Annotated in this window: 427 protein-coding genes, 2 tRNA genes, 1 rRNA gene, 1 other RNA gene and 14 pseudogenes (2 of these 445 running past the window's edge); 105 read left to right on the plus strand and 340 right to left on the minus strand. The window is 40.5% G+C overall.

What is annotated here, in order from left to right:
- The 9 genes from IGI88_RS01560 to dnaE all read right to left on the minus strand — a co-directional run.
- A 16S ribosomal RNA gene (locus IGI88_RS01560) occupies positions 1–1285 on the minus strand (it extends 275 nt beyond the left edge of the window).
- 616 nt (positions 1286–1901) lie between these two features.
- Positions 1902–3407 (minus strand): HAMP domain-containing sensor histidine kinase, encoded by a 1506-nt coding sequence (locus IGI88_RS01565; protein WP_034872519.1) that lies wholly within the window; start codon positions 3405–3407, stop codon positions 1902–1904.
- A 14-nt stretch (positions 3408–3421) separates the two neighbouring features.
- The gene (locus IGI88_RS01570; RefSeq protein WP_005229193.1) at positions 3422–4108 is read right to left on the minus strand and encodes a response regulator transcription factor; all 687 of its coding nucleotides are present in this window, start codon (positions 4106–4108) and stop codon (positions 3422–3424) included.
- A gap of 139 nt (positions 4109–4247) precedes the next feature.
- Complete coding sequence (gndA, locus tag IGI88_RS01575) at positions 4248–5669, minus strand: NADP-dependent phosphogluconate dehydrogenase (RefSeq protein ID WP_005229192.1); 1422 nt, start codon at positions 5667–5669, stop codon at positions 4248–4250.
- A 183-nt stretch (positions 5670–5852) separates the two neighbouring features.
- Positions 5853–6032: a 50S ribosomal protein L32 gene (gene rpmF, locus IGI88_RS01580; RefSeq protein ID WP_005229191.1), complete on the minus strand. Its 180-nt coding sequence runs from the start codon at positions 6030–6032 to the stop codon at positions 5853–5855.
- A 56-nt stretch (positions 6033–6088) separates the two neighbouring features.
- Positions 6089–6649: a YceD family protein gene (locus tag IGI88_RS01585; protein ID WP_005237175.1), complete on the minus strand. Its 561-nt coding sequence runs from the start codon at positions 6647–6649 to the stop codon at positions 6089–6091.
- A gap of 195 nt (positions 6650–6844) precedes the next feature.
- Entirely contained in the window at positions 6845–8629 is a 1785-nt protein-coding gene (gene pyk, locus IGI88_RS01590; RefSeq protein ID WP_008377816.1) for a pyruvate kinase, read from the minus strand.
- An 84-nt stretch (positions 8630–8713) separates the two neighbouring features.
- Positions 8714–9676, minus strand: a complete 963-nt coding sequence (gene pfkA / locus IGI88_RS01595) for a 6-phosphofructokinase (protein ID WP_005237177.1) — start codon at positions 9674–9676, stop codon at positions 8714–8716.
- A gap of 161 nt (positions 9677–9837) precedes the next feature.
- Positions 9838–13149, minus strand: coding sequence for a DNA polymerase III subunit alpha (dnaE, locus tag IGI88_RS01600; RefSeq protein ID WP_086332185.1), 3312 nt, complete (start codon positions 13147–13149; stop codon positions 9838–9840).
- A 147-nt stretch (positions 13150–13296) separates the two neighbouring features.
- On the opposite strand from dnaE, the gene IGI88_RS01605 reads away from it, so the two are divergent.
- A complete protein-coding gene (locus IGI88_RS01605; protein WP_008377814.1) occupies positions 13297–13479 on the plus strand; it encodes a YjzD family protein in 183 nt (60 codons plus the stop codon).
- A 47-nt stretch (positions 13480–13526) separates the two neighbouring features.
- On the opposite strand, the gene IGI88_RS01610 is transcribed toward IGI88_RS01605, so the two are convergent.
- Together IGI88_RS01610 and IGI88_RS01615 are read right to left on the minus strand one after the other, a co-directional pair.
- The gene (locus IGI88_RS01610; protein WP_016613926.1) at positions 13527–14732 is read right to left on the minus strand and encodes a multidrug efflux MFS transporter; all 1206 of its coding nucleotides are present in this window, start codon (positions 14730–14732) and stop codon (positions 13527–13529) included.
- A gap of 100 nt (positions 14733–14832) precedes the next feature.
- Complete coding sequence (locus IGI88_RS01615; RefSeq protein WP_005237180.1) at positions 14833–16272, minus strand: NCS2 family permease; 1440 nt, start codon at positions 16270–16272, stop codon at positions 14833–14835.
- Positions 16273–16533: 261 nt separating this feature from the next.
- Here IGI88_RS01615 and IGI88_RS01620 point away from each other — a divergent pair, with 261 nt between their 5' ends.
- Complete coding sequence (locus IGI88_RS01620) at positions 16534–17337, plus strand: Cof-type HAD-IIB family hydrolase (protein ID WP_005229159.1); 804 nt, start codon at positions 16534–16536, stop codon at positions 17335–17337.
- A 54-nt stretch (positions 17338–17391) separates the two neighbouring features.
- Here the strand turns inward: IGI88_RS01620 and asnB are convergent, their stop codons facing one another.
- A complete protein-coding gene (gene asnB, locus IGI88_RS01625; RefSeq protein ID WP_061054487.1) occupies positions 17392–19287 on the minus strand; it encodes an asparagine synthase (glutamine-hydrolyzing) in 1896 nt (631 codons plus the stop codon).
- A gap of 465 nt (positions 19288–19752) precedes the next feature.
- Here asnB and IGI88_RS01630 point away from each other — a divergent pair, with 465 nt between their 5' ends.
- Complete coding sequence (locus tag IGI88_RS01630; RefSeq protein WP_005229155.1) at positions 19753–19902, plus strand: hypothetical protein; 150 nt, start codon at positions 19753–19755, stop codon at positions 19900–19902.
- 59 nt (positions 19903–19961) lie between these two features.
- Here the strand turns inward: IGI88_RS01630 and IGI88_RS01635 are convergent, their stop codons facing one another.
- Positions 19962–20150 (minus strand): hypothetical protein, encoded by a 189-nt coding sequence (locus IGI88_RS01635; protein WP_034872503.1) that lies wholly within the window; start codon positions 20148–20150, stop codon positions 19962–19964.
- 229 nt (positions 20151–20379) lie between these two features.
- Between IGI88_RS01635 and IGI88_RS01640 the strand changes: the two genes are divergently transcribed.
- The 4 genes from IGI88_RS01640 (at position 20380) to IGI88_RS01655 (ending at position 23850) form a co-directional block, all read left to right on the plus strand.
- Entirely contained in the window at positions 20380–21039 is a 660-nt protein-coding gene (locus tag IGI88_RS01640; RefSeq protein WP_008377802.1) for an Ltp family lipoprotein, read from the plus strand.
- 366 nt (positions 21040–21405) lie between these two features.
- Positions 21406–21696: a DUF5960 family protein gene (locus IGI88_RS01645; RefSeq protein WP_429960124.1), complete on the plus strand. Its 291-nt coding sequence runs from the start codon at positions 21406–21408 to the stop codon at positions 21694–21696.
- 188 nt (positions 21697–21884) lie between these two features.
- On the plus strand, positions 21885–22142 hold the full coding sequence (locus IGI88_RS01650) for a hypothetical protein (RefSeq protein WP_429960125.1): 258 nt from the start codon (positions 21885–21887) through the stop codon (positions 22140–22142).
- Between the two features lie 736 nt (positions 22143–22878).
- Positions 22879–23850 (plus strand): hypothetical protein, encoded by a 972-nt coding sequence (locus IGI88_RS01655; protein WP_429960126.1) that lies wholly within the window; start codon positions 22879–22881, stop codon positions 23848–23850.
- Between the two features lie 51 nt (positions 23851–23901).
- On the opposite strand, the gene IGI88_RS01660 is transcribed toward IGI88_RS01655, so the two are convergent.
- From IGI88_RS01660 to IGI88_RS01845, 38 genes and pseudogenes are all read right to left on the minus strand, one after another.
- On the minus strand, positions 23902–24924 hold the full coding sequence (locus IGI88_RS01660; protein WP_429960127.1) for a CHAP domain-containing protein: 1023 nt from the start codon (positions 24922–24924) through the stop codon (positions 23902–23904).
- A gap of 126 nt (positions 24925–25050) precedes the next feature.
- Positions 25051–25305: pseudogene (locus tag IGI88_RS01665) on the minus strand (phage holin); the annotation flags it as partial.
- A gap of 2 nt (positions 25306–25307) precedes the next feature.
- The gene (locus IGI88_RS01670) at positions 25308–25661 is read right to left on the minus strand and encodes a hypothetical protein (protein WP_131731835.1); all 354 of its coding nucleotides are present in this window, start codon (positions 25659–25661) and stop codon (positions 25308–25310) included.
- A gap of 69 nt (positions 25662–25730) precedes the next feature.
- Positions 25731–25874: a CD1375 family protein gene (locus IGI88_RS01675; RefSeq protein WP_429960128.1), complete on the minus strand. Its 144-nt coding sequence runs from the start codon at positions 25872–25874 to the stop codon at positions 25731–25733.
- A 142-nt stretch (positions 25875–26016) separates the two neighbouring features.
- A complete protein-coding gene (locus IGI88_RS01680; protein ID WP_429960129.1) occupies positions 26017–26229 on the minus strand; it encodes a hypothetical protein in 213 nt (70 codons plus the stop codon).
- An 80-nt stretch (positions 26230–26309) separates the two neighbouring features.
- Positions 26310–26564 (minus strand): hypothetical protein, encoded by a 255-nt coding sequence (locus IGI88_RS01685; RefSeq protein WP_311824821.1) that lies wholly within the window; start codon positions 26562–26564, stop codon positions 26310–26312.
- Between the two features lie 18 nt (positions 26565–26582).
- Complete coding sequence (locus IGI88_RS01690; protein WP_429960130.1) at positions 26583–30566, minus strand: phage tail spike protein; 3984 nt, start codon at positions 30564–30566, stop codon at positions 26583–26585.
- Positions 30566–32605 carry a distal tail protein Dit gene (locus IGI88_RS01695; RefSeq protein ID WP_429960131.1) on the minus strand — a complete coding sequence of 680 codons (2040 nt, stop codon included), beginning with the start codon at positions 32603–32605 and terminating at the stop codon, positions 30566–30568. Before IGI88_RS01695 ends, IGI88_RS01690 begins: the two co-directional genes overlap by 1 nt.
- On the minus strand, positions 32602–35004 hold the full coding sequence (locus IGI88_RS01700; protein WP_429960132.1) for a phage tail protein: 2403 nt from the start codon (positions 35002–35004) through the stop codon (positions 32602–32604). The genes IGI88_RS01695 and IGI88_RS01700 overlap by 4 nt, the downstream gene beginning before the upstream one ends.
- Complete coding sequence (locus tag IGI88_RS01705) at positions 35005–35385, minus strand: DUF5361 domain-containing protein (RefSeq protein WP_156237023.1); 381 nt, start codon at positions 35383–35385, stop codon at positions 35005–35007.
- Between the two features lie 11 nt (positions 35386–35396).
- A complete protein-coding gene (locus tag IGI88_RS01710) occupies positions 35397–35660 on the minus strand; it encodes a hypothetical protein (RefSeq protein WP_429960133.1) in 264 nt (87 codons plus the stop codon).
- Positions 35657–36235 (minus strand): phage tail protein, encoded by a 579-nt coding sequence (locus tag IGI88_RS01715; protein ID WP_156237025.1) that lies wholly within the window; start codon positions 36233–36235, stop codon positions 35657–35659. Before IGI88_RS01715 ends, IGI88_RS01710 begins: the two co-directional genes overlap by 4 nt.
- 11 nt (positions 36236–36246) lie before the next feature.
- The gene (locus IGI88_RS01720) at positions 36247–36582 is read right to left on the minus strand and encodes a hypothetical protein (protein WP_311824826.1); all 336 of its coding nucleotides are present in this window, start codon (positions 36580–36582) and stop codon (positions 36247–36249) included.
- Complete coding sequence (locus IGI88_RS01725) at positions 36583–36819, minus strand: hypothetical protein (RefSeq protein WP_156237027.1); 237 nt, start codon at positions 36817–36819, stop codon at positions 36583–36585.
- Entirely contained in the window at positions 36812–37150 is a 339-nt protein-coding gene (locus tag IGI88_RS01730; RefSeq protein ID WP_429960134.1) for a hypothetical protein, read from the minus strand. Before IGI88_RS01730 ends, IGI88_RS01725 begins: the two co-directional genes overlap by 8 nt.
- Positions 37092–37535, minus strand: a complete 444-nt coding sequence (locus IGI88_RS01735; RefSeq protein ID WP_311824828.1) for a phage Gp19/Gp15/Gp42 family protein — start codon at positions 37533–37535, stop codon at positions 37092–37094. The genes IGI88_RS01730 and IGI88_RS01735 overlap by 59 nt, the downstream gene beginning before the upstream one ends.
- 4 nt (positions 37536–37539) lie before the next feature.
- Complete coding sequence (locus tag IGI88_RS01740) at positions 37540–37866, minus strand: hypothetical protein (RefSeq protein WP_429960135.1); 327 nt, start codon at positions 37864–37866, stop codon at positions 37540–37542.
- Positions 37866–38768, minus strand: a complete 903-nt coding sequence (locus IGI88_RS01745; protein WP_429969516.1) for a phage major capsid protein — start codon at positions 38766–38768, stop codon at positions 37866–37868. Before IGI88_RS01745 ends, IGI88_RS01740 begins: the two co-directional genes overlap by 1 nt.
- Positions 38769–38772: 4 nt before the next feature.
- Positions 38773–39234, minus strand: coding sequence for a capsid assembly scaffolding protein Gp46 family protein (locus IGI88_RS01750; protein ID WP_429960137.1), 462 nt, complete (start codon positions 39232–39234; stop codon positions 38773–38775).
- Positions 39235–39314: 80 nt separating this feature from the next.
- Positions 39315–40724 carry a DEAD/DEAH box helicase family protein gene (locus IGI88_RS01755; protein WP_429960138.1) on the minus strand — a complete coding sequence of 470 codons (1410 nt, stop codon included), beginning with the start codon at positions 40722–40724 and terminating at the stop codon, positions 39315–39317.
- Positions 40725–40783: 59 nt separating this feature from the next.
- On the minus strand, positions 40784–41545 hold the full coding sequence (locus IGI88_RS01760) for a hypothetical protein (RefSeq protein WP_429960139.1): 762 nt from the start codon (positions 41543–41545) through the stop codon (positions 40784–40786).
- The gene (locus IGI88_RS01765; RefSeq protein ID WP_429960140.1) at positions 41538–42779 is read right to left on the minus strand and encodes a hypothetical protein; all 1242 of its coding nucleotides are present in this window, start codon (positions 42777–42779) and stop codon (positions 41538–41540) included. Before IGI88_RS01765 ends, IGI88_RS01760 begins: the two co-directional genes overlap by 8 nt.
- Positions 42780–42928: 149 nt before the next feature.
- The gene (locus tag IGI88_RS01770) at positions 42929–43261 is read right to left on the minus strand and encodes an HNH endonuclease (protein ID WP_311824835.1); all 333 of its coding nucleotides are present in this window, start codon (positions 43259–43261) and stop codon (positions 42929–42931) included.
- Positions 43262–43293: 32 nt separating this feature from the next.
- Entirely contained in the window at positions 43294–43641 is a 348-nt protein-coding gene (locus IGI88_RS01775; protein WP_311824836.1) for a hypothetical protein, read from the minus strand.
- 210 nt (positions 43642–43851) lie between these two features.
- On the minus strand, positions 43852–44340 hold the full coding sequence (locus IGI88_RS01780) for a hypothetical protein (protein WP_275855218.1): 489 nt from the start codon (positions 44338–44340) through the stop codon (positions 43852–43854).
- A 165-nt stretch (positions 44341–44505) separates the two neighbouring features.
- On the minus strand, positions 44506–44706 hold the full coding sequence (locus tag IGI88_RS01785) for a hypothetical protein (RefSeq protein ID WP_325843744.1): 201 nt from the start codon (positions 44704–44706) through the stop codon (positions 44506–44508).
- Complete coding sequence (locus IGI88_RS01790) at positions 44696–45073, minus strand: YopX family protein (protein WP_016620218.1); 378 nt, start codon at positions 45071–45073, stop codon at positions 44696–44698. The genes IGI88_RS01785 and IGI88_RS01790 overlap by 11 nt, the downstream gene beginning before the upstream one ends.
- 798 nt (positions 45074–45871) lie before the next feature.
- Positions 45872–46141, minus strand: a complete 270-nt coding sequence (locus IGI88_RS01795) for a hypothetical protein (protein WP_429960141.1) — start codon at positions 46139–46141, stop codon at positions 45872–45874.
- 44 nt (positions 46142–46185) lie between these two features.
- Positions 46186–46488: a MazG-like family protein gene (locus IGI88_RS01800; protein ID WP_429960142.1), complete on the minus strand. Its 303-nt coding sequence runs from the start codon at positions 46486–46488 to the stop codon at positions 46186–46188.
- Positions 46489–46511: 23 nt separating this feature from the next.
- On the minus strand, positions 46512–46892 hold the full coding sequence (locus IGI88_RS01805) for a hypothetical protein (protein WP_429960143.1): 381 nt from the start codon (positions 46890–46892) through the stop codon (positions 46512–46514).
- On the minus strand, positions 46852–47154 hold the full coding sequence (locus tag IGI88_RS01810) for a hypothetical protein (protein WP_413126304.1): 303 nt from the start codon (positions 47152–47154) through the stop codon (positions 46852–46854). The genes IGI88_RS01805 and IGI88_RS01810 overlap by 41 nt, the downstream gene beginning before the upstream one ends.
- Before the next feature lie 4 nt (positions 47155–47158).
- The gene (locus tag IGI88_RS01815) at positions 47159–47659 is read right to left on the minus strand and encodes a Holliday junction resolvase RecU (protein ID WP_376715946.1); all 501 of its coding nucleotides are present in this window, start codon (positions 47657–47659) and stop codon (positions 47159–47161) included.
- Complete coding sequence (locus IGI88_RS01820) at positions 47634–48041, minus strand: hypothetical protein (RefSeq protein WP_429960144.1); 408 nt, start codon at positions 48039–48041, stop codon at positions 47634–47636. Before IGI88_RS01820 ends, IGI88_RS01815 begins: the two co-directional genes overlap by 26 nt.
- Positions 48042–48055: 14 nt before the next feature.
- A complete protein-coding gene (locus IGI88_RS01825) occupies positions 48056–48880 on the minus strand; it encodes a rolling circle replication-associated protein (protein WP_429960145.1) in 825 nt (274 codons plus the stop codon).
- Positions 48881–49048: 168 nt separating this feature from the next.
- On the minus strand, positions 49049–49270 hold the full coding sequence (locus tag IGI88_RS01830) for a hypothetical protein (RefSeq protein WP_087627984.1): 222 nt from the start codon (positions 49268–49270) through the stop codon (positions 49049–49051).
- An 18-nt stretch (positions 49271–49288) separates the two neighbouring features.
- Positions 49289–49582 (minus strand): hypothetical protein, encoded by a 294-nt coding sequence (locus IGI88_RS01835; RefSeq protein WP_041120554.1) that lies wholly within the window; start codon positions 49580–49582, stop codon positions 49289–49291.
- Entirely contained in the window at positions 49575–49829 is a 255-nt protein-coding gene (locus IGI88_RS01840) for a hypothetical protein (protein WP_087627986.1), read from the minus strand. The genes IGI88_RS01835 and IGI88_RS01840 overlap by 8 nt, the downstream gene beginning before the upstream one ends.
- A 4-nt stretch (positions 49830–49833) precedes the next feature.
- A complete protein-coding gene (locus IGI88_RS01845) occupies positions 49834–49971 on the minus strand; it encodes a hypothetical protein (RefSeq protein WP_185933423.1) in 138 nt (45 codons plus the stop codon).
- Between the two features lie 77 nt (positions 49972–50048).
- Between IGI88_RS01845 and IGI88_RS01850 the strand changes: the two genes are divergently transcribed.
- Positions 50049–50279 carry a DUF2188 domain-containing protein gene (locus IGI88_RS01850; protein ID WP_086295637.1) on the plus strand — a complete coding sequence of 77 codons (231 nt, stop codon included), beginning with the start codon at positions 50049–50051 and terminating at the stop codon, positions 50277–50279.
- On the opposite strand, the gene IGI88_RS01855 is transcribed toward IGI88_RS01850, so the two are convergent.
- The 4 genes from IGI88_RS01855 to IGI88_RS01870 are packed head-to-tail and all read right to left on the minus strand — an operon-like array spanning position 50276 to position 51242.
- The gene (locus tag IGI88_RS01855) at positions 50276–50437 is read right to left on the minus strand and encodes a hypothetical protein (RefSeq protein ID WP_185933422.1); all 162 of its coding nucleotides are present in this window, start codon (positions 50435–50437) and stop codon (positions 50276–50278) included. The genes IGI88_RS01850 and IGI88_RS01855 overlap by 4 nt on opposite strands.
- Positions 50438–50444: 7 nt before the next feature.
- Positions 50445–50639 carry a hypothetical protein gene (locus IGI88_RS01860; RefSeq protein ID WP_142972071.1) on the minus strand — a complete coding sequence of 65 codons (195 nt, stop codon included), beginning with the start codon at positions 50637–50639 and terminating at the stop codon, positions 50445–50447.
- Positions 50640–50652: 13 nt separating this feature from the next.
- Positions 50653–50979 carry a DUF771 domain-containing protein gene (locus tag IGI88_RS01865; protein ID WP_041120560.1) on the minus strand — a complete coding sequence of 109 codons (327 nt, stop codon included), beginning with the start codon at positions 50977–50979 and terminating at the stop codon, positions 50653–50655.
- The gene (locus tag IGI88_RS01870; protein ID WP_311824775.1) at positions 50979–51242 is read right to left on the minus strand and encodes a DUF739 family protein; all 264 of its coding nucleotides are present in this window, start codon (positions 51240–51242) and stop codon (positions 50979–50981) included. The genes IGI88_RS01865 and IGI88_RS01870 overlap by 1 nt, the downstream gene beginning before the upstream one ends.
- Before the next feature lie 153 nt (positions 51243–51395).
- On the opposite strand from IGI88_RS01870, the gene IGI88_RS01875 reads away from it, so the two are divergent.
- The 4 genes from IGI88_RS01875 (at position 51396) to IGI88_RS01890 (ending at position 54394) form a co-directional block, all read left to right on the plus strand.
- Positions 51396–51863 carry a helix-turn-helix domain-containing protein gene (locus IGI88_RS01875; protein ID WP_142972072.1) on the plus strand — a complete coding sequence of 156 codons (468 nt, stop codon included), beginning with the start codon at positions 51396–51398 and terminating at the stop codon, positions 51861–51863.
- 8 nt (positions 51864–51871) lie between these two features.
- Complete coding sequence (locus tag IGI88_RS01880; RefSeq protein WP_142972073.1) at positions 51872–52348, plus strand: ImmA/IrrE family metallo-endopeptidase; 477 nt, start codon at positions 51872–51874, stop codon at positions 52346–52348.
- 93 nt (positions 52349–52441) lie between these two features.
- Positions 52442–53152, plus strand: coding sequence for an Ltp family lipoprotein (locus tag IGI88_RS01885; protein WP_142972074.1), 711 nt, complete (start codon positions 52442–52444; stop codon positions 53150–53152).
- 108 nt (positions 53153–53260) lie between these two features.
- The gene (locus IGI88_RS01890; RefSeq protein ID WP_311824776.1) at positions 53261–54394 is read left to right on the plus strand and encodes a tyrosine-type recombinase/integrase; all 1134 of its coding nucleotides are present in this window, start codon (positions 53261–53263) and stop codon (positions 54392–54394) included.
- Between the two features lie 142 nt (positions 54395–54536).
- On the opposite strand, the gene IGI88_RS01895 is transcribed toward IGI88_RS01890, so the two are convergent.
- A tRNA-Ser gene (locus IGI88_RS01895) sits at positions 54537–54624 on the minus strand.
- 84 nt (positions 54625–54708) lie between these two features.
- The gene (locus tag IGI88_RS01900) at positions 54709–55275 is read right to left on the minus strand and encodes a TetR/AcrR family transcriptional regulator (RefSeq protein WP_005237185.1); all 567 of its coding nucleotides are present in this window, start codon (positions 55273–55275) and stop codon (positions 54709–54711) included.
- A gap of 277 nt (positions 55276–55552) precedes the next feature.
- Here IGI88_RS01900 and IGI88_RS01905 point away from each other — a divergent pair, with 277 nt between their 5' ends.
- The 4 genes from IGI88_RS01905 to IGI88_RS01920 all read left to right on the plus strand — a co-directional run bounded on the left by IGI88_RS01905 (position 55553) and on the right by IGI88_RS01920 (position 59539).
- The gene (locus IGI88_RS01905; protein ID WP_008377799.1) at positions 55553–56311 is read left to right on the plus strand and encodes a threonine/serine exporter family protein; all 759 of its coding nucleotides are present in this window, start codon (positions 55553–55555) and stop codon (positions 56309–56311) included.
- Entirely contained in the window at positions 56308–56778 is a 471-nt protein-coding gene (locus tag IGI88_RS01910; protein ID WP_005237187.1) for a threonine/serine exporter family protein, read from the plus strand. Before IGI88_RS01905 ends, IGI88_RS01910 begins: the two co-directional genes overlap by 4 nt.
- A gap of 188 nt (positions 56779–56966) precedes the next feature.
- The gene (locus tag IGI88_RS01915; RefSeq protein ID WP_005229140.1) at positions 56967–57566 is read left to right on the plus strand and encodes a TVP38/TMEM64 family protein; all 600 of its coding nucleotides are present in this window, start codon (positions 56967–56969) and stop codon (positions 57564–57566) included.
- A 170-nt stretch (positions 57567–57736) separates the two neighbouring features.
- Positions 57737–59539, plus strand: coding sequence for a glycerophosphoryl diester phosphodiesterase membrane domain-containing protein (locus IGI88_RS01920; RefSeq protein ID WP_429960146.1), 1803 nt, complete (start codon positions 57737–57739; stop codon positions 59537–59539).
- 61 nt (positions 59540–59600) lie between these two features.
- Here the strand turns inward: IGI88_RS01920 and IGI88_RS01925 are convergent, their stop codons facing one another.
- From IGI88_RS01925 to gdhA, 3 genes are all read right to left on the minus strand, one after another.
- The gene (locus tag IGI88_RS01925) at positions 59601–59810 is read right to left on the minus strand and encodes a hypothetical protein (RefSeq protein WP_016619871.1); all 210 of its coding nucleotides are present in this window, start codon (positions 59808–59810) and stop codon (positions 59601–59603) included.
- 362 nt (positions 59811–60172) lie between these two features.
- On the minus strand, positions 60173–61519 hold the full coding sequence (locus IGI88_RS01930; RefSeq protein ID WP_005229134.1) for a glucose-6-phosphate isomerase: 1347 nt from the start codon (positions 61517–61519) through the stop codon (positions 60173–60175).
- A 102-nt stretch (positions 61520–61621) separates the two neighbouring features.
- Positions 61622–62971, minus strand: a complete 1350-nt coding sequence (gene gdhA, locus IGI88_RS01935) for an NADP-specific glutamate dehydrogenase (protein WP_061053892.1) — start codon at positions 62969–62971, stop codon at positions 61622–61624.
- A gap of 160 nt (positions 62972–63131) precedes the next feature.
- Here gdhA and IGI88_RS01940 point away from each other — a divergent pair, with 160 nt between their 5' ends.
- The gene (locus IGI88_RS01940) at positions 63132–64394 is read left to right on the plus strand and encodes an NAD(P)/FAD-dependent oxidoreductase (RefSeq protein WP_016613916.1); all 1263 of its coding nucleotides are present in this window, start codon (positions 63132–63134) and stop codon (positions 64392–64394) included.
- A 139-nt stretch (positions 64395–64533) separates the two neighbouring features.
- Positions 64534–65571 carry a tagatose 1,6-diphosphate aldolase gene (locus IGI88_RS01945; RefSeq protein ID WP_005237193.1) on the plus strand — a complete coding sequence of 346 codons (1038 nt, stop codon included), beginning with the start codon at positions 64534–64536 and terminating at the stop codon, positions 65569–65571.
- Between the two features lie 53 nt (positions 65572–65624).
- Here the strand turns inward: IGI88_RS01945 and ybaK are convergent, their stop codons facing one another.
- Genes ybaK through IGI88_RS01960 form a run of 3 tightly spaced genes read right to left on the minus strand, consistent with a single transcriptional unit; the run spans position 65625 to position 68094 of the window.
- A complete protein-coding gene (gene ybaK / locus IGI88_RS01950) occupies positions 65625–66116 on the minus strand; it encodes a Cys-tRNA(Pro) deacylase (RefSeq protein WP_061053891.1) in 492 nt (163 codons plus the stop codon).
- A 50-nt stretch (positions 66117–66166) separates the two neighbouring features.
- Positions 66167–66919, minus strand: a complete 753-nt coding sequence (gene aroD, locus IGI88_RS01955; protein ID WP_429969517.1) for a type I 3-dehydroquinate dehydratase — start codon at positions 66917–66919, stop codon at positions 66167–66169.
- Between the two features lie 5 nt (positions 66920–66924).
- Positions 66925–68094 (minus strand): class I SAM-dependent rRNA methyltransferase, encoded by a 1170-nt coding sequence (locus IGI88_RS01960; protein ID WP_010749701.1) that lies wholly within the window; start codon positions 68092–68094, stop codon positions 66925–66927.
- A gap of 237 nt (positions 68095–68331) precedes the next feature.
- Here IGI88_RS01960 and IGI88_RS01965 point away from each other — a divergent pair, with 237 nt between their 5' ends.
- The 3 genes from IGI88_RS01965 to IGI88_RS01975 all read left to right on the plus strand — a co-directional run bounded on the left by IGI88_RS01965 (position 68332) and on the right by IGI88_RS01975 (position 71786).
- Positions 68332–70416, plus strand: coding sequence for an LTA synthase family protein (locus IGI88_RS01965; RefSeq protein ID WP_016613914.1), 2085 nt, complete (start codon positions 68332–68334; stop codon positions 70414–70416).
- A gap of 180 nt (positions 70417–70596) precedes the next feature.
- Entirely contained in the window at positions 70597–71334 is a 738-nt protein-coding gene (locus IGI88_RS01970) for a hypothetical protein (protein WP_005237197.1), read from the plus strand.
- Complete coding sequence (locus tag IGI88_RS01975) at positions 71313–71786, plus strand: hypothetical protein (RefSeq protein WP_005237198.1); 474 nt, start codon at positions 71313–71315, stop codon at positions 71784–71786. The genes IGI88_RS01970 and IGI88_RS01975 overlap by 22 nt, the downstream gene beginning before the upstream one ends.
- A 117-nt stretch (positions 71787–71903) precedes the next feature.
- On the opposite strand, the gene IGI88_RS01980 is transcribed toward IGI88_RS01975, so the two are convergent.
- From IGI88_RS01980 to IGI88_RS01990, 3 genes are read right to left on the minus strand one after another with little or no spacing between them, the layout of a single operon-like run.
- On the minus strand, positions 71904–73364 hold the full coding sequence (locus IGI88_RS01980) for a sensor histidine kinase (RefSeq protein ID WP_087627796.1): 1461 nt from the start codon (positions 73362–73364) through the stop codon (positions 71904–71906).
- Positions 73364–74077, minus strand: a complete 714-nt coding sequence (locus IGI88_RS01985) for a response regulator transcription factor (protein ID WP_005237200.1) — start codon at positions 74075–74077, stop codon at positions 73364–73366. Before IGI88_RS01985 ends, IGI88_RS01980 begins: the two co-directional genes overlap by 1 nt.
- Positions 74058–74408: an SdpI family protein gene (locus IGI88_RS01990; RefSeq protein ID WP_005237201.1), complete on the minus strand. Its 351-nt coding sequence runs from the start codon at positions 74406–74408 to the stop codon at positions 74058–74060. Before IGI88_RS01990 ends, IGI88_RS01985 begins: the two co-directional genes overlap by 20 nt.
- A gap of 145 nt (positions 74409–74553) precedes the next feature.
- Between IGI88_RS01990 and IGI88_RS01995 the strand changes: the two genes are divergently transcribed.
- Both IGI88_RS01995 and ssrA read left to right on the plus strand, forming a co-directional pair.
- Complete coding sequence (locus IGI88_RS01995) at positions 74554–75324, plus strand: Cof-type HAD-IIB family hydrolase (RefSeq protein WP_016619858.1); 771 nt, start codon at positions 74554–74556, stop codon at positions 75322–75324.
- Positions 75325–75386: 62 nt separating this feature from the next.
- Positions 75387–75750, plus strand: a transfer-messenger RNA (tmRNA) gene (ssrA, locus tag IGI88_RS02000).
- A gap of 323 nt (positions 75751–76073) precedes the next feature.
- Here ssrA and IGI88_RS02005 read toward each other — a convergent pair.
- Positions 76074–76289 (minus strand): helix-turn-helix domain-containing protein, encoded by a 216-nt coding sequence (locus IGI88_RS02005; protein ID WP_034872498.1) that lies wholly within the window; start codon positions 76287–76289, stop codon positions 76074–76076.
- A gap of 114 nt (positions 76290–76403) precedes the next feature.
- Between IGI88_RS02005 and IGI88_RS02010 the strand changes: the two genes are divergently transcribed.
- From IGI88_RS02010 to IGI88_RS02020, 3 genes are all read left to right on the plus strand, one after another.
- Positions 76404–76703 carry a hypothetical protein gene (locus IGI88_RS02010; protein WP_016613909.1) on the plus strand — a complete coding sequence of 100 codons (300 nt, stop codon included), beginning with the start codon at positions 76404–76406 and terminating at the stop codon, positions 76701–76703.
- 147 nt (positions 76704–76850) lie between these two features.
- Positions 76851–77219, plus strand: coding sequence for an ACT domain-containing protein (locus IGI88_RS02015; protein WP_005237205.1), 369 nt, complete (start codon positions 76851–76853; stop codon positions 77217–77219).
- A 489-nt stretch (positions 77220–77708) separates the two neighbouring features.
- The gene (locus IGI88_RS02020; RefSeq protein WP_005237206.1) at positions 77709–78809 is read left to right on the plus strand and encodes a mandelate racemase/muconate lactonizing enzyme family protein; all 1101 of its coding nucleotides are present in this window, start codon (positions 77709–77711) and stop codon (positions 78807–78809) included.
- A 53-nt stretch (positions 78810–78862) separates the two neighbouring features.
- On the opposite strand, the gene IGI88_RS02025 is transcribed toward IGI88_RS02020, so the two are convergent.
- Together IGI88_RS02025 and IGI88_RS02030 are read right to left on the minus strand one after the other, a co-directional pair.
- A complete protein-coding gene (locus tag IGI88_RS02025) occupies positions 78863–80278 on the minus strand; it encodes a glycoside hydrolase family 1 protein (RefSeq protein WP_429960147.1) in 1416 nt (471 codons plus the stop codon).
- A 15-nt stretch (positions 80279–80293) separates the two neighbouring features.
- Positions 80294–81598, minus strand: coding sequence for a PTS sugar transporter subunit IIC (locus IGI88_RS02030; RefSeq protein ID WP_086299222.1), 1305 nt, complete (start codon positions 81596–81598; stop codon positions 80294–80296).
- A gap of 170 nt (positions 81599–81768) precedes the next feature.
- Here IGI88_RS02030 and IGI88_RS02035 point away from each other — a divergent pair, with 170 nt between their 5' ends.
- A complete protein-coding gene (locus IGI88_RS02035; RefSeq protein ID WP_034872495.1) occupies positions 81769–82470 on the plus strand; it encodes a GntR family transcriptional regulator in 702 nt (233 codons plus the stop codon).
- A gap of 49 nt (positions 82471–82519) precedes the next feature.
- On the opposite strand, the gene IGI88_RS02040 is transcribed toward IGI88_RS02035, so the two are convergent.
- From IGI88_RS02040 to IGI88_RS02055, 4 genes are all read right to left on the minus strand, one after another.
- On the minus strand, positions 82520–83287 hold the full coding sequence (locus IGI88_RS02040; protein WP_086299221.1) for a serine hydrolase: 768 nt from the start codon (positions 83285–83287) through the stop codon (positions 82520–82522).
- A gap of 36 nt (positions 83288–83323) precedes the next feature.
- Positions 83324–84235 carry a C40 family peptidase gene (locus IGI88_RS02045; RefSeq protein WP_176285399.1) on the minus strand — a complete coding sequence of 304 codons (912 nt, stop codon included), beginning with the start codon at positions 84233–84235 and terminating at the stop codon, positions 83324–83326.
- Between the two features lie 21 nt (positions 84236–84256).
- Positions 84257–85330, minus strand: a complete 1074-nt coding sequence (locus IGI88_RS02050; protein ID WP_086299219.1) for a dipeptide epimerase — start codon at positions 85328–85330, stop codon at positions 84257–84259.
- Between the two features lie 182 nt (positions 85331–85512).
- Positions 85513–87174, minus strand: a complete 1662-nt coding sequence (locus IGI88_RS02055) for a peptide ABC transporter substrate-binding protein (RefSeq protein WP_086299218.1) — start codon at positions 87172–87174, stop codon at positions 85513–85515.
- Between the two features lie 721 nt (positions 87175–87895).
- Between IGI88_RS02055 and IGI88_RS02060 the strand changes: the two genes are divergently transcribed.
- The gene (locus tag IGI88_RS02060) at positions 87896–88231 is read left to right on the plus strand and encodes an antibiotic biosynthesis monooxygenase family protein (protein WP_061053883.1); all 336 of its coding nucleotides are present in this window, start codon (positions 87896–87898) and stop codon (positions 88229–88231) included.
- Between the two features lie 74 nt (positions 88232–88305).
- On the opposite strand, the gene IGI88_RS02065 is transcribed toward IGI88_RS02060, so the two are convergent.
- The 15 genes from IGI88_RS02065 to rpsP form a co-directional block, all read right to left on the minus strand.
- Complete coding sequence (locus IGI88_RS02065) at positions 88306–89079, minus strand: hypothetical protein (RefSeq protein WP_429960148.1); 774 nt, start codon at positions 89077–89079, stop codon at positions 88306–88308.
- A gap of 168 nt (positions 89080–89247) precedes the next feature.
- On the minus strand, positions 89248–89475 hold the full coding sequence (locus IGI88_RS02070) for a hypothetical protein (RefSeq protein ID WP_005237217.1): 228 nt from the start codon (positions 89473–89475) through the stop codon (positions 89248–89250).
- 181 nt (positions 89476–89656) lie between these two features.
- Complete coding sequence (locus tag IGI88_RS02075; RefSeq protein ID WP_008377623.1) at positions 89657–90118, minus strand: GAF domain-containing protein; 462 nt, start codon at positions 90116–90118, stop codon at positions 89657–89659.
- 166 nt (positions 90119–90284) lie between these two features.
- Positions 90285–90935, minus strand: coding sequence for an NAD(P)H-binding protein (locus tag IGI88_RS02080; RefSeq protein ID WP_086299214.1), 651 nt, complete (start codon positions 90933–90935; stop codon positions 90285–90287).
- A gap of 130 nt (positions 90936–91065) precedes the next feature.
- Positions 91066–91497: an Rrf2 family transcriptional regulator gene (locus tag IGI88_RS02085; RefSeq protein ID WP_061053880.1), complete on the minus strand. Its 432-nt coding sequence runs from the start codon at positions 91495–91497 to the stop codon at positions 91066–91068.
- Between the two features lie 191 nt (positions 91498–91688).
- Positions 91689–92093 (minus strand): VOC family protein, encoded by a 405-nt coding sequence (locus tag IGI88_RS02090; protein ID WP_005237221.1) that lies wholly within the window; start codon positions 92091–92093, stop codon positions 91689–91691.
- A gap of 267 nt (positions 92094–92360) precedes the next feature.
- The gene (locus tag IGI88_RS02095) at positions 92361–93080 is read right to left on the minus strand and encodes an AraC family transcriptional regulator (RefSeq protein WP_176285408.1); all 720 of its coding nucleotides are present in this window, start codon (positions 93078–93080) and stop codon (positions 92361–92363) included.
- A gap of 101 nt (positions 93081–93181) precedes the next feature.
- Positions 93182–94195 (minus strand): alcohol dehydrogenase AdhP, encoded by a 1014-nt coding sequence (adhP, locus tag IGI88_RS02100; protein ID WP_086299213.1) that lies wholly within the window; start codon positions 94193–94195, stop codon positions 93182–93184.
- Between the two features lie 772 nt (positions 94196–94967).
- Positions 94968–95315 carry a 50S ribosomal protein L19 gene (rplS, locus tag IGI88_RS02105; RefSeq protein WP_002357176.1) on the minus strand — a complete coding sequence of 116 codons (348 nt, stop codon included), beginning with the start codon at positions 95313–95315 and terminating at the stop codon, positions 94968–94970.
- Between the two features lie 166 nt (positions 95316–95481).
- Positions 95482–96228, minus strand: coding sequence for a tRNA (guanosine(37)-N1)-methyltransferase TrmD (trmD, locus tag IGI88_RS02110; protein ID WP_005237230.1), 747 nt, complete (start codon positions 96226–96228; stop codon positions 95482–95484).
- Positions 96218–96742, minus strand: a complete 525-nt coding sequence (gene rimM / locus IGI88_RS02115; RefSeq protein WP_061053876.1) for a ribosome maturation factor RimM — start codon at positions 96740–96742, stop codon at positions 96218–96220. Before rimM ends, trmD begins: the two co-directional genes overlap by 11 nt.
- 155 nt (positions 96743–96897) lie before the next feature.
- Positions 96898–97722 carry a hypothetical protein gene (locus tag IGI88_RS02120; RefSeq protein WP_034878719.1) on the minus strand — a complete coding sequence of 275 codons (825 nt, stop codon included), beginning with the start codon at positions 97720–97722 and terminating at the stop codon, positions 96898–96900.
- Positions 97723–97808: 86 nt separating this feature from the next.
- Positions 97809–98066: a hypothetical protein gene (locus IGI88_RS02125; RefSeq protein ID WP_005228919.1), complete on the minus strand. Its 258-nt coding sequence runs from the start codon at positions 98064–98066 to the stop codon at positions 97809–97811.
- 112 nt (positions 98067–98178) lie between these two features.
- The gene (locus tag IGI88_RS02130) at positions 98179–98424 is read right to left on the minus strand and encodes a KH domain-containing protein (RefSeq protein WP_005228918.1); all 246 of its coding nucleotides are present in this window, start codon (positions 98422–98424) and stop codon (positions 98179–98181) included.
- Between the two features lie 11 nt (positions 98425–98435).
- Positions 98436–98711, minus strand: coding sequence for a 30S ribosomal protein S16 (gene rpsP, locus IGI88_RS02135; protein WP_005228917.1), 276 nt, complete (start codon positions 98709–98711; stop codon positions 98436–98438).
- A 254-nt stretch (positions 98712–98965) separates the two neighbouring features.
- Between rpsP and IGI88_RS02140 the strand changes: the two genes are divergently transcribed.
- Positions 98966–99517, plus strand: coding sequence for an NADPH-dependent FMN reductase (locus IGI88_RS02140; protein ID WP_016613846.1), 552 nt, complete (start codon positions 98966–98968; stop codon positions 99515–99517).
- Positions 99518–99600: 83 nt separating this feature from the next.
- On the opposite strand, the gene IGI88_RS02145 is transcribed toward IGI88_RS02140, so the two are convergent.
- Together IGI88_RS02145 and IGI88_RS02150 are read right to left on the minus strand one after the other, a co-directional pair.
- Complete coding sequence (locus tag IGI88_RS02145) at positions 99601–100134, minus strand: dihydrofolate reductase family protein (protein WP_429960149.1); 534 nt, start codon at positions 100132–100134, stop codon at positions 99601–99603.
- A 6-nt stretch (positions 100135–100140) separates the two neighbouring features.
- Positions 100141–100719: a DNA-3-methyladenine glycosylase I gene (locus IGI88_RS02150; protein ID WP_086299212.1), complete on the minus strand. Its 579-nt coding sequence runs from the start codon at positions 100717–100719 to the stop codon at positions 100141–100143.
- Between the two features lie 100 nt (positions 100720–100819).
- Between IGI88_RS02150 and IGI88_RS02155 the strand changes: the two genes are divergently transcribed.
- The 3 genes from IGI88_RS02155 to IGI88_RS02165 are packed head-to-tail and all read left to right on the plus strand — an operon-like array spanning position 100820 to position 103257.
- Positions 100820–101206, plus strand: a complete 387-nt coding sequence (locus IGI88_RS02155; protein WP_008377404.1) for a GntR family transcriptional regulator — start codon at positions 100820–100822, stop codon at positions 101204–101206.
- Positions 101203–102084: an ABC transporter ATP-binding protein gene (locus tag IGI88_RS02160; RefSeq protein WP_005237238.1), complete on the plus strand. Its 882-nt coding sequence runs from the start codon at positions 101203–101205 to the stop codon at positions 102082–102084. The genes IGI88_RS02155 and IGI88_RS02160 overlap by 4 nt, the downstream gene beginning before the upstream one ends.
- 12 nt (positions 102085–102096) lie before the next feature.
- A complete protein-coding gene (locus tag IGI88_RS02165; RefSeq protein ID WP_005237239.1) occupies positions 102097–103257 on the plus strand; it encodes an ABC transporter permease in 1161 nt (386 codons plus the stop codon).
- Between the two features lie 46 nt (positions 103258–103303).
- Here the strand turns inward: IGI88_RS02165 and IGI88_RS02170 are convergent, their stop codons facing one another.
- The 4 genes from IGI88_RS02170 to IGI88_RS02185 all read right to left on the minus strand — a co-directional run bounded on the left by IGI88_RS02170 (position 103304) and on the right by IGI88_RS02185 (position 106137).
- Positions 103304–103504, minus strand: a complete 201-nt coding sequence (locus IGI88_RS02170) for a CsbD family protein (protein ID WP_008377398.1) — start codon at positions 103502–103504, stop codon at positions 103304–103306.
- A 398-nt stretch (positions 103505–103902) separates the two neighbouring features.
- On the minus strand, positions 103903–105321 hold the full coding sequence (gene ffh, locus IGI88_RS02175; protein WP_005228902.1) for a signal recognition particle protein: 1419 nt from the start codon (positions 105319–105321) through the stop codon (positions 103903–103905).
- 14 nt (positions 105322–105335) lie between these two features.
- Complete coding sequence (locus tag IGI88_RS02180; RefSeq protein ID WP_005228897.1) at positions 105336–105674, minus strand: putative DNA-binding protein; 339 nt, start codon at positions 105672–105674, stop codon at positions 105336–105338.
- Positions 105664–106137 (minus strand): DUF523 domain-containing protein, encoded by a 474-nt coding sequence (locus IGI88_RS02185; protein WP_086299211.1) that lies wholly within the window; start codon positions 106135–106137, stop codon positions 105664–105666. The genes IGI88_RS02180 and IGI88_RS02185 overlap by 11 nt, the downstream gene beginning before the upstream one ends.
- Positions 106138–106287: 150 nt before the next feature.
- Between IGI88_RS02185 and IGI88_RS02190 the strand changes: the two genes are divergently transcribed.
- Both IGI88_RS02190 and pnpS read left to right on the plus strand, forming a co-directional pair.
- Positions 106288–106992: a response regulator transcription factor gene (locus IGI88_RS02190; protein ID WP_005237242.1), complete on the plus strand. Its 705-nt coding sequence runs from the start codon at positions 106288–106290 to the stop codon at positions 106990–106992.
- The gene (gene pnpS, locus IGI88_RS02195; RefSeq protein ID WP_086299210.1) at positions 106992–108713 is read left to right on the plus strand and encodes a two-component system histidine kinase PnpS; all 1722 of its coding nucleotides are present in this window, start codon (positions 106992–106994) and stop codon (positions 108711–108713) included. Before IGI88_RS02190 ends, pnpS begins: the two co-directional genes overlap by 1 nt.
- Positions 108714–108784: 71 nt before the next feature.
- On the opposite strand, the gene IGI88_RS02200 is transcribed toward pnpS, so the two are convergent.
- From IGI88_RS02200 to IGI88_RS02210, 3 genes are all read right to left on the minus strand, one after another.
- Complete coding sequence (locus tag IGI88_RS02200) at positions 108785–111022, minus strand: GH25 family lysozyme (protein ID WP_429960150.1); 2238 nt, start codon at positions 111020–111022, stop codon at positions 108785–108787.
- A gap of 122 nt (positions 111023–111144) precedes the next feature.
- A complete protein-coding gene (locus tag IGI88_RS02205) occupies positions 111145–112053 on the minus strand; it encodes a phosphate ABC transporter substrate-binding protein PstS family protein (protein WP_086332128.1) in 909 nt (302 codons plus the stop codon).
- Between the two features lie 186 nt (positions 112054–112239).
- Positions 112240–113409, minus strand: a complete 1170-nt coding sequence (locus IGI88_RS02210) for a pyridoxal phosphate-dependent aminotransferase (RefSeq protein WP_008377389.1) — start codon at positions 113407–113409, stop codon at positions 112240–112242.
- Positions 113410–113586: 177 nt separating this feature from the next.
- Between IGI88_RS02210 and IGI88_RS02215 the strand changes: the two genes are divergently transcribed.
- On the plus strand, positions 113587–114306 hold the full coding sequence (locus IGI88_RS02215; protein WP_086299207.1) for a DUF2087 domain-containing protein: 720 nt from the start codon (positions 113587–113589) through the stop codon (positions 114304–114306).
- A 160-nt stretch (positions 114307–114466) separates the two neighbouring features.
- Here the strand turns inward: IGI88_RS02215 and IGI88_RS02220 are convergent, their stop codons facing one another.
- The 8 genes from IGI88_RS02220 to map form a co-directional block, all read right to left on the minus strand.
- Positions 114467–114994, minus strand: a complete 528-nt coding sequence (locus IGI88_RS02220) for a type II toxin-antitoxin system Phd/YefM family antitoxin (protein ID WP_005237249.1) — start codon at positions 114992–114994, stop codon at positions 114467–114469.
- A 101-nt stretch (positions 114995–115095) separates the two neighbouring features.
- The gene (locus tag IGI88_RS02225; protein ID WP_086299206.1) at positions 115096–117420 is read right to left on the minus strand and encodes a heavy metal translocating P-type ATPase; all 2325 of its coding nucleotides are present in this window, start codon (positions 117418–117420) and stop codon (positions 115096–115098) included.
- Between the two features lie 118 nt (positions 117421–117538).
- A complete protein-coding gene (copZ, locus tag IGI88_RS02230) occupies positions 117539–117748 on the minus strand; it encodes a copper chaperone CopZ (protein ID WP_005237251.1) in 210 nt (69 codons plus the stop codon).
- Positions 117749–117785: 37 nt separating this feature from the next.
- Entirely contained in the window at positions 117786–118232 is a 447-nt protein-coding gene (locus tag IGI88_RS02235; RefSeq protein ID WP_086299205.1) for a CopY/TcrY family copper transport repressor, read from the minus strand.
- Between the two features lie 141 nt (positions 118233–118373).
- A complete protein-coding gene (locus IGI88_RS02240; RefSeq protein ID WP_061053870.1) occupies positions 118374–119360 on the minus strand; it encodes an aldose epimerase family protein in 987 nt (328 codons plus the stop codon).
- A 286-nt stretch (positions 119361–119646) separates the two neighbouring features.
- The gene (locus IGI88_RS02245; protein ID WP_086299204.1) at positions 119647–120873 is read right to left on the minus strand and encodes a glycosyltransferase family 4 protein; all 1227 of its coding nucleotides are present in this window, start codon (positions 120871–120873) and stop codon (positions 119647–119649) included.
- Between the two features lie 19 nt (positions 120874–120892).
- Entirely contained in the window at positions 120893–121816 is a 924-nt protein-coding gene (locus IGI88_RS02250; RefSeq protein ID WP_005237256.1) for a YihY/virulence factor BrkB family protein, read from the minus strand.
- Positions 121817–121895: 79 nt separating this feature from the next.
- Positions 121896–122660: a type I methionyl aminopeptidase gene (gene map, locus IGI88_RS02255; protein ID WP_005228863.1), complete on the minus strand. Its 765-nt coding sequence runs from the start codon at positions 122658–122660 to the stop codon at positions 121896–121898.
- 176 nt (positions 122661–122836) lie between these two features.
- On the opposite strand from map, the gene IGI88_RS02260 reads away from it, so the two are divergent.
- Positions 122837–123283: a flavodoxin gene (locus IGI88_RS02260; RefSeq protein WP_005237258.1), complete on the plus strand. Its 447-nt coding sequence runs from the start codon at positions 122837–122839 to the stop codon at positions 123281–123283.
- A gap of 54 nt (positions 123284–123337) precedes the next feature.
- Here the strand turns inward: IGI88_RS02260 and IGI88_RS02265 are convergent, their stop codons facing one another.
- Positions 123338–123913 (minus strand): TetR/AcrR family transcriptional regulator, encoded by a 576-nt coding sequence (locus IGI88_RS02265; protein WP_005228861.1) that lies wholly within the window; start codon positions 123911–123913, stop codon positions 123338–123340.
- A gap of 231 nt (positions 123914–124144) precedes the next feature.
- Between IGI88_RS02265 and IGI88_RS02270 the strand changes: the two genes are divergently transcribed.
- The 11 genes from IGI88_RS02270 to vanS all read left to right on the plus strand — a co-directional run bounded on the left by IGI88_RS02270 (position 124145) and on the right by vanS (position 135605).
- Entirely contained in the window at positions 124145–125380 is a 1236-nt protein-coding gene (locus IGI88_RS02270; RefSeq protein WP_005237260.1) for an aminopeptidase, read from the plus strand.
- A gap of 142 nt (positions 125381–125522) precedes the next feature.
- Positions 125523–126170 (plus strand): metal-dependent transcriptional regulator, encoded by a 648-nt coding sequence (locus IGI88_RS02275; protein ID WP_008377371.1) that lies wholly within the window; start codon positions 125523–125525, stop codon positions 126168–126170.
- 9 nt (positions 126171–126179) lie between these two features.
- On the plus strand, positions 126180–127706 hold the full coding sequence (gene zwf, locus IGI88_RS02280) for a glucose-6-phosphate dehydrogenase (protein ID WP_008377369.1): 1527 nt from the start codon (positions 126180–126182) through the stop codon (positions 127704–127706).
- A 103-nt stretch (positions 127707–127809) separates the two neighbouring features.
- Entirely contained in the window at positions 127810–128598 is a 789-nt protein-coding gene (locus IGI88_RS02285; RefSeq protein ID WP_429960151.1) for a bifunctional hydroxymethylpyrimidine kinase/phosphomethylpyrimidine kinase, read from the plus strand.
- Positions 128595–129074: an ECF transporter S component gene (locus tag IGI88_RS02290; protein ID WP_429960152.1), complete on the plus strand. Its 480-nt coding sequence runs from the start codon at positions 128595–128597 to the stop codon at positions 129072–129074. The genes IGI88_RS02285 and IGI88_RS02290 overlap by 4 nt, the downstream gene beginning before the upstream one ends.
- 5 nt (positions 129075–129079) lie before the next feature.
- On the plus strand, positions 129080–129625 hold the full coding sequence (locus IGI88_RS02295) for a TIGR01440 family protein (protein WP_008377364.1): 546 nt from the start codon (positions 129080–129082) through the stop codon (positions 129623–129625).
- A 345-nt stretch (positions 129626–129970) separates the two neighbouring features.
- Complete coding sequence (vanC, locus tag IGI88_RS02300) at positions 129971–131023, plus strand: D-alanine--D-serine ligase VanC (protein ID WP_086299201.1); 1053 nt, start codon at positions 129971–129973, stop codon at positions 131021–131023.
- Positions 131020–131592, plus strand: a complete 573-nt coding sequence (locus IGI88_RS02305; protein ID WP_010749757.1) for a D-Ala-D-Ala dipeptidase/D-Ala-D-Ala carboxypeptidase VanXY-C — start codon at positions 131020–131022, stop codon at positions 131590–131592. Before vanC ends, IGI88_RS02305 begins: the two co-directional genes overlap by 4 nt.
- On the plus strand, positions 131589–133691 hold the full coding sequence (vanT, locus tag IGI88_RS02310) for a membrane-bound serine racemase VanT (RefSeq protein WP_086299200.1): 2103 nt from the start codon (positions 131589–131591) through the stop codon (positions 133689–133691). Before IGI88_RS02305 ends, vanT begins: the two co-directional genes overlap by 4 nt.
- 98 nt (positions 133692–133789) lie before the next feature.
- The gene (gene vanR-C, locus IGI88_RS02315) at positions 133790–134485 is read left to right on the plus strand and encodes a vancomycin resistance response regulator transcription factor VanR-C (protein WP_005237269.1); all 696 of its coding nucleotides are present in this window, start codon (positions 133790–133792) and stop codon (positions 134483–134485) included.
- Complete coding sequence (gene vanS / locus IGI88_RS02320; RefSeq protein WP_303393847.1) at positions 134475–135605, plus strand: vancomycin resistance histidine kinase VanS; 1131 nt, start codon at positions 134475–134477, stop codon at positions 135603–135605. Before vanR-C ends, vanS begins: the two co-directional genes overlap by 11 nt.
- 83 nt (positions 135606–135688) lie before the next feature.
- Here the strand turns inward: vanS and IGI88_RS02325 are convergent, their stop codons facing one another.
- The 19 genes from IGI88_RS02325 to IGI88_RS02415 form a co-directional block, all read right to left on the minus strand.
- A complete protein-coding gene (locus IGI88_RS02325; protein WP_086299199.1) occupies positions 135689–137128 on the minus strand; it encodes a glutamate synthase subunit beta in 1440 nt (479 codons plus the stop codon).
- A 1-nt stretch (position 137129) separates the two neighbouring features.
- Positions 137130–141635: a glutamate synthase large subunit gene (gene gltB / locus IGI88_RS02330; RefSeq protein ID WP_086299198.1), complete on the minus strand. Its 4506-nt coding sequence runs from the start codon at positions 141633–141635 to the stop codon at positions 137130–137132.
- Between the two features lie 364 nt (positions 141636–141999).
- Complete coding sequence (ileS, locus tag IGI88_RS02335) at positions 142000–144795, minus strand: isoleucine--tRNA ligase (protein ID WP_086299197.1); 2796 nt, start codon at positions 144793–144795, stop codon at positions 142000–142002.
- Between the two features lie 496 nt (positions 144796–145291).
- On the minus strand, positions 145292–146047 hold the full coding sequence (locus IGI88_RS02340; protein WP_005237274.1) for a DivIVA domain-containing protein: 756 nt from the start codon (positions 146045–146047) through the stop codon (positions 145292–145294).
- A gap of 20 nt (positions 146048–146067) precedes the next feature.
- A complete protein-coding gene (locus IGI88_RS02345; RefSeq protein WP_086372687.1) occupies positions 146068–146850 on the minus strand; it encodes an RNA-binding protein in 783 nt (260 codons plus the stop codon).
- Positions 146851–146868: 18 nt separating this feature from the next.
- Positions 146869–147132 (minus strand): YggT family protein, encoded by a 264-nt coding sequence (locus IGI88_RS02350; protein ID WP_005228822.1) that lies wholly within the window; start codon positions 147130–147132, stop codon positions 146869–146871.
- A gap of 26 nt (positions 147133–147158) precedes the next feature.
- A complete protein-coding gene (locus IGI88_RS02355; RefSeq protein ID WP_005237276.1) occupies positions 147159–147812 on the minus strand; it encodes a cell division protein SepF in 654 nt (217 codons plus the stop codon).
- 16 nt (positions 147813–147828) lie between these two features.
- A complete protein-coding gene (locus IGI88_RS02360; protein ID WP_008377340.1) occupies positions 147829–148500 on the minus strand; it encodes a YggS family pyridoxal phosphate-dependent enzyme in 672 nt (223 codons plus the stop codon).
- A gap of 12 nt (positions 148501–148512) precedes the next feature.
- Positions 148513–149757 (minus strand): cell division protein FtsZ, encoded by a 1245-nt coding sequence (ftsZ, locus tag IGI88_RS02365; protein ID WP_086299195.1) that lies wholly within the window; start codon positions 149755–149757, stop codon positions 148513–148515.
- Between the two features lie 31 nt (positions 149758–149788).
- The gene (gene ftsA, locus IGI88_RS02370; protein WP_005237279.1) at positions 149789–151111 is read right to left on the minus strand and encodes a cell division protein FtsA; all 1323 of its coding nucleotides are present in this window, start codon (positions 151109–151111) and stop codon (positions 149789–149791) included.
- Between the two features lie 153 nt (positions 151112–151264).
- The gene (locus IGI88_RS02375) at positions 151265–152257 is read right to left on the minus strand and encodes a cell division protein FtsQ/DivIB (protein WP_005237280.1); all 993 of its coding nucleotides are present in this window, start codon (positions 152255–152257) and stop codon (positions 151265–151267) included.
- A gap of 86 nt (positions 152258–152343) precedes the next feature.
- Complete coding sequence (gene murG / locus IGI88_RS02380; RefSeq protein ID WP_005237281.1) at positions 152344–153438, minus strand: undecaprenyldiphospho-muramoylpentapeptide beta-N-acetylglucosaminyltransferase; 1095 nt, start codon at positions 153436–153438, stop codon at positions 152344–152346.
- 15 nt (positions 153439–153453) lie between these two features.
- The gene (murD, locus tag IGI88_RS02385; RefSeq protein ID WP_005237282.1) at positions 153454–154812 is read right to left on the minus strand and encodes a UDP-N-acetylmuramoyl-L-alanine--D-glutamate ligase; all 1359 of its coding nucleotides are present in this window, start codon (positions 154810–154812) and stop codon (positions 153454–153456) included.
- A gap of 12 nt (positions 154813–154824) precedes the next feature.
- Positions 154825–155787, minus strand: a complete 963-nt coding sequence (gene mraY, locus IGI88_RS02390; protein ID WP_005237283.1) for a phospho-N-acetylmuramoyl-pentapeptide-transferase — start codon at positions 155785–155787, stop codon at positions 154825–154827.
- 15 nt (positions 155788–155802) lie between these two features.
- The gene (locus IGI88_RS02395; RefSeq protein WP_429969518.1) at positions 155803–157998 is read right to left on the minus strand and encodes a penicillin-binding transpeptidase domain-containing protein; all 2196 of its coding nucleotides are present in this window, start codon (positions 157996–157998) and stop codon (positions 155803–155805) included.
- Complete coding sequence (ftsL, locus tag IGI88_RS02400; protein WP_008377334.1) at positions 157999–158418, minus strand: cell division protein FtsL; 420 nt, start codon at positions 158416–158418, stop codon at positions 157999–158001.
- Between the two features lie 5 nt (positions 158419–158423).
- Positions 158424–159383, minus strand: a complete 960-nt coding sequence (gene rsmH, locus IGI88_RS02405) for a 16S rRNA (cytosine(1402)-N(4))-methyltransferase RsmH (RefSeq protein ID WP_034878729.1) — start codon at positions 159381–159383, stop codon at positions 158424–158426.
- Between the two features lie 25 nt (positions 159384–159408).
- A complete protein-coding gene (gene mraZ / locus IGI88_RS02410; protein WP_086299296.1) occupies positions 159409–159840 on the minus strand; it encodes a division/cell wall cluster transcriptional repressor MraZ in 432 nt (143 codons plus the stop codon).
- A 198-nt stretch (positions 159841–160038) separates the two neighbouring features.
- The gene (locus tag IGI88_RS02415) at positions 160039–160407 is read right to left on the minus strand and encodes a DUF3397 domain-containing protein (RefSeq protein WP_005237289.1); all 369 of its coding nucleotides are present in this window, start codon (positions 160405–160407) and stop codon (positions 160039–160041) included.
- Between the two features lie 332 nt (positions 160408–160739).
- On the opposite strand from IGI88_RS02415, the gene IGI88_RS02420 reads away from it, so the two are divergent.
- Positions 160740–160859: a DUF4044 domain-containing protein gene (locus IGI88_RS02420; protein ID WP_005237290.1), complete on the plus strand. Its 120-nt coding sequence runs from the start codon at positions 160740–160742 to the stop codon at positions 160857–160859.
- 62 nt (positions 160860–160921) lie between these two features.
- On the opposite strand, the gene cls is transcribed toward IGI88_RS02420, so the two are convergent.
- The 16 genes and pseudogenes from cls to IGI88_RS02500 all read right to left on the minus strand — a co-directional run bounded on the left by cls (position 160922) and on the right by IGI88_RS02500 (position 177256).
- A complete protein-coding gene (gene cls / locus IGI88_RS02425) occupies positions 160922–162367 on the minus strand; it encodes a cardiolipin synthase (protein ID WP_005237291.1) in 1446 nt (481 codons plus the stop codon).
- Positions 162368–162490: 123 nt separating this feature from the next.
- On the minus strand, positions 162491–163375 hold the full coding sequence (gene ftsX / locus IGI88_RS02430) for a permease-like cell division protein FtsX (RefSeq protein WP_005237292.1): 885 nt from the start codon (positions 163373–163375) through the stop codon (positions 162491–162493).
- On the minus strand, positions 163368–164054 hold the full coding sequence (ftsE, locus tag IGI88_RS02435; RefSeq protein WP_005237293.1) for a cell division ATP-binding protein FtsE: 687 nt from the start codon (positions 164052–164054) through the stop codon (positions 163368–163370). Before ftsE ends, ftsX begins: the two co-directional genes overlap by 8 nt.
- 112 nt (positions 164055–164166) lie before the next feature.
- A protein-coding gene (prfB, locus tag IGI88_RS02440; protein ID WP_101495161.1) for a peptide chain release factor 2 occupies positions 164167–165274 on the minus strand; the annotation gives its coding sequence in 2 pieces (ribosomal slippage) (positions 164167–165201 and positions 165203–165274; 1107 coding nt in all).
- 88 nt (positions 165275–165362) lie between these two features.
- Positions 165363–165437 (minus strand): annotated as a pseudogene (locus tag IGI88_RS02445) (SEC-C metal-binding domain-containing protein); the annotation flags it as partial.
- Positions 165438–165482: 45 nt separating this feature from the next.
- Positions 165483–167867, minus strand: a pseudogene (gene secA / locus IGI88_RS02450) (preprotein translocase subunit SecA); the annotation flags it as partial.
- A 247-nt stretch (positions 167868–168114) separates the two neighbouring features.
- Entirely contained in the window at positions 168115–168930 is an 816-nt protein-coding gene (locus tag IGI88_RS02455) for a DUF1189 domain-containing protein (RefSeq protein WP_086299192.1), read from the minus strand.
- Positions 168931–168940: 10 nt separating this feature from the next.
- Positions 168941–169774: a sugar ABC transporter permease gene (locus IGI88_RS02460; RefSeq protein ID WP_005237297.1), complete on the minus strand. Its 834-nt coding sequence runs from the start codon at positions 169772–169774 to the stop codon at positions 168941–168943.
- 2 nt (positions 169775–169776) lie between these two features.
- On the minus strand, positions 169777–171066 hold the full coding sequence (locus tag IGI88_RS02465; protein WP_005237298.1) for a carbohydrate ABC transporter permease: 1290 nt from the start codon (positions 171064–171066) through the stop codon (positions 169777–169779).
- Between the two features lie 160 nt (positions 171067–171226).
- Positions 171227–172492 carry an extracellular solute-binding protein gene (locus tag IGI88_RS02470; protein WP_005237299.1) on the minus strand — a complete coding sequence of 422 codons (1266 nt, stop codon included), beginning with the start codon at positions 172490–172492 and terminating at the stop codon, positions 171227–171229.
- 156 nt (positions 172493–172648) lie between these two features.
- Complete coding sequence (locus tag IGI88_RS02475) at positions 172649–173596, minus strand: LacI family DNA-binding transcriptional regulator (protein WP_005237300.1); 948 nt, start codon at positions 173594–173596, stop codon at positions 172649–172651.
- 188 nt (positions 173597–173784) lie between these two features.
- The gene (gene hpf / locus IGI88_RS02480) at positions 173785–174342 is read right to left on the minus strand and encodes a ribosome hibernation-promoting factor, HPF/YfiA family (protein WP_005237301.1); all 558 of its coding nucleotides are present in this window, start codon (positions 174340–174342) and stop codon (positions 173785–173787) included.
- A gap of 137 nt (positions 174343–174479) precedes the next feature.
- Positions 174480–175163, minus strand: coding sequence for a ComF family protein (locus IGI88_RS02485; RefSeq protein WP_086299190.1), 684 nt, complete (start codon positions 175161–175163; stop codon positions 174480–174482).
- The gene (locus IGI88_RS02490) at positions 175153–176463 is read right to left on the minus strand and encodes a DEAD/DEAH box helicase (RefSeq protein WP_086299189.1); all 1311 of its coding nucleotides are present in this window, start codon (positions 176461–176463) and stop codon (positions 175153–175155) included. Before IGI88_RS02490 ends, IGI88_RS02485 begins: the two co-directional genes overlap by 11 nt.
- A gap of 106 nt (positions 176464–176569) precedes the next feature.
- Positions 176570–176890: a PTS sugar transporter subunit IIB gene (locus tag IGI88_RS02495; protein WP_005228768.1), complete on the minus strand. Its 321-nt coding sequence runs from the start codon at positions 176888–176890 to the stop codon at positions 176570–176572.
- Between the two features lie 72 nt (positions 176891–176962).
- A complete protein-coding gene (locus IGI88_RS02500; protein ID WP_005237305.1) occupies positions 176963–177256 on the minus strand; it encodes a DUF7662 domain-containing protein in 294 nt (97 codons plus the stop codon).
- A gap of 110 nt (positions 177257–177366) precedes the next feature.
- Here IGI88_RS02500 and IGI88_RS02505 point away from each other — a divergent pair, with 110 nt between their 5' ends.
- Positions 177367–178008 carry a YigZ family protein gene (locus tag IGI88_RS02505; RefSeq protein ID WP_016613813.1) on the plus strand — a complete coding sequence of 214 codons (642 nt, stop codon included), beginning with the start codon at positions 177367–177369 and terminating at the stop codon, positions 178006–178008.
- A 200-nt stretch (positions 178009–178208) separates the two neighbouring features.
- On the opposite strand, the gene IGI88_RS02510 is transcribed toward IGI88_RS02505, so the two are convergent.
- Positions 178209–178916 carry a GntR family transcriptional regulator gene (locus IGI88_RS02510; RefSeq protein ID WP_005228765.1) on the minus strand — a complete coding sequence of 236 codons (708 nt, stop codon included), beginning with the start codon at positions 178914–178916 and terminating at the stop codon, positions 178209–178211.
- Positions 178917–179115: 199 nt separating this feature from the next.
- Positions 179116–183342: a 2-hydroxyacyl-CoA dehydratase gene (locus tag IGI88_RS02515; RefSeq protein WP_061053855.1), complete on the minus strand. Its 4227-nt coding sequence runs from the start codon at positions 183340–183342 to the stop codon at positions 179116–179118.
- 174 nt (positions 183343–183516) lie between these two features.
- Here IGI88_RS02515 and IGI88_RS02520 point away from each other — a divergent pair, with 174 nt between their 5' ends.
- Complete coding sequence (locus tag IGI88_RS02520; protein ID WP_005237309.1) at positions 183517–184122, plus strand: TetR/AcrR family transcriptional regulator; 606 nt, start codon at positions 183517–183519, stop codon at positions 184120–184122.
- 42 nt (positions 184123–184164) lie between these two features.
- On the opposite strand, the gene IGI88_RS02525 is transcribed toward IGI88_RS02520, so the two are convergent.
- From IGI88_RS02525 to IGI88_RS02600, 16 genes and pseudogenes are all read right to left on the minus strand, one after another.
- Positions 184165–184332 (minus strand): hypothetical protein, encoded by a 168-nt coding sequence (locus tag IGI88_RS02525; RefSeq protein ID WP_005237320.1) that lies wholly within the window; start codon positions 184330–184332, stop codon positions 184165–184167.
- Positions 184333–184788: 456 nt separating this feature from the next.
- Positions 184789–185196, minus strand: a complete 408-nt coding sequence (locus tag IGI88_RS02530) for a NusG domain II-containing protein (protein WP_005237322.1) — start codon at positions 185194–185196, stop codon at positions 184789–184791.
- 14 nt (positions 185197–185210) lie between these two features.
- Positions 185211–185606 carry a hypothetical protein gene (locus IGI88_RS02535; protein ID WP_008377307.1) on the minus strand — a complete coding sequence of 132 codons (396 nt, stop codon included), beginning with the start codon at positions 185604–185606 and terminating at the stop codon, positions 185211–185213.
- A 37-nt stretch (positions 185607–185643) separates the two neighbouring features.
- Positions 185644–185814 carry a 50S ribosomal protein L32 gene (gene rpmF, locus IGI88_RS02540; RefSeq protein WP_429969519.1) on the minus strand — a complete coding sequence of 57 codons (171 nt, stop codon included), beginning with the start codon at positions 185812–185814 and terminating at the stop codon, positions 185644–185646.
- 29 nt (positions 185815–185843) lie between these two features.
- Positions 185844–185978 carry a putative metal homeostasis protein gene (locus IGI88_RS02545; protein WP_005237325.1) on the minus strand — a complete coding sequence of 45 codons (135 nt, stop codon included), beginning with the start codon at positions 185976–185978 and terminating at the stop codon, positions 185844–185846.
- Between the two features lie 15 nt (positions 185979–185993).
- The gene (rpsN, locus tag IGI88_RS02550) at positions 185994–186263 is read right to left on the minus strand and encodes a 30S ribosomal protein S14 (protein WP_005237326.1); all 270 of its coding nucleotides are present in this window, start codon (positions 186261–186263) and stop codon (positions 185994–185996) included.
- Between the two features lie 16 nt (positions 186264–186279).
- Entirely contained in the window at positions 186280–186432 is a 153-nt protein-coding gene (gene rpmG / locus IGI88_RS02555; RefSeq protein WP_005225339.1) for a 50S ribosomal protein L33, read from the minus strand.
- Between the two features lie 298 nt (positions 186433–186730).
- A complete protein-coding gene (locus IGI88_RS02560; protein WP_086299188.1) occupies positions 186731–188710 on the minus strand; it encodes a S9 family peptidase in 1980 nt (659 codons plus the stop codon).
- Positions 188711–188788: 78 nt separating this feature from the next.
- On the minus strand, positions 188789–189733 hold the full coding sequence (locus IGI88_RS02565; RefSeq protein WP_086299187.1) for a tocopherol cyclase family protein: 945 nt from the start codon (positions 189731–189733) through the stop codon (positions 188789–188791).
- Between the two features lie 117 nt (positions 189734–189850).
- Positions 189851–190684, minus strand: a complete 834-nt coding sequence (locus tag IGI88_RS02570; RefSeq protein ID WP_086299186.1) for a hypothetical protein — start codon at positions 190682–190684, stop codon at positions 189851–189853.
- 6 nt (positions 190685–190690) lie between these two features.
- Positions 190691–191008 (minus strand): PadR family transcriptional regulator, encoded by a 318-nt coding sequence (locus IGI88_RS02575; RefSeq protein ID WP_086299185.1) that lies wholly within the window; start codon positions 191006–191008, stop codon positions 190691–190693.
- 155 nt (positions 191009–191163) lie between these two features.
- Complete coding sequence (locus tag IGI88_RS02580) at positions 191164–191868, minus strand: DeoR/GlpR family DNA-binding transcription regulator (protein WP_008377293.1); 705 nt, start codon at positions 191866–191868, stop codon at positions 191164–191166.
- A 67-nt stretch (positions 191869–191935) separates the two neighbouring features.
- Positions 191936–192802 carry a ketose-bisphosphate aldolase gene (locus tag IGI88_RS02585; protein ID WP_016613798.1) on the minus strand — a complete coding sequence of 289 codons (867 nt, stop codon included), beginning with the start codon at positions 192800–192802 and terminating at the stop codon, positions 191936–191938.
- A 53-nt stretch (positions 192803–192855) separates the two neighbouring features.
- Positions 192856–194258, minus strand: a pseudogene (locus IGI88_RS02590) (PTS fructose transporter subunit IIC).
- Positions 194255–194737, minus strand: coding sequence for a PTS sugar transporter subunit IIA (locus IGI88_RS02595; RefSeq protein WP_225869358.1), 483 nt, complete (start codon positions 194735–194737; stop codon positions 194255–194257). Before IGI88_RS02595 ends, IGI88_RS02590 begins: the two are co-directional and overlap by 4 nt.
- Before the next feature lie 320 nt (positions 194738–195057).
- Positions 195058–196095 (minus strand): NADH:flavin oxidoreductase/NADH oxidase, encoded by a 1038-nt coding sequence (locus IGI88_RS02600; protein ID WP_086299184.1) that lies wholly within the window; start codon positions 196093–196095, stop codon positions 195058–195060.
- A 263-nt stretch (positions 196096–196358) separates the two neighbouring features.
- Here IGI88_RS02600 and IGI88_RS02605 point away from each other — a divergent pair, with 263 nt between their 5' ends.
- Positions 196359–198497, plus strand: a complete 2139-nt coding sequence (locus IGI88_RS02605) for a HelD family protein (RefSeq protein WP_086299183.1) — start codon at positions 196359–196361, stop codon at positions 198495–198497.
- 163 nt (positions 198498–198660) lie between these two features.
- Here the strand turns inward: IGI88_RS02605 and IGI88_RS02610 are convergent, their stop codons facing one another.
- Positions 198661–200043 carry a CHAP domain-containing protein gene (locus tag IGI88_RS02610; protein ID WP_042890032.1) on the minus strand — a complete coding sequence of 461 codons (1383 nt, stop codon included), beginning with the start codon at positions 200041–200043 and terminating at the stop codon, positions 198661–198663.
- A gap of 392 nt (positions 200044–200435) precedes the next feature.
- Here IGI88_RS02610 and IGI88_RS02615 point away from each other — a divergent pair, with 392 nt between their 5' ends.
- Complete coding sequence (locus IGI88_RS02615; RefSeq protein WP_086299182.1) at positions 200436–201836, plus strand: metallophosphoesterase; 1401 nt, start codon at positions 200436–200438, stop codon at positions 201834–201836.
- A gap of 449 nt (positions 201837–202285) precedes the next feature.
- On the opposite strand, the gene IGI88_RS02620 is transcribed toward IGI88_RS02615, so the two are convergent.
- From IGI88_RS02620 to IGI88_RS02640, 5 genes are all read right to left on the minus strand, one after another.
- Complete coding sequence (locus IGI88_RS02620) at positions 202286–202639, minus strand: nuclear transport factor 2 family protein (protein WP_005237337.1); 354 nt, start codon at positions 202637–202639, stop codon at positions 202286–202288.
- A gap of 588 nt (positions 202640–203227) precedes the next feature.
- Complete coding sequence (locus tag IGI88_RS02625) at positions 203228–203428, minus strand: cold-shock protein (protein WP_005225331.1); 201 nt, start codon at positions 203426–203428, stop codon at positions 203228–203230.
- Between the two features lie 247 nt (positions 203429–203675).
- Positions 203676–205136 carry a glycoside hydrolase family 1 protein gene (locus IGI88_RS02630; RefSeq protein WP_086299181.1) on the minus strand — a complete coding sequence of 487 codons (1461 nt, stop codon included), beginning with the start codon at positions 205134–205136 and terminating at the stop codon, positions 203676–203678.
- 1 nt (position 205137) lies between these two features.
- Positions 205138–206580, minus strand: coding sequence for a glycoside hydrolase family 1 protein (locus IGI88_RS02635; RefSeq protein ID WP_005237340.1), 1443 nt, complete (start codon positions 206578–206580; stop codon positions 205138–205140).
- Entirely contained in the window at positions 206577–208448 is a 1872-nt protein-coding gene (locus tag IGI88_RS02640; protein WP_429960153.1) for a beta-glucoside-specific PTS transporter subunit IIABC, read from the minus strand. The genes IGI88_RS02635 and IGI88_RS02640 overlap by 4 nt, the downstream gene beginning before the upstream one ends.
- A 107-nt stretch (positions 208449–208555) precedes the next feature.
- On the opposite strand from IGI88_RS02640, the gene IGI88_RS02645 reads away from it, so the two are divergent.
- Positions 208556–209365: a MurR/RpiR family transcriptional regulator gene (locus IGI88_RS02645; protein WP_086299179.1), complete on the plus strand. Its 810-nt coding sequence runs from the start codon at positions 208556–208558 to the stop codon at positions 209363–209365.
- 245 nt (positions 209366–209610) lie between these two features.
- Positions 209611–210192: a polymer-forming cytoskeletal protein gene (locus tag IGI88_RS02650; protein WP_005237347.1), complete on the plus strand. Its 582-nt coding sequence runs from the start codon at positions 209611–209613 to the stop codon at positions 210190–210192.
- Positions 210193–210385: 193 nt separating this feature from the next.
- Here IGI88_RS02650 and IGI88_RS02655 read toward each other — a convergent pair whose 3' ends face one another.
- The 4 genes from IGI88_RS02655 to IGI88_RS02670 form a co-directional block, all read right to left on the minus strand.
- Positions 210386–212050, minus strand: coding sequence for a peptide ABC transporter substrate-binding protein (locus IGI88_RS02655; RefSeq protein ID WP_005237349.1), 1665 nt, complete (start codon positions 212048–212050; stop codon positions 210386–210388).
- Between the two features lie 228 nt (positions 212051–212278).
- The gene (locus IGI88_RS02660; RefSeq protein ID WP_101698863.1) at positions 212279–213226 is read right to left on the minus strand and encodes a hypothetical protein; all 948 of its coding nucleotides are present in this window, start codon (positions 213224–213226) and stop codon (positions 212279–212281) included.
- 108 nt (positions 213227–213334) lie between these two features.
- Positions 213335–214174, minus strand: a complete 840-nt coding sequence (locus IGI88_RS02665) for a Cof-type HAD-IIB family hydrolase (RefSeq protein ID WP_158297424.1) — start codon at positions 214172–214174, stop codon at positions 213335–213337.
- A gap of 157 nt (positions 214175–214331) precedes the next feature.
- Positions 214332–214955, minus strand: coding sequence for a GNAT family N-acetyltransferase (locus IGI88_RS02670; RefSeq protein ID WP_086299177.1), 624 nt, complete (start codon positions 214953–214955; stop codon positions 214332–214334).
- A 73-nt stretch (positions 214956–215028) separates the two neighbouring features.
- On the opposite strand from IGI88_RS02670, the gene IGI88_RS02675 reads away from it, so the two are divergent.
- On the plus strand, positions 215029–215817 hold the full coding sequence (locus tag IGI88_RS02675) for a MerR family transcriptional regulator (protein WP_086299176.1): 789 nt from the start codon (positions 215029–215031) through the stop codon (positions 215815–215817).
- Between the two features lie 87 nt (positions 215818–215904).
- Here IGI88_RS02675 and IGI88_RS02680 read toward each other — a convergent pair whose 3' ends face one another.
- Both IGI88_RS02680 and IGI88_RS02685 read right to left on the minus strand, forming a co-directional pair.
- On the minus strand, positions 215905–217677 hold the full coding sequence (locus tag IGI88_RS02680) for an oleate hydratase (protein ID WP_086299175.1): 1773 nt from the start codon (positions 217675–217677) through the stop codon (positions 215905–215907).
- A 244-nt stretch (positions 217678–217921) separates the two neighbouring features.
- On the minus strand, positions 217922–219565 hold the full coding sequence (locus IGI88_RS02685; protein WP_429960154.1) for an SH3 domain-containing protein: 1644 nt from the start codon (positions 219563–219565) through the stop codon (positions 217922–217924).
- A 612-nt stretch (positions 219566–220177) separates the two neighbouring features.
- Between IGI88_RS02685 and IGI88_RS02690 the strand changes: the two genes are divergently transcribed.
- Entirely contained in the window at positions 220178–220318 is a 141-nt protein-coding gene (locus tag IGI88_RS02690; RefSeq protein WP_005237363.1) for a hypothetical protein, read from the plus strand.
- 345 nt (positions 220319–220663) lie between these two features.
- Here the strand turns inward: IGI88_RS02690 and IGI88_RS02695 are convergent, their stop codons facing one another.
- From IGI88_RS02695 to IGI88_RS02710, 4 genes are all read right to left on the minus strand, one after another.
- Positions 220664–221122 (minus strand): GNAT family N-acetyltransferase, encoded by a 459-nt coding sequence (locus tag IGI88_RS02695; protein WP_008377253.1) that lies wholly within the window; start codon positions 221120–221122, stop codon positions 220664–220666.
- A gap of 71 nt (positions 221123–221193) precedes the next feature.
- Positions 221194–221493 carry a MazG-like family protein gene (locus IGI88_RS02700; RefSeq protein ID WP_005237365.1) on the minus strand — a complete coding sequence of 100 codons (300 nt, stop codon included), beginning with the start codon at positions 221491–221493 and terminating at the stop codon, positions 221194–221196.
- Positions 221494–221639: 146 nt separating this feature from the next.
- Positions 221640–222953, minus strand: coding sequence for a PTS sugar transporter subunit IIC (locus IGI88_RS02705; RefSeq protein ID WP_086299174.1), 1314 nt, complete (start codon positions 222951–222953; stop codon positions 221640–221642).
- A gap of 12 nt (positions 222954–222965) precedes the next feature.
- Positions 222966–224345: a glycoside hydrolase family 1 protein gene (locus IGI88_RS02710; RefSeq protein WP_429960155.1), complete on the minus strand. Its 1380-nt coding sequence runs from the start codon at positions 224343–224345 to the stop codon at positions 222966–222968.
- 199 nt (positions 224346–224544) lie between these two features.
- Here IGI88_RS02710 and IGI88_RS02715 point away from each other — a divergent pair, with 199 nt between their 5' ends.
- Positions 224545–225243, plus strand: coding sequence for a GntR family transcriptional regulator (locus IGI88_RS02715; RefSeq protein WP_034868333.1), 699 nt, complete (start codon positions 224545–224547; stop codon positions 225241–225243).
- A 64-nt stretch (positions 225244–225307) separates the two neighbouring features.
- On the opposite strand, the gene IGI88_RS02720 is transcribed toward IGI88_RS02715, so the two are convergent.
- The 3 genes from IGI88_RS02720 to IGI88_RS02730 form a co-directional block, all read right to left on the minus strand.
- A complete protein-coding gene (locus tag IGI88_RS02720; protein ID WP_005237369.1) occupies positions 225308–226627 on the minus strand; it encodes a glycosyltransferase family 2 protein in 1320 nt (439 codons plus the stop codon).
- Positions 226627–227133, minus strand: a complete 507-nt coding sequence (locus IGI88_RS02725) for a hypothetical protein (RefSeq protein ID WP_005237370.1) — start codon at positions 227131–227133, stop codon at positions 226627–226629. The genes IGI88_RS02720 and IGI88_RS02725 overlap by 1 nt, the downstream gene beginning before the upstream one ends.
- Positions 227134–227230: 97 nt before the next feature.
- Positions 227231–227977 carry a YcjF family protein gene (locus IGI88_RS02730; RefSeq protein ID WP_005225303.1) on the minus strand — a complete coding sequence of 249 codons (747 nt, stop codon included), beginning with the start codon at positions 227975–227977 and terminating at the stop codon, positions 227231–227233.
- 391 nt (positions 227978–228368) lie between these two features.
- Between IGI88_RS02730 and IGI88_RS02735 the strand changes: the two genes are divergently transcribed.
- Positions 228369–228575 (plus strand): hypothetical protein, encoded by a 207-nt coding sequence (locus IGI88_RS02735; protein WP_271822015.1) that lies wholly within the window; start codon positions 228369–228371, stop codon positions 228573–228575.
- A 206-nt stretch (positions 228576–228781) separates the two neighbouring features.
- On the opposite strand, the gene groL is transcribed toward IGI88_RS02735, so the two are convergent.
- Both groL and groES read right to left on the minus strand, forming a co-directional pair.
- Positions 228782–230410 (minus strand): chaperonin GroEL, encoded by a 1629-nt coding sequence (gene groL, locus IGI88_RS02740; protein ID WP_005237384.1) that lies wholly within the window; start codon positions 230408–230410, stop codon positions 228782–228784.
- A 32-nt stretch (positions 230411–230442) separates the two neighbouring features.
- Positions 230443–230727: a co-chaperone GroES gene (gene groES, locus IGI88_RS02745; RefSeq protein WP_005225291.1), complete on the minus strand. Its 285-nt coding sequence runs from the start codon at positions 230725–230727 to the stop codon at positions 230443–230445.
- 217 nt (positions 230728–230944) lie between these two features.
- Between groES and IGI88_RS02750 the strand changes: the two genes are divergently transcribed.
- Complete coding sequence (locus IGI88_RS02750; protein WP_008377239.1) at positions 230945–231589, plus strand: CPBP family intramembrane glutamic endopeptidase; 645 nt, start codon at positions 230945–230947, stop codon at positions 231587–231589.
- Between the two features lie 44 nt (positions 231590–231633).
- Here the strand turns inward: IGI88_RS02750 and IGI88_RS02755 are convergent, their stop codons facing one another.
- The 12 genes from IGI88_RS02755 to IGI88_RS02810 all read right to left on the minus strand — a co-directional run bounded on the left by IGI88_RS02755 (position 231634) and on the right by IGI88_RS02810 (position 244424).
- Positions 231634–233064, minus strand: a complete 1431-nt coding sequence (locus IGI88_RS02755) for a 6-phospho-beta-glucosidase (RefSeq protein ID WP_086299172.1) — start codon at positions 233062–233064, stop codon at positions 231634–231636.
- 25 nt (positions 233065–233089) lie between these two features.
- A complete protein-coding gene (locus IGI88_RS02760; RefSeq protein ID WP_005237388.1) occupies positions 233090–234382 on the minus strand; it encodes a PTS sugar transporter subunit IIC in 1293 nt (430 codons plus the stop codon).
- A gap of 156 nt (positions 234383–234538) precedes the next feature.
- Entirely contained in the window at positions 234539–235276 is a 738-nt protein-coding gene (locus IGI88_RS02765; RefSeq protein ID WP_008377233.1) for a MurR/RpiR family transcriptional regulator, read from the minus strand.
- Positions 235277–235318: 42 nt separating this feature from the next.
- A complete protein-coding gene (locus IGI88_RS02770; protein WP_005237390.1) occupies positions 235319–236125 on the minus strand; it encodes an MBL fold metallo-hydrolase in 807 nt (268 codons plus the stop codon).
- Between the two features lie 55 nt (positions 236126–236180).
- The gene (locus IGI88_RS02775; protein WP_005237391.1) at positions 236181–237035 is read right to left on the minus strand and encodes a two-component system regulatory protein YycI; all 855 of its coding nucleotides are present in this window, start codon (positions 237033–237035) and stop codon (positions 236181–236183) included.
- Complete coding sequence (locus tag IGI88_RS02780) at positions 237036–238346, minus strand: YycH family regulatory protein (protein WP_086372670.1); 1311 nt, start codon at positions 238344–238346, stop codon at positions 237036–237038. It abuts the gene before it with no gap.
- Complete coding sequence (gene walK / locus IGI88_RS02785; RefSeq protein ID WP_008377228.1) at positions 238343–240184, minus strand: cell wall metabolism sensor histidine kinase WalK; 1842 nt, start codon at positions 240182–240184, stop codon at positions 238343–238345. Before walK ends, IGI88_RS02780 begins: the two co-directional genes overlap by 4 nt.
- Positions 240185–240187: 3 nt before the next feature.
- Positions 240188–240892, minus strand: coding sequence for a response regulator YycF (gene yycF, locus IGI88_RS02790; RefSeq protein ID WP_010747607.1), 705 nt, complete (start codon positions 240890–240892; stop codon positions 240188–240190).
- Between the two features lie 132 nt (positions 240893–241024).
- A complete protein-coding gene (locus tag IGI88_RS02795; RefSeq protein ID WP_005237394.1) occupies positions 241025–241885 on the minus strand; it encodes a DegV family protein in 861 nt (286 codons plus the stop codon).
- Entirely contained in the window at positions 241878–242444 is a 567-nt protein-coding gene (locus IGI88_RS02800) for a DUF1836 domain-containing protein (RefSeq protein ID WP_086299705.1), read from the minus strand. The genes IGI88_RS02795 and IGI88_RS02800 overlap by 8 nt, the downstream gene beginning before the upstream one ends.
- Before the next feature lie 495 nt (positions 242445–242939).
- Positions 242940–244127 carry a tyrosine-type recombinase/integrase gene (locus tag IGI88_RS02805; protein ID WP_429960156.1) on the minus strand — a complete coding sequence of 396 codons (1188 nt, stop codon included), beginning with the start codon at positions 244125–244127 and terminating at the stop codon, positions 242940–242942.
- 60 nt (positions 244128–244187) lie between these two features.
- Positions 244188–244424, minus strand: a complete 237-nt coding sequence (locus tag IGI88_RS02810) for a helix-turn-helix domain-containing protein (protein WP_429960157.1) — start codon at positions 244422–244424, stop codon at positions 244188–244190.
- 78 nt (positions 244425–244502) lie between these two features.
- On the opposite strand from IGI88_RS02810, the gene IGI88_RS02815 reads away from it, so the two are divergent.
- Positions 244503–244575 (plus strand) — tRNA-Lys (locus IGI88_RS02815).
- Between the two features lie 677 nt (positions 244576–245252).
- On the opposite strand, the gene IGI88_RS02820 is transcribed toward IGI88_RS02815, so the two are convergent.
- Together IGI88_RS02820 and IGI88_RS02825 are read right to left on the minus strand one after the other, a co-directional pair.
- Positions 245253–245495 carry a hypothetical protein gene (locus tag IGI88_RS02820; protein WP_429960158.1) on the minus strand — a complete coding sequence of 81 codons (243 nt, stop codon included), beginning with the start codon at positions 245493–245495 and terminating at the stop codon, positions 245253–245255.
- A 13-nt stretch (positions 245496–245508) separates the two neighbouring features.
- A complete protein-coding gene (locus IGI88_RS02825) occupies positions 245509–246249 on the minus strand; it encodes a helix-turn-helix domain-containing protein (protein WP_429960159.1) in 741 nt (246 codons plus the stop codon).
- Between the two features lie 441 nt (positions 246250–246690).
- On the opposite strand from IGI88_RS02825, the pseudogene IGI88_RS02830 reads away from it, so the two are divergent.
- Positions 246691–246953 (plus strand): annotated as a pseudogene (locus IGI88_RS02830) (transposase); the annotation flags it as partial.
- Between the two features lie 480 nt (positions 246954–247433).
- Positions 247434–248683 (plus strand): annotated as a pseudogene (locus IGI88_RS02835) (IS110 family transposase).
- 173 nt (positions 248684–248856) lie between these two features.
- Here IGI88_RS02835 and IGI88_RS02840 read toward each other — a convergent pair.
- From IGI88_RS02840 to IGI88_RS02865, 6 genes are all read right to left on the minus strand, one after another.
- A complete protein-coding gene (locus IGI88_RS02840) occupies positions 248857–251364 on the minus strand; it encodes a leucine-rich repeat protein (protein WP_429960160.1) in 2508 nt (835 codons plus the stop codon).
- A gap of 32 nt (positions 251365–251396) precedes the next feature.
- On the minus strand, positions 251397–251756 hold the full coding sequence (locus tag IGI88_RS02845; protein WP_429960161.1) for a DUF7006 family protein: 360 nt from the start codon (positions 251754–251756) through the stop codon (positions 251397–251399).
- Positions 251757–251775: 19 nt separating this feature from the next.
- A complete protein-coding gene (locus tag IGI88_RS02850; protein ID WP_429960162.1) occupies positions 251776–252798 on the minus strand; it encodes a DUF916 and DUF3324 domain-containing protein in 1023 nt (340 codons plus the stop codon).
- A complete protein-coding gene (locus IGI88_RS02855) occupies positions 252788–253066 on the minus strand; it encodes an LPXTG cell wall anchor domain-containing protein (RefSeq protein ID WP_429960163.1) in 279 nt (92 codons plus the stop codon). The genes IGI88_RS02850 and IGI88_RS02855 overlap by 11 nt, the downstream gene beginning before the upstream one ends.
- 90 nt (positions 253067–253156) lie before the next feature.
- On the minus strand, positions 253157–253354 hold the full coding sequence (locus IGI88_RS02860) for a hypothetical protein (protein WP_429960164.1): 198 nt from the start codon (positions 253352–253354) through the stop codon (positions 253157–253159).
- 75 nt (positions 253355–253429) lie between these two features.
- Entirely contained in the window at positions 253430–253636 is a 207-nt protein-coding gene (locus IGI88_RS02865) for a hypothetical protein (protein ID WP_429960165.1), read from the minus strand.
- A gap of 1025 nt (positions 253637–254661) precedes the next feature.
- Here IGI88_RS02865 and IGI88_RS02870 point away from each other — a divergent pair.
- Together IGI88_RS02870 and IGI88_RS02875 are read left to right on the plus strand one after the other, a co-directional pair.
- Positions 254662–254787 (plus strand): annotated as a pseudogene (locus IGI88_RS02870) (hypothetical protein); the annotation flags it as partial.
- A 38-nt stretch (positions 254788–254825) separates the two neighbouring features.
- Complete coding sequence (locus IGI88_RS02875) at positions 254826–255038, plus strand: helix-turn-helix domain-containing protein (RefSeq protein WP_429960836.1); 213 nt, start codon at positions 254826–254828, stop codon at positions 255036–255038.
- Positions 255039–255381: 343 nt separating this feature from the next.
- On the opposite strand, the gene IGI88_RS02880 is transcribed toward IGI88_RS02875, so the two are convergent.
- A complete protein-coding gene (locus tag IGI88_RS02880) occupies positions 255382–255786 on the minus strand; it encodes a transposase (protein ID WP_429960166.1) in 405 nt (134 codons plus the stop codon).
- A gap of 1280 nt (positions 255787–257066) precedes the next feature.
- Here IGI88_RS02880 and IGI88_RS02885 point away from each other — a divergent pair.
- Both IGI88_RS02885 and IGI88_RS02890 read left to right on the plus strand, forming a co-directional pair.
- A pseudogene (locus IGI88_RS02885) lies at positions 257067–258221 on the plus strand (IS3 family transposase).
- Positions 258222–258402: 181 nt separating this feature from the next.
- Positions 258403–259699 (plus strand): annotated as a pseudogene (locus tag IGI88_RS02890) (ISL3 family transposase).
- 145 nt (positions 259700–259844) lie between these two features.
- Here the strand turns inward: IGI88_RS02890 and IGI88_RS02895 are convergent.
- A complete protein-coding gene (locus tag IGI88_RS02895) occupies positions 259845–261272 on the minus strand; it encodes a hypothetical protein (RefSeq protein ID WP_429960167.1) in 1428 nt (475 codons plus the stop codon).
- Positions 261273–262395: 1123 nt separating this feature from the next.
- Here IGI88_RS02895 and IGI88_RS02900 point away from each other — a divergent pair.
- Positions 262396–262662, plus strand: a complete 267-nt coding sequence (locus tag IGI88_RS02900) for a hypothetical protein (protein WP_429960837.1) — start codon at positions 262396–262398, stop codon at positions 262660–262662.
- Between the two features lie 169 nt (positions 262663–262831).
- Here IGI88_RS02900 and IGI88_RS02905 read toward each other — a convergent pair whose 3' ends face one another.
- From IGI88_RS02905 to IGI88_RS02930, 6 genes are all read right to left on the minus strand, one after another.
- The gene (locus IGI88_RS02905) at positions 262832–263113 is read right to left on the minus strand and encodes a transposase (protein ID WP_429960168.1); all 282 of its coding nucleotides are present in this window, start codon (positions 263111–263113) and stop codon (positions 262832–262834) included.
- A gap of 32 nt (positions 263114–263145) precedes the next feature.
- Entirely contained in the window at positions 263146–263448 is a 303-nt protein-coding gene (locus IGI88_RS02910) for a hypothetical protein (protein WP_429960169.1), read from the minus strand.
- A gap of 380 nt (positions 263449–263828) precedes the next feature.
- A complete protein-coding gene (locus IGI88_RS02915; protein ID WP_429960170.1) occupies positions 263829–266285 on the minus strand; it encodes a leucine-rich repeat protein in 2457 nt (818 codons plus the stop codon).
- A 40-nt stretch (positions 266286–266325) separates the two neighbouring features.
- Positions 266326–266685 carry a DUF7006 family protein gene (locus IGI88_RS02920; RefSeq protein ID WP_429960171.1) on the minus strand — a complete coding sequence of 120 codons (360 nt, stop codon included), beginning with the start codon at positions 266683–266685 and terminating at the stop codon, positions 266326–266328.
- A 534-nt stretch (positions 266686–267219) separates the two neighbouring features.
- Entirely contained in the window at positions 267220–267504 is a 285-nt protein-coding gene (locus IGI88_RS02925; protein ID WP_429960838.1) for an LPXTG cell wall anchor domain-containing protein, read from the minus strand.
- Positions 267505–267595: 91 nt separating this feature from the next.
- On the minus strand, positions 267596–268267 hold the full coding sequence (locus tag IGI88_RS02930; protein ID WP_429960172.1) for a WxL domain-containing protein: 672 nt from the start codon (positions 268265–268267) through the stop codon (positions 267596–267598).
- 989 nt (positions 268268–269256) lie between these two features.
- Between IGI88_RS02930 and IGI88_RS02935 the strand changes: the two are divergent.
- A pseudogene (locus IGI88_RS02935) lies at positions 269257–269771 on the plus strand (transposase); the annotation flags it as partial.
- Positions 269772–270020: 249 nt separating this feature from the next.
- On the opposite strand, the gene IGI88_RS02940 reads toward IGI88_RS02935, so the two are convergent.
- The 15 genes from IGI88_RS02940 to IGI88_RS03010 form a co-directional block, all read right to left on the minus strand.
- Positions 270021–273875, minus strand: coding sequence for a BspA family leucine-rich repeat surface protein (locus IGI88_RS02940; RefSeq protein WP_429969520.1), 3855 nt, complete (start codon positions 273873–273875; stop codon positions 270021–270023).
- A 1867-nt stretch (positions 273876–275742) separates the two neighbouring features.
- Positions 275743–277353, minus strand: a complete 1611-nt coding sequence (locus tag IGI88_RS02945) for a hypothetical protein (protein WP_429960174.1) — start codon at positions 277351–277353, stop codon at positions 275743–275745.
- 1152 nt (positions 277354–278505) lie between these two features.
- Positions 278506–278874, minus strand: coding sequence for a DUF7006 family protein (locus IGI88_RS02950; RefSeq protein WP_429960175.1), 369 nt, complete (start codon positions 278872–278874; stop codon positions 278506–278508).
- Positions 278875–279141: 267 nt separating this feature from the next.
- Entirely contained in the window at positions 279142–279504 is a 363-nt protein-coding gene (locus IGI88_RS02955) for a hypothetical protein (protein WP_429960176.1), read from the minus strand.
- A 35-nt stretch (positions 279505–279539) separates the two neighbouring features.
- Positions 279540–280418, minus strand: a complete 879-nt coding sequence (locus IGI88_RS02960) for a hypothetical protein (RefSeq protein ID WP_429960177.1) — start codon at positions 280416–280418, stop codon at positions 279540–279542.
- Between the two features lie 32 nt (positions 280419–280450).
- Positions 280451–283111 (minus strand): lysozyme family protein, encoded by a 2661-nt coding sequence (locus IGI88_RS02965; protein WP_429960178.1) that lies wholly within the window; start codon positions 283109–283111, stop codon positions 280451–280453.
- On the minus strand, positions 283101–285443 hold the full coding sequence (locus IGI88_RS02970) for a VirB4-like conjugal transfer ATPase, CD1110 family (protein ID WP_429960179.1): 2343 nt from the start codon (positions 285441–285443) through the stop codon (positions 283101–283103). Before IGI88_RS02970 ends, IGI88_RS02965 begins: the two co-directional genes overlap by 11 nt.
- Positions 285444–285459: 16 nt before the next feature.
- Entirely contained in the window at positions 285460–285759 is a 300-nt protein-coding gene (locus tag IGI88_RS02975) for a PrgI family protein (protein WP_429960180.1), read from the minus strand.
- 20 nt (positions 285760–285779) lie between these two features.
- On the minus strand, positions 285780–286604 hold the full coding sequence (locus IGI88_RS02980; RefSeq protein ID WP_429960181.1) for a hypothetical protein: 825 nt from the start codon (positions 286602–286604) through the stop codon (positions 285780–285782).
- A gap of 50 nt (positions 286605–286654) precedes the next feature.
- A complete protein-coding gene (locus IGI88_RS02985) occupies positions 286655–286882 on the minus strand; it encodes a hypothetical protein (protein WP_429960182.1) in 228 nt (75 codons plus the stop codon).
- Positions 286883–286926: 44 nt separating this feature from the next.
- Complete coding sequence (locus tag IGI88_RS02990; protein WP_429960183.1) at positions 286927–288663, minus strand: VirD4-like conjugal transfer protein, CD1115 family; 1737 nt, start codon at positions 288661–288663, stop codon at positions 286927–286929.
- 1958 nt (positions 288664–290621) lie between these two features.
- Positions 290622–291674 carry a DUF916 and DUF3324 domain-containing protein gene (locus tag IGI88_RS02995; RefSeq protein ID WP_429960184.1) on the minus strand — a complete coding sequence of 351 codons (1053 nt, stop codon included), beginning with the start codon at positions 291672–291674 and terminating at the stop codon, positions 290622–290624.
- Positions 291675–291758: 84 nt separating this feature from the next.
- Positions 291759–292532, minus strand: a complete 774-nt coding sequence (locus tag IGI88_RS03000) for a WxL domain-containing protein (RefSeq protein WP_429960185.1) — start codon at positions 292530–292532, stop codon at positions 291759–291761.
- Complete coding sequence (locus IGI88_RS03005) at positions 292477–292854, minus strand: hypothetical protein (protein WP_429960186.1); 378 nt, start codon at positions 292852–292854, stop codon at positions 292477–292479. Before IGI88_RS03005 ends, IGI88_RS03000 begins: the two co-directional genes overlap by 56 nt.
- Before the next feature lie 1638 nt (positions 292855–294492).
- A complete protein-coding gene (locus IGI88_RS03010; protein ID WP_429969521.1) occupies positions 294493–295266 on the minus strand; it encodes a hypothetical protein in 774 nt (257 codons plus the stop codon).
- 393 nt (positions 295267–295659) lie between these two features.
- On the opposite strand from IGI88_RS03010, the gene IGI88_RS03015 reads away from it, so the two are divergent.
- From IGI88_RS03015 to IGI88_RS03025, 3 genes and pseudogenes are all read left to right on the plus strand, one after another.
- A complete protein-coding gene (locus tag IGI88_RS03015) occupies positions 295660–295956 on the plus strand; it encodes a helix-turn-helix domain-containing protein (RefSeq protein ID WP_429969522.1) in 297 nt (98 codons plus the stop codon).
- A 206-nt stretch (positions 295957–296162) separates the two neighbouring features.
- Entirely contained in the window at positions 296163–297080 is a 918-nt protein-coding gene (locus IGI88_RS03020) for a hypothetical protein (RefSeq protein ID WP_429960189.1), read from the plus strand.
- 799 nt (positions 297081–297879) lie between these two features.
- Positions 297880–298002, plus strand: a pseudogene (locus IGI88_RS03025) (transposase); the annotation flags it as partial.
- A 124-nt stretch (positions 298003–298126) separates the two neighbouring features.
- On the opposite strand, the pseudogene IGI88_RS03030 reads toward IGI88_RS03025, so the two are convergent.
- A pseudogene (locus IGI88_RS03030) lies at positions 298127–299429 on the minus strand (ISL3 family transposase).
- Between the two features lie 939 nt (positions 299430–300368).
- Between IGI88_RS03030 and IGI88_RS03035 the strand changes: the two are divergent.
- On the plus strand, positions 300369–301910 hold the full coding sequence (locus tag IGI88_RS03035) for a leucine-rich repeat domain-containing protein (RefSeq protein WP_429960190.1): 1542 nt from the start codon (positions 300369–300371) through the stop codon (positions 301908–301910).
- Positions 301911–302019: 109 nt separating this feature from the next.
- Here the strand turns inward: IGI88_RS03035 and IGI88_RS03040 are convergent.
- The 4 genes and pseudogenes from IGI88_RS03040 to IGI88_RS03055 form a co-directional block, all read right to left on the minus strand.
- Positions 302020–302340: pseudogene (locus tag IGI88_RS03040) on the minus strand (IS3 family transposase); the annotation flags it as partial.
- A gap of 14 nt (positions 302341–302354) precedes the next feature.
- Positions 302355–302894: a DDE-type integrase/transposase/recombinase gene (locus IGI88_RS03045; protein WP_429960839.1), complete on the minus strand. Its 540-nt coding sequence runs from the start codon at positions 302892–302894 to the stop codon at positions 302355–302357.
- Between the two features lie 208 nt (positions 302895–303102).
- Positions 303103–303336, minus strand: a complete 234-nt coding sequence (locus tag IGI88_RS03050) for a transposase (protein ID WP_429960191.1) — start codon at positions 303334–303336, stop codon at positions 303103–303105.
- A gap of 35 nt (positions 303337–303371) precedes the next feature.
- Positions 303372–303839, minus strand: a pseudogene (locus IGI88_RS03055) (transposase); the annotation flags it as partial.
- Positions 303840–303894: 55 nt separating this feature from the next.
- Here IGI88_RS03055 and IGI88_RS03060 point away from each other — a divergent pair.
- Entirely contained in the window at positions 303895–304041 is a 147-nt protein-coding gene (locus IGI88_RS03060) for a hypothetical protein (protein WP_429960860.1), read from the plus strand.
- 528 nt (positions 304042–304569) lie between these two features.
- The gene (locus tag IGI88_RS03065) at positions 304570–305205 is read left to right on the plus strand and encodes a DDE-type integrase/transposase/recombinase (protein ID WP_429960192.1); all 636 of its coding nucleotides are present in this window, start codon (positions 304570–304572) and stop codon (positions 305203–305205) included.
- Positions 305206–305797: 592 nt separating this feature from the next.
- On the opposite strand, the gene IGI88_RS03070 is transcribed toward IGI88_RS03065, so the two are convergent.
- From IGI88_RS03070 to IGI88_RS03130, 13 genes are all read right to left on the minus strand, one after another.
- Entirely contained in the window at positions 305798–306148 is a 351-nt protein-coding gene (locus IGI88_RS03070; RefSeq protein ID WP_301405523.1) for a DUF7006 family protein, read from the minus strand.
- Positions 306149–306189: 41 nt separating this feature from the next.
- Complete coding sequence (locus tag IGI88_RS03075; RefSeq protein ID WP_429969538.1) at positions 306190–310314, minus strand: SpaA isopeptide-forming pilin-related protein; 4125 nt, start codon at positions 310312–310314, stop codon at positions 306190–306192.
- Positions 310315–310371: 57 nt separating this feature from the next.
- Positions 310372–310722, minus strand: a complete 351-nt coding sequence (locus IGI88_RS03080) for a hypothetical protein (protein WP_301389907.1) — start codon at positions 310720–310722, stop codon at positions 310372–310374.
- Between the two features lie 252 nt (positions 310723–310974).
- The gene (locus IGI88_RS03085; protein WP_301389908.1) at positions 310975–312432 is read right to left on the minus strand and encodes a helix-turn-helix domain-containing protein; all 1458 of its coding nucleotides are present in this window, start codon (positions 312430–312432) and stop codon (positions 310975–310977) included.
- 660 nt (positions 312433–313092) lie between these two features.
- Positions 313093–313437, minus strand: coding sequence for a DUF7006 family protein (locus IGI88_RS03090; protein ID WP_301405518.1), 345 nt, complete (start codon positions 313435–313437; stop codon positions 313093–313095).
- Positions 313438–313508: 71 nt separating this feature from the next.
- A complete protein-coding gene (locus IGI88_RS03095) occupies positions 313509–317549 on the minus strand; it encodes a MucBP domain-containing protein (RefSeq protein WP_429960193.1) in 4041 nt (1346 codons plus the stop codon).
- A 484-nt stretch (positions 317550–318033) separates the two neighbouring features.
- Complete coding sequence (locus tag IGI88_RS03100) at positions 318034–318468, minus strand: DUF6075 family protein (RefSeq protein WP_301388277.1); 435 nt, start codon at positions 318466–318468, stop codon at positions 318034–318036.
- A 593-nt stretch (positions 318469–319061) separates the two neighbouring features.
- Positions 319062–319490 (minus strand): DUF3324 domain-containing protein, encoded by a 429-nt coding sequence (locus IGI88_RS03105; RefSeq protein ID WP_301388275.1) that lies wholly within the window; start codon positions 319488–319490, stop codon positions 319062–319064.
- Positions 319491–319810: 320 nt separating this feature from the next.
- Positions 319811–320884 (minus strand): ABC transporter substrate-binding protein, encoded by a 1074-nt coding sequence (locus IGI88_RS03110; RefSeq protein ID WP_429960194.1) that lies wholly within the window; start codon positions 320882–320884, stop codon positions 319811–319813.
- A complete protein-coding gene (locus IGI88_RS03115; protein WP_005228535.1) occupies positions 320881–321717 on the minus strand; it encodes an ABC transporter permease in 837 nt (278 codons plus the stop codon). Before IGI88_RS03115 ends, IGI88_RS03110 begins: the two co-directional genes overlap by 4 nt.
- The gene (locus IGI88_RS03120) at positions 321714–322523 is read right to left on the minus strand and encodes an ABC transporter permease (protein WP_005234157.1); all 810 of its coding nucleotides are present in this window, start codon (positions 322521–322523) and stop codon (positions 321714–321716) included. Before IGI88_RS03120 ends, IGI88_RS03115 begins: the two co-directional genes overlap by 4 nt.
- 12 nt (positions 322524–322535) lie before the next feature.
- The gene (locus tag IGI88_RS03125) at positions 322536–323624 is read right to left on the minus strand and encodes an ABC transporter ATP-binding protein (RefSeq protein ID WP_005228533.1); all 1089 of its coding nucleotides are present in this window, start codon (positions 323622–323624) and stop codon (positions 322536–322538) included.
- A 16-nt stretch (positions 323625–323640) separates the two neighbouring features.
- Positions 323641–324183 carry a helix-turn-helix domain-containing protein gene (locus tag IGI88_RS03130; protein WP_008380724.1) on the minus strand — a complete coding sequence of 181 codons (543 nt, stop codon included), beginning with the start codon at positions 324181–324183 and terminating at the stop codon, positions 323641–323643.
- 387 nt (positions 324184–324570) lie between these two features.
- On the opposite strand from IGI88_RS03130, the gene IGI88_RS03135 reads away from it, so the two are divergent.
- Genes IGI88_RS03135 through IGI88_RS03150 form a run of 4 tightly spaced genes read left to right on the plus strand, consistent with a single transcriptional unit; the run spans position 324571 to position 327542 of the window.
- Positions 324571–325560, plus strand: coding sequence for an acryloyl-CoA reductase (locus IGI88_RS03135; RefSeq protein WP_429960195.1), 990 nt, complete (start codon positions 324571–324573; stop codon positions 325558–325560).
- Complete coding sequence (coaB, locus tag IGI88_RS03140) at positions 325557–326306, plus strand: phosphopantothenate--cysteine ligase (protein WP_429960196.1); 750 nt, start codon at positions 325557–325559, stop codon at positions 326304–326306. The genes IGI88_RS03135 and coaB overlap by 4 nt, the downstream gene beginning before the upstream one ends.
- A 31-nt stretch (positions 326307–326337) precedes the next feature.
- A complete protein-coding gene (coaC, locus tag IGI88_RS03145; protein WP_034878374.1) occupies positions 326338–326895 on the plus strand; it encodes a phosphopantothenoylcysteine decarboxylase in 558 nt (185 codons plus the stop codon).
- A 2-nt stretch (positions 326896–326897) separates the two neighbouring features.
- The gene (locus IGI88_RS03150; RefSeq protein WP_005228527.1) at positions 326898–327542 is read left to right on the plus strand and encodes an ECF transporter S component; all 645 of its coding nucleotides are present in this window, start codon (positions 326898–326900) and stop codon (positions 327540–327542) included.
- 65 nt (positions 327543–327607) lie between these two features.
- On the opposite strand, the gene IGI88_RS03155 is transcribed toward IGI88_RS03150, so the two are convergent.
- The 4 genes from IGI88_RS03155 to IGI88_RS03170 form a co-directional block, all read right to left on the minus strand.
- Positions 327608–328828, minus strand: coding sequence for a hypothetical protein (locus IGI88_RS03155; protein ID WP_429960197.1), 1221 nt, complete (start codon positions 328826–328828; stop codon positions 327608–327610).
- 116 nt (positions 328829–328944) lie between these two features.
- Complete coding sequence (gene murB, locus IGI88_RS03160; protein ID WP_370447898.1) at positions 328945–329829, minus strand: UDP-N-acetylmuramate dehydrogenase; 885 nt, start codon at positions 329827–329829, stop codon at positions 328945–328947.
- A 138-nt stretch (positions 329830–329967) separates the two neighbouring features.
- Positions 329968–330318, minus strand: a complete 351-nt coding sequence (locus IGI88_RS03165; RefSeq protein WP_016621609.1) for a type II toxin-antitoxin system PemK/MazF family toxin — start codon at positions 330316–330318, stop codon at positions 329968–329970.
- Positions 330312–330587 (minus strand): AbrB/MazE/SpoVT family DNA-binding domain-containing protein, encoded by a 276-nt coding sequence (locus IGI88_RS03170; protein ID WP_005234145.1) that lies wholly within the window; start codon positions 330585–330587, stop codon positions 330312–330314. The genes IGI88_RS03165 and IGI88_RS03170 overlap by 7 nt, the downstream gene beginning before the upstream one ends.
- A 214-nt stretch (positions 330588–330801) precedes the next feature.
- On the opposite strand from IGI88_RS03170, the gene IGI88_RS03175 reads away from it, so the two are divergent.
- Entirely contained in the window at positions 330802–331554 is a 753-nt protein-coding gene (locus tag IGI88_RS03175) for an exodeoxyribonuclease III (RefSeq protein WP_016621610.1), read from the plus strand.
- 84 nt (positions 331555–331638) lie between these two features.
- A complete protein-coding gene (locus IGI88_RS03180) occupies positions 331639–332172 on the plus strand; it encodes a 3'-5' exonuclease (protein ID WP_010749886.1) in 534 nt (177 codons plus the stop codon).
- Positions 332173–332247: 75 nt separating this feature from the next.
- Here IGI88_RS03180 and IGI88_RS03185 read toward each other — a convergent pair whose 3' ends face one another.
- The 5 genes from IGI88_RS03185 to IGI88_RS03205 form a co-directional block, all read right to left on the minus strand.
- Complete coding sequence (locus IGI88_RS03185) at positions 332248–332763, minus strand: GNAT family N-acetyltransferase (protein WP_429960198.1); 516 nt, start codon at positions 332761–332763, stop codon at positions 332248–332250.
- Between the two features lie 16 nt (positions 332764–332779).
- The gene (locus IGI88_RS03190) at positions 332780–333304 is read right to left on the minus strand and encodes a GNAT family N-acetyltransferase (RefSeq protein ID WP_008380704.1); all 525 of its coding nucleotides are present in this window, start codon (positions 333302–333304) and stop codon (positions 332780–332782) included.
- Positions 333297–333770, minus strand: a complete 474-nt coding sequence (gene tsaE, locus IGI88_RS03195) for a tRNA (adenosine(37)-N6)-threonylcarbamoyltransferase complex ATPase subunit type 1 TsaE (RefSeq protein WP_034878371.1) — start codon at positions 333768–333770, stop codon at positions 333297–333299. The genes IGI88_RS03190 and tsaE overlap by 8 nt, the downstream gene beginning before the upstream one ends.
- Before the next feature lie 215 nt (positions 333771–333985).
- A complete protein-coding gene (gene pta / locus IGI88_RS03200) occupies positions 333986–334969 on the minus strand; it encodes a phosphate acetyltransferase (protein WP_008380699.1) in 984 nt (327 codons plus the stop codon).
- A 141-nt stretch (positions 334970–335110) separates the two neighbouring features.
- Complete coding sequence (locus IGI88_RS03205) at positions 335111–335800, minus strand: uracil-DNA glycosylase (protein ID WP_005234138.1); 690 nt, start codon at positions 335798–335800, stop codon at positions 335111–335113.
- 131 nt (positions 335801–335931) lie between these two features.
- Between IGI88_RS03205 and IGI88_RS03210 the strand changes: the two genes are divergently transcribed.
- Positions 335932–336801: a Cof-type HAD-IIB family hydrolase gene (locus tag IGI88_RS03210; protein ID WP_016612723.1), complete on the plus strand. Its 870-nt coding sequence runs from the start codon at positions 335932–335934 to the stop codon at positions 336799–336801.
- Between the two features lie 39 nt (positions 336802–336840).
- Positions 336841–337362 carry an LURP-one-related/scramblase family protein gene (locus IGI88_RS03215; protein ID WP_005228514.1) on the plus strand — a complete coding sequence of 174 codons (522 nt, stop codon included), beginning with the start codon at positions 336841–336843 and terminating at the stop codon, positions 337360–337362.
- A 4-nt stretch (positions 337363–337366) separates the two neighbouring features.
- On the opposite strand, the gene IGI88_RS03220 is transcribed toward IGI88_RS03215, so the two are convergent.
- Complete coding sequence (locus IGI88_RS03220) at positions 337367–337933, minus strand: GNAT family N-acetyltransferase (protein ID WP_005234129.1); 567 nt, start codon at positions 337931–337933, stop codon at positions 337367–337369.
- Between the two features lie 93 nt (positions 337934–338026).
- Entirely contained in the window at positions 338027–338404 is a 378-nt protein-coding gene (gene gloA2 / locus IGI88_RS03225) for an SMU1112c/YaeR family gloxylase I-like metalloprotein (protein WP_429960199.1), read from the minus strand.
- Positions 338405–338539: 135 nt separating this feature from the next.
- Between gloA2 and nrdI the strand changes: the two genes are divergently transcribed.
- Positions 338540–338989: a class Ib ribonucleoside-diphosphate reductase assembly flavoprotein NrdI gene (gene nrdI / locus IGI88_RS03230; RefSeq protein ID WP_005228511.1), complete on the plus strand. Its 450-nt coding sequence runs from the start codon at positions 338540–338542 to the stop codon at positions 338987–338989.
- A 41-nt stretch (positions 338990–339030) separates the two neighbouring features.
- Positions 339031–340680 (plus strand): MutS-related protein, encoded by a 1650-nt coding sequence (locus tag IGI88_RS03235; protein ID WP_086297932.1) that lies wholly within the window; start codon positions 339031–339033, stop codon positions 340678–340680.
- Between the two features lie 67 nt (positions 340681–340747).
- Here the strand turns inward: IGI88_RS03235 and IGI88_RS03240 are convergent, their stop codons facing one another.
- The 5 genes from IGI88_RS03240 to IGI88_RS03260 all read right to left on the minus strand — a co-directional run bounded on the left by IGI88_RS03240 (position 340748) and on the right by IGI88_RS03260 (position 346581).
- On the minus strand, positions 340748–342568 hold the full coding sequence (locus IGI88_RS03240; RefSeq protein WP_086297935.1) for an LTA synthase family protein: 1821 nt from the start codon (positions 342566–342568) through the stop codon (positions 340748–340750).
- Between the two features lie 190 nt (positions 342569–342758).
- Positions 342759–343583, minus strand: a complete 825-nt coding sequence (gene nadE / locus IGI88_RS03245; RefSeq protein ID WP_008380685.1) for an ammonia-dependent NAD(+) synthetase — start codon at positions 343581–343583, stop codon at positions 342759–342761.
- A 62-nt stretch (positions 343584–343645) separates the two neighbouring features.
- Positions 343646–345112: a nicotinate phosphoribosyltransferase gene (locus IGI88_RS03250; protein ID WP_008380683.1), complete on the minus strand. Its 1467-nt coding sequence runs from the start codon at positions 345110–345112 to the stop codon at positions 343646–343648.
- A gap of 247 nt (positions 345113–345359) precedes the next feature.
- On the minus strand, positions 345360–345713 hold the full coding sequence (locus IGI88_RS03255; RefSeq protein ID WP_010749898.1) for a DUF1827 family protein: 354 nt from the start codon (positions 345711–345713) through the stop codon (positions 345360–345362).
- Entirely contained in the window at positions 345700–346581 is an 882-nt protein-coding gene (locus tag IGI88_RS03260) for an HAD-IIB family hydrolase (RefSeq protein WP_196043943.1), read from the minus strand. Before IGI88_RS03260 ends, IGI88_RS03255 begins: the two co-directional genes overlap by 14 nt.
- A gap of 114 nt (positions 346582–346695) precedes the next feature.
- Here IGI88_RS03260 and IGI88_RS03265 point away from each other — a divergent pair, with 114 nt between their 5' ends.
- On the plus strand, positions 346696–347469 hold the full coding sequence (locus IGI88_RS03265) for a MerR family transcriptional regulator (protein ID WP_008380678.1): 774 nt from the start codon (positions 346696–346698) through the stop codon (positions 347467–347469).
- 60 nt (positions 347470–347529) lie between these two features.
- Here IGI88_RS03265 and IGI88_RS03270 read toward each other — a convergent pair whose 3' ends face one another.
- Positions 347530–348447 (minus strand): LacI family DNA-binding transcriptional regulator, encoded by a 918-nt coding sequence (locus tag IGI88_RS03270; protein ID WP_005234116.1) that lies wholly within the window; start codon positions 348445–348447, stop codon positions 347530–347532.
- A gap of 13 nt (positions 348448–348460) precedes the next feature.
- A complete protein-coding gene (locus IGI88_RS03275; protein ID WP_005228502.1) occupies positions 348461–348724 on the minus strand; it encodes a hypothetical protein in 264 nt (87 codons plus the stop codon).
- A 193-nt stretch (positions 348725–348917) separates the two neighbouring features.
- On the opposite strand from IGI88_RS03275, the gene IGI88_RS03280 reads away from it, so the two are divergent.
- The 3 genes from IGI88_RS03280 (at position 348918) to IGI88_RS03290 (ending at position 351041) form a co-directional block, all read left to right on the plus strand.
- Positions 348918–349166: a helix-turn-helix domain-containing protein gene (locus IGI88_RS03280; protein WP_008380673.1), complete on the plus strand. Its 249-nt coding sequence runs from the start codon at positions 348918–348920 to the stop codon at positions 349164–349166.
- A gap of 176 nt (positions 349167–349342) precedes the next feature.
- Positions 349343–350278, plus strand: coding sequence for an ABC transporter ATP-binding protein (locus IGI88_RS03285; RefSeq protein ID WP_016621620.1), 936 nt, complete (start codon positions 349343–349345; stop codon positions 350276–350278).
- Complete coding sequence (locus tag IGI88_RS03290; protein WP_005228499.1) at positions 350271–351041, plus strand: ABC transporter permease; 771 nt, start codon at positions 350271–350273, stop codon at positions 351039–351041. Before IGI88_RS03285 ends, IGI88_RS03290 begins: the two co-directional genes overlap by 8 nt.
- A 53-nt stretch (positions 351042–351094) precedes the next feature.
- Here the strand turns inward: IGI88_RS03290 and IGI88_RS03295 are convergent, their stop codons facing one another.
- Positions 351095–352924, minus strand: a complete 1830-nt coding sequence (locus tag IGI88_RS03295) for a glucose PTS transporter subunit IIA (RefSeq protein ID WP_429960200.1) — start codon at positions 352922–352924, stop codon at positions 351095–351097.
- A 290-nt stretch (positions 352925–353214) separates the two neighbouring features.
- Here IGI88_RS03295 and IGI88_RS03300 point away from each other — a divergent pair, with 290 nt between their 5' ends.
- Positions 353215–354414 (plus strand): enolase C-terminal domain-like protein, encoded by a 1200-nt coding sequence (locus IGI88_RS03300; protein WP_413156819.1) that lies wholly within the window; start codon positions 353215–353217, stop codon positions 354412–354414.
- 95 nt (positions 354415–354509) lie between these two features.
- Here IGI88_RS03300 and IGI88_RS03305 read toward each other — a convergent pair whose 3' ends face one another.
- The 5 genes from IGI88_RS03305 to IGI88_RS03325 form a co-directional block, all read right to left on the minus strand.
- The gene (locus tag IGI88_RS03305; protein ID WP_422705633.1) at positions 354510–355217 is read right to left on the minus strand and encodes a GntR family transcriptional regulator; all 708 of its coding nucleotides are present in this window, start codon (positions 355215–355217) and stop codon (positions 354510–354512) included.
- Positions 355214–355540 carry an MGMT family protein gene (locus IGI88_RS03310; protein WP_074933265.1) on the minus strand — a complete coding sequence of 109 codons (327 nt, stop codon included), beginning with the start codon at positions 355538–355540 and terminating at the stop codon, positions 355214–355216. The genes IGI88_RS03305 and IGI88_RS03310 overlap by 4 nt, the downstream gene beginning before the upstream one ends.
- Before the next feature lie 139 nt (positions 355541–355679).
- Complete coding sequence (uxaC, locus tag IGI88_RS03315) at positions 355680–357068, minus strand: glucuronate isomerase (RefSeq protein WP_429960201.1); 1389 nt, start codon at positions 357066–357068, stop codon at positions 355680–355682.
- A gap of 16 nt (positions 357069–357084) precedes the next feature.
- On the minus strand, positions 357085–358161 hold the full coding sequence (gene uxuA, locus IGI88_RS03320) for a mannonate dehydratase (RefSeq protein WP_008380661.1): 1077 nt from the start codon (positions 358159–358161) through the stop codon (positions 357085–357087).
- A gap of 3 nt (positions 358162–358164) precedes the next feature.
- Positions 358165–359760 carry a mannitol dehydrogenase family protein gene (locus IGI88_RS03325; protein WP_008380658.1) on the minus strand — a complete coding sequence of 532 codons (1596 nt, stop codon included), beginning with the start codon at positions 359758–359760 and terminating at the stop codon, positions 358165–358167.
- A 188-nt stretch (positions 359761–359948) separates the two neighbouring features.
- On the opposite strand from IGI88_RS03325, the gene IGI88_RS03330 reads away from it, so the two are divergent.
- On the plus strand, positions 359949–360617 hold the full coding sequence (locus IGI88_RS03330) for a GntR family transcriptional regulator (RefSeq protein WP_005234106.1): 669 nt from the start codon (positions 359949–359951) through the stop codon (positions 360615–360617).
- A 97-nt stretch (positions 360618–360714) separates the two neighbouring features.
- On the opposite strand, the gene IGI88_RS03335 is transcribed toward IGI88_RS03330, so the two are convergent.
- The gene (locus tag IGI88_RS03335; protein ID WP_005234105.1) at positions 360715–361551 is read right to left on the minus strand and encodes a YitT family protein; all 837 of its coding nucleotides are present in this window, start codon (positions 361549–361551) and stop codon (positions 360715–360717) included.
- 65 nt (positions 361552–361616) lie between these two features.
- Positions 361617–362537: a cation transporter gene (locus IGI88_RS03340; RefSeq protein WP_086297959.1), complete on the minus strand. Its 921-nt coding sequence runs from the start codon at positions 362535–362537 to the stop codon at positions 361617–361619.
- 325 nt (positions 362538–362862) lie between these two features.
- Here IGI88_RS03340 and IGI88_RS03345 point away from each other — a divergent pair, with 325 nt between their 5' ends.
- A complete protein-coding gene (locus IGI88_RS03345; protein WP_429960202.1) occupies positions 362863–363654 on the plus strand; it encodes an L-threonylcarbamoyladenylate synthase in 792 nt (263 codons plus the stop codon).
- A gap of 106 nt (positions 363655–363760) precedes the next feature.
- Here IGI88_RS03345 and IGI88_RS03350 read toward each other — a convergent pair whose 3' ends face one another.
- On the minus strand, positions 363761–364078 hold the full coding sequence (locus IGI88_RS03350) for a hypothetical protein (protein ID WP_429960203.1): 318 nt from the start codon (positions 364076–364078) through the stop codon (positions 363761–363763).
- A 514-nt stretch (positions 364079–364592) separates the two neighbouring features.
- Between IGI88_RS03350 and IGI88_RS03355 the strand changes: the two genes are divergently transcribed.
- Positions 364593–364910 (plus strand): RNHCP domain-containing protein, encoded by a 318-nt coding sequence (locus IGI88_RS03355; RefSeq protein WP_008380645.1) that lies wholly within the window; start codon positions 364593–364595, stop codon positions 364908–364910.
- A 209-nt stretch (positions 364911–365119) separates the two neighbouring features.
- On the opposite strand, the gene IGI88_RS03360 is transcribed toward IGI88_RS03355, so the two are convergent.
- The 22 genes from IGI88_RS03360 to IGI88_RS03465 form a co-directional block, all read right to left on the minus strand.
- Entirely contained in the window at positions 365120–366889 is a 1770-nt protein-coding gene (locus IGI88_RS03360; RefSeq protein ID WP_005234100.1) for an ABC transporter ATP-binding protein, read from the minus strand.
- Between the two features lie 2 nt (positions 366890–366891).
- Positions 366892–368601 carry an ABC transporter ATP-binding protein gene (locus IGI88_RS03365; RefSeq protein ID WP_142437423.1) on the minus strand — a complete coding sequence of 570 codons (1710 nt, stop codon included), beginning with the start codon at positions 368599–368601 and terminating at the stop codon, positions 366892–366894.
- Positions 368602–368830: 229 nt separating this feature from the next.
- On the minus strand, positions 368831–369232 hold the full coding sequence (locus IGI88_RS03370) for an MmcQ/YjbR family DNA-binding protein (RefSeq protein WP_034878364.1): 402 nt from the start codon (positions 369230–369232) through the stop codon (positions 368831–368833).
- Positions 369233–369521: 289 nt separating this feature from the next.
- Positions 369522–370139 carry a LysM peptidoglycan-binding domain-containing protein gene (locus IGI88_RS03375; RefSeq protein WP_034878363.1) on the minus strand — a complete coding sequence of 206 codons (618 nt, stop codon included), beginning with the start codon at positions 370137–370139 and terminating at the stop codon, positions 369522–369524.
- Between the two features lie 328 nt (positions 370140–370467).
- On the minus strand, positions 370468–371751 hold the full coding sequence (locus tag IGI88_RS03380; protein ID WP_016612741.1) for a uracil-xanthine permease family protein: 1284 nt from the start codon (positions 371749–371751) through the stop codon (positions 370468–370470).
- A 40-nt stretch (positions 371752–371791) separates the two neighbouring features.
- Positions 371792–373156, minus strand: a complete 1365-nt coding sequence (guaD, locus tag IGI88_RS03385; protein WP_429960204.1) for a guanine deaminase — start codon at positions 373154–373156, stop codon at positions 371792–371794.
- Positions 373157–373408: 252 nt separating this feature from the next.
- Positions 373409–373684: a helix-turn-helix domain-containing protein gene (locus IGI88_RS03390; RefSeq protein ID WP_005228477.1), complete on the minus strand. Its 276-nt coding sequence runs from the start codon at positions 373682–373684 to the stop codon at positions 373409–373411.
- Entirely contained in the window at positions 373671–374039 is a 369-nt protein-coding gene (locus IGI88_RS03395) for a type II toxin-antitoxin system RelE/ParE family toxin (RefSeq protein WP_060791427.1), read from the minus strand. Before IGI88_RS03395 ends, IGI88_RS03390 begins: the two co-directional genes overlap by 14 nt.
- A gap of 169 nt (positions 374040–374208) precedes the next feature.
- Entirely contained in the window at positions 374209–375543 is a 1335-nt protein-coding gene (locus IGI88_RS03400) for a hypothetical protein (protein ID WP_429960205.1), read from the minus strand.
- Between the two features lie 156 nt (positions 375544–375699).
- Positions 375700–376041 (minus strand): PTS lactose/cellobiose transporter subunit IIA, encoded by a 342-nt coding sequence (locus IGI88_RS03405; protein ID WP_375838592.1) that lies wholly within the window; start codon positions 376039–376041, stop codon positions 375700–375702.
- A gap of 1 nt (position 376042) precedes the next feature.
- Positions 376043–376342 (minus strand): PTS sugar transporter subunit IIB, encoded by a 300-nt coding sequence (locus tag IGI88_RS03410; RefSeq protein WP_429947688.1) that lies wholly within the window; start codon positions 376340–376342, stop codon positions 376043–376045.
- Positions 376343–376370: 28 nt separating this feature from the next.
- Positions 376371–377636 carry a PTS sugar transporter subunit IIC gene (locus tag IGI88_RS03415; protein ID WP_061053196.1) on the minus strand — a complete coding sequence of 422 codons (1266 nt, stop codon included), beginning with the start codon at positions 377634–377636 and terminating at the stop codon, positions 376371–376373.
- Between the two features lie 15 nt (positions 377637–377651).
- Positions 377652–378437, minus strand: coding sequence for a tyrosine-protein phosphatase (locus IGI88_RS03420; protein WP_429960206.1), 786 nt, complete (start codon positions 378435–378437; stop codon positions 377652–377654).
- 3 nt (positions 378438–378440) lie between these two features.
- Positions 378441–380321, minus strand: coding sequence for a BglG family transcription antiterminator (locus IGI88_RS03425; RefSeq protein ID WP_429960207.1), 1881 nt, complete (start codon positions 380319–380321; stop codon positions 378441–378443).
- A gap of 244 nt (positions 380322–380565) precedes the next feature.
- Positions 380566–381591, minus strand: a complete 1026-nt coding sequence (locus IGI88_RS03430) for a LacI family DNA-binding transcriptional regulator (protein WP_005234088.1) — start codon at positions 381589–381591, stop codon at positions 380566–380568.
- A gap of 3 nt (positions 381592–381594) precedes the next feature.
- Positions 381595–383721, minus strand: a complete 2127-nt coding sequence (locus tag IGI88_RS03435) for a glycoside hydrolase family 65 protein (RefSeq protein WP_429960208.1) — start codon at positions 383719–383721, stop codon at positions 381595–381597.
- Positions 383708–384544 (minus strand): carbohydrate ABC transporter permease, encoded by an 837-nt coding sequence (locus IGI88_RS03440; RefSeq protein WP_016612747.1) that lies wholly within the window; start codon positions 384542–384544, stop codon positions 383708–383710. The genes IGI88_RS03435 and IGI88_RS03440 overlap by 14 nt, the downstream gene beginning before the upstream one ends.
- Positions 384545–384549: 5 nt before the next feature.
- Entirely contained in the window at positions 384550–385458 is a 909-nt protein-coding gene (locus IGI88_RS03445) for a carbohydrate ABC transporter permease (RefSeq protein ID WP_008380619.1), read from the minus strand.
- Positions 385459–385520: 62 nt separating this feature from the next.
- Positions 385521–386798, minus strand: a complete 1278-nt coding sequence (locus IGI88_RS03450; protein ID WP_005234084.1) for a sugar ABC transporter substrate-binding protein — start codon at positions 386796–386798, stop codon at positions 385521–385523.
- A gap of 11 nt (positions 386799–386809) precedes the next feature.
- Positions 386810–389137, minus strand: a complete 2328-nt coding sequence (locus IGI88_RS03455; protein WP_429960209.1) for a glycoside hydrolase family 65 protein — start codon at positions 389135–389137, stop codon at positions 386810–386812.
- 50 nt (positions 389138–389187) lie between these two features.
- Positions 389188–389481 carry a hypothetical protein gene (locus IGI88_RS03460; RefSeq protein ID WP_005234082.1) on the minus strand — a complete coding sequence of 98 codons (294 nt, stop codon included), beginning with the start codon at positions 389479–389481 and terminating at the stop codon, positions 389188–389190.
- Entirely contained in the window at positions 389459–389872 is a 414-nt protein-coding gene (locus IGI88_RS03465) for an RDD family protein (RefSeq protein ID WP_005234081.1), read from the minus strand. The genes IGI88_RS03460 and IGI88_RS03465 overlap by 23 nt, the downstream gene beginning before the upstream one ends.
- A gap of 229 nt (positions 389873–390101) precedes the next feature.
- On the opposite strand from IGI88_RS03465, the gene IGI88_RS03470 reads away from it, so the two are divergent.
- Positions 390102–391316, plus strand: coding sequence for an amidohydrolase family protein (locus tag IGI88_RS03470; protein WP_429960210.1), 1215 nt, complete (start codon positions 390102–390104; stop codon positions 391314–391316).
- 91 nt (positions 391317–391407) lie between these two features.
- Here IGI88_RS03470 and rbsK read toward each other — a convergent pair whose 3' ends face one another.
- The 11 genes from rbsK to IGI88_RS03525 all read right to left on the minus strand — a co-directional run bounded on the left by rbsK (position 391408) and on the right by IGI88_RS03525 (position 403187).
- The gene (rbsK, locus tag IGI88_RS03475) at positions 391408–392337 is read right to left on the minus strand and encodes a ribokinase (RefSeq protein ID WP_429960211.1); all 930 of its coding nucleotides are present in this window, start codon (positions 392335–392337) and stop codon (positions 391408–391410) included.
- Between the two features lie 4 nt (positions 392338–392341).
- On the minus strand, positions 392342–392785 hold the full coding sequence (locus IGI88_RS03480) for a GNAT family N-acetyltransferase (protein WP_140965277.1): 444 nt from the start codon (positions 392783–392785) through the stop codon (positions 392342–392344).
- A gap of 55 nt (positions 392786–392840) precedes the next feature.
- On the minus strand, positions 392841–394211 hold the full coding sequence (gene dcuC, locus IGI88_RS03485; protein WP_005234077.1) for a C4-dicarboxylate transporter DcuC: 1371 nt from the start codon (positions 394209–394211) through the stop codon (positions 392841–392843).
- A gap of 12 nt (positions 394212–394223) precedes the next feature.
- Complete coding sequence (rihC, locus tag IGI88_RS03490) at positions 394224–395144, minus strand: ribonucleoside hydrolase RihC (RefSeq protein ID WP_008380607.1); 921 nt, start codon at positions 395142–395144, stop codon at positions 394224–394226.
- A gap of 140 nt (positions 395145–395284) precedes the next feature.
- On the minus strand, positions 395285–396298 hold the full coding sequence (locus tag IGI88_RS03495) for a LacI family DNA-binding transcriptional regulator (protein WP_008380606.1): 1014 nt from the start codon (positions 396296–396298) through the stop codon (positions 395285–395287).
- Positions 396299–396449: 151 nt separating this feature from the next.
- Entirely contained in the window at positions 396450–397259 is an 810-nt protein-coding gene (locus tag IGI88_RS03500) for an alpha/beta hydrolase (protein WP_008380605.1), read from the minus strand.
- Between the two features lie 10 nt (positions 397260–397269).
- Entirely contained in the window at positions 397270–398736 is a 1467-nt protein-coding gene (locus IGI88_RS03505) for an alpha-L-fucosidase (protein WP_016612761.1), read from the minus strand.
- A complete protein-coding gene (locus IGI88_RS03510) occupies positions 398733–399389 on the minus strand; it encodes an SGNH/GDSL hydrolase family protein (RefSeq protein ID WP_061053201.1) in 657 nt (218 codons plus the stop codon). The genes IGI88_RS03505 and IGI88_RS03510 overlap by 4 nt, the downstream gene beginning before the upstream one ends.
- A gap of 138 nt (positions 399390–399527) precedes the next feature.
- Positions 399528–401276: a hypothetical protein gene (locus IGI88_RS03515; RefSeq protein ID WP_061053202.1), complete on the minus strand. Its 1749-nt coding sequence runs from the start codon at positions 401274–401276 to the stop codon at positions 399528–399530.
- A gap of 21 nt (positions 401277–401297) precedes the next feature.
- Positions 401298–402230: a carbohydrate ABC transporter permease gene (locus IGI88_RS03520; RefSeq protein WP_005234069.1), complete on the minus strand. Its 933-nt coding sequence runs from the start codon at positions 402228–402230 to the stop codon at positions 401298–401300.
- 15 nt (positions 402231–402245) lie between these two features.
- Positions 402246–403187 carry an ABC transporter permease gene (locus tag IGI88_RS03525; RefSeq protein ID WP_005228459.1) on the minus strand — a complete coding sequence of 314 codons (942 nt, stop codon included), beginning with the start codon at positions 403185–403187 and terminating at the stop codon, positions 402246–402248.
- 235 nt (positions 403188–403422) lie between these two features.
- Here IGI88_RS03525 and IGI88_RS03530 point away from each other — a divergent pair, with 235 nt between their 5' ends.
- Positions 403423–404028, plus strand: coding sequence for a YesL family protein (locus IGI88_RS03530; protein ID WP_005234068.1), 606 nt, complete (start codon positions 403423–403425; stop codon positions 404026–404028).
- Positions 404025–405821, plus strand: a complete 1797-nt coding sequence (locus IGI88_RS03535) for a sensor histidine kinase (RefSeq protein ID WP_016621641.1) — start codon at positions 404025–404027, stop codon at positions 405819–405821. The genes IGI88_RS03530 and IGI88_RS03535 overlap by 4 nt, the downstream gene beginning before the upstream one ends.
- A gap of 58 nt (positions 405822–405879) precedes the next feature.
- Here IGI88_RS03535 and IGI88_RS03540 read toward each other — a convergent pair whose 3' ends face one another.
- The 7 genes from IGI88_RS03540 to xylB all read right to left on the minus strand — a co-directional run bounded on the left by IGI88_RS03540 (position 405880) and on the right by xylB (position 416623).
- Complete coding sequence (locus IGI88_RS03540) at positions 405880–407343, minus strand: family 43 glycosylhydrolase (RefSeq protein ID WP_429960212.1); 1464 nt, start codon at positions 407341–407343, stop codon at positions 405880–405882.
- On the minus strand, positions 407344–409614 hold the full coding sequence (yicI, locus tag IGI88_RS03545) for an alpha-xylosidase (protein ID WP_429960213.1): 2271 nt from the start codon (positions 409612–409614) through the stop codon (positions 407344–407346).
- Complete coding sequence (locus IGI88_RS03550) at positions 409611–410510, minus strand: ROK family protein (protein WP_016621642.1); 900 nt, start codon at positions 410508–410510, stop codon at positions 409611–409613. The genes yicI and IGI88_RS03550 overlap by 4 nt, the downstream gene beginning before the upstream one ends.
- Positions 410511–410647: 137 nt before the next feature.
- Entirely contained in the window at positions 410648–412057 is a 1410-nt protein-coding gene (locus IGI88_RS03555) for a response regulator (protein ID WP_061053206.1), read from the minus strand.
- A 36-nt stretch (positions 412058–412093) separates the two neighbouring features.
- Positions 412094–413560, minus strand: a complete 1467-nt coding sequence (locus IGI88_RS03560) for a glycoside hydrolase family 1 protein (protein WP_061053207.1) — start codon at positions 413558–413560, stop codon at positions 412094–412096.
- 141 nt (positions 413561–413701) lie between these two features.
- The gene (gene xylA / locus IGI88_RS03565; RefSeq protein ID WP_008380597.1) at positions 413702–415009 is read right to left on the minus strand and encodes a xylose isomerase; all 1308 of its coding nucleotides are present in this window, start codon (positions 415007–415009) and stop codon (positions 413702–413704) included.
- 117 nt (positions 415010–415126) lie between these two features.
- Positions 415127–416623, minus strand: coding sequence for a xylulokinase (gene xylB, locus IGI88_RS03570; protein ID WP_061053208.1), 1497 nt, complete (start codon positions 416621–416623; stop codon positions 415127–415129).
- A 250-nt stretch (positions 416624–416873) separates the two neighbouring features.
- Between xylB and IGI88_RS03575 the strand changes: the two genes are divergently transcribed.
- Positions 416874–418052, plus strand: a complete 1179-nt coding sequence (locus tag IGI88_RS03575) for an ROK family protein (protein ID WP_016612770.1) — start codon at positions 416874–416876, stop codon at positions 418050–418052.
- Between the two features lie 56 nt (positions 418053–418108).
- Here the strand turns inward: IGI88_RS03575 and IGI88_RS03580 are convergent, their stop codons facing one another.
- The 4 genes from IGI88_RS03580 to IGI88_RS03595 all read right to left on the minus strand — a co-directional run bounded on the left by IGI88_RS03580 (position 418109) and on the right by IGI88_RS03595 (position 422919).
- The gene (locus IGI88_RS03580) at positions 418109–418942 is read right to left on the minus strand and encodes a carbohydrate ABC transporter permease (protein WP_005228444.1); all 834 of its coding nucleotides are present in this window, start codon (positions 418940–418942) and stop codon (positions 418109–418111) included.
- Complete coding sequence (locus tag IGI88_RS03585; RefSeq protein ID WP_429960214.1) at positions 418943–419854, minus strand: carbohydrate ABC transporter permease; 912 nt, start codon at positions 419852–419854, stop codon at positions 418943–418945.
- A gap of 126 nt (positions 419855–419980) precedes the next feature.
- On the minus strand, positions 419981–421306 hold the full coding sequence (locus IGI88_RS03590) for an ABC transporter substrate-binding protein (RefSeq protein ID WP_008380593.1): 1326 nt from the start codon (positions 421304–421306) through the stop codon (positions 419981–419983).
- Positions 421303–422919, minus strand: a complete 1617-nt coding sequence (locus IGI88_RS03595; protein ID WP_008380592.1) for a glycoside hydrolase family 43 protein — start codon at positions 422917–422919, stop codon at positions 421303–421305. The genes IGI88_RS03590 and IGI88_RS03595 overlap by 4 nt, the downstream gene beginning before the upstream one ends.
- A gap of 266 nt (positions 422920–423185) precedes the next feature.
- Between IGI88_RS03595 and IGI88_RS03600 the strand changes: the two genes are divergently transcribed.
- On the plus strand, positions 423186–423980 hold the full coding sequence (locus IGI88_RS03600; RefSeq protein WP_008380589.1) for an AraC family transcriptional regulator: 795 nt from the start codon (positions 423186–423188) through the stop codon (positions 423978–423980).
- A 262-nt stretch (positions 423981–424242) separates the two neighbouring features.
- Here IGI88_RS03600 and IGI88_RS03605 read toward each other — a convergent pair whose 3' ends face one another.
- The 11 genes from IGI88_RS03605 to gnd all read right to left on the minus strand — a co-directional run bounded on the left by IGI88_RS03605 (position 424243) and on the right by gnd (position 433530).
- On the minus strand, positions 424243–424965 hold the full coding sequence (locus IGI88_RS03605) for an HAD family hydrolase (RefSeq protein WP_008380587.1): 723 nt from the start codon (positions 424963–424965) through the stop codon (positions 424243–424245).
- 96 nt (positions 424966–425061) lie between these two features.
- Positions 425062–425679 carry a bifunctional 4-hydroxy-2-oxoglutarate aldolase/2-dehydro-3-deoxy-phosphogluconate aldolase gene (locus IGI88_RS03610; protein WP_008380585.1) on the minus strand — a complete coding sequence of 206 codons (618 nt, stop codon included), beginning with the start codon at positions 425677–425679 and terminating at the stop codon, positions 425062–425064.
- Positions 425676–426773 (minus strand): mannonate dehydratase, encoded by a 1098-nt coding sequence (uxuA, locus tag IGI88_RS03615; RefSeq protein ID WP_005234052.1) that lies wholly within the window; start codon positions 426771–426773, stop codon positions 425676–425678. The genes IGI88_RS03610 and uxuA (IGI88_RS03615) overlap by 4 nt, the downstream gene beginning before the upstream one ends.
- A 20-nt stretch (positions 426774–426793) precedes the next feature.
- Positions 426794–427249 carry a PTS sugar transporter subunit IIA gene (locus tag IGI88_RS03620; protein WP_008380583.1) on the minus strand — a complete coding sequence of 152 codons (456 nt, stop codon included), beginning with the start codon at positions 427247–427249 and terminating at the stop codon, positions 426794–426796.
- Between the two features lie 24 nt (positions 427250–427273).
- Positions 427274–428149 (minus strand): hypothetical protein, encoded by an 876-nt coding sequence (locus IGI88_RS03625; protein ID WP_008380581.1) that lies wholly within the window; start codon positions 428147–428149, stop codon positions 427274–427276.
- Positions 428150–428251: 102 nt separating this feature from the next.
- A complete protein-coding gene (locus IGI88_RS03630; RefSeq protein ID WP_005228434.1) occupies positions 428252–428758 on the minus strand; it encodes a PTS system mannose/fructose/N-acetylgalactosamine-transporter subunit IIB in 507 nt (168 codons plus the stop codon).
- A gap of 18 nt (positions 428759–428776) precedes the next feature.
- The gene (locus IGI88_RS03635) at positions 428777–429634 is read right to left on the minus strand and encodes a PTS system mannose/fructose/sorbose family transporter subunit IID (RefSeq protein WP_008380577.1); all 858 of its coding nucleotides are present in this window, start codon (positions 429632–429634) and stop codon (positions 428777–428779) included.
- Positions 429635–429653: 19 nt separating this feature from the next.
- Positions 429654–430487: a PTS mannose/fructose/sorbose/N-acetylgalactosamine transporter subunit IIC gene (locus tag IGI88_RS03640; RefSeq protein ID WP_008380575.1), complete on the minus strand. Its 834-nt coding sequence runs from the start codon at positions 430485–430487 to the stop codon at positions 429654–429656.
- 11 nt (positions 430488–430498) lie between these two features.
- Positions 430499–431602: an iron-containing alcohol dehydrogenase family protein gene (locus tag IGI88_RS03645; RefSeq protein ID WP_034872125.1), complete on the minus strand. Its 1104-nt coding sequence runs from the start codon at positions 431600–431602 to the stop codon at positions 430499–430501.
- A 15-nt stretch (positions 431603–431617) separates the two neighbouring features.
- Entirely contained in the window at positions 431618–432619 is a 1002-nt protein-coding gene (locus tag IGI88_RS03650) for a D-isomer specific 2-hydroxyacid dehydrogenase family protein (protein ID WP_016612775.1), read from the minus strand.
- Positions 432620–432630: 11 nt separating this feature from the next.
- Positions 432631–433530: a phosphogluconate dehydrogenase (NAD(+)-dependent, decarboxylating) gene (gnd, locus tag IGI88_RS03655; RefSeq protein WP_008380568.1), complete on the minus strand. Its 900-nt coding sequence runs from the start codon at positions 433528–433530 to the stop codon at positions 432631–432633.
- A gap of 152 nt (positions 433531–433682) precedes the next feature.
- Between gnd and IGI88_RS03660 the strand changes: the two genes are divergently transcribed.
- Positions 433683–434534 (plus strand): MurR/RpiR family transcriptional regulator, encoded by an 852-nt coding sequence (locus tag IGI88_RS03660; protein ID WP_429960215.1) that lies wholly within the window; start codon positions 433683–433685, stop codon positions 434532–434534.
- A 257-nt stretch (positions 434535–434791) separates the two neighbouring features.
- Here the strand turns inward: IGI88_RS03660 and IGI88_RS03665 are convergent, their stop codons facing one another.
- The 3 genes from IGI88_RS03665 to IGI88_RS03675 form a co-directional block, all read right to left on the minus strand.
- On the minus strand, positions 434792–435163 hold the full coding sequence (locus tag IGI88_RS03665; protein ID WP_008380564.1) for a YccF domain-containing protein: 372 nt from the start codon (positions 435161–435163) through the stop codon (positions 434792–434794).
- 160 nt (positions 435164–435323) lie between these two features.
- The gene (locus tag IGI88_RS03670) at positions 435324–436388 is read right to left on the minus strand and encodes a DUF1002 domain-containing protein (RefSeq protein WP_008380562.1); all 1065 of its coding nucleotides are present in this window, start codon (positions 436386–436388) and stop codon (positions 435324–435326) included.
- 177 nt (positions 436389–436565) lie between these two features.
- Positions 436566–437579 carry an acyltransferase family protein gene (locus tag IGI88_RS03675; RefSeq protein ID WP_144330909.1) on the minus strand — a complete coding sequence of 338 codons (1014 nt, stop codon included), beginning with the start codon at positions 437577–437579 and terminating at the stop codon, positions 436566–436568.
- 235 nt (positions 437580–437814) lie between these two features.
- Here IGI88_RS03675 and IGI88_RS03680 point away from each other — a divergent pair, with 235 nt between their 5' ends.
- A complete protein-coding gene (locus tag IGI88_RS03680) occupies positions 437815–438606 on the plus strand; it encodes a helix-turn-helix domain-containing protein (protein ID WP_429960216.1) in 792 nt (263 codons plus the stop codon).
- 46 nt (positions 438607–438652) lie between these two features.
- Here the strand turns inward: IGI88_RS03680 and IGI88_RS03685 are convergent, their stop codons facing one another.
- A complete protein-coding gene (locus IGI88_RS03685) occupies positions 438653–439321 on the minus strand; it encodes a CPBP family intramembrane glutamic endopeptidase (protein ID WP_144330908.1) in 669 nt (222 codons plus the stop codon).
- Positions 439322–439717: 396 nt separating this feature from the next.
- On the opposite strand from IGI88_RS03685, the gene IGI88_RS03690 reads away from it, so the two are divergent.
- The 4 genes from IGI88_RS03690 (at position 439718) to IGI88_RS03705 (ending at position 442661) form a co-directional block, all read left to right on the plus strand.
- Positions 439718–440692, plus strand: coding sequence for an ABC transporter ATP-binding protein (locus IGI88_RS03690; RefSeq protein ID WP_016612782.1), 975 nt, complete (start codon positions 439718–439720; stop codon positions 440690–440692).
- Positions 440689–441492 (plus strand): ABC transporter permease, encoded by an 804-nt coding sequence (locus tag IGI88_RS03695; RefSeq protein ID WP_061053220.1) that lies wholly within the window; start codon positions 440689–440691, stop codon positions 441490–441492. The genes IGI88_RS03690 and IGI88_RS03695 overlap by 4 nt, the downstream gene beginning before the upstream one ends.
- 5 nt (positions 441493–441497) lie before the next feature.
- Positions 441498–442271, plus strand: a complete 774-nt coding sequence (locus IGI88_RS03700; protein ID WP_061053221.1) for an ABC transporter permease — start codon at positions 441498–441500, stop codon at positions 442269–442271.
- 222 nt (positions 442272–442493) lie between these two features.
- On the plus strand, positions 442494–442661 hold the full coding sequence (locus tag IGI88_RS03705; protein ID WP_005234033.1) for a hypothetical protein: 168 nt from the start codon (positions 442494–442496) through the stop codon (positions 442659–442661).
- Positions 442662–443193: 532 nt separating this feature from the next.
- Here IGI88_RS03705 and IGI88_RS03710 read toward each other — a convergent pair.
- The 8 genes from IGI88_RS03710 to IGI88_RS03745 form a co-directional block, all read right to left on the minus strand.
- Positions 443194–446109 carry an FAD-dependent oxidoreductase gene (locus IGI88_RS03710; RefSeq protein ID WP_429960217.1) on the minus strand — a complete coding sequence of 972 codons (2916 nt, stop codon included), beginning with the start codon at positions 446107–446109 and terminating at the stop codon, positions 443194–443196.
- Between the two features lie 138 nt (positions 446110–446247).
- Positions 446248–447087 (minus strand): SDR family NAD(P)-dependent oxidoreductase, encoded by an 840-nt coding sequence (locus IGI88_RS03715; RefSeq protein ID WP_034878349.1) that lies wholly within the window; start codon positions 447085–447087, stop codon positions 446248–446250.
- Between the two features lie 87 nt (positions 447088–447174).
- Complete coding sequence (locus IGI88_RS03720) at positions 447175–447843, minus strand: hypothetical protein (RefSeq protein ID WP_086332675.1); 669 nt, start codon at positions 447841–447843, stop codon at positions 447175–447177.
- 12 nt (positions 447844–447855) lie between these two features.
- Positions 447856–449976, minus strand: coding sequence for a hydantoinase/oxoprolinase family protein (locus IGI88_RS03725; RefSeq protein WP_429960218.1), 2121 nt, complete (start codon positions 449974–449976; stop codon positions 447856–447858).
- A gap of 17 nt (positions 449977–449993) precedes the next feature.
- A complete protein-coding gene (locus IGI88_RS03730; RefSeq protein ID WP_081117888.1) occupies positions 449994–451322 on the minus strand; it encodes a citrate transporter in 1329 nt (442 codons plus the stop codon).
- Positions 451323–451437: 115 nt separating this feature from the next.
- A complete protein-coding gene (locus IGI88_RS03735; RefSeq protein ID WP_429960219.1) occupies positions 451438–452721 on the minus strand; it encodes an MFS transporter in 1284 nt (427 codons plus the stop codon).
- 87 nt (positions 452722–452808) lie between these two features.
- Entirely contained in the window at positions 452809–453657 is an 849-nt protein-coding gene (gene aroE, locus IGI88_RS03740) for a shikimate dehydrogenase (RefSeq protein WP_429960220.1), read from the minus strand.
- Between the two features lie 30 nt (positions 453658–453687).
- Positions 453688–454539 carry a sugar phosphate isomerase/epimerase family protein gene (locus tag IGI88_RS03745; protein WP_005234024.1) on the minus strand — a complete coding sequence of 284 codons (852 nt, stop codon included), beginning with the start codon at positions 454537–454539 and terminating at the stop codon, positions 453688–453690.
- Between the two features lie 236 nt (positions 454540–454775).
- Between IGI88_RS03745 and IGI88_RS03750 the strand changes: the two genes are divergently transcribed.
- A complete protein-coding gene (locus IGI88_RS03750; RefSeq protein WP_005234023.1) occupies positions 454776–455675 on the plus strand; it encodes a LysR family transcriptional regulator in 900 nt (299 codons plus the stop codon).
- A 144-nt stretch (positions 455676–455819) separates the two neighbouring features.
- Here IGI88_RS03750 and IGI88_RS03755 read toward each other — a convergent pair whose 3' ends face one another.
- From IGI88_RS03755 to IGI88_RS03775, 5 genes are all read right to left on the minus strand, one after another.
- The gene (locus tag IGI88_RS03755; protein ID WP_008380529.1) at positions 455820–456446 is read right to left on the minus strand and encodes a restriction endonuclease; all 627 of its coding nucleotides are present in this window, start codon (positions 456444–456446) and stop codon (positions 455820–455822) included.
- Between the two features lie 492 nt (positions 456447–456938).
- Positions 456939–457202: a type B 50S ribosomal protein L31 gene (locus IGI88_RS03760; protein ID WP_008380527.1), complete on the minus strand. Its 264-nt coding sequence runs from the start codon at positions 457200–457202 to the stop codon at positions 456939–456941.
- 99 nt (positions 457203–457301) lie between these two features.
- A complete protein-coding gene (gene rho, locus IGI88_RS03765) occupies positions 457302–458597 on the minus strand; it encodes a transcription termination factor Rho (protein ID WP_005233978.1) in 1296 nt (431 codons plus the stop codon).
- A gap of 2 nt (positions 458598–458599) precedes the next feature.
- Positions 458600–459859 (minus strand): UDP-N-acetylglucosamine 1-carboxyvinyltransferase, encoded by a 1260-nt coding sequence (locus tag IGI88_RS03770; RefSeq protein ID WP_005233977.1) that lies wholly within the window; start codon positions 459857–459859, stop codon positions 458600–458602.
- A gap of 173 nt (positions 459860–460032) precedes the next feature.
- Positions 460033–460902 carry a class II fructose-bisphosphate aldolase gene (locus IGI88_RS03775; RefSeq protein ID WP_005228297.1) on the minus strand — a complete coding sequence of 290 codons (870 nt, stop codon included), beginning with the start codon at positions 460900–460902 and terminating at the stop codon, positions 460033–460035.
- A gap of 368 nt (positions 460903–461270) precedes the next feature.
- Here IGI88_RS03775 and IGI88_RS03780 point away from each other — a divergent pair, with 368 nt between their 5' ends.
- Positions 461271–461373: the beginning of a YehR family lipoprotein gene (locus tag IGI88_RS03780; RefSeq protein ID WP_005233973.1), read on the plus strand. Its footprint extends 353 nt past the window's final position; 103 of the gene's 456 nt are visible here — the first part of the coding sequence; it begins with the start codon at positions 461271–461273; its stop codon lies off the right edge, out of view.

Consider the following 461373-nt stretch of genomic DNA (forward strand, 5'->3'; position numbering starts at 1 on the left):
CGCGACTTCGCAACTCGTTGTACTTCCCATTGTAGCACGTGTGTAGCCCAGGTCATAAGGGGCATGATGATTTGACGTCATCCCCACCTTCCTCCGGTTTGTCACCGGCAGTCTCGCTAGAGTGCCCAACTAAATGATGGCAACTAACAATAAGGGTTGCGCTCGTTGCGGGACTTAACCCAACATCTCACGACACGAGCTGACGACAACCATGCACCACCTGTCACTTTGCCCCCGAAGGGGAAGCTCTATCTCTAGAGTGGTCAAAGGATGTCAAGACCTGGTAAGGTTCTTCGCGTTGCTTCGAATTAAACCACATGCTCCACCGCTTGTGCGGGCCCCCGTCAATTCCTTTGAGTTTCAACCTTGCGGTCGTACTCCCCAGGCGGAGTGCTTAATGCGTTTGCTGCAGCACTGAAGGGCGGAAACCCTCCAACACTTAGCACTCATCGTTTACGGCGTGGACTACCAGGGTATCTAATCCTGTTCGCTCCCCACGCTTTCGAGCCTCAGCGTCAGTTACAGACCAGAGAGCCGCCTTCGCCACTGGTGTTCCTCCATATATCTACGCATTTCACCGCTACACATGGAATTCCACTCTCCTCTTCTGCACTCAAGTCTCCCAGTTTCCAATGACCCTCCCCGGTTGAGCCGGGGGCTTTCACATCAGACTTAAGAAACCGCCTGCGCTCGCTTTACGCCCAATAAATCCGGACAACGCTTGCCACCTACGTATTACCGCGGCTGCTGGCACGTAGTTAGCCGTGGCTTTCTGGTTAGATACCGTCAAGGGATGAACGTTTTACTCTCATCCTTGTTCTTCTCTAACAACAGAGTTTTACGATCCGAAAACCTTCTTCACTCACGCGGCGTTGCTCGGTCAGACTTTCGTCCATTGCCGAAGATTCCCTACTGCTGCCTCCCGTAGGAGTCTGGGCCGTGTCTCAGTCCCAGTGTGGCCGATCACCCTCTCAGGTCGGCTATGCATCGTTGCCTTGGTGAGCCGTTACCTCACCAACTAGCTAATGCACCGCGGGTCCATCCATCAGTGACGCAAAAGCGCCTTTCAACTTTCTTCCATGCGGAAAATAGTGTTATACGGTATTAGCACCTGTTTCCAAGTGTTATCCCCATCTGATGGGCAGGTTACCCACGTGTTACTCACCCGTTCGCCACTCTTTTTCTTTCGGTGGAGCAAGCTCCGGTGAAAGAAAAAGCGTTCGACTTGCATGTATTAGGCACGCCGCCAGCGTTCGTCCTGAGCCAGGATCAAACTCTCATAATGATTTGTTTGAATGACCATACGGTCATTAAGCTCATAAAAATTAACTTTGCTAGCTATTGCTTGCATGTATTTGTTTCAATAAATTGAAACGTCCTACACATTGGTTCGTTTGCTTGCTTTGTTCAGTTTTCAAAGGTCTACCGTGCTGCGTTAGCAACTTTTATATCATATCAGAGCGACGTTTGATTGTCAACTCTTTTTTAAAAGTTTTTTTCAAGAAGTTGTTATTTAACTTCTCTCTTAACCTCAGCGACTTTTTCATCTTACCATCTCAACCGTTATATGTCAAACACTTTTTTGAAAAGTTTTTTTGATTTATCAGGTTTTTTCAGAGACGATATTTTTTCGACTTTGTTATAATAACACTTGTAAAATGTTTCGTCAACAACTAATTTCAAAAAAGATCAATCAGTGTTTGTTACAAATGTCTTAACAAGGACAAGTAATAATATAGCAATTCTTAAAGGAAAAATCAACTAAAAAAATAGGCTTTTTGACAACTATTTTCATAGGCGAATTATTCATTACCAAACGTTTCGAACGTTCGTTTATAAGCAGTGTTTCGGCACTAAATCTATCATTTAAGAATGAAAAAAGAGAACTTAAGCTTTTTTGCTCAACGTTCTCTTTTCGTCCGATCTTCCGTTTGAAGAATCGGTATATAAATCCGAAAGATTGTTCCTTGGCCAATGACACTCTCCGCCGTGATTTTTCCTTTATAGCTTTCTAATAGTTGTTTTGCTATAGATAACCCCAAACCATTGCCACCTTTGGTTCTAGCACGGGCTTTATCTACTCGATAGAAACGATTAAAGATCTTATCGAGGTCTTCTTTGGAGATGCCTTCCCCGAAATCTTGAATGGCAATTTCAAAAGATTGACGATCCAATGAAATAGATAGATGAACTTCTTTTCGATCAGTGGAATACTTTACTGCGTTATCCAAGACAATAATAATGATCTGTTCAAAATGATTGCGATAGATTTTCAGCTTCAACTCATGATACAAATCATCATCCAACGTAAAGACAAAATCCGGATACAGTATTTTAAAGTTATTGAACACTTGATAGACAACTTCTTTTGCATTAGTTGTTTCATTTGCATAATGAACATCCACTTGTTCCGCTCTTGAGAGATCCAACATTTCCTGTACTAGCGTCTTCATTCGACTGATCTCTTGCATACTGGCTGCGAGGGACTCATCCAAGATCTCTGGATCATCTTTCCCCCAACGTTGCAAAAGATTCATGTGTCCTTCAATGATTGCTACGGGTGTCCGTAACTCATGAGAAACATCTTCAACGAATCGCTCTTGCTGCTCAATGTACAGGCGCATGCGATCCAACATCTCATTAAATATATCTGCTAAATCAGACAGTTCATCGTTCGTATTTAATTCTGGCATATGCACGGTTGACTGCGGGTTTTTCCGAACAGTTTCCATCGTATCCCGTAATACCTTTAATGGCTGAAGGAAATACGCTGATAAAAAGAACCCGAGGACACTGCTGAGAATCAGAGAGACGACTTCTAAGATAATCAAAGTCAGCAGCAGTTTGCTGCGTATTTCATAAAAAGAAGTCAACTCATAAAATGTTTGAGCATAGCCAATCCGCTCTCTGGTGCCTTTTGAATAAATGGGTTGGATCGAGAGAAAGCCTGTGATACCATCCAGCGTTACGATGGTTGGCGCTTTGCGCTGCGTGTCGATCAGTGCTAAATCATTTTCATGGGTTTTAAAAACAAGGTCCTCATTCAAATTATAAACAAACAGGCTCAATGGTGCTTGGCCTAATTCCGAAATAAAGGAGTCGATTTTCATTAAGTTGCCATCGATCGTTGAAGTGCGATCATAAATGCTCGTCGTCCCCGCATCATTTTTGGTTAAATTACGATACGTTCGGACCAATGTTAGTTCTTGATCCGAATTGGCTAAACGAGAAGCAACCTCTGACATCGTCCGCTCCACATTGTTTTCTTCTTTAGCGACGATCAAATTCACCGATGTTTTATAGGTGATCACGGCAAAGATCGTAAATACGACGAATATAAAGAAAGAACTTGCGAAGGCCCACTTTACAGTTAAAGAAGGCCCCTTCAGTTCTTTTAATTTTTTCATTCTTTTTTTAAGGTTCACGACCGCATCACATAACCTGTACCACGAACGGTTTGGATATAGCTTTCCTCCCCTGGTACATCAATTTTATTCCGTAAGTAGCGGATGTAAACATCGACAACGTTGGTTTCAACTTCTGTCTCATAGCCCCAGACTTTGTTTAATAAAACATCTCTGGCCAAAACGACATTAACGTTTTCCATTAAAGTCAACAATAGCTCATATTCGCGTTTTGTTAGTTCAATGACATCTGTTCCGCGACGAACGACACGATTTTCTTTTTCAATCGTTAGGTCTCGGTAAGTGATCGTGGTTTGTTTTGCAACGTTTTTGTCCCCTTCGATATCGATACGGCGAAGCAACGCACGTAAGCGTGCCAGCAATTCTTCAATTGCAAAAGGCTTCACAATATAATCATCGGCACCATGATCTAAACCTGATACTCGATCAATCACGGAATCTCGTGCGGTCATCATGATGATCGGGGTGTTCTTCGATTGACGCACGCGGCGGCAAACTTCTAACCCATTTAACTCAGGAAGCATTAGATCCAATAAGATCGCATCCCATTCATTATTCAGCGCCGCATCCAGTCCCGTCCGTCCGTTATAATGAACTTCAGTATTATACCCTTCATGCTTCAATTCTAATTCTACAAATCGAGCTAAGTTCTTTTCATCTTCAATGATTAGAATATTACTCATTATTGATAGCCCCTTTATTGATTATTCTGCCTTTAAATTAGACATTATCTGTCTTATTTTATCATGTATCTAAAAAATAAAAAAGAGATTGACCGAAAGTTCTCACTTTCGGCCTTTCTCTTTTGGATTCTCTTAAAGCTTACGCTTCATCATACCATGAATAATGGAAAATTCCCTCTTTATCTGTCCGTTCATACGTATGCGCTCCGAAGTAATCCCGTTGTGCTTGGATCAAGTTCGCTGGCAAACGATCAGAACGATAAGAATCGAAGTACGCGATCGCAGATGAGAACGTCGGCACAGGTACTCCTGCTTGGACAGCTAGTGCAACTACTTCACGTACAGAAGATTGATAACGTTTCGTAATATCTTTGAAGTAGTCATCTAATAGTAAGTTTTCAATGTCGGCATTCTTGTCATAAGCATCCGTGATTTTTTGTAAAAATTGAGCCCGGATGATACAGCCTGCACGCCAAATTTTGGCAATTTCACCAAAAGGAAGATCCCAATCATATTCTTTTGATGCAGTACGTAATTGCGCGAATCCTTGTGCATAGCTCATGATCTTACTGAAGTATAATGCTTCGCGGATCTTATTGATAAACTCTTCTTTGTTTCCTTCAAAAGCAACTGCTTCTGGTTTTGGTAAGACTTTGCTGGCATTGACCCGTTCTTCTTTGTAAGCCGAGATATAACGGGCAAAAACAGATTCAGTGATCAATGGTAGTGGTACGCCTAGGTCTAAGGCACTTTGGCTTGTCCATTTCCCAGTTCCTTTATTACCAGCAGCATCTAAAATCACATCAACGATTGGTTTGCCTGTACCTTGATCGTCTTTGCGAGTCAAAATATCCGCTGTGATCTCAATTAGATAGCTGTCTAATTCGCCTTTGTTCCATTCAGCAAAAATATCAGCCATTTCATCAACAGATAGACCTAATATGTTTTGCATCAAGTCATAAGACTCAGCAATCAGCTGCATGTCCCCATATTCGATCCCGTTATGAACCATTTTTACGTAATGGCCTGCACCGTTTGGTCCAATATAAGTCACACAAGGTGTTCCATCTTCGGCTTTTGCAGAAATTTGTTCCAAGATTGGCGCAACCAATTCATACGCTTCTTTTTGTCCTCCTGGCATGATCGAAGGACCTTTCAAGGCGCCCTCTTCCCCACCAGATACACCTGTACCGATAAAGTTGATTCCTGAGTTTGCCAACTCTTCGTTACGACGAACCGTATCTTTAAAGAAGGTATTTCCGCCATCGATCAAAATATCGCCTTTGTCTAGATGAGGCAATAATTCTTGGATCGTTGCATCTGTCGCAAATCCTGCTTTTACCATTAATAAAATACGACGTGGTTTTTCAATAGATTGAACAAATTCTTCTATCGTATAGGTTGCTTTAAAATTTTTATCTGGATGTTCTTTTACTACTTCTTCTGTCTTTGAACCAGTACGGTTAAATAAGGCAACTGAATAACCGCGGCTTTCGATGTTCAACGCTAAGTTTTTGCCCATAACAGCCATACCGACAACGCCGATTTGTTGTTTTGTCATCTTTCATCCTCCTAAGATTCAATTATCTTTTTCATTATAGCGCAAATGTACCTGCTTTTGAACTATTCTCTTTCGCTGGACAAAAATATTTCTGAAAAGTTCCATATTCGTCAAAAAAACAAAAAAACCTCAGGCTCCATGGTTAGCCTAAGGTTTTAGAATCCTCTTTCTGAAAAAAAGGAATTATGCTTCTTTTGTTGCTACGTCTTTGCCATCGTAATGACCACAGTTTGAGCAGACATGGTGGCTTTTTTTCATTTCACCACAGTTTGCACATTCGTTCAAACCGTTGATTGTCAATTTGTAATGTGTACGACGTTTTGCTTTCTTCGCTTTCGAAGTTTTTCTAGCTGGTACTGCCATTTTGCTACACCTCCTTGTTAATGAACGCAACCTTGAGGCTGCAATTTATTCCAATCCTACGCGTTATCGTCATCTGATTCAGTGAATAATTCGGATAATTTTGCAAGACGAGGATCAACTTGTTGAGCTTGCGCTTCTTTTTGATTTGCAAAGTCTTCTTCTGACAAAACAGCCCAATCGTTGCCAGATGGCATTGCTGAACCTTGCTTTTCTTCTTCTGTCAGGACTTGCAAAGGAATCGCAAGTAATAGGTTATCAGCGACTGATTCATCTAAGCTGATGGTTTGACCTTCAACGATCAAAACTTCTTCTTCGACGATCGTTTCATCGCGACGCTGAAATTGCTCTGGTGTCATGAAGTGTTCATCCACTGAAAAATCAAAAGGAATCGCTACAGGTGTCAAAGAACGAGTAGATGGCAATGTCATCGTCGTTTCTACTTGATAGTGCAGCAAGTATCCTTGCTTATCAACACTCATCAGCCCTTTTACTTTTACAGGAGACAAATCAATGATCTGTCCATCGCGTTTTATCAGTTGACTCTTTAAGTCAAGTGTTTCTTCAAACATCAGCGGTGTCTCTTGGTATTTTTTTAATTCCAATAAAGACCATTTCATTTTTATCACCCCTAAGCAACAAAAGCAATTATACAGGGCTTCTGAGGCTTTGTCAATGAAATTTTCTTGACACCTTTTTCATTTTTGATCGTGTCATTTTAATGCCCTTTCTCAAGGGATTTCGACCCTCTCAAAAAAACAACAGGAAGCGCACAACGTGCACTTGCCTGTTGCTTGATCAATCGTTAAAAATCATTAGATTGCTGTTGTTTCTCCACGATAAACGATACCGCGACGAGAATCAAGAGTAACCAATTCGCCATCTTTGATGGTTGTGGTTGCGTCTTTGGCACCAACGATGACTGGTAGATCTTTCGCGATTCCGACAACTGCTGCATGAGAAGTCAAGCCGCCATCTTCAACAACTAAAGCTGCTGCTTTTTCGATTGCTGGCATATATTCTTTATCTGTTGTTGGTACAACTAAAATCATGCCATCTTTTGCTTTCGCAATTGCTTCTTCGGCACTGTGAGCGATCACGGCATTGGCAACAACTGATTTTTCACCAATCCCTTGCGCTTCAAGCAATTTTGAACCGATCAATTGGATCTTCATGACGTTGGTTGTTCCGCGTTCACCAACAGGAACACCGGCTGTGATCAAGATTAGATCGCCTTCTTTAGCAAAACCTAAATCAACTGCTTGTTTTGCTGCTAATTCAAACATTTCATCAGTTGTTGATGGTTTTTCAGCAACGGTTGGGTAGACACCCCAGTTAAGCATCAAGCCACGTTTTGTACGTTCATCAAATGTAACAGCTAAAATGTCAGCATCTGGACGATATTTAGAGATCATTTTTGCAGTGTAGCCAGATTCAGTCGCTGCAACGATTGTTTTAACCCCTAGGTTTTTCGCCGCACGAGCAACAGATAAACCGATTGTTTCTGTTACATCTGTTTTATCGAATTGGTTGATTTGGAATGTGCTGTTTTCTGATAAAGCTTTTTCAGCTTCAATGTCGATCCGTGCCATTGTTGCTACTGCCTCAACAGGGTAGTCACCGTTTGCTGATTCACCAGAAAGCATTGTTGCATCGGTACCATCAAAGACAGCATTGGCAACGTCAGAAGCTTCTGCACGGGTTGGACGTGGGTTTTGTTGCATTGACTCTAACATTTGTGTTGCTGTGATAACTGATTTACCAGCAGCGTTACATTTTTTAATAATGCTCTTTTGAACCATTGGTACTTCTTCAGCAGGGATCTCAACACCCATGTCACCACGGGCAACCATGATACCATCAGAAACTTTGATGATTTCATCGATATTATCGATACCTTCTTGTGATTCGATTTTAGAGAAGATTTGCACATGAGTCATGTCTTTTTCTTCTAAAATTTCACGAATCTCTAAAACGTCTTGCGCTTTACGTACAAATGAAGCGGCAATGAAGTCGATATCGTTATCAAGACCAAAACGGATATCTTCTGCATCTTTTTCAGTAATACCAGGTAAGCTGATTGATACACCAGGAGCGTTGACCCCTTTACGTGATCCTAACATTCCAGCATTTTTAACAACAACCACTAATTCGCGGGTTGCTTCGTCTTTTTCTTTGATTTCCATGTCGATCAAACCATCATCAAACAAGATGTGTCCGCCCACATGAACATCTTCAAATAAACCAGGATAAGTTACAGCAATTTTTTCTTTTGTTCCTTTGTGTTCTGGATCCATTGAAATGCGTGTTTCATCGCCAACGTTAAATTGGATGTATCCAGCACGACCAAAGTCAGCTTCTGTCGTATTTTGTACAGTTGTACGGATTTCAGCACCTTTTGTATCTAAAAGGATACCGACATCTTTACCAGTTTTCTTCACGGCTTCACGAACCATTGTCATACGCGCTAATTGTTCTTCATGATCTCCATGAGAGAAGTTAAAGCGGAAGACATTCGCACCGGCTTCAATCAGTTGAGAAATAATTTCCACACTGTTACTTGCTGGTCCTAATGTACTTACGATCTTTGTTTTTTTCATTACTAAACGCTCCTATTCATTTATTTAAAATAGCTAATAAGCTTTTTTTACAAAATTACTGTTGCGTTGCTCTAAAAAATCTCTTTAGAATGAGATTTCTTTGTTCAAGTTATACAAGCTAAGATCTGGTTTGTGACGATTGTTTTCAAGGGTTTCGATAATATCAGAAGCAATCATTTCATTGTTTTCGATACCGATACATAGACCGCCTTTGCCTTGTTGCAATAATTCAACGGCATATGAACCAAATTTACTTGCTAACACACGGTCACGAGCGCTTGGTGAACCACCACGGACAACGTGTCCTAGAATTGATACACGGGTATGGAAATCGCCGTATTCAGAAAGTTTGTCAGCAAAATCATTTCCGCCCATCACACCTTCGGCTAAAACGATCAAGCAATGTTTTTTCCCGCGGTCGCGTCCTTCACGGATACGATCAGCAACAACTTGCATGTCAAAATCATGTTCTGGGATGATGATTTCATCCGCACCACCGGCCACACCTGACCATAAAGCGATATCGCCAGCACCACGTCCCATTACTTCGATCACAAATGTGCGGACATGTGATGTCGCTGTATCACGGATACGGTCAATCGATTCTAAGACAGTATTGATCGCTGTATCAAAACCAATCGTGAAATCTGTTCCTGGAATGTCGTTATCGATCGTTCCTGGAATCCCGATTGCTGGGAAACCGTGGCGAGTAAGTGCCATCGCACCATGGTAAGATCCATCTCCACCAATCACGACTAGCCCTTCGATGCCAAATTTCTTTAATTGCTCGATTCCTTTTAATTGCCCTTCTTGTGTCGCAAATTCTGGATAACGTGCTGAATATAAGAATGTTCCACCACGTTGAATTTTGTCACCAACATCAGCAACATCTAAGCGACGAATGTCGCCTGCGACTAGTCCGGCATAGCCATAGTTGATTCCGTATACTTCAAGTCCGTCAAAAATACCCTTTCTGACAACTGCGCGAATCGCTGCGTTCATTCCTGGTGCATCGCCGCCACTGGTTAGAATTCCAATGCGTTTCATTATTCTTTCACCTCATCAAAAGATTTTGTTTAGGGAAGCCCCTGTTTGCTAGTTTTCAAGTAATAACCACGAGACATATTCTACCATTATTCCATGAAAATGTCTTGAAATAGTGGGAAAAAGTTGAAAAAAGTGTAAGTTGAATTATCGTTTTCGGAAAATTACTTGAAAATTACATTTCCATTTCCTAATAATGCCTTCAGTTGTGTGACAAAGTTCGGCTCATCCGTTACCCAGTTTTCTTCTGCTAATAACACTTTTTTGCCACTACTTTCATAAAACATCACCACTGGAATATTTCCTTGATGCTGCTTCATTTCCTTCGACAATGCTTGCAGGTGCGACGTTTCGGCTTCAGCAGAAATCTTTAAGTAGCAAGTTTGTGGCGCAATTTTATTTTGAACGTTTTCTGCTAAGTCTATTTTATCAGCAATGAGTTGGATTTCACCATTGTAACGACTTACCTCGACCTTTCCTTCAATATAGAGAACAGCATTTTCTTCGATCAAGGAACGCACTTGTCGATAAACGATGGGAAAAATCGTTACTGAAACTTCTTTGCTAGCATCCGTTCCTTCAACAAATGCCATCTGTTCGCCTTTTTTTGTACGTATCTCCCGAATCTTGCGGACATACAAAAGGATGCGGACCCGTTCATTCGGAACCAGATCGGCAATATCGGTGATTTGTTTTAATTGATGCAATTTTTGAAACTGTTCTACGGGATGGCCAGACAAATAAACACCTAAGTATTCTTCTTCCAAAGCCAGTTTCTCTTCCAGTTTGTAATCGGCAACGGCTTCTTCTTTTAAAGCCATGGTTTCTAAGAGATCCAAACTGCCGCCACTATAAGTAATATTTTGGATTTTCCCTTCTAGTTGGATCAATGCTTGTTTTCGATTAGGCGCAATCACATCGAATACACCGATGCTCAAAAGCGGCAATAAATAGTCCAACTTTAACCACTTGCTGTTCCGCTGATTCAAGCGAAGTAAAAATTGATCCATGGACGTGAAATTGCCATGCTCTTTTCGTTCTGTCAAAATGTCTTGGATCATGTCGCGCCGAATCCCTTTGATACTGCTGAACCCAAAGCGGATTTGTTTCTCATTTTGCAGTTGAAAACTAAACCCACTGGTATTGATCGATGGTGGCAATACTTCTACGCCATAACGTGCGGCTTCATTTAAGTATTCTTTCATTTTGCTTGCAGTATTGCGTACCGAGTGCAAGATCGAAGCAAAAAAAGGTGCCGGATAGTGCACTTTCAAGTACGCCATTTGAAAGCCGATAAAGGAATAGGCAAACGCATGGGAACGGTTAAACCCATAGTTGGCGAAGCGCTCAATATAGTCATAGACCAAATTGGCGGTCTTCTCGTCATAATGATTGGCCAACGCACCTTGCACAAAATGGCGACGTTCTTCATCCAACACGTCTTTTTTCTTTTTACTGATTGCTCGCCGCAAAATATCTGCCTGTCCTAGGCTAAAACCAGCCATTTTGGAAGCTACTTGCATGATCTGTTCTTGATAAACAATGATTCCGTAAGTGTTTTGCAAGATTGGAATCAAGCTGTCATCCGGATAAGAGACCCGCTCTTGTCCTTTTTTCCGCTTGATAAAAGTATCAATATTTTGCATCGGTCCCGGGCGATACAAGGCATTGACTGCAGCAATGTCTTCGATACTTTCTGGCCCTAGCTTGCGCAAGACATTGCGTATTCCCGCTGATTCAAATTGGAAGATCCCTGCCGTCTCCCCTTTTTGAAACAAACGCAATGTTGCTGGATCATCAAGAGGAATCTCTTTTTGGGTTACGATTTGTTGGCTGATTCGTTTGATACCTTTCAAGGTATTATCAATGATCGACAAGTTTCTCAAACCTAAAAAATCCATCTTCAATAGGCCAATGGCTTCCACGTCATTCATGGTAAACTGGGTCAGCCAAATCCCATCGCTGCCTTCTTGCAAAGGCACCAAATCAAGCAGATTCTTGTCACTGATCACCACACCGGCGGCATGGGTCGATACGTGACGGGGCAGTCCTTCTAAGATTTTGGCGACTTGAAACATTACTTGATTCCGCTCATTGAACGAAACCAGCTCTCGCAGCTGATTGGATTGTTCATAAGCAAGATCTAAGGTCATTTTCAAGGCATTGGGGATGGCTTTTGACCAGCGATTAGCTTCACTTTGCGAGAGACCAAAGACCCGAGAAACATCTCGCAAAACCATTTTGGCCGCCATGGTACCAAACGTGGCAATCTGTGCCATATATTCTTGCCCATATTTTTGGCGCACATACTGTAAAATCTCGTCTCTGCGATTGTCAGGAATATCTAAATCAATATCAGGCATCGTGTAACGTTCTGGATTCAAGAATCGTTCAAACAAAAGATCGTATTTGATTGGATCTACGTCGGTGATCGATAAAACATATGCCACCAGTGCTCCAGCAGCCGATCCCCGTCCAGCGCCGGTAACGATCTCTTGTTGGTGGGCAAAGTCCATGACGTCCCAAATAATCAAGAAATAGTCATCAAAGCCCATCTTATGGATAACGGACAACTCATAATCCAAACGCTGTTCGTACGCCGATGTAACGTGGGCAACACGCTGAGGCAGACGCTCAAAACAAATTTTCCGCAAATAGTCCGCAGCACTTTCTTCGGCTGGTAGCGGGTAATGAGGCAACAGCCGCTGATGCAGCGGCAGCTCGACGGCGCATTCAGCTGCAATCCGCTGATTATTCATCAATGCCTGCGACGCTTCGCCAAATGACGCAGTCAATTGGTCTGCCGGTTGTAAAAAAAGCTGCGTAGTCGCTTGCTCTTTTGCCTGACGAAAGTCTTCAATTTGCGAACCATCTTTGATATGGGTCATCACTTTGACTGCAAAGGCTTCTTCTTGTGCTAAAGCCGCGATGGGTTGATACGCACATGGTGCAATGTTTTGCTCGTTAAACCAAGCGATCGTTTCTGGATCTAGCCCTTTGCTAGTAATCCCTAAAAACAAGCTCTCAGAATCAAATTTATGGCTGATTGCTCGCAGTGCTTCTTGATTGGCTTCTAGATCATCGTGCTGAGAAGGCAGAAACCCCTCGCCTTCAGGCAGCAAACCAAAGAGGTCCTGCAAAGAATCACAAGCAGCTAAATTCAACTGCTCGGTGATCATTTTTTCACTTGATAAACGCATCAAGGTTTGATAGCCCTTGAGGTTTTTGGCAAATACGTACAATGGAAAGGACATTGATCCCTCCCCGAAGGTACAGTCGAACAAAGCACCAAAAATCGGCTTGATGCCCTGCGCTAGGCATTGCTGATAAAACTCGACCGCGCCATAGAGAACATTATGATCAGTTAGGCCTAGGGTCTGATAGCCCATCTTTTTGGCTTGCTCTATATAGTGAGGAATTTTGATCGTACTTTGCAGCAACGAATAGGCGCTTAAGGTGGTGAGCTGTGAATACATTGAAATCCCTCCAAAAATGAAAATTCTCTTTCTTTCTGCTAGTAAATAGATTTGAAAAACAAAATGAAAAAGTGAAAATCTTTACAATAAATATTTTTGTGATAAACTAAAGTCGAAATGGAAGATACGCAGAAAAGAGGTGTCGTCATGCGTTACCTAGTCACTTTATTTTGGACTTTTGTATTAGGTCAAGTCGTTGGCTATCTAGGCAGCTCACTTGCTGGAGCAACTTATGATTTTCAATTAACTTCAATCATCTCTTTGGTCACAGGTGTGGTGATCATTCTTGTTGGTATTATCGCACCAGCGCCTGAAAAGACAAGCCATTAAAAAAAAACCAGTTACCTTTATTGTAACTGGTTTTTTTTTCTTTTCAACTATTCACTGATGTCCGTTTTACGCAAGCTTTTACGGAAATTAAATCCTGAGATAAAAATATTGATCAGTACAAACCCGCTAGTTACCCAAAAGACGGCGGGATAACCAAAGCCAGCTGCCACCGTTGAGCCGACCATCGGACCTAACACTTGCCCAAAGTTGGAGAACATTTGGTTGTAGCTATAGATACGGCTGACCCCTTCCATTGGAGTGATCTTGCTGATCAGTGTATTGATGGACGGCATCAAGGCACCGGTAGAAAAACCAAGCAAGAAGCGCAACACGCCTAGTTGAAACGGAGTAGAGACAAAGCCCATCGGAATAAAACAGAAAAATGACAGTACTAAGCCCCCCAACAGCACTTTGTGATTGCCATAACGATCACCGATTTTGCCTAAAAACGGCGAGGAGAGAATCGCTGAAACACCGGCAACAGAGACGATCAATCCGCTGACGAACAAAATATTGCCCGTATCCCCGCTTAAATCACGAATATACAATGTGAGGATCGGACTGATGCTCGTTACACCTAGCTGTAAAATCAGGGAAGTAATAAACAAGCCAACAAGCAACTGCATATTTTTGATTTGACCAAAAATTTCTTTAATGGAAAGCAGATCGCCCTTTTCAACTGGCTCAAAATCTTCTTGAACGAGAAAAATCGTAAGCAACAGCGTGATTAGTAGAACAACGCCTGTGATAATAAAGACATTTTTCATGCCAAACCATTGCGCTAACGCCCCACCCATCGAAGGACCAATCAAATTCCCTGCGATGGCTCCTGTAGCCAATGTCCCAAGCGCCCAACCGCTTTTTTCTCGAGGCGCCTGCGAAGCGATCAACGCAGTCGCATTTGGAATATACCCCGATAAAATTCCGGTAAAGAAACGCATGATCAATAACCAATAGACATTCGGTACAAAAGCCAAAGAACCCATCGTCACTGTCATCCCCGCAGCCGCGCGAATCATCATTAAACGACGACCTTTTTGGTCTGCTAGATTTCCCCAAACTGGAGCAATGATAGCCGCCGCAAACGCCGTTACTGAGATTGCTAATCCAGAAAACAACTCAATTTGACTCTCTGGAGCGCCTAACTCTTCTATATATAAGGGAATGAATGGCATGACAAGACTAAAACTGGCACCCGTAAAAAAACAACCTACCCATGAAATCAGTAGATTTCGTTTCCAATCAATCTTCATTTACAAACCTTCTTTCACAAATACTATACCGTATCGTGAGTAATAATCAAATAAAAAATCTTTCTGCATTTAAAATACAGAAAGATTTTCATCATTAAACTTAACTGATCAAAGCCAAAATGACAAAGTTCAGGATAAACAACGCATTGACGACCCAGATGATCGGAGACACTTCGTTGGCTTTTCCTTTCACTACTTTCACTAATGCATAGAAAATGAAACCAACAGCGATCCCATTTGAAATACTGTAAGACAAGCCCATAAAAATGGACGCGAAGAAGGCTGGAACTGCTTCTTCTAGATCAGTCCACTTGATGTCCGCAAAAGAAGCCATCATCATTACCCCAACCAAGATCAACGCCGGTGCTGTCGCTTGTGCGGGAACGATTGAGATCAGTGGAGAAAAGATACTGCTGATCGCAAAGAGTGCTGCCACCACAACGGAAGTCAAGCCCGTGCGTCCACCAGCACCGATGCCAGCTGCTGATTCCACATAAGTCGTTGTATTTGAGGTCCCTACGATGGCCCCTACAGAAGTGGCTACGGCATCTGCAAAAAGAGCCTTATCCATCTTCGTATTCAACCCGTTACTATTTTCAACCGCTTCTTCATCTTTTTTCGAAAAGATCCCTGTACGACGTCCAGTCCCGATAAAGGTACCGATCGTATCGAAGACATCTGATAAGCTAAATGCTAAAATCGTCATGATTACTTGAGGGATTTTGGCAGAATCACTGAATAGTGAGCCCATTCCTTCAGAGCCAAACGCAGCGCCAAATGTGATTCCTAGTTCGCTGATGGAACTTCCTAATGAATTCCCGTGCCAATCAATGGCACTTAAATCCACCACACCCATCAAAATACCAATGATCGTCGTTCCTAAAATACCAAAAATAATTGCCCCACGTACATTTTTCACCACTAATAAAGTAGTCACTACTAAACCAATCACTGCTAACAAAACAGGTGCATTATTGAAATTCGCCAAAGCTGGGACGATCCCCCCATTAAAATTGGCACTCACAATCGTCTCACCGTCGACAACTGAACCCGTCACTGCGGCAGTGTCTGCACTGAAGTTTAGCAAGTTGGCATTTTTGATCCCTACATAAGCCACAAAGATCCCGATCCCGCCGCCGATTGCATGCTGCATGCTTTCTGGAATCGCATGAATGATCATTTTTCTGATTCGAGTCACCGTGATAAAAATGTTGATCAGGCCGCAGATGAAAACCATCGCTAATGCTTGCTGCCACGTATACCCCAAACCAAAAACAACGGTAAAGGTGAAGAATGCATTAAGTCCCATTCCAGGTGCTTGCGCGTAAGGCACATTTGCAAATAAGCCCATGATCAGGGTACCAATCACTGAAGCGATGATCGTTGCTAAGAAAACAGCTTGAAACGGCATGCCTGCAGCAGATAAAATCGTCGGATTCACAAACAAAATATAACTCATCGCGAAGAAGGTGGTGACCCCAGCCATCACTTCTGTGGAAACCGTCGTTTTATTCTCCTTTAATTTGAAAAACTTTTCCATGTTATGTTTCACTCCTGAACTTTAATCGTTTCTATGAAAAGAAAAAATGAATAATTGCGCTTTTCATCGAACAATTACAAATTATAAGGGAATAATTTTCGCTTTTCAAACCTTTTTCCGAATAAAACGAACCAAAAACGTTTAATGTTCGTGTTTTACTTTGTAACTATTATGAAAACTTATCGAAAACTTACTTGTATTGTGAAATGACAGAAATATGTTACACTTAAGCCACTACCATAAGAGAATGGAGCGAGTCTTTTGAAACCAAAAATCATCGCCATTGATTTAGATGGCACAACCTTAAATACTGAATCCCAACTTTCCCCTCGCACACGTGAGGTACTGGTTCGCGCCACCAAAGCGGGACACTTTGTTACCATCGCTACAGGAAGACCTTTTCGTATGAGTGATCAATTCTATAAAGAATTGGCGCTCACAACACCAATGGTCAATTTTAACGGTGGGTTGGTCCATAAACCTCGACAAGTATGGGCAAACGAAATGGAGCACTCGATCTCTCGAGAAATTGCGTTTGAGCTCATGGCACAAAAAGAGCAGCTGGGGCTGACGTTTGTGGCAGCAGAAAATCGTGAAACCTTTTTCATCGATGACCTAAGCGGATTTGATCAACACTTTTTCTTTTCGGGTAATGCTTCCGAAAAAAATCTATTAGCAAATTTAAAAACGGATCCCACTTCATTACTGGTGAAAACCGAAAATGAATTAGCAGAATCTGTTTCTTTACGTATCAAGGATCAATTTGACGATGCAGTCGATGTTCGCACGTGGGGCGGACCTCAAGCCATCTTAGAGATCGTACCAAAAGGGGTCCATAAAGCACTTGGTCTTTCGGTGATCGCGGATTCTTTGTCTTTGGATCGGCAAGATATCATCGCTTTTGGTGATGAACACAATGATTTGGAGATGCTGGATTATGCGGGTTGGGGCGTTGCTATGGCAAATGGCACGCAACAATTAAAATCGATCGCAAATGATGTTACTGACAAAACCAATGCGGAAGATGGCATGGTCGATTACTTGGAAAAATATTTAGGTCTATAAAAAAAGCCGATGCGGGATTGTCCGCATCAGCTTTTTTTTGCTTCCATATTCAAATCAAAGTGTTTCATAAACGATTTCTTTGGCTTCGGGAATCGATTCATCAATAAAGAATACTTTGTACCAGGTCAAGAATGTAAAGATCGTCCAGATTTTTCGCTGAAGATTCGGTTTTCCTTGGCGATGGTCTTCTAGCATTTGCAAAATCGCTGTTTGATCAAAGAAGGTTGCTGCAAAGTCTGACTCAAAAAGGGCTTTAACTGCTTCATACCCTGTTCCTTCTTTCAGCCATGCCTTGATTGGTACAGGAAAGCCTAGCTTTTCACGGTTTGCCCATTCTTTTGGCAAATGACGGTTTGACGCTTGTCGAAACACATCTTTCGTATTGTTTTGATTGATCAAATATTTCGTCGGGATCGTTTGCGCCAGTTTTTGCATCTCGATATCCAGTAACGGAACCCGTAATTCTAAAGAACTCGCCATGGACATTTTGTCTGCTTTTAACAAAATATCCTTCGGCATCCATTGATGAAGATCCAAATATTGCATCTTGTTGACCTCGTCTTTGAGACCATTGACTTTCTCATAATGAGGCGCAACGATTTCAGCAACAGATGGTCCTTTTTGATACGTTGGTTTTAAAAGCTGTAGTGCTTCCTCTTCTTCAAAGACCAGGGCTTGCCCGATAAAGAAGTCTTGGGCAGGTGCCGTTGCTTCATAAAGATGAATTCGACCATGGAAGTTTTTCATTTTGCCGATTTGACGCCCTAAACGAAAGCGGATGTTTTGCGGCAGTTTTTTCAAGCCTTGGGCAAAAACGCGAACCGCTTTAGAGTTTGTGTGGAAGCCATAGGCAGCATAACCGGCAAATAATTCATCTGCCCCTTCCCCAGATTGAACGACCCGCACTTGCTGTGCTGCTAGGTTGGCTAAAAAGTACAAAGGGACACAGCTTGGGTTAGAATCCGGTTCGTCCAAGTGATACTGAATCAGCGGAAATGCCTCAAAGGACATTTCACCATCGATGACCGCTGCTGTGTTGTTCAAGCCGAGCTTTTCCGTCAATTTGCGGGCTTCGATCGCTTCGTTGTAGGTTTTGTCATCAAACCCAATTGAAAATGAGTGATCTGGGCGCAAGACCGAGGCCACGTAACTTGAATCGACACCACTGGATAAAAATGAGCCGACTTCAACATCACTGATTTGATGAGCGGCAATTGATTCTTGGACTGCTTGATCGATTTTATCGACCCATTCTTCTCTTGAATGATTTTCTTTCACTGAAAAATCTGCATCCCAGTACTGCTTGATCGTCAATCCCTGTTCATTAAACAGATAATAATGCCCTTCTTGCAAACGATGAACGCCTTTAAAGAAGGTTTCTCCGTTCAAAGGCGAGTATTGGAACGTCAAATAAGGTTTCAACGCCTCCTGGTTTAGTTCTTTCTTGAAATCTGGATGAGGCAAAAAGCTTTTGATTTCAGAGCCAAACATGAAACTGCCGTTCATTTGCGCATAGTAATACGGTTTGATCCCAAAGTGATCCCGCGCGCCGAAAAGCTCTTGTTTTTGAGTATCCCAGATGGCAAAAGCAAACATTCCCCGCAGGCGCTGCAACACATCAATGCCCCACTCTTCATAGCCATGTAAGACTACTTCGGTATCCGCATGGGTAGAGAAGACATGACCTGCTTGGATCAATTCCTCACGCAATACTTGAAAGTTGTAAATTTCACCATTAAAAATGATTACTTTTGTTCGATCCTCATTAAAAATTGGTTGTGAGCCACCTTCTAAGTCGATGATCGATAAACGACGAAACCCTAATGCCACTCGGTCGTCGGTAAATTTCCCTGAACTGTTTGGTCCGCGATGAACGATCCGGTCCATCATGCGTTCAATAATGATTTCTTTTTGGTCTTTTGAATTGACAAAGCCGACAATTCCGCACATATTTTCACATCCGTTTTCATAATCCATTTTCATTTTTCTAAAGTAAATCATACCATAGAATTCAAGAGATACGATCTCTTTTTCAAAAAAATACAATCAATATATTTTTGCACAAAACACAATTTGAAGATAAACCTTATGATATCAAGGTTTCCAATCATCTCATACTCTCAATCTTACAAATTTGTTATCTAAGAAAATAGCTATCCTCAAAATTCTTAAGAAATTTTTTATGAATTCTATTTTTCTGAAAATATACAAAGATACTTTTCCCGAATTTACTGACTCCAGCAAACTTCTTTTGCTTCCATTCTCAGCATTGATTTCCTGAAAATAATCAGTCAGATTTGTTCGTTTGATAGTTTTATTGGACTATTGTGAAAAAAAGTGTTATTCTAACTATGGAATTTCGTTATCAACTAACCGTTGCCTTTCAATGACAAGTTTTAAGAAAGGAGAATGACTATGACATTCTATAACACAGATCTACAATATCGTGTAACTCTGGATACCAAATTGAATTTATTTATCGTTTTCGATAAAAAAGATGCGAATCATTTTGCGACTGGAATTACGATCGAGCAAGCTGTACAAGAATTGAAAAAAACTGCATAAGGAGTTTATCCAAATGAAGGATACCGATTCGTACTGAAAGCACCTCGCTAAGGAAATAATTAGCTAGGTGCTTTCTTGTTTTTTGGCTCGCTTTTGTCTGTTGCAGCATCCACTTCTTGCTTCTGTCCACTTTGCTGTTCATCTAGCTGTAAGATTTCATCAACAGATCCTTGCGTAATAAACTTACTCAATCCCTGTGCCGCAACTTTTGTATAACGCATAAAATAATCTTTTTCTTCAAAATCCATCTTCTTGCCTCCTACTGATACAACTGTGCTTTTATTAAGTTTACCATCTATTTCACTAGTCATTCTTGAGCGTCATTCCTTTAATACTTATGAATGATCCATTAATAGCATACACGTTACATTTGTCAAATCATCCTTTTCCTCTATTCATGAAAAGACAAATCTGTTTTCTGGTACAGAACATAGTACTATTGTCTTTTCAGGAGACTTTTATTTAGGAGGAATTTTTATGGCTACGTTTTTCGCCATTTTGTTTTTCATTGGATTGTTCTGTTTCGTTTTTGGCATTGTCTTATTTTATATTGGGCTTGTAAAACAAAATGCAAAACGAGATCGAAACGTTTTGATCATTGTCGCTTCCGCTTTTATTGCCTTGTTTTCTTATGGTGGCTTGTCCTTCTACCAAGATGTGACATCTTTCGATAGCATCACTGCGCAATTAAGCCTTTCTTTACGTAACGAATCAAGGCAAAGCGAATCCTTTGGCGATGCCGCTGCTTCCATGGAACAACCACAAGGAGAACAAAAAGCTGGCAACAACGAAGCAAGTAGCGCACAACAAGAAGAACCCGCGAACAACGAGCAACATACACCTGAACTTTCTCGTGAAGAAAGAAATGCACTGAATCGTGCAGAAAGATACTTATCCAGCAATGCGTTTTCTCAGTCGAGCTTAAAACGCCAACTACTCTATGAAGATTTTTCTGAGAGCGCAGCAGACTTTGCCGTAGCCACCGTGGATGCCGATTGGAACGAGCAAGCATTGAAAAAAGCGATTCGCTACTCGCAAAATTTATCCTTATCGGATGAGCGTGTGGCGAGCCAACTTTCCTTTGAAGGCTTTACTTCTGAACAAATTGAATACGCCTTAGCACGTTTGCCCGATTGATTCTTTTCGTTTGTTGCAGGACCACAAGCAAAAAAGATATCGGCAAGTTGACGGAACAATTATGCTGTTTTCTAGACCGAGTGTAGGTTAATCGCTTTTCAGATGGTTGTCGATCAACCTCGGCAGTCATTTATATTCTTCTGCCCACAACAAACAAAAAAGCCTATCTCGAAAGATAGGCTAAACGCTCCAAAGCGTTGGTATAAGGAGAGTACAAGCCTAAAACCCCCATTAATATCATTGATTTAGAAGCTTATTTTCAAGATTAATGCAAAATTGGTGCAAAATATTTTTTTTCGCTTTATTGGTTTTCTTCCTTTACAAAAAGAACAAACGTTCGTATAATTCTTGCGAGGAGTGATTGATATGCAAATACCACTTGCGCACCAACGGACATATGCTTTTGAACGCTACTACTATGAGTTTATAGAAAGAATGGGTCCAGCGCACCTGCTATATGAACAGTTTGCTATGACTATGCAAAATTTTGGTAAGCCGTACTTTACCGTCCCCGTCAGTTATAGCGGATATTCGGAAGAACTGGCGTTTGTATTCAAGATCAATGGCGAAGATTATTTATTCGATCATGTTAGGACACAAGACAAGATACTTCGAAGATATGATTCTAGTATTAAGTATAAGCCCGGCGGTAACTAAGATGAATTTAATAACCATGTATGAGCAAGGCTACCTATCTCTCTCTGAGTTTATAAATGATTTTCCGGACAGTATTTCTGAGTCACAGGAAGACTTATACGGCGCAAAATGTGTCGATTTTTATGTTGCGGTCACACTAGGTAAAACGGATTGTCGCTATTATGTACAAGCTTATGGAGGCGATTGTTATGAAATCGATGAAAGGTGTAGTTTCGAAGATACGAGTACTGAAGATGAGCAAGACCCCTTTGGTGCGGTTTTCGCTTAATGAAGTTAACTGCTTGATTGCTGCACACAGTTTGAACTTCTTAGCCGATGTGGATGAGGGAATGCAGATTGTCGTTGCTGGTGAGTATAATGATCGTAAGCAGTTTGTTGTGAAGAAGTATTCGGTGATTGGTAAAACGAAGATTATGATTGAATTTGAAAATATCAATATTCGATAAGCGTTATACTTTGTTTTTTGAGTGAATTACTATATGATAATTATTATGATGACGGAACATAGTTCCACTTGCACGGCATATGAGAATATGCTGTGCTTTTTTTGTAAAAAAATAACCACTCCCGGGGAGGAGTGGCACAATTAGATGAAAAAGTTTTTTATAAGGTGATTTGATTGTATTAACTATTTCCGAATCTTTCAAACCATTTGCTCAAAAATAACCCACCCTCAAGGAGAGTGGGCCTGAAAAAAGATATAAAATGAAATAGCCCCGGTTAAGGCTATGATTCCATTCTACAAGAACTTAGTTTTTATTTCAACAAAAAATCCACCCTAGTTATGATAGAGTGGATCTCGAAAGAGTAAACGAAAAATAAACATTTTGGGTATGAGACTACGATACATCTTTTATTAATCAAACTCAACCAATTTATGACGATTTTCTAATCAATAATATCTATTACATTGAAATAATGCTAAAATAAAAAAATCGAAGAGTACTAGGCACACTTCCCCAAGCTTTACCGCCTAATACTCCTCGTAGAGTATTGCACGCACCTAATAATCTAAAGGATAAACTTGGATACTGCAAGTAAATTAACTTTTGAATACAATAAAAAAGCTTCCCTGCTCTTAAATGAGTAAGGAAGCTTTTTACGTTCTCTTTCTGTTCGCATGTGTAAAATATTATACTCTTATTGTCAGTGTTACAGCAAATGAAAGAGAGGAGAGAACTAATGACAGTTACCAAGGATAAATTGAATTTTATGGAAGAGGAGTCAATCTCAGCGATTGTAAATATCTGGAATACAGGTAAAATACCGGAGGATTCCGATCAAATAAAAAATCTACTCCTTACATTTTCGAAAGAAAAATATTATCAATTGACTGATCAAATGAACTTAGATGAAAATGACAAAGAACTTTTTTACTGGTTAGTGGGCTCTATCAAACTTCATGTCGTTCTAGTTTCAGATTTAGATAATCCTGCAATGGTCGAAATCTTTGCTGAGAAAAGTGATAAGGATGATGTTGTTTTTCATGATTGCATTGACGCTACAAAAGATTACTCTGTTTCTAAGTTAAGTGGTACAGAAATGAAACGATATTTGATTTCTAATAATATTATAAAAGACATATCATCACAAAATTTAATTTCTTCCACCATAAACAGTAGCAGTCGAAATTTGAAATCTATTATTTCTAGATGGGTAAAAAGTGAATATGAAAAAGTAGATCATTTTATTAAGCCCACAATTGAAAGTATCAACTTTGACAAAGCTTTAATTAGAGCTAGGAAATACAATTTAGAAAACATGTTCGAAGCAATCAATAATCAACAATTCAAGGCCGAATTACAAGAATGCATTTACTCATATGAACATGAAAAGTGGTTTGTCTGTGCAGCTGGTCTAGGAGGCGTGCTCGAACACTTGCTCTACTTGATTCTTGAAAAAAACAGTATACTCGATAAACAGTTTCCAGATAATGCAACATATAATGATTACATTGGTTATATGAGTAGAAAACCTATTTCAATCAGGAAAAGAGAAAAAACTATGATAAAAAATATTTTTAACATAAGAAACAGTGTTTCCCACTTCAACCAAGGTTTCACATCTAAAGACCAATGTAATTATCTAATGAACGGGATTAAAGATGTTTTCAACAACTATTATGTCAAGGATTTTAATATTAGTGATAAATGATTCATTATTTAATAATCGGTCTATAAAAACCCGCCTTAGCGGGCTTTTTATTTACCATGGTTTTCCTTTTGTTTTTAGGTTCTGCTTGATCTTCTTGGCCAATGCAGACGGATTCGTGATTTCCTTATCCTTGGTAGTACCTGCTTTGCTTTGCATACTACCAATAGTTTCTGGCCCCATGTTTCTATCGACTGTAAGACCCAGATCATTTTGAATAGCTGCCACTAGATCACTACCACCAGTACCAAAGGTGATACCGATGATTCCTGCATTCCAAGCGCCTTTAATTTGACCAGAGATAATACCATCTACTGTTTTCAGACTGTAGTACCTTTGCAGGTATTTGTTTAGATCAGTATCCCATTTATCATTTACAGTGATATTGGCAAATGGATTGGTTGATACTTGACTGCTTGAAGAGCCTTTTAACAACTCAGTGACTTTCGCTTGTACTGCATCATAGGAGTAACCGGCAGCCGCTAGTTTCTTCTTGCGGTCGTCACCATTCCCCCAAGCGCCATTGATCACTTCTTTTGCGATTGTTTCAATCGTTTTTTGCCCTGCTGTTCCACCTGCTGATGCCGAAGTACCATAAGCTGGACGAGCATACCCTCGGATATAGCCCCATCCTACAGGCATCGTACGTCGTTTTACTTGGCGACCATAATTGCCTTCAATAGTGGTGACCACGCCATTCGCAACAGATTCAACGAATCCAATATGATCCGCCCATCCATCGTTGGATTGTGTCGCATCATCCCAGTTAAAGCAGACAATGTCTCCTGCTTTAGGTGTAATTCTTCCATCTTCAATCCAAATCCCTTTTGATTTAAAGATGTCAATATGGCGCTGTACGCCACATTCACGACCGATTAAATCGGTTGCGCCTGTACTAATTCCGATAAAGCTGACAAACGTATCACACCAGTCATCGGTGTATTTCACTTGATAGCCAACTGGAAGTGGTTTTGTTGCATTGTACTTATCAACGATGCTTTTATGGGAAGTAGTTCCCATTACAATACCGAGGTACTTTCTTGCTTCGGTTAAAATCGTATTTGCTGATACAGTCATTTCATATCTTCCTTTCTGCGCAAAAAAAAAGCAGCCTATTGGCTACGCTTTGTCTTCTTCGTCATTTTTCGGATAAACTGTTTTTGTCGTAAACTCTTGGCCATCACCATAATCAACTGTATCGCTTTTGGGTTGCTCATAAGTAAGCGCCTGTTGACTATCGGCAATACCTGTAGTTGTTGGATCATTGACGATACCAATAATCACAAGCACTGCAAATACTGTGTTTACTACAACAATCAGTTTATTGACCAAGTCACCAAAATCGTACTCAAATCCAAACACTGCAGCAATTGCTTGCACCGCTAATGCCAATGCTGGAATCACCGCCAACCAAAATGCTTTGCTTTTCAAACGTAATTTCCAATTAATATTGTTCATGTTTATCTACCTCCAAAAAATTTTATTAATTCTAAGACGAATGCGAATACTGCCCCTGCTGACGCACCAATGCCAAGAATCATTTTCCACATATTCGTTTTGTCGAGCATTTTTAATTCATACTTGCGTTCATCAGACTTTTCATTTCTTTGCAAAACTGCACGAAGTATTTCAGCATTTTGTTCGCTTTGCCGTGTGTTTTGCTCACGTAAGAAACGGTTTGATTCATCAACTCGTGCTAACCCTTCATTCATCGATTTTTGCATTTCCAATGTAACGTCATTAAGTCGCCCCAATTCTTTGTCATGCTGTTTTAACCGCTCCTCATGTGCTTGGACCTGCTTTTCTATTTCCACATATGCCACCTACTTTCCTAATATAAAAGCAACCGACTATTAAGCCGATTGCTCCTGCTGCTACATATCCTATTCTTTGGTTCCTTCTTGCTTTTTTGCGTTTGTAACAATTTCTGCAACATCTTCACGAATTGATGAAGGTACACTTTCAATTGTACGCTTGCCTTCAATGATATGAGTCGCATACAACATTTCTAATGCTGAATATTTCATTTTATCGCCTCCTTCTTAATTTTGATTCGATATACACCAATACAGCTATTAATGGAATCCAGATGTAACAATAATCAAAAAACAAGCGTAGATTAGGAAGAGCTAGGATTTTTTCTATAAAAATCTGCATGTTAACCACTCCTTAACTACTTAACAACATGTCTGACAAAGACAGTATCGCTTCTTCTGCCATTTCTTGTCGTTGTTTCAGCTCTTCGTTTTCTTGCCGTAGTTTATCGATTTCTGTAGGTTCTCTTACTGTGTTTCGATCAACAATTGATTGGATCAAATCATCCATTTTATTATGATCATCGTTGAATTCATCATTCAAGATTCTGTTGAATAATTCGCTCATTTCAGGAGTACTTCTGCCATCACCATTTATTATATGCTCTACATATAGTTCTTCATATCTTTCTTTAATATCCATTAAAATCACCCAAATAATTGTTCTTCAATTCTAGCAACTTTTCCTTCTAAATTAAAAATACGTTCTTCAAGTGTTGGCTGTTGCCCATAATATTCATTGAGAATTTCTTCAATTAGTGCGTCCATTTTTGAAGGATCATCATTGTAATATGTTAAAATTTCTTGAAATAAATCATTAGCTTCTTGGCCTAGTGGTTCTCCACTAGCCAAACTTTCTTTATACAACTCTTTATAACGGTCAATTTTTACTTGAATATCCATTATTTTTTCCTCCTAATATTATACGTCCGCTGCTGCATAACAACATGCAATGTTTAACCATGCTCCTTGCCCAACAGGTTTATCTTTAAATTCTCCCTCTTGCCAACCACGATGACGAGCTAACGTAATTTGTCCATTTGGTTGAACTGTCATCAAATAAATATTTGTACCGGACGCTTGACAAATAAAGTTTACCGAGACAGCTGGTCTAAACCCAACTGGTAGAACTCCCATTACTTGGTTTTCCACACCAGCTGCTAAAGTATTTTTATTTTTAAATGCTCCAGCTAGCTGAACAACTCGACCATTCCTTTGCGCTGAAGGATAGTTAGAAGCTGATGCCGAAGGATTATATTGTTCCCAACCGCTTGCTGCTGGAATTCCTGTCTTTCCTATACTATATAAATCTTGAAAAGTTAGATTCCCACCTAGACCACGGCTATCAGTCATAGTAAATGCATATGGGGTAATTGATAACGTTCTATCTGCATTCGTACTTTGAGATCCTTGAAAAACAACAAACTGAATGTCTTCATGACTAAATTGCGAGAAACCATTATTTTGAACAGATCCATTACTTTTCAGATATGTTTGAAAATCGTTTCTAAAATACCCACCCGCCATTGATAACTTACCTTTTCGCCAAGTCGTTCCACCAGATACAATTTGATAATCATATTCAGAATATAGACCGTCTCCCTGAATTTCTACTCCATTTATTATTCCGGCAGTGATTTCACCTAAGTTAGCGCTTAGTGCATCAAGAGATTCAACTGCTAAAGTTGCACTAGCATATTTCTTTTTTTGCCAACCACTCTTGTATGTGTATACCGCAATAATTTTATCACTCGTGGTTGATTCAGTTTGAAACCATGTTGCTCCTTCTGTGGTATCGGCTGGTTGAGTAGGTTGCATATAGGCAACCCCCATAATACCCCGATCACCTTTTGCTCCCGTTGGTCCTTGGGGTCCAGTTGCACCCGTTTCGCCTTTATCGCCCTTGATTAATGACCAAGAATAATCAGCTGGATTTGTACTTTCAGTTGCAGTTGTTTTATTGTACGCTAAACCTATATAAGTCTTTCCTGTTGGGCTATCCGACATTCCTGCACCAGAAGAAGATGTAGCATATTTAATCCAAGTATAGAGCGTTTGACCATTATCTCCTTTCGGCCCTTGAGCACCATCTGATCCTTTGATCAATGACCAAGTGTAATCAGCATAGTTTGTTGATTCGGTAGCTGTCGTTTTGTTATAAGCCAGTCCGATATAGGTCTTTCCTGTTGGACTATCCGACATTCCACTATTAGGAGTGTCTGCATACTTTAACCAAGTATAATATGTTTGACCATCAGATCCTTTAGGTCCTTGGATACCTTGAGCCCCTTTTTCACCCATTTTTGCTGCAGAATAACCTGATTCATTTGTTCCATCTGTATATGTCCAAGTGGTTTTGGTCCATAAAAAAGATCCAGCTGGTACAGTAGGTATTGAAGTAGTCCACCCGGTAGTTGGTTTTACAGTTCCAGAAGTTGAAGATACATATTCAATTTTCGTGCTTGAAATTCCTACGCCATCTTTCCCCGCAATTCCGTCAGTTCCATTGTTACCATCTTTTGCATTGTATGAAACAGTATAGCCAGTTTCTGTTGAAGAATCTGTGTAAGTCCAAGTAGTTTTAGTCCACAAATACTGACCCTTAATTAATGTCGGAACTTGTATAGTCCATCCAGAAGTTGGGGCTGACGTTCCACTTGTAGATTGAGCATAAGTAATATTTGTATCAGAAACTCCAACACCATCTTTCCCTGCGATACCATCTTTTCCATTTTCTCCATTCATACCTAAAATTCTTTGCCAAATATAGTCGGATGGATTTGTTGATTGAACATCATCAAAGGCTGTGTAAGTACCGACATATGATGGATAGGCATCAATAAAACTTTCAGAAGGTTTTGGTGTCCAAATCGTTGCTGTTTTTTCACTTCTTTCAATTTTGGCATGCCATGTTATAAATTCCTGAATATCAGATGGATTAAGCCTATATATAACGAATTGTTTGGAGGCGTTACCTGTTGCACTTCCAGCAGGATTGAAAACTACCCGAGTACTTTCACCGGGCAAAACATCTATAGCTTGACTCAAGTTATTGTTGATTCTTATTCTAGTTGTTCCTGTATTTTTCACATAAATACTGTGAACGTATTTAACACCAGCACTCACAAGTGTTCCGGTTGATAATGTGCCGGCCACACTATTTCCTGTGCCACCTGAAATTGTGTGCTTAACTGCATCAGATGCTCCCCACTCTGGAACAAGCGTATTTTCAACTATTGTCACATTAGAGTTTTGGTAAGATTTTATTTTGGGACTTCGAGATTCTGCTAACTCATTTTCATTAGGATAATCAAATGTAAGTCTGTCTGTTCCATCTTTACTCCAAGCATAAACTTGATATATATGAGCATCTTGTCCATCTTCACCTTTAACAAGTTGCCATTTGTAATCTGCCGGATCATTTGATTCGATTGAGGTCAATTTGTTGGTTGCCAGTCCAATATAATATTTTCCGGTTGGATCATCAGTCATATTGGTTCCTTGGTAATCATCCGCATATTTTAACCATGTGTAAGTCGGTTGACCATTTTCTCCGGGCGGACCAGGTACACCTTCCCCCACAAATTTTACCCAAAGTCCCCGATAATCTGAGGGATCATCACTTGCTGTTGGGACACCTAGCACTTGCTTAATCGCAATATAGGTTTTTCCGGCTGGCAAAGCACTGATTCCATTCCCTTCCTCATCATCGGCATAACGGATCCAAACATAGGTAGTTGCTTGCTTTAATTGATCAGCTAACTCTTTGAGCGATTGACTGATACCACCTTCTTGTATAAGATAGTCCCCTAAAGTAGCTTTATATTCCTTTGTTGAGTAGATACGTGTTAACTCTAATACTCTGGCACTCAACAAAAGTTCTTCTTCCTCATCAACTAAATAAATCGTATCGCCTATCTTTACGTTGTCAGGTAAATTTGCAATATCAGTTTCATAATTGATCGCTGGTTGACTCGCTTTTTCAAGTTCCCGGATAACATTGTCGCAAAGTGTTTTTTGATCAGTCGTTTCGTAGGTTTTCACACGTTGGATATGTCCGGCATTTGGATTTGGATTATTGTTTGATAGTAATCGACTCCAAATCTTCACTGACTCCATGTCCTGCATGACACCAGTTGTCTTGTTTAGAACAAAACGCCCATTTTGATCTTTGTAGTTATACCCTTTTAGATTAATTGGTTCATTCTTGCCATCTGGCGTACCACCAGTTGCCACGATAGCTGTACATAAATCATAGATATTGGCTTTAGTCACAATATTATTGATGTCTTTATCCATGTACAAGGTAACTCGATTATCCGCTCCACGCTTCTTTCGAACATCTACAAATCGTTTCACAACTTGTGTCCCAATGATTTCAAACGAAAAACTCAGTTCTGCATTATCAAATTGAGTGGCCAAAGAAAGCAAACGAGCTAGAATTGTCTGGCTTTCACTCTCCCATTTCAACGTGCGACTGAGATTACTGATTTCATTGATACCTATTTCAAAGCCAGTATCTCCGGCAAAAAGTTTGAAATACTCTGCAAAGGTCATCGCTTTGGTTGCACTATATGCGTCCACCAATCCATTGATCAGATCCATCCCTGCATCTTCGGCTCGAATGAAATGTTCGCCCTCTTTCGGATCGTGTTCAATTTCCATGATCGTCATAAAATTTGATTGGCCATTTTCATCTTTATACAAAATATAGTTTCCATAGTTCCCCATAGATTTGACTTGATCTCGTTCTTTAGCCGAAAAAATAAGCGTCCCTTCGAATGTTCGAGAGGCAGCGCTTATACTAAGAATATCTTGATCATTATAAATAGCTATTGGAGCTTCAGTACTTGTAGAAGCGATCCCTAGGAGATTGAATTTTCGATCAGTGAAGTAAAAATCCATTAGATATATGCCCCCCTTAGTTCTACTTCAAAATCACACATGTTTGCCCATGATGACACAGCTGGCATGACAGTTGTGGTTCCTGGTTCAATTGCGAACCGTTCCCAAGTGTTTCCTAGTGCATGCAGCTTGCGGTTCTCAACACCATTAAGCATTATTTTACGTTCCTTCACATCAATTTCTAGCAAGTCCCCATCATCAAAAAGATTCGGAATATTCGTGATTGTTGTTTCGTTGTTCCAGTAAAACTTGATATCCGTACATCCCATAAATGCTGGTTCTTGTCCGCCCCATGCTTGATACCACACATTCAACGCAGTTATATCAGTTGTGGCTAATTCCGGAATTGTAATTGGAAAAATATAGTCCTGTGAAGATATAATCCCTTCCCCACTAAACGATTTCCATTTAGAAAATTTAAATGTAATATCCGTACCATTAACCTTTTGAATGGATGCCTCCCAAAAGGACCACGTCCACACCTTTTTGTCCAAAGTTTTCGAATGAATCATCGTTTGATTGTGCCAAAACTCAACAATCAGCTCTGATTTGACACCTGAACTATCTCGAACAACTACACCTAGTTTTGCTTCATCTCCGCTTTGCAAAGTTAGTGATATCCGTCCTCTTTGTTTAGCCGTTGCTTCAAAGTTTAAACGAGCACGTAGCAAGAAATCACCATTTGCTATGTTTGCACTGTTTTTAGCCAATGGTGTAAATAACGTTGGTCCAGCCCAAACTTCTTTTTTGTTTGGTCCAAAAATTGGGCGGGCTCCGTTTGGATCAGTATCCCAATCGATATCACCCTCAATGATGTTCGGGGTTGCTGGATCATATAGAAAATACGGATAGATTGGTACGCCTTTGTTGACCTCAAATTTATCAGAGTTATGCTCCATATTGGCGCTCAAAACTTTATCAGTTCTAGTTCCTTTTACGATGTCAACATCCTCACTGGTCCCAAATTGCAATATTCCATCATTCTGATTGACAACTCCCACAAGACCATTTTCACCGTTCATCGTTGCACGAATAATGGGCCAAGATTTATATGTTCCGTGATTCGTCACAGCAACATAATCTGCCAATTGAGCGGTTGGTTCGGCATAATCTGCGAGCTTTTCCCCTAAGTTAAACTGCATTTTTGAATAAGAAACTGCACTTCCTAAAGCTAGACATGTGATCAGATTTAATGCTTTGGTATTTGGATTTGAAATAGAAAATTGAATATCTAGATTTTGGAAATTGCCCAAATTCAAGGCGGCGGGTTTCGCTTCATGAGAAGCAATAACCTTACCGCCTGCATAATCTAATTCTTGAATCACCGCAACCGCACTTTTTGATCCGTTTGTATCTCCTTGCAATGCCTTATCTATTCTTAGTGTTACACGTCCCCAAACCTTATCTCCTTGTTTCAGCTCAGGTAAATTCCGTGCTGTACTGTTGCTATTTTGCATGATGTAAAAGCCGTTGTATTTTACTTCACCTTTATCAGCAATAGTGTTTGTATCACTTAGATCAGCACCCAAGATATTATGAGCACCGTTCGTTTCATTTAATCGAGCGGTCCATTGCTTGTAATACTTATCTTTCTTTCGAAATTCCGGATCTAAAACTTGATTCTCTGCACTATCAATCGTGATATTAGAAAATATCCGAGGATTAACATCATAAGAAACGCCATCTGGTACAATCCAATTAATCGTACCCTTACCAGCTCTAACGATATCATCAATTCCAACATCGCCAGTTGGGATTGCATACCATAGTTTATCCGGTTCGTCACTAAAAATTAATGGTTGAGGTTCTTTTTGAGCAATGATTTCTGCAAGTATATGTCTTTTTTTGTTTACATTACCTACCAATGCAAATCCCATTGGAATTGTTCGTCTTCCTATGGTTCTATCAACATACTTTTCACCATCAGATCGACCAACTTTTTTGGTATTATATTCTATCTCTGGTAACAAACCTCGATCAAGAGAAGTCACTATCAAATTTTCTGTAATATCATAGCCTGCATACATTACTTTGATCACACAATCCCCTCCTGATTTCTCTTTTGCCTACGTTGCATCTTCTGAATCTCTTCCCAAGTGAATTTAGCTGTAGCTTTCCCCATTTTTCTGCCTTCTATTTCAACTGTCACAGGTATTTCAAACACGCTTCCATCTGTAGAAGAACTTCCTGCTAATTCAGGTGTATATGCTGTACTGGCTAATTGACTTGCCGCTATTGAATTACTTACTCTGCTTGCTTCAAGAACCATCTGACCTGATGGACTAAACTCATTACTGATTTTTTCGGCCATACCTGAAACGTTTTTTTGCACGTTCTTAAAGTTTTCTTTTAAGCTATTATTAAAACCACTCATAATTGCTTTCCCAGCAGGTATCAATAATTTTTTATCGTAACTGATTGGACCTTTATTCTTTTTGATCCAATCCGCAATACCTCCTACAAAGTTTTTAACTGCTCCCCATGCTGACTGTAATCCCCCAAGAAACCCATTCATGATAGCCCTACCTGCTCCACTCAAACTGATATTTTTAAGGCTATTAAATATATTTTTTACATTATTTACTATCCCACTAATGCTTGAAGCTACACCAGATATGGCGCTCCTCATACCATTCCAAGCTCCTGATACTCCAGATTTCATCGCATTACCAGCACTACTCATCCCACTGAAAAATGAACGAATCCTGCTGACCACACTTCCAATGACATTTCCCACAGATGAAACTACTGCTTTAATCCCATTCCATGCAGCACTAAGCATACTTTTCAAAACATTCCCTGATGACCCTGCACTCGTGAAGAACGATCTTATTGAAGTAATTACAGAACCTATGCTTTTTCCAACAGTCGAGATTATCGCTTTTATATTATTCCAAGAACTAGTCAAGATTGACTTGAGAGAGGTTCCTGCACCCCCAAGATTTGCAAAGTAGCCAATAACTGTCCCAACCCATTCTGCAACTTGGGTCAACGCCGGCACACATGCCTTAAAAGCATCTACCAAAAACGAGATTACTGGTGTCAAAAATCCTATAGCAGTAGTTATAGTATCGAATGTGGCAGATACTCCAATCAGAATTCCTTTAAATACACCTCCGAGAAATGCCCCAACCACTTGTAAAACTGGCATTAGTGCATCCGCAAGAACTGCTATCAACGGTTGAGCTGCATTCCACATTTTCACAAAAGAATTTACTACCATATCGATTGCAGGACTGACAATGCTCATCATTGTACTGAAAGCATTTGTAATTGCTGGGATAATTGCAGAAATTAAAGCCTGTAATCCAGTAAAATCAAGTTTAGTAAATGCAGTAGCAATTGTACTGATAATCGGAGTTATTGCTGACACAACAGTTTGAAACAACTGGGGTAGCTGACCAAAAGCTGTTCTAAATGCTTGGATTATAGGGTCTATTGTTTTTTGGATGTTGGGCAATAAGGATGACATGCCGCTCCCGATTCCGATTCCTAATTGGCTCAACAATTCTTTACCACCTGCCAAGAATTTCGGACCTGCTTCTTGAAACAATGTAGAAAACACTACTGGCAATCCCTTTAGAATGTTTCCAACCATCGGAATAAAATTATCAAATAAAAATGTTGATGTAGTCTGTGCTAAAGCTTTCAGCGAGGGTTCAATATCTCTTCCTAGTGATAAATTACCAAGCACATTTGAAAAGGCGGATTTCATAGATGTGAACGATCCACTAAATGTTTCAGCAGCTTCTTTAGCTGTTGTTCCAGTAATACCTAGTTCTTCTTGAACTGCATGAATCGCACTATAGACATCACTCAAATTGTTGATGTCGTATTTAACACCTGTCAACTTAGTAGCATCGGCAAGAAGTCGTTCCATTTCCGTTTTTGTTCCGCCATATCCGAGTTTCAAGTTATCCAACATAGTATAGTTTTGTTTGGCAAAACCTTGGTAGGCGTTCTGAATATCGCCCATATTAGTCCCCATCTTATTGGCATTATCAGACATATCAACCATTGCCATATTTGCTTTGTCAGCTGCCTTTTCAGTATCACCACCCATGGATTGCAATAAACTCGCACTGAAACTTGTGACATTTTCCATATAATCATTTGCTGATAATCCAGCAGTTTTATATGCCTCATCAGCATACTTCTTAACTTTATCTGCACTACCTTTAAAAAGTGTTTCTATACCACCTAATGATTGTTGTAAATTTGCACCTTCTGAAAGTGAAGATGATATTATTTTTCCTAATGCCACACCAGCTGCAGCAACTACCGCAGCTGCTGCTACTTTAATTCCTGTGCCAATCTTCAATCCAGCACTTTCTCCTGCAGCAGCTGCTTCTGGATCAAGTTGTTTTTGAATTGACCCACTAATCCCTTTGGCAGAAGGCATAATTTGCACGTACGCACTTCCCAACTCAATAGCCATTTACTCACCTCCATGGATCGTGTTTCCTAAAAGTTGCTGTCTCATTTTTTCAAAATCCTCACCAGAATCAAATATGATTTCTTCTTTCTCACGTGGATTATTTTCGGATAATTTATGCAATATTGACTCAGGTCGATTTACATTTTTTTGTCCATCTTTAGTTTTCGTCCATAGCAAAAGTCTTAAATTATCACTAATCCCTGCCAAAAGGATGGTGTCTAAAGGGATTTTTTGTCCGCTTAGCTTCATTTTTATTCTGGACGTTTCTCTCAATCCGCAAGAAAAAACAGCCACCATAGAAGCAGGCAGCTGTTTATAATCATAAATTTGATAAGTTTCAGCCAAATCACAAACTAGTGCATCTTCATCTACACTAATCATTCCAGCGAGGATTAAGAGTTTTTTGTTTGTGCTTGGTTTTGAAAAATATTCCCCAATTCTTCTACCATCTTTTCAGCTGGAACAATACCATCTTCATCACGTACATGCTCTTTTAATGCACTAGCTTGCTCTTGTCCAAGCAAAAGCTTTAAGGTCTTGGGAATAAGTGTTGGATTTTCGTCAACTTCAGTAATTACTTCTAAAAGTTCGTAGTTATCCAATCGCTTTTTTTCAATGGAGTATACAAATCCAGAATCTGTTATGCCCTCAATCATTCTGTTTCGCCTCCTGATGTAGTAGGACTTTGGATATACTCGAAGTGAGTATTACCTTCTTCATCTGACGGAACAGCCGTAATAGTCGTTTCATACCCTACTGCATCCGCATCTGTATAATTAATTTCTCCAATTTCAGATACTTTCGCATTAGGAATAACGATTCTTTTCAGGTTGCCGCCTTTTAGAATCATATCAACAACAATCGCATGTTCTTCTAATTCTTTCGAATTAGCTTTGATCGTAATTCCAGTGGCCAAAGTACCGGATACGTTTGTTGATCCATAGACTTCTTTAAGCACCTCAACGTTTGTTGCTTCAATCAACGTATACGTAAAAGTGTCTTCTTTTTCGGTTTGTACCGAAGCAACAGTATCCCCTCCCCAAGCTTTAATATTTTCATTTGATGGAGTATTTGAGTTAGTCATACCGTCTTCTGAAATGTAACCCAAAGGTTTGAAAGCAGCATTCAATTCTTCTTTAGCATTCGTGGGTACTGTTGTTCCCAATGGTGCCGAATAAATAGCTCCACCTACCTTAGGTTTAGCTGTTGATACATTTTTTGCATCTGACATTTTATTACCTCCTAATAATGAGTGATATCAAAAACAGCTTGATATCTGTATTCTTTTGTAGTTGTATCCGTATAGTTATAATCACTGTTCAACTTGATTCTGCTAATTTCATCAAGTGTGATCAATTCCTTTAAAACTGCCTTCAATTCAGCATTCAACACAGCTGATTTATATAATGTTGGTGCATAGCTTTGAAATGCATACGTTGAAGAAGAAATTTGATTATTTTCTCCACTACCAGTCTTTTCAAAAAGAACGTAGCTTTCTGGCATCTCTCCTTGCTTTTCTAAGAAAGACGGCACAGACAAATGGCTATCCAGAAAATTCTTGATCACAATCTCGATCATTTATCTCACCGCCTTCAGCAACGTATTATTTTTCATGTTGTCCTTTTTCGCTTGATATGTATCAGCATAAACCATTGCATTCGCTCTGGTCTTTCCAACAAACGTATCTTGTTTATATCCTTCCCCTGCACGATTACGCACAGAAGTTGCCTTTTTTTCAAGAACAGATTGCATTGCAGCTGATTTCATCAAACTAGCAACACCACTACGATTCAATTTAAATTTTAAATTAGCCATAGCGCTCCACCATCACTTTCTTATTCCAATCAAGTGGGATTAAATCTTCGATACCCTCGATAGGAAAGCCAAAGGTACGCCAGCGTTTGCCAAAGAATTTTACTTCCTTGTCTTCCCAATCATTAGTATCTCCTTTAGGGATTGCCAACGTATATACAGCTTTCTTGCCCGTTAAAGTAAGTTGATTGACAATATCATCATTTGAAGTAGGGCTGACCAAGACATTTTCAACATCAATATCTGTTTCTTCGTAGATTGGATTCCCGAATGGATCAGTTCCCGTCTTGGTCAAACCCACCAATTGAATTGTTATGCCTTTCAAAAGTGCCATAAGGTTCGATCACTCCCATCCGCTGCCGTCTTAAGCCAAGGCGGCTTAATTCGCTATTCTTAATAAATAAACCGCCTCCGGGGACAAGGTAAGATCCAGAAACGGAATAACCCAATGCCCCTTCTGCATACTGGGTCATAGGCTCCTGATCAGTTGATGTCATTAATGTTCTAGCTACAACATCAACAGTTACCGATTTAACAACATTCAAAAAGTAATCTGGTTTCATACTAATCATATTGTCCAAATCTTTACCTACCTTATCAGCTTCCATTCGTAAAGAATCAGAAACGACATCAAGTAATTCAGTAGCACGTGTAGTTTCTTCTGGCTTAAGGGCACGCCATAGGTTTGACAAATCATCAATAGTTGCAAAGGCTGCCATGAACTCACTTCCCTTGCATCATCAAATCGTACAATTCTTGCTTTTTAGAGCTAGGGTTATACTTGATGCTAAATGCATCTAATTCCTGCATGATTTGCTTTTTAGTAATGCCTTCTAATCCAGCCACTAGTTCATCTTTTTCATCGGCTTGTTGTTCTGGAGCAGCAGATGATGTTTCAGCATCATCTGCAGTATTTTCAATTTCTTCTTCATTCAATGTTTTTGGTTCTTCATCAAATTTGGGATCATCTTTCAGTAAGATCCAATCACCGCCAGAAACAACGCAAGGGCTACTAAAAGTAACCCCTGTTTTTGTGTTTTTATATTTCATTATTCTCCGCCTCCTGATGGTTTAATCACACGAGCAAAACTACTAGGATCCATAATTCCCCAACCCAAATATGTTTCAGATCGTAAATATACTTGATTGTACCCTTTCAAATCATTTCCCGAATTATCCGGATCACCATACTCAATAACTTCTAAAGGAATCTCTTTTGCAAATCCCCATTGGAAATAATTCGCAAAATCTCCAATAATTGCCACATCATTTGAGCTGGCTGAAACAGTATTATTGATATCCGCTTTCAATCCATTAATTGATCCTGGATTAGCACCCCAAGCAAGTTCAGGGAATAAGCGGATGTTGGTATCTCCACCTGTTCTCATATTTGCTAAAGCTGCTGAAAATTGAGGGTCTGCAGCAAGCCCTGTAACAATTCCTTCTGAACCTTGAATTAAAGAAACAGCTGCTTCAATATTGGTATCTGGATCAGAAGCATTAAATTCCACCGTTTGAGTTACCTTGCTGTCAAAATGATTTGTACCAATAACTGTTGAAGCTGCTCCTGTTCTTGGGTTGATACCATGGAAAGCCATCAGGTCAACACCACGAGCTAGTTTTTTAGCATAACCTTCATTGAATCCCTTAATATCTTCAATCTTCTTTTCATCAGAAGAATACATGAACTCATCTGAAACACGAGCGCCATATTCGACTTTAATAGGTACCATCTTGATTGGCGCTAAAGAAATACCACCATGTGATTTCTTGCCATTTTCTGCTACAATGTCAATTTCTGAATCCATTGAGAAAACAAATTGCGTTGTACCATCAAACGGGATCGCTTCTTGTTGAGACAAAATAGCCAATGAGCTTTTCCCTTTTACTTTGTTGATTAAATCAGTAACTAGTTCTGGATCAAATAAATTTCCTCTTGATAATGTTGGCATAATATTATTCTCCTTCTTGTGTTAATCCTTGGATTAATTTTTTATATGCACCATCTTTACCTTCTCCTAAATTATTTTCAGTATTTTTCAAAGGTGGCGGTGTTTGTTTCTTACTTACTAAACCAGATAATCGTTCTGCATCAGCCTTGATACTTTCTTCATCTGAACCGATTAAACGATCCGCTAAATCAATAGGTAATCCATTTTGTAATGCAATTCTTGTACGCAAATTCACTGTTTCTTTCTCAGCGATTTGTTTATTAAGATCAGCTATTGTTTGCTCATGAGTCTTAGCGGCATTGTTTGTTTCTTCAATTGTGGATTTCAAAGCATCTACTTCTGTCTCCAATGCAGCATTACGTGTTTTGATCTCATCGTAATCAGCGATCTTTCCTTTTTCACGACTCAATCTCTCCTGAATAAGTCGGTCCAGTTCCTCTTGTGTTTCAATTGCTTTGAATGTCATAATACAAGCTTCCTTTCTCCTGCTTGCCCGGCAGTTCGGTAATTTTTCGTATTAAAAAACGACTACCGATAAATAGTCGTCTAATACCTTTTTTGTTGTTTTTTCTTGGGCTTCTTAATATTACAAGCCCAATGCGCTAATAGCGCACTATCCATTAAACAGATATCTCTATCTTCAAATTGCGATTTATAACCAAATCCACCATTGCTACCGATATTGCGCTTCTCACTGTTCGTTACTACTGAACTTAGAGAAGGTTGATCTTTGTGGCAAATTGTTTGTTGGAATATTCCTTGTTCCCATAATGAATTGGCAGTAATGATTTCTGATACTTTTGGAAGGATCGGCGCTTTGAGTTTGAACTCTTCCATTTCTTTAGTTAGGATATTTTGACCGCCGGCACCGTCAATAACCACTGTATTTACGTTAGCTTTTTTCAAGAAATTAATGATCCATTGATTGCCATTCCTTACAGATACGCAATCAATTGTTTCAACGAATATTTTTCCCGATAAAGTTTTAACCGCAATACTCATTGCAACATTCTGGCCATCATTCCCATACTTGATACCAACATACAGCGGACCTTTCAATACAGGCAGAGCTACTACTTTCAACCTTGACCAATCACTAGCAGAAATAGCCGATTTTTGATTGTACTTAGGCCAGTACCCCAAACGCTGTACGTTGTGATCGAGTTTGTCATCGCCAAGTTCTGCTTCAATCTTTCTTTCAGTCAAATGATAACCTAATGAAGGATTGGAATGGTACCAAGCCTCGACATCATGGATATTTTTCATATCCTCAACTGACCATTCTGCCCAACCGGAATACTTCGATTTACCAAATAGCGTAGTATCACGATAACCTGTAAAAACAGTACCACTCGAAACCGGCGTTGGTGGCGTACCACACATAATCGTCATAGGATTTTTACTGTCTGTAACGGTATACTTCAAAGCTGATTCTTGCTCAGTGGTGTATTCTTGAGCTTCATCTATTACAAGTAAATCAAATCCTTCTCCAAGCCCACCACTAGATGTTCTTGTTCTGAATTGGATCACACCGCCAGTTGAGTATAACTCCAATCGTTCTTGACCTTTAGCTTTTATTGAATTGAAGTCCTCTCCCTCGATATATCCCGAGTCTTCAAGCAGTTTTTTTACTTGTTCATACGAAGCGTGAGACGTACTGATCCTGTGAGCCGTATGCAAGATGCTTAACCCTTCTTCTAAAGCATCCAATTCAACAATGTAAATAACTTCGGTTTTACCATTTCTTCGTGGAATTGAGAAACCAAATTTTTGATGAATCCATAAATTATCTTCATCAATGGCCAAGATAGGTTCAAGCATACTAATTTGCCAATCATAACAATTTCGACCAGTTCTTTGATATCTTTCAATCGCTCTTTGAGATACAGATCTATCATATGGAATAATTACCGATTGAGTAGGATGTTGATTACCAAATTTCACTTTAGTAGTCATAAACTATCCCCTTTCAATCTCGATCATGCATGATTACCCTGTCGCTGGGAGATATTCGATCACTCATCCTTTCTCAAGTTAATATTCTTTCTAGCTTGAATTTTTTGTTGCTTTTGCGGATCAGCCCAAACTTTTGACCATACATTTTGTTTTCGACCATCGCCCGGTTTATATTCAACTATACATTTACATCTTTCGTGCCTTCGATAAATATCATCTGGTAAATCATAATAATCAAATGATCCGGCTAAGCTTTTGCACCAATCACAAGCATGGCCAACCAAGGTTCTGTTGATTCTTGGTCTTAGACCAGATTTCGCATGAAAATCTACATTTGCTTTAATAACATCGTCAACAACGCTTTGACTAAAATTTACGATGGGTTCTCCTAATACCCACTTAACAGTATCGAAATCTTCTGCTGCTGATATCTTGTTTACAAGGCCATTCACCCTGTCTTGATTGAAATCAGGTTTCTGACCTTTAATTTTAATTGCAGCTTCTTTGTTTAATTGCTCTTGAACATCAATAGCAAAATTCGAAATCAAATCGTAATTATTTTTCAGCGTTTCATTAAGTAACCGATCGGCAATATTAAAATACATTTTACCGTCAGGAAGAATGTCAATGCTGATATTGCTGCCTAACACATTTGCTAATATTTCTCCAATTTCAATAGCAAACTCATTTACATTTTTGTATGTGGCCTTACGATTTCTGAGCAAAGAAAAAGCAGACTTCAACTTTTGACTATTGATTGTCTGTTCACTAAATTCATTTTTTATTTTTTCAAGTAATGTGGGAACAATGTCGTTATGCATTCCTATCTCCACCTTTTATTCCAGTTAAATCTCTAATTGTTTCACTATTGATATAACCCGGAATTGCTTGATTCAATTTAATCGCACCATCTCCAATTAATGTTAATGAATTGGCATCAGCTTCAAATAATGGTTCCCATTTAGGAATTGTTTTTGCAAACTGATATCTAAAATACGGGTAGTCATCACGTAAACAAGCAGCAATAAATGCTACATTCAATATTCCAGATCCTAACGATCGTTGCGCTTTACGCCCTGCCAGTCTCAAATTTTCATGACTAGCTCTAATAGCTTCCACCGATGATGGATTATCAGAAACAAATCCTAAGTCATCCAATGTAAGTCCTGTTTCACCTGCAAATCCAGCAGCTGCAGTTTTTAATTGTTCTGTGAAAGGTGTCATACTTGAGGTTGTGAACTGCCCTACAGTGGGAGTGGTACCACCTTCTCCAACTGTGAATTCAAGCATCGCTGATATTGTTGCTTTCCACGTGTCTATCGGTTCTGAATCTTGGTCTGTGCCTAAAACATATTTTTGTGGAAAAGAATAAAATTCCGCTGTTATATCAGCACGTTCCAGCGTCCGTTTGGCATACGATTGATAATACATGCCTGAACGTGTAATACGAGAACGACCAAATGGCCGAACTGCATCTGGCCGATGAATTACCGGCACTAATAATGGATAATCAAAACTATGTTCGATAGGTTCATCCGGTATATTTTCATCAGCATAATAGTAATAAGTTATACCGGGCAGAAAATATGCTTCGATAGATGGATTTCCATCTTTATCTCTTTCGAGAACTGCATACCCTTCGGTTAGAAGTCCTGTAATTGGATCAATAATCCCAGTTGCATTGCTAGCTTCAATTATTTGTAATCTAGGTATTTCTCCTTCACCCCTTGAAATATAAACGAAAGAACAAGAAGCAATCAAAGATGACAAAACCAAGCTATCAAAAAATACATCCGGATTATTTGCTTCAAAAATTTCGTTTACCTCAAAGTCATCATGTTCAAATTCACGAAAAACTAAACGATCAGCCAAAGCATCCACCCCTTTAGCACACCACCCTAAAACTGATCGATATCTTTTTCTTATTTCAGGTGGAATTGTGATTCCGAAGCTTGGTTCATTCTTCTTCATATCATATTGTCTATACCTTAAATCAACACGAATTTTATGAGTAGCTAGCTTATTTCTTAGGTAATCAATGCCATAAAATTCCATTATTTCACTCCTTTCAAAATGTCGCGTGAGAAAAAATGTACAGTGACGGCGTGAAGCTCGGCCACACGACCGGAGGGGTACCCATCCCCCCTCTCTCTTTGCGCGTCTCAGGTTTTAAAAACATTTTCGAATGATTATATACAAATTATTTAACCGCCATAAGAAGCCCAATCAGCGCTTTGTGGAAGGTTTCTATTACCTACAATTTTAGGCGCTTCATCCTTGGTTGTGTAAAGCTTGTCAGACTTCTGTCGGTTGCATGTCCAATGAGCCAACTGCAGGTTGTCAATGCTTGATGGATGACCGCCTTTATTGATTGGTACTATGTGATCAACTACTGGACTTAAAGGGTGTGGTGCCTTCATAGTTTTATCAATAGGCTTACCGCAAATCCCACAAGTGTTCTGTGTCTTAAGTAGTATCTTCTTGTTCTTCTCAAAGGCTACCCGGTGGGGTCCTTGTCTGTCTGCTCTTAACGCCATTGTATAGGGTCCTTTCTTTAGGTGGTGGGGTACTAAAACGATTCAATGTTTAAAGCTTTAAATGCAGCTAACAACTTAGGGAATTGAATTGCAATCCAATCTACTAACTCTTCATCTCTTCCCCATTTACTGTTGTGATCCAAACCCGATTCAAATAAGATTGCATGAATAAGCTCATGTCTTATGGTTCTCTTTTCATAATGCTCCATAGCCTGCATGTTATTAGGATCACCATCATCAAGGGGAGCAATGAATATTTCTTTAGTAGTGAAGTCAGTGATCCCATCAGCTCCACTTATGAAAGGTCTATCGAGTTCTGTTGTATCTTTGTAAATTGTGTACTGTGTTCCTAGTACATTCACTTTGCTAAACTCTTTCATGTGATTTCCTCCTTTAATTTAATTAAATATAAAAAGACAGCACTAGCGAATTTTGATTTGAAGTGATTTACCTCGTTTCAAAATAATGTGCTGTCTTTCTATTTATTCAAAGAAGTTTTGCGATAAGGAGCTTTCCTCCATTCGGTTTATGATTATGTGAGTAGCCATAGACCATCTCTCGTTTCTTCTACGCTATTAATATATTCCATATTAATCAAGTTTAAAACTAGAATTAGTAGTGCAACTTTTGTGCAACTTTTCTCGATGATCTTGCAATGATATCTTCATCTTCAACTTATTTTTGTTTAAAATATACTCATCGACAAAATCAATTGCTTTTCTTAATTCAGTATGTTTCTTTTGAATATACGATGTACTGTAGTTAAGATCTTCTGCAATTTTTTCTAAAGTCATCCCTTCAACATATTTCAAATACATTATTTGATTGTCTAATCCCTTAAACGATTTTATCAATAGAACCATTTCATTTAGTTGTTCTTCTAGTAACTCAATCTCTTCTTCAATTACTTGAATATTCTCTTCTAAAGAAGCTGACCTTGAGTTTTTTTCAAGACGGACGTTTGCTAAATCACCACTGACCCACCGTTCCAATTCCAACTTACTTTTGTTAAGATTCCATTTCATGAAGAGGATCTGCTCTTCTAAATCTTGATAATTTTTAAGCCATTGAAACCTCACAAACGCCACTCCTTTTATGGTAAAATAATCTTGCGTTGGTCACTTTCCAAAAAGGAAGTGGCTTTTTTTATTTACCTTCCCTCTTGTCCATCTTTTTTCCAACAATTACTGCAACGACCATTATCATTACGAATCCTGTGAAACCTAAAACTGCAACTGTCATAATCATCCTCCACTTTCCATCGCATCTCGCACTAGCGGATCATTGATAATAATCTTGTACTTCAGCTGCTCATACTGCAGTTGCTCTTGAAGTTGTTCAATCTGCTTCTGTTGATCCACAATTGTATAGGATAGCCAACTTAACCCTGCGATCGTCAGCAGTATTGATATCATAGCTAGTACTGTATAATGATTAAATTTCATTGGCGGGCTCCAATAGTTCTGGGTTCTCGTAGATATTGCCACATACAACGCAATAATCTTTGATGTTATATAGCCAATCCTCATCCCCTGCTGTGAAAGTTCCATTCTCGAAAACTATTTTTTCATAGTAGTGATATCCATGTTCAGAATACTTAATTACTACTATATCCCCCTCGAAAATCTCCATGCCGTTCTTGTCTTTCAAGCCTGTTGATTGCATGAGATACTCTGGTTTCACTTCTATCCAACCAAAACCATCGGTAGCCTCTATCAAAATCTCGCCAACGCCGAATCGGTTACTCGTCACTCGGACTTGATCGTTCATAAATTTCATATCTGGTTCCCACGCTCTAAATTTTGGTATCATTTTATCCCTCCTGTTTGCTATCGCTGACGATTGCGGAAATTTACTACTATCTTTTATTATTTACTGTCTTGCAATACTGTAAGGGTTGCTGACTCCCCTTAATGATATAATTTGATTATTAATTAAAAAGGAGTCTTTTTATGGACAAAGTAAAAGAAGTAGTTTCAGTAATACTAATATTTGCTTTGATATATTTTTTGTTGTGTCTCGTCGCATCTCTCATAATCAGTTTTTTTAGATTAGTTTTTAAAAGAGAACCTTTCTTTGTAAACTTTAAAGAATTATTTCTTAACTTGTTTTTAGAAATTTTGAATCCTTTTAATTATCTGTTCTGATTAAAGCATTTCGTCGGATAACTGACTTGGTAAAATATGTTACAATACCTAAAAGGAGGTATTGCTTTGGGAACTTTTTTAGCTTTTATTTGGTATATTTTTATAGGATTTATGCTTTATGGAATCATCAGATTGGCAGTTAAACACGGAATTTCCGATTCCAAAAAAAATAATTTATGATTCTGTTGCTACTCTTTTAGGGTAGTTTTTTTATTTCCACAATTTTGGTGGATTACTGAATTAAGGAATAAACTCAACTTCATTCAACCGAAAGTAGTGAACTATTCCCTTGTAATCCTTAACTTGAACATGTGTAGAAACAGTAGTATAAGAGCAAAGCTGAATTTCCTTTTGAACAAACCCGATAAATTCAAACTTTTTTCCACTCTTTATATGTGTTAAATTGTGTACTCTGCTCATTTATACCCTCCCTCTCTAGTTTGTAAAATCTGTCTTTAATTGACTAAATCAGTTCTCGACTTACTGCAAGGACTTCGGATACATCTGAATTGAAAGTACTATCAATCTCTACCTTATCGATTGGATTACCATCTTCATCAGTTGCTTTAGAATAAATATCATAGGCTTCCTCAGCGCTAATTTCTCGCAATTGATACAAATCAGGAAATTCTAAAATATCCCCGTTTACTTCTTTTGCGAATATATTTTTCATATCTTCATCATTTTTAGCTTTGATCAGACAATATGGCTTTTTTTGTTCATAAAATTTCATTTTTCATCTTCCCTTCTAGTTTGCTATTTCTTCCGATTCTGGAATTATTTCAGGTCACTGGATTTAACGAAAACACCATCGACCATCTTTCCAGTCCGTCCTTTGATTTCGTCATAAGCAAAATTCAAACATTCGTACAAGTCCATATCATTTTGCATTGCCAAGATGATCAAGGTTACTACTACATCGCCAATACCATCTCTTAGTGCATCTTGATCGTTTCTTGCTAATGCAGCTGCAACTTCACCAGTTTCTTCGACAACTTTCAACATTTGTTTGCTAGAATCTGCTTTATCCAATCCTTTTTCTTTTGACCATTGTTCTACTAATTCAACTAACTCATTCATGAATTTCCCTCCAATTATTTTGATTAATCGTAATCAACCCCATCGTCAATGGTTCCACTCCAATCCTTATAGCGGTAAGTCCTTCCTTGTTTATCTTCATGACCATAACGTAATAAATCGCTCATCGTTCGATTTGCTTTTTTGCACTTCCGACATACGTCTTTCCGAGTACATGTGAAAATCACTTCGCCTTTGTAAAGAACCTCTACAATTCGCAAATGGGACTGCTCCCCTCTCCAGAGTTCAACACGCAATGCTTCTCGCTCTTCCTCGCTTATTGGATCAATCTCTCGATCATCAAGGTTAGAAAGATAAAGCAATCGTTGTAGTTTTAAAGCACGTTCTCTGTGGCGTTTCTTTTTCTCATGTTCTTTCTGCTTCATCGCCTGTTGATTCTGTTTCATATTGATCACCTCCTGCATCTGCTGGCTTATACACATATTCATAAGGCTCCCACTGCTTATTTCCGAGAAGGCGATAGTACTTCCCTGCAAGTGTAATAATAAAATGATAGGTATCTGCCTTTTCCGGAACGTAACATCTTGCATAGTATTGACGGTAATTCTTGGGATTGTTAGAAAAATACTCAACCGTCCATCCTCGTACCTCGCAAAACATGGTGAATTCGACACGTGCTACTTTGAAACTCGTTATTCTTTCAACCATAGGATCACCAATTCGTTTTATTCAGAAAATCGATGTAGCCTGGTGTAGCAACCTGATATTCTTCCAACTCTTCTTCAAGAATGTACTGACGGCCATATTTTGCTTTCATGTTCTGCCAATCACTCCATGGGATAAACCCAACGGTCTTTTTGATCATGCAGCAAACACCTGCCATCGCTCCTAATTTTTGATGGAGATCCAACAACGCCTCTTGATTTTGTGTGATCACTGATTTTTTTAATCGATCCGTTGTGGTCACCTTTGCTTCAAAAACAATGGCACGTCCATCCCATAGAGTTCCTTTGTAATCTGGTTGAGCTTTCCCGATTGGATAAACGATCATTCTGCCATCGCCGAGTATCTGCTTCACACGAAACGGTTCAGGCGTTTTTTCAATTAAAGCAATTTCTTTTGTTCTGTAGTACCAACATCCTTGATCAATCATTTTTTCAAAGATATCACCTAAATCATTGTTGACTCTATTTTGGTAATTTCTTGAAGACATCATTTCTACCTACTTTCTGCATTAGTTCAGTAATAAATCCTTCTTTGTCGTTTTGTCCAAATGTATCTAATGTTCTGCGGTAAATGCGCTCATAGTGTGCTTTATCTTCAAAGCAAACGAATTGTGAATACCGATCACTCTTAACTATTCCTGTATATGCTGACTGATCATTTAACATGTTTGATGCAGCATCGCAAATTTGCTGATTTTGAAGAAATCGGATTTGCTTTTCTTCTGATTTGATTTCCAATGTTTTAATACATGGAGAAAATTTCTCTTTGTTTTGATCATCAATGTTTAACATCAAAAAGACTTCCTGCATCATGTCGATACAATCTGATTTATCAAAGCAGGCGACCAGATACGTTTGTTTACTTTCCATTTCTACCTCTTTCTCTATCCATCATCATTTCTGAACAGTTCGATTTTGAAATACCATCCACGATCCTCATCGTAAATTTTCAATATATCTCCTAAAATTCGGTATTGAGGAAACCTCTTAAGAATTTCCTCTGCTCCATCATCATTGGACATACCTAATTTATTTAGTTTTCTAAATGACCAATAATCATCGTTCGTTGTTTCGTGTGGCTCTTTAAGGTTTCGACTCTTGGACCATCGCTTTTGACCTTTCTTCCACTGGCGATTTTCCCATTTCTCTTGACCAGTTAAATAATTGACCAAGCCTTGCATCCCATCTGAATCGTATTGAATGTTTTGCACTTGCCTTCTACCAAGAGGCTGCTGCTTCTTTCCTCGACCTTTAGACCAAACATTCTCAATTGCATCCCTTGATGGTCCATTGTTTAAAACGATATGGTGATGGATTCGAGTGATATAGCCTACTTCCTCATCGTATTGATAAGAGGTAAACCACATGTACTTGAGTTCGAACCCTTCTTTCTCATAGAGTCTTTTAAGTTTTTTCAAAGTGTTTTCTTGATCACGCTTTGCATCAGCAGGCTTTTCAGGTAGAAACTGATCGGAATAAGTGAATGTTGCATAGTAATCTTTCTCTCCAAAGTTTGCATATAGGAACAATGCGGCCTTTCGTTTACTTTGGGCTTGATTCCATCTTGCTTGAGATAAGCCAGTTACTTTTTTCCTCCTACCTCTGGGTTCTCTGCATTTTCGTTCCTGCTCGATCGTCCTACTGTAAAGTCGGATTTCTTTATAAGGTCCTGCTTCCACTCTGCGTTCTCTAACAAATGATTTCTTCATGACAAACACCCCAGAATTTTCTACGTCCGTTAAGTTAGTATCTAATACAAGGACGATAAAACGCCGAAATAGCAGCGTTTTTTGCAAAAATAGTCTGAGGATGGTATACTTATCTTGTCGGAGATAAGAAATACCATTCTCAGAAGTCGCCAGTTTTGGCGGCTTTTTTTATTGTTCTGAAAACTGGAAAAGAACCTTTTCTTCGGTTTGTTTTCCAAGATGAAAAACATGGTGATACAACGTCCTTCCACGCAACTGAAATGTTTCTACTCTACCTCGCTCAGTTTTCGCTTCAATACTGTATACATAATTCTCTCCACGTTTCCTCATACGAACCTGCATTACAATTGCAGGCATTTTTTCCAAGTAATCGATCGCCTTTGATAACATCTACATCACCTACAGCTTTCACTCATCTTCGAACAAATTTATCTGTCCAGAATTATTGACATCAATTGGATAAACAACTGGTTCCAATTCTCGTTTCGGTAATCCATGATTTGATTCTGCATCGATGGTAATTCCTCGATGATCACTAGTGACTTTGATTCCAACCTTTATTGAAATCGTGCGTTTTGCTTCAATGTCCTTTTGAGTATCCTGTAAATCGGCAGTAATTGTTCGAACTTCTGCATCTAGCAAACTGTTAACTTTTGCCATTAACTTATCGGCTAATGTCAGTGCTAACTTGTCATTATTCATATTGAATTCCTCCTTTACTTACTAAATCCGGTAGCAACTTAGGGATGGCCATTTGTAACTTTTGAAACTGATCATCTGAAACAACAAAATATAAAGCAATCGTAGGTGTCTCATCGCTATCAAATGAACGATCCTCTACTTCACATGTCGATTCAAACTTATTCCAGATAATCGACTTAATTTTTTGAGTGTATGGCTTAACATACATTCGATTTGTAGTGAAAATAATTTCTCTTTCTTTAAACATCTAGTTACCCTCTAATCATTAATAGGAAACAAATAGCTAACAAAATACCGTTTAACAATAAGCTGGCATAAGCAATCCCTTGTAATTGACGTGCTTTATACAATGGATTGTCATGGAGCGTAGCTAACCATTTTTTATTCATATAATCTTTCCTTTCTGTTGTATAATTTCCTTATCAGTCAGTGGTCGGCTGAAATAATTGATGAGGGGGTGAGATTTGTGGGTAAAAATCAATGGGTATCTCCTAGAGACGGAAAATGGGCTGTACATGGTGAAGGCAATTCCAAAGATACTAAAATTTTTGATAAAAAATCTGATGCTGTTGAGTATGGTAAAAATATTTCTAAGAATCAGCAATCTGAATTCATTGTCCAAAAAAAGAATGGCCAAATTCAGTCAAAAGATAGTTTTGGAAATGATCCTATACCTCCACGTGATACAGAACATTAATCATATTTAGGAGTAATGCGAACTCGAAAACCCTCGCTTGGTTTAATATCATTTGCCGTGATAACCGCGATTGTTTTCGGGTTATTTTCATCTGTTTCAACAACAATTTTCGTGTATTCTTCCAGAGTTGGTACATTTAAATTATTTTCCTCATTCATTGTCCTCTCACCTCAAATCTATTTGCCGATTCAATCGATTCTGATAAATCAACTCTTGATAACTTCGGAGTTCCCGAATCGATAAATCTCGTTGTGTTTCAGTTAGTTGTACTTTCCGATCATTAAGTTGATCGTGTAAGCTTCTGATTTTTTCTTTGATAAGATCATGGATCAATAGTTCTTGGGATAGTGTGTATTTCATTTGAATTATCCTTTCAATCTGACATGATGTTTGCCCAGTTTTCTTGCAAATACTTCGCCATTTCTAAAGCATTGAATTTCCAAGGATTTCCTTTGCCTTTTGAGTAACGAACAAAACCGCCGTTCCTGACATCTAGTATTTCTCTGTTTGGATAAAGGATTTTTTCCTTTATCCAATCTTCATCAGTAGTTTGCAGTCGTTCCTTAAGATCATCCATCGTCCAAGTTTGACCCATCAAATCTTTTTTCTTTAATGATTCATACTCTTCAATTTCAACAACTTTTAAATGTGAAGGTATTAAGATTTGAATCGGGGTATTGATTTCAATAGTTTGAGACATTAAATCACCTCCTCAACATTTTGTACATTTTTCCGTACAAAACCTTTAAAAAAATAATTCCCCAGTTCTTTTGAAGGAATATTTAGCAATTCAGCCATAACTTTAATCTCAGTTTGCGTGAAATTTGACTTACTATTCAATTTTAGATTCAACGATGTTCTGCTCATATTAAGTTTAGTTGCTAACGTTTCTTGAGTAAGTCCTTTTTCCGATATTTTATCCTTCAGCAATTCATAATCGTAGACAATGTCTATTTTTTTCAATCTTTTCCCCTCCAAGCTGTTCGGTTTTCTGTACAAAACCATCATAGTTTATAAAAAAAAGAATGTCAACACATTTTGTTCAGTTTTCTGTATCTTTTGCTTGCTATTCAGAATTCTTAACAGTATAATCATTGTAAAGGGGTGTACAGAATAATGAACAACTTTTCTGATCGGCTAAAAATAGCTTTAAAAAATAAAAATATATCTCAAGCTGAATTAGCTAGACGTACTGGAATTGGTCGCAACTCTATCAGCGACTATATAAATGGAAAATACGAAGCGAAACAAGATAACATCTTCCTTATGGCAAATGTTTTAGAAGTAAATGAAGCATGGCTCATGGGAATGGACTCACCAATGACCAGAGAAAGCCATGAATCTACTTTTTTGAATGATTTAGATCCTAAACAAATTGAATTAATAGATATTTTCCAAAATCTAGATACTAGTAAAAAAGATGATGTACTCGACTTTGCTAAATACAAAATGCACGAACAGAATAAAGAAAACTTCACTATTGCTGCCCACTCCGACGATCCTAACAAAAGGATTAGTCAAAAAGAATTTATTGAACTTAATCGATACCTTGATGAAGCTGATAAAAAATTTGATGGTAAGTAGGGTTGCAAATGGATGATTATGAAAACCTTTTAAAGAAGGTTACGACCGAAATTCCAGTTATAGAATTACCTTTAGAACAGGACACTGGATATACAGGTCTTTATAGAAACAATCGGATCTACTTAGACAAAAATAAATCAAGTAGAAAAAAGAAGGTTGTTTTGGCTGAAGAATTCGGTCACCATAAAAGAACTATTGGAAATATTCTTAATTATAAAGATCCCGAGGCTTGGAAAGAAGAATGGAAAGCTAGAAGATATGGTATTGAAATTCTGATCACACTTGATGATCTCTTAGACTGTGCTTTGAATGGATGTAACAACATTTATGAATGCAGCGAACACTTGAACGTAACTCTCGAATTTTTTGAAGATACCCTCATTCACTACTTCAATAAATACGGTAAATACCATTATCATCGCAACTATAAATTTACATTCGACAATGAGTTTATATTCGTGGAACCTATTAAAATTTTTGGATAAACAAAAAATCTTTTGGAAGTTCCCGCTCCCAAAAGATCTGCTCATTTCTGAGACTGTACAAATATATTATATCAAAGAAATGAGGAAAGAAAAATGGCAAAAAGAGTTAGAGGCGAAGATGGTAAAATGTACAAGGTTAAGAAACCATTTTACAAAAGGGTTTGGTTTTGGGTATTAGCTATTATCTTTATAGCAATAGTGGGTAACGGTTTATCTGGTGGTAATAATGATTCTGCTGCCGAAAAATCTTCAAACAGCTCTTCTGTCGCAGATAAGTCGACGGATTCATCAATTAAAGAAGAAAGTTCATCTACTGTTGTTGAAAAAGAGTCTAAGCCAGAAGATAATGTTTCTAGCGAATTTAAATCTGCACTGAATCAAGCTAAATCATATTCAGATACAATGCACATGTCCAAACAAGGAATTTATGATCAGCTAGTGTCCGAGTATGGTGGTCAATTTCAACCTGATGCTGCCCAATATGCAATTGATAATATCCAAGCTGACTGGAATGCTAACGCATTGAAACAAGCTGAATCTTATTCTGATTCAATGCATATGTCTAAACAAGGAATTTATGATCAACTAATTTCTGAAAATGGCGGTCAGTTTACTGCTGAAGAGGCACAATACGCTATTGATAACATTAAAGCTGACTGGAATGCTAATGCATTGGAACAAGCGAAGAGTTATCAAGAAAGCATGTCAATGTCTCCTGAAGGTATTAGAGATCAATTAGTTTCAGAACACGGAGGTCAGTTTACACAAGAAGAAGCTGATTACGCTGTTAATAATTTAGATTAGTAAAAAAACACGTCCCTCTTCTTGGCGGTCGAGGACGTGCTGGACACAAATAAACGTAAGGCTTATTTAGTCATGCCTATTGTAGCAAAACTAAGGAGTTGAATCAATATGGCTAGTATTCAAAAGAAAGATAACGGATGGCAGTATCGTGTCTCTTATAAAGATACTGATGGTAAATATAAAACAAAAACAAAAGGAAAATTTGCAACAAAAAAAGAAGCGCATCTAGCTGCTGCTGCTATTGAAAAGAAACTAACTGAAGGATTTAGAATTTCTGATGCTGACCAGGAGTTTCCTGTTTATTTTCGAGAATGGTATGAAGTTTATAGAAAAGGAAAGTTTTCTAAAGCAAATGATGCCGATATAGAAAAGTCTATAAAATTTGCGGAAGCAAATTTCAAAGGAATAAAACTTAAAGATTTGAATAGGAAAATATATCAACAGAAGTTAAATGAATTCGCTAAAACGCGACGATCCTCTACTGTTTCAAAAATTCACATCTATATGAAAGCAGCGATACAAGATGCACTGCAAGAAGGAATTCTTTTCAAGGACCCTACTTATAAGGTTTCATCTCGTGGTGGTGTTTCAGATAAATCAGATAGAGATAAATTCCTAAGCTACAATGAAACCAAAAAACTCACAAATTCTTTGATTGATGGTATCAAGCCAACCTACGTATCTAGATATATGATTCTTGTAGGTATTGCTACAGGAATGCGTTATGCGGAGATACTTGGATTGACTTGGAACTGTATAGATTTTGAAGATAAAACTGTTAGGGTTGAGAAAACGTGGGACTATGTATACAAACAAGACTTTTCAAATACAAAGAATTACCAATCAATGCGCCTTATTACTATTGACGACTTCACGCTTGACCTTTTAAAACAATTAAAGAAACATCAACGTGAATATTATTTTGGTAGGATACTAAAGAATAAGAAAAACCTAGTTTTCCTAAATGACGATATGGAGTTGATATCAAACTCTGCAGTAAACAAAACTTTGAAGAAACATCAAAAGAAAATTGGAATAGATCAACCGATAAACTTTCATGGACTTCGACATACACATGCATCAATTCTTATCTATCAAGGTGTTAATCTAAAATACGTATCCAGACGTTTAGGACATAAAAAAATTGAAACTACGTTAGGTATTTATCAGCATATTCTTGATGAGATGGAACAAAAAGAGTCTCAAATCGTTAGCACGACAATGGGTGAGCTATTTGCATGAATCCATAATCTCGTGCAAAATTGGTGCAAAATCATTCTATTTTCTTGAGTTTTCTTCCACTTTCTTATATTTAAAAAAATGCAAGAACTCTTGATATATAAGCATTCCTTATATAGTCAAGGGTTCTTCTGGTTTCTTCATAAGGAGAGTACAGGATTTGAACCTGCGCGCCGGGATGAACCGGGTCGGCGGATTTCGAGTCCGCTGCATTACCACTCTGCCAACTCTCCATAACAGTTATTTTCGCTAGTTTTACAAAAAATGTCAAGAAAAATCTGCATCCAAAATGGAAATGGATACAGATTTTTTGTTCTTTAATCGAAAATATAGTTTTCTTTCTTTTCGATTACGCCTTCGATCGTCTCATTGATGATTTTGATGATCTGATCATCGGTGGGTGTGATGATACCCGCCGACATTAAGGAAGCCAAACCAGTCACAACGATCCATGCGCCATTATGTAGTGCATTTATCGCATCTTCGGATAGATCTGCATATTTTTCTTCTGATTTGATCAAGGATTTGAAATAGGTGGATGAAAAATCATGCATCAATTTCCCACCGCCGTAGTCGTCGATAAAAAGGGCGATGTAGAGATTGTGCTGCTCTTGCGCGAAGCGTATATAATTCAGGCCTAAATCAACAAGTTTGTCTCCTGTTCGAACGACTGGAAAAACATTTTCCGATAAATCTTTGAAAACAGCCTCCACCAAGGTATTTTTTAAGTCCTGCATATTTTCGAACTCAAGATAAATTGGTTGAGTAGAAATTCCCATGTGCTTAGCGATATTCCGGGCCGTAAAGTTGCCAAAACCTTCTCTATTGATCAGTTCATAAGCGGCCTTCAAAATGTGTTCTCTTGTATAGACCTTCCTTCGCATCAATAAATCCCCCTTTTTATATTTATTTAATTGTAACCGAGATATTCATTTTTTAAAAATAAAACACTCCTTCCGTTATCTTATTTCTATTCACTTTGTTCACTAAAAACGAATGTTTAGTAATAGGAAATGTTCTGCTTTTTTCATTTATCACAAAAAATCCAACGGATGGCGTTCTAGTTATTTTTCAAATCTACTTTTCTTTCTTGTTGAAAACTCGCTGAAATTGTACACTAGGAGTGTAGCACGCAAATTCGATTGAAAAAGGGGTTTGGAAATGGCTGAATCAAAAGAGCTATTATTGGAGACCTGCTTATTAGCAGGGAAAATCATGATGGAAAACGGCTCGGAAGTGTATCGCGTGGAAGATACGATGAATCGAATTGCGGCAAACGCTGGAGAGCAAGGGAGTATTAGTTATGTAACAGCAACTGGACTTTTTATGGGCTTACGCAGTAGCCACTATGCACAAGTAGAAAATGTTCATGATCGAGTCATCAATCTCGAAAAAATTGTTGCCGTCAATGGGCTCTCTCGCGCCTATGCGGAAAAGAAACTTTCCTTAGCGGAACTGCATGAGGCATTAAAAAAGGTCAATCAGACAACACCAAGTTTTCCTTACTGGCTACAGGTTCTTAGTGCTGGCGTGGTCAGCAGTACCTTAATGATTATTTTTGGCGGTGCTTGGTTTGACTTTCTAGCGACCTTCGGCATTGGCTGCCTTGGCTTTTTGTGTGCGTATTGGGTCAAGAAACTGATCGACATTCGCTTTTTGGATATGTTTTGTGCCTCCTTACTGATCGGTACTTTGTCTGTCTTAGCGGTCTCTCTTCATATCGCACAAAACGTCGATAATTTGATTATCGGTGCCGTCATGCCCTTAGTTCCTGGTGTAGCAATCACCAATTCCTTTCGAGATATCTTGGCAGGCCATCTCATTAGTGGCACAGCTCGGGGAACAGAGGCCATCTTTACTGCTGCCGCGATCGGTGTCGGCATTGCCACGGTCTTCACCTTATTTGGAGGAATCTCATGACGATTTTTATTCACCTTTCCTTCAGCTTCTTAAGCACTGTAACCTTCGGCATCTTGACCAATATTCCTAAAAGAGCCTTAGTTGCCACAGGCATTGCTGGAACGGTTGGCTGGATGATCTATTGGTCATTGCAAACGATTGGCTACGGTCTAGGCAGTGCCAACTTCTTAGCCGCATTTGCCGTCGGTTGCGTCAGCATCTTTTTTTCCCGCAGAAAAAAAATGCCCATGATCATTTTTAACATTCCCAGCCTCGTTCCCCTCGTACCGGGTGGGCCTGCCTACAAAGCCGTTCGAGAATTCGCTTTGGGCGACAACTTTGTCGGTTTTGAAAATCTGATGATCGTTGTCATCACCGCTGGGGCGATTGCCGGCGGGTTCATGATGACGAGTGTGGTTGAAAAGATCGTCAATCGCTGGCAAGTGAAACGCACAAAAAAACGTCATCCAGATAAAAAAATCTCCTGAAACTATTGGCGCGCAGAAACTATAAATTTTTCTTATTTCAGACTTTAGTACAATGTTTTCTTTTCGGACTTCTTTTATAATAAGGGCATACCTTACAAAACTGTTTGACGTTTGTCATTTGTTTTACTGGATTTTTCTGGTCTCACCCCGTATAGTGAGATTATGAAACATAAAGGAGATGAAGTCCTGTGAGCATAGCAACTTCTCGTCGTATCATTAATACGATTTCTATTATTGGCTTAGGTTTATCGATCGCGTTAACCATCTATTTTATCAATCTAGGTGTTTTCAAAGACATTAATGCACTGCGAGGACTAGTTGGAAATTCCGTTATCTTAGGACCAATCGTCTTTATCCTATTGCAGATCTTGCAAGTAGTAATCCCGATTATTCCCGGTGGTGTCTCCAGCGCTGCAGGTGTCTTGATTTTCGGTCCTTATCTAGGATTCGTTTATAACTATGTAGGAATCAGTATTGGTTCTGTCATTATTTTCCTGCTTGGCCGACGATATGGTAAACCATTCATTTTAAGTATGATCAGTGACAAAACTTACGATAAATATATCGGCTGGTTAGACAACCAAAGCCGATTTGAAAAACTTTTCGCCCTTGCAATCTTTCTACCGGTTGCCCCAGATGATGCCCTTTGTCTAATGGCTGGCTTGACCAACATGACAGTGAAGAAATTTACGTTGATTATTTTGTTGGCAAAACCTGCTTCAATTTTCTTGTACAGTATGGCATTGATTTACGGTGGAACATTCTTAACTGGTTTGTTAGGCGGATAAGAATCATATGTAAGAAAAACGATCAATTCAGCGAGCCGAACGTAAAGAAGCTGCTTTTCAAACAGGGAACTATGCCTGTGGCAAATGTGCTTCTAAAACTGTTCGGCTCTTTTTTACCGCCTTTCTAGAATAAATTGAACCACAATACTTACTTTGTTAGGATGACGACCATGAATTATTTAAAAAACAGCTTAGTCAACACGTGGGATTTTTTGAAAGACAGCAATGCCTACTTCCGTGATGTTTTATTGATGCACGGTGCCTTGTTGTTCTTAGTGATCCCGATATTATCGGCTTCCACCAAGTTCGTCTTAAAGCGCGGCGGCTTGCCCTACCTTTCTTTCGATAATATCGGTAGTATCTTTACAGATCACCCTATTGTGTTGCTCTCATTAACCCTGATTTTGCTTTTGATCTTATTAGCCGTCTTTTTTGAATTTACTTTCTTGCTGCTGAGTGTCTATTTTATCAAAAAGAAGCAGCCCATCAGCTTGCGGCAATTGTTACGAATGACTATTTTGCAATTGCGCAAATTACGGCCGATGACCTTTTTATTTTTCCTTTTTTACTTCTTACTGATTTTACCCATCGGTGGATTGAGTTTTAATTCGGATTTACTCGCAAAAATCAAAATCCCTGCCTTTATCATGGACTTTATTTTTGCCAATCGTGTCTTGATCATTGGGGCAGTGCTTTTGGTTTATGTTTTGTTGATTTACTTGGGGATTCGCGTGATCTTTGCCTTACCGGAAATGATTTTACGTGATCTGCCCTTTCGAAAAGCGATCAAAGAAAGCCTCCAAGTAACAAAACGCCGTTTTTTTGCCATCGTTGGTCAATTTGTCTTTATCGGTGGTAGTATCTTATTGATCACGACTCTGGGCTTCACGCTGCTTATTACCCTTCAAGCAGTGATTGAAGTTGTTACACCGGACTATGCGTTGTATAGTGCTGTTTTTATTATGACTTTCTTGCAGTTTATTTTGTTACTGAATGTCATTTTATCGACCGTGGCTATTTTTTACATCATCGTTGATTTCATGGATGATGAAGGCTTTTTACCAGAGATCCCTTCGTGGTTCCACCAAGAACCATTGAACCAGCGACATTTTCTAGGACTGAAAAGTTCCTTGTTTACCTTGGTCACGGTACTTTTTGGTGTTGGGGTTAGTCTGTATAATATGAACTATCTGACCTCAGCTGCTTCGATCCATCCGGTAACGATCTCCCATCGAGGGGTAAGCGACGGACAAGGGGTCCAAAATTCCCTTGAAGCGTTACGATTTACTAGTGAGAAATATCAGCCGGACTACGTGGAAATGGACGTCCAGCAAACAAGTGATGGTCATTTTATTGTCTACCATGATTTTTCTTACCGGCCTTTGACAGGCGGCAAAGGAAAACCCGAGCAATTGCCCTTGAGTTACGCCGAATCACTGACGGTTTCAGAAAACAACCAGACAGCCCGTATTCCAACTTTTGACGAGTACTTGGCGCTTGCCAATCAGTTGGACCAAAAATTACTGGTGGAGATCAAAACCCAACAAAAAGATACTGCGGCACTCGTAGATGCCTTCTTAGACCGATACCAAGAGGATTTAGTTGCAAATGGGCATATTATGCAAAGTCTCTCCTATACAGTTGTTGAAGAATTAAAAGAGAAGGCGCCTGAATTGACGTCGGGATACATCATGCCTTTCAATGTCGTAGGGCCGCCACTGACCAGTGCCGACTTTCTGACAATGGAATACAGTACGATCAACCGCAACTTCATCGCTTCTGCCCGGACCGATGGCAAGGAAGTGTTCGTTTGGACCCCCAATGATGCGGATACTATCAGCCGAATGCGTTTTTACGGTGTAGACGGGATTATTACTGACCAAATGGGGATTTTAAATGAAGAGTTGAGTTTGTCGGAAGAAGACATGACTTATTCAGACAAACTATTGAATTTCGTGATTGGCGTTGGCTGATTTCACACGAAAAAAAATGCTGCTCACGGTGATCCGTTGAGCAGCATTTTTTGCTAGTTGTTTAGGCAACGTTCGTTTGCGTACAAATTTTATTGAAACTGACGATCATCCGACGATTACAAGCTTCTACTTGTGCTTGATCTTCTTCTTCATAACTTGAAACGACGATCAACGCCGTATGTACGTATAGTTTTTCCACCACACCAATCACAGGCTTGCTCGCCCCGACAGGTCGGCAGACATATTTTTCACCGATCGTAATATTCTCCATATCCTCACCTCAACCGTTTTCTTTCATAAAGATATAATAACAAAAAAGCATCAAATTGAAAACGTTTTATTTCAATTTATCACGCATTTGTCACCAAGAAATGACAGTTTCGTTCGTTCAAACGCACTGGTTTGTTCGTGCCACTTCTTAAAAAGCATTTTATACTAAAGGAAATCAAAAGGAGATGAGTCAAATGCCAATTATTCAAACCTGTATCTTTGGACTATTGTCTGCTGCGTTGCTTTGGGGATTAAAAGAAGACCGCTGATTTTTTGGATCAACTATCGAGTAACACAACAAACGCGAAAATAAAACAACGCCTTGTGCCAATCAGAACTGGCACAAGGCGTTTCTTTGTCGAATTATAGACGTTCGTTCAATTCTTTTGCAAGATCTTCAAAACCTGGTTTGCCAAGTAAGGCGAACATGTTTTTCTTGTACGCTTCAACCCCTGGTTGGTCAAATGGGTTCACCCCGTTTAAGTAACCAGAGATACCTACAGCGATCTCAAAGAAGTACATCGTGTAACCTAACGTGTACGCATCCATTGTAGGAATTTTTACTAACAGATTAGGTACATCCCCATCTGTATGGGCAAGTAACGTTCCTTCAAAGGCTTTCGTATTAACAAAATCAACTTCTTTTCCTTCTAAGTAGCCAAGACCATCAAGATCTGCTTCTTGTGTAGGGATCGCAATTGATTTGCGTGGTTTTTCAACTTTTACGACAGTTTCAAAGATATTGCGACGGCCTTCTTGGATGTATTGACCAAGAGAATGCAAATCTGTTGAGAAGTTTGCGCTTGAAGGATAGATCCCTTTTTGGTCTTTTCCTTCTGACTCGCCGAATAATTGTTTCCACCATTCTGAAAAGTATTGCATGCCTGGTTCGTAGTTGATCAGCAATTCCGTTACTTTGCCTTTGCGATAAAGGATGTTACGCATTGCTGCATATTGATACGCTTCATTTTTTTCAAGGTCGTCACTTGCGTAAGCATCGCTAGCATCCGCTGCCCCTTGCATCAAGGCATCGATATCCGCTCCGCTGGCAGCGATTGGCAATAAACCAACAGCAGTCAATACAGAAAAACGGCCGCCGACGTCATCTGGAATAACGAAGGTTTCCCAGTTTTCGGCATCTGCTTCAACTTTTACTGCACCTTTCGCTTTATCCGTTGTTGCGTAGATCCGTTTGTTGGCTTCTTCTTTGCCGTATTTTTCAATCAAACGTTCTTTGAAAACACGGAAAGCGATCGCTGGCTCAGTAGTTGTTCCTGATTTTGAGATCACATTCACAGAGAAGTCACGGTCACCAATGATTTCGATCAAATCTGCTAAGTAAGTTGAAGAAATCGAATTACCGGCAAAAAAGATTTGTGGTGCTTTGCGTTCTTCATTTGGTAACAAGTTAAAGAAAGAATGATTTAAGAAATCAATCGCTGCTTTCGCTCCTAAATAAGATCCGCCGATCCCGATCACGACTAGTACTTCAGAATCAGATTGAATTTTTTCAGCCGCTTTTTTGATACGCGCAAATTCATCTTTGTCATAATTTTTAGGAAGGTCGATCCAACCTAAAAAGTCGCTACCAGCACCTGTTCCTTCGCGTAATTGTTTGTCTGCTGCTGTAACTTGACTTTGCATGTAGCTCAATTCGTATTCGTTCACGAATGGTGCTACTTTCGAATAGTCAAACTTGATGTGTGACATGATTTGTCCTCCTTGAAAAAATAGTTTTTCATACACTACCTACTTTACGTTTTTTTCAAACTTTTTTCAAGTAATTCCTGATAGATAGCCTGTCAGGTGATTTTAGACAAGTCCTTGAGCAAACATTGCTTTAGCAACTTTTTCAAAGCCTGCGACGTTCGCACCTAACATAAAATTATTTTTTTGATCGAAGGTTTCAGCTGTATCACGGCATGCTTCATAGATCGACTTCATGATATCATCCAATTTGGCATCGACTTCGGCTTTTTCCCATTGCAATCGTTGGGAGTTTTGACTCATTTCTAAAGCAGAAACGGCTACGCCGCCGGCATTGGCTGCTTTTCCTGGGCAGTAGAAAATTCCTTCTTCAATAAAATATTCTGCTGCTTCTAATGAGCTAGGCATATTCGCGCCTTCAGAAACGACCCGGACGCCATTGGCTTTTGCACGTTTGGCTTGCGAGAGATCAATCTCGTTTTGGGTCGCACAAGGAAAGGCTAATTCCGCTGGAGTATCAAAATCCCAGACAGTTGCCCCTTCATGATATTCCGCTGATGGCCGTTCCTTGGCGTAAGCCGTCAACCGTTCGCGTTTCACTTCTTTGATCTCTTTTAATAAGGCCAGATCAATGCCGTCTTTGTCATAAATAAAACCAGAGGAATCAGAACATGTGACAGGGATCGCACCTAATTCTTGCAATTTCTCAATTGCATAGATCGCAACATTGCCGCTTCCAGAAACGATCGCTTTTTTGCCTTCAAATGTTTCACCTAAGTCTGTCAATAAATGCTTAACGAAATAAACAGCGCCATAACCCGTTGCTTCTGTGCGGTTTTTACTGCCCCAGAAGTCTAGTGGCTTACCGGTTAAAATCCCGGCATCGTATTGTTTCAATCGTTTGTAGGCACCAAACAAATAGCCGATTTCCCGACCTCCGACACCAATGTCGCCAGCAGGAACATCTAGGTCAGGTCCGATATGTTTTGACAGCTCCGTCATAAAGCTTTGGCAAAAACGCATCACTTCGGCATCTGATTTGCCTTTTGGATCAAAGTCACTTCCGCCTTTGCCGCCGCCGATCGGCAGACCCGTCAAGCTGTTTTTGAAGATTTGCTCAAACGCCAAAAACTTCAAAATACTCAAGTTTACACTTGGGTGAAAACGCAAGCCGCCTTTGTAAGGCCCCATTGCAGAGTTGAATTGAATCCGATAGCCACGGTTTACTTGCCAGTTGCCTTGATCGTCTTGCCACGGGACTCTGAATTGGATAAAACGTTCTGGTTCAGTTAAGAGTGCAAGGATATTTGATTCAATATATTCTGGATGCTCCTCTAAAAAGGGAACGATCGTAGGCAAAAATTCGTCAATTGCTTGAAGAAATTCCGGTTGGTGTTGGTCTTTCTCGTGAATCTTCGCTTGAATTTCTTTCACGTAAGCTGAAGCTTTGGTCATAGTGCATTACCTCCTTTAAGATATTTTCTATTTTAAAGAAGTTTTCTGAAATTGCACGCTTTTTTTTAGAATTGTCAGAATTTTTTATCATTCGAAAAAAATCGCCCTCTCCTTTCAGCAGTCATAGGCGATGTGTTACAATCCCAAAGAGGTGAGAAGAATGGAAAAAACCTATGATGTCATCGTTGTTGGTGCAGGTACGAGCGGTATGATGGCTGCGATCACCGCTGCCAAACAAGGTGCTAGGGTCTTATTAATCGAAAAAAACAAAAAAATCGGCAAGAAACTATTGATGACTGGCGGCGGACGCTGCAATGTAACCAATAATCGGCCGGTAGATGATTTAGTTGCTCATATTCCAGGAAACGGCAAGTTTTTGTATAGTACGTTTTCCCAATTCAATAACTATGATGTAATGGCGTTTTTCGCAGACTTAGGTGTCGTCTTAAAAGAAGAAGACCACGGACGGATGTTCCCTGTGACGAACAAATCAAAAACCATCGTCGAAGCGCTGCTTCAAGCAATCAACGATCATCACGTCACCCTGTTGACGAATACGGTCGTAACCAAGCTGATCCATGATGGCAGCCAAATACGCGGCGTACGAACCGAAACCGATGAGTTCTCTGCCCCAAGCGTGATTTTGACGACGGGTGGCCGCACCTATCCTTCCACGGGCGCGACGGGGGACGGCTATAAGATGGCGAAAAAAGTCGGGCATACCATTACGCCGCTTTATCCAACCGAATCGCCGCTTGTTTCAGAAGAATCTTTTATTCAAGAACGGACCTTGCAGGGCATTTCCTTACAAGACATCACCTTGAGCGTCTTGGATCAAAAAGGAAAGCCCATCGTCGCCCATACCATGGATCTTTTGTTTACCCACTTTGGGTTATCTGGTCCAGCTGCTTTGCGCTGTTCCTCTTTTGTGAACCAAGAATTGAAAAAGCAGCAACCAGTGACGGTTGTTCTGGATTGTCTGCCGACGAAAGCCCAGGAAGCCTTGACCCAAGAATTAATTCAGTCTGCGGCTTCGAAGAAACAATTGCCGAATGCTTTAGCTGGCTTTTTGCCTGAGCGCTTGATGACCTTCTTTTTGCAGCAGCTAGACTTGCATGAGCTGGTTGCTGAAAAAGCCTCACCGGAACAGTTGACGGCGCTCGCTTCCTTGATCAAAGGCTTTTCAATCACCATTGTCCGCACGTTCCCATTAGAAAAGTCCTTCGTGACGGGCGGCGGGGTCCATCTGAAAGAAATCAACCCTAAGACCATGGAAAGTAAGAAAATCAATGGCTTGTATTTTGCCGGTGAATTGCTGGATATCAATGGTTATACAGGTGGTTTCAACATCACCGCTGCGTTTTGCACGGGTCATGTTTCTGGAAAAAACGCAGCAGAAACAGCTAGTTATTTCAATTATTGATCGACGACCCGGGTGTTCGCAGCAATATCCTGGCCTGTAGCTGCGAACACCTGGTTCTCCCCCTCTTTTTGCTTATTAGTTGGGTTTTTCTCAAAGTAGGCGTAGACTAAAGATAGCAAGATCGAGGGAGGTTTTTTTTATGAAACGAATTTCAAGAGGTAAATTTGAACGAATGCAAAAACTTTCAAATGAGGACGGTGTGATTGCCGCACTAGCGATCGACCAACGTGGTTCCATGAAAAAAATGATGAAGGCGGCAACTGGACCGGATGACTTTACGATGGAACACATTTATGAATTCAAACAGTTGGTTTCCCAAGAACTGACCAAATATGTCAGCAGTATTTTGTTAGATGAGGAATATGGCTTCTTAGGGATCGAAGCAAAGAATCCCAATGCTGGCTTGATCCTTTCCTATGAAAAAACAGGCTATGATGTCAACACGCCGGGTCGTTTGCCAGAGATTTTACCCAATGAATCGTTGCAGCGCTTGGTGAAAAAAGGTGCGGATGCTGCAAAAGTCTTGGTTTATTATAATCCAGATGAACCCCAAGAGATTTTAGATACCAAACATGCGTTTTTGGAGCGTTTAGGTACGGAGGCACAGGCGGCCGATATTCCCTTATTTGTGGAACCGATCGTCTATGATGATGAGATCACAGATGACAAATCACCTGCTTTTGCCAAGATCAAACCGAGCAAGGTCATCCGAACCATTCAGGAATTGACGAAAGATCACTACCATATCGATATTTTGAAAGTCGAAGTACCGGTTCAGTTCGACTTAGTGGAAGGCTTCCAAAAAGAAGGCTTAGAGGCCGTCTATACGCAAGAAGAAGCAGCCAATTACTTCAAAGAAGCCAGTGACGCCGCGACTCGGCCATTTATCTATTTGAGTGCGGGAGTTCCAGCGAATGTCTTTCGCGATGAATTGACCTTTGCTGGTCAACATGGTGCCAAATTCTCAGGAATCTTAGGAGGTCGAGCAACTTGGCGCGATAGTGTGGAAATTTATGGGAAACAAGGTGCCAAAGCGTTGTTGGAATGGCTGGACACCCAAGGAAAAGAAAATGTTGAAGAATTAAACGCCATTCTAAAACAATATGCCACACCGTGGTTTGACTTTTATGGCGGTTTAGAAAATATTGAGGTTTTCGATATTGAGGTCATGGAGTAAAACAGCACAAAAATCCCCGTGAATGTCATCTCTAGATGGTTCACGGGGATTTTTTATTCGTGTTCAGGTGCCAACAAATCGGCAAAGATCGCCCTAGTCAATTGTTGCAACGCTTGTGGAGCAAGCCCCATCTGCAACCCGCGCTTTCCTGCAGAAACCACGATTTCTTCCAGTGTCTGCGCCCCAAGATCAATATAAGTAGGAAAGAGCTTTTTCATCCCGATCGGCGAACAGCCGCCGCGAATATAGCCAGTCGTTTCTTCTAAATCTCTCAGATGCAGCATCTCTACTTTTTTGTTTCCACTGACTTTGGCTAACTTTTTCAGATCCACTTCTCTGTTTCCAGGAATCACAGCCACTAGCGGACCTGTTTTGTTGCCCACTGCCACCAGCGTTTTGTAGATGGCTTGCGGGCGTGCTAGTTGCACAGCGACGGATTGCGCATCGAGATGGTCTTCCGACCACTCATAGGTGTATTCGTTATAAGCGATTTTCTGTTGTTCTACTTGACGGATCGCATTGGTTTTTTGTTTCTTCTTCGCCATTTTATCCCTCTTTTGTTTTGGTTTCTTTTAAGAGAAGGCCTTGGCTGGTCTTACTCATTGAGTGAAAATTCTTGTAAGTAGTTGGTCATTCGTTCGATCGGTATTTGTCCAGGTGCTGAAGCACCTTGCAACGAAGCAAAAGTAAAGACCGAACCAGTCAATGCCCCACTAACCCGGCTGATTTTCCCCAGCTCCCCCATCGACATGATCGCCAACGGCAGTTGGTTGAAGCCACGCGCTTTAGTAATGATCCCCATCAAACGTAAAACATCTTGGACTTGCTTGGGCATCATCGCTAACTTGCCAACATCGGCACCAAATTGATTCATTACGCCGATCTTTAAAATCAACACAGCATCTTCTGGCGTTTTCTCAAAATCATGATTGCTCAATATCAGCTTTACCTGTGCCTTTTTGATTTCTTGAATAAAGGCTCGACCTAAAAATTCAGCTTTCTCTAATTCGACATCGATCCAATCGATCAAGCCTGAATCAGCAGCAGCTAAACACAATTCTTTGTACTGGGTCAATGTGAACGCCCGCTCGCCCCCTTCTTCCAAGGTTCGAAAAGTGAAGAGCAGCTCTTTGTGCTTTAATGTCGTGCGAATATGTGATAACGCATCTAAGACCGCTTGCTGGTCTTCGACATGTTTGTAATGATCAACACGCCATTCGACGATCTGTGCCTCTGATTCCTCAGCAGCAATGGCTTGTTTCAAGATCTCTTCATTGGTTTTCCCAATCAATGGCACACAAATCAACGGTGTTTTCCTGTCAAACGTTACTGGTTTTGATCGGCTCATCTCCTTCACTCCTTTTTCATTTGATAAAAGAATACTTTCAGATAGTTCCCTTCGGAAAAATGCTTATCTACCGCAAAATCAGCTGGTAGACGATAACTTTGAATACATTCATAAGCAACGTGTGCTTTCTCTAAGGATGCTTCGATCATTTCTTGAAACTTCCTCGGTGAAAGATTGGCCGCATTCGTTGAGGCGATCAACAAGCCATCAGGCGCTAAAATCGCCAAACTATCAGTGACTAAGTCGCCATAATTTTTCGCAACCGAGAAGACCTTTTTCTTGTTGCGGGCAAAACTCGGCGGATCTAAAACGATCACATCAAAGCGCAAGTCTTTTTTGCTGGCATAATTGAAGTAATTGAAAACATCCATGACATGGATACGCTGGGTATCTGGATCAATGCCGTTGACTGCAAATTGTTCGCGGGTCTTTTCTAGACTGCGTTTTGCCAAATCGACGCTCGTTGTTTGAGCAGCGCCACCGACAGCAGCAGCGACAGAAAACGCCCCCGTATAACTGAACATATTTAAAACCGTCTTGCCAGCTGCCAAGCCATCAACAAGTTGCCCACGAACTTCTTTTTGATCCAAAAAGATGCCCGTCATTAGTCCTTCGTTCAAATACGTCGCATACGTGACGCCATTTTCCTTCACCAATAAGGGTTCAGGTGCCGTTTTTCCATAGACCCATGCTGATTCAGGCAGCTCAGACGTAAAGCGGATTTTTTCATAAGCCCCTTTGATTTCGGGAAAGATTTGACGAAAAGCCGCCACGATCGCTTTTTTATGTTGATAAAGGGTGGCATTGTACCAAGAAAAAACGACATACTCGCCATACAAATCTACGGTAAGTCCCCCCAATTGATCCCCCTCGCCATTAAACAGACGAAAGGCATCTGTCAGGTCATCTTGATAGTAAGCAATGCGTTTGCCTTTTGCTTTCGCAAAGCGTTGCGCAAAGAATGCTTGGTCGATCACTGTTTCTTCAAAGGATACGACCCATCCGATCCCTTTATTTTGTTCCCCAAGATAGCCGACACCTAAGAAATGATTGGCCTGATCAATAAAGGTGACCCACTCCTTCGTCTCGATTGCTTGTTGAAGATCTTCTCGTTGGATCAACGGATTCTTTTTGCGAAGCTTCGCTGATCCTTGCTTCGTTAGTTTTATTTTCATGTTCATCTGCTCCATTCATTCTCCTTTTTAGTATAGCAAAAAGCGACAGTATTGTCTGTATCCTTGAAAGTAAAGAAATACTTAATTCCGCGTCATGACAAGGAATTCATTTGACACGTCTTTCACAGCCTAGTAAAATGTACTGTGATGTAAAATCGTAATTTACCGGTTATACTGGAAAAAGAGAGGACGATTCCTTTGAAAAAAAATAAAGTATCCACCTTTGTGAATACAAGAATGGGCTTTTTTTTCCTATTAGCCCTATTATTTTGGCTAAAAAATATCTTTGCCTATATGGTGGACTTCCACCTAGGTATTGAAAGCAGCATTCAGTACTTCATCTTATTCATCAATCCGATCGCAACGACTTTGTTGTTGCTGTCGATCGCATTGTACGTAAGAAGAACCAAAGCAGCTTATATCACGATGCTTGTGATCTATTTCTTGATGACTCTGCTGTTGTTCTCTAATGTTTCGTACTATCGAGAATTCACTGACTTTATCACCATCAACACGATGCTCGGTGTAGGAAAAGTAGCAAGTGGTCTAGGAGAAAGCGCAATTCGCTTGTTCCGTCCCTACGATGTGTTGTACTTCATTGACTTTATCGTGCTGATTGCAGCCTTTTCAATGAAAAAAATCAAAATGGACACTCGTCCTGTGCGGGCACGGATGGCTTTTGCGATCTCAACCTTAGCTGTCATGGTCTTTTCTGCCAATCTTTTCTTAGCAGAAGCGGATCGCCCTGAACTGCTTACTCGAACGTTTTCTCGTGACTATTTAGTGAAATACCTTGGGATCAACGCCTTTACGGTTTATGATGGGGTACAAACTTATCAAGCTTCGCAAGTACGTGCCGAAGCGAGTCCCAACGACATGAACGAAGTAGAGAGCTATGTTAAAGAACATTACGCAGAACCAAATGATGATCTGTTCGGTATCGCAAAAGGCAAGAATGTCATTTATATTCACTTAGAAAGTGTTCAGCAATTCTTGATCGATTATAAATTGAAAGATGAAGATGGCGTGGAACATGAAGTCATGCCGTTTATCAATAGTTTATACCATAGCGATAGTACCTTTAGTTTTGATAATTTCTTCCACCAAGTAAAAGCTGGGAAGACCAGTGATGCCGAAACATTATTCGAAAATTCCCTGTTTGGATTGAATCAAGGAGCGTTATTCACTCAACTGGGTGGGAAAAATACCTTTGAGGCAGCTCCAGATATTTTAGGTCAAACGCAAGGCTATACCAGTGCTGTTTTCCACGGAAATACCGGTACCTTCTGGAACCGAAATGAAACCTACAAACGGTTTGGCTATGATTATTTCTTCGACGCATCTTATTATGATGTCAATGATGAAAATTCATTCCAATACGGTCTACATGACAAACCGTTCTTTGAACAATCCGTACAATACTTAGAACGTCTGCAACAACCGTTCTATTCAAAATTCATTGCGGTTTCTAACCACTACCCATATTCTGAATTTACCAATGAAGAAGGCGGCTTCCCGCTAGCGAACACTTCTGATCAAACGATCAATGGCTATTTCGCAACCGCGAATTATTTGGATAAAGCCGTGGAAGAGTTCTTCAATTACTTGAAAGAAAGTGGCTTATACGAAAACTCAGTCATCGTTTTATATGGTGACCATTACGGAATTTCCAATTCTCGTAACCGTAACTTAGCAGAATTGCTTGGAAAAACAAGTTCTACATGGACAAACTTTGACAATGCCTCGTTACAACGTGTGCCTTATATGATTCATATTCCAGGACAATCAAACGGCGGCATCAATCATACGTATGGTGGCCAAGTCGATGCCTTGCCAACCCTATTGCACTTACTGGGTGTGGATACATCAAATTATATCCAATTAGGACAAGATTTATTCTCTGATCAAAACGAACAACTGGTTGCTTTCCGCGATGGCGACTTTGTGACACCAGACTACACCTACTACAGCAGTACATTGTATGACAATCGTACCGGCATGCCGATCAACGATCCATCCGATGAATTGCAAGCCAAAGTCGATGAATGGAAAGCCAAAGTCGACAAGCAACTTTCGGTTTCTGATCAGATCAATAATGGTGACCTTTTACGATTCTACGCGAAAAGCGGTCTAGAAGAAGTTGATCCTTCGACCTATAACTACAAAGACGCCCTTCAGCAAATGATGGACATTGAAAAGAATCTAGGCAGTGATTCAACTAGTGCCTTTTCTCAAAATGGCAATCAATCGACCGTCGATCTGTATCAAACAAAAACCTTCCAAGAATACCAGCAGATGACGGAACAAGATAGCGGCGAGTAAAGTAAGAACAACCAATAATCAATCCAGTAAGGCACCTGCCTTGCTGGATTTTTTTGCACTATTTGATAGGAAAAAGTCGAACTTTCTTGCCACTTTTTTAGCTTCGATATTTTACTACAAGAACTTCATACTTTATTCAAACTCCCCTTTTATACTATGTACTAGGATGAGGTGACTTAGATGAAAACTATACATTTTGCGATTGCCAGCATTTTTTATCATAAAAAAGCCATGGTGCTTTATACGCTTGTATCCTTCTTTGCCGTGATTGGCTTGATCGTGACGTTTGCCTTGATCTATTCGATGGATCAAGTGATCGCTCAAACAAGAGATCTCTTGGCGACAGAAGATCTGCAAACGAAAGTAGCCGAAGAGATCCAACCAGTCACGACAATCTATCATCAACTGTTCTATTTGATTTTTAGTGCCTTTACACTGGTCTTTATTGGCTTTCAAGTTTACTATCAATTATATAAACGCTCGGAATACACAGCTTGGTTAGCAAGTGGCGCCACCACCAGACAATGGGTAGCGATGCAGATCATTGAAATGCTCTTGCCGCTCTTAGCAGCCGCTGTGATCGCCTTTGTCTTATTGCTACTCTTCCAGCCTTATTTCCAGCGGGAATTACTCAGTGGGCATATCATTGCCCTTGATCGAGAGCGTGCTTCTGATAACTTTTGGGAGGCTGTACAAAGTCTTCCTGGACAAGAATTCGCCATTACGATTCCGCAGAATAGTCAAATTCTGGTCCAAAATGTCGATTTGAACAGCACCACTTGGCTTGCTATTTTATTTGAAAGCACACGCCACACACTTGTCGTCTTACTTGCCGCTGTTACCAGTTTTACTGGTTTGATTGCCAGCGGACATAGTCTGTATTGGAGGAAAAAACAATGGAAAAACCAACTCAGCTAACGAAACCAATTGGTTTCTATTATGTTTCGAAAGACAATGAAACAAAAACTTCTGAATTAAGTTTGCTGCTTTCACAAAAAAAAGCCATCTTGATTCGTGCTCAATGGCCTTCCGTTCCCTTTTTATCCGTCATGGACAATGTATCTCTTGCAAATAAAAAAGGGGGCGATTTAGAGGGTGTTCTGCCTTATGTTCAGCTTCCCTTATCGGCTTTGAAAAAAGAGCGGACAGAATTAGGCCCCTTTGAGGAGATCAAAATTCAGCTGCTCTTAGCGTTACTTTCAGAAAGAGAAACCCTTTTAATCGAAAATGTCTTGAGCACGTTAACAACAGAAGAGGTCCAAATCCTGCTACCTTTGTGCCAAGAAATCGCCGAACAATTTGCTGTTGCCATCTATTTGATCCATGAAGACGAATGCTTTGCCCATACGCCCTATACCACTTATCTATAGTTTACATAGCCCTCATACAAAAAGGCTTGCTTGCAAAAGCAAGTCTTTTTGTTTGGGCTGCTGCCAATGAACCGCAAAAAAATCGACCGGCTAAGCGAATTGCTGCCGGTCGATTCCTTATTCTTCATTTAAGTCGATATCTGGAAAAGAGATTTTAAAGGTCGTGCCTTTGCCAAGTTCACTTTCTACACTGATCTTTCCTTTGTGCAGGCGTACGAGCTGTTCAACGATTGATAAGCCTAGACCTGATTCGCCAAATTGACGGTTTTTACGGGACGGATCGACTTTGTAGTAACGATCCCAAATATTTTTGACTTGTTCTTCAGACATACCGATCCCCGTATCACTGATTTCGATAATCGTTTCTAAATAGCCTTTTTCTATTCGGACCCGAATTTCTCCATCTTCCGTAAACTGGATCGCATTTTGTAAAATATTGACCATGATCTGGACGAAACGATCATAATCCGCGTAGACATCGATTGGCTCGGTTGTTTCTAAAATCAGCACATCTTTGGCAATTTCTGCCTTGCTCTCCAGTTGCGTCAACAGATTTTTGATGGTTTGCGTCGCATCAAATTTTTTGATGACCATCGAGATTTGATTGGTCCTGATTTTTTCGTAGTCAAGGTTTTCGTTGACTAATCGAATCAAGCGATTGGTTTCATTTTTCATCAAGCGGATCGCATTGTCTTTTTGATTCTCAGGAATTGCGTTGTACTCTAAGCCCTCCAATAAGCCATTGATGGTCGTCAACGGGGTACGCATCTCATGAGAAGCATCCGCCATAAATTGCCGACGACGTTCTTCTTGCCGTTCAATTTCTTCTTGGGATTCTTTTAAGGATTTCGTCATTAAATTAAAATCTTCGGCTAATTCATCAAATTCATCCCGATTATGCACCGGCAAGAAAATATCAAAATTGCCATTAGTAATTTCTTTGGTTGCCCGTTTCATTCGATTGATCCGCCTTACTTGGAACGTAGCAAATAGGTAACTGATCAATAAGGAAACGACGATCGAAATCAAACAAACTTTAAACAAGTTTTGATTAAAGGCACTGACAAGATTCAAAATACTGCTTGCCGATTGCGAAACCACCATTACACCGTAAAAATCCGTGCGATTGACAGAAAAAGGTATCAACACATAGGAAGTCAGTTCTTTTTCACCATATAGATTCGTGGGTGATGTCAGTTGCAGACGCGCCCCGTTTTCTAAGGATTGCCAGTCTTTTTCAGAAATTGGAAAATCCACCGCACGAGTATTATCTAATGGATAAATAATGTCATCGGGGCTTTTAAAGAAAGCAAAAGAAATGTCTTGGTTGCTCAAAATATTTTCAGCCAAATGCAGAGAATATTGCAGATAGCCATCTCGCGTCATATTTTGCTGCAAATATTCTGAATCACTGATTTGCGAAATCGTCGCGACCGACGAAGCATACCCCATTAACTGCTCATAATTTCGTTCTTGTAACGTTTGGCGTGTCATTTGAGTAAACGCAATACCAATCGTCATCAAGATCACGAAGATCACCACAAAAAATGCAATCAGCTGTTGATACAGGTAGCGCATTAAGCAGCACCCGCATCATCAAATTTGTACCCAACGCCCCAGACAGTTTGAATGATCTGTGGCCCCACTTTTTCAATTTTTTGTCTTAGTTTTTTGATGTGTGCATCAACGGTCCGTTCATCGCCAAAGTATTGGTAATCCCAAACCAGTTCTAACAGCTGTTCTCTCGAAAACACTTGTCGCGGTTTTTTTGCTAACGTATAAAGCAAATCAAATTCTTTCGGCGTCAACCCATCGATGGGTTTACCATTTAAATAGGCTTCCCTTGTTTTTGTGTTCATTTTGAAATGATCGGTGACGATATCAAAGGTGGCATCGGAAGCTTCAGGTGTTGTTTTTTCAACCAATTCACTGCGGCGGTGTAATGCCTTGATCCGTGCAATCAAGGTCAATGGACTAAAGGGTTTCGTCACATAGTCGTCCGCCCCCATCTCTAACCCGATGACTTGGTCGCTTTCTGAATCACGGGCCGTCAACATAATAATAGGAACTGTACTAGAGATTTTACGAATTTCGCGCGCCACCATCATGCCGTCCATGGAAGGAAGATTCAAGTCAAGGGTGATCATATCCCACTTGTCTGGTTCAGCAGCAAAGGCCTCTAGTCCTTCTTTGCCATCGTATTTAAATACTGCTTCCCATCCTTCATTCAAGAAAAACATTTGCATCATTTCAGAAACAGATTCATTGTCTTCAATCATTAATATATTCATTTTCTTCACCTCTATGTTCTTTATCAAATCGTTGCAGATTTTCTTCGATCAGGCCAAAGATCGGCACGATGAACCAAGGGATCACGATCATTTCAACTAGAAAAAAATTGGTCCATTCTTGCCATTTCAAGACAAACCCAATGAGCGCCATGATTCCGCCAAAAAGCAGAAAAAATCGGGCAGATAGTTTTTGGGCCTGTCGCCAATTGCGTTCATTTTGTTTTGCTAGATAGGAACGGTATCCATAAATAAGGTTCATTTTTTTTGATGGAAAAAGAAAAAAAGTGAGACCAATCAAGAAAAAAATGCTACCAATTACTAAAAAAATCATCGTTTCACTCCATTCTTCCTATAGTATACTCGAATTTCTTTCTTCTACCAACAACTTCACCGATTATTCATAAAGGTTTGCCTTTTTTTCAATCTTTGATAAGATTGTGAGTGGACTATGACTATAAACCTTAGGAGTAAGATACATGACCTATAAAGCATTAACTTTTTTTGATCTTGACGGTACACTTTTAGATGAACACTCGCAAATCACTTCGGAAATTGCTGAGGCGATGGCGAGGTTGCGTAAAAACCAAGTACTGCCGATCATTGCAACAGGCAGAACCGAACCTGAAGTTACCGCTATTCGTGAAGCAGCTGGTATTACCTCGAACATCGTCATGAACGGTGCTTTTATCCGCATTGATGGCAAAGAAGTTTTTTCCGATACCCTTGAGCCTGAGCTTTGCGCACGGATGTACCAAGCCGTCAAAGACAATGGCGATGAGCTGTGTTATTACAATGAGAAAGGCTATTGGGCGACTGGTCACACCGAGGAAATGGTTGGTGCATATAACTACGTCCGTAGCCCTCTACCAGAAATCGATCCTCTGCATTATGAAACTGATCGGACCAATATGTTGTTGGTTTTAGGTGTCGGCAACGATGCTTATTATCATGAGCGTTTTCCCGAACTAACTTTTTATCGTAATACGCCCTTTTCAATCGATGTCGTAAAATCCGGGACTTCTAAAGGGACTGGCGTAAAAACCTTGGTAGAATTATTGGGTCTAGAAGATGTACCTACCTTTGGCTTTGGTGACGGCAGCAACGATTTCGCCCTTTTAGAAGCTTGTGACCACAAGATTGCAATGGGAAATGGGATTCAAGAGTTAAAAGAGCTGGCAGACTTCGTGACCTTGAAAAATACCGAAGGCGGGATCGTACACGCCCTGAAACATTTTGACTTAATCTGATTCTTTGCACACGCACGAAAATATGGTATACTAGTGAATGGTAGCGATACCCCTTTTATCAAGGGGATGTTACGGATTCGACAGGCATAGTTGAGCCTGAATTGCGCTTCGTAGGTTACGTCTACGTTAAAACGTTACAGTTAAATATAACTGCTAAAAACGAAAACTCTTACGCTTTAGCTGCCTAAAAACAGTTAGCGTAGATCCTCTCGGCATCGCCCATGTGCTCGAGTAAGGGTCCTATTCTAAGTGGGATACGTTTTATCTTTCCGTCTGTAAGATAAAAAAGAGATCATCAGACTAGCGATACAGACTGCCTGTCACTCGGCAAGCTGTAAAGCGAATCTACAAATGAGTTGACTATGAGCGTAGATTTTTAGGTAGCAATATGTTTGGACGCGGGTTCGACTCCCGCCATCTCCATTTTAAACTGTCAGTAAGTGACACTAAGAGCCAAAACCTTGATTTTACAGGGTTTTGGCTTTTTACTTGTGTCAGTATGTGACACTATTTGACTACCAATCTAAATAGTTTTTTCAAAAGCACGCAAAAAAAATCCCGCCACTCCGAAAAGTGGTGGGCTAGAAGTGATGCCGTCCGCTGGCGTGCTTCCTAAATCCTTCTGTGTCGCCTTCTCTGATTTCTATAGGATATAAAAACAAAGAGAACCTTAGAATAGTCACGTCGCTACAGTGTGATTACGATATTCTAAGTGTTCTCTTTTTTGCCTTAGCCTACTTTTCAAAAAGTTATTTTTTCGTGAGTCTGATAATTTCTGAAATATCGTCAATTTCTAATGCATTAGCGATTCTTTCAATATGTTGAAGGTAAACTTTCTCTCGTTTTCCATTTGCCAGCTTATTAATAATCGAAGGTTCAATATCCGATAAGCGTGCTAACTCTCTTAGAGAAATTCCTCGGCTTTTTACAAGCTCTTTTAAGCCTATTTCTATTCTTCTGTTCATGTGTTCCCCACCTTTTCTGCAAACAGATGTTGTTCCTAGAGACATCATATAGTAAAATAGGATTAAAAGTGGTGTCTATACAAACATCAATAAAATCAGAATGGAGGCGTTACGTTGAAAGAAATAGAAAAGATGGGTATTAAGACGAGTAATAAGCAGCCGGTAAAAGAAATTAGCTACCAGGACATATATGGTTTAGGAGATACTTTGGAGCAATTGAAATCTTGGCAAGAACCACTCGGTGTATTAGAAAAATTTTTCAGTGACAAAAAAAGACCCGTGAATAAGCAGAAAATCATCCGAGATTATCATGCCTGCTCCTTATTATTCCATGTTTTTCTCACAGACTTAGGTAGCTCCCTCGAAAAACTGGAACTCCAGATTGGTGATTTAAAGACTCGAAGAAAAGTTTAATACCAGAACGATAGGTTGAGCTCCTATCAAGGTATAGACTATCGTTCTCTTTGCTAATTGGTTTGATAATTGAAAATGTTTAACAGCTTATTCCCTTAGTTCTTCCCATTTGATATGATGAAAGCATCAAACGAAGGACGTGATTAGATGAAACTAACCTTACTGGCTCCCTCTTTTTCTGTCATCCAAGTAAAGAGTATTGATCCTTCGATACTGAAGATTGTTCCTCTTTTTTTTGCCCATACGTCAGAAGAACTTTCTTTGGTGTTACCAACTGCAAACGTTCCAGCTGAAACGCTAAACAGAGAAGATGGATGGAAAGCGATGAAAATAATTGGTGTGCTGGATTTTAGCTTGATTGGCATTATTGCAAAAATCTCTTCCCTTCTAGCCGAGGAGTCAATCAGTATTTTTGCTGTTTCTACCTTCAATACTGATTATATTTTAATCAAGGAGCATCAGGTAGAACAAGCTCGTACTGTTTTAACCGCCAATGATTATTCTTTTGTCAATTGAGAAAAAACTTTTTCTTCCTTACTACAAGTTACTCTCGATCGCTTTATGAAATACAAAAGAACGACTGAACCAAAGAAGTTCAGTCGTTCTTTTGTATTTCACTTGTCGTTGAAGAAAGATAAGAGTACTGGGTATCCCAAATAAAAGACTTCCCCAAGCTTTCATTTTCCCCAGTACTCTTCATTGCTCGTTGTTAAGATAATCATAATACAAAAATGATTTTTATTCAATAACTATGCTTTAAAAATAAACAAAATGCTATTTTGTGACAATTTATAGGGGTTTCACTTCATTTCTAGCTAATATTCCCTATATCTGTTTATATTCTAAATCGTTACGTGAAGCATCAGTTGATGAGATGCGATCCCTTCGATAGCGATCCTCCTTCTTTTAAAGTTTTGAATTTGAGGAAATTCAGCCTTGTCAATCTCGCGTTCCCATGCTAACATGATTATGCACACGTGAACATTAGTTTGAGGAGGATTTTTAATGGCAAAAATTACAGATGTACAAACAGCGTATTATCGGATACCTCTTCCGGAAATCATGGAAGATGCGAAGCACGGCTTACACACCCACTTTGAAGTGCCTATCGTCAAGATCGTTACTGATGAGGGACGTGAAGGTGTGGGCTATACGTATACTGGTGGCTTCGGTGGCGAATCGATTGCCAAACTGATCGACAAAGAACTAAAAGCAATCCTCTTAGGGAAAGATCCAGCATGTGTGGAGGCCTTGTGGGATCAGATGAACTGGGGCATTCACTATGTTGCCAGAGGCGGTTTAGCGAGTTTCGCCATTGCGGCTTGTGATATTGCCTTATGGGACTTACGCGCGAAAAAAGCACAAGAACCCCTCTACAAACTTTTAGGCGGCGCAAGTAACAAAGTCAAATGCTATGGTGGTGCGATCGATCTAAACTTTTCTCTTGAAAAACTCTTAGCCAATAATCAAAAATATTTAGACATGGGATTAAAAGCGGTCAAAATCAAATTGGGCCAAAAAACACTTGCCGAAGATATTGCTCGAATAAAAGCGGTCAGAGAATTGATTGGTCCCGATGTTGTCTTTATGGTGGATGCCAACATGAGCTGGTCTGTTGAAAAAGCGATCAAAGCCGCCAAACTGATGGCGCCTTATGACATTTTGTTCCTTGAAGAACCAACAATCCCCGAAGATTACGAAGGCTACGCTCGTATCGCTAAAGAAGGGCAAATTGCAGTCGCAGGCGGGGAAAACTTGCGCACCCCTATTGAGTTTGCTCATATGATCAAATATGGCAATGTCGATTTTCCACAACCCGACGCTTCCAATTGCGGTGGGATCACCGGCTGGTTGAAAATTGCTGCCTTAACACAAACAAGTAACTTATCTGTTTCTACACATGGCATGCAGGAATTACACGTCAGTCTACTGGCGGCGATGCCTAATGCTGGGTATCTTGAAATGCACAGTTTTCCAATCGATCAATACACCACGAGACCATTAGTGATCGATCCATCCGATGGCCGTGCGATTGCACCAGAAGAACCAGGGATTGGTGTCATATTTGACTGGGAGAAACTTGCTCCTCATAAACAACCCTTTTAACTGAAAACCCACGATTATTTCCTTTAGGATTAGGAAATAATCGTGGGTTTTTATTACAGAATCAATGGCTTTTCTTCAAATGGAAGCCACCGTTCATCAATAAGGGAACGATACCAAGCGGCTGATTTTTTTAATGACCGGGTCCGTTCTTCATTTAACTCAATTCGGACGAGACCATAGCGGTTCTTAAATGCATTCATAGGTGAAACACAATCGGTAAATGCCCAAAGCATATAGCCTTCGCAGTTGGCACCTTCCTCGACGGCTTTTAGCAGCCAGTAAAGATGTTCGGTAATAAACTGAATCCGATAATCATCTTGGACTTGACCTGTGGCATCCATATACTGTTCTTCATTTTCCCGCCCCATACCATTTTCAGTGATCAGCCATGGAATATTGCCATAATTTTCTTTAAGATAATTAGCCATATCGTACATGACCTTCGGATAGATTTCCCAGCCACGGGAGTTATTCATTTGTTTTCCTGGCAAATCAAATGTCTCATAAAACATTTCTGGATGAAATGGTGTATCCGAATGCCATTGATATCGTGGTGCCCGCACGCGTTTCGGGTAGTACTGATTGACACCTAAGAAATCCACCGTATGGGTGCGGATCGTTTCCAAATCTTCTTCTGTCGGCTCAAAGTAGATGTCATAGGTTTGGCAAAGTGTGATAAGTTCCTCTGGATAATGACCTTTGACCATTGGATCAAAAAAGATCCGGTTGAAAAAGAGATCATACATTTTTTGCGCTTTTTGATCCTCCGGTGAGGAAGAGCGCGCGTAAACCATTTCTGGATTTAGTACACAACCGATGCGCCCCTCGTAGCCCTTTTCATGATAGACAGCCACCGCTTGGGCGGACGCCAATACTTTGTGATAGTTCCAAAGCATCCATTTTTTTGTGTTTTGCTCATGGGGCCAGCGGATCGCATCGAGATAGCAACGAGTCTGAATAACGATCGGCTCATTGAAGGTAAACCACTGTTTGACTCGATCACCGTAACGCTCGAAGGCGATTTCGGCATAACGGGTATATAGATCGACCACTTTCCGCGAGCTCCAGCCATCATAGGCATCCATCAAACTAGCTGGCAGTTCATAATGTTCCAAACAAAGCATCGGTTCGACGCCAGCCGCAAGCAATTGGTCGATAAGCTGATCGATATGAGCAGCATAGTCTTCGTCAACGATCAGCTGTTCATGGTCGGTAAAGAAGCGCGCCCAGTTGATCGATGTTCGGTAATGGGTCAAATGAACCTCCTGCATCAGTTCAACATCTTCCGAAAACTTTTCCATAAAATTCGTCGCAATAGCCGGCCCATAGCCATTATGCCAAACAAAGCGTTCTTCTTTGTACCAGCGGTCGAGATACGAATCTTGCCCTTCTCTCTTTCCCTGCCAGCCTTCTGTCTGCCAAGCAGACGAAGCAGCGCCTAAAATAAATGTCTCAGGTATTTTTACCATTTTTGCAAAACTCCTTTATGCAACTTCATTGGTCGTACGATTCATTACCAAAACAAAAGGCAGATAGATCAAAATCGCTACGATAATACAGATCACTTGCGTGATGACAGCCCCGATATCCCCAGCAGTAGCTAGATAAGCATTGACGATCGGTGGCATCGGCCATGGGACCATTACCACCGCTTTAGCGGCAAAGCCTAGGCTTGTCGCCACGTACCCAATCGTTCCTGTTACTAACGGTGTGAGGATAAAGGGAATCGCCAAAATGGGATTCAGCATGATCGGCATTCCGAAGATCACTGGCTCATTGATATTGAAAATCCCAGGTGCTAATGACAATTTAGTGATTTGGCGCATATCCTCTCGTTTACCGACGATCAAAATCGCAATCAGCAAACCAATCGTCACGCCAGAGCCGCCCATACTCATATACATATCCCAAAACGGCATCGTAATGATATTGGGTACTTCTTTTCCAGCTTCAAAGGCTTCCGTGTTGACGGCAATCGCTGCCAATAACAATGGTTCTCGAATGGGTTTGACCATCTGGTTCCCATGAATCCCGATCACCCAAAAGACTTGTGCGATAAACATCAACAACAAGATGCCTGGTAAGCCTTGAACGATTCCTTCCAGTGGGCGTTGAACCACGTTGTAGATGATATCGTAAGCATACATTCCTGTGAGCGCCTTGATAGCAAAACCAGCGGTGGCGATGATGGTCACGGTGAAAATCGTTGGAAACAATGCCGAAAAACTTGCCGAAACATTCCCTGGAACACTATCAGGCATCGTGATCTGCAGCCGTTTTTGTCTTCCTAGCCATGCATAAAGCTCGATGGAAACGATTGCAACGAACATGCCTAAAAATAGACCTTTCGTGTCCGTGTATTGCTTAGCCAGCACGTTTTCGGCAACCACCGTCGCATCTTCGTGCAAAAATTCAAAGATCATTGGATTAACAGAAAGATAAGACATCACGGCGATGATTCCTGGAAAGACCCCAGAAATCTTATTTAGTTTTGCTAGCTCAATCCCAATCAGAAACACTGCATAGATCGTTAAGAAACTCAATGTCACATAACTGACCGCAGATGAGATTGGTTTTAAACTTTCTAAAAAGCGCAGTACCTCGATTTGTGCCAATCCATTTTCAGCATCAAAAACCATTGCTGAAAATAATGTACCAAATGCCCCTGTAATGATTACTGGAATCAAAGCAGCAAAGGCATTTTTAATGACCATGATGTAGCGTAAATTGTTGATCCTGTTGGCAAATTTTCCCAAAACGTCAGCGAGTCGATCCATAAATCCTTGCATAAAACTCCCTCCTATACCCTATTCTTCAATTGATAGAAAACGATTACATTACAAATGTAATTCATTTCTTGAAGAATGTAAACGCAGGAAAAGCCTTTAAAACAGGGTATGTAAAGCTCCACGTTTACATACTTCGTTTTATCACTTATTATTATTTTGAGGTGAAGCAAATGGCGAACTACCATGACATCGCTGCCGATTTACGGAGCAAAATCAATCACGGGTTTTACGAAGAAGAGAAAAAATTGCCGAAGCAATCCGAACTGGCTGCGGATTATCAAACGAGCCGCGTGACGATTCAAAAAGCATTGAATATTTTACAAATGGAAGGCATTATTTACGGTAAAAAAGGCACGGGTACGTTTATCAGCGATTCCTATTCAACCTTCGATTACAACGCCAAGATCAATCGCGGGCTGACCAAGCGCCTTGGAGAAACAGGAAAGATCACCAGCAAGATCATTTCTTTTGCCATTCTTTTTCCCGATGAGAAAGAACAAGAAAAACTAAACATTCGCAGTGACCAGCAAATTTATGATATCGTTCGTTTGCGTCTATTTGACGATATACCCGTTGTTTTAGAATATACCATCATGCCGCTTCATGTCATTCCTGGCATTACCGAAGAAGTCTTAACCTCTTCCGTCTATAGCTACATCACGAACCAACTCCACTCCTCGATTGGAACATCTGTCCGTCGTATCAAAGCGGATCGTGCAGACACCTACGACCAGCAATACTTAGCTTGTGCTGCCACCGATCCCATTTTAGAAGTGGAACAAACGGTTTACCTCGGCGATGGGACGCCTTTTGAATTTTCCCAATCACGGCACCGCTATGATATGGGGGATTTTATTGTTGTAAATAATTAATACGCTGCGGATCGAGTGCCTCTGATTGAGGGTCGATACGCAGCGTATTTTACTTAAAATACTGCTGATAGACTGTTTGACCAATTTCTCTTAGCCAACTGATCCCTCGGCCACTACCGGCTTTATCATAGGAAAATGCCGCAATGATGATCGTCGTTTCATTGGCTTGTAAATATGCTACATCGTGTTCGATGCGGTCAAGACGACCTGTCTTATTAAAAATGCGGCAAGAAGGCTGCGCAGTTTCAGCAAAATTCCCCGCTAATCCATCTTGAAATTGCTGCTGATTTAAAGGTGAAAATCCTAGTGCAGCTTCTTCTCGTTCCACACACCTTAGTAGCAGTTTGGCAGCCACCGAGGGTGTCAAGCGGTTCTCTTTGTCTTTGATCGGTCGCATCATATACCGTTCAAATTGGATCTCCGGCTCCTGAATCCATGCCTGAAGCGTGGGCAACCCTACTAAGTCCAATAGTACATTGGTCGCAGTATTATCAGATACGGCGATCATTGCCGTGAGAAGTTCACTGATGGTCCAACCTTTCTTCTGAGGAAAAAGACGGATCACCCCAGCACCCCCTGTCAGATCAACAGGGTTCACACAAATTACCTGTTGGGGATCGATCTTTTTTTCGATGATTTGTTCAAGATAATACGCGTACAAAACAAGCTTACTAATACTCGCTGCCGAAAACGACTTTTGACCCTGATAGTCAACAAGACATTCCGTTGGCGTACCGATCCATACCCCCATTTCCAACGTTGCCTGGTAGTTTTTTAGAATAGGATCAATTGCTACACGCAAGTCATCTTTTCCCATCAAATGCCCCTTTCCTTACGATCATGAAAAGAATGTTCATGAGTATTCCTGTGATTCATTCGGCTGGTTTTGCCAATAACGCGCCACAACTGCGAGTTCTGGTTCATAATTAGAGCCAGTGATTTTGGTTTTCATGACCCGTGACCCAGGTGTTCTTGAATGAATCATTTCGTCATCCCCCAAATATAGACCGACATGATGGACTTCGCCTTTTCCTTCTTCATAAGCAAACAACAGCAGATCCCCTGGTTGTGCCTGACTGTAAGGTACGATGTTTGCTTGTTGTGCTTGCTCGATCGTATCTCGGGGGATTAAAATACCATGAAGTCGATGCAGCGAATACATGAATCCAGAACAGTCAAAGCCACTGCCGCTAATGCCTGCCCAGACATAGGGCTGGTTTATAAATTGTTCTGCCAAGGCTATTATTTTTTCTGGGAGCTTTGCCCATGTGTCCGATAGGACGTGAGCAAAAGCTTTAGCGATCGTTGCTGGTCCATTAGGCGTAGCCACTTGATAGGAATCTGCGGTTTCCCCAACAAGTGGTAAAACTGTTCCAAAAGAAACGAGTCGTGTGGTCGAGTCAAAAACAAGCACGGCTTCTTTTACAATCACACCAATCCTTCTTTTAGCTATTGCATAGTCTGGTGGCAATGGCTTCAATACCTCGTTCGGCAGATAACCAAGATACCCGAGTGGGTGTTTATTGCTTATTTGATCCAAGACGATCACATGGGACCAACCATCCGTTTGGGCGATGACTTCTACAATCGTCCCATATAATACTTCGGAGTCCACTAAGCTTTCCTGATAAAGCCGCATCGTATCTTCATCAGTCAAAAAAGTGTGCAGTGCTTCTAAAGGAAATGCTTTGATTTTTGCTAGTACTTTGTTTTCTTTGGGTTCCTTCCATAAGAAGGAAGAGCTAGCCTGAACAATTTGTTTCATCTTTGCTCCTCTCATAACTGTTTATTCGTTGATTCCTAGTCCGATGCGTTCGGTGACGCTCAAGCTTCCTGGACGCTGAAGAATCCCTTGCATTTCAGGGGAAGTCGTTTGGGTCTCCCACATAAAAGGAACATCCAGATCATAAAATTGGACATCCGCCATCCCCAAGGCAAAATGGGCGGCTGCAGCCATTCCCCCATACCCTTCAATCATCGAACCGACCATCACCGGCATTTGATGCTCTTTTGCCAATTGATAAATTTTTTGTCCCTCTTTGATCCCGCCGCTTTTCATCAATTTAATGTTCATATAATCGCAGCAGTTTTCAGCAATCAAACGTTTGGCATCCTCATAGGAAAAAAGACTTTCATCGGCCATGATTGGAATCGTCGTACGAGCAGTCACATAGCTGAGTCCAGCAAAATCATGGGCTTTTACTGGCTGTTCAACAAACTCGATCGGAATGTCTTGCCATTGGTCTAAAATCTGCACCGCTTCTTCTTTGGTCCAGCCTTGATTGGCATCAATTCGAAAGGGGATCTTTCCTGCCAAGCGTTCATTGATGCAGCGAATTTTCGCAACCTCCTCTTCGATCGCGCCTACTCCTAGTTTGATTTTCAAGGAGCGAAATCCCGCCTGGACTTTCGCTTGCGCATCCTGCAGCATCTGCTCCTGTGAACCAACACTGATCGTATAGTCGGTTGTCAGTGTATTGGCAGAACCACCTAAATAGCGGTAAAGCGGTAAGTTAGCTACTTTAGCCAGTGCATCGTGCAACGCGATATCAATCGCCGCTTTAGGGCTCGTATGATGCTGGATCAACGCATGAAGCTCATCCATTACCAGCAATTGGGCATCTACCTTTCTACCTAACAGGAAAGGGGCAAAAACAGTTTCGATATCTTTTAAAATACTTTCTTTTGTATCACCGGTGATCACTTCGGTAGGTGCTGCTTCTCCGATGCCAACGATCCCATTGTCAAAAGAAAGCAGCACTCGAATCACTTCGACGGCGTGCACTTCTCTGAGCGCCGTTTTAAACGGTGCATTCAGCTGGATCGGAATTAGCTTCGTTTCAACTGCTGTGATTTTCATTCGTGTTCCTCCCAAAAGGAAAAGCCGTTCTTATCTAGCTGGAATGAATGATTCCTCTTCACTGCTAGATAAAGAACGGCTTTATTCCTTGCTCTAGTTGCTGAACGCTTGGCGTTCCTCTTTTCTGCAGTACTGTTTGACTACGTCAGTCGGTAGATGTATGAAAGAATTGTTTTTTTTACTTATTCTTCGACAAACACATTTTTATAATCATAGGCAGCACCGACACTATGAACGATGAGGCCTTTGATCTTAGGCGACCGCAGATGTGCTTCTGCACTTTGGAAAAGCGGTATAACGCCCAAATCTTCATTTAAGATTTTTTCTGCTTCCACCATATTTTCCCAACGGGCTTCTGGGTCGTTGGCATTTTCATTGGAGGCTTGTTCGATCAATTGGTCGTATTCATCATTTAGCCATTTCCCACGATTGTAGGAACTGTCTTTTTTGAACAATTCCAAAAAGTTGATTGGATCTGCATAGTCCCCGATCCAATTGTTCATGACCATCTCAAAATCGCCGCTATTGGAACGATCCAAACGAACAGAAAAAGGAACGTTTGTGACTTCGACAGTCAATCCATCCAGTGTTTGCTGCAAGGTTCCTTGAATGTATTCCGCCATTTTTTTCGATTGGTCGGTATCTGAGGTCAGCAGTTCAAAAGACAATGTATCGATACCCAGTTCTGCCTTGGCCTTTTCCCAATACTCTTGGGCTTTTTCTTCGTCAAAGGCTAACGTGGTTGCCGCATCCTCTACAAAGTCAGCTTTTGTCTCTGGATTGAAAGCTAGGTCAGAAGGAACAAAACCGACAGCCGGTAATGAGCCGTTGCCTAAAATATTCTCAACGATTTGTTGCCGATTCATGCTATAAGAAATGGCTTGCCGCAAATTTGCATTTCGAAAAGGCGAATCTTCTGGTGCTTGATTCATTTCTAAATACTGAGTGGTTGCACTAGGCTGAACAATGTAATCAGGATGATTCACATTCTGCATCGCCAATTCACCGCTTAAAATAATGTCATCGGCTTGTCCGCTTTCGTACAAGTTATAAGCAGTCGATGAGTCTTTCACGACATCGAAATTAACTGTTTCAAGTTTGACTGAATCGGCATCCCAATAATCCGGATTTTTTTCCAATGACCACTGGATATCGGTGCCTGGGCCAGCATAATTGGTCAATAGGAATGGTCCATTGTACGCCGCGTTTTCACTTGTTAAGGCGTATTGATCACCAAATTCCTCCACGACACGTTCGTTTTGTGGGAAGAAGGTTGGAAAAGCCAGTAAAGATAAAAAGTAAGGTGTTGGTTTTTCTAACGTGATTTTCAACTCATGATCATTGACTGCTTCGATCCCTAACTCGCTTTTATCTAGCGTCCCATCTGAAATAGCGGCAGCGTTTTTAACGGGTGCCAGCATATAGGCATAATTGGAAGCAGTGGCTGGATCAACTGTTCGCTGCCAACTAAAAACATAATCAGCCGCAGTAACTGAATCGCCATTGGACCATTTTGCCTCTTCCCGCAGTGAAATGGTGTAGGTCAGCCCATCTTCACTGACTTCAGCTTCTTCACTTGCCCCGGCAATCACTGGAACATTGTTCTCATTCAAGCGATAAAGGCCTTCATAAGCATTGTTCAGAGTAATAAAGCTATAAGAGTCGGTTGCTAAAGAAATATCGGCACTGCCCATCTCCGCCGAAAGTTGCACATTGATCACTTGCTCTACAGAAGAAGCTCCCGTTGAATCCGTCTCATTTTCTTGCGTGCCATTTTGACAAGCTGCCAAAAAGAAGCTGCTAAGTACTACAAGCATTAATGCATAGTTGGTACGTTTCCCCATTCTCACTCATCCCCTTCTAACATTCAGATAATTCAAAAAATTCTGTTTGTTGTACCGAGTTTACCGCAAGTTTATACAGCCTGTCAATTTAACGCGACGAAAAAATGTAAGAGGTTACACCGAGATGTCAGTTTTCCTTATTCTTTATTCCTTAATGAAACAAAGCCTATTGTCTAGCAACTATCTTTGAAAAATCTGCCGCTCTAAGAAAGCATACAAAAAAGTTCTGATCTCCTACTGATCAGAACTTCGAATGCAATCTTATACAGAATGAAGCATAAAAACGGATAAAAAAACTTCCACTATTTTCCTAACATTTCTTTCCTAACATTTCAAAAAAAAGACGCAAATTTCGTCTTCATAGCGCTTTCTCAGAACCTTCCCACTTTTTTGCCTTTCAACTCAAGGAACAAAAGAAATCTCCTCAGAAAGCAAAAAAAACGTATCTATTTTAAAATGGGAGTGGTACACTAAACAAACGAAGAGTACTGCACGTGAGAAAAGAAAGACTTCCCCAAGTATCCATTTTCTCCAATACTCTTCGGACTCTTCAGTACGTATATTAATTATACGTACTTTTTTCATTTGTTCAAGGCTTTTGAGGGATTTAATCAAAAAATGACTATCGATAAAAAGCTTAAAAGATTCCATAGCTAATTGACAATCATTCTCAATTAGCGCTATACTAAATGAAATCACTCACAGTTAAAGGAGGAATTTCATGTATATCCGTACCGTTGCGTTTGAAGTCATTCCAGAAGGCAAAGACATCTTTCTTGCTAAAATGAAAAAAGATTCCGCCTCAATGAAAACATTTGCTGGCTGTCACTCTGCTGAAGCTTGGTTTTCAGAATCAAAAGACAGCCTCGTTTTCCAGTTGGTGTCAAAATGGACTGAGAAAAAAGCCTTTCAAGCTTGGTTAAAACGTCCCGAACATTTGCAAAAGCACCGAGAGGCGTATCGAGCAGAAAAAGAAGGAACTGCAAAACCGAAACTTGTTTTGTCCAAGACCGGTCAAGAATTTGTCTTGATCGATGAAGAGGCTACTCCTAGTTAAACTATAAGAGCGATCCACCAAAGCAGATTGATTTAGCTATGGTGGATCGCTTTCTTGTTCAGTGCCTCTCTTTTCTACTCCACCGTTCGCTCGTTCAAGGTTCTTCCTTGCTGATCTTTTAATTGCAGCCAACCATTGGTGCCCCCATAGTAAAGAAACATGCCTACCTCGTTGACACTTTTTAATACAACGTCTTCAATCGTGTGTCCCTCTTTGATCGCTGCTTGGTTTTCTTGCCGAATTTTTTCCGCTAAGCGAGCAGAAAAACCAACCGAGCCGTTTTTATTCAAAGGAATCTCTTGACTCAAAATTGCGCCTTTTTCAATTCGAACCTCGTTGCGTTTTTGCCAATAGACCCTTGCTTTACTTCCTTGATAGTCAACCATGAAGGGTTCATCTTGTAACTCTTTTGACCATTTGTGTCTCGGTTTGCCCCCTTTTTTTGCCTCTTTTGTCGTCTTTTTGCTCGTAGATCCATAGCCAAGAAAATCGATAAAACGATCAAATGGTTTTTCGCTAGCAGCAATGGTTTGCTGCAACTCTTGGGGTATGCCGATGGATGCTTTGGACCCATTGGTTAACTGATATTGTTCTTGATAATAGGCTACTAAGTAAGGAGCCATGATCTCCCAAGGTGGTGTGAGGATCATCAAGCGGTCGTATTCTAACTGGTCGTCAAAGGTTTTATCGTCTGCTACTGAGAAAATTTGGCCGTCTTTGATAAAAAATAGCACAGTATTTTCTTTGACTTGCGCTAAACTTCCCTTAACAATTTGCAGTTGGCCTGCTTCATTCGGCCATTCAAAAAGCAACTGCTGTTCCTCAACGATCGTCTTTTTTAGTTCCATCCTATTCCCTGCTTTCTGTTGTTTTCTCGCCTATTATAGCACTTCTTTTGCTAGGTGCCTGAGTCTAAGAATCAAAAAAGAGACTGCTTCTGAGAAACAGTCTTTTTTTAAGGGAATTGGTTTACATGCATGGTTTCATTTTATTTTGATTGGGTGATTACCAATGGATCAGCTAAAAAAGCATTCAACTAGCGCTGGTTGATAGATCTCATTGTATTTTGCAACTACTCGTCCGCAACGTTCTTCGATATCTTCATGATCGATCCCATCGTAGCGGATCACATTTAATACGACACACCGTTCCATTTTTCTGACCACTTCACCGATCACGCGGCTTTGTAAGCCGACTGGTTTACATTCATATGCTTTACCTAATACAATAGTTTCTGCTTCCATAATTCTCTCCTTAAAAACTCATTTTTCTAATTGTATTATCATATTATCATCTAATTTTAATTAAATAAAGTAATATGCCCGACATTTTTAAATAATAACTAAAAAAAGCGTTCATTATTCAATGAACGCCCCACTTAAAAACATTATGTTGTTTTATAGTTAAAATTAAAAAACAAGTACTTTATTGACGGCTTGCTACCAATAAAGCAGCAAATTCTTCCAGATATTTCTGATCGATCGCATCATAGCTGTTCGTTTTTCCACTATCGATATCCAGCACTCCAAGCAACTGATCATCAACCACCATGGGAACTACGATTTCAGACATCGCTGCTGAGTCACAAGAAATATAATTTTCATGTTCTTTGACATTGGGTACGATCAATGTGGTTTTTTTCTCTGCTGATTCCCCACAAACCCCTTTGCCTAATGTGATTCTGGTGCAAGAGACTCTTCCTTGGAATGGACCTAAAATCAGTTCGCCTTCTTCAAACAAATAATAGCCGGCAAACACTGTATCTTCCAATGTTTCATTCAGTAAAGCAGAAGAGTTGGCTAGGTTGGCGATCCAATTACTCTCCGCTTCTAGCAACCCTTTTAATTGCAGAAGCATCAATTCATACGCTTCGATTTTTTTATTCATTTTATCACCTCTGTCCTTGATTATAAGCAAAGACAGAGGATTTGTCTTGTCTAAATTATTGGGTATTGGAAACAAAAATTGTGAAAAAAGAAGTTGCCTGAAACAGTCTACTTGCCAACCTATGCAGCTATCGATTCTGATCGATTGGGTCAATCATTTGTTGAACCTACTCTGCATCAATCACAGTAAAACGAGTATTTTCATGTTGCACTGTTTCAATTTCATCAAGAATTGCTTTGGCTAACGTACCGCTGGAAGTTACTGATTTCTTTTGGTCGTTGAAAAGCAAGTGATCTTTGCCTAAAATCGCTGGTTTAGCTGGTCCCTCTTGAAATAGATTTCCTGGAGAAATCCCGACCCAATGAACATTTTTGACGGTTTCTAAAAAGAGATATTCATCTAACTGATTTTCTGGGATCGCGATCCAGCTTTCACTTCCTGGGGCTTTTTTCAATTCGGTAAGATTGCGTTCACCCGCTTCATTGAACAAGCTGCCAGCTCCTAAAATGAAGAACAAGCGCGTGGTCTTTTCTCGAAACAAATGTACCAATTTTGCTGCCAGATCCACATGCAAGTACGCTTGGTCAGGACTTGTCGCAAACGCATCGACCAACACATCAAATCCGTCGAGGTCTTCTTCTGTTAACGAAAAAGCATCTTTTGTAAGTGTTTTGACTGTATCACCAAATTGTTCTTTGGCTTTAACTTCATTTCTAACAATAGCAGTCACTTCATGTCCTCGCTGTACTGCTTCTTGATAAATAGCTGAACCTGCATTTCCTGTTGCGCCAATAACACCGATTTTCATGATAATCATCCTTCCTCATCTTTTGTTTGACTAAAATAGTTGTTACTAATCAAGTTACAACTAGAGTATAAAAGAAACTTTCTTTCCTGTCAAGAAATTGCTTAGCAGGTGAAAGTTCTTTTTACTGTGTTGTGTCCGTTCAATCTACTTGATCGGCCTCTCCTTGAATGCCTTCAATGATTGATTGCAGCGAGATGGCGCTCATCTCTTGCTCGATTTTCTTTTGCAGCACATCATAGGTTTCTTCTAATACCCCTTGGATATTCCCCCCAATTAAGCAGTTGGGGTTGGTTTTTTTGTCTGCATGTAAAAGATGGTGATCTTTTTCAACACTCGCATAAATGTCTAACAAAGAAATCTCATTTGGTTCCTTCGTTAGTTTAGGGTTTGGTTTTCCTCTTTGGCTTTCGATCAATCCAGCAACCCGTAAATCACTCATAATCCGGCGAACATAAGCAGGATTCGTTTCAACGCTCTGGGCGATCCGATCACTTGATAAATCAGTTCCTTTAAAGAGGTGGATGTAAGCGAGGATGTGAATGGCGTCGCTGTATTTGGTTGAATATTTCACTTCGTCTCCACTCCTTTTTCTTGTATCATACCTCTTTTTTAGCATTTAGACAAAGGGGACTGATCAATCTTACAAAACTCAAGAATCCCGTCAAAAAAAACAGCCCTCAAAAAGTTAGCACAAAAGCCTAACTTCTTGAAGGAACTGCATACTGAACCACTTTTTTACTTTTTATTTAAACGATCACTTTGCTAATAGCCATTCATCCATGCTGATTCAAGCTGATTGCCGTCGGGATCAACGATTTCATAGCCGACCATCATATCCTCTGGAATCCCCATATCAACTTGGAACGATTGGCCACCATTTGCTTCTGCAATCTTTGCAAAATTCTTCGCTTCTTCTGGCGTATCAAAGCTAAACGCGATCAATGCACTACTCGTGTTCTTCGTATCCCCAATACGTCTGCCATTCAGAAACTGTTGATAAAACTCATGTTCTAACAACATTATCCAAATCGATTCACTCCAAACCATTCCGCTGCTAGTCTCGTTTGAGAACTCTTCATTTTTGACAAATCCCAACGCTTCATAAAAGGAGGTTGCACGTTTGATATCAGTGACAGGCAAATTTATAAACACCATTTTATTCGCCATTTTCTTGCCTCTTTTCTTTGATAAGTTGTATTGATGAATCCGCTCTCATTATAGCATCTATCGTTGGATTCACAAAAACATCAGACCTTATCCTACGCCGTTGGTTTCTATCAGCTCATTCAAAACTCGTTTTTCCAAGCAAAAAAACCTTTGCATGAAAGGCCTTTTGCTTTTATCACCTATGGAAAAGTAACCAGATACGCATCGCATAGAAGCCATTTTTTCGCTAATCAATACAACTGCAAGCTGATCTGTTTTTTTCAATACTTAAAGCTCAAGTCTTGAATCGATCACGGTAGCTTTCCCACGATAAATTTTTCGATACTCTTTTGGCGTATAAGTAGTTGCTTTTTTAAATTTCTTACTAAAATAATTTGGATCATTGAATCCTGCTCTGACAGAGATTTCACTGATTGATCGATCACTCGTTGATAGTTCTTTTTTGGCAACTTCAATACGATAAATCATCAAGTACAATGAAAAGGTCATTCCTAATGTATTCTTGATCAAACGACTGGTGTGATACCGGCTTAAATGCAGGTGATCTGCTAAAGTATCTAACGTAATATGTTCTCTATAATTTTCATGAATATAGCGCAATATCTTATGTCTTAAAGAAAGCGAAGGAGAAGCCTCATTATTTTTCTCGATGTGTAGCAAGGAAATCTGATTGATGGATTGAATTCCCCGATCCAATGCATAAACAAAATCATTTGTGATCGGTTCGACCAAGTAATCAATCAAGCCGTAACGCAACGCTTTTTGAGCGGTAGCAAAACTTTCTACAGCAGAATACAAAATTGCTTTTGCATTAGGGCAAAATGAAAGCAATACTTTATATAATTCAAAAGAGTCCTCTTCGCCATCCGCATTAATCACTGCAATTTCAACCGGCTGCTCAAGACAGGTACGCTGAAGCGCTTTTTTTGAACAAACCGTCGGAAGCAAGATGACATTTGGAAAATGACGATCGATCAAACGAATCATATCGTTAACTGCTCCATGCTCTTTGCTATCAATGATCAATAAGTTACACACGAAATCTTCTCCTTCGTTTAAAATTCACCCGTTGGTTTTTCTATTTCTATTTATTTCTCTTGAAAATCAATGACCATTCGCCCTTTGATTTTTCCTGAAAGCATTTCATCAAAAATATCATTGATCTCTTCTAACTGACGCATGACAACTTTTGGAACGACTTTTCCTTCGGCTGCGAATTGGAAAGCTTCTGCTAAATCAGTCCGTGTTCCAACAAGGGAACCGACGATTTTAATACCGTCCAATACAAGTCGAGGAATGTTCAAGTCCATGCTTTCTGGTGGAAGACCAACCGCTACAATCGTACCACCCGCACGAACGGCATCGACAGCAGAATTGAAGGCTGCTTTTGAAACAGCTGTTACTACAGCTGCATGTGCGCCGCCGGTTGCTTCTTGAATGATTTTTGCCGCATCTTCTTTCGCAGGATTGATCACAAGGTCAGCGCCATGATCTTTTGCAAAGTCCAATTGTTTCTCGTTGATATCAATCCCAATCACTTTTGCATTAAAGACATTTTTTGCATATTGCAAGGCTAGGTTTCCTAATCCTCCTAAACCATAGATCGCGATCCATTGACCTGGTTTAATGTCAGAAACTTTTACCGCTTTATATGTGGTTACACCTGCACAAGTAATGCTGCTGGCTTCAGCAGAACCTAAGCCCTCTGGTACCTTCACTGCATAGTCAGCTACAACGATACACTCTTCAGCCATACCGCCATCTACAGAATATCCGGCGTTTCTAACGGAACGGCATAATGATTCATTCCCGTTCACACAGTATTCGCATGATCCACAGCTTTCATATAACCAAGCGACACTTGCACGGTCACCGATTGCTAGAGAAGTAACATCATCACCGATCGCGACCACTTTACCGATTCCCTCGTGACCGAGTACGATTCCAGATGCATCTCCGAAGTCACCATCTTTTACATGCAAGTCCGTATGGCAGACACCACAACACTCCATTTTCAATAATGCTTCATTCGGACGAAGCGCTCTCAATTCTTTTTCCTCAATTTTTACAACCTTATCGTTTGATACTACAGCTGCTTTCATAAAGACACCTCTTTCAATTCATTTAAATAAAGAACTTCCTTTTATTTGTGAAGTAATTAACTAACACGAAGAGGTCAGCAATAGCTAGATAAAAGAAAGTTCCCTATCGAGAAGGTTACCATAGAAACCATCAAAAAAAGGGGAATATATTGCTTTTTTTCTGTAATCATTTATGAGAAAAAAATAATGAAATAATTCAATTTTTTTTCTTATATTTCAAATTCAATAAACTACAAGGACTAAAAAAGCAAAAAAAACCATCATATAAATAACAAAAGTTTTAATAAAACCTATCAAGAGGAAATTACATAAACATGTAATCTTGGTCTTCCCCATTATTCTCTAATCCTTTTTTATCAATTCGGTGATTTACGATTTATTTTCTTTCAGGCACTGAATATCATATTGGTATTTAACGTGATGTCCCTCATCAGTGTTTTTCTAACAATTTTCACTCCCTTTTTTCCTTCTCTGCACATAAAAGCAAATAATGCTGAAAGGTGATCGATCAAACAATCTTCAACCTGCAATCTGTCACTATCGGATAGCCGATAAATGTCCACAAAAAGTTTCAGTCGATGGCATTGTGTTTCACTCAGACGACTGTTCCCATCAAAATACAAGGGTACCCAGTGGTATGCAGCAATGATCCCCTCCTGTTCTTATAGTCGTTTCATGATTTTATCACAACGAATAGAAAGTTTTTGTCACCTCAGACAAAAGAAAAAAGCCCTTGAAATCAAGGGCTTTTGCTTCATCTGATAATAAATGATTAACGACGAATTTCTTTGATACGAGCTGCTTTTCCGTGTAATGCACGTAAGTAGTACAATTTTGCACGACGTACTTTACCGTAACGAACAACTTCGATTTGTGCAACACGTGGTGTGTGCAATGGGAAGGTACGTTCAACACCTACACCGTTTGATACTTTACGAACTGTATAAGTTTCGCTGATACCAGCACCGCGGCGTTTGATGACAACACCTTCAAATAACTGGATACGTTCGCGAGTTCCTTCGACAACTTTCGCGTGAACGCGAACAGTGTCCCCAGGACGGAAAGCTGGGATGTCAGTACGTAATTGTTCTTGAGTTAGTTCTTGAATCAATGGATTCATGTTTATCATTCTCCTTATTCCCAAACATTCTTAAAGCATGAAAGCTCCAGCGGAACATCGTAATAGTTGAGTTTACACTCACTGAAACATCTTACCACAGTCGACCACAGGCTGTAAAGAGAATTTTCTTGTCATCGCGCAGAATATCAAAAAAACTGGCACTATTTTAGTTGCCAGCTTTCGCTTCTTCTTCAATTTCTTTTAAAAGCTTCTGCATTTCTTCCGTCAACGGATAATTTTCTAGCATATCAGGTCGGCGCTGAAAGGTGCGGCGCAATGATTCTTTTAATTGCCACTGCTCGATCAATTTATGATTGCCATTCATCAAAACTTCTGGTACTTTCATGCCTTTAAACTCTGCTGGGCGTGTATATTGCGGATGTTCTAATAAACCAGTGGAATGAGAATCGGTTTGTGCGGAGGTTTGATTGCCTAAAACTTCTGGTAATAGTCTGACCGTCGCATCGATCATGACCATTGCACCCAATTCGCCGCCAGTCAAGACGTAATCTCCCAGTGACACTTCATCAGTGACCAATGAACGGATTCGTTCATCGTATCCTTCATAATGACCACAAATGAAGACGAGGTGCTCTTCGGTAGAAAATTCTTCTGCCATCTTTTGATCAAAAGGTTTCCCCGCTGGGTCTAAAAGGATCACGCGTTTCTTCGTTTCTGGTGCTGCTTCTTCGATCGCTTTGATATTGTCATAGACAGGTTGGACTTTTAATAACATTCCTGCTCCGCCGCCATAAGGATAGTCGTCCACTGTTTGATGTTTGTTGTCGGAATAGTCACGGAAATTTGAGACGTTGATTTCTAACAGTCCCTTTTCCCTTGCTTTGCCAATGATCGATTCTCCTAGAGGACCTTCGAACATTCGCGGAAATAGTGTCAATACATCAATTCTCATCGTCTAACAACCCCTCTGGGATTTCCACAATGACCTGACCATTTTCAAGATCGATCGTGTGGACAACCGACTCGATATAAGGAATCAAGGCATCCTTCTTCCCTTTTCGTTGAACGACCCAAACGTCATTGGCACCTGGTGAAAGGATCTCTTTGACTTTACCAATGATTGTGCCATCTTCTTCGACGACTTCCAGACCAATAATTTCATGGTAGTAAAACTCATTTTCTGCTAAATCCACCAAATCATCCTTGGTAACTTTTAAAATGCCGTTACGAAACGGTTCAACATCGTTAATATTGGGATAGCCCTCAAACGTCACTAAATCAAAGTTTTTGTGTTTGCGATGACCTGAAACAATCAATGTTATTGGCTCTTTATTTTCACGAAAAAGTGTCAATTCGGCCCCTTTACGGTAGCGTTCTTCTGGAAAATCCGTTTGTGATATCACACGTACTTCTCCACGGATTCCATGTGTATTGACGATTTTTCCTACGTTTAAATATTCTGTCACGTTCGTTCCCCATTTCTTCTAACTTCTGTTCTATTTTAGCATAGCAAAGTAGCGAATTCTAGCCGTTTCCTAGCGCCCCATGTTTTCCTCAAAATCATCGCGCGAAAAATGCCCCTTCGACGCTTGATCAAAGGGGCATTGTCCTAATATGAACCTTATTGATTCATAGAAACGGCCATTTTCAATGCTGAACGTGCATCTTGATGTTGCACCGTTCGAAGGGTCTTTTCTTGTTGCCAAACCACTGTAGTTGCTGTATGGTCATTTTTTCCCATATCGATAGTGATTTGACCGACCTCAGGCGCTGGGAGCATAGCTTCTTCCAGATACGCTACCACTTCTTTGGCAACCGGAACTGGATCTTGTTCCTCTTGATTGACTGCTCGAACAGTCAATGACCAATTTCCTTCTTGCCAGCTCAAATAACTGGAACCAGCAGCTCCTTGCATATGCCCAGTAATGCCATATCCGAGATCAACGGCTTGTCCGCCATCATCAGCTGTTACATTGACCGCTGCAGCAGCTTCATCCGCTGATTGATAGTCTTTTGATTGAAAAGCAGCAATCGGTGTTTCCTCGTTCAAAGCCTTGTCATTGAGAGGCAGCTGCTTATCAAGTCCATAATAAAGAATCGAAGCATCGGACTGACTGCCAGCTGTGGCCGCATTCAACACTTTACCTGAAGCAAGTGGAATGTCCTTGGGCAAGACAAGATCAGGGAATGCCGCTTGTATTTGAGCGTAGATATCTGCAGTACTATTCGTGTTTGAAGAATCCCTAGAAGCCGCCTGACTAGAAGACGTACTTGATTGACTTGTTTCTGATTGACTACTTGCTTGCGTTTGGGTACTTTCCACCATACTCGTCGCTGTTGTTTCGGCACTACTGGCTTGACTGGTTTCTGGTTCCTGTTGATTATTGCAGCCAGCTAAGGCGCCCATCGTCAGCAGCGTAACGAATAATCCTAGTTCTTTTTTCATGATGTTCCCCTCCTTATACAAAGAATACCCCTCAATAAAAAAAATGACAAACAAGTCAGATTGTCTGTCATTTTTTTGTTGATTTTTTAAAGATTTGTCACCCAATTTTGCAGTGATTGAAAGCCATCCTTGATCCATTGCCAAACTTGATTGGCGATCGTCGATAGGTCGCCCCAACGAAAGTTTTGTGTCCATTGGTTCAATTGCGTCATGATCTCCTCACGATAGACCCAAATTAAAAAGAGCAACAACAAGATCCCTAGCGTTCGCCAAAGAAAAGAACCAATTTTATAAATAAAGACGAGGATCAAAAGAACGACGATCCATGCGATTAGTTGAGACATACAAGCACCTCCTCCTTTTGATTATCTCAAAACCACCTTTTTTTGTCCTCCATCTTAAGCATGAATTTTACAAAAAAAGCATTCCTCAAAGAGAAATGCTTTTCATTCTTGCTTATTTACCATCAATGATATTCAAACGAACTTTTTTTGGTCCATTTGTCCGTACACTGTAAACGATTGTTCGAATTGCTTTGGCAACCCGACCTTGTTTACCGATGATACGACCAATATCCTCTGGTGCCACAGTAAGATTATATTCCAAGAAATCATCTGACTCTACCAGCTCAAGCTTGATATCCTCAGGTTTGGTAACAAGTGGTGAAACGATCGTTAAGACTAATTCTTGCAAATCTTTCATCCAAAGTCACCTTATTTCTTAGTGAATTTTGCTTCGTGGTGTTTTTTCATAACGCCTTCTTTAGAAAGGATGTTACGAACTGTATCTGAAGGTTGCGCACCTTTAGATAACCAATCAAGAACTAAATCTTCTTTGATTGTCACTTCAGCTGGGTCTAGTAAAGGATTGTAAGTACCAACTGTTTCGATGAAACGTCCGTCACGAGGAGAACGTGAATCTGCTACGACGATACGGTAAAAAGGTTTCTTTTTAGAACCCATGCGTTTTAAACGAATTTTTACTGCCATTATTTACACCTCCATTGATTTAATCACAAGAGCTAGTTTAACAGGTTTTTCCGATGGTGTAAAGAGTTTTTTCTTTACAGCTAAAAAAAGTTTCTTCTTTCTTATTTTCTAAGCATGGTTATCTTTTGCCAGAATGAATCAGGACGCGTATCATTAGTAATAGAGAAACTTTTTAAAGTCAAATCGTTTTATTTGCACCATCCACTTACTTTTGGTAAGCTTAATGAGTAGAAAACAACAAGGAGGAAATTTACATGACAAAAAAAATTGGTTTTATCGTCGGCAGTTTACGGGAAGGATCATTTAATAAACTCGTAGCGAAAAAATTCGCATCATTATTACCAGAAGGTTTTGAAGCATCTTTCATCGAAATCGGCAACTTGCCTTTTTACAATGAAGATTTGGAAGTTGAAGGAAAAGTTCCTGCTGAATGGACAGCATTTCGGGAAGCATTAAGCGCCGTTGACGGGGTCTTCTTCTTTACACCAGAATACAATCGTTCTGTTCCTGCAGCATTGAAAAATGCATTAGATGTTGGTTCTCGTCCTTACGGTGCTAGCAGTTGGGGTGGCAAACCAGCTTTGGTTGTCAGCGTTTCTCCAGGAGCGATCGCTGGGTTTGGTGCAAACCATCACCTACGTCAATCATTAGTCTTTTTGGATATGCCTACTCTACAACAACCAGAAGCCTATATCGGTGGAATCACCAACTTGATTGATGAAAACAACGAAATCAACCCAGATACAGTAAGCTTCTTTGAAACGATCATTGCAAAATATATTGAACTCTTTCAACGATTCAACTAATTAAGAATCCAAACAAAAAGACCAAGAAACTCGGCACTGAGTTTCTTGGTCTTTTTACTGTGAAGAATAATCGTTTGCGCTTTTTACTCGCTGCCTGACACAGACTTTCGGACAAAATGAAGTTCTGTCAGTTCCCCCATCTGTTTTGTTTCAACAAACGTCAAGCGTCTCGCATAATCCTCCGGTTCAAACAGTCGCTTGCCCTCTCCTAAAAACACCGGCGCGATTTGAATAAACCATTCATCGATCAAATCAGCTTCCAGCAATGGTTTTAATAAGGAACCCCCACCTACTACCCATACGTTTTCCTCTTGTTTTAATGCTGAAACAAATGCAACTGGATCCGTTGACACTAGGGTTGCATCCGGCAGCGGCTCTTTTCGGGTACGAGAAAAAACATAGTTGGTCTTTTCAGGATATAGCAGTCCATCATCCATCAGTTTTTTTGCTTCTTGATAGGTCTTTCTTCCCATCACGGTCGCGTCGATGGTTGCAAAAAATGCTTCATAGGTCGTTGCAACACCGGTATCAGTTTGAAACAGCCAGTCCAGTTGATCCTCCATACCTGCTAAATAGCCATCGAGGCTGATTGCACCATAAAATACCACTTTTCCCAATTAGGCTCACTCCTTTATTTTTACGTTTGCTTCTGACCTTCGACAAACACAAGTGACTAAGTGATCATTAACCATGCCGACCGCTTCCATAAACGCGTAAATAGTTGTCGTTCCGACAAATTTAAAGCCTCGCTTTTTCAAGTCTTTTGCTAGCTGATCGGAGATTTCCGAATGGGTCGGTACATCGGATTGCTGCTGAAATTCATTGATGACTGGCTCATGATTGACATATCGCCACAAGAATGCGGAGAAACTGCCGTATTCTTGCTGGATTTTTAAAACTTCTTGGGCATTGATGATCGCTGCTTCAATCTTTCGTCGATTGCGAATGATTCCTGGATTCATCATCAGTTCTTCCACTTTTTCTTCCGTATAGTTCGCTACTTTTATGATATTAAACTGATCGTATGCTGCATCGAAATTCGCCATCTTGTTTAAAATCGTTTGCCAGCTCAATCCTGCTTGATTCATATCTAACACCAGTTTTCGAAACAACTGCTGATCCTCATACTCAGGTTTTCCCCATACCGTATCATGATACTCCTGCATTGCTGGTGTACTGTTGGCCCATTCACATCGCTCCATTGTCCTCATCAGCTCCTTTTTGTTTATTTTATCATAAATGACTTTACTTCCACCAGTGTACTACGTATACTAGTACACATAAATGAAAGGAGCTGATTTTGTGGTTCGCATTAACAAAGCCAGCAGCAAACCTTACTATGAGCAATTGGTTTTAAGTATCAAAGAAGATATTCTGAACGGTGTTCTAACCGCCGGAGACCAAGTACCTTCGGTTCGTGAAATGGCCAAGCGCCTGTTGATGAATCCAAATACCGTCAGCAAAGCCTACAAAGTATTGGAAAATGAGCAAGTACTTGTCACCATCAAAGGAAAAGGCACCTTTGTGAAAGTTACTGAGGATCTGCCACGCGATGAGATTCGGATCTTACAAGTGAAAGAACGTTTGAAAGAATTGGTGATCGAAGCACGCCATTTACAGATCAGCATGCGTGAGCTGAGCGATTGGATGAATGGCTTTGAACAAGAGTTAGGAGGCGATCCACAGTGAAGATCGAGCATGTGACCAAGAAAATGGAACAAACAATTGTCTTAGAAAACGTGAACTTCTCTTTGGAAAAAGGAGAGCTCGTAGGATTAATCGGCCGCAATGGTTCTGGGAAAACCACGTTGTTTCGGACGATTGCTGGGCATTATTTACTAGATGATGGGGAGATTTCCATCGATAACCAACGCCTGGATCAGCATCCGCAATTAAAAGAACAACTTTTTTATATTGATGAAAAAGAAAACTTTCTTTCGGCCTACTCTTTGAAAAAGCTCAATCAATTTTATCGGCTTGCTTATCCAAATTTCGATCAGAATCTTTACTTAGAATTGATGCAAAGTCACGGTCTTCCTCTGACGCTTTCCTACCGACGGATGTCAAAAGGTATGCAAGGTCTTTATAAAATGATTCTTGCGATCGCCTCAAATGCGACGTTCTTACTGTTAGACGAACCTTTTGATGGGCTTGATGTGATCGTCCGTAAAAAAGTGATTGGATTATTGCTGGAAAGCCTCAGCGAGTCGAATCGTACCGCCTTAATCGCTTCTCATAATCTAAATGAATTAGAACATATTATTGATCGTGCCTTGTTGATCAAAGGGAAAACGATTGAAGGAGACTACCGTTTGGAAACGATTCGCGAACAATCTCGCAAACTCCAACTCGTCTTTCGCAGCAAACAGATTCCTCCCCTTATCAAGCAGCACTCCAAGCTGATTCAAAAACAAGGTCGAGTCTTGACTGCTTTGTTTGACAATTACACAGAGGAGCTGGCGGCTGAGATCCAGCAACTTGATCCTTTGGTTTTCGAAGAATTACCTTTGACTTTGGAAGATCTGTTTGAAGCAAATTTACGACAAGAAGCATTGGTGGAAGGATAGAGGTGGAAAACGATGTTAAGCAATATATTTAAAGAACGCTACGGTAAGCTGTTGATCGGTTTTTGTTTTGTCGTGCTCTTCATGTATCTTAGTGCTGGCTGGCAATCACAAAATTCTTGGCACCAGCAAGAACGTTATTTGGCATCTGAGGAATTTATCAAAGATTTTAACGAAAATCGAGAATACTATGTCAAAAGCTACAACGGTGAAACCCCGGTTTACTTTGATTCGGCAGCAGAGTACCGCGATGCGGTATTGACAATCAACAAAGAGTACTCAGATGATTTTTATTACAATCGCCCGTATATGACCACCATGAATCAATTTGTGATTGTCTTCCTGTTTATTTGGGGCTTTTTGTCCTTTTTTGTCGATGGCCGCACCAATTTCAATCGCTTTTTATTTGCTTTACCCTTTAGCAGAAAGCACGTCTTTCGCAAGAAACTGCTTTTTATCGGCTTACCCTTGACCGCTTGTTTAGTGTTGGGCCTGTTAGGTCATATCCTGATCGAATACACAATGATCCCGGCTCGCTATCTCGCTGTGCCGCTTCAAGACGTGCTGCTTTCCGCCCTTAGTACTTTGGCAACGAATCTACTAGTATTTGCTGTCGGCATCTTGTTGGGCGTTTTACTGGGGAATCTGTTTACTGGCGTGCTGTCGGTGTTCTTCACTCTTTCTCTAGGAACAATGGGGTATAGCTTTTTCCAATGTACCCGCGAGTTTTTTAGTTTTGTATTTCTTGGTCATGGGGATTTTCTGCTTCCTTTTCAAACGTGGATCGATTGGCCGCAAGGATATGTCTATCCTTGGTGGCTACTGCTCCTTTACCTCGGTTTGAGCGGCTTGCTGATTCTTGCTGCCGAAAAAGTGTTCTCGAAAATTTCTTTAGAAAATGACGGTGATTATTTAACGATCCCTAAATTGCGCGCCCCGGTTTATTGGCTGCTTTCTTTAGGAACCTGGTTCTATCTATCCATGATTTCTTATTACCCGCTAGAAATTTTTTACCGTGATCTCTATGAGGGGTATGATGTCAGTCTTTGGAACATCATCCTTCGGCTTGGCTTGTTGCTGGTTGCTTGCTTATTCATCAGTTTATTGCTTGTCTATCCTAAAGCACTGATGAATTGGTGGTACAAACGAAAAAACAAACAGGTCAGCAATATTTAAAAAAGCGTCCCTACAACAAGAAATTGTTGCCGGGACGCTTTTATGTTTAATGTTTAGGTTTGTCGTCGTCTTTTTTGTCAAAGAAGTCATTTACTTTGCGAGAAACATCATCCGCAAAATCTTCAACCTTATCTTTGGCTTTCCCATATTTATTTTGGGTTTTCCCTTTTAACTCCTCGGAGTCATCTCCTGTAAGTTTCCCTTTTGTTTCGGTTACTTTTCCTTCAATGCGATCCTTGTTTGTCATCGTAAAAACTCCTTTCATACTTGCTATAAATTAATAGTAGCATCATTTGCCAGAAAGCACGAATGTTCTGCTTCTATCTTATCCTTTGAGTTGTCCGCAACGATAGTTCTTCGCTATTTTTGACTCTTGGACGATTTAGGATATTCAGTAGAAAGCTGGCTTTCTCTATAAAAAGGGATGTTCTTTAGATGTTCTATTTGATGTTCTTTGAAGGAGTTCATTTAAAGAGGACACTGTGAACATAAAAAAACCATGACCTGAAAGAAGGCAATCTGAGGAGCTGCAGCTGCTAGAATCAGGAGGTACAGCTTCTCGATTTGGTGTCTTTTCAGGTCATGTTTTTTTTAATTGTACCCTAAGAGAAGGTTCGGTTCTTAGTTCCTATCAGTGCTAAACGATTATTTGCGTTTTTTCTTTTTCTTCTTTTGTTTTTTGACCATACGATTCATGGCCATTTTTCCAAGTTTCCCTTTGACACCGCCGCCAAACATTTGATCCATGCCAGGAATGTTCATATTCCCTTTGCTCATTTGCTGCATCATTTTGCGGGATTCTTTAAATTGTTTGATCATGCGATTGACTTCGACGACACTGTTGCCAGAACCGGCGGCAATCCGGCGACGACGGCTTGGATTTAACAGATCAGGATTTTCACGTTCTGCTGGTGTCATGGAATAAACCATGGCTTTTTGACGGGCAATTTGTTTTGGATCAACTTTGACGTTCTCGATGCCAGGCATTTGGCTCATTCCCGGAATCATTTTCAAAAGATCTTCAATTGGGCCCATGCCCATGACTTGATCGATCTGTTCAACAAAGTCATTGAAGTCGAAGGAGTTTTCCTTCATTTTTTGAGCAAGTTCTTCTGCTTTTTTCTCGTCGTAATCTTGCTGTGCTTTTTCGATCAAAGTCAGCATATCACCCATACCGAGAATCCGACTAGACATCCGATCTGGATGGAATACTTCAAGGTCGGTCAATTTTTCACCGGTACCAGTGAACTTGATTGGAGCGCCAGTAACTTGACGAATTGACAATGCCGCACCGCCACGAGTATCGCCATCTAGTTTGGTGATGACTACCCCTGTGATCCCCAGTTGTTGATTGAAGCTTTCCGCCACGTTGACAGCATCTTGTCCTGTCATCGCATCCACTACCAGTAAAATTTCATTTGGCTGTGCCAAGTCCTTGATTTGTTTTAGCTCTTCCATCAAGTTTTCATCGATATGCAAACGACCTGCTGTATCGATCAAGACATAGTCATTTTTCTTTTCCCGAGCCAAAGCCAATCCTTGGCGTACGATTTCAACTGGACTGACATCAGTTCCCATATCGAAAACAGGTACATCCAATTGCTGACCTAATACTTTCAATTGGTCGATCGCGGCTGGACGGTACACGTCACCGGCAATCATTAATGGACGTGCGTTTTCGGTTTTGATCAAGTGATTGGCTAATTTCCCAGCAAAGGTGGTTTTCCCTGCCCCTTGCAGACCAGCCATCATGATAATCGTTGGGATCTTTGGTGATTTTTCAATCCCAACTGTTTCTGATCCTAACGTTTTGGTTAATTCTTCGTCAACGATTTTAACGATCTGTTGCGCTGGAGATAAGCTTTCTAATACTTCTACCCCAACTGCCCGTTCACGTACATTTTTGGTAAACTCTTTCACAACTTGCAGATTGACGTCGGCTTCTAATAAAGCTAGACGAATCTCACGCATCATTTCTTTTACATCTGCTTCAGATACTTTTCCTTTTCTGCGCAGTTTGCTCATTGCCTGCTGGAGGCGTTCAGTTAAACTTTCAAATGCCATTTTTTTTCATTCCTTTATTCTTCAATTTCTTGGAGCTGTTGAATAAACCCCTGTAAGGTTTCGTCTTTTGGATAGTGAGTTTTCGTATACTCGCTTAGCTGATCCAGCAAGTCTTCCCGCATGATATAGTCCGAAAACATATGTAGTTTTTTTTCATAGTCTTCTAAAATACGTTCGGTGCGTTTGATGTTGTCATAGACTGCTTGACGGCTTACTTGATACTCTTCAGCGATTTCTCCTAGAGAAAAATCATCTGCGTAATACAATTCCATGTAATTCATCTGTTTTTCTGTCAATAACGTGGAATAAAACTCAAACAACGCATTCATGCGATTGGTCTTTTCAATTTCCATTTGCTTCCTCCTGTTTTGCAAGCCATTCGACATCGGACAAAACAGTCATGCCTTGTTGCCGAAAATACGCACAAGCGACACCGATCCCTGTTCTTTTGATTCCAGTAAAATTGCCATCATAAATCATCTGACTGCCACAAGAGGGACTGTTCTCTTTTAGGATCAGTTGAGTGATGCCTTGCTCTTGTAATTTTTGATAAGCAATTTTCGCGCCGGTAGTAAACTGTTCGGTCACGTCTTCCCCTGAGATGGTGACGACCTTCGCTCGTTGCGCCCAAACGTCCACCCCATCGCCACCAACGATTTCGGCCGGTTCCCGTGGGATCGGCAAGCCGCCAAGAACTTCTGGACAAACCATCATTGCTTGACCTGCTCTTACCAGTTCGATCAATGGTGGCACTGCTTGGTGTTTTCCATCATAACGGCAAAGTACACCGCCTAGACACGCACTGATTCCGATCATATAGCACCCTCAGCTTTCCTATGAAATCGTCCTTTATTATAGCATTTATTTAGTGGTTGCAATAGTACCAATTGTCTATTCATGCTAAAATAGGACTTGTTCGTTGAAATTTAATCGTTTCTTGAAAAAAAGAAGCTAAAGGAGTTTGCCATGAAAAAAATACTCGTTGTCGATGATGAACCTTCCATCGTCACACTTTTAACCTTTAATCTAGAAAAAGAGGGCTATCAAGTCGTTTCCGCCTCAGATGGTCAAAAAGCCTACGAATTAGCCTTGTCTAAGCCTTTTGACTTTATCATCTTAGATGTCATGCTGCCGAATATGGACGGCATCGAGATCACGAAGAAATTGCGTCAAGAAAAAATCGAGACCCCGATCCTCGTCTTGACCGCAAAAGATGATCCAATCGATCGGATCTTAGGCTTAGAGATCGGCGCCGATGACTATTTGACGAAGCCTTTCAGTCCTAGAGAGGTATTAGCTAGAATGAAAGCCATCTTCCGTCGTTTAGAACCCCGTCAACAAACACGAGAAGAAGATCAACCTGCAGAGATTCTGCAAGTCGGTGGGATCCAAGCAGACCTGACGAATTTCCAAGTCAGTGTGGATGGTGAGAAAATCTTCCTAACGCCAAAAGAATTCGAGCTGCTAGTTTACTTTATGAAACGAAAAGGTCGCGTAATCGATCGCGATACCTTGCTCAATCGCATTTGGAACTTCGACTTTGATGGACAAAGTCGAATCGTGGATGTTCACATCAGTCATTTAAGAGAAAAATTGGAAGCTGATCCAAAACGGCCGGAATACTTAGTAACGGTTCGGGGATTCGGGTATAAATTTCAGGAGCCAGTCTAATGAAAAAACGCTATGGCTATGGTTTATGGTCGATCGGTCTATTGCTGATTTTTTTCCTGTGCTGGCAAGTTCTAAGCAGTTTTTACCGTCAGCAAGTCATTGCCCAGCAAGTGGCTTTTCTCCAAGAGAAAGCCACCGTATTTTTGAATCTATCAGATAATCAAACCGCCGCCTTAGAACAGTTTGCGGATACCTATGTTGAAGATAGCAATAGTCGCATCACTTTGTTAGATGACCAAGGTCAGATCATTTTCGATACCTATGATCATACACTGCATGAAAACCGCTCCAATCGTCCAGAAGTCCAAGCCGTTTTGCGCGGAAGCTCCGTCGGTCAATCGCTGCGGGAAAGCGACACCTTGCATGAAGAATTGCTTTACGTGGCGATTCCTGTCAAAGAGGATGGAAACTTGACTCAAATCTTGCGAATCGCCGAACCGACCGCGGCTTTTTTTGCAAAAAATGAAGGAATCAAGCAGTCGATCTTGATTGTCTATCTTGTTTTTTGCTTTTTGATCAGCCTATTGATTTTCCATACCTTGCGCCAGCGAAATCGGCCGATCCAAACGATTCTGCCCGTCGTAAAAAAAATGATCACCTCGCCCGATCAACAAGCAATCATTATGCAAGAAACCCCTGAACATGATGAGTTGTATCAACTGATCAATCAGCTGAGCGAGCAAATGAGCCAGACCTATCGTGCCTATGCGGCTTCTGAACAGCAACTGTACGGCTTGCTCAGTGAACTGATGATCGGTGTCTTTATCATCAATGAAGAAAATCAACTGCTGCTGTTGAATCCGACGATGCAAGAACAGCTAGGGATGGAAACCGCACCGATCTTACCGCAACCTTTTACTGAAGTGATCCATGACACACAATTGATCCAGTTGATCTATCAATTTAATGACGAGACCCCTATTTTCCATGCGGAAACCACCCTTAGCGGGGAACGTTCAAAAGTCTTAGATGTTACCTTGCGAAGCTTCCAAGAAAACCAGTTGATTGGTATTTCTTATGACTTGACACGCATCCGACAATTAGAAAAGATGCAAAAAGATTTTGTCGGCAATGTTTCCCATGAATTAAAAACGCCGGTAACTTCCTTGATTGGGTTTACTGAAACACTGCTGGATGGCGCCAAAGAAGACCCTGAAACGTTGCAGACCTTCTTAGAGATCATTCAAAAAGATGCTTATCGCTTGAAAAATCTAATACAAGATATCATCCAATTGTCTCAAGACAGTGATTCTTTCCAGTATGTCGACCAACCGATCAACTTTTCTGAGCTGCTGCAACAAGTCGTTCAAACCTATGGTCCCGCAGCTGTTAAGAAGCAATTGACCTTTCAATTTGAAGGACCCGAACAATTCATTTTATCTACCAAAAAAGAGCTGCTGCAGCCCATCGTAAAAAATCTAGTTGAAAATGCGGTCACCTATTCAAAACCTGGAGGTGTCATCACATTATCCTATTCCGAGCAAGATGACCAGCTGCTTTTTCAAGTGCAGGATCAAGGCATCGGCATCGATGAAGAAGATCAAGAACGGATTTTTGAGCGGTTTTATCGGGTGGACAAAGCCCGTGCTCGCAATTCTGGCGGCACTGGACTTGGGCTGGCTATCGTCAAAGACTATACCAAATTATTAGGCGGCAGCATCAAGGTTGACAGTTTCCCTAAAATTGGTTCTACCTTTACGGTGACTTTGCCGCTTCATTGAGAACATTAGAAAGAAAACTAGCCGAGAAAACGTCTAATGGCATTTTCTCGGCTAGTTTTTTGGAACCATACTTACTTAACAACTTTTGTTGCTGATTCATTGACGTAACCTAGCCAAGTTCCTTTATTATCATAAATTGACAGGTAATTACTTCCATTAAAGTGGCGATACACGTAACGCGCTTCGAACGTCTGTCCTTTCATGGCGTTAGTCACAGTACTTTTTTGTTTCCAAGAGAAATTTTGCCATAGTGGGAAATTCTGAGTAAACGTTATTTTTTTATGGTAACTTTGGTTTATTCCGGCAGCATTACTTGCTTCCTTTGTTCCATTGGCATTGATATAGCCAAGCCAAGTTCCTTTATTATCATATAGTGACGAATAGGTGCTACCATTGAAATGGTTGTAGTAAACTTTTACTTGAAGTGTTTGACCATAAAAATTACTGCTTTTATTTTTTTCTTTCCAAGAAAAGTTTTGCCACATCGAATAATTTTTACTTGTAACAGTGACATATTTACCACTTGAAATAGCTGTTCCACCTGCATTATTCGCTGTTTTGGTACCATTAGCGTTCATATAGCCTAACCATGTACCAGATTGATCATATAGTGAATAATAAATACTGCCATTTAAGTGTTCATAGCGATATTTCGCTAAAACTGTTTTATTGAAGTAATCCTTGCTGGATGCCTTTACTTTCCATGAAAAATTTTGCCATATCGAGTAATTTCCACTGGTGATCGTTACATAGCGTCCATCGGCCAATGCGGGGCCTTGATTCGTTTGAACTGCTAATTTCGTTGAAGCGATGTACCCAATCCATTTTCCAGAAAAATCATAAACTGAATCATAATACGTGCCATCAAAGTGATGGTAAGTACCGGTTACTTTATAGGTATTTTTCACCATATCTGAAGTTACCGGTGCAGTCTTAGTAAATGTAAAATCTCGATATATCGTTCCTGGCTCTTTGAATTTGACATAGATTTGCTTTGATTGCCAATTCCCTTGAGGACCATCAGCAACTTTGACGCCACCAGAGTTAATGTACCCAACCCAATTCCCTTGGTTGTCGTATAATGAATAATAGGTGCTACCGTTAATATGCTCATAACGCACTTTTATTTGCAGAGTCTGACCCAGATAAGCTTTAGAGTCTGCTTTTTTGGTCCAAGAGAAATTTTGCCAAATCGTATAATTGTCTTTTACAACGGTGGCATAACGGCCATCATTGATCGCACCGCCTTGTCCTTGACTGATAAAATACTTGTTATAATCTGAATTCATATCAAAGGTGCCATTGATCCCTGGGAATGTAACGTTATATGTCCACTGCCATGCACTATAATCCGTATACTTCTGATTTTGCGGTTCGTATGGATATTGTGCGATCCAAACTTTGTTTTTTCCTAAAGCAACAGGGTCGATCGCGTTATCCGTGACCCACGACACACCTATATAATGATGCGTATTCGTATACCCCAGTTCTTTTAATCTATTTTCAAAAACTTTTGACAATTGTGTATGATCTGCTTTTTTCTTAATATTTGGCTCTTCAATGTCATTGACCATTAGAGCAGAAGTCGGTAAATTTAATTGTCTCGCATAGCTTACAAAATAATCTGCTTCAGCTTTTGCCTGTGCCTCAGTGGTGAACCAACTGTAGTGATAAGCATGTACAATCAGCCCAGCGGCTTTAGCATTTGCAATTTGACTTGCAGCTAGTGGGTTTCGATAAGAAGTTGCCTCTGTCAATTTCACCACCACTGCAGAAACGCCATAACTTTTAATCAACTTGAACTGCTCCACAGTGATCTCTCCGTTGTGGGAGGAAATATCAATAAAGTCTTGCTTTGGGGTTGAGGGATCTCCTGCTGAAATATAAGGAACACTAGAAACAGACCGTGCCGAACGGCTTAAGCTGACTTTCAAATCTGAACGGCTTCGATACGTTGGGTCTAATCCTGAGCTGATATCATAGACAGAATCCGAAGCATTGTCTGGGCTTTTTTCTTCACTTTCGGCTGTACTGCTATCAACAGTCGTACTGCCCGTTTCACTGCGGTTACTTGATGATGTTGTCTCACTCGTTGAATCAATTGAGTCTTCGCTGGTTTCACCTGTATTCGAGCGAATTGTTTGGCTGTCACTGCTTGTCACATCATTCGTCTCAGAGTAAACAATAGCAGCCTCTTTTGACTCACTTGTTGATTCCGTGTCTGCAAAACCAACACGCATGCCAAAAATGACAAAGGCCGTTCCCGCATACAATGCTGCTATTAACATTTTTTTTGGAAATCTTCTCATTTTTTTCCCCTTTCACTGAATATTCATCTATATTCACTATCTATTTTACATAAAAAATAAAAAAAAAGGTACAAAAAAAGAAGGAGTTCTTCCCTTCTTTTTTTGTACCTTATGAAAACTGTTTATTCAACATTCGTTACTTCGCCGTCTACACTGCGTTCTACTTTCATATCAGTGATTGGCAAGTATCCTAATTCGATAACGATTCCTTGTTGGACATCGTCTGTCATGATGTAATCAAGAAAGGCTTTGACGTTAGCATCTGGTTCACCATTCGTGTACATATGCTCGTAAGACCAGATTGGCCATTTGTTATCTGCAATATTTTCAGGGGTCGCTTCTACCCCATCAAGAGATAGCGCTTGGATTGAATCATCTAAATAAGATAAAGCAAGGTAGCTGATTGCTCCTGGTGTTTCAGCAACGATTTTACGGACTGTTCCAGAAGAATCTTGCTCTTGTGTTTGGATCGTCTCTGCACCATCTAAGCCCCATTTTTCAAAGGTCGCTCTCGTACCGCTGCCTGACGCACGGTTGATTACAGAGATTTCTTGATCTGCTCCACCGAGTTCAGACCAATTCTTCACTTTGCCTGTAAAGATATCGATTAAATCTTGTTGGCTAAGATCCGTAACGCCTGCGTCTTTATTCACTACTGGTGCCATACCAACTACGGCTACTTTATGGTCAACTAATTTGCTGGCGTCCACACCATCTTTTTCATCCGCAAAAACATCGGAATTGCCGATCGTCACAGCGCCTGTTTCTACTTGACTTAAGCCAGTTCCGCTACCGCCACCTTGAACAGTAATTGTATAATTGGGATTGTCCGCTGAGAAGCTTTCACCTGCTGCTTCAACCAAGGGTTGCAAAGCAGTTGAGCCTACCGCTAAAATTTCTACATTTTCATTTGATGCGGCACCTGATGAAGATCCGCCTGATGCTTGACTGCTATCAGTGCTTGTACCACCGCTCCCACAGCCAGCTAATAATAATCCAGTTGCAAAAAATAAAAGTCCCAATTTTTTCATTTAGTAAATCTCCTTTCGTTATATGCTTAGTTTAGCAAGGCGGTGTAAACCCTTGATGGATTTCATGTAAAGAATCGATAAAGCGATGTAAATCTTTTGTAAAGTTTGTCGATTGCCCAAAAAGCCCCCGCTGAATCCATCAGAGGGGGCTTGCTTTATCTAAAAACGAAAGAAATGTCTGTAGAATCAATTGCTTTGCATATAGCGTGTCAAGCGATCCATCGCTTCCACCAAGTTTTCCATACTTGCCGCATAGCTTAAACGAACATAGCCTTCTGCTTCGGGACCAAAGGCGATACCCGGGATGATTGCTAATTGATTCTTTTCCGCTAAGTCGACACAAAAAGCCATTGAATCTTGGTTGAAACCTGCTGGTATTTTGGCAAAAATGTAGAATGCACCAGAGGGCTTCGCCATGTCAAAACCAAGGGCAGTCATCTTTTCAAACAAGTAATCTCGACGTTCACGGTAATCGGCTTTCATGACTTCTGCATCATTGATGCCTTCGATCAATGCCCGCACAGCTGCTTTTTGAGAAATCGTTGATGCCGCAGTCACTAAGTATTGGTGGACCTTAATGATCTGAGCAGTCAACGCTTTTGGTGCAAAAATGAAGCCGACGCGCCACCCAGTCATCGCGTGAGATTTCGACAAGCCATTGATCACGATCGTTTGATCCCGCAAGTATTCGGCAATGGACACATGGGTTTCATCATAAGTCAACTCACTATAAATTTCATCGCTAATAACAAAAACGGGGTATTTTTCTAAAACCTCCGCCAATGCTTTGACTTGTTCTCGGGTATAAACGACCCCTGTTGGATTGCTAGGATAATTCAAAATGACTGCCTTGACTTGCTCCCCATGCTCTTTTAAGGCTGCTTCCAAAACTTCTGGCGCTAAAACAAAGTCATTGTCCGTCGTATCAAGATAGATCGGTTGGGCATGGGCTAAATGGATGACTGGTTCATAGCCTGGATAAATTGGTGCCGGTAGGAGAACTTTATCGCCAGGTTCCAACGTGGCTAATAAAGAAGCTGAGATTGCTTCCGTTGCACCGATCGTCACTAATACTTCTGATTGAAAGTCGTAATCAAGCTGATATTTATTTTTCAAAAAGAGGCTGGCTGCTTGCCGAACATCTGCTAAGCCGGCCATTCCAGAATAGTGGCTAAAATTTTGTTCGATTGCTTGGACACCCGATTTTTTCACGTGCTCTGGTGTGTTAAAATCCGGCTCGCCTAACGTTAACTTTAAAATATCAGGAATTGAAGAAACCCGTTCATCAAATTTACGAATCAATGAAACAGCTATATTGTACACTTCGTGATTGAAGCGTTGGCTTACGTCTGCCATAGTATCACTCCTTTGAATTAAGCAAATTCATTCGCTATTGTTGTTAATCCTAACACAAAAAGGCGACAATTTTAAGCAACGGATGAAATTAATCTAATAACCACAATTCCGTTTGCTTATTTACAAACAAAAACATTTTATGTTAGTATATAATCAAACATAAAAGGAGAACCCAAAATGAAACCTTATCAAGAGTTTACCATTTCTGATTATCAGCAAGGATATGTCGAAACAACAACGGATTATTGTTGCGTATTTTGTCAGGAGACCTTCGACAAAGAAGAAATCTATCCCGTTGATGGCGCCTTTTTTACGGCAAAAAAACGAATGATACAGCATATCACTGAGCATCACGGAACCGTTTTATCCGCATTATTGGCTTTACCCAAAGAACAAACAGGCTTATCAGAAAGCCAGCAGGAGATTTTACAACTGTTTGCCCAAGATGTTAGCGATACTGTGATTGCCCAGCGCTTAGGTATCTCTTCTTCGACTGTCAGGAATCATCGCTTTAAGCTAAAAGAAAAGCAGCGACAAGCGACTGTTTTTATAAGTATCATGTCCTTGTTGCAAGAACCCCCGTTGCTGCCGCCTCACAAAGGGGCGACGATGCTTGATGATCGCTATGCCATTACGGCTAGTGAAAGAGAAAAGATCATTGCTACTTATTTTGATGAAGCGGGGTTTATCAAACAGTTTCCGAGCAAAGAAAAGCGCAAGATCGTTGTCTTAAGTGTGCTGGCACAAAAATTTGATCCGAAGAAAAATTATTCAGAAGCTGCCGTAAACGATGTATTAAAACAAGCGATCACCGATTATGTCACTGTCCGACGATATTTGATCGAGTATGGATTTATGCAACGGACGAAAGACGGAAAAACTTACTGGCTGACTTAAAACCCAGTCTGTAGTTGGATGGAATTTTTGTTGGTTGGATGGACAGTATCTTTCACAGTTGTGAAAAGTTAACAAGCTCCAGTTTTTTACAAAAAAAGACAAAGTACGAAAACACCCGTACTTTGTCTACTGTCTGAAACGCTGGGACAAGTTCCAGCGTTTATTTTTCTTTTAGAAAGATTTTTTTGATGATCAATTTATCAAATAATTGCGTTTGATTGTCTTGTTCCCCAATGACTTCAGCAGTCACTGATTTGCCGTCTTGTTTTTTGCGCAACTGATAAACAATCTTACCTGTTTCTTTCAATTCGTTCACCATGTCGACGACACCGCCAAAACCTGTTTTACGAGTGATGAAGCCTAACGCCACCATCCGCTCATCTAAATTTTTTGCCGAGATGCTGGCACCGGTGATCAGTGCTTGCCGCATGATTTGTAAGAATTCTTCTAGCCCTGCCACTGGCGGCTGTTCAGGCTCTTCTTCCATCAGCGGTCGCTGACGCAAATAATCTAATTCCTGCAATAACGTTTCGTACTGCTCTTGTGTCAACATGACCCCCGCCACTTTTTCACGATTGAATACATATACTGCTGTTCCTGCTTCTCGCGCTTGATTAAATACATCCATCGGAGATTTTTTTACTTCAGTAATTGAAGTAGTGGGAACATCCAACTTCTTCAGTTCCATAATCAACGTCCTCCTTGTCTCAACGAACACATTATAGCATAAATCCAGAAGCAGATTATAGAGGTATTTCACTGCTCCTAGGAAAAGAAACAAAAAAGCGGCTAATCGCCGCTTTTTTCGATTGATAAGGTCATTGCATTGATGGCAACGATGATCGTACTCATAGACATCAAGACAGCTCCGACTGCTGGGTTCAAAATGATCCCGATTGGTGCGAGCACGCCAGCTGCCAAAGGAATAGCAAAAATATTGTATCCTGCGCCCCACCAGAGATTTTGAATCATCTTGCGCCTTGTTTTTTTCGCCAAAGTCAAGAAGTGCAAGATGTCTTGAGGTTCGCTATTCGTCAAAACGACATCGGCTGAATCGATCGCTACATCGGTACCAGCTCCGATCGCAATCCCGATCGTCGCTCTTGCAAGACTTGGGGCGTCATTGATCCCATCGCCTACCATTACGACGCGCTTGCCCTCTTTGACATAGTCACTGACTAGACGTTCTTTATCGTCTGGTAACATTGCCGCATGAAAGGCTTCGATTCCTAGGTAATCGGCTACGGCTTGCGCCGCTTCTTGGTTGTCCCCAGTAGCCATAACTGGCGTGATGCCTAAGTCTTTCACTTTTTGAATAAATTGACTCGCTTCTGGTTTCACCTTATCCCCTAATGCGACGATTCCTTCCACTTTGCCGTCATGAACCAAATAGCTAATGGTATTGCCCTGCTCTTGATAATTTTTCAAGGATTTCCCTTGATACTGGATGGTTAATTGCTCCAATCCTTTTTGATTGACGATCAACCACTTTTGTCCATCGATTACGCCTTCCAGGCCAATCCCCGTCCTTGTTTGAACATCAGTCGCCTTTTTGGCTGTGATGTTTTCCTTTTCTGCTTGGGCTAAAATGCCTTCTGCGATCGGATGATTGGCGGTTTTCTCAAGACCTGCTAGGTAAGCTAGTACTTCTGATGCAGAAAGGCTGCCTGTCGCCTCGATGCCAGTTACGGTAAACGTTCCTTCTGTTAACGTACCGGTCTTATCGAGGATCAGATAATCAACATGATGCGCATTCTCCAGTGCGTTGCGATTTTTTAAGAGCAAGCCGTTTTTGGCAGCGATCGATGTTGAACGAGCCACGACGAGGGGAATCGCTAGGCCTAACGCATGGGGACAGGCAATGACGAATACCGTGACCATTCGATCAAGAGCAGTCGGTAGGTCAGCAACAAACAGCCATACAGCAAAGGCCAAAACACCAGCAACTAAGGCGATATAGAACAACCATTTCGCCACTTTGTCCGAAAGTGCTTCTAAGCGGGATTTATCAGCTTGGGCTTTTCGTACCATTTCCATGACTTTTGCCAAATAGCTGTCTTCGCCAGTCCCTGTGACTTCCATCGTAATGGTACCATTGCCGTTGACAGATCCTCCAATGACAGTACTGCCGATGGTTTTAGGTACCCGTCTGGATTCACCGGTAACTGCCGACTCATCGATCGTTGTTTCCCCTTCAAGAATCGTTCCGTCTGTAGGAATCTTATCTCCTGAGCGAACGATCAGCTGTGTTTTGTTGGTCACTTCTTCTAATGGAATCTGTTCTTCTGATCCATCTGCATTTTTCCGAATCACTTCTTTTGGCAACAGTTCTGCTAATTTCTGTAATGCATTGCCGGCATTAGAAACGGCATTCATCTCGATCCAATGCCCCAACAACATGATCACGATCAGAGTCGCTAGTTCCCAGAAGAAATCCATTACATGAGGAACAGCAAGAAAATGATTAGCGATAAACGCGTAAAGACTATAAAAATAAGAAACCGTGATCCCCATAGCAATCAAAGTCATCATGGCTGGGCTTTTTTGTTTCAATTCCATTTTTGCACCACTTAAAAACGGCTGCCCCCCATAGAAAAACAGGATCGTTCCTAAAATCAATACAACCCAATCTGAGCCGGGAAACGTGAACTGAAAGGGCAATTCGATACCCATCATTGGTGATAAAATGACGATTGGAATCGCCAAAACCAAGGATAGCCAAAACTTTTGCTTAAAATTTCCCATATGCATACTATGATCCATACCAGACATCTCATGATCCATATGACTGTGATCCATGCCAGACATCTCATGATCCATGTGGCTGTGATCCATGCCAGACATCTCATGATCCATGTGGCTATGTTCCATACTGGAAACCTCATGATCCATGTGAGCATGGTTACTATCGGCGCTTTCATGCTCCTGCAGTTTTGATGTCGCCCCTTGATGATCCACCCCATTCATCTCATGGCTTCGGGGCTCAGGGACTTCCTCCGCCTGTGGGTGTGTGAGTCCTTCTTGCCCTTTATTATCCTGCTCATTCCTAGGTTCATGCCTATGATGGCTTGACGTCTGACGATTGTCTGCAGGTGACGTTTTTTTCTGATTCATCCTAGTATTCCCCTTCCTATTTCACTGAATATCCGTACAGTCTTGCGCCTTCATACAAAAGCTTCAAGCGGCTGGACTTTCTAGATTTTTCTCCTTATCACTTTAGCGTTTGCATCGCTTATTCAAAAACACCTTGATAACCAGCTTCAGTTATTGCACTGATTAAGGCTGTTTCTGTCACTTGCGACTCGTCAAATTTGACCGTCCCACGAGCTTTTTTCAAGTCCACTTTAGCTTTTTTCACACCCGGTACTTCATTTAAGGCTTTTTCAACTTTTGCGGCACAATGGGCGCAATTCATTCCGCTGATTTGCATATTTTTTTTCATTACTATTCCTCATTTCTTTTAACAGTTTGTTGGCTACTTATTTTGTTGCATGGGTTTTGCATTGGCACTGACCAGGAATACAATTACACGAAATCGCTGCTACTGGCACTTTTTGGTCGACTACTGCTTGGAGCATCGCCAAATCTTCTGCCGTCAATGCTGCTTCTTGGATCATTTCTGCTAATGTTTGTCCGACTTTTTTGGCACAAATATGAGAAAAAAGATTCTCAGCTGCACTGCGAACAGTGGCTTCTTCTGAAACAAGTGGCGAGTAAACAAACTTTTTCCCTTGGCTTTCTGTTTTCAATACGCCTTTTTTAACAAGTCGTCCTAAAAGCGTTTTGACTGTCGCTGCTTTCCAATTTTTATTTTCGCTTAACAAAGCGGTGATCTCTTTCGCATCGGATTGTCCCAATGTCCAAATCACACGCATGACTTCCCATTCAGAATCGCTGATTTTGATTGGTTCGACCACTGATTGCATTTGTCCACTTCCTTTCATAACTGATTCACATTTTTAAGTTTACATCTGTAATCGCATTTTGTCAAAAAAAAGCATCGCCAAACTTTCTGCATTTTGGCAATGCTTTTTTCTATTTCGTTAAAAATGGTTTGTTTCCAACGTTTAAAAGTGGACCTGATACGTCGTCACAGAGTGGAAGGGTTCTTCTGGGCGCAGCACGATCTCACCAAAGTGGGTGAATTTCTCAGAGCCAGGAACACCTTGTGTTTCGATCGCCATCCCGCCATGTTTGGCAAAAGGACCGGTCTTCATTGGGGCCCCAGCTTCTCCCTCACCTGTTGTGTAAATAACAACAGCAGGACGGTCAGTAGTTACAGTCAGCTGCACTTTTTGATCGGGACTGGTTACTTTCAGATCCCACTCTTGCTCATGATCCAATAAGAATGGATCATCCAACATGGTCGTTCCCATTGGGCGTTCTTGTCTAAAATCAAACTTTGTGCCTGCGACAGGCGTTTTTTCACCGGTCGTCGTCACGTCATCGTTCGTTTCAGCCACATGTTCGGCATTGATTTGAACCAAGTGGTCATCGATCGGCTGTTGGGTATCACCTGTCAAATTGAAATAACCGTGGTTCGTTGGGTTAAATAAAGTCGCTTTGTCTGTGTTAGCGTCATATGCAAGCAATAGTTCATTGTCATTAGTCAACGTATAGGTGACTTGATAACGAACATTTCCTGGAAAGCCGCCGTCGCCATCTTGTCGTGAGGTAGTAAAAATCACGCCGGCTCTGTCTGCTTCCTCAAAAGTTTCAGCGATCCAGATATCCGTGTCAAGCCCCTTTGAACCACCATGAAGCGTATTGCCGCCATCATTGTCCTCCGTTTGGTATTCTTGCCCCTCAACCTCAAAGCGGGTACCTGCGATCCTTCCCGCTACTGGACCGATCGTTGCACCATAATAGCGTGCTTGGCGATGTCCTTCGATCGTATCATAACCGACCACAATGTCGCGGCCTTCTTCTACTGGAACGACCCAATCCAATAAGCGTGCGCCTTCGGGACTCAGCCTTACGATGGTACCGCTATCATTGGAAAGCTCATAAATCGTTCCCATTTTTTCTGAGGTCGTTTGTTTCACATTTGGCATTCGTTCATATCCTTCTTTCTTTGTTTAGTCTGCTACTCTTTTTAAGTATAGCCGTTAAGGGCTAGATCCGTCAATTCAAGACGGACGGATTCAGTAGGCATTCATTTTATGCCGGGCCGTCTTCACACAAATAAAAAGCGGCAAGAATGCCCAACTGGTTGATTGAATCATGGTCAGCTGATCGTGAGAGAAAGTACTAGGAGAAGCGCTGGCTGCTCCTGTCTTTTCTTCAATAATCAATCACATTCGCTTCGCCTGTTGGGCTCCTATGCCGCAATTGTATCGTTTATTTTTTGTGTTTTGCTTGGTAATGTTTTCTCTTTCGTCGCTTTTCTTTGATTTGAGAAGCACTGGAAGCCAAATCCAAATCCTCGCTTCCCTCTTCTTGCTTGTCTTGTCTTTTTTCTGCCCGCGCCATGAGGACTTTTTGCCTAAATCGACGGTTTCCCAGGAATTTCAGTGCACACATCAATGGTTGACGATTTTCTCCTACCAAACCAATCAATTCGATAAACAATTCAATACCGAATCCTGTACTGATGATCAGTAAAATGATTGCGGTGTTGCTGGCATAATTCATCAATAACGCAATAAATGAAAAAACCATCGCCAAGGCATAGATCGTCAAGACCGTGCCACGGTGGGTAAACCCTAATGAAAGTAAGCGATGATGCAAGTGCATTTTATCCGCCGATGAGATTTTTTGTTTATTAAATTTTCTGCGAATCATGGCATAGACGGTATCCGTGATCGGTACCCCTAATATCAGCATCGGGGTAACCACTGTAATGAAGGTCGCATTTTTTAAGCCTTGCAACGATAGGACGGAGATCATGAAACCTAGAAAAAGTGCCCCAGTGTCCCCTAAAAAAATCGTGGCTGGATAAAAATTATAAGGAAAAAAGCCAACGATCGCAGCGATCAGCGTAAAGATCACCATCGGTACTTCAACTGAATTTGGTAAAAAGAAATAACTGATGATCCCAATGGTCGTCAGACTGATAATGGAGACCCCACTCGCTAGACCGTCCAAACCATCAATCAAGTTGACCGCATTTGTGATCGCCAAAATCCACAAGATCGTCATAGGCAATCCAAGCCAGCCCAAATCAAAAACCCCGAGATAAGGGATCGAAACCGTACTGATTTTGATGCCGGCAACAAAATAGATCTCCAAAGCCGCTAACGTCAAGCCTAGCGTTTTTTGCATAGGGGTCAACTCGAAGATATCATCCAATAATCCAGTAACTACGACGATAGCTGCCCCTAAAAGCATCGGCCAGACGTAGTCAAAGGGAATCATTGCGCGAAATTCCCAAAGCAATGCAAAAGAGAAGGAGAGGAAGATGCTTAATCCCCCTGCGGTCGGCATTGTTTTGGTATTGATTCGGCGATCTCCTGGTCGATCGACTGCGCCGATCTTAAAAGAGATCAATTTAATGATCGGTGTTAGGATTAAAGACACGATCATTGTTATAAATAAGCGCATTACAAATTTGAATGCAAAATCCATCGTTTATTCTCGCTTTCCGTTATTTCTCTTTATTGGTAAATGTATCTTCGATTTTCGAAGAAATCCGCTGAACAGGATCTGTTCGTTCTTTGATCTCTTGTCCTGATACATACTCTTCTACCACTGCGTTGATGATTCCACCCAAGATAATAATCGTCGCAGCAAGATTCAACCAGATCATTAAAACAATAAAACTTCCAATAATTTGATAGCCAATGATTTTCGCAGCAAAGTAACGGGCGTATAAGCCAAACACTTGTGACAGCAACATCCAGCCAATCGTTGCAAAGATCGCCCCCGGCAAAGTCGAACGCAACTTGACCTTTGCATTAGGCACTAACCAATAGATCAGCATCATGATAAACAGCAAAGCAACGATCGTGACTGGCCATTTGACTGTTTGGAACGTATCGATCAGATTGTCTTGAAACTTAAAAATCGGCTGCAAAAAATCAAGAATGATTTTTCCAAGCCCAAATACCATCGTAACCCCAACGATCGCAATCATAAAGAGCAGGATGATCACAAATGATACTGCGCGCACCACGATAAAATTGGAACGCTGGTCCACACCGAAGGCTTTGTTCATCGCAATTTGCAAGGCATTGATACTTTGACTCGCGGACCACAACGCCGCTAAAGCGGAGATCGACAACAATCCACCAGAGCTTGTGGTGAGGAGATTTTCGATCGCTGGGCCGATAAAATCATAGATTTGATTCGGGATCAATTCCTGTACATAAGATAAAACCGTGTTCGGATCAATTGATAAATAAGGCAAAAGATTCCCCAGCGCAATCATTAACGGGAAAAGTGAAAGCAATAAATAGTAGGCCACGACGACCGAAGTGGTCCCCATTTCTGAATCAGTTATTCTATTTTGCGTCGTTTCGATGAAACGCATCAGCTTTTGATTGCTTTTTACTTTATCAACGATTTTCATGTTTCTTCCTCCGCCAGCGAATCATCTGCCTTTTTTTCTTTGTCATACGTAACAACCAGAAGTCTCCTACTTATAAAATTTAGTAGGTTCCTTCTTCTCCTTGAGAAGTTAAAATTCTCGGACCTTCTTTGGTGATCGCCAAACTATGTTCATATTGGCAGCTTAAGCCGCCATCTAATGTATAGGCGGTCCAGCCATTAGGATCCATTTTCATTTTCCACGTCCCTGTATTGATCATAGGTTCGATGGTAATAACCATTCCTTCTTTTAAACGTAACCCTTTGCCGGCTTCTCCGTAGTGAGGGATCATCGGACTTTCATGGATCGTTGGGCCAATGCCGTGTCCTACGAAATCACGCACAACCCCGTACCCTTCTTTTTCCGCATAGGTTTGAATGGCATGACCGATGTCACCGATTCGGTTACCCACTTGCGCTTGTTCGATTCCTAGATACAATGCTTTTTTGGTTACTTCCATTAATCGATCAATCTCAGGCGTCGAGTTCCCTACGACATAACTCCAACAAGAATCAGAAATGGCGCCTTTTAAATCAATACACATGTCGACTTTGATTAGATCGCCGTCTTTCAATGGTTTTTTTCGAGGAAATCCGTGACAAATCTCATCATTGATACTGCAGCAAGTGGCATATTTGTAATCTTCAAAGCCAATTTGGGCAGCGATGCCGCCGTGGCTTTCAATATAATCTCTGACAAACACTTCGATATCCCAACTCGTGATACCTGGTTTGATGAAACTGCGTAATTGTTTGTGGACATCTGCTAACAGCGCGCCGGATTCGGCCATGCGGTCAATTTCTCTGGCAGATTTTAATGTAATCATGTTCTCGTCTCCCTTAATTAAATTCCTCTTATTTTACCATAGAAATCCCTTATTTTACAAAATTCACAGACATTGTAAAGAGTTTTTCAAGTTTTGTTTTCAAACTTTCGTGCATTTGCTATAATCTGTAAGAGAGTTTTCCTTGAGAATAGGAATGAGATTGGAGGAAAAAGCCCATGGCTTTAGCAAAAATCGTCTATGCAAGCATGACGGGGAATACGGAAGAAATTGCGGATATCGTTTCTGAAGCCCTTGAAAATCTTGACATGGAAGTAGAAATGAATGAGTGTACCCAAGTGGATGCAGATGACTTTGAAGATGCCGATATCTGTATCGTCGCAACGTATACATATGGAGACGGGGAGCTACCGGATGAGATCGTCGATTTTTATGAAGATTTGCAAGAACTTGATTTAAGCGGCAAAATCTTTGGAGTCTGCGGCTCCGGTGATACTTTTTATGATGACTTTTGTAAATCGGTTGACGACTTTGAAGCCGCCTTTAGCAAAACTGGTGCGACAAAAGGAGCTGACAGCGTCAAAGTTGACTTGGCTGCAGAAGAAGACGATATTCAAAACTTAGAAGCCTTTGCCAAAAAACTAGCAGAAGCATTCGCTGAATAAAACAAGAAAACCTCTGACAAAATCAATTGATTCTGTCAGAGGTTTATTGTTTGCTTAATGATAACTGATATCGATGGGTGTTTCTCTTGCTAAAATATTATCGGTGGTTTCCGTCATCAGCTTAGCAATCTGATCTTCTGTCGGATGAATGATTCCCGAAGACATCAATGCCGCTAAGCCGGTAGCGACGATCCAGACACCGGTGTGCAAAGATTGTAATTTTACATCAGATAGATCTTGATATTTTGGTTCTTTTTTCACTGATTTCACAAAAAGGTCAAATGAAAACTGTTGCATGGAATCCCCACCACCATGCTCTTCTAAGTATAGCGCTCGGTATAATCGTTTTTCTTTATTTGCAAAGCCAATATAATTTAGCGTTAAGTCAACGATGACATCTCCCCGTCTTTCAACTGGAAAAACTTCTGTCGCTAAGTAGTCGTAAATCTGATTGATCAATGCATTTTTTAAGTCATCCATATTTTTAAATTCTAAGTAGATCGGTTGCGTTGAACATTTCATCTTCGCTGCGATATTGCGTGCGGTAAAACGTGTAAATCCTTCGGTTGCGACAACTTCATAGGCAGCTTTTAAAATCTGGTCTCTAGTAATAGTTTTCTTTCTTGCCATAATTTTTTAATCTCCTTAATTCTGCTATACATCGCTTTCAGAAATACCTTTTACTTATTGTATCATGTTTTTTTAAGTTTGCAAAAAAACTTTTAAAATTATTGCCCTTAGTGTTTCCAGTTTTTCAATTTGAAGACCACTGTTTTTTTGCTCACTTTTTCGTTTGTTTTCAAAAATACTTAGTGCTATCATGAAGACAGTTATAAATTTAGAATAAATGGAGGAATTTTAATGGTTTTACCAAACTTTAATCAGAACCTTGAAAAATATGCCCAACTGATCACTGAAGTTGGCGTAAATGTCCAAAAAGGGCACACGATCGTCATCCAAATCGCCGTGGACCAAGCACCTTTAGCTCGTCTATTAACGAAAAAAGCGTATGAATTAGGTGCAGACGAAGTAATCGTCCAATGGACCGACGATGAGATCCAAAAAGAATTTCTTACTCATGCGGCCGAAGATCGTTTGTCTACGATTCCTCAGCACAAAATTGACCAAACAGAAGATTGGGTTGAAAAAGGTGCGAGCCGCATCAGTGTCGTTTCTGCCAATCCCGATGCGTTAGCGGGCGTCGACTCAGACCGAGTGGCAACCTTCCAAGCTGCTTCTGGTAAAGCGATGATGAAATTACGTCAAGCAACACAAGCCAACAAAGTCAGCTGGACTGTGGTTGCGGCGGCTGGTCAAGATTGGGCCCAAAAAGTATTCCCTGACGCTTCCCCTGAAGAAGCACAAGACAAGCTTTGGGATCAAATTTTCAAAACGACACGTATCTATGAAGAAGATCCTGTCGCAGCTTGGAAAAAACACGATGAAACCTTGCAAGTTAAAGCTGAAGAATTGAACAAAGAACAATTCAGCGCATTACACTATACAGCACCGGGTACCGATTTGATCATCGGTTTGCCTAAAAATCACTTGTGGGAAGGTGCTGGCAGTTACAATACCCGCAATGAAAAATTCATGGCGAACATGCCAACAGAAGAAGTCTTTACTGCCCCAGATAATCGTCGCATTGATGGCTATATTTCAAGTACGAAACCATTGAGCTACGCAGGCACCATCATCTCTGGGATGAAGTTCACCTTCAAAGACGGCAAAGTCGTGGACTTTTCTGCGGAACAGGGCGAAGAAGTGTTAGGCAAACTGCTAGCAATCGATGAAGGAGCAAAATCTTTAGGTGAAGTCGCATTAGTTCCTGATCCTTCCCCTATCTCACAATCCGGCATCATCTTCTTCAATACGTTGTTCGATGAAAATGCCTCAAACCACTTGGCTTTAGGATCCGCTTATGCCTTCAGCTTGCAAGGCGGCACTGAGATGAGTGAAGAAGAACTGGCAGCTGCTGGTTTGAACCGCAGCCAAACCCACGTAGATTTCATGGTTGGCTCTGACCAAATGTCCATCGATGGCATCAGAGAAGATGGCACCACGATTCCTGTCTTTCGCAATGGTGACTGGGCTTAATAAAAAAAGGCTGAGGTGGAGTTGCTCCCCTCGGCCTTCTTTTACATAGAATATTGGAAACCGGCGGGTTTTTTCGTAGTAATCAGCCGGCTTTTTTGATAAAATCTACTTTGATAGTCTTTGATAAGAGAGGATGGATCCGATGACACCAAATCGTGAAGATTATTTAAAGCTCATCTTGGAGCTTGGTGGTGACCAAAAGAAAATCAATAACAAACAAATCGTGTCAGGTCTGGACGTCTCAGCAGCTTCAGTAAGTGAAATGATTTCAAAATTATTAAAAGAAGGCTTAGTGGAACATTCACCTTATCAAGGGGTACAGTTGACTGAAACTGGTTTAGCTTCTGCAAGTGCTCTGATCCGCAAGCATCGTTTATGGGAAGTCTTTCTTGTGGAGCACCTGCATTACTCATGGAATGAAGTTCATGATGACGCAGAAGTTTTAGAACACGTCACCTCGGAAACACTGGCGAGCCGCTTAGAAGCCTACCTTGATCATCCTCGGTATTGCCCACATGGCGGAATGATCCCCGAACAAGGAGAACTCATTCACGAAGGCGAAAAAAACACCATGAGTTCCTACCCGGTAGGAACCAAGATTCGTATCGCCCGTGTCCTTGATGAACGAGAACTGCTGGATTACCTTGTTTCGATCCAATTGAATATTCATGAAGAATACGAGATCATCGATGCGGCAGCATACGAGGGTCCGATTACGATCAAAAATGACACAAAAGAAATTGCTGTCAGCTACAAAGCCGCCAGCACGATTTTTGTTGATAAACTGTAAGGAGTGAAGATGATGGAAAAAAAGGTCCTTTTTACGATTTTTGGCGGTACGGGCGACCTTGCCCAACGCAAACTATACCCTTCTTTGTTTCGGTTGTACAAAAAAGGCGATTTGAAAGAAGATTTTGCAGTCATCGGTACTGCTCGCCGTCCTTGGTCGGATGAACACTATCGTGAAGTAGTGATAGGTACGATCAAAGAATTGAGCGACTCACAAGAGCAAGCAGAGACATTCGCTTCTCATTTCTACTACCAATCACATGATGTAACAGATACGAGTCATTATGATTCATTAAAGGATTTGGCGGAAACCTTAGATCAGAAATACCATTTAGAAGGCAATCAGATTTTTTACTTAGCAATGTCCCCTAATTTCTTTGGGACGATCGTTTCTCACTTGAAATCCCAAGGAATGCTGGATACTGACGGCTACCATCGGGTGATCATCGAAAAACCATTTGGAAGCGACTACGACTCAGCAAAAGAATTGAATGAAGAGATCAATCAAGTCTTTACAGAGCAAGAAATCTACCGGATCGATCATTATTTAGGAAAAGAAATGATCCAAAACATTTCTGCGATTCGTTTTGCCAATAACATTTTTGAGTCGATGTGGAACAATCGGTACATTGACAATGTTCAGATCAATATCGCAGAAAACTTAGGTGTTGAAGAACGCGGTGGGTATTATGATAAGAGCGGCGCCTTGAAAGATATGGTCCAAAACCATATTCTGCAGATCCTTTCCTTATTAGCCATGGAACCGCCAGTGGCTTTTTCTGAAAAAGAATTACGGACGGAAAAAATCAAAGCCTTAAATGCGATCCGTATTTACTCCGAAGAAGAAGTGAAACAACACTTCGTTCGTGGTCAATACGCCAAAGGACAATTAGAAGATAAGGAATTTGCTGGCTACCGAGAAGAAGCCAATGTCGATGAAGAATCGGCAACGGAAACCTTCGTTGCTGGAAAATTCTTGATCGACAACTTCCGCTGGTCCGGCGTACCTTTCTATGTACGAACCGGGAAACGCTTGACGGAAAAAGGCACTCGAATCAACATTGTCTTTAAACAAGTCCCTGTCAATGTCTTTAAGCAAGACCTGAATGAACAAAAGCAAAACGAGAGTTTGGCACCGAATGTGCTGACAATCTACATTCAACCGACAGAAGGCTTCTCTCTTTCCTTGAATGGAAAAGAAATTGGCCAAGGGTTTGAGACATTGCCAGTGAAGCTAGATTATCGGAATAGTACTGAAATCGTCGAAAACACCCCTGAAGCCTACGAAAAATTGATTTTAGATGCTTTGAACGGGGATGGCACTAACTTTACCCATTGGGATGAAGTTGCCCAATCTTGGCGCATCGTTGATGTGATCCGTCACGCTTGGGACCAAGAAACACCTGATTTTCCAAACTATGCCGCAGGAACGATGGGACCCCAAGCTGCCTATGATCTCTTAGCTGCCGATGGTTTTGAATGGATCTGGCGCCCCGATGAATGGTATCGTGAGCGAGATTTACTAAATGAAAAATAAGCAAATGGTCAATTGGATGAGGAAAAAACATCCAATTGGCCGTTTTTCTTTTTTACCAACTGTTTATAATAGAAAGAAATGAGAAACGAAAGGAGCAGCAGACATGAAACAAGTCTTATCGATCGCCGGTCTCGACAGTTTGGCAGGTGGCGGCATGACGGCTGATTTGAAAACATTTGAGGAATTCGGGGTGTTTGGCCATGCCCTATTAACATGTGTGGTCGCCATCAAGGATGATCTTATGTTCCATGATCTCCCTGAGCCTGTGATCCAAGCACAGCTGGATTCACTGCGCTCGGTCGTATCCCTAGATGCAATCAAAATCGGGCTGCTTCATCAAACGGCCATCATTGAATTGCTGCGGGATTTTTTACAAACATTTACCGGACCGATCGTGCTCGATCCAGTTCTTGCCTTTAAAGAAGGAGATACTGCCTTTAACCACTCCTATCAAGCAGGATTGATCTCATTGTTTCCTTACACAGCATTAGTAACACCTAATCTGCTCGAAGCACAACACTTATCTGGACAAAGCATTACCTCTTTAGCAGAGATGAAAACGGCGGCAAAAAAAATCCATGCGCTTGGTGCCCCAAATGTCCTGATCAAAGGTGGCAGTCGACTAACTGGAGAAAAAGCCTACGACCTTTTATACCACTCTGGGCAATATACTGTTTTCGAAGCAGAAAAAAGTACCCGAACGACTACCAACGGTGCTGGGTGTACCCTTTCATCGGCGATTGCCGCTTTACTTGCCAAAGGCACTTCATTGGAAACAGCTGTTCAAACTGCAAAAGCATTTGTTTGGGCAGGGATCGAAGACGGTCTGCCTTTAGGAACCTCTGGCAACGTCAATCAGCTCGCCTATTTTAAAAAGGAGGAACACCTATGAAAGTAAGAAACCTAACCATGATCGCTATGCTGACGGCACTTACCTGTGCACTTTCTTTGACCTTTATCATTCCTGTTCCACAAACGAAGGGCTTTGTGACCTTATGTGAAGCAGGGATCTATATCTCGGCCCTTTTGTTCGGACCTAGCGCCGGGGCCTTCGTAGGCGGAATGAGCGGTGGCATCATTGATTTTCTATCAGGCTATCCTGAATGGGCCTTCTTTTCCATTGTGATCCATGGTGTACAAGGCTGGATCGTGGGTAGAATGAACCATCGACCACTAGCAGCCGTTATTGTTGGCAGCTTGATCATGATTGTCGGCTATGCAGCAGCAACAGTTTTACTATTCGGTTTAGGGGCAGGGATCGCCTCAGTTCCAAGTAATTTGATCCAAACGGTCTTTGGCAGCATCGTTGCTTTACCGCTGACCCATGCCTTACGCCGCATGAAAAAGTTTTCTTTAAATGAAAGGTGATTCTCATGACAGATATCAATCAATTAAAAACGGATTTAACTACGATCGTTGAAGAAGTCATTACGACAGCGAACGTTGATGAAAATGATCTTTTTGTTCTCGGCTGTTCAACAAGTGAAGTGGTTGGTGGCTTGATTGGCAAAAATTCCAGTCAAGAAGTAGGCATGGTTATCGTTGAAACACTACGAGCGATCTTGCGTCCCAAAAATATTCATTTAGCCGTTCAAGGCTGTGAACATCTCAATCGGGCTTTAGCCGTTGAGCGTGAAACGGCTCGACTATATCAATTAGAAGAAGTCGCAGTAGTGCCCCAGCTGCATGCAGGCGGTGCTTGCTCAGTTGCGGCTTTCCAGTTGTTCGATGAGCCTATCGAAGTGGAGCACATTGTGGCCAAAGCGGGTATCGATATCGGCGACACAGCGATCGGTATGCATGTCAAACATGTTCAAATCCCGATCCGTCCCTCTATCAAGACCCTTGGCGCTGCCCATGTCACAGCTCTGGGATCACGGCCCAAATATATCGGTGGTCCTCGTGCTCATTACGCATAATAAGCGAATCGTATAATGAGCGAAAAACCATCTTCAAAAGGAAAAAGCATGCTTCGGCGTGCTTTTTTTGTGTCAACGTTCCTGCTATTGCCTCTCCTTTCCTTCCTTAAATGTGCTCTCCTTTCACTATTTTCTCCGCTCCATCTTATGGCAGCTTTTTCTACTTCAAATTCTGTTTCCTTTCTTGCGTAAAAAGAGCGGCAGCTGTCGCCTTCCTTTTGTCATAAATTCGTCACAATTTCATCACAAAAAGAAAAGAAAGATGCCAGTAAGCCCGCAAATTTCTTTTTTCTTTCCTTGGTAGACTGAATGCAGCAAGAATCGAAAAGTGGAAGGAAGAAAAATATGAAAAAAATCGCCATTATTTTTGGAGGCAATTCACCGGAGTACGCCGTTTCTTTAGCCTCAGCAACTAGCGCAATCGAAGCACTCCTATCATCTCCCGATGACTATGACCTCTCTTTGATCGGGATCGCCCCAGATGCTATAGATTGGTATTTGTATACAGGAGAACTGGAAAACATCCGACAAGACACGTGGTTGTTGGATACGAAACATAAACAGAAAATCCAGCCGCTTTTTGAAGGAAACGGCTTTTGGCTAAGTGAAGCGCAGCAAACGTTGGTACCTGATGTTTTATTTCCCATTATGCATGGCAAATACGGGGAAGATGGCAGTATCCAAGGATTGTTTGAATTGATGAAACTACCTTATGTAGGCTGCGGTGTGGCGGCCTCCGCATTATGTATGAACAAATGGTTATTGCATCAAGTAGCAGAAGCGATTGGCGTACAAAGCGCTCCTACGATTCTCTTGACAAATCAAGACAACCAGCAAAGACAAATCGAAGCCTTTATCCAGACCCATGGCTTTCCGGTTTTCTTTAAGCCTAATGAAGCTGGCTCCTCAAAAGGGATCACAAAAGTGACTTGTGTCGAAGAAATTGCTCCTGCCTTGAAGGAAGCCTTCGCTTATTGTTCAGCAGTGCTCTTACAAAAAAATATCGCTGGCGTTGAGATTGGTTGCGGTATCTTAGGCAACGACTCTTTGACTGTCGGTGCTTGTGACGCTATTTCATTAGTAGAAGGCTTTTTCGATTTTGAAGAAAAGTACCAGTTGATTAGCGCCAAGATCACCGTTCCTGCACCATTGCCTGAAACGATTGAAACCAAGGTCAAAGAACAAGCTCAGCTGCTCTATCACAGTCTTGGTCTTAAAGGACTTGCTCGCATCGACTTTTTTGTCACGAATCAAGGAGAACTATACTTGAATGAAATCAATACTATGCCGGGCTTTACTAGTCACTCCCGCTATCCGGCCATGATGGCAGCGATCGGCTTATCCTATCAAGAACTACTACAAAAACTGCTTGTCTTAGCAAAGGAGGAAGTCAAATGAATCCCTATCTACAGTTAGTTAGCAAAGAATTTCCGTTAGAAAAAAACCAAGAGCCGCCTCATTTAGTCCTTGCTGCCTTCAGTGAAGACGAGGTTTACTTGCAACCAGAAGCAGCCAAACAATGGAAACGGCTAGTCAAAGCTTTAAAGCTTGAAGACGAGATCTGCTTATTAGATGGCTACCGAACCGAAAAGCAGCAACGGTATTTATGGGAATATTCCTTGAAAGAAAATGGGCTAGCCTATACGAAACAATTTGTGGCATTGCCCGGGTGCAGTGAACATCAGTTAGGCTTAGCGATCGATGTTGGTTTAAAAGGCAGCCAGGATGATTTGATCTGCCCACGATTTCGTGACAGCGCAGCGGCGGATTTATTTACCCAGGAAATGATGAACTATGGGTTTATTTTACGCTATCCCGCGGACAAACAGGAAATTACAGGGATTGGCTATGAACCATGGCATTTTCGTTATGTCGGTCTGCCCCATAGTCAAATCATCGCCAGCCAACAGTGGACCTTGGAAGAATACCATCAATACCTTGAACAAACGGCGAGGCAGTTCGCATGAAGAAGAATCAAGGAATCGAGCAATTTCGGGTAATTTTGGCGATGATGGTGGTCGCGATCCACTGTCTGCCCCTTCATCGATTGTGGCCCAATGGTGATATCCTGATCACATTGACTCTTTTCAGAATCGCCGTCCCCTTCTTTTTTATGATCAGCGGGTATTATGTGTTCAGTGATTTAGCCACCCAAAACAGCTATCCTGCCAGACAACGTATCTGGTTATTTATCAAAAAACAGCTGCAAGTCTATCTCATTGCCACACTGCTCTTTTTGCCGCTTGCTTGGTACAGCGGCATACTAGGATTGAACATGCCACTAGACACTTTTATTCAAACTTTGCTAGTCAACGGCATTCTTTACCATCTTTGGTATTTTCCTGCGATCATTACCGGCGGTCTACTAGTGATGGGCCTCTTGACACGGCTTTCTTTCAAGCAGGTGTTTTTCATTGCTGTCGGTTTGTATGTGGTTGGTTTAGGTGGGGACAGTTGGTCTGGCCTGGCTGCACAAACACCCATCACGCCACTCTATTCACTGATTTTCCAACTATTGGATGGCACTCGCAACGGCATTTTTTTTGCTCCCTTATTTTTGATCTTAGGGGTACTAGCCAGAAGATTTGCCAAAAAACCTGCTTCTCCCCATCGCTATAGTTATCTGATGATTAGTCTGATTTGCTTGCTTTTGGAAAGTTATCTCTTGCATCACTTTACTACACCTAAACATGACAGCATGTATGTCTTTTTGCCCTTCGTTCTCTTGTTTTTATTTCCGATCATTCAGCAATGGCAAGCACCCATGATCTGGAAACAAGCGGGTCGTCTGTCCCTTTGGCTCTATTTGCTCCATCCTTATACCATTGCAGTAACCCATTTTCTTAGTCAGAAACTGCCCTTGCTTCAAAACAATCTAATCAATTACTTCGTGGTCTTAGGATTGACCATCGGGTTGATTTATGGTCTCTTTGCTTTGCAAAAGCTGTTGCCGTTTCCGAAAAAAACGCCGCTCCACTTGCAGCGGGCAGCCAAAGAATTCTCAGCCCCCGCCCTGTTGCACAACTTGCAGGAAATCAAACGAGTGATTCCATCCACAACAAAAGTGATGGCGGTCGTTAAAGCAGATGCCTATGGTTGCGATGCACAATTGGTCGCTCGTACCTTGGAAAGAGTAGGCGTCGATTTTTTTGCTGTTGCCACCATAGAAGAAGCCATCGAATTACGGCGAGCTGGCATTAAAAGTCGCTTACTGATTTTAGGGTACACTTCTGCCCAACGTGCCAAAGAGCTGAACCGATATTCCTTAATTCAAACTATCGTCAGTGAAGCGCATGGACAAGCGTTAGCCCGAACAGGCCTTCCAATCGAATGCCATTTAGCGGTAGATACCGGCATGCATCGTCTAGGCGTTGCCCCTGACCTTGAAACAGTTAGAAGGCTTTATGCCTTGCCATCCCTCAAGATCACAGGCATTTTTTCCCATCTAGGCTCTTCAGATCAGCTAGATACGGCAAGTATCTTACGGACACAAGCCCAAATCATTTGTTTTGATGATCTATTGGCTGGCTTATCCGCTAGAAATATCGCCTATGGTCTGACGCATCTGCAAAGCAGTTACGGAATATTGAATTATCCAGAGAAACAGTATGATTATGTGCGCCCGGGTATTCTTTTAACTGGTTCCCTGAGTGTCCCGAATGAACCAACAAAACAGAAGATAAACGTACAGCCGATTCTGACCCTAAAAGCCTTACTAGTGGACAAAAAAACAGTCGCCGCTGGTGAAGCGATCGGCTATGGACTAGCCACTGTTTTTGATCGACCTACCACGATTGGGATCGTTAGTATCGGCTACTGTGACGGAGTCCCCCGTGCCCTATCAAATCAAGGATTCCAATTGTCTTATCAAGGGGGGTTACTCCCGCAGGTTGGGTTGATTTGTATGGATATGCTCTTGATCGATTTAACGGACTATCCAGAACTGGCGGTCGAAAGTTGGTTAGAAGTAATCAGCGATTGGACGAATACAGCTGATCAAGCACAAACCATTCCCAATGAATTGATCAGTCGACTAGGTTCCCGCGTCCCTTCAATGTCAAAGTAGAAAACGAATGCATTCGCTTACCGATTACGGTATGATGTGGGTAGAGTAAATGGTAGTTTAAATGAAAAAAGATCGTAGATAGTTGGAGTGAATCAAGGATGGCAGAAAAAATAATTGTTGTTGATGATGAAAAAGAAATCGCCGAGTTAGTCACGACGTTTCTAAGGAATGAAGGCTTTCAAGTGGAACCTTTTTATGATGGAACGAGTGCTTTGGCTTATCTCGAAAAAGAAACAGTCGATGTGGCAGTTTTAGATGTGATGCTGCCGGATATCGACGGCTTTCAGCTGTTACAGACCATTCGCAAAACCCACTTTTTTCCAGTACTGATGCTCACTGCCAAAGGAGAAGATCTGGATAAAATTACCGGTCTAAGTCTAGGTGCAGATGATTATGTGACGAAACCCTTCAATCCATTAGAAGTTGTTGCTCGGGTCAAAACGCAACTACGGCGATACCAACGATACAATCAGTCAGCTGTTCCGCAGAAGATTGAAGAATACGAAAAGGAAGGCTTACTGTTGAAAATCAACAGTCACCAATGTTATCTTTATGGCAAAGAGGTTTTCTTGACCCCCATCGAATTTAAAATCCTGCTTTACTTATTTGAACACCAAGGATCGGTCGTTGCCTCAGAAACTCTTTTTGAAGCAGTCTGGAAAGAAAAATATTTAGACAACAATAACACAGTGATGGCACATATTGCCCGTCTGCGGGAAAAGCTAAACGAACAACCCCGCAAACCGAAATTAATCAAAACTGTATGGGGGGTCGGCTATATCATTGAAAAATAGAAGTCCATTGATCCGGAAACTTTTGACTCAATACTTTATCACCACAGGTGTTTTAATGCTCCTTTTGATTCTGATCCCTTTAACTGTTCGCTTTGTAGCAGGATTGAGGGTTTGGTACGGCTATGAGCCCATTTATCAAATATTACGGCTTTTTGCTGATTATTGGCTCGTCTGTCTAGCAATCGGTGCCTTGCTGATTTGGGTGAGCACAACGATTTATTATATGAGTAAAGCCATCAGCTATTTGAATGAAACGATTCAAGCCACGAATCAATTGATTGCTGAACCTACGAAGCGAATCGTTCTTTCCAGCAATCTGATCGACGTGCAAGAAGAAATGAACCAGTTGCGGGAAAAAAATCTACAGGATCAACGAGCTGCCAAAGAAGCAGAGCAGCGGAAAAATGATTTGATCGTCTATCTCGCACATGATTTACGCACACCTTTGACCAGTGTGATCGGCTATTTGACACTTCTAGAAGAAGAACCTCAGCTTTCTTCCGAACTACGCGCACGCTATACCAAGATCGCCTTGCAAAAAGCCCAGCGGCTAGAATTATTGATCAGCGAGTTTTTCGAAATCACCCGTTTTAATCTTACAACGATCGCCTTACAGACCGAAACCACGGATCTGAGCTTGATGCTGGAACAGTTGACGTTTGAATTTTTGCCGCTGTTAGAAGAAAAAAACCTTCATTGGCAACTGCAGCTGCAGAAAAAAGTCTATGCGACTGTCGATACAGAGAAGATGGAACGCGTCTTTGATAACTTGATCCGCAATGCCATCAATTATAGCTATCCTAACTCCCCTTTGCGTTTAGCCATCAGCGAATCTGATGATATCCTGATTCGTTTGACCAATCAAGGAAAAACGATCTCAGCTGAAAAGATTGGCTTGATTTTTGAGCCTTTTTACCGCATGGACGCTTCCCGAGCAACGGCGACGGGTGGGACCGGTCTGGGGCTGCCGATCGCCAAAGAAATCGTTGAAGCATTAGGTGGAAAAATCTGGGCGGAAAGCCGTGACGAAACCATCGTCTTTTCGATTCGCCTACCGAAGGCAGCAATGGAAAAAAATGAACAGCGGTCAAAGCCCCATCCATCTGAACCAACTGCTTAACAGGCAAACAACCTGAGCATTTCGCTGTTCCCCTTCTAATTCAGAGGGAGGAAGAGCTGCTCAGGTTGTTTTTTATTGATTGCTTATTGATACACCAATGATCGTAACGCTTGATCGACTTTTTCTGCCGCTAAGCGTCCTTCGCGAATCCCCCAGATGACTAAACTCGGTCCTCTTTTAGCATCTCCTGCGACTAACACTCGTTCATTGTTCGTCGTGTAATCATCGTACACTTCTCGCACACCAAAGGCATCGAAGAGTTGGGTCTCTGCACCAACAAAGCCCATTGCCAACAAAACCAAATCCGCCTTGATCACTTGCTCTGTGCCAGGGATCGGCTGAAACTGTTGATCTACTGAGACCGTTTCGATGGCGATCAACTGGCCGCGTTCGGCGCCGATAAAGGCTGTTGTGGACACCCCATGATACGTCACTTGTGTTTGCAGGACTTCAGCCGCTTCTTCTTGCCCATATCCTGTGCGGGCTGTCATTGGGTATTCAGGCCAGGGATTGCTGTCGGTACGTGTCAATGGCAGTTGGGGCGTGATCTCCAATTGACGCACAGAAGCGGCTCCTTGCCGAATCGCTGAACCAATACAGTCATTTCCAGTGTCGCCGCCGCCAATCACGACGACGTGCTTGCCAGCAAGTTTTTTACTTGTTGCCGCTTTGCCATGCTTTAAGACATCTTTGGTTGCTTCCGTCAGATAATCGACTGCAAATTGCACCCCAGTCAATTCACGACCTGGAATCTTCAAGTCACGAGGAACACTAGCTCCTGTTGCCAAAATGACCCGATCATACTGAGCGGATAATTCTTCTGCTGACAAGTCACGACCGATCTCCGTATTAGCGACAAAGGTCACGCCTAGCTCTGCCATCAAGTCAATACGTCGCTGCACAACATCTTTATCTAATTTCATATTTGGAATACCATACATCAGTAAACCGCCAAAGCGATCACTGCGTTCATAGACCGTCACTTGATGTCCTAGTTGATTCAAGCGCCATGCAGCGGATAAACCAGCTGGTCCGCTGCCGACGATGGCAACTTTGAACCCAGTCGCTTCTTGAGGCAATCCGGAGGCTTTGACCCAATCGTTTTCAAAAGCAGTATCGATAATAAAGCGTTCATTGTCGTGGATCGTGACACCTGAGCCATTCAGTGCCTCGGTACAGCCTTTTTCACATGGAGCTGGACAAACACGTCCAGTCATTTCCGGTAATGGATTGGTTTTGGCAAGACGCTCAAAGGCGGCTTGGAAACGCCCTTGATAAACCAGATCATTCCATTCAGGAATCAGGTTGTCATTGGGACAACCTGAAACCGCTCGTTGACCGCCGTAAAAAGAACCGGTATGACAAAAAGGAATCCCGCAGTTCATACAGCGTGCTGCTTGCTCTTGACGCTCATTTTCAGGCAATGGCGTCTGTAATTCTTGCCAGTCTTGGATACGTTCTGAAACCGGTCGGGTAGGATTTTCTACTCTTGGGTACTTTAAAAAACCAAATGGATCTGCCATATTAGTCGCGCTCCTTTCCTGGAATAGTCAATTGTGGACCGACGACGGCTTCGAAAGCTTTCGTCACAAGTTCCTCCCCGATAAATCCTTGCTCAGCCAAAGTCTCCGTTGCTTGGATCATCTGATGGTACTCTGTCGGATAGACTTTGATGAAATGTTGCTGCTGATTTTCCCAATCTTCTAAAATCTCAGCCGCCTTCAATGAATCTGTATAGGCAAAATGCTGCTGGATCATCTCCTTCAGCTGATGGTCATCGCCACTTTCGCCAATCCGGTACAAGTCAACCATTTCCCGATTGCATTTTTCTGCAAAAGTTTGATCAGGGTCATAGACGTATGCCACGCCACCGGACATTCCGGCACCGAAGTTGCGGCCGGTTTTTCCTAAAATCACCACGACGCCGCCAGTCATGTACTCACAGCCATGGTCCCCAACACCTTCTACAACGACTTTGGCTCCACTATTACGGACGCAAAAGCGTTCGCCAGCAATGCCGCGGAAATAGCCTTCACCCCGATTCGCCCCAAAACAAGCAACGTTACCGACAATCGGTGAATGCTCTGCGTCATAAGCGGCATCATCAGGCGGCACAATGATCAAACGGGCACCACTCAGTCCTTTGGCTACATAATCGTTGGCCTCGCCAATCAGTTTCAACTGGATGCCCTGGGTGGCAAACGCCCCAAAACTTTGTCCAGCAATGCCGCGGTACGTAAACTGCAACAAACCTGGCGTTACTTCGTAATTGCCAAAGCGTTCTGCGATCCAGCCCCCTAAACGAGCGCCGACTGAACGTTGAACATTATTGATCGTATGATTCATAACGATTTCTTGATTATTGTCGATAGCTGCTTGGGCAAAAGCGTCTAACTCTGGCCACTGTCGTTTCTCAAGGAATGGGTCCGTCACTTTGCGTTCGATCGGGATCGTCGTTCCAATCATTCTGGAAAAGTCTAATGATTTTGCTTTGCCTTTGGCAACGAAGCGTGGTGTCAACAATTCCGCGTGTCCTACCATCTCATCAATCGTGCGAAACCCTAGCTCGGCCATCGTTTCCCGTAAATCTTCTGCTAAAAAGTACATCGTATTGATGATGTGCTCAGGTTTCCCTGCGAAAAATTTGCGCAACGCTGGGTTCTGTGTAGCAATGCCGACAGGACATGTATTGATACTGCAAACCCGCATCATGACACAACCAATCGCAACTAGCGCTAAAGAGGCAAAGCTATATTCTTCTGCTCCTAAAAGAGCAGCAATGGCGATGTCACGCCCCGTCATCAATTTTCCATCTGTCTCTAAGGTCATTCGCTGCCGCAAATGATTCATAGCTAACGTTTGATGGGCTTCTGCAAGCCCCATCTCCCAAGGCAAGCCAGCATCCCGAATCGAATTTCTCGGAGAAGCACCGGTCCCACCGTCATAGCCTGAGATCACGACTACGTCTGCACCGGCTTTAACGACACCGGTAGCGATCGTACCCACACCTGTACTAGAAACCAATTTGACATTAATGCGGGCATACGGGTTGATTGCTTTTAAGTCATAGATCAGCTGGGCTAGATCTTCAATCGAATAAATGTCGTGATGTGGTGGCGGCGAAATCAGTCGGACACCAGGTGTTGAGCCACGAATCTCCGCTACCCATGGGAAGACTTTGTTGCCTGGCAATTGACCACCTTCACCAGGTTTTGCCCCTTGGGCCATTTTGATTTGGAGTTCGTCCGCACTCATTAAATATTCGGCATTGACACCAAAACGGCCAGAAGCAACTTGTTTGATACGACTGTTATAGTTAATGCCCTTCACTGGTTTGAAACGATTCCGATTTTCTCCACCTTCTCCACTGTTGGATTTTGCACCGATCGCATTCATCCCTTCAGCAATACAGCGATGCGCCTCTTCACTTAGAGAGCCGTAAGACATCGCGCCGACTTTAAACCGTTTGACGATCGTTTCAACAGGTTCCACCTCAGCTAAAGGAATACTGCGTCTCGTGTTCCCAAAAGTCCACATAGAACGGAGGGTCGTTGGATTCTCTAACGCGTCTTGGTTCATCTCCGCCGCATATTCTTTATAAAGCGCATAGCTGCCTGTACGAACAGCTTTTTGAAACCCATAGATCGTTTTTGGATTGAACAGATGATGTTCCCCGTCGGCTTTGTATTGGAAACTACCGCCCGAATCAAGATAATCCACGCGTTTCTCGCCATACGCCGCTTCATAACGCATTAAGTATTCTTGCTCGATTTGCGCTAATGAAAGTCCACCGATACGAGTAACCGTGCCGGTAAAGTATTCGGAGATGACTTTCTCAGAGATACCAACAGCTTCAAACAATTGCGCCCCATGGTAACCGGCGATCGTTGAAATCCCCATTCGTGACATGATTTTGACAATGCCCTTTTCACATGCTTTACGGTAACTTTCGATCTTCTCTGAAAGCTCAAAATGCGCCAATGTCTGGTAAGCCCCATAAGGGTGGACCCCACTTACTCCGTAGCCGACTACCATGGCATAATGATGGACCTCACAGACTTCCGCAGTATCCGCAACGATTGATGCCAAGGAACGTTTGCCTTTTCGCACCAAGTAATTGTGCAGACCTGATACCGCCAAGAGAATCGGAATCGCCACTTTTCCTTCTTGCGCTTGGATGACTTCCCGATCACTTAAAATGACGATCGTTGCCCCAGAATCGATTTTTTGCTCCGTCTCTTTAAAAAGCGCTTCTAACGCTTGTTGCAAAGCTGCCCCGTTTTCTGGTACATAATCATAAAGAATCGACTGTAAAGCCGCTTTTTGACCATTTTGATCTAACTGTTTGATTTTTTCATATTCACTCGTTTTTAACACCGGACTAGCAATCTTCAGCTTATTACAATTGATTCGAATGTCCTTTGAAACATCCCCATCTCGACCTAAAAACAGCTCGGTACCGATCACCAATTTTTCGCGAATCGCATCGATTGGCGGATTGGTCACTTGGGCGAATTGTTGCTTGAAGTACGTAAACAAGGATTGGGGACGTTCGCTCAAAATAGCTAAGGGTGAATCAAACCCCATGGAGATCACTGGTTCTTCTCCCGTTTGAGCCATTGGTAAAATCAACGTGCGAATGATCTCATCCGTGTAACCATTTCGTTTCCAAAGGGTCTGGATCGCATCATCTGCTGTTTCCTCCTGCTTCTCAGTCTCAGGAAGCAGCTCTGGTATCAATAAGTGATCCGCTAGCCACTCCTGGTAAGGATGGGCATTCGCATAATGAGCTTTGATTTCTTGATTGCGTAAGATCACTCCTTTTTTGGTATCCACCAAAAACATATTTGCTGGTCCAAGCACCCCTTTTTCAATCACTTCCGATGCTGGCAAATCGACAACACCTGACTCAGAGGCCACGACCACAAAACCAGTTTTCGTGATCGAGTAGCGAGATGGCCGTAACCCATTTCGATCGAGTGCAGCCCCTACCAAATCCCCATCTGTAAAACATAAAGCTGCCGGTCCATCCCAAGGAGCCATAAAGCTTGCGTTGTACTCATTAAAAGCCGTCAGCTCCGGCGACAATCCAGCTTCTTTTGACCACGCTTCTGGCACCATCATCAACAGTGCTTGAGGAATATCTCGCCCTTGACGGTACAAATATTCCATACAATTTTCTAGTTTCGCCGAATCAGAATTTTCATCATCATAGACTTCGATCTGATGTCCATGCATCCAATTTTCTGCCCCGCGTAACGTGTTGATTTCGCCATTATGGGCTAAGAAACGAAAAGGTTGCGCCCGACTCCAGCTTGGAAAGGTATTTGTCGAAAAACGAGAATGGGTCAATGCGATACAAGAGGTCATTTCTGGGCTTTGAAGATCTTTGAAAAATAAGCCAACTTGATAGGCATGCAGCATTCCTTTATAAACAACTGTCTTACTGGACAAGCTGCAGATAGACAACTCATCAGTATGATACGTTTTTTCCAGTTTACGTCGTAGCCGGTAAAGCTGATCTTCAAAGGGACGGCCAGCAGCTACATCGACAGGTTTTTCAATAAAGACTTGCACAAATGAGGGCATGACTTTTTGCGCCCCCGGTCCACACTGATAATAATCATAAGGCACATCCCGTTGCCATAAAACGGTAAAACCCATTTGTTGAATGTCTTTAGTTACTTCTTCTTGGACCTGTGCTGCTCGGAGCTTTTCTTTCGGTAAAAAAAACATCCCAACAGCATAGGCACCTTTTTCAGGCAATGGGATTTCGGCCTCTTTTGCTCGCTGTTGAAAAAATGGGTCAGGCATTGCCATCAAAATTCCAGCTCCGTCACCTGTGTCAGGTTCAGCGCCAGTTCCCCCTCGGTGGTTCATCCGTTCTAACATTGTTAAGGCATTTTGCACAAGTTCTCGGGAATAGCGACCATCTTTTTGTGCAATAAACCCCATCCCACAAGCATCTTTTTCAAAAGCGGCATCGTACATCGTTTGGTTCGTTTTCCTCATCATCTCTAAATCACTCATGGAATCACACTTTCTTTCAATATTCTGAATATTCCGATTTTTAACAGTTTACAACCTGTTTTTCTATCTGGCAAGTTTTTTTTACTTGATCCGAGCTCGTTGGTTTCTTCTGTTGACAGTGAAATACTCCATCTCGAACAAACAATTGCCTACAGACCTTAAGGAAGAAACTTCGTCTAGTAAGGTTTTTTTATTATACAATAAACTGTCGAAAAATTATTGCAAACAAATGAGAATCGTTATCAATTGCCACCTATTTTCTCATATTCATGTCAGAAACGTGCGTTTTTCTCCCATTCTCAAGGAATAAGAATGAGCAAGCGCAAAAAAGATGACCCGCAATGGGTCATCTTTTTTCGTTCTATTATTTTTCAAAGCCTTCTGCAACTGCTTCGGGATAGTTTTCTTTGACGATGGTTGCACAATGCCCACAAAGTGTTGGCAGTTGCTCTTCTACACCAACATCTACCCGGACTTGGCGACAACGTTCACATACTTCCCCTTCGGCTTTTTCAACTAAGATCGCCACATCCTCAAATTGATATGCCGCTTCAGGAGCTGCTTCACCGACTTCTTTGATCGTTAAGAAGTCTGGTGAAATGATCAGCAGTTGTGCAATATCTGAATCGATAGCTTTTAGCAATGCCGCAACTGGCTCAGTTGGATAAACAGTGACTTTCGCTTCAAAGGACTTTCCGATCAATTTTGCATTACGCGCTTCTTCTAATGCTTTTAAGACATTGTCACGGAAATCAAGGAAGGCCCGCCAAAGATCGAGCAGTTCTTCTTGGTTAGCAAATGTATCATAGCCAGGGAACTCCGCTAACTGTACGTATTCCTCTTCTTCTTTCAAGTGTGACCAGATTTCTTCTGCGGTATGCGGAATGATCGGTGTCAATAATTTCGTCAATGCAACCGCTGTTTGATAAAAGACAGTTTGCATAGCACGGCGTTGGAAATCATTTTCAGCTTCGATATAAACGACATCTTTTGCAAAATCCAAATAGAAGGAAGACATATCGACTGTCAAGAAGTTGATGACTGTCCGGTAAATATGCAAGAAGTTATATTTTTCATAGCCATCTTCCCGAATCGTTTTGATCGTTTGATTCAAACGAACCATCATGTATTTATCGACAGAACGCAAGTTTTCAAAAGGTACGCTGTCTTTTGCTGGATCAAAATCACTCGTGTTCGCTAATAAGAAACGCATGGTATTGCGAATCTTCCGATAGACTTCTGACACTTGATTCAAGATATCCATAGACACTCGGACATCCGCTTCGTAGTCAACACTGCTGACCCAAAGACGCAAAATATCCGCACCCATTTGATTGATCACTTTTTCTGGTGCAATGGTATTACCAAGAGATTTACTCATCTTGCGACCTTCGCCATCTAAGGTGAAGCCTTGAGACAAGACGGCTTTATATGGTGCGACTTCATTGATCGCAACACTAGTCGTGATACTTGAGTTGAACCACCCACGATATTGGTCAGAACCTTCCAAGTACATGTCAGCTGGGAACGTCAATTCTGGACGTTGACGTAACACGGCTTCGTGAGAAGAACCTGAATCAAACCAAACATCCATGATGTCAGTCTCTTTCGAGAATTTGCCATTTGGTGAGCCCGGATGCGTGAAGCCAGCTGGCAGTAATTCTTCTGCTTCTTTTTCAAACCAAATCGTTGAACCATGTTCAGCAAACAAGTTTGCCACATGCTCGATCGTTTCAGGCGTAATGATGGCTTCGCCGTTTTCTGCATAAAAGATTGGCAACGGAACGCCCCACGCACGTTGACGAGAGATCACCCAGTCGCCGCGGTCGCGAATCATATTGTATAAACGAGTTTTGCCCCATGGAATGATCCAATCTACTTTTTCGATTTCATCCAAAATATTTTGACGGAACTTATCAATAGACGCAAACCATTGTGGTGTTGCCCGATAGATGACTGGTTTTTTCGTCCGCCAATCATGTGGATAGCTGTGAGTAAAGAAGTTTAGTTTTAGTAGGGCTCCTTTTTCTTCTAAAAGCTCAGTGATCATTGGATTGGCTTTGTCATAAAAGACCCCTTCAAATCCTGGTGCTTCTTCTGTGAAGACCCCACGGCTATCGACTGGTGATAAGACATCTAGACCATATTTTTTGCTGACGATGTAGTCATCTTCCCCGTGTCCTGGTGCAGTGTGGACCAAACCAGTACCGGCATCCAATGTCACATGGTCCCCTAACATCAATAAAGACGTACGATCATAAAAAGGATGTTGTGCCGTCATTTTTTCCAATTGATCGCCAGCCAATTCTTGTAATACTTCGACAGATTCCCAACCGATCTCATTCGTCACGGTTTCTAATAAATCTTTTGCCACGACGAATTTGCGGCCATCGGCCAAGATTTGAACATAGGCAAAGGTTGGATTCACAGAGATTCCTAGATTCGCTGGTAAGGTCCATGGCGTCGTCGTCCAGATAACAAAAGATGTATCTGAATCAAGCAAATCTTTGCCATCTGCTACTGGGAAAGCCACATAGATCGATGGTGATTTCACATCTTTGTATTCGATCTCAGCTTCTGCTAATGATGATTCACTAGATGGTGACCAGTAAATTGGTTTCAATCCTTTGTAGATGTATCCTTTTTCTGCCATTTTTCCGAACACGCGGATTTCTGCTGCTTCATAGTCTGGTGTCAATGTGATATATGGATGATCCCAGTCACCAGAAACGCCTAAACGTTTGAAATCAGCTCTTTGTGTATCCACTTGTGTCAAAGCATATTCTTCACATTTTTTCCGATATTCTGCCAAGCTCATTTCTTTGCGCTTGATTCCTTTATTGGTCAGTACTTGTTCGATCGGCAAACCATGAGTATCCCAACCAGGTACATAAGGTGAACGGAAACCTGACATCGATTTGGAACGTACGATGATGTCTTTACTGATTTTGTTCAATGAGTGTCCAATATGGATGTTTCCATTTGCGTAGGGAGGGCCATCGTGTAAGACAAAGGTTGGCTTGCCTTCATTTAATTCTTGACGACGTTGATACAATTGATTTTCTTCCCATTCTTTTTGCCAATCCACTTCGCGGTTCGGCAAGTTGCCTCGCATTGGAAAAGCGGTTTTTCCAAGATGCAGTGTTTCTTTCATTTTCATTCTTGTTTCGCTCCTTTTCGTCTCTCAACGTTTTGGTATAGTTTCAAAATCCATCGACTCGATCAACCGATTGCTTCTATTGAACCTGTCAAATGGATTGGTTGCCATAAACTCAATGCATTTAGGATTCACTGATTGTTAACAGTTGATCAGCGTGATTCCTAATTTGGTTACTACGCTCCCGGCGGTCGCCTAGTACTGTTCATCATCTGCTCTGTTCCGCTTTGCGGACCAATCGCAGTGATTCACAGCAAAAAACACGTCCGTCCCTGGTAAGGGACGAACGTGTTCGTGGTACCACCCAAATTTTATTGTCGGTTGACAATTCTTTGATGATCGGTAACGGGATCAGGCGTCGTTCTCTACTCGAGTCTTTGAAAAGTCAGCTCTTTCAAGAACGCAACTCACAGATGATCTGATTTCTTACAGGGTTTTATTTGGCTTCCACTCTCCCAAACTCGCTTGAAAAATATAAGAAATTTTTCTGTTCTGTGTCTTAGTTGTTATCTGTCTTGTTCAATTCGTCTAATAAGTTTCTCGCATCATCTAATGTTTTCACTTCAGGGCTTTCACTTACATCAACGATTTTTTCATCTGATTCAACAATGTCCACATCAAATGTTTCCACTGCTTCTGAGTTTACTCCAGAACCATTTTCACTGTCAAGTTCTTTTGACAAAACTTCTCTGATCACTTGGTGGGAATCTTGTACATAGCTTGAAAATGGCGCCAAAATTTCTTCCCACTCAGGACTCTTCACTTGTTCTAATTGCGTTTGCAACATAACTAATAAGTTGTTATGGAAGACTCTGGTTTTCTTCTTCAAGTCATTTGTTTCTGTCGCCAATTGACGGGCATTGTCGGTTGCATCCGTCAAAATCTCTTTGGCTTTTTCTTCCGCTGAGGTCATCAAGGCATGCGCATGTTTTTCTGCAGTAGCAACCATTTCATCCGCACGGTTTTGAGCAGAAGTAACGATTACTTCTGATTCTTTGCTTGCGCTTGTTTTTACTTTATCCGCCGTATCTTGAGCCACGATAATGGATTGATTCAAGGCATCTTTCAATTCATTGAAATATTCAAGTTTTTCTTCTGCGTGTTTCAACGATTTTTCTAACTCACGATTGCGTTGAACGGCTTCTTCATAATCACGAACGATCATGTCCAAGAAGTCATCGACTTCATCTTGGTTGTAGCCTCTCATTTTTACTGAAAAGTTTTTATTTTGAATGTCTAATGGAGTTAATGCCATATTCTATACACCTCTTTGATTTATTTACGTAATACACCTAATAACAATCTAACTTTTTCTTTTTTCGTGGTTCCTTCTAACCCCTGTATTTGAATCCGACCAAATCCTCTTACCGAAATGATATCCAGTAAATCCAGAACAAAATCTGGTCGTAATGCTTCTGTCCAGTTTACTTTTACTTTTCCTGATTCGATCAACTGTTTCGAACGCTGGCGTGAGATGTTGTATACGGCAGAGATCACTGTATCAAGACGCAATGAGCTAACCGTTTCTCTTTCCTCGGTCCAGCCATCTTTAGGCACGATCAAATCGGTATATCTTGTTTCTTCCAATCGAACGGATACGTTGCCGATTTTATCCACTTGGAGTTGAATAAAATGACTGACTTCAGTGGCAACGAATACTTGCCATATTTCACCATCGGAAAGAATGTCTCCAAAGTATTCCCTCTTGACTCCAGTCCCCATTAATGTGCCTAAAACTTTTCCATGACTCAACACCGTAAATTTTTTCGGGTATTGAATCGTAAATAAAGTCATGTCAAACTCATCGGTGGTGGGCTCATAGTAATCGGGATAAATCAAACAACGTCGTCTCTCAGCAGCTTCATATCCACCAAAAAAGCGGAAACTTAAATCCGTTGATTGACGAATCAAACTTTCTAAGATATACGCTTGTCTCGGATCTAAAAAATCAGTCAAGTAAGGCGCATACTGCATTTGCACTTGTTCGATCCATCCTTGAGCGGAATCAATAAAAGGGCGTTCATCGTTTCGAAAATGTTGATAGACATTTGCGTTCACCGATAACCACCCCTTACGTTAAAATAAAATTGATTGTAGGATCAATATCAATGCTTGTGATGCTAGCTGTAAGACAATAATTGCAAATGCAATCGTAAAATCGATACCAGCAAAACTTAATTTCAATCGATCAAATAAACTCAAATACGGTTCACACACTTTTGCTAAGAAACGGCCAAAAGCGGACTGATACCCTCCTGGAAACCAAGACAAAAGTGCATAGATCACTAATAAAATGGTATACAGATAAACAGCATCACTCAGTAATTTAACGAATCTCAAGAATAAAATTGGCGTTCCTCCTCACTTTAGATATCAAAAAAATTGGTATCTGCTAATGTTTGGGCAGTGCCTTCAATTTCCATACCCTTAGGCGTGCAAAGAAAAATTTCATCGCCAACACGCTTGATATCACCATCTTCAGCGTACACTGTTCCTGTTAAAAAATCAACTATTCGACGAGCTTGGTACTCTTCAATTAAATGAAAATTAACAAGTACAGCATCTCCATTGATGACTTGCTTCGCAATCCCCATAGCTTCTGAATAAACGCGTGGTTCTACGATCGTTATTTTTCCAGCCATTTGTGGAGAAGTTTCTTTTGCTTTTGTGTCTTTGACTCTCGTATTAGTTCTTTGTTGCGCCATTGGAACGACTTTTTCTTCCGTCTTAGGCACCGATCTTACTCGTTCAGCCGCCGCTGAGGATTGTTGATAGGCAGCAGTTTGAGGCTGCTGTCTGTATTGATAGGCTTGATTTTGTGGTTGACTTGTTGTATAAGAAGCCGCTTGGCTAGAAGCACGCGTACTCGCTGTTGTTCTAGGGGCGGTAAAAGCTCCTCCTTGGTTCACAGCTGGTTTCGCTGCCGTGCGTGCCGGTTCTTCAGTGGCAAATGTTTCTTCATAATAATCTTCTTCGTCAGTCAATCCAAAAAAATTGGTCAGTTTCTCTTTGAGCGACATCGGTCAACCTCCTTTTTTATTGAAATAATGCTGTTCCTACACGAATAAATGTTGCGCCTTCTTGAATCGCAATGGGAAAGTCATTACTCATTCCCATACTCGTTTCTAAGCAAGGGGCATGTGTAAGATGCAGGTCAGCGATCTGTTGTTGAATCCTTTTTAATTCTTTGAAAATCTGATGCTGCTCGTCTTTGGAAGCAGTGAGCGGGGCCATCGTCATCAATCCAACAACACGAATTTTGTCGAACGAAGCGAGTGCTTCAATAAAAGCCACCACCTCTTCTACGAAAATCCCTTGTTTCGTTGCTTCCTGCGAAACATTCACTTCCACAAAGCAGTTGATCGGATGCTCTGCTCGTTTTTGAATTTCTTGTGCCAGTTTGATTGAATCCAACGCATGGAAAAAATCAATCTCATTTATAACTGATTTTACCTTTCTGCGCTGTAAATTACCAATAAAATGCCAACGGACATCTGGGTAATCAGTTAATGCTGCCTTTTTTTCAAGTAGCTTTTCTACTCGATTTTCTGCACAATCACGCACACCATTTTCTAGAAGTTCTCTTGTCGTTTCTGTATCGACGGATTTTGTCACAGCTGTCAAACAGACCTCACTGGCATTTCTAGAAACAAGAGCACAGGAGTCCTGTATCTCTTGCTGGATCTTGTGCAAGTTCTCAGAAATCATGTGCTCTGCCCCCTAGCGTTTACGACGGAAAAATGGTGGTGTGCTTAATTCGTCGTCATCATTCGAGCGTACTTCATCACGGCTGAAGGTGTCGAATTCTTTCTTTTCTACATTTTCAAATGTGTTTTCTTCTACTTTAGGTCGTACATTTTGTTCTTTACGGATATCCCAATCACCAAAACCATTGCTTTCTTCTGCTTGTGCAGGACGCGCTTGGTCCATATCTAAGGTTGGTTTTTGTGGGATAGAATGAATTTGGCTTTGACTTTGTCTGTTAGAGCGAGACCCACGTTCTTTTTTAGAAGGGTCAATGCCAGTTGCAATGACAGTCACACGGATTTCATCGCCTAAGTCTTCATTGATTGATGTACCTAAAATAATATTTACATCACCTGTTGCCGCATGAGCGACGATATCAGAAGCATCTTGTGCTTCAAATAAAGTCATGTCCAATCCGCCAGTGATGTTCAATAGCACTTGTTCAGCACCATCGATCGATGTTTCTAGCAATGGTGAAGAGATTGCTTTTTTCGTTGCTTCGATCACGCGTTCTTCGCCGCTAGCAACGCCGATTCCCATCAAAGCGGTGCCTTGATTTTCCATCACTGTTTTCACATCAGCGAAGTCTAAGTTGACATAGCCAGGTGCAGTGATCAAGTCTGAGATCCCTTGAACCCCTTGACGCAAGACATTGTCTGCTTCACGGAATGCTTCAAGCATTGGCGTTTTCTTGTCAACAACTTCTAACAAACGGTTGTTTGAGATGATCAATAAGGTATCGACATTCTCTTTTAATTTAGCGATTCCTTCAGCAGCAAAACGGCCGCGTTTTGGTCCTTCAAATGTAAACGGACGAGTAACGACGCCGACTGTCAATGCGCCGATTTCTTTGGCAATTTTAGCTACGATCGGTGCAGCACCGGTCCCGGTTCCGCCACCCATACCAGCGGTAATGAAAATCATATCCGCGCCTTCTAATGATTCACGAATAGAATCTTCACTTTCTTCTGCTGCTTTTTGACCAACTTCTGGTTGTGAACCAGCACCAAGACCACGGGTATATTTAGGGCCTAATTGAATGACTGTTTCTGCTTTTGAATTTTTTAATGCTTGAACGTCAGTGTTGGCTGCAATAAATTCTACGCCTTTGACATTTTCTTCGATCATACGATTTACTGCGTTGCCGCCACCACCGCCGACTCCGATGACTTTGATCACAGCGCCGTCATTGATGTTATTATCAATTGAAAATTCCATAGTTTATCTTCCTCCTGAGAATCGTTTTAGATTATTCAAAGATATTTGAGAAGAAATCTTTTACTCGGTTTGTGATCGACTCACCTTTTTTCTCTTCTTCTGTTTCTTCATAAGTTTCTTCTGGAGCTTCATATTGTTCGTAATGCACTTCTTGTTGTTGAATGGCAACGGGCTGTTGCGCGACTGTTTTTTCACCAGTGATCGCACTTTTGGCAAGCTGATAGACTTCGCTTAAGTTTGCTGAATAGTCAACGATACTGATTACATTGGTGAATACAGGATTTCTAAGTCCCATATGATTAGGAACGTAAAGCTTAACGTTTGTTTCGAATACTTCTTGAGCCAAATCTACGACACCCGGCAGGCTTGCAGCACCACCAGTCAAAATCACGCCACCTGGCAAATCAAGTCCATCAATTTCATCTAAGACTTCTTTTGATTTGGTAAAAATCTGTTCCATACGTGCTTCGATGATTTCTGACAAATAGCGTTCATCGATCTTCACAGGTTCTGATTTCCCAATCACATCCACTGGAAATTCTTCACTAGCGGACGTCCGTTCAGGATACGCATCCCCATAATTGATTTTTAACGCTTCTGCATTGTTGAAGGAGGTATTTAAAACTGTCGAAATGTCTTTTGTGACAAATTCGCCACCCTCTTGGTTCACATGGGTAAATTTCAATTGCTTGTCGTGCATCGCTGATGTCGTCGTTTGGCCGCCGCCGATGTCGATAACGATCGTACCAAAGTCTTTTTCACCATCAGATAAAATCGATTCTGTCAGTGCTAATGGCGTAATGACTACTTCATTAACGATCAGACCAGATTTTTCCACACATTTACGAATGTTGTGAATGATGGTTTTTGGACCTGTATAAACCACACCAAACATCTCTAGGCGAACACCGATCATGCCACGAGGATCTTTGATCCCTTCAAAACCATCCACTGTAAATTCTTGCGGTAAGATAGCAATGATCTGTCTTTCAGGAGGGGTTGAACGTACAAGTGCTGCGGAAGCAACATTGCGGACGTCTTCGTCGGTGATCTCTTTTGATTCACTGTTGACAGCGATCATCCCTTGACAATTTTCCACTTCAAGAAGATTGGCTGGTACACCAACACTTACACTGCGAATTTGAATTCCTGCTTTTTCTTCTGCTTGTCTTACTGCTCTTTGAATGGCTTGTACCGTTTTATCGATATCTACAATGATGCCACGGTTGATTCCTTCTGATTTTGCATTTCCTACACCAATGATATTCATTTGGCTGTCAACGTATTCGGCTACTACAACTTTTACAGATGTCGTGCCGATATCAAGGCCAACATACATTCCCGTTTTTGCCATGGATGGGGTTCCCTCCTACTTAAATTGGATATATAGCGAACCATCACAGTCCGTTTTTAGAGTTCATTCGAATAATTTGTTCACTGTTACCAATTCTACCATATAATGGCGCTTTTTAGAAACAAGTTAATGAAAAAAACTCTTGAATTTTTCCTAAGAATCACTATCAGCTGTTTGATTTTCGTCTGCATCGTCTTCTTGTGTATTTGAAATTGGATAAGTAAAGATCCCAACTTCCATATCCACAATACTGTCCTCGGTCAAATCTTTGGCAATTTGCGGATAATACTGCATTTGACTCACCATATTTGAGATATTGACAATCACTTGATTGCCATCATTCATAAAGAGAGTTAACAGTTCATCATTGCTGTCACGGGGGGTGTATTTGATTTGAGAAATGCCATCTCGAATTTCTGAACTTAATTCTTGATAGGCACTGAGTGTCGCCTTGATTTTGTCTTCAGCCGAAAAATTTTCTAAAACCGGCAATCCTTCCTCTGGCTGCTCACTGATATCATCCAAAACAGCGCCATTTTCCAAAACTGGTGCATAGCCGCCATCTTTGGCTAATAAAGCCACTTCCTGGAATTCAGTGACAGTGATATCAAAACGATTAATACCAGATAAAGAAATAGAAGCATTTTTTATGCGCGGCAATTCTTTTTTGATTGCTGCTACACTCTGATTCCGTTCAAAAAATTGCGGCCACATCTCTTCATTGACGGCTAGGTCAGAATTTTTGAGAATCGCTTCTGCGGATACTTCTTGATTGCCTTTGACCACCACATTAGCCAAACGACTAAGCGGCGAAACAAAATACAAAACAATCAGCAAAGGAATCATCAGTAAACCGATAATCAGCGCTAAACGGCGAATCAATACTTGATTGCGGTACGCCTTTAGATTAGGTAGCCGATCAGCAAAGGAGCGAGCCTTTTTTTCTGGCTCAGGCAGCTCTTCTTTCCCAGCGTCGGTTTCTTCTATCGCTTGTTCTGCTTCAAAAAGTGCTTCTTCTGCCAACTCCTCTTCATCTTCATGCGCTTCTTTCATGTCTTCTGTTTCTTCAGAAGCGGGTGAAGACCAAGCTGGCTGATTGCCTTTTTCTTGCAAATATTTTAGATTTTCTTTTTGCCAAGGGGTCAACTCTTCCGTTGACGAGGGGGTTTGATCATCATGAGGTGTTTTGTCTTTACTAATGATAATCGCTCCTTTCTATCCCACACATTGTACTATTTGATTACCTCTTGCACAAGTCGAAATAATCGTTCTGAGGCATCGCTGATCCCTTGTTCTTTTGAGGCTTTGGCCATCTTACTACGAAGGGCTTCATCTTGCATGATACTATCTACTGCTTCCACGAGGTTTTGGCTGTTTAGTTCATGATCGGCAATCATTTTGACTGCTCCTGCATTAGCTAAACTTTGGGCGTTCTTTGTTTGGTGGTCATTAGTCACATAAGGGCTAGGAATCAGAATTGCTGGAATCCCTAATGCCGTAAATTCGGCAATCGATGTGGCACCTGCTCGTCCAATCAACAAATCACTATTTGCCATCACTTCTGCCATTTGATCGATATAGGGACGAATACTGATATTAGGGAAAGCATCTTTTGACATCCCGATTTTTTCTTCGATCTCTTTGTAATACCTTTCGCCAGATGCATAAAGTAACTGATACTCTTTTTGAGCAAAAAGCGGCAGCGCATCAATGATCGCTTGGTTGATTTTCAGAGCTCCTTGACTCCCACCAAAAACCAAAACCGTTTTTTTCGCCGGATTTAAATCGTAAGAAGACAAAATCGTCGACTTTTGACTATTCCGTACTTCTTGCCCCCTGGGATTGCCCACAAGCACCGTTTTCTTCGCTGGAAAGTATTGAGAAGCATCGTGAAAAGCAATGGCGATTTTATCCACATACTTGGTTAGAAACTTATTGGTGATTCCAGGAACACTATTTTGTTCATGAATAATGGTAGGTATTTTCAACTTCGCTGCAGCAAAGACCACGGCGCCAGAAACATAGCCGCCGGTGCCAATCACCACATCCGGTTGAAACTCCTTGATGATTTTCTTTGCTGCATAATAGCTTTTCATGAAAAGCTGGATCGTTTTTACGTTATCAAAAGACAGCTTACGCTTAAAGCCTTGGATCTCTAACGTTTTAAAAGGAATACCTGTTGGAGGGACGATTTTATTCTCTAAGCCCCTTGTTGCACCAATGTATAAAAATTCGGCTGTCGGGTCAATCTCTTTTACGTAATCGACAAAAGACAACGCTGGATAGATGTGGCCGCCAGTACCGCCGCCAGTCACAAGTATTTTCATGTCCTTCACTCATTTCTATTTAAGTTCTGCTACTGCCGCCATAAATTTGTCGCCGCGAACTTCAAAATTAGGGTATTGATCCCAACTTGCATTCGCCGGTGACAATAGAATCGTATCTCCAGCAGCACTTAAAGAAAAGGCAACTGGGACGGCTGTTTCAACATTGTCTGTCATTTCAATCGTTTTTACGCCAGCTGCTTGAGCGGCTGAGGCTAATTTTTCTTTTGTTTCTCCAAACACTACGATAGCTTTGAGTCCTTTTAGTGCTGGAACCAACTCATCAAAACTGTTGCCACGGTCCAAGCCGCCTGCCAATAAGACCAATTTCTCATTGTCAAAACCGCCTAAGGCCATTTCTGTTGCTAAGATGTTGGTTGCTTTGGAATCATTGAAAAATTTCACCTGATTGATGGTGGTGACATACTGGGTCCGATGAGGTACCCCAGTGAAGGTTTGCAACGCTTGTTTGATTGCTTCGTTTGGCATATTGCAAAGTTTTCCAACAGCGATCGCCGCTAAGGCATTTTCAATATTGTGTGCCCCTGGTACGCCAAGTTCCTCCGCTGCCATAATTGCTTCTTCTTTATAGTAGAGCATCCCATCAAGCATATATGCTCCTGCTACTTTTTCCTTGGTGGAAAAAGGAATGATTTTCGCCTTTGATTTGGCCGACAGTGCTTCTAGTTCCGGTTGGTTCCAGTTGATCACTAAATAATCGTCAGCGGTCATTCGTTGTTGCAAGCGCCATTTTGCTAAGACATATTCCGGGCGACTACCATGGTAATCGATATGGGCTTCATATATATTCGTGATGACAGCGATTTTCGGCCGTAAGGTATCGATTCCCATCAATTGGAAACTTGAAAGCTCCATCACCAAGCGATCTTCAGGCTTAGCTGTTTGAGCAACGGAACTTGCAGGAAACCCGATATTTCCAGAAAGCAATGCCTGTCCTTTTTCCATTCCAGCATTCAAGACATTGGCGATCATAGTCGTTGTGGTGGTTTTTCCATTCGTACCAGTAATACCGATAATCGGCGCTTCAGAGATTTGATACGCTAGTTCCACTTCCGTGATCACAGGAATTTTTTTCTCTAAAGCTTTTTGAACAAGAGGTTGTGAATAGGGGATCCCTGGATTTTTAACGACTAGCGAAAATCCTTCATCCAATAATTCAATCGGGTGGCTGCCAGTGATCACTTTGACCCCTAAAGCCAAAAGATCTTGTGCTTCTGGATTTTCAGCAAATGGCTTTCCGTCATTAACGGTCACAAGTGCGCCCAAATCATGTAACAATTTGGCCGCACTGAATCCACTACGCGCTAATCCTAGCACAAGAACTTTTTTATTTTGATATGTTGTAATTTTTTTCATTTTCTTCATCTCCTACCATACAAGGGCTATTGTGAGCAAAGAGCAACCTAACGCGATACACCAAAACACAGTGTCGATCTTCCACTCAGACCATCCGCTCATTTCAAAATGATGATGGATGGGTGACATCTTGAAGATTCGTTTGCCTGTTAATTTGAATGAGGCAACTTGCAGCATCACGCTTGCTGTTTCACAAACATAGACCAGTCCGACAAGCAATAGGGTCCATTCTTGGTGTAAAAGAATCGAGATAGCTGCCAGCAGACCGCCTAAAGCCAGTGAGCCGACATCCCCCATAAAGATTTTTGCCGGTTTGCGATTGTAGGGAAAGAAGCCGATCAATCCGCCGATGATCGCAAGACAAACGATTAACACATCGATTTGATCTTGTCGCCAAGCAATCAGTGCGTAAGTTGAAAAAGAAATCGTGCCCAGTCCTGCGACTAGCCCATCGATACCGTCCGTCAAGTTGACTGCATTTGAAAAACCAACAAGCCAAAAAATGACGAACAAGCCATAAAAAATCGATAGCGACACGTCTATCCCAAAGAAATTCAGTACATCCGCATTGCCTTCGGATCGGAAAACAAAGTAAAAGACGAGTCCGCCTAAAATCTGTCCAATCAGCTTTTGCAACGAGTTCAGCCCCATATTTCGTTTGCGGAAAATCTTGATGAAGTCATCAAGAAATCCTAATGCACCATAAACCAAGGTAATGAACAAAAGAATGAACAATGAAGCAGTCAATTGATTTTGCCATGCTCCTACCCAGATGGCAGTGATCATTGCAGAAATCAAAAATACAAACCCACCCATCGTTGGTGTACCGGCCTTTACATTGTGCCATTTGGGGCCGTCACCACGTATTTCCTGTCCGTATTTCTTCATTTGAAAATAGCCGATAAACAAAGGCATTGTGGCTGTTACGATCGCAAAGCCACTTGCCAAAGGTAATATCATCTCTGTCCATTCCATATTGTTCTCTCCTATTTATTCGTTTTCACTTAGTGTAAACTTGATCGATTGTCCTGATAATTCGGTGTATGGTTCCACGCTTTGTTTGGTACAATAGCCGTTTCCTTCAAAACTGACGTCTACATTCAGCAGACTACCAAATTTGATTAAGTCTGCTTTTGACCAAGAAGTCGTATCCGGCATATAGTACTTATCGCTGTCGGTAACGAGCAGTACCCGTCCGCCAGGCATGATCGAAGTCCCACTGTCAACCGATTGGGCAATGACTTTTTCACCATCCCCGATGACTACCGGGATCAATCCAGCTTTTTGAACATCCGTTGCAGCCGATTCTGTATCGAGATTGCGATAATCCCCCACAGTTGTTTCGCTACCAGATGTTGTGCTTTCTTCTAATGCAGAGTTTTTCAGATCTATGACCCGTTTCATCAATGGATTGGCAATTTCACCCAACACGGTGCTTTCGTGCTTCTCTGGTAATTTAATCGTCAAATACAAAATGTATTCTGGTTCTTCTGAAGGAAACATCAAAACAACGGAATATAGATAATTGGTGCCACCAGACAAATACTTACCGGTTGTTGGATCGGCTACTTGGGCCGTCCCTGTTTTTGCAGAAATGTTGTAGCCAGGTAATTCATAAACGCCATAGGCACTTCCATAATTTTCACTCTCGACAACATCACGCATATATTCACGGACCTCTGTTGCAGCCTCTTTTGTGATCGGATGGCCGACCTCTTCTGGTTGCGTGACCGTTTCTTCTCCAGTATTGCCATCAACGATTTTACTAATAAATTGTGGTTTCAGCATCGTTCCATTATTTGCGACCGATGTGAAAGCCTGCATCATTTGGAAATTCGTCACACCAATCGCTTGACCAAAGGAAGTCATCGCTTGGCTGACAGGATTATCTTCTGGGGTGATTCCAGTATTTTCGTTAGGCAATCCTGAATAGGTGCTACGGCCAAAGCCAAATTCTTTTAAGTATTGTTGCCAACGATCAGCCATCCGCTGCTCCAAGGTCACCATTCCGATATTACTGGACCATGAAAGAGCTTGGCGCATCGTCAGTGTTCCTTTTTGACCAAAGTCCCAGTCATTGATGGTTGCATCGTAAAGTTTTAATCCATCAGGACTTGGGGTAAAGGTTTCGTTCTCATTGAAGATGCCTTGATCGATGGCAGCTGCTGTCGTCAAAATCTTCATGGTTGATCCTGGCTCATAGTTGTCTTCAACTAACAGATTTTGCCAATCATTGATCGAATCCAAATTTTCTGGATTGTAGGTTGGTCGTTGCGCCATCGCTATGATTTCGCCGGTTTTGGCATCCATTAAGTTCGCTGTTAAGTTTTCTGGTTTGTTTTCTTTAAAGACGCTGTCCATCAGCGTTTCCAAATAGCTTTGGATTCGACTATCGATGGTGGTATAAACGTCTTTTCCGTCAACGGCTGCGACGGTCTCTGCTACTGTTCCGGGCAGCGGGTTTTGATTGTTATCTTTTTGATAAACGATCTCACCATCAGTTCCCGATAATACATCATTGTAAGCAGCTTCCAACCCAGTTTTGCCGACTAGACCAGTATCGTCATCATTGGCAACAGCATACCCGATAAAGTGAGAAGAAAAGACCCCATTCGGATAAAGGCGAGCTGGATGGCTATCAAAATGGAAGCCGGCAATATCTTCTTTTTCCATTGCATCTTCGATCGCATTTTTTTGTTCTAATGTAATATTATTTCCCTTGCTCCCAAAAGAGACCCGCCACAATTGTTGCTCAAGGCCATCCTCTAACGTATTGACTGCTGTTTCTTGATCAATGGACAATACATCTGACAAAATTTTGGCCAACTTATTGAAGTTTGCTTTTTCTGCAAAGAGATTTTTGTTGCCATCTTTGTAATTCTGATTCAAAACAGCATAAATGGAATACGAGGTCACATCTTCGGCGATCGGAATCCCATTACGGTCATAGATTGTTCCACGTTTCGCTTTGATCACTTCGCTGCCTTCATAAAGATTTTTGGTCTTTTCTGCTAATGAAGTTCCCGCGACATCCCCGACAATGACGATATAGCTCAAACGCGTGACAAACAAAAAGAACAATCCAATACTCGTAGCAAAGAGAATAATACCTACTTTTTTGCGATTGTTCGTTGTAGTTTGATTGTTCTTTTTTAAGTATTGCTTGAATTTATCTGTTAACTTCATTTAGTCCACTTTCCTTAAATTGCCATCATCGATCGACAATCCATTATCCTCAGCAATCTTTTGGATGCGCTCGGTTTTAGAAAGTTCATTTTTCTCTTGTTCCAACTGTTCTGCTTGTGTTGTTTTCTCAGTGATATCCGATTGGATCAAGGAAATATCATGCTCAACTTGGCTGATATTGGTCCGAATATTGATGGTCAAGATTGCCAACGTCAATACAGCGATAATCACAAAGGCAGCAATCAGTTTTTCTAGAGTAGAAATACTTTTTAACCGACGAGCCGGAGATGCTGGTACACGGATGACCTCAGGACGCTGGGGATCAGTAGGCAGTTTTTCAGTTGTCGGTTCAGAGTGATCCAAAGGTTGTGATTCAAGAGGTTCTCTGAATTCATAGTCATGAACTTTTAGTTCTGCCATAGTTGTTACCCTTCGCTTTCCTTGATTTTTTCCGCGATTCGTAGTTTCGCACTACGAGAACGATTATTTTCAGCTACTTCTTCCTCAGTAGGAAGCAGTGGTTTTCTTGTTATAAGTTTTAATGTTGGTTGAAATTCTTCTGGTATCATCGGCAGACCTGGTGGCATATCCTTTGGTGTACTGTATTCCTTGAACATCGATTTCACAATGCGATCTTCTAATGAGTGGAACGTGATCACACTGACACGTCCGTTGACTGCTAAAAGATGAATGGCTTGTTCAAGTGAGTCTTCAATTACACCTAGCTCATCATTGACTGCAATTCGAATGGCTTGGAAAACCCGTTTTGCTGGGTGACCGCCCTTTCTTCTTGCTGGAGCTGGAATGGCTGTTTTGATGATATCGACCAATTCCCCCGTTGTTTCGATGGGATGATCTTGTCTCACCCGCTCGATTTCCCGAGCGATTTGTTTTGAGAATTTTTCTTCTCCATAACGGAAGAAGATTTTGACTAATTGATGGTAGTCGAATTGATTGACCACTTCATAGGCAGTCAATGCTGCAGTTTGATCCATCCGCATATCCAGCGGTGCATCTTGGTGGTAGCTAAAGCCACGTTCGGCTTCATCTAATTGGGGTGAGGAAACACCTAAATCATACAAAATACCATCGACTCGGCTTACGCCGTGTTGATTCAATGCTTCCTTTAAATAGCGGAAATTACTTTTAATAAACGTGACCATCCCTTTAGCAACATAAGGTGCTAAACGTTCTTTTGCATGGTCGATGGCGGTTTGGTCTTGATCAAAAGCAAAGAGATGTCCTTCTTCAGACAGTTGTGACAATAAATATTCACTATGACCAGCTCCACCTAATGTACAATCGACATAGACGCCTTCTGGACGAATTGATAATCCATCAACGGTCTCCTGTAGCATAACGGTGTAGTGTTGAAAATCTGCCATGTGTTTTTTCCTCTTCCTATCAAGCCTATAAGCCAAAGTCGATCATTGTTTCAGCAATTTCATCAAAGTTTTCTTCTGCTTCTTCAGAGAATGCTTGCCAACGCGTTTCATCCCAAATCTCGATTCGATTTGAAACCCCGATGATCACGCAGCTTTTAGTAAGGTCTGCATGATTTCTCAATGTAACAGGGATATTGATTCGTCCTTGTTTATCGATCTCGCACTCTGTTGCAGCAGAATAAAAGAAGCGGACAAATGTCCGAGCATCCTTTTTCGCTAAAGGCATTTCGTTTAGTTTTTCTTCAAGTTTTTCCCATTCAGATAAGGGGTAGCCAAATAAACAGCCATCTAATCCACGTGTCACAACAAATTTTTCTCCGAGTTTTCCTCGTAGTTTTGAAGGGACGATTAGTCGGCCTTTTGCATCTATCGAATGTTGAAATTCACCCATAAACATCGATAAATAACCCCCGATCTCCACCTGATATTCACAGTCTACCACAATCCCCCACTTTCTACCACAAATTATATGAAATTTGAAAGGGAAGTTGTTTGACTTTTCTTTACCAAATGAACAAAAAGAGGAAATCAGACTCCTTAAAGTCTTTAAAAAAACTTTAAGTGAAAAAATGGACGTTTATCAAGGGGCAAAACACTATAAGTAACTTACGATATTTAGAATGATCAAAACGACATGAAAAATGATCGTAAATAGAAAAATACTGCGCCAATACATCTTAAAATAGCGACCATATTGGATCTCTTCATAGTAGTACGCCTGAAAGACGGCCAGTAGAATGCCTAATAAAAAAATGGAGATCAAATAATACAATGTGATTGCTTGATCAAAAGTATATTTTGATAATTGATGAATCCCCACCATTAAAAATGGTACCGCTAAATCCGGTGCCTTCACATGGAAACGATCATTCAACGAAAGTGCAGAAACGATAAAACGACAAGCAAAATAAACGAGCACAGGAAAAATATACCAAAACAAAACGATTGGATTAAATCCAGACATACAGCAAAATCCTTTCTAACAACTAGTGTCACTATACTTTATTTTCTTTACATCCATGTTTCAGTTCTTTTAAAAATTTAAGCCGGAATAAGACAGCCATGAAATTTTTTAAGGAGGCTCTTATTTCAACAACTAACTTTTGAAAGTTTTAAAGAATGTATTTCTTTACCTATTAAAACAGAAGGGAGTAGCTTCAACAAGCCTATCTTGCCATTCTAACGAATTTTTTTATAGTGAAATTGAAATTTTCTTAATTTCTCCTTGGATCAACTTGAGTTCTTGAGAAATTGAGGGTAAACTGTCACTAGAATAACTCTAAAAGGTGGATTAGAATGAACGAGAAAAAACCAAAAAGTACCTTTGCAAAAATCACGCAAGTCGTGATCTGGACCATGCTTATTCTCACTGTCGGCTCGATTTTCTTAGCAGCGTACACAAGTATTATGGGTTAATCCTATTAAAAAATGCCCTTTTCCAAAATGATGGCTTCCATCTTTTGGAAAAGGGCATTTTTTTACAGTAACGGTGACACAAGACGTGCCAGGCCTTCCTTGATCTTGATCGTCAATTTTCTTTGTTGATACGCTTCGATCGTTAACGGTTTGGAATCGATCGAATCCGCCAGAAACGCTTCTTTTGTTTGAGTCGCAAGTTGCGCATCATAGATAATCGTATTGACTTCAAAATCTAAGCGAAAGGATCGAACATCGATATTTGCTGAACCAATCGATACAAGTCCACTATCTATAATCATCGTTTTCGCATGCATAAACCCTTTCTCATAGGTTTCAATGATTGCGCCAAAATGAAGCAGCTCAGCCGCAAAGGAATAGGTCGCCCAGTAAACCAAGGGATGATCTGGTTTGTTCGGAATTTGTATATGAACTTTCACCCCAGAGAGCAGTGCTAACTTTAAGGCGTTATGAATGGCTTCATCCGGAATATAATACGGCGTTTGAATTAGGATTTCTTTCTTGGCTAAATTGATCATTTTCAAATACGTCATTTTAATTTCTTCATGTTCCGTATCAGGACCACTAGTGATGACTTGGGCTGCGACTGTCCCCGCTTGTTTGATTTCAGGAAACAAAGAAGGATCATATTTGATCTCCAAGGCATGTTGTGAATTCCAATCCATCAAAAACCGATTTTGCAGCGAATAGACAGCTGAACCGGCAATTCGCAAGTGATTGTCTCGCCAATAACCAAATTTTTCCACTTGTCCTAGATATTCATCTCCCACATTAAAACCGCCTGTATAACCAATCTCACCATCAATCACCACGATTTTACGATGATTCCGATAATTGATTCGCGGATTGACATAAGGAACGAACAAAGGAAAGAAAAAGGCAATTTGCCCGCCATGCAGACGCAATTCATCAAAAAACTTCAATGATACCTGGGTACTGCCCCAAGCATCTAACAAGACTCTTACTTTTACGCCTCGCTTTGCGGCTCGTACCAATGCTTCTTTGACCTCATTTCCCAATGCATCACTGCGATAAATATAATATTCCATATGAATGTGATTTTTTGCCTGTTCGATATCCGCGATCAAGGCATCAAATTTCTGCCGCCCATCGGTATAAAGTGTCATGCTATTGGCTGTCGTATAGAGGGATTGACCAAAGACCGTCAACAGATAGACTAACTGCTGGACTTCTACTTGAGCAGTCGGCGGATGCGGAAACAAATGACGCGCGAGCGCTTGTTTTTGTTCTTCTAATTCAACGTTTAGACCAATCTTTGCTTGTGAGCGCATATCGAAAATCTTTTCCTTGGAAATTCCTCTACCAAAGAAAAAGTAAAGCACAAAACCAACGATTGGGATGAACATCAAGACCAAAAGCCAAGCCCATGTCTGAGCAGTCTGACGTCTCTCTCTGAAAATGATAATGATTGATAACAAAATATTAACTATAAATAAAATGGTTACCAAATTATCCATTACAACCATTTTTCCACCTCTTCCCCGATTTCCCGCTACTAAAGCATATCAAAAAATAGTACCTAAAGTAAAGAAACACTGTGATGAAACAAAAAAAGCCGATCTGACGATCGACTTTAATAAAACATACGTTTAGAATTTTAAAAATCGGCGCATTGATAAGACGGAACCAAGCGAACCAATCACGATACCAATCAGTGCCATCACACCGCACACTTGTATTAGAAACATATTTGGTGCAATTAAGCTGTAATTTGAACGTAGCAAGGATGGATTGACCATTGCATAAACTTGATGATACCCGAAGTACATCAACGCAATTGGGACAATTGATCCTAAGAGTCCGATCCAGCCTCCTTCAAGGAAGAATGGCCAACGAATGTAGCCGTTTTTCGCCCCAACCAGACGCATGATTTGAATTTCTCTTTGACGGGACAAAATCGTGATCCGAATCGTATTAGAGATTAGGAACATTGCCACAAAAATCAGTAAGACAGCAGCAGCTAAGCCCCAAGTCCGCACAGCCGCAGACAATTCAAAGATTCGGTCAGAAGAATCTCCACCGTAATCGGCTTTAAAGACATTCGGCAAATCCCCAGCTTGTTCTGCGATCTCTGTCGTATACTCTGGATCTGTTGCACTTACAACAAATACGTTATACAGTGGATTACTGTCGCCTTCGAACAAGTTCCATGAATCCCCCATGGCATCCTGGATCTTCTGCAATTCTTCGTCTCGACTAGAAAATGTCACTTCTGAAACGTTCGGCAGATCATTTAAGGCCTGTTCTAAAGCATCCATGTCTTCTTGTTCTGTACCAATATCAACGAAAACCGACACGTCCACATTCTCACGAATATCTTCGGCTAGTTTTGTTGCATTTAAGATTACACCTAGAAAAATACCGACTAATGTTAATGTGATCGTCACGGCACTCAATGACGCGATAGTCATCCAGCCGTTACGCTTTAAACTTTTAATACTCTCCAGGAGATGACGGAAAAATGTTCTAATCATCGTAACCATATTCTCCTTCCGCTTGGTCGCGAATAATGCGGCCATTCTCAATCGCGATCACGCGATGACGAATCGTATTTACGATCGTACTATTATGGGTCGCCATAACGACCGTTGTTCCTTGTGCATTGATTCGATCAAGCAATTTCATGATTTCCCATGAGTTTTCAGGATCTAGATTTCCGGTTGGTTCATCCGCAATCAATACCTTTGGTGTATTTACGATGGCACGAGCGATCGACACCCGTTGTTGTTCCCCACCGGAAAGCTCACTTGGAAAGACCCGAACTTTATGTTTCAGTCCGACCAAATCCAAAACTTCCATCACCCGTTTTTTGATATCACGGGGTTTGCGTCCGATAACTTGCATTGCATAAGCAACATTTTCAAAGACCGTTTTCCGCGGTAAAAGTTTGTAGTCTTGGAAGACCACGCCGATTTCCCGGCGCATCAAAGGGATCTCACGGTTTTTCATGCCGACCAAATCATATCCTGCGACATTCAAAACGCCTTTTGTTGCTCTTTCTTCTCGATACATCAATTTGATAAAGGTTGATTTTCCGGCGCCGGATGGTCCAACGACATAGACAAACTCCCCTTGATCAATTGAAATCGAAAGGTTACGGATAGCAGTCGTACCATTAGAGTACTTTTTCATTATATCTTTCATTTCTATCATACAGCTATCTCTCCATCTCAAATTTTCATTCTGGCTTATTATAGCATGAATATATTTCACCTTGCTTGCAACAGATTACAATTGTGTTTCAATCTGTTTAAGTCATACCAGGTTATTTTTGATTCAGTTTCAGCTTCAAATAGGCATCGATAAAGCCGTCCAAATCGCCATCCATGACTGCCTGTACATTCCCAGTTTCGAAATTCGTTCGGTGATCTTTGACCATTGAATAGGGATGGAAGACATAAGAACGAATTTGCGAGCCCCAGCCGATCTCTAATTGCTCGCCTCGCAAGGCTGCTGCTTCTTGTTCTTTCTTTTCGACTTCTAATTGATACAGCTTAGCTTTCAACATCCCCATCGCTTGCTCACGGTTTTTCAGCTGTGAACGCTGGGCTTGGCTAGCGACCACTGTACCTGTTGGAATGTGAGTGATCCGCACAGCAGATTCGGTTTTGTTGATGTGCTGTCCACCAGCGCCGCTTGCGCGGTACGTATCGATCTTCAAATCATCTGAGTTGATCTCCACATCGATCGCCCCATCTAATTCTGGCATCACATCCACCGAGCAAAATGACGTATGCCGTCTCTTAGCAGAATCAAAAGGTGAAATACGGACCAAGCGATGCACGCCTTTTTCCGACTTCAAATAGCCATAGGCGTTGTGGCCTTTCACAAGTAATGTGACACTTTTTATCCCCGCTTCATCACCGGCTTGATAGTCCAAAGTTTCCACCTGATACCCATGTTGTTCGCAAAAACGAGTATACATCCGTAACAGCATGCTGCCCCAGTCTTGCGACTCGGTACCGCCTGCTCCCGGGTGCAGCTCGATGATGGCATTGTTTCGATCATAGGGTTCATCTAACAACATCGACAATTCATAAGAAGCCATTTTCTCATTTAACTTACCGATTCGCGCATCAAGTTCTGCTTCCATTTCCGGATCGGCTTCTTCTTGAATCATTTCCAACATCACTTCGAGTTCTTCCAATTCTTCTGCTAGCTGATTGAATTGATCGTAAGTCTCTTTGTTGGCATTGTTGGCGTTAATGACTTGTTGAGCTTTTTCTGAATCATCCCAAAAGGTAGGATCTGCCATTTGGTGTTCCGCTTCCGCAATGTCCTCTTCTAACTGATCTAAGTCAAAGAGACCCCCTAAAACTGATTATTTTTTCATTCATCTGGGTCAATTGATTCCGAATATCTGCGATTTCCATTAAAATTCCTTCTTTCTTTTTTTCTTACAAACGAAAGTAGACTGGACAAAAACGTCTGCCAGCCTACTCTCACCTTTTTCAAAACGTGTTACATATTTTTCCCGTGGCAATTCTTGAATTTTTTCCCGCTTCCGCAAGGACAAGGATCATTGCGGCCCACGTTTTTGAAACTTGGCGCTTGGGCAGCCGGTGCTTCTTCTACCCCTTGTGCTTCTCCTTGGGCTACTTGTTCCCGTTGAACGTTTTGGCGGATTTCTGCCTTCATAAACAGACGAGTTACTTCATACTCGATGGCTCCAACCATGTTTTCAAACATATTGAATCCTTCTGTTTGGTATTCAACTAACGGATTGTTTTGTCCATAAGCCCGTAACCCAACCGATTGGCGCAATTGATCCATGGCATCGATGTGGTCGGTCCACTTCGTATCAACGACTCGTAAAATCACTACTTTTTCAAATTCCAGTAATTGTTCTGGACTATTAAGTTGTGTTTTCTTTTGTTCAAAGACTTCTTCTGCCCGTTGGTTTAGATAATCTTTAATCTCTTGAGCTGATTTGCCCTTGATGTCTTCAATACTGATGGTATCTTCATGAACAAGTGCATTGGCAGCAAAATCAACGATTCCTTCATAATTCCAATTGCTTTCTTCTAATTGCGTATGACTGTCAACGACACGGCTGATGGAACGTTTCACCATATTCATTAATTGTGGTGAAAGATCCGTTTCTTCCATGATTACTTCTTGACGTTGTCCGTAAATAACTTCCCGCTGTTCTCGCATTACGTCATCGTATTGCAAGACGTTTTTCCGGGTATCGTAGTTATTCCCTTCCACTCGTCTTTGGGCAGATTCTACTTGTTTTGAAAGCATCTTACTTTGGATCACGGCATCGCCTTCATCGATTTTCATCCGATCTAAGAACACTTTGATTCGTTCAGAACCAAAACGTTTCATTAAATCATCTTCTAGCGACAGGTAAAATTGCGACATCCCTGGATCTCCTTGACGTCCCGCACGTCCCCGCAACTGGTTGTCGATCCGTCGTGATTCGTGACGCTCGGTACCAATAACTGCCAATCCGCCTAGTTCTGCAACACCAAGACCCAACTTGATATCCGTTCCCCGACCAGCCATATTGGTCGCGATCGTTACAGCGCCTTTTTGCCCAGCATTCAAAATGATTTCCGCTTCTTTAAAGTGATTCTTGGCATTCAATACTTCATGAGGAACTTTCTCCCGATCAAGCATTGATGATAGTAATTCAGAAGTCTCAACAGCGACGGTCCCTACAAGGACTGGTTGCCCTTTGCGGTGACGTTCTTTGATGTCTTGAACGACTGCTTGGAATTTGCTGGTAAGTGTTGGATAAAGCAAGTCCGCACGATCATCCCGTAAGATCGGTTTATTCGTAGGAATCTGAATGACTTGCATGTTATAGATTTCTCTAAACTCTTCTTCTTCCGTTTTCGCAGTACCGGTCATCCCAGACAATTTTTTGTACATCCGGAAGTAGTTCTGGAATGTGATCGTCGCCATCGTTTTGGTTTCATCTTCGATCTCGACACTTTCTTTTGCTTCGATCGCTTGATGCAGCCCGTCAGAATAGCGGCGGCCATCCATGATCCGACCTGTAAATTGGTCAACGATCATTACTTTGCCATCTTGCACCACGTAATCAATGTCACGAATCATGATGTAATTCGCCCGCAACGCTTGGTCCAAGTGATGGGTCAATGCGGTGTTTTCGATATCATACAAGTTTTCTAAGCCGAAGGTCTCTTCCGCTTTTTCGATCCCGCGTTCTGTCAAGCCGATCGTTTTTGATTGAATATCGATTTTGTAGTCTTCTTCTTCCGTCAAGCGTTTGACGAAATTGTCGACCCGATTGTATAGCGCGGTCGATTTTTCTGCTTGTCCTGAAATGATCAATGGCGTTCTCGCTTCATCGATCAAGATCGAATCGACTTCATCGACAATGGCATAGTTTAATGGACGTTGTACCATTTGATGACGATAAACCACCATGTTGTCCCGCAAATAGTCAAACCCTAATTCATTGTTTGTACTATAAGTGATGTCACAAGCATACGCCGCACGTTTTTCTTCTGCTGATTTTGAGTTGATGTTCAAACCGACTGTCAATCCTAAAAAGTTGTACAGCTCTCCCATCTCAGTCGAGTCACGAGTTGCCAAGTATTCATTGACGGTTACGACATGGACGCCTTGACCACTCAAGGCATTCAAATAAACAGGTAATGTCGCCGTCAAGGTTTTCCCTTCACCGGTACGCATCTCTGGAATATTCCCATCATGCAAGACGATCCCACCCATTAATTGGACGTGGTAAGGATAAAGACCCAAAACGCGTTTTGCAGCTTCACGTACTACTGCAAAAGCTTCAGGTAATAATTTATCCAAAGTCTCTCCCTCTTGGAAACGACGACGAAATTCATCGGTTTTCCCGCGTAATTGTTCATCAGATAAAGCGGCCATTTCATCCGCATGTGATTCAACTTGATTCGCAATATGGTCAAGACGTTTTAATTCTTTTTTGTCGTTTTCGATTAATTTTCTAAAAAAATTGGCCATACCTTAATAATTCTCCTTTTACTTCTACATTATCCTAGCTGGAAACTCTCCTAACTATTTTAGCACTAGTTCACCATAAATGAAATATTTTTCGATAGAACTATCGCATCAATCTTGCGTGATAAACGGATTCTTAACCTTTTTTCACAGATTTTAAAGAAACGAAGGGAAAAAATACGCAACAAGCCATCGATCGGTGCCCAAAGTCCAGCGCACGTCCAAATGACTTGTTGCGAATATTTGCAAATTAGGCCGTTTTAAAACGGGTTTTTAAGAAAGCTAAGAAGAGCATCAGCAGCATGCCTAAAGATTGGATCCCAATCATCAAGATGATGTCCGCGCCAATAAATCCTGCCAACATCGCCACCAGAGAGCCTGCCCCCAGTGCATTCAAAATCACGTTGGTACTTTCTTTGAAACTGCTGATCGTCGACAGTCGCGACTTTTTCGTCAGCCAGAGGAAAAACGCTGCGCCCATGACGAGGATACTATTCATTGCCACCAATAAAAATGCCACCGTGATCGTCTGGCTGAAGAAAATCGCCGTCTCGTTGTTGCGATAAAAGCCGTCTTCGATCACTTTCTGAAACGAAGCCGCATCATGCACTTGATCAGGCATCATTTCCGCCGTGTAACGCATCTCATAATGATAGGTTTGTCCATCGATTTCCTCTTTGATGGTCCAGTCTGTTTCACGAAAATTGATGGCATATTTTGCTCTTGAAAGGTCCGCTTCTGAAAGCGCAACACCTATAATGCCCGCTTCTGTTTGCGAAAAGACTTGTGACTCATCCGTTAAAAGTTTGCCATCTTCCAGCTGCAGTTCACTGTATTCGGCTGCTGTTTCAGCAGTCATGAGTGTTTTTGCATGGGGGAAAAATGCTGCAAAGGCTTGATCCGTTTGCTTGCTGATCATCAAGGTCAGCGGGATCATCAGCAAGGACATCAAGAAAATATAGACAAACACTTGCTGCCAGCGATTTAATTTTTTACGCCATGCATAGACTTTTGTTGGAGAAAATATGGCCCCAAAGTATGTTAAGGGAAATCGTTGTTCAGACATCCTATCATTCCTATCCTTTTGTTCCGCCCGAGGTCAAACCTGAAACAAAGTATTTTTGTAAGAAGAAAAACAGTGCAGCAATCGGTACGGCGATCAAAATCGCCCCAGCCGCAAAAAGTGCTACCCGTTGGTTACGGGCATCGTTGATAAAAGTCTGCAGACCGACTGCGACGGTCAAACGCTCTTGTGAGCGAAGCAAGAACCGCGCCAGCAAGAATTCGCCGAATGGCCCCATAAAGGCCCACAATGCTTGCACGGCGACCATTGGTTTTACGAGGGGCAAAACGATTTGCCAAAAGATGCGGAAATGCCCTGCACCGTCAAGTTTTGCTGATTCATCCAAGTCGATCGGTACCGTATCAAAGTACCCTTTCATCAGCCAAGTATTCATGGGAATCCCACCACCGATATAGATCAGTGTCAAGAACCAGAAACTATCTAGGCCGTTTGCTAATAAGCCCATGACATAAAAAGCGGTCAACGCCGACATTGTTGGCACCATCTGAACGATCAAGAACACCATCAAACTGCTCTTACGACCGGCAAAGCGATAACGACTGTAAGTATACCCTGCCAGTGTTACGATCATTACTTGGATCACCATCGTGGAAACAGCCACGATCAAGGTGTTTTTATACCATGTCAAATAGGGGGTTTCATTGAACAATCGTCGAAAGTTGTTCAATGTCCAATCCGCATCAAAATCCAAGCGAAAGGCGATCATATTCCCTGCCTTGAAGGCTGAGGTGGCGGTAATCAACAAGGGATAGATGATAACGATCGATAAAGCGATCATAAACAAGTAGGTAAATAATTTGCTGAAAGAAAACTTTTTCTTTTTCATCCTCAATCCTCCATATTAAATGCATTCGTCTTTTTAAACACCAGTAATGAAATGGAAATCACCACAAAGGAAATGATCAAGGTCAATGCAGAAGCAATCGAGTATTGTGGCGAGCCGCCCGTCGTCAATTTGTAGATCCATGAAATCAAAATATCCGTCGAACCGGCATTTCCACCTAAACTTCCTGGACCACCTTCGTTAAAGAGATAGATCATGGAGAAGTTATTAAAGTTCCCTGTATATTGCGTAACGAAGGTTGGTGCTGCCACCAAAAAGATCGCCGGTAACGTAATATTGCGAAAACGCTGAATCGCATTTGCTCCATCCATTTTGGCTGCTTCATACAAATCTTCAGAAATGGATTGTAAAATCCCTGAGACCATAACATAAATATATGGAAACCCTAACCAACCCTGAATCAAAATAATCGCCGTTTTCGTCCAAAACGGATCGGTCTTCCAAGCAATGTTCCCAATATCCACAAAGGGCAGATTGTTCAATAGCGGGATCACCTGCGTATTGATCGCTCCTGCGGTATCATTAAACATATTTGAAAAACTCATGATTGTGATAAACGCTGGCACCGCCCAAGGAAGCAAGAAAATCACCCCGAAGACCCGACGGAACTTCACAAATTTTTGATTGGCAACAACAGCTGTCAGTATTCCTAAGGTAATTTGCAAAGTAGTTGCTAAAACGGTCCAAATCACCGTCCAACTAAACACTTTTACAAAGGTGTCGCGGTAAGAACTTAAGGTGAAGATATTCGTAAAATTCGAAAAACCGATCCAGTCGATTAAGTTTGCTGGCGGAATATGTCGAAAATCATAGTTGGTAAACGCCATGAAGAGTGTCACCATTACCGGAAAAATAATTGCTACGATCATCACCAGATAGGCTGGGATCGTCAATAGATAAGCGAAACCATCCTCATACAATTTATTGAAAAACTCTTTTCTCGTAACTGCCACCGGGAACCCTTTTTCAATACTTTGGCGAACTTGATAGGCATCTTTGATATTTAAAACCCAAAAGATAATGAAAATAACGGTAACGATGACCTGTAGCGTTCCTTCGATCAACAAGAACAAAGAATTGTGTTCCATCGGTACTGATCCCAGTGTGACAAAGTTATATAATGCTTGTCCACCGAACAAAAGCATTTCGCCTAGAAAAATTAGAAAGACCGCAAAAAAGAGTCCCGCTTTAAATTTCTGACCATTTTTGAATTGTCCCACCCCAGGGATGATTGAAAGAAGCGCTGTCTGCGTGGCTTTTGAATTCGTCCTCATATGTATCCTCCTTAAAATCGAAAGTCTGCCAAGCGGCCGACGATCCATAGAAATCAATCTCATCAAGCAATTTCTTGCGTGCTACGTTGCAAGGAATCCTTTTGACAAACATCCTCTATAGAATCGTCGACATGAATGACAGACCGTAATCGGCTATTTATTAATATTTCTGCTCAATCGCTTCTTCGATTGTTTTGGCAGCATTATCCGCTGCTTCTTGAGGAGTCATATTGCCTGAACCTGCATCAAACAGCATGTTTTCAGCCCCTACCCAAACCTCAGACATTTCAGGGATATTTGGCATTGGTTGTGAAACACTGTATTGCTCGATCACTGCTTTTGCTACTGGATCATCAGAAGCAGCAACTGTTTCTTGAGCCATAATGTTTGCTGGAATATCATGACGCATTTCATACAATTTCTCTTGATTAGCTTCGTTTGTTAAATATTCGACAAATTGTTGAGAAACGTCTTTGTTTTGTGAGTAGTTGGAAACAACCCATGCTTTTCCACCACCAAACGTTTCATAATCATTGCCATTGCTCAGCGTTGGGATTTTCGCTACGCCATAGTTAATCCCTGCTTCTTCAAAGCCGTTCACGCCCCATGGTCCGTAAATGATGGCTGCTGTTTTGCCTTGGTTAAAGTAATCTAACATCAAGTTTTCGTTGGCTGATACATCCAGCATTCCTTGCGGCCAGACATTTTGGAACCAATCAGTTGCGTACGTGATTGCTTCAACAGAACCTTCATTGTTAATCCCTAAATCAGATGGATCTGTCCCTTCATCCCCAAAGACATAACCACCATAACCAGCTAATAGACCATACGTATAATAAAAGTCTGTCCAACGAGCTAAGAAACCAACATTGTCATCGCCTTCTGCAAAACGATCATCTTTTGCTAGCTCTTCTAAATCAGAAAAAGTTGCTGGCGCTTCATCGATCAAATCTTTGTTATAGAACATGACAACTGCTTCAATCATTGCTGGTGCGCCATAGATTTTATCATCGATCGTTACCTGTTGCTTGTCTGTATCGCTGTACCGTCCATCATCTGGCAAAGTCATTTCTGCCAAATGCCCTTGCGAGCCTACTTGACCTACACGATCGTAAGGAGACATCGTAACATCTGGACCTTTCCCAGCGGGACCGTCTAGTTGAAGCGCATCCATTTGATCGAACATATCCATTTCTACAACGTTGATGGTCACATCATTTTCAGATTCAAAGTCAGATTTCACTTCATTGATATAATCAATATAGTCTGCGCCTACAGAGACCGTGAGCGTTTTTTCATCGCTACCTGAACCTGCATCTGCATTACTACCATCGGTACTACCACCGTTGCCGCCACACGCCGCAAGCGCTAACAACGCACTTCCTGAAACTAATCCTAGAGCTGCCTTTTTCCAATTCACTTTCATCCTGTTTACCTCCTGCAATTTGTAACTCCATTATGCAACCGGTTTCTTAAAATGGCAAACCTTTTCTAAATGTTAGCGATAACAAAAATAGAAAAAGCCTTTAAATTAAGATGTCGAGGAATCGAAAAGAAATTGCGCAACCATTTGCTTAATTTTTCATTTTGTGGATTCACGAACCACGAGTTGAGGTAAAAAGCGCTGTTGTCGCTGGCTCGTATCATTATGTTCGATTTTTTGGATCAATAATTCGCCGCAAACTTCCCCCATTTCCACAATGGCTTGCTTCATCGTTGTCAATTTTGGCGAACTTACCTGATCAAGGAATACGCCATCGTAGCCGATGATCCCAAAATCATCTGGCACCTCCACTCCGATCGACTGTAAGCCTTGATTGATGCCTAACGCTAAACGATCTGTGGCACAGATAAAACAAGTGTTTTTCATTAAATGCTCATTCTGCGATTGGATAAACTTGCGGGCGGCGGAAGATCGGTTGTCAAAACGATAGATTTTTGGTGATATTCCCGCTTTTGTGACTGTATCTATGTACCCTTTTTCTCGGCTTTTCGTAAACGCTTCTTCCAACTCTAAACCAATATAGACCAATTGTTGATAGCCGGTGTCGATAGCATGTTTGCATGCAGAAACGATTCCTTGATAGTTGTCACTGTCAACAAAACTGAACCCAGCTTCATTTTCGCCAAACAACACCACAGGCTTTCTTAAATTTCTTATCCAGTCCATGTCAGCCTGGCGAAAGCCCGTAATGATGCAGCCATCTGCTGGACCACGATCCACCCCGTCAGTCGTAACTAGCTGCAAAGAATAGTGTGCTTTACCAATAGAACGAGCGATCCCAACCAATAAGTTCATATAGTAAGGTTCCGTCGTATCCATCTCCTCTAAAATATACACTTTGATGATATGGGAACGCTTGGAAACTAATGATTTGGCAGCAATATTCGGCTGATAATCCAATTCAAGCATCGCTTGATGAACCAGCTGCTTTAACTCTTCAGTTACTTTGTCCGGATGATTGATCACTCGAGAAACGGTCATTGCGGAAACATTTGCTTTTTTAGCAACATCTGCTAGCGTAGTCATGATTCACTCTCCTTGTATTATTTCATCTATAGTATAACATAATAAACCAAAAGAAGAACCAAGGCACTCTCTATATAAAAAAGATTTCCAGCCAATTTAACGAGTATAAAAAAACAGAGTGGCTTCTCAGCTACTCTGTCAAAAAAGACTATTTTTTTGGGGTGTCGAGAAAAAGGTATCAACACTTGTTAATCGGTTTCGATCAACCCGTATTTGCCATCTTTTCGACGATACACAATGCTCGTTCCATTCGTTTCCGCATCTTCAAAGATAAAGAAGTTGTGTCCAAGCATGTTCATTTGTAAAACAGCTTCTTCACTGTCCATTGGTTTTAAAGACAAACGTTTTGTACGTACGATGTCTAATTCAGAACCATTGTTTTCTTCATCGTTTGCTTCAGTTGTGAACAAATCACCATCTGTTGGCGGAACCAATGCTGTCTCGCGAGATTTGCGGTTGATTTTTGTTTTAAATTTGCGGATTTGGCGTTCCAATTTGTCAACAACCAAATCGATACTAGCATATAGATCAGGTGAGGTTTCTTCCGCACGCAGAACTAAGAATGGTAAAGGAATCGTTACTTCTACTTTTGCTGTTTTTTCAGTATAAACTTTCAAATTAACATGTGCTGTTGCTTCCGGCACATCGTTAAAATAACGTTCTAATTTACCTACTTTTTTCTCGACGTAATCACGGATCGCTTCTGTTACCTCGATATTTTCGCCGCGCACATTATATCTAAACATAAAAATTACCCCTTTCGTCTACCAGTAAAGAAGGAAAAGGACCACTCTTTTCTTCTTCTTAACTCTATTATATCGAACTCTTGCTCATTTGCCTAGTAAATCGAACAAATTTCTTTAAGCGTTTTCAAAATAACGATTCAACGGGCAAAGGAAAAGGATCGAATCGACTGGGGGCCAAAGGTCTGCAATGCTTCAGCTGCGTGATATAACGTTCTACCGGTAGTGTAAACATCATCGATCAACAACAGTTTCTTGTTTTTTATTTCAACCGTTGCCTCTGGCTTCACCGCAAAAGGTTGCACCTCCTCTAATCGTTGCTTGCGAGAACGTTGAGCTTGTGGTGCGGTATCAACCACTTTATCCAGCCATTCTTTCGACTTAACTCCGCCTGCGTCTAGCACAGCGGTCACTTGATTAAACCCTCGCTCCTGGTAACGTTCTGCCGATAGCGGGATGGGTATCAAACAATCGTAATCAAAGTTGTTGATCTTTTGTCTGATGGCAGCAGCAAAGGTCTCTCGCAACTGATAGTTTCCCATTAATTTGTATTCGTGAATCCACTCCTTCATCCCTTGATCGTAAGCGAACAGTGCCCGATGCTGCAAATGGATCATGGGACAGGTTTTCGCCCAAAAGAGACAGTCACTGCAGGAAATGGTATCCTTTTTGCCACATGTTGGGCAGCAACTTTGCCAATCAATCACTGTAAATCGCTGAGCGCATTGTGGACATAATTCTTTTTCGGGGATGCGCCAAGGAGCCAACAGCTCAATGATCGTTACCTCTCTTGAAAAAAATATTTGGCACCAACTACACTCCATCGGTCAACCAGCTCCTTGCTAATTGGTTCATCTCATTGATTTCTTTGATTGCTTGACGGATTGCTTCTGTCATTTGGTCGTAGAAAAAAATGACTTCCCCTTCTGTAAACGCACCTTTGCGATCGACACGGCCAGCGATTTGTACTAACGCCGATTTTGTAAAGACCGGGTGATTGGCTCCCAGTACCACCACTGAGACATTTTCAAACGTTACACCTCGTTCTAAAATCATCGTTGTAAACAACACCTTGTACACTTGGCTGCGTGCCGATTGGACTTTTTCCCTCCGTTTTTCATCTTGTGAAGAAACACTAGTGAGGAGCCATGATGCTTCTTGCCTGCGGACAGCCCCTTCCATTTCCTTCATCAGCTGAATACTTGGACAAAATACCAAGACAAAGTTTTTTTTAACCAACCGCTGCAAGCGCTGTAGCAATGGTCGCAGCCAACGTTTTTTGCGATAAGCCTGCGCCCAGCGGCTATAATGAATAGGTTTCGGAACGATCAGCGGACGCTGATGAAACCGTAGAGGCATTTTTAACACTGCAAATTCCGAATGAATTTCTTGCAACAATCGTTTTGAAGGCGTCGCACTTAAATAGATCAGACACCCGTTTTCTGCCAAGGCATTGTATAATCCGTAACGCAGCTGCGCATCGCCCTCGTAGGGAAATGCATCTATCTCATCCACCACGATCAGTTGAAAGCTGCGATAAAAATGCAGTAGCTGATGAGTGGTGGCAATAAGGATCGTTGTATAACGATAAGGTTCTTCTGATTTCCCATAAAGGAGCAGGCTTTCCTCTTGTGGGAACGCTTGTTGAATCCGGGGGAACAGTTCACGGCAGACATCGATCCGTGGCGAGACGATCGCCACACGACCACCTTCTTGCCGTACGTGGCGGATCGTCTCAAAGATCATCTCGGTCTTCCCTGAACCCGTGACTGACCAAACAAGAGACGATTTCTTTTGTCGACAATTTGCCACTAGTTGTTGAGAAATTTTTTGCTGAAACGAAGTCAACACTCCTGGCCAAACGATCTTGTGATCAAAGGCTGGAAGATCCGTTTGTTGAATTACGAGTTGGCCATCTGATGTGATCCGACCATAGCGAATACAAGTTGGACAGTAATAGCAGCCTATCGGCAATAGAACCGACGTCTTGTGGTGGGAAGAACCGCAACGCTGACAAACGATTCTCTTCCCCTGCTCGAGCATTGCCGGTCGAGAATCAAAAGTTTTTCCTACACTCATTGTTTCATCTAAAACAAAAAATTGTCTTCCTTTTTGATTGGTCATAACATACACCTCAGTTTTAAGTACGCAAAAAAATCGGTTCAAGTACTTTTTGAAAAGTACTTGAACCGATTACAGGTTTCTTGTTTGCTTCAACAGCAGGTCTTGCTTATTCGCCGATCAATGTCAAAGCTTGATCTAAGACTTTTTCGCCGTTCATCATGCCGTAATCTGCCATGTTGATTACTTCTAATGGAATTCCTTTTGGCGCTAGACGTTTCTCGAAATCGCCTTTCATGAAACGAACTTGTGGTCCTAATAGTAAAACGTTTACGTCTTTGCTTTCTAAATGTTGATCTGCTTCTGATGCGGAAACTGCAAAAATATCTGCTTCTAATCCTTTTGCTTCAGCTGCTTTTTGCATTTTTGTTACTAATAAGCTTGTACTCATCCCTGCAGAACAAACTAACATAATTGTTTTTTTCGCCATATCGAACACTCCTTGAATTTTAAGAATAAGATAACATTTCCTATCTCTAGTATAGAACAAGTTTGAAATTTGTCAACGCTTTCTATCCAGCAACCAGTTTGATTTTACTAAACGATTAAAAACGACGTACTCTTTTTTTAAATTGACGAGGACTACCTCGTAGCCGGCATTCAGCCACGCATAAGCCCCATTTTCTGGATGTCGGTAATCATTCGCCCACCAATCGCTACTGGTGCGGGCACTTTTGGGCAAACCGGATGCGGGGAAAAGAAATTCATCAAACTGCGTAAACGTTAAGGTGATTTGCGAACCACCGTTGTTTTTTAAATAGTGAGTGATCGTATCGTACTTTTTGCGTCTACCCAAAGCAACTGCCTCCTCTTTTTAGAGTCTATGTTCGTACCTGTTTCTTTCTTCTATTTGTAACTTTCCTTCCGATTGCCTATACTAGAAATATAAAGGAGGCGATCGTGCGCGTGACTTATCGAACGATTCGACAAGACGGAGAAACAGAAATAGAAATCAAAAAATCGCGTTTCCTCTGTTCATTAAAACGAATTCAATCAGAAGACGAAGCCAAAGCGTTTATTCAAGCCCTCAAGAAAGAGCATTGGAAGGCAAATCATCATTGCAGCGCCTATGTATTAGGTGAAAATCATGAGATCCAGCGCAGCAGTGATGATGGTGAACCGAGCGGCACCGCTGGGGTACCGATTTTAGAAGTGTTAAAGAAAAACGAACTGATCAATGTGATCGCCGTTGTTACCCGCTACTTCGGTGGAACGAAACTGGGTGCTGGTGGATTGATTCGCGCTTATTCAAGTTCGGCCTCTGCTGGAATCAAAGAGGTAGGAATCGTCGAGGGTATTTTGCATCAAGAACTTGCCTTGACCATCGAGTATCCACTTTTAGGCAAGCTCCAAAACTACTTAGAACTGCAGAATATCTATATAAAAGATATTGCTTATACGGAGAAAATCGTTGTCACCTTAATGATTCCTGAAGCAGTACTTGCCGACCAAGAAGCCGCTCTGATCGATTTGCTACAAGGTCAAGTGCAATTGACCAGAGGGACTACCGAATATGTAGAACGCTTGATCGAGCAGTCAACAGAGTAAGCCAGCTTACTAAAGACCTTCCAGTGTGTGCTCTTTTCCTCAAGGAGGACGCTGCCAAGTTTGCTACAACCAATGCAGGAAGCCCAAATATTTGAAAAGCCGAAACGGTCATGCAACCAGCGACGCTACGCAACAGCTGAAACGCTCGTAGGGTCCTTTCGGCTTTTTTGGGCTTTTTGTTGCCAATTGAAATAGACAGGTTATTTTTCCATATAAAATTCAAAACGATTACCAACATATTGGGTGCGCACGTATTCAAATGGTTGACCATCTTCAAATGAAGTGATTTGCCGCATACGTAAAATGGCATCGCCGCGTTTGATTTGTAAGTAATCAGCAATTTGCTCGGAAGCGACCATAGCTGAGATCGTTTGCGAAGCGCCGCCAATTTTCCGCTGTCCTTTTTCTTCCAACACTTTATAGAGGGAAGAGATGATCTCCTCCTTGCTAAAGTCATGAATAAACTTTTCAGGAATACTCGCTACTTCAAAACAGATCGGCACATCATCCGCATACCGAATCCGCTCCATCCGTAAAATCGTTTCGTGACCTTCTAATTGCAGCTTTTCCATCTCACTGGAGCTAGGTGCCGTCAAGAAATAAGCGACCGCTTTGCTGGAAGGCTTACGACCAAGAGAATTCATGATTTCGGTAAAACTCGTCGTGCCCGTCATTTTCTCTTGTACTTTTTGGCGAGCCACATAAGTGCCGGAACCGATTTTACGCTCAAGAATCCCCTCATCTGCTAAGGTTTGGATCGCTTGTCGCAACGTCATGCGACTCACGCCGAATTGTTTCGACAACTCGCGCTCTGAGGGCAGACGATCCCCGATTTTGTATGTATTGTTTTCAATATTGGCTTTAATTTGATCATGAATTTGGATATAAACAGGTAATTTTTCCACCACTACACATTCCTCCGTTCCCCTCCTATTATAACTGGTATATACCTAAATAGCTAATAAAAAAAGCAAAAACTGCTCTGTTTTTCTCAATTTGTGCGAATTCTTTCCCTATTTTATAGGCAGAAGAAAGAAGTTATCACAAAATGTCCAAACAAGAGCAGTCGCTTTTCTTTTAAATTGGTTCGGTCGCTGGCTTGAGAATTTATTCAGCCAACGCTTTATTGGCAGTGGCCATCAACAAGCGGATACGATTCAATTGATTGACGATTGAGACACCTGGATCATAATCAATGGCCGCAATGTTCGCCTGCGGGTATTGACGACGTAATTCTTTCATAACACCTTTTCCTACCACATGATTGGGCAGACAGCCAAATGGTTGCAGACAAATGATATTGTTGACATTATTTTCCAATAGATCAATCATCTCACCGGTCAAGAACCAGCCTTCTCCCGTATGATTACCAATGGAAACAATCTCGCTCGCTTGCTCCGCAAGCTGATGGATCGAATGGATACCATCAAAACGCGTTGACGCCCTAAGTGCTTTATCCATCGGTTTTTGGAGCCTTTCAATCGCCATGATTGCAAAATCAGCGATCATTTTACTTTTCTTCGACATCCCCAAATGCTTGTAGCGCCAAATCTGATTGTAGAGGGAATAATTCATGAAGCCGACAATATCCGGTACGACCGCTTCCGCTCCTTCTGCTTCTAACAGGCGAACGACATCGTTATTAGCTGTCGGTGAATATTTCACTAAAATCTCTCCCACGACTCCGACACGCGGCTTCTTGATATCTGTTAGGGGCACTTGATCAAAGGCTTGAATGATTTTTTTCATATTGCGATTAAACAGACTGAAGGAGCCATTACGAACGTTTTTGGCAATTTTTTCCAGCCATTCTTGATGGAGCCGATCGACAGCCCCTGCTTCTTGCTCATACGGACGGGTGCGATAAACGACCCGTTCAAAGAGATCTCCGTATAAAAATGCCACCGCCAAACGCTTCATCATCGGTAAGGTAAAGCGAAAGCCCGGATTTGATTCAACCCCGGTGTTGCCCATCGAAATAGATACCACCGGCACTTGTGGGAATCCTGCATCGTTCAGTGCTTTACGTAACAAAGGAATATAGTTTGTTGCACGACACCCGCCGCCCGTCTGGGTCATCAAAACACTGGTATTTTCAACATCATATTTTCCGCTTTGCAATGCTTCTACTAGCTGTCCAATGGAAATGATCGCCGGATAACACGCATCATTATTGACAAAGCGTAAACCGACATTAACCGCCTCACGATCTTCACTAGGTAGACAGACCACTTGATACCCAGAAGCTTGCAAAGCAACATCGACTAACCCGCTTTGATGGATGGGACTCAACATCGGCAATAAGAGCGTGTGCTGCTTGCGCATCTCTTTGGTAAAAATGATCTTTGCCGGTTCCTCGTATTGCTTTTTAGGTGCAAAGTGCTGTTTGTCCCGTTCGTTGACTGCTGCTTTCAAGGAACGCAACCGAATCCGAATTGCCCCAAGGTTCGCTCCCTCATCGATTTTCAACACCGTATATAACTTCCCATACTGCGCCATAATCTCTTCGACTTGATCAGTAGTGACTGCGTCGATCCCGCAACCGAATGAGTTTAATTGAACCAGTTCTAATTGTTTGTTTTTCGCGACCACTCGAGCTGCCGCATACAATCGCGAATGATAGACCCATTGATCCACAACCCTCAGATCGCCGACATTTGCTAAATGAGCAATACTGTCCTCAGTCAATACATGGAAGCCTTCTTGGGTAATGACTTCTGCAATCCCATGGTTGATTTCAGGATCCAAATGATATGGTCTTCCAGATAAAACGATCCCTTTTTGATTGGTCGTCATCAGCATACGTAGCGTTTCTTCTCCCCGTTGCGCAATATCTGTCTTGAACTGATCCAGCTCCTCGAAACCGCTGCGTAGGGCTTGGGCAATTTCTTCTTCTACAAAACCAAAATCTTGAAAAGTACTCGTTAAAGTTTTGACCATTGAGGCTTCATCCGCCAAATTCAAAAACGGACAGCGGTAGTCAACCGCCCCTTCACGAATCGCATCGACGTTATTACGAATCACTTCTGGATAGCTTTGCACAATTGGACAGTTAAAATGATTCTCAGCGGCAGTGTTCTCTAGTCGCTCAAAAATAACACCTGGATAAAAAATCAACGGTACGTTTTGATCAATCAGTGCTTGGATGTGTCCATGGGCTAGTTTGGCTGGGTAACAAACCGTATCACTAGGAATCGTTTCAATCCCTTGCTCATATAGTTCTTTGTTGGAACGTGGCGACAAGGTTACTCGAAACCCTAACTTGGTGAAAAAGGTATGCCAAAGCGGATAATTTTCATAAAGATTCAATACTCTTGGCAGGCCGATTTCGCCATGGACGGCCTCTTTTTTACGTAAGGAACGGTACTTAAACAAGCGGCGATATTTTTCATCCACAAGATTGATTTTGCGGTCTTCTTTCTTGATTTTGATTCGCGCACCACGTTCGCAGCGATTCCCGGTAATAAATTTTCGACCGTCAGAAAAGAGGGTCACCGTCAACAAGCAATTGTTTTCGCATAGACCGCAATTCGTAAATTCTTTTTCTGCTTGGAAATCGGCCATTTCTGCTGGAGACAACAACGTACTAACATCGTCAAGGGCTGCTTCTTCTAAAGCGATCAAGGCGGCACCATATGCCCCCATCAAACCGGCGATCGATGGTCGAACGACTTCACGGCCGCTGATCAATTCAAAAGCGCGCAGAACCGCTTCGTTATAGAAAGTCCCTCCTTGGCAGACGATTTTCTCGCCGAGGTCTTCAGGTCGCCGAACCTTGATAACTTTATAGATAGCATTTTTTATGACCGAGTAAGACAAGCCGGCTGAAATGTCGCCAACAGAAGCCCCTTCTTTTTGGACCTGTTTCACTTTTGAGTTCATAAAGACGGTACAACGCGAACCAAGGTCAACCGGTGCTTGGGCTTTTGTAGCTGCCAACGCAAATTCTTTGACATCCTGATTCATAGATTTGGCAAAAGTCTCAATGAAGGAGCCGCATCCTGAGGAACAGGCTTCATTCAATTGAATCGAAGATAACGCGCCATCTTTAACCGTCATCGCCTTCATGTCTTGTCCACCGATATCTAGGATAAAATCAACCCCCGGCTGGAAATGTTCGGCAGCTTTGTAATGGGCCATCGTTTCCACTTCACCGATATCGACTTTCAGTGCATGTTTGATCAAATGCTCGCCGTAACCTGTGATCGTTGACTTTGCGATGTAAACGTCAGAAGGCATCTGACGATAAAGCTCTTGTAAAACCGCCATCGTTGTCGCTAACGGTTCACCTTCATTATTGCCATAGAAAGAAAACAATAATTCCCCTGCATCATTGATCAAAACCACTTTCGTTGTGGTTGATCCTGCATCGATGCCTAGATAAGCAGCGCCTGTATGCTCAGACAACGCTTTTTCTGCAGCAACCGCTTGAGCATGGCGAGCACGAAAAGCAGTCAATTCCACCTCGTCTTTAAACAATGGGGCTAATGTATCAGTTGGCGCGAGTTTGCCATCTTCTCCGTTGGCTAAGCGGGCTAATAGCACGGAAAGCTGTTGCTCTTCTTCTGCATACAGTGCGGCCCCCATCGCTACAAACAGTTCTGGGTTCTCGGGAAAAATGATGTCTGCTTCTTGCAGGCTCAACGTATCGATAAATCGTTGACGCAATTCCGACATAAACGTCAACGGTCCACCTAGAAAGGCTACCTTGCCTTTGATTTTACGACCAGCAGCCAAGCCAGCAATCGTTTGATTGACCACCGCTTGAAAGATACTCGCCGCAATGTCTGCTTTTGCTGCTCCTTCATTGATCAGCGGCTGCACATCGGTTTTGGCAAAGACCCCGCAGCGTGAGGCAATCGGATAAAGGGTTTGATAATCTTTGGCTAGTTCATTGACCCCATTGGCATCCGTTTTCAATAAAACCGCCATCTGATCAATAAACGCACCCGTTCCACCGGCACAACTGCCGTTCATTCGCTGCTCCAATGCCCCTTCAAAAAAGGTGATCTTCGCATCTTCGCCGCCTAACTCGATGGCCACATCGGTTTCGGGAATCACTGTCTCAACTGTTTTGGTACAAGCGATGACCTCTTGGACAAATGGGATCCGCAAAACTTCCGCCAGACCCATCCCACCTGATCCGGTAATCGCCAGCGCAAGCGGCTGATCTTCGATCACTTCTTGCGCTTCTCTAATGATTTTTTCCGCTGCCTTCTGGATGTCTGCATAGTGCCGTTCATATCTTGAAAAACACGTTTGATTGCCTTCATCTAACAGAACCATCTTGACTGTTGTCGACCCGACATCGATACCCGCTTTATATTTTTTCATTTGTTGCCTCCATCTAAACAACACTTTGTTGATTATCTAACAAGCCGTTTGTTATAATACTTATGTTCATTGTAATTCTTTTAATTGATAATTCAACAAACAATTCTAAGGAAGGTGTGGGATAAACAACAATTACCCGTTTTTTGTTGTTTATTTTGAAAGGAAATTCACAATATGAAAAAATTGGATTTACGTGTCAAACGAACCAATAAGTACATTATTGAAGCTTTTATCCGCTTAGTGGAAGAAAAAGGCTTCGAGCAAGTGACTGTCCAAAATATCGCCGACGAAGCCATGATCAACCGTGCAACCTTTTATGCCCATTACAAAGACAAACAAGACTTGTATGAAAAGATATTTGACTTGGCTGTCGAATCATTTACCGCGATTCTTGATTTTGAAGATTTTGTTCAAGGCAATCGCATCAAAATCCGCAAAATCGAAGCGGCCATGACCGAACTTTTTTTACACATTCAAAACAATCGTTCCTTTTATTTGACGATCATGGATGCCTCTGCCATTGAGATCATCCGTAAAAAGTTGGGCCTGATTTTGACTGAACGTTACCAAGAGATCTTTTCAACGTTGAGAATCACCGAAGGAGACATTGAAGTGCCCTTAGACTTCATCATTGACTATATGACCTCGATATTTGTTGGTACCTTGCATTGGTGGCTAACGGCAGAAACAACGATGACACCCGACCATCTAGCAAAACTTGTCATCAAACTGGTGGCAAACGGCCACCTGACTGTCTTGGGGATTGAGATTGAGGAATAAAAAAAGAAGCTGCGAATATGCAGTTTCTTTTTTATTCCTCAATTAGTGATTCTTTGAACGCCATTTGATCGTGTCTTTCGTCTTACGCTGTTTCGTTACTTTGATTCCTTTTGGAGCCACACGAATCGCATAATCTTCCTTTTTCACCACATCATAGACATGCTCTGCAACTTCCGTTACTTTTTCTTTTAGATTCAATTTAAATTTCATGTGTTTTCATCTCCCGAATGCTTTACTAATAGCCTATCGCAAATAAAAAAAATCTTCAACTTATAGCCCTTCATAAAAAGGATTTTTAGGGTTTTCGTTCCTCTTTATTGGACAAGCGATTTAGACGCAACCAATGCTTCGTAATGCTGAACTGTTTTTCTAGGTTTAGAAGAAAATTTGTTGAACAAACGGCACGATCTTTCCTTTTCCCCTTCACAGTTCCCTATTTCTGGCAATGTAGCATTATTGACATCCCTTTGATTTCAGGGATGTTTGCAGAAACTTATCTTTTTCATGTGCTCCTCGTTTCTTATCAAATGAGACTGAGTTTGATCGACAGATTGTCTCTAGACAGACACACTTATTTTCTAGTTTCAATAAAAAAGTGTCAGTAGAAAATCCAACGATTTCCCACCAACACAAAATAGTATAGTTTCCAACTACCACGAAGTTTGATTAATAAATTAAATAGTCAGAGGCACCAGCTTGCTTGATCTCGATCACCAGCTTATGAGGCAGGCAAATGCTCGTCTGCCCATTGCGATAGATCCAGCTGGTTTTGACAGCAATCTGGTCGGGACTATTGTCTTCACGAACTCGGATCGCGCCATCTTTGATCTCGACGATATTGTACTGACCTTCTGCTGGATAGTAGGTTTTTTCCATCGCATCGATTTCTTCTAAGTTAAAACGGTCAACCTCTTCTCCATTTATTCGCACGATTGCATACCGATCGCCGGTATCACTTTGAGCTTGCGCTTCAAATAGAAAAAGCGGTAAAAAAGAGCCAACAACTAATAGAACAAACAATAGATAATCATAGGGCTTTAATAGTTTTAAAAATGGCTGGATCGTCTTTTTCATCACATGTACGCCTTTCACTGTTCATTTTCGGAAGGTAATCGCTCTTCAAAAAAGGCAGTCAGATCAATGATCTCTTCCTCTGTGAAGGTTTCTCGTTCCCATTGGTCAAGAATTTGTTCTTGCAAAGCCAAATCCATTTCCCAAAAATGATCGATCTTCTTGAAATGCTTTGGGTCAAAGGAACGAAACACGGGGTAGATCATCAAAAATTCTTCAAAGGTAAGATCCCAGTCCTCAGTATAATCTTTAACGACCCCTTCTGACAAGGCTTTTTCCGTTGGATCGCCATTTTCTTTGATTAAACCAGCTTCGTAAAAATGGCGATAGATGGCCTCTTTGGTGATCTCTGGATGAAATTTTTTACTGTGACGGTAGGCTTCTTCAATCAATGACGGATAGATGATCTCCATTTTCCCCCTGCTTTCTGGACGGCGTCATAAGACGGCGTTAATTCTTTTCGATTGGGTGCTGTGCTTTGTATTCTGCTAAAGATACATGGTGGCTGCGCTTGAAGTTTCCTGTTGTCCCATCAAACGAAATCGCTGGGGATTTGACGCCATGGTGGGTCCGACGCTTATTCTTTTTTGCTTTTGATGTTTTTCTTGCAGGTACTGCCATGTCATTTCCAACTTTCTTTCACTTTTTCATTATGCACGCAGCTGCAATGCATTTTTTCGTTTGTTTCGTTTAAATTCATGAATGATTTTTAATGCGCGTTTCCTTGTTTTGATGTTCGGGCTCTTTAAACGTCGATACGCACTAGACAAGTCCGTTTTTTCCATGTTGACTCCTTTCTGTTACCAGCTTGCTTTTGTAACGCCGGGAATTTCTCCGAGGTGTGCATGCTTACGGAAATTGATCCGTGACATGCCGAATTTATTCATGTAGCCCCGAGGACGACCATCGATCATATCCCGTTTCTTCAAACGAGTCGGATTCGAATCCTTCGGTAGTTTGGCCAATGCTTGGGTATCTCCTTGCGCTTTTAATTCTTGACGCACTGCTCGGTATTGTTCGATCAGTTGTACTTGCTTGTTGTATTTTGCCATTTTTGATTTTTTTGCCATTCAGTTATTGTCCTTCCTATTTCTTGATTTCACGAAAAATCGCTCTGCGCCGCAACTTTGGTGAATATTTTTTTAATTCTAAACGTTCCGGCGTATTGCGCTGGTTCTTATTAGTCAAATAAAGTCTTTCCCCTGTCTCCACACATGCCAAAATAATATTGTTTCTCATAATAACCAGCTCCTTTCTCTTGCGTCACACCAAAAAAGGTTAAAGTGTAACGATTACGTTTTGTATCATATCACACTCAAACATAGGAAGCAAGCAAAACTATTTCTTCTTTTTGTTATTTAACACGTGAAGAAAACGTCATATGAATTTGTTTTCAATCGTTGCTGTCATTGGCGGCAAGGTAACAGGAACCTGTAGCTTTTGATCGCGCAAAAAAACCACCTGATCTTTAAGGAATCACTGGTCGGGCTTTTCAAGCAGCCCATGTCGTGATCCTTTATCAGGTGATTTCTTTCGGTTAATTTACTGATTTGTTCTCATGTGATGCAAGCCATTCACTGATCGCCTGCAAGCGTTCTATCCGCAAGTTCGGCAAGCCATTGCGTGATAAACCATGCGAGGATTGAGGAAACAATATCAGCTTCGTATCGACGCCTTTACGCTGCAACGCCATGTAAAACTGCTGTCCTTGTTCTTGCGGACATCGCAAATCATTTTCCCCATGGAGGACTAGCGTAGGTGTCTTGACTTGGCTGGCATAGGCCAAAGGCGACATCTTCCAAAGTCCTTCGGTCTCATCAAGTTCCCGCAACAATTGGAATTTGACGAAGGCAGGTCCAATGTCGCTCGTCCCATAAAAGCTGATCCAATTTGAGATCGAGCGTTGCGTAACTGCCGCACAAAAACGATCGGTATGACCAACGATCCAGTTGGTCATAAAGCCACCATAGCTGCCGCCAGCTACATGGATCGTGTTCGTATCGATTTCTGGATGGTTTGCCACCACGGCATCCACCCCCAACAGTAAGTCTTGATAATCTTTATTGCCATAATCACCTAAAATCGATTTGACAAACGCCTGACCGTACCCTTGCCCGCCACGAGGGTTCAACAAGATGACCCCATAACCGTTAGCGGCATGGACTTGCATCTCATGGAAAAATGTTTCCCCGTAGCAGACTTGCGGACCGCCATGGATGTACAAAATTGCTGGATGACTTTCTTGTGTTTCGGTCGGGGGCAAATACCAGCCTTGAATTTGCCAACCATCTGCTCCTTCGTACCAAAACGCTTCGGGTTTACTGATCGCTAACCTTGACATAACTGCTTGGTTGGGATCGTATAGATCAGTTACTTCGCCACTTGTTAAGTCAACCAAGCCTAAGCGACTAGGGATCGTTGGCGTCGCATAAGCAACAGCAAGTTTGGCTTCCGAATAGATCGCCGCATCAAGGATATCCATTTTTTCATCAAGCAGTTTGGTCCATTCTCCTTGGATCGAGGCGCGGTACAATTGTAGCTTGCCATGCTCCGTTACGGGTACAAGGAATGTGTCATCCGTCAACCAGGTGATCGCTACGCCGCGATTTTTTTGTTGAAAATCACTGATGATCGCATTGCCAAAAGCGATGTCAAGATCTTGGGAAAGATTTTTGACCGCTTTTGTTTTTAAGTCGACCAAAAACAAATCATCCAAGGTCACAAAACCATAGGAAAGATCATTGCCTAATAGTAATAGCTGATCATTGCGCGCTGCAACAAAAGTATACGTTCCTTCTGGCAGAATGTTTTCTAAACTTTCTGTCTTTTTCGTCTGGCTATTTAGGAGATAAACCTTCGATCCATAGTCCCACTCGTCTTCTTCCTCTTTGTCAAAAGTGAGAAACAAAGTCTCTTGATCATCCGCTAAGCCAGAGAACACAAAGGGATACTTATGCTCAAAAATCAGTTCCGTTTCTTGTGTCGCGATCGTTTTTTTGATGATCGAATGTTTTTTTTCTTTTAAAAAGCCGACGCCATCCGCCAAATAATTGACTTTCGTAGTAGCTTTTACTTGTGGAAATTCCTTCTGCTTGTCCGTCTTTTCTTTGTCGTCTTGATCCTCTGAAACTGTCTCCTCTTGTGCCAGCTGGTAATAGATAGCCGTTGCGTCTTGCTCCCAAAAATAGTCGCCCAGACCTTTTTCAGTGACAAGTGCTTGGGGCTTGCCGCCGGATATCGGCATCGTCCATAACGTACTTTCACCTTTCTTTGGATCGGTCGTCACAAAACTGAGCCATTGCTCATCTGGCGAGACCTTTAGACTGTTGTGGGTCGTCGCTTCGGTGCCCCACTCACGCCGTTCATTGGTCTTTGCGTCAATACTATAAATCGCTGAATCATACGTGTTGGTCTCTGGGTTGACTACCGTTTCCAAGTAAAAAACCTGATTTTGCCCCACTGCAGGCTGCGCAATCGTTTTCAGTTCAAACAGTGTCTCATTCGTTATTTTTTTCATCCATTTCCCTCCAAATATACGTGTTTTCGTAGTAACTATCTACTAGTATATCAAAAGAAACGAATTTTTCTGCTTTTTTTAATAGTGAAATCCTCGCAAATTCGCAACTTCTTCAAAACCAGCCGACATCCCTGTCTGCCTTAAGATCTCCTGCCCATTTTCTAAAAGGGTCAAGGCAATTTCCGTACTGGCACTTTCGCGAATGATCCGATTCATTTGCCCAATAGAAGGTGCCCTCAAAGAATGTCCTTCTTTCGTCAAAACTTCGATCGTTAAGGACCATTGTTTTTGTTTGAGATGGATCACTAAACGGTCTTCCGTGCGTTTGACATCATGAATCTTTGCACCATGATAAGTAGCAAAACGATATTCTTGGCTCCCGGCTTGCAGAACACAAATCGTTCCCAAAAAAGCAAAACCAGCAAAGGGAATGTCGGCTGCGGAGAAAAAGAACCGAACATCTGGCGCATCAAAGCTGTTGCATTGAACCCAAATATAAGCTGCTGGAAAGGAGGTTCCCCAATCTTTTTCCAAATAACCGATCCCGTTCGTAAAATCGATTGCTTCGTCGTTCCACTGCAGCGTACCTTCTAAGGTATGACTCATGCTCAAGACCCCGTGATAACACTCCATAAATGACAGATACGAAAAAGGACCCATGATACTCGGCGCATAACGTGTCCGCTGAATCGGTTTGTGGTCGTTATACTTTACTGACCCTTGTACTTGAAGTTCGTTATTTTTTAAAGAGACTTGGATGCCTGCTTCACTAAAGATATTGTCACCAATCGTTACTTTACGCTCCTCTTCAGACACTTGAAAGTCAGTTTCTGGAAAGGAAAAGTAATGCGCACCCTCATGATTGATCACTTGAATGAATACTTCTTTGGTCCCGTCTTTTTGAATCGAAAAACCAGGAATAAAAGCATAGACTTCTTCACCGATTTGGTGTTTATGGTACCAGCCTTCAAAAAAAGCGGTCTGCTTGTCGTGGCCGTGAAAGAACTGATCTGTTGTCAACATCTTGATTTCCCTCCGTTTCTTTTTTAGTGTAGCATGAAGCAGAAAGATTCCTCAGGATAATGCTTTTTCTATGTAAAAAAAGCCAGAAACAAGCAAGACACTTGTTTCTGGCTTTGCTTATTGCTCTTTCATCACTCGACGGGTCCACCAGAGAAAAATAAGAAACCCTACAACTAACAGTGTCAAAAGTCCGCCGGTCATCCACGATGGAGCCCCAATGTGATAAAATGCCATGGCTTTTTGCAGGCAACCAAGCAACACAAATACCCCCAGTAGAAAAACGATCGGATAAAAAGCTTTTTCTTTGAGTGATACAACAAAAACGATCGCCGCTACCAGCAAACTGCCAACCAATACTACATCAAATGGAAATGCGATCGTCAGGAGCCACCAGTTTGGGGTCAGCAGATTGATCAGCAGTGAAAGACCAATCCAGCCACTCACAACGAGCCACAGGGAGCCGAAACGAATCACTTTGCTTGTGCCCTTCTTTTGATAGATGGTTTTGCTGATGATCGCAAAAATCCCGATGATCGCTAACACAGTTACCAATCCTGTCAGAAGATAATCCAGAAGGTTAAGAACCAGTGGTCCTTGATTTGTAAAATCAGCTATAAATTTGATTCCCCAACTGATGCCAACCGCTAGATACGCCAATTTGAGGCGCTCTTTGAGATTACTCTTTGGCGTGTTTGCCAATAGTTCATCTGCCACCCCTTTCGGATCATTGCCAAAATAGTGTTGCGCCTCTTCCCCATGAGTTTGTGCTTCTAATAAATCCATTGCAATCGCGTATACCTGCTCTGTGACTTTATGCTCATCGTAAAAAAGGCTGGAAAGTAAGAGGTAGCTTCGCAAATCATCAAAAAATTGGCGATTTTTCTCATTGAATTGTTGCTCGATCAGATTGGTTTGCTTTCGCCAATAGGTCGTCTCTTGTTTATTTGCCATGTTTCCTCACTCCTTAAATAATCCTTCGACTTTCTTCATTAGGTTCGTCCATTGTTCTCTAAATTGTGCCAAATTGTCTATGCCTTTCGGGGTGATCGAGAAATACTTGCGATCAGGTCCTTCAGGTGACTTTTTCATCTCAGAGGTAATAAGTTCTTGTTTTTCCAACTTCTGCAGCAAAGGATAGATCGTGCCGCCAACGATCGTTTCAAAGCCTCTTTGCTTCAGTTCCTGTACCAGTTCATAACCATAAATCTCTTTTTGAGCAATCACTTGCAAAACACACCCTTCCAAAACCCCTTTTAGCAATTGCGTCTCTTTCACGATTTCCCTCCTTTGGTTCCCTTTATCTAGTTTGTTATACAAACTAGTGTTGTACCTAGTATACGTGTTTGCCACTAGTTTGTAAAGCATACTAGCAGTGGAAATAAAAACGGCCTTTTAAATAAGACCGTTTTTGACAAACCCGATGCTTTTTTCTAGATGACAATATCGATATCCTCGGGTAAGAGGCTCTTGTAAAAATATACTTTATTCCGCTTTGATTCTAAAACCATTAGAATAATTTTTTCGGTGCAGTCTTTCAATACCTGTTTAAATACTGCTTCCCCTTCAGTATTCTCAGTGGCTCCTTTTTCTTCATCGTATCCTCTACATGAGAGAAGTGCAAGATCAAAATGATAGGTTCTGAGCTGGTTGACTGCTGTAACTGAATTAACGGTAAACTTTTTGTTCGTTACCGTCCCGCCAACGATGGTCACCTCAGCAGCAGTATGTTCCGATAGTAGTGCGGCAGTTAGCACACTATTGGTTACCACTCGTAACCCATGAATTTTTTTCAGGTAAGGGATCAGGTGCAAAGCTGTGCTCGAACTGTCCACGAAAATGGTCATATCGTCCTCAATATACGTCACTGCACGTTCTGCAATTCTGCGTTTTTCTTCATCATTGACATAATTCCCCACTTTTGTCAGATAAGCCGCATCGACCTTCTCTGAATCGATCAGCACAGCACCACCTCGGGTACGTCTGATTTGTTCTTCGTTTTCCAGTTCAATCAGATCGCGTTTGACCGTAGCATCACTATAATGTAAGAATTCAACTAATTCCCCCAGAGAAGCAAATTTCGTTTCATTTAAATACATCATGATTTTCTGCTTACGCTCATCTTTTGCTTTCCCCATACATTAAACTCCTTTAAAAAAGAGATTCCCACCAATTTAATCCTGTACCAATCAATCATTTCATTTATTATCTCTGATAAAAACGTGCTTTGTCAACCGTATTCAGCAGGGTCAACTTATGGCGTACAACAGCTTTCACATCTTTTATTGGTTGTACATATACTTGATTTGGTTCATACATAGCAGGGTTTTCCGTCAATACTTTTCTGACTGAATCAAAAAATACGGATTTCAAATCAGAACTAAGATTTACTTTACATACGCCATATTTTACAGACTCTCGCACTTCATGATCTGGGTTTCCTGACCCACCATGCAATACAAATGGTAAAGCAATACGATCGTTCAACTTTTTCAACAAATCGATGTTCAACTTAGGGGTGATATTTTTTGGATACAACCCATGAGCCGTTCCAATTGCAATGGCAAGGGTGTCAATGCCGGTAGCACGTACAAAGTCTTCGGCTTGGTCGACATCTGTGTAAATAATTTCTGCAGCTCCCCCTTCTGCGGAACCGTTGTTCCCAATCGTACCAATTTCTGCTTCAACGCTGACACCAACCATATGTGCCAGTTCAACAACTTCTTTCGTGATTTTTTTATTTTCTTCGTAATCGGCTAATGATGCATCGATCATCACCGAGGTATAGCCATTACGGATCGCCCGCATGACATCGTAGATTGATCCCCCGTGATCCAAATGAATAACGACTGGTACCTTACTTTTTAATGCGTACTCCCGCACTGTCGCTATGAAACAATCTCCTAAGTATTCGATCTCATCAGGATGAATTTCTAAAATGACTGGTGCATCCTGTGCCTCAACTTCTTCCATGATTGCTTTTAACATATCAAAACTGCAAATATTAAATGCTGGAACAGCAAATTTATGTTCTTTTGCTACAGCAAGTAATTCTTTCATTGTCATTAACATTGTGACATTCCTCTTTTCTTTTGATTCGTTTCTCTTCAACTTATAAATAGTTTCTAAATCAGTTTTCCTTCATCGGTTGGTTGGCGTTCCATTTCAGTTCTAGATTTTTTCAAAAACCCTAACATCAATGCTGTAACCACCGTTCCAGAAACGATTGCCACGACATACATCAACGGATTGTTCAATACATTGGGAATCGGTAAGATCCAGATACCACCATGTGGAGCTAATGAAGTTACGCCGACACCCATTGATATTGCAGCAGCGGTTGCTGAACCTGCCATCAAACTAGGTATTACTCGTAATGGGTCAGCGACAGCAAATGGAATCGCACCTTCAGTAATATAAGATAATCCCAAAACCCAGCAAGACTGAGCAGAAGTTCGTTCTTCTTGAGTAAATTTTTGCTTAAACAAGATAGAAGCCAAGGCAATGCCTAGAGGAGGTGTCATCCCGGCAGCCATACAAGCCGCAATTGGTGCATTAACTCCTGCCGACATCAAACCAATACTAAAGGTTGAAATCGATTTATTGATGGGACCGCCCATATCAGCTGCCATCATAATGCCTATCAGTAAGCCGAATACCACACCACTCGTAGAACCAAGTCCATTAAGCCAATTCGTCAAAGCATCCAATACATAAGAGATTGGTTTATCAATGAAATAAAACATGGCAAAGCCAGTCACAGCAACTGAGATCAAAGGAACAATAATCAACTGATAGAGTGCCGCAAATGATTTTGCTACTGTTACTTTATTCGCTAAATAATCCGTAGCATACCCAGCGAGTAAACCACCAACCATCCCACCTAAAAAACAGATCCTCCACTTGCCGCCATCGTTCCCGCAACCAAACCAGCGGCAAAGCCCGGTCTACCGGCAACGGAAGTGGCAATTCCTGCTGCAAGTGCAGGAACCATCAATGCAAAAGCCGTATTCCCACCAATCGTGCTTAAAACTTCGGCAATTTGATTGTATGATGGATCGCTAGGATCAGCTGCATTGATCCCAAAAGCAAAACTAAACGCAATTAAAATTCCACCAGCAATAACCAAAGGCAACATGTAATTAACGCCATTCATGAAATGATTATAAATGCCAGCTTTCTTTCCGGATTCGTTTGAAACATGCTCGCCTTGGGCAATCGTGGTCACTTCTAACCCATCAATTGCCTCTTGGATCACTTTTTCTGGTTCTCTGATTGCTCTTGCGGTTGACACTCTTTTAACTTTTTTTCCAGCAAATCGGTCGGTCTGTACTTCTTTGTCAACCGCTAAAATGACAACCTCTGCCTGTTGAATTTCTTCTGTACTCAAAATGTTTTCGACTTTTACTCCTTGTGTCTCGATTTTGATTGTATATCCCAATGATTTTGCCGTTTTTTCCAGTTTTTCAGCAGCCATATACGTATGCGCAATTCCAGTCGGACAAGCAGAAATACCGACAATTTTCATACAGGTTCCCTCTTTTCTGATTGATTTGATTGAATATTATTAATAATATCTGAGGCGTCTTTTGCCTTCTTTACTGCATTTCGAAATCCTTCGTGCATCAACAATCGTGCGAGATTGCTTAAGATGATTAAATGATCGTCAGTACTCTTTTCAGGTACTGCGATGACAAAAGAATAGGTGACAGCCGTTCCGTCAATTGCTTGATAATCAGTAATTGGACTCGACTTTACGAAGGCGATTGCGGGCCTTAGTACTGCCTTACTTTTTGCATGAGGAATACCAAAATGATCTTCAATCCCAGTAGAGGTTTGTTTCTCGCGACGAAATAAATCTTTTTTGTACTTCTTTATATTACTGATAACTCCTGAGGACTCGAATAAAACAGATGCTTGAGTAAACAATTCTTCTTTTGTCCGAATTTGCTCATCAAATAAAATGAATCGTTCATCAATCAGTTGACCGATATCCAATTTCAACACCTCCATTTTTTGTAATCGTTTTCGAAAACTTGCCTAAACTATACCATCGTGAACTAAACAGTTCAATGCTATGAGCTATTTAATGCAAATAGACGAAAAAAAGTGGAATACGTTCATAAAAATGATCTATAAAAGTCAAAAAAAAGAACAAAGAACGACAAATCATCGTCCATTGTTCTCTTATTTCGATTAATTCCTAACCTATACTAAAAAAATTTTTAAAAGAAGAACCGTAAGTAAATCTCTACTTTTCTTCCATTCCCGATCTCTACACTTACAAGTCATTCTTTCGAATCAACTCTCATGTAATAAAACATATATCAACGTTTCACCCCACGTTGATAGGAATCATTGTACGCTTGAAAGGACTTATCGTGAAGTTTAGCCGCTGCATCTGCCAACCAGTTGGCATTTCTGATCAATGCGCGGCCTTGTAAAACCAAATCCACTTGATTGGTTTGCAAAAGATATTCACAAAGATCAGGATTATCCAATAAACCGACTGCTGCTACGGGAATATCGACCACTTGCTTGATGGCTGCAGCAAAGGGCACTTGGTAGCCATCATAGATCGGAATATTAGGCTTTTTATCCACCACACCACCGGTTGAGCAATCAAGACAATCAATGCCATCTGCTTGAAGCCATTGGGCTACTTGCTGCCAATCTTCCAACGAATTTTGGCGTCCTGGTTCTTCATAGTCTGTCAGTGACAAGCGCATCCACAATGCCCCAGAAAAGACCGCCCGAACTGCTTGTACCGTTTCTTTTACAAAGCGATACCGATTCTCTAAGGAACCACCATACTGGTCGGTGCGTTGATTGACGAATGGCGAAAGAAATTGATCCATCAAGTAGCCATGAGCCCCATGAAGTTCGATCATCGCGACACCCGCATTAGCTGCTCGTTGGGCAGCCTGAACAAAACTGTCTTGCACCCGTTTGATCTCCGCCAGGGTCATTTCTGACGGTAACGGGTAGCGTTCGTTAAAGGCAACGGCACTTGGTGCCAAAGGATTGGTGGCATCAACTGCTTTTCGTCCTGCATGGCTTAGTTGGATGCCTACTTGCGCATTGAAACCATGCAGCAGTTCCACCAATTTCGTCAGTTCTGTTTGCTGTTCTTCATTCCATAACCCTAGATCATTGTTTGTGATTCGTCCGTCTGGTTCAACGGCAGTTGCTTCGATAATGATCAATCCGGCTTTGCTTAATGCTCGTGCCCCATAGTGAACAAAATGAAAGGGCTCCGCAACACCGTCTTCTTTTTTTACTTCATACATACACATCGGCGACATAACGACGCGGTTGGCCAATGTTAAATTCGCTAGCTTCACTGGTGACAATAGTTTGGACATGTTGACACTCCCTCAACGATTTTTCGCTTTGTATTTTTCTCTATATTCAGTATAAACAGCCCCTTCAAAAACACAAGCAATGACCCTTTTTCTCATTTTTAAAACAAAAAAATAGACGCATTCTGCTTGCTCCCATGACATTGGAACAATCAGCTGCCTCTTCCCACTATTATTATACCGCATCCAGAGTCAAAAAAATAGACTAGTATTTTTGGTGGATGCCCGTATAATTGAGTTACTTTGGAGAATGGATGTGAGTCTGAATGAACAACCTAAAGGCTGAAAAGAAGCATCTCGCAGACACGTACCAGCAATTGCTGACACGAAAGACAGTGCTGAACAGTTTCTTGACTGAAGGCAGAAAAAAAGATCGCCTTGCGATGCAAAGCATCGGCGAAGAAATTCGCTTAAACTTTGATAATTTTGCTGACCGTTTAGATACTTTTGCTGCCATCGAAAGTAAGAATCGTGAGATAGACCAAATGAACGCCGCTCTTCAATCTGCTGAACGTGAATTAGCTGCCATCGACCGTCTTCTGGATAGTCCCTACTTTGGTAAAATCTCCCTACAATTTGAAGATGAGGAAACGATAGAAGATTTTTACATTGGGATCAATGGTTTTGTTAATGAAAATAAGGAAGGGCTGATCTATGATTGGCGCTCCCCAATTGCCGAATTGTTCTATGCCAAACGCCTGGGTCCGGTCTCTTATCAAGTGAACAATCAGACGATTTCTGCCGTTCTTGAACAACGCCGTCAATTTATTATCGAAAAAGATCAATTGAAGCAAGCCTTTGATACCTCAGTGGCGATTCAAGATGAAGTGTTACTGGCAGCCCTTGAAGCCAATAATAGCCAAAAAATGCAGGATATCACTGCTTCGATCCAACACGAACAAAACGTCATCATCCGTGACTTAGCGCATAAAAACCTACTGGTCAACGGTGTTGCTGGAAGCGGAAAAACTTCTGCTGTCATGCAGCGGATCGCCTTTTTGCTGTACCATTTTCGTGAAGAGATGACCGCAGAGAATGTCTTGATCCTCTCCCCGAATTCGCGGTTTATTGATTATATTTCGCAAGTGCTGCCTTCCCTCGGCGAAAAAAATCCATTGACGTTGACCATGCGGCAGTTTTGCCAAGCATTTCCTAGCGTTGACTTAGAATCGGAAGAGGCTTATTTTGACCGCATCCAGCAAGCACCCAGTGAAGCAATCGAACTTTTACGCAGTGCTGACTTCAGCCGCTTTCTTCAATCCTTGAGCAAACAGCTGCCAGAAGAACTTGTGCTTCAGTTTAAACCAATCAAAAGAAAAAACGTCGTCCTTTTTTCTGAAGAAACGATCGACACTTTCTTCCAAGAAACACCGAAACAGGCACCCTTGCGCGATCGCATCCAAGCTGTCAAAAAGAAATTGGCTTACGCTTGGGAGGAACGATTGCAAAAAAATGCCTTAGCAGCGAATGTTCACGACCAAGTTCGTTCTTTGACTGAAGATGAACAACGATCCCTTTTAGGGACAGTTTTAAAAGATGATTCAGAAAAAACGATTCAGAAAGCAGCCCTTCGCCTCCTAAAGAAAAAATATGCAAAAGTTACGAAACAAATCAATGACCTTACGTGGTTTGATACGAAACAATTGTTAGCAGACAGTGCCGACTATTTTACTCATGGACAGATCACTTTGACGCAAACAACAGATAGTTTGGATTATACTGTTTGTCTATTGCTGATACGTCATTTGGTGGCCGAAAAACAACCTGTCCCTGCTTTGCGCTATCTCTTTATCGACGAAGTCCAAGATTATACGCCAGCACAACTGCAGTTTCTATTATGTCTTTTTCCTATGACCGCTTTCACCCTCGTGGGGGATCAGCAACAGGCGATTTTTACAAGTGCCATCACCGTATCAGAAATCCAAACGATATTTCAACAACAGGCGAAATCCCTCGAAACGTATCAGCTGACTACGAGTTATCGGTCTAGCGGTGTAATCACACGGTTATTTGCTCAAATGCTACCAAAAGAAACCAATTTAAACATCTCTGCCGTTCGACCAGCAGGAAAGTTGCCACAGTTTTATGCCAATCTGACTGACGTTGCCTTGGTAGACATAGTAAAGGAACTTAAGCAGCCAGTAACGATCATCACAAAAGATAGTCGATCCAGTGAAGAGCTTAAACAATTCTTCGATAAACAGGCCGTGTCATTTCATGGAACGGTTTTACCGATTCATCTTGCCAAAGGATTGGAATTTAAGCAGGTTCTTTTATATGATGTTTCAGCAGAAAATTATCATACCGATCAAGATCAGCGGATTCTCTATACGGCGATTTCTCGTGCAATGGAAGAACTGATGGTAACTTCAAAAACGACCTTTTCACCGTTTCTCACTATTTGATAGTAGAACGAGAAACCTCCTATTTTCTATAGAATCTTGATAAGATTTGAGAGAACCCTGTCTTGTCTCTCTGGGTAATTCTCTTGTCTGACCGATTTAGAAAGCGATCGATCAAATAAAAAAGCATCAACGCGATTGCGTTGATGCTTTGCTTTTGATTTGATTAGCGATGGATGTAAGTATATCCAGATGCGCTCAATGTTGCAGTGTTTGGTCCACCAGGACTGTCAAAGCCCATTCCGCCTTGAGAGATCGTGATCGTATTGTTTGATGGGTTGTATGATTCAACATAGGCTACGTGACCATAAGTTGGATCAGCAGTCCAAACGCCACCAACTGATTGACCAGCGGCAAAGACTACAACAGCACCGGCTGCTGGTGTACCATTGACAGTGTACCCATCAGCTGCAGCTGACGCACCCCATTGGGCCCCGTTACCCCAGTAAGTACCTACCCAAGGAGCACGGTTTTTCACGTACCAAGTACATTGACCCCAAGCATACATGTTCCCTGAGCTTGAATGATCTTTTCCGCCGCCTGTAGAAGTACTTCCGGTAGAATCATTGTTTGATGAAGAGTTTGAACCTGAGTTACTTGAACTTGAATTGCTTGAACCAGTGTTCGAAGAGCTTGTGTTCGATGAACTTGAGCTGTTAGAACTGCTAGTATTGCTTGAACTTGAGCTTGTGTTGCTTGAAGAACTACTTGTTGCTGTTTCAGTAGAAGCAACTGTATTTTCTGTCGTGCTCTCTGTTGATTGGGCAGCAGCTTCTTCTTGTGCTTCTTTCAAAGCAGCAGCTTGTCTTTCTTCTTCTGCTTTTTGAGCAGCAGCAGCTTCTTGTTGTTCTTTCAAGATACGGGCTTTTTCAGCTTCCGCTTCTTGTTTTTTCTTGTTCAATGCATCTTTGTCTTTTTCAGCAGTTGCTTGTTCTGCTGCTAAGTTTGCTTTCAAGACATTTAAATCAGCTTGTTTTGCTGCAATGGCATCTTTTTGTTGGCTAAGTTCTGCTTGGTTTGCAGCAACTTCTTGGATCTTGCTTTCGTTTTCTTTGACTTTGTCTTCAACATCTTGTTTGTCTTGTTTTTGTTGTTCAACTAAATCATTGTTTGCATTGACGATCGTTGTCATCGCTTGTACGCGACCGATAACATCCGTTAAAGAATCTGCTTCTAAAACAGCATCAATGAAATTGGTGCTTTGACCGTTAACTTGTACATCACGGGCTTGCTTTTGAATTGCTTCTTCACGTTTGGCAATACGCAATTTCAATGTTGCGATTTTGTCTTGCAATTTCTCAGCTTCTTGACCTAACTCAACTTGTTTTGCTTCTAATGAAGCAACTTTTGCACTCACTGTTTCAATTTCTGCTTCTAGAGAATCGATCTGTGATTGGGCGTCAGCTTGCTGACCTTTAAGAGAATTGATTTTTTGGTCTTGCTGCTCGATTTGATCATCAATGGAATCTGCAAATGCTAATGCAGGTGCTGCAACTGCGGTTAATGTTAGTGAACACACCATTAATGCTGATAACAAACTATTCTTCACTCGTTTTTCCTCCGACTAGCTGGTTGATTTGACAGATGAACTGCCTTTATAAAAACTTAATTTTGTCTAAGAAAGTTTAATGTTCGATTTAACGACAAATGAATTCTACCATAATGATATGACACACAGATAAAGGAAATGTTACAAAAATATTTCAATCTAACATTGCCTTTATCTCAGCGATAAATAACAGAACAATTAAAGACCGTTAAATCAATGTTTCTGAATAAAACACCGCGTTTTCTTTTCATTTTCAAAAAATGATGTTCTTTCTATTTTAGTTATTTTTATCACATAAAAGCACCCAAATAAGAGCACTTATAGTTTTTTCGGAATTATCTTAACAAGAAAAACTATGAAAACAAGAAATCTTTCAAAAAAAGACCCTTTATGTGACAAGATTCCTTTTCCTTCCTATAATAAATAAAACAAGCGAGGAGGGAATCGCGATTCGTACACACAAAAAATGGTTTTGGCCATTGGCACTTCTTACACTTTTTGTCACCTGTTTCCTGTTATTCTTTCAATTTCGTAAGGTGCATGAAGCCGATACACCTTTGCAACAGGCAAGCAACAGTGAGTTTTGGCTCTTAAGTGATATTCATTTTCTTTCCTCCACGCTTCATGATAATGGCGAAGCCTTTCAGACCTTCACGCAAGGAGCTGCTGGCAAAGAGATGATGTATCAAGAACAATCAATCGAGGCCTTCACCGCTCAAGCCTTAAAGGAGAAACCAACGGGAATTATTTTGACCGGTGATATGACGCTCAATGGCGAGAAAGCAAGTGCTCAAGAGTTGGCAAGATTGCTTGAACCATTGCAAGAAGCTGGCATTATGGTTTTAGCATTACCTGGCAACCACGAGATTTACAATGGTTGGGCGCGAGCATTTCAAGGTGAAAAGGAATACTATGCCGATCAAATCAGTCCTGAGGATTTTCAAACGATTTTTGCTGAAGGTTACGAAAAAGCCAACAGTATCGACAAGTCTTCCCTTAGCTACAGCATTCAGTTAAATGACAAGTATCGCCTCTTTTTACTAGATTCATGTATCTACGATTCTGAGGTTAATTGGGATGATCCTACAACGAATGGTGAGTTGAAACCAGCTACTCTAACCTGGTTGGAGGAGCAATTAACCCTGACAAAAGAAGCAGAGCAAGTACCACTGGTCTTTTTACACCATAACTTGTTTGGTCATAATGAACTCTTACAAGACGGTTATGTTCTCAACAACGCCTCTGAGACTGTCGCTTTGTTGGAACGCTTCAACGTGCCAGCCGTTTTCTCTGGTCATATCCACATTCAAGACATTAACGAAGGGAATGATTCGCTTTATGAAGCAGTCACTGGGTCTTATTCAACAGCAGAATTAGGCTACGGCGTCCTTTCTCTTTCTGACAAGGAAATCGACTATGAAGCTCGTCAAATTGATCTACATGCTTGGGCGGCTGAAACGAAGCAAACTGATGAACAGTTACTGGACTATCAAAACTACCAGAAAAGTATTTTTGAAAATGACACCGACCAACTGGTCCGCGACCAATTGTCCGCCGTGTCTGAACTGTCAGAAGCCCAGATCACACAACTTTGCACGTTTGTCACGAAGCTGAACACGGCCCTTTTTACTGGCAATGATACTTACTCAGTCGAGGAAATAGCTGCCATCAAAGACTCCGAGGAGTATCAGTGGTTAGCGACCTATTCTTACTTTTTGAAGCAATATGTCGATTCAATGCTCGACGATCAAACCGATGATCGCAAGCTGACGATCCCCCTCACAGCAGAATAAAGCCAAAAAGTGTCTTCTTCCTTTCTTTTAGGAAAAAGACACTTTTTCTTTTCTAATGAACGATAGCCCTCTCGTTTGGGTAAACGAGAAGGCTATCTGACGAGTCAATATTTATTCTTTGAAAGTGCAGCATACTATTACTACTATTATTTATTTCTCATTTAAACGATACAATCCCTAACCTCTATTGTATCCTTGTAACTCTGAAGTTACGCCAGGTTTGAATAAATTTCTTCAAAACAAGTAACGTGTGGTACAAAAATATTTGTCGCTTATTAATAACTTTACCACGAGACAGAGTGCAAATGGAAGAAAACGTACTTATTCTTAAACATTACTTAAACAAAAAGCTTTGTTTTCATACAGTGTTGCCCTTTAAGAATTTTACGTGAAGCGATTAACCTTCCTGTCATGCATATCTGCTAACCATTCCTATACGGGAATTCCTTTTATTCAATAGGCAAGTCGTGCTGTTTTAAAAAAGATAATTTATCCCAGTAGCCTCTTTGAAATAAAATTTTATCATTTACTATTTGAAAAAAACCGCAGCCTCTCAAACCTAATGGGTCACGCCACTCTAAAATTGCCCATTGTCCATCTTCGAAAATGTTCTCAACGATACAAACCATTTTTGCGTTAGAAAAATCTTGCTCAAACATCTGCTTTATCGCTTCTTTCCCAATAACTGGCTCATTGGCAACCTGATGGTTTATTGCATTGTCATCATATAATTCTGAAATACATTCTACATCTGCTTGATTAAACGCATCAACCCATTGGCAAAGTATTTCTTTTGGCTTCATATAGATTCCCCCTCGAAATGTAATCATCTTTGTTCCAATCGCAATAAAAAAGCAGCTAATTTGTATCAATATATTCTACTTTTACAATTCATTCAAGACAATATCGATGAAACGAATAAGAATTATCGATCTTTCACATCGATTACTCTTGTATAAGTACGGGGGACCATACATTGAATCGTGGCATTTTCCACTGTACCTGTTTCTTTATTCTATTCAAATGAGACATGCCATTTGAATCACTAGCGATCATTGATTTTATTGGTAGCGATGCTACTAAACCTGTTCAATCACTTTTTCATTTACTGTGAAAAGCATTTATTTATTGAATACGGTATATAGCCTCTCTTTCTGTTTTCCTCTTTTTATACGCTTATCATCGAATGAGAAATCATGGATAAGTAAAACGCAACGCTTAGGGTTAGTTGACTATCGAAAGCAAAGATGTACTGTTTACCATGTCAGGCCCTCAAAGCCTGCAACTATTCTCTTGTAACAGATCCTGGAAACCTTATCAATTTCAATATTTACATAAAATAAAACAAAAAAAAAGCGAGAACCCAATGGATTCTCGCTTGTTAACGTCAATTAACCTTTAACGATGTTTGTTGCTTGTAAGCCACGTTGGCCTTCTTCAACGTCGAAAGTCACTGCTTGACCTTCTTCTAAAGTTTTGAAGCCGTCGCCTTGGATAGCTGAGAAGTGAGCAAATACATCATTGCCGTCTTCACCTGTAATAAATCCAAAACCTTTATCTGCATTAAACCATTTTACTGTACCGTTATTCATAAACGTATACCTCCATATTACACATCGACTGTGTTTATTTGTTTGTAATAGAAAATGATGTGTAATTGAAGTGTGTATCAATAGAAAAGATAAACAAGTATTAACATATCAGAACTTTACCTATTCATCATAGCACGGTTAAAATAAAATAGCAAATAAATTTGGGCTTTTTTCTTGATAAAAAGCTAAATTGTTAAGAAACCTTATGATTAAGCCTAGGAATTGCTTTATCTGGAAGAATCAAAAATCAAAGAGTTGCGCCGTTTGAAGCAATTACTTTTTTGTACCAATCAAAAGATGCTTTCTTGATGCGTTTCTTTGTGCCATTGCCTTCATCGTCTTGGTCGACGTAGATAAAACCATAGCGTTTCGACATTTGTGAGGTCGAAGCACTGATGATATCGATGCAGCCCCATGCCGTATAGCCAAAGACCTCGGCGCCATCATGTAACGCTTCATTGATTTGTTCAATATGCTGACGCAGATAGTCGATTCGATAAAAATCATCGATGGTGCCATCTTCGTTTACGACATCCTCTGCTCCCAAACCGTTTTCGGCAATAAACAAAGGTTTTTGGTAGCGGTCATAGAGTTGATTCAATGCTGTTCGCAACCCTTTGGGATCGATCTGCCAGCCCCATTTACTGCTTGGCAAATAGGGGTTTTTTATCCCACCAGTAATCAAATTCCCGACAGCACTTTCCAATCGTTCTGGATGCGCGCTGACTGCACTGGACATATAGTAACTAAAGGAAACAAAATCCACAGGGTTTTCCCGGATGACTTCTAAGTCTCCTGGTTCGATCACCAATTCCACTCCTTTTTCTTCAAACATGCGTTTGGCATATGCTGGATAATAGCCTCTTGCCTGCACATCACTGAAAAAGAGTGAGGTTCGTTGACTTTCGACTGTTTTTTGGACATCATCTGGATCACAGCTGTACGGCGTTAATAATTGATAGCTGATCATACAGCCGACCTTGGCATCGGGAATCAATCGATGGCAATAGTCAGTCACGATTGCGCTGGCGACAAATTGATGGTGCGCCCCTTGGTACTTTTCTTGTTCAATATTAGGATGGCCTTCTTCAATGATCCCGACACTAACATATGGATGGTGTTTGACACAGTTGATTTCATTAAAAGTCACCCAGTATTTGACTTTCTTTTGGTATCGCTCAATCACCGTCTTGGCAAAACGGACATAAAAGTCGATCACTTGCCGATTCGGCCATCCTCCATACTCAGTCACTAAATACAATGGCATTTCATAATGGGATAGTGATACTACTGGTTCGATCCCATACTTCAAACACTCATCAAAGACTGCATCGTAAAATGCCAATCCAGCTTCGTTTGGTTCTACCTCATCCCCCTTTGGAAAGATCCGTGTCCAGGCAATTGACATCCGATAGGCTTTGAAGCCCATCTCACCAAATAAACGAATATCTTCTTTAAAATGATGATAAAAATCGATGCCCTGTCTTTTCGGATAGTATTTCGTGCTGTTAGGATCCTGTGCTTCTGCAACTTGCTGATGAGTCATCATATGCCATTGGTCAGTCCAACGTTCTTTCGGCATTGAGGAATCGAACAGATAGACATCAGAAACCGACAAGCCTTTTCCATCGATCCCAGAGCCTCCTTCAACTTGGTTGGCAGCTGTTGCTCCCCCCCAGAGGAAATCTTTTGGAAAATAACTTTTCATTTTACTTGCCGCCTTTCAAAAATGATTCGTACGCCAACGCTTCCCCATTCGTGGCGATCACTTGCTGATAATACGCAAAACTAGCTTTTTTCTTGCGGGAAAGATCTCCGCTACCATCATTTTGCTTATCGACATAGATAAAGCCGTATCGTTTTTCCATCTCTCCTGTCCCCGCAGAAACGATATCGATCGGTCCCCACCATGTATAGCCTAGAATCGTTGCGCCATCTTTGATCGATTCCGCCATTGCCTTTACATGATCTTTCAAATAAGCCATCCGTTCTTCATCGACGATCGATCCATCTTCATTGACAACATCCTTTAAACCAATTCCGTTTTCAACGATAAATAATGGTTTTTGATAGCGATCAGTCAATTCGCTGCAAACATAGCGTAATGCCAACGGATCGATCGGCCATCCCCAAGCAGTTTCTTTTAGGTAAGGATTCTTTTTCCCCAATAATCCGCCAGTATTACCTAAAATTTTCATGCCCGCTTCATGCAATGAGCTGCGGTAAAAACTAAAGCCTAAATAATCGCAGGTCCCCGCTTTAATGATCGCTAGATCTTCTTCTGTAATGTCCAGCAACAGATGATTATCCTTCACGATGCGGTCGAAGTATTCAGGATACGCCCCTCGCAATTGCACATCACTATAAAACAAAGAACGACGGCGCAGTTGATACGATTCAAAAACATCTTGCGGGTTGCACGTTGCAGGATAAATCGGACTCAGTGACAGCATACAGCCAATCTGATTGTTTTCATCTACTGCCTTCCCATTCAGAACTGCTTTGGCACTTGCAACAAACATATTATGACTCGCTTGATAAAGTGCCTGTAATTTTTCTTCTTCAGTCTCGAAAGAAAACACATCGATACCTGCTGCGAGTAAAGGGATCGTATGGGTATGGTTGATTTCATTGAAAGTCATCCAATATTTCACTTTCCCTTTATAGCGTGCAAAAACCACTTTTGTATACCGATCAAAAAAATCGATCAGTGCACGATTTTGCCAACCACCATATTTCGTTACCAAATGCAGTGGTGTCTCAAAGTGAGCTAACGTAACAACTGGTTGGATCCCTTTTTCATTCAAGGCATCAAATAAATCATCATAAAATTGTAAACCTGCTTCATTCGGTTCCGTCTCATCCCCATTCGGAAAAATGCGACTCCAAGCAATTGAGGTACGCAAACACTTCAAGCCCATTTCCGCAAACAGTTCAATGTCTTCTGGGTACCGATGATAAAAGTCGATGGCTTCATGGCTCGGATAAAAGTTTTCCTCTTCAAGCTGCAGTGAAACTTGCTCAATACGTTTTTCACCAACTGGTAAAATATCTGCTACGCTTAATCCTTTTCCTCCTTCCAAATAAGCTCCTTCGGCTTGATTTGCGGCGATTGCGCCGCCCCATAGGAAATTTTTTGGAAATACACTCATGAAATCGCTCCTTTTAATAAATCATTTGCTACCAATGCGGTAACGTCTTTTTTCGCTTGATCCACAACTGTCAATGCATCTTCTTTGATCACACTGGTAAAGACCAACATGGTTGTCGGATCATATCCTTTTTCAATAATTTTTGCTAAGTCAAAGGTGCCAATTTTTTGCCCCTTCACGACTTGATCCCCTTGTTTCACCGAAATCTCAAACACGCCTTTTGCTAAATCAACCGTGTCTAAGCCGATATGAACCAACACTTCCGTCCCAGCAGCTGATTGGATCCCAAAAGCATGTCCAGTTGGAAACACTGTCACAACCGTACCAGTAAGTGGCGCATAAATATCGCCGGCTGATGGATAAACGGCTAATCCATCTCCCATTGCTCGAGAAGAAAATACTTCATCTTTGACATCATCAAGCGTGATCGCTTCACCAGCAACTGGTGTCATCACTTGCAGCCCTGCACCTTCTTCTAAAACAGGTTCTAGCGTTTCTTCAAATCCTAATACATAGGTCAAAATAGCAGTACCGAAGAACGCAAAGGCAATGCCGATCAAATAGTACACAAAGGTGTCCCCAAAGAAAGCTGGCAATGTCGTCAATGCTGGAAAAACATAGACGATGGCCTTGGTTTGCATCATGCCCATAAACGCACCAGCAATGGCACCAACGATGGTTTGAGCAATCAACGGCTTTTTAAATTTTACCGAAAGTCCATAGACGATGGGTTCTGTAATTCCTCCAAGCAATGCTGGAAGCAAGGAAGATAGCGCCAGGCCTTTGGTTTCTTTTCTGCGAGAGCGTAAAAATACACCTAAAGCAACCCCAGCACTCGCAAATGTTGCTGCTGCGATCATCGGGCGCAGCGTATCATAGCCATATACCGCTAGGTTATTGACCATGATCGGTACAACTCCCCAATGGATCCCGATCATTACTAAGAATGTCCAACCGCCACCGATCAACAAGCCAGCCAACAGCCCACTCTTATCGCTGATAAAGTTCATGGCATTGCCTAAACCTTCCCCAAGCATTACACCGACCGGTCCAATGATCAAAACAGTCAGAGGCACCATGATCAAAAGAGCCACTAGCGATAGAGCAAAAATCTCGATACTCTTAGGAATGATCCGTTTGAGTAGGCGTTCCAAGTGCGAGTAGATATAGATCGAAACGATCGCTGGAATCACGGTACCCGAATACCCCATCAGCACAGCTGGGATGCCAAAGAAATCAACCGTCACACCGTTTTCCGTCACCATTGCTGTAAAATTCGGCTCCAGCAACGCCCCAACGATTGCTAAAGCAATAAACATATTGACTTTGAAAATCCGCGCTGCACTGATCGCTAAAAATAAAGGCAAGAAATAAAAGACACTATTGCCAGCAGCAGCTAATATTTTATAGGTGCTTCCTTCTGCGTCCATCAAATGATAGGTCGTAAAAACAACTAGTAAAGCTTTCAACATCCCTGCCCCTGCAAGCGCAACAATGATTGGATTAAAGATCGCAGACAATACATTGAAGAATCGGATAAATACATTGCCTTGTTTTTCTGTTGATTCTTCGGCATCTCCATCACTTTCCAAAGCGTTTTGGATCGAATACTTGCTCATGATCGTTTGAAAAACATCTGCCACATGATTCCCGATCACGACTTGAAACTGGCCATTTCCTTCAATGACTGACAATACCCCATCAAGCTGCTGAATTTTGTTCTTATTTTTTCGTGCCAACTCGACATCTTTCAACTTAAAACGCAATCTAGTGATGCAATGATACAGGCTAACGATATTTTGTTCCCCACCGACCTGTGCTATAATTTCACTAGCAAGTTTTGAATAATCTTTTGCCAAATGACTCACTCCCGTGTTTGATTTATAAAGCGCTTTATGGCGTTACTATAGCAGATTTTTTTCTCTCACCTGCGAAAGTTCGCAATTTGGAAACTGCTTACAAGAAAGGAAAGAAAATGGGCCTCTTAATCATTCGTTTATTGAATCTTTTAAATAATGCACCCACTGATTCCACCAACTACTATATCGGTTTGACCATGATCAACTATTACGATCAGATCCAAACTCTAAGTATTGGTGAATTCGCCGCTCTTTGCCATGTGTCAAAGTCAACCGTTTCAAAATTCGCCCGTACCTTAGGCTTTGATGACTATGGTGATTTAAAAGACAACGCAGCTTTCATCGAGAACCGCTTCAACAATCCGCTAAATTATCGCTCGAATATTTTGTCTGCTTTGGAGCAAGAAGGCGTAGACTCCTATTTTGACGCAGTGATACAAGACATCGATTATCTGCGGCATCATCTTGATCTGCCAGCCATCGAACGGATCGCACAAGCAATTGTTTCGCATAAAAATGTCTTTGCTTTTGGAATATTATTCTCAGAATCGGCTGCTATTGATTTCCAGATCAAACTAGCTTACAACGGCAAGTTCATTCGGACCTTCCAAGACGATCTCGTACAAGAAGAAATCATCAAATCTGCCGATGAAGAATCGCTTTTTATTATTTTTACCAATTCCGGTGACTACCTGACCAAGCAACAAATTCGAAATGGAACGCCTCGAAAAGATTTCTTTGATCGAACCAAAGCCAAAGTCATTGTGATCACCGCCAACCCACAGATCTCGGAACTTCCCTTTGTCCAAGAAGCCATCATCTTCCCTCATCAAACCCATTTCCAAACCCATGCCTTTATGTATCAGTTCATCATGGATTTGATCGTATCGAAGTTCAAGCAGTTGACTGATCGAAAGCGAATGTAGTAATGACCCTCCATTATAGAAGAAGGGCATTTCTTCCATAATGGAGGGTTCTTTGTGAATGAGATGTCTCATTCATTCGTAAGCGTCACGCATTTATTCCTAGTTTCTTTGAAATTTTTTTAATCCTAGGCTGATATTTATTAAATTTCTCCTCATTTATGTTTTTTGTTTCACAAACTTCACTTCGGTATGGTATAATCATTTTGTTTTTAAGAAAACTATGGGAATACAAAGGAGAAGGAAACATGAAAAAAACTAAAATCACTTTAATCGCTGCATCATTGCTTATGGGAGGCACTCTTTTAGCTGCATGTAGTTCAGATAACGACACAGCTGCAAGCTCATCATCAACAGCAGCTTCAACTGCTGCATCAACTGAATCATCAGATGATGTTGTTTCAACTGCTTCTATCAGTGACCAAACTTCAGTCATTGAAAAAGCATTGGGTGCAGATGGTAACTGGATCGTTGCTGTAACTGCTGACATGACATTTGATAACGATGTAACCGTTGATGGCGAATTCCATGATAAAGGCGATGACTCAGCTGATATCTACCGTAAATTTGCATTGTACTCACAAGATGAAGACCGCAACGTAACAGCTGAGTACACAGTAACTGTTCCTAAATTGATCGTTAACTCAGAAAACTTCAACATCGTTCACGGTGTAATCAAAGGTGACGTTGAAGTGAATGCAAACGGCTTTGTATTGAACGGTGCAAAAGTTGAAGGTAACGTAACATTCACTTCAAAAGAATTCCAAGATTCAGCAACACTTGACGAAGATGGCGCTTCTGTAACAGGCGACGTAACAGTTAGCGAATAATCTTTCACTGGATTTCTGTGAAATAGATGAAGAAAAAACGAGGTTGACAAGTTGATCATTGATCCTTGTCAACTTTTTTTTGTTTTTTTATAAACAATTGCATCCGCTCTCATTACTAACATTGTGTAAGTAAGAACAAAGCACAAGAAAAAAACTGGCTTGCTTACGCAAAACCAGCTTCTTCTTTAGGCGCTTATTCTTCAATAACTGCCCACTTGTAATCGTATTGCGCACCGGCACCGTGAGAAACGACCCCTTTTACTTTTGGTGCACGTAAATGAGCTTCAACGTTTTGGTACACAGGGATAACCCCTTGTTGATCCATAATGATTTTCTCTGCATCCAACAAATCTTGCCAGCGGGCATCTGGATTGCCAGCATTTGTCGTGGCAGATGATTTCACTGCTGCATCGTACTCATCGCTTGTCCAACGACCTCGGTTGTATGAATTATCGGTTACAAATAGATCTGTAAAACTGCTGGCATCCGCATAGTCAGCACCCCAGCCACCCATAACGACATCAAAATCACCTGAGTTTGAACGATCAAGGCGAACGGAGAAAGGTACTGGACTTAGGCTAACTTTCACCCCATCAAGCGTATCTTGAATCGCACTTTGAATATATTCAATGGCTTTTTTGGTTGAGTCTGTGTCAGAGGCCAAAATTTCAAAACTTAAAGAATCGATTCCCAAAGCCTCTTTGGCTTTTTCCCAATGTTCTTTGGCTTTTTCTTGATCGTATTCAATGACACTTTCCGCTTCATCGACAAAATCAGTATTATCAGTTGGGTTAAAGGTCATTCCTTTTGGTATCAATCCTGTGGAAGCCAATGAACCATCACCTAAAATCGATGTCACTAATGCATCACGATCGATGGCATAAGAGATTGCTTTACGCAGATCCTCATTGCGAAATGGCGAATCTTCTTCTCGCTGATTCAACTCGATATAGGAAGTACGGGCTAATGGTTCTGACACAAACGCTTCATCATTGGCCATTTGCTGCGCCAATTCTCCTGTTAAGATGACGTCGTCCGCTTGCCCATCCTGGAATAGATTCAAGGAGGTCGATGATTCTTTTACGACACTGACATTGATCGTATCAAGTTTCACCGTATCTTTATCCCAATATTGGTCGTTCTTTTCATATGACCATTCTGTATCGGTTCCTGGACCATCAAAGCCAGCTAACACAAACGGTCCATTGTAAACGGCATTGTCGCTTGTTGAAGCATATTGATCGCCGTTGTCTTCTACGACTGCTTGGCTTTGTGGGAAGAAGGATGGAAATGCCAATAAGTATTGGAAGTATGGCGTAGGTGTCGTCAGCGTGATTTCTAATTCATAGTCGCTGACTGCTTTGATCCCCAATTCTGAGGCATCTTTTTCACCTGCTGTTATCGCTTCGGCATTGGTTACGGGCGCAAATAAGTACGCATATTCAGAACCTGTTTCCGCACTTACGGTGCGTTGCCAGCCAAAGACATAATCCGCTGCTGTTACTGGTTCTCCATTTGACCATTTGGCATCTTCACGTAATTTCAATTTATAGGTCAGACCATCTTCACTGACTTCCGCTAATTCGGCGGCACCTGCTGGTTCGGGCTTACTATCAGCATCTAAGCGGTACAACCCTTCATACACATTATTTAAAGCACTGAAACTGATCGTATCGGTGGCTAAGGATAGATCGGCACTAGGCATTTCTTGTTGAACCACAACATTAAAAATTTGTTCGGCAGCTGCTGTCCCACTACCACTTGAACTTTCACCTGTACTTGATGTCCCTCCTGTTGAGCAACCTGCTAATACGATTCCACAAACAGCGATGACACCATATCCCCATTTTTTCTTCATCTTACCTACCCCTTATGAAAATCCAAAATTTTCAGAATTATTACAAAACTCTGAATGTAAATAAGATTTTAATAAATATTAATTATAAAAGCAAGCTATTTTTCTCATTTTATTATTATTTATTTTTTATGTTAACACTGCATGTTATTATTTATGACACAAAAACAAAAAACACAAAGCGAAAGAGATCGCGCTTTGCGTTTTTTTATCTTTGGATAGGAAAGTGGATTACTCCATTTTATAGCTTTGACGCGTCACTTTACCCTCTCGTACCGCAGCGATAATAGTTGGAATAGCCCCAATCGCCGTAAAGAGATAGACCAGACCTAAGTTCCCGTAATATTGACTCGCTTCCAAATACCCTTCACGAATCAAATCAGGTAAAATACGGAAAGCGTAGAAGACATCAACGTCCGTGTAATAATTCGCTACACTGATCGACCAGTCGATACGATTCCCGACATAGACCATAACGATCATGACGATGATACTACTAATAATACCTTTTGTACTGAGTTTTCCACCTAATAATTCATACCCTTTGATGGCACAGATCGCCATTGCGATTCCAGACAATGCAGCTACATATCCCAGTTGTCCTAATAAAATAATTGCGCCGGCACCAATCAGTGAACCAAGAAACGCGCCCACTGTTCCAGCTAGCCAATTTTCTTTTTTCTGCCCTTTTTCCCGTTCTTGTGCAAGGACCGCTTCTTGTTGTTTCTTAAAGCAAGCTTCACACGCAATGACGGGAGTGCCGCCAATAGCATACAGCGAAACCGGCTCAGTGATCGTTCCGCAGAAGGTACAAGCATTTTGGTAACCTTTCGTCTTCAAGAAATTCGTCAATTGGTCCAACGCAGTACGGATCTTGTCCACAGTTTTCCCTGCAGTCATCGCTCCGCGTAATGTATAGGCAACTTGATATCCTTGGATCACACAGTCGGTGATCTCTTTTGACTCACTTAAAACTTCTTTGACTTCTTCTTGGTTCGGAAGTTCCCCCTCTTTGCTAAGGGAAAAATGAGCCACAAGAGAATAACTATTGTTATTCTCTTGAACTAAAAAAAGTTTATAACTATGATACGTTCCATAAATCACCCCGGTGGAAGTATCAACTGAGAGCCCCAACGGCTCGGCAAATTTGGTCAATGTCTTCTCGATCTTCTTATTCATTTTTCTCCTTCTTTCCAACAAACACTTACCTTTTTAGGTATAGCTAAAAGTTTAAGGAGAGTAGAAATGAAAGTCAATCAATTTGTTCAAAAAACCTAGTTTTTTTATTTATTCTGTGACAAATCGCCGCAATGCATCAGCAACCCCATGGTCTGTATTGCTAGCCGTCACAAAATCAGCTTTTGCTTTGACCAAATCGGGCGCATTCTCCATCGCAACACCGATACCGGCTGAAGCAATCATTGGCAGGTCATTAAAATTATCGCCGATCGCTAAGGTTTGCGCCAGCGACACTTGGAAATAGGCCGCTAATTCATTTAGCGCCTTATCTTTTCCCACAGCTTGATGAGTGACTTCCAAATAATTCTCTTTGGATAAATAAAAGGCGCTTTCTAAAAAGTCAGCGTTCTGGCAGGCAGCATGAAGCGCTTGGATTTCTGCCGTTGTGCCGATCAAAAGAAACTTATGAACCTCAAAAGCTTCTTGTGCCAACAGTTGTTCTAATGAAGTTTCTACAGGAGTCTCTTTGGTGATCGCCGCTTCTGCTCGTGCCCATTGGTCCACTCTTTCGCAATACCACTGATCACCAGAGTAGACATTGATGGAAACACCAGGAAAATCAGCTTTGATGCGCGCAACCAAAGTTTTTGCTTCTGCTTTTTTGACCTCATGACTAAATATTGGTACAAGCGTACCCGTATGATCGTACCGTCCAATCAGGGCACCGTTGTAGCAAGCCAAGGGCCAGTCTTCTATCTCTAATTCTTCAGCTATCGGTAGCATTCCTTTCGGGGAGCGAGCGGAAGCCAAAACAAAAGGAATCGCTTGCTGCTTCAACCGTTTGATTTCTTCAATCAAAACCGGATCGATTTGATGTTTATGATCCAAGATCGTCCCATCGATATCACTTAAAATAAACCCAATCTGCTTTTTTTCCAAATAAACCATCCTTTCCCATTCCCCATCCTTTTTACGAAAGCGAATTGATCCATCGCTTTCGACCAAAACAAGCGCCGTTTCCATAAAACGAAAACAGCTTTCTTGTCCTTCTTTGCTTCCAGTTTACCATACTAGCCAATGAAAAAAAGAGTGCATCGCTGCACTCTTAGGAAGTATAGATATAAAACTCGATTTCCTTCTTGATCGGCTTTTTGATCCAGCGTTTCACAGCAGCTGCCCGCTTCAAGCCCATATGCTCATAAAAACCGTAATTACAAGTGGTATCGGTATAAAGGAAAAACGGAGCTGTTTTATCATGCTGGACCATCGCTAAGAAGGAAGTAAAGAGTTGCTTGCCTACACCCAATCCTTGTGTTTTGGGACTAACGGCAAACAAACCAACTTCGGTCTGAAAAGGAATTTGTAAGTCTTTCAACATCGCTTGATTTAACTCAGCCACCTCTTTGGCATAATGCAGCAGCGTGTTTCTCCCTTGATTAGAAAGCATTAAGCAGCCAGCATGCCACATCGTTTTCCCCCAATAGCGCATTGGATGAAGCTTCTTCCCTCTTTTACTGTCTGCTAATAAGATACCGACAGCTTCACCATTTAAAAGAGCCACACGTGAATAGGTAGCACGGGCAAGTTCATAACACAAAAAGACATGAGCAAAGTGTTTGGCGGTCTTCGGGTCAAATTGCTTGTCGTAGTTCCAGCTATCAATAATTACTTGCACAAGCGCAGGCAGATCTTCTCGTTTAAATGGTCGATATGTTACTTGTTTATTCATTCTATCTTCCTCCCAGTAGTTGACTATCTTTAGTATAAAGTTTACAGTAACTGTAAAGTCAAGGAGGAGCGCCATGAAAACCAAATTAAAAGTATCGGAAATGGCACGCTTAGCGCGAATCAATCCTCGGACACTCCACTATTATGACGAGATTGGGCTATTTCAACCAAACAGCAAAGACGAGAACGGGTACCGGTATTATTCCCTTGATCAACTTTTGGATCTCGGATTGATCCTGTCTTTGAAAGAATTATCGATGCCCTTAAAAGAGATTCAAACAGCGTTGCAGGGGGATGCCGAGACCATGAGAAACTTATTGGAAGCCAAGCGGCAAACCATCGATGAAAAAATTCAGCAGTTGTCCAACATCCAAAAAATCATCGAACGAAAAGCAGCGGACTTGCGTCTGGCTGCAGAAAAAACTTCCCCCTTCACCTTGAAGGAACAGCCAGAGGAGTATTTCTCCCTTAGTCCTAGATTAAACGGCAGCAGCATCCCAGAGATGATCACCCAAGCCTACGACCTTTTGATGGCACAGCCTTATCTTTTCTCGAATAACGAATACGGTTTTATGATTCGGACGAACAAAGGCAATACGCAGGACATCGACTACGTTTATGTGCGGCAAGAAGAACCACAACGAGCTTCCTTCGTGAAACCGGCAGGTTGCTATTTAACCACCATTTATCAGGGGGATGACGAAGGATTGAAGCAGTTCTATCAAAAACTCAAGCAGCTGATTGCAGCGCACCAATGGCAAATCGATGACTACTTCTATGAACGATCGATCCATGAAACGACCCTTAGCAACGAGCAAGCTTATTTGACAGAGATCCAAGTCCGGATTTTATCTGAGGAATAAGGATTCGTCTAAACAACACTAAAAAGTAAATGAAAAAACGCAACGACCACGAGCAGTTTCTTTCGCCTCGTCGTCGTTGTGTTTTAATTAAATCAAATGGTTTTCTTTCAACAGATCGCCAATGTAGGTATGTTCAGTTTTCTTAACGAAGCCTTCCAATAGTTTCCGTTCGATAAATGGTAGCTCCATTTCCGTGATTTTTTTCTTATCGGTCAGATAATAGACAGCTTTGGCCAAGGTACGCAGATCATAAGCGGAAGCAAACACTTCTGGTACCCCGCGTTCCACATCTAATAGCTGATAAACAGCCTCCATTGCAGTCCGAACGGAATACTCTGTTGTAAAAACAGTGTCTCTTTCAGTCTCTGCGAAATTACCGATAAAAGCTAAGTTTTTGGAGCCATTTGGAATAACCAATGGCCGATCCCCTGGCTCACGCAGCATGAAGTAGGAAGTGATAAACGGCATGTAAACCGGAACTGCCACACTTGATTCTTTTGAAATGCGTTGGATTTCTGCTTCCGGCACGCCTAAATGGTAAAGCAGTTCTTGCACGATTTCTTGTCCAGAACATTGCTCAATTGGTTTTTTGATGTAGTTTCCTGGCGTATTTGACAACAAGCCATACACCCATGTGATCGTTTGTTGGTCTTTTTGTTCTTTAAAGTGCGGTTGGCGATGGGTCGCAAAGCTCATCATCCAATTGGAATCTTTGATGGTGATGATCCCCCCAGTGACGATTCTGCCTGTTCGCAACTTGCGATGGGTCAATTTTTCTAAATAAGGTTCAACATCAAAATTTTGCCAAGTGACAGTTGCCGAAACAAACCAGCTTTCTTCAGGTAAGTTTTCATAAAAGACTTCTGGATGACCAAAATCAGGCGATTGCGCCGCCAAGTTTTTCCATAAACGCCAGCTACCACCAGGTGCTTTTGAGATAGGCGCTGGAGTATAATGGTCCCCTTGCGTGGAACTTTCAGTGATCGATCCGTTGGTAACAAAGACCAAGTCATCTTCTGACAAAGGAATTTCTTCGATTGCCCCCGCTTTTTCTAGCACAAGTTTTTGAGCAACTTTTTCCTCGCCCACGATCCGAACATCGATATTGCTGACTGTGCATTCATATTGGAAGTCGACTCCTTGTTCTTCCAAATAAGCAAGTAGTGGTTTGACCAATGACTCATATTGGTTGTAACGGGTAAATTTTAACGCGGTAAAATCAGGCAAGCCATCGATATGATGCACAAAACGCAACACATAGCGACGCATTTCAATCGCCGAATGCCATTTTTCAAAGGCGAACATCGTACACCAGTATAGCCAAAAATTGGATTCAAAGAATTCTTCGCCAAAAACATCTTCGATTTTTTTCCCGATCAATTGATCTTCTGAAGTCATAAATAATTGAGTCAATTCTTTTTGTGCTGTAGCAGACAAGGTAAATTCTCCATCATCTGCTGCTCGTTGGCCGCGATTGTGGATGATCCGACAGTTAGACGAATTTGGATCATCGTGATCCAACCAGTAAAACTCATCTAACACCGAAGCATCTTCCACCTCCAAAGACGGAATCGAGCGAAATAGATCCCACAGACACTCAAAATGATTTTCCATTTCTCGACCGCCGCGGGTCACAAATCCATCATGGGGAATGAATTTTCCGTCTAATGAACCGCCTGATAAAGAAAGTTCTTCAAGGACGTGGATTTTCTCACCCGCCATATGGCCGTCACGGATCAAGAAGACTGCCGCAGCAAGTCCTGCTAATCCACCACCAACAATATAGGCTTCTTTCTTTTCGACATCTTTCGGTTTTCTGCTTCTTGCAAAAGCTTCGTAATTTCCGTTCGTATATCTCATGTAGATCCCTCCTAATATTGGTACGTTTTTATGGTATCAGTAACTATTTTTTTTGACAAAAATTTGTACTAGTAAAAACAAGTGATTTTGACAAATCGGCCTTTTTGTCAAAAAAACAAGGGCAAAATCCCACCTTTTAGAAGATCTGCGCCCAGCACAAAAAGCGCCCCTAAGAAAACTGATTGCAGCTTTCTTAGGGGCGTTTCTAACAAAGGACAAACCCTTTGCCTTTTCAATAAAATATTTATTTCACGCGTAGAGCGAAGCTAGCAGTCGAAAAGCCTGATTGTGCTTCGGTGACTGTATAACCCGTGCTTGGCGCATGGATATAGCTTGTATTACTTGTAGCGATCGCTACATGGTAGGTATTCCCTTTTTGACCCCAGAACAGCAAGTCGCCAGCTTGTGCTTGCGAGACAGGAATGATCGTCCCTGCGCTTTCTTGTGGGACTGTCCAATCACCGATGTTTTTGCCCGTCACTTTTAAGAAGACGTAGCGTGTAAACCCAGAACAGTCGAAGACATCTGGTCCTTTGCCTCCCCATTGATAAGGAGTGCCGATATGTTTTCTAGCTTCTGCAACGATCGCTGCTCCGTTCACGCTCATCGGAACATTAGTATTGCCTGCGTTGTTATTGTTGCCAGGAGTCGTCGCACTGACTTCTTTGACATATGCTGCAGATACCCAGCCACCAGTTGATAACTTACACCAAGTGGTATTGCCATTGACTGACGTGCCTTGTTTTTGAGCCACTGCTTTGAAGGTCGCATTACTGCCCAAACTGCTGACCACACTTGCAGAAGTCGATGCATTTGAGCGCACATTCATCCCAGTGGTTGTTTGGAACGTCTTATTGATGGCTTGCTCACTCGCATTGCTTGAGCCGTTTGATGAACCAGTATTGTTTGAACCTGTGTTTGAATTATTGTTATTACTTGTATTTCCAGAACTAGACGTGACGTCACGCACATATGCCGCTGTGATCCAGCCACCAGTCGATACTTTGTACCAAACATTGGTGCCGCCAACGGATGTGCCATTTTTCTGGGCAACGACCTTCACCGTCGTGCTGTTGCTTAGGCTGCCAACGACACTGCCGCTTGTTGACGCACTCGAACGAACATTTAATGCCGCTGTTGTTTTCACGTTCTTGCTGATAGCCGTTTCTGCAGAAACACTTGTATTGCCGCCAGAAGAACTATTGCCTGTGGAGCTACTGGAAACATCTTTGACATAGGCTGCCGTGATCCAACCGCCTGTGGACAATTTGTACCAAGTGGTCGTGCCATTCACCGATGTCCCACTCTTTTGTGCAACGACCTGTACTGTCGCATTACTGCTCAAACCGCGTACGACACTAGAACTTGTCGTTGCATTTGAACGGACGTTCAATGCAGTAGTCGTTTTCACTGATTTCGAAATTGCTTTTTCCGATGAAGAAGACGACGAATTGGACGAGCCTGTATTGGCAGAAGAAGAGCCTGAGGTGCTCTTCACATAAGCCCCTGAGATCCAGCCGCCTGTTGATAGCTTATACCATATTGTATTGCCATTCACTGAGGTACCGTTCTTTTGAGCCACCGCAGTGATTGTTGTATTTGCTCCTACACCACTTACGATAGAGGCACTTGTTGAAGCATTTGAACGAACATTCAGTGAAGCTGTTGTTTTAAATTGTCGATTGATCGCCGTTTCAGCTGACGATCTGGCAAGAGTAGCAGTTGTGTTGGTTGATGACGAAGCGTTCGTCGTTTCGGTCGCATGAGCAAGAGACGTAAAGACACCTGATGTTGATGCTAACGCTGCTGTGATACCCAATCCTTTTTGTACGAAAAGGGACCGTTTTTGTTTCACTAAACGCTTCCGTTTGATTTTCCGAGATTCCAATAAAACACCCCCTGTACCCCATTTTAACAAAAATTAATATTTTTTGATATTGTTTTCGTTTTGTATTTTTTTAATTTGCGTTTAATAAAACGTGTCATTTATTTTCCTGCGTTATTCTTTTTAATCACTTTCTCTTTGACGCTGACCGTTGGCACTATATTTACAAAGATTTCTATAAACAACAAAAAAATGCTATTTCATTCAACGTTATTTTAATTCGCGAATAAAAACAGGATTTTTTTTACAAACAAACCCACTTTTTGAAAATCAAGACTGTTATTTGAATAACATTTCTTTCCTGATCCCCTTTTTCAAAAATCGATACTAAAATCACCCATTTATCATTCCTTTTTTACACACGGGATTCTGTGAAAAAAGTTTTTTCAAAAAGAATGCTTCTTTTACCAGTGTGATCGACGCTATGATGAAATCCTGTTACATCGCTTCCAACTGGATACGAATTTTTTGATAGAGAAGTCCCTCACTTCTACCGAAAGAAATATTTTCACAATGTATTTCATACGAAAGTTTATAATACCAAGGAGAAAACCAAGAATTTGCATAAGTTTGTGAAATTATGCTATACTAAAAAAAAGGAAGAGGTGACCGAGTATGAAAACAAAGACGAAAGAAAAAGTTTATGCTGAACGACAACATAACTACAAAACGAAAAAAGAAGAGATTTTCAAAAAAGCCCTAGATTCCGTACCGACCACAGACAAGAAAAAAGAAGAACAGAAAAAGAAAGCGTAGAATCCTGCGTTTTCTTTTTTTGTTGATCTGTAAAAAGACGAGGCTTCGCCGAAGGGTGGCGAGTCTCGTCTTTATTGTAATCGAAAAAAAAGCAGGCTATGATACTTTCTATCTCAACCATTGTCAATTCACCTTGAAAATCACCGAATGACTACCATCAATGCAATAAAGGGAAACTCTTCCTCAAAAGAAGCGACAGTTTCTTATTCCAACGGGTCTTAAACACAATATTTAGTAGGCGAAAACACGTTCCTACAATATATTGTGGATAAACCTGTTGAAACTGTGCATAACTAAAAAGCCTGCGATTTTTTTGCAGACTTTTTAGTTATTGACATGCTTGAATTAATCTAGAGATAAATAATAGCTCACATTATCTGGTAACGGTTTAAAGCCATTCTTTTTGTAAAAATCCGCTGCGGGCATACTTTCTTCGGTATCTAACAGGATCGTTGGAATCTCTTTCTTGAGCAGATCCTCTTTGATCATTTCTAAGAAAGTGGAACCCAAGCCCTTTCCTTGGTGCGTGCCTGTAATTAAAAAGGTGTCGACCACATACTCTTTTCCTTGATACCAGGGCTTGATAAAGCCCAATGAAAGACCAATCAATTCATTCGATGCTCGGTTTGTTAGTCGATAACCAATAAAAGTATTCATTGCCATCATTGATGATACATAGTCGGTGATTTGCGGCACTGTCAATTGGTCATTCCATGGTTCTGCTGAAAATACAGCAATATAGTGGTCCACGACTTCTGCTAAATCTGCCGTTGTTAATTCACGCATGCTTACGTTCTTTTCCATCCTATCTCCTGCTTCCCTTTCTATTTCGGTCGAGCCTATACTCGAAGAATCCACTAATTTTTGTGCGTGTATCAATCATCGATTCGTTTTGCATAGCCATTGCCATAACTGATATAACGGCGCTTTTGGTTGACGGCCATTTTTTTATGAATCTCTGCTTCAAGATCAATGGAAAGGATTTCTGCTAACCCAAGAAGATAAATCGCCACATCCGCCAATTCTTCTCCTACCTCTTGTTGCTTCCGATAGGCATCAAAGGCCTCCCCTATTTCACCATATAAAGCCAAAAACTCTTTTTCAATATTGGTGACATTGAATTGGTGATCGATTTTGTTTTGATAAATCGCTTTTTGCATTTCTGATAGTTTCATAGTCGCTCCTTTTGGGATAGTATACCATTTAATTAAAATTCAAAATAGAAACTTAGTAAAAAAATCACCTCAAAAAATAGTGACCCCAAAACGTTAGAATTTTGATCTAACTTTTGTAGGTCACTATAATATAGGATTCCCTTTTTTTATTCTGCCCGCTCCAATTCAGCAGATTTGATTGCAACCCGTTGAGCGATTTTTAGAAATGGAAAATAGATTGCTACACAGACGACGATGATGATCACCTGAACCAAAACAACTTTGAAATCCCCTTTTGATGCCAATAATGCACTAAGAATTGGCGGTGTCGTCCAAGGAACCATGACTGAAAGTGGCTCAATGAATCCTACTGCGGTCGCAAAGTAGCCAATCAACGTCGCAACAATTGGACTTGCAACGAAGGGAATGATCATTGGTAAATTGAAGACGATCGGTAAACCAAAGATGATTGGCTCGTTGATATTAAAAATACCCGGAGCTAGGGATAGATTGACGACATCCCGAAAAGGTTGGTAATTGCGGACGAATAAGAGCACTGCAATGATCAAACTGATCGTAAATCCAGTCCCGCCTAGTTGTGCGAAAACCGTCACAAATGCTGAATTTAAAATATTGGGTGGCGTAGCACCGTCCTGCACAGCCTGCATGTTCTCATTCATATTGACTAACAGCAACGGATCTAACAAGGTGCCATTGATGACGGTTTGGTGAATGCCTAAAGTAAACAGAAAGTTGCCCGTTGAATAGATGATCAAGAAACCAAAAATCGATGTGTTCAATAAACGCAGTGGTTCTTGGATCACTGTTGAAATGATTTGAATCAGGTCGGTATCAAATGCTGCTAGCACGGTCGCAACTACGGCAAAGAAGGAAATCACTAAAATAGCAGGGATCAACGTACTGAAGGATTTGCTGACAGCAGGAGGAACTTGATCCCCTAAATTGATTTCTAAGTGCTTGTTTTCTGATAGCCGAATAAATAATTCCGTGGCAACTAGCCCACAAATGATTCCAGAAAACATCCCTTTGGTCCCGACATCATCAAACAGCATCACACCACTGATGGTCACTTCTGCTTGGGCGCCTTCCGGCATCACGGCATGAGCCATCGCCAACATGACCACTAAGCAAGTCGTTGCCACAAAGGTTGCATTGATGGCGCTCGGATTATTTTTGTTGCGACAAAGGAAGTAGGCGATCATCGGAGCAATCAGCAAACCGGCGATATTCAATGTTCCATTGGTGATGGAATTGCCAAACACTTGCATTCGCGCCAAGGCAGCCCCTTCTAAGAACCACGGAAAGAAGACATTATTAAACAACACAGCGATCCCTGCGATAATAAAGGCAGGCATTAAGGTCGCAAACGCATCACGAAGACTTTTGAGATGAACCTGATTGCCGAGACGGACCGAAAACTCTGTAAATTTATCTAAAAACGTGCGCTTTTCTGCTGCCATTTTCTGTTCCTCCTATTCTGCATATGGGTTTGTATAGATCGTACTACCATTCGTTTTGATCACTTCTTTGAACCATTCATACGATTTTTTCGGCGCACGTTTCATATCTCGCAACTCATGATTGCCACGATTGACATACACAAGTCCGTATCGTTTCTCCATATCACCTTGAGAGCTCAAAATGTCGATCAGTCCCCAGCCAAGATAACCAAGACAGACCACTCCATCTTCCACCATCGCTGCAAACATCGCTCGAATATGCTCTTGATGGTAGGCAATCCGGTAATCATCTTGAATCGGTTCGTTGCCATTCCAATGCTCTCTGACACCAATTCCGTTTTCAATCGGAAACACTGGCAACCGGTACCGCTGATAGACTTTATTTAAGACATCACGGAAGCCGAGCGGATCAATTTGCCAATTCCATTCCGTCGTTTCAATATACGGATTGTCTTGTTTTCCAAAAGTCATGTACCGATTTGGCGGCGTTCCTTCAGGGATTTTTTCAGCGTTCAAGGTAGAAGAAGCATAATAGCTAAAGGCAATGTAATCATTTTTCTGCGCTGCGATCGCTTCTAATTCCCCAGGTAAAATATTCATATTGAGTTGATGATTTTTCACGTATCGGTCTTGTGCTGCCGAATACTTGCCGTGCGCATAGCAATCTAATAAAGTAAAATTCGCAAATTCATCAAACTCTCTTGCTGCTTTGATGTCTTGTGGACGACAAGTCGCTGGATACGCTTCAGAATACGCCAGCATGCCGCCAATCTTCGCATTTGTTGTTTCATGAAGATAGTTACAGATCTCTGCATGGCAAACCATGACATTGTGGAAAATTTGATACAATTCTTCTGTTGTTTCTTCCCCTTCTAAATAGCCGCTGATCTTAAAACCATGGTCTTGGTGGAAAAGATTTTGTTCGTTAAAGGTTAACCAATAATGGACTTTATCCGCAAAACGATCCACCATTTCTTTTCCAAAGCGAATGAATGCGTCCTTCACTTCTTTACTGATGAACCCGTTATAGGTTTTCGCTAGATGCAGGGGCATATCAAAATGGTACAAACAAATCATAGGTTCGATTCCTCTAGCTAACAGATCATCAATAAAACGATCGTAATAGGCGATCCCTTCTTCATTAAAGGCACCATCTCCATCGTGAACGACCCTTGACCAAGAAATTTGAAAACGATACATGTTCATCCCCAAATCTTGCATATAATCAAAATCTTCTGTATACGCATGATAGTTATCATTTGCTACATGCCAATCGCTAGCCTGTTCCGAAGCTTCCCGTATATCATAAACGGATAAGCTTTTACCACCTTCATTCCATCCACCTTCTGTCTGCATACTGCTGACACTGTTTCCCCAATAAAATGTCGTCATATTGATTCCTCCATCATTTGTATTCGCTTACAAAACCTATTATAATTAGGTGAAATCGGCATGTAAATTTTTCGAGAACACATGTAAAGCTTTTTCTGTACATATGAATTTCAGTTGATTCTTTAATGATATACCTTGTTTTTATCCCCTTCAAACAAAACTCAAGTCCATGAATTACTTTACATAAGGAGTGATGACTATGACAAAATACAAAGAGATCGTTGATCAGTTGCGGACGAATATTTATGAAGGTGTTTTTCCAGCTTTATCAAAGCTACCGGAACAAACGGCGTTAGCCAAACGATTTCAAACCTCGCGAATGACGATCCAAAAAGCGCTAAATCAACTGAAGCAAGAAGGCCTGATTTCCACCAAAAGAGGTCATGGCACCTATGTCAATTCAGCGACCTACCAAGGACAGATCAATGAGTATATCGGTCTAGTCAACCGATATGGCGGGCGGCATAAAGTGCAAAGTAAAATCATTAGTTTCAATGTTCGTTTCCCAGAAGCCAACGAAATGGATTACTTGTCCTTGCGAGAAAACGAACCTGTTTATGATATCGTACGACTGCGCTATGTTGATAACGAACCCTTTGAATTGGAGTACACGATCATGCCCATCAAAACCATTCCCGATATTGATATGGCGATCCTTGAACACTCGATCTATCGATATATCACTGATTCCTTACACCTCAAAATAGGCCCCGCCATACGTAAAATCCGTGCCGACAAAGCGGATTCCTATGATATCAAATATTTAGAAGTTGATCCCAATGATCCGATCTTAGAATTAGAACAAGTTGCTCGTCTCTCCGACGGACGGCCCTTCGAATTTTCACAAACTCGTTATCCTTACCAAAATCGTGAGATTTACTATCTTTCTGAACCTTAATGGCAAAAAAACAAGTCTGAAGAAAACTCAGACTTGTTTTTATTGTCTAGGAAAGGTGAACTCGTTAAGATTCTTCGTTTTTTTTCGCCGTTCGCTCGGGACTGACCCAAACGCCGCTACCGTAGCCAAGGATGGTTTTGACGGCTGGAATAAAGGTAGTGACGATCGTTATGGCATTAATCATCCAGTAAAACAGCATGTAAAAAGGGGCAAAGCGGAAATACTTCAGCTTGCTGCGGTTGTCATCCGCCAAAAGGCTGGTAAATAGCTGCATGACCCCTGCAATCATCTCAAAACAAACAAAGAGAAAGGCCATCGTAAACATATGGTAGATCCGCTCGTAATTCCCAGTTGCCCCATAATAAATCAGATAAAAAACAAACAAAGCCGAAGACAACCAGAAAAAGAATGACCAGATAATACTTAAGGACTGATCCACAAACATGGCGGTTCGTCCGATATTTTCAAAAGGGTGTAAGAAAACTTTTTTAAAATTGGTCAACCACACTTCCGTTCCGCCTTTCGCCCAACGTTTCCGTTGCCGATAGAGCATCTTGAGTGTTTCTGGCACCTCCATGAAAAACATCACTCGTGACGCAAACAATGACAACCAACCATGGAATTGGTGGTCCCAGGCAATACTGATATCTTCCGTGGCACGATTTTGTCGAAAGAGACCAACGTCCATCAATGCGGCTCTACGATACATTGTGTTGGCACCGCTATAGGCATAGATGACGCCGAAAACGGCTTGCTGGGTTCGTTTGATAATTCCTACGATACTTGAAAATTCAACGGTTTGCGATTTCCCGACGATCGTTGTGCGATTTTGAACGTCCATATTCGCCGTAATGGCAGAGATATTGATGGAATCTTGGCGGATGAAATAATTGACATATTTCCACAATGCATCAGGTTCAGGGACCGTATCTGCGTCGTTGCTCAAAATCAATTCCCCTTTAGCAAACCCTACACCAATATTAAAGGCATGGGCTTTCCCTTGGTTTTTTTCGATACGCAAAACCCTTAGATTCGGGTACTGTTCCATCAATCGATCTAGTATCACAGGAGTTTGATCCGTTGAGCCATCATCCGTCACCAACACCTCATAGTTGCTGTAGTTTAGATTGTTCATTAAATAATGAATCGTGTCTTCAATTACGACTTCTTCATTGTGAGCCGGTACCATAATGGTGATCATCGGCTCGATTTCTTCGGGGATCGGTATCCACTCTAACTGACGATAGCGGAACAAAAAACGATTGCAGATCACCCCGATGAACCAAGCAAAGCCGCCTAAAATGGGATACGTGAACAGAATCATTAAAACAACCGTTAAAAATGTATCCAACCACGGGAACCCAGTATCAAAATTGACAACCATCAGCCCACCCCATTTCTACGGAAAAGTTCTTGGATCTCCGTTTCTCCAATGTTTTGCTCAGGAGTAACGGCATAGTACTTGGCAGCGTGACGCTCTTCTTTCGTTCCGAAGCGTTCTTCGTAAAAAGCTTCTAATACTTCTTTGCGTTTTTCTAAGGCAACTTCGTCATGCATCGATTGCTTTTGCAACAATCTTTTGAAACGCCGGTTGTTCCTCAAGGTCAACAAAGTAAATGTCAGAACCAAGACCAAAAAAGAAATTCCTAGGAACAACGCCAAAAAATCAAAAGTCACTGCTTCTTCCAGATATGTCCGAAAGGCGATCCGATCCGCTAGATTCGGTAAAGTCAGCGGGATGGCCAGCCAGACAAACGGAACCAAGACCATCAGCCAAGCAAGAATCGTCAAAATCGTTTGGCGGGTCTTCAAAGCAGAACGACCTTTTTGAAAATACGCATCGGTGACCAACCGTTCTTTGACTTCTTCCCGTGTCACTCGTTGTTTCATTTTACTCACTCCTTAAAAAGTATTTTTTGCTGTGAAGAAAAAGAAGCAACAAAAGCAAGTCGTCTTTTGATGGACCTGCTTCGTTCTTCTTTTTGACCTACTTGGATTTCTTGCCAACTTTCAACGCATTGAACAGCGTGTGAAATTGGCCTTTAAAGGACATCACTTGCTCAAACACATCTTCCCCATCATTCAGCATCTTGACAGTCACCCAGCCTAATGCTTCGGTGATACCACTAGCCACACTGGCATTGATCGCAGCTCCAGCAACGGTGCCTACTGCTGGGACAAATTTCAAGATATTGCCAACGGCACTGCGTCCAAAACTCACCACCACTAACTCTTTCGAGATACTCTTCGCTAACCCTTCACGCCACGTTCGCCCAAAAATGCGATACAAACGTGCCATCATCGTCATTTGAACCGGCACAAGTAACACTGCATCTGAAAAAGGAATCGGTGAACAGCCGATGATCGCCGCCGTCAAAGAAGCCGCATGGATCGTGCGGTGGGCTTTTTTCCGCGTTTCATCATCTACGCCAACCAAAAACTCCTCAAACACCTGATCAAATTGATCCTTGCTTTTCGCTAACACTTTTTCCGCCTGGGCTTTTGATCCGTCATAGCCTTTCATCACAAGGGCAGCCGATTTTTTCGGCATTCGCTTCATGACATCCGCAAAAAAAGAAGTAAACTCCGCTTCTTCTTGCAGCTCTTCTCTCGTTTGACTTTGCTCGACTTGAACGGACTGTTCCGTTAATAATTCATTTTCGTTTTGCTTCTTTTTGCGTTTTATCCATGGTTTTTTCAAAGAAATGTCTCCTTCTTTCGACTCGTTGTTCATTTAAAAAATCAAAGTGAGCCATGATTTTGTTCCTCTTTCTATTTTAGCTCAGGTTTTTCAAGATAGCGAAAATGTAGCTTGAGAGAGCTTACACTTGATGAAAAATGCAAATTTGCATCTTTAGATTATTTATTTATATTATCGTTTTTTTATGCTATGATACACAAAAGGAGTGGATCAAATGAAAAAGAAATTGAATTGGAAAGTCCTTTTTTATTTAGGCTTATTGACTTACTTTCTTTTAAGCGGTATCTTCGCATTCTTTGGGGTCGAAATACCGTTTCTTTATAAACGTTGATCTTCACGTTTTCTCAGAACAATATCATTCAACCCTTTGCTCTATGCTAAGACAATCCATCATTCTAACATCCATATAATCTAATTAGAAAAGGTGATTTTCTTGTCCATTTTATTTGATTTATTGCAGCTACTTGCCGTTATCTGTATCGCGTATTTATTGTTCACAAAAAACCATTTCCTCAAGCAATTAACCGCTGTTCAGAAAATGGTCTTTCTCGTCTTATGTGTTTCTGTGCTCCTACCGGCTCTTTATGAATTTATTACTGGGTTTGCCCAGGGATTTTGGGAACGGTTGTAATTCACGGTTCCTTAGAAAACACGCTGCCTTTACAAGCAAATAGATAGCTCATATCTACCAGTCCTTTCTCCTTTTATTCAAGCAATGAACCAATTCTTTGGTGCTTAGAATACTAAGAAGAGAGGTTTTTTGTCTTTTACTGTGTTAAAGTATTTTTTGATCGTACAAAAAAAGAACCCCTCAAAAGAGGAGTTCTCAAGGCTTGCTTACATCATGCCGCCCATACCCATTGATGGGTCCATTGCAGGAGCTGCTGGCGCTGCTGGTTCTGGTTTGTCGGCAACGACTGCTTCAGTTGTTAACAATAATGCGGCAACAGAAGCTGCGTTTTGTAATGCAGAACGCGTTACTTTTGTTGGGTCAACGATCCCAGCTTCTAGCATGTTTACCCATTCGCCAGTTGCTGCATTGAAACCAACACCTAAGTCAGCGTTTTTCAATTTGTCGATGATGACTGAACCTTCGTAGCCTGCATTTTCAGCAATTTGACGAACGGGTTCTTCTAATGCACGTAAAACGATTTTGACACCTGTTGCTGCATCGCCATCTGTTTCGATTTCTGCAACTTTGTTGATGACATTGACTAAGGCAGTTCCACCACCAGAGACCATGCCTTCTTCAACAGCGGCACGTGTTGCGTTCAATGCATCTTCAATACGTAATTTCAACTCTTTCAATTCAGTTTCAGTTGGTGCCCCAACTTTGATCACTGCAACTCCACCAGCAAGTTTTGCTAAGCGTTCTTGTAGTTTTTCACGGTCAAAGTCAGAAGTTGTATCAGCGATTTGGTTTTTGATCAATTGAACGCGTGCGTCAATTGCTTCTTTTTCACCAGCACCTTCAACGATCGTTGTGTTGTCTTTATCCACAACCACTTTGCTTGCTTGACCTAAGTTATCGATGGTTGCATCTTTCAACTCAAGACCTAAGTCTTCAGTGATCACTGTACCACCAGTTAAGATCGCAATGTCTTCTAGCATTGCTTTACGACGGTCACCAAATCCTGGTGCTTTCACTGCGACAACGTTGAATGTTCCACGGATTTTGTTCAAGACAAGTGTTGGTAATGCTTCGCCATCAACGTCATCAGCGATGATCAATAATGGTTTTGATTGTTGTAAGATTTGTTCTAACAATGGCAAGATATCTTGGATGTTAGAGATTTTTTTGTCAGTGATCAAGATGTATGGATTTTCTAACGCTGCTTCCATTTTATCGTTGTCAGTTACCATGTATTGTGATAAGTACCCACGATCAAATTGCATTCCTTCCACAACATCTAATTCTGTTTCGATCCCTTTTGATTCTTCAATAGTGATAACACCGTCATTGCCGACTTTTTCCATTGCATCAGCGATATATTGACCAACTTTTTCACTACCAGAAGAAACAGCACCAACTTGTGCGATTGCTTCTTTTGAATCAACGATTGATGAAATGTTGTGTAGCTCTTCTACAGCCACTTTTGTTGCCATTTCGATCCCACGACGAATACCTAATGGGTTCGCACCAGCGGTGACATTTTTCAATCCTTCACGAACGATTGCTTGTGTCAATAACGTAGCAGTCGTTGTTCCGTCACCAGCGATATCGTTTGTTTTTGAAGCGACTTCAGAAACAAGTTTTGCGCCCATGTTTTCAAAATGATCTTCTAATTCGATTTCTTTAGCGATCGTTACACCGTCATTTGTAATCAATGGTGAACCGTAAGATTTTTCTAAAACCACGTTACGACCTTTAGGACCTAAGGTTACTTTTACTGTATCTGCTAATTTATCTACCCCACGAAGCATTGCTGCGCGTGCGTCTTCTGCAAATTTGATTTCTTTTGCCATGATTTCATCACCTCAAGTATTTTTTATTTTTCTTATTCTACTACTGCAATGATATCTTTTGCAGCAACGATCAAATATTCTGTTCCTTCATATTTCACTTCTGTGCCAGCGTATTTTTCAAACATTACTTGTTCGCCAACGTTGACAGCAACAGGAGCTTTTTCACCGTTTTCGAGCGTGCGTCCTTCGCCGACTGCAATAACGGTACCCGTTTGTGGTTTTTCTTTTGCTGCTGATGCAAGCACGATTCCGCCTACAGTTTTTTCTTCTTCTTTTGCGACTTCGATAATCACACGATCACCTAATGGTCTTAACACGATAAATCCCTCCAATGAATGTTATAGAATTTAGTATTAGCACTCTCTTGTATCGAGTGCTAACTTACAGTTTCAATATTACTCATTTTCCCAAATTTTTGCAAGCCTTTTGCTAAATTTTTTTTGCATTTCTATTTGATTGATAAAAATAGTAGGATTTTTTGTTTCTAGAAGCAACCTAGTCTATAATGAAGCAAAGGAGTGTGAGGAAACAACTATGTCTTTATCAAAATATTCTTTGTCCACGATTCTTACTTACGGCATCGTCTTTTTTCTACCGATCGCCTTCATCCCTAGCGGACATCAAGTGGCCGCAACAACGATTGGTTATTTAGTTGGTGCTGCGATCATGTTTTTCTTGTATTTCAAACAAACGGAACCGTTATCGTTTGAACACAAAAGATCAAAAATTTCATCGATTCTTATTTATGGACTGACAGGTATTATTGCAGCGATCTTGTTGCAAAATCTAGCCATTTTTATCGAATCGCTTTTCGGTGAAGTCAGTGCTTCGCAAAATACCGAAAATATCATTGCTATTGTGCTGCAAAACCCACTGTTCGCCCTCGCGGCAATGGTTGGTGGACCAATTATGGAAGAATTTGTCTTCCGCAGAGCCTTAGTTGGCATCATTGGGAAATACAGCAATGTTTGGGTCGGTGTAGTGGTCAGCGCTGTAGCCTTTGCCTTTGCCCATAATGACAATCATCTCTTAGTCTATATTTTCTTAGGACTGTTCTTTTCTGGGCTTTATGCCTTGACCGGCAGCATTTGGACTTCCATGATTACCCATGTGGGAATGAACACTTTAGTTATTATTATTCAGTTGTTGCTTCATTACGGCTATATCCAAATGCCCTAAAGAAAAAAACGCTACGCAGAAATTTTGCGTAACGTTTTTTTTCTTTATACCTTCATGCCATTGGACGCAATCACTTGCTGATACCATGCAAATGAATCTTTCTTCCGACGATCAAGGGTCCCATTTCCTTCATTGTCTTTGTCCACATAGATCACACCGTAGCGTTTCTTCATTTCCCCTGTACCAGCAGAAACCAAGTCAATGATGCCCCACGGTGTATAACCCAATAAGTCGACGCCATCATAAGCTACTGCTTCTTTCATCATTTCGATATGGGCTTTCAGGTAATCAATACGGTAGTCATCATGGATCTGCCCATCCTCTTCCACTGTATCTACGGCACCAAAGCCATTTTCTACAATGAAGAGCGGCAATTCGTAGCGTTCGTTGAACCAATTCATGGCATAGCGTAAGCCCTCGGGATCAATCTGCCAGCCCCATTCGGAAGCATCAACATAGGGATTATCCACCAGATCTTGGCTCTCATCATAGTCATAGGTTGGATCATTTTCCTTACCTTTGATCGCAAAAGACATATAGTAACTAAAGCCGATGTAGTCAACACAACCTTTTGCCAAAATTGCTTCATCTTCAGGGGTGATATCTAAATCAAATTGTTTTCTCTCAAAATAGCTGCGCATATATCTCGGATAGTGTCCACGGGCATGCACATCTGAAAACCAATAGCGGCGCTGCATGGCCACCGTGGCTGCCATCATGTCTTTGGGATTGCAAGAATACGGATAGATTGGACACATCGCGATCATCGATCCGATTTGAAACGCAGGATTGATTGCATGCCCTAGCGCCACCACTTTCGCACTAGCAACGAGTTCGTAATGGGCTGCTTGGTACATGATTTTTTCTCGGTCTTCTCCTTCGGTAAAGAACAGACCGGAATTGGTAAACGGCGCAAAATCTTCTTTGTAGTTTGCTTGATTGTTGATTTCATTGAAAGTCATCCAATACTTCACTTTCTTTTGATAGCGCGTAAAACAAACTTCTGCAAAGCGGACAAACAAATCGATCAACTTACGGTTACGCCAACCTCCGTATTCGGTAACTAAATGATAGGGCATTTCAAAGTGAGAAAGGGTAATAACCGGCTCAATGCCATAGCGTAAACACTCATCGAATAATTGATCATAAAAGGCCAAGCCTTCCTCATTTGGCTCGCGTTCATCACCTTTTGGAAAAATACGGGTCCAGGCAATCGATGTTCGGAAGCACTTCAACCCTAATTCGGCAAAAAGCTTGATGTCTTCAGGATACCGATGATAAAAATCGATCGCTTCATGATTGGGATAGCTTTCGCCCGGTTGGATACCTTCCGTGATTCGGCGAGAAATTCCGTTGCCTCCTACAGTCATGACATCAGCGACACTCACGCCTTTTCCACCCGCACGATAGCCGCCTTCCAATTGGTGAGCAGCGACTGCGCCACCCCATAAAAAATCGTTTCTAAGTTTATTCATTTCTGTTCAACCTGCTTCCTTGGTATTAAACGATCTCTGTTTCTTGTTTATAGTTCAAACTATCGACCTTACGAATGAAAGGATAGTAAATAAAGAAGCCGATTGCTAAAACAACAAATTGTAAAATAGCGGTCCGGATGCCCCCTACTAGAAATCCTGAAATGATCGGCGGGGTCGTCCACGGAACTTGCACAGCAGTAAATAACGGTACGATACCGGTATAAAGTGCAAAATACGTGATCACGCCTGAAACCATCGGTGTCAAAATAAATGGTAAGACCATGATTGGGTTCATGACGATCGGTGTCGCAAAAATAATTGGTTCATTGATATTAAAGAATGCTGGGATCAGGGAGAGACGTCCTAATTGTTTGAACTGCGCTGAACGGGCAAAAGCAACCATGTATAGCACGATGCCAATTGTCATTCCTGCACCAGTTACCGTCATAAATTGATCTAAAAACTGTTGGGTCACGATGTGTCCCCCATTTTCCAATGTCAATGCTTTACCAGATTCAAGAATAGCCGTATTTGCTAATGAATTGGCTTGTAAAATCGGCCCCATGATGCCGCCCACGATCGTCGAACCATGAACCCCGAAGAACCACAAGAATGGTACTAAGAAGCCTAGCATCATTGCACCGCCAAGAGAATCCGTCACACCTTGCATTGGACTTTGAATCACGGTGTAGATCCATTCGACCACGGTTGTCTGAAAGACTTTATCAAAGAAAACATAAATGCCTAATGCGATGGTCGTCAAAACAGCTGCCGGAATCAACGCTGTAAATGAGTTTGCAACATTGGTGGGTACTTGTTCTGGCAGTTTGATCCGGATGTCGCGTTTTAAGAACCAAGTATAGCCCCAACCCACAAAAAGCCCTACTAAGATGGCACTGATCATGCCTTGTCCACCAGTCCATGTTTTATCAATGACATTTGCGATGGTCACATTTGCTTCAGCATCCGTTACACTTGACTCCATAGTTAATAAGAAAATAACTAAACCAATCATTCCTGCTGGGAGTCCTTCGTAACCTTCTGCTTTTACATACGAATAGGCGATACCCATTACGGCGAAAAAAGCCATAATTGCAAAAGAGGCGCCATAGGCTTGGTTGAAGTATTCACCTAAGCCACTATTCGTTACCCAATCCGCAATCGACTGGACGGGAAAGTTTGCTAATAGCAGGAAAATCGATCCTACGATTGAAAAGGGCATCGTATAAAGCATACCGTTTCTTAATGCAGTGATTGCTTTCGTATTAACAAATTTTAATATTGGGGGTAATAATTTCTCATTGATCCATTCGTTCATCTCACATCACTCCTAAAATAAAATTCCATCCACCGGCCAGTGAATTCGCTTACAAATAAATCTTAATGGATAATATTCCCCTTGCCTATAGCTTTTCTAAGTTATGAAACATGTTCCAACAAAAAAAAACAGCCGAAGCTGTTTTTTTACGATCGCTTAGATTTGCTTGTAGACTTGATGGGCTAAAAGTTCGATCAGTGTAATCACCGGGACTTGCGTTGTCAGGTTCAAATCGACTTCTTTTCCGCCACTTACGACGGGCATATAATACGATATATTGTAGTCCGCCATTTGGGCGATCGTCGATTTTTCATCATTGGTGATGCTGAGTACTTTTGCTCCATAGCGTTTGAAGTCTTCCGTTTGCTTGATCATTTGAATGGTTTCACCCGACACCGATAAAATGATCGCTAACGTATTTTCCATTCCACGAGACGGTACTGGCAAAAAGGGATCAACGATGCTATAAGCATTAATGCCTAAGTTGGCAAAATAGCGACTGCCATAGGTGCCCAGAATGCCGCTTGTGCCGATACCGGAAAACGCCACATGGCGTGCGGAAAGAATCAATTCTACTGCCGGTTGGATAAACTTACGGTAATCTTCATTATTGACTTTTTTTAAGAATGTATTGACTTGAATCGTTGCATCATAGAAAAGATCAAACGCTCGTGCGTCTTGTTCCTTTTTTTGACAGATTGCATACTTTAACTCTGAATATCCACGATAGCCCAATTTCGTGATACATCGTAAAATCGTCGACGTTGAGACGTGGCATGCAGCTGACAATTCGCGAATCGTCAGCTGATCGATCTCTTCAAAATGCTGGACAATGTATTTATAAACTGCCATTTCAAGCTCGTTCAAAGTCTTGATTTTTTCTTCATCAAACATCCCACTGCCTCCACCCAACAAATTCATCGCTCTGATGATCGATTAGATCGCAAATAATTCCGTCGCTTTGTCAGGATCGGTATCAAAGACTTCAAACGTTTCTCCAACACCTAGATCATGTTCTTTCATGGTGTTGACCATCGTTAAGTGCGCCAACTCTTTCAGGTTGTTTTCTTTACTTAAATGACCAAGATAGACCCGTTTGGTGTTGTCGGTCAAGATATCCGTCATGACAAGTGCGCCATCTTCATTCGATAAGTGACCGCGATCTCCAAGAATCCGCTGCTTGAGACTCCATGGATAAGGACCCATTCGCAACATTTCTAGGTCATGGTTGCTTTCCACAAGGTACGCATCGGCGCCTTTGATAATGCCTCGCACATGATCGCTGCAATAACCGGTATCCGTCAACATCACGAATGATTTGCCGTCTTTATGGAAACGATAAAATTGCGGCGCTGCAGCATCGTGAGAGACGCCAAAGCTTTCAATGTCCAAGTCACCCAAGGTCAGCACTTTTCCCATTTCAAAGATATGTTTTTGTTCGACAGCGACGTTACCGATCATTGGATCCATCGCTTGCCATGTTTTTGTATTCGCATAGACATCAAGTTTGTATTTTCGTGCCAGTACTCCAACACCGTGGATGTGGTCCCGATGTTCGTGGGTCACAAGAATGGCGTCCAAGTCTTCTGGTTTGCGCCCTACTTCATCCAATAATGAAGTGATCTTCTTGCCGCTCAAACCGGCATCCACTAAGATCCGCTTTTTATTGCTTTCGATATAGAGCGAATTCCCTGAGCTTCCGCTGGCTAGAATACTTACTTGAAAGGCATTTTCCTTCATCATGGTTTACGTGACTTCCTCTCTGGTTGTTTCAACGAGTTCCATTATACCCGCTTTTTTATGGATTTTCTACCTTTTGAACGGCATTATTCGTGATGATCCGATTGCTGAAGGCATTGACCGTTTCGATTTGAATGGTGTCATCGCCATCTAATTGGAAAGCAATAAACCATGCAGGAATATACACGTTTTTTTCCCTAACCTTCAAAATCATCGTATAGGCTAATTCCGTCCAGAGAATTTTCGAGTGACTTGGCAGCTTGTTGTTCAGATAAAGCGTATTTACTGCTTCTTTTTCTGAATAGACCGTCATCTTTTCCCTTAGAGGCGTAATATTGGAGATATGTGTTTGCGTATAACGGGCAATCTGCAGTAGATCATCCGTTTGTTCTAAGGTGATATCGATCCGACTTGAGCTGTCATTGAAAGGAATGCCTTCATACGACTGGACCGCCACCACCGTCGGATGATTGGCGTTCAAGACAGAGAGGTTTTCCAAATAGTCATATTCATCCCCAAACAGGACTTGGTCTTTACGTTGCAAGAAACCATTGACGGTTTCTTCCGTTTGAGAATCATCACTGATATAAAAGCCATTGGTTGAGACATGGATCAACTGCTGCCCTTTGACCGTCGACCCTCTTTTGAACTGAGTATTGAGTTGCGGATTTCGTAGTTCTGCCTCAAAATCCGTCTGTTCACCGCTCAAATAATAGCCACTCAAGACCTCGTCTGATAATTCACCAGAATACCGAATGTCCTCAGAATCGAGTCGTTGTTCGATAGGAATCGTTTGGTTTGATTGTGAAACCATCTGATGCTCGCTGCGAGCCTCACTATAAACATTGAATAAAAAGACATTCAGACCAAGAAAAGCGAGGAAAAAAATCCATTCGATTCGTTTAAAATCCAATTAATTCTCCTCCGTTTCTGCTAATTTTGTCATTAATGCATCATAGCTAATCCAAGACGAGTCATAATTGACATACCAAGCAGGTGTCAAATCAACCAGTGGTGCATCTTTGATCTCCCCCCATTGATAGCCGACGATGATCTGTTGCAACAGCTCTGGGTCAGCCCCTGCCGCAATCAAATCATTTTTGACTGACAAACTAGAAGGCAATTCAATCTCCGTTTCAGAAGGAATCGGCACTTGAATTGCGTTCAAGCTGGCAGAAATCGTCATTTCACGACTGCCGGTCTGACCACTTTCTGAAAAAGCGACACTGATCACCCCTTGGCCGCCAGTACTAAAGACTGGATAGCCTTCGACGAAAACCCGATAATCCAAGTGTTTGTCTTGTTGATCAAAATAGCGGATCGTCCCAAAGTTATTGCCTAGACGAATAATGTAATCCGCACTCAACATTGCCAGATCCATTTCATCGGAACCGTCTGTGGTGGTTTCAAACTTGACTTGCTGCTGATCTTGCAAGACCGTCATGTTTTGCCCACCTTCATAATAGTAGGTATCGACACTTTCGTCATTGATCTTGACATTTTTAGGATTGCTGAAAAAGGCTTCTCGGAACAAACTCTGAGACTGTGTCGAAGAATAGTAGCTGTATTTTTTTAGCTTGATCGAATCCTGCGTATAGTATTGATTGCTGGATCGTTCTTGATCAGTCCTCATTGCCGTCCATTCCCGAGGATTGTCTGCTAGTAAGTGTTTTACTTGGCTTTTATCCCAGTCGATCTTGCCTCGAACTACTCGTTGATGGGTAAAGTCAACAAATTGGATCGTATTTTCTTCGAGATCAAACTGGATGCGAGAAAACGGAAAATCCTCTGTTTCACTTTCGTCCTCTAAGGACAGTTCTTTATCAAAGGTTTTCTCGTAATCTTTCAAGTAAAACGTCGTATAGTAGTTTAAGGATATTCCTTGATCGACCTCTTGGGCTTTCGAAAAAGCCTGTTCTTCACCATAGGTTCGCAGGGTCAAATCACTGATCGTTGCCTCGTTGATCACCTCTTGGATCTCTCGAATCACCGCTTCAGAGTTGGTTTCTTTGATATCCTCTTCGTCATTCCATGTCAGATATAGGGGCAAAAACAAATCACTTTTTTGTTTGTAGGTTTGAACCGAAGGATTGACGCCAGTATCTGTTTCGGTGCTGGCATTGTTGAACCCGGTCGGATTTAGCCAAATCATATAGGAGAAATAAAAACTCAAGGCGATCATCACGATCAAACCTGCTCGAATGATTTTTTCTGAGATTCTCATACCCACCAATCCTCCTCATACGGTTCATAAGGCAACATGATGTAAAATGTTGACCCGCGATTTTCTCGACTTTCCGCCCAAATCGCACCGCCATGAGCTTTGATGACTTCACGTGAGATCGCCAACCCTAAGCCGGTGCCTCCTTGTTGGCGGGCTCGAGCTTTATCGACTCGATAAAAACGATCAAAGATCTTCGTGAGATCTTTTTTCGGAATTCCTAGTCCTTGGTCATTGATGCTAAGGACGATGTTATTATGAGTCTCCATCAATTTCACCGTAATAATCCCACCATCTGGCGAATATTTGATGGCATTATTCATGATGTTGTCGATCACTTGGATCATTTTGTCCGTATCGACTTCCACCCACAATTCTCGTTTGGTGAACTCCCGACGAATCAAATATTTTTTGCTTTCATTCGTCACCATCATGTCAAAACGATCCAACACGAAATTAACCATTTCATTGAAATTGATGTATTCCAACTGCAGTTGCGAATTGCCGCTATCCATCCGCGACAGACTCAACAGGTCATTGATCATGCGAATCATTCGATCCGTTTCATCCAAAGTCACTTTCAAAAAGTTCGGCGCAATTTCTGGATCTTTCCAAGCACCCTCACTCAGCGCTTCGATGTAACTACGCATACTCGTTAGAGGTGTTCGCAACTCATGGGAAACGTTGGAGACAAATTCTCGCCGTTCCTGCTCATTTTTTTCTTGTTCCGTGACATCGTGCATTACCGCAACTAGACCGGAAATGAACCCGGACTCTCGACGGATCATGGAGAAATCAATGCGCAAGATCAGATTTGTTCCCGTCAAATCATTGCTAGGACGTTCCAAAAGCATGTCTTCAGGATTTTCCAAAAGCTTTCGTAACGTGTATTCTTCATCGATTTCCAATAACGTCAAAATCGACTGCCCGATCGCTTCTTCGTTTGTGACATTCAACAAGGACATCGCCATCTCATTGATGGTAATGACTTTGCCTCGTCGGTCGGTGGCAACAACGCCGTCTGTCATGTGGGATAAGACACTATCCAAGCGATTTCGCTCGGACTCCATCGCCTCTTGAGTCTCTTCGATTCGTTCTCCTAGTTGATTGAAGGTTTCCGCCAATTGTCCCAATTCATCTTTCCCATGAATCGCGACCTTGCGGCTATAATCTCCTTTAGCGATGCGAATCGCTTGTTCCCGCATCTCTCCAATTGGTTGGGTAATCGAACGAGAGACCAATAGTGCCACAATGATCGAAATCACTGCCGCTATCAGCGAGGCGGTAACAAAAATGACCGCCGTCGTACTGACTTCATTGTACTTTGACTCTAGATTGCTCCGTAAATAAAGGGTTCCTAAAACGGTATCCCCTGTCGGTGATTGGATCGACTGGACGATATTGAACACCCGCTGACCGCTGGATTCATCATAAAGGACTTCACTGCGGTTCGTATCGTAATCACGGTAATCATTTTTTTCTCCCACCGAGCCACGATCATTGATATTGGTGGTTGCACGAATAATCCCTTGCTCATCCACCACCCGCATCTCCAAAATTTCTGAAGAGTTGGTACTCGTTAAGATTCGATTCAGGGAAGCATTCATGGAATCCCAATCCAACCCGTCATCATTATCCATGCGACTCAATTCAGAGCCTAATGTCACCACTAACGTGCTGGCCCGTGCCTCCATGTCGCGTTTGAAGGCATCGACCGTTGTTCTTTCCAATTCGCGAATAAAATACGCCCCGATAATCTGGATCGCAATCAATAAGATCAAGATAAAAGTCAGGGCGATTTTGAAGTTCACCGATTGAAAAAAGCGAACCTTATTTTTCATAGCTTATTCCTGTTCTGGGTTCCGCAAGTAATAGCCCACTCCGCGACGAGTAACCAAATAGTTTGGATGGCTCGGGCTGTCTTCGATTTTTTCACGCAAACGGCGCACCGTCACGTCAACGGTTCGAACATCACCAAAGTAGTCATAGCCCCAGACAGTTTGCAATAAATGTTCTCGGGTCATCACTTGACCAAGATGTTTTGCCAAGTAGTGCATCAATTCAAACTCCCGGTGCGTCAATTCGATGGCTGCACCATTTTTAGTGACCATGTAGGCATCCGGATGAATTGTTAAATCACCAATCGTTAATTCGCTGTTGGCATTGTCGTCTGCTTCCTTCGCAGCTGCCGAGCCGCGACGCAGATTGGCTTTGACGCGGGCCACCAATTCCCGGTTTGAAAATGGTTTGGTTACATAATCGTCCGCACCAAGCTCAAGGCCTAGTACTTTATCGATTTCAGAATCTTTGGCTGTGACCATGATGATCGGCATGTCATGGGTTTTGCGCACTTCCCGTGCAACTTCCAATCCATCCATTTTTGGTAGCATCAAATCAAGCAAAATCAGATCAGGATCGACCTCGGCTACTTTTTCTAATGCCTCTTCTCCATCATAGGCGGTATATACTTCATATCCTTCTTTGGTTAAATTAAATTTGACGATATCAGAAATTGGTTTCTCATCGTCCACTACTAGGATCTTTTTCAAAAATGTCACCTCAATTTTTTTTGGTTTCTTACTTATTATACATTATTTAAACAGGCTTTTCATCTTTCCCAAAAACCGCCGCCTCATTCTTAAGGAAAGCACAAAAAAAGAAAGGCACGGGGCCTTTCTTTTTTACTCTTCTAAGAGTTGAATACCGATCCCTAACAACCCAGGACCCGTATGGACAACTAACGCGGGAGAGATTTGCCCAAACAAGATTTCTTTGACCTTAGGAAATTCGGCTTCTAATCTTGCTTTCATCTCTTTGGCTTCTTGTAGTGCATCACCTTGGGCCACGGCTAAACGCACATGGCGATGGTCACCGATGAATTGCTTGATCAAGTCAACGGTTTTATCCAAGCTTTTCTTCCGTCCACGAGATTTTGCGACCGTATAGTAGATCCCTTCTTCATTACAAGAGATAATTGGATTCAATTTCAAAGCATTACCTAAGATGGATGCAACCAGACCGATCCGGCCGCCTTTTTGTAAATACTCTAAGGTAGCTACGTTGAAAAAGACTTTGTTTTTCGGTACTTCATTCGTTAATTGTGCCCGCAATTCTTCCCAAGTCACGCCTTTTTCTAACAGTTCTGCCGCACGAATCGCTTGCAGCCCTGCACCGATCCCAATATTTTTCGTATCAAGTACAAAAACCTCAAGATCCGTCCGTTGTTCACCTAACAGTCGAACGACATTAAACGTTCCGCTCAATCCGCTGGAGATGGTTACGGCAAGGACTTTTTCATACCCATCGGCTTTGATCCGATCAAAGATTTCCCCGATCGCCGCGCCATCAGGTAATGAAGTACTAGGAATCTCTTGCGGCAAACGTTCGTAAATTTCTTCGGCAGTAATATCAACTTTATCGGTATAGGTCCGATCCTTGTAGATTATTTGCAATGGCAGCATATACATGCCGTATTGCTCCATGATCTGTGCGGGAACATCGGTACCTGAATCAACTAATAGGGCAATTTTCTCTTTATTCATGGGCTTCTCCTTTATGTGTTTCTAAATAAATGACTTCTAATTCGATGGTTTTTTCTGCCAACAATTTATTAGCAAAGGAACGCGTTGCACCTTTCATGGCCACTAATTCAATCGGGATTGGTTCCGATGCCATTTGCTCGGGCTCTCCCATTGCTTCTTTGCCAACAAGATGAATTGCTTTTTCTTGTTCTTCACAAAATACATTATAGGCATTTCTGATTCCGACAGCTTTCCCTTGAAAAAGGATGCCTGTCTTTATTTCTGGAATTGTCAACACTTGCTTCAGCATCGTGATCGCGATCAAAAATGCGAGATGCTTTTGGTTGTAACGTTTTTTTTCTGGTGCGGGGATCATCCCTTTTTTGACATAATTATTGACCATAGAAGAGGTCAATAGCGGATGTTTTTCTGTTTGGATCACAGGTGATAAATATTGGTCAATCAAAGTGATTACCTGATCCATATACAGTTCCAGGGTTGGCAACTCTTCCCACCTAGGCAGATGGAATTCCAGCAGCGATTCACCCCATGTTTTCATGTTCGATTGTAATTTTTCCATGTCATCCTCCATTTTGACTAACAGAAGGTTAGATTATCACAAACTAATCATCTAGTTTCGATAACTAGATACATTTTATCACGGTTTTCTGAGTTTTTAAAGCAATCTGATCAATCTTTTAAGAATTTCCTATCATTTGAAATTGGGGAACGAATGGTGTTTTTTTAAGATAACCCCTGTTTTCCAACTGGAAAAAGCGCACATTTTTTTCAAAAGAATGATTGATTTTTAAACACCGGAGTGCTAAGATAATGAAGTACTTTTGGTACGGGCCGTTAGCTCAGTTGGTAGAGCAGCTGACTCTTAATCACCTGCCCTCTTATGTAGAGGTGTGTTTATAAACGTTGATTTATAGAGGTTTTAATGAGGTTTACTTAGTTGATAATCTTCAAGCCTTTTATTTGCCAACAATTTGCCAACAAAATGACAGACTTTTTTTAATAGTAATCGTTTAAAGACTTGCCAGTTAATTTTGATCAAGTCTTTTTTTGTTATTTATTTTTTGAATCCAAATGTATTTGCTAAATTTTCTGCAGAAGCATATTTAAAGCTTGGATCAAGGTGTGCGTAAATATTAGCAGTTGTCGTATAAGAGGCATGACCAAGCCACTCTTGTACCTTCTTCATGTGCTCACCATTTCCAATCATTATAGAAGCGGTCGTGTGTCTCAAATCGTGGAATCGTATCCTTTTTATATTGTTTCTCTTGATTACCTTCGCAAATCGCTTGGAAACGAAATCGGGTCTTATGATATTGCCATTTTCCATGGTAAAGAGATAATCGTCGTCTTCGTAATTATATTCAGCTCCAAAAAGCTTTTTATTTTTTTCCTTCCACCGCGCTAATTTCACTAACTCCTCTTCAACTGTTTCTATTAAAGGAACAGAACGATAGCTGGAAGCATTTTTAGTTCTGTCTTCTTTAAGAACGGTTGTTAAGTCTTCTTTATTTTCCAAAACTACATGTTTAATGGTAATCGTCTTATTCACAAAATCAATCGCATCCCATTTAAGCCCTAAAACTTCACTTCTTCTAAATCCATAAAATACTGTTAATAGAATTATTGGATAGAGCTTCTCACCTTTGAATATTTGAAGTAGTTTTAGCACATCATCCTTTGTGTAAAAGTTTGGCACGAAGGAGTCCTTTTTTGGTCTACGTACACGGTCAGCAATATTTTTATCTATCTGTTCTGTCATAAAAGCTTCCTGTAAAGCTTTTCTAATAAAGGCGTGATAGTGTAGAGCCGTATTTCCAGTGCACCCATCGTCTAATATTTTTTGATAGAACCTTTGCAAGTGGACCGGTTTTAAGTCAGATAACATAATTCCACTTGGTTCAAAATATTCCTTTATCCTAATATCGATGTAACGTTTATAACTAAAGTAAGACGTTTTAGACAGTTGTGGTTTAGCAGTTTCAAGATAACTATATAGGTAATCGACAAAAGGAGTTTCGGTTCTTTCCTGTTTTAAAACAAGATAATCCTCTTGTTTCATAGCAATTTCTTGCTCAATCTCAGATATAAATTGTTCTTTTATTCTTTCAGCTCTTTTCTTATTTCCTTTCTTTTTTAGTTTGGTATCTCTCCATCGTTGAGAAGTTTTTCCAAAATCATCTTTTATTGTAACAACAACTTGGAGAGTTCCTCTTTTTTCTACAATATTCGCTCGTAATTTCAATTCAAATCCTCCTAAAACTGAAAAAAGCAAGCTATGGAAAACGAAATTCTAACACCTTTATTATACCATAGCCTGCGTATGCTCATCTGCCACATTTTGGGCATCTTGCAAGTATTCGATCACACGCTTTTTAGGAATCTTGTAGTTGCTGCCTATCTTGACATGTTTTATCTTGTTCGCTTTTAGTAACCCATAAGCTTTATTTCTACCTATCCCTCCTAACATTTCTCTCAATTCATTTATTCCAACCAGATCTTTATAGTTCTCAAACATGACGTCATAAATGTTTGTATCCATTTTTACCTCCTGAAAAAACCATAGATTATTGTTGCCAACATTTTAAAATAGTGATATTATATCAAAGTAATAATTTTTGGGCCATTAGCTTAGTTGGTAGAGCACTTGACTCTTAATCAAGGTGTCGAAGGTTCGAGTCCTTCATGGCCCATTGGGTGCCAAACCCACGGAACAGATAAATGTTGGTGCGAAAGCATTTAGAAAACATTTATGCTGTTCCTTTTTTTATTTTAAACATTTTCTAAACCACCTTGGAAAAGGTACACAGGAGTCTCCTCCTCCCCCTGTTCATCAGCGGGACGCTTACGTGAGTATCATTATCTTCAACAATTATCTCTTTGCCTAAAGTTTCCATGCTTTAGTCACAACTTTTGGTCTATCGCTCCTTCAAATCTAAGAGATCTTGGCGCCAAAAGTTGCCTGCTACTTAATCACTGAAAAAAATTTAGAAAATGGGCTATCAAGTTATCAATGATCAATAAAAGAACTAAAGCGTTCCTTCCTAAAATAGTTTTACCAAATTTTTTTCAGAAAATATATACGTACAGGCTAGAATGACAAATATTGAAAAGTAGTTGATTCGAATCACAAAGACTAGTGATTCTAAAAAAGCAATATAACCTACCTTCAATTAATTGTTACTGTTTTAAGACACCACTTGATACATTTAGCCTTCATTTTGATTTTCTTCTATATTTATAATATACCCGATATGTTCGCTCAACATTAACATGATTATTATCGCGCATCCTCTTAAGATAGTTTCTTTGCAAATTACTATAAGATTTAGATACTAGCTTTTCTTTCAACAAGTATTCATAAATAATTTCAGATCTGGTTGAAATACCTTTTTTCTTTTAAAAAAGCAGCTATATATAACGAAATAATGTCATAACTATTCTTATATTTCTGGGAATCATTCTCTCTCATATATTCTTCATAAACTCTCTCTTGCAATACTTTTTTGTTGTATTCAAATCTTTGATTTTTTAATAGAACATATTCTTTTGATACAGTTACAATTTCATCCATGATTTCTATTATAAGAGCGTCTATTTCTTTACTCCCCATATCACTTTCACCTCTAAGTAATTAAACTTTGCTCTTTCCAAGAATTAAAATAATTTTGTCTATATTCTTTTGGAGATAACCCGGTTTCTCTTTTAAAAAAAATAGTAAATGCACTGGCATTAAAGAAACCAGTTTTCTCACCAATCTCAAAAATTTTTTCATCGGTCGATTCCAACAAATTTTTTGCCAATGTAATTTTGATATCATTAATTAAATTCTGAGGTACTTTATTTATTTTGTTCATACAAAAACGATTTAAAGTTGGTTTAGACATATGCATAAATTCTGCCAAGTCACTAACAGTAAAATTTTCAGATAAATTCTCTTGTATGAATGCTATTAATTTAAATATTTCAAAATATTCTTTCAAATTAGAAAGATTTAATCGAAATGTCTTTCTTATTATCATTTCGATAGCGGGATTCACTACATAAGTTCGATCTTTTGTTTCAAATCTTGTAAAAAGTAATTGAATTAAGCTAGATAATTCTTGATTGATTTTCAGTTCAATCTTTTGAATATAGTTTGAAGAAGGCTCGCAAAATAAATTCAACTCGACAATAATGATTTGATTCAGTAAGCTCTGCGAAATATATTGAAAAATCATATGAGATTCTATTAGGATTATTTCTACCTCAGATTTCTCCATATACAGTCCTTTCTTCGTCAACAGGATAGCCCAACCATTTGCGCCATGATCATTTGGAGAATATTTGTTACCATTTGTATAATAGATGTTTTTGATTTCTATCATTCTTTTCACCCTCCTACTTTATGCTACTCACTATATTTGTAAAAGTTGACATATTCTGTACGTGTTCATCAACTTCTTAATTCACTTTTATCATAAAAAACAAATGAATAAAACGCTCTCAAATAATGATGAATAAAAACGTAAAATTATTGATTCAAATTACAAATTATTATTTTCACTTCTAAATATTTCAATCCATTAAGGCTAAATTACCAGTATATAATTTTTCTTTATTCCGCGGTTCAATACACAATCCAAAATCCAGTGAAATATATCACTTATTGAGAAAAAACACAGATAAAAAACAATAAAAACGAATTAAAAATAACTTCTTACTTTAACTAACAAAATTTCCTATCTTCTCGCGAAGTCCCGCAAAAAATACTTTTTAATAATCAAAAATGTAGCCAAATTTTTGAACGTTTAAATCGAACTTTATAAGAATTAAATGATGCCTTTTTAGACTCAGATCCTAATTTATTCATTTTTACTTATTTGTTGAACTTCAAAAAATTTTATATAACGGTTTTCGAGTAAATCTTCAAAATTTTCTAACCTAACAAGAAAAAGTCATCACTAATGCGATGATCTATCCTTACTCCAATGGAAAAATAGAAGCGAAGAATCCCTACATAAAAACAATGAATCGGGTATCCTATGGATTTAAATCATTTGAGAACATAAGAATTCGAATCTTACTTTGATCAATTGATTGATCAAAGTAAGATAACAAAAAATCTGAGCCAGAATGAGGTTCATTCTGACCCAGATTTGATCTTTCACAACTCATCAGTCCTTGTAAAATTTATTTTGCCAAGTAAGTTTCTTTTAAAGTGTTTATGAAACACAATTTTTTTTGAATAATACATTCCTTTCGGAATTTGTTTCGTTATTGTGTGATTTCTCAGAGTACAATGGATATATGGAAAGGATCCAACGGGAATTTGCTAATCAGTCCTGTAGCTTTGTCTACCTTCATAAGTCTGTTACACAAAGCACTGTGTTTACTACCAACTCACTAGCTGTCTCGATAAAGTGCTAACCTTCCAAATAGTAGTTGGAAGGCTAGCACTTTTATCACCGTATTCTATTAGGCGAGGTCGTAGCCACATAGTGAGTTTCTGGAGAATCCCACAGTATCGAAGCATTTCCTAAAATTTATATTGAAAGGAGGTCCTTATTCCATGAAATTATTTGTTGGTATTGACGTTAGTTCTGAAAAATTAGATGTTTGCTTCCTAACAGATGACGATCAGCTATCTATATTGACTGAAAACTCTGTTGCTAATGACATTAAAGGCGCTTCATTAACACGAGAACTGATTCTTGAGTTCAATGAAAATTATCACTTCGATCAAATCGTTATTGGGATGGAATCTACGTCCATGTACAGCTTTCATCCTTCAATTTTTTTCCACGAAGATACAGAGCTAAAAAAGCTCGATACACTTGTGACGATTGAAAATCCTTTTCGGGTGAAACAATTCAGTCGCATGTTTGATGAGGATAAGACTGATCGAAACGACGCGTTTAGAATTGCTGATTTCTTGCGTATTCAACGGTTCACAACTTCTCCTATCAAAGAAGAGAAGTACATGGATTTACAGCGCTTAACACGCACTCGCTATCAACTCATTAAGCAATTGACTCGTACAAAACAACACTTTCTGGAAAATCTAACGTACAAATGCAATACACTTGCTCGAGAAATGCGCGACGAATCGACAAGTCTCTTTAGTGCCACTGTCATTACTCTTATGACAGTGGACTTCACACTAGATTAATTGGCTGCGCTTCCTTTGGAAGCCTTCTGTGACTTACTACAAGAAAAAGGAAAAGGTCGCTTTAAAGATCCAGGAAAAATTGCCAAATCGATTCAACGTGCAATTACCATGAGTTATCGTTTAGGTAGTCTTGCACAAGAATCCATCAATGTCGTTCTAAGTGTTCTTGTACGTGAAATTCGTGCACTTGAAAAGAGCATCAAAGACTTGGATAAAGCAATCGAGTAATTAGTTGTCGCTATTCCAGAATATTAATGTTTGACCAGTGTTCTAGGTATTGGAAAAGTGTACGCTGCTGGATTAATCGCTGAAATCGGTCAAATTGAACGATTTAAAGACCAAACAAAATTGACAAAATACGCAGGCCTATGTTGGAAAATCAAACAATCTGGTAACTATCATTCACAAAATACACCTCTGACAAAACAAGGGAATCGGTATTTTAGATACTACTTAGTTGAGGCTGCCAACTCTGTAAAAAACTATCTTCCTGATATAAAGCTTTTTATCAAAGCAAATGTAAAGAGGTACAAAAACATAAATACAAATGAGCACTCGTCTTAACCGCAAGAAAATTTACGCGTCTGGTGGATACGCTACTACGTAACCATCAACTATACACGCCACCAAGGAGCGTGATAGATAAATAGCATTCTGTTATTGACGCAAACCTTTGAAATACCCCGAAAAAAATTGATTTTGGTCGGGGCTAGTTAAGTGCGCTTCAAAACAGGTTACACAATAAAAATATTCTCAATCTTCAACTTGACTTACTACCATTAGACTTATTGACAAAGAGCCAATCATTCCTGTACGGTATTTACTATGGTGAGTACTGGATTGTGAAGTTTACTTCCGTCTTATAAGTTTGCTGACTCTCCAACTTATAATAATCATTTCCAACTAGAACATGGAAGCCTTCTTCTTCTAACTCTGTCAAAGCATGCGAAGTGTTTGACCATGCATCTGTCTGAAAATCATAGTCTAATTTTCCAGAAAAAGATCCCGTTGCCAATGATATTTCTTCTGATAGGCTATACATATCTCCATTTTCTTTATAAACAAGGCGTATAGCTTCTTCTCCAACCTCTTGGTTTTCAGTGTTCATAAATGGTGTAGCACTAACCATAATTTCCCAAGATTCTTCTTGCGCAGTGAAACTAGTAATCTCTATATCTAAAGGATTTACTTTCTGAATTGTTGATTGTACAGAAGAGAAGTCCAAAAATGTTTCTTCAAAATTTATTTGATCAGGAATAGATACGTTGAATTCTCCAGGTGTAATCATTACCTCCCCTGATAATCCCACAGGATCAAAGTTACCCAAGAAATCAATTTTTATTTCTTCATTCTCTTCACTTACTGCAATCGGCATAATCGGTATATTGATATGATAATTAAAACCAGATATTAACGGAACATTAGTAATAGTTACAACACGGTCTTCTATTGCCACTGTAGCTCCCATTGGTATAGAGGACGAGACATTATCCAAGTATAGTTCTATATTTGCATCATCTACTTTCAGTGACTCTGGAACAACAATTTTAAAACTTGAACTCACACTCGTCACATTGCTCGAAAAGAGTATTTCCAGATTTTGTAGCTCACCAACAACAGAGTTTACTGAAAAATCCGATGTAAAACTGATTTCATTGACAATACCAATCTGTGCTTTTCTTGACTCTCTACTTCCATAATACGACCCTTCTTCTGTGGGTATTATGTTTACGGAGTAATGATACGTCCCAACATTACTTTGGTTCATATTCCTAATTGCATAAGTCTCTGAGTTTCCAATTAGCTCATTTTCAAAAAACCAGTTTTGATTCAGCTCAAACGCGGTCTGTGAAACATCTTCATTTAAAATATAGCTACTAAAATCTGATGTAAGAGTTTCTGCTCCCCCAACTTTAATTTGTTTATCATCAAAAGGAAGCGATTCATTAGACTCTGTAGCTGCGAATAGAACATGAGGATTAGCATCTAATGCGTTTTGAAAATCTATTAATCTAGTACTAGTCGTTCCTACAATGTCTACATTACCTGGTAAGTTCACAAGTCCAGCAGCATTTGCGGCATTTATATTAGGAAGATAGATTTCTTTAAGATGCTCTGCTCCTACAAATGCGTTCGCGTCTACGTTATTTCGCAAACTCGACAATCTTAAAGTTTCAATCTTTGTTCCTGAAAAACTATTTTCCCATAGTAGAACTAATTCTTCATCAAAATCAATATTTTCTAAACTGGTAAAACCTGACAAATTTACTCCTGTAAGGGTATCACTAGAAATAGATTTAACATTTGAAAAGTCACCTGCAACAGTTGATGACGTAATAGTAGTTAGTCCAGAAACTACCAATTCAGTTACATTTTCAAAAATTATATATTGCTGAGGAACGAGCTCCGTAGAAAAAAAACCATGTAAAGTTTGCTTATTTAGATTCGGAAAGATATTTAGAGGGAAACCTACACTAAAATATCCCGTAGATATCTCCTTAAGACTAGCGGTCGGTCCCCAGCCCTCCAAAAATCCACTTCCTATTTCTATATTATGCCAACTAGGCGCAATTAAGACTTCTAAATTAGTCACACCATAGAATGCATTTGTTCCTACTACCTCAACTAACGGCGCATCAAGTTTTAACATAAAACTATTATTCCAAAATGCTAAATGACCTATCGTAGTTACTTTCGGAAGGTAAATCTCAATCAAATTTGAAAGGAATAAAAGAGCCCCATCTCCAACAACTTCCAAATCAACGATCTCTAAGTAAGTGAGTCCTGTATATTTAGACAATCCAAATGTTTGGCTATATTTCTCATTCACTCCAGTATTAATCATACCGTAAATGGTTAATTTTTTAATATCTGTACTTTGAAAATAAATATCCAAATAATCTACCAAAGTTTCGATTGTCGCATCGCTTGGTGTTGTCACTACTACTATTCCCGGGGATGATTCTATATGAGAATATCCCTCAGTATTGTATACATCTAAACTATCAGTTTCCTCATCATCCTCAATTTCAGAAGCATCTGCTGAGTCATCTATCAACTCTTCCGGAAACAAAACTCCTTCGTCTCCATCATTACTCATTTCAGGAGCTAAATCTGATTTGCTTTTTTCTTCTAAATCACTTGATTTATCTAATTCTTCATATTCTGGGTAAGTTTCATTCGCTATTTGCTGTGTCTCTTCTAAAACTTGTTCAGAAATTACTTCTTGCGCTATAGCATCTTGTGCGCTAACTTGAATAGGGCTGACACCATATGTTCCTAGTATCAAAAAGATACTGAAATGAGTGAGATATTTGCTTGTTTTTCTCATAATACTTTCCCTCCTTTCAGTGGGATTTTCATTTATTTAACATTAAATAGGAGCGAGAAATGAGGGGTTTCATTTAACTTAAAGCCAAAGGCTTCTTTGGTATAAGATACATAATCTTTTTCTACGATCTCCAAAATTTGTGTTTCCTTTAATAAAAAAGTCTCATCCACTTTTATTAGTGATTGTAAGATATTTAATTTTGAATCGACCCCAATCATTTTAGGAAGTGTTCGCCAAAGATTTTCTTTCGTAAGATGTTCTTCGTAATATTCTAATTCAATAAACAAATCCTTGATGTACATGCTTAAAACAGGATACTTGTTTATCTTTAATTCATTGAAAATACTATGCCACTCAAGAATATATTGTTTTCGATCATTAATATCAACCACTTTCCATCCTCCCGTTTTTTTATTTCCTTGCCTTCATTTTTTTTCCAACAGTTAGGCATATGATTAGAACCAACACGCCACTTGCTAGACTGATCACTATGATTAAGTTAGAATTATTTGGCGTTTCAACCAACACAGCGGACTCATTTAAGTGATTCGCTTCTTCTGATGTAACCATAAATGCTTTTTCAAACTCATATATTTTATCATCTGCTTCAATCATCAAGTGAATAGTATACTCCCCAGGTTGAATAGGGGTCTGCTGCAAATCAATCCCATAATTAAAATTGGAATTAGGTGCCATTTTTAAACCAGTTCGATTACTAATGTACATCGGCGTTTCTTCGCCAAAACGAGAAATAGTTGCTTCTACAGCTAAAGAAGAGATCATTCTTTCTGCAGTATTTTGTAGCTTTGCTTCAATGTAATTAAATCCCGAACGTTGGTCCGCAAAAACTTCGTTTAACTGGAGCTCATTTTCTGGCATTTCATCACCTATTTCGATCATCACAGCGACATTATAAGAAAATCGATTTACAACCATCGCCGAACTCTCTTCGTTTTGCTCAGAATGCTTTTCTTCAAATGATACCCCGCCAAGAAGTTGCCCTTCAATCGCTGGTTCAGGTATTTCCACAAAAATAGTAACTGTCTTTGTTTCAAAAGAGTCTAAAACAATTTCTGTATCTGACAATCTAGAAATTACCTTAAAATCAATCAAAAGACTCTCATCATTAGCGTCACCAGTTTCTTTATAACTTATGACACCATTTGAGTTGGTCGTAGCAGTTGCTAAAGAGGGAATGACCGTAATGACCTCGTTGGTCGTATTTGTAATATCAACCGTAAGGTGCTGGTCTTGACCGGGGGTAAGAGCTACATGAAAATAACCTGTAATATTCTCTAGTTGATTTTCTGGAAGGTTCGCATTTACAGTAAAATTAGGCGACATATTCTCTTCCGCGTGCACTTCGTGTAGACCACAGACAGAAGAAAAAAACAAAAGTAAAAAAACAATGCCCATAAGTAATCTATTTTTCATATAAATCCCCTTTCTTGAATTTCATAAAAACAATGCCCAGTAAAAGCAAGAGCATTCCTAATAAAACTAAATACATATTATTTATCTCATTCATTGCTGGTAAAGAGCTTGTTAGTTGATCACCTGACTGCTCAACAGGGCCAACTTTTTCCACTTTAAAGGTGGCATGCGATTGTTCAGATCCAGATACTTTGATTGGAAAAAAAAACAAACTGGAAAGAACAAGGCTTTTAAATCGACGGGTAATATTTCCTCTTAAAACTTCCATCTCAATCACACTACTTTCTAACCTTTTTTATGTATAAAATTTTTAAAAATTGATACCAAGATAGGAATCCTCACACCCATTTCGTTGTTATTAGGCCCGTTCTGCAGTTAAATCCCATGTAATAACTGAAGTGTATTTTTCTCCTTCAGCAATATTTTGATGTTTTGGAATTCTCAATTCACCCTCTCCTAAGGAGAGCGTCGTAAACCCAGCCGCTCCAGCATCTTCTCTCTTGTCATCCACACCAATATGATTGAAAGTATTATTTTCTGCTCTCACAGCTACCATAGAAGCGCCTAAACTGGGATCATAGTTTTCTAGCGTACCAAAGTTCCAATCAGTAACTTCGGAAATACTGATTTCTCAAGGATTCGAAGGATCTTCATGGTTAACTACTCCATCACCATCTTCTCCACCATCAACTGGTGGCGCTTCAGGATCTGTAATATCCATAACAGATAAAATCTCTTGTGAAGAAACTTCTTGTGCAGCAACATTCACTGCACTCCCTCCGATAAAACCTAGCATCGTCAAAAAAACCGTACTTGAAATCAATTTTTTATGTATCATATACTGATTCTCCTTTAAATTAATTTGTCGATCCAATAGAAACAAATTAATTATATCTTTAAACAAAACAATCCCAAATTCAATTTTTACAACTAAGTATACTTTTTTGAAAAATGGATATAAAAGGAAAAATTGTAAAAAGTTTCTCTAATATTTTTTAACGTTTTTATATATATCATTCTGATTTTTTAATCAATTTCAGGGTAACCTGTTGATCTATGACAGCTATTTTTGTACCTAATTCTTTGCGCTTTAATAAATAAAAAAGAGCGTCTAGAAGTTTTTACCCTCTGAACGCTCTAATAGTATTTGTATCTGTTTAATCTCAAAGTATTTCTCACTACTATGTAAAAAGTAATCCCTACTATTAAATAATTAATTAAGTCTATATTCCTTTGATAATAAACATCTTATTTCTCTCTCGTTAAATCCAGTGACTATCTTTTTTTATCGATTATAATAGGCAGCTTAATCAATGAAAGATTCATGATAAGTATTCCAATTAAATATTCTGTAGAACACTTATTTTCATTAATTTCTAACGCTTAGAATTTTTTTCCGACGTTGATTATGTCATCAAAGCCATTTTCAGCAAAAGTTATTTTTTTGTATCGTGTACTTCAATCGAATTTATTTTCGTTATCATTCGATCGGCACATAGCAGATTGTGATTCTCCAACCGTTCATTTCCGTACAACCCGAATTAGTATTAAAAAGATAATAACCCTTAATCATAGTATCGTCTCTCCTAAAAATTTTTCCCAAATCTTTTGAAATTGATTATAGCATGAAAAAGCCCGACCATTCATGATCGGGCTCAGAGAGTTAGAACGAAAGGTTCTAAATGTTAGGATAAACTAATTCTACCTTCTTTAAGGAAATTTTTCAAGAATAAAAAAAGACCTCCGATAGATTCTATGATATGCCCCCCCTATATAGGACACTGAAATATAAAAGTCCTGTATAGGAGGTATTTTGTATGCCAAAAAGAAAGATGAAACTCACTCCAGAAAAAACGAGTAGAACTAGTAGAGAGCTATTTGAATGGTGAAGACAGTATGACCAGCCTAGCTCGCACTGCAGGCATTAGTCCGCCTGCTTTAAGGAACTGGATTATGCTTTATGAGAATAGTGTCCTACTGGCTTATTAGCAAGACGGAAGAATACACAATATACGATTGAAACAAAGATTCAGGCTGTAAATGATTACCTAAATGGTTTAGGGAGTTTTTCGGAAATTACTAAGAAATACGGACTAAGACATTTTAACCAACTACGAGATTGGATAGAGGTATATAATACTCATGGAAACTTCAAAACAGAAAGCGGTGGAAGTCAAATGAGTCAATCAATAAAAATAACCTTCAAAGAACGAGAGGAAATTCTCTACTATATGTATTGAGTATGATCATAACTATGGTAAAACGGCTATCAAGTACCTGTTGGTACGTAATCGGGTACTAAAATATGAGGAAATCGTCGAAGCCGACCTAAAAGATCGCCGATGACATTAAGCTGGAACAAATTCCAGTCGGACACCTGAAGAAAAAATGCGTGATTGACAGGTTGAACAAGAACGCAAAATAAAACGGTTAGAAATGGAAAATGGTCTCTTAAAAAATCCGGGGAGTTAGAAAGACAAACTATATTAAGTCAATCACAAAATGAAAAGTTTGAATAACATAGTTTGATGCGATTTGAAGGCATGAAAAAGAAATCCTAAGCAGAGGGAATTTTTGAAAAGATCAGTTAAAGATCATTTTCTGCTCCTCATAAGGTTCATTATCTTTCAGTAATTGGTAAATGATCCGCACCAGTTTCCGAAAAACATGACTGATTGCGACATTATAGTGTTTTCCTTCCGATAGTTTTTTCTGGAAATAGACACGCATAGACGGCGACCAAATAAACATGATCCTGACGGACTCATGCAATGCCCAGCGTAATTGTGAAGATCCTCGTTTGACCATTCGGCCAGTCTCTATTTGATTCATTCCAGAAGTGGAGACGGAAGGTTCTGCACCTGCATAAGCAAGCAACTGATTTGGCGAACGAAAATTCTTAATATCCCGAATTTCGGCAAGAATGACACTACCTAATTTAAAACTAATGCCAGGAATCGTAATAACAGGAGAATCGATTTCACTCATTAATCGAGCGACTTCCTCCTCTGCTTCGTCTCGCATAGTCGTAAAGTACTGAATGGCATCAATGGATTGAAGGAGTTCAAATTCTAGCGCAGGAGAATCTTGACCAATTGTATTCAGTAGATTTTACGGCCGAACAAATTTTTTCTGTATTTGCTTCGAAATGGACGAACATTTCTCCCGTTTTATCGACCAAATACTAGGCACTATCTTCTAGCCGTTCAGTCTTTTAGAAGTTAATACAACTAAATTTCTCGTTTAGAATCTTTACTAATTTTTCATAATCTGTCATAGCTCATACTCCTATCATTCATAATTTAGGATACTAATAGATTATCGTATCCACTTTTTTTGTAATCTTGACTCTTAAATTGATTTTCTTTTCTAGTAAGATCCTTGTGGCATATGGCACTCCCTAACCGTGACGAAAGGGAGTGCCTTTTTTGGTATCTAATTATAGGACTGATGAATCTAAATTGCTTGATTCAAACCCTTTGATTAAAGAGCTATTATACATATATCAGTCAAAATTATTCTCATCAATGTTTTAACTCTATGCTTTCAAATTGATTATTTATATTTTTTTAGTACGCTTATTAACAGCTGTTAAGCCAAAAGTAAGAGAAACTGACTCTTCTTAGTTCATAGTTATAAATATAAAAATATTATCAGTAACTATTAACACAAATTTAAAATAGAAATTCTTTTCTCTTATATGAAGCCACCACAAATGCCAACTATATAAGTTGGATTCGACTATTTTCTATCCAAACATCACCTAAATAATTTATATTGATGTTTTTTATTTGGGTTAAATTTGCATTAAACCAATTAATAAGTTCAGTTTCACTTTTATCAATGTTGATCACACACATTCTACTAAACAGTATATCATTTACTTCAGATGTAAAAGTTACTTCATACAATCTACCATCAGTCCAAGATTGATTAATTATATTGTTCATATTTATCCCTCTATTCTTCAGTTTTATTTAGTGACTAAAATATTGTCTTTAATAATATACTTGAGCTTTTTTTACTTCAAGAAGTCTACTAAATACATTTTAACTTATAGAAATTTTTTTTGAAATTCTATTATTTCTAATTTTTTTAAAAAAAGAAATAATCAAGTAAACAAATTCTACAAATTATTCAATTGACTCTATAATTTATAGGACTGAAGAATGTACCTCCCCCAGAAGTTAGACCAAAATCTAATTTCTGGGGTTGGAGTTGGTATAATAAACTAGACAAAAAATCAAGGAAAAGCTAGGATCTAGCTTATGCCAAGACGTTCATTTGATAAAGCATTTAAAATCTCCGCTGTAAAAATGGTTACAGAAGAAGGATTTTCTGTTAAAGAATTTAGCCTACAGCTAGAAGTTCACGCTAATAGCTGGTATCGATGGGTTCAAGAAGTTGAAAAATATGGAGAAAATACGTTCCCTGAAAAATGGAGCGCACTTTTTGATGACCATTTTGAAATAAAGAAACTCAAACAAGAAAATCGTTACCTAAGAGAGGATTTAGACTTGTTAAAAAAGTTTCAGGCCTTCTTGAAACCAAACAAGAAGTAAGATTTCAGTTCTTAAAAAAACACAAAAATGAGTTGAATATCCGGAGTGCTTAACAGACATTGAACGATTCAAAAGCTGGTTTTTATGAGTTGCTTAAAATAGAACCATCCAAAAGAAAAAAGAAAATGAACTCTTGAAAAAAAATCGCTACTATTTTCCAGAAACATCATAGAAAGTATAGAGCAATTCGAATAACAAAAGTATTAAACAAAAAAGAAATTCTTGTTAATCGAAAACGTGTAGGAAAGCTTCTCCATTAACTTGGTCTTTATTCTAAATGCAGTACCTACAAATACAAGTATTATAATCGGAAATCACCATCATTCTCAAAAACCATTCTTGTTAATCAAACGTTTAAGGCAACAGAAAAAAATAAAATTTGGTTAGGAGACATTACCTACGTCTCTCTGAAAGAAGGAAACACTTTATTTATCTATATTTATTGATGTCTGAGAGAGAAAAATTATTGGGTGGTCTATGTCACCTAGAATGAAAGATCAATTACTTGCGGATTATTTTCTTCAAGCATTTGGAAAACAGCAGCCTGAACAAGGCTTAATTATTCAAACTGATCAAGGCTCACAATACACAAGTACTAAATTCCAATCGATTTTAAGAAAAAAAGCACGCTCTAATATGAGCCGAAAAGGAAACCCTTATGATAATGTCTTAATGAAATCTTTTTACAAAACGATAAAAAGAGAGCTGATCAATGACGCTCAATTTAGAGATATTGATCAGGTTCGAATGGAGATATTTAAATAAATTGAAACTTACTATAACACGAAACGCATACACTCTGCTCTGGACAATAAATCTCCTAAAGACTTTGAAAAAAATTTCACTTATTCTCTTTACTAAGTGTCCAGTTTTTCTTGAAAACGCCATTTTCTCAACTCCGAAAAAGTCTAACTTTTTGGGTTCACTACAGAAGCATAATTGATTATTCAGTCCCATTTTTATTTTAGGTATTAAAAAACATATCGTTCTCTAGTATGATTAAATCATCACAAAATAAACAACTGAGAGGACTATATGCTACATGAATGATTCTATCAAAAAAAACTGAGAATAATAGAGAAAGATTTCATGATTACAGAGGTCTCTTACAGGGCCTTTCATAAAGAAAAAACAATGATCTTCGATGCTGTTCTCTCGCCAGCTCCTTGTGTCTGTAGAAGTTGTGGTTCTACCGTGGTAGATGGTAACGAAAAAGTAATTGTAGTGAAAAACGGGAAGAAGGAAATGATTGTCCGTTTTGAACATTACAATCATATGCCAATGGTTATTCGCCTAAAAAAGCAGCGCTATATCTGTAAAAACTGCCGAACTTATTGGACTGCTCAAAGTTATTTTGTCAAACCCAGACATTCAATCGCAAATCATGTTAGATATAAAATAGCTTCTTTACTGACTGAAAAAGTATCTTTATCTTTTATTGCGAAAAACTGTCAGGTATCTTTGACCACCGTTATTCGTATGTTGAAAGAGTTTAAAAGCTATTTACCAAAGCAATCTAAGAAGATTCTCCCAAGAGTATTGATGGTTGACGAATTTCGTTCGCATGCTTCCATAGAAGATAAGATGAGCTTTATTTGCGCGGATGGCGAAACAGGAAAATTAATTGATGTTTTGCCTACACGTAAATTACCTCGATTAAAAAGCTATTTCTTAGGGTGTACCAATCCAGAAGAAGTAGAATTCTTGGTGACAGACATGAACGCCGCCTACTTCCAGCTCACCAAGCGTGTTCTGCCAAAAGCGAAAATAGTGATTGATCGGTTTCATATTGTCAAACACATGAATCAAGCGTTCAATGAGTTGTGAATCCGTGAAATGAATGAACTTCGTAAAGCAGGACAGAAAAGCCAGGCAGAAAAACTGAAAAAGAACTGGCGCTTTTAAAAAAAAAATCGTGCAAACATCAACCATTATGAATACAAAACATGGAAAAGTTTCCGAGCACCAAAATACCCATTTCTTACTGAAGCAATGATGATTGATCGATTGCTTCAGTTTTCTGCGCCCCTATAGGAGGCGTATCCCTTTTTTCGTGAATTAGTTGAAGCCTTTCGAGACAAAGACCCTGACTTATTTTTCTCCTTATTGGCAGAACTTCCCGAAACGTTAGATGACGGTTTTCGGGAGAAGCTTCAAAACCTTCTGACCTATGAAGAAGGCATCACCAATGTGATAATTTATACTTAATCAATGAAAAATAAAAGTAAATATCTCACATATCAAGATATTATTATCTTTTTATCGGATTTAAATCATTTAGGATATTGAGAATTAGAGTCTTTTTGAATACTCAATCCAATTTAAACAAAAATATCTGAGCAAGAATAGTTTTCATTCTGACCCAGATTTAATTTTGCAAAATTCATTAGTCGTTATTGACATAAAGCACAATGGAAATTGTGTCTTTCTATATCAACACTAAATGTCATAGATCTAAAAAAAAATATTGTCTATATATTTTACTCAGAAATGGAAGATAATATTATCTAAATTATCAATAAACTCATTAGAAAGTATCTCTGGGAAGTAAATATGTTTATCTAAAAAGACCGAAAGCTTAAATTCTGATATGATAAAATCATATGAAGAAATAATTTGTTCATCTAAATTACTCAAAGTATCTTCATATATTACTAAATTTACAAATTCATGATATCTATCATTTATAGCTGTTTCAATACGTTTCTGATAAAAAGTTGGATATCTACTGACTATCAAGATTTTGGTGTTATTAACACTTTGTTCTAAATTATCAAAATTCAACATATTATTCAGAGCAAAGAAAAATTCTATCTTCTTCTCAGTATTTGGAAGTTCAAAAGTCATCCCGTACGACATTATTAATTTATCGAATACATCTTTTTCTTTTTCAGAAGCAACCCATTTCCAATATAACTCGTGTGGACTATAAATAAAATGCGATACTTGAAAATCAGAAAAATTACATATACCTTTTAACAACTGTATTTCATTTTTTTTTAGATAAATATCTTTCTTATAAATACTTTTAGAATATGCTGATACAAATGATACTAGTTTTCTATTATTCTCTAATCCAATTCGTTTTTGATTAAGACCTAACAATTTTATCAAATCAGATAATCTTCCACAAAAAATATCACTTAAAATTTCAAGAGATATTTCTACATTAAAAATATTATTGATATTCTTAACAATCTGAGGTTCTTTAGAAATAAATTTAAAAAGTGATTTAAGAGTGGAATCTGATTTGAAATCTGTCTTATACCCTTGAGAAATTCTTATCAGAGAAATAAAAAGAGCGCCTGATATTAAGTCCTTAGCAACATAATTTATATTCAGTTTCTTTTTATTTGATATTAATTCAACTATTTCTTTAATTTCTCGATACTGCAAGTTATCATAGACGTCTTCTATTAGATATTCATAAAGCATATATCGCATGAGTGACCTTATGGTATTTTCATCACCAATTAGATCTATTTTTTTTGTTTCATTATTAAAAACAAAAGCTATATTGTAATTTTTCTTTACAAAATGATTATTCCATGATTTTCTCAATCTATACTCCATAGACTCACTCAAATATAAATCATTGTAGATTTCAGGCAACGTCAAATGATACATAGAAACTTCAAAAAAATAGGAGACGACTGTTGATGTTTTAATTAGGCTCTTATAAATTTGCTTTAACCCTTCATTTGCATTCAATTTTAAAACAATTTGATTGTTTTTTTGAGAAATAAAACCTTTATGAAATATATAATTAATTTTTTCTATGTCCGAATCCAGTGTTTTAATTGATATTCCTAATGAATCCCTCAGTGTATTTTTATGCATACTATGATTCTTTTCGTAATATACTTGTGTGATCAGATCTAAATACCTTTTTATATTTTTCTCTAAAACCATCTACCTGCTCCTAACAACAATTTAAATAATTTAATTTGATAATGTGATTATGTATATATAATAGACTAAATTTTATTTAAAATGATTTCTCTTAAATAACAGCTATATAATTCTACATGATTCACAATAATACTATTGATAGACGAATTTAACAACAATTAAATACTATCGATAAATTATTAGATTTTTTAACTTCAACTAAATAAAGCATTTGATAGTAACCTTGATAGTTACTACCAGCTGGCGGGAATGTGGTTCCTGTTTCTTAAAGTAGATAAACAAATGATTCAAGTTGCATTCTTTGATGATGTCTGCCAAGAATTAACTTTAGACAAATAAACCAAACAGGAAAATCATTATCGTCAAGACACTGAAAGTAGTTTCCAACGATAAAATTAACTATCAGAAAAGCTATCTAAAGTGCTCTTATCCGCTCACTCAAGTAGTGATCCTTATCCTGATTTAATAGATCATACACAACTGACCTTGTTTGATGTTGTAAGTAAGTTAACGCTTAAGAAAAAGAAAGGTATCCAAAAACCTAAGTAGTGTTAGACAAATATCATCGATAACATTTTTAAATGGAGTATAAAAAATGAATGAATTCAATCATCATTCCCCCTATCTACTCTCTCGAGAACAAGCTTCTGCATTTCTCGAGATCGAGCCAAAATTATAAATTATGTGGATTTATAATAGGCAAGCAAGAACGCTACACAATCCCCGACCTGTCACAATTTATAAAAGAACATCTCGTGTAATCATCTGATGATTGATATATTACTGAACTCTATTTACAATAAAAGAGTATTCAACTAGCATCTATCAACCATCATTATTGAAAGGATTTGATAGCTATGCCTAGTATTGTTAAAAGAGGGAAAAATTTAAAGCACAGATTCCACTTTATAAGCATGGTCAACATAAAAAATTAACTAAAACATTTGATTCGAAACAGGTGGCAAAGCGTTGGGCATTAGAAAATTGGTTAGAAAAAGGAAACGGAAAGTAATTAGCGCAGCAGAAGACAAGCTTTCCGGATTTCTTCGAAAATTAGATTTACGGCATCAAGAGAAACGATGTAAAAGAAACAACCTTTCAAAATTACCAACGGACAGCTCAAATTGTCAAAAAGTTATTTGGCGACATTCAATTAAAAGATTTAAATGATAATGTTGTCCAACTCAAAATTGATAACTATGCAAAAACACATTCTCGTAAAACAACTCATGAAGTGTTATTTAAAATAAAGACGGCATTACGTGATGCCTACGATCGAGGATATCTCGTAACTGATTTTGCTAGTTTAGTAAAGACACGTGGAAAAGAGCTTGAGAAAAGGAATAACTACCTATCAATGATGGATTTAAAAGAACTAAAACCTACGTAATCTAGCATACAGAGGATGAGTTTCATGTGCTTGTTTGGTTAGTATTAAAAACTAGGATGCGCTGTGGCGAACTCTTAGGAATCAAACCAGAGGATCTTTTTCACTATGATATCCATGTTCGATGGCCCATCAGCCTCATAAGGAGTAGTTTCCAGAATTCTTTCACTCGTCAATACTTTGTCGGTTTCATTTTTTGAAAGCTATTCAATATTTTGATTCGCAAATGGTTTAACACACGAGTGATCTGTTGGACAATGTGAAAGCGATAGGTCACGATTACGGCGTTTGGGAAGACCGCCTTTACAAGTTCAAAATATGGGGCATTCATATCCATCACAACGTATTTCACGTTCGCTCGTGCTTTTCGAGTGAATTTAAGGCAATATGGTTTTAAGAAAGCAAGGCGACGATTCTCCAATACACCGATCAATTGCTGGGTCTGCCCATTCATAAAAACAAAACTCATTTTTCCGCTGCAGGACTTCATTGATTTGAACTCATCAAAAAAAGGACCGAAGGTAACGTATCAAAACGAGGATGATACATTTTTAAACAGGTGTGCAGGACACGCAAAACGGCTACGTCAGAGACAACATAGCGATCGGCAATTTCTTTTCTTGTTGTATTCTTCGCCAGTTCCAAGGCAATTTGAACCTTTAATTCCTTTGAAAGATAGCCGTTTTCATCCACCAAATTTGTCTGAGCGTTGAATGTCGACTGACATTCTTTACAGTAAAAGCGCGTACGTACCAAGCGTAATTCTGTTTTGGTTGCTCGATAATGCAAAAGTTGGCTTTTTGTTTTGTGTGAGCTATTCTTGATGATTTGCCCTTTATTCTTTAAACTAAATTTACGGCAATGGCTTGTTTACAGATAAGATTGGCATAAATAAGATTGGTGCGCCCCCCCCTCTTCTTCTACTTTCTCTAATCATTATTCTACGAAGAATAAATTTTCATCTGTTAAACCTAACAATTTCCTAGTGCAATGTTCCATGGAGATATCCTTTCTTGGTGTAGTTTTATTTTAGACGACTAAATTCTACCAGTTAGGCTATCTCTTTTTCTATCCTTTTTTACAAAAAAAGTGTCAGTAGAAAATCCATAAATTTCCCACCAACACAAAACATTGTAGAACCAATTTTTAAAAGCATTTTACACAGTTAATCAAGGTGAATATTGTATAGCAAAATTTACTTCAGCAGTATATAACTGCTTTTCCTCTAACTTATAGTATTCATTTCCCACAAAGATTTTGAATCCTTCATGTTGCATCTGAGATATAATAAAAGAGTTATTTTCCCATAAGTTTGTTTGAAAATCATATGACAGTTTCCCCGTAAAGGATCCCTTAGAAAATAATAGTTCATCGGATAAATTTTTTACATCTTCATCTTGATGATAGACTAGTCTTATGATATTCTCATCAATTTCTTTTCCATCTTGATTTTTAAAAGGTGTCGCACTAACCATAATTTCCCAAGTTTCTTCAATACCCGTAAAGCTAATAACGTCAATATTTAAGGGGTCTATTTTCTCAATATTCGAATTAATGTGCGATGAATCAATTGAAACTTCTCCAAAATTAATTTGATTAGGAATTGATACATTAAATTCCCCTGAGGCAATTGAGACCTCTCCGAATACTTCGACGGGACTACTATTTCCTAAAAATTCAACTTTTATTTCATCTGTTTGCTCGCTTAAAGATATCGGCATGATAGGTATATTAATGTAATAGTTAACACCAGCTATTAGTGAAAAATTAGAAATTGTAATAACCTGATCGACTAATACCACTGTTACGCCTAATGGGACCACGCTTGAAAAGTTAGTCAAATATATTTCAATATTTTCATCATCCACTTTTAAAGATTCCGGAATAGAAATTGTAAAAGTGGAATTACTATTTGTCACATTGCTTTTAAAAGGCACTTCTAATTCCTGTAAATCACCCACGACAGAGTTCACTGAAAAATTCGATGTAAAATAAACTTCTTCTTCTTCTAAACCGACCTGTGCTTTCTCGGACTCTAAAGAAGTTGAAAAGCTTAGCCCAGTGGATCCTTTGATATTCACGCGATAGTTATAAGAACCACTATTACTTTCATTCATATTTGAAATTGTATAACTAGCATCATCACCGACTTCTGTTCCCTCAAAATACCATGTATATTCCGCTGAAAATTCCGTGTTTTCGAAGCTATCATTAAGCATAAAAGAGCTTAGATCTGCTTCCAATGTCACTGTCTCACCTGCCGGTATTTCTCTATCTCTCAAAGGTAAAGTTATTTCATCTGTTACTGCAAACAAAGTACTAGGACTCACAGTGGACAGCCACCCTCTAAATATGTCTATATTTGAACTACTAAGTCCTACAAATTTGAGATTGGATGGTATGTCAAATTTAGAAATTGAAGTATATGTTGTAAGCGAAGGTAAGTAGACTTCTTTAAGTGCAGTTGCGTCAGTCAAAATTTGGTTTGTGCTTACCGATTTTAAGCTCGCCAAGTTAAGCGTAGTTATCTGTGTACCAGCAAAAGATCTAGATGACAAAGCTGTCAGCTGCTCATCAAAATCTATATTTGACAAATTATCAAATCCCACCTGTAGATTTACGCTTGTTATAGAATCACTTGACAATGATACTACGCTAACACTGGATCCATTTAATTGATTACTTCTTAGCTCAGAGAAATCACGAACTATCAATTCTCTGACATTTATAAATACAGTATAACCATCAGAATAAGCAATACTCGAAGCACTATTTCCAGGATCTCTATTTATGGTTTGCTTTCTAAGAGCTTGGAATTCACTTCCCGACATCCCAGGAGAAGAAAAACTGCCTGAAGACAATTCTAGTAAGGTCCCCTTAGCATAATCATCAAAAAGATTTTGGTCAATATTCCCCCATTTTGGTGTGATTAAATAATTCAATCTATTGTATCCCTGATCAAAATTCCCACTTCCAATAGATGTAACTTCTGGTGCCTCTAGTCTATTAAGATTACTCATCCCCCTGAGAGCTCCGGTTCCAATTGACTCAGCTTTTGGCAAATATAAGTGTTCAATACTTGAAGCACCAGACAAAGAATAATTTCCTAAAGATACCACATCCCTCAATTCAAAATACTCCAGGCTAGTATATTTTCCAAGCACACTGTGCAGAATAATACTTCCAGAAAGACTTGTTACCCCCGCTAATGTAATAGATTTTATAGTTGTTACATCATAATTTGCTGCTGTCAACACTTGATCCATTTCTGTTAAAGTCCCCGTGCTTTTGAGCGTAATCAGCAATGTACTATCACTTCTGGTCAAATCCGATGATTTAATAACCGATCCAATATTTTCATGATCATAATCAAAATCCTCAAAATCAATCAACCCTGTTTCTTCTTCTAAACTATTTTCAAAATCTACCATAGATTCATTGGTGATTTCCTTGATGGAGCTAGCCTCTTCTTTAGTCTCAGTTATTTCTGATGTTTTTGTGAAGTTCTCAATCACAAGATTTTCTTCTAGTACTTCTTGAGCAATAATTTGAACTGGAAAAGTGAAATATGACGATAACAAAAAAAACACACTCATAGAACATACCCAGTTAAGCTTTCTTGACATTTTATACTCCTCTTCTTTCATTATTTATTCTAATAGAAAATTACTTAACATTGAATAAAAACGAGAAATTAGGTTCTTCATTTAATTTGAACCCAAAAGATTCTTTGGTATAAAAAAGATAATCTTTTTCTACTATTTCTAAAATTTGATCTTCCTTTAAACAAAATAGATCATCTTTATTTAACAAGGAATAGATAATATTTAATTTTGAATCTATGCCAATTAAAACAGCCATTGTTTGCCATAGGTTCTCTTTATTAACTATTTCTTGAAAACTTTTAAATTCTATAAAAAGATTATTTATATATTTCTTTAAATTAGAATAATTCTTAATCCCAGCGTTGTTGAACAAGCTTTCCCATTTCAAAACATAATAATTTCTATCACTAATTTCAATCAAATGTCGCTCCTCCTTTTTTTAGTTCTCCAAAAAATAGGCAAATTTGGAAAAAATAATCTTAATAAAATATGGTACATTCAATTTCATGTCGATTGTATTTCTACCCGTTCATAGAAATCTATATTTAATTAAAATTACTATTCTAACCTTATAAATAAGATTAGAATGTATAAAACTGGATTTTTTTAATGATTTAATAATGATTAATTGTCAATAGTTAACTGTTTTTTAAAATTAAGCTCAAAAATAAAATCGAAACATACCTGATTATATTAAATATGGAAAAAATTTAACTTAGATCCAACAAATTGGTTAATTAAGCAATTATTATAATGTCCAAACTAATTTATTTATATTTGTTTACTATCATAGATGAAACGAGGATACTAATTTTTTAGATACAAATCAAAAAGTGGAAACTTTAGATTCTTAATAATCAGATCTATTAATAACTATTGAATAGGCGCGGATTGAAAAATTTGTTCAACTAGCATTAAAGAATGTAATCAAAGTAAATTGAGGTTTCTTTATGGATTAATTATTAATAATTGTCTTATTACGCTTAACTAAAATAATAAACAAAAGCAACAGCAATACACCTAGAATAATTAAGAAACTATTTGTTATTTCATTTGTACTTGGTAGACTTTCTGTTATTTTCCCGTTTAGGTAATCATTAGATTCCACATTTTCTACTTTAAAAGTAGCATGTGAATTTTCTGATCCAAACGCATTTATTGGGAAAACAAACATGTTTAGTAACAAAAAAATATATATAACTCTCCTTAGGAAATAAGACAATTTAATGCGAAGCCTCATTAAAGCCACACTACTTTCTACTTAAATTTGTGTATATATATTTTTAAAAAAAGGTGTGTTGGTTACCCAAACACACCCTCATAATTAAAAATCAAGCTGGCTCTGCTGTAAGATTCCAAGTAATAACAGATGTGTATTCTTCGCCTTCTGCGATATTTTGATGCTTTGGAATAGATAATTCTACTTCACCTAATGAGATAGTTGTAAATCCATCAGCACCATCAATCGCCGTTACAACCTCCATACTCTCATTATCTTGTAGAAGCTGTAAGGAGCTTGGTCCACCAAATGAGGCGGTTTGATTATAGTTATTTGCTGATAATGAATTCAGTTTAATTGTTGTTCCTGTCAAAGATTTATCTCCTGATTTAAATGCATCACTACTTACTGATAATGACCATGAACCAGAGTCTTCTCTTTTATCATCAACAATAACATGATTAAAAGTATTATTTTCTACACGTGATGCCACCATTGTTGCCCCTAGACTCGGATCATAATTTTCTAAAGTCCCAAATTGCCAATCTGTTACTTTTGAAATTCCGATCTCGCCTGGACTCGAAGGCTCCCCTGGATCAACTACTCCACCTCCATCATCCCCTTCATCAGGATCGACAGGAGGAGCTACTGGGTCAGTTACTTCAAGGATAGACAAGATTCCTTGTGAAGATGCATCTTGAGCATAAACCTCCAAAGAGCCTAGACCAACGGCACCCAAAGTTGCTAGAATAATAGAACTAGAAATTAATTTTTTGTATAACATTCACTGATTCTCCTTTATATTTTAATTTGTTGTTAACAACAATTACATAATACAGTCTTGTGAATTATTACCAAAATCATTTTTTTCATATCTTTAGGATTTTTTGAATAGCATTTTTACTTATAGTCACGAACAATAAAATAACATCCCGAATCAAAAAAGATGTTCCCGAGCGCTCATATATCTTCGCCCAAAAATTAATCCGATGTACTATGTATAACAACCTTAGTGAATAATTACAAATTATTAAAATTTCAAAACATTTTTCATCAGTATACAGTTTAAAATTCTAGTAAAAAAATTTTAATTATAGATCTCTTCTTTAAAAATAAGATTTATTACTCTTATTCTATTATCTAACCAATGCCTATATGAAATTCTTTCCTTCGATACTTTGAAAAGCGAATAAATTGTTTGTTTTGGATTTAACTCTCATTAATCAAAAGCACTAGTGGTTATATGATGTTAGAGTATTGAAGAATTATAATTGATTCGTCAGTCTCATTTTTTTAGATAGCAAAAAACGTGTCGTTCTCTCGTATGAATATTCAAAAGAGCAATATGATATATAAATGATTGTACAAAAAATGCTTCGACTTATTTGATGGTCATTGGGGACTCTTACGCGACCTTTTAGAAGGAAAGAGGTTGATCATAACTTCTGTTCTCTGATCTGCTACTCTTGTCTGTAGAAGTTGTGGTTTTAATGTGGTCGATATGAATAAGGAGACCTTTGTCCGTTTTTAATAAAACTATCAGATACCAATAGCTATACGCTTAAAAAAGTGCTCTGTCTATATAAAGTTTCGAAGCCGTTGGACAGCTTGTGGGTAGTTTTTAAGTCTAGATCACTTGATTGCGAAATATATTAGATTCTAACTTAATTCTATATTGACTTAAAAAAATTCTCTATCTTTTACTTCGAAAAGCTATCAGATATTTTTGACAATCGTTATTCATGCCTTGAAAGATTATAAAAGCTTAGCAGAGATGGCGAAACTGGGAGATTACCGAAGCTTAAATTACCTCTGTTAACGAGCTATTTCTTAGGGACACCAAACTAGAAGAAGTATAATTTCTAGTCATCGACATAAGCGCTTTCTACATCCAGCTTACAAAAAGTGTTTAGCAAAATTCGAAAGTACTGATTGCTCAGTTTCATATTGTCAAACAGATGAATCAGACATTCGATGAGTTGTGCATTCGTGAAATAATGAGTTTCTTAAAGCAAAAAACAATCTAAAAAAATGAAAAGTATTGGTACTTTCTGTTAAAATATCTTGCAAAGATTAAACATTATGTTATTAAACATGGGAAAGTCTTCTAAAGTCTAGATACTCGTTTCTCACTAAAGCGATGATCCATACTCTTACTCCAATGGAAAAAAATAGAAGAGGAAAATATCCGCCTAAAGACAATGAAGCGAGTATCCTATGGATTTAAATTCTTTGATAACATGAGAATTAGAATCTTTTTGATCAATCAATTAATCAAAGTAAGATAACAAAAAAATCTAGGTCAGAATGAGGTTCATTCTGACCTAGATTTGATTTGGCGAGACTCATAAGTCATAATAATTGGAAAAGCTTGTAATTCACCTCACTAGAAGCTTGTTTTTTACACGTAAAGACCAGTTAAATACTATGCCAAACTGATTAGATTATGATTATTTTTCCAATTGTATCTCTCTAGCATCACTAAATGTCTAAAAAAACAATTTTATCATGACATATTACCATCAAACTTATTAGAGCTAATTATTTGAAGGAACCTCACTTAGTATCCATTCAATTTTAGAAGTATATTCACCCGCACTAGGATTTGAGTTTCCTGGAACTTCCAAACTTATGCTTCTTTCAAATGTCTCAGAATTGCCAAAACGAATAATCCACGTGCCTAAACCTTCATTAATTCCAAATTCTACTAGATTACTTATATTTCCTGGATACAATGTGATATTTTTCACTTCATTTGAAATTTCATTATTATGAACACTAATAATATCAATATTGTCAAAAGATAAAGCGGCTCCTAATAGCTCTTCATTATTGGCACTAGAAAACTGATTACTTTGTCTGACAGATAGAGACCATGAGCTACCGTCAGTTCTAAAATTACTAACTTGTACAAAATTAGGACGTTCTGCTAATTCTTCATCTCCACTTTCATTTACCCTTAGTGGATTGGCAAAGTATTTCTGATCTAAAATGGAAATACTTTTAATACCAAAAGATAAATTAGGTACAAAATCAATCCTTAGGCTTTCAATTTCGCTTGATACGTTAGGAGCTTCTAATGGGAAAATCTCTTTCTCAGGGTCTAACGGGTCCAATATAGAAGTTTCCTTCAATTCGTAAACATAATAAACATCTACTTCCCCATCGGAATAGATACCTTCTGTTTCTCCTATTACATTAACTAGATTCCATCCTAATATTTCTCGACTATTTATTTTAAATGTTTCACCAGTCTTACCTATATTTACTTCTTTATCTAAAAGATTATTATTGAGTTTGTCAATGTAATTAACATTTATTGTACTATATTGCTGCCACTTATATAGACCAGGTCTACTACCATCATAAGTTCTCAAAAGACTAGAAGAAGTCTCGGTAACGTATTCAACTGGCTTCTCTCCATTTTGATCTAAATAATGCATCCATACTCCTGTATATAGATCATTTTGATTTACATTTGGAAATGAAAGAACATTTGATTCCAAATGATTAAAAATACTGTTGCTACCTAGATATATTTTTTCAAGAGATCTAGTACTTGAAAACATCCCATTTGCATTGGTGAGTTTTTGAGTGTCCCAGTTTGAAAGGTCAAGCTCAGTTAGTGCAGTTACATTAATAAACATGCTAGACATACTTGTCACATTGCTTGTGTCAAATCCTGAAACATCTAGTTCTGTTATACTGTTTACTCCACTAAACATGCTAGACATACTTGTCACATTGCTTGTGTCAAATCCTGAAACATCTAGTTCTGTTATACTGTTTACTCCACTAAACATGCTAGACATACTTGTCACATTGCTTGTGTCAAATCCTGAAACATCTAGTGCTGTTATACTGTTTACTCCACTAAACATGCTAGACATACTTGTCACATTGCTTGTGTCAAATCCTGAAACATCTAGTGCTGTTATACTGTTTACTCCACTAAACATGCTAGCCATACTTGTCACATTGCTTGTGTCAAATCCTGAAACATCTAGTTCTGTTATACTGTTTACTCCATTAAACATGCTAGACATACTTGTTGCACTTGACGTATTCCAATTTGAAACATCTAGTTCAAGCAAATTACTTTCTCCTGCAAATAAATATTGCATGTTGGTTACATTTGATGTGTTCCATTTCGATACATCAAGTTTTTCCAAAGAACTTCTATTTGAATACACTACGTAGAACATATTAGACATATTCGTTACATTCGAAGTATCCCAATTCGATACGTCTATAGAAGTAAGACTACGAATATTCGTTGAAGAATTATAGAACATGCTAGACATATTTACTACATTACTTGTATCCCAATTTGAAACATCTAGTGCTGTTATACTGTTTACTCCACTAAACATGCTAGACATACTTGTCACATTGCTTGTGTCAAATCCTGAAACATCTAGTTCTGTTATACTGTTTACTCCACTAAACATGCTAGACATACTTGTCACATTGCTTGTGTCAAATCCTGAAACATCTAGTTCTGTTATACTGTTTACTCCACTAAACATGCTAGACATACTTGTCACATTGCTTGTGTCAAATCCTGAAACATCTAGTGCTGTTATACTGTTTACTCCACTAAACATGCTAGCCATACTTGTCACATTGCTTGTGTCAAATCCTGAAACATCTAGTTCTGTTATACTGTTTACTCCATTAAACATGCTAGACATACTTGTTGCACTTGACGTATTCCAATTTGAAACATCTAGTTCAAGCAAATTACTTTCTCCTGCAAATAAATATTGCATGTTGGTTACATTTGATGTGTTCCATTTCGATACATCAAGTTTTTCCAAAGAACTTCTATTTGAATACACTACGTAGAACATATTAGACATATTCGTTACATTCGAAGTATCCCAATTCGATACGTCTATAGAAGTAAGACTACGAATATTCGTTGAAGAATTATAGAACATGCTAGACATATTTACTACATTACTTGTATCCCAATTTGAAACATCTAGTGCTGTTATACTGTTTACTCCACTAAACATGCTAGACATACTTGTCACATTGCTTGTGTCAAATCCTGAAACATCTAGTTCTGTTATACTGTTTACTCCACTAAACATGCTAGACATACTTGTCACATTGCTTGTGTCAAATCCTGAAACATCTAGTTCTGTTATACTGTTTACTCCACTAAACATGCTAGACATACTTGTCACATTGCTTGTGTCAAATCCTGAAACATCTAGTGCTGTTATACTGTTTACTCCACTAAACATGCTAGCCATACTTGTCACATTGCTTGTGTCAAATCCTGAAACATCTAGTTCTGTTATACTGTTTACTCCATTAAACATGCTAGACATACTTGTCACATTGCTTGTGTCAAATCCTGAAACATCTAGTTCTGTTATACTGTTTACTCCATTAAACATGCTAGACATACTTGTCACATTGCTTGTGTCAAATCCTGAAACATCTAGTTCTGTTATGCTGTTTACTCTGCTAAACATACCTATCATACTTGTTGCACTTGACGTATTCCAATTTGAAACATCTAGTTCAAGCAAATTACTTTCTCCTGCAAATAAATATTGCATGTTGGTTACATTTGATGTGTTCCATTTCGATACATCAAGTTTTTCCAAAGAACTTCTATTTGAATACACTACGTAGAACATATTAGACATATTTGTTACATTCGAAGTATCCCAATTCGATACGTCTATAGAAGTAAGACTACGAATATTCGTTGAAGAATTATAGAACATGCTAGACATATTTACTACATTACTTGTATCCCAGTTTGAAACATCTAGTTCTGTTAATCCAGTTGTATTGAAGAACATATTAGACATGTTTGTCACATTACTTGTGTCGAAATTTCCACCTCCTTCAATTTTTGACAATGTAGGGAGTTGAGAAAATAAACTAGCAGAGTTCGCAGGCAGCTCAATAACATCCTCAACTATTAAATTTTCAACATTCGGATAATTCATTTTCCAAGGAGCGGTACTAACTGTTCCCCCCTCTCCACCTCTCAGAACTAGTGTTCTTGAATCCTCAATCCAATCCCACTCTACACTCCCCCATGTTCCTGTTAAGAGGGATTCTTGAATATTTACATCAATTGAGTTCTTCTCTTCTGTAGATATTTGGTCGGTATCTTTTTCAGAATCTGACATTCCAGTCACCGCGGTTTCTTCACTTATTAAATCACTTTTTTCGGTTTCTTTTTGTTCATCATTTTCTATCGTATCATTTTCTATCGTATCATTTTCCTCTGTACTATCCTCGCTTTCGGAAATTGAACTTGAAATTGTCACAGCCCAACCGATTACTGGTTCAAATATAGGAAAGATTACAATCAAGAAAATACTAAATAAAGTTAAAGTTCTTTTAGGTATCAATCGCATAATTATCATTCCTTATGAGTATAATTTGAAAAAGTTTGCTATTAAAAATAGCAACTTACATTTTCTAAAATTAATAGTATATCTTTATCAAAAATATCCAAAATCATGGTTTTCCACTTAAATGAAATTTTTGAAAAAAAGCTCTCGAACTTTCTTTGTAAGAAACTAAACTCTATGAGTAAAACCAATCAATTAATTTACTAACTAAATATTTATTTTTCTACTTTTTCTTTTTCAACCAACAAAAATTAAACGTACGTTCGATAAATTATCATGAGAGATTCAATTAAATTTACGAGCGACAACATCATAGAATCCACATCAAAATCAGATTGTTTCTCTATTATTTAGGACTGATTTATTACGAGAAAAATTCAGTCTGATTTTTATTCCAGATTGAAAAATATCGATCTTTAATATGTTTAAAGTACTGCATAATAAACACGCTTTGAACCAAAGTATTATTTGAAAAATTATAAAAAAAGTGATTACCATAAAGAAAATTTGGTATTATAAGATTTTCAACAAATTTTTCATCAGAATAGATAATGATCGTTGTAGCTCCACTTTTTTCATCTACTCATGAATGTTAAAAATTGTGATTCTAAATATATATATGCAATTGGCAAAAAGAAAAGATCGTTTATTTCGAAAAAATATTTAAGACCTTGAGTTGATCAAGTTCATTTGTCCGCCCAAGCCATTCGTTTTAAAATAATTTCAGATTTAAGATTATTCAATCACTTATTGAAAAATATTTTTGCAATTGAAACTCAGCAAGCACTTTTAATATATGCCATTTATGCGCCAAAAGTTTTTAGAGTTATTTTAGATAGTCACTTAGTATAACAATCTTAAACTTTAATGGTTGATTGATTTTGTTCTTAATTTCTGTTTGAGAACAAGAAAAAAGCTGAAAACTGTTCAATCGTTCATTTATAAGATATTCCTTCAATTAAACATCCATTTCCTCTTTTTTACTAATACTAAAGAATTAGATTGCTAAGTAATAGTTATAAATTCCTTCTATGTTTTCAACTAATCTAGCGATTTACAAAGAATGCTAAATTACAGATTAATCAAATTCATAACACTAAACAGTCAAATCAGGAATTCATTAATTTTTTATCCGTAAAATGGGACCGTTTAGTAAGATAGATTGAAACAGTTAAACTGAAAATTTGAACAAGAACTGGCATGAGTTATAAAGAATCTTTATAATCAATACAAAACATGGTAAAGTCTTAAAGCACCTAAATACACGTTTCTCACAGATTCGAAAATATTAGTTTTTTTACAACTTTCTAAAGGAACCATATCCTTTTTTCAATTTTTTTGAAGCTTTTCGAAACAATAATTATATCTTTTTTCACTATATTAAAAGAACTTATTATATCATAGACGAAGGCTTTATTGAGAACTTCATAATCCTATGAACTTTTAAGAAAGCAATACTAACACGAAAATCCATCCTCACTCTGATGGAAATATGAGAACTGATATCTTTTGAGTCAATCAATTAATTAAAGGCAAATGACAAAAAATCTGGGATAGAACAAAGTTGATTCTGTCCCAGATTTGATTTTTCCTAACTTATTAATCCTTATTGATATAAAGTCAGTTTTTATTGTATATATTTTATTGGTCTTAATTACCAAACCGAAAAATCACTATGATAACCAAAATCTAATCTCGAATGTTTTAACCATCGAAATAGAAACACTATTTTCAAATTTCTTTTTCTAGACAGCCGACATTCTAACAGCTGACATACAATAGATATAAACTTTTAATCTACAAACAAACATATATTGTTTAGTATTTGCTTTTTCAAATTATTTATTTACGACAACTTTTTTAAAACTCGTCAATTAGCAAGTATTTGTCTTTCTTTGTCTTTTCTAATCTTAGTAGTTTTGTCTTTCTGTTTAACAGTCTCTTTTTTAGCTCTTTCAGTAATGTTTTTAAAACTCAATTTATTGTCCTCAAGATTAGGCAAATTGCTCATATCAGGATATTTTATTTTAGAGCTCTCATCCTTATCTAGGATCTTGGTACTTTCAGTATGTTTGGATGATTCACTAGGCATATTTTCTTTGTTTTTTTCATGCAATCCAACTTCTAGATTTTTGTCATTAATCTTCTCTCCTTTTGTTAGATTTTCTGCACTTGTACTAGCTGACGGTTCATCTTTTTGTAGGCTTTGGCTACTTGTGCCTGCTGTTGGATTTTCTTTTGTTAAACTGTCTGCATTTGTACTAACTGTCGGCTCATCTTTTTGTAGACTTTGGCTATTTGTGCCTGCTATTAGCCCCTCTTTTGTTAAACTATCTGTACTTGTACTAACTGTTGGCTCATCTTTTTGTGGACTTTCGCTATTTGTGCCTGCTGTTAGCCCCTCTTTTGTTAAACTATCTGTACTTGTACTAACTGTTGGCTCATCTTTTTGTAAACTTTGGCTACTTGCGCCTGCTGTTGGACCCTCTTTTGTTAAACTATCTGTACTTGTACTAACTGTCGGCTCATCTTTTTGTAGACTTTGGCTACTTGTGCCTGCTGTTGGATCTTCTTTTGTTGGGCCTACTTTCTGTCTCTGTAAATCCAAACCTGCAATTTGTTCCCTACCGTCTAATATATCTAAATTGCTTAAATTTTGTAAAGTTCGAACATCTTGTTCGTTAACATTTAATACTTGCCTGCTGCTATTGCTTAAATCCGTGATCAAATTTTCATATGGCGTATAAGCCGGAGGAGCAACATATGCCTCTGAAGTCACTCCACTAATAGCAGCTTCGTAACTAGGCGGTGCTCCTCTATCATAAACTGGCGCACTTGCTTCAGCGAATAACCCTAGATCATAAGCCGGCGCATTCGCCGAAACATATATATTGTTTTCGTCAATTGGTGCACTAGGCATTCTGTAGGAATTCTGCTCTGGTAAAGGAGCATTTGGCCTTGCTATTGTGTTTTGTTCTCTTATTAAACTCAATTTTAATTCATCTGGAATAATGAAAACATTGTGTTTTTCAAAGTTTTCAAAGTATTTAAAAACATCGATTTTACTTTGTTTAATATTGTCCATATAGCTACGCTGTAGGTTGTGCAATTTATTAATATCAGTTTCATAATTTGCGATTTTTTGTTTTCTGGAATTGGTCATAATCCAATATTTCTTTTTTTTAATTTCTAGAGTATTGTTTAATGATTCAATACCTGATCTGGCATATTGCATTGCATGTTTATTCCTGACAGAAGATACAAGTAATTTTTGAAAATCCTTGTTTTGTCCAAAAATTTTTGCCCCCCTTATAATTGTTTCTGCTTCTTTTAAATCCATAGCTTGTCTTGATGTCAAACGTTGATTCTTCAATTCACTTTCAATATTTTTATAATGTTCTAAAGCCTTATAAAAATTCATATTCTTCATTGCGTTGAAATGATATCTTTCGGATACTGCAAGTAAGCCTCTATTTGGCATATATTTTCCTTCTCGTAATTTATTATTTTTAAAACGACTTCCATCGTTTCAGTCACCCTGCTGGGCTATTCCTCACTATACATTTTTTAAAGTTGACAATAAAATCCGTTTATTGATAATATTCTTGCACACGATCTCTATCCTAAAACTAATACTTTTTTGAAGGTATAACTACAGAAAAAAGCGTGCATTCATTCTAATTATTTATCACGCATCAAACACATTAGATATCATTCTCTCCTTTTATTCCCCTTCTAGCATAAAATAGAGTGGCTTTTAAGAAGCAAACATTTGAGTTCAATGAGGCAAGATTATGGCTATTAAATAAGATTCAGAGATAATCTTCAGTAGCTAATTACTCGAAAATTATGAAATGAGAACCTCTCTTGAACTTATTTATCGGTTTAGATGTTGGTTAGAAAAAATTAGATAATTGCCGATTTACATTATCAAATGTTCTGTAAAAACAAATATAATAAACAGTGTTCAAAATGTTCGACAAGTTAAAAGATATACAATTTTATACAAAGATTATATCTAAACTTTTACAAATTTCCATTCATTTTCACAAATGAAAGTTTAGAATTATGGTGGACTTAAACAACTGACAATATGTTCTGACTAATTAGTTACTAAAATAGTTTGAGTAAAGCAACCTTTTCAATAAAAATAAACATTAAAATGTAGTACTTTATTAAAAAATTCTGGTGGAGACAATAGAATTTGCGCATTCGAAGATACTATTATAAACTTCCTTATAGAAGACTTGACCTTAATTGAAATCTCGTAAGTTCTTCTGGAAGGGTCTACTGATTTATTTCAAAAATTAGGAAAAAATTGAAAAATCCAGAGAAATTTTCCGAAATTAAAAAGTATTACAGCAAAGAAAACTTAAATAATTAAACACAAACAATAATGAGCGCTCAACTTTCTTGTAATGAAATTTGCAAGTTTCATCCATACGCTATTAAAGAATAGTCAGATCTATTATCTGATAAATATTGCAAAAAATAATATTAAGTTATTTTTAGAAAAAATCTTAATCAAGCCAAAAAAATTATTTCCTTCTGGTTCAAGTAAATGCGATCTAATTTTAAAAAATTAACTCAGTTTTAAAAGAAATTTCATACTTACTTAACATGAATAAGGTTTTTAAATTAATATTAATGATCTGTCGAAATTATCATTTTTTTCACATAAGTCTAAATTGCTTTTCCAATTAAGATAGTTATTCTCAACAAATTTTATCACACCATCTTCAGTATAAAAAAGCAACTTGTCATCTAAAATTAACAAACGTATTATTATAAATTTTGAGTCTATTTTTAATAAGTCACTTAAAATTTCAAAAAAGTTTTCTTTTTTAACTGAATTAACTAATATATTTAATTCAAGCTCCAAGTATTGCCAGTAACTTGTTATTTCAGGGTACTTTTTTTTTAAGCTCAACCAGTTAATTCCCGTTTTCATATAATCCAAGTAATCATTTGTACTACTAATACTAGGCTTTCTTCTTTCCATAGTTTTTCCTCTTCTAATTTTTTTAAAAACCTTACATTATAGATTGATAAGTAATGTTCCAACAATAAGCCAAAATATAGTTGTAAAAAGTAAAACACCTCTCCAAACTATATAGCGGGGCTTATTTACAATAAATTGAAAAATTTTTTCCATTTCTCCACATCTTCCCTTTCTAACAATTAGCCTGGGCAATATCTAATAGTAGTTTAAAAATTCCAAATTCAAAATGAATCAACATAACAGAATATTAACTTTTTTATTAGATTATTAGACTATATAACTTTTTGTTTGGATCTTATTTTTTAGCTTTATTTCTAAATCGTTATTTTTTATTTTTGCCTTAAGAATTACTTCTTGTTTTTTTTCAAGAAATCTCATCTTCTCCACCGCTTTTACTTTAGAAAAAGTAGGTTTATCTATAGAATTCTGATTTCCTTTCTTTCTGTTGAAGGTCATTTTGACTCTTTTAGAGCCTATATTGTTAACCTCGTATTTTTCTTTATCAGATTTCAAAAAATTTTTTTTGTAGATTTTTTTTGAAATCTGAAGAAAAAGTTTTGAGAAAACTCTTGCTCCAGATTTGCCAATTGAACTTAAAGCTTCCAGTTCTGGATCTTCTTGATGATTCAACGGATATGCACCTCCTATAAATTTAATAAGAAACACTAATCGATTTCTAAAGAAATTTTCTCCGAATCGGCTTTAGTAGTACCATCTTGTGTAAGTTCAACTTCGCTGATTAATTTCTCAAAGCTAGTTTGCCACAAAAAAGATCCTGGTGTTGATGTTAACTCATAAATTAAACTTTCTTCGGTAATTCTAAACTGAATATTCTCTCTAGATCCTTCTAGTAAATTAATTATGAATAAGCAACTATTCTCATCTATTTCTTGAGAGATCAACTTAAACTTTACTTCAATGATTTCTTCTTCACCATCTTTAGATTTTTTTACTTGCTGGTAATAATCCTCATAGAACACTAATGAATATTCTATTTCTGATGATGTAGTTCTCCACTCTCCTTGACCTAAGATATCTAACCATTTTTGATATACTATATTTTCAGTAACTATCTCTTGATGACTATAATTTTCTAATACTTCTTCCATAAATTTTTTGTCTGGATAAAGATAAAAAGATTCATCATTCAAACTTACACGCATAATTGTTCTGCCTAATTTAGTTTCTAAATCTAAAGTAAGTTCTCCCAGATTTTCATCATTTAAAATGATTTGTTGATGTTCATTTAACATATAAGAACCAGAGCTTAAAATTTTATCAGCTCTATATGCTCCATCATCTAAAAATTCGATTATCATTTCATCGTCTCTATCTGAATACCAGATACCAGAATAGATTTTTGATCTAGCTATTTTAATTTGTTCTTCAATATCCACATGATTTTCAGTGCTGTCTTCACTAATTTCTGTTTTGATTGGCTTGCTTAATATAATTAAAATACTCACAATCATAGTAACTACTAATAAAAGAGTAGCAGCAAACAAATATTTTCCTTGTTTAGTTTCTAATAGATTCTTAATCATTTTTTCTCCCAAAACTATTCTATATAGAATAGTTAATCTAAGTTGTTACTTCTAGTAATTCCATAACCAGATATTACAGGGCTATCCACCAAGTATGTTTGTCTTCTAACAGCATTGCCAGAATTCCCTTCGATAGTTTGAATTATTCTACCATCTGAATACTCAACAATACCAACATGGTCTTTTCCAGTACGGTTACCATTCCAATCAAAAAATACTAGATCTCCTTCCTTTGGAACGTAATCTTCTGTGGCTAATTTATACTTATCCTTTGCTGTGAACCATCGCACCATTTCTATGCAGCTAGCTGATTTTAGTATGCGATCTTCACTTAAGTACCCAGCTTGATCAGCTACCCACGATACAAATATTGCGCACCATTCAACCCTATTAGCTAAGCCGAACCAACGCCAATATTTATCACCATTAGGATATCCTAACTCTTCTTTTGCAATTTGAATTAGTTCTCCTGAGTTAACCATAATATGCTGTGTAATCAGGTCCACATAAAACATATTTCCATATTCATATTTCCATGAAAACCCCATTTTTTGAGCAACAGGATTTCTATATGATACTGTTCTGCCACCACTTTTCTCCCTAGAGAAGATTCGTGCCATATCAAAGCTATAGTCACTATCACCATCCATTAACCAATTAATAAATCCATGACCGTAGTTGTACGCCTGAATTGCAGTCTGTTTATCCAAGTTGTTTTCTTCAACAATACGTAGTCCTTGAGAAAAATATTTTACTCCTGCATCAATTGATTCTTCAGCACTTTCAATAGAGTTGGGGGGGAGTCCAAGTGATTCGCTTGATTGCATAATGTCCCAAGATATGTTAGGTTCACCAGTCTCATCAATGTTAAGAACAATTGGATTACCTCCAGATTCTTCCCATATTATTGCCAGAATCAAGTTTTCATAGCCGCGTATATCATATTTTTCACAAGCTCTGCTGACTAATTCATGCCATTTTAAAACAGAATCTGGCGGATTAATGAGATTACCTGTAAGACCACCACTTGAATCATGAAATCCGGTGTCTTCTGGATAACTAAATACTAAATTATCTATATATGCTGCTGGATAAAGTATGGCATCGCTATGTGGCCAACTGCGTCTTTCTTGAACTCTTATTTCAAGATTCCCCATAGTTTGTCCTATTTGCTGCCCTTGGGTCAGTTTTTGTCCAACTTTTACTTGGATGTTTTTTAAGTTAACGTATCTTATTTGCTTACTTAAAGGCGTATTTGATATTACCATATTTTCTCTTACATCAACTACTGTTTCATTGCTTGATGCATAGACCATCTCACCTTCATCAGATGATAGAATCATCTCATAGAAAATTTCAGAGTCGTTTCTATCTCTGTAACCATATTTTTCAATAACAGTCGCGTATGAATTTTTTCCTAACGGATTTTCTAAAAACACCATATTCTCAAATCTATCTAAATCTTGTATTGGTTCGAACTTATCTAATTCTTCTTCATTCATTTCATCAGGAAATTCTTTTAAGTACTCATCAATACTAGTCCAATTTACTCTTATCACAGCAATTTGAACAAATTCACTTTGAGTTTGCTCTTCAAACTCGCCAGTATCTGGGTCTTCAATAAGTACAACTTGACTTACTTCTTGCTCCTCACTTTCTACTACCCAATTAAATGTGTAATTATGGATGCCTCTCATTTCATCACTAATACGATTATATTTACTACTTCTCGATCGATTATCAATATTATAATCCTCATACTTGGCATTTAGAAAGTAAAGGTACGTGTCTGCATTAGAATTGAACAAAAAAGTTGACGGATTGGATCTAACACCATTAAGTAAAAAATAAACTTCATAGTTTTCATCACTCAACTTCAGCTGATGATATAGATCATTTACTTCTTTATTTTTTTGTGCATCTAACCGAGTTACCAAGCGGTAAGCTTCTTCTAAAGCCATATCTTCAGTTTTTACAGTAAAAAGTGCAATAATAAAACTCCATATAGCAACGAAAACAGATATTATAGCAATAACTACACTTGTTATAAGTATAATTTTTATCAGTAAAAATAGAACAGGGATTAATAACAGAATCGCTAAAATGATACCAACTAAATTTAGGTCACCATTCTCATTTCGGCCTACTGTGTCTATTAATGACTCTTTTATCATATTTCGGTAAACGTGCTTTGATTTGACATTCTTTTTCAATGATTTATCTAGCTTCGACCTAGTGTATGATGCTATTTTATCTTTTTTGTTCAGTATCGTACTTATTTTTTTTGACCTGGTTGATACTTTATTGATATTACTAATCTTATCATTGGAGAACGCTCTATTTCTCTTATAGCTAGTTTTCCTCATTAATATAGATAATCTATCAGATGTCTTATTATCATTTAATTGGTTATAAAAACGATGCTTCTTAAATCCTTCATAACCAACATATTCGTCTAATCTATCTTTTTTTTCCGGAGTGTTTATATTTTTATTTTTTTGTTTCTTAGATAAATTTACTGATTTAGTGTTACTTTCTCTTTCTATATTAGGGTATACTATTGATGACTTGTAAGCTATTTTCTTATCAGACTTGTAATATGCTCTTTCCTTATTTAGGTGATATCTTTGATAGTTTTTACTTTTATCCGATATTACTTTTTTTATATAATCGTTGTTTTTATTAAAATTCATTGGTATCTGAAATTCTCCGTTGATTTATGTTTTCAGTGATCTCACCAGGCTTTGTAGTCATCATTTTGTATAATGCCGTTTCTTTAGGAAAATGATCATAAAACGGAACAATAGAATCTCCAAAAACTAACAAGCCTCGCCCTTCCTCTGTAAGATTCATGAATTTTTCTTGTTCTTCTGAAATATCAAAAAGTCTTACTAGTTGATTTCTATCAGTTTTCGCTTGGTTAAGCATCATAACAAAATCACTATTAGACAGCATTCTTCTTGCCATGTCAGATAGTAATAGTGTTTCAACATTTTGTGTAATTCCTGTTGGAATTGCTCCCCATTTCCTGGCACGACTCCAAAGTTCAAAAAAGTAATTTGACGAGTAATCATTTGAGAACAGAAGTTGCATCTCATCTATATAAACCCATGTCCTGATACCGCTAGATCTGTTTTTTGTAATTCTATTCCAAACTTGGTCTAGAACTACCAACATCCCAATTGTTTTTAACTGTCTTCCTAAATCCTTTATATCGTATACTACTAGTCTGTTGGTTAGATCTACATTTGTTGGTTTTGAAAAAACTGACAAACTTCCTTCGATATATAATTCTAAGTCAGTAACCAATTGAGCAGCATCTTCTTCTGGCTGTTCTTTTAAAACTTTAAAAAAGTCGAGTAAAGTTGGTGAAGCGTCTTTTCTTTTTTGTGAATGATTAATTTCATATGTTCTTCTACAAACTCTGTCTATTATAGTTTTTTGAGCAGACGATAATCCGACACTTCCCCCAACAATCAAATCACAAAATGAAATAATGAACTCAGATTTTAAAATGGTTGGATCAATGTCATCGCCATAGTTTTCATTAATATCCATAGGATTTATATGCGTTTTTGACTCAGGAGAAATCTTAACAATTTCTCCTGAAAATTTTTCACCTAAAGAAACGTATTCTCTCTCTGGATCAATAATAATAATCTCGTCAAGATCTTCCTGAACTAAGATATTCACAATTTCACGTTTAACTGAAAAGCTTTTTCCTGATCCGGGTGTACCCAAGACAAATCCATTTGGAGCTTTTAATCGCTTTCTATCTAAAGAGAGTATGTTTTCAGTAACACTATTTACTCCATAATATTTACCGTTCTCGTGAATTAATTCTGGTGTTGAAAAAGGCATAAATATCGCTGCACTAGCCGTTGTAAGTGTTCGATGAAGTGGCAAGAAATTTTTGCCAATTGGAAAAGAATTGTACAGACTCTGTTCTTGGAGATATGGTATTACTGAAAGTTTAAATCCGTATCTACGTGCTAATGATTTTATTTCATCTTTAATTCTTTCCAATTGATCCGTACTGGTAGAAGAGTATATTAGATTACCAGTAATTTCAAAAATTTTTTGCCCCTTGTTTTGTAAGTCATCCAACAATTCTTTTGCTTCAACTAATGAATGAGAAAGGTCGTATGGCAACATTTCGAAATCATACCCGCTTTTCAATGCTTTTTTTTGTTCGTCAACTTTTTGTTGTTCCATAAAAGCTAGTTTTGTACGTACTAAATCAAATGCATCTGGAGGATTCATAGACTTCAAAAATAATGAAAAAGTGAATTCTCCTGGTACTTCCATCATATCTGAAAGAAAAGTGTCTGAAAGCTCAGATGGGTATTCCTTAAAATACAGGGATTGGCACATAAGTCCGTCAGCATCAATACAACGAGAGTTTGATTTAAAGTCAATGAATTTTGGAACATAGGATTCATTTGAGGTTTCTGATATGTCTTGTTTATCATTATTATTTAAAACATTACCAATTATTTCCTTCCTATCTTCCGTGTTTAAAATAGTTGCCGTTGTCCCTACTCTTCTACAAAACATTTTAAATCTATCTGCAAGTGAACCTAATTCCTTAAACGCTTGATTAGCATCTCCATTTTTTTGCGAAAAGGTAAAAATTATAGATTTATTAAATCCGTTTCTATCCTCAGACACTTTATCAATCATCAGATTGTTTAACTCTTTCCTATAGAGATTGTATCTATCTTCTTTATATTCATAAAAAATCGTATTTGTATATTCTTCCATTGACCGTTTCTTTTTTTGAATTGTTAATTGAATAGTAGTAGTATGATCTATTGAATTCAAAAAATTACAATAATCCATGTAAACATCCATCTTCTTGTCTTCTGAGCTAAGTTGATAATCAATATCATTTACTGCTAAACTAATCGAATAATGACCTTCATAAGTCTCAACTAAATTATTATTCAAAAACTTTTTAATCGGAAAACTATCAACTATATTTGTTTTATCTCTCTTTATTTCTTTCTTTTTTAACTTTTTCATTTAAATCTCCATTTTTTCATTTCTTATATCTTTTTCCTGGTGAAAGATGGTATAAGAAAAAGTAGTAAATAAATTGTTTAAAATTAAGCCCATCTTTTTTAAACCATCCGAAAGCAACAATTGGTATTGAACATATAATCATTATCCAACTAACTGTATCCATCGAATATCCTAATAGTTTAATAAACAAAATGCTTATAAAGCTATTAACTCCTATAGCTATTCCGACACTAAAAAGTTGTTTCATACTCATACCAGCTATGATTTTTTCTTTATATTCTTTAATATCTTTTGGCACTCTAACTTCCACGGCCATTTAACCACATCCTTTTACTTTTAATTTGCTGAGAGAATCATTTTTGCCCAGCCTTTTGTTTTGTTAATAGAGAATAGTAGTGCTATCATGTAAATTGTAATTCCCAAAATAATTCCCCATAGACCGTTTTGAAAATTATCTAAAATTGTTGTAAAAATTGCTGGATAAATAACCAAAACAAGGGCTATAAAACAAGTTTGTAAACCTGTAGCAGCAAAATTTTTAAAAAAGCCTTTTGACATAGCAGAAAATTCATTGCTTGGTAAAGCTCCCATTGGGATTGGTGCCATAGCACAAAAAATATATAATTCTAAAAACCTTATATAGATGGTAACTTGGACTAATACTCTAATCACTAAAGCCGCTAAAAACATAATACAAAAAACCAGCAGCGCTACTAACTGTTCCCACCATGACAAGCTTGATATTGCTGAATCAACCCTAGAGTATAGATCCCTTAAGGATCCATCTACTTGGCTTTCAATAATACGTCGAGTCAGAGTTCCCGCTATTAGCAATATACCATCCAAAATATCCTGAATTCTCAATATGACTATGTAGCATATAATAAATTTAATAAATGCCTTTATAATCATTTCAAATCCGAGTGTTGGGGCCCCTCCAGCTCCTTCAACCTTCATAGAAATTTTTTGAAACTCTAGAAGAATAAATACGGATAATAATGCAAATGCAACTGGTGCTACAATTGTTTTTTGAATTTCAGTAGATATTCTGTATGCATCATGCATAAACTCGCTTAAGTTCATACCTAATATATTCATTAAATCATCGCCGTTTAGATACCACATAATTTGACTAAACAAATTCATTATTGCTGTTCTCAATTTTTTTCTCCTATAAACTCGTACGGTATTGGTAATGACAAACTAATTTTCTAAACTAATGACGAAAAATCAAATGATGTACCGAACCACGCCGCAGCAACTAAAATCAATCCACCACCTACTATCTGCCAAATTCCTTGTTGAAGCTGTGGACCATTTTTATCTTTTAGAGCGCCAGCAAGGATCACTGTACCCCAAATTAACCATAATCCCCCACCAACCATCGTAAATTTAGAGATTAATTCAAAAACATTCTTTAATAGATCTGTATTATTCATGTATATACACCGTTCTTTCTTTAATTTTTATATTTTAAAAGTGATTATTTTAACTTCCGGTCGTACCAATATTTTTTATTTACATCACCTAATTTTTTATAATTACAGTGTTTTTCTATATCATATTTTTTCGATAAAAACGGATTTACTCCTCTAATTTTAAGGATGCATTCAGTTCCTTTCAAATTCGATACTTCATCGGGATCCATAAGATTTCTTCCAATTTTTTGAAAACTTTCATTGTATGATCCTTGTGTCCCTTTTGTCACACTAATATTCCTATGCTCAATTGTTTCTTTCCCTAATAGCTTCGAAATATATTCATGAGTACTGTATTCCATACCGCCTAGATACAGCAAAACATCACTTGTTCCCAATATTGTTTCCCATGTTTCTTTGTACAAGTTTTTCAACTGACTTATATTTTGTAAAATAACGTTTGTAGAAATCTCACGACTTCTAATAACAGCAATCACTTTTTCAAAGTCTGGTATTTGACCGATATTAGCGAATTCATCAAGAATACATCTAACATGGACCGGTAATCGTCCTTTGTAATGATGATCAGCTTTGTAAACTAAATTATCAAAGAGTTGTTGATACATCATACTAGCCAAAAAGTTGAAACTGGTGTCTGTATCAGGTAACAATATGTATAATATTGTTTTCTGATCACCTAAACAATCAAGTTCCATAGTATCTTTTGATAATAAACTCTGAATACTAGGAATATCGAATGGGGCTAACCTCACACCTAAACTAACTAAAATACTTTTAGCTGTAAGATTTCCTGATAATTTAAATAACTTATACTGCGACACAGCAAAATTTGTAGGATCTTTTTGTTCTAATTCATCAAACATAATGTCTAATGGACTAACAAAATCAGGTTGATCTTCAGGAATATCCCCTAACCTGACCATTTCAATTACATTTTGTAAAATTTGATCTTCTTCACATACTTCTTGCAGTAAGTAACTAAAAATTGCCAAAAGCAAAGAGGTCTCTGCTTTTTCAAAAAAATCATCTCCACCAGTTTTTTCAGAGTTATTGGTGTTTTTCACCAAATTGTTAACTAACTTTAGAATATCGTCTTCATTTCTTATATAACGAAAAGGATTATAAAAATCTGAATTTTTTCTATTAATCAGATCAAATATCTTAATTTGATAACCTTCTTCTTCGAACATTTTAAATGTTTCATGTAATAGTAAGCCCTTAGAATCACTAACAACATATGATGAATGCATTTGCATCAAATTGGGTTTTACATAAAATCTGGTTTTTCCACTTCCGGCTCCCCCAACAACAACAACATTTTTATTTCGATTAAAGTTATCTTTATTAGTTATCTTCATTCGTCCACTTAATGATAGTTTTTCAGAATTTGTCAGTAATATATTGAATTTTTTCTCCTTATCTATAAAGTTTTTTATATCTGCTTGTACTCCCCATTTTGCACTTCCATATTCTATATCTAATCTTTGATTTTTTCGATTAAAAATTCCATATAAAATTACAAGCAAATATACAGTAGAAAAAATGATTCCTAGCACAAATGATCTTTCACTAAATTTCAATATAAAATTAAAAGAAATGAATTCATGAAACAGTTTATCCACAGCACTTAATACAAAGTCAATTTGAAATTTATTATTTCCACTAACTGATTCATAATAAAGGTAAAGATTATTCCCTAGATAAAATAAAAACAATAAACATACAAAGTGAAAAAATAATACTAGTTTTTTTTCCAAAGCCTTCCTCCTAAAAGTTACCATAACTAATAATTGTTATTGTAAAGACTATAGACCTTAATTAATAAAAAACAATAATTCTATCATTCTCCTTCTCTAAATTGAATTCAAATAAGCTATTATAACCTTAATACAATTTGAGTAAATAAAGGTTATTTTCACTTATTAGAAATCTCAGTGTATTTCCACTCAACATTTTAAATTTATCGTTATTTTACAGGTGCATCATTAAACAAATAACAAAAGAGCATTATAATAAATAACTATAATTAATTAATATGAATGACTAGATGAATTATAAGTTATAAAAAAAAAAAATCCATTTCATTTTTTTCTTTTTTTTTGGAAAATCAGAATTTTTTAAGATTTGTTTACTAAGAGAAGCAACTAATTTCCATTACATTTTTTTCCCCCTATACACCTTTAACTTGATTCAGCTAGTCATACTCTCTATCATATTTGTATAAATAATTTAATAATCAGTTGTTTTCTCGAAGTACTTTTAAAAAAAAAGATTTCATGGTTGTGTACAAAAATACACTGAAATCAATAGTAGCCAATAAAATATTTTTGAATTTTATTAAAAGTAAATTAGTATAGAACTTTTTTGAAAAAATCACAGTAAATATCATATGTAAACAGAACAAAAAAAAATTTTTTTATTGATGTTCTTTCTAAGACATTCAAGAAGACAGCTCTTATACTTTTTTATCAATAAAATTTTCGTCAAAATCTATTTGCTAAAAAATTTGCTATCCCTGTATGACTTTCAAGGTCAATAAATTATTCAAAACATTCATGCAAAATTATTGGATTGCGTTCATGTAAGATTGAGATCACTATTGTCAAAAAAAAAGATTTATATTTTATCAGAAAAATTATTAATTTCATAAAACTTTATCCAATATAAAAATTCGAAAATAATTTATAAGCAAGCGTTCTCATGCTTAAAAAGTATATATCTTAAGGAAACAGTTCATAATTATCATAAAAATATTTTAACGCATTATATTATAAATTTTTTTATCCCTCAGAAGTCGGTCAAATAAAGTTTGAATTCCGTCGATGGGTAAACAATAAAATAAATTAATCTCTTAACTACTAGTAAATCCCCTCGATTAACAAGCTTTTTTTTAAATTTAATCCATCCATGAGAAGTTGAATTATTGGCCACAGACATAAGAGTCGGCTACTTCCACCTCAACAAATCTGTTATGCCAAACGCGAAGTTAGTAAATGACCGGTTTCATACTACTAAAAAAAAAAACATACATTCAAGGACTATGTATCCGTGAAATGAACGAACTGCGTAAGCAAGAAAAAAAGTGAAGATGAAAAATAAAAAATAGCAATTTTGGGTAAAAAAGTGTGCAAGTACAAACCATCGTGAATACAAAAACCGAGAAAGTTTTTCTAGCCCATCGATTCTCATTTCTCTAATATTCTAAAATAATTGCTTAATTTTAAAACTTCATAAAGGAAGCGTATCCTTTTTTTCATGAAGTAATTGAAACCTTTCGAAGCAAAAAAAGACGTGTTTTTCTTTTTATTGGGGAACTTCCCGAAAAGTTAGATAACGGCTCTCGAGAGAAACTTCACAACCTTCTTACCTAGGAAGAAGGAATAACCAATGCGATGATCTATACTTAATCCAATGGTAAAATACAAGTGAAGCATACATACACAAAGAAAATGAAACGAGTATCCTAAGAATTTAAATCATTTGAGAATATGAGAATTAGAATCCATTTGACCAATCAAAAATCAAAGTGAGATAACAAAGAAACTGAGCCAGAATGAGGTTTATTCTGACCCAGTTTTGATTTTTATCAACTTATCCGTCTTTCCTGACTTATGCACCGCCATTTATCTCGTTTTTTTAATATATCGGAGACCACCTTAACGAAAATCACTATTATTATATCCATTCATAAACTTTAAAATTCTAATTTAGTAGAACCATAAAAAGTGGTATTGCCGACTTAATATTTCTCTTTATCCATTTTTTTCTTTTGCCAAAATAAATAGATACAACAAGCTAACAAAAGGATAATTAAAACGATCAGTCCGATAATCCACCAATTAATGCTCGTGTCTATTGTCACATCTGAGCGATTCAATGAGCGGGCTTCATCTCCGTCAATAGTAAATTCTTTTGTCCATGTCCATGTCTCATCGCCCGAATGTGCGGTTAGATTTAAAATATAAGTGCCACTATTAAAACGATCACCATTTAAAGAAATAGGAAAATCAAAATGAGAATTCGGGGCCATCTGCATTTGCTCTTGGCTAGCCTCATATAATAAAGTATCGTCACCTTTTTTATGAACAGTTGCTTCAACTGAGAGTCTGTTAACAAATGTTGGCATAAAATTTTGAATTGTTGCACTGATCACATTTCGATAGTTTAATTGATTTGCAAAAACATCGAGTAATTCTAAATTTGGTATCACAGTAGACCGCTCGTTACTTACAACTACTCCAATCACATAGGAAAATTCATTTGTGATGGATAGACCTTCCGATGTTTTCGTATCTGTTTCGGATTCCTTTGGAATTTCACGTATTTTTAGACCGCCAGCTAAAATCCCCTCAAAAGATTCGTTTGGCATGTTTAAAATTGCCTCTATCGTTTGTGTTTCATTTTCTTTTAGTGTGATAACTTCTGGGGTCGTGATTAATTCGTTCATCGAGTATGAAAGCGTGGTATCCGTAACCTCATCATCTTTACCATATTCAACCACACCTTGAACGTTTGTATAGGCGGTATGAGCGGTGATTTCTATTTGAATCTCTTGATTTGTTGCATTCTGCAAAGTAAGAGCTAACACTTCTTGATCACCTTTATTTAAATTCAAATCGAAGTAACCTTTTGTTTCATCAACTTGACTATCAGGATAAATAGGCGTCACATAGAAATTCAAAGAATTTTCTTCAGCATTTGAGATTACAGGGAATATGATAAGTAGCATCGAGAGGAGAAATCCGAATAAATAAAAATTTATGTAGCTGTTCCAATTAAGTTGTTTTGACAAAGAAACACTCCTTTATTATTTGGAAAAGCAGCATCACAATAATAAGTAATACTGCTTTTCTGGTCGTTGGCATAAAATTTTTAATTAAGCATCTGCTCCGGGGGTCGAAGTTAATTCCCAAGAAAGAGTTGATGTGTAGGTCGTTGCATCTTTTGCAGTAGATCCTGGTACAAATAACTGAATTGCACTGTTTTCAATGACTTCAATAGAGGTATCAGCAGCTTGAGTATTAAGGTCTGCTTGGTTTCCCCAAACAACAGATGAGACACCCGCTCCTTGTCCTGCTTCTGCAGTCATTACGGGTACACCACCAGCGTTTGGAATCAACTGTAGGCCAGATGCATGTGATGAAGGAACGTTAGTTGCATTACTTCCTGCATACTGAATGGTTGGATCATTTAAAGAAATCTGCGCCCCTGTTAAAATATTGTTTTGAGTAGTCGAAGTGAAATCGCTGATGCTAACACTTAAAACCCATCCAGCATTTGAGCCACGAGTATCTTGAACCTGCGCAAAACTAACATAGGGGACTTGTCCAGATCCATCAGCTAGATTTGCTGTTTCAGCGACCATATTATAGGTTTGGTCTTGATTAGAAATGACTTGTGAACCAAAGTCCATAGTGACTGCTTTTACAAGAGAGAGAGGACCTGTTATTCCTGGAACCTCAGGATCAATTTCAACATCAGGATCTGTTTCAGGTGGAATAACAACAGATTCCTCATCAGTATTTGGTGTGAACTCAATCTGACCAGTGGTTGTTACATCTCGCACTTCGTCTGCAGAAGCTAATGTTACTCCGCTAATTAAAAGTGTTGCCATTAAAAATGTTGTTGTTACTATTTGAATCTTTTTCATTTATATGTTCCTCTTTTCTTTTTTTTAATAGTAAAATTCCTAAAGCGATTAAAACCACTTTACCAATGAAACTTAATTGACTAACTTCAGTATTCAATTTAGGTAAAGATTTTGCTTGTTTTCTATCAGCGATGGATGACTCCAACACGCTATCATCGGTAAAATTTGGTGGTAATGGCATTGGTGTATTTTCAGAATGATATTCACCAATAAATCCAATACTTCCAGATGTATTTGCTAATTCTATATTTTCAGCATAAACAATGGGAGATAGAATAATCAAAGAAAACAATAACACTGAAATTCTAATTATACCTTTCACATTAGCTCTTCCTCCATTCACATAAAATTGACATTCTTTAAACACTCTGTATTATAGCGATATTACTTTAATAACAAAATTCATTTTTTTCAATATAAATAATATTTTTGAAGTTAATTTTAGGCAAATAATAACCTAAGATTTAATACATTAAAAATTCCTAGTATTTCTATGAAATGTTTTAAAAATATAACAACTTTTAAGATTACAAACTTACTGTTGATATGATGATTTTTTAATCATAAATATCCATCAAAACTATATTAATATATTAACATTTTTTAAAAAAACTACTTTAAAAAAAGTCAACATGCGTCAAACCTTTTACTATCATCTTAAAGATTGCTAGAAAAGAGAACATTATAAACTGTTCATATTTATTATAAGAAAACTAAACTAGATATAAACACTAACTAAATCTTATTAAATCTCAAAAAAGAGAGCTGATAAATTTTGCTTACTTAAGAGATAACGATCATGCTCAAACGTAAATATTAAAATATGTCCATGATTTACTCTTTCTTAAAAACATCAATAAAATACAATATGCGTTAAAATTTTTTTGAAAAAGAAATACATAGAATGCTATTATATATATTAACTATTTGGCACAAACAAATTTTTAAATTTATCAAACTCAATTTTCCAATTCAAAAGAAGTTATCGAAAATTAAAAGCGCAATATATACTTTTGAACAAGCGATATATTTTTTGCATAACTTTAAAGCATTATTATTCATCTTAATATTTGATACAAAATATTTGTATTAAAAAAGTTAGATTCCATTCAAAATTTCAAAACAAATAGAACTGAGATTTTAGACAAATAAATATACATAATTATAAAATTCTACAAAAAAAAAATTAATAACCTACTTAAAATTGAATTTATTAACTATAAAAGTATAGAAAAAGTTACTCACATTGGATTTGGCATAATATAATAGATAAAGATTACGGGATAGCGAGGTTTTAAATTATTCCAAGAAAACCATTTGATAGATGTTCAAATAATTGTTCAAAATCACAGCTCTTAAACATCCAACTGAAGAAGACTTTTCTGCGAAAATATTTAGTCAACGGCTAAAGGTGCACTCTAAAAGCTTGCTTCGATGGATGGATTTTAAGTAGTGAATTACAATGGATAGCTCATCTATCATAATTATTGAAAGACCTATAAACATTCGTGATCTAAAATGATCTGTTTTCCCTATTCTCAAAAGAGTTTACTAAAAAAGACTCAAAGAGATAACTAAATTTCTCTGAGAGACTCGAAGCATAAAATATTTAAAGTACTCAACCAAACCAAAATATATATGATTTGTAGTAGTTAAAGATTTCTTTTAGGGATTATAAAAATTATATCTTGTACATATATTGAATATCTTTTTTTGATGCTACAATTTACTTTCAAAAAAGTAAATTCACATCTTACTTGAATATCAAATATTTTGGATAGTATTGAATTTATTTATTAGCTATCGAATTACTTAATAATTTGAAATTTCATTTATAAAATTTTTCAAGGTATGAATCTTAAAGAATTAGTTACAGTTTAAATAACTATCAAATTATACTACTTAAGTCAAATCCGACAACTATATATCACTAATATTTTAGATACTTTTCTGACTGTATCTAATTAATATCTATATCGTGAATTCTTATCTGAGCAGTAGCTGTAGACCCCCAAAGGTGATCTTTGAAGTTTGCTGTCACTAAATATGAGGATTTTGTATCACCCGTAAATTCAATGTTAAAATTCAATTGTGAACTTCCCGAATTTGAAGTCACTGTTTTCCCAGACGACTCTTCAAGAACATTAAAATTAAAGTCAAATGTTCCCGGAGTTTGTTCGATCGATTGAGCTTTTATAAAGTATTTTTGTGTGTTAAGATCCATAATTGGTTGAACTGTATATAGTTTATTAGATAGAACTGACCAGCCTTTAATTGAGGTAGTACTTAAAACAATTTGCCCAGTTTCTGTACTTTTTTTTTCGTAAATAATTGAGTACATTCCTGGGAACCAATCTTCATTTTGTGATATCTGGATACTATCGGTAGCTTCTGCAAAAGAATCCTGATAGTCCAAAATCCTAATAAGAGTAGATCCATCACTACTTTTACTTACTTCTTTTTCTCCCAATGTTTTCCCATTAATGGTTAATGTAACTTTAGGTTGAGTAATACTTGAACTACTAAGTCTAATCCCTTCAATTTTACTAAAATCCCTATTATATATAACCTCTACAGATTCCTGATTCCAATTAATATTACTTCTAATATTATCATCTTTTACATATTCGATATCTTCAATATTTGTCCCAATCTCATTCGCATAGGATTGAACTGAGTTGCATCCTAACATTAATGTCACAAAACAAGCAATCATAAACGTAATTTTTCTCATCATTTATTACCTCACTATCTAAATTTTTTAAAAGTAAACATTCTCTCGACAATAAACTAACACCAGTTAATTTAACTAACGCGTTAGAATCCAACTTTATACTTCACCTCTTTCCTTCCAGTAGCAGTTCGAGATAATGTTCTTTTAAAATATTATTGCAAAATAATCATTTTTTTTCTTTTCATTATTTATTGTTTTATTACATTTTTGAATGAAAAATCAATATATTTACTAATACCAAAATAATAAAATATCTAAAAACTGACAAAAAAATAATATATAAGATCAATATGTTTTCGCTATTCAAATTTGAATTTTTATATTAAAATAACGTTGTGATCTTTTAATTGGTCACAAAATAAAAAAAAACAGCTATAAAAAGGTGGTTTTATAATGCTAGAGAAAAACATTAATCGTTACCTTACTATTATGACTAACCTATTCAAAAATGAAGACAGATTGTTATCTATTGAGAGTGCTTGTGATCTGCTAAATATCTCAAGCAAGACTTTAAAAACTGATATCGAAAACATAAATTATATTTTGCGTGAAAAAACATTAGAGGTTTCATCAAATAATATTCTCTATTTAATATCAAACAACAACATTGGTTTAAAACAAATATTTAAAAAAATATTAAAATCATCTTTGATGGTAAATTATTTTTACAGCAACACTATAAAAATTTAACTTTAGAACAAGTTTATATTGATTTATCAGTGAGTGAATCATCTGAATATCGAATGAGGCAATCATGGAATAATTTTTTTGTTTACAAAGGATATGATATGCAATTTATTTATAATCGACAATGCAAAAAAGTCCTCCTATGTGGGAACGAAATTCAAATTAGATCGTTAATTAGATATATGTTGTACGAATGCTACTACGAAAAAATGTATGAAGATAAAGAATATTGTTTATTTCTAAATACCTATGAGAAACTACTTAATAATCTAGAACTATCTATCTCTAGTTCATTAAAAGACACATTAGCAGGTGCATTATATGTTTCAGTAAAAAGATTTAATCAAGAATTTAGAACTCCAATAGAAATAACTCATGAGGATACTAAAATCTACAATTATATAGAAAAAATCAAAGATATACACAATCTTTTCTATTTTAATTTTCAAATTCTGTTATCCATTGACATATTAAGCGACATTTGTGATGGTAAAATAACTAACCTAAAGAAAGTCTTATGCACCGAAGATACAAAAAAAAAAAAGGAGTTAAGAAATACAATACGAACACTATTTGAATACTACGCGTTAAAAAAAACAAAAAAACACGTACTAATCCACAACAATGAGTTAAATATATTGATGCGAATAATAAATTTCAATTCTAATATAGTATCCTTTATGTATAATCCATATTTAATTTATTGGGATTTTGAAACGAATCAAGAAGAAAAGAAAATTTACTTAAAATTAATTCATCAATTTTCCCTCAATAAACATTTAAGTAATATACAAAAGAAACAAGAGTTTTTCTATCATATGAATAAGATACTTCAATCCAAAGGAACATTTTCGACTTTTCAAAAAAAAAACGTACTAATAATAAGTGCCTATCCTGAATTTTATAAAGAAAGTATTTTTTATAAATTAAACACAAAATATGCAAACCACTTACATCTCAAGTTATATGACAAAAGTATATACTCAATAACAAAGAATGACTTAAAAAAATACGATATAATCTTGTCTGAATTAAATATAAATATCTTTGAGGAAAAATGCATTTTTCTTCCTGAAACAATTACTTCTACTTTACTTGAAAAATTAGAAAAGGCCCTTTTTATTTAGTAAAAAAGTCTCGAATCTATTAATTTATTTCTGTTCTAAATTTCAAGGAGTCTCACGATAATTGATTTTTCGACCAAACGTATAAAAAATAAAGAAAATAAAAGTTGTCATTCTACTAACACTTGTCTCTTATTTATAAGATCTCTAAATAAAATGTAACTACCCAAATTAATTACTATAATAAAATAAAAAGAGGTGTAACTTAATGAAAGCAATGTTTAGTTCATCAGAATGTCTTGGATCCGAAGATGTCCACTTTACTCCCTTGCAAATTGGAATTAACTGAAGTAATGTGTGGAAATTCTCTCCTTTCTACCGTGTGCGGCTTATGATGCGGAAGTTAGTATAAGCTTATCATCATCGAGCCAAGAAAGTATAACGCTAGAAATAACGCAATGGAATTGTTTTATGTTAATCAAAAATTAATGAAGAGCAAAAACGAAAAACATTCAGATGATATATAAAAAAATGACTGGGCATACAATTGATATTTCGGATAATAACTACCATCGTTTTGAATACTCCATCTGTATTAAACCAATTTTAAAAAAAATTGGGAGATGTATATTTTATCCTTATGATTACATTAGATGTTTTTACTTTGTATATAATAAATCAACTAAATTTTCTGAGAAATATTAACATGCATATTGATTAAATACTCAAATATATGAAAAAAACAACAATCTAAACAAATGAAGCGCCTCCTCAAAAAAATTAGAACAAAAAATATAACTTTTCTGGGGCTTAGTATAATAAACTAAACAATATATTAAGGGGGGAAGCGAGGATCTAGATTATGCCAAGACGTTCATTTGATAAAGCATTTAAAATCGCCGCTGTAAAACTGGTATCGGAAGAAGGATTTTCTGTTAAAGAAGTTAGCCTCCAGCTAGAAGTTCACGACAATAGCTCGTATCGATGAGTTCACAAAGTTGAAAAATATGGAGAAAGTGCGTTTCCTGGAAAAGGGAGCGCACTTTTTGGGCTCTTCAACATTTAGTGTTGTTGAAAAGAGATACAGCTGAAAATTTAGTCATAACCAGTTAGGTAGAGTGCTTAACTGGTTTTTGTTTTACTTGGAAGATCAAACCTTGAATGAGGTAAATTCTTGCTCGAAAGTTGTGGAAATTTCGATAGCCGTAAGCTACTCATTTTATCACTTTTATCTTGTTGTTTGTTCCTTCTAATGCCCCATTACTAGACCTGGTTTTTAAACCATATTGAATCCCTAATTTGTATTTATTTAAAAACGTCAGCTTCTTACAAAACCATTGTGGGAGGTGTTGATCTAAGCTGTTGATCGTATCGAAAAAGCTTTGGCTGTCCTTGTGTTTAAAGTGATAGAGGAGGAGCTGACAGGTCTCATAAGCCCTTATTAATTGCTCGTCATAACTCGAAAGTTCGCCGATAATTGCTTTTTGCATCATTGGTCTACAAAAAGACAGATCATATTGATAATTGGAACTATCTAGATCATAGGCATGCTTAAGGAGTAATTTCCAGAATCGCTTCAATCGTCGATACTTTGTCGGTTTCGTTTTTTTTTTAAGTTGTTCATTGTTTTGATTCTTAATTGATTTAACGCACGAGTGACTTGTTGGAAAATGTGAAAGCAATCAGTCCCTCTTTTTTCGTTTAGGTAGACCGCCTTTACAAGTTCAAAATAAGGGGCATTCATATCCATCACGACGTATTTCACGTTTGCTCGTGCTTTTCGAGTGAATTCAAGGAAATATGGTTTTAAGAAAGCAAGGCGACGATTCTCCAATACACCGATCAATTGCTGGGTCTGCCCATTCATAAAAACGAAACTCATTTTTCCGCTGCAGGACTTCATCGATTTGAACTCATCAAAACAAAGGACCGAAGGTAAAGTATCAAAATGAGATGATACGTTTTTAAACAGGTGTGCAGGACACGCAAAACGGTTACGTCAGAGACAAAATAGCGATCGGCAATTCCTTTTCTTGTTGTATTCTTCGCCAGTTCCAAAGCAATTTGAACCTTTAATTCCTTTGAAAGATAGTCGTTTTCATCCACCAAATTTGTCTGAGCGTTGAATGTCGACTGACATTCTTTACAGTAAAAGCGCGTAAGTACCAAGCGTAATTCTGTTTTGGTTGCTCGATAAGGCAAAAGTTGGACTTTTGTTTTATGTGAGCCAATCTTGATGATTTGTCCTCCATTTTTGATGCCACATTTACGGCAATGGCTTGGTATATAGCTAAGTTTGGCATGGATAAGATTGGTGCGAAACCCCACTTCTTCTATAATCTCTAACCATTCTTCTTCGAAGAATAAATTTTCATCTGTTAAACCTTACAATTTTCTAGTGCAATGTTCCATGGAGATATCCTTTCTTGGTGTAGTTTTACTTTAGAGGACTAATTCAACCAGTTAGGCTATCTCTTTTTCTATCCATTTTTACAAAAAAAGTTTCAGTAGAAAATCCGTAGATTTTCCACCAACACTAGATATTGTAGAATCACTTTTTGATGCCCATTGTGAAATAAAGAAACTCGAACAAGAAAATCGCTATCTAAGAGAGGAATTAGACGTATAAAAAAAGTTCCAGGTCTTCTTGAAGCCAAACAAGAAGTAAGATTTCGTTCTTAAAAGAAAACAAAAATGAGTTGAGGAGCTGGTGAGCTTGCCAGACATTGACCGTTTCAAAAGCTGGTTTTTATGTGTTCCTTAAAAGAAAACAGTCCAATGGGTAATTTCAATTATAGGAGGACGATTTAACATTTTATCAAAGTAAATCATCCTACAAGCAATTTAATATTAGCCCCACTCTACATTTAATGATCTAACATTTTAGTTTTTTATTTTTTATTTAAAAGCATAAAGGATTAGACCATAATATTCTTTTAGAATTTAGCAACATATCCTTAGTTTTTTTCAATCAATCCATATAAATAATATTCTATAATAGCTAATACTAATTAAAATAATATTAAATGATTAAATGGAACCTTTATCTACTATTGCCTTTATATTTTCAATATTTTCCTCAACTAGTAAAATCCGAAAAGTATGTTTCATGTCAATAGTATAAAATAAAGATGTGGCAATCAAAATTTAATAAGTATCTTTTTGAAGACAAATCTATAATTCGGGGAGTGAATAAAAGTTTTCTTATCTGTAATCAATTTAGATAATTATTAATCAAATGATTGTAACCGTAACCAAAGAAATGTTTTTTAGTCTGTTGTTTTGATAATATTTGGGATACTTGCCTTTAAACCTTTTGTCAAATAATTTTAACATTTAGGAGGAATACTTATGAAAAAGACTCTTATTATATCCACTGCGCTTTTAGGGATGATATCTTTAAGTAATAACTTATCTATTAGCTATGCAGATGAAGCTACTCCATATTTAATTTCGAATGAGTATAAAAATGAAATTAAAATTGATTTTGCTGACCAATATTTAGAAGAGGCAGTAAAAGCATCATTAGGTTTACAACATTCAGAGGATGTCACTGAAGAAAATATCTTAGAATTGAGATCTTTGGAGTGGTACAATGGTAATATTTCTGATTTGACTGGATTGGAACATGCAATTAACTTAAGTAAAGTTACCCTAACAGGAAATAACATTAGTTCATTACAACCACTTGTTAATCTAGAAAATTTAACAAGTATAGGATTAAGTAATAACCCTATTGCAATTTCTGAAGTCTTACTTTTGGATAATGTACTAGAATTAGATCTTTCTGGCAACCATTATGGGGAGGAAATAAACGAACTAGCAAAATATACAAAAATGACAAATTTATGGCTAAATGATTGTGGTTTGACAAATATTGATTTTGTCCAAGGAATGGATGAACTAATTTGGTTAAGAGTGATGGATAATCAGATTACGTCATTAAATAGTTTAAACAGCAATTCATTGACTGGATTATGGGCAACCAATAATGTATTAACAACTCTTGAGGATATTTCTAGCTTCGGCTCTTTGCGTGGCGTATATTTAGAAGGGAATCAATTAAAATCGATAGATGTGCTACAAAATGTGTCCACATTAGAAAGAATTTATGCAGATAACAACAATATTTCTAGTGTAAATATGAGCAACAATGATAGCTTACAATATATCTATTTAAACAATAATAGTATTTCAATGCTTAATTTAAATAATATGAGATCACTACTAACCTTTGATGGGCGGTCAAATAATATTCGCCATTTAGATGGTTTGTCTAAAATACCATCATTAAAACAACTATATTTATATAATAATGAAATAACAGATTTATCAGGACTCGAAACTCTTTCTACACTAACTCTACTTCAGTTACAATCAAATCAAAATATAGAAGATTTTACGCCAATAAATTCACTGCAAAATCTAAATAGTCTTTACATGAACGATACAGGCATTGAGAATTCAGATATAGAAAGTATTGGAGAACTACCTTTACTACAAGAACTGGGTGTTGCCAAAGGTAATCTTAAAAATATTGATTTTATTACTCAGTTTCCTAGCCTAAATGCAATTTCTTTAGATGAAAATCATCTTTCAGATATTAGTACACTTCCCGAAGGAATTTTTTATTCGGCTGTAAATCAAACGATTACCCTTCCAGCTTCTGTTTTAGGAACATCCACAGAATTTTCTTTAAAAGATATAGATGGAGGCTTTGATATGGAAACGATTGATTGGCAGACAAAAGGAAATTTAACCTTATTAGAAAATGGCTTAGTTTCTCTGACATGGAATAATATTGGCGAGAACAGTTTCAATTTCTTGGGTAATTATTCCGAGCAACTCGGAAAAGTAGCTTTTTCGGGAAGAATATTACAATTGGTAAATTAAATTATATTTTTTTTACATTACAAGATGTTAAGATAATTAATTACACATGTAAGATGATTTATCCCTAAAAATGAATAGATACTGTAAATAAAATATTTAATTATACGCTTTAGTACGCATGAAATTTAAGCTCTATATTTATGGGACTGATGATGTAGTTACCCCAAAAAGTTATACTTTTTCGGAGCGAAGAAATTTGGAGTTGGTATAATAAACCAGACAAAAAATTAAGGGAAAGCTTGGGATGCAAGACTTTTATAGATAAAAATATAGGTTGATTTTGTGAAAGTAGAAATTCGTCTGGTGTTTTATAGCCCAAACTAGAATGTATTCTTTTTACATTGTAGTAATTTTCTAGATAGTCTAAAAGCTCTAGGACCGATTCCGTCTTGTTTTTGAAACCATGTTTGTTTAATACTTCTCGTTTAAGTGATTTATAAAAGACTAAATCACAGCGTTATCGTAAAGGGTGCCCTTCCTTGAATGACTAAGTAGTAATTTACTTGCTTGAATTACTTCAAAAAAATGATGCCTTGTATATTGAGATTCTGAGTCCACATGAATGGTTAATCCAGCCTTTGGCTTTTCTTTGAAAAGAGCGGTCTCTAGACTTTCAACAACTAATTTATCTCTCATGTGATTGTCGACACGGTAGCTAACCACTCGACGTGAATAAGCATCAATATACGCACTGAGATAAAGCGTTCCTTCGGCAGTAGGTATGTAAGTAATGTCTCCTAACCAAACAGAGTTATGGGATTCAACGGGATAATTTTGATTAATCAAGTTCTTTTGAACGCTGCAACAACCAGTCTTTTGTCTCCGATATTTTCGGCGAACGCCGCGAGTATAGACGCCTTGAGCGTGAAGAAGTCTAGTAATACGCCTACGACTGACTATTAATTGGTATTCTTTTTGTAAGACAAATTTGATTCTTCTGGCGCAATAGCGTCCCTTATATTCAAGAAATATTTCTTTTAACAGTTCAGCTCAGGTTTCGTTTTCAATTTAAGGATTTGGTGGTTCCCGCTGACAGAACAAATGATAGCCTGCGAGTGAGACATTCAGATAGCGACAAGCCTCTAAAATAGATAGCGTTCCTCGATGTTCGTTTATAAAATCAAAAGTTACCGAAGTCTTCCTGTTTCTTTCTGGAAGACTTCGAACTTTTTTAGCAGTTCTACTTCTTTTTTTAACCGTTTATTCTCTTTTTAGAGGCGTGTAATTTCATTTCTACGAATGAATTCATGCTCCCTCTTCCAGGAAAGGCACGTTCTCTATGTTTTTCATACTCTTGAATCCATCGATAAATGGAATTAGAATAGAACTCCAATTTTTTTGAAACAGTTTGGACAGATAGTCCTTCATTCAGTACGAGTATAACAGCTTCTCGTTTGAATTCTTGTATGAATGATTTACGTTTCATTATAATTCCCACCTCAAATTTTCTTATCTTGGTGTCTACTTTAATATAACCCATCCAAGTGAAATTTTTTCAAAGTCTTTAGGAAATTGATAGTCTAAGGCAGAGTGTGTGCGTTTTATGTTATAGAAAGTTTCAAACTATTTAAATATCTTCATTTGAGCCTGATCGATATCTCTAAATTGAGCGTCATTGATCAGCTCTCTTTTTATCGTTTTGTAAAAAAAATTCTATTGAGGCATTATCATAAGAGTTTCCTTTTCGGTTCATACTAGAGCGTGCTTCTTTTTTCTTAACACCGATTGGAATTTAGTACTTGTGTATTGTGAGCCTTGATCAGTGTGAAAAATTATTTCTGGTCTAGGCTGCTCTTTTTCAAATACTTGAAAAAAGAGTCCACAACTATTTGATCCTTCATTCTGGATGACATAGACCATCCAACAATTTTTTATCGTGCAGACATTAATAAGTAAAGATAAATAAAGCGTTCCTTCTTTCAGTGATATCCTCCCCCTATATAGGACACTAAAATATAAAAGTCCTGTATAGGGGGTATTTTGTATGCCAAAAAGAAAGATGAAACTCACTCCAGAAAAACGAATAGAACTAGTAGATAGCTATTTGAATCGTGAAGACAGTATGACCAGCCTAGCTCGCGTTGTAGGCATTAGTTGGGTTGCTTTTAAGGAACTGGATTATGCTTTATGAGAATGGGTGTCTTACTGGCTTATTAGCATGACGTAAGAATACACACTATACGATTGAAACAAAGATTCAGACTGTAAATGATTACCTTAATGGTTTAGGGATTTTGTCGGAAATTACTAAGATATACGGACTAATAAATCTTAACTAACTACGAGACTGAATAAAGATATAGAACACTCATAGAAACTTCAAAACAGAAAACGGTGGAAGTCCAATGAGTCACTCAAGAAAAATAACCTTCAAAGAACGAGAGGAAATTGTCCACTATATGTATTGTACATGATCATAACTACGGTAAAACGGCTGTCAAGTAACAGGTATCCTGCTTACAGCTAAGTAATTGGGTACTAAAATATGAGTAAATGGGCGAAGCCGGCTTAAAAGATCGCCGAGTACATCGAGCTGGAACAGAACCCAGTCGGACATCTGAAGAAGAAATGCATGATCGACTGGCTGAACAAGAACGCAAAATAAAACGGTTAGAAATGGAAAATGATCTCTTAAAAAAATCAAGGAGTTAGAAAGGAAGTGGGACTAGAACTTATCCGTCATATCTTTGAATACCAAGCAATTAAGGAACTCCATGATCTCAAAAGTTATTCGATAAAACGAATGTATGGTTTTTTACACGGATCCAGATCAGCGTATTACCGTTGGTTAAAGCAACCAAAATCAGCTCAAACTATCTTTAACGGAAACTTGGCAGACCTAGTAAGATATATCTATGAAGCAGCTAACGACAATGTGTATCGGAGAATCCGCGACGATTTGGTCCAAAACTTTGGTTTGCACATCAATGACAAAAGAGTATTGCGGATTTGTCGTAGTCTTCAAATTAAATCTACCGTCAAACACCATCCAAACGGAATTACGAAAGCTTCCAATAATCCTTATCATATTTACAAGAACTATCTAAATAGAAATTTACATGCAGATAAACCAAATGAAAAATGGCTAACTGATGTCAGTGAATTCAAATGCACTCTAGAAAACCAAGTAATGAAGATTTACGTTAGTGTTATTCTAGACTTAGCAGATCGGCGTATTGTTTCATTCATCATTAGCGATAGAAATGATGATAAGTTGGTTTTTGATACCTTTGACGAAGCGATGCGACTTGAGCCTGAGGCTCATCCGCTATTCCATAGCGATCAAGGGTTTTAGTACACCATTAAAAATATGAGAACTAAAATCAAAATCAAGGGATAAAACAAAGCATTTCTCGTGTTGCCCATCGTATTGATAGTGGACCAAAAAAAATAAAATAAATGACAAAAACTTTTATGTTTCTGACCCCATCTAATATTTGTCCTAATACTCATAAATCTAAATTTAAATTGAACAATGATTTAGTTACGAGTTTATGAACACAAAAACAGAGCAATACTTATTAGTTATGATATCTAAAAAGAGTGTCCAGAAAATCGTCATTTTCTGAACACTCATTTCAACAATTTAATCGTATACATTTTTTTGAAATTTAATTTGCTCAACATATCTGGCCGCCAAGAACGGTTTATATAGTCCAATCGGAAAGTAGACAAACTGGGTATACTCTGTTGACCTCTTAATGAAATGCTTTCTGAACTAATTAATTAAGCAACTGAAGGAGCTAAGAAATGAGCAATTGAAAATTAGCTATACTTTAAAATCTTATATTCTCTTAAAATAGTTTTCTTCGAAAAAAAATCGACACCCTTGAAAAGGTTACCGATTTTCCTTATGAATAGACTTCATCTGTCATATTCTAGTATTTTCATGTTACGTTAAAAATGATTGTATGGTATGATTGATCACCCCTACTATATCCGCAAAGTTCTTTGTAATAATTCTTATAGTCTTTTTCAGCCAGACTAATAATTTCACCACTAGAAAATTCATCAAATTTAATTAAATCAAAAATGATAGATAGTCTTGAGTCAATACCCAAAATTTGTGGGAATACTTCCCAGAAATTCTCTTGCGAAATTTCCGCAATTAATATACATAGAACTTCCCGTTGACTTTCGATATAAGCTTTTACTTCGTTTTGATCAGTTTGGTTTAACTTAGTTTCTTCATCGAAACCATTTAGGTATGTTTCTAGGTTAGTAAATTTATCGATCACAACAATTTTCCCCCCTTTACTTATGAGGGACTTCCCTCTCTTTATTCATGATCATATTTATCATTTTTCATAAATTTAATAGCAAAGAAAACAAGTATCCCCCCAATTGCAATCATTATGAGCTGCCCAATGACATCTTCCCCAGTTCTTGGCAGATACTTACTTCCACTACCCGATGACTCGTCTTTAGGAACTGATTCATCAAAATTTTTTCTATTCTCTTTTATTAAAAATATTGCTGCTTCCTGTTCACTTTCAATTCTGAAAGTTATTGGTGTTGCATCCAACTCATAACCAGTCGGTGCTTGCGTTTCTACCAGCTGATATGTTCCTGGTGCCAAACCTTCGATCGCTAGTCTTCCGTCAACGCCCGTGGTTAACCCAGACTGCAAAGCTGTTCCATCTTTATCTTGTAACTCAAAGACCGCTCCTTGTAAGACTTCTCCACTTTGATCATCAATTTTGGTTAACACGACACCCCCTGGTGTCAATCGATTTTCTTTTGCCATTTCTACGACCGCTGTCTGACTTCGTTCAATCTCAAATTTAATCGGGGTCGCATCCAACTCATAACCAGTCGGTGCTTGCGTTTCTACCAGCTGATATGTTCCTGGTGCCAAACCTTCGATCGCTAGTCTTCCGTCAACGCCCGTGGTTAACCCAGACTGCAGAGCTGTTCCATCTTTATCTTGTAACTCAAAGACCGCTCCTTGTAAGACTTCTCCACTTTGATCATCAATTTTGGTTAATACGACACCCCCTGGTGTCAATCGATTTTCTTTTGTCAATTCTACGACCGCTGTCTGACTTCGTTCAATCTCAAATTTAATCGGGGTCGCATCCAACTCATAACCAGTCGGTGCTTGCGTTTCTACCAGCTGATATGTTCCTGGTGCCAAACCTTCGATCGCTAGTCTTCCGTCAACGCCCGTGGTTAACCCAGACTGCAAAGCTGTTCCATCTTTATCTTGTAACTCAAAGACCGCTCCTTGTAAGACTTCTCCACTTTGATCATCAATTTTGGTTAACACGACACCCCCTGGTGTCAATCGATTTTCTTTTGTCAATTCTACGACCGCTGTCTGACTTCGTTCAATCTCAAATTTAATCGGGGTCGCATCCAACTCATAACCAGTCGGTGCTTGCGTTTCTACCAGCTGATATGTTCCTGGTGCCAAACCTTCGATCGCTAGTCTTCCGTCAACGCCCGTGGTTAACCCAGACTGCAAAGCTGTTCCATCTTTATCTTGTAACTCAAAGACCGCTCCTTGTAAGACTTCTCCACTTTGATCATCAATTTTGGTTAACACGACACCCCCTGGTGTCAATCGATTTTCTTTTGTCAATTCTACGACCGCTGTCTGACTTCGTTCAATCTCAAATTTAATCGGGGTCGCATCCAACTCATAACCAGTCGGTGCTTGCGTTTCTACCAGCTGATATGTTCCTGGTGCCAAACCTTCGATCGCTAGTCTTCCGTCAACGCCCGTGGTTAACCCAGACTGCAAAGCTGTTCCATCTTTATCTTGTAACTCAAAGACCGCTCCTTGTAAGACTTCTCCACTTTGATCATCAATTTTGGTTAACACGACACCCCCTGGTGTCAATCGATTTTCTTTTGTCAATTCTACGACCGCTGTCTGACTTCGTTCAATCTCAAATTTAATCGGGGTCGCATCCAACTCATAACCAGTCGGTGCTTGCGTTTCTACCAGCTGATATGTTCCTGGTGCCAAACCTTCGATCGCTAGTCTTCCGTCAACGCCTGTGGTTAACCCAGACTGCAAAGCTGTTCCATCTTTATCTTGTAACTCAAAGACCGCTCCTTGTAAGACTTCTCCACTTTGATCATCAATTTTGGTTAACACGACACCCCCTGGTGTCAATCGATTTTCTTTTGTCAATTCTACGACCGCTGTCTGACTTCGTTCAATCTCAAATTTAATCGGGGTCGCATCCAACTCATAACCAGTCGGTGCTTGCGTTTCTACCAGCTGATATGTTCCTGGTGCCAAACCTTCGATCGCTAGTCTTCCGTCAACGCCTGTGGTTAACCCAGACTGCAAAGCTGTTCCATCTTTATCTTGTAACTCAAAGACCGCTCCTTGTAAGACTTCCCGACTCTCTTCAGCGTATTTTATTAGTTTGACGCTGCCGGTATCAAGGATATTTTGAATAGTTAATGTTACTTCTTCTATCGAGTTTTCATTTATGAAAACTTCATGGAGCGTTGAATCTAAAAGATATCCTTCTGGAGCTTGTGTTTCTCGGATTTGATATCTACCTACAGGCAGTGGTTCGCTTATAAACTCACCATTTTCATTTGTTTTACCTTCTGCTATTAATTGTGAATCACTGGATAAGATTTCAAACCCTGCTCCCGGTAGTCGTTGGCCGTTCTCATCTGTTTTAATTACTTTGATACGTCCATCAATTTTTCTCGTACTTACAACACTTGTGTTTAGCCTGCTGTCCCCATTCACTAAAGTTGCAAAATTTGAAATTTGGTCACCAACTGAATAGGCTGCTACATTGACCTTAAAAGAGAGTGTGAAATTTATTGGACCGACAATCTCACGATTCGCACTGAACCGAACTACATTATCATCCACATCTGTATCAATGAAGGAAGGAATATCTGACAGAAATGAGTCAAATACCATCCCCTCTTCCAAAACATCTTCAATAACTAGAGTATTGCTTGTACCAGAAAACATTGAAACATGTAGAGAATACGTTAGTTCATCTTCATCAAGGTTGATAATATTTTTATCCACACTTTTTCTTAAAGATATCGCAGGAAGATTGCTCGCTGGAATTCTCAAACGATAGGATTGCTCAATTACTTGATTATTATAGGTCATGCTCGCATAGTTTCGAGAAAAACCATCCTCTTGCCTTCCTTCATTGAACAAATCAACATCGGTCACTTCAAGAGCATATTCAATAATATACGCTTGCTCCCCTGTTAGATCACCAAAATCCACAATGAGTGTATTCGTTTCCCTATTGAATGATACCCTATCAACAAAATCCTCGGAGACATAATGGAAACTATTTCCTGCTTCACCAGGATTCGTTACTTCCGCAATTCGAACTCCGCCGGAAATGGTCTCTGTATTTCCACTAGCATTCCAAGTGCTCGGATTTGAAGCTAGTGTTGTTCCTTGTGGTAATACATCCGTGACCACTACACCATCTTTTTGTGATCCATCATAATTGACCGTTAATATAAACTTGTTACTATTAGTTACATCTTGCCCGTCAATTTGTAGATTACCAAGCGCACCTTGGCTGTCACTTTCTCTAGAGCCATAGTAAAGTTTCGAAAAAATAGGCTTTGATAAAGCCGCAGGTGTAATAGAAAATTCCGTGTTTACAACTTGTTCAGCATAGCTAATTTGCACATTATATGGGTTATTCGGAGCTGTCCCGCCTGTTTGAAAAGTTGCAACTTCAAACATAATGCTGAATGTATAAAGCTGAGCAGCTTCCCCCAGTCCTTCATAATCAAAAGTAAAAGGAAAAACAACATCTGTTCCTTCTTGATAAAATGCCAATGGCTTTAAAGGTGATCCAGCAGACACATTTACTACAATAGACGCAACTGATCCTATTGATTCTCTAGGAACTCGAACGAACATCTCTCCGTACTCTTCAAGAATATCACCCGCACCACCTTGAATATACCCAGTCAATGTTTGTGTATTTCTACTTATCAAGGTTGGATGCGTGGCAGAAATACCGATATCATAACTCAAAAGATTCTCTTCTTTGTTTATCTGTGGTTCTTGCGATACAGACGGATCAGAAGAATCTACTTCACTAGAAGAGGCACTGCTACTTTCTTCTGGCGCATTGATTGCAATTGAAACTGTATTGGATTTAATATCACCACTTCTTGCAGTTAACTCATATTCCCCTGAATATTCAGAAGAATAGGTAATCACACGCTCATTATCGCTGACTTGATTCACTTCCCCTTCAGTCAAGTCTTGACTCTTTTCAATGATCAATGCATCTAGAACCTCTGGGGTCCCTTGGACTCGCAGTTGAAAATTCTCTCCTTGTGCAGCTTCTGTTCGATCAATTTCAATTAATAATGATCTATCAGACAATTCGGTTAAAGATTCTGCTAATGCGGTTATTCCCCCTACCTGATTCATAATGATAAGTAAGGTTAAAAATAGATTTATTGTTTTTTGAACTATGTTTTTCAATTGTTACTCCTCCTTGTAATTTTGACTAAATAATAAGGTGCCTGATAATTTTCTAAAAAGATTCCCCAACTCAAATCTGCTTTGTTCACCATCATGTATTTGGGGCTCCTCTTCAAGCCTCACAAGATATGCTGTAAATAACGCTAATGGCTGTCGGTCATTTTCAATTTCTTCAGGTGAATGATCTGATATTTTCGTATTACTTTTAGTTATCTTTGTTACTCGACCATAACTAACTTTTCGCGAATTTTGTAAATCATCTATTTTAGATTCCGAATCATCAAAAGGAATCCACCTGAAAAATACACTAATCAGTAATAAAAAGACCGAAGTTATACTTATTTTTTTATTCATTTTGGTCGTTACCTACCATTCTTTAAACACCTCTCACCAAAAAAACTGTATGTGCTATCCTGTAAAAATAGTATACTGAAACATTCACGATCAATTTGGTCATAACGGGACATTTTTTATTCATTATTTTCATTTGGAGAAAATAATCTATAAAAAAAGCCCCCTATTCCTTCTACGAATGGCGGCTCCTCCAAGAAAAAAGTAGGATACGAGCGAGTAACTACCTTAAATCCAGCAGCATCTGACAACTATCTACACAATCTTTTTTCTTTTGATATGAATAATTTTATTTCCAAAATCTTCCCAATCATCAGAAGAAGGCGGATTTTTCCAGATTATTTGTTCAACACCAATTTTATTTATTAAGCAATCAGATAAAAACAAATCTGTTCGACTAGAAAATCGATCCTCTAATATAATGTTAAAGTTCTTAAATCCCTTAATCTGTGAAGAAATATAATGACTATATTGTTCCCCTAATGAAAAATCAACGCATACATACACTGGTTTTTCCAGTGTAGATATGTCACAAGAATCAAATAACAGGAACAGGTAATCATAAAACAATTGAGCTTGATTGATCGACTCATCGAATGGTAGTTGAGAAAATCGTTCTTCAATAATTACTTTGATCGTTCGTGCAATTTCTGGATACGTCTCTGTAAAAAAATTGATTTGTTTTTTTGAACGAAATACAAACGGATGAAAATGAAACAGAAAATATCTACGATTAGTTTGAACAATTTTTTCTAAAAGCACTTGATTTACTTCAGTTGCTTTGGCTTCTCCTAAATTTGGAAGAAGTAAGGAATCAAAAATAGCTTTGACAATTTTCTTTGATTCACCATCTACTTTAAAGAACCTATCTGTATCGATTTTTTCAACTAGTTTATTCTGTCCTCTAAAGCTAGCTGGTACACAGAGATAAAGATATAGAATAAAAGTCCCTATCTCTTTTAGGAACTGGTTTTGGTTAGGAAACGCTGTTGCTGAAAAAATATTGAGTAAACTTTGATCAATATCATAATCCGTTAGGTAATCAGCATTAATTGAATGTTTATTTTGATACCTAACCGTCATAATCCCTAAAAACAATTGTAATTTTACATATTCGGTATGTGACAACTTAAGATTAAACCAATGCAAAGCATACTGCGTAAGCTGGTTCACAGATTTTTCAGTAGCAGCTGAAAAAGGAAAGAACATCCCATTATAAATCTCAAAATAGATACAAAAAAGTTTTGTCCGGATATTTTGTTCATCACCTATAAGCTGATTTTTTTTAATCTTGATACCATTTTTTTTTAGAAAAGCTTTTAATTCTCTTCGTTTTACATAAACATTTGAACTGCTTAAATGGTTATTATCTGAAAATGTATCGACTGATTGTTCATTTACCAGTAGATCAGTCAAAATTTTAAATTTGGGGGCTGATTTAAAATAGTGAAGTCGCATTTGTTTGATTACTTCGAGATTTAATTTCTCACATAGAATTTCACCATCATCCATTAAAATAATTTGATTGATTCCCGTGACTAATTGAAGTTCTTCTGTAAGTTCCTTAAAATATACAGTGAACTTAAATTTTGTTAGCCCAGTGATTTCTCTTACTTTTGAATAGAGAATGAAGTTGTTTTTTTCAATCTCAAGTAACCTAAGAATCGAAATTTTATAATGTTCTTTTTCTTCTAACAGTTCTTCAATATTCAACTAGAACACCTCTCTAAGTCATGATTATGAATATGCCGCTTGTCTATCCGAGAATTATATAAGAAAAATTCCCTTTATGAAAGTCCATTAAATAATTTATACAATCCGAAGTTTGCAATGTAAATACATAGAGCAATAATAATTTTATGTAAGGAAGCGGTATTCTTCTTGACTACATTTATACTCAAGAGTAACTAGTAAATACAAAATGGTGCTAACTGCAGTATTTATTATTTTCAAATTTACCTATGCTACTCCTATCACAATTAGGGCTTATCACCCAATCATTTGTGTATAAACTAGCCTGGCTTTTAGTGATAAATTATCTTGGTGTATCTTTTTAATTATTCTACTTTATTGATTCTCGCTTGTATATTTTTTTAACTCAAAGATAATATTTAGCCATCACAACTGATGATATAGAAGAAAGAATCAGTTGTGATGGCTTTCAATATTAAGGTCTTTTGATAGCCGCAACGAACAGTTTCTTTATTTAGATAAGATAACTTCTCAATAACATTTCCACTGTTAGCATTTAATTATTTCCTATTGCCCTCATGGGTTAAACTAATTTTAAGTGTTAATTAGTTACTAAGGTGATCATAAACAGGGAGCACAAACGCAAAAGATTCTGCCCCTTACATTTTAATCAAAATGAATTCAACAAACATTGAATATTATGGAATGACGAGTTTCCATGCTCAAATCATATCCACACAATTCTTTAAAGTAGTTTTTATAGTCATTCTCAATAATTCGAATTATCTCATCCTTTGAAAAATCCTCAAACGTACTCAATTCTACTAATAGATTTAATTTGGCATCTATGCCCAATATTTCTGGAAAGATTTCCCAGAATGTATCTTTAGAAATATTTTCTGTTAACTTTTCTAGATTACAAAGTTGAGAATTCAAATAATCTTCCAATTCTGCCTCATCATTACATTTGTCATAGAGTTCATATCGAAAATGATCAATATATTCTTTCTTTGATGTGAATAGCATAATAGTTAAATTTCCTTTCTATAATATTGAAAAGCAACAAATCACTAATAGATTTGTTGCTTTTTTTTTAACTAATCTTTATCCTTCTTCCTTTTTCTTACCACGAATACAAAAATTCCCATGACAATAAGCGATCCCGCCAATACCATTGATACCTGTCCGATTAATGATTCACCAGTATTAGGTAATTTTTTATTTGAATCAGAGAAGTTGTTATCTGTCGATAAATCATTATCAGAATTATCTTGTTCACTATCGACTTTATTTATCACATAGATATAAACAACTTCTTGCGGGTTTTCGGTAAAGATTCCTGAAGAATTATCTGGTATTCCTGTCAAGTGCCAACCAGGAATCTCTTTGGCTTCACTTTCATATGGCAAGCCAACTTTTCCGCTCAGGATACTTGGCTCTGATAGTTGATTCCCTTCAGTATCGACATATCTAACAGTGATCGGTGCGGCATCCGAGCGGTCGTAAACATACACCGCTTCTTGTGGCTCTTCAGTAAATGTTCCTGAAGCATTGTCCGGTGTTTCCAACACATACCAGCCAGGGATCTCTTTGGCTTCACTTTCATATGGTAAGCCAACCTTTCCGCTCAGGATACTTGGTTCTGCCAGCTGGTTTCCTTCGGAATCTTGGTACTTCACAGTAACTGGTGCGGCATCTGATCGATCATACACGTACACCACTTCTTGTGGGTCTTCAGTGAAAGTCCCTGAAGCATTGTCCGGTGTTTCAATCACATACCACCCACGAATCTCTTTGGATTCACTTTCATATGGCAAACCAACTTTTCCGCTTAATATACTTGGCTCTGCTAGCTGGTTTCCTTCGGAATCTTGGTACTTCACAGTAACTGGTGCGGCATCTGATCGATCATACACGTACACCACTTCTTGTGGGTCTTCAGTGAAAGTCCCTGAAGCATTGTCTGGCGTTTCAGTTACATACCAACCAGGGATCTCTTTGGCTTCACTTTCATATGGCAAACCAACTTTTCCGCTTAATATACTTGGCTCTGCTAGCTGGTTTCCTTCGGAATCTTGGTACTTCACAGTAACTGGTGCGGCATCTGATCGATCGTACACGTACACCACTTCTTGCGGCTCTTCAGTGAAAGTCCCTGAAGCATTGTCTGGCGTTTCAGTTACGTACCAACCAGGAATCTCTTTGGCTTCACTTTCATAAGGCAAACCGACTTTTCCGCTTAATATACTTGGCTCTGCTAGCTGGTTTCCTTCGTAATCTTGGTACTTCACGGTGACCGGTGCGGCATCTGATCGATCGTACACGTACACTACTTCTTGCGGCTCTTCAGTGAACGTCCCTGAAGCGTTGACTGGCGTTTCAGTTACATACCAACCAGGAATCTCTTTGGCTTCACTTTCATATGATAAACCAACTTTTCCGCTTAATATACTTGGCTCTGATAGTTGATTCCCTTCGGTATCTTGATATTTCACGGTGACCGGTGCGGCATCCGAGCGGTCGTAAACGTACACCACTTCTTGTGGCTCTTCAGTGAACGTCCCTGAAGCGTTGACTGGCGTTTCAGTTACATACCAACCAGGAATCTCTTTGGCTTCACTTTCATATGGTAAGCCAACCTTTCCGCTCAGGATACTTGGTTCTGCCAGCTGGTTTCCTTCGGAATTTTGGTACTTCACAGTAACTGGTGCGGCATCTGATCGATCATACACGTACACCACTTCTTGTGGGTCTTCAGTGAAAGTCCCTGAAGCGTTGACTGGCGTTTCAGTTACGTACCAACCAGGAATCTCTTTGGCTTCACTTTCATAAGGCAAACCGACTTTCCCGCTTAGGATACTTGGTTCTGATAATTGATTACCTTCAGTATCGACATATCTAACGGTGACCGGTGCGGCATCTGATCGATCGTACACGTACACCACTTCTTGCGGATCTTCAGTGAAAGTCCCTGAAGCATTGTCTGGCGTTTCAGTTACGTACCAACCAGGGATCTCTTTGGCTTCACTTTCATATGGCAAACCAACTTTTCCGCTTAATATACTTGGCTCTGCTAGCTGGTTTCCTTCGGAATCTTGGTACTTCACAGTGACCGGTGCGGCATCTGATCGATCGTACGCGTACACCACTTCTTGCGGATCTTCAGTGAAAGTCCCTGAAGCATTGTCTGGCGTTTCAGTTACGTACCAACCAGGAATCTCTTTGGCTTCACTTTCATATGGCAAACCAACTTTTCCGCTTAATATACTTGGCTCTGCTAGCTGGTTTCCTTCGGAATCTTGGTACTTCACAGTAACTGGTGCGGCATCTGATCGATCATACACGTACACCACTTCTTGTGGGTCTTCAGTGAAAGTCCCTGAAGCATTGTCCGGTGTTTCAATCACATACCACCCACGAATCTCTTTGGCTTCACTTTCATAAGGCAAACCGACTTTCCCGCTTAGGATACTTGGTTCTGATAATTGATTACCTTCAGTATCGACATATCTAACGGTGACCGGTGCGGCATCTGATCGATCGTAAACATACACTACTTCTTGTGGCTCTTCAGTGAACGTCCCTGAAGCGTTGACTGGCGTTTCAGTTACGTACCAACCAGGAATCTCTTTGGCTTCACTTTCATATGGCAAACCGACTTTTCCGCTTAGGGTACTTGGTTCTGATAATTGATTACCTTCAGTATCGACATATCTAACGGTGACCGGTGCGGCATCTGATCGATCGTAAACGTACACTACTTCTTGCGGATCTTCAGTGAAAGTCCCTGAAGCATTGTCTGGCGTTTCAGTTACGTACCAACCAGGAATCTCTTTGGCTTCACTTTCATATGGCAAACCGACTTTTCCGCTTAGGATACTTGGTTCTGATAATTGATTACCTTCAGTATCGACATATCTAACGGTGACCGGCGCTGCATCCGAGCGATCGTAAACATACACTACTTCTTGTGGACTATCAGTAAAAGTGCCTGTGGCATTTCTCGGTATTTCGACCACACTCCAGCCGGGAATTTCTTTAGCTTCCGTACTATACTGACTACCAAATTCGCCCTCTATTGTAACTGAAGGCGCCAGCTCATTTCCTTCAGAATCAAGAAATTTAACTGTTACTGGTTGAGAAACTTTTTTTTCCAATATATAAGTTCCTGGTTTTGAGCCATCGTAAAAGGTACTTAACAAGGTTCTTCGAGCTGTTACAACTCTTTCTTCAGGATCATTTCCGTTTTGATCTTTTAGATAAAGCCAATTTCCGGTGTATTCTACTGAAGGAGCACCGGTTTGGAAAACCGGTCTTGAAGAACTACCCATGTGCAAAAATGTTGTATTTACTCCTAAATGAATGGTTCGTAAGTTTCGAGCCTCAAAGATAAACCAAGAGTTCGTTGAGCTACTCCTTACGTTTGTCATATTCCAACTACTAATATCAAGTTCAACTAAGGAAGTCATATTATGAAAGGTTCTATTAATTGAGGTAACATTGCTAGTGTTCCAACCATTCAGATTTAAAACTTCCAGAGAATCGCTGTCTGCAAATAAAAAATCAAAAGTTGTAACCTGGCTTGTATCAAAAGATAGCGTATCAATATAGGTCAAACTTTTTAGATTTTGAAATAGGTTAGCTGCGTTAGCTTGTAAAACGACTGTGCCCTCAACAATAATGCTTTGGACATTGGTATACGTTTTCCACGGAGCAGCAGCAACTGTTCCCGCATTCCCTCCTTGTAATGTTATTGTGGCGGTCTCGCTATTCCATTCCCAGGGGACAGATCCCCAAGTACCTGCTACAACATCTTCTGCTAAAGTCTCTTCCTTTTTTTCTACTTCATCGGAATTATTCGATTCTTCACTACTATCGGTTTCATTATTCGTAGAATAGGAAGGAGTGCTCTCTTCAGAAGTACTATCAACGGTTGAACCCGAATCTATAACATTTTCTTCTATTTTATCTAAGGTACTCTCCGAACTTTCCTCAAGGGCATCAGATATTTCTTCATGCTCTTCACTGACTGAGTTATTGGTTTGCAGTTCGCTATCAACCGTATTAGCAAATACTGTAATAGGTTGACCAAGAACCATCATTCCAACTACCAATATGCTACTAAACTTGTATAACACCTAGTTTCACTCCTTTATATAAAACAGCCCAACTTGAAATGACAGTCGCATTTGTCCCAATATTCTTCATTATTTAGAATGTAAAAATTCCCATAACTCAAATTTTTACATTCCCAGTTTAATAGTATTTCCAAGACCCCAAAAAAAAATTTTAGGGTCTATTTTCCTTTTTCTCATTAACGAAGGTTATTGGTAAAATTAGTATTATATTACTGTCTACATAATACCTTTAATTACCAATAAACTCTTATCATAATTTTCATGAACCTATGAAATTTATGATTTTTATTAACCTTAATAATATATTATTGGTAGTATTCATACTAAATATTTGAACTGATGATATTATAAGTTTAATGAGATGGATAAAAGGAAACTCCATTGATCATGTAGTTCTAGTTCCCTCATTGAATATAATTATTTTCATCATTTAAACTTCAATCTCATATCGATGGCATTTCTAGCTAACTTATGTCCTGTTTCATCAATTCCAGACAAAAATTTCTAACGGAGAAACGTAATACTTCTTTCCGTTGTCAAACTCATGGAAATCCTGATATGTATATAAGTTATATCCCAAAGCAAGCAGTCTTTTATCACCGCCACATAAATGACCATCAAACCAGATTTCACTATTGATCTCTTTTCCTTTAATATTAACAAATGTGTGCAGTTCATTGAACAGTCTATCATCACCAGACAAAATATACACTAAGCTTCTCCAGTAAGGATCATTAAGATCCTTAAATCCTAATTCATTCATCATATTAGTGAATTTTCTAATGTGTTCTTTGTTTAAAAATAATTCTTCCGTAATATCTTCCTCCCAGATTCTGTACCAATCGAGTATAATTTGATTAATTGAATTCGACTTTTGCATTTTTAAATTCAAAATATTTTCCTGACATCCAGTCTTCATTCTCATTCACCAAAATAAACTGATTGGTGCCCATCACTAATTGATACTTCAGTCGACAGGATTTACATTTATAGTAATCAGTCGGGTACATAAACTCACACTACGCTCATACAGTTGCTGTGCGAGACTCCCTCAATCGTTTGGCGGCCAGTACAACCGTTTGTTGTAGGATGTAATCGGTATTTTACATTGACCGCCATAACACTCTCTTTTTTGTGACAAGTCAATCACTCCTTTCATTGAGATCTTATACGCTTAACCGTTCTTTTATATACGGTATAAGCATAACTTCGGAGAAGTTCCGTTTAAATACACAGATAGAAAGAACCATTTTCTATCACTACTCATTTCAAAAGATTATTTAATGAAAGAGTACCCGGATATTTACAGTATTAAAAAAATGATTTTTCTTTTCAAAGTTCACATCACCCTTCCAATGTTTTGGAAGGTTATATCAGAAAATACAATGTATTTAAATGTTTCTTTTTTTAAAGATGCTACGAGAGTCGATCCTTTTAATGACGAATTATTTTCTAATATCTTTATCTCCCAATAGTTTATATTAGTGGGCTGCACACTCGTAGTCCTCTAATCTAAACTGTATTTACAAACACAGCTGATTCATTTAGATTGGCTGCTTCTTCGGTTGTTATAGTAAAATTCCTCTCAAATTCGTAAGTTTTATCATCCGCCTCAACTATTAACTGAATAGTGTATTCTTCAGGTTGGATAGCTGTCTGTTGAAGATCAATTCCATAGTTAAAATTCGAGTTTGGTGCCATTTTTAAGCCTGTTCGATTACTAATATATAGGGGAGATTCTTCCCCAAGGCGATAAATAGTTGCTTCCATAGCTAAAGATGAGATCATTCTTTCAGCAGTATTTTGCAAATTAGCTTCGATAAAATTAAAGCTAGACCGTTGAGCTGCCCGGACATCGTTTAATTGTAGTTCATTTTCAGATACTTCATCCCCTAACTCAATCATCACAGCAATATTATAAGAAAATCGATTCACTACCATAGCTGAACCTTCATCAGAAATTAAAAAACCTTCTAGAAAAAATGGCAGCTAATCTACACATTTTCTAGAAGGATTGGTTAATTATTTATTGAGGTGAAACTAAGAGAATAATCGACTGTTCTATAATATTTATCAACCATTAATCATAAGATATAATGACATTTTTCTGGAAGAAATTTATTGGAAGAAAGCTTTAAATAACGCCGAAAAATATGTTTTTAACGATTTTTTGGAAGAAAATTGGAAAACTAACAAGAAAAATGGTTGAAAGGGTTCGTTATATTTGGTTGGTTTTATGCCATTCTTACTGAGTTTTCACGCTATTTCCGATACATCTTCAATTCCAAGAACAAATCGTTATAGATGCCAAGATACTCAGCACCTAAGTTTTCATAGACCTCGAGATGTTCCATCAATTCATCGGATGGGTAGAATTGTTCGTCTTCGGTGATCTCGTCTGGCAGTAAGGCCATGGCTTCTTGGTTAGGTGTGGAATAGCCGATGTACTCTGCGTTTTGTGCAGCATTCTCGGGTTCCAGCATAAAGTTCAAGAAGGCATAAGCGCCGGCTTCGTTTTGTGAGGTCTTAGGAATGACCATATTATCAAACCACAAGTTGGAGCCTTCCGAAGGGATCACATAATGAATGTGTTCATTTTCGTACATCATGTCGGCTGCTTCCCCAGAAAATGTGACCGCAACCGATGCTTCTTCATTGGCCATGTACATCTTGATTTCATCTGCGACGATGGCTTTGATGTTTGGGGTCATGGTCCGAAGCTTATTGAATGCCTCTTGCAACTGATCATCGTCTTTGCTGTTTAGAGAATAGCCTAAGCTGTCCAAACCTAATCCCATTACTTCACGCGCGCCATCGATCAGCATGATGCTGTTTGCTAATTCGGGTTTCCAAAGATCGTCCCATTGGGTGATCTCACCTTCATCAAAGAATTTATCGTTATAGACGATCCCCAGTGTTCCCCAGAAATAAGGGATCGAATATTGATTGCCCGGATCAAAACTCAGGTCTAAAAAGCGAGGGTCGATATTGTCTAGCCCTTTGATTTTGCTTTGATCCAATGGTTTTAAAAGATTTTGTTCCATCATTTTCTCAATCATGTATTCACTCGGTATGGCGATGTCATAGGACGTACCGCCTTGTTGGATCTTCGTGAACATCGCTTCATTTGAGTCAAAGGTTTCATAATTGACTTTGTAGCCAGTCTCTTCTTCAAACTTACTGATCAAATCAGGGTCGATGTAGTCGCCCCAGTTGTAGATGTTGACGACCTCAGCACCTGCCATACCAGAGGTGCGTTCCAATTCACGGACACCAAAGAGCAAGATCAGGACGATCGCAAAAATACCGATAATCAGAGATTGTAATCGTTTCATCGCAGATTTGCCACCTCCACACGGCGGTTTTTACGTAATTTCTTCGCGCCGTTTTCTTTACTGATAAAGTAATAGCCTACCACCAGAATCATGGAGAATAAGAAGACAAGTGTGCTTAATGCATTGATTTCTAAACTGATTCCTTGACGTGCTCTAGAATAGATCTCTACTGATAAGGTACTAAAGCCATTGCCCGTCACAAAGAATGTCACGGCAAAATCATCAAGTGAATAAGTAAAGGCCATGAAATAGCCGGCGATGATGCCCGGTGTCAAGAAAGGCAAAATGATATTTTTAATGACTTGAAAATTATTCGCGCCTAAATCACGGGCAGCATCGATCATTGAATCGTTCATCTCTTGCAATTTCGGCAAGACCATCAAGACCACGATCGGGATACTAAAGGCGATATGCGAAAGCAACACGCTGAAAAAGCCTAAGCTAAACCCACGGAACAAGTTGCCGATCATCGTAAAGAAAATCAAGAAACTGGCGCCAATGATGACATCTGGTGAAACCAGCAAAATATTATTCAAACTCAACAAGGCCGTTCTCGTTCGGCGCTTGCGGGTATAGTAGATGCCCATCGCACCAAATGTGCCAATGATCGTTGCCAGTAATGCTGATAAAAATGCTAGCATAAAGGTGTTCAACACGATGATCATCAAGCGGGTATCTTGAAAGACGGATTGGTAATGTTCAAAAGTGAAACCCGTAAAAGCATTCATGGTGCCTCCTTCATTGAAGGAATAGAAAATCAAATAAAAGATCGGCACGTACAAAAGAATAAAGACGACGATCAGATAAAGATTCGACCAGCGAAATTTTTTCATTTACGTTGCCCTCCTTTTTTCTTTTCTCCCGTAAACAACATCACGAGGAACATGGCGATGATCAAAATGACGCCGATGGTCGAACCCATGCCCCAATTTTGGGTAACGAGAAAGTGCTGCTCGATCGCCGTACCAAGCGTGATCACGCGATTGCCCCCAATCAAACGGGTCAACATGAAGAGGGAGAGCGATGGAATGAAGACGGCTTGGACGCCGCTTTTTACCCCGTTTAACGAAAGAGGGAAAATCACTCGTCGGAAAGTATCATAGCTGTTTGCCCCTAGATCGCGACTGGCACTGATCAAAGAGGGATTCATTTCTTCTAAGGCATTAAAAATCGGCATGATCATAAAGGGCAGTTCGATATAGACGGCAACCGTCAAAAAGCTGAAGTCAGTAAACAAAATCTGCTTTGGTCCAACCCCCATGATTTCTAGGAAGTTGTTGACACTGCCATGAATGCCGAAAATCCCAATAAACGCATAGGCTTTTAACAATAAGTTGACCCACGTTGGTAAGATGATCAACAGCAGCCACAAATCTTTGTGGCGCAGCTTAGTTAAGAAATACGCTGTCGGGTAGCTGATCACTAAGGTAATCAAGGTGATCAAAAAGGCATACCAAACCGAGTTTAAGGTCATGATCAAATATTTTCCCGAACCTAAGTAGCTTTGATAATTGACCAGCGAAAAGTTGCCGTTCATATCAAAAAAAGATTGGTAGATGATCAATAAGACTGGTGCAATAACAAATAGCAATAACCAAAAGACATAGGGTATCGCATAAAAACGACGCATTTTCGTCATTAGCTTTCCCTCCTAATCTTCGTAGCTCTCTAAACGAGCATCAAAATCTTCTTCGGACTCATTGAAACGCATGACGTGGATGTCTTCTGGTTCAAAGGAAAGCCCGATCTTGCTTCCTTCAGTGGCTTTTCTTGTAGAGTGAACCATCCATTCGTTGCCTTGTTCGTCGTAACAAATGATTTCGTAATGCACGCCTCGGAACAATTGCGTGTCTACTTCAACGACCAGCTTGCCTTTTTCCGCCGTCGTCAAATTCAAATCTTCTGGACGGATCACGATCTCAACGGCTTCATTCGGCCGCATCCCGCCATCGACACATTCAAATTGCTTGCCGACAAACTCCACTAAGTTGTCTTCGATCATCGTACCTGTGACGATGTTGCTTTCACCGACAAAATCCGCCACGAAATGGTTGATTGGTTCATCGTAAATATCCACTGGTGTGCCGCTTTGGACGATCTTCCCTTTGTTCATAACGAAAATCTCATCACTCATGGCCAACGCTTCTTCTTGGTCATGGGTGACAAAAATAAAGGTGATGCCTAGTCGCTGCTGCAATTCCCGCAGCTCGTATTGCATGTCGGTTCGCAATTTCAAATCCAATGCGGACAATGGTTCATCAAGAAGCAATACTTTGGGCTCATTGACGATCGCTCGTGCGATTGCGACCCGTTGGCGTTGTCCTCCAGACATTTCGCTGATTTCACGATTCTCATAACCAGGAAGCTGCACTAGCCGCAACGCTTCTAAGACTTTTTTATTCACTTCATCTTTTGGTAATTTTTTGATTCGCAGACCAAATGCCACATTTTCAAAAACGTTCATATGTGGGAATAAGGCGTAATCTTGAAAGACAGTATTCACTTGCCGTTGATTGGCAGGAACGTCATTGATTCTTTGTCCATCAAAATAAACGTCGCCTTCTGTTGCGTCCGAAAAACCCGCAATGATGCGTAAAATAGTTGTTTTTCCACAACCTGAAGGACCTAACAATGTATAAAAGCGACCTTCTTCAATATCAAAACTCACTTTTTTCAAAACTGTTTCATCATCATCAAATCGTTTCACCACATTGTTGAATGAAATTATTGTTTTTCCCACACTCTTTCCTCCTGTACTATAAATAAGAATCCGTCACGACTACGAGCACACGGCTTTTTTTGCCGGCGATATTTTTTAATTGATGCGGCTCAGTCGCCTGATAATAGATCGATTGGCCTTTACGAGCCTTGTACTGCGTTTCTCCTAACGACAACGCCACACTGCCCTCTAAGACATAGATAAATGTTTCTGCTAACGATGGTTCAAAGGTCTTGTATTCGCCGGCTTTATCAAAAGTCAGCAAGACTGGCTCCATTTCTTTTTCATTGGAATCGGGAATCAGCCACTTCAATTCATAGCCATTTTCTTCATCATAATAAAGCGTGCTATCTTCTTCGCGATAAACCACTTGATGCTGCGCATTTTCTTCTCGGAAAAATTCCTCTGGTGTCACGCCTAAAACTTCTAAGATCGTAAAAAAAGTTTCCATAGAAGGCGAACTCAAATCACGTTCCAACTGTGAGATATAGCCTTTCGTCAAATCGGTCCGCTCACCTAATTCTTCTTGGGTCAAATTCTTTTGAACGCGCAAATTGCGCAGCTTCTCGCCAATCTCCATGTTCATTCCCCCTTTTATTGACACAACTGCAAGTATAAAAAGTTTGCTATAAGTAAACTTCATGTTTAATTTCACTTTTTCTAGTATACAAATTATTGCAGAAAACACAAGCCTTTTTTCTTCATTTCTTTGAATTCTTTTCTTCCTAATCAAAAAAAGGAGTGATGCTAAATGCTTGTGCTATAAAGGAAACGATTGGCGGTCCCGTCATTTTCGCTTTTCACAGGTTTAAAAGAACATCTTCTATTTTAACGAAGAAAAGGTAGATTTAATAATGATCTGTTTTTACTGATTTTTTGATAAGAAGCCCTGCCTTTTCTTGCTTCACTGGTTAAAAAAATAAAACTTATGGTATTATGAGTACAAACCATCAAAGGAGTGTCTGAAATGACGAATTTCTCTACCTTTCGTGTCATGAATGAACCAAATTTTACTGCTTCACTCACAACTGCAACCCTTGACGAGCTGCCAGCAGGCGATGTGCTTGTCCGTGTTGATTACTCAGATGTTAATTACAAAGATGCTTTGGCAGCAAATGAAAATGGCGGTGTGATTCGCACGTATCCGATGACGCCGGGAATCGATTTAGCAGGGGAAGTCGTGGACAGTCAGTCTGCTGATTTTGCCCCAGGCGATCAAGTTTTAGTGACTGGTTATGGCTTAGGGGTTTCTCACCCAGGCGGTTACAGTCAATTTCAACGGGTCCCAGCCGAGTGGCTCGTGAAACGTTCTGCTGGTTTTTCAGCGAAAGACAGTATGACCTATGGCACGGCTGGGTTCACAGCAGCTTTAGCGGTGCAAGAATTAGAGCATCTGCACTTAGCAAAAGACGCTGCGATTTTGGTGACAGGTGCGAGCGGTGGCGTCGGCAGTGTCAGCATTGCCTTATTGAAAAAACTGGGCTATACAAATATAGTGGCGCTATCTCGTAAAACCGATGCGCAATGGTTGTTAGACCTAGGCGCAGCAAAAATCATCCGTCCGGATGAAGTGGTACCCGAAAAGGTCAGACCATTAGCAAAACAATCGTTTGCAGCGGTCATCGATACTGTTGGCGGTCCATTGCTTGCGGCAGTGCTTCCGCAAATCGCTTATGGGGGCGGTGCCTTCTTATGCGGCAATGCTGGTGGGATCAAAATCGAAACGACTGTCTTACCCTTTATTTTGCGTGGGATTCGCGTAATTGGGATCGATTCAGTCAATGTTTCCCATGAGATCCGCACGGCATTATGGGAGAAATTAGCGGGTGAGTGGAATGTGATCGATCAGCTTTACACGAAAGCCATCACTTTGGAAGACTTACCAGAAACGTTGGCAGCTTTATTAGCTGGCACGCACCAAGGACGGACGATCGTTGAGGTGTCACAAGGGAAATGAGAATTTTGATTACGGCTGGCGGTACTTCCGAAAAAATCGATGATGTCCGTGCAATCACGAATCATTCCACGGGTTCACTTGGTCAAGCGATTGCCAATGAATGGCTGCGGTACCCTGAGGTGACCATCGATTACGTTACGACGAAAACTGCCAAGCAACCGCCTACCGATCCACGAGTTACCTGTCATTTCATTGAAGGGACCACGGACTTGTTGGCGCAATTGACCGATTTATTGACGACCCATTCGTATGCTGCCGTGATCCACAGTATGGCAGTTAGTGATTTTACCCCTGCTGCTCATTTTTCAGAAGCAGCCTTTTATGAAGCAATCAACGATGCCCTACCGACTTATGACAACCAGGTCACTCCGGCATTGATGGCACACGTGCTCGCACAATCTGAGGCAACGGCAGGCAAAGTTTCTTCTAATACGGATCATTTGTTTTTAGTGTTGAAGAAAACCCCGAAAGTGATCCAAACCATCAAAGCATTACAGCCGACAACCTTATTAGTCGGATTCAAATTATTAGTAGACGTAGCGGAAGACGAGTTGTTTGCGGTCGCACGAAAAAGTTTACTGGCTAGCCAAGCGGATTATGTGTTGGCCAACGACTTGACGCAAATTTCAGGAAACCAGCATGTTGGACACCTTTTGACACAAGAAGGACAAATTGGGACTGGTCGCACAAAAGCTGAGATTGCAACCTTGATCGTTGACACATTACGCAATGACCTGCGTGCTTAGCTAGATGTTTTTTAGAAAAGGAGAAAGAATCATGAAACAAAAACACGTTCTGCTTGGCGTTAGCGGCAGTATCTCTGCATACAAAGCAGCCGACCTGACCAATGAATTAACTAAAAAGGGCTATGCAGTGGATGTCTTAATGACCCAAAATAGCACACAATTTATTACGCCTTTGACGTTACAGTCATTATCCAAACGCCCGATCCATGTGGATGTTATGCAAGAGCGCCAACCAGATCGGATCAACCATATTGAACTAGCCAAACAAGCCGATCTTTTCTTGCTCGCCCCAGCCAGTGCCAACAGTATTGGCAAGCTGGCGCATGGGTTAGCCGATGATTTGATCTCAACAGTTGCCTTAGCGTTGCCGTTATCCGTGCCCCGCTTGATTGCACCAGCCATGAATACCGTCATGTACGAAAACCCGATTGTTCAAAGAAATTTGGAGATTTTGAAAGAAGTCGGCTTCCAAGAGATTGAACCCCGTGAAGCGTTACTGGCTTGCGGTGATTTCGGCAGAGGCGCATTAGCAGCAACAGAAACGATTCTCGAAAAAGCATTGACTGCTTTGGAAGTACGGAGTGTCTAATAATGAAAAAAATATCAACTTTTGAACTTGTCTTAACAGCTTTCTTTTTAGGAATCTTGATTCTTTTAGCATCGGTACCCTTTCTTGGGTTTATTCCCTTAGGACCAATCAATGCGACAACGATGCACATTCCTGTGATCATCGCTTCCATTGTATTGGGCCCTCGGATCGGCGGCTTTTTAGGCGGCGCCTTTGGGATCATCAGTATGGTGCGTTCGACCTGGATCATCACCCCGCTTTCTTTTGTCTTCTCTCCTTTCGTACCGATTTATGGGAGTGATCAAGGAAGTTGGAAAGCGATCCTCGTAGCGCTGATTCCCCGTATTTTGATTGGTGTCGTTCCTTATTTTGTTTATAAAGGCTGTCAAAAAATCTGGAAAAACAAACAGCAAAGTCTTTCGCTACTGATTGCTGGTGTTGCCGGAGGTTTGACGAATACGATCCTGGTAATGAACTTAATCTACTTCTTGTTCCAGCAAGAATATGCGGAGGTTGTGGGAAAAGCCGGCAATGCTGTTTACGCAGCGATTTTGGGTGTGATCTTCGCCCAAGGCGTGCCTGAAGCCATTGTAGCGGGAATCGCCACGATGGCAGTTGGAACCGTTCTTTTGCGCTTAGTCATGAACCGCAAAAAAAATCGAATCTAAAAAATAGCGACCGCCTAAAGTTAGCTTTTTGGCTAACTTAGGCGGTCGCTTCCCTTTTGAGTGACTCATAAACTTTGTGTCATCTGGAGTGCTTCGACAAGCTCTTGATACTGCTCTTGGGTCAAATACTCTTCATAAAATGTCAGATAATCATCGATATCTGCTTGGGTCAAATAAGGCAGCTCTTGCTTGATTTGCAGTAGCAGTTCCTCGAACTCCTCATCCGTCAGCATATAAGAAGACCAATCATCGGCTTCATCATAGCTATCCCAGTACTCATCATCATAATCATTCTCATACCCATCGTCATAGCTGTCATCCCAGCCATAATCATAGGGAGAAAACAATTCTTCTGGGTCAATCAATTCTTCCGCTGTGGGGATCGCAACGGCAGTATCACTTTTCTTTCCTGTAAAAGTCACCGTGGCTCCGATAGTCGTTTGCAGCTCATCCGCTTGCACGAAGTGAAAAGCCATTTTCTGCTGATTTGTTTTCGTATTGACGGTCATAGCTAAGTCAAACTGCTCGACTTCTTCCAGCATCGTTTCTAATTCGGCGACTTGCTTTTGATCGGCACCGTGTTCTTGGGCATAGGTTGCATAATCTGCCAATTCTTCTTTGGTAAACGTATGGCTGATCGTATCTCCATCTCTTTTGAAAGCATCCGGTTCAAAGGTTTTCAAATAGTCTGCAAATGTCTCATTATGAAAAAGACTGTTCATGGTAAAGAGGTTTTCAGGCGCTTTTTCTGCTTCGGTTGTCCCCTCGCCGTCCTCTGCAAAAGTTTCTTCGCCAAAGTAAGAATCCAAGGTTTCTTGATCGATGCGCAGGTATTTGCCTTCATATTCCGCAGCGTCTGGATTTGTCCCATAACTGTCACTACCAAATGCGCTGATATACCCTTGCAGTGTTTCATAGATTTCAGCTGACACATACGCTTCTTGTTTTTCTGGATCGACGATCAACTTGATCGGCAGCTCCTGACCGCCATAAGCAACTGCCAGATTGAGTAAAATCGCTTTGGTTTCTTTGTCCTGGACGAAATCCCCTTTAAATGACGAGCCGACTAACTGTGACATCAACATAGAGGCATACCTATCGGCTTCTTGACCGTATTCGCTGCTGCTACCCATCTCAAAGGTATCGATCGTCGCTTGGAATTCACCAGCATTCGTTGCTTGCTGATTCGTTAACTGTTCGGCAAACTGTTCTTGCGGTAATTTCGTACAACCACCGAAAAGAAAGGCGAACCCAACAAACAAAATGACGCATCCCCACTTTTTCATCCTGCTCACTCCTTTTCGTTTATTGTACCGAAGACTGCGAAAGCTTACAATCCTAAGCTCTTTTTATTAGCTCTCATGAAAAAAAGATTGCCCCGGGGGACAATCTTTTCGCTAATCTATTCTTCGCCGATGATTCGGACTTCTGTTTCTAAGGTGACATCAAAAGTTTCTTTGATGACTTGTTGGATATGAGCGATCAGTTCAACGTAATCCGTGGCTGTTGCTTGATCGACATTCACGATAAAGCCCGCATGTTTTTCCGAAATTTGGGCACCGCCCCATTTCAATCCTTGTAAGCCTGCATCTTGGATCAGCTTGCCGGTAAAATGACCGACTGGGCGTTTGAAGACACTCCCACAAGAGGGGTATTCTAGCGGTTGCTTCAATTGCCGCAATTCTGTCAGTTCATCCATCCGCTTTTTGATTTGCTCTTGATCGCCTTTTGCTAGATCAAAGCGACTGCTCAAAATGATCATCTTTTGCTCTTGCAATTTGCTATGACGATAAGCAAATTCCATTTCTTCCTTGGTATATGTCACGATTTGACCATTAGCCAGCAAAACGTCGCAGGACGCAAAGACATCTTGGATCTCGCCATCATAAGCGCCTGCATTCATAAAGACGGCACCGCCGACACTGCCGGGAATCCCGCAGGCAAATTCAAAACCAGTCAAGGATTCATGCAAAGCGACATAGGTGGTATCGATCAACTTTGCTCCAGCATCGACGATCAAAGAAGTGCCGTCTACCACGATTTGGTTCATTTCCGACAGCATGATCACCACGCCGCGAATACCACCATCACGGACGATCAAGTTGCTGGCGTTTCCTAAGACGATCCAAGGAATCGCTTGTTCTCGGCAATAATCAAGCAGCTGTTTAGCCTCTTCTGCTGTTTTGGGAAAAGCCAAAATGTCTGCCGGTCCACCAGTTTTTGTATACGTATAGTTCAATAAGGGTTCATCTTTTAATAAGGCAATTTCAGGGAATTGCGCAATCATCAAGTCTTTATTCACGAGAAGGTTTCCTTTCACAATAAACATCTCACTTATTTTAGCATGTTCAAGGAAAAGTTGCTACCTCTGGTGAATCAAAGAAAAGCTTAATAATCGAATGACCTGATTAATAAAGAGTAAGCTTCAAAAAAAGTGTTTTGTTATTTCAGATAATCGTTCTTTCATCTCCGTAGTGACTTTATCGACTACTTCTAAGTTGCTGCGATGCAAGAGGTCCACACTGCGAATATGCTGACAAAGAATCGTCCCTTGAACTTTACTCTTTTGTGTTTCGGTAACTGTTTGAAACGCATTCGATCGAGCGAATTTTTCTTCTACATATTTTTTTGAGCTACTGATTGGCATCACTAAGACGGTATTGAAACTCTTGTTATAATAATCATTACTAACCACCACACACGGTCTTTTTTTTGCCATTTCATTTCCTTTGGTGGGATTTAAGTCAATAAAAAGAATATCTCCTTGTCTTACCATTCAATATTCTCCTCACCTAAATCTTCTCCAAAAAACATCTCACCTGTATCAAATTTCCCCGTTTCTTCCACGATCGCTAATTCTTGTTTCCAAAAATCTTCAAAGGAAGGTGCTGCTTTTTCGCCTGTTACCTTGATCTCGCCTTCTGGAGTAAATTCAAAAATTACCCGCTGATTCTCTTTTAAGCCTAACTTTTGCCGCACACTTTTTGGAATAGTTATTTGATTTTTCGAAGTCATTTTCGCTGAAACTTGCGCTTTGATCGTCATGTGAACTGCCCCCTTTTCAAAACGATTGTAACATAAAACGTAAGGAAAAGTAAGGATTTATTAATCCTTTTTCGTACCACAAACGAATTTTCTCTAGCATCCAAATTTAATCCTCATTCTTCCTCCTTGTTTTCCTTATTCCGCTCACTTGCTTTGCGCTTCTGGCTTTTTTAGGTAAAATGGGAGGCGTAGTGGAAAATAAGGAGGAGTCTTAATGAAATTTATTTCTTGGAATGTGAATGGTTTACGGGCCATCGTTAAAAAAAATTTTTCTGAAGTGTTTGAAGCCCTCGATGCTGATTTCTTTTGTTTACAAGAAACAAAGCTGCAAGAAGGTCAGATCGAATTGGATTTACCAGGCTATCATCAATACTGGAATTATGCGGAGAAGAAAGGCTATTCTGGCACGGCGATTTTCGCAAAAGAACCTGCGCTATCTGTCCGTTATGGATTAGGGATCGAAGAACATGATACGGAAGGTCGAGTCATCACGCTGGAGTATCCTGAATTTTTCTTGATTACTTGCTACACACCAAATTCCCAAAATGAATTGCGCCGCTTGGATTATCGCATGACTTGGGAAGATGCCTTTTTGGCTTACTTGACTGAATTGAAACAACAAAAGTCAGTGATTCTCTGTGGTGATTTGAATGTTGCCCATAAAAATATCGATATCAAAAACTGGAAAACCAATCAAAAAAGTGCTGGGTTTACACCTGAAGAACGGGAAAAGTTTTCAACTCTTTTGGCTGCTGGCTTTACCGATACGTTCCGTTATTTCTATCCAGATGCAGAAGGCATTTATTCTTGGTGGAGCTACCGTTTCAACGCTCGCAAAAACAATGCCGGCTGGCGCATCGATTACTTTGTCGTTTCGGATGACTTAAATGAGCGCTTGCTAGACGCCAAGATCCATACAGATATCATCGGCAGTGACCATTGTCCGGTGGAACTGGATCTCAACTAACCGTAGGAAAACTTCAGTTTTTCTTAACGTTTGTTCGCTTTTCATTCTTTGATTTTGTGCTAGAATGGCAATGAGGTGAGTCTGATGAATTTTATCGCAATGGACTTTGAAACAGCAAATTATCAAAAGCATAGTGCCTGTTCCCTTGCACTTGTCATGGTGCAAGACAGCAAAATCGTGGGCGAATATTACACATTGATCCAACCGGAAACGGAATTTTTTTGGAAAAACATTCAAATTCATGGCATCCGTCCAGAAGATGTGCAAGAAGCGCCTAAGTTTCCTGACGTATGGAAACAAATCCAACAATATTATCAATTAAACAGTCTGATCGTTGCGCATAATGCTGGTTTTGATACCGGCGTTTTGGCGGGGTGTCTTGACTATTATGGGTTGTCACAACCAAATTACCTTTCCTTATGCACGGTGCGAACGAGCCGCAAGCTGTATCCAGAATTTACGAACCACAAATTAAACACGGTTTGTGAGCAATTACAGATTCCTTTACTAAACCACCATGATGCACTAGAAGATAGTCGGGCATGTGCCCAAATCTTATTGCGTCAAGAAGAAGAATTTGGTATCGATCCATTAAAAAAATTGGTTTTAGTCAAATAAATGAAAACGTGCGTCCTAAAGTCAGCATTGCGCTAGCCTTTAGGACGCACGTTTTCATTTAAGGAAGGATTCATTTTAAGTCAGATCGATCCAATAATGACAGATTATAGCGCCATCTTCAGGATCAATGACTTTTTCTGTCAATTTACCTCCGTTGTTTTCAATGACTTTGGCGGAGGCGCGATTGGCTTCTTCACAGGTTACTAACACGTTGTTCAAGCCAAATTGTTTGGCCTTTACCAATGACTGTGCCAACATTGCCGAGCCGATGCCTTGCTTTCGATGGTCTGGGTGCACCGAATACCCGATGTGTCCGCCAATTTGGCGCAAATACGCATTAAGTGTCAGACGCAGATTCAAGAGACCGACCACTTTTTGATCTTGGATAGCCAGATAGGTACGGGCGGGAACGAATCCTTCTGGTACCGTTTCTGCTGTTTTAAAATCCGCCAATCCCTTTAGCCAGTCTTTAGCTGTCGGACTTTCTACAAGTCCTGCCCCACCATGGATGACTTCTTGATTCTTCTCGAAGGCTTGCCGATACGCTTCGATTTGATCGCAGTCTGCGATCGTCGGTTCCCGAAACTCCATTTCCTTCACTCCTTTTTTATGATTCAAAAAGACGTGCCATCATCAAGACGTCAACTTTTTGCCCCTCGCGGGTTTGCACTGCTTCTTTCATGCAGCCTTCTGTTAAAAAACCAAATTTTTGATACAGATGGATCGCTCGTAGATTTCTCGCTTGGACGGTCAACTCGATGCGGGTCAATTCGCCAACTTCTACTACCCAGTCCAGTAATTCTTCAATCAGGAGCGAACCTAAGCCCAAGCCCCAATAGTCTTTTAAAATCGAGATACCGATCTCCCCGACATGGGCTAATTGCCACTCTTCGTTGCCTTTGACTGATGCCATGGCGATCAATTGTTCTTGATCAAATGCCAACAACAGCAAATAGTCCTCCCGTTCATAGATAGCATCCAGCTGTTCTGCCAATAGGGCTTCTGGCAACGCCAAGCCGCTTTCATCCATTAAGAGAAAATCCGTTTCTTCTCCTAGCTGTTGACTGACTGCTAACACGGCTTTCGCATCAGCACCCGTGGCTTCTTTGATCTGTAATTGGATCTCACTCATGGGCTGCCTGCCATTTGGTTGTGATCCGTTGCAAAAAGGCGGTTGCTTTGGTGCCATATGCATGACATTTCACAAGACGTTTTTGTTCATCTGTATCATCTTTTTCCAAAATCAGTTCTAAATAATCCTCTGGCAGGGAGGCTTCTAAGAGATTGCCCCACTCGATCACACACAAGCCATCCCCTTCGAAATAATCATCCAGTCCTAAATCTTCTGCACCGTATTCCACCCGATAGACATCCATATGGTACAGGGGCATCCGCCCATTGGTATATTCACGAATGATCGTATAGGTCGGACTTTTGATCAGTTGCTCGATCCCTAACCCCAAGGCGATGCCTTTCGTCAATGTTGTTTTGCCAGCACCCAAGTCGCCCGTCAATACCAGATTATCCCCTGGCTCGGCTACTTCTCCAATGATTTTTGCAAATGCTGCGGTTGCTTCTAAGTCGTTAATGGTAAACATAGTCCCCATCCTTTGATCAATCTAATTTACTAGTTGCTAGTATAGCTTGTTTTTCAAGGAATTGTAAAGAAGGAGCTTAAGGAAAATTTCCCGACGACCACTGGATCGTTGATTCATATGGACGCCCCCTGCTTTGTTGCCCTCAACTTTCCAAAAGCAAAACAAAAAACTGACCCTCAAGGGATCAGTTTTTCATAAGTGCAGCGATTGGCTGCTTATTTTTCCATTAATGTTTGTGCCGCAGTAATGATTGATAATTTGTAGACATCTTCTTCATTTGAACCACGGGACAAATCAGAGATTGGTTTGTTCAACCCTTGTAAGATTGGTCCAATCGCTTCAAAGTTACCGAAACGTTGGGCGATCTTGTAGCCAATGTTTCCTGATTGTAAATCGGGGAAAACAAAGACGGTTGCTTTACCTGCTACTTCAGATTCAGGAGCTTTCAATTGCGCAACTGCTGAGATATACGCAGCATCGAATTGCAATTCTCCATCGATTTGATATTCTGGTGCCAATTCTTTGGCGATTTTTGTTGCTTCAACGACTTTATCTACTTCCGGTGCTTTCGCAGAACCTTTCGTTGAGAAGCTTAACATAGCAACTTTTGGATCGATTTCAAATAATTCAGCGGTTTTCGCTGAGTCAACAGCGATTTCTGCTAGTTCTTGTGCATTTGGGTTTACATTGATGGCACAGTCTGAGAACAAGTATTTTTCTTGGTCACGACCACGAACCATTAAGAAAGCACCACTTGTACGGCTCACACCTGGTTTTGTTTTGATGATTTGTAAAGCGGGTCTTACTGTATCACCCGTAGAATGGATCGCTCCGGAAACCATTCCTTCAGTAATGCCCATGTAAGTCAACATTGTACCGAAATAGTTGACATCTTTTAAGATTTCTTCTGCTTGTTCTTTCGTTGCTTTGCCGTTGCGGCGTTCCACAAAAGCTTCAACCATTTCATCCCAACGATCATAATTTTCAGGATCTAAAATTTCAAAGTTTGATACGTTGATTCCGCGAGCTTCTGCTGCTTTTTCGATTTCAACCGGGTTACCGATCAAAACGGGTTCAATCAATTCTTCTGAACGTAGACGGCTAGCAGCACCTAAGATACGAGGATCTGTTGCTTCTGGAAAAACGATTTTGATATGACGACGCACGATTTTAAATTTTAAACTTTCGAATAATTCCACGGGTAAAGACCTCCAGTTTTTTTATACCCTTCCATTGTACAATAACTGCGAAAAAAAGAACAGATAAAAATCCTGTATTAGTCGATTATTTTAAATATCGTTACCTTTTTCACAAAATCATCAGTTCTAAATAACACAGTTTTACAACTGTGTTATTTTTTCCGGTAACGCCCAAGAAATCGGTTCTTCCCCTAATGCCAGCAACGCTTGATTGATCTTAGAAAAAGGCTTTGAACCAAAGAATCCTCGATGTGCCGACAACGGACTTGGATGAGGCGCTGTTATAATAATATGTTTGCTGGTATCTAGTAAAGCGGCTTTCTTTTGAGCGGGTTTGCCCCAAAGCACAAAAATGACCGGTTTTTCTCGTTGATTCAATTTTTCGATAATCGTATCTGTCAGCTGCTCCCAGCCATGCCCGTGATGTGAATAGGCTTGTCCCTCACGTACCGTCAATACGGTATTCAACAATAAGACCCCTTGCTGCGCCCATGGCACAAGATAGCCATGGGACACAGGTGCAATCCCTAAGTCATCGGCTAATTCCTTGTAAATATTGCGTAAGGAAGGCGGTATTTTGACCCCCGGCTGCACGGAAAACGACAGTCCGTGGGCTTGGTGAGGGCCATGATAAGGATCTTGACCTAAGATGACAACTTTTACGTCATGGTATGGTGTCAGTTTAAGTGCTTCATAAATATGATCCATCGCTGGATGGATCTTTTGCTGGGCATATTCTTGTTTCAAGAAAGCCCGTAGTTGTTGGTAATAGGGTTGCTCAAATGATTCCTGCAATTGTTCTTGCCAATCATTGTCCAATAGTCGTTTCATGGCGAATCTCCTTTGTTTTCTTCTAGGATAACAAATCCCTCCCCTTAGAAACAAGAATTACTCTTCGAAAGAAAAAAATCCGTGATTTATGGTACACTATTTGTAGAAACGATTAAGAAAGGACGCTGACAATGATCAAATTAATTGCTTCTGATATGGATGGTACGCTTTTAAATGCCAGTATGCAGATTTCAGAAGAAAATATCCAAGCAATCAAATATGCCCAATCCAAAGGAATCGAATTTATGGTCGCAACTGGCCGTAACCGTAAAGAGGCATTGCCGCCGCTGCAAGAAGCCGGGATCGACTGTGCAATGATCACCTTGAATGGGGCCCAAGTCTATGACGAAGCGGGTAATTCATTATTTACTGTGCCGATCAGCCATGAACAAACTCGTTCGTTGATCGACCTACTAAAAGAAAACGACATCTATTTTGAGGTCTCAACGAGCAATGGGATCTATTCGGAAAGTCAGACACGTCGGATCGAAAATTTTGCGATCCATACGGCAGAAGCAATGCCCCATCTCACTCATAAGATGGCGATTGCTATGACAGCTGCCCGTTTAGAATTTTTACCGATCAATTATGTCGATGATTTCAGTGAGTTGTTTTCGATCGAAGAATTAGAATTTTTGAAAGTGATCTGCTTCCATCAAGATGGTGCGCGGGTATTGGGTCCTATCACGAAAATCATCGATGGGTACGGCGATTTAGTGGTGACTTCTTCTGGACAAAACAATATTGAGATCAACCACCGAAACGCGCAAAAAGGAATCGCAGTGGCACATGTCGCCAAAGATCGGATGATCTCACTGGCGGAAGTGATGACGATCGGTGACAACTTAAATGATGTAAGTATGCTGCAACTGGCAGGCGTTAGTTTTGCAATGGGAAATGGCGAGTTAGAGGTAAAAGAAGTCGCGAAGTATTTGACGGACACCAATATTGAGGCTGGTGTCGGCAAAGCAATCGTTCGGGCAATTGATGAAAATCTTTAAACCACGCAGCTTTTTGGGGATACATGAGGAGGCGTAAGTATGTCAGAATTTTTCATCCAAGATAGGCAACTTAGCAGAGTCACACGAACCATTGTCAAAGATGAAACAGGCAAATCACTATTTTTGATGGTGGGACGTTGGGGAACCAAGGGCGATGCCCTCTCCCTTTACCGTTTAAATGGGCAAATGGTCGCTAGTATCAAACAAATCAGCTTTACTTTTGGTACACGCTTTGAGATCTACAAAGACTTTGAGAAAGTCGGTACACTGCAAAAAATCTTTAACTGGCCAGGTGATTTCTACTATATCCAGCAGCTTCACTGGGCGGTCCACGGCGATATCTATAATCATCGCTATGGGATCCATCATTTCAATAAAAAGATTATGGAGATGGACAAAGCGACCTTGTTGACGGGGGATTATTATGTACTGGATGTTGTCGATGACCGGGATGCGCCGGTCTGCATCTGTATTGCGGCCGTCATGGATTACTGGCTGTACAATCGGCACCGCAAAAAAGACCATCCTCTTGAGCTTCGACTAACAAATGGAACCAGCTGAAAAATCAGCTGGTTCTTTTTTGCATATGGTCGTAAAGATGGCCACTGATCTCTCTTTGGGCCACGACTTCAAATCCGTGCTTTTCATAGAGCCGCTTCGCATGGGGATTTGCTCGGTCAACACTCAAGCCGATCACCTCATAACCATCTCTAGAAGCAATTTTCGGCAATGCTTCTAACAAGGCTGAGCCGACGCCTTTGCCCCGAAATTTCTCAGCCACACAGATGGTATCTAAGTACCATTCATTTGGTAAAGTCTCTTCATCGATAAACAGCTTCATGTCTTTACTCAAACCGTACTGTTCCAGCACTTTATCTAGAGGCTGATCGATCGTCGCCTCTTCTTTGTCTGGATATCCAAAGGCGACGCCAGCAACTTCTCCGTCGATCTCATTGACTAGCGCACGGCGAAAGCCGTAACGATAATCGGGTTCTAGCATGGCATCTGCCAATATCTCTAAGGTCTTGGCTTCTCCGATCTCTTTGACAAACGGCAATTCCATGTCCTTTAAAATGACTAAAACGAGTTCAGCCATGACAAAACGATCTTCTTCTTTTGCAAATCTTATCATGTTTTTTCCTCCTTGCTTCTATACATAGAATAACAATTCTCTCAAGAAAAACCAAGTTGAATCGACAAAGGATCAACACAAAGTCTTCCTTGTTTATTCATGTAATTCCAACGGCAAGCCGTCTGGATCTTGGAAAAAGGTCATCTTCTTATTGGTGAAGGTATCAAAACGAATCGGTTCGCACACAATCCCTTTAGTGGCTAACTCCGCTACGACTGCTTCAATATTTTCCACCGCAAAGGCCAAATGTCGCAAGCCGGCTGCTTCGGGAAAACTTGGTCTTGCTGGTGGTTTTTCCACCACAAACAGTTCTATTTCTGATTCCCCAAAGCGCAAGTCGATTTTTACATCTTTCTTTTCTGGGCGCGCATGTTCACGAATCACTTCAAAGCCTAATTTTTCTACATAAAACTCTTTGGTCTGTTGGTAATTACTAGCGATGATCGCCACATGATGCATTTTTGAAAACATTATTGCCACTCCTTTGTATTGGACTCCTCTCTCAGTTTAAAGCCTTTGGCTGCATTTTACTAGAAAAGACTGCCGAAGTTCTCCTCTTTTCATAAATGGTTTCTGTTATACTAGAAAGCGGAAGGTGATAAAAAAATGAAACTACTTTATATTTCAATCTCTGGAAATACCCGTGCATTCGTCAACCGCTTGTTGGCCTATGCAGATCAGCAAGACACACCGAGCACTTGGGAAGCCAAAGAAATTCATGACAATAGTGTCTTTGAACAAGAAGACGAACCTTATGTGGTTTTTGTCCCTACCTATTTAGAAGGTGGAAACGGCGTCGATAACGGCGATCAGGAGATCCTTACAGAAACCATGCGGGAATACATTGACTATGAAAACAACGCCGCTCTTTGCTTAGGCGTGATCGGCAGCGGCAACAAAAACTTTAATTATCAATATTGCTTGACCGCAAAGCAATATGCGGAACAATTTTCGATTCCGTTCTTAGCGGATTTCGAGCTGCGAGGCACGACCCAAGATATTGAACGGATCTATGCTTGTTTAAAAGAAATCGATCCTGCCCACAGCAACACTTAGCTTTAGCCAGCATTCATTAGCCATTAGGAGGACTTTTGCATATGGAACCACAAACGATGGTCATTTTGATCATACTCGCCAGCATTCTCATCTTGACCGCACTAGATATCTGGAATCGATACAAAGTACGCCGTTACGTTCGGCTTGCTTGGGGAAAACTTCCCCGTCAGCCCCGCTTTGATAAAGAAGCGAGTTTGAAAAAAGCTTGGCTGACTGAGAAGAAGTTTCACGATTTTGATAGCGAGGTCGATGACATCACTTGGTATGACTTGGATGGCTTTTCGTTGTTTGAGTCCATTAATCTGACGTTTTCCAGTGTTGGTTCAGAAGCGTTGTACCAGCAATTACGCAATTTCCACTTCAAGCCGGACAAACAGCTGACCAAATTGATCGACTTTTTTGCTGCTGACAGTGCCGCACGCGAACAATCCCAATATACGTTTGCTCGTTTAGGAAAACAAGATGATAATTTTTCGAAAGCCTACTTGGCCAATGAAGCGGCGCAATCGATCGGTTCTCTGCCGTTCTTTGTCTTTTTAGGTGTGCTGCCATTAGTCGGCATCTTGCTGCTCCTGCTGGGGATTGTCCAAGGCCTCCTGTTGACGTTGATTAGTGTCGTTTTCAATACGATCTATTACTCTATCAAAAAAGCCAAGCTGGAAACAGAACTGAACAGCATGCGCTATTTGGTTCAAACGATTGCCTGTGGCAGTCAGATCGCTAAAATCAACACGCCCCTCCAAGATGAGATCAAACAATCCTTGGCACCATTAAAGAAGATCACTCGTTTCGCTTTCTCGTTTCGTGCCAAAAACGGCAGCGAAGGAGACATGTTGTTTGAATACATCAATATCATTTTTATGCTGCCGTTTATTTCCTATCAAACGGTCACCACTACTCTGGCCAAACACCAACAAGCAGCCATCGATCTGTGGAATTTGCTGGGAAAATTGGAAGTCGCAGCCGCCATTTTAAATTTTCGCACGTATATGCCCATCACTTGCCTACCGACCTTCCAAACAAGCGGAGGTGTAGAAGCAACGGGTACGTATCATCCCCTTCTGAGTGAAGCAGTCATGAATGATGTCACTTGGAACCACAATACCCTTGTAACTGGCTCCAATGCCTCAGGCAAATCGACATATGTCAAAAGTGTCGCCATCAACTGTATTTTGGCACAAACGATCCAGACAGCAGTAGCTGAAACCTTTACGATGGTTCCTGGTCACGTCATTACCTCGATGGCTGTCGAAGATGATCTATTTGAAGGCGACAGCTATTTCGTGGCGGAGATCAAATCCATCAAACGCCTGCTAGATACCGTTGCCACGAAACAGCGCTGCTACTGTTTTGTTGATGAGATTTTAAAAGGAACCAATACGGTGGAACGAATCGCTTCTTCTGCCAGCATCATCCATTGGTTGCGAGCCTACCCATCATTGGCCTTTGTCGCTACCCATGATATTGAGCTGACTGAAATTTTGAAAAATGATTGCCGCAACATTCATTTTTCTGAACAAGTCACGGAAGATGACGGCATCTCCTTTGATTACAAGGTCAAATCCGGTCCTGCCTTGAGCCGCAACGCGATCGCCCTCTTAAAAGTCATGGGCTACCCTGAAACGATCGTTCAAGACGCCTATGCCGCCGCCAATAATTTTGATCAAAACCGCAAATGGCAGGAATTATAACTTCACACACACAAAAGCGCCTTATCCCAGTGTCAGTCACAGGATAGGGCGCTATTTTATGTTTTATTTAGTCAAACAAACCAGTCGTTAAACTGTATTGCTCTCCTTGTAGCACATCGTATTGGATCAAACTATAGGCATCATAGATTTCTTGGGCTTCTTGATCCAACGCAAGAGTCGTCTGCCATTGTCCCTCTTGATAATATTGACCCAGTTCAAAAGCCGGCAACTCATCTTGCAAGGCCAACAACAACTGGTAAAATCCGCTGGTTGGTTGATCACTGGCTTCTAATAGGTTCGGTGCAAAATAAAAAGGACTTGTTATTGGTACATCTTCTGGTGCAAAATTCCCTTGCGAATCAACCATCAAAAACTCGGTTTCATGCAGGGCAGCCGTTTCATTTTGATCCTTGATTTCATCGGCATAAATGCCTGGTAAATGATCGCCCCAAAAGACGACCAACGTTCGCCGATCCAGCTGCTCTAATTCAGCCACAAAGTTTTTCAACGCTGTACTGCTATAAGAGATATCCTGTAGGTAGTTTTCCAAGGAAGCCATATTGCCCGGACCGCTCGCTTGGTAATTCAGCGTATCGTATTTGCCAGCATAGGGCATATGGGTCTGCATCGTCACTAAATGGACAAATTGCGGTTGCTGATCGTTTTCCAACAATGCCAGCACTTCTTTGTAGGCCGCCTCATCAGAGATGTAAGGATTATTTTCGATTTTGTCGGTATAGGTCATCGTATCTTGATCGATAAACTGTTCAAACCCCATCACCCCATAGACATCCTTGCGTTTGTACATTGATGTATCGTAAGGATGGATCGCCGTTGCCGTATACCCTGATTGTTCCAAGAAAGAAACCAAGGATGGCAGTTGCGTCAATTTCGGCACTAGCATCGTGTAAGGCGTTGTCATTTGCGGATTCAATAGGCCCATGGCAAAACCAGTCAACGCTTCAAATTCGATGTTTGCCGTACCGCCCCCATAATTTTGCGAAAGCATTTTTCCACTGATGGTTTGATCGGCGACGTGGTAATAGTCTTTCAACGGATCGCCGGTGATCGACAAGCCATTTAAATGGCTCGGGTCGGAAAAGCTCTCACTCATCACATAAACGATATTTGGTGCTTCACTTTCACGGTCTTGGTTTTTCTCCGCCGCCTGTGCATTGTAGGTATCCGCAATCGCTTGGATCGCTTCTTTTGAATACCCCTCAGGCTTCGTCATGGCATCTACCCGCAAGTTGTACAAAAACCCACCGATAAATCCCGTATTGTAATAGTTCATTTTTTGTGAATACGGAATCCAGAGCGCCGTCTGATTGTAGGCTTTGCGTAGAAGGTTGTTGCTGTCGTTGAAGTGTGAAACATAGACTAAGCCCAGCGAGCATACGACCAGCACTGCCCCTCGCATTACTTGTAAACGCCGGTTTAATTTGCGGCTGCGATAGATACTCCAGCCGATCGCCCCGATCGCCGCCAGAGCAAAGAGGATGGCTAAGAAAAACGCGCCATTGCCGATCATGGTTCGTAGAAGGTCGAATTGAGTGACCATCTTTAAATCATCAGGATAGATTGGTTCTTGACGATAGACCATCTTCGTATGGTTGGCGTACCCTAAGATTCCGATGACGACACTATAAAAGATGCCCCCGATCAGTACTGAACCTGCCAAACTGGCAAACACCCCATACACCAGCAGTAGCACCCCACAAGCCAAGAAAAACTTTGCTGTATGCCACGAAAAGGCAAATTTCAAGGCTAATTCAACGGAAAGATTGTTTTGACACCATTGCAAATATAAATTACTGAAAATGATCAACAGGACGATGGCGATGCCTTTTAATGCGATCTTCAGATAAGGATGGCTATTTATTTTCACGAAGGAACATTCCTCCTTTTCTACACATTCTAGGTACCCTCGTATTTTATGCTTTCAAGGCAAGAAAGTAAAGCCGAGGTAAGAAGCTTTTGTTATTTTTAAAGAAAGCAACCCTCATAAAAAAGAGTCTAAGGTTTCTTGCCCCTAGACTCTTCTTTCTATCCGAATGGAACTCAATCACTGGTTTTGTTTATTTCCAAAAATCATCAAAAATCGTGACTGGCAAGTGGCGTTTGTGTTGCGTTTTGTTCCACCAGTTTTCAATGGTTTGTTGGGCTTCAGCCGCAATTTCCTTGCCTTCTAAATAGTCATCGATGTCGTTGTAGGTCACTCCTAAAGCTGCTTCATCTGCAACTAAAGGTTTGCCGTCTTCCAAGTCCGCAGTCGGGACTTTGGTATACAATGCTTCTGGTGCGCCTAAGTATTGCAAGAGTTGGCGGCCTTGGCGTTTGTTTAAACGAAACAGTGGTAAGATATCGGCACCGCCATCGCCGTATTTCGTAAAGAAGCCGGTGATATTTTCAGCAGCGTGATCCGTACCCAGAACAGCTCCTGCTTTTTCACCCGCAATGGCATATTGCGTAATCATCCGTTGACGGGCTTTGATATTGCCTTTATTAAAGTCAGAAACCGCTAAGCCTGCTTCTTCCACCGCTTGCACTTGGGCATCGACGGCGTCTTTGATGTTTACCCGCAGCTCAATATCTGGTTTGATAAATTCAATGGCTTTTTTGGCATCTTCTTCATCTGCTTGTTCCCCATAAGGTAAGCGTACCCCTATGAACTGATAGTTGGGATTCCCGGTTTCACTGCGCATTTCCTCCATCGTCAATTGCGCGATCCGGCCAGCTAATGTCGAATCTTGCCCACCACTGATCCCCAAGACAAACGTATGCAAGAACGAATTCTTTTGCAGATACGCCTTTAAAAAATCAATACTCTTACGAACTTCTTCTTTCGGGTCGATGGTCGGTAAGACTCCTAATTCTTTGATAATTTCTTGTTGCATGGTCATAGAAACGCCTCCTCTTATTTTTTGAAGCAGCTGACTGATCCTAGGACCAGCGCAGTTGCGGATTATAAAATCGCGCCATTGGTTTGTTTGCGTACTTTTTCAATCGTGCGCATTTTATGATCCCAGCATTCTTGCGAGAGATCGACTGGGTATTTCTGTGGATTCAAATCACGTTTGTACTCATCCCAAAGGGAATCCAAGCAATTCGTCGCATAGGCTTTGACGTGTTCTAAGTCAGGTACTTGATACACTTGCTGGCCATCCACAAAGATATCTTGCAACAATGGTCGCGCATCAAAGTTCGTCACTGTTTTGTTGATAAAAGTGTGAACAGGATGGAACATGAACAGTTCGTCTGCTGCTTGCGGATTTTCTTCCCATAGCGTGACATAATCGCCTTCTGATTTGCCGTCCGATTTACGGGTGATCCGCCAGACTTGTTTTTTCCCAGGGGTCGAAACCTTTTCGGCATTGCTGGATAATTTGATGGTGTCGATCATTTCTCCCTGCTCATTTTCGATGGCAACCAGTTTATAAACCGCACCTAATGCCGGTTGATCGTAAGCGGTGATCAGCTTGGTGCCGACACCCCATACATCGATTTTCGCCTTTTGCATTTTCAAGCTTAGAATCGTATTTTCGTCTAGATCATTGGAAGCATAGACTTTGGCTTCCGTGAATCCCGCTTCATCCAACTGTTCACGGACTTTTTTCGAGATATAGGCCATATCGCCGCTATCGATCCGCACACCCAAGAAATTGATCCTATCCCCCATCTCTTTGGCCACACGAATCGCATTTGGCACACCTAAACGCAAGGTATCATAGGTATCGACTAAGAATACGCAATCTTTGTGGGTTTGGGCATACGCCATAAATGCATCATAGTCATTGCCATAGGATTGCACGAGGGAATGGGCGTGGGTTCCGCTGGCTGGGATGCCAAAAATCTTCCCTGCCCGCACATTACTCGTCGCATCCGCTCCGCCAATATAAGCCGCTCGGGTCCCCCAAATGGCTGCATCCAATTCTTGTGCCCGACGTGAACCAAATTCCAACAAGGGATCCGTGCCGATCACAGATTTGATGCGGGCAGCTTTCGTGGCGATCAAGGTTTGGAAATTGACCATATTCAGTAGCGCTGTTTCGATCAGCTGCGCTTGTGCTAACGGCCCTTCTACTTGAATGATCGGTTCATTATTGAAGACTAAATCGCCTTCTAACGCTGAACGAACGGTACAAGCAAACTTGAACTCCTTTAGATACTCTAAAAAAGCTTCTGGGTAGCCGCCGATTTCTCGCAAGTAGGCAATATCCGTTTCTGAAAAGGATAAATCGTTCAAATAATCGATCAAACGTTCCAGACCGGCAAAGATCGCATAGCCATTTTCAAAAGGCATGTCACGGAAATAGCATTCAAACACCGCATTACGATCGGCTCTGCCTAACTCCCAATAGGTTTGCATCATGTTGATTTGGTAGAGATCGGTGTGCAGCGTCAAGCTGTCATCTTTAAATAATTTCTGCATGTTCTTACTCCCTCTAGCTTACTTCTTCTCATTATAGCAAAAAAAACACAAAAGACAGAAAAACTTGTTTTTTCAAAAAAAAGTTAGGCTTTTGCCAGTACAAGGCAATCCATCTGAGAACAAATTGCTCAAAAGCATGGGTCAGCCTCCTACTTATTGCGCATTATTCCTGCGCGCGTATAAGGTCGCCCCTTTGTTCAACGTTTGATTGCTCTTGCAACGTGCATGTCCCAACTTCTTTCAACTACTATTCTTTCACAGGCAATTGAACAAGAATGACATCTTTCCTCGGTTTAGAAAAGGTGATGCCTCTTGCTTCCATTTCTTTACGAATATTAACATTGACGGTCACGTCTTTGCGATCGACCTTCAGCAAACGATGAATCGCTGTGTCGACTTCTTCCCGACTGATTTTCTTTTTATTGTTGATCAATACTAAAGAAATCGTATCAAAACTATCCACATAGAGAATCTGCGTCCGATCAAGCGAATACAATTTGTAGTATTTGATCGCTATTTTGTCGAATAGATACTTGGAGATGTTCGGGTAAAAAGTTTCCATATTTAGATTTTGGTTTACTGGGGTTTCAATCAACTTCATGCACAACATCCTCTCTCGAAACTAATTCTGTTAAAATAAAGCGGCCAACACCGCCGTCTTCCGCGCGCTCAATGGTTCGATCACAAACTGCTTTGATCGCTGGGCTGGCATTTGCTACAGCCAAAGAAACATCCACCGCTTCAAACATCGCAAGGTCATTTTCACCATCACCGATCCCGTAGCTTTTGGCAGCGGGAAAAGCTTCTAAAAAGCTACGGATCGCCGCACCTTTGGTCGCCAATGGATCAACGATTTCCAGTGTTTGGACAAAGGATTGAAAAATCGCTGCCGTTTCTGACTGGATCATCGCCCGCAGCCGTTCTCTTTTTTCGTCTGACGCTTCCATCAGTTCGATTTTGATGACCTTTATCTCTGGATGTTCCTTCATAAACTGCAACACGTCGTCTTTATGAAGGCATTCGTTGTAGAAGAACTCGTATTTGTAGTCAGCGATGATTTGCCCTCGCTCCCCTAACTCCGCGAGTAACTGCTTGCGGCTTTCTTGAAATTGCGCTTCATACAAATGCGCTTGTGGGGAAATGATGCCATGGTCAGTATGTAAGAAATAAAAAACCGCTTCTGTTTCTAAGATACCAATCACTTGCGCCAAGGTCTTATAGGGCAAGGTATGCGTCAAAACAGGCGCTTCTCCTTTTACCATCAGACCGGCGCCGTTTCCGAAAATCACATCGCAGGAAAGGCCTTCTTCCGCCATCATATCTTGAACAAGCTCAAATCCTCGCCCTGTGACAAACACAAAGTGATCCCCTTGGGCTTGCAAACAACGGATGGCTTCTTTATTGATCTCATGAATCGGGTGCCCCATTTCTTGAAACGTCCCATCAATATCAGAAAAAACTATTTGCATCTTATCTTCCTTTCTTTGTTATAATTATAGCACATTTTAAAAAACGCAAAAAAATTTTCTTGACTTTGTCGTTACGTCAACCTTTAGGATACAGGTGTAAGGAGGGAAAAGCCGATGGAATATACGATCAGTGCCTTAGCCAAACTGTCAGGAGTCAGCAGCCGTACCCTGCGGTATTATGATCAGATCAAGTTGTTACAACCGCAACGCACCAACTCAGCTGGTTACCGTATCTACGGGAGACAGGAAGTCGATCGCCTACAGCAGATTTTGTATTTTAAGTCTTTTGGGCTGTCATTAGAAACGATCCGCGGGATCTTGGATGAGCCGCAAGCATCGATCCAAACGGTCTTGTTGCAGCATTACCAACAGCTTTTACAAGAGCGAGCAGCCCTGGACAGTCTTTTGACCACCTTAGCGCAAACAATTGATTATTATGAAGGAGAAAAGACGATGACCGATCAAGAGAAATTCAGTTATTTTAAGGAACAAAAAATTCGTGAAAACGAAGCAAACTACGGTGCCGAGTTACGAGAAACCTACGGTGAGGAGATCATCGAAAAAAGCAACCAAAAGTGGCAGCAGATGACCCAAGTCGATTATCAAGCACTGACCGACAACGAAAACCGCTTATTGCAGCTGTTAAAAGAGCTATTGACTGAAAAGGAAGGGAAACGAATCCCTTCTGACAAAGCCCAAATGGCTTTTGCTGCACATCAAGCATGGCTCAAACAAGCAGCACCCTTTTACTCAGCAAAATATCACCGATCTTTAGGGGAAATGTACGTTCAAGACGAGCGTTTTACCGCCTATTACGATCAAAAAGCGGGCGTCGGCAGCGCCCAGCTGTTGAAACAGATCATTGACCATTACACCGAATCCCATTAAAAAAACGATGCGCAAGCACTGCCCGCTCAGGGGCTTTGTTTGCGCATCGTTTCGTCTATGCTATCGTTTGATGAACTCATAGGGCATGCGATAGTTGCCGCTTTTTTCCATTATCGCCAATTGGACGGCAGTCTCCCCGCAAGCTTGCAAGTGATGATCGATCGTTGAAAGCTGTAGCAGCTCGCTGATGTATAAATTGTCCCGTCCAATCACGAGCCATTCTCCCGGCGCCTGCGACTGGATCCCAGCAGCAACATGATCCCCATTGGTGAAAATCGCTTCGACCCCTTTATCTGCAAAATAAGCAGCTGCTTCTTTGCCATCTTCTTCCGTCAAACAATCCCAAAAGATCAAGTCTTCGGAAAAAGTCGAAAAATAGTCATGAGCCAAACGGACCGTGATTTTTGAATTGCTGCTGAGCTTGCGGCTACGTCCCAATGTCACGCCGATTTTCTGGATACCTTGTTCCTTAAAATACGTAAAGACTTCTTTGATCGATTCCTCTCGATCAATATAGGTGCAACCGTCAGTCAAATACGAGATATTCTCACAAAAGACGATGCGACCGTAAGAACGATAAGGCAATAAGGTTTCGATCGGATTCGCCCGCGAGGCAATGATCAAGGCATCAAAGCTTTTCGCCGCAAATTCTTGCAAATACGCTTCCTCTACTTGCGGATCATAGTTCGTGGCTAAAAGCGTAACCTTATAGCCCCGAGCAAACGCTGCTGTTGTGATGCCGCTCAATAATCGATCAAAATAGGGATGATTGACAAACGGTAGGATCACACCGATATTTTTGGTTTTACCAACACTCAACGCTCGCGCCGTGTAATTCGGAATATAGTTGACCTCTTCCATGACAGCCAGGATCTTACGACGCTTTTCTTCACTGACATACGGATTGTTATTAATGACTCGTGAAACCGTTGAGACCGAATAGCCGGTCAAGCGTGCAATATCCCGAATGTTTGCCATGACTCACTGCTCCTTAAACGAATAATTGTTCTTTCATATAGTCTATCACACTTAGCCCACATGTATAAAATTCATAGTAATCGTTGTGATGAATAAATCCGATCCGCTGAGACCCAAAGTGTTCATCACACGTCAAGTGACTGATCTCATCCACAGGAATTTCTACTAATCGTTCTTGAAAGAACCCTTTTGGCTTCGTCAATACCAGTTGTTGTCCATCAAAAGCCAACGTTACATAACAACATTCCGCACCATTTTTCTTCATGTATGTATTCATGTTTCCATCCCGCCTTCCTTTTTATAAATCAAGCATACTGTATGAAACGCGTCTCAGAGCAAGTCATTTGTTTCACTTTTTAACAAAAACCGATTGACCTTCATGTGAATTACTTCGCATATTTTGCTTTTGTTGGTACAATAAAAAGAGAACAGTGCGAAAGGAAGCGCAATTTTTTAAGGAGGACCGCAAAGTGACATTAGAAGAAGCTTTTTTATTAGACACCTTGCGTTGCCGCTTCAAGTTTTTAAGAGAAGAACGCGGATTGAGCCCAAAAGAAGTATGTCAGCATCTCGATGTGTCTTACCCCGATTACACCTTATACGAAGCAGGCGATTGCTTACCCGATGTATTGACGCTGCTACACGCAGCTTCCCTTTATAATGTTTCTGTCGATTACTTATTAGGACAGACAGAACGACCAGAACGGTATTTATGCTAACAATCGACTTTATCGAAAAAACGATCAAATGGTCGTTTTTTCTTTTGCCTCTTTCCCACTTTTCATCGATTAGCAACAATTGTTATCTAATCAAATGAAAAAAATCAAATCATGCGGTTCTTCTTGAAAAAAAATGATAGAATAAACCATCATACATAGAAGGAGTTCAAACAAACATGACCTATGCACTAGAACTAACCGATTTACGCAAAGTCTATGCCACCGGCGTTGAAGCGTTGCGGGGCATAAATTTGAAGGTGGAAGAAGGCGACTTTTATGCCTTGTTAGGCCCTAACGGCGCTGGAAAGTCCACCACCATCGGCATTATCACCTCTCTTGTCAATAAATCTTCCGGAAGCGTCAAAGTCTTCGGCTACGATTTAGACAAAGAATTGGTCCAAGTCAAACAACAGATTGGTTTGGTTCCCCAAGAATTCAATTTCAATCCCTTTGAAACGGTCCAGCAGATCGTGGTCAATCAAGCCGGGTATTATGGTGTTCCCCGCAACGAAGCCATCAAACGCAGCGAAAAATACTTGAAGCAGTCGAATTTGTGGGAAAAACGCAATGTTCGTGCGCGGATGCTGTCTGGCGGGATGAAACGCCGTTTGATGATTGCTCGTGCCCTGATGCATGAACCACGGCTATTGATTTTGGATGAACCGACGGCAGGTGTCGATATCGAATTGCGTCGGGAAATGTGGAGCTTTTTGCGGGAGCTGAACCAAAATGGCACAACGATCATTTTGACGACCCATTATTTAGAAGAGGCCGAAATGCTTTGTCGCAACATCGGGATCATTCAATCTGGTGAACTGATCGAAAACACCAGCATGAAATCCTTGTTGGCAAAACTGCAATTTGAAACCTTTCTTTTTGATATCGCACCGATCAAACAAGCACCAACGATCACTGGATATCCGATCCAAATGGAAGATGAACAGACAATCGCCGTTGAAGTCGCTCGAGACCAAGGCGTCAACGATCTTTTTGCTCAATTCAGCCAGCAAGGGATCAATGTCCTCTCCATGCGCAACAAATCCAATCGCTTGGAAGAACTATTTTTGAAAATCACCGAAGAAGCACACGAAGCGGAGGAAAACCATGTTTAGTCTTTATTTTACAGCCTTAAAAAGTTTAGCGGTCAAAGAGACCAACCGCTATTTAAGGATTTGGGTGCAGACCCTCGTCCCACCCGTCATCACTACTTCCTTATACTTCATTATCTTTGGGAAAATGATCGGCAGCCGCATCGGCGAAATGGGCGGCTTTTCTTATATGGAATTTATCGTTCCCGGGCTGATCATGATGTCGACGATCACCAGCTCTTACTCCAATGTGTCTTCTTCCTTCTTTTCACAGAAGTTTCAAAAAAACATTGAGGAACTCTTAGTGGCGCCGGTTCCTACTCACGTCATTATTTGGGGCTTTGTCTTTGGCGGACTTGGCCGTAGTATCTTGGTGGGCACATTGGTGACCATCATTTCCCTTTTCTTCGTGCCATTACATGTGTATTCTTGGGTCATCGTTGTCTTAACCCTTGTCATGACCGCCATCTTATTTTCATTAGCAGGGTTGCTAAATGGGATCTTCGCCCAATCCTTTGACGATGTTTCCATCGTGCCAACCTTTGTTTTACAACCATTGACCTATCTTGGAGGCGTCTTTTACTCCATCAGCATGCTGCCGCCGATTTGGCAAACAATCTCCAAAGTCAACCCGATCGTGTATATGATCTCTGGTTTCCGCTACGGCTTTTTAGGCACCATCGATGTCCCAATTTTCCTATCCATCGGTATTTTGGTCTTGTTCATTGTTGTCTTATACAGCGTATGCTGGTACTTGATCCAAAAAGGCCGCGGGCTGCGTAGTTAATTGCAATAAAAAAAAGATGAACTTCATTAATGAAGCTCATCTTTTTTCTTTTATTAGGCATTCAAAACGACTTTTTCCAGCAATGCACCGGCTTGGTGTCTGCCTTCTAAATCAGTACTTCCAGAAAATTGCTGCACGCGATCCATGTTGGTGATCAAAACGATCACCATGGTTTCTTTGCCTTGCTGCTTGATATAAGGTAGATCCATTTGTGCCAGTTTGGTTTGCGGAGTGACTTGCTCCCCAGCTTTGACAAAGACATCAAAGCCTTGTCCGCCAAGTGAGACTGTATCGATCCCCATATGCACAAGAACTTCAACGCCGTTTTGGGTTTTGATCCCGACGGCATGTTTTGAAGGGAACACAGTGGTGACTTCGCCACTGACCGGTGCAAAGATTTGCCCATCTTGTGACTCGATGGCATAGCCTTCTCCCATCATTTTCGTTGAAAAAACTTCATCTGGTACATCTTCTAATGGGACATATTCTCCATGGGTCACGGCATGCAGATCCACTTCGTTGGTGTAACGATCGCCTTCGGCTGCTTGATTTGGTACCAAGAACCAGCTCATTGCAAAGGATAAGCCGATTGCCAAGATGATCCCTAAAACGGCATAGACAAAGTATTCCCCAATATAGGCTGGCAAACTAAAGATACTTGAAAGAATATATCCATAAATCCGAACACCGAAGAAACTGATGAAAGCAGAAGCCACAGAACTACCAACTGTTGCTGCGATAAAGGCTTTTTTATACTTCGACAAAATCCCGAATAACGCAGGTTCTGTGATCCCTAATAAGCCAGAAACCGCCGAAGATAGAATGATCGATTTTTCTTCTTTGGTTTTGACTTTGAAATAAATAGCTGCTGTTGCGCCGGTGATTGCCATATTTGCCATAAACATCATTGGCATCAGCATATCATATCCTTGATTGGCGAAGTTTTGCAAAGCGATCGGGGTCATGGCATGATGCAGTCCCGTGAAGATTGCGATTGGACGAATCGCCCCTACCACAATTCCTGCTAAGACAGGCGAGATAGTGAATAACCCAGCCACGCCAGCAGCCAGTAAGTTTCCTAGATGGATACTGATTGGGCCAATGACCGTTAATGTCAAGATACCAGCGACAAACAACGAAATCGTCGGTGTAAAAACGGTACGCAGCACTTGTGGTAAGAGTTTATCGACCCAACGGTAAATATAGCTAAGCACTAGCACGGCAAAGATAATGGGAATCACTGTTCCTGCATAGTTAAAGACGGGTACTGGCAGTATGCCGAACAAGCGAAAGGCGGAAATACTTCCTTCGGCTACCGCATTGGTCATCGTTGGAAATTGCAGCGTTGCCGCGATTGCGATCGCTAAATATTGATTGGTTTTAAAAATCCGAGCGGCTGAGGCAGCAACAAAAAATGGCAAGAATGTGAATACGCCGCTCGCGATCATGTCGATCACTAAATAGGTATCTGTTTGATTAGAGATGACATTCAATGCCACCAATCCAGCCATCAATCCTTTGATCATTCCTGCGCCAGCGATAGCTGGAACGATCGGACCAAAAACGCCAGAAACGGTATCCATAAATAAGGAAACGGCTCCTTTTTTCTCTGATGTTTCCCCTTGATTCGCTTCATCAAGACCTAATTCTTTGGCTAAAGGTGCATAATAATCAGCAACATCCGTTCCTATCACTACTTGCAGCTGATTGCTTTGATATTTTGTTCCTACGACTTTGGGTGTTTTTTCTAACGCCGCATAGTCGACTTTTTTCTCATCCTTTAAATCAAAACGCAAGCGAGTCATACAGTGCCATGCATTGTTGATATTGTCTGATCCGCCAACATCTTTAATGATCTGTTTTACGATGTCTTCTTTGGTCATCTTTTTTTCCCCCTGTTGTTTGCTAACGGTCCTGATCCTTTTGACGGGCGCCCTTTCAGGTGTTTCCGTTTTCACACACATAGTAGCATGCTCACACAGACTTGTAAAACCAGTCCTTTTTTGATAAAACCAGAATAAAAACGCTATATATCAACGTTTTATTATAAAATAGGCAAAAATTGGACTGGTTTTATGGTGTATATCCAGTTTTTATTAGACCAAATTGACAGCGGTTGCCAAGCATGTTTCAATGGCTATAGCAACTAGAGACAAAAATTGGAGTGAATGAAATGACACCAACGATCATCACCGACGTCAAAGCCTTTGCGATCAAACCTGATCGCCATAACCTTGTTGTCGTTAAAGTAGAAACGAACAAAGGCGTATCTGGGTTAGGCTGCGCAACCTTCCAGTTTCGCCCACTAGCCGTAAAAACCGTCGTTGACGAGTATTTACGCCCCCTCTTACTTGGCCGCGATGCCAATCAAATCGAAGATCTTTGGCAAGTGATGAATGTCAATTCTTACTGGCGGAATGGTCCGATCACCAACAATGCCATCTCAGGAGTCGACATGGCTTTATGGGACATCAAGGGACAATTAGCCGATATGCCATTGTATCAACTGTTAGGTGGAAAAGCGCGTACGGCGATTCCCGCCTATACCCATGCCGTGGCAGATAATCTCGAAGACCTTTATCAAGAAATCGATCGCTTCTTGGCTGAGGGGTATCGCTATATCCGTTGCCAATTAGGCTTTTATGGTGGAAATCCTAGCCAACTGCAAACACCCGATCAGCCCATCGCTGGTTCCTATTTTGATCAAACAGACTACATGGACACAACACTGAAAATGTTTGCTGCGATCCAAGAACGATACGGCAATCAATTTCAAATGCTGCATGACGTGCATGAACGGCTGCATCCAAACCAAGCGATTCAATTTGCAAAAGCCGCTGAACCTTTTAATCTCTTTTTCCTAGAAGATATTTTGCCGCCGGATCAAAACAAGTGGTTGCAGCAACTCCGCAGCCAGTCGGCGACCCCGATCGCGACCGGCGAATTGTTCAATAATCCGATGGAATGGCAAGAGCTAGTCAAAAATCAACAGATCGACTTTATGCGTGCCCATGTCTCACAAATCGGTGGGATCACGCCAGCATTGAAATTGGCTCACTTCTGCGATGCGATGGGCATTCGGATCGCTTGGCACACGCCGTCTGATATCAGCCCTGTCGGCTTAGCCGTCAACACCCATCTAAATATCCATCTGCACAATGCCGCGATCCAAGAAACGATTGCGATCCCAGCAAATACCCAGTCGGTCTTTGGTGGTAGTCCACAACCTGAAAACGGCTATTTTTATCCCATCGAGAAAAGTGGGATTGGGATCACGTTCGATGAAGTAGCAGCTGCGGAATTTCCCGTGGTTTACCGTCCTCACGAATGGACCCAGAGCCGTACACCAGACGGCACTTTGATCACTCCTTAAACACAACAAAAGACATCCCCTGTCCAATCGACAGGGGATGTCTTTGTTCTCTCTGGGTAAAGACGACGCAACTGGCACATTTGCTTTCCTAAAAATCAATCGATGCGTGAGCGATGGATCTCACGGTCAAAGGGACGGATGTAGGTCACGGCATAATCAATGGCAACGATATTGCTGAACTCATACACGCGGCCGTCTTCTAAAATCGCCCGATTGCTGATCTGCATTGCCGGCGTCCCCCGCTTGCACAATAAAATACCCGATTGCGCGGTCGATGTGGTGATGGGGGTATAGCTTGTGATGTAGTGGGAAATGCGGTACCCGCAGCTTTCGACATAGCGTTGGATCGAGTGCTCCACGATTTCTTGTGTCAATTCGGGAAATAGGCTGACGGGCAATTTAGACGTTTCCAGCTGTTCGATTTTGTAATTGACGATCCGCACTCGTTCAAAGGTCCAGACTTCCTCGTCTGGGCCTATTTGGAAAATCTGCTGTTCATCCAACGTTGCTGCCGCCTTATTCAAGGAAATCATTGTGGAATGGATGCGGTCATAAGGGGTGCGGGTCAAGGAATTAAAGATCATTGGGTTTTTGACCCATTTTTCATGGATAAAAATCCCTGAACCTTGTACCACTTTGACGATCCCGATCTCTTCAAGGTTTTTAATTGCTTGCTGGATCGTAAACCGAGAAACGCCATAGGTTTGCGCAAGGGTTCTTTGGTTGGGTAATTTGCCAGCAGAAAATTCTTCCTGATAGATTTTACTCAACAGATCTTGCACGATAAATTCACGTTTTTTCATAATGGCTCCTTCATTTGAGCGGGAGCGATCTCGCTCATGGACCAACTGCAAGCCTTCATATCGATACGTCCACTGGCTTTGAAGACCACCCCTTCATCGACGAGTGCTGCTTTTCGCCCATTGGCGGAGGGACCAACTAAGACGCCATCTGCCCGCACGACTCGATGGGCAGGGACATCCTGAGGGCTCAAGCGCATCGCTCGACCGACTGCTCGCGCGCCGTTGATTTGTCCCAATTTCCACGCAATCTGACTATAGGAGACGACTTTACCAAAAGGGATCTGCCGCGCCAGCGCATAGACTTCTTCATAGAATGGATTCATACTGTTCGCTCCTTCTTTGATTCTTTCTATCATAGTACTGGATTCCCTGCCAATAGTAAATGAACAGACGCAACTTTAGCAATAGCCATCCAAACACTCGATTCCTTCTCTAGCAAGCCAAGAACGAATCGAGTAGTCATTAGTTTGGAAAATCAAAGTAGGTTTTCGCATTGTGATAAGAGATATCTGCGACGATCTGCCCTAAATATATTTCATCTGCTGGCAGTTGTCCGTCTTCTACCCATTCACTGATCACCTGACACAAAATCCGCCGGAAATACTCGTGGCGTGGATAAGACAAAAAGCTGCGAGAATCCGTCAGCATGCCGACGAAGTTTCCAAGAATCCCGCCTTCTGCTAGGGTCGTCAACTGATGTCGCATACCAGAATACGTATCATTGAACCACCAAGCAGAGCCTAATTGCAGCTTGCCTTTGCTCTCTTCTTGGAACGCCCCCATCAGCGCAGTCAACACTGGATAATCTTTGGGGTTCAGTGAATACAAAATCGTCTTCGGCAATAAACTTTCCGCCTGAAGCTGCGCCAATGTCCGACTTAAGCCGCTCGCTAGACGATCGTCCCCCATCGCATCACCGCCGCTATCAGGTCCTAGTTGTTGGAAAAGTTTTTGACTGTTGTTGCGAGTCGCCATCAGATGCAATTGCGCGGTCCAGCCTTGCTTTGCGTATTGGCGCATCAAGTCAATCAGCAAGCCGGTTTGAAACTGTCTGATTTCTTCATTAGTCAATGTCTCAGTGGTCAAACGCTTTTGAAAAATCGCTTCAAGTGCAGCGCCATCATAAGCTTCCTCTCCAAGACGTGACAGACTGTGATCTGCTAAACGACAGCCCTGTTGCTGGAAGTAAGAAATACGTACGGTCAATGCTTCAACTAGCGTTTGATAGCTAGTGATCTCTTTGCTCGCAGCTATAGCCAATTGCTTAAGGTATGCTGGAAATTCTGGATTCTGCAGATTGATTGCTTTGTCAGGACGAAAGGTAGGATACACGGCAAAGGATTCTTCTGCCAACTTTTGATGATATGTCAACGAATCAATGGGATCATCCGTCGTACAGATTACCTCAACGGCCATCTTTTTGATCAGTTCTCGTGGTGAAAATTCCTTCGTCTGCAGCTGTTGATTGACTTTTTCCCAAATGCTTGCTGCATTGGCTAGTGTCAACCGCTCATCAATACCAAAGATTCGCTTCAATTCCAAATTGGTCCAGACATATAATGGATTGCCAATGCAAGCCTCCAAGGTCTGCGCCCAAGCACAGAATTTTTCGTAGTCGTCAGCATCGCCAGTGATCAAAGATTCTGCAACACCATTGGCACGCATCAAGCGCCATTTGTAATGGTCCCCCGCCAGCCACGCTTGGGTGAGATTGGTGAAGTTTTGGTTTTCGAAAATCTCTTTCGGCTCTAAATGGCAATGGTAATCAATGATCGGCTGCTTTTTTGCATACTCATGGTACAACTGTTTGGCAAAGCTGTTTTTCAAAATAAAATCGTCAGTTAAAAACATTTCTTCGCTCCTTTTCTTAACGCCCCACGCTCTTGTCGATGGCTTCCCACAACCCTAATAAGTAGGAAGCGCCGATCGCCCGATCATACAAGCCATAGCCTGGACGTCCCGTTTCTCCCCAGATCATTCGCCCATGATCTGGTCGAATGTAGCCGTCAAAGCCATTTTTGTACATCGCTTCTAGGATCTGATACATGTCTAATGAGCCTTCAGATGAGAGATGCGGTGCTTCATAAAAGTCTTTGTCATTGCCCAAGTATTGAATGTTACGAACATGGGCAAAAGGAATCCGATCCCGGCGACAAAACTCAGCCAAAATCTCATAGACATTATTGGCTGGGTCTTCGGCGATACTGCCAGTACAAAGTGTGATACCATTTGACGGACTGTCTACCACGTTGCAGACCCAATCCAAATCATCGCGGTTTTTAACGATACGAGGCAGACCAAAAATCGAATAGGGAGGATCATCTGGATGAACAGCCATCTTGATGCCGACCTCTTCACAGGTGGGAATGATGGCTTTTAGGAAATAAGCAAAGTTTTCTCTTAATTTGTCATCATCGACATCCTTATACGCAGCAAACAATTCTTTGACATGTGCCAAACGTTCTGGTTCCCAGCCTGGCAAGGTATAGCCAGAGCTTGACTCCTCAACTTCTTTGACGATCTCTTCTGGGTCTTTGTCGATCCCTGCTTTTTCAAATGCCATCGTAGAAGAACCGTCGGCTAAGCGATAATCGAGATCCGTTTTGATCCAATCGAAAATCGGCATAAAATTATAGCAGATCACTTCGACCCCATATGCTGCCAAATTACGAATCGTTTTTTTGTAGTTTTCGATATACAGGTCTCTCGAAGGCAAGCCAATCTTGATGTCATCATGAATATTGACGCTTTCGATCACCTTCAGGGAAAGGCCAACTGCTTCGACTTCTTCCACGAGCGCCTTGATCCGTTCTTTCGGCCAAACTGCCCCAGCAGGCAAATCAAAGAGTGTGCCGACGATGCCTTTCATTCCAGGAATTTGACGGATATCTGCTAACTTGATTTTATCGTAGTCTTTTCCATACCAACGAAATGTCATTTCCATTTTTTATTCGATCCCTTCTACTGTTTCATGTAATGTTTTACGGACTGCGCCGGTTCCTGCCAGCATCTTAGCGAACAAGTGACCCACCTTTTCAGCGATTCCTGCTTGATAAAGATCCAAACCAAAAATCTGCGGATTTGCTAAGATTGGTCGAATGATCCCTTGAACATCGGCGGCTGTCCCTAACTGACACTCACGTAAAATCTCTTGTAATTCTGCTAAGAGGGGATCAGGACTTGGGCCAAATGGATGGCCTTCATCATCGATCGCTAATAGATAACGCAACCAGCCTGCAATCGCTAAGGGAATGAAAGTCAGCTCAGAAGCCGAGCCTTCTTTCTCCACATACTTTTTGATGGTTTCGCCAAAACGGATGGCGATTTTCTGTGAGGTATCTGCGGCGATCCGCTGTGGAGTGTCAGGAATCAGGGGATTCGGTAAACGAAGGCCCACCACCTCATCGATAAATTTCTTTGGCTGAATGATCTCAGGATCTTCCACTACCGGCAAGCCTTCACGATAGCCGATTCCTTTGATCAAAGCAACAATATCTGGATCGGTCATTTCCGCAGCAATAGATGTATAACCGAGTAAACAGCCGAACAAACTCATTGCGGTATGCAGTGGATTCAAACAAGTTGTGACTTTCATACTATCGGTTTTGTCGACGATCTCTCGACTCGTCAAGATCACCCCCGCTTTATCCAAATTCGGGCGACCATTTGGAAAATCATCTTCAATCACCAGGTAATGAGTCGTCTCTGTGTTAGCAAACGGAGCGATATTCGTTCCTTTATCGGTACGGATGACTGGCAGCTGCTCGATCCCAGCTGCTGCTAATTCTTCTGCAACTGCTGTTGAAGGATTTGGCGTGATCCGATCGATCATTGACCACGGAAACGTCACCTGCGCGTTGTTTTCTAAGTATCGGACAAACGCTTCTGAAACATGCCCCAGCTTTTGCCATTCTTTTGCAATGGTGACAATCGCCGTTTGGAAACGGAGCCCATTTTGCGAAAAATTATCGGTGGAAACCATAGCGATCGGAAGTGCCCCTGATTGAAAACGATCCCATAAAAAGCTAGCCAAAATGCTCATTGTATGGTTGACCTGATGGGGACCCGCAGCGAGATCCGCTTGTACGACAGGTAAAAATTTCCCCTGACTGTCTTTTAAGCCATAGCCTTTTTCTGTGATCGTTACGGTAACCAACTGTAGTGACGGCTCCTGAAATACTTTGCGTATTTGCTCATAACTCGCAATGCGGGAAGGATGGCAATAATAACTAGCCGCCGTTGACTGGAGCAATTTTTTCTCCAACCGTCCCCCTTCATGCATGACCACTTCTAAAATATCATTCTCGTAAGGGGCATATACTTGATCAATCACCTGTTCATCAAAGGTTTCACAAACTACGATTCCTTTTGTCAGCGCTTGTTGATCGATCAACGTTTGGGCTACTTCTGCGTGAAATGCCCGATACAAATTTCCCCCACCAAAGTGTAACCATTGAAACTGAGTATCTGATTGATCCGTCACTTCTTTGGGAACGATCGGCATCGTAACTCCTGCCTGCTTCAAGGCAGCAAAATCAAACATCCTACTTCCTCCTTTTTCTTAAAACTGATATATTAGTATTCTAGTTCATTCTATACTGAATTGCAAGCCTTTACAAAAGGTTATTCAACTTATATACTAGTTTTATTACTCAAAACTATCCCTAGGCACCTTCCTTCAGAGTTTTTCTTTAGAAGGTAATTGAATGCCTGATACAGAAAGAAGCGTTTATGTTGAACCCTACAAATTTTCAATCACAAGCTTATGAATCAATCAAAGAGTTGATTTTAACCGCCAAACTGATTCCCGGTCAAAAAATATCTGAAAAGGAATTGGAGCAACGGCTAACCATTGGCAGGACGCCGATCCGTGAAGCAATTATTCGTCTGCGCCGTGAAGCACTGATCCATGTCGTTCCCCAAAGCGGCACCTATATTTCTAAAATCAGTATCAAACAAATTGAAGAAGCTCGTTTTGTCAGAGAGACGCTTGAAAAAGAAGTATTCGTAGCGGCCTGCCAAGCCATTACAGAAGAGCAGCTGAAAGAACTAGAAAAACTCGTTATTTTGCAGCGGACCTATGCCCAATTGAAGGATGAAATCGAGTTTTTCCAACTCGACGAGGCCTTCCATCAGTTGATCTATAAGATTGCCGACAAAGAAAATGTCTGGAATTGGCTACAAACGATCAATCTGCCTTTAAATCGCTTCCGCTTCTTACGTTTAGAGGTGGAGGAATTGTCTTGGGAAATTATTTTGCGGGATCACGAAGAAATCTTAGCCACTTTAAAAGAAAAAGACCAAGCCAAAATTGCTCCCTTGGTCGGACAACACATTGATGTCATTGATAACGATTTGATTTTTGTGGAAAAGGCCTTTCCCGATTACTTTACGGAGTAAAGCTATTTGAAAATCATGGACCTTAAAAACCACCCTCGTCGAGTAGATTGCCTACTTGACGAGGGTGGTTTCATACGCTGAACAAGCGAGAATACGCTCATTCGATTGGGTGATAACTAAAGCCTTGGCCCAGTACTTCTGAGACATTATTGACGATCACAAACGCTTTTGGGTCAATGGTCTCAATGATTTGTCTGATCTGCATAAATTCTTGGTCGCTGGCCACGATCAACAGTACTTGTTTGTCTGCTTGCTGGTAGCCGCCTTGGGCAGCCAATAGTGTGGCACCACGAGCTGTTTTATCAAAGACTGCTTCTCGAATCTCGTTCACGTGGTTCTCACTTAAGATCATGATGGATTTCTTCCGGTTAAAGCCCGTTTCAATGTAGGTCATCACACCAGAGGTGATCACGATCGATAATATCGCAAACAAGAACTCTTCAAACCCGAAAACGAACAAGTTCATGGAGACCACGATCGCATCGGTCGCCAGCAAGCCAATCGCTGGATTCAAATTAAAGTATTTCTTGAAAATCAGCGGTGGAATCGTTGTACCACCGCTAGAAGATTGATTTTTGTACAAAATCGCTACTCCTAAAGCAAAAATCGCACTGCCAAATATCACGGAAAGCAGCCGATCTTCAGCCACCATATATTCTGGGACTAAAGCAATTGCTACTGGAAAAGCAAAACTACCATAGAGGACTTTCAAAAAAGGCCCCTTCCCTAAAAAGGCATAGGCAAGAATAAGCATGAGAATATTCAAGACCATGATCACAGCCGCTCGATCCCAACCGAGTGCTGACTCTAATAAAATACCGATTCCGCTGACACCGCCAGCTGCCACATGATGCGGGCCTAAAAATAAATTGATGCTTGCCGCTAACAAGAAAAGTGCTGCGGTGATTTTTCCATAGGTTTTCAGAATTGTCATTTGTTTCCTCTTTTCTCTGTCATTTTCACAAGTTGATTCCGTCAGTGACCGATTAGCAGCCATTCTTACTCCTCACTATACGCCCATTTGATGTCACCGACAAAATTTATGTTTAGCCAGAGGGAATAACCGGAAATCTGTTGGCTGATTGCTTGATTCAATCGTTCTCGCAAGGGATCTTGCCGCCCTACTGTATCAAGAGGAGTTGCAGGTAAAATCACTACATCTAATTCCACAATAACTTGATTACCGACTTTAGCGGTACGTAACACAAAGTCCACCACTTCTTCTGCGCGCAATTCTTTTTCAACGATCGTCATGATCGTTTCTCGCAGTTCTTCTTTTGGGGTAGAAGAAGTCAATTCTAAAATCGCTGCTTTCAACTCTTTTATCGAAAGCTGGATAAAGAATAGGGTGATCCCGATGGAGATGATTGGGTCGACATACATCGCAAAATTCCCATAGGGACTGGCTTGAATCAGCCATGACACAAGAAATGAACCGACGACACCCAGACTAAAGAAAAAGCCGAAACGCCATTGTTCTAGTTCTACCCAGTAAAAGGGATGAGTCAGTGGTTTCTTTTTTAAGTACAAGTAAAAAGAGAAACAGTAGATCGTACCAATCAGCGAGAAATACAAACCGATTGGATCAATCATGCCATCACTGACGTGTAATAAACTAAAAGCAGATTCAATGATTCCATAAATTGAAATCAGCAAGATGATACTATATTGAATAAAAACAACCAACGGCATCAACGCTTCTTTGCCGAATGGGAAACGTTCAAAGTCTTGGGCTTGGATATATTTTGCCACATACAAAGCAATCAGTGACATCACTGCACCAATCAATGTATAAACACCATCTAACAAGAGGACGTTATAACTGACCAGTAACCCAAAAAGCAAGGCACCGCCACCATAAATACTCCCAGCGACAATCGATGCCAGCAAAAGCTTGCGTATTTTTTTCTTTTCACTCATGATACTCCTCTTTCTTTTTTTCAAAAAAACTATCAATTTGATTGCATTCTTCTATCTATAAGCCTATCTTCCCATATAAATAACATAAAAAACAGTCAATTTTTTCATGCAAAGCGGAAAAAAATAGTATTGCTGTCAATCATTCACTCTATTCTCTAGTGATGCATATTCGATCTTTCTATTCCACTCTTTTTACATTCTGGTGTAAATCCCCTTGACTACGCGGATTGATTCCCTTATCATCAAGGGTAACCATATTCAATCAGAATTTTCAGAATATTCCGTTATATTTTTCATAACGGCTATTCATTGGAAGACAGGGAGGATGAAGAGAGTGAATGAAGCAAAACAAGTCCCATGGGCAGGAGAACCAAACCAACGAGCGATCAACTATTTGAATGAAGAAGGCAAAGTGATCGTCTGCCCAACCAAAGTCGGCTATATCATTGCCGTCTCTGATAAAAAAGGGCTGGAACGCAAGTTTTCAGCAAAGAATCGCAAGCGTAACAAACCAGGTGTCGTTCTTTGCAGCTCATTGGAGCAGCTACATGAATTAGCCGAGTTAAATGCGGAAACCGCCGCTGTTTATGAAACGTGTTGGAACAATGACGTGTTATTCGGTGCGATTTTGCCTTGGAAAGAATCAGGAAAAGCCTATATCCCAAAAGATGGTTCAGAAGAATTGATGACGGACATTCGGGGAACCAGCTGTTTCGTGATCAAATTCGGTGTCCCTGGTGAGCAGATCTCAAAAGAACTTTGGGATCAAAAAAAGAAATTGCTTTTCGCAAGCTCAGCGAACCCTTCAGGCAAAGGAAACCGCGGACTTGTTGAAGGGATCGGCGAACAAATCGCGCAAGAAGCCGATCTAATCATTGAAGGCAACGACTATGTTGCATCGATCCAACCAGACAAAACGCTGGAAACCCGCTACGAACAAGGAGTCATGGTTTCTTTCGTTGATAAAGACGGTAACTTGATTCCAGAGCAAGGAGACCAACGCTCCATCACTCCCGCACCTGTCTTGATCCGTAAAGGACTCGATGTTGAAAAAATCCAAATGTACCTTTCTGATCACTTCAACTCATGGGACTATCGCCACGGGGAGTATTATTAATCTTTCATCGTCAACAAAGAACCGAAGAACCAGCTAACGGCCCTCCTTTTCAAGGAAAAACGCTCAGCTCGTTCTTCGGTTTTTCAATAGAAAAAATACTTTTCTTCTATCGTGTTTCTTTCAAAAGCTGAATGATCTGTGCCTGTTGTTTGATGATCGTATCTTGTTGCTTGATTTTAATCCAGTTTTGGTCGATTTGGATAGCTGCTCCGAGATTTTTGTAACTAAGGTTGGGGATCTCCATGAAATGTATTCGGTGTGCAGATAAGTCATTAAAGATCTGAACAGACAGTCCCTCACTCAATTCATGAACCTTTTTTTCTACAATATACTGGTTGATCAGGTCTTCTACAGTCAAACGCTTTTTTCGTTTCTTGCCTTGTGTGCCATTCGAATTTTCAGATTTCTTGTTCGTACCAAACATTTTTGTTCTCCTTTCGTTAGGTCATCCTTCCTCCATTTTGTGATTCCGTGTCTCTTCTTCAGTGACCAAAATAAAATTGAGCGAAACCTACATACGAACATTTTGTCATAAAATAGCATTATAATCTACATTTTGTTGTTTTTAAAGATAAAAAAGGAGATAAATTACGATCAGGTTTTCTCTGTCATAGAATTCCAACTCTATTTCTGCTATAATCCCCTCATAAACACATAGGAGGGACTCTATGAAAAAGCATTCCTCAATTGCTTTCTAGGGGACGACGCCAATGACAGTGACTTTGGACTACACTTACTGCTGGGTTGTGGGCTGCCGCAACACAGTGCTTAGCACAAAACGAAAAAACTAAGCGTGGTACGGATTGCGAAATCGCATGAAGCTGGAAGCAGAAGTAATCGTTACGGACGGTGAATGTGTCCCTAGCCAAAGAAGCCTGATGAAGAACGAACGGAACCCTTTTCTCTCAAAAGAAATCATTCTTTTGGAGGAAAGCAAAATGAGAAAAGGTGAAAATACGACCTTTGTTTGTAAAAACTGCAGTACGCCTGTGGCACCCTTGACCAATGGTTCTTACCGCAACCATTGTCCCCAGTGTCTCTACTCGTTACACGTGGATATTCGCCCAGGTGATCGTCAAAATACTTGCCATGGCCTGATGCGACCCATCGATTATCGCCAACATTCCAAAAAAGGCTATCAGCTGCTGCATCAATGCACTCGCTGCAAAAACCAGCAGTGGAATATCGTGGCACAGGATACGCAACAGCCTGACCATTTTATTGAGTGGTTAGCTCAAACCGCTGCGTATCACTAAACAGCCAAAGAAGACCATGCTTCAGGCTGGTCTTTTTTGGTAATAAGAACAACGGCCCCCTTATACCACTAACTGCTCATAGACATTGTCGTCATAAGAAGTGCTTACTTTAACCTAAAAAAAAACAGCTCGCTGTCTCGTCGATTGGTTGACGAAATCAGCGGGCTGTCCTGCTAGTGTCTTCTTGATGATTTTACGTTGGTTTGCGCTTATTCAAAAACGAATTGATTGTGATACAGTTCCGCATAAAAGCCGTCAGCCGCCACCAATTGATGGTGATTGCCTTCTTCAATGACTTCGCCGTCCTTTAAGACAACGATGCGATCGGCATTCAAAATCGTCTTCAAGCGATGGGCGATCACAAAACTGGTTCGTCCTTTGATTGCTTCATCCATTGCTCGTTGAATTTTCGCTTCGGTCACGGTATCAACATTACTGGTGGCTTCATCCAAAATCAACAATTCTGGATTGGTCAAAATCGTTCGGGCAATACTCATCAATTGTTTTTGACCAGTACTGAAAAGATTGTTCTCTTCGGTGATCTCCGTGTCATAGCCTTTTTCCAACGTCATAACAAACTCATGGATATTGGCTTGTTTCGCTGCTGCAATGACTTCTGCTTCGGTCGCTTCTGGTTTCCCAAAAGCAATGTTTTCACGAATCGTCCCTGAGAACAGCACGGATTCTTGCAAAACGATTCCCACTTGAGAACGCAGCAGATCCAAGTCTAGCTCCCGGATGTCGATGCCGTCAAAGGTCACAGAACCACCATTCACATCATAGAAGCGATTCAACAAGTTCATGATGGTCGTTTTTCCTGAACCAGTCGGTCCGACCAATGCGACCATTTCGCCTTTGTTGACCGTGATCGACACATCTTTTAGGACCAATTTTTGACTGTCATACCCAAAGTCCACATGATTCAAAGCAACCGCCTCTTTGATGCCCTTCACTTTGATCCCGTCTTTTGGTTTGACCTCATCAGGTTCATCAAACATTTCATTGATTCTGCGCGCACCGGTGATCGCCAACTGAATCATGCTGTAACCAGAAGAGATCTGCATCAATGGTTGGTAATACTGCTGCGAATACTGGACAAAGGTCACAACTAATCCTAAAGCAACGGAACGTTCTAAGTCACCGTTCAATGCTAACCAGCCACCAAAGAAAATCACGATTGCCGTGTTCAACAAGGACATCCCTTGCATCAAGGGGAAAAGCAGCCCAGAGTAGACTTGCCCTTTGTAGGTAGCTTCCCGGACTTGTTGGTTGTGGACCAGAAAACCATCGATGGTTTCTTCTTGCAGTCCATTGGTGATGATGATTCGTTGACCACTGATTTTTTCATCGATATAGCCGTTTAATTTTCCGACTTCATCTTGCTGCAGATCGACATATTTGCGGGCTTTTTGGATCACGATCACCGCGATCAACACCGCAATCGGGGTAGAAGCAATCGTTGCCCATGCCAATTCAACGTTTTGACGGAACATCATGATCAAGATCCCCACCATTAAGACTACATTGGTCAGCACTTGCAACAATGCTTGGTTCAGACTGTTTTGGATGTTATCCAAGTCACTGGTGAAACGGCTCAAAATATCACCGTCTTGATGAGAATCAAAGAATTTGATCGTCAATTTTTCCAGTTTATTAAATAAACCGATCCGCATTCTGTTGGTTGATTTCCCCACCACTTGCGTGAACAAGATACTATAGACAAAATTAGCTGCACTGGCTAAGACATAAAAAATCAACAGTTTCCAAATGATCGATAGAAAAGCCGATTTATCATCGACCCCTTGCATCAAACCGCCAACATAATTCGCCAATTCCTGGAACGCTTCTCCGATAAAGACTGGCGCTTGTACTTGCAGATACGTTGCCAGAATCACCGTCACAAAAATGAATAGAAACGACCACTTGTATTGTTTTAAGTAATGGTAGAAAAATTTACTCGCTTTGAACAAATCTGTCATGGTTACTCCTCTCCTTTCTGTGTTGCGAAGATTTCTTGATAGATGGCATTGTTATTGGCTAAAAATTCATGGCTTCCTTCACCAACCAAACGTCCATTATCTAAAACGAAGATGCGGTCGGCTTTCACAACAGAGGCAATCTTTTGCGCGATAATGATTGTTGTCGTGTCTTTTAATTGTTTTTCAAACGCTTCGCGAACCAATTTTTCCGAACGAGCATCTAATGCACTCGTACTATCATCCAAAATCAAAATTTTCGGTTCACCGATCACGCCTCGAGAAATCGATAAGCGTTGCTTTTGTCCTCCAGAAAAATTGCTGCTGCGCTCGGAGACCGGCGCTTCAAAACCCGCTGTCAATTTTTGAATAAATTCGCTGGCTTGGGCGATTTCTGTTGCGCGAGACATCTCAGACTCTGAGGCATCTTTTTTCCCTTGCCGTAAGTTTTGGGCAATCGTTCCTGAAAAGAGGATCGCTTTTTGCAAGACAAAAGCGACCGTTTTACGCAAGCTTTGTTCATTGACTTCTTTCAAGTCAATGCCGCCAACCCGCACGACACCTTCTGTTGGGTCAAACAAACGGGGAATCAGTTGCGCCAGTGTTGATTTGCCGGCACCAGTCGCTCCTACGATCCCAATCATTTCGCCAGGTTTAATGGTAAAACTGATAGCCGTTAGGGCATTTTTTTCATCCCCAGGGTAACGGAAGCTGACGTTTTCAAAAGCGACACTTCCAGACAATTCTTGTTCTGGGACATCTTGGTATTGCAGATCCGGTTCGGTATCTAGAATCTCTTTGATCCGTTTTAGCGAAACTGCAGCCCGTGAAGTCATCATCATCATCATGCCGCCGATAATGATCGCCATCATAATTTGCATCAAATAATTCATGAATGAGGCAATTCCCCCAATCAAGGTTGGGTCATCTTTCGCTAGATCACTGACAAAGAAAATCGCGCCGACCACTGCTAAGTTGGCCGCCAGCATAAAGGAGGGGATCATTACAGAGAACAGGGTTCCTACAATAATATTATGCTTCGTTAACGTTTCACTGACTTTAGAAAAGCCTTGCAGTTGGTTATCTTCTTGAACAAAAGATTTCACCACACGAATCCCCATCAAATTTTCTTTGGCAATCCCATTGATTTTGTCGATCAAGTTCTGGATGATCATAAAGTGTTTGCCCATCCGTGTAAAGGATAGTGCCGTAATCACTAGGACAGCGATAATCAGTAAGACGATGATCCACCACAGTTGCGGCATGGTTGTCATCGCCAAAATGAAGGCACCGATAAATAAGAACGGGATCCGAAACAACGATTGTAGCGAGATCATCACTAAGTTTTGAATTTGCGTGATGTCATTGGTCAAGCGCACCACAAGATTTCCCGCTGAGAAGGTTTCGATATTTCCAAATGAGAATGTCTGGATTTTCCGAAACATCTCTTCCCGAATATCGGCACTAACGCCTTGCGCCACTTTCGCAGAAAAAACCGTGTTGATGATCCCTGCAACAAGGCCTAGCAATGCTAGCCCAATCAACTGCACACCAATTTTTTTCATTTCATCATTGTTTTCGGTAATAATTGATTCTAGCACTTGCTGCAAGAGCTTTGGCTGCCATAATGCAGCAACGACCATTAAAATGACCGATAATAAGGCAATGCTGGTTGCCGCTTTGTACTTTTTGACATGGCGTAAGACCAGATCCATATACGTACCACTCCTTTGTGTTTAGCAGAAAAGACTGCCAAAAAATTTCGGTTGCAAAACAATTTACCATGGATTACGGCTAGAAACAAGCGAACAAATAAAACAAAAAGAGCTTTCATGAAAGCTCTTTGAAAATATTGCATAAATGTTGGCGAAAATAATGAATGATAAAGGGATTATGATGATCCTCAATAGGGTCTTCCTTATTTTCTGTCGCTAAATCTTTGACTTACGATTCGCTGTTTTCCAGCTCACTTTTTTGTTTTTTTGTCAGTTTTTGTTTGACTAGATCGTAGGAAACCAAAATCATTTGTTCGATGTTTTCATCCATCAAGGCATCAGATACCAACTTGATGGTATTCCAATGGGTCTTATTGGCATAATACCCTGGAATGATGACGTCAGGAAATTGCTCTCGCAGCGTTTCGTTGACCTCGGGCAGATTTTTCAAAGTCAAAAACGCTGTTTCTTCTGCTTGCGGACTCATGATCCCAAACTGTTTCCCTACTAAATCAAAGTAGATTGCATCCCAATCTTCGCGGTAATAGACTTTGGCTCCCGGCAAGCCTTCCCCAAATGCTTGAAATCGCTGCATTTTTTTTGCAATTTTTTCTTCAATCGATGTACTCATTGTGTTTCCCCCACTTTCTGCTATCAAAATCGCCATTTTCTGTCTCAATTTTGACAGATTGAATCGCTTTCTGCTCTATTTCCTACTATTATACATGGTTGTCGTGGAAAAAGGGATTTTTTATCAGTGGCATGTCGACTGATAATGACGTTACATGCAGCTGTAAGCGGCGTTACATTCATTCACCTTTCTCAGAAGACACAAAAAAGCCCTCATCAGCGAGTAAGTTGTACTCGCCAATAAGGGCAATTGATTACTAGATATCATGGCCAAGATTCATTTTAGAATCTTAGTACCAACCATTTGCTTCCCAGAATGCTTTGGCAGCAGACCAAGAACCATAACGTGATGCTACATATTCATCAGCAACCTTTTCTTGGTTAGCAGCTGAATAGTCACCATTTAAGTAAGAGTTGGTTAATTGGTAACGACCATAGTATTGTCCGTTTGTCGCTGTATAAGAACCACCAGATTCTTTGTTTGCGATCCATTCTTTTGCTGAAGCTTCTGAGCCGCTAGCTGAAGAGCTGTAGCTTGAGCTGCTTTGTGTGCTTGCAGCAGCAGATTGTGTGTTGCTTGATTGTGAAGCTGCTGGTTCACTTGGTTGTTGTACACTTGCTGCAGCAGTCGTGTTTGCAGATTCTGTATAAGTGGCAGTGCCATCTGTAGGGATGATCAATGCTTCCCCAACAAAAATCAAGTTTTTATCAGCAATCTCGTTTGCTTCAACGATCGCACTGATCGTATCATCAGAGCTATAACCGTAAAAGTTAGTAGCGATTGTTGATAATGTATCACCAGATTGAACAGTGTATTGTTCGTCTGCAAAGGCGTCTTTCCCACCTAAGAAAAGGCCGAAACCGGCAAGGACAGCTGTACTAAGTAAAACAGTTTTTAAAGACTTCATATAATTAAATCTCCTTCTTTGAAACTCATTTTGCGTCATTTGAGATGACTCAAGCGCATAAACAAGTCTAACACCGAAGAATATTTCATAGGTAAAGAAATCATTACAGATGATTACGAAAACGACAGTTACCTTACGTTTCGTAAGAATTGAAAAAGACTATCATATCAAGCTTTTCTCTGCTGTAATTTTTAACATTACAGTTATTTTGTTTTCAGGTAAACCAGTTAACCTTAGAAAACCTTTCCTATATTACAAAAAACCCTCTTTTTACACAGACTTGTAACAAAAGAAGGAACGAGACAAGGTCTCATTCCCCATTTACTTCCTATTTTTTCTTCACTGGGATCAATTTATTCATGACGATCGCCGCAATAGCGCTTAAAGCAATCGGTGAATCTAATAAATATTGTAAGAATTGAGGCGCAGATTCTTTGATTTCTGCTGGCATAAACAACAAGCCGATGGCAATAATCAACGGTACCCCGATAATATACAACTCACGCTCGGAAAACTCTTCATTCTTAATGACCCGAAAGCCGCTCAACAAAATAATGACACAGACGACCGCGAACACGCCGCCGATGACAGCAGAAGGTACTGCGTGAATCAAGGCTGAAAGTTTTCCCATAAAGGACAATAGGATAAACCAGACGGATGCCATCACAAAGACTTTTTTACTAGCAACCCCAGTGATCGAAATGATCCCTGCATTGGTAGAATAACCAGTCACAGGGGTCGTTCCTACTAAGGCGGCAACCAAGCAGCCTAATCCTTCGCCGATCACGCCTTTATTGATCTGTTCATCCGTAACAGGTTCTTCTGTCACGGAACTGACCGCATACCAAGTACCTGTTGTTTCTGCTAGGAGCACCATATAGATCACTAGCATCGTTAAGATCGCTGAAACATCAAAGTGCAGGCCATAGTTTAGAAATACCAGTTTTGGCAGACTAAAGAAAGAAGCATCCGCCACCGACTGAAAATCAACGCCCCCCATAAAGGAAGCAATCACGGTACCGATAACCAAAGCAATAATGACCGAACTGATTCGGAAGTATTTTCCCATTCCCGGAAAATAATCACCTAACATGGAAAACAAAATCAAAATCGCCGCAGTAATCGCAGCCAACAACATGTTTTGATTGGCACTTAGTGTTTCAGTGGCAGGATAGATATTGCTGGTAAAGGCCGTTGGCAGCAATGTCAACCCAACGATCATAATGATCGTTCCACTGACGATCGTAGGAATAAAATGACGAACGATATACTTATAAATGCCCGTAAAACCTAGTAAAATGACTGCTGCGGCACCAACGATGCTGGCTCCTAACACCGTGTCCATGCCGTTGGCACCAAAATAAATACCGATGATCGCTCCAACGGGGACAAAGGATGGCCCTTGACATACGGGTAATTTCAAGAAAAAGAGGACTTGGATCAAAGAAGCGATCCCTGCTCCTAAAAAGGTCGATTGGATCAAACCTGATGCATCTGAAGAGGACATCGCCACCGCCGTTGCGATAATAAATGGCGGCACATACACGTCCATTGCCAACACATGCTGCAACCCTAAAAGTACTGCTTGACCAAAGGGAATGTCTTCATTCATTCCGATCGTTAAATGTTTATTTTTCGTTGATTCCACTGTCTCATTCTCCTCGTTTTTCGTGTACTTTTTTTCCTTGGACCCAGACTTGGCGAATATTTTGCATCGTTGCTAAGTACAGGATTTTTTGTAATCTTGCTTCGGGTGAGGTGAACACACCGAAGTCAGGCAAAGGATTTTCTTTTTGTCGCGTATCGATCACTTGCACATCAAACGCATAACCTTCTTTGATGACACCTACTGGTAATTTCAGTGCCTCACCGCCGCCTTTTGTCGCCAATGAGAACGCATCGATCACGGATATACGAGAATCGGCTACTCCTCGTGTGTTTTGAGGAAGCGTGACATCCACGCCATCTTCTAACATTCTCGAAGACATCACAGCTTGTTTGATGTTGTCATACAAACTCGGTGAAAAACCGCCGGAGATATCCGTTCCTAAACCAATCGTGACCCCTTGCTCTTTCAAGCGCTTGATTGGGATCACACCATTGGCAAAGTAGGCATTTGAGATGGGACAGTGCGCAACTGCGGCGCCGCTTTCGACAAAACGGGCGCCGTCAGCTGGGCTGATGAAATTGCCATGAGCCATCACTGCTTTTTCTCGCAACAAGCCGAAATCTTGCAGCACTTCGGTATCCGTTTTGCCAAATCGCTCTTGAACAAAGTCATGTTCCCATTGCCCTTCACTGCAGTGGGTCTGAACATGGACATCATATTTTTGAGCCAATGCGCCTAACCCTGCCAAGCCTTCATCGGTACAGCTCGGGACAAATCGCGGAGTAACCACAGGATAAACGCCTTGAGGTGCGGTCTTTGCGATTGCTTGTACTTCTTGAATAAAACGTTCTGTATCCGCTAATGCCTCTTCTGTTGATGCGTCCCGATAAAAAGCAGGATTGGCTTGAGGATCGTCCATAACGACTTTTCCGACTAATCCCCGTTGACCAAGAGCGGCACAAATCTTCGCCAATTGAAGGCTCGCTTCTAGATGGATCGTTGCAAAATAAAGAACCGTTGTCGTTCCTCTTGCCAACAACTGTGCCACCAAATCCTGATAGACAGCTTTGGCAAATGCTGGATCGGCATATTTTGCCTCCAGCGGAAACGTGCATTCATCTAACCAGACATTTAACGGTTCATCTAACGCGATCCCTGCTTGCGGCCATTGCGGTGCATGGACATGCAGATCAACAAACCCAGGTAAAAAACACTGGCCTGCAGATAATGCCTGCAGATTCTCTGATGCTTTCGCCAGCTCTGACTCATACCCTTGATCTGTTTTAGCAGTCACTTTTACGATGATCCCTGCGTCATCGACTTGAATCAAAGCTTCTTCTATATATTCTAGTTTTCCATCAGTTGGCGTATGGAAAACATCTCCTTTAAAATAGTGAATGGTTGCCATTTGTTTGATTTCCCCCGTTCTCTAAGACATTGTCAGGAAAAAGCCGTTCATTTAATGTTCCTTTTTCACTAACACGATGTTCTTATTTTAACGCTATTCGAAAATAGTGCAATAAAATTCACTATCATAAAGGAAGATAAAACGCTGAACGTTCGGTTTTTATGCGATTTCAAAAAAAGACACCGTCTAGAAATAAGACAGTGTCTGCTTTTTGAGAATATTCGCTTGGTTTATCTATAACTAAGGCGTTACCTAAACTAGACTAACGGTCAGGGTTTTTCCGAGGGCGGAAGCAAGTTTGGATAATGTTTCGAAACTTGTATTATCCCCTCTCTCAATACGTGCAATGGTTGACTGAGGAACAGCGGCGAGCTCTGCAAGTTCTCTTTGTGTGAGTCCTGCACTTTCTCGCGCTTTCATCAATGCTACAGCACTAGCAAGTTTCGCTTTTTCAGCTTCATATTCAGCTTTGAATTCAGTATCTTTCATTTTTTCTTTTAAAAAATCATTGAATTTAACTGTTGGCATCTTTGATCTCCTCCTCAAATTCTTTTCGGATCTCTATCGCTTTTGCTATTTCTTGAATTGGCGTCTTCTGCGTTTTTTTGGTGAAACCATGGGTAATAATGAATTTAGAACCTAGCCAATGAAAATATAAAGCTCTTTGAATGTTTCCTCCAATTCCTGATCTCAGCTCAAATAGGTTATCTCCCAGTTTTTTCACCCATTTCATTTTTTGAGCGATCAGTATTCCATGTTCTTCCACATTCGCAATGACTGCTAACATTTTTTTCTGGTCTTTCTCAGGTAACTGTTCAAAAAACTCAATAAATTCATTGTGTCCATTTGGTCGCTCATAAAACTCAAACTTAGGTTTGTCCATACACAAATGATAGCATATATGCTATCATTTGTCGATTCAAGTTACCGTTCATTATTCTTTCTTAGACTTTATTCCCTATAATTGGTTTCATCTTTTTTTCTAGTTGATACAAAACTACTTAACATTCTCTTTGTCGATTACACCGAATCAACTCCAAATCATTTCTCCATCATTTTTCTTTACGATTCCTACGAAATACCACCAGTCCGCCTACTAGCAAACAGAGTACTCCTGCAATCGAGCCCCATTTTGCTGGCTCTAAAAAGCTTTGGATCCTTGAGGTCTGATTCGTTGCCGTCGTTCCTGATAGCTGAAACAAGAAAGCCAGCGGCTGATGTTCAAAACGAAGAATGACGAACAGGAGTGTCATCAAAAGAAATTGATGTACCAGACTCCCTTTGTTTTGTGTGGCATACTTGGCTAAACTCTGCTGCTCAATTGCTTCCGGTTTTGCCGCCAAATACTGTTTCGTAAGCCATTGATTCAATCCCGCATTAAAGAAGCTAATGACGAATAAACTTATTGGGATCAGTGTGTCGCTGCTGAACAGAAGAACACCTGCCATCAGCCCAAGTAAATATGTTGGTACCAGCTGTTTTTCTAAACGATGAGCGAGTTTTCCTCCGAGAAACATCGCGCCAAAAAGGCCCAGTGCATATGGTAAGTAAACGTGCGTGCTTAGCGCTTGTGCTCCAAGTCGACCGGTAACATACACCGAGCCGAAAAGAAAAAGAAAGTTTCCGATCACCCCACGAATGAAGGTGAGCACATTTAGATGAAGTGGCTGTTTCCACGACTTACTGCGTTTCGTTAAAGTGATCAGCAGCAAAGCAAAGAGAAACAAGAAACCAGTGATCGCCCACTCAAAGAGGGCATTCGACTTGATCAGCCTGGCTGCTCGCAAGCCAAACAGTAAGAGAAAGAAAAAGAAATACAACAAAAATTGCTTGTTGAATAACTGGTTGCGCTGCATCAGCGGTCTTTTCGGTAGGTTTTTGAAGGTTTGACTACTCTTAGCCGCCAGCACAAAGAGTGCAAGATAACTGCCAAATAGACCAATGCCTCGAAGGTCATCAGGCAACCGTAAGGCAAACAATAAAACGAAAAGAAAGAACAGCGCCTCCTTCCAATCATTTTTCAGCGGCTGTTCAGTGAGCTTGGCTTTTTGGCGTACCATCAGGTCAGCTGGCGGCAACCAAGAAGCACTGATCCCCAACAAACCAGCAGCTGGCAAGAGTGCAGCGCTCCACCAAGTGCTCAAGATACCTACCAATGCGCCGGCGCCGCCGATCAAGACACTGGCTGCTAACAATGATGGTGCAAAAAGCGCCGTAAGCGTCTGTAAGAAAAAGACCCCTGTCATGCGAAAGGTATAAAAGAGCGCAAAGGCTAATGCTGCACTTAGCGACTGCTCTTTGCTCAAAGATAAGAAATAAAGATACGGGATGATCGTGATCGTATTGCTGATGATCAAAAGTGCGGTATGGGATTTTAAAACTTTCATCGTCCGACTCCTTGCCTTGATTTAAAGTTCCATCTTTCTTCTATCCTACACTTTCAAGCAATCCTGTCAACTTGCGTGCCAAATTTAAGCAAAAAGAAACCAAGTGTATTGTCAAAAGACTGACACTTCGTTTCTTTTTCTTATTGCGATTTTCGGCTAGGAGCCAGTAGACTGAATCATTTGCTTAATTGCCTGAATTTCTTCATACAACCCTTGAAACTCTTTTGCAAGCTCACTCATGATGTCTGCGCTCATCAAAAGATCTTCCGCATGACTTAATAGTAAGGACATCCAAACTTTGTCCCCTTGAGCTTCTTGTTGAACTAACTTCCGATGTGCCAAATGGGCTTCATGATAGTGTTCTTTTCCTTTTTCGATTGCTTGCAGTGCAGCCAGATTCTGGGCTTCTCTTCCTTTTTGAATACTTTCAAAAAAGCAACTTCTTGCCATACCCGCTTGCGAGATAATCTGAAAACAAATTTGTTCTTTTTCTTCCATTCTACTCTCCTATTAGTTCAAGTGCTTGTTCCAATGCTTTTTTTCCATCCATCATGCCATAGGTGCGCATGTCGATACTGGCTGCTGGACAAGCAACTAAGCCTTGGACTTCATTTAATCGGTAAGAAACTTGCGGTCCTAACAGTACGCAATCAGCATCTTTTGCTGCAGTCGTGACCGATTCAATGGAGAACGCATCGATCGCCACCGCTTCTCCTTTTTCTTGCGCTGCTTTCTTCATATTATTTACTAAGATGCCAGTAGACATGCCGCCAGCGCAAACTAACACTATTTTTTTCATCATTTTTCCTCCATTTTCTCGTTATTTGTTACTCAACGACTGCCGCTTGGGTTTGCAGATTCTTTTCTTCAGCTAGTGCTGCTTTGTCTTGCAGACGCATAAAAGGGATGTAGATGATGACACATAAGACAAATTGAATCAATTGTGCAATGATCCCTTGCCAGCCATTCACTAAGAAGCCACCGAAAATAATCGGAAAGCCAGTCGGGATATTGACTCCATTGTGATAAGGCAAAAAGCCGACAATTGTTAAGAGATATGCTGACAACACGGAAACAGCCGGTGTTAACATCAAGGGAAGCAGCATTCTGATATTCATCACCTGAGGAATCCCAAATTTGATTGGCTCAGAAATACCAAACATGGAAGGGATCAATCCAATTTTACCAACAGCTTTTAGTTGCTCTGATTTGCAGCCAAAAATAGCCAGTAAAGCGACTGCAAATGAACGAGCCCCGCGATTGTTCAAAATAAACCCAATCGTAAACAGATGTGGTAATGCTTGGCCGGCACTGTACGCCGCCAGATTATCAAGCCCTGGTTGGTAAAAGACCAACATCAAGATCGGATAAACAGCCAACACTCCGTGAATGCCAAAGAACCAAAGAAATTCGATAAACGCCACAATGATCATACAAGCAAAAATATTCGCTCCTAATAAGGTCAATGGAGCTTGTACCCAAGTATAGATCATATCTGTCAGTGTGCCGTAAGGAGTTGCCGCCATACCCACGTAAATGATGCCCATAATGGCTGAAACAATAATTGCTGGCACGATCGCTGCAAAGGATTTGTTGACGATCGGCGGTACCGAATCCGGCATTTTGATCATCAAATTCTTCTGTACACATAAAATGTAAATTCTGGCACCCAACAATCCGCCAAACATGGCGACAAACATCCCACCGGAGCCAAGGGTCGACAACTCCATCGTACGGGTTTCTTCTAAAGTCGAAATCGGACTCAAGATCAAAAATGATACCAAACTCATGATACCGGCATTTAGTTGATCCGCATTTAAATGCTCGGCTAATTTATAGCCAACTAGAAAGGCGACATAAACGGAAACGACATCGATCGTCATCGCGTTGACTTGGGTTAATAATGCTTTCACACCAATTTGTTCCATTATCTGTTGCGTTGCCCCAATGTCGATCGCATTGATCAAGGAAGCAATGGAACTGATCATCATGACGGGCATTAAGCCCATCATTGCATTGGCAATGGCTTTCATATAAATATTGTTTTGTACTTGAACGGCTGCAGCTAGTATTTTATCTTTCAGTGTATTCATAAGGTCCTCCTTCACTTAATCCCGCAAGTATTTATCTTTAAGCAGCTGGATTTTCTGCTGTGAAAAACCCAGTTCTTCTTTTACATACGTTTCAATCCCCCCATGAGCCTCAATCAAATCCAAAGCGGTTTGTAAAAAACACCGATCAGCTTCTTTGAAGTATCGCATTGCTGCCACAAAATCGGGGTTGTTCGTTTCTTCTTGTATCTGCTTGAGACTCTTGGTATTTTTCTCCCTTTTGTACTCGTTGGTCAGCAGGTAATCTTCCATGACCTCTTCATAACTGACACCCAACAGTAACTGAATCAGGGCAACCCCATACCCGGTGCGGTCTTTGCCACCACGACAGTGCTGAACCACTGCACCTTCAGCTTCCAAATGAATGGCCAATACTTCTTTAAAAACGGTCTTGCATTGACTGTTTTCAACAAATTCATAATTTTGCCGAATCATCAATTCTTTTGCAACTTCGGCGGTGATTTTTTCTGCAGAAAGCGCCATTGGCTCCCCTTCTTCTGAAGAAGCTAAAGTAGCAATATCAGCAATCGGTGTCAAATAAAGCACCTGAGCATTCCCAATGGGTTTGTCTTCATTGTCTGCTCTTTCTTGGGCATTGCGGTAGTCAATAATTTTCTCAATTCCCAGAGCTGCTAATTTTTTCTGATCAGCTTCTGTCAATTTGCTCAATTCGTCTGAGCGGTATAGTTTTCCAGTCACTACGTATTTGCCCTCTTTGGTCCGATAGCCGCCAAAATCGCGAAAATTATACGCACCTTCTAAGGTTACTTTTTCATTTGTCATACACTACTCCTTTAAATAATTAATGAACGTCATAAAGTCCGTTGTCGCAGCTAGTTTGTTTACTTTATCCAACGAAGAACATTGTTTGATCAAATGATCATTCAGCGGTTTCACTTTTAAGTGATCTTGTTCAGCAATCACTAATAAGAAAACGAGACGAACCGTCTGTTTGCACCAGAACACTGGCTTTTTCAAGTTTGCAACGGCAATCACCGTTTCTGCACCAATCAGCGCATTGGGATGAGGGAAAGCGACTGACGGTAAGAAATCGGTTCCAAAAAAGGCTTCTCGTTCAAAAACCAACGTTTCAAAATTCTCAGGCATTGAATACTGTTCTTTGATTTGTTGGCATAAAAAATGCAACACCGCTTCTTTTGTTTCAAATTCTTGTTCACAGATGAATAACGATTCCTTAAAGTAGTTCAAAAGCACTTCTTCTGTGAAGACAGCGGCCAATGCGGCTTCGATCTTTTTGATCATATCCGGTTGCATAAAATAATCAACACTCATAACAGGAATCGTTCCTTCGAAAGGAAGTGGAATCGAAGAAAAGATAAAATCGAACTCCTGCTCTTCGATCATTTGCAAAAATTCATATTGATTGCATACCGTGACTTTCTTGATATAATTGCGAAAATAAAACTCAAATTTCTCTTTAAGGAAGGTATTGGCCGCTCGGCCGAGGTCATTGACCACTAAAATATACTTGCGCTGTGTTTGCGAATTTTTCTTATTTAAAGCCACATCAAAGTGCATCGCCAAATAGCTGAGTTCATGATCACTGATGGTCTTTTCAAATTGCTTTGCAATGACTTGACCGGCAATGATGGCTAAATCATAAGCGACATTACAGTGTACCTTCACCTCATTCAACAAAGGATTTTTCAGCTCGATCCCCAATTCGATCCGATCGATCAGCGGAGCAAAGTGCAACATCAACATCGTTTGCAGATCCAAGTCTTTGCTGAAATCGATTTGGCGGCTTTCCTTGATCGCTTTTAAAATTTTGCTGACCAATTCTGCTGCTTCATCTGAAACAGTCATCTTTTCATTTCTAGGGACTACTCGTTTGCCAACGATTTGCCCTAAAACATAATTTCGCTCGTATTCGGTAAAATGTACAGCACACTCTTTTTCAATTCTGGCGATGATTCGCTCTCCTAGTAATGTCTGCTCATCATTGGTCCTGCCGCTGATCGGTAGGTTTCGATCTAAGTAGCGGCCGCTTTGCATGCGTAAGACAGCGATCGCTAAATGATTCACCAGATTGTTCAAAATAGCCTCCGACATGGGGTAGGCTTTTTGCGAAAACTCCGTCGAAACGATCGCTTTTATCTGCTGGTGAAGAAGCGACGGTGTATCTTCGCTGATTGTGCCCTCTTCTAACTGCTTGATATGGGTTCTTTGCAAATAATTACTAGCCATAAACCGTCTCAAGTCAAATTCGCTACCGCTAAGTTTCATTCCGTAATACGGCTTCGTTTGAATGGAGAGCTGGTAATGGCTTAGTATCCGTCGCAGCTTTTTCAATTCTTGAGATAGCTTACTCTGAGAAATGAATAAGCGTTCGCAAAGCATTTCGGATTTAATATACGTTTCTTCTTGAATAAAGAATTCAATAATTCTAGAAACAAAGTCGTCATTGTGGGACGCTTGTTCTTTCCTTCGCTGAAAAGCTTCTTCGTTCGTTATTTGTAAATACAACCCACTCCCTTTTTTCGCTTGAATCATACAACCGTATCGTTCTTGATGCTGGTTGATTTCTTCTGCATAACGGCGAACGGTTTTTCTGCTAACACCCAACTCGGCAGCAGCCGCTTTACTCGTCATAAAACCGTCATGCTCCGAAAGTGTTCTTAACAACAATAGGCTTAATTTTTCCATCTCTCTCTCCCTCGCTTACTAGTTTAGAGTCAAACCCAAGCAACCTCCATAGGTATATCTTCCCTTTCATTAAGGGAAATTTCTACAAGAAGTTGCTTGCCTTGTGCTTTGCTTCTTATCAAAAAAACGAATGGTCGTGACTTTCACTTTGTTGTTGCCACATATGACCGACCAATTTGTTTGAGTTTTCTTCTCCACAAAAAAAGACATGATCTTCACTCAATGAAGGTCATGTCTTTTTTATTTAGCGAACCTCGCTGATTTTCTCTACCGACTGTCGCACTTTTAATTGATGGGGACTAATTTTTCGATGGCTCGTTTCTGCTTGATTGGTGATGATGTCTGCTAGTAATTCAGCTGCTTCATAACCGATTCGTTCCATATCTTGGGCAACGGTTGTTAATTCAGGCGTTACGTAGCTAGCCAAAATAATATCATCGAACCCGATGACCGAAATATCTTCAGGAACCCGCAAGCCCATGTCTTTGATTCCTCGTATCGCTCCGATTGCCATAATATCACTAGCACAGAACAGTGCAGTGATTTCTTGATTGTTTTCTAACAGATTTTTACAAATCAAATAGGCAATTTCTTCTTCATAGTTGGCGTACTGGATATACGACTCATTCACTAACAAGCCATGCGCTGCCAAAGAAGCGCGGTAGCCTTTTTCTCTAAGTTCACTGACATTGGCATCACGACTCCCGTTGATCATGCCAATTTGTCGATGATTATTGGCAATCAAAAAATCCACAGCTTCTTGCGCCGCTTTTTCATTGTCAATCGAAACCAAGCCGATCTTAGGATTGTCGATTTCCATATCAATCAGAACTGTCGGCAAAGAGGTTTGCTGTACTTCCTGGTAGTAAGGATCGGTGGTTTTTAACCCTTGGATCACTACACCAGTGATATTGTGCTCATTGCAGAACTGACTAAACGTCTTTTGCTTTTGTTTCTCAGTACTTGTCCCATAAAAGACAAACTCAAAATCTGACTGATCCGTATAACGATAGACCCCATTCAACACTTCCAAAGGCATCGTTGATTTTCGGTTGAAATTCAACTCATTTAAAATCAAGGCGATGGTTTGTTGTTTCTTCGAAGACAGTGTCCTTGCTGCCATGTTTGGGGAATAGTCTAATTCTTTCGCTATTTTTAAAATTTCTTGCTTGGTTTGTTGGTTGATATCACTATACCCGTTAAAAACTTTGGATACAGTCGCTATTGATACACCGGCTGCCTTTGCCACATCGCGAATCGTTGTTCGCATTTGCTATCTCTCCTTTATCCAAATACCACCATCAGTCTTCGTAGCGAGCAATTGGGTTGTCTCCGCTAACTGACAGTCAATATCGCGATCCTTTAAACTGATTTTAACAGGTTCTCCTTGATAAAAGAGCGTAAATTTTAGTTCTTTTATTTTCTGTGGCAAATGATTCGCTAATCGCAGGCCTTGATCGTAATACAACCCTGCAAAACCGTAAATCAAGCTCAGCCAACTTCCCCCCATATTTGCTGCGTGAATGCCATCGACAACATTTTTTTGGAGATCCGTTAAATCCATTAAAGCCGTATCCATAAAATAACGATAGGCTTTTTCAGAATCCCCGATTCGACTCGCCATCACGCTAAAAATAGAACGAGACAAGGAGGAATCATGCGTCGTCACTTGTTCGTAATAGTCATAATCTTTTTTTAATTGCTCAAGACTGAAGTCTCCTGTATAGAGCATTTGGGCTAAAACCGTATCGGCTTGCTTACAGACTTGATGTTTGTAGATGACCATTGGATGATAATGCAGCAGGAGAGGATACTTTTCAGCAGGTGTAGTCTCAAATGGCCAGACTGCTTGTTCTAAGAATCCATCGTCTTGCTTCGTAATCCCTCGCTGTTCATCGTAACCAAAGTACATTAAGTCGGCTGCTTGCTGCCAAGCACTAATTATTTCTTGGTATTTACCATACCGCTGTGCTAACTCAATGGCATAATATAGATTATTTTGAACCATTTTATTCGTATAAAAATTATTATTAACAAGGGCACTGTACTCATCAGGTCCAGTCACTCCATTGATGCAAAAGGCAAGTTTGCCCTCTTTTTCTACTAGATCGCCATAGCTCAACCAGAATTTCGCCGTTTCAAAAACAACTTCACTGCCAACCGTTTCGATGAATGCCTGGTCGCCAGTCACTCGTTCATACAATTGGAATGCATAAACGATATCCGCATTGATATGGACTTGGGCAGTTCCCGCTGGATAATAAGCACTCGTCTCATTTCCATCAATTGTTCGCCAAGCAAACAAAGCACCCTCTTGGCTTAGCTCCTGCGCCCGTTGTTTGGCTTGCGGCAAGATCTTCCCGCGATAGGAAAGCAATGCCTTGGCTATTTCAGGGTTCGTGAAAATAAAAAATGGCAACAGATACATTTCCGTATCCCAGAAGTAATGCCCTTCATATCCCTCGCCAGTCAATCCTTTGGCTGCGAAATTTGTTCTGCCGTCTCGCCCCGCACCTTGATTCAAATGAAACAAATTGAACCGAATGCCTTTTTGAAGAACTGGATCTCCTTCGATTTGGATATCACTTGCCGCCCAAAATTGCTGATAACTTTGTTGCTGCTCTTGCAAGAGAACTTCAAAATCGGCTAACTCTTGGTTAAAAGGTGTTTCGTGATTTTGATTATCTTCAAGTAGTTTCATTTGGAAAACCGTCGTAAGCGTTTCCTCTGCTTGTAATTGCTTTTCGCCATTGATCACTCGAATTGCTATACTTCGTTGACTATTTTCAGCAGTCCAAATCGCATAATCCTGATAATCAGCTTTTCGTAAGTGATGTGCTTTACTAGCAACCCGAGGATCATCTGTTTGAACAATTGCTGCTTTTTGTTCTAACGGATGTGTTATGGAAATTGGCTCTGAGAAATTGGTGTTCTTAATTTGATACTGACAGACGTAAAGTTCACTTCGTGTCACAGAGGCAAACGACTGCATCACCAATTCAAAAGTTTTACCTAGTGGCGTTACTACTTTATAGGATTCATCCAACACGCCTTTTTCCAAATCCAAAGTCATTTGTATAGGCTTTACTTGCCATTCTGAAGCACTAGAGTCCTCGTCACCAATCTGTAAACGTACGCCTCTTAGATTCGGCAGCTTGATGATCGTCTGATGCTCTTTGGCATAGCCGTATGCCCACTCACCATATTGGATCGTCTCACTATCAAAAAAACCATTAACAAAGGAGCCTGGGTTTCCCTCGTAAAGCTCATTGACTTTTAAGGGGTGACCTGCACGCACGCCAATTTGACCATTGCCAACTGCAAACAATGTTTCTAAGTATTCAGGGGTTTGATGAGAAAGTTCCTGTGCTCTTACTTTAAATGAATCATTTTTCGCCATCCATTCGCACTCCTTGTAAGAAATATTTGTTGAACAGCAAGTAAATGATCACAATGGGAATGATCGTGATCACACTTGCCGCCATCGTCTGATCCCATCGTACACCACCATTTCGACTTTGGAAAGTCTGCAACCCTAGAGTCAAAGTATATTTACTTGGCGTGGTCAAATAGAGCATTGGTTTCATGAATTCATTCCAAAAGCCCATAAAAATAAAGACAGCTTGTGTTGCGATGGATGGTTTTGCTAATGGCATCACGATACGAAAGAATGTTTGAAATCTGCCGAGACCATCGATTGCCGCAGCTTCTTCCACATCTTTTGGAAAAGATAAAAAGAATTGACGCATCATAAAGATATTCCCGATGTTGATCGCAGCTGGTAAAATCAACGCTGAAAAACTATCTAACATTCCTAGATTCATCAAGATTAAGTAATTTGGAATCAACAAAACCTGAGCTGGCACCATCATCAATGCCAAAAATCCATAGTAAATTCGTTCACGCCCCGGAAAATTTAATCTTGCTAAGGCATAACCTGCCATCGTATTTAATAAAATATTGATGGTCGTTCCAATAACGGATATAATCACGGAGTTTAGAAACCAGCGCATAAACAAAGAAGAGCGCCCCAAGACATATCGAAAATTGTCTAAAGTAAACTCATTGGGGATCAAACTCATATCCCCAGAAACAATTTCTCTATAGGGTTTGAAAGATGCAGCAATTGCCCAGACAAAAGGATAAAAGGTCAGTACTGCATAAAGAATCAAGATCGTATAGAGCAAGATCTTTAAAATTTTTGTTTTCTCTTTTCCTCTCACGGACGTTACCCTCTTTCTTTGTTCAATTTTTCTGCTAAAAGTGACGTGATAAAGATAATAATTGCTAAAACGATCGCTAATGCTGCCGCATACCCCATCGTGTTCATTTGTCCAAAGGCGTATTGGTAAATCATTAGTGACAAGGTCAGAGTCGAATTGTTGGGTCCCCCTGATCCGTTCGAGAAGATATACGCCTGGTCAAACATCTGAAAGGTACCAATGATCCCCGTCAGCAGTACATAGGTAGTGATTGGGCGTAGATAGGGAATCGTGATATACCGTAATTTATCCACGGTTGTCGCACCATCGATCTCTGCTGCTTCGTACAAAGAATGTGGCAGATCAACTAAAGAAGCCAAATAGATTGTCATATAATAAGGCACGGTCGACCAGATATTCATTACCATAATCACTTTCAACGCATAGGCCGGTTCTTGTAAAAAATTGATTGGTTCTGAGTAAAATCCTAAATTCATAAATAAGTCATTGACTGGACCGTAAATATTAAAAATAAACATAAAGATGATCGTCAATGCTGAACTAGAGGTTAAAGTTGGCAAAAAATAAACCATCCGAAACAGTTTCTTCCCCTTGATTCCTTTGCTGCTTAAAATATACGCGATAATCAAAGCAAAAATCGTTTGTAACGGAACGACGACCAAGGCAAACGTGGCCGTATTTCTAAGAGCGATTCGCGCTTTTTGATCGGTGAAGATACGTAAATAGTTTTCTATCCCTTTAAAAGAAAATGTATTGGTAAACAAATTGACGTCGTTGAAAGATAGATAAAAAGCAAAGAGAACAGCTAAGACGAAAAAGATTCCTACGACAATGATTGCTGGAGCCAGAAAGAGCCACGCTTGTCGGATTTCTTGCCATTGGCTTTTTGTATAGTTAGTTTTTTTTCGTTCCATCATGTTGTCACCTTTCCCAAAAGAAAAGAGAGAGGAGTTCCTCTCCCTCGTTCAAATTCAGACTAGTTTGCTGTAATATCTGCGTTCGCTTGTTCATCAGCAGCTTCCATTGCTTCTTCAAAGGTCATGTTTCCATTTAAAGCATTCGGTAAAAAGTTTTGATAGGCTTTGTTGATCGTATCTAAAGTGGTGCCCTTTTGCCAAATCGTTGCATAATCCCAAGCCTCTAGGTGAACATTCAAGTCACTGTTTTCTGTGATTTTAGCCGCATCTGCTACATCTTGACGACTAGGTAATGTCCCGGTTCCTTCAACCCATGCTTGCATACCGCTTTGACCAGTAGCGTGTTGAATCCATTTATCTGCCAAGGCACTTTTTTCAGTCCCAACATATTTTCCCCAACCGACAGAAAACATCATTGACCCTTCCGTTCCTTTATACGTTGGCATTTCTTTTACAACAAAAGGAATATCAGGAAATTCTGTCTTAAGTGTCTCATACACCCAGTTTCCTTCATCCATGATCGCAATTTTTCCAGAACCAAAAGCTTCGCCGTTCCAACCTGTTCCGATATCTTGCGGTGTAACAGCTGCTTTCGTATCGACCAACTCTTTTAAAATCGAAAGATTATCAACTACTGCTGGATCAGCCAAATTAGCCGTCCCATCTTCATTGATTGGTTGAGCATTTTCCCGCGTTGCAAGATGATAGTTGCGAGCCATATCTTGGTTATAGCTCATGGCAAAAACATTTCCGTCACCATACGCCTCATTGATTTTTTCTTGGAACGACGGCAGCCACTCAACATACGCTTCAAGTGTGTCTGGCACTTCATCGATCGACACACCCGCTTCTTCAAAAATCGCTGTATTGAAATAGAGTGCTAAAGTTGACATATCTTTGGGAACAGCCTGCAGTTGTCCATCCGAAGTCGTAAAAGCATCGATCAAGCTATCATAAAACTGCTCACTTTCAAAATTAGCCGGATCCAGCTCTGCAAGTGTGCCATTCTCTGAGAACCATGGGAACATATAGGCATCCACGTAAAAGACATCTGGTGCCGTTCTACCAGCCATGTCAGCTTGAATTTGGGTATTATAATCGGTATATACTTTCTTTTCAACTGTAGCACCCGTTGCTTCTTCAAAAGATTGGATCATTTCATCCAACGATTTTTCTTCTGCCTCGTTGCCACCCCAAACACCGATCGTTAACGAATCCCCCGTGAAATCCGTCTGATCTGTCGAACTACTGGTGTCTTCGTTTCCACCACAAGCTGCCAGCACCACTGCTCCAGACAATAGAAGCCCTGTTCCTACTACTTTTTTCCATCCAGTCATTTTATTTCCCCCTAAAAAGTGATTTTGATTTGTTCTTCAAGCAGATAAACCTTATCAAAAGCGATAAACTCAATCGCTTGCTCCCCATGGTTGGTGACCGTAAAACCTTCCTGTGTGACCTCAATCTTTAATGGCTGTTGGTGCCACATAATACCAAATTCAAGTGCTTCCCAAGCCTTTGGTAAATGTGGTTCGATTCTTAACTGGCCGTCTAAACAACGGACACCACCATAGCCGAAGACCGTCATTTGCCAAATACCGCCGAGTGATGCTGCATGAATCCCTTCATTGGAAGACAGCATATTTTCTCCCATATCAATGTTGATTGCTTGTTGAAACAAATCATAAGAAAGTGCTATTTCCCCTAAATCAGCAGCGAGGATGGCATGTGTCGATAAGGATAAGGAAGAATCATGCAACGTTTTCGGCTCATAGTAATCCCAATTCAACCGTTTCTCTTCTTTTGGAAAAAGGTTCTCAAATAAGAACAAGAGCAAAAGAACATCCGCTTGTTTCGAAACTTGCATCTCGTTGACCTGTTCTAAGTTATACTCATGGAACAGTGTGCCTACTTGCGAATCATTTTTATATTTCGTGAGATCGATCTCTTTTTTCGTCAAATAGGTATCATCTTGCGGGATGATTCCCGCTTCATTCGGTTGCGGTAAATAAATAGCAGCTACTTTTGCTTGCCATTCTTGATAAGCTTCATTTAATGGTAATTTTTCAGCTAGTTTCGTAAATTGTTCTGGCTGGTTCTTTTTCAACTCTTCATACAATGAAATAGCTAATTGAATGTTCCAGTGCGCAGTATGATTCGTGAAAGCATTATTATCGACATGCTCCTTATATTCATCTGGTCCGACTACGTCTAAAATTTCAAAGCGCTGGTTTTCTTCGGACCACTCTAAACGACTCGCCCAGAAGATCGCCGTATCAAAAATCACTTCATAGCCTTTTTCCCATGCAAATTGTTGATCATTCGTTACATCAATAAATTGTTTGATGCCGTAGGTGACATCGCTGGTAATATGCTGTTCAATAAATCCTGACCAAATTTTCGTTGGTAAGCCCGTAAGGATATCCGCAGCGCCCCAAACTGGCGTAGTCTCACCATCTTCAGGCCAAGCAGCTTCCCACGGAAATTGGGCGCCTTGATAGCCGTTATCAGTAGCTTTTTTATGGGCACCAGCCAAACCTAAATAGCGATAAGTCACTAATTTTTTGGCGATTTCTGGGTGTGTGAAGGTAAAATATGGCAGCATAAAAATCTCTGTATCCCAAAAGGTATGTCCTTTGTACCCTTCCCCAGATAGGCCTTTGGCACCTATGTTCATGCGTTCGTCATGGGCTGGTGTCATCACATGTAGATGATATTTTGCAAAATGAATCGCTAATTGATCTAGTGTGTTCTCTGTCTTGATTTTGATTGGAAAGACGGACCAGACTTCTTTGTCCCATGCCGCTGCTGAAGCTTTTGCTAATTCCTGATAGCCGTTTTTGCGAATCTCTTTCAGCTCTTCAAGGGCAATCTTCTTCAAATCTTGTGGTGTCTTTCCTAAATGCTCTTTATCGATCGTGGTATAAACAGAAGAAAACTTCTCAAGCTTCAACGTCTCATTAGGTGCCAAGGTTTGCCAGTAACGATTGTAGATTTTCCGTCTTCCCATCTCGATCCGCTTCTTGGTTCCATCATAGCAATCTTCTGTTTTTTCTAGATTATGTGCTGTCGAAAGAACAAAGGCGATCTTAGATTGAGTGGTCTTTGGCATCATTTGTAAGAAACGATTTTCTGTTAATGATTTGTCACCTTCAGTAAAATGCTGTGAGCCGCTATTTGTCTTTTGTCCGTCAATACCAGAAATAATTTCCAACGTGACTTCTTTTCCTAAATTTTCGACCAGCACTTGTTGCGCAAACACATGCTTTTGGGCAAAGGAAACACATCGCTTAAAGGTCAGTTCGACATTAATCTGACCATGTTTCCATTGAAAGGAGCGCGTGAGTTCCCCAGTTCTCAAATTTAAGACACGTGAATAGTTTGAATATTTGCCTTTTGATAAATCTAATCGTTCGCCATCAAAAAGGAGCTCCATTCCAATCATATCCGGCACATTAGGAAGCTCAGTCACTTCATTTTCGTCGAATTTATTAAAGGTTCCTGCAACAAAAAGATTACGCGTTTCGCCAACATATTTCTCTTCTGTCACAGAGCGCATCCCCAGATACCCGTTGCCCAAACACATGATGGCTTCTGCTTTGCCTAACCATTTTGTATCAAAGGTCTTTTCCGTAATTTTCCAAGGGTCTTCTTTTAAATACTGCATCGCTGTCTCCATTTTTTCCTCCTACTTCTTCAGAAAACGTTTTAGTTTCTTTCAAAAATTTTTTATTTATAAAAATAGTTATTGGACCGAAACAAAAGTACAATCAAGCCCATGAAATAACTACCAATTACTAGGACAATTGCTGCGTTAAGAAACACCCATCCTACGATCAAGTGGAGTGGCGCATAGTAAGCATAATCTCTAATTATTTTTGCGGCTTGGTATTCGTTTCGCCACTTCCAAGCAATAAGACTAGCACTAGCCCAAGCAAAAATAACTAACAAAAGTAGCGCTTGTGTATTGATCTCCAATAAAGGATTCCCTGTTAACAACTCATCGAAGGAGGTTTCGTTCATACTGATCATTCCCCTGTTTCTTATTGAACCCCACTACACTTTGTCCTAAAATGTCGTGTAACGTTTTTTTCGTACCTAGATAGAGGAAGAAAGAACCAGTGAAAAACAACCAACCGATCATTGGTAAAAAGTAGAGCAATTTTGCTACTTCCCTCATTCCTACAGTTAATAAATTACGTTGATTCGTAAAAACAACGAGTTTCGCAAAATGTTTGCCAATCGTTTTCCCCTCAAAACTACTCAAACAAATCATGTTGTAGACCACAAAGAGAAGTTGTGGCAAGACAATCGTTACTCCAGCAGGTACCATTAGGAGATAGCTAAGCATGGTACTTGGTAAAAAAATGATCATGCAATCAATCAAAAATGCTAGCAATCTTAGTAACAGCATATTTGTCCCCCTTTTTTCGAAAACCTTTTCGTTACATCCACATATTACCAGACATCTTTTCTCTATTCAAGCGTTCTCATAAAAAATAATTTTTATTTTTTTCGATTTCCTAATGGAAAATCGCGTAAATACTAAAACGTTTTAGATTGTCTGTTTTTTTGCAAGCGATTTGGTTGGGAACCAGCTTTACTTGTGATACCATGAAGCAAATACGAAAGAAGGCGATTTCTTGGATTTATGGCTTACAAATGTACAACTTGAGACGAGTTATTTAAAAGAAGACGATTGGTCTTATGGAACCAAAACAGAAAATACAGCAATCGGGATCAATGATGGAAAAATAGCGGAGATCGTGCCGATGACCGAATGGCAGGCATCAAGCGAAGCGACGATCATTGATGGGGGAAATCAGTTATTGTTGCCAGGATTGATCGAAAAACATTGTCATTTGGACAAAAGTAAATTAGGTACTCCTTGGCGTCCAGTAACGCCGGCAGCTAGCTTGGTGGAACGATTTGAAACTGAGATTCCCCAATTAGATGCCTTGCCGTTATCGATCAAAGAACGCGGACAAGCGCTGATCGATTTAGAACTGCCTCATGGTGCGGTGATGTTCCGCTCACATATTGATATTGAACCAATGACTCAGCTGCGTTATTTTGATGCGATTACCGAATTAGTTGCCGAACAACCTTTTGGCTCGGAGTTGGTCTTATTCCCACAACATGGCTTATTGCGCTCAAATGCTGCTTCTTTGATTGAAGAAGCCTTAGCAACGGGCAAAGCATCTTTTATTGGCGGTGTTGATCCTTATACACTCGATCAAGATTACCAGGCTTCCTTACGGACAACTTTTGAACTTGCTCAAAAAGGACATGTCGGGATTGACCTCCATCTTCACGATCGGCAAGAAGCTGGCAGAGCGACCGTCAAAGAAATGATTCGTTTGACGAAGGAATTCAATATGCAAGGAAATGTGGCGATCAGTCACGCCTTTGGTCTAAATGACTTTGAAGGCACAGAACGCAAAGAAGTCTTTCAAGCCTTAGCAGATTTAGAGATCCACATCATTTCAAGTATTCCCATCAGCCCTGGCACGATTCCACCGCTTAAGGAATTGCAAAGCTATGGCGTTGCTGTTCATATTGGTTGCGACAACGTCTATGATTCTTGGTCTTCTCTAGGAGATGGTTCTTTACAAGAAAAACTGGCCCGCTATTTAGAGATTTTTGCCGTCAAAAGTCAGGAAGACTTGACGCAAGCATTAGGTTTAGTCACGGATGGCAAAGTCCCGTTGGATAAAAACGGTGCGCAGCAATGGCCTAAGGTTGGTGATTCGGCTGATTTCTTACTGACACCAGCTACTTGTACGGCAGAATTCGTTGCCCGTAAAGGCTTCGTCAGCAAAAGCTTTTATCAAGGAACAGTTGTTTTCACCGCATAAATCTTACCTATATAAAAGGCATCTGCGCTTCTTTTTAGAGGCGCAGATGCCTTTTTTCAGGAATAGTCGTTTGCTAATTGTACATAGTCTTTCAGGTAAATGAATCAACCTGCTGCTTCATAAACTCTTCTATTTCACTTTTTAGTGGCATTCCTGTTTGAGCCCCCAGCTTTTGAACGGACAGACTAGCTCCATTATTCGCCATACAAACGGCTTCATAAAAATCGGCTCCTTCCCCTAAAGCTGCTGCCAAGATGCCATTAAAGGTATCCCCCGCACCGGTAGTGTCTACAACTGAAACTTTGTTCGATGGAATCGTCACAACTTGTGACTTTTCTACAAATGTTACCCCTTTGCTTCCTCGTGTGACAACGATTCGCGTGGCATATTTTTTTTGCCAATCAGCAATGACCTGCTCAATTTCGTCTTCCAAAATGGCCTCTTTACCGATCAAAGCGGCAAATTCCGTTTCATTTGGTGTCAAAATATCAATATACGGCAGGAGTTCCGGTACGATTTCATTGTAAGGAGCAGGATTCAAAATCGTTAGAACTCCTTTTTTCTTGGCAAGAATCAATGCTTGTTTGATTGTTTCCACAGGAATTTCCAGTTGAGTAAGTAAGATATCCCCTTGTGAAAGTTCACTGATTGTTTGCTGAACGTAGGCTTCATCGATCAGTCCATTCGCACCGGGGACGACAGTGATACAATTATCCTCTGCTAATTTAAAAATACTCGCAATTCCTGTGAACATATTTTTTTCACGGGAAACAGCCGATAAATCGAGAGCTTCTCTGCTGAGGTGCTGAAGAACCTTTTCCCCAAAAGTATCTTCCCCGATTTTCCCTAAAAATTTTGTTGATGCACCGTAACGAGAAGCTGCTACTGCTTGATTTGCTCCTTTGCCCCCGACAAAATAATCAATTTGCTCCCCAATGATCGTTTCGCCGATCCTCGGCATTCGTGTTGTCGTGATCACGATATCCATGTTCACACTACCTAAAATCGTTATATTACTCAAAAAATCACCTATTTCTCTTGAATATATAAAAAGGACCAAAGGCTTCCCGACCCTCAATGGTCGTTTCACCAACCTTTAAAAACCCTGTTTTTACAAATAATCGCTGCATGGGCAGATTGGTATGATTTGTGATTGAAAGAAGTGTTTCCCCTTCATCACACTGTTGTTCCAAACAGCTTCTGATCCACTGGCGGCCAAAGCCTTGCCCCGCTTGAGATGGTCTCGCAACGAGTCGCTGAATCGTTCTTATCCCATGATATTCTTTGCTACAATTTGACAATGAGTCAACTGACAAAACACCGGCACTTACAATGTTTTTATTTTCATCCTTCAACACAAACAGTTCCTTTTTCTCGATATCCTTCGCTAAGATTTCTAGGGAGGGATAAGTATCAGTCCACTGGTAGATTTTCCTTCTATTCATCTGCTGCTTTGCTTCGATGAACATTTGAAAAATCTCTGCTAATTCTTGTCGTGACGCCCTTTGAGGTTCATTCATGACTCTAGTAAGGGAGCAATACCAACGACAAAATGACCACTGCTATAATCCCAACGATCGTTGGAACGCTGGTTCGTTTCAGTAACCGAACAGGGCTGACGTCGATTGAAGAAGACACAATCATAATTACAGCGGCAACTGGTGAGATCGTTCTGCCAAGATTGGCGATCATCTGCATTGGCAAGGCGATCAAAATCCCGTCAATTCCCGCTTTAGCGGCAATATCGGGAATCAGTTCAATCACAGCGTAAAACATCGCCAATCCTCCGCCACTCAAAATACCGAACAATGCGGTTGCGCCGCTGAATATCAATGCCGTTAACACGCCAGCAGATTGAGAATTTTCTACCGCACTCATTAGTGAATCAATCACTCCTAAGCTTTGGATAGCTGTGGTAAATAATGATCCACCCACAACCAACATGACTACTTGACTAAACCCTTGTCCCATTCCTTTGAATAGTTCCACTGCACTTTCTTGCGCGATTTTGAAAGATTTCTTTCTCAAACATTCAATCAGTAATGCGACAAAAAAGGAAATCATCGTTAGGACGAAAATATCCATTGTTACACCTTCTTTGAATATACCGATTATACCAACGATAATGATTAACACCAAAGGAAGGAGTGGTAAAATTGCATAAAATCCAGGAACAGCCGTTTCTTCTGACTTACTTTCAATTTCTTTTAGTTCTACAAAGGCATCTTTGCCTTCTTTTTTATCACAATACGTTTGCCAAAAGTAATGAACAATGGCCATGATCAGCAATGTTGGGATGGAAATTTTCGCATGGTACAGAACATAAGTTAAGATGTTGTAATTCAATGTCTGAGCCGCAATCACATTATCCGCACCTAATGGCGTCGGCATGATCGTGGCAGTCATTGCGATAACTCCGGCTGCTGTTAAGGAAGAGATACCAATCCCTTGAAGCAGTGGATAAAGGATTGCCATCAAAATTATTGCCAAACTAGATGCACTTGGGACGACTAACGACATCAAATTCCCTAATAAGAAAACGATCGGAATAAATAATGCCTTAGACTTGATTTTGGTCATTGGCTGAACCAGGATATTGACAGCTTTTTGATTGGCACCAATGAGATTCATATAACCTGAATATCCGAATAAGATCATGATCACTAGACCAGCAGAACTTACTTGAGAGATGATCGTATCTTTAAGCTTTAAAAAAATATCGAATAAGGCCAAGCCAGTCCCTTCGCCTTCTGGGTAAAGCGGATTTCCTAAAGCAACGGATGCACAAAGCAAGACAAGTGCCCCAATAATCAAAATCAATGCTGGATTATAACTCTTAATAATAAAATATCCGACGATCCCCAAAACAACGAGTACTAAAATCGCTTCTATCATTTCTTTCCCCTCCTATTTACACTTGCTGATTGCCTGTAAAAACCATTCTTTAAAGAGCGCTTCATCGATATCGACACAAACACGGCAATTGTTTTTCTGCTTCAGACGATTGTTGAGATCGACAATTGTCGCACCTGCTGTGTAGGCTCCTTGTGTTTCGATCGCAACAAAAGTCTCTTGAACAGTGAACATCTCTGGACACAAAAGATAAGCGATCGCGCAACTGTCATACATTTTCAGCCCCGTGCCAAAACTGCCACCACGGTATTTTTTGAATAATTGAACCATCATATCTCCGGTTTGATTCATTTCTTTGATTTTTGCACTGTCTTCTGGGTAAACAAGCGCTTTGGCGCCCACATCTAATGGTGCTACAGAAAGTGGTAAGCCGCTCTCAAAAACAATCGTTGCAGCCTCGGGGTCAATCGCAATATTGAACTCTGACAATACACCAAAGTTTCCTCTGCCTAAGGCTCCGCCCATTAAAACGATCTCATCGATTTTTTCTTTGACTTCTGGATAAATCTTAAGTAAAAGAGCAATATTCGTTAGAGGACCTAATGCGACAATTGTGATTTTTTCTTTATTCTTTTTGATCGTTTGATACATCGCTTCCACAGCTGAAGTTTCCAGCAGCAATGAACGATCTGGTTCTGGAAATGAATAGCCGGCCATTCCTGTGACCCCATGAACATCGCTGGCATCTTTGACTGCTCGCGTTAGTGGCTGAGATGCACCTTGTGCTGCTGGAATCGACAAATCCCAAAAGGAAAGCAGTTTCAGTAAATTATTGGTGACATGTTCAATACCGACATTTCCGGCCACTGTCGTGATCAACTTGACCTCCAAGACTTCACTAAACAGAGCAATTCCCAACGCAACTGCATCATCGATCCCCGGATCCGTATCAATAATGACTTCTTTTTTTGACATACGTATTCTCCTCTCACCTTTGATAAAACGTTTTATCATTTTTCTAAAAAAAAGCGAACATCTGATAAAGCGTTTTATCTAATGTTCACACAAAGAATAGCATCGTTTTAAAGCGCTGTCAATAGTAAAAAAGAGTTTCGCTAGGAAACTCTTTCAGTCACACTGTTCTTTTTTATCAATCTAGGTGTCAATTGGACGTAACGTGGCTTCTGTCCGCTGATTGCATTCATCAAGGCAAGAACCGTTTTTTCACCTAAATCATTTACATCTTGTTCCACAGACGTTAGAGATACTTCTAAAAGATCATTCAAAACAAGATTGTCGTATCCTACGATCGAAACATCCTCTGGAACCTTGATTCCTAGTTCTTTGGCACGCTTCATAATTCCCAATGCAATCAAGTCGTTGCCAGCAACAATGCCGGTTACATCTCGGTTTTTTAAGAGAATGTCTGCTTTTTCATAGGCGTCTTCAAATTGGAACTTTGTTACCACATGCCAACTGTCTTTTCGTTGGAGATTGAATTCCTTCAGCGCATCTAAATAGCCTTGGTATCGATACACACAATTGATATTTTTATCAGGGTTCATCATCGTGCCGATCTTTTTGTGTCCTTTTTTTATTAGCTCACTGGTAGCAATATATCCCCCATGCCGATTATTATAAAAGACTTGATCGACCTCAAAGTTATCTATTCCTCTATCAACCAAAACGATTGGAACCGAAAGATTCTTCAATCGTTCTTTGGTTTGTACCTCATCCGCGTAGGATTCGGTTGAAAGGGCGATGATCAACGCATCAACGTTGCGGTCAATCAGGAGCTGAATCAATTCCTTCTCAACGTCAACTTTATCATCTGAGTTGACCAAAATCAGCAGATACCCCTGTTTTCGCAGCAAATCTTCTAAGACCTTGGCCAAGTTGGCAAAAAAAGGATTGTTGATATCTGGGATGATCAGTCCGATCGTATTGGTTTTTTTCAAAACCAGGCTTTTAGCCGCAGCATTCGGCGTATAATTGTTTTCTGCCGCCAAGCGCTTGATTTGCTGTTTTTTTTCTTCTGTGATCCGAATCGGTTTGTCATTTAACACTTGAGAAACGGCTGCGATCGATACACCTACTTCTTTTGCAATGTCTTTTAATCTGACTTTCACTGAATACCCCTTTCGCTTTCCTAATTTTGTAAATGAACCAAGCACTCAATCTTATGTTTTCAGTAAATCCTTTTTATACTGCTGAAAAAACGGATTTGAGAATTAGACAAAGATGATTGATTAAAGATTATACTGTTTTTTTGAATTCCTCTTAGATGTTCCACCTCACCCAATCAGCAAACAATTCTGGCCAACGGACAACCGATGCTTCGATCCCGTGTTGATTGCCGTTGGCGGTTTCCGGTGTTCCTAAACTTAGTCCATGACCACCGCGAGGGAAAATGTGCAGCTCATAAGGTATATTAAATTTGCGCAGCTGTTCGGCAAAAAGGAGGCTGTTTTCCGCCAAGACTAATCCATCTTCTAACGTATGCCAAAGAAACGTCGGCGGTGTCTGTTCATTGACTAAAGTCTCTAAAGACAAAGCCGCTTTTTCAGTTTCATAGCGATCTGCTAATAATGAACGGAAGGAATCTTGGTGCCCAAGTTCACCACTAGATAAGACCGGATAACTCAACAGTAACCCGTTAGGTCGCCATTCTTCATTGGCTCCTTGTAAAGCCTCTGCTAGAAAAGGTTGCTGCCAAGACACACCCAGATTAGCAGCTAAGTGACCGCCAGCTGAAAAACCGGCAACAATGATTTTTTCAGGATCGACGTGCCAGACCTCATGATTGGTGCGCACAAGACGAACGGCAGCCGCCAATTCCTTTAAGGCTAACGGATAGACAGCCGGTTTGATACTATAATGCAACACAAAGGCTTGGAAACCAAAGCTCATCATTTTGATGGCGATGGGTTCCGCTTCGCGATCAGACAACATTTCATAGCCGCCGCCAGGACAGATGATGACCGCTGGTCGAACACGATCTGGTTCCATTTCAGGAGAATTTTCCATGACATACGTGGTTAAACTGGCTTGGCTTTCTGGTAAAAGTGCGGTTCTTTTTTCATGTATCACGGATTGCGCCTCATTTCATTGTAATTTTATAGACGATTGGTTGGTCGGTTTCAATTGGTTCAAAAGTTAGTTGCAAGCCTTCATCGGTCACTTGCCAATCAATAGGCTGTTCTTCGTGTCCTAGAATCGTCACGGTTTGGATGATGCCGTGAAATTCTGGCAAATTTTGATCTTTAGACTGGGCCAGTGCTTGGATCCTTGCGTGTCCATTCTCAGGACTTGCCATGCCAATAGCATACAACGAATCCCCCTGAACCGTAAAGCGGAAATCCTGGCTCGTGTATGTCGTCGCCTGTGCCTCTTGAAATTGGCCTGAGACAACGGTCGTGGGTCCTTCCCCGGCTTTGCGCCATGGTTTCGCTTCATAAATGGCTTCACCGTTTACATCCAGCCACGCACCGATTTCTTTTAAGATCGTTTGATCTTTTTCTGGGATCGAACCATTCCCTTTCGGCCCGATATTCAAAAGAAGATTGCCATTTTTACTGACGACTTCGATCAAATCCTGTAAAATCTCACGCGTTGTTTTGTAATCCAACGTTGTGGTATAACACCATGAATTGCGAGCGATCGCTGTATCTGTTTGCCAGTAAAAAGGTTGTGGTTCGGCAAATTTTCCCCGTTCGATCTCCACAATACCACTACCAAACATCATGGCATCGTGTTTGTAGCAGATACCAACTTTTTTGCCCCATTCAGCCCCACGATTGTAATAGTAAGCAGCGAAAACTTGCAGGTGCTCCTTGAAGGCTTCGTGTTGGATCCACCAATCAAAATACAGCAGCTCTGGTTGATAGTTGTCGACGAGTTCACAGGTTCGCAGTAGCCAATCATCTAAAAACTCTTTTGAGGGATATGGCTCGCTATACAAATCTTGATTATCAGGTTCTGGCATAGCAGGCCAATAAAAGTCGCCTTTTTCTAACGGTTCCTTGATGTCGCTGTCAAATTCCTTACCATGTCCCATGAAAAACCAATGTTCGGCACGATGAGATGAGGTGCAAAAATGCAGGCCTTGTTCCTCAGCTGCTTCTTTTAATTCCGCAAGAATATCTTTTTTCGGTCCCATAACTGCCGCATTCCATTCAGAAAGCTCGCTTTTGTACATCTGAAACCCATCGTGATGTTCTGCAACGGGAAAAAGATAATTGGCACCGGCTTGTTTGATCAGTCGAATCCACTCATTTGCATCGAATTTTTCTGCAGTAAATATGGGAATAAAGTCTTTGTAGCCGAAGTTTTTTTGCGGACCGTAGGTGTTGATATGGTGATCGTATTCCGGATGGTCTTTGATGTACATATTTCTGGAGTACCACTCGTTATTAAATGCAGGAACACTATACAATCCCCAATGAATGAAGACCCCAAATTTTGCTTTGGGGAACCATTCCGGTAGAACAAAAGCGCCCAAAGATTGCCAATTTGGGAAAAAGGGGCCTTGATGCGCGACTTGGTGGATCGTTTCTACTGTGATCATGGTCTTTCCTCCAAAATACCGACTGTTTCCAGCCATGTTTTTGCAATCAACACATGTCCTGCAGTCGACGGATGCACACGATCACTGCTTAAGACATAGGATGACTGATAAAGCAAAAAATCATCAAACTTTTCCTGCGTATCTCCTAAAAGGATACCATACTCTTGCGCTACTTTAGCAAGCACGTGTTGGTAGTTGGCAAGCATTTCTCTTAGTGGATCTTCTTTGTTGGCTTCAACCATAAACGGGGTCAAGAGAATCATTCCTTTGACACTCGGTAATGTCTGAGCGATCAAATCACGCAACTCTGATTCAAATCTTTCAATCCCCACCAGTTCCGTTTGAGCAAATGTGCCATCAAAATGCCGCCACACATCATTTACACCGATCATGATCGTTACCCAATCTGGTTGAAATGCCAATACATCATCCTTCCAACGCTTCTTCAAATCGACGACTGTATCTCCACTGATGCCTCGGTTAACGATCATTAATTCCATTTGTGGGAGTAATGCTGTGGTATAGGCGTTGATCAGATGAACATAGCCGTCCCCCCATGACGACCATCCCGCAGGTATCGCTTGATAATTTCGATTACTATCTGTGATCGAATCTCCCATAAAAAGCAGACGATCTTTTTTATCCACTATCATTGTTTTCCTCCTTAAAGAAAGAAGACTGATCCGCTGGTGCTGGATCAATCTTCTTAAGTGATTGCTTAACCAAACGCTGTTTACTCACTTTTGTCAAGGAACCGTTGACCAACCATTTTTATGATTCTTTGTTTTTGATTAGTCCCCAAATTCTTTCGCTACTTCTACCCGTTTTTCGTTTTGATCTTTCGCATTATTCATGTCAAATTCTAGCACTGTTTGATAGCCTAAGCCGTCTGCTGTTTCTTGCATTTCTTTTAGCAATTGGTCAAATTCTGCTTCATCTTTGGCAAAAACCATTCGCCAAGAGTACTCGATGATTGTCGCTTTGGCTTGGTTCCGCAACGTAGAGATCTCTGAACTATCTTCTGGCGCTACATAGCTGGCACCAGGGGCAACTAACAATTGGTCGTTCTCCTCTAAATAGCCAATGGTCGATTCTGCACCACCCATATTTTTTGACCAATCTTCTTTTACAGGATCGGTTGTTTCATTTTGATAGCTCTCCCACATCGTATAAGCATATGGGAAGCCGGTATCAGGATTGATATCGATCGGTAATACCGTATTGACGTTTAGCGCGGATACACCATCTTTGTAACTTCCGCCACCATATTCTTCTGGCACATCCCCATCGCCATCTAGCAACGCTTGTTTCCCAAACTCAGTTAAGACAGGCTCGCCATCTTTCATTTCCCAAGTTAAGCCTTCAGGGCCACTACTACCGCTTGTTTGAGAAGAATTTGCTAACACGCCTTCTGAAGAGTAGAGCCAGTCAATGAAGGATGCGATTCGCTCTGGGTCTTCGGCATTTGAACCGATCCCGATAAATTGTTTGCCACCGTAAACTTCCGCACCATAAGAGAAGATTTTTTGGTCTTGAATCGGTGCCAACATAAAGCCTTTTCCTTCATTCAAGTTCGTAGTCGTATTAAAAGCCGCTTGACCTAACCAAGGCCACCATGAGAATAAGACTTGTCCTTCTTGGAATTTGGCAAAAAGTGTATCGTAATTTTGCGTCGTTGATTCTGGATCCACTAAGCCCATTTGATTGGCTTGGAAATAAAACTTAAGTGCGCGAATATATTCAGAATCACTATCGAGAATGCTTTGATAATCAGAACCATCCGCTTTTGCCAAGACAAAACCTGATTCATCGTACCCATAGTAGGTGACCAGCTGTTTGCCTGCATTCATCATGTTGCCGTCCCAATCGCTGAATAGAGAAAACCCATAAACTTTTTTCCCAGAATCTGTTGTTGGATTGTCTTCTTGCATTTTTTGAATCACAGGAAGCAGGTCTTCCAATGTACCGATTTCTGGATATCCTTGCTCCCCATAAAGATCCCAACGCACATAAGCACCAAATGTAGGATCTAATCCTTCTGAAGGATCGGTGGCTTTTAATGTAGAAACGGAAGTTGGAAAGCCATATAGACCATCGGCATCTTTGTTTAGATTTTGAACAGCCGCATCGAAGCGCTGAACATTTTCCATAGTTTCATAATACTCGCTCGCATCGGTCAACAAACCAGCTTCAACCAATTCGTTGTATTGTTGGCCATTATCAACAATGATCAAATCGCCCAAATCACCTGCTGCCGTCCTCGTTTGATAAAGAGTGTCTCCGTTTCCAGCAACGTTTGGTGCGATGATGTTCAATTCCATATTGAATTTATCCCGCACGATTTTGGCAAACCAACCTTCTTGCATCCCCATATAGTTGGCTAGCCCATTATAGACATCGATCGTGATCGTTTCATCGTAGCCACTTTCGCTGGAAGCAGCGTCTGTGTCAGAGTCAGCCGCTCCTCCACAGCCGGCTAAACTACCTAGCAATGTCATGCCTAACAAACCTGTTGTTACATATTTCGACATTTTTTTCATTTTCTTCCCTCTTTCTTTTTATTAACCTTTCACCGCACCCAACATAATTCCTTTGACAAAATATTTCTGGAAAAGCGGATAAATAAACATGATTGGTAAAACAACAATGACTGAAACGGTCATGCGAATCGAAGTCGGTGTCTGCGTTGTTGCAGCTGAAGCGATACTGGAAAGTGATCCCGATGTATTTTTGACCATTTGTGCCAACGAATTGGCTTGATTGATATACGTATAAAGAAGGTATTGCAAGGAGTAGAGACTTTGATCCGTAATGTAAATCAGTGTATCTTGGAAAGAATTCCATTGACCAACTGCCGAGAAGATCGCGACTGTTGCTAAAATCGGCGTACAGTTGGGTAAAATTACCCGAAAGAATACTTGAATGATGCCAGCTCCATCCATTTCAGCTGCTTCTTGCAACGATTTGGGGATTGACTCAATATAGGTTTTCACTAAGATGATGTTAAAAGGCTGAACGACAGCCGGCAAAATATAGACCCAAAAATTATTCGTTAAACCTAATGTCTTCATCGTGATGAATAATGGAATCAGCCCTGCATTGAAATACATTGTAATCACGACAAAGCGATACCAAAATTTTCGTTTCCACATTTTTTCTTGGGTAAACATAAAGCCTAAGAAGGCTGAAGCTAAGACGGTTGCTGCTGTTCCGATCACCGTTCTAGCCACCGAAACGGTTGCGGCTAATGGCAACCCTTTTAGTTGTAACACTTGACTGTAGTTTTCAAAATGGATCTCTTGTGGAAAAAAGCGAATTTGTCCTAACGCACTCAACTCATTATTACTGATTGAATTAATAATCAAGTAATAAAAAGGATACGCGCAAATCAACGTAATCAGAAAGAAAAAGGTATAATTGAGAATACTAAACGTCAGGTTTTCGCGTTTGGGTACTTTTTTCGCCTTTTTCTTTTCACTAATCGATAGTTCCATAGATATCCTCCTCTTCTAAATAATGGATGTCCCCCGAATTTTTTTCGAAGCAATATTGACGATGGCTAACAAAGCAACAGAAATGACACTTTTTAGCATACTGATCGCGGTAGCCAGAGATAGACTATTTCCACCCATCCCTAAATTGTAGACATACAAATCGAGGACTTGGATCGTATTTCGATTGAATGCATTTTGGAAAACAAAGTACTGATCCATCCCGTTGTTCAACAAGTTGGCGATAGACAGCATCAGCATCACAAGAAACGTCGGCATCAAGGCAGGTAGTGTGATATGACGCATCAGGTGGAAACGATTCGCCCCATCGATTCGTGCCGATTCATACAATTCGGGGTCAATTCCTGAAATGCCTGCAAGATACATGATGGCACCCCAGCCCAAGCCTTTCCAAATATTCCAAAGACACATCATAAGCCACGTATGATTGCCGCTATCCAAAAATTTGACTGGATCTGTAACGAAGCCCCATTCTTGTAGCAACGTGTTTACCAGCCCTGTTGAAGAAAACAAGCTAAAGGCGATCGTATACACCAAAACCCAACTGATAAAATTCGGCAGCGTGGTCAGCGTTTGGACCAAGTTTTTAAACCATTTGCACTTGATTTCGTTCAATAAAATGGCGAAGCCTACTGGTAGGATCGAAGTGGCGATCCCTAAAAAACTCATGGCAAAGGTGTTTTTCATTACTTGTACGATCTGATCCACTTGTGTTGGACTAGAGACAAGAAGTCGAAACCATTTGAAGCCTACAAACTCGCTGCGCGCTAAACCTAATGCTGGTTTGTAATCATAAAGTGAATAAATCCATCCGTGCAAAGGAAAATAAGAGAACAAAAACACGAGAATCAGAAAGGGAACGATACATAAAAACAAAATCTTCCCTTCTCGTGTCACCCGCTTATTTTTTCTTGGGACACTGCTTAGTTTACTTTCCATTTTCCTCCCCCTTTTTTTGTAACCGCTTTTACATTTTTAATACTAGCACCTGAAATCTCATTTGCCACCTGTTAAAAATAGAGGTCAATCCGTACATTTTAGACTTTATTTTTCTTTTATTTATAAAGAATGCTGATACATCAAGGTTTCAGATAAAAGACACCTAAATGGTAAGGCTTTCAAAATTTGTTTTTTGCGAGTACTATAGGAATATATCAATTTTGGAGGGATAAAAATGAAGTACAATCCTGATGGTCAACTGTACAAAATAACCACCGTTTTTTCACAATTCACATTGTTAAATTTACTATATATCATTAGCTGTTTGCCAATTATTACGATTGGAGCTGCGACAGCTGCCCTTTATGAAGTGACGATTCGTTATGCGGATGAAGAGCGTGGTGAATTGATCGTGGGCTATGTCCGAGCGCTACGAGCAAACTTTATGAAAGCCACCGGTAGTTTTCTCCTTCTTGGATTGCCCATGGTAGCACTACTGTATAGTAGCTTGTTTTGGTTTTCCTCAAAAACCATTCTTGCCAGTATTTTTGCCTTCGTTCTAATTGTTACAGCTATTTATCTGTTTATTGTGTTAGTCTATTGCCTCGCGTTAATTGGACGTTATGAAAACAGCTTTAGGCAAACATTAAAAAACGCGTTTCTGTTACCGATTGCGGACCCTATCCGTTCGTTAGCCCTCGCGCTTATTCCTATCGCTGCGTTTTGTTTTGTTGTTTTATTTCCATTGTTTAAATTCCTCTTGTTGATTTTTGGTTTTTCTTTCGTTATTTATTGTAGTTCGTTCCTGTTGCTTTCTATCTTTCGTAATCAACAAGCATGAAAAAAATCAGTCATCTCTCACTTTTTCGTCGTCTGAGTCAGTTTTCCATTCGGCGACAATTATTCATTCTTTATCTGCCTGTTGTTTTTTTATCCACAGTGACTATAGGTCTCTTATTGGTCTACGATTCAACCAAACAGCTGACAGGCAATTACCAACACTTGGCAGAGTTGAATGCTCAGCGTGTCAAATCTGTTCTTTTTGATACAACAAACACGCTGACCAACACGGCGAGTTCCTTATCAAACGATACTCATCTACGTCAGCTTTTAACTGCCAATTACCTTGACGACCAAGAAGCGATCGTGGACATCAATAGCTATGATCAGCTAGATGAGATCAGAAATCTTCAAACCTCGATTGCGAAATTAACTATCTATACGACGAATCAAACCATTCCGAACTATAAATATTTTCAACAGGCAGATGACACAATTCAAGCGACCGCCTGGTACCAACGAGCCCTCAAGCAACCCGATGCTTTTTTGATGACGATGCCAGAGGATTACAAAGCAAATCGTTTGAGTCTTTATAAAACGTTGCCTTTGCCTTTATCAAAAGAAACTGCCGTTTTGGAGATCCAAGTCGATTATAATTATCTCAGCAACCGACTTCGTAATTCATCCTATGAATTGGAATTACAGTTAAATGATGATGTCATCTTTTATAGCGACAAAATCAATCAAGTCGGTGAACCGGGACAGCTTACAACTCTTTCTGAGCCGCAAACGAGTGCTGCCTTTTTAAAAGATGATGGTACCAAGGTGATGCTCACCAAAAGCACCTTACCCATGAGTAACAAAGAAGACATCATCACAATTTATAGTGCGGATACAAATGCCTATCGCAATCTACGCGCCAATCTGATCCGTTGGAGCACGATCGTTTTGGTGATTTTGATCACTACTTTCATCATCGTCTTTCTGTTTGCTCGATTCTTTACCAAACGAATTTCTCAACTGCAGCAGGCGGTCTACTTTGCCTCGATCGAGGATTATGATTTCTTTCAAAATATTAGCGGCGAAGACGAAATTTCTCAGATCTCTCTTGATTTCCATAAGATCATTCAACGAATCAAGAAAAAAGAAGAAGAGATCTACCGTTCGCGTCTGGCGCAGCAAGAGCTGTTGACTCAACAACAGCAAATGGAATTTAATATCTTAGCGGGGCAGATCAATCCCCACTTTTTGTTCAACACGTTAGAAACGATTCGCATGATGGCGCTGACTTCCGGCAATTCTGACGTCGTTTACGCCATCAAATTACTGGCAAAATCGATGCGCTATACGCTAGAAGCCCACGGAACCAAGCGAACGAGTTTAGAAGAGTCCTTAGATGCCGTTCACGTATATGTCAAGATCCAGCGGATGCGCTTTGGCGATCGAGTCAACTTTTCCTATTCAGTCTCCAATGAGATCGACCAAAAAGAAGTCCAAATATTGCCCCTCCTGATTCAACCATTGGTGGAAAACGCCATCTCCCATGGCTTGGAAGGCATCACCTATCCAGGGTTTGTCCGTTTGACGATCACCAAAGACGGCCATGATCTGGTGATCGTGGTACAAGACAACGGCAGCGGGATACCGCCAGAAAAACTCGAAGGCTTGCAGCAAAAAATCAAGACGCCCTCCACCCATGCCAAAAAGAACATTGGGCTAGCCAACGTCAATCATCGGGTCAAAATGTTTTATGGACCTGAATACGGCTTGACGATCGAGAGTGTGCTGGGTAGCGGCACACAAGTCATCTTGCGCATCCATGATCTAAGCCAAGATTCATTTTCTCTTCACTAAAACAGTAAAGCCCCCCTTCGATTCCTGTTTCAGAAATCGAAAGGGGGCTTTTGCTTGGTTAGAAATCCCACACACGAACGGTTTGATGTGGTGAAGAAGCACTGGCGTAACAGCCCACCATGATCCCAGTAAAGACACCACCGACTTCAGTGGTCAGATATTTTGTTTCTCCACTGCCTAAAAGCTGTGCTTGTCCTTGTTCATCAAGAACAGAAAAACGATAGGTTTCTTTATCGGCGCTCAGCTGCAAGGTGACCATATCTGCTGCATAAGGCAGTTTCTTTTCAACTTTCCATAAGGAACCGATTTGTCGGCGGAAAACCAACTGTCGACTGATGGCTGTTTTTTCCAGGTAACCCTCATAGTGATGGGTGGCATTTAAGAAAACCGTCAATCCTGCTTGCCCATCCGTTAGTTGCCGACAATCAAAGGTTGCCTGAAATTGTTGCTCAAAGGCGGTTTGCCGTTGGAACACTGCGGCAAGTTTGCCTTGATCGGACAGACCCGTCTGATTAGGATGCAGCAAGAAGCCATGTGGCTCTTCTTCAATCAACGTCGGGGCCCATTCGAATAAAGTCACGTAATCAGGCTTGCTGCTCTCCTTCCGTGTTTCCTTTGGTACCACCGCTGTGTCTATCTGAACGGTTTCTGGCAAGTGACCTTCCTCGCCAAACACCGGCCATTGGTTTGACCAGTCCACCGGTAGCAGGCATGTTTCCCGACCTAACAAATGCCTCAAAGGATAGCTGATGGGGCGTACTGCCAGACAAACTGCCCACCAGTTGCCTTGGATATCTTGCACGAGGTCCGCATGCCCTGCAGCTTGCAGCGGCAGATTCGTACTGCGATTGGTCATCACTGGATTATTGGAACATGCTTCATAGGGTCCCGTCAAGGAACGGCTGCGGGCCATGGTCAGCATATGACCATAGGACGTTCCACCTTCGGAGATCAACAGGTAGTAATAGCCGTCTTTTTTATACAAGTGGGGGCCTTCTGGATCAGCCGATCCGCTGCCTGTCCAAATGTTTTGGCGCGGACCTAATTCTCCAGAAGCCAAATTGATCGTCCGCAGATAGATCTCCTTATGGGTGCCTAAGTAATAGGTCTGCCCATCGTCATCTGCGAAAATCGTCGGGTCGATCCCAGGGGTGTCCAGCCAAATCGGGTCAGACCATTCACCGGCGATGTCATCTGTCCAGATCAGAAAGTTGCCTTCTCTTCCTTCGTTTGCCCCAACGTTGGTACAAACGAGGTAAAAGCGGTCCTTGATAAAACGCAAGGTTGGGGCATACAGACCAAAAGCGTTGGGGTTTTTCGTCGATAACTGCAGCTGCTCAGGTCGCGAAAGTCCATGACAAATCAGCTGCCAGTCTGCCAAGTTTTTACTGTGATAAATTGGTAATCCAGGAAAATATTCAAAAGTACTCGTCACCAGATAAAAGTCTTCACCGACACGGCAAATACTGGGATCTGGATGAAATCCAGGTAAAATTGGATTCGTGATGGTTCGCATCGGCATCTAGAACTCCTTTATCGTGGTTTGGTCAGCCGTCAGCTTATGGCTCGTTTTTCCAGCAGTCGTGTGAATCTGCAAGGATGCTTGCTGGATCCCTGTCAGCTTGACGATCAGTTCTTGATCGACTCTTTCAACAGCCACCTCGCCAATCCACTCACCGTGGTGATCATAGATAGCCGCAGCGGTCTTGTCTTGCGGATCAAAGAGATGGATCGTTGGATGTTCGGCATAGTCATAGACTGCTTTGGTTTGTTCATGGCCTTCGATAATCAGTTGATTTGGTCGGACTAACAGTGGCAAGTGGAAATAATCATAGGTTTCTTGGTACCAACGTCCGCCCTCGTAAGCTTTGCCAGATAAATAGTCGATCCAATGCCCCTTCGTCTTCGGTACGTAAAAGGAGACCGTTCCTTGATCATTAAAAATAGGCGCAACTAAAAGGTGTTCCCCCAGCATGTATTGGCGATCCAAATGATGGGTCATCTCGTCTTCAGGAAACTCTAAGACCATCGCCCGCATCATCGGAATCCCCGTTTGGGCGGTTAGCACCGATTGAGCTTGCAAGTAAGGCATCAAGGACAATTTTAACTTGGTAAAGGCTTTGGCTACCGCCACGGCTTCGTCGTCATAAACCCAAGGCACTTTGTATTCCCAGCTGCCATGGTAACGGCTATGGGAAGACAGCAGACCAAATTGTGTCCAGCGCTTGTAAAGGTCTGGGGTTGAGCCAGCTTCAAACCCTGAGATATCGTGGCTCCAATACCCAAAGCCGCCTAACCCAAAGGACAGACCTGCCCGCAGTGACTCTGCCATTGATGGATAATCTGAGGTACTGTCGCCACCCCAGTGTACAGGCAAGCGTTGCGAACCAACCGAAGCTGCCCGCGCAAAAACGATGGCTTCTTCTGCTCCCTTGACTTCTTTCAGCAAGTCAAAGACGACTTTATTGTATAGGTAGGCGTAATAATTGTGCATTTTTTCTGGATCAGAGCCGTCATAGTACACCGCATCGGTGGGAATCCGTTCACCAAAATCCGTTTTGAAGCAATCCACACCCATGTCTAATAAGGCACGCAGCTTGCTATTGTACCAAGCGACCGCTTCAGGGTTGGTGAAGTCGACGATCGCCAAACCTGCTTGCCATTTGTCCCATTGCCAGACATCTCCATTGGCGCGTTTCAAAAAGTAGCCATTGGCCATCCCTTCGTCAAACAAGGGTGATTTTTGCCCAATGTACGGATTGATCCAGACACAGATTTTCAATCCTTTGGCTTTCAAGCGCTGCAGCATTTTTTCCGGTTCTGGGAAAGTTCGTTCGTCCCACGTGAAGTTGCACCACTCGTATTCCTTCATCCATAAGCAGTCAAAATGAAAGACCTCAAGGGGAATCTCACGTTCTGCCATACCGTCTACAAAAGATGTTACGGTTTGTTCATCATAATCCGTCAAGAACGAGGTACTTAGCCACAACCCAAAGGACCACGCAGGTGGCAGCGACGGTTTCCCCGTCAAATCAGTGTAGCGCTGGATCACTTGTTTTAACTCATCACCGGCGATCACAAAGTACTGCAGCGTTTGTCCTGGATTGCTGAATTGAACACGAGAAACTTTTTCACTCCCCACTTCAAATTGCACCCGGTCGGGTGAATTGACAAAGACGCCATACCCTTTATTACTTACATAAAACGGAATATTTTTGTAAGCTTGCTCCGTACCAGTGCCCCCGTCGGCATTCCAGATATCAACACTTTGGCTGTTCTTCACGAAATTTGTAAAGCGTTCCCCTAAACCATAAATCGTTTCTCCCACATCCAGGGTCAACTGTTCGCTGATATGGGTATTTGCTTGCGGATCAATCACTAAGGCTTTGCTGCGAGGTTTGCTTTGGGTAATCAGCTGTTCTTTGTAATAAAACGAAGCTGTCACATTTTCCTCTTTGCTGATCACGACTTGCAAGTCTCCCGAGCGAAAAACATACGATTGCTCATCTTCTGAAATATCAGGAGTGATCTCTTCTGTCATCAATTCAAAGTTGGGGGCTTTGGCTTGGACCCCTTTATAATTGTAGAGGGTGATCCCAATGATATTGGTTCTAGGGGTAGTAACTTCCATCGTTAACAATCCGCCATCCAGTGTCGCCCCTTTATGCCCGACATAGCTATAAGGCAGATATAAGACCAATTTGTTTTCTTCTTTACGGGCATCGTAGACATGCACCGCAAATTTCACATCAAATCCTTCACGAAATAACCAACCGCCATCTGAAAATTTCATTTTTTTCCTCCTTGTTGGATCAATGTCAACGCCCCTAACAGACCAGAATCATTATAGTAACGACAAGTCTCTATCGGCACTTGGAAATCCGGCCAATGGGGGTTCTCATTGATTGCTTGTTTGATTATAGCTAATAGATCAGGGTTTTGGCTGATGCCGCCGCCGATCAGTATTTTTTCGGGATTCATCGTGACAGCTAGGTTGTAAATCGCAAGTGCGACATAACGTGCCCACTGTTTCAGAATCTCTTGCGTTTCAGGATCACTCGACCGCTGCTGCATGATGGTTTCGCCTAAAATCTCCTCTGATTCAGGAATCGCTTTTGCCCGTCGATAGGCATCAATCAGTCCTCTCGTTGAAGCTAGGTCATGGAGGGTCGCAAAAGAAGATGCTTGAAAATCAGTGATCATCATTCCGAATTCTCCTGCCCGAAACCCATTTCCGTGAATCAACTGGCGCTGATGAACGAGCGCGCCACCAATACCGGTGCCTAATGTGATCATGACAAAATCTTGTACGTCAGTAGCATTGCCGGTCGAGAGTTCTGCTAAAGCAGCACATTTCGCATCATTTTCGATCCAGATCGGATAAGACTTGGTTAAACGCTGCTGTAGCTCTTGTACGACAGCACAGCCGTGTAAAGGAGCCAACGCCCCCGCCATGATCGCTCGGCCATTGACTGAATCAATGAAACCAGGAAAACTCAGCCCGATCCCTTCGATAACATGCGCTTGCTCGACTTCTTGTATTTTGGCAGCTAAGGCAGCAAAAAATTCATCCCGCGTATTACTCGGGGTTTTGATTTTGCCTCGGTCCAGCCATTGATTCTTCTCGGTAAAAACCCCGAATTTGATATAGGTCCCGCCTACATCAAAGCACAGGCGTACATCTGTCATTTCTCCTCCTCCGTTCAAAAAGCGCTTACAGTTTCATTTAAATTATATAAAAGAAAAAAAAGAAAGCCTACCAAGCAATTTAGTCATCGTTACCCTAAAAAATAGATGTCCGTAGAAAATCACGGACATCTTTGTGGTTATTCATTTTTCCGAAACTCATTCGGTGAAACCCGATGGTATTGTTTGAACTTTTTATAGAAATAATCAACATTGCTGTAGCCCACCAATTCAGCAACTTCGTAGACCATTAGATTGGAATGACGTAAGATTTCCACCGCTTTTTCCATTCGTACTTCATCCAAGAACGCCAAATAATTTTTACCGGTTTCTTTGCGAAACTTCTTGCCTAGATAGGCACTATTGTAATTGAAACGTTCCCCGATTTTTTTCAAGGTCAAATCTTCTTGATAATGCTTTTTTGTGTATTGGATCAATTCTGCAATGATATCGATTTGGTTCAAACTGCTGGCGACTGTTGCTTGCAAGTCTGCTAGTTTTTCGGTGATCACCTCTTGTAGCATCGGAAACGTTTGGGCGAGAAAAATCTGCTGATGCACTTCGTCTGTCGACCATTCGATCGCTAATGCTACTTTTTCACTGATTTGATGCTGCAGCCATTCGATGTCGCCATTGACTTGCCATTTGATCTCTTCTTCCAATGCCAATAAATGATAAAAGGTTTGATAATAGCGGAATAACGGCTGTTCCAACGGATCGTTTGCCAAAATCGCTTTTACTAATTCTTCACGCAAATCGCTTCGTTCTTCTGCTTCTTGGGTCGTATCCAAAACATGGTGAGAAATGACTTGATTGGGAAATAAGAAAATCAATTTACTTAATGTCTGGATATCGATCATCAATGGCTTCAAGTTCTCTTGCGCCGCAAACCAGCGGGAGATCAAGATCTCTTGATGAGCCATTTTTTTGCGGCACCACGCATCGATCGCCTCGTCGGGAAAGCGTTCCTCGTTTAACAAAACCAAATACCGATGATGCCGATGGATCAAGGTGATGACTTGCGCCACTTGCTCCTGCAATTTCTCAACCAGCTTTTGGGCATCTGCCTCCTCGGAAAGTCGCAATAGCTTGATGGCTTGTGCGTCTTTGATCCCCGTTTGATCCCCGCCAAACAATTTCTCCATCAACTGACTCTTCTGATTTTTCTGCTGATCGGTCTTGGCTTTTTGATCGATTTTCGTCAAAATACCGATCAGCTCTTCTTCATCAACTGGTTTCAGCAAATAGGTCACAGCGCCCAGTTGCAACGCTTGCTTGGCATAGTCAAAATCTGAGTAGCCGGACAAAATAATGGCAAAAAACAAAAGCCCTTCCTCCGATGCTGCTTGCACCATCTCAAGACCATTTTTTCCCGGCATACGGATATCAGCGATCACAACGTCTGGCTTCAATTCGCGGATCATTGCCAAGCCATCTTCGCCGTTTTCCGCCGACCCGACAATTTGATACCCCAGACATTCCCAATCGATGATCAGAGGCAGTCCATTTCGGATCGATGCTTCATCATCAACGATCAACACTTTACGCATTTTCCAACCTCCATTTTCAGCTACTCCTTCGTTACATCATGTTTCACTTGTCAAACTTGCCCCATTGGTGCGAATCACCTCTTGATACCAATAAAAACTATCCTTCGGGATGCGCGCCAACTGACGTTCGTTTTGATTGTCGCGATCGACATAAACAAACCCATAGCGTTTTTGGTATCCATTCAACCAACTTAGTAGATCTGTAAAGGACCAAGCACAATAGCCGATCAGCTCAACCCCATCCGTGATAGCCTTTTGCAGTTCCGCCAGATGTTCCTGCAAATAGGTAATGCGGTATGGATCATGGATCTGTTTGTCTTCTGTCAATTGATCGATGGCGCCTAACCCATTTTCAGTAATAAAAATCGGCAAGTCATAATTGGCTTGGATACGTCGCAAGGCTACACGGAAACCAACGGGATCGATCTCCCAGCCCCAATCTGTTTTTTTCAAGTGGGGATTTTCCGCCGTCGCAAACATGGTTTCTTCTGGTGAGAACTCGCCAGCTGCCGCTTGCATCAAATACGGATCGACTTTAGAAAATTCTTTCTTTTCAGCTGACTGCTTTTGCAAATTGTTTTGTTGGGCCGTTCCACCGTGATAGTAATTGATCCCTAAGAAGTCAGGTTTTGCCTGTTTTAATAGTGCTTGATCTTCTGGAGTGACTTCAGGAGCCAGACCGACTTTGGCTAATTGCTTGTAGACAAATTTCGGGTATTCGCCTTTGCAATAGACATCTAAAAACCACGCGTTGTTGAAGGCTTCGCCATTTTCTGCAGCCAGCACATCTTCTGGGTCACAGCTAAACGGATACATCGGACCATAGCCAAAACTTGGACCAATCTTGCCCTGTGGAACCAGCTCATGGAACAAATTAATTGCCTTTGCATTGGCAAGGTTGATGATATGATTGGCTGCATACATCCGTTTTAAGTCCTTCAAGCCCGGTGGATGTGCCGCCCAACGGTACCCAAGAGAAGTGAAGACATTTTGTTCATTCATGGTGACCCAATAGGTGACTTTCTTTCCTAAGCGTTCAAAAAGGATTCGGCAATACCGTTCAAATGCCGCTGCTGTTTCTCGTCCCTCCCATCCTTGGTATTTGTCTTGCAAAGCCTGAGGAAGATCCCAATGATACAGCGTCAAAATCGGTTCTACTCCTTGCCGAAGCAATTCGTCCACCAGCTTTTCGTAAAACGCCACACCAGCTTCATTGACCGCACCTTCGCCATCAGGCACGATTCGCGACCACGCCACGCTGAAGCGATAGGCTTTCAAGCCCATTTGCTTCATCAAGGCAACATCTTCTTTGTATCGATGGTAGTGATCGATCGCCACTTTGCCGTTGGTTTCCTCAAAGGTATTGCCGGGAATTTGGGCATAGGTATCCCAAATCGACGGACCTTTGCCGTCTTCTGCCCATGCACCTTCAATTTGATAGGCCGCCGAAGCCGCCCCCCATAAGAAGTTTTCTGGGAAAGGATCTAAGTTTGTGTGAAACATCAAGTTGCCTCCTTCAATTCCTAAACCGAGTTAAATCGGTTACATTTTATCGTATCATAATTTGGTTGATTCGTAACAATTGCCAAAAGATATTTTTTAGGTGAAAAAACTGTCGCTCCTCAGAACGACAGTCGTTTCTTATTAAAACAGGTAATCATTCAAACGAGATTTCACATATTCAATGTGGCTGGATTCTAATTCGATTTGATCATGCGCCAATGCGTAATCTGTCAGTGTTTCTAAGTTTTCCTCATCAGCAACGATCTTCGCTCCGATGCCTTCTTGGAACGAGGCGTACCGTTTTTCCTTCAACTCGTCTAAGAAGCGGTCTTCTTTCAGTTTCGCTGCTGCTTTTAACGCTCGGGCATACGTATCCATACCAGCGATGTGGGCTAACAACAGATCTTCCATTTCAAATGACGAACGACGGACTTTAGAATCGAAGTTGATTCCTCCCGGTGCGATGCCGCCGTTTTCTAAGACTTCGTATAAAGCGAGTGTCGAGTCAAAAACGTTGGTTGGAAATTCATCCGTATCCCATCCTAACAGCATATCTCCTTGGTTGGCATCCAGTGAGCCTAATGCGTTATAGCTACGGGCAACGGCGATTTCATGTTCAAAGGTATGGCCAGCTAATGTTGCATGATTGGCTTCTAGGTTTAATTTGAAATCTCCTTCTAAGCCGTAGTGCTGAATGAAGGCCATCGTTGTCGCTGCATCAAAATCATATTGGTGCTTTGATGGTTCTTTTGGTTTCGGCTCTAATAAGAACTGCGGTTTATGACCGATTTTTTCGCCATAAGCGATCGCCATTTTGAATAGACGGGCGATGTTGTCTTGTTCAAATTTCATGTCTGTATTCAACAAGGTTTCATAGCCTTCACGGCCGCCCCAGAAGACATAGTTTTCACCGCCTAATTTTTTCGAGATATCTAAGCCTTTTTTAACTTGGGCTGCTGCATACGCGTAAACTTCCGCATTATTGGTGGAAGCAGCGCCGTTGTTGAAACGAGGGTGTGAGAACATATTTGCTGTATTCCATAAGAGTTTGATCCCCGTTTGTTCCATTTTTTCTTTGATCAAATCGGTGATTTCGTCTAAGTTTTGGAAAAATTCTTCTAACGTTTCTCCCGCAGGTGCCACGTCAACATCATGGAAACAGAAGAACTCTGCCCCTAATTTTTCGCAAATCTCAAAAAAAGCTTCTACTCGATTTTTCGCCGTTTCCATTTCGGTGTCACCGATCCACGTCCGTTTGTTGACGGGTGCGCCGAAAGGATCGGAACCATCTTGCGTCATGGTGTGCCAATAGGCAATTGCAAAACGTAGATGATCTTTCATTTTCTTGCCTAAAACAACTTCTTCGGCATCGTAATGGCGAAATGCAAACATATTGTCTGTTTTAGGACCTTCGTAGCGGATTTTTTCGATTTCTGGGAAATAAGTCATTGTTGTTGCCTCCATTTTATGTTTTTTAGTGTAATAAACTAACTTACTTAGTTCCAATCATTTAGAACCAATAACGATTCCTCGCTTTGATCAAACAAATTGTCTGCTGCCATTACGCTATTCGAGCTGCGCCAACGCATGGCAGATAGGCGCGGTCTGCTGGTAGACGGTCCGGTAGATCGCATAAATTTCTTGGTATTTGGCGACATTTTCAGGAATCGGTGCAATTGCCTTGCTGTATTTGACAAAGGTGTTAACACAAGCGGCCGCATCTGGATAAATGCCACTGCCGATTGCTGCCAGCATTGCTGCGCCCATACCTGGACCTTGTTCAGTAGATAAAGTCAGCATTTCTGCATTAAAAATATCGGCTTGCATTTGCAGCCATTCGGCATTTTTCGCACCGCCCCCCACAGAAACGATCTGGGTGAATTTCCGCTGTGCTCGTTCTTCCATGATCATTTGGGAATCTTTCAGAGAGAAGGTGATCCCTTCTAAGACGGCACGACTGAAATGCTTTTCGCGATGCCGTGTGTCAATACCAATAAAACTTCCCCTGATTTGGCTGTCGGTATGTGGTGTGCGTTCGCCCACGATATAAGGCGTAAACAGCAGGCCTTCTGCCCCCGGTTTTACCTCACTGATCGCTGAAAGCAATTCCTGAAACGATTGGTTTGGGGCAAACGTATCACGATACCAGCTTAAGGAATTTCCAGCGGCTAAAGTGACCCCCATTGAATACAACTTGTCTTTGATCGCATGACGGAAAAGGTGTAGATCGCCTTGATAATCAACCTCTTGCGCTTCTTCAAAGGATAAGAACACACCGCTAGTGCCAATCGACACCATGCCGACACCTTCGGCGATGATCCCGGACCCTAATGCAGCACAGGCATTGTCTGCGCCACCTGCATAGATCGTCACCTCTTGTTCAAAGCCAAAGGCTTCTTGCAGTTCTTTTCGCATTTGCCCTACAGGCGCTGCTGATTCAAAAAGCGGCGGCAGTAAATCCGATGCGATTGCGAATTTTCCTAGAATGGCTTCAGACCAGCACTTCTTTTCGATATCCAGCAGTAACGTACCCGCCGCATCAGAATAATCCATCGAATAGTTACCTGTCAGCCAAAAAGCCAAGTAGTCTTTTGGCAGCATCATGTGACGAACTTGTTGCCAATGTTCAGGCTCGTGTTCTTGGACCCATAAAATTTTGGGTAAGGTGAACCCTTCCAAAGCAACATTCTTGGTGATTTCTTTTATTTCCTCTCCAAAGGATGCCATGATCGCTTGACATTGTTTGGTGGTTCGAACGTCATTCCATAATATTGCCGGGCGAATGACTCGGTTTTCTTCATCCAATAAAACAAGACTATGCATTTGCCCGGAAAAGCTGATGCCGATCAATTCTTTCTGCAACGTTGGAAGCTGCTGGATCAAGGTTTTGATTACCTTATCTGCCGCCTCTTGCCAATGCACAGGCTCTTGCTCACTGAACCCCGGTCTAGGGGATGACAATGGATAGTCAACACTTGCTGTTCCTTGGAGTTCCCCGGTTTGATCAAAAACTAAGCCTTTTAACGCACTTGTTCCTAGATCCAACCCTAAAAAATAAGCCATCTCTTCTCTCCTTCCTCTGTTTGAAGCAGTTAACCATTGCCTCTCAATCGGTTAATTAGCATTCAAAACTAACTAATTGGATAGTAAACGATTCTCGCATTCCTGTCAAGCGCTTTCAACAAATCTTTCTATGATTTTCGTTCTCAAACTGCTGCTTCTACATTCTTCGTCTTTTCTTTATTCTTCAGCTTGCACAATATTAATTTGCACGGTAAACTAACACTAATCACATCTATGAAGAGGAGAACACATGATTATCAATAAAATGGGCATACGCGAACAAAATGAAGCGGCTGTATTGAAGACGATCATTGACAATGAAAATGTGTCACGAGCGGAAGTGTCAAATTTGACCCATCTCAATAAAGCGTCTGTTTCTCAAATAACAAAAAAACTGATCGACACGGACTTCGTTCGCGAAGTCGGCATTGGGGATTCCACTTCGATCGGTGGTCGCAAACCGATTCAATTGCAATTCAATCACCGCAGCAGCTTAGCTGTTACCTTTGACATCGGCTATAATTATGTTCGTGGAATGCTTTCTTATATCAATGGCGAGATGATCGCCTCCGCCGATCATTCCCATGAATTGATCACCAAAGAAAATGTACTGGCGACGATCGATTCTATGATGAAAGAATTTTGGCCGCAAATGCCGCAAACCACTCATGGATTAGTAGGAATCTGTTTGGCGATCCACGGCATCGTTCACAATCAGACGGTCACCTTTGCCCCCTACTACGACTTGGAACACTTTGATTTGATCGCCCCTTTGAGCCAAAAATACAATACGGCGGTCTATATAGAAAACGAAGCCAATCTGACGGCTTTAGGCGAGTACTGTTTTTCTTCTGATTCCACGAATTTACTGAGCGTCAGCGTCCATAGTGGGATCGGTGTCGGAATCATCGTTGATGGGCAGCTACAAACCGGTACTCACGGCATGGCGGGGGAAGTTGGCCATTCTACGCTCTTTCCTCACGGCAACTTGTGCCCTTGCGGCAATCGAGGCTGCTTAGAGCAATATGCGTCGAACAAAGTCTTGTTTGACACCTACAGTCACTATACAAAAACAGCGTTCGTTAATTCGGATACCTTTGCACAAGCCTATCATGCCGGAGAAAAATCAGCAGTCGAATTGGCGCAACAAAATGTTGAGTTTCTTAGTATTGGGCTAAACAATGTCATCACTTTTTCTGATCCCGAAGAAGTCTATATCAACAGCTCGGTCTATCGCAAAATTCCTGATTTATTACTGGCGCTGCAACAAAAATTGACCAGCCAGTTCACCAAAAACACGAAGATCAAAAACAGCCGATTAGGCGATCAAGCCCCGCTGTTTGGCGGTAACGTTTTAGTGGCGAAACATTTCTTGAATATCAACGATTTGCGCTTTGCAGCACTTGATCTCTCCCGTGTGATCCATTAAATGAATGCTGGACTGAAGACTCAGTCCAGCGTTTTCTTTTGGGAAAAAAGGTCTCGCTATCCTTTGATTCCGCCAGCCGTCACACCGCCCACGATGTATTTCGATAGAAACAGATAAATCAGCAATAAAGGAATAATACTTAATGAGATCCCTAGATACATACTGCCAAATTCAGTACGGTAAACATCAGTTTTCAGCAATTGGACCAGCATCGGCAACGTATACTTTTCCGTATCGTTGATCAAGATCAAGGGCATCAAGAAATTATTCCACGAGGTCACGAACGAGAAAATCGCCATGGTGGCTAAGCCCGGTTTCATCAAGGGCAACATGATGCGATGGAAAATTTTGATTTCGCCGGCTCCGTCCAAACGAGCAGAATCTGCCAAATCAGGATGATAGATCGTTTCTAAGTATTGCTTTAAGAAAAAAACGGTAGCAGGTGATGCGATCGCTGGTAAAATCAATGGCAGAAAATTATTTAAGAGCCCTAAGCGATTCATAAATTGATAAAAACCGATCATGCTAATTTGCTGAGGGATCATGATCAGCCCAAGAATGACAGCAAACAGGACTTTCTTGCCACGAAACTCATAGGCGATCACGCCATAAGCTGTCAATGCCGAAAAATATACATTGAGAACGGTAGCGCCAGCCGCAATCAAGAAACTATTTTTAAATCCATTGAAAACATTGAAGCCTCTGCCCATTAAGACGGACCAGTTGTATTGGAGATTACCGCCAGGCCACAAGGACAGCCCTTGCTGGATCTGTTCTGCTGAACGGGTCGCATTGACTAAGACGACCCAAAACGGCAGAATACTTAAGATGGTCAGCAACACCAAAAAGACATAGATCAACAATCGTTTTGCTCGATAGCTATTTTCCATTTATTTTCGCCCCACTTTGCTGTTTTCTTTGAAAAATTGAAACAATAACGTGCTTAATACGATCGAAAGTACCAATAATAGCACCGACGCGGTTGCGGCAACGTTGAAATTCCGACTCCCGGTAAAGGCTTGGTTGTAGATAAACATCGTGATCGTTAAGACACTATTGTTGGGATTGCCGTTTGTCAGCAAAAAAGGAATGTCGAACATTTGCAAGCCGCCAATCAAAGACGTCACCAATGTATAAAGCAAGATTGGTTTTAACAAAGGCAGCGTGATCTTGCGGAAAATTTGACCATCATTGGCTCCATCGACCATTGCTGATTCAAAAAGAGCATCATCAATGCTCAAAATGCCCGAAACCAAAACGATCGTTGTCTGACCATACCACATCCAAAATTGGATAAAGGAAACGATCAGCCGAGTGCCCGTTTCACTACGGAAAAAGTCATAGGGCTGGTCCAAAACACCGAAATGCTGCAAGACTAGGTTGATCGGACCTAACGGAAAACTGAACAAAACGAAAAATAAGATTGCTACTGAAGCGGCAGTAATGATGTTGGGTAAGTAAAAAGCGACTTTGAAGAAGCCTTTCCCCAGCAAACGCAACTTGATATTGGTAAACCATGCCGCCAGCAACAGAGCCAAGCCAATTTGAGGGACAAAGTTTACGCCCCACAAAATAAAGGTATTGCTGATCGATTTTAAAAATAACGGGTTGCGAAAAATCGCAAAATAGTTATCCAGTCCGACAAGATTGGCAGCTGGATTCCACCCTTTTAGATCCGTAAAGCTTAGGTAAATCGTATAGAGAATTGGATAAAGCTGAAAAACCAAGAATGCTAGAAAAAATGGTGTGATAAATAATAGCCCATAGCGATGATACTGTTCAAATCTTCTCTTATTCTGCATCGTAATCCCCCTGATTTTTTTCTTCTACTGCCAACTTCTGCCTGTAAAGACAAGCCATTTAAGCAGCGCATAGTACCTAGAAAAGGTTGAAACCGACCCCGTCTTCGGTGCCGGTTTCAACAACACCTAATCTACTTGAACATCTGGATAAGCATTGACGACCGCATCTTTAAAGTTTTGGATCGCCGTTTCCTGATCCACTTCACCTTTTGAATATGGTGTCAAACAACTATCCGTAAAGAGGGTTTCAATCGTCTGGTCATACTCGGTCAGAATTTTCGCGTTGATGTCTTGAACCATATCGGCAAATTCTGCATAGTGGTTTTGACCGCCTAAAAATTCCTCTTCATATTCGCCTTTAATTTCTTCAACGACTCGCTCATTTGATACAAAATCACCGGTATCTTCGGCCCATTGTTTTAAAAATGCTTGATCTGTGGTCAAGTAAGCCACCAATTGCGCAGCTTCTTCTTGCATCTCAGAATTTGCCGTAGCACCGATCCATGTGCCGCCCCAGAACCACGACGAAGGTCCTTGGATCATGCGCCAGTCGCCTTCTGTTGAGCTGGAGTTATCGGCAGCTGTCGCATTTGGTTTTAACCAATAGTGCAGCCCCCATGTCGGCAAACTATAACCGAATACATTGTCGCCATTCATTCCAGCAAACCAAGCTTCTGACTGTCCTTCTGTATCTTGTGTCAGGCCTTCTTCTACAAATTTTCGTGATACATCCAACAAGTCATACAAACTGTCGTCGATCACTAATTTGCCGTCTTCAACCCAGCCATGTTCGCGTTGACCATAAAAAGGCTTCGCCAAATCTTGGACACTAGAGATCATATAGGTGGTTCCACCACTTTTTTCTTTGACTGCTTTGGCTTGCTCATAGAACTTGTCATAGTCTGACAAGGCCGCTTGCGCAGCCGCTGGATCATCGATTCCTAGCAGCTCTTCTGCCATCGATGCCCGGTAATAAAACCCGCCAGGAGCAGCTTGCCAAGCCAAGGCATGAAGAACCCCGTCTTTTGAAGTCCCTACGTCTTTGACATATTGATACGTATCTGCTGAGGCTTCATCAAGCCCCAGTGAACCAAGGTCTGCCATCATGCCTGATTCCACATATTTTTTGACAAAGGCAGATTCTAAAGCAATCACATCTGGTGCATCTTTGGAACCGAGAATCGGATCGAGCTTGGTCTCGAATTGGTCAGAAGGAATCTCCACGATCCGAATGTCATAGGCCAAGTCGTCATGCGCCGGCAAATAGTAATCATTGATCATCGTTGATAATTCTGAAGTAAAGGTCCAAACCACGAGTTCATCCTTGCCACTACTTCCCGTTGCGCTATTATCTGAGCTGCTGTTTCCAGAACCATTCCCGCAGCCACTAAGCATAAAAGCTGCTAAGCCCGCCAATGACACTGTTTGTAAGACCCGTTTCCAATTTTTCATCTTTCTTCCTCCTCGATTTTTTGATAGTCAAATGAATCAAAATCAGCCGCCAAACGATTGCCGGTCGTATCAATCGCAAACATCCCTACAAAAGCCCCTGTAAAGAACCCACCGTAATGTTCTGCTACATAGTCGTCAGACAATTGCAAGCTGTCAAATAGCTGATCGATGACCTGCCACTCTTTTTGATCAAACGAGTACGCGTATTGATAGTGGGCATAATTAACGATCGTTTTGAAGTAGACTGTTTGTACATCGGCTGGTATCACAACTTCTGGTGCTTTTTGACTCTTCAGTTGGCCCTTTTCGCTTGTCAATACAGTGATGATTCTGCCTTTCGTCTCATCATGAGTGATGTAGATCGCCGACCAGTTTTGTGTATTGTAGTAATTCGTCATGCCTGCTAACTGTAGAAACGAGTTCGGTGAAAATTCGACGGCAGTCGTTGCTTCGAAACGAAAATCGCTCCATCTTCTTGCCACCAGTGCTTGATGGAACAAGGAATTGAACGACTCTCGCCCATACAAGCGCAAGTACCCTGGTCGTGCGGTCAAACTACCGATTTCCTCAGAAAAAGGAATCCGCAAGGTTTGAAACACTGGTGCCAACGACGCCTCTTCAAAATCATCAAAGCCTGATTCTGTTTCCCACGGATGTTCGGGCAGCTGTGGCTGTGGGACTTCCTCTTTTGGAAAGTTTCCGCCTGTGATATACGGCCAATCATTTTCCCAATAAACAGACTGGATCGCTGTTTCTCGTCCGAGCGGGCAATAGCCGCGATTTTCTAAGAGGGGCGTTTCTGGATACTTCAGCGCTCGCCCTGTTAAGTGAACAAAATACCATTCATCGGTCTGCGTTTTCACAAATGAACCATGGCCAGCTTTTTGTAGCAGGATCTCTGGCTGTCCCCAGGAACTGATCAGAGGGTTTTGAGGATGAACTTCATAAGGCCCTTCGATGTGCGTCCCACGAGCGATGGTACTTGCATGTTCAAACTTGGTGCCGCCTTCTGCCGTCAATAAATAATAATAGCCGTTCACTTTATACATAACCGGTGCTTCCGTCAATTTGCGCTCTGTTCCTTTGAAGATGATTTTGGGCTGCCCCACCAATTTCTTGGCTTGCCAATCAAACTCTTGGAGAGCGATCCCATAAAAGGAATGGTTTGTCGGACGATAATCCCAAACCATGTTCAAAAAATATTTTTTGCCGTCGTCGTCATGAAATAACGAGGGATCGAAACCAGAAGAATTCATATAGATTGGTTCTGACCAATCCCCATCAATGGTCTCACAGGTGATCAAATAATTGTTCACATCTTTCCAACTATTAGATTGTGTTTTGACATCTGAATAAATCAACCAAAAACGACCATCACTGTAACTTAAGTTTGGCGCCCAAACACCCCCAGAATCTGGGTTTCCCAGCATATTCAACTGACTGACACGATTGACTGGTGTACTGATCAAGCGCCAGTTCTTCAAATCCTTCGAATGGAAGATGCGCACACCTGGAAACCATTCAAAGGTCGACGTAGCAATGTAATAATCTTCTCCTGCACGACAAATACTCGGGTCTGGATGAAAGCCTGTTAGTATCGGATTGGTAATCAAAAAAATTTCCTCCTCTTTCCCTTTTTGGCATTTTGTGATTCAACTGAGTGTCAGTAGGAATGAGCTTCATCCAGTTAGTAAGTTTTCTTCACTAATATACCTAACAAAAAAAAGAAACTTGCTGCTGCAGCTCATTTTAAAAATATTCACTAATCATTGTTCTATTTACTTTCTTCAGCTGAACTGTCATAATTATAAAATGAAATCGCTATCATTCACAGGACGATTTCCACACATCGATAGACAAAAAATGGAGGATAGATCGCGTGACTATTTTAGAAGAATACCATTTCGGCGAATACCTAGGCGTTTCCAGTTACCATCCCTACTCGCTTAATTACATGGAACATTTTCATCGTTCCTTTGAATTGCTTTTTTGTAGTGACGGCGAAGCGGTTGTCAAAATCGAAGAAAGTCCCTATGTCCTTACAACTGGCCAAGTGTTATTAGTCATGCCTTACCAGACCCATGCCATCGAAACCCCTAAGGAATCACAACTGCATATTCTGGTTTTTTCGCCGGAGTTTATTCCAGATTTTTATGCCAAAACCAAAGATTTCGCTTTGTCAGATCCCGTTATCACCATTGATTCGTCTGTCGCAAATCAGCTGTATTATCCTTTATTTGAAACGGATTCCCTCTATTTACGAAAATCGGCACTGTATCAAGTCCTTTACCTTTTTGAGCACCAAACGACTTTACTACCAGCCAAAAACCAAGAGGATATCCTGATCCAGCTGCTTGCCTATATCGAGTCACACTTCAAAGAAGAGCTGACGCTCGAAAAACTAAGCAGCAGTATCGGTTATAGTAGCGTCTACGTTTCCAGAATGATCACTGAGAAATTGAAAAGCACCTTTCCTCGGCTTTTGAATCAAGCAAGAATTCGCCATGCCTCTTTTTTGCTGACTCATAGTCTCTTGCCGATTACGGAAGTAGCAGAACAGGCTGGCTTTCAAAATGTGCGAACCTTCAATCGAAATTTCAAAGCTTTGACCTCACTGACTCCGAAAGAATACCGCTTAACACACAATGCTCATTTTTCGTTGCTGAAGGAATAGCGCAAAAAAGCAGCTTCACTTACCTATAAAGTGAGCTGCTACAATCTTACTCGTTTTTCTAGTCAGCCTTTTGCCACGTTCCCAGAAAGTAGTGAAAAACATTCTAACTCTCCCCTTCTTCATAGAGAAATGAGCAGGAAAAGACCAATTGCCAAAATGAACCTTTGTTGTTTTACCGATTCCGCAACGCTATGCCTGATTTATAGCACCGTATGTTCTTGCTTAATGCCGTTTGCTTTATCGAAGCTTCTTGGAACATCGATCAAGGCCAAGAAAAATGATTCACGACTAGCCAGTCTCTGACTTCCGTCAGATCAGAAAAAGTTTTCACCTGTGCAGCTACTTCTTGCTCAAGTTTTGGCTGTTTAAGCAAAGGATACTTCCCATTTTTCTTGACTGGCAAAATACTCAAATCATCCGCAATCAGAAAAGCTGGGATCTTGGCTTGTTTTGCGGCTCTTATGCCGGCTAGAGAATCTTCTAATACCAAGGCTGCTTCAGGCTTTACGCCTAATTGTTGGCATGCTGTCAGAAAGATTTCTGGATCAGGTTTGCCCTTTCGCACTTGATCCCCAGAAACCACCGTATCAAACCAATCTGGCATCTGTTCCATTTCAAAATACGCCTTGATTTTTTCTTTCGACGAAGAGGACGCCACGGCTATCAAGCAATCTTGTTTTTTTAATGCTTCCAATAGTTCAAGAAGGCCGGGCTTTTTGAACACCCGCTTTTCTTCAGCTAAAATCACTTCTTTCTGACGATTCATCGCTTCTCGCCACCGATCCGTTGGTACCGTACTGCCATAAAGTTCCTGCATCCCTTTACGAATATCTGCTTCCGTTCTGCCAGTCAGGTAATAATAAACATCTTGGCAAACTTCAAAATCATACTCCTCCGCGGCTCTTAAATAGGCGCGGTAAACTAACCGACCTGTTTCAAACATCAAACCGTCCATATCAAAAATCACCAGTTTTATCTTCTCCATCCTATGGCCTCCTTTGCTTTTCTGCGAATAAAAAAGCAATGGTACCAAAATCCTTTGGCACCCATTGCTTCATCTTGTTTATTTACAGCTGACTGCTCAACTTAGCAATGATTTTACATGCGCCAAATGGCTGTCAGCCTTTTCCCGCCCTTCTTTTACTAGCGCTTCTGACAGAATGAAGGAGCCGCCAACCGCTAATACTTGCGGATCAGATAAATAGTCTTGAACATTTTCGAGAGTGATCCCACCAGTTGGGACAAATCGAATATCGTAAAACGGACCGCTGAGGGCTTTGATTGCCGGTAAGCCCCCGTAGATATCCGCAGGGAAAAATTTCACAACTGATAAGCCATAATCCGTTGCCCGTTGAATGTCATTTGGGGTAGCTGTCCCTGGAAACACTGGAATGTTTTCGGCAAGACAAAATTCCACCACATCAGGTACAAGAGCAGGGGAAACAATAAAGCGCGCCCCTTTCTCAACTGCTGCTTTTGCTTGTTCTAAGGTGCGGACCGTGCCTGCGCCTACGATCAATTTGCCCGATTGAGAGAGTTTTTCAATCGCTTCTAAAGCAAGGGCACTGCGGAAGGTCACTTCAATAAAATACAGTTCATGCTCAATCAGCAGTGATTCTACTACTGGCAAATAGGTAAGGTCTGTTGCCGTGTAAAGGGGCAACACCCTTGTTTTTGCCAATTGTTCATAGAGTGTCATACACTCTCTCCTCCCTTCGTTCCCCTCGATTGCATTTGCTCTTTCAAGACGGCTTCATGAAGCCCTTGAAGATAACTGATACCAATCGCGCGATCATACAGACCATAGCCTGGCATCGCCACTTCCCCCCAGATCGTCCGCCCGTGATCAGGACGGATGACACCATCAAAACCGACCTCAACCAAGGCTTTCATAATGGCATACATATCTAACGATCCTTCAGTGGAAAGATGGGCAGATTCTTTAAATTTGCGTTCCCCCATAAACAACACATTGCGAAAATGAACAAAGTTGATGCGGCCTTTTAAGCCATGAACGATCTCCACCATGTCGTTTTCTGGATCGGCACCTAACGAACCGGTGCACAACGTCACCCCATTATAAGGCGAATCCACGATGGCCATGATTTTTTTCAAGTCCTCTAAATTTTTGGTGATCCGTGGCAAACCAAAAATTTCCCAAGGTGGATCGTCCGGATGGATCGCCATTTTCACATCTACTTCTTCACACACAGGAATGATCCGCTTTAAGAAATAGCTTAAGTTATCAAAGAGGATCTCTTGAGTGACCCCTTCATAAGTTGCCATCAAACGCTGGAACTTTTTCAGTCGTTCTTCTTCCCAGCCTGGCAATTTAAAGCCTTTTGATTGGCTATGGATTAGCGTATACATCTCACTAGGTTCCATATCATCCACAACGGCTTGATCATAGAGCAAGGAGAAGCTGCCATCCTCGTTTTGATAAAATAGGTTTGTTTTTGCCCAGCCGAAGATCGGTTTGAAGCTATAGCAGATCATATGTACATCACAAGCTGCTAAATTCCGAATCGTTTGAATATATTGATCGATGTAGTGATCCCGTTCCTCTGTTCCAGCTTTGATCGCATCGTGGATCGCGACACTCTCAATCCCTAATAGCGAAAGATGCTCTTTTTCAATTGATGCTTTTAGTGCGTTGATTTCGGAAATCTCCCAGACATCTCCGGGCATTTTATTCAGAAGTGTTCCTACAATGCCGTGCATTCCTGGAATTTGTCGAATATTCGTTAACGGGATCGTATCCCCTTCCCCGTACCATCGAAACCCCCATTGCATTTGCTGTCACCCTTTCGTTTTTAAAAATCATCGTCCTCATCAGTTTCTTCGCTACTATCACCTGCTGAAGAATTGTGCCAAATCGCTACACTGTTTTCTCCTTGCTGGATCACTGCTGCCACCGCCTGTTCAATCGGTGTCGCCAAAAATTGATGATTGATTGCTTCTAATACCATCGGTAGATTCACTCCGCCGATCACATACGTCTTTTCCTGAAGTGGTTCATCTAATTGATTGATCGTTACAACCGACTGATTGTAGGGACTGGCACTCAATAGATCAGCAAACACCACGACACCGTCCCCTTGATCTGTTTCATGGATTGCTTCATGGATTTTGTTTCCCAGAAGTTGAATATCCTCTCCGTGGTTCAAATTAACGACCGCAATATTTTCGACACTGCCCATGATCACCTCTGCGGCATCTTTAAAACCAGTACTCAGCTGTCCGTGAGTTGCCAATACGATTCCTAACAAATGTTGTTCCTCCTTTTTCGCTTCCTAACCAAATAACGCAAGGACTTTTTGCATATTCCTACTATTCAGCTCTTTTTGCTTTAATTGTTTTTTAGGCAACACATACGTCTGATCCTGTTGCTTTTCTGCACAAAACAGATAGTTGATGCTGCCCATTGCTTCACTACTGTGTTCGATTGACAACTGCTGGAGTTGCCCTTCATTGAATTGCTTGCCGATCGCTCGAATCGGAGCATCGGCACCAATAGAATCTAAATAATAAATCTTCGCATTCGGCCTTACTGAATCACGTAACACTTCCAACCCGCGTTCTCCGTAACTTCCTTCATCAAGAAATGCGAAGGCCGTCGTTGTTTGACTGTTTTGACTGATTAGGGACAGCAGCGCTAAGATAGAGGAGGTATTGCGGGTTAGATTTTGCTGAAATCCTGCCCCGCGGCTTACGCGATTTAATAGCAGAAAATAAATACCGACCCCTGAAGCAAAAAGCGCTGTTTGCCAAGACAATAAGGGAAATCTCCCTGAGGCAAAGTGGATATAAAGCCAGGTACCTAACAACCCTAAAAGAATCATCACTGCTGAAGCAGTCAGAATAAATTGATTTGTTTTACGGCCTTGCTCCTGCCGATCAAAAAAATGGTAATCGCCGAAATGCTCTGGCGGTGTATCATAATATGTGCAGATGATCCGTTTTGCTTTGGTCAGATCACCAACATACAAATTGCGTGAGGCGTTTTTTTTCGTGTGATCATACTCGATCACCTGAAGGTCTTTGCGAAATGGAATGATATCCGCGATGAGTGCCTTCAAAAATCTTTGTTTGCTTTTATCCGTTGATCGCGACCGATAGACATATCGATAACGAAAAAGCCAATCACGAAATGCTTCTGTTTGATTCATGGCGGATTCTCCTATTCACAAATTACTGACAAGGAAGGAGGAACTCTATTTTTATAAGACCCTCCGCCTTCCTCTTCAACAGATGACGAACGCGCTCAATGATTACAAATTGAACTGCTTCAACACATCTTTAAGGGTTGATTTCGGTGCAGAAGGTGTTGCTTGAAAATAGATTGATTCCACACCGTACGCTTCGTTCATTTCTTTGAGTTTTTGCGCATCAGCTTGATTTAAATAAACAGATTTTGTTACCAAGAGATCTTTCTCGGGATCTTTTTGGGCGATACCGCCTATGTTCAATTCTTTCATTGGCACGCCGTGTTTGACTAAGTCGTACATCACACTGACGGTTTTAGCGATCAAAATACAGTTGTAATCTTTGAAGTTGTATTCATCCCAGTAAAATTTGGCTTTTTCTGGTGTAACGACGATCGTTTTTTGCCCTGTGCGGCTACCGGCATTTTTGTATAATTCCCGCATGAACTTATCCTTAGCTACTACCTCATCCACTACAAAGATCGAGTTGACTCCGCTTTTTTGCGACAAGGTCATCATGACCTGCCCATGGATCAATCGTTCATCTACTCGTGCTAAATTTACTACACCCATTGTTGACACTTCCTTTTCTTATAAAATACCGACACCGGCTAAAATAATCAGAATCAAAGTCAGCCATAGCAATGCTTGCGTGACTTTTAATCCTTTCTTTGTATAGAACCAGTAGACGCCCATTACAACTGCTAACGGCAAGATCCCTGGTACAATCTGATCAAGGATATCTTGGATAATAAATTCTCGTCCAGAAATATCAAACTGCAGCGAAGAACTGACTTTGACATAGTTTCCAGCCAGAACCCCCATCATAAACAAACCGAGAACCGACAGTGTTTCAATGGCAGTTTGAACACCTGTACTCTGCATCAAGCCAGTTGCGTTGCGTCCCATTGAGAACGCTTGGCGGGCAAAAAACATTCCTAGAGAAACTTGATACAGTGCAAAGCAAATGAACGGAAACAACGCACCTAGCGGACTTCCTTGCTGTGCCCAAGGGACGGCAATCGCAATAAAGATATATTGAACGGTTCCTGAGTCGATGGCATCCCCGATTCCTGCTAAAGCACCCATCAAACCAGCTTTCGTGTTGTACATTAGATCATCCTGCATCAAGATCTCTTTTTTCTCATGCTCTTCCTCGGCTCGCTGTTGTTCCATTGATGACATCAGCCCAGTAATAACACCGCCACCCCAACTTAGCTGGGTATTGAAAAACAACAGTTGGCGTTTGTAGGCAGCTTTCAGTGCCTCATCGTCTTTGTAAAGTTTGCGCAAAATCGGCATCATGGCGTATAAAAGCGATGGTGATAAATACCGTTCAAACGAATGCGGGATCTCATTGGCGAAATGCCATCTTAGGTATGCTTTTGTGACATCTTTCTTCGTGATTTCTTCCGGTGCGCCTTGCGCTTTTTGAATTATTTCGGTCATTACTGCTCCTCCTTATCGATTAGAACCCGTCATCATAGTCATCGTCATCATCAAAGGATGGTGATGCTGTATTCGTTTCTGGGGCTGGGGCCAATTTTCCTTTTTGTGACTGAACAAAAATCAACGCGATCAAAATACCAAAAATCGCATAGGTGACCATGGTAATTTCCAGCGAACTGAAAACTACACTCATGAAATAGGCCAAGAAGAAAAAGACCATATAATCTTTTCGACCGATCACATAGACGGTAGTTGCAATCCCGATCGCTGCCAATCCGCCGCCGACTACTTCTAAAATATGGATAACGACTGTCCCCTCAAGAGCATTGATGACATCAGCAATCAGTGGAGCGCCTAAATAAAGTGCAATAAATACCAGCGGAACAAATAAAATAAATGAAGCCAGCGTTGGGTATAAAATTATTGAACGAGTCATTGCTTTGTCATTAAGATCTTCCACTGCTTTATCCGTATATTTTCCTAAGAAGGTATTGATAAAGAAACGGAACTGATATAAATAACTCCCAAGCAAACCAACAGGTACGGCAACAGCAATCGCTGCTTCTGGTTGCAGATTTCCTAGCAAAGCTACCGGTACGGCAATCGCCGCTGCAATCGAAGGTTCCGCCGGCATGGATCCGCCGGGAGAAAATACCCCCATGTAAATCATTTGTAAAGCGGCAGTGACGATCATGGCTTGAGGCACATTTCCCATCACCAGTCCGACAACTAATCCCGTCATCAACGGTGAAAAACGTAAAGTCAGTGTGGCGCCTCCGCCGAGCCAACGAGACATGACTGCTGCAACCCATAGCGCAATCAGTAAACTTTGTGTAACACTTAATGTATCCATTTTTCCTCCTCCTAAACTTCTTTCAAATAGTTTTCTAAATCAAGAACAGCTTCTTTCAAGCGTTCTTTGGTGATTAAGACTGGAATCAAGTGTACTTTTTCTTTTGAATCTATGAACTGCACCAACTGATCAATGACTTGTGCATCTTCAGGAAAAATACCCATTTGATGTAAACTCATTGGTAAGTGCAATTCTTGATAAAAGGGGATCAACTGATCGATGACCGTCCATTTTTCTTCAAGCGCTAATTGATAAAACATCCCATAGGCAACCTTTTCCCCGTGAAGAAAACGATGACTCTCAGGAAGATATTTACTGATGGCATCATGCATCGCATGCGCCGCTGCATTGCGGGCATATTTATCGCCTAGCCCGCCTACCATTCCAGCAACTGCAATAACGATCTCCGACAAATGACAAAAGGCGTCTGTCACTTCCTGCCGCTTCATATCTTCAATCGCTTGTTTCGATTGTGTCAAAATAGCTGTTTCGCATAATTTTGCTGTATAGCCTGCCATTTGCAAGAAAGGCTCATTTTTCAAATGTGGTTGGGCTAAGATTGCTTCCGATTCAATCCACTTTGCCAACGTATCTGCTAAACCGGCGATAAAGTAGGAGACTGGTGCATCGATCACTAACGTCGGATCGGTAATCAAAAAAGCAGCCTGTCTTAAATAGTGTTCCGACTTCCCTTCAGATTCTCCCGACTCTTTATACATGACAGACAAGGGTGTCCATGGTGCACAATTACTGGCCAATGTTGGGATCAGTCCAAAGGGTCGATTGACTACATGTGCTGCATATCCCACTAAGTCGGCTAACTTCCCGCCACCAACCCCCAGAATAAAATCGATCGCCAGTTCTTCAACAAGATCAGCAATCAGTCCAGCGCCATAATAGCTACATTCTCCTGTGTAGCGATGATAAAAAATTTCCAAATGCGCATCTTCTAAAAAGGGTAATTTTGGTTTCGCTTTTTCCCATGAAACCGTTCCATGTACGAGCAGCAGTCGTTTTACTTTGTACTCTTTTAATACTTCCGGCACATAGTCGATCGCGCCTTCATGGTAACGATAAACTTGCGGTCCAACCTTTACTTTTAAATCCGTTAGCACGAGCTTCACTCTCCTTTATACAGCCAAAAACCGACTTTCCGCTTGAACAGCACGGTCTGGCAGCAGTCCCTTAACGATTCGTTCAATATCCGTTACACATTTGTTTCCCATCTCTTCTAAGCATTCCATAGTATAAGCTGATGTATGCGGTGTCATAACTATATTTTCAAAAGCTAAATACGGATGATCTTTATGACCAGGCTCTTCCTCTAAGACATCGGTGGCAAGACCAGCGATTTTCCCACTTTTTAATCCGCTTACAATTGCCTCTTCATTCAAAAGTGCGCCACGGGCACTATTGGAGAGATACACTTGATCTTTCATTTTTGAAATTTCTTCAAAGGAAATCATATGATAATTTTCCTCCGTCAAGTTAGCACATAGACAAATAATATCTGATTTTGCTAGCAGCTCGTCTAGATCGACTTTTTTTCCGCCATAGCTTTGAATATGCAAAGCGGACTTATATGGATCGTATGCCAAAATCTCGCAGCGGAAACCATTTCTCAATATTTCTACTACACAACTTCCAGTATTGCCGACACCAATCACGCCTACTGTCTTGTTAAATAGTGCGCGTCCGACAAAGTTCGCTCGTTTTTCCCATTGATCTTCGCGGACTTTTGTATTCGATTCAACTGTACAGCGCAGAAGCGCCAATAGATTGGTCACATTATTTTCTGCTACTGCATCACGCTCGACCAAAGCTGGAATGATCGAAACAATCGTTTGGTGGTCCTTCGCTGCTTCTAAATCAATATTGTTATAGCCGATCCCGTGGCGTGTGATCAGTAGCAATTCATCTTTGTACTCAAAAAATTCTTTGGTAAAAAATGGGGTAACACTTGCTATAATGATGTTGTATCCCTTAAGCTTTTCTGCCAATTCTTTCCCGTTGATTTCGCTATCGAACGTGAAAGGACTGACAGTTCCGATTGCTTTCAACCGCTCGATATGTTGCGGAAAGATTTTTCCAAAGCTGCTGGAATTCACTATAGCGATCTTAAACTGTTCCATATTCTTCCTCCTTACTCTTTTGCAACAATCTCATGACCACCAAAACCATTCCTTAGCGCAGAGACGACTTTTGCTGAGAAACTGTCTTCTTCTTGGGACAAATTTCTCATAAACAAACTCATAGCGATCGTCGGTACAGCAACATTCATCTCCAAAGCCGTTTCCACTGTCCACCTAGCTTCACCAGAAGCTGCAACAACCCCGCGATATTCCTCCAACTTAGGGCTCTCATTAAATTGGGCCGCTGCGATTTCCATCAGCCAGCTGCGAATAACCGATCCATGATTCCATACCTCCGCGACGGAAGCCAAATCAAAGTTATAGGCACTTTGTTCAATCAATTGAAAGCCTTCACCGATCGCTTGCATCATTCCATATTCGATACCGTTATGGACCATCTTTAGAAAATGACCGCTTCCTGATTCCCCTGCGTAAAGGTAGCCTCCTAAAACAGCCACATCTGCAAACAAAGATTCCACCTCTAAAAAAGCGATCTCATTCCCGCCAATCATCAAACATGCATCTTTTCTAGCTCCGGAAACCCCACCAGAAGTCCCACAATCAAAGTAATGCACCTCTTTTTCTTTAAACCAGGCTGCTCGGCGAATCGAATCTTTGTAATTAGAATTTCCGCCTTCAATCACGATATCTTTCGCTGATACAAGGGTCCATAGTTCTTCAAGAACCCCCTCAGTCACCGTTCCCGCAGGAAGCATCAACCATAAAATCCGTCGGCCGCTAAAGGAATTCGTCAAATCAGCTAGCGTTTGATAGAGTGTGATTCCAGCTTCTTGCGCTGTTTTCTGCGCATGTACCGAAAGATCCAGCCCTTTTACTTGATAACCTTGATCTTTTAAATTGAGGGCTAAGTTCAATCCCATTTTTCCAAGTCCGATAATTCCTACCTCCATGATAGCGCCTCCATTCCATACTTCCATTATACAAAAAAATATTTTTTTGTAAACAATAAAAATAAAAATAATTTTTATTTGCTTTTTTTCTTTAAAAGAGGTAACGTAACAATACAAAGATGATAATGTTCATATAAAGGAGGTAACCGTCTTTGACTGTTTCGATTCGACTGCAAATAAAAACGCTTTATAAAGACTTAAGTCTCAAAGAACAAGCGATTGCCGACTACATTTTGGAAAATCCTAGTAAAGTCAGCCACAGTTCAATCAGTGATTTATCCAATGAATTAGGCATCGCTGATTCGACCTTTTTTCAATTCACAAAAAAACTCGGTTACAACGGATTTAAAGACTTCAAAATGGCAATGCTGATGCAGGAAAATGATTTTTCTGCCATTTCGATCCATGAAAATATCCAGAAGTCTGATAATGAATTGACTATGGCTCAAAAAGTATTTGATTCCAATATGACCACACTGACTGATACCAAAAATCTTTTAAAAGAAGAAGATTTAAAGATTGCTGCTGCAATGATCAATCAATCTAAACGACTTTTTTTCTTCGGCGTTGGTGGTTCAGAAATCGTGGCAACCGATGCCTATCACAAATTTTTGCGCTCGCCGATCACTGTTTTCCACAGCAGTGATTATCACATCCAACTGATGGAGGCTTCATTGTTGACGCCAGATGATTGCGGCATTTTTATCTCTCATACTGGAAAATCAAGAGAAACCATTGAACTAGCTCAAGTTGCCAAAAACAATGGTGCCAAAATTATCGTCATTACTAGCCATGCTGCTTCTCCTTTAGCCAAACTCGGCGACGTGGTTTTCATCTCTATTTCCGAAGAAACTGAGTTTCGCTCAGAGGCATTGGCATCCAGAATCGCTCAACTGAGCATCATGGATTCCCTCTATGTCATCTTAATGTTTATTAATCGAGACAAAGCACAACAATCGATTGCCAAAATTCGGCGCTCCATTTCAAAAATCAAAGAACCCTGAGAAGGGAAGAAAAAAACTTAACATTTTTCTGTGTTTCGCTAAATCTTTTGTGAATCACGGTTGATATGCAAAAAAACTTGTGTGTTTTTTCCTGTCCTCTTCTTTGGTTTCTTAACAACTTTTTCAGTTCTGAAATTCAACTGCGGTGAGCCTGCCAAAAATCTTGTCCCTTACTCTTGCTGATATTCGCAAAAAAACCACATCACAAAGCTATCCGCTCTGTAATGTGGTTTTTTAAGACTATTTTTTGGGGTAAATCAATAACGACTAGACACAATCTCTGCTCCAAAGGGCATCAACGCTAAGCGCGCCATTTTCAATGATTGCGCCGCAAATGGAATGCCGATGATCGTGATGGCTAGAAGGACTGCGCTAGCTAAATGTCCTAAAGCCAGTGGTATACCAGAAAAAATCAACCATAAAATATTGAGAATCACGGACACGCCACCGCCACGGTAAACGATGTCTTTCCCAAATGGTGCTAATGACAAAGTCGCAAACTTAAAACATTGCAGACCAATGGGAATGCCGATGATGGTAATACACCATAAACACCCAGCCAAAAACCATGAGATCGCACCGATCAAGCCGCCAAAGACAAACCAAATCACGTTGCCTAAAAAATTCATCTGATTGCCCTCCTTCTCTTTTAATAAAGACTGCTCCTGTTTTAGCAAAGAAAGCAGAGGACATCGTTAGCACTCAGATGTGCACTAGCGTCCCTGCTCCTTCCCCTGCGCTCTTCTCTTTTTTCTTAATACAAGCGAAATACGTTATTTTGTAAAATGCTTATTGTCCAGAATCAACCGTTGATTCGCTGCTGTTATTTGATTCATTTGAGTCATTGCCGAAGACACCGGTGATCGAAGACCAGATGCCGCTAAAGAAGCTCTTGATATTTTCCCAAAGGCCCTTAGAGGTTTCTTCGATTTGCTTGCGAGCTTCTGAAAGATCCAATTCTTTGATGAAGTCATCGAAGATATTGTTGTCTCGCATGTCGCTCATCAAAGAGGTCAATTCAGAAATTTGATTTTCCGTAACGATTCCTTCAAGTCCGTTGTCCTTCAAGGCTTTTTCTACTGTCTCTTGAATATCTGCTTGAGTCAATTCCGTACCATCTGCGGTTTGAGCAGCCAAATCGGTTTTCGCTTGTTCTTGCGCAGCATTCAAAGCTTCATCGGAATAGCCTTCTTTGTCTTTGTTCTCTTCGGTGATCGTAGAAAGCACATCCATCTCATCTTGAGCTACAGCTACTCGATTCTGATTGATGACGCCGCCTGATTCTTCAACGATTTTGTAAACCCCAGCTAAAGCACCGGAACCGTCGATCGGTACAGCAGAAGCAACCGTTAGCTTCGCATCAGTGATCCCTGCCGTCAGCGCCGCATTTTGATACTGGGCTGCGGTGATGCGGGTAATGTTATCTGGTGTCGCGATATCGACAGTGATTCCTGCCCCGCTTTCTAGCGTCTGCATTCTGACCGAGCTATAGACCGCCCAATCTGCGGTAAAGCCACCATCGGGAATGTATTTCATCAAGTCATTACCGTTTGTCGTATAAATCGGTGTTTCGCCTTGGATGCCTAAGCGCTCAAGTGTGTAGTCTTCTTGTGCTTTCGTCAAGGCATTTCCGATCGCCACAGCATTGACTTGCAAACGATCTGAACTGCTGTCAGAGGTACTTGTTTGACTGTCGGTAGTGGCTGTCGTTGCGGTAGAACTGCTTGTTGCAGTGGAACTGCTCGTCGTTGAATTGGTTTCGTCAGCAAAAACTTGTGGTGCTGCTAATAAAACTTGGCTAGATACCAAGAGAGTCGCTAAAATCATCGCTGGTTTTCGAGTCTGTTTTTTCATCACTATATCCTCCAAGTGTTGATCTCTTTTTCAGGGATTTTCCCCTCTTACTGCTGTTATTGTACTATAGGTTTTCTTGCAAAGCCTACGTCTAGGGTCTGAAATGAAGAAAAACTTAGAACTCTGCTGCTATTTAAAAAAGGCGCAATTTGGTATTATCCTTGGTACAGCAATACTTTAGGCGCTTTTCTTTTCATCAACTGTTTTTTTAGCAAACCCAACAGCATAGGATTTTAAACGGCTGCCCACTTTCCTCAAGCCGAGAAAGGCTCCCGTTAAAACTATCGTATAAAAGAACAACGGAAACCCTCCTAGTGAAAAAAAGACTTTCCCAGATTCCAGAAACAGCGGGTGACTCAGAAAGATCAATCGACTAGCCTCAGCTGCTTGTTTTGCTTGCCAAGTCCGCTTTTGTGGTTGCTGCTTGATCAGCCAAGCAAGGAAAAAAAGAGTCGTCGGCACAAAGAACAGCATGAAATTCTTATCGTCCCCCTGATTGAGATACACCAGTCGACCTTCAATGCCTAATAAGCAAAGAGAGACCGCGAATTTTCTGCCAAGATGCTTCGTGAAAAAAGGACGTTTCTGGTGTTCACCTAAACAAAACCCGCACAGCAAAAAAAGAAACCCATAAAAAAGACCGTTTCTCGTTGTAAAAAATAGGGTCCGATAATTTTGATAAAATACCAATAAAGGTCCACTTAAATAACTGCTGTACGTTTCAAGACAGCCAATCAAATACAAACTGATCGCCAGTAAAAACTGCCACCGATAGCCAAGAAAACGGGTTTTCCTTACTAACCACATGCCAAAGAGCAACGCTGGAAAATACCAAAGATGGTACCAGACCCCTACTGTTAAAAAGCCAGCAGCCAAACCGATGACCCGTAATGGATCGGCAAGATTTTGCTGTCCTAAATAAAACCAACCTAAGGGAAGATACACGATCGACCAACGCAAATAAAGCTTGAGTTGTCGTTTGCACCATTGCTGCCATGAACAGGTGCTCTTTTGAAAAAAATAGCCATTCAGCAGCAGAAAAAAAGGAACCGCCAAACGACATAAGAGACTCTTTAACAAAAAATGAAGCCCGTTGTTTTCTGCCAGTCGACCACAGTGAACGAGAATCACCAGTAAGGAAGCGAAGAATTGGGTATAGCCAATTGGAACCATAAGGTGTTTTGTCTTCATTCGATCGTTTCTCCTTTCTCCGTCAAATTTGATCAAACATACTTCACTCTACTGGACCTTTCTTTTTCTGACCAGCACTGAAAGCTTCCAGAATAGAAAGACAGTGCAACAAGTAGAAACATTGATAAATAAAGGATGTTACCCTTTGTTGCATCGTTAATTTCATAGATCCTCGTTCGCATAGAAAAGAGTTTGCTATAATATATAAGAAGAATGATGGAGGCAAAACAGACACATGGATATTGGGAAAATTATTAAAGAAGAACGCACCAAACGAAATCTCACGCAAGAACAATTGGCGCAGGAATTTTTTGTCACTCGGCAACTGATTTCAAAATGGGAAAACGGCAAGAGCTATCCTGATCTAGACCAAGTAGTCAAACTGAGCAACTATTTTGAATTGACCTTGGACTATTTATTAAAAGAAGACAAACAGATGGTCCAAGAACTCAATCTGACCACCCACCGAAAACGAATTGGCCTCGTATTGATCGCCCTTTTGACTGTTCTCAGTATTAGCTTAAGTACGATTTTGCTGGCAGGATTTTGGATCGATCCAGTCTTTTTCACAAAAGAAGACCTAACGATCACTTCTATTAAAAAGTACCACTTGCCTGCCACTGAGATAACGAATCAGGAAACCGAACAAGTGATTCAGCTGCCTGAAGATACGGAATACTTGATCACTTATACGATCGATCGGCCAATGGTAAAAACGGGCCGTCTATCGGGTTATAAAGAATACAGCAGCGAAAATGCCAGCCAATTAATGGTTTCGGGTTATCACGGTTTTCATTTTGGCACGCAAACAAGCAAAATCGTCATTCGCAGCAATCGCGAAGACAATTTAGCTGCACCAGAATTAAATGCAAACAAGGATCTTTATCTTCGTAATATGAATAAAGCGCGCGCCTATCAAAAATCTGCAGCAGGTGACGCATTTTCTATCGAAGACGAAGGCGATCTCCTCTTTACTGCAGAAGAACTGGAACAATTACCCTTTGAACAAGGACAACTGCCAGAGTAAACAAAAACCACCGAATCGTTTTGATCGGTGGTTTTTTGCTGACTTCTTAACCTAACAAGATCATTGCGATCGCCGCCAAGGCATTATTGAGAAAATGCATGGCGATGGCTGTTTCTAAGCGCTTGGTTTTTACATAAATCAACGCCATGATCAGCCCCATAGCACCGTAGATCAAAAACTCGACCAGATTGGTGACGGAATGGATGATACTAAAAACGGCTACACTTGAAATGATCCCGACTATCGGGTATTTCTTGAATAAAAGGCCGATAAACCCACCACGGAAAACAATTTCTTCCATGATTGGCGCCGCCACAGCGATCAATAGGAAGATCAAAAGCGGATTTTCGCCTGTAAACAGTTCCCCTAACAATGCATCATTCGCGGTCGCCTCTTGATCGGATATATGCTGCAGATACATGGTACCACCAACAGCAACGAATCGACCTAAAACAAAACCACCGATGATCCATAGCCAGTTGCGCTTCGTTGACCAGCCAAAGTCAAAGGTGGCAAGTCCTAGCTTCCGAGCCAAATACATCAGTAGGCCAATGTTTGCCAAAAGCAAGGCAATCAACCCGTAGCTCATCATCGCAGGAATCCTCGGCTCTCCTGCTTCCAAATAATAGATTTTTACCACACTGAATACGGTCATCCCTACTTGACTTAGTAAGAATAAGCCAATCAAAATAAATAAGTTCTTTACTGCTTTCATGCTCTCCTCCATTGTTTGCTCATTGCATTTTGCAGGATTGGGTTACGACAAATCATGACACAGTCCATCACTTGGTTCCCCATATATCCAGAAACTGCTTAGCCGCTATCGGCTTGTTTCTAATGATACTGAGTTTCCTCAGTATTTACAACAAATAAAAAATAAAAACAGTTATTTTGCGTATTTTATCCAACAAACCACGTTTTTTCTTTCGCTGCCCTCAAAAAAATATAAGTAGTGTTTGAAAAAAGCGCTCTCTTATGCTACACTGTTCCTACTTTTGTTTGGCTGACGAACCGCTGCCCCAACCATGTTCGTTTGGACCAACTCGTTGCGAGTATTCGATTTCGAATGCTCTTTTTGTCGCGTTTGTCAAAAGAAAGTGAGTGAATCCAAATGATCCAAGTAGAACACCTCAGCAAGACCTTCCAAGTGTCCAAGCGAAAAAGCGGCTTTCGCCAAGCAGCCAAAGCATTTCTTTCTCGTGAAACCACCACCGTCCATGCGTTGCAAGACATCAGCTTTACCATCAATGAAGGCGAAATGGTTGGCTACATCGGGCCTAATGGTGCTGGAAAAAGTACCACCATAAAAATCATGTGCGGGATTTTGACCCCTGATCAAGGCATTTGTCACATCAATGGTCGTACGCCTTGGCAAGAACGTATTCAACATGTCAAAGACATCGGCGTCGTCTTCGGGCAGCGCAGTCAACTCTGGTGGGATGTCCCCGTCAATGACAGCTTTGATTTGATCCGTGATATCTACAAAGTCGACGCTGCTAGTTATCAGCGCAACCTAGAAGAATTAGTCACCTTACTAGATTTAGGTGAGATCTTAAAAACCCCTGCTCGGTCCTTGAGTCTCGGTCAGCGTATGCGCTGTGAGATCGCCGCCTCCTTACTCCATGACCCCAAAATCTTATTTCTTGATGAACCCACCATCGGTTTAGATGCTGTATCAAAGATTGCCGTGCGTCAGTTTATTAAAAAAAGAAACCAAGAAAAAGGCACCACAGTCATCCTGACGACCCACGATATGCAAGATATCGAGGCGCTGACACAGCGAATTCTGTTGATCGGCAAAGGGCAAATTTTGCTGGATGGTCGCCTCGATGAACTAAAGCATCGTTTTTCTGATGTCAAAACGCTGGAGATCGACTATCAAGGGAATGAACCTCATCTGCCAGAAAACGTCCAGCTGCTTCAAAAAGACGTTGGTCGCCTTGTTCTGAAACTTAATCCCAAAGAAGTGTCGGTCGCTCAGCTGCTCAGTCTGCTCAGCAATCAAGTCGAGATCACCGATTTGGCCGTTGCCAGTATCACGGCCGAAGAAATGGTCGCTAAGCTGTATCAGGAGTATCAAATATGAGGAAGTATCAGGCATTTTTCCGCATTCGCTTTATCAATACCTTGCAATACCGCTCGGCGGCGATTGCCGGGATGGCTACGCAACTAGCTTGGGGCTTGATGGAAATTCTGGCATTCCACGCCTTTTACCAAGCAAATCCTAGTGCCTTTCCCATGACCTTTCAACAAACCGTCTCCTATGTTTGGCTCCAGCAAGCCTTCTTGTCTTTATTTATGTTGTGGTTCTTTGAGGCAGAAATTTTCAATACCATCACCACAGGGACGATCGCCTACGAACTTGTGCGGCCGATGGATCTATACAATCGCTGGTTTTGCCAATCGGCTGCCAATCGCTTAGCAAAAGCCCTCTTGCGTTGCGGACCGATTTTTGTGATTGCCTTTTTACTGCCAGCACCTTATCGCTTGATTCTGCCAACAAACATCGTTGCCCTGTTCTTGTTTCTTTTGTCTATGGCGCTGAGTTTAGGTGTAGTGATCGCTATGTCGCAGCTGGTCTATATCTCGACTTTTTACACATTATCCTCCATCGGGGTGCGGATCGTCATCAGCTCCATCGGTGAATTTTTAGCTGGCGGGGTCATTCCTCTGCCTTTCTTTCCACAGCCTTTTCGCCAATTCGTGGAACTATTGCCTTTTGCTTCCATGCAAAACGTCCCGCTGCGAATTTACAACGGGGATCTGACTGGCTTTGCGCTTGTTTCAGCATTGCTCTTACAAGCGTTTTGGCTCATACTTTTGATCGTGATCGGAAAAATTTGGCTGCAGCAGGCACTCAAGCGTGTCGTTGTGCAAGGAGGTTAAGGAATATGGTTTATTGGCATTATTTTTGTATTCATCTCAAAAGTCAGATGCAGTATAAGGTTTCCTTTGTGTTAACTGCTTTGGGACAATTTCTAGGTTCCTTTACCGCTTTTTTAGGCATTTGGTTTATGTTTACCCGGTTTCATCAAGTGGATGGCTTTACCTTTGAGGAAGTCCTGCTTTCCTTTGCGACGGTTTTGTTTGCCTTTTCGATTGCGGAATGCTTCTTTCGCGGGTTCGATCTTTTTCCACAAATGATCAGTAATGGCGAGTTCGATCGGGCACTCGTGCGCCCTCGATCCTTGATCTTTCAAGTCTTAGCTTCCAAAATGGAGTTCTCTCGTCTCGGTCGTTTTATTCAAGCCTTGCTGTTGTTTGCTTATGCGATTCCCAATAGTGGAATTGCTTGGCATTTTGGAAATGTCCTGACTCTTTTTTTAATGATCGTCTGCGGCGCCCTCTTTTTCGCCCTATTGTTCTTAGTGTATGCCGCCATTTCCTTCTTTACGATCCAAGGACTTGAATTTATGAATATTTTTACCGATGGTGCCCGAGAATTTGGCCGCTACCCATTTAGTATCTACGGAAAACATGTCTTGCGTTTGTTGACCTACGTCGTGCCGATGGCTTGGTTTCAGTATTATCCGTTTTTGTATGTCATTGGTCGCGTAACTAATCCTTGGTGGATCTTATCACCGTCGGTTTGTCTGCTCTTTGCCTTTCCCGCCTTCTTCTTTTGGCGAGTAGGTTTGAAGAATTATATTTCTACGGGTTCGTAGAACAAGCAAGAAGCCCTTATAGACATCAATCATTGAAGACGCATCCTCTAATGATGGGTGCTCTTTTTCTTTTCGATAATTGTAAAATTGCTCAGTCGCTTTTTATTTGAGCAATCACGTCACTGATATACTGTAAATATTTATCCCCTTAAAGACAAAAACTGGCTAGGAAAAGCAAGCAATCTCTGGTAAGATAAATAAAAACGTAAAAGAGGACCAGTTATGGAATATTTAGCGATTTTACTTGTTTTCTTTCTATTGAATGTAGTGATACTTGTACTTGGATTGAAGAAGAAACGAATCATGCTGCTTTTTCTGTCACTCTCTGGTTTATTGTTGGTTTGCTTGATTGCCATTTCTTACGTTTTCTTCTATTCAAATACACTTTAAGTTGTCAAAAACACGGGGAGATGGCTACGAACCTACCGAAACAAACGAGGCTGTTTTAGTCATTACACCCGATTTAGAAGCTATTAGACACACACAATTTGTGTCCACCTTCAAACAAATCGCTGTTCTTTTGCTCTTTATCAAGTCTAGCGAAAGCAACATATGCACCTTTGATGTCGGTGATATCGTCCCCATCTTCGCAGCAACCTTTGTGGATGCCGTGCGTTCGCCGATCACTCTTCCAAGTCCGAGGTAGAACGATGTACCACTTATGTTTTTTTGCAAAGTAGATTGACAGTGGCTACAGGCGACCAATCAGTCGTAAACGACAAGTTTGTTAAAATCACACGAAAAAACCAGAACCCCCGAAAGGATCGTTCTGGTTTTTTTGCTGATTTGATTATCTAGAGAAACGACCTAAATCGCTCTGATTCTAGCCAAATTTCTGAAAGAGAATTATAGAAGGATTCTCCTAGCTGATCCGTCATCGACGCTGGTTTCTCAATTTAGCAATAAAGCGAAAAAGCGGATTCTACGCTTTTTTCGGTCTTTTCGTCATTTCCCAAACAGCTTCTGCTGCTAATTTCCCAGAAGTCAATGCCCAGGCATTATTGGCACCTGATGGAGAGTCTGATCCCATGACGCCTCCCACAACTTCACCTGCAGCATAGAGCCCTTTAATGGGCTGGTTTTGCTGATTCAAAACTTGCAACGAACGATTGACCGCTAACCCACCTAGCGTAGTCGCAAACCGAGGCTTTTGTTCGATAAGATAATAGGGACCTGCACCAATCGGTTCTTGCAAGTATTCAGGTGCACGGTGAAACTCTTCGTCGCTTCCTTGCGCTACCCAGTAGTTAAAATTATCCACTGTTTCGATCAGTTGTTCTACAGGCATCTGCGCTTTGATGGCTAACTGTTCTAACGTGGCAGCTTTAAGAATACGAGGTGTGGCCTTTCCTTCTTGCGCAATCCAACAAGCCAGCTCTTCACTGGTGATTCCGCCTTCTGCTACACCTTGGCTGAAATGCTCAAAGTGTTTGCCGTCTAGCAATAAATAAAGCATTGGCGAGCGTTGTCTTAATAATGCTTCTAATACTAGCTTATTGCTAGCTCGCTCATTTACTACCCGCTTTCCAAATTGATTCACTAGAATACCGTTTTCTTTCAACACGATCAGATTGCCACCAATCGTTGATTTCGCCACCCCTTGAGAAATTTCCAATCCATTGGGATAGATTTTTCCTTGATCCATCGCTCGCGTTTGTGCCTTTAAAGCAGGAATGGTTGCCATCAACAGACCATCGCCGGTGGCAGATTTTGGTCCATAATACAAAATTTGCTTGAATCTTTCCTTGAGTAAGGAGGCATTATTCCCATAGCCACCGGTTGTCATAATGACCGTTGGGGCATAGATCATATGAGTTTTCCCTGATTCTTCGACGGCTTTGACGCCTATGACATTATTTTGATCATCTACTAGTAGCTGTTGGGCTTTCGTTTGGAGCAAGACCTGAACCCCACTATTCTGTAGTGTTTTACGGACGGTCTGGGCAAATCCAGCGCCGCCCCCTTGATAAGCAAGTTCGCGATTTTTTTGATATTCTGGTAGGACGTGCAGCCCTTGCTTCATATCGTAGGCTACACCTAAGTATTCATGGACCCAATCTGTGGTTTCTCCTACGTTCTCAGCGAAAAGGGTCACAAGGTTTCGATCGTTCAGCCCATTCCCGTTTTCCAGAAAATCAGCCACCATTGCTGTCGGTGTATCATCTTTTACACCAGCAATCTGTTGTAGTTTCGAACCAGTCACGATTTGGTTTCCACCACTAATAGAGATCGCTCCACCCACAAAACTTAATTTTTCCAGTAAGATGACCTTTCGTTCTAACTGATCCGCTCGCAATGCAGCAGCAAGCCCAGCGGCGCCTGAGCCAATGATCACTACATCAACTGCTTCTTCAACCACTTCTTCTGACCAAGCCACGACTGGCTTTGGCCGTGCTTTGAGGACCTCTACATCGGCGCCTGCAAGTTTTACCGCTTCTTCCACCCCTGCGATCACCCCTTGACTGGAAGCAGAAGCACCAGAAACAGCATCGACATTCAGCGTTTGTCCTTCAATGATCTGTGCCGGAATTCTCGTAAAGACTAAATCAGATAAACCTTCAGATTCATTGCCTTTATCAATCGTAATCTTTTCAATCGTTTCCTTTGAAAAAGTCACTTGCATTTCAATCGGACTATTGTGTCCTTGGGCTTGTACAAGATATGTCCCTGGTTGGTAAGCGACTTTCCGCTTTTGGAGTTCTTTCAAGCGTTCATGCTTTTGTTTCTCCTCTTCTGGATCAATGACCATATCTTCCATAAACTGCCACAATGGTGTTGGGATTTTCAACTCACTTTGCGCATGACTAAGAGCAAAATGACGAACAACTTTCTTCTCGGCGATCATCTGAACCCAATTAGGTTCGACTAAAAATCCTTTCCCGATGGCAAGCAAATCGTAGCCAATTTTCAGTGCTGCTTCTGCGTCTTCTCGTTGCAAGATAGAGCCCACTCCTATAATCGGAATAGTCGAAAGTTCAGGCGAACGCATTGTTAAAAACTTCACAATTAATGGCTCGCTGCTCTCGTTATCAATAATAGAGCTTCGTTGGTACGTTCCCATTGAAAAATGAAGGTACTCTGGCTTGCTTTTCGCTAGTTGATTCAACAAGTACATCGTTTCTTCAAAACAAATCCCAGGCTTTTCCATTTCTTCTGGCGAAAAACGATAACCGATAACAAAGTCTTCAACCGATTCTTCTTGACGGACCCGCTGTACTTCTTTTAATACGGCTAATGTAAAGTGCGCTCTTTTTTCCAGACTGCCTCCCCAATAGTCGTTTCTGCGATTTGAGTGAGGCGAGAAAAATTGTTGGATCAAAAAGGTATTCGCACCATGTATCTCCACGCCATCGTAACCAGCTTTGATGGCACGCCTAGTCGCGTCTCCAAATCGTTGAATCATCGTTAGGATCTCATCATTACTCATTTCTTTCGGAACAGGTGCGTTTGGTCGTAACGCTGCGACGGGACTTGCGCAAATCGGTTGTACTCCACCATTGTACTCAGGCCATGCCATTCGTCCAGCATGATAAATTTGCAGGATCGCTTTTGAGCCTTTTTCTTTGATGGCTTTTGCTAATCTAGTGAGCCCAGCAATTTTCTTGTCTGTATCTACCCCGAGTGCTCCCGGAAACCCACGCCCATGTTCTTCGATAAAGCAGCTTTCTACGATCACTGCCGCAGCTGCACCGGCACGACAGCGATAGTATTCAATGATCTCTTCCGTTATTTCACCATCGTAAAAAGCAGATTGAGTTGTCATAGGTGCCATAACGAGTCGATTTTTAAGTTCAACGCTAGAAGATAGTTTGATCGGTTCAAATAATTCTTTTTTCATAAAAATCAGTTCCTTTCAAATGGCTTGCTTCGTCAGACCGCATGTATTAAGGCATCACGAAATACACCCATCTTTTTCGGACAAGTCGAAAAGATGAGTGTCTCCCCTGTTCAGTTATTACTTACTTCATTTCCCCATTTATTTTTGGTTTTCCGGCCGAGAATTGATGGCATACTGTTTACGCCCACCAGGTTTTGGTACTTGATCCCCCATCATGATCCCAAAACCGCCTTCAACACGTAATTCGTGCCCGTTCGTATAATCGGAACGTTCGCTGGCTAAGTAAAGGACTGCATTAGCAATGTCTTGCACATCGCCGATTCGCTTATTGGCAGTTAAACGTTTCCGCCCCTCTTCAACTTCTGGGTCTGCATAAAAGCTTGCGGATAAAGGTGTCTTCACAAAGCATGGCAAGACACAATTGCTGCGAAGGCCGTACTGCCCCCACTCTGCAGCCATTTGTTTCGACATCATATTAACTCCAGCCTTACTTGGGCTATACGCACCAGAATATGTTTCAGGGCTGATTGAGGCGATCGTTGAGACATGCACCATCCGCCCTGATTTTTGTGCGATCATCACTCGCCCGATTCTTTGAGAAACCAAGAAGTAGCCGTTTAAGTTGACGTCGATCACTTGTTTCCATTCTTCAAATGGTAGATCTTCAAGCAATGAAAATTTCAAAATAGCCGCTGTGTTTACCAAAACATCAATGCGGCCAAAATCTTCTTTGACCTTTTCTGCCAATGCATCTACCTGCGCTTCGATCGTCGAATTGCAGACATAACTGTTTACTTTCACACCGAATTGATCTGCTAGCTGTACAGCATAGTTGGCAAGGTTTTCCTCATGCAAATCAACTAATGCAAGTTGTGCGCCTTGATCAGCAAAGTCCTGTGCGATTTTTTTCCCCATACCACCTAAAGCGCCAGTAATAACTACGACTTCATTCTTAAGATTCAACCAAGATTGCTCCATCATTTATACCACCTCTAATATTGTTATATTCTTCACTAACAATATACCTTGATATGAGCAGAGAAACTAATTCTTTTTTTCCATTGATCAATAGCTTCTGTGAATGGTTTGTTCCTTTAACGCAGTCGTAACGAGCGCTTGAGCGAGCTCAGGATTTTTACAATAGATTATGCAGCTAGCAAGCAATGTAGGGGAATTTTCCAGCTGATAAAACGTCTGTACAAAAGATGCAGCAGCGATCTCACTCAAGGAATAGAGACGTGCCTGTTTTTTCAAAAAACCTATCTGATAGTGCAGTTGTCTTTGAATGGTCCAGAGATTTTTACGATATTCCAATACATGAAACACTTCATGCATGAAAACCAATTCCGTAAGTGTCGTCGCAGGAAGTAATCGGCTTAATTGCTGTGCTTCGATAAAATGCTGCGCTTGCGCCAAGAAATTGCGATCAATCATAATATGATCTGTTTTTTTATAGACAGCAAAGGTATAGCGCTCCTGTTGCGCTTGCGCTTCAGGCAGTTCATTGATCTTTAATGAATCAATGATTCCTTGTAATTCTTGAGGATGCTCTCGATACCAGCGGGCTTCTTGCTTACCTATGCTTTCAGCAGTTTCAATAAAGGACTCTGCCTGCGCAGGATCAACTTTGGCGTGAAGGGGGTCTTGTTTGAACAGCTGCAGGTGAGGATTGGTTGCTCGAGACCATAGGTGTAAAAATTGTTGGCAAAATTCTTCTACTTTCACGGATCTCATTCCTTCCTTGGCCTACTGCAAGCGGTTCGCAGCAATAATAATAATTTCTTCTGTACCAATCAACTGACTTAATTCAATATCGATCAACATCATCAATTGGGTATAGTCTGTCGAACTAAAATCAAAGAGACGAGGACCAGCACAAATATAAAAATCTGGTCGGATCACTAGATCACTTTGGTAGTTCGCCATACTTTCCCAAAGACGCGCGATTTGTTCACTATAACTTTGGATCGTCGTTTTCACGACGGCTGCATGGTCTCTTTGCACGCGAATAAACCCTCGATGATCAATGACACATACACGATCGCCTTTTTTTGTCGCTGCACCATAGATATAAAAATGTTCACTTGCAGCACAAGAAACCACGTTTTCTCTAGCAACTTGTAGCTCAGTAACAGCAATCTCTTGCGCTTCTTCACGAGTGATTTGATTCTGACGCTCAGCAGCCTGAGCAGCTGTGGCACCGGAAGCTCGCGCAGTGATTTTTTGCGTCTGAGGATCGATCTCAATATGGACTTCAATACTATCGGGTGTTGCCCCACTCTCGATCGCTAAAGTAGCGGCTTCTTGCTTGATTGCTGCAATATCGGCTTTTGTTGGATTAGGAACGATTCGTTCCACCACATCTTGAACCACCGATAATGCCACCCCAATTGATGAAATCACTTCGGCGTTTTCAGGTATCTTATAATTTAATGACAATTGTTTCGCCGCATGTTTGATCAGAGAAGAAACACCACCTCCAACTCCTACTAAGGTCATTTGATTTGGTTCTAATTGATACTTGCGGGCAAATGAGTGAATCACCGGCGCTATTTTTTGAACTGCTTGATTCAAAATTTGTTGTGCAACATCCTCCACTGTCGTTTCTAAGTATTCCGCTAAAGGTTGCATAGCTTTTCTGGCTGAATGGGCATTGCCATAAGAAAAATCATCCTTTGTCACATACCCCAAGACATTCGCAGCGCATGAATTCGTGATCGTGATTCGTTTTCCGTTAACGAGCTTGATTGCGACATAATCCGCTGGGTCACCTGCTTTGGGCGCATAAAGCTCCAGTTCTGGTCCAACGATCTCTTCTTCTGGCAGATACGTACTATATTCTAAACCAGCGATATGGGCACTTCTTGGTCCGACATCTACCACGCCTTTTTTGTTCACTCGAACCATACTGCCGCCAGCCACACCTAAGACGCGAACATCTAATGAATTGACATACGTCTTATGTCCTGCAATCTCTGAGTAATCAATGACTGGCCGACCATTTTTGATCACGCCAAGATTTGTGGAAGTTCCCCCCACTTCAAAATAGATCCCATTTGATGTTCGCAGATACATCAATGCCCCCATCACACTAGCTGCTGGTCCAGAAAGCATCGTTAGCACCGGTCGTTTTTTCATTTCAACGATGTCCATCAATCCGCCATCGCCACGCATGATCATCAGTGGTACATCCACACCTGCTTGGCGAACACTATTTTCTGTTGAATTTGCCGTTTCCAGCATCGTTGGCAAGATCGATGCATTGATTGCAGCAGTACGGGTTCTACGGGATAACCCATATAGTTTGGTCATTTCCGACGCCAAGGTCACTTCGATACCCTTTTGTTTCGCCACTTCAGCGATTCTTTCTTCTGTTTTTAAATCATCTACACCAAAAGCTGCTGAAGTCACAATGACTTGCGCCTGTGCTTGTTGCAGTTCTGCTAACGCCGCTTCGATCGTTGCCTTTGAAAGCTCTTTTTGAGGAATAAACCGCGCCACGACTTCAATACTTCTTCCCGTACCTAAATCAATATCTTTTAATGCCGTTTGCCACTTTGCTAGCCATCCTTCGACGCCGCCTTTCGCCGTACTGATAATGCCGACCTTTGCTACATCACCTTCTAAGAGTGCATTGGTGGCTTGAGTAGTACTATGAGCGACAAAGACTACTTCCTCGGGCTGGATCTGATTTTCGGCTAAACACTTGATAAATGAGGCAACCACGCCTTCTGCAACCCCTTGTTCACTTTTGTGGGTCGTTTTTACAGATGATTTTCCAATCACCTCTTGCGTGTCATTGTTGATTGCGACAGCTTTCGTATGGGTCCCGCCTACATCAATGCCAATTCGGACACTTCTTCTCATTTTCTTCACCTACTTTTTTAAATCGGGCTATATAACAGAAACGTCGCAACCTCAAGAATAAGCGAAATAACGATTCCTGGTAAAAAAGCGACTTTCATATAGTCTCTCGTGTTGATATTATTGAAGCCTAATCCCCAAGCATTCCAAGAAATGGTCAAATCAAAATGTCCCATGCCGATCATGTTGGAAATGAATAACGGATACAAAAAAGTCACTGGATAATTGGTTTGATTGCTGATCACTGCCAGCAATGCTGCGCCACAACCAATCAAAGAAAGGGGTCCGCGAAACCAAGTCAAGGGAGCTAAAAAACCAAAAAGCAGACAAAGCGCTAAGGGATGCGTCGGAATGATTCCTCCTAGCAATGATTCAAAATAAGGTGCAGCGAAGGTTGCAGCTGCATTGAACATTGCAAGAGTCATCCAAAAGGCAACTAAGGTCGCAGTATCTTTGACCCCATCTGCAAAAATACGGGTCAAAATCTGAGAATCTTTTCTGAACCCATCCTTTAAAACACCACAAATCCACAAGGCATAAAGACTCGCACCAATAAAACAAAAGATCACTGGAAATTGAAAGATGATGACTCCTACGACCGGTATAAAAGGGGTAAGTAACGCCAAACTAGGCACGTCATGGACTTTCGGTTCTTCTCCAACCGCCCAAGCATAGGTCAAACTTTCTACTCTCAAATACCCAATAGCAAAAATCGAAGAAACCAGAATCATCACAAAGAAAGCCAATAATCCAAACGAAAAATAATCATTATAGGTGTAATCAACCCCACCATTCACATTGCCAAAAAAGGCTTGATACTGTGTGAAATTGATTGGATTTAAGAAAACACCTGCTGCAACGGAAGCCGAAAAACTAAAGAATGCCACGACTTTAGGAATACCAATCGAAAATAAAATCGGCAATACGATCACGGCGATCGCGATGACAGATCCGGCACCTGACATGGATGAAAAGATAAAGCCGGTAATCAAATTGACAATTACTAGAATAATCGCTGGGCTATCCCCACCTAGTTCCACACTCTTACGAATGATAGTTGCCGCAATGCCCGTTTCCAACAATATCCTACCAAAGAATGCTCCTACAAAAATATTCATTTGTGAAGCCCCCCAGCGTTCTGGCGCCTGTTGATAGACCTGTGCCAGCATCTCGGTAAAAGGGAGGTTTTCAAATGCCGGATTGGGTGAAATGACATTCCCTATAAGCGGCAACAACACCCATAATGTTGCCATAACGATAAAACCAATCATCAGGTTATATCCTTTGATACAATAAAAAACCATGCCACCAAATGACACTACTAGTAATAAGCCAATCAAGCTATCCATACTTCTTCTCCTCCATACAATTTACGCCGTTTAAACCTGCAACCAGATACGCTAAGTCACCTGTTTAACAAAAGCGAAAAAGGAGGAAGTGGTTGGCCACTATCCTCCAGGACGTTTAGTCCTTTAACTTATCAAATGCACTATAGCCAAAAACTCTTTTGTGTTGCAGTAACAAATAAACCATCATGATGATCGCTAATATAGCAGCTGCAAGTAATAAGCCCATCATCAGAAAAATCGCTTGCGTTTCTCCTACAGACCGAGTCATGGAAGCAACGATGTAAGGCAAAAAGGTACTTGCTAAGCCCATCCAAGTATAGTAGATCCCGGTATTACGACCTTTTGGTCCAGGGCAAAACATTTGTCGTACCCCTAGCCCAGTTTGCAACGCCCCTCCGGCAGCAAAGAAGCCCAGGAATGCGATACTGATATAAATCACTACCACGTGTTGGATCACTAGGACCATCCCCAATGCAAGAGCGATAAACACCGTATCAATAAACAAGACTTTCAGTGGATTCCAACGCAATTTCCCCATCATCACTGCCCAAAACAAAACTGCCACCATTAAGCCAAAAGTATAGATCGATGTTAGCCCTGCTGACTGCATCTCAGTCAAACCAGCATTCGTCAACCCAAACGCTTTGGTATACTGTTGGGCACCGTACATAATAAACATACAGATAAAACCAAAGAACATTGTGAAGAAATTAACGATAACATTCGGCTTAACAAGCATCTTGGCTTTCATTGCCGCGATTTCTTCTTGAACTGCATTTGTTTCTTTTCCATCGACGGTAGCAGTCTTTTCTTTCATCATGTCATCATAAGCGAAGGGCGCGATTGCTGCTAAAATCGTGCAGACGATCGATAGGACTAACGGAATGATGATCCCCATTGATTGATTTCCAGAACTAATGAAATTTACCACAAGTAATGGATAAATGACTCCTGACAGAGAAACAAAAAACTTGATCCCAATCATCGCTGAGGCCGCATATTTCGGTGCAGCTTCTTGAGAAGCAGGATATAACGCAGCGTCCCAAAATCCAGAAGTCGCCACCCCTGCGATAAAGGCACAGACAGACGCAATCACCATGTTCGTCGTCAGTAATAACCCTAAAAAGCATAGCGTATACAAAATAGCACCCATGACCGCCATTTTTTTGCGTCCCACTTTATCCGAAATTTCTCCACCGATCCAGACGGTCAAAAATTTTCCTAATCCGGTCGCAGTGATTGCCAACGATACCGCAGCGGCTCCTGCAGAAGCATCGGTATAGCCCCATTTATCCGAAAAATAAGTCGCATTTTGGCTTAAAATAATGGCTTGAATTCCATGAGTGAAATAACACATATAAACAGTTGCCAGTGACAAAATATACTTTTTTGCTCTCATTTGTACGCTCCTTATAAAAGAACATCCAATTTTCCTACGAAAGTTCCCCTCAAGGTATTTCGTAGGAAACGGATACTCGGTCCCTAGTTAGTTTGCTTTGATAGGCAATTCTTTTCCAGTAAATAGTTTAAAGGCGGCTTTTCCTTGTCCGATAAGCATGCCTTTTCCACCTACAGTCTTACATCCCTTCGCGCTAGCATCTTTCAATAACTGGGTCATTGGTGGGTTATAGATCGCATCAGCCACCGTCAAATCTGCATGCAGTACCTCTGTGTCTGCAATCGGTGTCGCTGTATTTCCTTCACCCATTCCAACAGTCGTTGCATTCACTAAACAATCGGCTCCTTTTATTTTTTCAGCAAGTAACGCTTGATCCGTCAGATCATAAATATCAATTACTAGATCAGGGTAATATTCTTTGATACGGGCAACGGTCTCTTTGCCTTTTTCATAAAATGCATCTTTGATGTTGAAAATTGCAATGGAGGCTGCGCCTTCGATCGCCAATTGGACTTGGATCGCGGTGGCAGCTCCACCAGCTCCGATCACAACAAATTTTTGATCTTTCATTTTTACATCGTGTGCTTGCAGATTATCAACAAAGCCGACACCATCGGTAATATGGCCGACGAGCTTGCCTTCATCATTGACGATAGTATTGATGGCACCAACCATTTTTGCAGCGGGGGTCAATTCATCCATGTATTCTGCCGCTGCCGTCTTGCAAGGCATCGTGACATTTCCACTCATTTTGAAGGTTCGAAATGCCTCGATCGCCTGGGCGACTTGGTCTTCTTTAATGTCAAAAGCTAAATAAACTGCATCGATATCAAGCTGGTCAAAGCCATAATTATACATGGCTGGCGAACCAGAATGCCCAACAGGTGTACCGATCAATCCTAAGAGCTTCGTTTTTCCCGAAATTTTTTTGCTCATCGTATTTCCTCTTTTCTATTTGATTTTTTTTTACGCAAGCAATTCTGGCCATGCGTTTTGGATCACTTCAATACTCGTTTTGTAATTTTGCTCTGCTGCTTTTTGATAGCCTTGACTTAAAATCGGATCAGAAATCACTTCCGTGCCTACAACACGAGGCTTGATGCCGTGTGCTTTTAGTGCCCGTAAGAAGCCTTCGGTATCACCCCATCCTGTTCCTGGACATAAGCGATCGTGCATCGACTCATCCCGTAAGATCGTATCAGGATATCGTCTTTCTAAAACATCACAAATTTGGATCGAAACAACTTTCTCCGCTGGGACCCCTTCCAAGTCAGCTGCTGTCATGTTGGCTCTCGCCCAGTGCCATGTATCTAGGATCAGCATCCCATTTTCACAATCTGCCTCTTTGACAATATTCCATGCACTAGCTAGATCAGGAACACCGCTATAAGGCATGAATTCTAACCCAATGACTAATTCTTTTGCTCGTGTACATAGTTCTTTAAAGGCTTGGATATGAACCTCTGCTGGGTATTTTTCCATTAAGCCACAATTGATGTGCCCAACACCAAACAAACGTGCCATATGATAGATCGTTTGCTCTTTAAATTGTTGCAGCAGTGTTTCCGGTGTTTCCATCGTTTTATTTGGATCAGCCCACAAGGTGATATATTCGACCTCGGTTACTTTCATGTCATGTTCTGCAAGAATTTCAAGCATCCGCTCATCAGAATAGCCTTGCTTCACAGCAAGCATATAGGTCTCCGCACGTAAACCGATCCCGTCGTATCCTGCCTCTTTCGCGATCTTCACTCTGTCTTCAAAATTAATCTCTGTCCCTAATGTGTAAGAGCTAATCGTCAATGGAATGTTTCTCATGTTATTTCCCCCTTTAAAAGTCTGTAAACAACTACTACTTGGTTTACAGCTGGAAATAAAAACACGAACTAAAAAGCGGCCGCAGTAATTGTGTTTTTATTCACAATGTTTATTACCGTTATTATAGCTTTTCCCTCTCCGTACTTCTAATTGTTTTTTCTTTATGGATCTATAGATAAAAGATATAAGTCTTGTGATATACTGATAAAAAAAGAAGGATTTTAGAGGAGGTTTCTATGAATCTTCAGCATTTAAAATATTTTGATATCCTTGCTAGAGAAGAACACTATACACGTTCGAGTAAATTGCTCAACATCACACAACCAAGTCTCAGTAATGCCATTTCACTTTTAGAAGATGAGCTAGGTGTACAACTCTTTGAAAAAAACGGACGAAATGTGATCCTAACCAAGCCTGGAAAAATTTTCCATGAACATGTTATACGAACGTTAGAAAACTTAGATTCGGGTATCGATACAGTAACAAAAATCAGCAAAGGCTTTGGGCATATCAGCTTTGCTTTTTTGCAAGTCCTCGGTACATCTTACGTACCAAAAATCACTAAACAATTTCTTGAAGCAAATCCTGAAAAAAAGATTCAATTTGAATTTCACTCAGATAGCGTCAGTACCGAAACAGTCCAAGGACTAAAAACCTTGCGCTATGATCTCGGTATTTGTTCCTACATCACCAATGAACCAACCATTGAATTCGTCCCGATTGCAAGTCAAGAACTTGTCGTGATCACCGCGTTGGATCATCCTCTCGCACAATTTGATGAAGTCTCTTTGGACGACTTAGCAGAATATCCCCAGATTATTTTCAGCAAAAAAAGTGCCTTACGTGAAATCATCGATGACCTTTATCAGCGTAACAACGTCAGCTATCAAGTAGCCTACGAAGTCAAGATCGATCAAGTGATCGCTGGACTAGTCAGTCAAGGATTGGGGATTGCTATCATCCCCAATATGACGATGCTTGACTCTTTGCCCCTTAAGCGAATCAAACTTAATGGCATCAGTTGGGAGCGATACTTTTATTTAGCCTACAATAAAGAGACTTACTTACCACCTGTAGTCAGCAATTTCAAAGAATTTATTTTGGCCCATGCAAATCCGAAACAGATCGTTTATTGAGTGACTGGGTGGGTGAAAAACAAAGCTTTAGAAAATAGGAATAAAACTATGTTCCCGCCTTTTTTTGGCGTTTTCACTTAATAAAAAACAGACATTCATTAATGGAATGTCTGTTTTTTATTGCTTATTCTCTTGTTCTTTTTCTCATGACGAATAATGAAAAGAGCTATACTCACCGCACGTTTCGCAGATATAGTAATAATTGCGCTTCTTCTTATTGTAGAGTTTCAACTTCTTCCCATTTTTACAACTCTTGCATTCTTCTAATTCCGTCAAGGTTTTATAATAAAACAACTCACTGATCATCTCTGGATAAAAATGTGCAAGCAGCTCAATCAGTTTTTTTCTATCAACCAACAGTAGATTATCACCGGCTATTTCTAATGCTTGATCTGTAAAAAAATGTGTAGTGATGAAAAGCCCATTGGGAAACCCTTTGTCTGGAAAAATCCCTTTAAATGCGGCAACGAGTGGCTTACTGATCCGCTCCGTTGTTTTTTGCGGATTCCAGGCTTTACATTGGACCGCTATTGCCTTTTTATTATTAGAAAAAGCATACACATCAATACCACCATCTTTGTAACCATCGATGTTTTGGACGGTATATCCCATCTTTTGTAAAATACATTCAGCAATATAATTCAAATCCTCTGATTTACAGGTTTCTAATTGAGCCACAATCTTTTTCAATTTTTTCGGGTATGTACGTTCATTATGGTTGCTTAGTTCTGGGAAATTAATGACTTCCTTCTTTTTCTTAAATGAAAACATGTCTCTTCCTTTCTTGATTGTTTTGGATGTGATTCGTTAAAGCATAGCTAGTGAGTGGTCTTTAATTATGTAGAATAGAAACTGGTTCTTAAAGAGAGAACTATCTACTTTTCTCAATAAAAATCGTGTGAACTCGATAAAATAAGTCAAAAATAAGAAACTTATAACGGAATATTATTAATTTAATGATAATTTTATTCAAGATAAATGTCAATTGAAGTTTGAATATTCAATAATAATCGACGATTAAATCAAACCACTCTTGATCATTGCTCCATTTCGAAAATTACTAGATAGGATTCGTTACAGTGCTAATTTCCACATTCTTGCCTACAGATTTATTGATTCCTTTTACTTTGTTTGTAACAGATTCTGAATGGTTTCTTTCGGTTTAGCAGTTGAGTGTCTATTACCTATAAAAACAAAAAAGGTTTCCCTCGTAAAAGGGAAACCTCAGAAATGTTATCGAAACAACATTTACATTTATTTGTCTTATTCTGCAGCGTTGTTGTCTTTGAGACCGTATTTTTTGTTGAAACGGTCCACACGTCCGTCTGCTTGTGTGAATTTTTGACGTCCAGTGTAGAATGGATGTGAATCAGAAGTTACTTCGACACGGATCAATGGATACGTGTTGCCGTCTTCCCACTCAACAGTTTCTTGAGAATTCTTTGTAGAACCTGATAAGAATTTGAAACCAGTAGTTGAGTCCATGAATACAACTGGATGATAATCTGGATGGATATCTTGTTTCATTTCTTCTTCTCTCCTTTGCCCTGGCTCATTTGCTTCACCAGAGTTGATTTGTCGATTTTACAACATGACTATCTTACCATGTTTGGATTTTAGATGCAATTATCTTTTTATATTTCTTTTTGGCCGCTTGTCTCCGAAATGGACATCATGAAAAGCCGCTAAAAACTCTTCATTCTTTTTCGTTTTGCGCAAGAATTGAATGAATTGTTCTGTGAACTCCAAGGAATCCCCCAACATGTTGTTGCGTAAGCGCCAAGTTTCTTCCAATTGTTCACTGCTCATCAGCAATTCTTCTTTACGGGTACCAGATTTCTTGATGTCGATCGCTGGGAAGACCCGGCGTTCTGCGAGGCTGCGAGAAAGCTGCAGCTCCATATTGCCGGTTCCTTTAAACTCTTCATAGATGACATCATCCATGCGGCTGCCGGTATCTACCAAAGCTGTGGCAAGGATCGTCAAACTACCGCCTTCTTCAATATTGCGGGCAGCGCCAAAGAATTTCTTCGGTTTGTACAAAGCAGCTGGATCGATCCCGCCGCTTAGTGTACGTCCGCTTGGAGGAACGACTAAGTTATAAGCTCTCGCCAAACGAGTGATACTATCCATCAAAATCACGACATCACGCTTGTCTTCCACCAAGCGCATCGCCCGTTCTAGTACCAATTCTGAAACACGGGTATGATTGCTAGGCTGTAGGTCAAAGGTTGAAGAAACCACGTCACCCTTGACACTACGTTCTAGATCAGTTACTTCTTCTGGACGCTCGTCGATCAAAAGTACGATCAATTCCACCTCAGGATAGTTGTCAGTGATCCCATTGGCAATTTCTTTCAATATACTGGTTTTCCCAGCTTTAGGCGGGGCAACGATCAGTCCCCGTTGACCAAAACCCACTGGCGCCAGCATATCGATCATCCGAGTCGAAAGACGTCCTGACGTTGTTTCTAATTTTAAATGACGGTTCGGATAAAGGGGCGTCAGCGCTGGAAAATGCGGGCGCTCTTTGGCATCTTCTGGATCTTTGCCGTTAACAGACTCAACGTGCATCAATCCATAATAGCGTTCAGATTCCTTAGGCGGGCGCGCCTTACCGGCGACTTTATCGCCATTACGCAAACTAAACCGACGAATCTGTGAAGAAGAAATATAGATATCTTCTGCACTCGGTCCATAGTTGATTGGACGTAAAAAACCATAGCCTTCTTGGCCTACGATATCCAAGATTCCTTCCATATAAAAGAAGCCTTGTTTTTCCGCCTGCGCCCGTATCACAGCCAATGACAATTCTTTTTTATTCATTTGGCTGTAATAAGGAATTCGAAACTCTTTGGCAAAGGTGTAGATCTCTTTTAAGGTTTTGTTTTCCAACTCTGCCATCGTAAGATAATCGCTCATAATTACTCCTCTATCATTTGAATATCAGCTCCAAGAGCCGTTAGTTTTTCGATGATATGATCATAGCCGCGCAAAATGTACTCGACATTAAAGACGCTAGTCGTGCCAGTCGCCATCAATCCGGCAATAACTAGACAAGCCCCTGCCCGCAAATCAGAAGCGACAACTTCTGCTCCGTGCAATTGGCTCGGTCCGCTGACAAAAATCATGTTGCCTTCTGTCGTTGCTTGTGCGCCCATCCGTGCTAATTCAGGAATATGGTTGACCCGTTTGGCATAAATCGTGTCCATAATCTCCGATGTTCCCTTTGCTTTTAGCAATAATGGTGTGATCGGCTGTTGCAGGTCTGTGGCAAATCCCGGATAAGGATAAGTTTTCACAGTCGCTGGTTTCAACTCTTTTGAGGGATGCACATAGATTTCATCTTCGCTGATATCCATTCGCACACCGATTTCTTCCAATTTCGCAATGTAGCTTTCTAGATGCTCATAAATCACATTTTTGACTGTAATGCCTTCACCCGCTGCTGCGGCTAAAGAAAGATAGGTTCCTGCTTCGATTCGGTCTGGAATAATAGAATGACGACAACCGTGCAGTTCTTCCACACCTTCGATACGAATTTCATTGGTACCTGCACCTCTGATTTTCGCTCCCATATTATTTAAAAGGGTCGCGACATCAATGATCTCAGGTTCCCGTGCAGCATTTTCAATGATCGTTTTGCCTTTGGCTCTTACTGCTGCCAGCATTACATTGATTGTTGCTCCGATGGAGACCATATCTAAGAAAATCCGTTCGCCAGTCAAGCCTTCTTCTTCGGTACGCAAATACATGGCGCCATGCTCGTTGGTGACTTTTGCGCCAAGTGCTTCGAAGCCTTTGATATGCAAATCGATTGGTCGCGGGCCTAAGAAACAGCCGCCAGGCAACCCAACGACGCCTTCACCAAACTTCGCCAATAATGCCCCCATGAAATAATACGAAGCCCGTAGACTATTGATTTTTCCGTTAGGCATCGGGATCGAAACGATATTGGTTGGATCGATCTCTAGCGTATTGTTTTCAAAATGGGTCTTCACGCCCATGATTTCGATAATCTCAATTAATGAGTGCACATCTTGGATGTCGGGCACTCCTTCTAAAATGACCGGTGAATCAGCTAAGATCGCTGCCGGGATCAATGCGACTGCACTGTTTTTTGCGCCGCTAATGGTGACTTCACCTTTTAAGGGACGATTGCCGTTGATGACAATTTTTTTCATTGAATTCCACCTATACTCTTTTTTAATTTATGTGTATCATTCCAATTTTAGCACAGATTACACAAAGAAAAAAGATGCAGTATATTTTTGATCCCCGCATCAAGAATATTTTCTTAGAAAACAAAAAAACTCTTAGAATCAGTGATTCTAAGAGTTTTGATCTTTGATTAAGATTAAGCTTTACCAGCTGAACCGAACCAGTCGATGTGTTCTTCTGCATCTTTAACGATTGCAGCAACACCTGGTGCTAATAATTTACGAGGGTCGAATCCTTTGCCTTCTTTATCTTTGCCAGCTTCGATGTATTCACGAGTTGCTTTAGCAAATGATAATTGGAATTCAGTATTTACGTTTACTTTAGAAACACCCATTGAGATTGCTTTTTCGATTTGGTCTTGAGGAATACCAGAACCACCGTGTAATACTAATGGTACATCAGAACCTACTGCATCAGCGATTGCTTGTAAGTGGTCAAAAGCAAGGCCTTTCCAGTTTTCAGGGTATTGACCGTGAATGTTACCAATTCCGCAAGCTAGGTAATCAATACCAGTTGCAACCATTTGTTTACATTCTTCGATGTCAGCTAATTCGCCAGAACCGATGATTCCATCTTCTTCTCCGCCGATTGAACCAACTTCACACTCAACAGAAACGCCTTTTGCGTGTGCTTTTTCGACAACTTCTTTAGCCAATTTCAAGTTTTCTTCAAATGGTAAGTGAGAGCCATCAAACATAACAGAAGTGTAACCAACTTCGATACATTCCATTGCTGCATCGTAATCACCATGGTCTAAGTGGATTGCAACTGGAACAGTGATGTTCATTGAATCAACCAAGTTTGTAACGATGTCTTTAGCAACTTTGTATCCGCCCATATATTTGGCAGCACCCATTGAAGTTTGGATTAGAACTGGCGCTTTTTTCGCTTCAGCAGCTTTTAAAATCGCTTGTGTCCATTCTAAGTTGTTTGTGTTGAATCCGCCGACTGCATATCCGCCTTGACGAGCAGCTTTTAAGAATTCAGCTCCTGATACTACTGGCATAAAAAATTCCTCCTAAGTTTTGAAAAACTTTATTTGTTAAGCAATGCTTAACCGACAATGCTATTTTAGCAAAGATTTGCGGTATTTGCTACTAAAAAGAGGAATTTCTCTTTTCAAAAAAAGATTGCACAAATATAAAAATCCAGCATTTTCATCATCTTTTCTGAAAGTCTACGATTCTGTAAGGTTTTTCTCTTCTGTCTGCGGTCGTTAGATAACAAATCGGCATGTGAAAATTCGAGAAAAATTTCACATATTTTTTCGTCATTTTATCATAATCTTCCAGTAAATCCTTCCTTCTTCTCCTCTGAGCATAAGAATAGCCTTGTGAAAGCGGCTATATTATTATGTAAAAAAGGAGGGATAAAATGAAAAAAGCGCTTATTGGATTTTTGGCAGTCATCGGGGTTCTTTTCTTGGCAAGTTGCAGCTCGGGGGCCAAAGAAGAAACCAAAACATTCACAATGGATC

This window comes from Enterococcus sp. AZ179, from assembly GCF_050498885.1.
Lineage (GTDB): Bacteria > Bacillota > Bacilli > Lactobacillales > Enterococcaceae > Enterococcus_D > Enterococcus_D entomosocium.

Coding starts and splice junctions, on each gene's coding strand:
- gnd (WP_008380568.1), bottom strand. CDS start 433,530: ATGGAGGTAGGAATTATCGGACTTGGAAAAATGGGATTGAACTTAGCC.
- IGI88_RS02055 (WP_086299218.1), bottom strand. CDS start 87,174: ATGGGGAAACGTACCAACTATGCATTAATGCTTGTAGTACTTAGCAGC.
- IGI88_RS03350 (WP_429960203.1), bottom strand. CDS start 364,078: ATGTTTGGTACGAACAAGAAATCTGAAAATTCGAATGGCACACAAGGC.
- IGI88_RS02535 (WP_008377307.1), bottom strand. CDS start 185,606: ATGGAGATCATCTATCCGTCATTGATTGAAGAAGCCTACCGTCACAGT.
- IGI88_RS03560 (WP_061053207.1), bottom strand. CDS start 413,560: ATGTTTCACACAAACTTAGATCCTTTCCCAGAAAACTTCTTATGGGGG.
- IGI88_RS02710 (WP_429960155.1), bottom strand. CDS start 224,345: ATGACGACATTTTATTGGGGAAACAGTGTCAGCAGTATGCAGACAGAA.
- gndA (WP_005229192.1), bottom strand. CDS start 5,669: ATGACAAAACAACAAATCGGCGTTGTCGGTATGGCTGTTATGGGCAAA.
- IGI88_RS01655 (WP_429960126.1), top strand. CDS start 22,879: ATGACAGTTACCAAGGATAAATTGAATTTTATGGAAGAGGAGTCAATC.
- IGI88_RS02520 (WP_005237309.1), top strand. CDS start 183,517: ATGAAAAAATTGGATTTACGTGTCAAACGAACCAATAAGTACATTATT.
- ftsX (WP_005237292.1), bottom strand. CDS start 163,375: ATGATTAGAACATTTTTCCGTCATCTCCTGGAGAGTATTAAAAGTTTA.
- IGI88_RS02675 (WP_086299176.1), top strand. CDS start 215,029: ATGAAAACCAAATTAAAAGTATCGGAAATGGCACGCTTAGCGCGAATC.
- IGI88_RS03190 (WP_008380704.1), bottom strand. CDS start 333,304: ATGAGTGAGATCCAATTACAGATCAAAGAAGCCACGGGTGCTGATGCG.
- IGI88_RS03650 (WP_016612775.1), bottom strand. CDS start 432,619: ATGGAACAGTTTAAGATCGCTATAGTGAATTCCAGCAGCTTTGGAAAA.
- IGI88_RS02560 (WP_086299188.1), bottom strand. CDS start 188,710: ATGAAAAAAATAACGAATGAGACACTGTTTGAACTGAAAACGATTGCG.
- IGI88_RS02050 (WP_086299219.1), bottom strand. CDS start 85,330: ATGAAAATCACAGCAGTTGAAACGAAGCTAATTCCGATCCAGCTGAAT.
- IGI88_RS01635 (WP_034872503.1), bottom strand. CDS start 20,150: ATGGATTTTGAAGAAAAAGATTATTTTATGCGTTATACAAAAGTTGCG.
- IGI88_RS03255 (WP_010749898.1), bottom strand. CDS start 345,713: ATGAAGTTGATTGAAACCCCAGTAAACCAAAATCTAAATATGGAAACT.
- IGI88_RS03015 (WP_429969522.1), top strand. CDS start 295,660: ATGCTAGAGAAAAACATTAATCGTTACCTTACTATTATGACTAACCTA.
- IGI88_RS01825 (WP_429960145.1), bottom strand. CDS start 48,880: ATGAAGAAATCATTTGTTAGAGAACGCAGAGTGGAAGCAGGACCTTAT.
- IGI88_RS03135 (WP_429960195.1), top strand. CDS start 324,571: ATGACGAATTTCTCTACCTTTCGTGTCATGAATGAACCAAATTTTACT.
- IGI88_RS03510 (WP_061053201.1), bottom strand. CDS start 399,389: ATGATAGTGGATAAAAAAGATCGTCTGCTTTTTATGGGAGATTCGATC.
- IGI88_RS02670 (WP_086299177.1), bottom strand. CDS start 214,955: ATGAATAAACAAGTAACATATCGACCATTTAAACGAGAAGATCTGCCT.
- IGI88_RS02730 (WP_005225303.1), bottom strand. CDS start 227,977: ATGAACAACGAGTCGAAAGAAGGAGACATTTCTTTGAAAAAACCATGG.
- IGI88_RS03375 (WP_034878363.1), bottom strand. CDS start 370,139: ATGAAGTCTTTAAAAACTGTTTTACTTAGTACAGCTGTCCTTGCCGGT.
- IGI88_RS01795 (WP_429960141.1), bottom strand. CDS start 46,141: ATGAAATTTTATGAACAAAAAAAGCCATATTGTCTGATCAAAGCTAAA.
- IGI88_RS02485 (WP_086299190.1), bottom strand. CDS start 175,163: ATGGAGTGTAGTTGGTGCCAAATATTTTTTTCAAGAGAGGTAACGATC.
- IGI88_RS01940 (WP_016613916.1), top strand. CDS start 63,132: ATGGAAAAAACCTATGATGTCATCGTTGTTGGTGCAGGTACGAGCGGT.
- IGI88_RS03540 (WP_429960212.1), bottom strand. CDS start 407,343: ATGCCGATGCGAACCATCACGAATCCAATTTTACCTGGATTTCATCCA.
- IGI88_RS02475 (WP_005237300.1), bottom strand. CDS start 173,596: ATGACTACGCTAGCAGATGTTGCTAAAAAAGCAAATGTTTCCGCAATG.
- rpmG (WP_005225339.1), bottom strand. CDS start 186,432: ATGAGAAACAATATTATTTTGGCATGTGTGGAGACAGGGGAAAGACTT.
- IGI88_RS01715 (WP_156237025.1), bottom strand. CDS start 36,235: ATGTCAGATGCAAAAAATGTATCAACAGCTAAACCTAAGGTAGGTGGA.
- IGI88_RS03000 (WP_429960185.1), bottom strand. CDS start 292,532: ATGAAAAAGATTCAAATAGTAACAACAACATTTTTAATGGCAACACTT.
- ffh (WP_005228902.1), bottom strand. CDS start 105,321: ATGGCATTTGAAAGTTTAACTGAACGCCTCCAGCAGGCAATGAGCAAA.
- IGI88_RS02415 (WP_005237289.1), bottom strand. CDS start 160,407: ATGTCTGGATTTAATCCAATCGTTTTGTTTTGGTATATTTTTCCTGTG.
- IGI88_RS01800 (WP_429960142.1), bottom strand. CDS start 46,488: ATGAATGAGTTAGTTGAATTAGTAGAACAATGGTCAAAAGAAAAAGGA.
- IGI88_RS02295 (WP_008377364.1), top strand. CDS start 129,080: ATGACAGATATCAATCAATTAAAAACGGATTTAACTACGATCGTTGAA.
- guaD (WP_429960204.1), bottom strand. CDS start 373,156: ATGGCAACCATTCACTATTTTAAAGGAGATGTTTTCCATACGCCAACT.
- IGI88_RS01790 (WP_016620218.1), bottom strand. CDS start 45,073: ATGATACCAAAATTTAGAGCGTGGGAACCAGATATGAAATTTATGAAC.
- IGI88_RS01830 (WP_087627984.1), bottom strand. CDS start 49,270: ATGTTATCAAAGGCGATCGATTACTTGGAAAAAATGCCTGCAATTGTA.
- IGI88_RS03290 (WP_005228499.1), top strand. CDS start 350,271: ATGTTTAGTCTTTATTTTACAGCCTTAAAAAGTTTAGCGGTCAAAGAG.
- IGI88_RS01770 (WP_311824835.1), bottom strand. CDS start 43,261: ATGGCGTTAAGAGCAGACAGACAAGGACCCCACCGGGTAGCCTTTGAG.
- IGI88_RS03010 (WP_429969521.1), bottom strand. CDS start 295,266: ATGAGAAAAATTACGTTTATGATTGCTTGTTTTGTGACATTAATGTTA.
- IGI88_RS02060 (WP_061053883.1), top strand. CDS start 87,896: ATGTATATCCGTACCGTTGCGTTTGAAGTCATTCCAGAAGGCAAAGAC.
- IGI88_RS03700 (WP_061053221.1), top strand. CDS start 441,498: ATGGTTTATTGGCATTATTTTTGTATTCATCTCAAAAGTCAGATGCAG.
- IGI88_RS03555 (WP_061053206.1), bottom strand. CDS start 412,057: ATGCGTAAAGTGTTGATCGTTGATGATGAAGCATCGATCCGAAATGGA.
- IGI88_RS02765 (WP_008377233.1), bottom strand. CDS start 235,276: ATGTTTGATGAAGAAAAAATCAAGACTTTGAACGAGCTTGAAATGGCA.
- murG (WP_005237281.1), bottom strand. CDS start 153,438: ATGAAAATACTTGTGACTGGCGGCGGTACTGGCGGCCACATCTATCCA.
- IGI88_RS01675 (WP_429960128.1), bottom strand. CDS start 25,874: ATGAAATATTCAGCATTAGAAATGTTGTATGCGACTCATATCATTGAA.
- IGI88_RS01845 (WP_185933423.1), bottom strand. CDS start 49,971: ATGAATAAAAAATGGTTAGCTACGCTCCATGACAATCCATTGTATAAA.
- IGI88_RS01720 (WP_311824826.1), bottom strand. CDS start 36,582: ATGATCGAGATTGTGATCAAGAATTTTCTGGATAGCCATTTGTCTGTG.
- IGI88_RS02130 (WP_005228918.1), bottom strand. CDS start 98,424: ATGAAAGATTTGCAAGAATTAGTCTTAACGATCGTTTCACCACTTGTT.
- IGI88_RS02945 (WP_429960174.1), bottom strand. CDS start 277,353: ATGCCAAATAGAGGCTTACTTGCAGTATCCGAAAGATATCATTTCAAC.
- IGI88_RS01820 (WP_429960144.1), bottom strand. CDS start 48,041: ATGGAAAGTAAACAAACGTATCTGGTCGCCTGCTTTGATAAATCAGAT.
- IGI88_RS03710 (WP_429960217.1), bottom strand. CDS start 446,109: ATGAAAAAAGAATTATTTGAACCGATCAAACTATCTTCTAGCGTTGAA.
- rpmF (WP_005229191.1), bottom strand. CDS start 6,032: ATGGCAGTACCAGCTAGAAAAACTTCGAAAGCGAAGAAAGCAAAACGT.
- IGI88_RS03505 (WP_016612761.1), bottom strand. CDS start 398,736: ATGATCACAGTAGAAACGATCCACCAAGTCGCGCATCAAGGCCCCTTT.
- IGI88_RS02455 (WP_086299192.1), bottom strand. CDS start 168,930: ATGTCTGAACAACGATTTCCCTTAACATACTTTGGGGCCATATTTTCT.
- IGI88_RS02630 (WP_086299181.1), bottom strand. CDS start 205,136: ATGAAAAGTTATTTTCCAAAAGATTTCCTCTGGGGGGGAGCAACAGCT.
- IGI88_RS03405 (WP_375838592.1), bottom strand. CDS start 376,041: ATGGAAGAAAAAGAACAAATTTGTTTTCAGATTATCTCGCAAGCGGGT.
- IGI88_RS02825 (WP_429960159.1), bottom strand. CDS start 246,249: ATGATAGAAATCAAAAACATCTATTATACAAATGGTAACAAATATTCT.
- IGI88_RS03530 (WP_005234068.1), top strand. CDS start 403,423: ATGAAGTACAATCCTGATGGTCAACTGTACAAAATAACCACCGTTTTT.
- IGI88_RS03480 (WP_140965277.1), bottom strand. CDS start 392,785: ATGTTCATCGAAGCAAAGCAGCAGATGAATAGAAGGAAAATCTACCAG.
- IGI88_RS03295 (WP_429960200.1), bottom strand. CDS start 352,924: ATGACCAAAGAAGACATCGTAAAACAGATCATTAAAGATGTTGGCGGA.
- IGI88_RS03265 (WP_008380678.1), top strand. CDS start 346,696: ATGGAATATACGATCAGTGCCTTAGCCAAACTGTCAGGAGTCAGCAGC.
- IGI88_RS02800 (WP_086299705.1), bottom strand. CDS start 242,444: ATGGAAAAATTACAATCGAACATGAAAACATGGGGTGAATCGCTGCTG.
- IGI88_RS03575 (WP_016612770.1), top strand. CDS start 416,874: ATGATTATCAATAAAATGGGCATACGCGAACAAAATGAAGCGGCTGTA.
- IGI88_RS03020 (WP_429960189.1), top strand. CDS start 296,163: ATGTATGAAGATAAAGAATATTGTTTATTTCTAAATACCTATGAGAAA.
- gloA2 (WP_429960199.1), bottom strand. CDS start 338,404: ATGTTTTCAAAAATGCATCATGTGGCGATCATCGCTAGTAATTACCAA.
- IGI88_RS02940 (WP_429969520.1), bottom strand. CDS start 273,875: ATGCGATTGATACCTAAAAGAACTTTAACTTTATTTAGTATTTTCTTG.
- rihC (WP_008380607.1), bottom strand. CDS start 395,144: ATGTCAAAAAAAGAAGTCATTATTGATACGGATCCGGGGATCGATGAT.
- IGI88_RS02865 (WP_429960165.1), bottom strand. CDS start 253,636: ATGATACATAAAAAATTGATTTCAAGTACGGTTTTTTTGACGATGCTA.
- IGI88_RS02290 (WP_429960152.1), top strand. CDS start 128,595: ATGAAAGTAAGAAACCTAACCATGATCGCTATGCTGACGGCACTTACC.
- IGI88_RS01680 (WP_429960129.1), bottom strand. CDS start 26,229: ATGAGCGAATTATTCAACAGAATCTTGAATGATGAATTCAACGATGAT.
- IGI88_RS03755 (WP_008380529.1), bottom strand. CDS start 456,446: ATGTTTTCATTTAAGAAAAAGAAGGAAGTCATTAATTTCCCAGAACTA.
- IGI88_RS03335 (WP_005234105.1), bottom strand. CDS start 361,551: ATGACAATTCTGAAAACCTATGGAAAAATCACCGCAGCACTTTTCTTG.
- IGI88_RS01710 (WP_429960133.1), bottom strand. CDS start 35,660: ATGATTGAGGGCATAACAGATTCTGGATTTGTATACTCCATTGAAAAA.
- IGI88_RS03725 (WP_429960218.1), bottom strand. CDS start 449,976: ATGAGAAGAAGTGTCCGAATTGGCATTGATGTAGGCGGGACCCATACG.
- adhP (WP_086299213.1), bottom strand. CDS start 94,195: ATGAAAGCAGCTGTAGTATCAAACGATAAGGTTGTAAAAATTGAGGAA.
- IGI88_RS03445 (WP_008380619.1), bottom strand. CDS start 385,458: ATGGAACGAAAAAAAACTAACTATACAAAAAGCCAATGGCAAGAAATC.
- IGI88_RS01880 (WP_142972073.1), top strand. CDS start 51,872: ATGGATGATTATGAAAACCTTTTAAAGAAGGTTACGACCGAAATTCCA.
- IGI88_RS01970 (WP_005237197.1), top strand. CDS start 70,597: ATGAAAACTATACATTTTGCGATTGCCAGCATTTTTTATCATAAAAAA.
- IGI88_RS02705 (WP_086299174.1), bottom strand. CDS start 222,953: ATGGCAGCAGAAAAGCGCACGTTTTTAGATAAATTTACAGAGTTTTCG.
- IGI88_RS02030 (WP_086299222.1), bottom strand. CDS start 81,598: ATGCAAGGATTTATGGATCGACTCGCTGACGTTTTGGGAAAATTTGCC.
- IGI88_RS01755 (WP_429960138.1), bottom strand. CDS start 40,724: ATGACTACTAAAGTGAAATTTGGTAATCAACATCCTACTCAATCGGTA.
- ftsL (WP_008377334.1), bottom strand. CDS start 158,418: ATGGCAGAACTAAAAGTTCATGACTATGAATTCAGAGAACCTCTTGAA.
- IGI88_RS02665 (WP_158297424.1), bottom strand. CDS start 214,174: ATGGTTTATTTGGAAAAAAAGCAGATTGGGTTTATTTTAAGTGATATC.
- IGI88_RS02275 (WP_008377371.1), top strand. CDS start 125,523: ATGACACCAAATCGTGAAGATTATTTAAAGCTCATCTTGGAGCTTGGT.
- IGI88_RS03250 (WP_008380683.1), bottom strand. CDS start 345,112: ATGCAGAAATTATTTAAAGATGACAGCTTGACGCTGCACACCGATCTC.
- IGI88_RS02755 (WP_086299172.1), bottom strand. CDS start 233,064: ATGAATAAACTTAGAAACGATTTTTTATGGGGTGGCGCAGTCGCTGCT.
- IGI88_RS01685 (WP_311824821.1), bottom strand. CDS start 26,564: ATGGATATTCAAGTAAAAATTGACCGTTATAAAGAGTTGTATAAAGAA.
- vanT (WP_086299200.1), top strand. CDS start 131,589: ATGAAGAAGAATCAAGGAATCGAGCAATTTCGGGTAATTTTGGCGATG.
- IGI88_RS03100 (WP_301388277.1), bottom strand. CDS start 318,468: ATGAAGACTGGATGTCAGGAAAATATTTTGAATTTAAAAATGCAAAAG.
- IGI88_RS03390 (WP_005228477.1), bottom strand. CDS start 373,684: ATGCCAACAGTTAAATTCAATGATTTTTTAAAAGAAAAAATGAAAGAT.
- IGI88_RS02120 (WP_034878719.1), bottom strand. CDS start 97,722: ATGAAAAAAGAACTAGGATTATTCGTTACGCTGCTGACGATGGGCGCC.
- pfkA (WP_005237177.1), bottom strand. CDS start 9,676: ATGAAACGCATTGGAATTCTAACCAGTGGCGGCGATGCACCAGGAATG.
- IGI88_RS03585 (WP_429960214.1), bottom strand. CDS start 419,854: ATGCAGAATAAGAGAAGATTTGAACAGTATCATCGCTATGGGCTATTA.
- IGI88_RS03105 (WP_301388275.1), bottom strand. CDS start 319,490: ATGGTAGTGAATCGATTTTCTTATAATATTGCTGTGATGATTGAGTTA.
- IGI88_RS01920 (WP_429960146.1), top strand. CDS start 57,737: ATGAATTATTTAAAAAACAGCTTAGTCAACACGTGGGATTTTTTGAAA.
- IGI88_RS01765 (WP_429960140.1), bottom strand. CDS start 42,779: ATGGAATTTTATGGCATTGATTACCTAAGAAATAAGCTAGCTACTCAT.
- IGI88_RS01565 (WP_034872519.1), bottom strand. CDS start 3,407: ATGAAAAAATTAAAAGAACTGAAGGGGCCTTCTTTAACTGTAAAGTGG.
- IGI88_RS02460 (WP_005237297.1), bottom strand. CDS start 169,774: ATGAAAAAGAAAAAGTTTTCTTTCAGCAAATTATTTACCTACTTGTTT.
- IGI88_RS01700 (WP_429960132.1), bottom strand. CDS start 35,004: ATGGCTATTGAGTTGGGAAGTGCGTACGTGCAAATTATGCCTTCTGCC.
- IGI88_RS02150 (WP_086299212.1), bottom strand. CDS start 100,719: ATGGAGCGATGTGAATGGGCCAACAGTACACCAGCAATGCAGGAGTAT.
- cls (WP_005237291.1), bottom strand. CDS start 162,367: ATGGTTGTAATGGATAATTTGGTAACCATTTTATTTATAGTTAATATT.
- IGI88_RS02880 (WP_429960166.1), bottom strand. CDS start 255,786: ATGAGTGAAATCGATTCTCCTGTTATTACGATTCCTGGCATTAGTTTT.
- IGI88_RS02395 (WP_429969518.1), bottom strand. CDS start 157,998: ATGAAGTTAACAGATAAATTCAAGCAATACTTAAAAAAGAACAATCAA.
- IGI88_RS02215 (WP_086299207.1), top strand. CDS start 113,587: ATGAAACCTTATCAAGAGTTTACCATTTCTGATTATCAGCAAGGATAT.
- IGI88_RS02125 (WP_005228919.1), bottom strand. CDS start 98,066: ATGTCTCAACTAATCGCATGGATCGTCGTTCTTTTGATCCTCGTCTTT.
- IGI88_RS02530 (WP_005237322.1), bottom strand. CDS start 185,196: ATGAAAAAGACGATCCAGCCATTTTTAAAACTATTAAAGCCCTATGAT.
- xylA (WP_008380597.1), bottom strand. CDS start 415,009: ATGACTTATTTCCCAGAAATCGAAAAAATCCGCTACGAAGGTCCTAAA.
- murD (WP_005237282.1), bottom strand. CDS start 154,812: ATGAAAAAAATTACAACATATCAAAATAAAAAAGTTCTTGTGCTAGGA.
- IGI88_RS02810 (WP_429960157.1), bottom strand. CDS start 244,424: ATGGATACAAACATTTATGACGTCATGTTTGAGAACTATAAAGATCTG.
- dcuC (WP_005234077.1), bottom strand. CDS start 394,211: ATGATAGAAGCGATTTTAGTACTCGTTGTTTTGGGGATCGTCGGATAT.
- IGI88_RS03050 (WP_429960191.1), bottom strand. CDS start 303,336: ATGAAACGTAAATCATTCATACAAGAATTCAAACGAGAAGCTGTTATA.
- IGI88_RS02025 (WP_429960147.1), bottom strand. CDS start 80,278: ATGGTAAAAATACCTGAGACATTTATTTTAGGCGCTGCTTCGTCTGCT.
- IGI88_RS02990 (WP_429960183.1), bottom strand. CDS start 288,663: ATGGTAACTTTTAGGAGGAAGGCTTTGGAAAAAAAACTAGTATTATTT.
- aroD (WP_429969517.1), bottom strand. CDS start 66,919: ATGAGCCGATCAAAACCAGTAACGTTTGACAGGAAAACACCGTTGATT.
- IGI88_RS02770 (WP_005237390.1), bottom strand. CDS start 236,125: ATGATGAAGGAAAATGCCTTTCAAGTAAGTATTCTAGCCAGCGGAAGC.
- IGI88_RS03535 (WP_016621641.1), top strand. CDS start 404,025: ATGAAAAAAATCAGTCATCTCTCACTTTTTCGTCGTCTGAGTCAGTTT.
- IGI88_RS03525 (WP_005228459.1), bottom strand. CDS start 403,187: ATGGAAAGTAAACTAAGCAGTGTCCCAAGAAAAAATAAGCGGGTGACA.
- IGI88_RS02780 (WP_086372670.1), bottom strand. CDS start 238,346: ATGAGAATCTCAGAAAAAATCATTCGAGCAGGTTTGATCGTGATGATC.
- IGI88_RS02260 (WP_005237258.1), top strand. CDS start 122,837: ATGGCTTTAGCAAAAATCGTCTATGCAAGCATGACGGGGAATACGGAA.
- IGI88_RS02075 (WP_008377623.1), bottom strand. CDS start 90,118: ATGAATAAAAAAATCGAAGCGTATGAATTGATGCTTCTGCAATTAAAA.
- IGI88_RS02570 (WP_086299186.1), bottom strand. CDS start 190,684: ATGGCAAATAAACAAGAGACGACCTATTGGCGAAAGCAAACCAATCTG.
- copZ (WP_005237251.1), bottom strand. CDS start 117,748: ATGAAAAAAAATATGCAAATCAGCGGAATGAATTGCGCCCATTGTGCC.
- IGI88_RS02185 (WP_086299211.1), bottom strand. CDS start 106,137: ATGATCGGAATCAGTGCGTGTCTAGGCGGTGTACTTTGCCGTTATGAT.
- IGI88_RS03770 (WP_005233977.1), bottom strand. CDS start 459,859: ATGAAAAAAATTGTCATCAACGGCAATCGTCCCTTAAAAGGTGAAGTC.
- uxaC (WP_429960201.1), bottom strand. CDS start 357,068: ATGTTTTTAACTGACGATTTTATTTTGAAAAACAGCTTTGCCAAACAG.
- rpmF (WP_429969519.1), bottom strand. CDS start 185,814: ATGGCAGTACCTGCAAGAAAAACATCAAAAGCAAAAAAGAATAAGCGT.
- uxuA (WP_005234052.1), bottom strand. CDS start 426,773: ATGCAATGGGGGTTTCGATGGTACGGGGAAGGGGATACGATCCCGTTA.
- IGI88_RS01985 (WP_005237200.1), bottom strand. CDS start 74,077: ATGAATATATTAATGATTGAAGACAATGAATCTGTTTCTGAAATGATG.
- IGI88_RS01585 (WP_005237175.1), bottom strand. CDS start 6,649: ATGAAATGGTCTTTATTGGAATTAAAAAAATACCAAGAGACACCGCTG.
- tsaE (WP_034878371.1), bottom strand. CDS start 333,770: ATGTTTACCATTAACGACTTAGAAGCAACCGCAGCATTTGCAAAAATC.
- IGI88_RS02725 (WP_005237370.1), bottom strand. CDS start 227,133: ATGAAACAACGAGTGACACGGGAAGAAGTCAAAGAACGGTTGGTCACC.
- IGI88_RS02140 (WP_016613846.1), top strand. CDS start 98,966: ATGACAAAAAAAATTGGTTTTATCGTCGGCAGTTTACGGGAAGGATCA.
- IGI88_RS01960 (WP_010749701.1), bottom strand. CDS start 68,094: ATGAAAATAAAACTAACGAAGCAAGGATCAGCGAAGCTTCGCAAAAAG.
- IGI88_RS03090 (WP_301405518.1), bottom strand. CDS start 313,437: ATGCTATTCACATCAAAGAAAGAATATATTGATCATTTTCGATATGAA.
- IGI88_RS02070 (WP_005237217.1), bottom strand. CDS start 89,475: ATGGAAGCAGAAACTATTGTATTAGGTAAAGCATATGAATGTAAACCA.
- IGI88_RS03305 (WP_422705633.1), bottom strand. CDS start 355,217: ATGAAAAAACGTGAATTTATCGTGCAAGATCTGTTGAGTAAAATCTAT.
- IGI88_RS02525 (WP_005237320.1), bottom strand. CDS start 184,332: ATGAAATTTAAATTGAATCTAAAAGAAAAAGTAACGGAAGTTGCAGAG.
- IGI88_RS02200 (WP_429960150.1), bottom strand. CDS start 111,022: ATGAGAAGATTTCCAAAAAAAATGTTAATAGCAGCATTGTATGCGGGA.
- IGI88_RS02915 (WP_429960170.1), bottom strand. CDS start 266,285: ATGTCAAGAAAGCTTAACTGGGTATGTTCTATGAGTGTGTTTTTTTTG.
- IGI88_RS03465 (WP_005234081.1), bottom strand. CDS start 389,872: ATGCTGTTACTAAGATTGCTAGCATTTTTGATTGATTGCATGATCATT.
- IGI88_RS02985 (WP_429960182.1), bottom strand. CDS start 286,882: ATGAATAATACAGATCTATTAAAGAATGTTTTTGAATTAATCTCTAAA.
- IGI88_RS03310 (WP_074933265.1), bottom strand. CDS start 355,540: ATGAATCCATTCTATGAAGAAGTCTATGCGCTGGCGCGGCAGATCCCT.
- IGI88_RS03060 (WP_429960860.1), top strand. CDS start 303,895: ATGCCAAAAAGAAAGATGAAACTCACTCCAGAAAAACGAATAGAACTA.
- IGI88_RS01660 (WP_429960127.1), bottom strand. CDS start 24,924: ATGACTGTATCAGCAAATACGATTTTAACCGAAGCAAGAAAGTACCTC.
- IGI88_RS02645 (WP_086299179.1), top strand. CDS start 208,556: ATGGGCCTCTTAATCATTCGTTTATTGAATCTTTTAAATAATGCACCC.
- rpsN (WP_005237326.1), bottom strand. CDS start 186,263: ATGGCAAAAAAATCAAAAATGGCAAAATACAACAAGCAAGTACAACTG.
- IGI88_RS02820 (WP_429960158.1), bottom strand. CDS start 245,495: ATGGGGAGTAAAGAAATAGACGCTCTTATAATAGAAATCATGGATGAA.
- IGI88_RS01615 (WP_005237180.1), bottom strand. CDS start 16,272: ATGGAAAAGTTTTTCAAATTAAAGGAGAATAAAACGACGGTTTCCACA.
- IGI88_RS02715 (WP_034868333.1), top strand. CDS start 224,545: ATGACAAAATACAAAGAGATCGTTGATCAGTTGCGGACGAATATTTAT.
- IGI88_RS03630 (WP_005228434.1), bottom strand. CDS start 428,758: ATGGGTGTAGTAAATTTAGCACGAGTAGATGAACGATTGATCCATGGG.
- IGI88_RS01945 (WP_005237193.1), top strand. CDS start 64,534: ATGAAACGAATTTCAAGAGGTAAATTTGAACGAATGCAAAAACTTTCA.
- IGI88_RS01690 (WP_429960130.1), bottom strand. CDS start 30,566: ATGGATTTTTACTTCACTGATCGAAAATTCAATCTCCTAGGGATCGCT.
- IGI88_RS02080 (WP_086299214.1), bottom strand. CDS start 90,935: ATGATTATCATGAAAATCGGTGTTATTGGCGCAACAGGAAATGCAGGT.
- IGI88_RS02035 (WP_034872495.1), top strand. CDS start 81,769: ATGGCGAACTACCATGACATCGCTGCCGATTTACGGAGCAAAATCAAT.
- IGI88_RS03170 (WP_005234145.1), bottom strand. CDS start 330,587: ATGACGATCAAAGCGCAAGTTTCAGCGAAAATGACTTCGAAAAATCAA.
- IGI88_RS03450 (WP_005234084.1), bottom strand. CDS start 386,798: ATGACTGGATGGAAAAAAGTAGTAGGAACAGGGCTTCTATTGTCTGGA.
- IGI88_RS03120 (WP_005234157.1), bottom strand. CDS start 322,523: ATGACGAAAATGCGTCGTTTTTATGCGATACCCTATGTCTTTTGGTTA.
- rplS (WP_002357176.1), bottom strand. CDS start 95,315: ATGAATCCATTGATTCAAGAACTAACTCAAGAACAATTACGTACTGAC.
- groL (WP_005237384.1), bottom strand. CDS start 230,410: ATGGCAAAAGAAATCAAATTTGCAGAAGACGCACGCGCAGCAATGCTT.
- uxuA (WP_008380661.1), bottom strand. CDS start 358,161: ATGGAAATGACATTTCGTTGGTATGGAAAAGACTACGATAAAATCAAG.
- IGI88_RS03455 (WP_429960209.1), bottom strand. CDS start 389,137: ATGGAGACAGCGATGCAGTATTTAAAAGAAGACCCTTGGAAAATTACG.
- IGI88_RS01775 (WP_311824836.1), bottom strand. CDS start 43,641: ATGAAAGAGTTTAGCAAAGTGAATGTACTAGGAACACAGTACACAATT.
- IGI88_RS02170 (WP_008377398.1), bottom strand. CDS start 103,504: ATGACAAACAAGGATCGCATTGAAGGAAAAGTAACCGAAACAAAAGGG.
- IGI88_RS03075 (WP_429969538.1), bottom strand. CDS start 310,314: ATGAATCAGGTAGGGGGAATAACCGCATTAGCAGAATCTTTAACCGAA.
- asnB (WP_061054487.1), bottom strand. CDS start 19,287: ATGTGCGGAATTGTCGGCTTTGTCAATTCAAAAGACCAAAAAGAAATC.
- trmD (WP_005237230.1), bottom strand. CDS start 96,228: ATGAGAATTGATGTATTGACACTATTTCCGCGAATGTTCGAAGGTCCT.
- IGI88_RS03285 (WP_016621620.1), top strand. CDS start 349,343: ATGACCTATGCACTAGAACTAACCGATTTACGCAAAGTCTATGCCACC.
- IGI88_RS01810 (WP_413126304.1), bottom strand. CDS start 47,154: ATGGTTGAAAGAATAACGAGTTTCAAAGTAGCACGTGTCGAATTCACC.
- aroE (WP_429960220.1), bottom strand. CDS start 453,657: ATGAGCAAAAAAATTTCGGGAAAAACGAAGCTCTTAGGATTGATCGGT.
- IGI88_RS01980 (WP_087627796.1), bottom strand. CDS start 73,364: ATGCGCTACCTGTATCAACAGCTGATTGCATTTTTTGTGGTGATCTTC.
- IGI88_RS02065 (WP_429960148.1), bottom strand. CDS start 89,079: ATGGAACTAAAAAAGACGATCGTTGAGGAACAGCAGTTGCTTTTTGAA.
- IGI88_RS03410 (WP_429947688.1), bottom strand. CDS start 376,342: ATGAAAAAAATAGTGTTAGTTTGCGCTGGCGGCATGTCTACTGGCATC.
- IGI88_RS01725 (WP_156237027.1), bottom strand. CDS start 36,819: ATGGCTAATTTAAAATTTAAATTGAATCGTAGTGGTGTTGCTAGTTTG.
- IGI88_RS02015 (WP_005237205.1), top strand. CDS start 76,851: ATGAAACTAACCTTACTGGCTCCCTCTTTTTCTGTCATCCAAGTAAAG.
- ileS (WP_086299197.1), bottom strand. CDS start 144,795: ATGAAAATGAAAGAAACACTGCATCTTGGAAAAACCGCTTTTCCAATG.
- IGI88_RS01930 (WP_005229134.1), bottom strand. CDS start 61,519: ATGTCACACATCAAGTTTGACTATTCGAAAGTAGCACCATTCGTGAAC.
- IGI88_RS02095 (WP_176285408.1), bottom strand. CDS start 93,080: ATGATTCGTTTGATCGATCGTCATTTTCCAAATGTCATCTTGCTTCCG.
- IGI88_RS03675 (WP_144330909.1), bottom strand. CDS start 437,579: ATGAAGACAAAACACCTTATGGTTCCAATTGGCTATACCCAATTCTTC.
- IGI88_RS02600 (WP_086299184.1), bottom strand. CDS start 196,095: ATGTCCAAACTATTGTCACCAGTGAAGCTAGCGAATTTAACATTGGCC.
- pyk (WP_008377816.1), bottom strand. CDS start 8,629: ATGAAAAAAACAAAGATCGTAAGTACATTAGGACCAGCAAGTAACAGT.
- IGI88_RS02210 (WP_008377389.1), bottom strand. CDS start 113,409: ATGGCAGACGTAAGCCAACGCTTCAATCACGAAGTGTACAATATAGCT.
- IGI88_RS02620 (WP_005237337.1), bottom strand. CDS start 202,639: ATGAAGCCAAAAGAAATACTTTGCCAATGGGTTGATGCGTTTAATCAA.
- coaB (WP_429960196.1), top strand. CDS start 325,557: ATGAGAATTTTGATTACGGCTGGCGGTACTTCCGAAAAAATCGATGAT.
- IGI88_RS01925 (WP_016619871.1), bottom strand. CDS start 59,810: ATGGAGAATATTACGATCGGTGAAAAATATGTCTGCCGACCTGTCGGG.
- IGI88_RS02490 (WP_086299189.1), bottom strand. CDS start 176,463: ATGACCAATCAAAAAGGAAGACAATTTTTTGTTTTAGATGAAACAATG.
- IGI88_RS02690 (WP_005237363.1), top strand. CDS start 220,178: ATGAAAACAAAGACGAAAGAAAAAGTTTATGCTGAACGACAACATAAC.
- IGI88_RS03750 (WP_005234023.1), top strand. CDS start 454,776: ATGAATCTTCAGCATTTAAAATATTTTGATATCCTTGCTAGAGAAGAA.
- IGI88_RS03705 (WP_005234033.1), top strand. CDS start 442,494: ATGGAATATTTAGCGATTTTACTTGTTTTCTTTCTATTGAATGTAGTG.
- IGI88_RS02840 (WP_429960160.1), bottom strand. CDS start 251,364: ATGAGAAAAACAAGCAAATATCTCACTCATTTCAGTATCTTTTTGATA.
- IGI88_RS02190 (WP_005237242.1), top strand. CDS start 106,288: ATGAAAAAAATACTCGTTGTCGATGATGAACCTTCCATCGTCACACTT.
- IGI88_RS03685 (WP_144330908.1), bottom strand. CDS start 439,321: ATGAAAGCAGTAAAGAACTTATTTATTTTGATTGGCTTATTCTTACTA.
- IGI88_RS01570 (WP_005229193.1), bottom strand. CDS start 4,108: ATGAGTAATATTCTAATCATTGAAGATGAAAAGAACTTAGCTCGATTT.
- IGI88_RS02180 (WP_005228897.1), bottom strand. CDS start 105,674: ATGGAAATTGAAAAGACCAATCGCATGAATGCGTTGTTTGAGTTTTAT.
- IGI88_RS03695 (WP_061053220.1), top strand. CDS start 440,689: ATGAGGAAGTATCAGGCATTTTTCCGCATTCGCTTTATCAATACCTTG.
- IGI88_RS02850 (WP_429960162.1), bottom strand. CDS start 252,798: ATGAAAAATAGATTACTTATGGGCATTGTTTTTTTACTTTTGTTTTTT.
- IGI88_RS03205 (WP_005234138.1), bottom strand. CDS start 335,800: ATGAAACGACTATTGGACAATGATTGGCAAGAACAATTGCAGGAATCA.
- IGI88_RS03635 (WP_008380577.1), bottom strand. CDS start 429,634: ATGACCGAAATAATTCAAAAAGCGCAAGGCGCACCGGAAGAAATCACG.
- ftsE (WP_005237293.1), bottom strand. CDS start 164,054: ATGATAGAAATGAAAGATATAATGAAAAAGTACTCTAATGGTACGACT.
- IGI88_RS02860 (WP_429960164.1), bottom strand. CDS start 253,354: ATGGTAGCTGTGAGAGCAGAAAATAATACTTTCAATCATATTGGTGTG.
- IGI88_RS03155 (WP_429960197.1), bottom strand. CDS start 328,828: ATGAAAAAGTGGGGATGCGTCATTTTGTTTGTTGGGTTCGCCTTTCTT.
- IGI88_RS01865 (WP_041120560.1), bottom strand. CDS start 50,979: ATGTCTCAAACTATTGAAATCAATACCCCGATTCAAATCTTAATACCT.
- IGI88_RS02045 (WP_176285399.1), bottom strand. CDS start 84,235: ATGAAACAAATTGTTCAGGCTAGCTCTTCCTTCTTATGGAAGGAACCC.
- IGI88_RS03400 (WP_429960205.1), bottom strand. CDS start 375,543: ATGAAAGTTTTAAAATCCCATACCGCACTTTTGATCATCAGCAATACG.
- IGI88_RS02285 (WP_429960151.1), top strand. CDS start 127,810: ATGAAACAAGTCTTATCGATCGCCGGTCTCGACAGTTTGGCAGGTGGC.
- IGI88_RS01735 (WP_311824828.1), bottom strand. CDS start 37,535: ATGGCAGCCTTTGCAACTATTGATGATTTGTCAAACCTATGGCGTGCC.
- ybaK (WP_061053891.1), bottom strand. CDS start 66,116: ATGGCGAAGAAGAAACAAAAAACCAATGCGATCCGTCAAGTAGAACAA.
- rho (WP_005233978.1), bottom strand. CDS start 458,597: ATGAGCGATTATCTTACGATGGCAGAGTTGGAAAACAAAACCTTAAAA.
- pnpS (WP_086299210.1), top strand. CDS start 106,992: ATGAAAAAACGCTATGGCTATGGTTTATGGTCGATCGGTCTATTGCTG.
- IGI88_RS01630 (WP_005229155.1), top strand. CDS start 19,753: ATGACATTCTATAACACAGATCTACAATATCGTGTAACTCTGGATACC.
- IGI88_RS03460 (WP_005234082.1), bottom strand. CDS start 389,481: ATGAACGAAACCTCCTTCGATGAGTTGTTAACAGGGAATCCTTTATTG.
- IGI88_RS03690 (WP_016612782.1), top strand. CDS start 439,718: ATGATCCAAGTAGAACACCTCAGCAAGACCTTCCAAGTGTCCAAGCGA.
- IGI88_RS01640 (WP_008377802.1), top strand. CDS start 20,380: ATGGCTACGTTTTTCGCCATTTTGTTTTTCATTGGATTGTTCTGTTTC.
- IGI88_RS02165 (WP_005237239.1), top strand. CDS start 102,097: ATGTTAAGCAATATATTTAAAGAACGCTACGGTAAGCTGTTGATCGGT.
- IGI88_RS02925 (WP_429960838.1), bottom strand. CDS start 267,504: ATGAGGCTTCGCATTAAATTGTCTTATTTCCTAAGGAGAGTTATATAT.
- IGI88_RS01645 (WP_429960124.1), top strand. CDS start 21,406: ATGCAAATACCACTTGCGCACCAACGGACATATGCTTTTGAACGCTAC.
- IGI88_RS03130 (WP_008380724.1), bottom strand. CDS start 324,183: ATGGAGATTGGCGAGAAGCTGCGCAATTTGCGCGTTCAAAAGAATTTG.
- IGI88_RS03370 (WP_034878364.1), bottom strand. CDS start 369,232: ATGAGTACATCGATTGAAGAAAAAATTGCAAAAAAAATGCAGCGATTT.
- IGI88_RS03110 (WP_429960194.1), bottom strand. CDS start 320,884: ATGAAACGATTACAATCTCTGATTATCGGTATTTTTGCGATCGTCCTG.
- nrdI (WP_005228511.1), top strand. CDS start 338,540: ATGAAACTACTTTATATTTCAATCTCTGGAAATACCCGTGCATTCGTC.
- IGI88_RS02235 (WP_086299205.1), bottom strand. CDS start 118,232: ATGCAATCAGTGGTCGAACCAATCAAAATCAGCGATTCTGAATGGGAA.
- IGI88_RS02090 (WP_005237221.1), bottom strand. CDS start 92,093: ATGGCGAATAAAATGGTGTTTATAAATTTGCCTGTCACTGATATCAAA.
- IGI88_RS03080 (WP_301389907.1), bottom strand. CDS start 310,722: ATGAATAAAAAAATAAGTATAACTTCGGTCTTTTTATTACTGATTAGT.
- IGI88_RS01730 (WP_429960134.1), bottom strand. CDS start 37,150: ATGGCACTTTTGAAAGGCATAACAATTCAATTGGTGGGTTTGACCAAG.
- IGI88_RS01890 (WP_311824776.1), top strand. CDS start 53,261: ATGGCTAGTATTCAAAAGAAAGATAACGGATGGCAGTATCGTGTCTCT.
- IGI88_RS03715 (WP_034878349.1), bottom strand. CDS start 447,087: ATGGAGCAATCTTGGTTGAATCTTAAGAATGAAGTCGTAGTTATTACT.
- IGI88_RS01910 (WP_005237187.1), top strand. CDS start 56,308: ATGACGATTTTTATTCACCTTTCCTTCAGCTTCTTAAGCACTGTAACC.
- IGI88_RS02655 (WP_005237349.1), bottom strand. CDS start 212,050: ATGAAGAAAAAATGGGGATATGGTGTCATCGCTGTTTGTGGAATCGTA.
- IGI88_RS03550 (WP_016621642.1), bottom strand. CDS start 410,510: ATGACAGATGTACGCCTGTGCTTTGATGTAGGCGGGACCTATATCAAA.
- dnaE (WP_086332185.1), bottom strand. CDS start 13,149: ATGTATTCACAGCTCACCACCTTAAGCGCCTATTCGTTGCTGCAAAGT.
- IGI88_RS01760 (WP_429960139.1), bottom strand. CDS start 41,545: ATGCATAACGACATTGTTCCCACATTACTTGAAAAAATAAAAAATGAA.
- ftsA (WP_005237279.1), bottom strand. CDS start 151,111: ATGGCAAAAACGGGAATGTATGTTGGCCTTGATATCGGCACGACATCT.
- walK (WP_008377228.1), bottom strand. CDS start 240,184: ATGAAAAATAAGGTTCGCTTTTTTCAATCGGTGAACTTCAAAATCGCC.
- IGI88_RS03665 (WP_008380564.1), bottom strand. CDS start 435,163: ATGAATTTTTTAGGCAACGTGATTTGGTTTGTCTTTGGCGGCTTGATC.
- IGI88_RS02020 (WP_005237206.1), top strand. CDS start 77,709: ATGGCAAAAATTACAGATGTACAAACAGCGTATTATCGGATACCTCTT.
- mraZ (WP_086299296.1), bottom strand. CDS start 159,840: ATGTTTATGGGTGAATTTCAACATTCGATAGATGCAAAAGGCCGACTA.
- IGI88_RS03395 (WP_060791427.1), bottom strand. CDS start 374,039: ATGGACAAACCTAAGTTTGAGTTTTATGAGCGACCAAATGGACACAAT.
- IGI88_RS03380 (WP_016612741.1), bottom strand. CDS start 371,751: ATGAATGAAGACATTCCCTTTGGTCAAGCAGTACTTTTAGGGTTGCAG.
- map (WP_005228863.1), bottom strand. CDS start 122,660: ATGATTACATTAAAATCTGCCAGAGAAATTGACCGCATGGCCGAATCC.
- IGI88_RS02625 (WP_005225331.1), bottom strand. CDS start 203,428: ATGAATAACGGTACAGTAAAATGGTTTAATGCAGATAAAGGTTTTGGA.
- IGI88_RS03610 (WP_008380585.1), bottom strand. CDS start 425,679: ATGACACTCTATGAACAATTGGCAAAAACAAGGGTGTTGCCCCTTTAC.
- IGI88_RS02545 (WP_005237325.1), bottom strand. CDS start 185,978: ATGGAAAAAACGGACTTGTCTAGTGCGTATCGACGTTTAAAGAGCCCG.
- IGI88_RS03345 (WP_429960202.1), top strand. CDS start 362,863: ATGAAGAGAGTGAATGAAGCAAAACAAGTCCCATGGGCAGGAGAACCA.
- IGI88_RS03115 (WP_005228535.1), bottom strand. CDS start 321,717: ATGAAAAAATTTCGCTGGTCGAATCTTTATCTGATCGTCGTCTTTATT.
- IGI88_RS01975 (WP_005237198.1), top strand. CDS start 71,313: ATGGAAAAACCAACTCAGCTAACGAAACCAATTGGTTTCTATTATGTT.
- IGI88_RS02205 (WP_086332128.1), bottom strand. CDS start 112,053: ATGAAAAAATTGGGACTTTTATTTTTTGCAACTGGATTATTATTAGCT.
- IGI88_RS02305 (WP_010749757.1), top strand. CDS start 131,020: ATGAATCCCTATCTACAGTTAGTTAGCAAAGAATTTCCGTTAGAAAAA.
- murB (WP_370447898.1), bottom strand. CDS start 329,829: ATGATTGCGCAATTCCCTGAAATTGCCTTATTAAAAGATGAACCCTTA.
- IGI88_RS03220 (WP_005234129.1), bottom strand. CDS start 337,933: ATGATAAGATTTGCAAAAGAAGAAGATCGTTTTGTCATGGCTGAACTC.
- IGI88_RS02930 (WP_429960172.1), bottom strand. CDS start 268,267: ATGTTATACAAAAAATTAATTTCTAGTTCTATTATTCTAGCAACTTTG.
- IGI88_RS02250 (WP_005237256.1), bottom strand. CDS start 121,816: ATGAAAATCGTTGATAAAGTAAAAAGCAATCAAAAGCTGATGCGTTTC.
- IGI88_RS01835 (WP_041120554.1), bottom strand. CDS start 49,582: ATGAATAATGACAAGTTAGCACTGACATTAGCCGATAAGTTAATGGCA.
- IGI88_RS03590 (WP_008380593.1), bottom strand. CDS start 421,306: ATGAAAAATTGGAAACGGGTCTTACAAACAGTGTCATTGGCGGGCTTA.
- rsmH (WP_034878729.1), bottom strand. CDS start 159,383: ATGGCAGATTTTCAACACTACACCGTTATGCTACAGGAGACCGTTGAT.
- IGI88_RS03260 (WP_196043943.1), bottom strand. CDS start 346,581: ATGCAAATAGTTTTTTCTGATATTGATGGGACGTTTCAAGAAATGGGG.
- IGI88_RS03605 (WP_008380587.1), bottom strand. CDS start 424,965: ATGGAGAAGATAAAACTGGTGATTTTTGATATGGACGGTTTGATGTTT.
- IGI88_RS02360 (WP_008377340.1), bottom strand. CDS start 148,500: ATGATTTCTGAGAACTTGCACAAGATCCAGCAAGAGATACAGGACTCC.
- IGI88_RS02265 (WP_005228861.1), bottom strand. CDS start 123,913: ATGGCAAGAAAGAAAACTATTACTAGAGACCAGATTTTAAAAGCTGCC.
- IGI88_RS03355 (WP_008380645.1), top strand. CDS start 364,593: ATGAGAAAAGGTGAAAATACGACCTTTGTTTGTAAAAACTGCAGTACG.
- IGI88_RS01815 (WP_376715946.1), bottom strand. CDS start 47,659: ATGTCTTCAAGAAATTACCAAAATAGAGTCAACAATGATTTAGGTGAT.
- IGI88_RS02470 (WP_005237299.1), bottom strand. CDS start 172,492: ATGAAAGTGAATTGGAAAAAGGCAGCTCTAGGATTAGTTTCAGGAAGT.
- IGI88_RS02495 (WP_005228768.1), bottom strand. CDS start 176,890: ATGGCGAAAAAAACAATTATGTTAGTTTGTTCTGCAGGGATGAGTACA.
- IGI88_RS02650 (WP_005237347.1), top strand. CDS start 209,611: ATGAAAAAAACTAAAATCACTTTAATCGCTGCATCATTGCTTATGGGA.
- IGI88_RS02795 (WP_005237394.1), bottom strand. CDS start 241,885: ATGAATAAAGAGAAAATTGCCCTATTAGTTGATTCAGGTACCGATGTT.
- IGI88_RS01740 (WP_429960135.1), bottom strand. CDS start 37,866: ATGAAATATAAAAACACAAAAACAGGGGTTACTTTTAGTAGCCCTTGC.
- yicI (WP_429960213.1), bottom strand. CDS start 409,614: ATGAAATTTTCAGATGGCGGTTGGTTATTTCGTGAAGGATTTGATGTG.
- IGI88_RS01900 (WP_005237185.1), bottom strand. CDS start 55,275: ATGCGAAGGAAGGTCTATACAAGAGAACACATTTTGAAGGCCGCTTAT.
- mraY (WP_005237283.1), bottom strand. CDS start 155,787: ATGGAATGGACAGAGATGATATTACCTTTGGCAAGTGGCTTTGCGATC.
- zwf (WP_008377369.1), top strand. CDS start 126,180: ATGATGGAAAAAAAGGTCCTTTTTACGATTTTTGGCGGTACGGGCGAC.
- IGI88_RS01855 (WP_185933422.1), bottom strand. CDS start 50,437: ATGAATGAGGAAAATAATTTAAATGTACCAACTCTGGAAGAATACACG.
- IGI88_RS01745 (WP_429969516.1), bottom strand. CDS start 38,768: ATGCCAACATTATCAAGAGGAAATTTATTTGATCCAGAACTAGTTACT.
- vanC (WP_086299201.1), top strand. CDS start 129,971: ATGAAAAAAATCGCCATTATTTTTGGAGGCAATTCACCGGAGTACGCC.
- IGI88_RS02720 (WP_005237369.1), bottom strand. CDS start 226,627: ATGGTTGTCAATTTTGATACTGGGTTCCCGTGGTTGGATACATTTTTA.
- IGI88_RS02700 (WP_005237365.1), bottom strand. CDS start 221,493: ATGAAACTATCAGAAATGCAAAAAGCGATTTATCAAAACAAAATCGAT.
- IGI88_RS03680 (WP_429960216.1), top strand. CDS start 437,815: ATGGATATTGGGAAAATTATTAAAGAAGAACGCACCAAACGAAATCTC.
- IGI88_RS02680 (WP_086299175.1), bottom strand. CDS start 217,677: ATGAGATATACGAACGGAAATTACGAAGCTTTTGCAAGAAGCAGAAAA.
- IGI88_RS02245 (WP_086299204.1), bottom strand. CDS start 120,873: ATGGATTTTGCATTCAAATTTGTAATGCGCTTATTTATAACAATGATC.
- IGI88_RS01705 (WP_156237023.1), bottom strand. CDS start 35,385: ATGATTAGTGTAGATGAAGATGCACTAGTTTGTGATTTGGCTGAAACT.
- coaC (WP_034878374.1), top strand. CDS start 326,338: ATGAAACAAAAACACGTTCTGCTTGGCGTTAGCGGCAGTATCTCTGCA.
- IGI88_RS03720 (WP_086332675.1), bottom strand. CDS start 447,843: ATGAGATCCGTGAAAGTAGAAGAATTTTGCCAACAATTTTTACACCTA.
- IGI88_RS02950 (WP_429960175.1), bottom strand. CDS start 278,874: ATGGAAAGAAGAAAGCCTAGTATTAGTAGTACAAATGATTACTTGGAT.
- IGI88_RS03165 (WP_016621609.1), bottom strand. CDS start 330,318: ATGGTAAGACAAGGAGATATTCTTTTTATTGACTTAAATCCCACCAAA.
- IGI88_RS01990 (WP_005237201.1), bottom strand. CDS start 74,408: ATGATTTTTTTAGTAATTGGTAGCATTTTTTTCTTGATTGGTCTCACT.
- IGI88_RS02240 (WP_061053870.1), bottom strand. CDS start 119,360: ATGCCAAATGTGAAACAAACGACCTCAGAAAAAATGGGAACGATTTAT.
- IGI88_RS03420 (WP_429960206.1), bottom strand. CDS start 378,437: ATGACAAATGAAAAAGTAACCTTAGAAGGTGCGTATAATTTTCGCGAT.
- IGI88_RS03275 (WP_005228502.1), bottom strand. CDS start 348,724: ATGAATACATACATGAAGAAAAATGGTGCGGAATGTTGTTATGTAACG.
- IGI88_RS01860 (WP_142972071.1), bottom strand. CDS start 50,639: ATGAAATACACACTATCCCAAGAACTATTGATCCATGATCTTATCAAA.
- IGI88_RS02905 (WP_429960168.1), bottom strand. CDS start 263,113: ATGAATGGGCAGACCCAGCAATTGATCGGTGTATTGGAGAATCGTCGC.
- IGI88_RS01840 (WP_087627986.1), bottom strand. CDS start 49,829: ATGTTTAAAGAAAGAGAAATTATTTTCACTACAAATCGAATGTATGTT.
- IGI88_RS03520 (WP_005234069.1), bottom strand. CDS start 402,230: ATGGAACTATCGATTAGTGAAAAGAAAAAGGCGAAAAAAGTACCCAAA.
- IGI88_RS03360 (WP_005234100.1), bottom strand. CDS start 366,889: ATGACAGATTTGTTCAAAGCGAGTAAATTTTTCTACCATTACTTAAAA.
- IGI88_RS03670 (WP_008380562.1), bottom strand. CDS start 436,388: ATGAAAAAACAGACTCGAAAACCAGCGATGATTTTAGCGACTCTCTTG.
- IGI88_RS02895 (WP_429960167.1), bottom strand. CDS start 261,272: ATGGTTTTAGAGAAAAATATAAAAAGGTATTTAGATCTGATCACACAA.
- IGI88_RS01605 (WP_008377814.1), top strand. CDS start 13,297: ATGCGTTACCTAGTCACTTTATTTTGGACTTTTGTATTAGGTCAAGTC.
- IGI88_RS03325 (WP_008380658.1), bottom strand. CDS start 359,760: ATGTTTGATTTTGCTGCCTTGAAGCAGGCAGGAGTTACGATGCCGATC.
- IGI88_RS03270 (WP_005234116.1), bottom strand. CDS start 348,447: ATGGCAAACATTCGGGATATTGCACGCTTGACCGGCTATTCGGTCTCA.
- hpf (WP_005237301.1), bottom strand. CDS start 174,342: ATGTTTAGATATAATGTGCGCGGCGAAAATATCGAGGTAACAGAAGCG.
- IGI88_RS02420 (WP_005237290.1), top strand. CDS start 160,740: ATGAACGAGAAAAAACCAAAAAGTACCTTTGCAAAAATCACGCAAGTC.
- IGI88_RS03215 (WP_005228514.1), top strand. CDS start 336,841: ATGTCAGAATTTTTCATCCAAGATAGGCAACTTAGCAGAGTCACACGA.
- IGI88_RS03640 (WP_008380575.1), bottom strand. CDS start 430,487: ATGGATACATTAAGTGTTACACAAAGTTTACTGATTGCGCTATGGGTT.
- xylB (WP_061053208.1), bottom strand. CDS start 416,623: ATGGCTTATTTTTTAGGGTTGGATCTAGGAACAAGTGCGTTAAAAGGC.
- IGI88_RS02750 (WP_008377239.1), top strand. CDS start 230,945: ATGTCTTTATCAAAATATTCTTTGTCCACGATTCTTACTTACGGCATC.
- IGI88_RS01965 (WP_016613914.1), top strand. CDS start 68,332: ATGGGCTTTTTTTTCCTATTAGCCCTATTATTTTGGCTAAAAAATATC.
- IGI88_RS02270 (WP_005237260.1), top strand. CDS start 124,145: ATGGTTTTACCAAACTTTAATCAGAACCTTGAAAAATATGCCCAACTG.
- IGI88_RS01995 (WP_016619858.1), top strand. CDS start 74,554: ATGACCTATAAAGCATTAACTTTTTTTGATCTTGACGGTACACTTTTA.
- IGI88_RS03340 (WP_086297959.1), bottom strand. CDS start 362,537: ATGAGTGAAAAGAAAAAAATACGCAAGCTTTTGCTGGCATCGATTGTC.
- IGI88_RS03775 (WP_005228297.1), bottom strand. CDS start 460,902: ATGCCAGTAGTATCAGGAGCTGAATTCTTAAAAGCTGCTCGTCAAGGC.
- IGI88_RS01785 (WP_325843744.1), bottom strand. CDS start 44,706: ATGAAATTTAATCATTATACAGTACTAGCTATGATATCAATACTGCTG.
- IGI88_RS03365 (WP_142437423.1), bottom strand. CDS start 368,601: ATGGATCTGGTCTTACGCCATGTCAAAAAGTACAAAGCGGCAACCAGC.
- ftsZ (WP_086299195.1), bottom strand. CDS start 149,757: ATGGAATTTTCAATTGATAATAACATCAATGACGGCGCTGTGATCAAA.
- IGI88_RS03180 (WP_010749886.1), top strand. CDS start 331,639: ATGAATTTTATCGCAATGGACTTTGAAACAGCAAATTATCAAAAGCAT.
- IGI88_RS02760 (WP_005237388.1), bottom strand. CDS start 234,382: ATGAACGAATGGATCAATGAGAAATTATTACCCCCAATATTAAAATTT.
- IGI88_RS02585 (WP_016613798.1), bottom strand. CDS start 192,802: ATGTTAATGACAATGAAAGAATTACTTGCTGTAGCAAAAGAACATAAA.
- IGI88_RS02660 (WP_101698863.1), bottom strand. CDS start 213,226: ATGAATAAGAAGATCGAGAAGACATTGACCAAATTTGCCGAGCCGTTG.
- IGI88_RS02040 (WP_086299221.1), bottom strand. CDS start 83,287: ATGGGAAAAGATGACTTGCGTGTAGCAATTGATCCTATTCTAAAAAAC.
- IGI88_RS01650 (WP_429960125.1), top strand. CDS start 21,885: ATGAAATCGATGAAAGGTGTAGTTTCGAAGATACGAGTACTGAAGATG.
- IGI88_RS03150 (WP_005228527.1), top strand. CDS start 326,898: ATGAAAAAAATATCAACTTTTGAACTTGTCTTAACAGCTTTCTTTTTA.
- gltB (WP_086299198.1), bottom strand. CDS start 141,635: ATGAGTGATTTAGAGATGATGAGGAAAACGAACCAAACGATGTACGAT.
- IGI88_RS02605 (WP_086299183.1), top strand. CDS start 196,359: ATGAACAACCTAAAGGCTGAAAAGAAGCATCTCGCAGACACGTACCAG.
- IGI88_RS02465 (WP_005237298.1), bottom strand. CDS start 171,066: ATGAGGACGAATTCAAAAGCCACGCAGACAGCGCTTCTTTCAATCATC.
- IGI88_RS02965 (WP_429960178.1), bottom strand. CDS start 283,111: ATGAATTTTAATAAAAACAACGATTATATAAAAAAAGTAATATCGGAT.
- IGI88_RS01875 (WP_142972072.1), top strand. CDS start 51,396: ATGAACAACTTTTCTGATCGGCTAAAAATAGCTTTAAAAAATAAAAAT.
- IGI88_RS03235 (WP_086297932.1), top strand. CDS start 339,031: ATGGAACCACAAACGATGGTCATTTTGATCATACTCGCCAGCATTCTC.
- IGI88_RS03580 (WP_005228444.1), bottom strand. CDS start 418,942: ATGGAAAATAGCTATCGAGCAAAACGATTGTTGATCTATGTCTTTTTG.
- IGI88_RS02515 (WP_061053855.1), bottom strand. CDS start 183,342: ATGAAAAAATATAAAGCGGGTATCGATGTCGGGTCGACAACAGTCAAG.
- IGI88_RS02340 (WP_005237274.1), bottom strand. CDS start 146,047: ATGGCATTAACTCCATTAGACATTCAAAATAAAAACTTTTCAGTAAAA.
- IGI88_RS01750 (WP_429960137.1), bottom strand. CDS start 39,234: ATGACATTCAAAGCAATTGAAACACAAGAGGAACTGGACCGACTTATT.
- vanR-C (WP_005237269.1), top strand. CDS start 133,790: ATGGCAGAAAAAATAATTGTTGTTGATGATGAAAAAGAAATCGCCGAG.
- IGI88_RS02975 (WP_429960180.1), bottom strand. CDS start 285,759: ATGGCCGTGGAAGTTAGAGTGCCAAAAGATATTAAAGAATATAAAGAA.
- IGI88_RS01610 (WP_016613926.1), bottom strand. CDS start 14,732: ATGAAGATTGATTGGAAACGAAATCTACTGATTTCATGGGTAGGTTGT.
- IGI88_RS02005 (WP_034872498.1), bottom strand. CDS start 76,289: ATGAACAGAAGAATAGAAATAGGCTTAAAAGAGCTTGTAAAAAGCCGA.
- IGI88_RS03625 (WP_008380581.1), bottom strand. CDS start 428,149: ATGAATCAAACAGAAGCATTTCGTGATTGGCTTTTTCGTTATCGATAT.
- IGI88_RS03415 (WP_061053196.1), bottom strand. CDS start 377,636: ATGAATACACTGAAAGATAAAATACTAGCTGCAGCCGTTCAAGTACAA.
- IGI88_RS03425 (WP_429960207.1), bottom strand. CDS start 380,321: ATGGAAAAATTAAGCCTATTGTTGTTAAGAACACTTTCGGAGCATGAC.
- IGI88_RS02960 (WP_429960177.1), bottom strand. CDS start 280,418: ATGATTAAGAATCTATTAGAAACTAAACAAGGAAAATATTTGTTTGCT.
- IGI88_RS01805 (WP_429960143.1), bottom strand. CDS start 46,892: ATGAAACAGAATCAACAGGCGATGAAGCAGAAAGAACATGAGAAAAAG.
- IGI88_RS03745 (WP_005234024.1), bottom strand. CDS start 454,539: ATGAGAAACATTCCATTGACGATTAGCTCTTACACATTAGGGACAGAG.
- IGI88_RS03435 (WP_429960208.1), bottom strand. CDS start 383,721: ATGGCGAAAAATGATTCATTTAAAGTAAGAGCACAGGAACTTTCTCAT.
- IGI88_RS03185 (WP_429960198.1), bottom strand. CDS start 332,763: ATGGAGTTTCGGGAACCGACGATCGCAGACTGCGATCAAATCGAAGCG.
- IGI88_RS03730 (WP_081117888.1), bottom strand. CDS start 451,322: ATGGATAGCTTGATTGGCTTATTACTAGTAGTGTCATTTGGTGGCATG.
- nadE (WP_008380685.1), bottom strand. CDS start 343,583: ATGACCATGCAACAAGAAATTATCAAAGAATTAGGAGTCTTACCGACC.
- IGI88_RS02580 (WP_008377293.1), bottom strand. CDS start 191,868: ATGGGGAAAGCAAAAGATGAGCGTAAGCAGAAAATCATGATGTATTTA.
- IGI88_RS02355 (WP_005237276.1), bottom strand. CDS start 147,812: ATGTCGCTCAAAGAGAAACTGACCAATTTTTTTGGATTGACTGACGAA.
- IGI88_RS02225 (WP_086299206.1), bottom strand. CDS start 117,420: ATGAATCAGAAAAAAACGTCACCTGCAGACAATCGTCAGACGTCAAGC.
- IGI88_RS02970 (WP_429960179.1), bottom strand. CDS start 285,443: ATGAAAAAGTTAAAAAAGAAAGAAATAAAGAGAGATAAAACAAATATA.
- IGI88_RS03760 (WP_008380527.1), bottom strand. CDS start 457,202: ATGAAACAAGATATCCATCCAGATTATCATCCAGTTGTATTCATGGAC.
- IGI88_RS02635 (WP_005237340.1), bottom strand. CDS start 206,580: ATGAGTGTATTTCCAAAAAATTTCCTATGGGGCGGCGCAATCGCCGCA.
- IGI88_RS03430 (WP_005234088.1), bottom strand. CDS start 381,591: ATGCGAACAACGATTCGCGATGTGGCAAAGGCAGCCGGTGTATCAATA.
- gdhA (WP_061053892.1), bottom strand. CDS start 62,971: ATGACCAAAGCTTCAGCTTACGTGAAAGAAATTCAAGCGAAGATTCAC.
- IGI88_RS03035 (WP_429960190.1), top strand. CDS start 300,369: ATGAAAAAGACTCTTATTATATCCACTGCGCTTTTAGGGATGATATCT.
- IGI88_RS03735 (WP_429960219.1), bottom strand. CDS start 452,721: ATGAGAGCAAAAAAGTATATTTTGTCACTGGCAACTGTTTATATGTGT.
- IGI88_RS03175 (WP_016621610.1), top strand. CDS start 330,802: ATGAAATTTATTTCTTGGAATGTGAATGGTTTACGGGCCATCGTTAAA.
- IGI88_RS02695 (WP_008377253.1), bottom strand. CDS start 221,122: ATGGAAAAGAACGTAAGCATGCGTGAATTAACAACGGCAGATTTAGCA.
- IGI88_RS03330 (WP_005234106.1), top strand. CDS start 359,949: ATGTTGAACCCTACAAATTTTCAATCACAAGCTTATGAATCAATCAAA.
- IGI88_RS01905 (WP_008377799.1), top strand. CDS start 55,553: ATGGCTGAATCAAAAGAGCTATTATTGGAGACCTGCTTATTAGCAGGG.
- IGI88_RS02855 (WP_429960163.1), bottom strand. CDS start 253,066: ATGGAAGTTTTAAGAGGAAATATTACCCGTCGATTTAAAAGCCTTGTT.
- IGI88_RS02565 (WP_086299187.1), bottom strand. CDS start 189,733: ATGTTGACAACAGATCAGTTCTTTCACGGCCACGACAAGCAGACCGCT.
- IGI88_RS02325 (WP_086299199.1), bottom strand. CDS start 137,128: ATGGCAGATCCATTTGGTTTTTTAAAGTACCCAAGAGTAGAAAATCCT.
- IGI88_RS02220 (WP_005237249.1), bottom strand. CDS start 114,994: ATGGAACTGAAGAAGTTGGATGTTCCCACTACTTCAATTACTGAAGTA.
- IGI88_RS01885 (WP_142972074.1), top strand. CDS start 52,442: ATGGCAAAAAGAGTTAGAGGCGAAGATGGTAAAATGTACAAGGTTAAG.
- IGI88_RS03210 (WP_016612723.1), top strand. CDS start 335,932: ATGATCAAATTAATTGCTTCTGATATGGATGGTACGCTTTTAAATGCC.
- IGI88_RS03515 (WP_061053202.1), bottom strand. CDS start 401,276: ATGAAAAAAATGTCGAAATATGTAACAACAGGTTTGTTAGGCATGACA.
- IGI88_RS03300 (WP_413156819.1), top strand. CDS start 353,215: ATGACACCAACGATCATCACCGACGTCAAAGCCTTTGCGATCAAACCT.
- rpsP (WP_005228917.1), bottom strand. CDS start 98,711: ATGGCAGTAAAAATTCGTTTAAAACGCATGGGTTCTAAAAAGAAACCT.